The organism is Paenibacillus sp. JQZ6Y-1 (genome assembly GCF_040719145.1).
Lineage (GTDB): Bacteria > Bacillota > Bacilli > Paenibacillales > Paenibacillaceae > Saccharibacillus > Saccharibacillus kandeliae.
In genome coordinates, this window is record NZ_JBFDUZ010000001.1 from 2,825,903 (window position 1) to 3,249,547 (window position 423,645).

Below are 423,645 nucleotides of genomic sequence, written 5' to 3' on the forward strand. Positions count from 1 at the left end.
CACCAAAACCAAAATCATCAATATACTTGCGCAGTCTCTCAGCACCCAGCATTTCGTATCCCAATTTAACAAAAGCTACGTTACTGGAGCGCTTCAGACCGGTTAAATACGTAATTGGTCCCCAGCCGACACGGTTAATATCGTGCAGTGTAGTATTGCCGACACGAATGGTACCAGACTGGTATGTTGCTTCTGGATTGAACAAGCCTTCTTGCACAGCACCGGATAACGTCACAATTTTAAACGTCGACCCCGGCTCATAGATCGCTTTGATACCCAGATTCAGAAAATCATTATACTGACTCGCAGGAACTTCATTATACTTATTCGGATCAAATGTCGGCATATTGGCCATTGCTAAAATGCCCATAGTATTTGGATCGGCTGCAATCACAGTAATACTTTTCGGTTGCAGCTGCTCATACGCTTCCTTCATTGCCTGTTCGGTATAATATTGGATCGTTTCATCGATTGTCAGCTTCAAGTTATCGCCGTTTTTGGCAGGTGTATACGCATCCTGTGAATCTGGAAGCTTGTCTCCCTGACGATCATGCTGGTACTGGATTTTTCCATCCGTCCCTTTGAGCTGCTGATCATAGTAAGCTTCAATACCGGCAACAGCCTTGCCTTCTTTATCCGTATAACCAAGTACGTGAGAAGCCAATTCATTTTTCGGATAATACCGTTTGGAACTCTCCACCAAATACAAACCAGCATCATATTTTTGATCAATCTGCTGTTTTAACTTGGCAATAAGAGCATTCACTTGATCGGCTTTGTCTTGTGGAATCAGACGACCGCCGCTATTCAGCTCACGCCATGTACGCAGTTCGCCTTTATCATTTTTGGACGTTGCCTGCTTTTCGATTTCGGATTCATCGGTGCCTAGAATCTCATGCAATCCACTGACAACTTCATTTTTGATGCCGTATTTCTCAATGATTTGGGGATTCAGCGCCACATTGTATGCCGGTGCATCAATCGCCATCTCATTGCCGTTACGGTCGGTAATCGTACCACGCTGGGCTTTAATTACACTGTTTTGCGTCCAGTTATCCACAGCACGCTCATGCCAGCTAGAGCCCTGTACAATCTGCAACCAGAAAATACGCATGACTAGGACGACAAAAAGGAGGGCTATGCACCCTCCCATTAATAAAGTGCGAAGTCTTATTCGTTTATTCACTGCGGTTATCCCTCGCTTTACTTGCTGTCTTGGTTATCGGACGACGAGGTTGTTGTTCCCTTTTCACGCGAAACCTGAATCGGATCGGTTACAGGTTGTATGTACCCCAGAGCAGTTGCACGCTCTACCACTTCATTTTCCAGCAGGTGTTTACGCAGATCATTTTGAACGGTTTCCTTTTGCAGTGTTGCGGTTGCACTTGCCATGTTTTGAACATTTTTGTTCACTTCATAAATATAGGCGTAGCGCCACAGGATGATTCCCGCAATGATGACACAGGCGAAAATGGTACCCAGATACAGCATTTTCTCCTGCATTGGCAGGGCTGAACGACGGACAACCACTTTTGTCGTTTCCCGATACTTGCGGACAACCTTTTCGGTAGCCTTTTGCTTGACCGCCAGATTCCCTCTTGTATAAGCCATTAGCCCGTCTCCTTATTGTTGATTTTGGTTTTGTTTGTCCACCTTTTCCGCTACTCGCAATTTGGCTGATCTTGCGCGCTTGTTGGTTGTGATTTCATTATCGGATGGAAGTACCGGTTTGCGGTTGACCAGTTTCAGTTCACCGCCGTTACTCACATACACAGGAAATCCGGGTGGTGCCACATTCTTTTCGAGTTTTTCAGCAAAAATTTGTTTGCACAGACGGTCCTCCAAAGAGTGGAACGTAATCACGGATACGCGTCCGCCTGGCTTTAAGCAGCGAATCGACTGTTGCAGCGCTTCTTCAAAAGCACCCAGTTCGTCATTCACAGCAATACGAAGCGCCTGAAAGCTGCGCTTGGCTGGATGACCACCAGTTCTGCGTGCGGCTGCTGGAATGCCTTCCTTGACCAGCTCCGCCAGTTCCCCCGTCGTTTCAATCGGCTGTACGGCACGGCGTTTACCGATAACAGCAGCAATGCGTCTTGAAAATTTTTCTTCGCCATAACGATATAGTATGCGGGCAATTTCGTCTTCAGGCCACGTGTTCACAATGGTGCGTGCAGTCAGTTCGCTGGACTGGTCCATTCGCATGTCCAGCACGGCATCGTGATTGTAACTGAATCCCCTCTCGGCATCGTCAAATTGAGGTGAAGAAACACCAAGGTCAAACAAAATACCGTCCACTTGCGGAATTCCGTCCTCTGTTGTCGGTACACCCGCTTCTAAAAGCTTCTCCTCCAAATGACGGAAATTGCTTTTGATGAGTGTGACTACATCGGCAAATGGTGCCAGTACCTGTTCAGCATTGCGCAATGCCGTGTCATCCTGATCAAAGGCAATGAGTCGTCCGCCTGCTTCTAACCCGGCTGCGATAACGCTGCTGTGTCCTGCTCCCCCGAGCGTACAGTCGACATAAATACCATCAGGCTTGACCTCAAGTGCATTGGTCGCTTCTTCTTTTAATACAGTGATGTGATGAAACAAGTTGTTAAACCTCCCAGACGATTACAGATCAAGATCAAAATCAACCAGCTTTTCGGCAATTTCATTAAATGATTGTTCTGATTCGTTATAATATTGTTCCCAAACGGAACGGCTCCAAATCTCCACACGATTCGATACACCGATAATGGTGCATTCCTTGTCTAGCTGTGCGTATTGGCGCAGATTACCAGGCACATTCACTCTGCCCTGCTTATCCCATTCGCCCTCAGCTGCACCGGAAAAGAAAAACCGTGTAAATGCGCGTGCATCCGCCTTCATCAAAGACAGCGATTTGAGCTTTTGTTCAAGAAGAGACCACTCCTCTAGTGGATAGATGAAAAGGCAATGGTCCAGACCGCGGGTCATTACAAACGATTGGCCGAGAAGTTCGCGAAATTTGGCAGGAATAATAATCCGTCCCTTATCGTCAATGTTATGCTGAAATTCTCCCATGAACATTGGCGGCTCACTCCTTTTACCCATCATTCCCCACTTTGCACCACTTTCCACCACCTATCTAGCATAATAGATTCGTCGACTAAAATCAAAATCCTTCTCAACATGTCAATTTTTTTGAAAAAAATTATACTTTTTTTAATTTTTTATGTAATGAAGCATGTTGCTTTGCAAAAAAGCATGTAAAAAGCCCGACTCTCCTATATCGGAGAAATCGGGCTTTTTGCTTATAGCCATGTTCTGCATATTCATTCCATAGTAACTTGATTGTTGAATATTTGCATTGTATGGCCTTATATAAGGAAGAAATATATCTTAAGACCAGCTGTCCAGATACTTTTTCTGCTCATCTGTCAGGCTGTCGATACCGATACCGACGCTTTCCAGACGATAACGTGCTACTTTCTCGTCCAGCTCGTAAGGTACGTTGATGACGCCTGCACCAAGCTGCTCATAGTTCTCATTCACATAACGAAGACCAACCGCCTGCAGAGCAAATGTCATATCCATAATTTCCGCTGGATGACCGTCCGCTGCGCCAAGGTTAACCAAACGACCTTCAGCCAGCAAATAAATGCGGCGTCCGTCTTTCAGCTTGTATTCTTCAATATTTTTGCGAGCTGTTGTGATCGATACGGCGCGTGCCGCCAGATCTGGTTTGTTCGCTTCAACATCAAAGTGACCCGCATTACATACGATAGCGCCGTCTTTCATCACATCATAGTGCTCGCCAACGATAACGCTCTTATTCCCAGTTACCGTAATAAAGAAGTTGCCATGTTTGGCTGCTTCAATCATCGGCATCACATGAAAACCGTCCATATGTGCTTCTACCGCTTTGATCGCATCCACTTCGGTTACGATTACGTTAGCACCCAGACCTTTCGCACGCATTGCTACCCCTTTACCACACCAGCCGTAGCCTACAACGACAACAGTGGAACCAGCAATCATCAGATTGGTTGTACGAATAATACCATCGAATACTGATTGACCTGTACCATAACGGTTGTCAAACAGATGCTTGCAATATGCGTCGTTGACCGCTACCATCGGCAAGGTCAGCGTGCCTTCTTTTTGCAGAGCTTTCAGACGAATAATGCCGGTTGTCGTTTCTTCCGCACCACCGCGGATACCTTCCAGCAAGTCAGGACGTTCGCCGTGCATCAGCGTAATCAGATCACCACCATCGTCAATGATCAGATCAGGGCGTGTTTCCAGTGCATGCAGAACGAGCGATTTGTACTCAGCAGGCTGCGGATTGTATTTGGCAAATACAGTGATGCCATCTTCCACCAGAGCAGCACATACATCATCCTGTGTGGACAGTGGGTTACTACCAGTAATTGTGACTTCCGCACCGCCAGCTTGTACCACTTTTGCCAGATACGCCGTTTTGGCTTCCAGATGCAGACAGATTGTAACCTTCAATCCTTTAAAAGGCAGATCTCGTTCGAATTCTTCTTTGATCCGGTTCAATACCGGCATATGGGAAGCCACCCATTCAATTTTGCGGTGCCCTTCCGGCGCAAGCGCCATGTCCGCTACGATGCTTTTTTCTAAGGACGGCAATGTCATATTTAATTTCCTCCACTATTCGATGAGCCTGTCATCTTTTTTAAATTCATCAATACTTCCATATTAAGCGTTGAATGAAAACAAAAGCAACCAACAATTGTTGTTGGCTGCTTTTGCTTCGCTATCTCATTACATATAAATAAGACGGTGACCGCCGTTCAAATCCGGTTCAACTGCCAGCAGTTGGTCCAACCAGCGCTCGCCATAACGTCCAATATAATAGTAGCTATTGATCGTCCGCTCCTGCGGCTTGTTAAACGGATAAAGGGAATGAGCGATTCGATCCAACCGACGCAATCCCACCTCATGCTGCTTTTCGACCGCATGAACACTTTTACGATACAGGTAGTCGATCTGTGCTTCTATTTTATGCTGATTATTGTCAGCAATATGCAGAAGCGCCGGATCGACGTCAGATAATGACTGCACAAACGGATGATACAGCTCAGTAAACTGCTTACGCAGCTGCTCGAAACGCGCATCCAGATTGTAATCCTCCTGCTCGCTAAGCCAGCCTTGACGAATCTCTTCAAACCGTTGACGTACATCGTCAAAGGTAAGATCAAATTGCTGCATAAGCTGCTGAATCTTTTCCTCCACCATCGTAAACGACATGCGCGGTACAATTGGTGGCATTTGCAAGCCCAGTACGTCAAACGCCTGACGCGTTAACGCCCAGTAAGCGATCTCGCCTGTTCCTAGAATCGTACCCAACACTGGAAATAGCGATTCCTGCATCAGCGGACGCGTCAACACATTGTTGCTAAAGCGTTCTGGATGCTGCTCTACCATATCCAGCAATTCCTCGCGGGTAAAGGTGACTAACCCTTTGCGGTCCGTAAATAAACCATTTCGCTTGAACAACAACAAACGCTCGTTATTGTACACTTCATCGGTATGGATATAAAACAGATTGGCGCTATCCTCAGCAACGGTTGCCTGCTCCTCGTAACCAGCAGCCCGAACCTGCTCTGCCGATGCCACATATGCCTTCGTCAAATCGTCATTGTGCTGAATGATGTTGCGGAATACCGGTTTTTCTAGCTCACGCAGATCGGGATGATCCGAATCCAGCAAAATCAAGCCAAAGCGACCGAACAAACGACCCAGCTGACGGGCAAACGCATCGCTCAGATTGTCGGACTGCCGCATACATCGAGACAGCTCTGCCATCCATTCTGCTTTATGCTCGCTATCCGGCAACAGACTTTCAAACTGGTGCAGCACTGGCTGAATATGAGCTTCGGTAATCTCCGTACGACTCACTGGTGAATGACCACCGCGTTCATGCTCCATGCGAATTTTGACTGCTTCTCCGTGCAGATCGGGCAAATACGTATGATTAACTTCATCCCAATCATGATCTTCCCCAGCAATCCAGAACACCGGTATCACTGGGCGTCCTAGCTTCGCCGAAGCTTCACGTGCGGACAGGATGAGTGTAACGACTTTATAAATAACCAGCAGTGGACCGGTAAACAGACCGCTCTGCTGACCACCTACCACCGTTAGCGTATCTTCCTGACGCAGCGTATGCAGTGCTTGACGCACAGCTTCATGATCGTTATAGGCAAGATTGTAAGTTGTCAGACAATCCACTAACGCTCCACGCTCAATCCGGGAGTGCTTATTTTGATCCAGCCAGGCGGCACGCTGCGCCCATGTCTGCGGATCAGTCACATTCATATTATACAAGCTGCTTACCGATGCAAAATCATTAATATACCGCTCTGCAAGCGGCTGATTCGCAGGTAGCCTCTCCGGAACTACATTCATGGGGTAAGGTCCTCCTCATCGTTGTTACTTAATGTAACTTTCTAAACCTTATTTGATTGTACGAAAGTATCCAGTTTTAGTCAAAGCATTCAACCATCTTTTTTGTATTTTGAAAAAAACAAAAAAACCGCCAATATTATGGCGGTTTTTGCATATCATTGATTAGTTGATCGGTTGAGCAACCCAGTGTCCCTGCGATACTTCAATTAGTTCAGAGTTGTCGAGGTCGAATGGATCTTTCGGAGCGCCCGGATTAGCGGACTCTACCGGTGCTTGTTGCTCATCCGGCAGCAGGATTCTGCGTTTGTTCACTTCTACCTCTGGATCTGGGATCGGAATCGCAGACAACAGGGTTTTGGTGTACGGATGCAGTGGGTTAGCATACAGTTCTTCACTTTCTGCCAGTTCCACGATTTTACCCATGTACATAACAGCAACGCGGTCACTGATATGTTTTACCATAGACAGATCATGCGCGATAAACAGGTATGTCAGACCGAGACGCTGTTGCAGATCTTCCAGCAATTTCACAACCTGTGCCTGGATCGAAACGTCCAGTGCCGACAACGGCTCGTCACAGATGATGAATTTTGGATTGACTGCCAGTGCACGGGCGATACCGATACGCTGTCTTTGACCACCGGAGAACTCATGCGGGTAACGCATTGCATGGCTAGCGTTCAGACCAACCATGTCCAGCAGTTCTTCTACGCGTTTTTTACGTTCAGCACGGCTGCCTGCCAGACCATGAATGTCCAGCGATTCACCAATGATGTCCATAACGTTAAAGCGTGGGTTCAGAGATGCGTATGGATCTTGGAAGATCATTTGCATATCTTTACGCATTGCTTTCATCTTACGTGGGGACAGGCTGAAAATATCTGTACCGTTAAATTTAACGCTTCCTCCCGTTGGCTCATACAGACGCAGCATCGTACGACCTGTTGTGGATTTACCACAACCGGATTCGCCTACAACGCCCAGTGTTTCACCTTCGTAGATTTTGAAGCTGATGTCGTTAACAGCTTTGAGGATATTGCCTTTACCCAGATTAAAATGCTGACGCAGATTGCTTACTTCTACGAGTGGACGAGTTGGATCAAGACCAGCAATGGCAGAAGCCAGCTTCGGTTTTTTCGGCTCGTCCAGACGCGGCAACGCGCCAAGCAGACGTTTGGTGTACGGATGTTGTGCGTTTTTGAAGATTTCGGAGGTTGTGCCTGTTTCGACAACATCCCCTTCTTTCATAACAACGACGCGGTCACACATGCCAGCAACAACGCCCAGATCATGCGTGATCAGAATGATGGAAGTACCCAGCTTTTGCTGCATATCTTTCATCAGATCGAGAATTTGCGCTTGAATCGTTACGTCAAGTGCTGTAGTCGGCTCATCGGCAATCAGCAATGCCGGACGGCAAGCGAGTGCAATCGCGATCATGGCACGTTGACGCATACCACCAGAAAATTGGTGCGGATAATGATTGAAACGAACTTCGGCATTTTTGATGCCGACCAGTTTCAGCATTTCGATCGCTGATTTTTTCGCTTCTGTCGCAGACAGCTTTTGGTGCTTGCGCAACACTTCTGTGATTTGTTTACCGATTTTGATGGTTGGATTCAGCGAGGTCATCGGATCTTGGAAAATCATACCGATGTCTTTACCGCGAATTGTCTCCATTTGCTTATCGGATTTTTTCAGCAGGCTTTCGCCCAAGAAAGTAATGTCTCCACTTTTAATAATAGAAGGCGGAGAAGGAATCAGACGCATAATTGTTTGAGCTGTTACACTCTTACCGCTACCGGACTCCCCGACAATACCCAGCGTTTCCCCTCTGCCAATCTCGAAATTGACATCTTTAACGGCTTTAAATTCACCGGCACGAGTATTGAAGGATACGCTCAAATTTTGTACTGATAAGATTTTCTCCACTAAGCCCACCTCCTATGAATTATTTTTTCAGTTTCGGATCCAGTGCGTCACGCAGACCATCACCCAGCAGGTTAAATGCCAGCATAGTCAAACAGATCAGACCAGCAGGGAACCACATACGCCAAGGATACAGATTCCAACCTTGCAGCGCATCATTGATCATAGAACCGAGCGACGATACAGGTGCTTGTACACCTAGACCGAGGAAGCTCAGGAAAGCCTCGGAGAAGATCGCACTTGGAACGGAAAGCGTTACTGTTACGATAATAGGTCCCAGTGCATTTGGCAACAGGTGTTTGAACAATTGGCGTCCTGCACCTGCACCCATGGAACGTGCTGCGAGAATGAAATCTCGGTTTTTCAATTGGATAATCTCACCACGGACAATCCAAGACATCGTTACCCAACCAGTTACGGCGAGTGCGAAGATGATTGTCGGCAGACCTGGCTCCAGAACAACGAGCAACAGGATTACGATCAGCAGGTAAGGAATCGAGTACAAAATTTCGGAAATTTTGTTCATGATCTCGTCGGTACGACCGCCTGCATAACCCATAATTGCACCGTAGATGACACCGATCAGCAAGTCAATCAATGCTGCGGAGAAACCGACGATCAGGGAAATACGTGCGCCCATCCAAGTACGAACCCACATGTCACGGCCGAGATTATCGGTACCGAACCAGTGCTCACCTGAAGGCGGTTTGTTGGTATTCATCAAATCATTGCTGTAATAGTTAAACGCCACCATATGTGGACCGATAATTGCCATAAGAATAATAACCAGCAGTGTTCCCAAACTGATCATGGCTACAGGATTGCGAGTCAAACGATACATTGCATCCTGGAACAGGGAGACACTCTTCTGCTGTGCAGTCGGATCAATCGTTACATCACCCGGTGTAGGGTTTGGAGTTTGGTTTCCATTTGCTGCCAACGTTTATGCCCCCTTTTTGCCTGACAGTTTGATACGAGGATCAATCAGAACATATAAGATATCTGTAATAAAACGAGCCAACATCAGAATAACGCCGTAGAAGATCGTTACACCCATGATCATGGTATAGTCACGGTTGGTAATACTTTCTACGAATACTTTACCGATACCGCCGATACCGAAGATTTGCTCGATAACGACCGAACCTGTAATAACGTTCGCTGTCATAGGTCCAACATAAGTAACAACTGGCAAAATACCGTTACGTACAACGTGACGTGTCATGATGGTAAAGCCGTTCAGACCTTTGGCTTTGGCTGTTTTGATGTAATCGGAATTCAGTACCTCGAGCATGCTAGAGCGAGTCAGACGAGCGATAAATGCAATCGGTTGAACAGCAAGTGCTGCGACCGGCAATACAAAATCGCTTGGCTTACTAAAGCCCATAACATCGAACCAACCCAGTTTAAGGGCAAATAGATACTGAATAAGCGTTGCAAGCACAAAGCTCGGAACCGCTATACCGAGAATCGCGAGTATCATGGCTACATGGTCAATCAATTTACGATGATACAATGCTGCTACCATACCGAGTATAATACCGACCACAATCGAAATAATGATCGCAAAAATACCGATTTGCAGGGAAGGCTTAAATGTTTGTGCAATGCGTCCGGTTACGTCCTGATTTTGATATTTCATGGAAATACCAAGATCACCTTGAACAATGTTACCTAGATAACGAACGTATTGTACCGGAATAGGCTGGTCCAGTCCGTATTGCGCCATCAAGCGCGCTTTAATTTGAGGCTGTACAGCCTTCTCGGACATGAACGGATCGCCCGGAATGATTTTCATCAGAAAAAATGTCAGTGATACCAGGATAAATAGAGACACTAGCATAAAGAAAAATTTGCTGGCGATATATCTAACCATTTCTCCGGAGCCCTCCTTTGTTAGTTGTTAGATTTTACGTTCAACCATAATATTCCTTCCACAGTTCGCAAAAAACTGCGTTCATATTCATATCATTTAAAAGAAACAAGTTTAAAAACTTGCAATATTCAACGTTATAAAAAGCAATATATGGTAAAACGCAAAACACACATAAAAGCGGGATATATATGGTTGGAAAGTCCCCACATATATCCCGCAGCAATCATCTAACTGCCAAATAAGTTATTGAATTATTCGAAATACGCTTTAGAGAAGTCAACTGCACCACTGAAATCAACTACAATACCTTTAAGATTTGGTTTTACAAGAGAAATACTAGTGTAGTAGTAGATTGGCATAATTGCCATATCGTCTTGAATCAGCATTTTCTCTGCTTGCGCCATATCTGTCATGCGTTTTGCGTTGTCTTGCGTCGATTTTGCATCAGCAATCAGTTTGTCATACGCGGAGTTAGCGTAACCAGCGTCATTGTTACCGCCTTTTGTTACCCACATATCCATGAATGTCATTGGATCATTGTAGTCAGCTGTCCAACCAGCACGAGCGATTTGGTAGTTACCGCTTTGACGGTTGTTCAGGAATACGCTCCACTCTTGGTTTTCGGTTTTAACATCGACACCCAAGTTTGTTTTCCACATATCTGCAATTGCCAGAGCCACTTTTTGGTGAGCTTCACTGGAGTTGTAGATCAGTGTGATTGCAGGCAGTGTAGTGATACCTTCTTCTTTCATACCTTCTGCCAGCAATGTTTTAGCTTGTGCTACATCTTCAGTAAAGTAGCTGTCTTTAACCTCTGTGCGGTATTCTTCGTTTTGACCTTTGATACCCGGAGGTACAAAGCCATAAGCTGGAATTTGACCGCCCAGTGTTACGTTATCCACAATCGCTTGACGGTTGATCGACATAGCGAATGCTTTACGGATTTTAGCGTTATCGAAAGGTTTTTCTTTATTGTTGAATTCATAGTAGTACGTACTTGCAATACCTTTTGCATTGAATTGGTCTGGGTATTGTTGTTTTGCAGCAGGGATTTGATCGGTTGGGATCTCACCAGTAGGTGCACCAGCATAATCCAACTGACCGCTCTGGTAACTTGCATATTCAGTTGCGCCAGAGTTCACCAGGGAAGAAGTGATTGTGTTCAGCTTGATGTTGCTTGCATCCCAATACTTATCGTTTTTCGTCCAAACCAATTGCTGACCTGTAGTCCAGGTAGTCATTGTGAATGGTCCGTTGGTAACCATAGTATCTGCTTTGGAAGCCCATTGAGGATTGGCTTCAACATTCTTTTTGTTTACAGGATAGTACGTGTAGAAGGAAGTCAGACCCAACCAGTATGGAGCCGGATCTTGCAGCGTTACTTCAAGCGTTTTGTCGTCAACCGCTTTTACGCCAACCTGGGAGAAATCTTTGATTTTACCAGTGTTGAAAGCTTCGCCGTTTTTCAGGTAGTAAAGCTGGTAAGCATATTCAGATGCTGGAGTTGTGTCTGGGCTCAATACGCGTTGCCAAGCATAAACGAAATCTTCTGCTGTTACAGGCTCGCCGTTGTTCCAGGTTGCATTATCACGAAGGTGGAAAGTATATTTCAAACCGTCTTCGGAAACGTCCCATTTCTCAGCTACGCCTGGAGCTGGATTACCATCCGCGCCCATGCGTGTCAGACCTTCGTACATCAGCTTCAGGGCAGTATTTGTTTGGCTATCTTTTGCCTGAGCTGGATCAAAAGTTGGAGGTTCAGCACTCATATTGATCTTGAGATCTTGTGATGCTGTCGTTCCTTCTCCTGATTCTCCACTTGTACCTGTGCTGCTGTTAGAACCGCTGCTGCATGCTGCAAGCAATGATCCGAACGCCAGTACGAGTACCATAAGTACTAACCAACTTTTCCTTTTCATCTAGCAGTTTCCCCCTAAAAAAATGTGGTATATGCTTTTAGATTATACAACCAGTGGTCAAAAAAATCTATATCTCAACGTTAAAAAAATCGTTTTTTTTCGTTTTTTTCAACATTTTTGTCACATTGCAGCGTAAATTAGGCTCCACACCACGGTCGAATACCTGACATCAAGCAATTTTTTACCAATTTTCGACACGTTTAGCGTGATATGTATTGTAAAATCGCGATCAATAGCAGGACGATGTAACCTAAGCTCAGAAAGAAAAACGAAAGTCTCCATACCGCTCGAAATAATCGCTGGAAATCAACTTTGCCCTTCATTCGGTTCTGAGCGCTTCCAATCAAGCCGATTGCAAGGAGCAAAATAAGCAAAAAGATGTAAAACCCAAGCCCGCTATTAAACGTTGTGTTAAATAAAGCTGCCACCGAAATATACAGAAATGGTGTCGTCACATCCATAGCGGAGGCGATTGCCTGCTTTTTATCCTTTTTGCGCAGAATCATAATGAAATAAGTAGCGATAAAAGGAATAAAGGGAACAAGGCTTAAAAATATGGCGCCATTCAGCAGCCAACCAAACAATCCTCCCATTTACGGAGCCTCCTCTACTGTCAATGGTTCAATGAACTGGCATATCCATTCATGCGTTTCTGCACGATAACCGGTGCGACGCGCCAGCTCAGTGATCGTGCCGTTGATCCAAGCGATTTCGGTACGCCGATTGTGCTGCACATCTGCAAGCATGGATGAGGTATTCGCTGATGTCGCACGACATATACTAAGCACGTCATCCCACCATTGTGGACACCACGGAATATGATTTCTTTCATATACCTCAACCGCTTCCATGAACAACCGTCGCATCAAATTCATCCGCTTGTCGCTTGCCAGCAATTCTCCGTTCGGCACGCGCCATAATGCGGTTAAAGGATTGATCACGGCGTTGATGATCAACTTCCGGTATACTTCCTTCCCGATATCTTTCGACAAAGAAGATTGGAATCCTGCCTTTTGAAACAAATTTATTAAAAAAGACAGGTGATCATGTTCATGCTGCGTGCATATTGTCATATTAGATGTTGCATCCTTCGAACTATATAAGCTGTTCATTTGACCTATGACTGTTTGTCCATGACCCGCATGGGTCACTTGATTGTCGGATGATTTCTTTGCGCCTTCTGTCGTAATCGCGGCATAAACCTGCCATGAGGTAGGCCAAGGATTATCTGCGCGCACCCCATTTTGCATACAAATAATGGTAGTGCCATCCTTCACTCGATCATGGAGCTGCTGGATGAACGAATCGGTAAGATGGGTCTGTTTGATGGTAACGATTACAATATCAGCTGGTGGCAAGGATGCAGGGTGCTGCTCCTCTGTACAATAGATAGCAGTACCGGAAGCTGTATGAGGAACTATCTTTTGCGGTTCTGCTTCATCATGATCGCAGAATAGTATGCCTTCGCTGACAATCCGATTTACTTGCTCGCGTCTGCGACACCATAAGTTTAACTGGTCATCCGCAAGATATGGCGACATTTTGCTATAAAAAAGTAAACCTAATGCTCCTCCGCCCCAAATATCAATGATCATATGGTTTCCCTCCTGCTGGTCAATACGATACAATAAACATAAGCATGTTAGCTTACTACTCACTAGCTAATCAAATGGAATCAAAGCTCTCTATCTGCTCTATCACCAACTGTGTGTGTTCAACATACACAATCGATACATAGGTTATCCACTAAAAAGGAATACTAATTATTTATTATACAAGGAGGAGACGATTCATGAAACCATTTCATACAAATCCACGGGTCGTCTGTCTTGTTTTATGCGGCACCTTATTGTTCCCTTGCCTTATTCTACCTTCTGCTCACTCTGCTGCTTCGTCATCACTGGTTACGTCCTCTTCACAATCTGCTCCCAATATGAATCAGTTGGATGAGCATACCCGTGCCTTGCTAGAGGATAGCTTGTCAGTACATGAATTGGATCAGGAAATTGCCCGAGTGCAGCAGGAACAGCAAGCTGCACAGCATCATTATCGACAGTTGGAAAAGGATCTGGTCGTTCGCCAGCATGAACTGGATCAAGCGAGACAACAATCGGATCGTGTGCTGATTGCTTATTATACGGGAGAAAGAGAACAGCTATGGGCAGCTTTGTTTAGTAGTGGTAGCTTATCAGGTATGATTACTTTTTATGAATATTATCGCATGATTATTGATCATGACCATGATATTATGCAGTCCTATCAGCAGCAATACAATGAATTACAATCCAAACGCAATGAGCTTGCTGGAACCTCAGCAGAGCTGCAACAAATCGGTAGCCGACTGCAAGAACAGAAAACGCGGGTTGTACAATTGCAACGTCGCATTCATAGCGGACTGGCAGGTTCCTCGAATGCACAGGTTACACGCGAGCTGATGAATGAATTCAATGCGTATTGGGAAAATATTGGTTTATATGAAGTAAAAAATTATTTTCGTATTCTGGCGCGCTCAATGGATCAATTTCCTTCCTTTTTAAAATCTCAGCCGGATGCGGTTCAGATGCGAGGGCGTAATTATACAATTACGATCAGTGAACAACAATTAAATGATTTTTTGCATAGTCAAGCAGGTATGCCAGAAAGCTTTCAATTCCTTTTTACAGATCAGGGCATTGTAGTGAATGGCTCGGAAGGAAATCTGAAGCTGGAGATTACCGGACATTACGAAGTGGAAGAACAGCCACAAAATTCCCTTCGATTCCATGTAGACCGTTTGGTATTCAATGGTCTGACATTACCAGACACCACTAGCCAATCGTTAGAAAACCAGTTTGATCTTGGCTTTTATCCGGGGCAGATTATTTCGTATCTCAAAGCGAAACAGGTGATCATGACCGGGCAGAATATGCAGATTGAGCTGCAATTATCTCTCTAACAATGAAATCAGTACCTTGTCATAACCAAAAAACGCCGAGCTGCGAATAGCAGTCGGCGTTTTTTTGATTATGGTGCCTTGATTCATATCACATGATACGTGTTACAGTAGATAATCCTTCACCAATTCGTACATGAAAGCCATTCGCAGTCTAGAGCAGATCGGCAGCAAGTTGAGCGAGTTTGGAGCGCTCGCCTTTCTCCAGCGTAATGTGACCGCTAATGCCTTCTTGTTTGAAATGCTCGACTACATGCGTTAATCCATTACTGATGGAATCCAAATACGGATGGTCAATCTGATCTGGGTCACCGACGAGTACAATTTTACTACCTTCACCAACACGGGATACGATGGTTTTCACTTCGTGGCGAGACAGATTTTGTGCTTCATCAATAATGATAAACTGCCCCGGAATCGAGCGACCACGAATATAGGTGAGTGCTTCCACTTGAATACTACCAAGCCCCATCAGAATTTTATCAATATCGCCAGCTTTTTTCGTATCAAATAGAAATTCCAGATTATCGTAAATCGGCTGCATCCACGGACGTAGCTTTTCATCCTTTTCTCCCGGAAGATATCCAATGTCTTTCCCCATCGGTACTACCGGACGAGCGATCAGCAATTTTTTGTATTTTTGCTCGTCTTCGACTTTGGACAGAGACGCGGCAAGCGCTAGCAGCGTTTTACCAGTTCCTGCTTTCCCATTGATTGTTACGAGCGGAATATCATCATTAAGCAGCAGTTCCAGCGCCATCCGCTGTTGCGCATTACGGGCAGCGATGCCCCATACCGGCTCATTACTCAGGAATAGCGGCTCCAATCGGCTACTATCGGCACTCACTTTGAGCAATGCCGATTTGGCGCTGCCCATTTCGTCTTTTAAAATAACAAATTCATTCGGATGCAATACATAACTGAGATGTAACGAAGATACCGGCAAAAACCGATGGCTATAAAATTCATCAATCACCGATGGATGTACCTTGAACGTTGTATAGCCTGTATACATCTCATTCGGCTCGGCAGCACGGTCGGATAAATAATCTTCGGTCTGTACGCCAAGTACATCTGCTTTGACCCGAACAAGCACATCCTTACTAACCAGTACAACGTGACGACCACTATGGGCTTCGTCCTCTTCCATTTTATAGTTTAGTGCGACCGCCAAAATGCGGTTATCGTTTGTAATCTCGCCAAACATTTCCTGCACGCGAGCAAAGCTGCGATGGTTCAATTCCACACGGAGCGTACCGCCGCTTTCCAGCTGTACTCCATCATGCAAATGACCTATTTCACGCAGTGCATCCAATGAACGGGAGACACCACGGGCATTACGACCAATCTCGTCGGCATTGCGTTTTTTGGAATCAATCTCTTCCAAAACAACGGCGGGGATAATCACATCATTTTCCTCAAAAGCGAAAATGGCATTCGGATCGTGAAGAAGCACATTGGTATCCAATACAAAAATCTTTTTCATGGAGAGTCCCCCCTGGGTACGAATTGTTTGTGATCGCTGATGCCTCCAGTTGATGCTTCCCGCTTCCTGAACCGCCAAGCCTCACCCTCCTCTGAATGAAAACCAAAAAAGCCTGACTGTGTTCAAAGCCAGACCTTTCCCATCCCATATACAGGCGTACACCATTGCTTGTCTTGAACATCTCCATGACAGCAGACGAGGGCAATATTCATCATTCCACAACAGGTAACAACGTTGCAGCTTGCAGTGATGTATATCGATTGCGGCATACGAATGTCCCCCAGTCACTTGCTTGAATGTCTGTAAAGGTAGATGCAAGCATAGTATAGCACAAATATTGCACATGTAAAACGTGAGGATTGTTGTCTTGGTTTCTTGCGATTTCTATATTATCCTGCTTGTTATACAAAGACTCTAACTCCAATAACAGCCCAAATAAAAAACGACCCACCTTCTCCTGAATAGGAAAAGGTGGGTCGCTTGATGTAAATGGACGATCGTACTAATCGCAGAGCACATGCCATCATCTATACGCGTATACATGTACAAAATTAGCATCTACCGGATGCGTTTCTTTCATGTATCCGCATGAGATCATTGTGCAGATGTTGAGCTGTTCGTACTTTCTGTTGTTGATGTGCTATCAAACTGATCGTTATGCGTTGCTGTACCGTTCAGTTCGTCCTGCAATGCTTGTTTGGCATTGGCAAGCTCGGTTTCGTTGATATACACATACGGACTACGCCAGTCACCAGTAACTGGCATGTACTTGATATTCGCTTTCGGAATATTCCAGTACGTAGTCAGCAGGTTGGTAAATTGGCTGCCTTCGATATCGGTTTCCATATTATCGTCGACCGATTGGATAATCGAGCTAAGCTTTGTTACACCACTGAACGACTGAATTTTGTCGACAACCGAATTCAGTACTTCGTTCTGACGTTTATTACGGTCAAAGTCGCTGGATTCCTGCGTACGCGGGCTACAGCCGCTACCGGAATGACGGTAACGTACATAACCGAGCGCTTTTTCGCCGTCCAGATGCTGTGGACCTTTTTTGATATTGATATTGGTGCCATCGGCGTTATCGATATAACACATATCCATGGTGGCATTCACATCCACGCCTCCAACTGCATTGACGACATCACTGAAGCCTTGGAAGTTGAGGATCGTTGTATAATCTACATCGACGCCGAGGTATTTGCCCAACATGGTTTGCATTTCTTGCATCGCATTGTTGGTACCTTCTTTTTTATCCTTTGCATAAAACTTCGGATAATAGGAATTGAGCTTGTTCGGAATATAGCCCTCCAGCTGGAAGTATGTATCCCGTGGCAAGGAAACAATCGTTGCCGATTTGGTATCTGGATTTAGCGTAGCGACCATCACGACGTCTGTGAGACGTGTTCCGGTTTCTTTACGATAATCCGTTCCAAGCAGCATCATCGTAATCGGTTTTTCTTTCGCCGATTTCGCTGGCACTCTCGTATCAACCACACCGCTATTCGGCGTTGTGCCTATCCCGCCGCCCTTGCCATCAAACATATTTTCAACCTGCCAATACAGGTAACCTGCGTAACCCATTACACCGACAATTGCCAGCAGAATGATAATTAGCAGAATTTGCATAAAGCGCTTGAAGCCGCTTGCTTTTTTCTTTTGCTTTTTCTTGGACTTGGGAGCGCCTGTCTTCTGCGTCTTACTCCCCGCGCGCGGCGGCAGTCCACCTGTCGTCGTACTCATTGCTCTCAACACCTGTTCCATCGTATTTAGCGTTTGATCTTCAAAACGCGAGGTTAGATACCAATGACTTTTACAAATCACCATACCCTACCTACTTAGATAAGGGAAGGTGACTGAACCATAATCACCGATCAGATCAGTGTTATCGTTCAGCCACCTAATATAATGAACAATTCAGGCTACAATTGCAACTTAACGGCCAGCTTCCGCTGTTTTACGGTGTTTTTCCGCACGCTCGCGTTCGCTCTTATTCAAGATTTTCTTACGCAGGCGAATCGCTTTTGGCGTAATTTCACAATATTCATCGTCATTCAGATATTCCAGTGCTTGCTCCAGAGAGAACAGACGTGGAGTTTTCATTTTGACGGTATCATCTTTTGTTGCGGAACGTACGTTAGTCAGTTGTTTTTCTTTACAGATGTTAACGACGATATCGTTATCACGTGTGTGCTCACCAACGATCATGCCTTCGTAGATCTCAGCGCCCGGTTCAACGAACAGTGTACCGCGATCTTCAACAGACAGGATACCGTACAGTGTGGAAGAACCATTTTCACTGGATACGAGTACGCCTTGGTGACGTCCGCCAACTTGACCAGCTACGAGTGGACCATAGCTATCAAACGCGTGGTTCATAATACCGTAACCACGAGTCAGTGTCAGGAAGTACGTACGATAACCAATCAGACCACGTGCTGGAATCAGGAACTCCAGACGAACTTGACCGGAACCGTTGTTCACCATGTTTACCATTTCAGCTTTGCGTGTTCCGAGACTTTCCATAACGGAACCCATGCTTTCTTCTGGTACATCAATCATCAGACGCTCGATTGGCTCCATGCGTACGCCATCGATTTCGCGAACGATAACTTCAGGTTTGGATACTTGCAGCTCGTAGCCTTCACGACGCATGTTCTCAATCAGAATACCGAGGTGAAGCTCACCGCGACCCGATACGACATACGCATCTGGGCTATCTGTTTCGTCAACGCGCAGACTCACGTCTGTTTCCAGTTCTTTGAACAGGCGATCACGCAGACGACGGGAAGTTACCCATTTGCCTTCGCGGCCCGCGAACGGACTGTTGTTTACGAGGAATGTCATTTGCAGTGTAGGCTCATCGATTTTCAGAACCGGCAATGCTTCTGGGTTTTGTGAATCAGCGATTGTTTCACCGATGTTGATGTCTTTGATACCAGCGATTGCGATGATGTCACCGCCGCCTGCTTCTTCAACTTCAACACGTTTCAGACCTTGGAAGCCAAACAGTTTCTCGATACGAGCTGTTTTCTTCTGGCCTTCACGATTGATAACTGTTACGGATTGACCTTGACGGATAATACCACGGTTTACACGACCAACCGCAATACGTCCCAGGTATTCGTTATAGTCCATCAGTGTAACGAGGAATTGCAGTGGTTGTTCTACGTCTTCTGTTGGTGCCGGAATGTGGCTAACAACTGTTTCGTAGATCGCTTGCATGTTGTCATCCTGTTTTGCAGGATCATCTTCCATACTGGATGTACCGTTCAGTGCGGATGCGTACACAACTGGGAAGTCCAGTTGCTCGTCATTAGCGCCCAACTCGATAAACAGTTCCAGTACTTCATCAATAACTTCTGCCGGACGTGCTGCCGGACGGTCGATTTTGTTCACGACAACGATTGGAGTCAGGTTGTGCTCCAATGCTTTGCGCAGAACGAATTTCGTTTGTGGCATACAACCTTCGTAAGCGTCAACGACGAGCAGTACGCCGTCAACCATTTTCATGATACGTTCCACTTCACCACCGAAATCGGCGTGTCCTGGTGTATCCACGATGTTGATCAGATAGTCTTTATAGGTAATTGCTGTATTTTTAGCCAAAATCGTAATACCGCGTTCGCGTTCCAGATCGTTAGAATCCATTGCGCGCTCCTGCAAAGTCTCATGATCGCGGAAAATGCCGGATTGTTGCAACAGTTTATCCACCAGTGTTGTTTTACCGTGGTCAACGTGGGCAATAATGGCGATATTGCGGATATTTTCTCTCAAATGCATAAAATTCTCCAAATCCTCTCCATAAAAGGAGCGCCGGTCATTGAAGCCGACGCTCTACTGTTTATTATGAAAACCTAATGAAAACCGTCATTCCTAAATTGATTCATTATTCATTATACGTTATAAATCGCATAAAGCAAGAAAAATCGGTTCATAAACGAGGTCTTTTATATCCATTTTTCGTAAAAAAGAGCCATACCCCGCCACTAATCAATACAATTGCGATAATGTACAGCAAAACGCTGCCCAGAATACTGATCAGTAGCAATAGAGCGGATAGCAAGCCAAGCAGAATCGCTCCAATGCCAATGCGTCGGTCTACCCGGAAGGGCGACAACGCATAATACTCATACATACCGAGCGCAACTCCGGTAATGAGCAGCGGCCATAGATAATCCATCAGCCACCAACCCCATGTATTGCAAAGGAAAAATAAAATACCATATACGGTCAACATCCCCGCAGGTACTAACCAATACGACGGCAGGCTGCGGCTTAAATAAAATAATTGCAGCATAATCCCCGGCAGCAAAATAAGCAGCGGCCAAAACGCATGTCCAATAAAGCTAAACACACCCAATTTACCGAGTAAAATGATCAACCCGGCTACAATCATACCTGCTATAATCATCCCCTGATTTCGATTCATCGTAATCCCCCCCTATGTCCCGGCATCCTTGCATACGGTATTGCTTCGATACTGAAAGTTACTTCCCGCCTATGCGTTTAGCCACATCGATCGTTTTAGACCTGAAACGTAGCATCTCTACATGAAGTATGGCAAATGTTCATGTCGTATTGATGAACAGATGCGTACCCTAACAAGCCTATTTTATTATGACATATCCCCTCTACCTACGCGTCAATAATATGGTGCAATCATTATGATAGGATCTATTGCCAGATCACAGTATGATCATACAAAACGTTTAAGCAATCCAGCGTTCTGGTTATTATTAGATGATGTGCAACGTAATGAATACTTCATACGTATGCTTTAACATACCTTTTATTTGAAGCCATACGCCTGTTTGTTACAGTCCATATTATGTGTTGCAGAGCATACTACTGTCGAGAAAATGTGCCTGCTTATTATATCGGTCAATCTGTAGCAAAATTGGAGTCTGACGCACAAATGAACTTATTTATACTCAAGGAGTGAATGATATGGATATTACTCAGGCGACATTTTGGCTTTCCCTACTCAATATTATCTTTATCGACCTGATCCTTGCCGGTGACAATGCCATCGTTATCGGACTAGCTGCACGCAAATTGCCGCAGCAAACACAGAAAAAAGCAATTCTCTACGGTATGTTCGGTGCAGTGATTATCCGTATCGCGGCAACCGTCGTTGTCGTTTGGCTGCTGCAAATTCCGTGGTTACTTGTTGTCGGCGGTATACTACTGATCGCAATCGCCTATAAGCTGTTGACCGATAATGACGATCATAATGATGTCAAAGCCGGTACATCGCTTTGGAGCGCAGTCTGGACGATCATCGTTGCCGATGCGGCGATGGGTCTAGATAATGTCATCGCTGTTGCTGGTGCTGCCAATCAGCATATCGGTCTAGTAATCATCGGTCTGTGTATTAGCGTACCGATTGTTGTATGGGGTAGTACAATCTTTATCAAGCTAACGACCCGTTTCCCATGGATCATTTATGTAGGTAGTGCCGTGCTGGCGTATACCGCTTCGCATATGATCACAGAGGAAAGTCGTTTGGATTCTATCTTCGGTGCTCACACGCTATGGAGCTGGATCTTTATCGCAGCTGTGATCATTGGCGTTCTGCTCGCTGGGTATTTACGTAATCGGCAGGTTGCTGGACGGACAAGTGAAACGAGCGAGTAAGATGATTGGTTTTGGAGTAGATGTCGATACACATTTAAATCTGGCTTGAGCTTGCATGTTTATTTTCAAAAACTCGATTTAGCTTGTGTTGCCGCTACGCTGGATGGATAGAGCAAGCTAAATGAATACAGCTTTCATATCAAAACGGCACCCGATCCGCTCGGATGAGATACATGAGCGGATCGGGTGCCGTTTTTTGTGTATTCTATTTAAGCGAAAACAACTGCCATTACAATCGCCGTATCAAATTTGTTGCAGTTGTAAGCTTGTATTGCCTTTGATCGCACTTGTGATTGATATTAAAACCAATCCTGTTCCTCAGTCGTAGCAACTGCGGATAATACGGGCGACATGCCTGGTGTAATTTCAATCAACTCGGTCTGTTCTACAGCGCGCGCAATCATAACGTCCATATCCAAATGCTCCTCAATCTTTTCAACAATCCAGCGGTTCGGATTGGTTGCTGGTGAACGTGGGACAAAGAGGGTACAGCAATCTTCATACGGCAAAATGGATAACTCGTACGTACCAATCTGCTGTGCAACCTCGATAATCTCGTCTTTATCCTGCATAACTAGCGGACGTAGCAATGGCAACTCAGTTGCGCGTTCAATCACATTCATGCTATTCAGCGTCTGACTTGCTACCTGACCGAGACTTTCGCCAGTCACAATGGCTAGCGCTTTGCGTTCTTCTGCTAGACGCGTCGTAATACGCAGCATAGCGCGCCGCATCAGTGTAATCATCAGATTATCCTGACCAGTTGTGGTAAACGCAGTTTGAATCTCAGTAAATGGCACGACATGCAGCTTGATCTTGCCAGCAAAGCCGGACAACACTCGGGTAAGGTCGACGACCTTTTCCTTTGCTCGCTCACTTGTGAATGGGTAGCTGTGGAAATGCACACATTCGATTTCCAGACCGCGCTTCATCGCGTACCAGCCTGCTACCGGACTGTCGATCCCACCGGACAGCATTAGCATCGCTTTCCCATTGCTTCCGCGTGGAAATCCACCAACCGCAGGGATAATTTGACTATAAATGTACGCCGCATCTTCGCGTACTTCAATCCGCAGCTCGATTTGTGGCTGACGCACATCCACTTTCAGCAGCGGATGTTCACGCAATACCGGTGAGCTGATCAGCCGATTCAATTCGTGGGACGAATGAGGAAATGCCTTCCATACCCGTCGCGCGGTTACTTTGAAGGTCGTCTCCTGCTCCAGATGATGTTCAGCAATCAGATCAAGCGCCGCTTGAATGATTGGCTCTAATTCTGGCTGTGTTTGCTTGACGGGAATGATGTCCATGATACCGAATATATTTTTCAATTTAGGAATCAATTGCTCTGCGGATACATCGCCAGTTTGCACATACATTCTGCCGTATTCACGCTGCAATCGTGCCTGTGGATACGGTCGAAGCACTTCGCGTACATGCTCAGCAATCGTTTTTTCAAAACGTCCCCTGTTTTTGCCTTTTAATGTGATCTCGCCTAGCCGAAGCATCAGGCGATCAATCTGTTCCATCATGACATTGATCTCCTCTCAAGCGGTCGCAGTGCCGTAACAATCTGCTTCAGCGCTGCTGCCAATTGACGTATATCTTCTAACGTATGTTCATCGCCAAGACTAATGCGAATGCCACCAGTTGCCTGTTCTGCACTCATGCCCATAGCCATCAGTACCCGACTCGGCTGCGCCCGACGTGAGGAGCAAGCTGATTGTGTGGATACAAGGTATCCTTGCTGCTCCAGACTGTGCAGTACCACTTCGGCTTTCATGCCGGGATAGGTAAAATGTACAATATGAGGCGCGCATTGTTTAACCTCAGTCAGTACTAGACCGGGAATGTTGCCGATGAGTGCACGCAGTTCATGCGACAATGTGGACAAATGTTGCTGCTGCTGTGGTTGACGCTCCGATGCTAAACGTAGCGCTTTAGTCATCCCAGCGATACCAGCTACATGCTCAGTACCAGAACGGTATCCATGCTCCTGCCCACCACCTGCTAGCAGTGGAAACAGTTCGATCCCCTGACGTACATATAGCAGTCCCGTCCCCCGTGGACCACGTAATTTATGAGCAGACAGGCTATAGAGATCAATGATGCCAGTGTGTAAGGGTAGTGCAGCAATTTTACCAAATGCTTGCACTCCATCTACATGAATCACAGTACGTGGATGATGCTGCCTAATCCAACGTGCCGCCGCCTCTACAGGTTGAATCGCTCCCGTTTCGTTATTCACGTGCATCATGCTAAATATAATGGTATCGGCACGAAAAGCCTGCTGAATACGCTCCAACGCAATGGTGCCATCCGGCTCAGGATTCACATAGCTCACGTCAAAGCCCATCTGCTCTAGCTGACGACAGGACTCATAGACAGAAGCATGCTCGATGCTTGTCGTTACGATATGACCCTGCATTCGTCCACGACGCATCGCCGCCCCTTTGATCGCCAAATTATTGCTTTCGGTCGCGCCGGAAGTGAATACCAGCTCTTGCGGCTGCACGCCTAACACACCCGCACTGACTTCACGCGCACGACGAAGGAGTCGATCTGCTTCTTCCCCATATCGATGTAACGAAGAAGGATTTCCATAATGCTGTTGCATCATGTCCGACATCGCGCGTACTACCTCAGGATACGGAGGTGTCGTTGCCGCATAATCAAAATAGTTCATCTGACATTCCTCCTGCAAACTCGGAATTAACAAGCAAAAAGATCAAAGAGGGAGGTCAGGCTCCACTCTTTGATCTCTGGTTTATATGCAATGAAGTTCATCGTTTCGCCAGAACAGGACGTAACCTGCTGTGGCTTATTATATCATAATGTGCCTGTGTTGACTGCCATATGATACTTTATACGGTAAATGATTATCGTTCTAAGAAATCGTTTGTGTGAAAACAGACTGTAGATTATAGAGCGTATTTTTGCTGTGCGGTTTCTACTTTGCTGATGTAACGTTGGGTTTCTTTTGGCAGCTGATCAAATTTAGCCATCAGCTCTTGATCGTTAGTAATACCCAGACGCTGCAAGCGGCCTGGACCAGCATTGTACGCAGCCAATGCTGTTTTAACATTATTGTCATAACGCTTCAGTTGATAAGAAATGTATTTGGTTCCGCCATCGATATTTTGTGCAGGGTCAAACGAATTGCTTACACCCAGACCTGCTGCGGTTCCGTCCATCAGCTGCATCAGTCCTTTGGCACCAGCAGAAGATCCGGCGTTCGGGTTAAAGGACGATTCCACATCAATAATCCCTTTAATCAGAGATTCTGGAATGCCATACTTGCTGCTCGCTGTACGGATAATGTCATTGTAGGCGGTATCTTTGCTTGCACCACCGCCACCCATTCCTTGCAAACTGGACAGCGCATTGCTCACAGCACTGCTTGCATCTGCTCCGCCAATACCAGTAGAGGACAATAAGCTTCCCAGATCACTACTGGAATCAACTGCACCAAGACGGGCTGTCAAAGTAGAGCTGTCCGGGTCTACATCCGGCAATTGATCAAAGTTTTGCCACGGGTCTACCGAGCCTGCGGTCGCTGTGCTGCTTGCACCGTACGTGTTACCTGCTACGGTCGCAGCTGTACCGTCAGACATCAATTTTGCCATCGTGGTCATGCTGGAACCGGAGCCTTTGGCATCACTGGATGTACCGAGATTCTGATCCAGCATCATTTGAAACAGCTGATCAGTATCGTCGGTATTCACATCCACCCCATCTGTACTGCCTCCACCGGAAGCATTCAAATATCGCATTTCCAGCAACTGTTTTGCCGTGTTTGCATCGATTTGCATGTGCGCTGTATCTCCTGTCTGTTTATCAAGAATGGGTTTGTACAACTGTTAACTTCGTCAATCTGTCATTTCGTATTTAAAAGAACAAGGTCATTGTTTATGTGTACGATTGAAGAGATAGTGTATGGAGCATATCATTTGCAGTCATCTTGTGATCTGCTTTTATTTTACTGCCATTTCCGCGCTTCGGCTATAAGAAGAACGGGGGATTATAAGAAGGGAAATCACACACAAAATCTGCATATATCCGCTGATTTTCTATAGTCTGTGCTGAATTTGGCAAGTATAGAGAATCGAATAGGAAGTCCTTCCTGGTGATATGCCTATTCTCCCGAAGTGCTTGCTGGTGTCTAGTATGCTTTCGTCCACATATGGTATGGCGTTCCTTCTATAAAGCCTAGTTTCAATGCCAATTTACGTGAAGCGTCATTATCAGCCAAACAATCCCAGCGAGGGTATAGACCACGTCGGATACATTCTTGGATAAAAGCATGCGCAACAATCTGTGCCAATCCTTTTCCTCGATGATCCTTGTGCGTTTCAATATCGATCTCTGCACAGATGTCATTAGCAATAATCGAAATACAAGCGCATACTGGCTCTTCTTCATACCAGATGGCATAACCAAAACCATGCTGAAGATAGTTTTCCACACTGCCCCAGTACGTCTTAATATAGTTTTCGTCATATGCACTACTTTTTTGAATAACAGCAGCATTTATTTTTTCTAAGCTATATCCTACAGGCAATGAAGGCATGGAACGTTGCGTATCTGTTTGTTGATAATAAAAAGGGATTCGTCTAAGAGCGGTAAGCGGAATAGGAGTAACAGCTTCAATACATTCGTCCCAATCCGCGTCTGACGAGAATAACAAAAACTTTTTACCGTTATGCATGTCATATTGCCAGCTTTGCTCGAATTTGCGACGCAGAAATTCTCTATCAGGCTTACCGCTAATATGATGCCATCCTAGAGAAGCTGATACTAATTGTATAGACAGTTGATGTGAGAACAGCTTTAGTTCAGACTGATTTGTGGAAGACTGTACATAATACGGATTAAAATCAAAGGGAATCTGCTTACAATCTTCACTAGAGACAGCTTCTACTGATCCTTCCCATAACTGATACTGTACAGAATAGACAAATGTCGGACAATGCTGTTCCAATCGATAGGAGTAGTCAATGATTTTATTTCTAGATGCATCATTTGTATTATGTATAGGGTGCGTCTCTTCTTTCATATATGATTCTTCCTTTCGAAAGCTATTTGTATGGAAATAGCTGATCATACTTAATTTTTTGTTTGTTCTTTAGGTGAATGCCTCAAAACAACCCATCTTTAAAATCCATATTTTTAACATCTATATGTTATTAAAAATAACTAATTATGATAAATAAAATTACACACCAGTCCCGATCTCTACCATACATACTATCCTTCTCTACGTTAGAAGTTATATTTTCTACTGCTGTGTATAGAAATATAGACTAGCTAGTATGGCTCACTTTCTTTGGCTTTCACCACTACACACCTTTATGTTTCGTTTATTATATTCTTTCTGCTGTATGTATCCATTTCACTTGTTACAAAGGATCTCACTAAAAAGGATGCCCGCGAAGGCATCCTTTGTGTCCATTTTCATTGTTAGGCAGCGCAGCCCATTACGCGTGGCGTTGGTTCATACGGCGCTGAGTCAGGTAGTCACTTTCATAGTAAGCTAGGTCATCACGCAGTTCTTCAAACGTTCTGGTGATTTCGAGAATAATATCTTTTACTGGTTTGACCGGAGTTTGGCGGAAACGGATCGCTTCCTGCCCAGTATACGCGTAACGTCCATCTTCGGAATAGCACTCATTTTTGGGATAAAAAAAGCTGTTTATACATTGATGATAGGTGTTATACAGTGCTTTTTCAGCTGTATCGACATCAAAATTGGCACGACGCAGCACAACTCCAAGTTTTTCGTAGGCAACTTCGGAAAATACAAGCAGGTGGCGCAGATCCGCCAGAAATCCTTTGTAAAATGGAAGGGTATCTTCACCTTGCTCGGATGCCAGCGTCTTCAAGGCATATTCATTTAGAAAATCCTCAAGTTTCTCAATGGCCGGTTTCAACTTTTCCCTGGTGCTTTCACTCAATTTGTGGACATTTGCAGCTGACATATCTGTAGCTCCCCCTTAATTGGTTCCTTCAAACCGGGTTGTATCATACGGAATAGAACCCTGATTTACAATCCATCCTATCATATCCTGCATGCAAAATCATATATTCATTGTTTAACCAGACCTTACATGGATGAAAACCAGTCTCATCAACTTATCAGTCGATGAATGGTTTAATATCATATAGATTACTTTGATTTCTATGAACAATCAAGATGTATGACAGGTTTGATTAAAAACTTTAATCACTCTGTCTCCTTCTGCCAACAAATCAATATCAGTCGATAGGTTTTCGCAAAAAAGCGGCGCCCTTTCCGTGTAATCGGAAAATGCACCACTCATTCAATGATAATTATAAAGTTAGCCGGTTCCTCATGGATTCATCAATCATTTATCCTACTAGTAAGCAACAAGCAAACATACTTGAACGCAAACTTATATTCTTTTGAGGCACCGGCTGTATCTGTATAGACTCTATACAAATAGCGTGGCGTTAGTGGGGAAAGCTTCTCATAAGCCGGGTTCTGTACCAGTTGTGGTTCAATCGGGAACTACCCTCCCACTTTTGGTGACAATCATCTATCTAGGCCAAGCATTGCTGATTGGCTCCAGCGACCAACCTCGATACACCTCGGGCGAAGGCTGCTTTTCCGTGAAGAAAAGCTGTATCTCTTTAGGTCTTGCTCCAGATGGGGTTTACCAGGAACGAAGTCACCAGCGTTCCTCGGGGTCTCTTACACCTCGGTTCCATCCTTGCCTGTGATGAAATATAATTCCATCCATCGGCGGTCCATTTCTGTGGCACTATCCTTCAGTTTGCACTGACTGGACGTTATCCAGCACCCTGCCCTGCGGAGCCCGGACTTTCCTCCCGTGGTCTCTCAACCACCGGCGATTGTCTGTTAAACTTTCCGTAAACGCAACACTCTAGATTATATAATTTTCTGACGACAGTGACAAGAGGCAATTTCATTTTTTTCATTCCTCTGCGCCATCGTCTGGATCATACAATCAAATAAAACGGAATACTTCCGTATCGATCGTCGATGCATATACAGGTGTTGTATACTTATCTGCCTGTAACTTCTCAGTCAGCACTTTAGCTACACCCGGTTTCATGATCTTCTCCGTGTTATGCCCCGGATCAATGATAGCGATGCCTGCCAGTAACGCATCATGGGCAGTATGGTAATCAATATCGCCAGTAACGATGACGTCCGCTCCCTTGAACAGTGCTGCATTCACATATCGGCTGCCTGAACCGCCTAGTACAGCGGCTTTTTTGACACTGCGCTGCAAATCGCCTACGACCCGCACGGTTTGAACATCCAATCCGGCTTTGACAGTATCTACAAATTGAGCCAGACTGACCGGCTCATCTAGCTTACCGACGCGTCCCAACCCGAATGCTTTACCCGGTAATGCAAGTGGATACAGATCGTATGCCACTTCTTCATAAGGGTGTGACTTGATCAGCGCCTGTACAGCCTTGTTGCGCAGACTGGATGGAATAATCGTCTCGAAACGAACTTCTGCTGCGTGTTCTATGCTACCCTGCTGTCCCACATACGGGTTTGTGCCTTCCTCTGGCTGGAACGTGCCTGTTCCTTCCGTCTGGAAGCTACAGTGGCTGTAATTGCCAATATGCCCTGCTCCGGCCGCCCAGACAGCATTGCGCACGCTATCCAGATGCGACGAAGGTACAAAGCTAACAAGCTTCAGATAATCGTCGGATGAAGTTTGCTCAATTGGCACAGTGTTGCGCAATCCAAGCGCGTCTGCCATCCAGTCGTTCACGCCACCTTCGGCAATATCCAGATTGGTATGGCTAATATACACAGCGATGTCGTGCTTAATCAGCTTCTCATACAATCGTCCCATCGGTGTGCTCGTTTGCAAACTTTTCAGCGGACGGAAAATGATCGCATGATGCGCTACGATCAGATTGGCATTGAGCGCAATCGCTTCGTCAATCACATCCTCCGTTACATCAAGCGCAACCAGAACACCAGTGATGTCCTTTTGCAAGGTACCGAGCTGTAAGCCGATACGATCGTCGGGTACAGCGATAGATTTGGGGGCAAATTGCTCCATATATTGAATTACTGTTTGTCCTTTTGCAAGCATGTTACGACCTCCTTCACCAGCTTGATCTGCTGCTGCAATGCTGCTACTTTCAACCGTGCTTCGTCTGTTTCGGACAATCCAACTGATGCAGCTACCTTTTCCAGCTTGCCGATTTCCTGCTGCCATTTATCAATAAAGACCGGCTCTGGATGATTCAGCAAATACGGTCCGAATTGCAGCAAATGATCAACAGATAAGGAAATATCCTCTCCCTGAGACACGGTGAGCGTACGATCACGGTATAGCTCACGATTACGCTCTGCTGCATCCTCTAGTCGATCCGCAGTCAGAATTTCATATGTACGTCCGTCCTCTTCCAAAATCTGCTCGGACGACAAGAACCAATCGTGCTCCAGCAACCAACGACGTACAAACTCTTCCCCTACATTTGGCTGCAAAACTAGACGCGAAACACCCGCCAGCTTGGATATACCTTCCGACAAAATGGTAACAATCAGCGCACCACCCATACCGGCAATCGTAATGACATCGACTTCCCCCGGTTCCAATACAGCCAGCCCGTTACCTAAACGCGGCTGAATCACTTGACCCAGCCCTGCTTCATTCACTTGACGCTGAGCGGCATCCAGTGGTCCCTGATTCACTTCACCTGCAATTGCTTGTGTTACCCAACCCTGACGCACGGCAAAAACCGGCAAAAGGGCATGGTCGGACCCGATGTCCGCCAGACGGCTTCCCGCCGGAATTTGCTCTGCTATTTTGGTCAATCTTGTTGATAATTTCACGCTGTCACCCACACAATCCATTTTTTTCGTAAAACAAATAATACTATACATGCCAGTGCAATTTTTGTAATGCACAGCACAGAAAAAATCTCCGGCATATGTCCGCGCAGTACCACTTCATCAATCTCCGGCATAAACCAGATGGCAACGCCAGATGTGAAATAAACTGCTGCCAGCTTACGCCCCCGATGATGCACCAGCCAACAAAACCAGACGAACAGCATGCTCAGAGGCAACCACAGCGCCTGTAGCATGATCCACGATGCATCCGGCTTCACTTGTGCAAAGAAGCTGCCATACAGCATTACAAATGCCCCGAATCCGATATATAACAAAACCGGGCTGGAAATCACATACCCTATTATACACCAGATCACTCCACAACCGATAACAAGCAGCGGCGTCCAAAATGCCATATCCAAATGATGCTCACGTATAATGAGCAACCCTAGACCGAGCATTAACACACTACCGAGCGCCAGCAATACCGATGCCACTGGTCCATTGCTTTTGCGCATCCGAATACCAACAATATAGCAGGCGGCTGTAAAGACCGGCACGCATAGCACCTGCATTAAGAATGGGAATGTCGAGAAGTACAGTACCATTAAACAAATAAAACAAAGCATCAGAAAAATAAACATCCATGTGCGCAGATTGCCTTGCTTGAGCGAACTCATGGATAACAGCTTTTTATCGCTACGCTCCTGATCTACATCATACAGATTGGACAGAAAATCGCAATAATGCTCTGGCAGCAGTCGATTTTCCCGCCAGTATTCAATTTCGTCCAAAATAACGCCCCGTCGTTCCTGATTCACACTGGTCCCCCGCTTCCATGTATCATTCCGGCAGACAGCGCCAAGGTTCGCCATATCTTACACCGGATTGTAACCCATATACTTATATATCGCTGAAAGGAGCAGAAAAGTAAAGGCTTTCCAGTAAGTTGCTTTCTTGTTGAATGGTTGCATGGAAGACAATCTTGTTTCTGCAAAGCATCATCTTATCATCTATGGAATGGTAGATAAACGATGAACAACGCAATACCTACACAATATGATAAACAAAAAAGCCTACTGGCATGCAGCAGGCTTTTCCTGTAACACTGCCCAACGAAAATCGTCAGAAATTCCGCTTTTCGTTGGGCAGATCATTTCAATTACTACAAATCCTATTCCAAGAAATCTTTCAAACGTTTGCTGCGGCTTGGATGGCGCAGTTTACGCAGGGCTTTGGCTTCAATCTGACGAATACGCTCGCGCGTTACGCCGAACACTTTGCCGACTTCTTCCAGCGTACGTGTACGACCGTCATCCAGTCCAAAACGCAGACGCAGTACGTTTTCTTCACGCTCAGTCAGCGTATCCAGCACATCCTCCAGTTGCTCTTTGAGCAGCTCGTAAGCAGCAGCATCGGCTGGAGCCAGTGCGTCCTGATCCTCGATAAAGTCGCCCAGATGGGAATCGTCTTCTTCACCGATTGGTGTTTCCAGCGATACCGGCTCTTGTGCAATCTTCATGATTTCGCGTACTTTCTCCACGCTCAGTTCCATCTCAGCAGCGATTTCCTCAGGGGAAGGTTCGCGACCCAGCTCTTGCAGCAATTGACGGGATACACGGATCAGTTTGTTAATCGTTTCTACCATATGCACGGGAATACGGATCGTTCTTGCTTGGTCAGCAATCGCGCGTGTGATCGCCTGACGAATCCACCATGTTGCATACGTACTGAATTTGTATCCTTTGGTGTGGTCAAACTTCTCAACCGCTTTGATCAGACCCATGTTACCTTCCTGAATCAAATCCAGGAACAGCATACCGCGTCCCACATAGCGCTTGGCGATACTAACAACGAGACGCAAGTTCGCTTCCGCCAGACGGCGTTTCGCTTCCTCGTCCCCTTGCTCAATACGTTTTGCCAGTTCTACCTCACTGTCAGCAGACAGCAGGGGAACACGACCGATTTCTTTCAGGTACATACGTACCGGGTCATTGATTTTGATACCCGGTGGCAGTGCCAGATCATCGTCAAAGCTAAAATCGTTATCGCCGTTTTCACGATCATTTTCGGAATCGGAAGATACTTCTTCGTCACCTTCATTGATCACTTCGACGCCATTATCGCCTAGCTGCTCGTAAAACTCGTCGATTTGCTCGGCGTCTTGGTCAAAGACAGCCAGTCTTTCTGTAATATCTTTGTAGTTCAAAGAGCCACGCTTTTTACCTACCTCCATAAGCTGCTCTTTTACCTGTTCAAGCGTTAATTCGGTTTCCAATTCAGTATGCTGATCGTTCGCCATCTTTCGACTCCCTCCTCCCTGAAAACAACCGTGCGAAGCGGTTACTGTCTTTCCAGGGCGATAATCTCACTTGCAATTTGAGCGGCTTGCAGGAAATCACCGGATTTCTCTGCACGCAACATCTCTTCTCTTTTCTGCTGGATCTGCTTTTGCTTTGGAAACTTTTTGATCTCGCGAATATAGTCATCCATTCCGCGCAGACTTTCATCCAGCGGCGCATCCATCATGGAAATGGATGTTGCCGTCTTCTCCAGTCGGTCATCTTGCAGCGATGCAATAAACCGGCTAATATCGGGCGGCTTGCCCTGCGCATAATACGAATAAATATACGCAGCCAGCGCGGCATGTTCCGGAATGTTGAAGGCATCTCCCAGCTGCTCGCTGACAGTGTGTGCCGCCTCGCCATCCTGTAGCATAATCGACAACAGTCGGCGTTCGGCTACATGATAAGCAGGCAATAAGGTCGGTGCAGTTGCCTGTCTGCGTGATCCGCCGCCGCGTGACGGCTGCTTACCCTGTTGGGCACCATTGCCGTTATTGTTGCGACTGGTGTTCTGCTGTCCCTGTGCCTGCCTGCGATTCAGTGTCTGACGCGCCAGATTGCAGTCCTGCTTGAGGCTTTCGAGCGATACGCCGACTTCTCCAGAAAGCTCCTTCAGGTACACTTCCCGCTCAGTTGGCGAACCCAGATGAGCGATTACTTGAATCGCTTCCTGAGCATAAGATGCCCTGCCGTCCTCTTCAAGCAGGTTATAGTTTTTCTTCACATTCAGTAGTCTGAATTTGGTGGTGGAGACGGCTCCGTGAATGATCTGGTCGACAAAGCGCTCGCGGCTGTACTGGCGAATATATTCATCCGGGTCCAGTCCGTTTTGCAGCATTGCCACCTTCACATGCAATCCTGCGCCTTCCAGAATCGGGATACTTTTGAGCGCCGCATTCTGACCGGCATTATCGCCGTCATAGCAGACGACAACCTCATCGGTAAGCGTTCGGATGAGAGCAGCGTGATTTTCGGTCAACGCCGTGCCCATTGTCGCTACAGTATGTTGTACCCCCGCATCCCATGCAGCAATCACATCGCCAAAGCCTTCCATCAATACGACCTGCCCCTGCTTACGGATTGCTCCTTTGGCAAGGTTGAGATTGTACAGCGTACGACTTTTGTTGAACAGCCGACTTTCCGGCGAATTCAAGTATTTGGGCTGTCCGTCTCCGAGGATGCGACCCGCAAAAGCGATCACTCTACCGCTGCGGTTCATAATTGGGAACATCACTCTGCCACGGAATCGATCCACATACCCTGAACCATTTTGCCGTGGAGACAGCAGACCGCCCTTCTCCATTTCCTTCAAATCAAATGAACGCTTTTCAAAAAATTGCACCAGCGTATCCCAGCGATCCGGCGCATAGCCAATCTGAAATTGATCGATTAGCTTATCGTCGATTCCGCGGGCGCGCAGGTACTCCAAGGCAGCCTTGCCGTGCTCTGTATTTTTCAACAGATAGTGAAACAACTTGGCAGCCCATTCATGAGCCTGAAGCAGACGTTCCAGTTCCTTATTTTGCGGCGTCACCGCGGCTCCCTTGTTATCCTGAAAAGGAACGTGCGATTCTTCCGCCATCAATCTGACCGCTTCCGGAAAGGACAGGCCGTCAATTTCCATTCTGAACTTGATGGCATTGCCTCCTGCGCCGCATCCGTAACAGTAAAAAATCTGGCGTTCCGGTGTGACCGTAAACGAAGGAGTCTTTTCCGAATGAAACGGGCATAGGCCCTTCATGTACTTTCCTTGCTTGGTCAGATGAACATACTTGCCTACCGTATCAACAATGTCATTGTGCTGAAGTACTGCTTCAATGACTTCATCGGGAATACCACCGCTATGTTCGGTGTTCATCGTTACCACCTTCATCTCTTTTCACACGATAAATAATATTCGCTAGTCAGAACGAAATTCCTGCAAATTTGTCAAAAGTTTTACCAGCTGATGCTGAAAATTTTTGCGATCTTCATCGGTCAGCGGTCGTGGGCCTTTGCCATATTTGCCCTGACGGCGTGCTTTCGCCTGTTCGTGACGTCTGGCGAGCAAGAAATCAATATTGTCGGCATGAAATTCCATCCCGCGAAAGGACAGAATACGACAGCGCTTAGCTAAACCGATCGTTGCCAATCCATAATCCTGTGTAATGACAATATCACCGGGACGTACATGGTTGACGATATATAGATCGGCGCTCTGGTCACTGCGATCCACCTGCACGACCTGAACGCCCTCCTCCGCCTGAATACGATGGTCAAATGACGAGACAATCAGCACGGGAATATGAAACTGGCGCGCCGTTTCAGCGATCTCTGACTTGACGGGACAAGCATCGCCGTCGACAACAATCGTCGGTCCGGGTTGCGTGGATTCCGATTGCAAATGTGCTCTCCTTTCCATGCTGCACATGATCCGAGCTGGAAATGAAGCTTCCAGCTAACATGCGGCGTCACGGAGCATACGTTCGTTCAGGAAGCGGAAAATACGGAACGACCATGCCTAATTGTCGTTCCGTATACGGGTATGAACAGATATGAAAATACTGTTGTATCTTATTTAACCAGCTTGGAGAAATCAGCAAAGCGTTTTACATCACGGTCAATGGCCGCCAGCAATGCTAGACGGTTGGCGCGAACAGCTTCGTCATCTACCATAACCATAATATGGTCAAAGAAGGCAGTGATCGCTGGACGTAGCGTAGATAGTAATGCCAGCGCTTCGCCAGTACGATTTTGATCCAGCAGGTTGTTATATGGAAGAGTGACAGCTTGCCATGCCGCATATAGCTCCGATTCGCCAGCTTCGCTAAACAGCGCTGGGTTCACAGTATCTACTGTGGATTTGGCTGCCAGATTTGATACGCGTTCAAACGATTCGATGATGAGCTTGAAGTCAGGAACATCCTGAACAGCCTTCATCAGATCGTTACCGCGTGCTACAACGGAACCAATATGGCTAAAGCCTGCCGAAATTACGGCATCAACCACGTCATAGCGAAGCGTTTCGGACAGCAGCTTTTTGACGCGTAGCCCGAAGAACTCATATAAATCTATACGTATTATATCGGAAGAACGTTTCAAATTCCTTAAATTTTCATGAATTTTCAGTGTAATATCAAACACTTGTTCCAAAGTGAGCGATAATTCACGTTCCAGCAAAATCTGCACAATACCAGCAGCTTGACGACGCAGAGCATAAGGGTCCTGCGAACCGGTTGGAATAATACCGATCGAGAAGCATGCAACGATAGTATCGATCTTCTCAGCAATGCTGATAATGGAGCCTGTGATAGATGCCGGAGCGCCTTCGCCAGCAAAGCGTGGTTGGTAATGTTCAAAGATGGCACGTGCCACTTCTTCACTTTCGCCTGCTTTGCGTGCATAATCTTCACCCATTACCCCTTGCAGCTCTGGGAATTCGTAGACCATTTGGGTAACGAGGTCGAATTTGCTAATGTCAGCAGCACGGCTAATATGAACCGCTTGCTCTGGCGATACGTTCAGCGCTGCGCCGAGTTGATCCGCAATTTGACGCACACGGCGTACTTTCTCGCCCAATGTACCGATTTCCTCATGGAATACGATAGTATCCAGCTTGGCAACCGCATCTTCGATCTTCAGCTTCTGATCCTCTTCATAGAAGAACTTCGCATCGGACAGACGAGCACGCAGTACTTTTTCGTTACCACGAGCGATTACATCCAGTGCGCGATCATCACCATTGCGAACGGTAACGAAGAACGGCAGCAGTTGACCTTCCTGATTCAGCACTGGAAAGTAGCGCTGATGCTCACGCATTGATGTAATCAGTACATCCTGCGGAATATTCAGGAACGACTCTTCAAATGTTCCGTACAGCACCGTTGGTGTCTCTACCAAGAACAGCACTTCTTCCAGCAAATCTTCTTTGACATCAATATGCCAGTTTTGCTGAGAAGCCAGATGCGCGATCTGAGCGCTGATCATCGCCTGACGCTCTTCCACATCTGCGATGACGTGCTGCTGGCGCAGAGCTTCCATGTACAGATTCGGCTCGGCGATTTCGGTATCATGACCGAGGAAACGATGTCCGCGTGTTGTACGACCCGTGCGAACACCAGTGATTTCGAAATCAATCACATCATGTCCCCACAGCGCTACCATCCAGCGAATCGGACGAACGAAGCGGAAATCATACGCGCCCCAGCGCATGTTTTTCGGGAATGTCAGAGAAGTGATAATACTTTGCAGCGCTTCGGCTACGATCTGATCGGTGCTGATACCGATACTGCTTTTGCGTGCATAAATATATTCCACACCGCCCACTTCACGGAAGGTAAAGTCTGCTGGATCAACGCCCTGACTGCGGGCAAAGCCCAGTGCAGCCTTGCTCCAGCTGCCAGTTTCGTCTTGAGCGATTTTGCGGGAAGGACCTTTTACGTCTTCGCTAACATCTTCCTGCTTCTCCGCTACATCCTTCACCCATACAGCCAAACGACGCGGTGTAGCAAATACTTTGGCTTCGCCATGTGCCAGACGAGAATCGTCCAGCCATTTGACGGTTTTATCTAGCAATTGGTTCATCGCTGCACGCAAAAAGCGAGCAGGTACTTCTTCTAGACCAATTTCAAGTAATAGATCTTTAGCCATGATTATACCTCTCCCTTCTTGAGCATTGGGAAGCCTAGCTTCTCGCGGCTTTCCAGATATGTCGAGGCAATTTGACGTGCCAAGTTGCGGACACGGGTGATATAGCCGGTACGTTCCGTAACACTGATTGCGCCGCGCGCATCCAGCAGGTTAAAGGTATGCGAGCATTTCAGTACATAGTCATATGCTGGGAATACGAGATTCAATTCCATCGCACGCTTCGCTTCCTGCTCATACGTGCTGAACAGATTGAGCAGCATCGCTACATCGGATACTTCAAACGTATAGGTGGAATGCTCCACTTCTGGTTGGTGGAATACATCGCCGTAGCTGATACCTTCTACCCATTCCAGATCAAATACATTTTCTTTTTCTTGAATATACGAAGCCAGACGCTCCATACCATACGTAATCTCAACCGAAACTGGGCTGGTTTCAATACCGCCAACTTGTTGGAAATACGTGAACTGAGTAATTTCCATACCATCCAGCCATACTTCCCAACCAAGACCGGCACAACCAAGCGTCGGGTTCTCCCAGTTATCTTCTACAAAACGGATATCATGATCCAGTGGCTCGATACCGAGCGCACGCAGACTTTCCAGATATACTTCCTGAATATTGTCTGGGGACGGCTTGATGATGACTTGAAACTGGTGATGCTGGTACAGACGGTTCGGGTTCTCGCCATAACGACCGTCAGATGGACGGCGGGAAGGCTCTACATAAGCGACACGCCAAGGCTCAGGACCAATAGAACGCAGGAAGGTCATCGGGTTCATTGTACCCGCACCTTTTTCCGTATCATACGGTTGAACGATAATGCAGTTGTGTGCTGCCCAGAAGTTTTGCAGCGTCAAAATCATTTGCTGGAAATTCATCGACATTACTCCTTTTCCATGATCTTCGTATTGGAAATGCAGGTGCTGATACGGCATCATCATCTGCAACGAACGCAAAAAACTCCCGTTCCTACGTCTGGTTACAGACATAGGGACGAGAGGTTCAGTTCCCGCGGTTCCACCCTACTTGAAGACATGCAGTACATGTCATCCACTTTTCCGTATTCAGCTCATATGCTCACGGATGCCATTCAACTGTCGCTCGCCGTCAGGCTTGCACGATCCCTGACTCGCTTGGGACGATGATCGATAGTTTACTTTTCCGGTCAACGCATCATGTGTGCTCAAACATGCAGCACAATCTAGATCACATCATACCGGAATTGACAGCGTTCGTCAATAACATGCGTATCCGCTTGATGTAGTATCGTTGCATGGTATGAATATGCTCTCGTTTGAATCTTATATCTCGTAGCGCTCCAATTGTTCCAAAAAACGGCGCGACTTCAGCTTCAATCCGAGCTGAACCTCCATAAAGGAGTTCATAATCTTTTTCAATTCCGCTCTCGTTTCTTCCTTCACATCAATATTGCCAAGACGGCGAATATCAAGACGTGAAAACAGTCTTAACAAGCGCAAGGTACCGGGAGAAATGGATACCGCTGCGGGGTCTTGACGGCGTTCACGCTTGGACAAGATGCCGCCGAGTCCAGCGCTGACCCAGAATTCGCCTTCCGTTTCGCCAGAGAACATGCAGGCATCAACCTGCGGAGCATAGCCTGCCGCCTGTAGCACCTTCATCTCGAACAAGGCGGTCAGTACTACCGGATCGCGACCTTCGCCGAGAAAGGACAAATATGACTTTAGCTGATCAAACCAAAAGTGCCCGGTTTCGTTATCCAGCAGCGCCTTATCTACCAGCTCGCATCCGTAAGCACCATAAGCTGCCAATGTAATATCCTCGCGCAACTTATGATTGGACTGGATCACTTCGCCCTGATTGAGTGTCCCCATACCAGTGCCGCTACGCAAGAACGAGAATTCCCCATGTGTAAATGGCTGTACAAGCGCAGCATGGCGACTTTTGGCTTTGCGCGCACCACGCACAAAAACAGCGACTTTGCCATGCGCTTCGGTACACAGGGTAATGATTTTGTTGCCTTCACCGTAATCCATGCTGCGGATGACGATCCCTTCAACTCTGTATAACACGCTTCATCCTCCGATCTCCATCACATGGGTCGTTAAGCAAACATACCCTGTCCGGTACAAAAGAAACAGAGCATTTATGCAAATGCCCTGTTGTCTTGATTAGGCGTCTTTGTGGAAGCCGAGATCTTTGAGAACTCGATCTTGGTTACGCCAGTCTTTTTTCACTTTGACCCACAGTTCCAAAAATGTTTTGGAACCGAGCAGGTTTTGAATATCCATCCGTGCACGTTTGCCGACTTCCTTGAGCAGTGCGCCTTGTTTGCCGATAATGATCCCTTTTTGGGAATCGCGCTCGACGAAAATAACAGCCGAGATGTTGACGACACCATTTTCCTGCGTGTACATATCTTCAATCGTTACCGCGATGGAATGGGGAATCTCTTCGCGAGTCATTTGCAATATTTTCTCACGGATCAATTCCGCACAGACAAATTGCTCTGGGTGATCGGTCACTTGATCATCTGGGTAGTACTGCGGACCGGAAGGCAGGTATTTGCCGAGCTGCTCCAGCAGTGTGTTCACATTGTTACCATTTTTAGCGGAGATCGGTACAATTTCTGCGAATTCGTGCAGAGAACGGTATTTATCGATAATTGGCAGCAATTCTTCCGGTGCTACCTGATCGATTTTGTTGATAACAAGGAAAACGGGAGTTTTTACTTTTTTAAGATGCTCGATAATAAAGCGATCACCGCCGCCCAGTCCCTCGGCTGCATCGACAAGGAACAGCGCCGCTTCCACTTCATTCAGCGTGTTGAGAGCGGTCTGGTTCATGTAATCGCCGAGCTTGGATTGGCGTTTGTGTACGCCCGGTGTATCAAGGAAGACGATTTGCATCTCTTCGGTTGTGTATACACCATGAATTTTATTACGAGTCGTTTGTGGTTTATCGGACATAATAGCAATCTTTTGCCCGATCACTTGGTTCATCAGCGTTGATTTGCCTACATTGGGACGGCCGACAATCGCTACAAAACCGGATTTAAAAGATGGTTTGGACATAGAGTTCTCCGTTCATCGGCGAGCAAAGCCGCCGTTAGTTGGGTATAGCTTGAAGTCTTTATTCATTCAGGTTCCACGGACCGAATGCGTGAGGCAGCAATTCGGAAATAGTGGTCATGCGTGTATCGCCCTTCATGTTGGATAGCAGCACCGGCATATCCGGCTGACACAGCTCGACCATCACCTGACGACAAACACCGCATGGTGCAATCGGTTCATCGGTATCGCCTACAACAGCCAGCATCTGAAATGTACCCGGTGTTTGTCCCTGCGCAATGGCGCTGAACAATGCCGTACGTTCGGCACAGTTGCTTGGCGTGTAGCCAGCATTTTCAATATTACAACCATGATGCACATTGCCGGCAGCATCCAGTAATGCGGCGCCTACCGAGAAATGCGAATACGGTACATAAGCTTTGGCACGGGCAATAATTGCCTCTTGTAGCAGTTGAGATATTTCCATAGGTTAAAGGTTCCTCCTGTGCAGCTACGTTGGTTCTGTAAGGATTGAGTTCAACGAAAGATAGCAGCATACAGCGTTTACTTCTATTTTACATCATTTATGCGGTTTCGCCCATAGCAAACCTACCTGAAACGACAAAATAAACCCCTCACCGCTCAAACTCGGCAAGGGGTTATCCTATTACACAGGTTATCGCACAAAAAACAGTCTTGATTATCGAGACATTCCAGAAGATCCCGATGTCGCACTAGACGACAAGCTTTGAAACCAGATCCAGAAGGGGTCCCAGAACACAATCAGACCGATCACCGCTGCTGCCAGCGACGAGATCAGTACCGCACCTGCGGCAGCATCCTTTGCTTTTTTGGCAAGCGGATGAAGATCGGGAGAGAACAAATTTACGGTAGCTTCGACAGCGGTATTCATCAATTCGGTACCTAGCACTAGCGCGATCGCCAGAATCAACAGAATCCAATCAACCTCACTGACATCAAAAAACCATCCGGCAGCAACAATAACAAGAGTTGCCAGCACATGAATGCGGAAATTGCGCTCCGTACGGAATGTAGCAACAACCCCTTCATAAGCTGTATAAAATACGTCTCTCCACGATCGTTTCATCAGCGCGTCAATCCAATCTGCCGCAGCACCTGCTCCTGCTTGCCCATCATTTCTGCTTCGCTCTCCTCATCCTGATGATCATAGCCAAGCAGATGCAAAAATCCATGCACAAACAGGAAACCAAGCTCACGATCCACAGAATGACCATAATCTTCACTTTGCGCAATCGCCTTCGGTACGGAAATGATAATATCGCCCAGCATCACGCCCGGCAATTCCTCCGCTTCAGGTCCTTCCTGATCGCCATAATGAATCTCCGGCTCATCGTCTAGCGACTCATTCATTGCAAAAGACAGTACATCGGTCGGACGGTCAATATTGCGGTATTCACGATTCAGCTCATGAATCGCTTCATTATCCACAAAGGTCAGCGCTACTTCGCCTTCTGTTACGCCTTCCTGTTGTCCTGCCGCCTGCAAAATTTGTTCCAATACGCCAATCAGCTCAGCGGTAATCTCATATTCAGTTTGCTCATTTTCCCACGCGAGCTGTAAACTCATGCTTTGTTCTCCTTTGACTCCGGCTTTTTAATATCTTCCGGATATTCGATCCGTGAATGGAAAATCCCCATCACCGCTTCTTTCAGTGTTTGAGCGACTACATCCAGCTCCTTCATCGTCAGATCACAGTCGTTAAACTGATGATCGTCCAAGCGACCTTTGATGATCTTTTCAATCATCGTCTCTACCTGTTCAACGGTAGGCTGCTTGAGTGAACGCACCGCCGCCTCGACGCTGTCAGCGATACCGACTACAGCAGCTTCCTTCGTCTGAGCTTTCGGACCCGGATAGCGGAAATCTTCTTCCGTAAAGTCAGGCTCTACCCCTTGCTCCTCCGCCTGCTTCAGCGCCTTGTGGTAAAAGAAATGCAGGAATGTGCTGCCATGATGCTGCTCCGCAATATCACGAATCGGCTTGGGCAGTTTGTATTCCTTTTGCATCTCTACACCATCACGCGCATGAGCAATAATAATCGACTTGCTCAGCTTCGGATCAATGCTGTCATGCGGATTTTCCATATGGTTTTGATTTTCAATAAAATAGCTTGGACGTTTCGTCTTCCCGATATCATGATAATACGAACCGACCCTGCACAGCAATCCATTCGCACCGATTGCTTCCGCAGCAGCTTCAGACAGATTGCCGACCATGACGCTATGGTGATACGTACCCGGCGTCTCAATCAGCAGCTTACGCAGCAATGGATGATTCGGATTGGACAATTCGATCAGTTTGAGTGCCGACAAGATGCCAAATGTCGTTTCAAAAAACGGCATCAGACCGAGCACCAGCACCGTACTCAGCAGACCACCTACAAAGGCAAAGCCCAGCGCGTACAGCACCGTCATGCGCGTCCATTCGCTATCATTGAGCAGCACCAGCGTCAGCACCGAAAAGGCGCCGAACAAGCAGGTCATAATACCTGCCTTCAAAATAGTAGAGCGCTGACTTGCCCGATGAATGGAATGAATCGCTGCTAGCGATACAACAAGCGTAAACAGTCCAAACTGATAATCGAACATGTCGCCTTGACGCATATTAAGAATCACACTAACAATAACGCTCAGCACCACCGAGCAAATATAAGCAAGATGCAAATCCAGCAGCAGCGTAATCAGCATCGCGCCCAGCGCTGCTGGTACGAGATAGCCGAAATACGGCGAGTTGCCCGTTTGCAAAATACGCACGAGATGGAACGTAACGATACAGATCGCAAAAATCAAGATCAGCATCAATAGCTGCGAATTATTGTAGTAATTCCCCCGCTGCGCGGACTGACGGAAAAATACATAAATGCCCAGCGTCAGCAAAAAGGCAAACATAAACAGACCGAGCTGTGGCCAGTAATTGACCTCATTTTTAAGTAAATTGTTCTCATCTAGCAAAGTGTACATTTCCTGGGTAATAATCTGACCCGCAGGTACGATCACTTCCCCTTGCTGCACATACACGACCGGCGTATTCTCGCGTGCTTCCACCTTCGCCGCCTTAGTCGCTTCTTCATCGTAAAACTTATTCGCTGTCAGTACGCCACGAATCAGCTCTTGTGCCACCTCACGAGCGGTGCGACTTTCCAATGAGCTTGTATTGACCATTTCAGCGACCCGCGCGCGTGCAGATTGAGCATCTGTAATCTGATCGCTCATGAGCCGTGTGACAATCGTTGTCGCCACTTGACTCATCTGCTGCACATCATCCGTAGATAGACGTGGGATTTTCAAAAAGGTCTCTTCGGGAATGCTATACGTTTGATTGGAAATAGTACTCTGCATCTCATCCAGCAGCTGTGATGAATAATTGCCAGAATCCCGATGATTGCGCACAAAGTTGGCAACCGAATTGCGAATGCGGTCAGGAATTTCTTGGCTGTAAATCTGCGCCTTGTCCGCACTCGAAATCTGATCGTCCTGATTTAGCGATTCGATCCGCTCCAGCATCTGAGCAATTACATTCTCTCGGTGCATGGATATGATCGTATAGACCGACTCCACTCGCTCAGCTGCGGTTTCCTGCGCCTGCAATGTCGCTTTGTTGTTCGGAATCTGCATCGGCGCGACGATATCCTTTTCGGTCACCGCGCCGACACGCAGATCAAAGCGCTGCGGCAGCAGATTGGGCGCCAGACTGACATAAAACAGTACGAGCAGCAGCGCAAACAAAATATAGCGCGATAGTCGATCGGTTTTCCAGCCGGCGAGTCTGGAATAGAATGTTTTGCTTTGGGACGGTTCCTTGGAAGTCATACATACAGTCCTCTCACTTCTGAATATTCAAAATGTGCGGATGCTGCTTATCCACTGACCATCTGCTATTCCAGATTCTCCGATGCTTTATCATAAGCAACGATAATTTTTTGTACCAGTGAATGCCGCACTACGTCCTGCTCGGCAAATGTAACAAAGCCAATCTCTCCGATGCCATCCAGCACCAGACGTGCTTCCACCAGACCGGATTTTTTGCCGCGTGGCAGGTCGATCTGGGTAACATCGCCGGTGATGACCATCTTAGAGCCAAAGCCGAGCCGAGTGAGGAACATTTTCATCTGTTCCGGTGTCGTGTTCTGTGCTTCATCAAGAATAATGAAAGAATCGTCCAGTGTCCGTCCGCGCATATAAGCAAGCGGGGCAATCTCAATCAGACCGCGTTCCAGCGCCTTCGCCGTCTGCTCCTGACCCATAACATCGTACAGCGCGTCATAGAGCGGACGCAGATAAGGATCTACCTTTTCCTGCAAATCACCCGGCAAAAAGCCTAGACTTTCGCCCGCTTCCACCGCTGGTCGGGTCAGCACGATGCGCTTCACCTTACCTTCCTTCAAGGCAGCGACAGCAAGCACGACCGCGAGATACGTTTTACCTGTACCTGCCGGACCGATACCGAACACGATGTCACGCTTCTGAATCGTGCTCACATAGTGCTTTTGCCCAATCGTTTTGACTCGGATCGGTTTGCCGCGGAAGGTCTGGGTGATTTCTCCTTTATATAAGTCGAGCAATTGATCCGCTCGCATGTCTTTGGCAAGCTCAATGGCATATAAAATATCCCGCTCGGTCAACACATAGCCTTTGCGAACCAGTTCAAGCAGTACTTCAAACAATTGCTGTACCTGATCCACGACCGGAACGGAGCCCTGAATAACAATCTCGGCTTCACGGCTGCCGATTTTAGCTTCTGTCTCGCGTTCGATAATCTTCAGAAACTGGTCCTGAGGACCGAACAAGGACAGTCCTTCTTCTGCATTTTGCAGGGGAATTCTGATGCTTTGCGTTTGCTCTGACAAATAGCCTCAATCTCCTCAATAATAAATTATAGTGTCCATACCTTCTCATAAACTTTACCATTCTATCGGGAGTCATGCAAAATTTTTTGGAGGGGTACGATGCTATTATTCACCCTCCTTGGTCCTTTTGAAGCAGCCCTGCTGACTCTACCGCAGTGTTGATGGAAAAACAAGCCGATCCCTCATGGAATCGGCCTGTTGCTATATGATAGTGCGACCTGTCTTCTATTCGATCCTATCAGCTTCTGCAATCAGACTGGATACTACCTAACGATCATCCATACATGGCGACTTTTAAGATGGCTTGCGCTGATTGCTCGTGCGTCCCCAGCCCTGTGCCTGACGTGAACGCGGCGGACTCAGGATCTCCGCCCATAGCACGCCCTGTGTTGCTTGATCGGCGTCCAGCTTCAATCCGTCTGCCGATGTATGGCGTGCAGCAGGACGGCGTGAGGATGAGTCCGATGTGCGCTGTGTACTGCGCGGCTGATCGACCAGATCTCGTGTCCGCTCACCAAGCACATTGTTTAATTGATCCAGACGCTGCTGCATCTCTTTGCGATAGTCATCCGCACTGCGACCAATATCGCGGCGATCGTCGTATTCTGAACGTGAGCCTTCACGATTGTTGCCGGAAGTACCTGCGGACAATTCGCCTTCGCTATTGCGCGAGTAAGCTGGACGTTCTGTAGATGTACCTTCATCCAGACTACCGTGTGGCTGCTCCATATCATAGCGACGCTGAGCCTCCTGATACCGCCGCTGCGCTTCTTCCTCGCTCTCCTGCTCAGGAGCATTCCACGGAAGCGGCTGCGATGGTCGATGATTGTCACCCTGACGATTCATCGGTCCACCGCCAAAAGTCGGCATACCCGGATTACCGCGACGATTTTTATTTTTACCAGAGCGGCTGCTAATCGCTGTGAAAATAGCGAAAGCGATAATGACCACGATATACAGATTACTTAACAGAAATTCGATCATGCGCTACACATCCTTATTTCAGCGGCTGTTGATCACTGCCACCCTGATTCGGATCATTCGCTTTGCCCAACGAGCCTCTCATTTGGGTATCGGCTTCGATATTTTTCAGATTCATATAATCCATGACACCCATCTGTCCATTACGCAGCGCTTCGGCCATCGCCAGCGGTACATCGGATTCGGACTCGACCACGCGCGCTCTCATTTCCACCACGCGTGCCTTCATCTCCTGCTCCTGTGCAACTGCCATTGCGCGACGTTCCTCGGCTTTTGCCTGCGCAATGCGCTTGTCAGCTTCCGCCTGTTCGGTTTGCAGCATCGCACCGATGTTTTTACCTACATCCACGTCCGCAATATCAATGGACAGGATTTCAAAGGCTGTACCGGAGTCTAGACCTTTTTGCAAAACAGTACGGGAGATCAGGTCTGGGTTTTCCAGTACTTGCTTGTGCGAGTCACTGGAACCGACCGTTGTAACGATACCTTCACCGACACGGGCAATAATCGTTTCTTCCCCCGCACCACCGACGAGACGATCAATATTCGCACGCACGGTCACACGTGCTTTAACACGAACTTCAATACCGTCTTTGGCAACGGCAGCGACTACTGGTGTTTCGATCACTTTCGGGTTAACGCTCATTTGCACAGCTTGCAGAACGTCACGACCCGCAAGGTCAATCGCAGCAGCACGTTCAAATTCCAGCGGAATATTCGCGCGTTGTGCGGCGATCAGAGCATTGACGACGCGGTCAACGTTACCACCTGCTAGATAGTGACTTTCCAATTGATTCAAATTCAGACCCAAACCGGCTTTGTGCGCCTTGATCTGCGGATTCACGATACGAGACGGAACAACACGACGCAGACGCATGGCTACCAAAGTAATAATGCCCACACGCACACCGGACGCTACCGCGGAAATCCATAGCGCCAGTGGGAAGAAACTGAAAAAGACACTCAATACGATAATAGCAACGACAATGATAAAAATAGCACTTACGATAGGTGAAGCCATAGTATTCATCACGCTCCAATAGATTAGATTGGGTCAAACGACCGGCGTTGGGGCTGTCATTGACCGTGATAGTTATGTAAGAATAGCAACCGGCATCCAAGGCAGCAATATCGTATGCCTCAATTGTGCAGATTGGCTATCCCCGGTACGTTAACAGCTGAAAAGAATGCGCCGGATGGTGCGACGGGTGTTTTGCAATACACCTTTACTGCAAGTGATGATAATAATGTATCATCCTTGTGCAGATTCATCAGGGTCTGCATGAGCGGCTTGCTTTAACTCGGAATATTCGTCTACAATGATGCGGCTGCCGTCAATACGGACAATTTTCACGTGACGATCGCGTTCGATATAACCGCCCTGAGTCACTACATCGATATGACGACCCTCAATCAGCACCGTACCAGACGGACGCAGCGGTGTTAAACTTGTACCTTCCAGACCGATCAGCTGCTCACGTTGCAGATTCGCCATATAACTCTCATCCGAAGTCAATTGCTCACTCAGAATAAAACGGTTCCAAACACCGCGCTTACGGAAAATGTAAGCGACGATACCGACAACAATCGCTGCCGCTACAAAAGCGATCCCCAGTGACAACAGTGCATTGGATGTATCTCTTGCAGCTTGTATAACCGCGTAGATCAAGCTTCCCGCCCCCAAGATTCCAAGTATGCCAAAGCTCGGTATAAAAAACTCCAGAACTAGTAACAGCAAACCTGCGGCGAACAATATCCATGTCAGCGAACCGGAATAACCGGCAAGCTGTCCGCCGTAGAAAAACAATCCAAAGGCAATCACGCCAACTGCCCCCGGTGCAATCACGCCCGGCACGAGAATTTCAATCGCGATGCCTGCAATTCCCACGAACAATAGCAAGGTTTGAACAACCGGATGGGTCAAAAATGCAGCAATACTAGAGCCGACTCCATATTGCGCTGCCTGTGCGGTATCTGCTGCGGCGTGAACCGGCAGCGCAGCAACCAGCAAACCTGTAATCAGCGTGAGCATGGCGATTCCTAACCATAATGATGGACGACGGTAACCTTTACCGCCATCGGTTTGCATAATCATAAGATCTTGCCCCCTTCTTTTCAGCTGTAGATTCTGAACAAGGCTGGACATACCGTTTACGGCCATTCCCGTCAAAACGACCGGACAAACGGCAGAAACTGCTTATACTTATTATACGCATAACAGGCTGTGACGTTTCACAAAAATGTAATAATCTTCATATTAGGTGTCAAATAGGCATAAAAGGTATAGAAAAAAGCACCTTCTTTAACAAGTAAAGAAGGTGCTTTTGAATTTGTTTATTGCAGAAGCTGCTGAACCGCTTGGTTCACAACTTTTCCGTCTGCGCGACCTTTGACCTTAGGCATCAAGGCGCTCATTACTTTCCCCATATCGGCTTTTGAAGAAGCACCGGTCTCCAGGATGGTCTGCTGTACAATGACTTTAATTTCTTCTTCAGAAAGCTGGGTAGGAAGGTATTCTGAAACAATCTCAATTTCCGCTCTAAGGTTGGTTGTCAGGTCGTCACGACCTGCTTTCTCAAATTCTTGGAGGGCATCTTTGCGCTGTTTGATCTCACGGCTAAGAATATCAAGCACTTCATCGTCGTTCAAATCACGCTTCAAATCAATTTCTTGATTTTTAATCGTTGAACGGACCATGCGGATCGTGGACAATTTGAACTTGTCCTTGTCCCTCATCGCCTGCTTCATATCCTCGTTCAATCGTTCGCTAAGACTCATGACGGATAAATCCTCCTAAAACTTTCTTTTGCGCGCAGCCTCAGATTTTTTCTTACGCTTTACGCTCGGCTTTTCATAATGTTTGCGTTTTTTCACCTCAGCCAGAACGCCATCTTTAGCGATGGAGCGTTTGAAGCGACGAAGTGCTGCATCAATTGTTTCGTTTTTGCGAACTTTCGTTTCAGACACCAGTTTTCCCTCCCTCCGACCAGACCGTCCGGAAAAATAACACGGCTTATCAACTTTCATTATAGGTGAGAACTAATTGCAGTGTCAACATCAACACAGCTTTTTCCAGCATTTTTTTATGAGAAATAGAATCAAGCTGTCATTTCGGATTAAAAATGGATAATATTAGTTGGAATAATAACTACTTATCCACAGTTGAAAGATATTCAACTGTATGATGCGAGTACGTAGGATACTTAAATTAGTACTGTTAATATAGAAAAGACTTCATCCCAAGGGAGTGAATTCTTTTTCTGTACATACAAATGATGCGAACAGACATTATACGAATAAGATGCACCAATAATATGAAGCGTACTGCTGGTCAAGCATTACGCATGCGAATCGGAATTGCCTGTAAGTGCGCCGAGCTTGCCGCCGCCGAGTAGGTGATAATGCACATGCTGAACCGCTTGTCCGCTATCTGGACCGCAATTGTTGATCAGGCGGTAGCCGGATTGATCGACGTTCAGTTCTTTTGCCAGTTGAATCGCAACGCCGTGAATCTCAGCAATCAGTGGCAATTGCTCAGTTGTCACTTCGTTCATCGAATCAATATGCGTTTTCGGAATGATCAGTACATGCACAGGCGCTGCCGGGGCGATATCGTGAAAAGCGAGAATGCGGTCGTCTTCATACACTTTGTTGCCGGGAATCGTACCAGCGGCGATTTTGCAAAACAGACAATCTTCTTTAAACATGGGAACTTCCCCTTTCATGGTTGAATATAGTAGATGATGTGAATGGATCAGATATTGCTGCATGGTTGAACGTATATTACATCGTTTCCATTACGACACGCGAGCCTTTGCCTGCCTGCTCTGCGGGTACGACCACCAGCTTGCGCGGCAGTCGCATACGCAGTTCTGGCACGTGGCTGATGATGCCGACAGACAGACGATCGGTGTGCAATTTTTCCAGCGACGTAACGACTGTATCCAGAAGTTCGGGATCAAGTGTGCCGAATCCTTCATCAAGGAAAAAGAACTGTAGCGGATATTGTCCGCGCAATTGAATTTGTGCTGACAATGCCAACGCGAGCGATAGCGAGGTCAGGAAGGTTTCACCGCCGGACAACGTTGAGACTGGACGGCGAATTCCACCATTGCCATTATCGCAAATGACAAAGCCCCCGCCAGAATCAACTTCTAGGGAATAGCGCTGACGAGTCAGGAAACGTAGTCGCTCCGAAGCTGCCAGACTAACCTGCATGAGTTGTTCCTCAGCGATATATTCGACAAATGCATTACCGCGCATGCTTCCTTGTAATTTGGATAAATGATTGGATTCCACTGCCAACTTGGTCCGTTGACGTTCCAGCTCCAGCCAGCGCACATGACGCTGTTCCAAATCTTCAAAGTCACGCGTGGCGCGTGCACGATATTCCAGTGCTGCTTCGTCCGCCTGACGCGCGTCCTGCCATTCCTGTTGCAGCTGCTGCCACTGTTCTTCGGATACGGTTTGACCGTCCAGCTTGGATTCCAGCTCACGCAAATGAACACTTAGCTCACGTTGCTGTTCACGATGACTGTCGATTCGCTGACGTGCGGCTTGCATCTGCTGCTCATCCATACGTGCTGCTGCCACTTGCTGCTCATTATCAAAGCGAGACTCTTGTAACGCCTGCTGCCAGCGCTGGGCAGCCTGCTCTGACTGAGCGGATAGCGATTGCGCCGACTGCACAGCAAGCGCATGATTTTGCCCTGCTTGCTGTTGAAGCAGCTGAGCATTGCGCAGCTGCTCTGCCCATTGCGTTGCTTCATGGCGATACCGATTCAGTTCATTATTCGCTTCAGTGATGAGCTGTTCAGCAGATTGTTCTCCAATCCACTGCTGCAACAGGTTTTGTTTATCCTGCAAGTGCCGCTGATCACTTTCGTAACGAGTACGTTCCTGAATCTGTTGGCGTTCGAGTGCGTTGATCTGCTGCTCCCCTTCGCGAATCGCTTTGTTCCGTTCCTCGATGTAGGGCGCACTCTTTTCCAACCGTCCGCGAATATGGTCTGCCTGCTCATCCTTACGTGCTAGATCAGCAAACCGTTCTCTTGCCTGCTGTTCAGTCAGCTCTGGATGATGTTCTTGCCAATCATTCAACAATTGCTGAAGCTGCTGCTGAGCGGCTTCTAGTCGGGTGCTGGATTGTTCCAGCAGACGCTGGGCACTTTGGCGTTCCGCCTGTACTGCTGTACGACGCTGGGACCACTCCCGCTGCTGCTGACGCCAGTTGCGCAATTGTTGGCGCAACTGCTGAAGCTGCTGCTCCAGTTCGCTATGTTGCGGTGCAAACTGATTCAGCCAATCGGTAGCAGCTGTCTGGATACGATCAAAATCAAGTTGATCTTTCATTTGGAACAACGTATGAGACTCCACAGATTCAGCGTTAGATGAATTTTCTTTTACACGTTGATCTAGTTCGGCTAATGCTGGTTGTTCTTGCGTAGATGTTACAACTGGATAAGATTGGTCTGACGCAGCTGCACCATCGCTATGCAGCCATTCCCAATCGGTCCGTATATTGCTCAATTCAAACGTACGACTGCGGATGTTCTCGCTATACTGGCGGACAGATTGCTGCAGCTGTTCAATGACTTGCAGTGGATCATGCTGCTCGTCCGCTTGCGCTTGCTCTGTATCCTGTTGCAAAATCGCAGGGTGTGGATGATGAACCGATCCGCATACTGCGCATGGCTCTCCATCCTGCAATTGCGCTGCCAGCACCGCAGCTAAACGATGAGTCTCGGCTTCTCTAGAAGCGGCATGATAGGACTGCTCCCACTGTTGTAGCTGCTCCTGAAATTGCAGCAATCGTTGCTCCTGACGCTGCTGTTCCGTTTGCAGAGATGTCGCTTGCTGGAATAGCTGCTGCTCTGCACTACCAAAATGAATATGTTCCTGTTCCAGCTGTTCCCATGTTGCATCATATCGTGAGGTTGCAGACAGTTGGGTTTGCTGTTCTTGTTCTAATTCACTGACACGGGTACGCGCAGTATCCAGTGTATTCAAGCGCTGCTGAGCTTCCTGCAATTCGCGTCGATCCTGACTGCGCACTTCGGAGGCTCGGAGCTGTGTATTCAGTTCGTCACGCAATACTTGTGCTTTATCAAGTAGGGCTTGCTCACGCTGAGATTGCTGCTGTGCATCGTTCAGCTGTGCAGCAATCTGCTCCAATTGCTGATGCAGTTGCAGCTGTGCCTGCTCCAAGTCGTGGCATTCCTGCTGCAACGTAAGGGCTTGCTGAAGCTGATCCAGACGCGAACGAAGCCGTGGCTCCTGCTGATTCAGCTGCTGACGTGCCTGCTGCTCCTGCTCGGTCGCATGATAGGCAGCTTGCTCCGCCTGTTTCCATTGCTGATGCAATTCGTCGACCCGCTGCTGCTCCTGCTGGGATTGCTGGTGGATTTGTTTCCAGCCGTCAAGCAGTGGCAACAGCGTCTGAGCAGACAATGCTGCTTCCAGCTGTTGCTCAAGCGAACCAATTTCGTCCTCATGCCCAGACAGTTGCTCCAAGCGCTGTTGCAGCAATGACTTCTCATTGATCAGCTCACGAACTTTGCCCAGCTTTTCCAGTCGAGTCGTTACTTCCTGCAAGCGTTGACGCAATTGCTCCGCTTCCTGTGCTGCCTGCTGTAAACGTTCCTTAGCAGCTTTGACAGCTTCGGCAGACGCGTCGCCGAGACCGGTTTGCTCCGCAGCGAGCCGATCCAGACGATTGTCGGTATCTTTGACGCGCTGGCTGAGCTTTTGCATCAGTCGGTCGCCGTACTTTTCCAGATGGAACAATCGCTGTAGCATCTGACGACGATCGCTGCCTTTTAAGGATAAAAACTCAGCAAATTTACCCTGCGGTAATACTACGGCACGAGTGAAATCGTCCATTTTTAGACCGATATACTCCTCGACGCAGCGCGTAACATCGCCCAGTTTGTCAGCAATGACGCGATCTCCGTCTGCTAGACATTCGATAAAACGGCTCATGCTATTGCTTACGGTATGCTCACCAGTCCGCTTGAAGCGCCGTTCTACCCGATATTGATGGGTACCAACATCCGACAGCAGCTCAAAGGAAAAGGATACAAAGACCGCATCCTCAGAATGATTCAAAATGCCCTGCGTTCCGTTCTGTGCACGTTCCACCTTGCCGTATAGTGCCAGTGTGATCGCATCCAGTACGGTCGATTTACCACTTCCAGTCGGTCCAAAGATACCAAATAACCCTGTTTCGCAGAGGGCGGTAAAGTCGATCTCCTGCTGTTCGCGGTAACTTTGCAGACCCGACAGCTTTAATACGATAGGCTTCATGACTGCACTCCCTTACCTGTCTCCGTTGACGCTGGTTCTAGTTGTTCCTCGCCATCAATCAGCTCCAAGAAAATCTCTACCATTCGGTCATCCGGCACAGCGCCGCCTGTCTGACGCTCGTAAAATTTGCGGAACAATTCGTGTACCGGCAATTGTGCGCGTTCACTGAATTGTTCTTCGGCTTCCGTTTGCGGATAGATCGGGCGAATATTCACGATACCACTGTACGCCTTGCGCAAATTCTGAATATCGCCCATCGATAATGCTTCTTGCAACGATATTTCGAGATCGATAAAAGCGTTAGGATCGCGTCCTTCGTCTAGCCATTGATACACCTCAGCAAGACCGCCTTTGGCTTTCCAGCGTACTAGTGGACGTCCACTGGTGAGGAATAATTCTTGCATTTGTGGTACACCGCCGGGTACGATATCCAGCATGGTAACCGATTTGGCTTGCCCAGCTTCGGAAAAGCTATACGCCAGCGGAGAGCCGCTGTAGCGAATCATGCCTTCGCCTTTGACTGCCTGCGCTCGGTGCAAATGACCGAGTGCTGTATATTGAGCTCCGGTATACAGTGCCGATGGATCAACAGTGTAGGCGCCGCCGACCTGAATCGGACGCTCGGAATCTGTTTCGACGCCACCAAGTACGTATACATGGCTCATCGCCAGATTAACGGTATCCGCACGAAAGCCGGATGCCAATTGCTTCATCAGGCGACCAACACGTTCACTGTAGGCACGCCGGATATTATTCTCATCATGATCATCAATTAGCAGCTCATTCAGCCGTGATTCTGACGGATAGGACAGCGGTGCAATGACCGCTGTTTCGCCAGTACGCGGGATATGAATTTCCAATCCGGCAGGTGATGGCACACCAAGCAAATGAATGCCTCTACCCCGCACCAGCGGAGCGGCGGATGAAATACGTTCCGGTTGATCATGGTTACCCGCAATGATAACCATCGGTCGTCCATTCTGTGTCAGACGTGCGGTTGCTTCGTAAAATAGCTGTTCTGCCATCGCTGGCGGATTGACGGAATCGTACACATCGCCCGCCATCAAGATCAGATCGGCTTGCTGCTCATCTGCCAGTGTCACCAGCTCATCAACAAAAGCGATCTGCTCCTCCATCCGGCTTCTGCCTTCCAGCGTTTTGCCAAAATGCCAGTCTGCGGTATGTAAAATACGCACAGAACTCCTCCTTTATCATGCAGGGTATGCCATGAAGCGGCATACCCTTTATTGGTTTATATCCAAACCGTTGTGTATAGCGAAAAAATCTACACGTATGCTGACATAGTCTATACCTTCAATCGAACTTCTTGCTGACCGTCAAAGAAATAGAGCCACAGCTCATCCACTTGCCAGCCAAGCGATTGTTCCACCGCTTGCGCGTACAGTTCTAATTGTACACGGTAACGTTCTTCTAGCGCAGCCGTACCGCCCTGATGCTCCAACACACGATCTGTTTTGTAATCGACTAGAATCGTGCGCTCGCCTTCACGGAACAGACAGTCAATAATTCCTTGTGTCAGCATAATATCGCCTGCCTCATTCACGGGTAAGCCATAGCTGAATGCCAGCTCGCGTTTGATCCAGTCTGCCTGAAGCATACGCTGACCGAGCGCTGTACCGAAAAATCCAGTAATGTCGCTCGTTTTGACGCTATCGATTTCCTTTTGCCGCAAAATCTGATCCTCTACCAGACGTTGCTTCACCTGTTCTACATCGTCTGCAGTAACACCGCTAGGATGATCCAGTGGAACACGCTGCATCACTGTATGATAAGCAGTACCTCGTTCCGCACCAGTCAGACCCTTTTGCTCCATGAATTTGGGACGGTGTAGCTTCAAATTACTATCCCGATTCCGATGCAGCGTTTGATTGGATAGCGTTGGGTTGGGTTCTACTGTTCCGGCAGCGGATGATGGGAGATGATTGGATACAGAATTCATGCCATCCACACTGGATGCTCCCCTATATTCATTGTTATTGGTGTTGATCAGACCGACAGTTGGGCTTGGTAATGAATCTTGTTGGTGCTCCGCATATTCTTGATTGCTAGTATCATGTATCGAATGCTCTGGCTCAGATTGACCAGCGGCACGGCGTATATACTTATGCAATAACGGATTCAGATTCCAAATGCCTTCCCATAGATCGGCATCCGGTGCATCTTCGGATACGAGCTGATGCTTCAGCTCACTGACCGTTGTTTTGGCTGCGATATGCACTGCTTGCTCATATCCATATTGCCAAGACAAACGCTCATGGATCGATATTTCCAATTCTCGCTGCTGCTGTTCCAACTGCATATCTGGTATAAATGGTGCAGCGTTGCGATCCGAATGATCAGCGGAAGAGTCAGACAAAGAGTTTATTTGTCGATGCTGCTCGTTATGCCAAGCCGTTTCCAGCAGGTGCTGCCATTCTGGAGCATGCTGATCCTGAAGCGACTTCCATTTGGCATCGCCCTCTCGAATGGCACGCTCCTCCTGCTCCTCGCCAGCCACTTCACTCAGCAGTTGACGCGTATCTATAATACTCAATTGCCAGTCTGATTGATCGTCAGCCAGCACAGCCGCATAAGGTGCTGCGGCTGCTTCACTTCGTTCGCGGAACAAGGTGGCTGAGCGATGACGCATAAAGGCAGGACCGAGCCAATCCAGATAACTGCGCGCACGGGACAGTAAATAATCCGGCAGTTCCAGCGCTGGATACTCCTGAATCTGACTCCAAGATGCAATCTTTTTGTCTAGATCCTTCACCGTTGCAATCATAATCAGCTTGTCGCGTGGACGAGTTAATGCTACATACAGTACGCGCAATTCCTCCGCTAGCAATTCGTTCATCCCTCGGCGGCGGATTGCCAAATTCGGCAAGGTCGGATAACTAACTCGTGTATCCTCATCTACAAACTTTGGACCAAAGCCCAGTTCCTTATGCATTAGGAATGGTGCGTTTAGATCTTGCATATTGAACATTTTGGACATGCCTGCGAGGAAGACGACTGGGAATTCCAGACCTTTACTTTTGTGAATGGTCATGACTCGGATGGCATTCTCCTCCGCACCGCCGGATACAGCACCCAGATCGCCGCCTGTGTCTTTTAAACGACGAATAAACCGTAAAAAGCGGAACAATCCGCGTGATGAGGTCGAACGTTCAAACTGACGTGCTCGCTCGTACAACATGCGTAAATGATGCTGACGCTGCACACCGCCGGGCAATCCACCCAGCCAATCCACATATCCAGTTTCCCGATAAATGCGCCAGATTAGATCGCCCAGTTCTCCCTCACGCGCTTCTGCACGCCAGCTTTGCAATTGATCATAAAAGCGTTGCAACCGCTGACGCAGCTCTTGTGATATACGCCGTTCGTTTGATTCACTAGTAGTTGCAACGTTAGTAGAAAGGTCGTATACATATGGATCGCCATTGCTGGTGGACGGCTCCACTTCCATATCAGCTGGTGCTGATCCGAATAAAGAAGCGTCATCCTCGTTCACCGCATGACTTGGGATCTCATTTTCCACAGCAGGCATGTCGTCAACATCCGCTACAACAGCAGGTTGATCATGATGATGTAGCGCATCGGTATGCAGCATAGGACGAGATTGTCCATTTGTATCGGTTGCATACTCATCTGGTACATTCGGATGCGTATCCACCAATGACAATAGTGCCTCATAAAATGTCACTTGCTTCTGTGCTAAGCGTACGTTTGCTAGTTCATCTTCATTTAGACCAACTAATGGTGAGCGCAGAACAGAAGCGAGTGGAATATCTTGCTGCGGATTATCAATAATTTCCAGCAACGATAAAATAATATCCACCTCAACCGCTTCAAAATATCCTTGATCCACATCACTATAAGCAGGAATACCAGCAAGCTGCAATTCCTCGATCATTAGCGGCGCCCAAATCATCGTTGAGCGCAGTAAAATAACCATATCCCGGTATTCCGCTGGACGCAGATCATCCAGCCCTTTATCGTAAATCATTAGCGGCTTGCCATCCGGCGACGTCATCTCCCGTACACGCCGAATTATCGCCTGTGCTTCCAAGCGTGCGGCTTCCAACTCTGAATCATCAACCGCAGCACCTTCCTCTTCACCATTCTCTGTGGAAGCGTACGAATCACTGCCGCCGCGCTCCAGCAACCAGAACTCCGGTGCATAGTCATTAGCAGATTCTGGTGCGCCTGCGGGATACGATGCGCCTGCAACCAACTCGGCACGCTCATCATATTCAATCTCCGCTACCTTTACATTCATCAGCTGGCGGAAGATCATATTGACTGCATCCACCACCTGTACCCGACTGCGGAAGTTGCGCGATAGATCAATGCGGCGCCCTTCACCGTTCCAATCATCGCGATACTGATGATACTTTTCCAAAAACAGTCCCGGCTCTGCCAGACGGAACCGATAAATACTCTGCTTCACATCCCCAACCATAAACCGATTGCCGGGTACATCGCGCGAAATTAAGCGTACCAACTGCTCCTGCACGGAGTTCGTATCCTGATACTCATCCAGCATCACCTCGTCAAAGCGCTGGCGATATTCCAGTGCAGCCGCCGATGGCAATACATGCTCTGGTGTGGAATCAGGATGACGCAGAATATGCAGCGCATAATGCTCCAGATCGGAAAAGTCGACCCAGCCGCGCCGCTGCTTCTCCTGTTGGTATTTGTCACTGAATCGGATAATCACTTCTGCCAGTTCTTCCATTAGCGGAGCCGCTTCACGTAGCTCCTGTGCAAACTCATCCGGTGTGCGTCCGAAAAATAGCCCGCTCAGCTCAGATAGCGATTTTTTGACCGTTTCGCGCATCTGTTTCACATTGTCCTGAATACGCACGTCCAAACCATCCTTGCGTACGGGCTTCAGCTTGCCAAATGCAGCCTGTTGAAATGACACATACAACTCTGTCCACGGTTGAATTGCGGCAATATCCTGTAGCCGATGAATCAGTTCCAGATCGGCACTCAGCGTCTCGACATATGCCACCGGACCACCCGGCAGCTGCGCCGTTTCAATCGCTTGCAGCAGAACTGCTTCCATCCCATCCAGTGCCACCTGCACATCGCTCACAATCTGCCGCACCCATGCCGATTCTTCCAGCTGCGCTGCATGTTCCACATGAAAGGCCGCTGCCATCTCCCGTAACCAATGCTCTGGCCACGGATGACTGCGCGCAAAATGATACAACCGTTCGACCAGCTTCATGGCTGCATCGTCACTGCGTTCACCACCAAACCAGTTGATTAGCCGATGAAATTGACGATTGTCGCGCTCCTCTTCCTCGGTATATTTCTCCTCAAATAATTCCTCCAGCAGTTCCTCACGCATCATCGCACATTCGTTTTCGCTGGCGATACGGAAACCCGGATCTAGCGGAATCATCGCATAATACCGCTGAATGACTTCCATGCAAAAGGAGTGCAATGTTGTAATCGATGCCTGCCCAATCAGCGCCAACTGCCGACGTAATCGTTCATCATCTGGTCGGTTCAGCACTTCCCGATCCAGCGCCGCACGAATACGCTGCCGCATCTCGGTCGCCGCTGCCTTGGTAAACGTTGCAACCAGCATCCGATTCACATCCAGCGGATATTCTGGATCGATCACCTGACGAATAATGCGCTCGACTAGCACTGCCGTTTTACCAGAACCCGCTGCCGCTGCTACCAGCAAATTGTTGCCGCGCAGAGAGATGGCTTTCCACTGATCCTCCGTCCACGTACTGTTATCTGGTCTGGGCATCTGCACCTGCTGCAAAGCGAGTGCGCGCTCAGTACCAGAATCAACATCAGCGAACAGATCATCTGGCTGTTCATGTGTATATGATCCATTGTTTGGATTGAAATTCAAATCATCATTGCTCATGGTCGCGCGCTCCTTTCTGCCCGTCCTGTCGGTTTTGCAGCAATTCCCATGTTTCGTTTTTGTTTGGCTTTTTCAGTAAATTGTAGTTATTACCTTTGATGCTTTCGTCAAATTGACAGACCGACTTGTAGGCGCAAAACGTACACGCCTTCTCTTGTTCAATTCGATAGGGCGTAATATCTGTCGTACCGTTCGTAATATTGCTGCCGATCTCTTTGGCAGTATGACGCACATTGCGCAGCAGCTCCTGCCACTGCTCCGGTGACGCAACCGCCGAACTGCTGTAAAAGCCGCCGTCTGCCTTGATCGCTACTGGCAAAATGGACGAATACCCTTTTTCGAGCGTCGTATCCATTTTGCTGATCACATCACGGTCTGCCATCAGCAGACCTTTCATTTTGAACTTTTTGAGCAATTCCTGCTGTGACTGCTCCATACTGAGTCGATTGCCTGCTTGCAGCAACGGATTATGCACATGAAAATACAATGCGCCCGCTGGGTCAGCCTTTTTGCCCATCACCTCTTCAGCGTGCGTCAACAGCACGTCTAGATAGGTGAGCATTTGCAGTGCCAATCCATAATACACTTCATGCAGCTTCAAATCGGTAGAACTCGATTTATAGTCAATGATACGAATGAGCAGATTATTCTCACCTTCTGCCACATCCACACGGTCGATTCGTCCAACAATCTCCATCGTGTATCCATTATCCAGCGTAAAGCGTAGCGGTGGCCAATTCCCATTCGGACCGAAAGCCAGTTCCAGATAGCGTGGCTCGAATTGCCCCCGCCGCGACTGCTCGCCGATAATGACCGACGCGCGACTCACAATATCGCGCAGCTTTCGCGTAATATAGCCGTACCGCTTCGAGCTGAGCAAAATCTCACCCTGTAAGCGCGGACTATGCTTGTCGACTGCTGCTTCTGCCGCTTGTACACATTCCTCTGGCGTCAGATCGCCCCAGTTGCGACCAGCGCTTTGCAAATCCTGCGCCAGCGTCGTTAAGGACGCATGGAACAGCTGCCCAATATCCGGCGCTTTCAGTCGGTATTCCTGCCGTTCACGCAGCTTCAATCCACGGGAAGCAAAATGGGCAAACGGACATGATACAAATTGCTCCATACCAGATACACTCGTCCGCAGCGTACTGCCATACAGATGACGACTAGTGTCTTCCTGAAGCGGAAGTCCTTTATTTTCATAATCCAGCGATTTTAGTAGCAACTGCAATTGTGGTTGCCAGCTCGGCTGTCGATCATACCACGATAGCGCATGCCACCATAGCATTGGAATGTCGCTGCCTTGCTTCCAATCGCGTAATTGACCAATCAGATGCGGCAACGTCGTCTGCGGTGTGCTCACCAATTCCAAATGCTCCTCCGGCGTCTGACGAATACCTGCTGTTAGGCAAATATTCTGCTCACGCATCCCCGGAAATAAACCTTTGACGGTTGTAATCACTTCGGACGGCATCAAACCTCTGCCCTCCTCGTCACTCATTGCATAGCTGATCCACAGCCGCTCGCTCGCTACGGTCAACGCATGATAGACAATAAAGCGCTCATCCAGCTGACGACGCGTAATGCCCGGCGCCAACTCCAATCCACCTTCCGTCAGATTCAGGCGCTCCGCTTCATTCAAAATCCCCTGATCAGCAAAAACAGATGGAACAATGCCATCATTCACGCCTAGCACAAAGCCGTATTGAATATCTAATGGACGCGTCCGATCTAGCGATCCGATCAGCACCTGATCCAGTGCAGGCGGAACAACGCCAAGTCGCAGACCCGACAAGCCCGTTTCCAGCAAGCCTGCGAAGGCTTCCAGCTCCAGTTTATCCTCCTGCATAATATCCACGACTTGATCCAGCAACTCCATCACATTGCCGTAAATCTGAATATGCTCGCGAGCGCGCAATGGATCGCCCTGTTGGGCTGCCCGATGACTGAGCTGCTCTAGCTTGTCGGCAATATTGAGATCGTCCAGCAATTCGTAGAGCGCGATACAAAGTGAGGTGGCATGCTTTGCTTTTTTGACCTTTTTCTCAAAACGAGATAGCGGCTCAGCAACACGCTTACGTACAATTTCCATTTGCTGCGATAACATGTGTTGACGCTCGCTTTGCTGCTCTTTTTCCGGCTCATCGGCTTCCAGCGATAAACTGGGCATCCCCTGCCACGGACGACCGTCAGTCCAGCGATGACCATGAATACCTGATGCCAGCACCATATTTTCCAATCGATCTAGATCGGTCTGACTGATTTGTTCATCCAAAGTAACTAGCAAACCTGTCTTGATACAGCGGAATACATCCTCATACCGCCAGTTGTACAGCACAATATCTAGAGCGGAACGCATCAATTCCGATAACGGATGATGCAGTATGCCGCGTCGTTTATCGAGAAAATATGGAATACCATAGTCATCCAATAGCGGCGCAATCAGATGCTCATAGTCTTCCAAATTACGGACGAATACTGCCATATCGCGCCAGCGTGCGCCTTCTTCGCGTGCTAGTCGCACCATTTCGCGCAATGCACCTTCAATCTCAGTACGACGATCTGGCGCACAATGAACAGACAGCTCACCTTTACCATGATTGGCAGTTTGGCTGCGACTCCATGCTCGCCGGGTTCGGTAGCCTGCTTCAAGCTGAGCCAGCTGTGGGCTATTGCGAAAACGAATTGGTACAGCCGTAATATCGGCAGACAGATTCTCTATCGCCTGCTCATCGGCATGACCAAGGGCTTCCGCCAACTGATACAGACGACGAAACGCCATTCCCTGCTGATAAAACAGTTCCATCTCGCTTGGCTGCTCGTGAATATAGGGAGTATCCAGCGTCAGCGATACAGTGACCGATACCGCCTTTTCCAGCAATGCGGCAATTACAGCATATTCTTGCATCGTAAAGCTGTGGAAGCCGTCGATCCATACTTGCACGCCTTCTAGCGCTTGCGAACGTGGCAATGCCTCTGCCAAATCGTTTAGCGTATCATCACGATCCACATATAAGCCGGATAATCCTGATTCATATTGCTGATATATATGCTGCAAATCATGCAGCTTGTCGGTTAGCAGCGGCGAGATCCCTGTTGCTGCTTGGCTGACGTATTCCTCTAGCTTGTCTGCGGTGAGTGAATAATGCTTGAACTCGCTATACAGCTCGCTCAGTTGACTGATAAAGCCAAATTGATCACCTGCACCACCAAACAGTCGCAGCTGCGGCTGATGCTGCTGAATCAGCTTGTAGAGCAGCATCTTTTTGCCTTCATCGCCCAGCGGCGTTTTGGCAGAGCCACCGACTTCTCGCAGCACAAGCTGTGCCAAACGGCGGAATCCGTAGACGCTAGCACGCATATTGCCCTTGAGTCGCGGGCTGCGAATAAGAGCATGCTCGGTTTGAAAAGAAGCTTGCTCCGGTACAATGATCAGCAGCGGTGGTCCAGTTGGATCGGCGCTAATCTGATCAATGACTCTGTTGATGATCGTTGTTGTTTTGCCGCTTCCAGAGCGACCTAGCATAAATGTAAGGGGCATAGGAACATCACCTTTAAATTGGGATGGGGTGGGAGTTAGTTTACCTGGGTTTGCAGCTTTTGAGGTACAACGCTTCGGAAAGGAATAAGGGAACGGACTTCGGTGGAGCATGGAGAATCTACTGAATTAGAAGTAAATGTAGATTCTCTATGCTCCAAAAGGGTAAGATATTTTGCTTCGCAAAAATCACTTTCCATTGAACCTCGTGTTTGAAGATCGTAAACACGATAAGTCGTCCTTTTCCCTTATTCCTTTTCCTACGCTCCGTGCTCTTGCTGCATATGGTAATACTTACCCTCAATTGGAGGGTAGCAGGTAAGACAACTTCCGTGTTTTGATTCTTTCGTAATCGTATCATTTTTGTCTTGGTGTCTTGAAAAGGATAGGGCGGTTGGGCTTTTTGAAGCAGGATGGTGCTGTATGTTAGTGTTTATTTTTAAAATTGAGAGACATTGTGATGCTGGGTTGGGTGCTGATTGGATTGAATCTTTTTAGAACGTATGTTCCCTATGCTTCAATGTACTCTACATTGAGGAAAAATTCAATATGAGTGCAAGATGAAGTTGGGTATGTAGCTGTTGTGAGTGCAGAATGGATCGATTTTACCATGTGTTGATTTCGTTAACATGGAAAAGCCCTCCGCCTGTAGCGTACGAAGCGGTACGATAGGCGGAGGGAATTCCTCACCGTGGGTTTATTATACTATAACGGCTTTGTAAACGATAACGGAGTGAGCGATCATCGATGCTGTATCTTGCGATGCAAGGTGCAATCGCGAGATGGATAGATAGCATCATGATACATTCGTACAGCATCCGTTAAAACATAATCGTGTTTAAAAATCTGCGCTGCGCACTTCAAAGATAGCGAATTTCAGGTAGTGCCCTTCGGTAACGCCCAGAATTTGCGGGTGGTCTTTACCTGCGGCTTTCCAATCGATCAGGCGCAGTACTTTGCCAGCGTCGCGGGCAGCGTCTTGGATCGTTTCGAGGAATAGTTCCGGTTTCATATGGTACGAGCAGCTGGCAGTTACAAGATAGCCGCCTTCATTTACAAGCTTCATACCATGCAGGTTAATGTCTTTGTAGCCACGTACAGCGCCTTGAACAGCGCTTTTCGTTTTGGCGAATGCTGGTGGATCAAGGATGACCACATCCCAGCTGCGTCCACCGCCTGCTGTCATGGGCACAGAGGTATCTTGTTTGCTGTCGCCCGCAGCGCGGTCGCGGCGCTCGTCCAGACCTTTGGCATTGCTGCGCAGATAGTCAAACGCATCAGCTACGACAAACTCGACCCGCTCCTCAAATCCATTCAAGCGTACATTTTCCTGTGCGCTTTCAATCGCATGGGCAGAAATATCAAGACAGGTTACTTTTTTGGCGCCGTATTTGCACGCATTCAGAGTAAAGCTGCCTGTATGGGAAAAGCATTCCAGTACAGTTGCACCGTCCCAGTATGGGAAATCCACGACTTTGCCTTTGCGGTTAACAGGCGCGGTGATGCTTTGTCCCTCCTGCTCTACCTGCTGCATCGTAATACCGCTGCGTTCGCCCCAGCCCAGCATGAGCGGTGCAATAGATGCGCGGTTTTCACGCTGATCGAAGAAATAGCCTGTTTTCTGTCCCTCTTCAATATCCACTTTGATCAGCAGACCATTTTCCGATACGGTCACATGACGCGGGCATTCGCCGTACAGCAGCCCTTTGACCTCTTCCAATCCTTCCAGCTTACGCACGGACACATCACTGCGTTCATAAATGCCCTTCGGTTGCATGACCTCTACCAGCGCATCCACGATCTGCTGACGACGTTGATCCATTCCGAGGGTAAGCAGCTGTACCACCAGCACATCGCCAAACCGATCTACGATCAGACCCGGCAGAAAATCGGCTTCGCCATATACAAGACGATACGCATTTTCTTCTGGCAAAAAGCGTTTTCGATGATCAAGGCACCAAGCAAATCGTTTCGCAAAAAATGCCTGATCCATCTCTTCCAGCGGCTGTCTGGAAATAGCACGTACTGTAATTTTGGATGCCTTATTGTAATAACCAGATGCCAAAAACTTACGCTGGTGATTCAGCACATGCACCACTTGTCCGCCCTGCGGCTCGCCTTCCACACTAGCAATTTCACTTTCAAAAATCCACGGATGCCTCTGCTCCAACCGTTTTTTACGCTTTTGATGCAAAATAATATTTGCCAATTCTGTTCACTCCTTCAATGGATTCCTAACAGCAAAACAAAGGATTTCATCCTGCTGCTCCGGCTCTGAACCGAACATGCAAAACGAAATCCTCTGTTTATGCATACCTTACACGCTATTTGTACATATCTTACAATACGTTAAATCATTTCGACTGTGATACACGCTTCATTCCGCTTACTGCGCGATCTTGCTTGGCTCCTGCTCCAGCACGCGAACGAGTTGACCTTGACTTGTGTTAACGCCCGGCTCCATCAGCTTCACACGGCACAGCTTGCCGACCAGCTCTTCCGAACCTTCGAAGGCGATTTGCAAATAATTATCGCTATATCCGGCAATCATGCCGTCACCGAACAATCCTTTGTCGTTGTTTTCTGGAATAATATCCAGCACATGACCAACGAATTTCTCAGCGTATGACAGCTGCATTTGCTCGGATAGATCGATCAGTTCATGCACGCGCGCATTTTTCACTTCCTCGTCCACCTGATCCTCCATTCGTGCAGCCGGTGTACCGGTACGTCTGGAATACGGGAAGACGTGCATTTCGGAAAAGCCAATCGACTTCATCAGCTCATAGCCATTACGATACATTTCCTCGGTTTCGCCGGGGAAGCCGACAATGACATCGGTGGTAATCGCTACATCCGGCATCGCCTGACGAATACGACGAATCTTCTCTGCATATTCGGCAACGGTATATTTGCGGCGCATCCGTTTCAATACATTGTCGTCGCCTGCTTGCAGTGGGATATGGAAGTGGCGGCACATTTTGGAGGAACGATTCAGTACATCCAGCACACGGTCGTCAATTTGACTCGCTTCAATCGAACTGATGCGGATGCGCTCCAAACCTTCAACTTTATCCAGATCCCAAAGCAGATCCGCCAGATCGTAATCCTCTAAATCGTCGCCGTAGCCACCGGTATGTATACCAGTCAGCACGATTTCCTTGTAGCCTGCTGCTACAAGCTGGTGCGCCTGTGCGATGACGCTGCTAGCAGCGCGGCTGCGCGACAAACCGCGTGACCACGGAATAATGCAGAAGGTACAGAAGTTGTTGCAGCCTTCCTGAATTTTCAAAAATGCACGGGTATGATTGGCAAAATCCGGTACATCCAGCTCCTCAAATTCGCGCGTTTTCATAATGTTACGCACCGCATTGATTGGCTTACGCTCCTCCTGTAAGCTGCGAATATGATCCATCAGCTTATCGCGATCCTGTGTACCGACCACGAGATCGACACCCTCAATATCGAGAATCTCCGCTGGAGAGGTTTGCGCATAGCAGCCCGTTACTGCGATGACTGCATCTGGATTACGACGAACGGCACGTCGGATAATTTGGCGACTTTTTTTGTCACCGGTATTGGTTACTGTACAGGTATTGATGACGTACACATCAGCCGTTTTTTCTTCAAAATCGACCTGCTCGTAGCCTTCATTTTTGAACAATTGCCACATGGCTTCGGTATCATAAAAGTTGACTTTACAGCCTAGAGTGTAAAACGCTACAGATGGCATCGTTACATTCCTCCCATTTCTCCGATTTCATACATGATACAGGCAAGCGCGGTCATCGCTGCCGTCTCGGTACGCAAAATACGGCGTCCCAATCCGGTTGATGTCGCTCCCCGCCCTTCGGCTTCCTCCACTTCCTGCTCGGTAAAACCGCCTTCCGGTCCAACGACGATCAGCACGCGTGCAGTCTGTTCCTGCGCTGTGCGCTCCTGCAAACGATGCGCAAATGGCTGCACTACATCGCGAAGCTGATGACCATTTTCCTTTTCATAACAAAAACAAATCAGATCGTATACTTCCAGCGAGCCGAGCAGCTGCTTCCAAGTCAGCGCGTGTCCAATCTGCGGCACACGGCTGCGGTGACTTTGCTCCGCCGCTTCCTTGGCAATCTTGCTCCAGCGCTGCAATCGCTTCTCTTCCTTACGGGCATCATATTGGACAACGGTGCGTTTGGACAAAAAAGGAACAAAGGACGCTGCGCCTAGCTCGGTGCATTTTTGAATGACCGTTTCCATTTTATCGCCCTTGGGCAGGCTTTGTGCGATGGTCACCTGCACCTTGGCTTCAGACAACTGCTCCAATCGCTCAACAATACGCGCCGTGACAATGCCTTCATCCATACTCATAATTTCGGCTAGCACGTCCAGTTGATTACCGTCGCAGGCAATCAGCTCATCGCCTTCCTGCGAGCGCATCACCCGAATAATATGCCGAGCATCCTCGCCGGTAATAATAACCTGCTGCTCACTGAACTGCTCTGCCGGTACAAAATATCGCTGCATCGCTCATCCACTTTCTGTATGACATTTTCATGACTACTATTATATAATTCTGTGCCACTTGCATTCAAATAGCCCGGACTGTGTAGACACAAGCCGGACATGACTATACAGCAGAACAGCATATTGAAGGGAATCCCTGAATTTCTATCATACAACGTTTGGTCAATCAGGGCTAGGGTTTGGGGGCAAATTGTCATTCCGAGTCTTCTATCGCTATCAAACAGCAAAAGTCCTTCTACCATGATCGAATGACTCGATACGGTAGAAGGACTTTTATCTATCTTCAAAATGAAATTAGTGACGGATCATATAATCAAATGCGCCCAGTGCAGCGGTTGCGCCGGAGCCCATTGAGATGATGATCTGCTTATACGCGCTATCTGTGCAATCGCCAGCTGCGAATACGCCGGGAACGCTTGTTGCGCCATGCTTGTCGACAACGATCTCACCCATGCGAGTCAGTTCGAGCGTGTCTTTCAGCCAGTCGGTGTTTGGCACCAGACCGATCTGTACGAACACACCTTGCAGTTCAACATGATGCTCTTCCAGCGTATCGCGGTCGATATAGCTAATACCGTTAACGGTATCCGTACCAGTGATTTCTTTGGTTTGCGCGTTTTTGACAACTGTTACGTTCGGCAGGCTGTATAGACGATCCTGTAGAACGGAATCAGCTTTCAATTCCGGTGCAAATTCCAGAACGGTAACATGCTTGACGATACCAGCGAGGTCAATCGCAGCTTCAATACCAGAGTTGCCGCCGCCGATTACTGCAACATGCTTGCCCTCGAACAGAGGACCATCACAGTGTGGGCAATAGGCTACGCCTTTGTTTTTGAATTCTGCTTCGCCCGGTACGCCGATGTTGCGCCAGCGTGCACCAGTGGATAGGATAACGGTTTTACTTTTCAGTACAGCGCCGTTTTCCAGTTCCACTTCAACCAGATCTTTTTTCTCCAGACGTTTGGCACGCAGGGATGGCATAATATCTACGCCGTATTCCTTCACATGCTCTTCCAGACTCGCTGCCAGTTTTGGACCTTCGGTATATTTCACGCTAATGAAGTTCTCAATACCGACTGTATCCATCACCTGACCGCCAAAGCGCTCAGCTACGAGACCCGTACGAATACCTTTGCGCGCTGCGTATACAGCTGCACTGGAACCGGAAGGACCGCCGCCGACCACAAGCACATCGTAGGCTTCTTTTTCAGACAATTCATCCGCATCTGGACCTGCGCCCAGTTTGGATAAAATATCTTGCAGCGACATCCGACCGCTGCCGAATGCTTCACCGTTCAGCAGTACCGTTGGTACCGCCATGATGTTTTTGCTGTCTACTTCGTGTTTGAATGCGCCGCCCTCGATCATCGTGTGTGTGATGTTCGGGTTGAGCACGCTCAGAATGTTCAGCGCTTGTACTACATCTGGACAGTTGTGGCATGTCAGGCTGACATACGTCTCAAATGTGTAGCTGCCCTTCACTGCTTTCGCTTGAGCGATCAGGCTGTCATCCACTTTCGGCGCACGGCCGCTCACTTGGAGCAGTGCCATCACAAGGGACGTAAATTCGTGTCCGAGCGGAACACCGGCAAATACAACACCGGTATCTTCGCCGACACGGTTTACACTAAAGCTGGGGGTGCGTTCCAGCACTGCTTTTTCCACTTGGATGCGCGAAGAAATGGCAGCAAGTTCGTCCAGAAGTTCCAGCGTTTCCTGGGAAGCTTTATCATCGCCAGCACTAACTTTCAGCACGATGTCGCTTTCCAGAAGTTGAAGGTATTGAGAGAGTTGAGTTTTCATTTCTGCATCTAATACCATGTGCTCATGCTCCTTATCCGTACATGCTCTATCTCTATCGATATTGCAATAATATGCGTATTGATGATCCTAAGGATCGTTGTATACATTGATGAAAAAGACTTAGAGTGGACGAAACTTAGATTTTACCAACCAGATCCAGGCTTGGTTTCAGCGTTTCGCCGCCTTCTTTCCATTTTGCAGGGCATACTTCACCTGGGTTGTTGCGTACATATTGAGCTGCTTTGATTTTATCAACGAGTGTGCTTGCGTCACGACCGATACCATCAGCGTTGATTTCTACTGTTTGTACAACACCTTCAGGGTCGATAATGAATGTACCGCGTTGTGCCAGACCTTCTTCTTCGTCCAGAACGTCGAACATGCGGGAAATACGTTGCGAAGGATCGCCGATCATGATGTATTCCAGTTTGCTGATTACATCGGAGTGATCGTGCCATGCTTTGTGAGTGAAATGAGTATCTGTCGATACGGAGTATACTTCTACACCCAGATTTTTCAGTGTAGCGTATTGATCTTGCAGGTCACCCAGCTCAGTTGGGCAAACGAATGTGAAGTCTGCTGGATAGAAGCAAACAACGCTCCATTTTCCTTGGAAGTTTTGTTCGGACACGTCGATGAATTCACCGTTGTGAAATGCTTTTGCGTTGAAAGAGTCTACTTTTTTACCGATAAGAGACATAATGTAATTCCTCCTATATCCAATGATTTTTTGGTTGATGCCATCTGTATTTAGAATAAATACAATCTGAGAATCATTATCATACTTGTTGCAGGGTAATGTCAAGTGATGTGCTACACTTCACTCAATCTTCATTTTAGCATAAGCTGGAGGATGATTTCCTGTCTGTGATTTTCACGATTTTGCCCATTTTCAAATAGATATGGACTTGTAAAAGTTCGATATTTGTTCATATTTGCCCTTTTGCATATAGAGCGTTTACAATACAACATTTTCCGTTTTCATTTTCACCGAAATAGAATCTTCATGAACTTCATGAAAAAGAAAAATGCCGGTATACAGCACAATGCGCTGCTACCGACATTTTGGGAATCGTCAAGATATTAGGATATTTTAACCACCAAAGATCAGTCCAGCCAGCTTATAGAAGCTTTCAGACAATGATCCTGCCAATCCATATAACGGCTGAATTGTTACCGCACGAAGAGGCGGCAAGAACAGCAGCAGTAGGAAAATCAATAGCGCCCATTGCTCTACTCGTTGCAGCTTTGCACTAATTCGTGGTGGCAGCCAATCGAACAGAATCCGATACCCGTCCAATGGCGGCAATGGAATCAGATTGAAAATAAACAGGAAACAGTTCATTAGCACCATGTACTGTACAAATGTAACGATGGCAATATCAATCCGGTTATTCGCAAACGAACCGATAATGCCAAAATAGTTCAGTCCATAATAAATGATGACCGTTACGAGCGCCAACAGCAAATTACTCACTGGACCCGCAGCCGACACAATCACGCCCATCAAGCGCGGACGATCAAAATTGGCACGGTTCACTGGTACGGGACGCGCCCAACCAAAGCCAGCAATCAGCAGCAAAATCAAACCGAGCAAATCCACATGCGCCGCGGGATTCAGCGTCACCCGCCCCAGCATCTTCGCCGTCGGATCACCAAATTTACTGGCAAAGTACGCATGAGAGAATTCATGCACTGTAAAGCCGATGACCAGTGCCAACACATAAAACGGTAAAATATTCAGAGGTACAAACAGAATATCGTTCAGAAAATCCATACTTACCTCTTTCTCGCCACAAACGCGATCCAATCTTCATCGCGGTGAGCGCCTTCGATCTCAAATCCAGCTTGCTCCAGCGCTTGGTGTACCACATCTTCTTTATTTTTGTAAATACCGGATGCGATATACGCACCACCTACCGGCAATGCTTCGTACACATCGTCGATAAACAGCAAAATAATCTCCGCCAAAATATTCGCCACAACCACCTGTACCGGCAGCGTGACATTCAGCGCGTTCTCTGCTGTGTTGGAGTCCGCTTTGAGTACAGACAGCAGATCACTCTCATGGACGATAATACGGTCGTCCAGACCGTTCAGATGCGTGTTCTCACGCGCACTGGATACCGCTACAGGGTCCAGATCAAGCGCCAGTACACTTTTCGCGCCCAGCTTGATTGCGCCGATTGCTAGAATACCGGAGCCAGTACCAACGTCGATTACTTCTTCGCCGCCCTTAATCACCGTTTCTAGCGTGCGCAGGCAAAGCGATGTAGTCGGATGGGTACCTGTTCCAAACGCCATCCCCGGGTCCAGCTCAATAATCTGCTCCTGCTCACTCTCTGGCGTATAGTCTTCCCACGTCGGCTTGATCGTCAAACGCTCCGACACACGAATCGGTTTGAAATACTGCTTCCACGCATTCGCCCAGTCATCCTCGTCCACTGTACGCACAGAAATGGATGCTTCTCCAGCATCAATACCAAATTCCTTCAGCTGAGCTGTACGGTTGCCAATCTCGGCAGAAATCGCCTCCATATCGACCTCCTCGGAAAAGTACCCTTGTACGACTGCCAGTCCCTCTGGAATATCGTTCAATGGCATTTCGTACCATTGTCCATACGAGGTGTCGCGCTCCTTGTTCAGTGTACCCGATTCTTCAATCGTAACTCCGCCTGCGCCCGCTTCATGCAAAAAGTTGGAGATCATCTCCACTGCCTGCTCGGTTGTATGTATCGTCAATTCATGCCATAACATGATTTCATTCCCCCTGATCGTCATCGGACCTGTCACTGCCCGGTTTGCATTACGCTTCATTGTACTACACATTCCCGATCCAATTCAAAATACAAACGGAGATCGTCTCCGTACCTGCCTGAACCTTTACAGTAGAAAAGCCCGGTTCCGCGAAAGAACCGGGCTGCTCATACACTTTACTCGTACTTATCAATCCCCGCGGAATGCTCGTTTCACACGGTCAAAGAAAGACTGCTCATTTTCATGCGTTTTCTCGCCGCTCAGGGAACCGAACTGGCGCAGCAGGTCTTTCTGATCATCCGTCAGGTTACTTGGCGTTACCAAGACCACCTTAATGTGCTGATCGCCTTGACCTGTACCGCGTAGACGTGGAACACCTTTGCCTTTCAGACGGAAGTATGTGCCCGTCTGTGTACCTGCTGGTACTTTGATTTTCACTTTTTCCGTCAGTGTTGGCACTTCGATCTCGTCGCCAAGCGCTGCTTGGGTAAAGGTGAGCGGGATTTCGCAATAAATATCTTCATCTTCACGCTGGAAGAAATCATGCTCTTTCACGCGGAATACGATATACAGATCGCCCGGAGGACCACCTTTGATACCGCCTTCGCCTTCACCGTTTACGCGCATTTGTGAACCATCATCCACACCAGCTGGGATGCGAATATGGATTTTGCGTTGTTTTTTCACGCGACCTGCGCCGTTACAATTGCCACATTTCTCTTCGATAATGGTACCTGTGCCTCCGCAATTGGAGCAGCTGCGACGGTTAACCATACGTCCGAATGGCGTGTTTTGAACCACTTCTTCTTGTCCAGAACCATGACAGACGGAGCAAGTTTTTGGTTCTGTACCCGGTTTGGCACCACTGCCGTTACACACGTCGCAATTCTCAGTACGGTTGATCGTAATATCCGTTTCTTTACCGAAAATCGCTTCTTTGAACTCCAATGTCATTGTGTATTGCAAATCGTTACCACGCTGCGGTGCATTCGGGTTACGCTGTCTGCCATTACCGCCAAAGAACATATCGAAAATATCGCCAAATCCGCCACCAGCCGAGAATCCGCCACCACCGAAGCCGCCTTGGTTTGGATCGATATGACCATATTGATCGTACTGGGAACGCTTAGAAGAGTCGCTCAGTACGTCATAAGCCTCTTTTACTTCTTTAAACTTGGTTTCCGCATCCGCTTCTTTGTTGACGTCTGGGTGATACTGACGCGCCAGCTTACGGTATGCCTTTTTAATATCATCATCAGAGGCGTCCTTGCCTATGCCAAGTACCTCGTAATAATCGCGTTTGTCTGCCATCGGTCCACCTCCACTTCATGATTCGACTGCATTGTCTGCCGGTCGTTGTATGCCACTATGTGTTTATACCATGTGGACATAAAAAATGAAAGTCAAAGCACGGGATGCCCCGGCTTTGACCTTCCCATTCCAAACGTGTTTGGATGATTAATCTTTTTTGTCTTCGTCGACTACTTCGTATTCTGCATCCACGACATTGTCGTTTTTCGGAGCGCCCTGTGCTGCATCGCCAGCTGGTTGATCCTGCTGTGCTTGCTCGTACAGTTTCACTGCCAGTGCTTGTGCTACTGTGTTCAGCTCTTCGGTAGCTGCTTTGATCGCTTCTACGTCTTCGCCTTCCAGTACGGATTTCAGCTTGTCTTTGGCAGCATTAGCTTTTTCGACTTCGCCTGCATCTGCTTTTTCACCAAGATCTTTGATTGTTTTTTCCACTTGGTAAATGAGTTGGTCGCCGCTGTTTTTCACTTCAACCAGCTCTTTGCGTTTGCGGTCTTCTTCCGCGTGCAGCTCAGCGTCTTTCATCATTTTCTCAACTTCTTCATCGCTCAGACCGCTGGAAGAAGTGATGGTGATTTTTTGACTTTTGTTTGTACCTTTGTCTGTTGCCGATACGTTAACGATACCGTTCGCATCGATGTCAAATGTAACTTCGATTTGCGGTACGCCGCGTGGTGCTGCCGGAATGTCACCCAGCATGAAACGACCCAGTGTTTTGTTACCTGCTGCCATTTCGCGCTCACCTTGCAGTACGTGGATCTCAACGCTAGGCTGGTTGTCCGCGTATGTGGAGAACACTTGCGATTTGCTTGTTGGGATCGTTGTATTGCGATCGATCATTTTGGTGAATACGCCACCTGCTGTCTCGATACCGAGGGACAGTGGAGTTACGTCCAGCAGGACTACGTCTTTTACATCACCAGTCAGTACGCCCGCTTGAACTGCTGCGCCGAGGGCAACGACTTCATCCGGGTTTACGCCTTTGTGTGGTTCTTTGCCAGTCAGTTTTTTGATCGCTTCCTGTACAGCAGGAATACGAGTGGAACCACCAACGAGAACGATTTTGTCGATTTCGTTAGCGCTCAGACCGGAGTCTTTGATCGCTTGACGAGTTGGACCGAGTGTACGCTCTACGAGAGATGCGGACAGCTCTTCGAATTTCGCACGAGTCAGGTTTACTTCCAAGTGCTGAGGAACGCCGTCTGCAACCGTGATGAACGGCAGAGAGATCGTTGTAGTCAGTACACCGGACAGTTCTTTTTTCGCTTTTTCAGCTGCGTCTTTGAGACGTTGTACAGCTGCTTTATCTTTGCTCAGGTCGATACCTTGATCTTTTTTGAATTCACTTACCAGATAGTCAATGATCACTTGGTCAAAGTCGTCACCACCGAGGTGGTTGTCACCGCTGGTTGCTTTTACTTCGAAGAAGCCATCGCCCAGTTCCAAAATGGAAACGTCGAATGTACCGCCGCCCAAGTCATACACGAGGATTGTTTGGTCTTCGGATTTTTCCAGACCGTATGCCAGTGCTGCTGCTGTTGGCTCGTTGACGATACGCAGAACTTCCAGACCAGCAATTTTACCAGCATCTTTAGTTGCTTGACGCTGACTATCGTTGAAGTAAGCTGGAACAGTGATAACCGCTTGGGTTACGGGTTGACCCAGATATGCTTCTGCATCGGATTTCAGCTTTTGCAAAATCATTGCAGAGATTTCTTGGGAGCTATAGTTTTTGTCGTCGATGGATTCTTTGTGATCTGTACCCATGTGACGTTTGATGGAGCTGATTGTGCGATCCGGGTTCGTGATGGATTGACGTTTTGCTGTTTCACCAACGATACGCTCGCCGTCTTTTTTGAAGCCGACTACAGAAGGGGTTGTACGTGCGCCTTCTGGGTTAGGAATAACGACTGCCTCGCCGCCTTCCATTACTGCTACACATGAATTGGTTGTACCAAGGTCGATACCGATTACTTTACTCATGACTTAAATTTCCTCCCTGTTTTGGAATTGGACTTGTTTTGAGTACTCTTTTGTTTGGTTTGCGGGGGCCCCTTCGGGAAGGAATAAGAGAACGGAACTCCGGTGGAGCCGCGGGAATCTTTCAGATTAAAATAAAATGAAGATTCCCGCACCTCCAAAGTCGTTCCTTTTCCCTTATTCCCTTCCCTACGCTCCGTGCTACACGAGCAAGCGAGTTCAATAACAAGGTTATTTTTAGAAGTTGCTAAGTAGTGGGCTTAGCTGTGAATGTTGGCTGTGCCAAAATTTTATTAGTTGTACAAACTTTTAAAAATGTTAAAGACATGAAAATATTTCTCGTTTAGCTTACTTGGAATAGATAGTAGGCTTTTACATCGTTGCTGATCAACCGCTGACTTTAACCATTGCTGGGCGGATGACTTTATCTTTGAGGATGTATCCTTTTTGCAGTTCTTCCACGACGATTCCTTCTTCGTGTTCGTCGGATTCAACCTGCATCACAGCTTGATGGAATTCAGGGTTAAATGGTTGACCTACAGTTTCCATTGGAGTCAGACCTGTACCTTTCAGTACATCCGACAGTTGGCGGAAGATCATATCTACACCTTTGGTGAAGGATTCCAATTCCGGGCTATCCGGTTTGGTTGCCATCGCGCGTTCAAAATTATCGATAACCGGAATCAATTCGGTAATCAAGCCTGCGGACGCGTATTTTGCCAGATCTTCCTTTTCTTTCTGGGTACGGCGGCGGAAGTTGTCAAAATCAGCTTGTGCGCGCAGCAAACGCTGGGTTTGGTCGTCGGCTTGTGCCTGAACGCGTTCCAGCTCGGCGCGGGTTACAACTTCTTCCACTGGTGCTTCAGAAGTGGTGTCCTGCCCCGTTGCTTCGGTTGCTTCCACATTTTCCATTGCTTCGGCTTCATTTACCGGCTGTTGTTCCGAATTGTTGTTTTCTTGAAAGGATTGCTCTTTATTCAAGATTGTTCACCTCCTTAAAATAAGTACCGGGTCGTTGAGATTCACTATACATGGATTATGCTCCATGTGGCGAACCCTTCCTTTGTACCCGCTAGCGTAACCATTAACGCAACTTCTAGTTCATCCCATCAGCGAATAGTAGATTGGCAGAGAGAACAATTAACGATACCATTGCTTCAACACACGGGTCATATCATGGGAAAGCATATTCAGAATTCCCATCACTCGTGCATATTCCATCCGCGTTGGTCCCAATATACCAATGGTGCCGAGAGATTCGCCATCTAGTTCATAGGTGGCGGTAATCAGACTGCAATTTTCAAATGCTTCATGCGCATTCTCCGCGCCAATACGTACCTGAATGCCATTGGGATTGGATGCTTCTGTCATCAGACGGGTCAGCGTCGGTGTTTCTCCCAGTAGATCGAGGATATTTTTCACCTTGTCCATATCCTTGAATTCCGGTTGGATTAGCATATTGGTTGCACCACTCAGGAAAATCTTCTGTTCCTGCTCGTGACCAAAAGCAGAGTTTAGCGTTGCCATCATTTCTTCATAATGCTCCAGATGACGCTGCATCTCTTCGCTGATTTCCGTGAAAATACGGGTTTTTAATTTATATAAAGGCACGCCTACCAATCTGCTGTTGAGCAGATTCACCATTTGTTCCAGCTCGGATGCGGACACATTCTCAGGAATCCGTATTTTGCGATTCTCGACCTGCCCTGTACTGGTAACCATAATGGCAATAGCTGTCTCATGATCCAGCGTCAGCAGTTGAAAATGGCGTAGTGAGGTATGGAATACCTCAGGCCCCAGTAAAATAGAAGTATAATTGGTTACATTGGACAGCACCATCGCAGCATGCTGCATGAGTTGTTCCGCTGCAGACAGCTTTTCCGCAAAGAAACGCTTCAGTTCCTTGACTTCGGCGGTGTTGACCGCTTCAACCGGAGATAGATGATCCACATAATAACGATATCCCTTTTGAGAAGGAATACGCCCGGCTGAGGTGTGCGGCTGTTCTAGGAATCCTAGTTCCTCCAGATCGGCCATTTCGTTACGAATGGTCGCAGGACTATAATTCACATCGCCTCTTTTGGATATGCTACGGGACCCGACAGGTTCCGCCGAACGAATGTAATCATCTACTATTGCATTCAGAATCATTTTTTGACGCTCGGTTAACATGAGGCTCCCTCCTTTTTGTACGATATCCATTGCGCGAATATCAGGACCATATGCGCCAATATTGTTTTGGATTCAGGTCTATTCCAGCTACAAATCGGATTCCCTGAACAAAAACAATATAAGGGATATATCGGTTCCTTGTAGAGAAAGATATCCACCTCGTTAGCACTCACTAATGCTGAGTGCTAACGACTACTACAAAAATACCAAACTGCCTCATTTATTGTCAAGTCAGTTTGGTATTTTTATCATGTTTAACTTTGGATTTTTGAATCCTGTACAACATAAAGACAAAATGATCTGCGCTATAGCTTCGGTATGCGTATCACTAATACTGCCAGTAATGCGGGCAGCAGTAAAACGGCGTTACCTATAAAAGCCGGACTTCCATTGCTAAAGGATAAGATTTGCATAGCCCAATATGGCGCAAATGCCGTACCTGCAAACAGGATAAATGTATATAAAGATACAGCAATGCCTCTTCGCTGCAATCCCAGCTGTCCTACGATAGCGACCAGAGCAGGAACACTGATCGCTATACCAGCCACAAACACAACACTAAACAGGATTATGCCTGCCAGCGCAGTCCATAAGGCCATCATCACAAGACTGACTATACTGACGGTCAACCCGAGCAGCAGCGTACACCGAGCATTTGTCTTTTGTACCATTTTCCCGGCAAAAGGAGACAACAGCATACCTGCGATCCCAGCAATTTTTATTTCCAGTATGGATTGAACATCTAATGCATACAATGACTGCTGCAAATAATGATTCAAAATAGTATACATCACAATAAACGAAGATAACAAAACAAAAGCAACAACGTAACTGAGAAGCAAATCTTTTTGTATTAGGATTGTTTTTATTTGTTTTACATAGGCATATACATTCAACTCTGGCTGCTGGGCAGAATCATTCGGCAAAAAAATCAGGATCAAACCAGCAGTTACAATATACAAACCGCCGAACAAAAGAAATAATCCATGCCAGTTATATTGGGTACTGATTATTCCTGCAATTACCTGACCAACAACACCCGCCATCAAAAAACCAGTGCTAACAAAGCCGATCGCTGTAACCCGTCGATGCTGTGGAAATATGGATACAATATAAGCAAGCACCACTGGTGAAAATGTTGATGCCGCCAAACCTTGCAATCCGCGCAGAAGAAGCAGCAATGGAAAAGAATGCACCCACCCTGCTGCACATGTAAAAACAGCCAAAAACGTCAACCCCAACAAGACTACCTTTTTGCGTCCATACTTATCCGCTATCGCTCCGTATACAAGACAGCCACAAGCAAAACAAAATGAAAACAAGCTGCTGGTCAAAGCCGCTCTGGATACAGAGACATCAAATTCTGACGAAAACAAGGAGTTCAGCGGAAGCGTCACATACAGACTACACATGACAATCAGACCACTCCAGCTTAGCAGCCAAGTGATCCATACATACCGACTTTCCTTTTGCAAAGTACTACTCTCAATCATTTGCATATATATCCACCCTTCTATTGGTTAGATAATCTAATCAATTATATAAAAAAATATACGTTTGCTTCTTTTCGAAAATCGGCTCTTATCTTCCCGAGCCAAGCCGATTTTCGATACCTACATTAAGCTTCAGCATTATTTTTTGTAATACCTGCTGTTCCTGCTCATCCAGATCCTGAACCAGTGAAGCGCAGGCTTCCCAGAATACCGGTAATACCGTGTCTACCAATTGCTTGCCAGATGACGTCAAATAAATATAGCTTTTTCGTCCGTCTTCTTCGCTTTGCTGCCGGTAGATCCAGCCTTTCTTTTCTACACTGTTCAATAAAATAGTCGCCGAAGCTCTGCGTATACCAAGTCTCTGAGCAAGGGCAGAAGCGGTCACTTTATGTTGATTTTCATGTAAGCGAATCAATAAAAGCAGATCGAGTTTGCTTTCGCTTATATCATAGGGTGCCAGCACATCATCGATAACATCCAGAATATGATCGCTGTTCCATAACATAAGAAGACCAAGCTGCGCAGCAGAAGAAGAAGTCTCGGGAGCAGCTGTCTGATCGCACAGCTGATTGTACGGTTCGCTTCCGAGTTGCGGCAACGACTGATCCAGCGACGCTTGGTAGCTGATATGTTTGCGAACGATAGTATATTCCTCCTTTATATAAATGATTAGATTATCTAACTATATGATAAGTCTTCTTCATCCGATTTGCAAGCTATATCACTTTGGAATCTGTAAGCTATGTTTGCTGAATATATGTACTCTGAACAATTAAAAAAAATCACAAAAAGCCGGATATCCCAATTCATGATGGACATTCGGCTTTTATAGTATTTCCGTACAGCAAGCGATCTTACCTCTATCTAGTTGTGATTCGCACTCTCCAGCCAATCGTTCTCTCAAATATCCAGAACTTTGAGTACCGCAATCTCATCGCAGTTGTCCTGCTTTGGACAATGACGGCAATCCGCCCATACCTTTTCTGGGAAAATGCTAGTCTGTACAACGTCAAAGCCATTCTTTTTGAAGAAGGATACTTCATACGTAAGTGCCATAACTTTGCGCAGCCCTTTGGCAGCCGCCTGCTCGATCAATGTATCTACCAGACGTGAACCAATCCCGTGACCTTTGTGACCTTCCGAAATACCTAGCGAGCGAATCTCTACTAGATCCGGTCCCAATTGACAAAGTGAACCACAGCCTACCAACTCGCCATCAATCTCAGCAACAACAAATTGTTCCAGTTGACGATGCAGCACATCGCGCGAACGCGGAAGCATGATGCCTCGCTCGGCATATCCCGATATTAATTGATAAAGAGCTTCTACATCTGCTGGTACGGCTGCTCTGCAAGTGACAACAGCATGCATGATACGTTCCTCCCCGTTGCGGCGTTGCGGATCTGTCACATGGTATGATCAATGGTCCGTCTACCTACGTTTTATTTTCGTAATTTTAAATTTCCACGACAATGTTAACTATTTGTGAAACGAATACGTATAAATATACATCATAGCAAATGAAAATTCAATAGGTTATTCGTAAAAAATGTAGAGTTTTTTTGATACAAGTAAAATAGGATTAAAACCTTGCTGTGTCTATATAAATTCGATACATGATAGTATATAAAAAGATACTTTTCACGTAATATTCTATCTAACTTTCTTATAAAAGGCATCGATTATGACTGTATTTTATTCATCTTTACAAAGGAATACGTATACATTACACAAATATATGAAAATGATTCAGTTTTGCGTGTATTTATGAACATCACTATTTTTTGTCAGTTTGGCGAGAGTGATCGAAAATATGATTTAGGATGCGATAGCGATGTAATTTGATATTCAATAGGTAGATTACTGACTTGAAGTAACGCTGCATCAAATGATTGAGTCTACATAGAAAAAAAGCGCCAACCTAATTCGGTCAGCGCCTTACATGTATAGTTTTTTTGCGTCTGCGTCTGCGTCTGCGTCTGCGTCTGCGTCTGCGTCTGCGTCTGCGTCTGCGTCTGCGTCTGCGTCTGCGTCTGCGTCTGCAAATGATAGTACAGGCTGCTCAGTTATTCGTCAAATCTTAACTTCGGCACACACAATCGCTTATGCTTGCTCCTGCATCAAACTGCCGACAAATTCGCCGAACACATCATTGCCAAACAGCAAGCCTTTTTCACTTAAACGATATCCATCCTCTGTTGGCTGTAGCAGATCGTTTTTCAGCAGCTTGTCCAGTTGTACTCGGAATACATCATCCAGCTGTTCCCCATTAAATTGACGGGCAAAGCGTTCCTTAGACACTCCTTCTAGCATACGAAGACCGACCATCATATAATCCTCCATTGCCTCATCGCGATCAATCTCAGACGCGTCCAGTCTTGGTAGGCGAGTCGCTGCCGCTTCGTTATACGGATTCACGCCTTTAATGTTAATATGACGTTTGCCATGCACATATCCGTGCGCACCGGCACCCAATCCGTAGTAGTCCTCATTACGCCAGTAGGTCATATTATGACGACTGCCATACCCCGGCTTAGCGAAATTACTAATCTCGTACTGCTCATAACCTGCCTGTTTCATCTTATCCATCAGCAACAGGTACATATTCAGTTCAGATTCTTCATCCGGCAAGGGCAGTTGATTTTTCTGGAACAGGGTGTGGAATAGCGTATTCTCTTCTACCTTCAAGCTGTAAATTGAATAATGTGGCAGATCCAGTTCTAGCGCACGCTCCACACTGTATGCCAGCATTTCTAGCGTCTGATTCGGCAATCCAAACATCAGGTCAATCGATAGGTTATTCAGTCCAACTTTGCGCGCATTTTCCAAGCTGCGATACACATCGTCGGTATTGTGAATGCGCCCGATGCCGGTCAGCAATTCATTTTGAAATGCCTGTACGCCAAAACTGACACGATTCACGCCGCCTGCCTTCATAATCGCCAGCTTATCCGCATCCGTCGTACCCGGATTGGCTTCCATCGTAAATTCGATATCCTCTGCCCAATTCGGGAAATGACGGCGCAGACTTTGTAGGAAATATTCCATCTCTTCGTTTTTCAGTACAGTTGGCGTACCTCCGCCAACAAAGATCGTATCGATCACACCCGGAGGTGTTTGTTGCACCGTATATTCCATCTCACGATCCAATGCCCGCAAATAATCCATGACCGGCTGGTCTTTTAGAACGTAAGAATTAAAGTCACAGTAAAAGCACTTGTTGGTGCAGAACGGAATGTGCACATATATTGCACGGGGCGCGTCTGTATGGGTGACTGTATTCATGACCGGTTTCCTCCCCGTCAGTCTATTGTAAACCCGGCACATGTACCGGGGACTGTTCATTGTTAGATTGATTGGTTCCCATCTCAATAATGGACAAAAGGGAAAGCCCGTTGTCGGGCCTTCCCTGCTTGATCCATCGTGTATACTCAATTGAATCTACTCGTCGATACGCAGTACCGCCATAAAGGCTTCCTGTGGTACTTCTACGTTACCGACTTGCTTCATGCGCTTTTTACCTTCTTTTTGTTTTTCCAGCAGCTTACGCTTACGGGAAATATCGCCGCCGTAACATTTGGCAAGGACGTTTTTACGCATTGCTTTTACGGTTTCACGAGCAACGACTTTGGTTCCGACCGAAGCTTGAATCGGAATTTCAAACATTTGGCGTGGAATCAGCTCACGCAGCTTTTCACAGATAACACGTCCGCGATGATACGCACGATCTCGGTGAACGATAAAGGACAGTGCATCGACCTGTTCGCCGTTCAGCAGAATATCCATTTTCACCAGATTCGATTTGCGGTAGCCGGACAGCTCGTAGTCAAACGAAGCATAACCCTTGGTGCTTGATTTCAGCTGGTCGAAGAAATCATACACAATCTCGGACAGTGGCACTTGATACGTAATCGTAACACGTGTCGTATCCAGATATTCCATATTGATGAACTCACCGCGTTTGGTCTGGCACAATTCCATAACCGTTCCGACAAAATCATTCGGTACGATAATAGATGCCTTCACATACGGTTCCTCCACGTATTCAATACGACCAACTTCTGGGTAGTTCGACGGATTATCAATCGTCAGCACATCGCCGTTGGTCAGTGTAACGTGGTAGATAACGCTCGGTGCTGTTGTGATCAGCGGAATATTAAATTCGCGCTCGATCCGCTCCTGAATAACGTCCATATGCAGCAATCCGAGGAAGCCGCAACGGAAACCGAAGCCGAGTGCACTCGACGATTCCGGCTCAAAGCTCAGCGACGCATCGTTCAGCTGTAGCTTTTCCAGCGCTTCGCGCAGATCCACATAGTCGGACGATTCGATCGGATACAGACCGCAATACACCATCGGGTTGATTTTGCGATAACCCGGCAGTGGCTCAGCTGTTGGCGTCTTGGCATCGGTAATAGTATCACCGACACGCGTATCGCCCACTGTTTTGATACCAGCAACGATAAAGCCAACATCACCGACGTTCAGCTCATCCACAATTGTCATGCGTGGCATAAAGGCACCAACTTCGATAACTTCGAATTCCTTGCCCGTTGCCATCATTTTGATTTTGGAGCCGGATTTGATCTTGCCGTCTACGATACGGGAGTAAATGATAACCCCTTTGTACGGATCATAGTGCGAGTCAAAGATCAGCGCTTTCAGTGGATTTGATGGATCGCCAGTCGGTGCAGGCACCTTCTGTACAACCTGTTCCAGAATGTCCTTGATCCCGATGCCTGCTTTGGCAGAAGCGAGTACCGCTTCACTAGCATCCAGACCAATCACATCTTCCACTTCCTGTTTGACACGCTCTGGATCTGCACTTGGCAGGTCAATCTTGTTGATGACCGGCAGAATTTCCAGATTGTTGTCCAGTGCCAGATACACGTTTGCCAGCGTTTGCGCTTCAATGCCTTGCGCCGCATCGACAACCAGCAGTGCGCCTTCGCAGGCAGCCAAACTGCGGGAAACCTCGTACGTAAAGTCGACGTGTCCCGGTGTATCGATCAGATTGAGCAGGTATTCCTCGCCGTCATCGGCCTTGTATGTCAAACGAACCGCCTGCAGTTTGATTGTAATTCCGCGCTCGCGCTCCAGTTCCATCTGGTCCAGTACCTGCTCTTGCATTTCGCGAGATGTCAGTGCGCCAGTGTACTCCAGAATACGGTCCGCCAGTGTGGACTTTCCGTGGTCAATATGCGCAATAATGGAGAAATTACGTATTTTTGCCTGTCTTGCTGAAATATCAGTCATGCCTTACCCCCAACATAAGCCTGAAATATAATGCTGATGGTCCGGTCCTGTGTGAAAGGTTAACCATTCCCATTAATCAATTTATTATAGCAGTTGGGCGATTCCCCAGCAATCCCATTAGAGAAACGAATTCAAAACAATGGGATTCCCAGTTTCTACACATCGTTTCTTCATCTCTGTTATTTGCTGCTCCGCTTGCATACTTTACTTTCCCGCTTCGCGAATCATCCATACATGCGGAATACCATCTTCCAAAAATTCCGCCGAGAATATGCGATAACCCAGCTTTTCATAAAAAGGAGCCGCCTGACTTTGCCCATGCAATTGAAAATGATGCAGCCCTTGCTCTATCGCCTGCTGCTCCAAGCCTTGAATCAATACCCGACCCAGACCATACTGGCGATATTGCGGCAGCAAGCAAATTCGCTCCAGCTTGGCGGTGCCGTCTACTGTACGCCAACGTCCTGTACCCGCTGGCTGCTGCTGATAGAAGATAAGTACGTGCACACACTCCGCATCCAGCACATCATGCTGATCAAATTCATCTGCTAGCGGTACGCCCTGCTCCTCTACGAATACCGTCTGACGAATCCGCTTAGCTACTTCCAGCTGTTCTATCGTTGTAATGATTTGTAGATGTATATCTGTGGAATGGCTCATGAATGTAATTCCTTTCTAGTAGGTATAATCAGTTATGAAAAGATCAGTTATAAAACGATACTTTACGCAAATAGATGTTTATACAGCCTTTGCGGTCTACTAAATTACGATTTATAATAAATCAATTTTATTGCAAATACAACAAAATGATCATAAATATAGCTCCATCTTGTATAGGTATTGCGTTTATATTCCCACTCAGATTTGAAGCTTTCTATCTTCGATCAGAAACAAGCAGCAATTTATATTGCAAATCTGAATATAACATGATAATATATTTAGAGTTGTGAGTCTTAACGATGATTCGTATATGCTTTACAGGAGGTGAATGTAATGCCTAACATCAAATCCGCGGTTAAACGTGTAAAAACTAGCGAAAAACGTCGTGCTCTGAATGCGGCTCAAAAATCCGCACTGCGCACTAGCGTAAAAGCTGCAGATACTGCACTTGTGAATAACGATGCTGAAAATGCAAAAACTGCTGTTGCTGCTGCTTCCAAAAGTCTGGATAAAGCTGTAACTAAAGGTCACATCCACAAAAATGCAGCTGCTCGTAAAAAATCCCGTCTGGCTAAGAAACTGAACGCTCTTTCCAGTCAGGCCTAATGCTGCTTTTCATATAAACCCCTGAACGGTTATCCGCTCAGGGGTTTATTGTGTTTATAAGCTTGTCGGACACTTATCACTTGTATTGCAATTGCTCTCCATCCTGCGGAATTATGAGTTGTTCCGACAATCCCTGTTCTTTTGCAAACTCAGCCAATTCCCTGCGCGTCAGCAAACAATGATTGATCGCTTCCATATGTACAGCGATCACCTTGCTGTATGGCGCTGTTGTACATACCTTCTGCACATCATGCTGATCCATAATGATAGGTTCACTGTCCACAAATTGAGCAGCCCCTGCATTTACGATAGTCACATCCGGTTTGTAGTCATGTAGCGCCTGTTCTACTTCACTGCACCAGATCGTATCACCAGCAATATACAAAATCGGTTCATGCTCCGCCTGCAATACAAAGCCGGATACATTGCCCATTTTCTCTCCAATCTCGCCCGTTCCATGATGACCACTGGTGCGATACAATTGAACGCCTTTGTACTGCCAGTGCTCCTGTATTTCCGTTACACTTGTAAATCCTTGTCCCTCGATGCGCTGACGATCACCGGGCTGGCACCATACTGGGATCGATTTGTCCAAAGCTTCCACTGCCGCCGCGTCCCAGTGATCGTTATGCAGATGGGTGAGCACGATAATATCCGGCTTCTGCCACTGTTGCAGCGCTCCTGGTAGCGGCACCAATGGATTGCGCCGCTCATTGTCAGAATTCATAATCGGCGGATACGCCCCTTGCTCGCCTAGCATGGGGTCTACCAACAAATGAAGCCCGTTATATTCTAGCCATAAACTAGCATTGCGAATCAATTGAATCTTCATGTTTTGTACGCTCCTTCAGATATATTGTTTGGTATTATTCAAGCACCATGTAATCATTATTTAAGTAATATTCAAGCAGCATTCAAGTACGATTCAGGCATCATGCTCATATACTACTCACTCTTGTTGCTTGACCTGTACTCATTATAAAATAAGGGCAATCTAACCCGACAGCGTGGAATGAACGCATATAGGTCTGTTTGCTTTCAATTTGAAAGTAAACAAGTATTATCACCCTTGGATCAAAGGAGCTTACATGTATGAACCTCTCCAAATATATGCTGGAAGCAGATGAAGTCGATCTGCGCATTTTGCATCATCTGATTGAAAACTCTGCCCGTTCCCATAAAGAAATCGGCGAACTGGTGCATTTATCTGGTCAGGCAGTCGGTCAGCGTATTCGCAAGCTGCATGATCTAGGAATAATCGAAGGCTATACCGTCAAATGGAATCCGGCAGCACTGGGACAAGGCATTCAAGGATTTGTTATTTTATATATGAATTCTGCGTCGTCACACTCGGCTTTTCTAGAGCATGTTCATCAGCAGGAGGCTGTATACGAAGTTCATCGAATTAGTGGTGAAGGCTGTTACTGGATGCGTGTACATGCTGCTTCGCTGAGCGATCTGAATCGCTTGCTGGATTCATTGCTGACGTATGGTAATTATAAATTGAGTTTGTCAGTAGAGCAGTTTAAATAAAAGAAGCTCGAACTCCCCTAAATAGCAAGAGGACAGCATATTTTCGGAAAGTATATTCAGAACGCATAGGCAGTATGAATGTTGTCGCATAGAAAAGTAGATATTCACTAGCAACGCATACACGCACAAATAGCCCACAAATCTATGGAATGCCGAACACTCCAAGATTTGTGGGCTATTGATATACTATTTATATCGATTATAGCAGATACAGATACACTCTCATGATACGATCATTTATCCGCTATATAGCACCAATTTATGCGCCGAGACGCAGCAGGAACATTTCCAGACCAAGTACTTTATCAATAGCTCCCGTCTTCATCTGGTAGTCCAGACGTGCCAGATGGGCAATAATCGAGCGCAGCTTGCCTGCGTCGAATTTGCGTGCTTGTTCGCCAGCAATTTTGACAGCATACGGGTGTAGTCCAAGCTGGGAAGCAATTTGCTGCTGCGAGTAGTTTTGCCCAGCCAGCTCTTTGACCTGTAGCATAATGCGAAATTGACGCGCAATCAGCGCAGCGATCTTGATCGGCTCCTCACGCTGCTTCAACAAATCGTAAAAGATCGTCAGCGCCTGCTCTAAACGAACGGCTGCAATCTGCTCCACCAGAATGAATACATTCTGCTCCGTACTGCGGGCAACCAGCTTCTGCACATCCTCTTCAGTAATCGTACCGCCACGCCCAGCATGCAGGCAAAGCTTGTCCATTTCCGCAGATAAAATGCCCAGCCCTGTACCCGCAGACTGAACAAGCGCCTCAGCGGCAGCTTTGCTGCACTCACACTCCTGCTTTTTGGCGTGGCGAATCAACCACGCAAGCAGTTCCTCTGCACCCATCGGTTGAAATGGTAATATGCAGGCTTTGTTTTTTAGCGCTTTGACAACCTTTTTCCGCTCATCTAGCTTTTCGCCATTTACCCAGAATAGCAAAATCGAATAATCGACTGGTTCTTCCATATAACGCAGCAGTGCTTCTGCTCGATGCTCTAGCTTACTGTTATCCTTGCCTGCTGTCAGTACCGACGAATCGCGTATAATCAGCAGCTTACGCGGTACCATAAATGGAATTTCTTCCGCTTCTTCGAGTACGGTTTCCAGCGCCGTTTCGGACAGATCGTACCGAGCGATGGCAAAGTCACGATGCTCCGGCTCAATCAACTGATTGACGGTAAAGTCGATAAACTCACGAATTCTATATTTTTCCGCTCCGTAACATACATAAATGGATGCGGGATTGTTATTTTGAATATCCTTACTTGCCGTTTTCAAATCCATCTTACGTTCCTCCTGACTTCGATATATGTATTGTAACGGAAAAATGTATCTCCGCAAAGGTTCCACATCGGTATAAACAACAAGGACCTTCCGGTATGATACCGGAAGGTCCTTGTTTCGACGCGATCCATCCATAAAGCGGATCGTTTATCGCGGCGAATCAGTTGCCAACTGTAATTTTGTACGTTTTGCTAATGCCGTTCTCGTTCACCTGATACGTAAATACTTTTCCATCATCTGACCATTTGCCACTGATCCACGTTCCTTTAAGCGGAATCGAGGATACAACGCTGCGACCGTTGACATTATCGGCGGCAATGCTATCCAGACGAAGTGTATTTTGCGTAGTCAGTACAACGGTGTAATCTGCGGATGGCGATTTCCATTCCTGCTCGGTTTTTGGCGCGTTTACGCCAGCCGAGTTTGTAGAGCTGGAATCGTTGTTCGAAGTACCTGTTGTACCTGTCGGTGGGTTCGTCGACGTGGAATCTGTAGTTCCTGCCGATTTTGAACCAGCATCCGGCGCGACCAGACTCGGTTGTGTTTCTGGAGTAGACAGAATGCCTGCACTTTCATCCGTACCGGAAGCTTCCGGGTCGTTTGATGTAGAGTCTGTTCCACCAGATGTTGTCGAATCTGTTTTACCTGAACCGCTGTTCCCCTGATCCGTAGAAGCTGGAGGCGTAGTCGTATCCTGCTTCTCGGTCGATGGATCACTAGTATTCGATTTTGAAGTCGAACTGTCATCCTTGGTAATAGTCGAAGGAACTCCACCGCGCTTGTCTGTAGACGATTCCTGCGATTGACTGCGATTACCGGTTGACTCGCTTGACGGAGGAGTCGTGTTCGTGTTGTTATCCTGCTTTTTCGGAGTATCCGAATCGGAAGGATTCTTTGTTGAAGTTTGTCCGTCAGAAGGCTCATTGGATGAACTTTCTGTACCCGTTGCATTGGACGGTTCCTTTTGGTCTTCCGATGATTGCTGTTGCTTTTCTTCATTGGTGGTCGAGTCAACCGAAGCATCTTTCTCTTCCGGGTTGCTGACACTGCCATTTTCTTCAGCCGTCTTATCCTGACTGTAGCTGTATGGCGATGCAGGCGATCCCGCATCGGTAAGTGTCTTCGGTTCATAACTCGCAATGGAAATACCAAGTACTACACCGGCGGCAACAATCCCCCCGATTGTACGCACCGGCAAACGATCACGCCAGTTCCCACGCTGACGACGACGCTGTGCCAGTTCATCATTTTCGTCCTGTTGCGGTTCCATAATTCCGATCTCAGCTGCACTCTCGGTGCGTCGTTCCGCATCCAATTGATCAAGCTGTGGCAAAATGGCATCCACCAGACTGTACTTTGGTTTTACATCAGGCAATTTTTCCAGACGCAGCGACAAAGCGGTCATGATCCGAAATGTCTCTGCTGCATCCGGGTTCTCGTCAATATAACGGAACAAAGCTTTGCTATCTTCCGCGCCCAGGTCACCGTCCAAATAGCGGCTCATCCATTCTTCCGCTACTTCACGTTTCATCCAATCAATCCTCCTTTCTCATAGTCTGCTAGCAGACTTTGTAGTTGCTGGCGCGCGCGAAATAAATACGATTTTACCGTGTTCAGAGGTAAATCCAGGCAGTCCGCAATTTCGTTGTAGGATAAATCCTGAATATAGCGTAGTACGATCACCGTTCGATGATGCTCAGGCAGCTGATTGATCGCTTCCTGTACATCTTTGGATGTATAGGTACGCATCACCTGCTGCTCCACATCGTCATGACCCTCAAACACCATCTCATGTTCCTCAATCGAAACCGTCGGCTTGCTTCGACGGAATTTATCAATGCAGATATTCGTAACAATCCGTTGCACCCAAGTTTTAAATTGTGCTTTTTCTTCGTAGGAACCAATTTTGGTATAGATGCGAATTAACGCCTCTTGAGCCGCATCCAGAGCATCTTGTTCATTGTTCAAAATATAGTAAGCTGTTTTGTACACATGATGTTCTATCTCTCTTAATAGGGTGATTAGAGCATCTCGGTCTCCCTCTTGGGCGGCCTTGATGAGTCCCTGCTCCACCACGGAGGATCCCCCTCTCCTTACAACTCCTAGACGCAGATAGCGCCCTGATTGTTGCAGTATTTAATAAAATAATTTCAATTTATTGATTCAAAGCGATAAGTGCCGCAAAACGCTATGATAAACACTTACCCTATGTAGGAATCATACGAATCCGGGCGGCATTTGGACTACTTGTTGGGAATAGTTTCCGGGTCATATGTCGAAACGTACTACAGATGTATCTAGGATACCAAAATCCGCTCTATTCGTCATCTTCTGTAAGGTTATGAGCAAACTACCTCAGCTAGACATACGATATTCATGCGTTCTCAAGTAAACGATGCAGAGAGCATTATGGTGACGGAAGCAGTGTACGGGTTTCCATTTTACCATTCGTATGGATCAGAATCTGAATCTCGCCCTGCTGATCCGTCCGAAAAATAGTAGAACCAGCGTGATGCAGACGATCCAGCACCTCGCTTTTCGGATGACCGTAGATATTGTTTACGCCTGCCGAAATCACCGATACTTGCGGTTTCCAATAGGACAGCCATTCGGAAGAAGTCGATGTTTTGCTGCCATGATGACCAACCTTTAATACATCAATCGGCGTGGAAAGAACCCCTGCTGCCATCGAATGAGCGTCGGTGTTCCGACTGGAGCGGGTTGCGAGCGATTGCAGATCATTCAAAACAGAACGCTCCTCTGTGAAATTGGCATCACCAGTGAATAGAAAATGACGTCCATAGATGTCCAGCATAAAGACAACAGAATATAGATTTTGATCTTCCTTACGTGGAAGTAAACGGGCTACAGGATGAGTTGTAGCTTTGATAGTAATAGAATCATGTGTATTTTGCGTGTTCTTTTGCACATTTGTATTCGAAATTGTAGATAATTGTGAACGACTAGCTTCGTCGTTAATGAGCGTAGGCGAACTGGTGGATCGGGCAGGCGCAAGAAACGTCAGTGTTGTATGCAGATCCGGCTGTAGTTGCAGACCCGCTGATGCAGCGTACATAGGAATGTGACGGTTCAGCAACGCCTGAATCAGTTTGTTTTGCTTATCGTCATCAGGTAAGGTGCCATTAAAAATAAACTGCTGCACTGGTATCTGCTCCGCTACCGCCAATAAGCCACCTGCATGATCCTGATCCCAGTGGGTGGACATAATGGCATCCAGCTCATGAACACCACGCTTTTTGAGCAGCGGTACGATAAGCTTGGCGCCTACTTCATAAGGTTGCTTCCGTTCCCTCCACTCGTCGCCCGGCTTGCGAAAACGAACCGTACCACCACCATCTACCAAAATATGCTTGTTATCCGGTGTTGTAATCAAAATGCTGTCTCCCTGACCAATATCGAGAAATTGTACAATTGCTTCCTTGTTTTGTTGATAGGGAGAGGCGTTGTACCAGCTAGTTAGCATGATAATAAGTATACAGCCGAACAAAGGTAGGATTAGAAGTCTATTGCGCAACCACGGAATCTGCCAATGAAGTCCACGTTTACAAAATAATGCAGCAACCGAGACTTTGATCAATCGACGTGACAAGGGAGATGGTTGTACTGATGGTTGTACTGATGGTTGTACTGATGGTTGTACTGATGGTTGTACTGATGGTTGTACTGTGGATACTTGTGAGTGCTGATGAGTTATGTACCCACTCATCGCTTGTTCTTGAAGCCAATGGTGAATATCTCGGAAACAACGCAAAGCGATGTACAGCAATACATAATAAATCAAGATGCCAATGACACTTGGCGATGACCAGATGCTTAACATGCCCGGCATATCATCGAGCCAATCAATCCATATAAAGCACCAACGATTGAGCCATGATACTGCATGTCCTAGCCAGTACCCTGCCGGAAACCAAGCATAGCTGATCGCCAGTGCAAATGTACCGATAGGCAACACCAGAATGCTGGACACTGGTACTAGCACAAGATTAGCAACAAATGATAATAACGAAAATTGGTTGAAATAATAAATTGTCAGTGGAAATGAAATCAACTGTGCAACGATCGTGACCGACAATGCCGAAGCCAGCTTAAAAGGCAACCGACTCAACAAAGGCATAAACAACGGCACATACATAATCAAACCTGCTGTCACAATAAATGAAAGCTGAAAGCTAATATTGAGCAAATAATACGGCTCATACAGCAGCATACCCCAACCAACTGCGCACAAAATATGTAATCCATCTTTTAACTGTCCGCGTCCTGCCAAATACAATCCAATCATACCCATCAAACCGGCACGAATCGCAGATGGCGATGCTCCGGTGAGCAATACGTAGATTGGAAGCAGCAGCATCACGATATAACAAGCTGTTTCTTTACTTACTCTCAATGCACGTAATATCCACAACAATAAACCGGCATAGATTGCTACATGCAGTCCAGAAATAGCAAGAATATGTGTCAATCCCAGTCTTGAAAAGGAAGCAAAGGTTTCTGGATCGATATGATCCGTCAATCCGATTAGCAAGCCTTCCATATAGCCGCTATCGAGCGGTTGAAATATGCGCTGCACTTGTAGCGCAAGTCGTTCCCGTGTATCATCGTTCCAAAGCAACACTCGACTCTGTATAGACGACCAAACGGACAATGTTATATCAGATGTGCGTAGTGAAGAAGCTCCTTTCACATCAATGATCCAATGGATATGACTGAGCCTCAGATACTGTCGATAGTCAAAAGCTCCAAAATTCCGCGCTCCACCTGCTTCTTTCCATGTTCCTTTGAGTTGAATGAGATCTCCACGTCGCCATTGTGCTGCTGTGATTAATTCCTTTTCTGCTGCAAGCTTGAGCTGTACCCATACGGTTTCGTGCTTCTTTAATTCCATGGATGTGAATGAGCTTGTTAACGAAGCATGGGATGACCTTGGTGATGTATGTAATCGATACAATACTAGCGGAAACGTTACACGATCTCCGTCGATTTCTATAGGACCTGCAATTTCTCCCTCTACTTTAATCGGCTGATCAATCATGCGATCCGGTGTAGATTGCAACCATGTCGGTAGCTGACTCACATTGCGTTGATCATTCCCATGCCAATATACGGCGGCTATGATAAATAGAACTACCATAATAATCAATCCACGATAATCCAATCGAAGTGGCAACCACATATACAGACTTAATATGAGCAACCCGCCAAGCAATAATATACCGCATATCACTGTCCAAAAGCCAATTTCATCCAATAATGCGGCACAGGTGTTACCAGCAGTCCACGTTGTAAAACCGACCACCAATGGTCGTTTGCTTTTATGTACCATATCATTCATTTGCTGCGTATCCCTTTCCTCTATGTTGTTGCTTGTTGTACTTGTTATTGAACATAGAAAAAGAACCATGGCTCCTGCGCTGCATCATATACAGCATGCTGGATTCATGGTTCTTCCATTGTGATTCCGTTTTGATTGCTTCGTGTACGGTTTAAACGACTGCGCTTAGTGCTGGTGCTGGTGCTGGTGCTGGTGCTGGTGCTGGTGCTGGTGCTGGTGCTGGTGCTGGTGCTGGTGCTGGTGCTGGTGCTGGTGCTGACTAATGATGCGATGATTTTAATCAATGACCACTGTTTCTTTTGGTGGTTCGTATGATTGCAAGGAACGGAAAATAATGCCTTTTTGCTGCATCATGTCGTGTACTTTGCGTGTGTCTTTGGGATAGCTTCGGTGGTAGACAATTTCGACTACGCCGCTGTTTGCAAGCATATTAGCGCAGGTCCAGCATGGCTCGTCGGTTACGTATACGGTCGAGCCTTCGCGGTCGGCACGGTCGGTAAACAGTAGCAGATTTTGCTCGGCGTGAATGGTACGGATGCAGCGTTGTTTTTTGACCATCGTTTCTACACCGTCTACTTTGACTACTTCCACTTCTTCCGAGATCATACAGCCATCCTCAGAGCAATCGGGTACGCCCATCGGTGCGCCGTTGTAGGCAGTACCGAGCAGCTTTTTCCCCTGTACGAGAACGGCACCGACATGCCGACGCGGACAGCGTGAGCGTGTGGACACCATATGAGCGATATCCATAAAATATGTATCCCAATCTTTACGCATGTTGTATTTCCCCCTTAACCAATTTACAGACTGACATATGGTAACAGCTTGGCAAGCATTTTGCTGCCGATGCCTTTGACATTGTCAAGTTCATTAACATGTTGAAACGAACCGTGAGTATTGCGGTAATCGATAATAGCCTGAGCTTTTTTGTCACCGATGCCGGGTAGTTCTGTTAGCTCTGCCAATCCGGCACGATTGATGCTGATTTTACCTTCCCCTTCGCTGACCGAGGACGCTGGCTTCGTAGCTGATTGTGCAGAGTCGCTGGCTGATTGCGTCTGAGCACTTTCGCTTTGCGAAGAGACTGTATTGTTTGACGATGGAATACTTTCCTCTACAGGCACTGTATTTGAACCTGTATGATTTGCCGATGACTGTGAAGAGTTAGCAAGCGTTCGGCTTGCATCTTTTTCGATGTCGGAATCCGGTTCTCCTGCTTGTGTTGTAGTAGAAGCAGGTTCGATGCTGGCTGCGGCACGTTCATTTAACTGTACCCATTCTGTTCCTTGCTCCGGTTGCTGAGCTGCACCAAACCAGATGAGCCCTACACCCAGTACAGCCAATATTGTAGCTATGATCGTTATTTTTGTTTTCATCATTTGCACCCCTGTTGCTGGATATTCGGCGATTCCGTATATCCAGATTATTCTCCGTTCTTGATGTGAGTAAGAACGGGAGTATAAAACAGCGCCCCGGCAATATGCCGGAGCGCTCAGTGGTGCTTCCACTTGATCTAACCTATATACATCTAAGCAACATTAGTTGGCTACAATATTAACCAGCTTGCCCGGTACCGCAATAACTTTGCGTACGGTTTTGCCTTCGATTGCTTTTTGCACAGCTTCCAGAGACAGGGCGAATGCTTCCATGTCTTTGGCGTTCATATCTTTGGCAACATTGACACGCTGTACGATTTTACCAGTGATTTGGATAACGATTTCCACTTCGGATTCGTTGGTCCACGCCTCATCATGCACCGGCCATGGCTGGTAAGTGATGCTTTCGGTATTGCCCAAGCGGCTCCACAGCTCCTCCGCAATATGTGGTGCCAACGGGGACAGCAATTGGACAAAGTCGATCATTGCCTGACGTGGCAATTCGTCGGTTTTGTATGCTTCGTTGATAAAGATCATCAGCTGGCTGATCGCGGTGTTGAAGCGCAATGCTTCCATGTCTTCGCTGACTTTTTTGATCGTTTTGTGCCATGTGCGCTTGAAGGCATCATCGCCGCCGTTGTCCACGAATTTCGGATTCAGGCTACCGTCTTCGCTAATGAACAGTCGCCATACGCGAGCCAAGAAGCGATACATACCTTCCACACCGTTTTCATTCCACGGCTTGGTTGCTTCCAGTGGGCCCATAAACATTTCGTATAGACGCAGCGTATCTGCACCGTGTTCGTTGACGATATCATCTGGGTTAATGACATTTCCGCGCGATTTACTCATTTTCTCGTTATTGGTACCGAGGATCATGCCTTGGTTAACGAGTTTTTGGAACGGCTCTTTGGTATGAACTACGCCGATATCGTACAGTACTTTGTGCCAGAAACGAGCATACAGCAAGTGAAGTACAGCATGCTCAGCACCGCCGATGTACAGATCGACTGGCATCCAATAGTCCAGCTTCTCTTTGGAGCACAGCTCCTGATCGTTTTTCGGATCAATATAACGCAGATAGTACCAGCAGCTGCCTGCCCATTGTGGCATGGTATTCGTTTCGCGGCGAGCTTTCATGCCGGTTTCTGGATCAATAGTGTTAACCCAATCGGTAGCATTTGCCAGCGGCGATTCACCTGTACCAGATGGTTTGATTTCATCCAGATCTGGCAGCAGCAGTGGCAGACTTTCCTCTGGAACTGGCTTGATCGTACCATCTTCCAGATGAATAATTGGGATTGGCTCACCCCAGTAGCGTTGACGGCTGAACAGCCAGTCGCGCAGGCGGTAGGTTGTTTTGCCTTCGCCTTTGCCGTTCTCTTCCAGCCATTGAATCATTGTCGGAATCGCTTCTTCGGTTGTCATTCCGTCCAGACTGCCGGAGTTAACGTGCTTGCCTTCGCCTGTGTAGGCTTCTTTGGTGACATCTCCGCCTTCGACTACCTCGATGATCGGCAGATCGAATTTCTGAGCAAACTCCCAGTCGCGTGTATCGTGTCCCGGTACTGCCATGATGGCACCTGTTCCGTAAGCCGCGAGTACATAGTCAGCAATCCAGATCGGCAATTTGGCACCATTGACCGGATTGATCGCATAAGCGCCTGTGAAGACACCTGTTTTGTCTTTGTTCAGATCGGTACGTTCCAGATCGCTCTTGTGGGACGCTTTTTCCTGATATGCTTTAACTGCATCCTGCTGATCCGCTGTTGTAATAGTATCTACAAGTGCATGCTCAGGTGCCAGTACGCAGTAGGTTGCGCCATACAATGTGTCTGGACGAGTGGTGAAGACGCGAATTTGCTCCTCGCTACCTTCGATATCAAAGCTAACTTCTGCACCGGTCGATTTGCCGATCCAGTTGCGCTGCATATCCTTGATGCTTTCCGCCCAATCCAGCTCATCCAGATCGTCCAACAGGCGATCTGCATATTCGGTAATTTTCAGCATCCATTGACGCATTGGACGACGGATAACTGGGTGTCCACCGCGCTCGCTTTTGCCATCAATGACTTCTTCGTTCGCCAGTACGGTGCCGAGTGCTGGACACCAGTTCACTGGAATCTCAGCGATATAAGCCAGACCTTTTTTGTACAATTGCAGGAAAATCCACTGTGTCCATTTGTAGTAATCTGGATCGGTGGTGCTGATCTCGCGATCCCAATCGTAGGAGAAGCCAAGCGATTTGATCTGACGACGGAAGTTGTTGATATTTTGCAATGTAAATTCACGCGGATGACCGCCATTGTCGATCGCATATTGCTCCGCTGGCAGACCGAAAGCATCCCAGCCCATTGGATGCAGCACGTTGAAGCCTTTCATCCGTTTGTAACGAGAAACGATATCGGTTGCAGTGTAGCCTTCCGGGTGACCGACGTGCAGACCTGCACCGGATGGATAAGGGAACATGTCCATCGCGTAGAACTTCGGCTTGTCCTGTTCCTCTGTTGTTTTGAATGTTTTATGTTCGTCCCAGTAGCCTTGCCACTTAGGTTCGATCTCCTGCGGGCGGTAGCCCTGTGGAGTCGTATTATTGTCTGTCATACCTGTTCCTCCTTCATATTATGCACTTGCTTATAACGCCTGTCGCGCCGGATGTATATTGCCAAAAAGCCGCAAAAAAACCTCTCCATCCCTAGCGCAAATAATCGCTAGGGACGAGAGGTTGATCTCGCGGTACCACCCTAGTTAGTGAACAGGTATGCTTCACCATTCACTCACTTCGTTGCCTGATAACGGTAGGAAGCCGATGCGGTTTACAACGGGAATATCGTTGTCATCTCTGACAAAGCTACTATTCCACAGATGGTTGTCGCATATCTCCAAGGCGAGTTCATATCGGCATCATATCGACTTGCACCACCCGTCGACTCTCTATCATTATGCTTGCCGCTATTACTATTCCTTTTCACTGAGCATTATATATGTCCGGTTATGAACTGTCCGGTTGTAACAATGTTTTTATTGTAAAAAAGTTAGCCGGTAAAGTCAATGAAAGAAAATAGGATACTCCGCTATCGACCTTGGATCAGGTATGAACCGGTTGAACCGGCTGTACCTCTGCCACTTCAGCAGGCTCCCCATCAATGTTTAAATGAAGGGTAGAGCGGCTAATCTGGGTAACGGCAGGCAAGCGGCGCAAATGAGGATGCAGCATCCACACAATCGCAATAAACAAAATGCCAATCCCTGTAGCGCCAAGCAAGAGCGAAGGCTGAATACGAGTAGCAAAATATCCACCCAGCAGCGAGCCGACTGGCATCGCAATCACGCTAATACTGGTCATGACTGAATTCACTCTGCCCAGCAGATGATTCGGAATGACCGATTGGAACACGCCCGCAAACATCACATTTACAGCGCCAATGAAGATCCATGACAATCCGAACAATACGATCGACAAGGCGGGAATATGAATCATCGCTGATAACGTCCAGCAGCAGGCGCCAAGGGTAAAGCCGACAATAACCAATCGTCCCATTCGATATTTGCCGCATAATGAACCAGTTAAAGCTCCGGCAAGTGAACCTGCTGACATCGCTGCCAGCAGCAAGCCATAGCTCTCTGCTCCACCTATGTAATCTGCAAATGCAGGCAATACTGCCATCGAACAGCCGATGGCAAAGTTAGCAACAATCAATCCAATCAGGAAAAAGCGCAACAATGAATGAAACACAATCGAAAAACCTGTCCGCAAATCCGAAATATACGTTTTGATCGAGTAAGTAGTCTTGGCTGCCGCCGACTTCGGCTTGTGAGCAAAAGACTGCTGAATCTTCAGCATCGCAAAGCAAATCGCAGCTGCCACAAAGGTAATCGAATCCATCCAGTACAAGGCAATTGCTCCGACCAGATTGACCATAACGCCCGCCAGTGCATTAAATACAAGATCAATCCCTTGGTAAGCAAATGCCATCAGTGAATTGCCTTTGACCAGCTGCTCCTTTTTCAAAACGAGCGGCAACATCTTCGTCTGCACCGGATAAGCAAACTCTTCAATAATCGCCAGAATCGGCATCACGATCAGAATCAATGGCACACTTAGCATGCCCATCAGATAAGAAACTGGAATAATCAAGATCAGCACAGCTTGCAATATCTGTGTAATGATCAGTGTTTTTTTGATATTCCATCTATCGATCAAAGGTCCAGTCAGAAATTGCAGCGTTTTGGGCAACAGAATCAAAAAGCCTGCGAGACCAGTATAAAACGTACTTCCGCTCAATTGATACACCAGCCACATGGATGCAACATAATAGATGCTGTCCCCGATATTCGTAATCATACGTCCAGCAAACAGCGATAAAAAATTCAAATTCCCGAATAATGATTTCATTACACGCATCTCCTCATTACAGGCTATATGGCTCAGCCTGATCCAATCTGCTCAATAGGTTGCGGAATGGTACACGACAGGATCGGACAGTGTGGAATGCAGAACAGGCTGCATATTGGCTCCTGTCAGGACAATACCGATATGATTCCAGTGCGAAGGCAATGTAGCAAATAATAATGCCGCAATGACCACCGCCGACGTAGGTTCGATGTTCCATCCTAGATGACCTTGTGCCAGTTCACACGCATATTGAATTTCAGATTCCGATACGGTGACGATATCATCCAGATGCTGCTGCATCATCTGAAAGGGCAGCTGTTCAAGCTGTCGATGCCGAAGTCCATCCGCCATCGTCTGCGGTGCATCCACCTGTACAATTTTGCCTGCGCGAAGTGATAGCTGCGCATCATTACCAGCCAGCGGCTCGACGCCGATGATGCGAGTACGAGGACTTACCTCATGCGTTGCTACTGCAACACCTGATGCTAGACCTCCACCGCCTACGGGGACGATGATCGCATCTAGCTCCACAGCTGCTGCCTGCATCTCCGACAGCATATCCAGTGCAATCGTGCCAGCTCCCGCCATGATGAGCGGGTGCGCGGCAGAAGGAATAATACATAACTGTTGCTGCTCTGCCAGCTGCTGCACTAGCAGTTCCCTGCTATGAGTCATCCGGTTAAATGTCATCACCTTTGCTTGCTGCTGTAAAATGCGTTCCCGCTTGTACATGGACGAATCGTCTGCCATACAGATCGTAGCAGGAATGCCCATCTGCTCCGCAATCGCTGAAACGGCAATGCCATGATTGCCCGATGAACCTGCGACTACCCCGTGATAACGCTCTTGATCCAGATGGGAGAGAAAATGAAACGCTCCGCGATATTTGAATGAACCGGTATGCTGTTTATATTCAGGCTTGATCCAGATGTTGCGCCCCGTCCGCTCATTGAGAAAGTGACTGGTTTCGATCGGGGTGGCTGCCAAATGACCTTGCAATGTCTGTTGCGCCGCTACAATATGCTGTGCTGTCAACATCATGCTGGTTCGCCTTCTCTCCATAGTTTCTCTAACGTTACAGCCAACTCGCTAATCGTCGGATATTCGAATAACAGTTTGATGCTAAGCGGCTGCTCAAGCACCGCTTCCAGCTCGGCAATCACCTGAATTGCCAGCAGCGAATGTCCGCCGATAGCGAAAAAGGAGTCATGAATACTGATGCGCGGCAAGCCGAGAATCTCCTGCCAAATGTCTGCAATCACTTCCTCCATCTCGCTCTGCGGGGCTTCGTATTCCATATGATCCACATGCTGCTCGGAAATGTCTGGCAGCAATGCAGTATTGATTTTCCCGTTGCTCGTTAGATAAAACGCTTCGGTCTGAATCAGTGCCGCTGGAATCATATAATCTGGCAGTAAAGATTTGAGGTAGTGATGCAGTTCTTTGATCACAATCGGCTGCCCAGCTGTAAAATACGCTGCCAGAAACGGTTGATCCGCAGCGGAATAACGCAGCTGCACCGTTGCTTCGCGAATACCCGCAAATCGCCGCACCGTCTCTTCAATCTCACCAAGCTCGATACGGTATCCGCGTAGCTTAACCTGATGATCTAGCCGTCCTAGATAAGCAATTGTGCCATCTGGTAGCCATTTGACCCGATCTCCTGTTTTGTACAAGCGTTCGTTGGGCAGAAATGGATTATGAACAAACCGCTCTGTCGTCAGATCGTCGCGCCGCCAGTAGCCAGAAGCAAGACCAGCACCGCCGATATGAAGCTCACCGGCAACATTCATTGGCATCTGACGCCCCTGTTGATCCAGCACATACACACTGGAATTGGCGATAGGTCGTCCAATCGGAATGGAGTACTGTTCATCTGGTACCAATTCATGCAATTCATGAGTAAGCGCAAAAGTGGTGCTTTCGGTTGGACCATAACCATTTAATAAATGCAGCGGCTTGCCGTGTCGGATAACCTCATTCATCCATTTCGGATGGCACGCTTCTCCGCCGACCAGCAGAGTGTCTAACTTTTCAAAAGCCGTTGGGTCCTGCTGCACGATTTTGTTAAACAGAGTCACGGTTACGAACATAAAGGAAATGTCGCGTTCCTTGATCCATTTGCCAAATAAAGACGGTGAAAGCACGATTTCCTGCGGCATAATATGTACACAAGCCCCATTCAGCAACGCACCCCATAGCTCAAACGTAATCGCATCAAACGACGCGTTAGCCAGCTGAGCGATATGATGACCGGGTTGAATATTCACATAGTTTGTATTGCGTACGAGACGGACAATCCCGCGATGATGAATGCTGACGCCTTTTGGATTGCCTGTAGAACCGGATGTGTAAATGATATAGGCTAGATCGTCTGCAGAGCCTTCATCCATCAGCAACATGGATTGTTCCACCGACAATGCCGAATCAACGGTCAACTCCTGCTTCGCATCTCTATCAGTCGAAACCTGCAGCAAGCGATCGGCATATTGCTCCAAAATAGGAGAACGATGCTGTCCACTTACGATGATCTGCGGCTGTATATCATCCAAAATATAAGCAAGTCGGGAGTCTGGCAATGCAGGATCAAGCGGTACATACACTGCACCGACTTTTAACACAGCAAGTACTGTCACAACAAAGGAGGCGGAGCGCTCCACACAAACCACGACCCGCTGCTGACGCTGTACACCGGCTTGTCGCAATTGCGCAGCAACTTGATCGGATCGGTGATCCAGCTCGGCATAGGTGAGAATCGTATCATGTTCACGTACTGCCGGAAGATCGGCATGTAGCTGCGCTTGCTGACGGAACAAATGCGGCACAGAATCGGTAGGAACATCAGAGGAATGGCGATTGATGCTGGCGTACAGGTCGGTTTCCTCTGCGGTGAGTATATCAATAGCACCGAGATGGATATCCGGTTGGTCCAGCACTACGTTCAGCAGCTGTTCCAGATGATTGGACATACGCGCAATCGTATGTTCATGGAACAGGTCTGTGTTGTACTGCCACTCCATGACAAACTGATCATCCTGTTCATTCATTAGCAGCGACAGATCGTATTTGGCTGTATGATTATCCACGTCCAGCCACTGCGTTTCTAGTCCATGCAGATGTACCTGATCATCGGATGTATAGTTTTGCATCGAGAATAAGGTTCGGAAAATGGGCGAGCTGCTCATGCTGCGCTCTGGTGCTAGTTGTTCGACCAGCTTTTCAAATGGAATATCCTGATGCTCATATGCGTCCAGACACACCTGCTTCACATGCTGCGTATAGTCCGAAAATGGCTGGTCTGGATTCGCTAAACTGCGAATGACCAGTGTATTCACGAACATGCCAACCATATGCTCCACTTCTTTGCGATGTCTGCCAGCAACGGGAATACCGACCAGCATATCCTGCTCTGCACTGTAAATGGATAGCAGCACCTTGTAGGCAGACAAGAAGAACATATGCAGGGTGATGCCCTCTTGAAGGCAATATGTTTTGATGCGACAGCTCTGCTCCACTGGTAATCGAGATAGATGCTGTCGTCCATTAAATGTTTGTAGGACAGGCGGTACATAATCAGTTGGCAGCTCTAACACAGGCAATGTACCAGACAGTTGCTTTGACCAGTAGGATAATTGATAGTCCCACTGTCCCGATTGCATTTGCTGATGCTGCCAATACGCATAGTCAGCATAGCGAATCGTGTCCACAGCTTCAGTCGGTAACGGTTGTTCCCATACGAGCGCGTTGTAATAGGCGGTCAGATCGTTGATCCATAGCTGCTGAGACCATCCATCGAAGATAAGGTGATGCACACAGGTGAGCCATACCCATTCCGCATTGGGCAATTCCAGCAATACGGTATGAAATAGTGGTCCGGTTGACATGGTAAATTCATGTTTTAACCAGCGATCCGCCATACGCTCTACAAAATCCTCCGGTGTAGCATCCATCGTCGGATGATAAGCGATCGTTTCCATCTTCCAATCGACCGGATCATGGGTGCTGAGGATTGCCCGCTCCCCCTGTTCGGTAATATACGCATTCAAAATCTTATGCTTGCGCAGCGTATACATCATGGCGAGTGATAACGCTTCTTGGTTGAGCTGTCCATGCAATCGCATAAACAGCGGAATATTGTACACACTCTTATCTTCCAAATATTTGTCCATAAACCATAATCGTTGCTGGCTAAAGGACAACGGGATGAGTTGATCGGCAGGCGCTTGCGGAATAGAGTTACTGTTCACTTCCTTGCGGCTCAACAGTTGTTGAAGCAGCTGATGCTTGCTTGCAGATAACGTTCCGGTAGGTCCGGCAATGGAGCTCATACGATGTTCCTCCTTTTAATGGGTCAGCATGCGTGCGGCATCTTCGTCTGACATCTCATATAACTGCTGCATGATCAGCTGCTCGATATGCGCTGCCATTTGGGCAAGCACAGGATAATCAAACAGCACGCTCAGTGGAATATTCATCTGCAATTGCTGCTGTAAGCGGGAGATCACCTGCGCAGCGACAAGGGAATGCCCACCGATTTCAAAAAAGTGATCGTTGCGCCCAATTCGCTCAGCTTGCAATACATGCTGCCAAATATCAGCAACCAGCATTTCAAAATCATTTTGGGGAGCGGCAAATGCTTCTTCGCGTTGCTCTACATTCGGCTCTGGCAGGGATTTGGTATCGATTTTGCCGTTATCATTCAGTGGGAATTGCTCCAGCTCCATCATCGCATAAGGCACCATATATGCAGGCAATTCATCTTTTAATAGACGAATCAATTCCTCCTGTACTGAGGCGCCTGACAGATGAGGTTGCGGAATCAGATATGCGACCAACTGCTGATTGCCACGGATGGATTTGACGGTCACTCTGGCATCACGTACAAGTCCAGTTTGACGAATAATTGCTTCAATCTCGCCAGTTTCGATGCGATAGCCTCTAATTTTGACCTGATAATCCCGTCGTCCCAAAAATTCAATCGGTCCAGTAAGTGAACGCCGTACCAGATCGCCGGTGCGGTACAATACGCTGGAATCAATGTGCGGCAAGCTGACAAATGCTTCTGCCGTGCGTTCCGGCTGATTGTAATATCCTTGGGATACGGATGGTCCACCCAGATACAATTCACCCGCGACGCCATTCGGTACAGGCTGTTGATGGGCATCCAGAATATAAGCGCGAATATGTGGAAACGGCTGACCGATTGGCACTACTTCTGTATCTAGCTGTGTTGACGGTGCAAGCTCAAAATACAGATTATCTACGGTCACTTCCGTCACTCCATACGAATTGATAAAGGTAACCTGCTCATGGAACAAACGGCGTAGATCAGCAAAATCCTTTGCGTACCACGTATCCGCCCCAGAGACGATCAGCTTCAATTCCGGCAAATATCGTTGATGCTCCTGCATGTAAGCAGCAAGCTTCTTCAGCACTGCTGGAACAAATTCGCCAAATTCTACTCGCTCGGTGTACAGCAGCTCATATAGATCAGGCATATGAATCAGCGTCGAACGATCGCAGACAATCAACGTGCCGCCAAAGCATAAACAACGCACCATATCCTGAATAAATACATCAAAGGCGATGCTCGCCAGCTGCGCATAACGCTGCAATTGATCAGAGTGATACGCAGTTTGCCACGATGGGCAGGCGTGGGCGAGATTACGATGATGGATCAAAATGCCCTTCGGCTTACCCGTTGTACCAGAGGTGTAAATGATATACGCCCCATCTTGCGGCTGCCGATCAGGATAGACAAAGGAAGATGGCATGGAGACGATGGTAGACCAGATTTGTTCTACTTCCAGTAGCTCGGTTCCGTATACGCCCTGCAATGGTTGCTGCTGCTGCACAAACACGGCACGCAGTTGAATATCGTTCACAATATACTGAATACGCTGTGTCGGATGCTGCGGATCAAGCGGAACGAAGATATGACCCGCCTTCATAATGCCGAGCACGATGGGAACGACATTCCAATCCTTCTGCATATACACACCAATCGCCGATTGCGCTGGATACCCGCGTTTAGTCAAATAACTAGCAATCTGATTCGCATACTTCGCCATTTCGCTGTACGTTATGCGTTGCTGCTTGAAGATAATCGCAGTCTCTAACGGCTGCTGCTTCGCCATCTCGTCGATATAATCATAGAAAAATAGATGCTGTAGCGGCGGATCTGCATGTAGGCTGTTTATGTTGTCATCAAACAATGGCAATGCTGAATCGTGCAATGGCAATGCTGAATTCATTAACTTCGATGCCGGTTGCTGCTGAATCGGCAGCTGGCATACCTTTTGTTCAGGCTGTGCTACAATCTCGTGCAGCAATGCTTCCCAATGTCCAGCAAACTCAGTCATCATCTGCTCACCGAACAGATCCAGTCGATATTGCAATTCAAATGCCACCTGATGCGGCTGTTCAGCGATATGCAGAGACAGATCGAATTTGGACACTTTGTTTTCCAGTTCGATACTTGTCAGCTGGATATCGTCTGACAGCATCGGAGACGATCCGCTAGCATAATCAGACGAAAACATCACCTGAAATACCGGATGATAGCCGCGCTGACGTTCCGGCTGAACAGCTTCTACTACGCGCTCAAACGATACGTCCTGATGCGCATACGCATTCAGACACTTTTCCTTGACCTGCTGGACATAATCAAGGAACGTCGGATTTCCTTCCAATGTGGTGCGAATAACGACTGTATTCACGAAAAAGCCGATCAAGTTCTCCCACTCTGCGCGTCCTCTACCCGCAACCGGCATACCAATCAGCATTTCTTCCTGACTGCTATACCGAGACAGCAAGATTTGGAAGGCTGCTAGTAGCGTCATCGGCAATGTTACCTCCTGCTCACTACTCCAGCTTCGCAACGCTTGAGTCAAGCCTTCAGGCAATACATGCTGCAAGCTGCACCCAGCAGACGAAGGATTCTTGGGGCGACGATACTGAGTCGCTAATTCCAGAACAGGCAAGGTGCCGCCCAGTTCTTCCACCCAGTATGACAATTGCTGCTGCTGACGTTGCTGCTGTGCTTCTTCCCGCTGCCAGCAGGCATAATCGCTATATTGTAAGTGCTGCACGGGAATCTCCCATTGTCGATAAGCAGCCTCCAGCTCCTGTTGCAACACATTCACCGACCAGCCATCGAATAGGATATGATGAATGACCCAGCTCAGTACATAATGATCCCGTGAGACTTCAATCAGACGCAAGCGTAGTGGCGGCGCATCTGTTAGTGACAATGGCTGCCATGCTTCTCGCTCTAAAATCTCCTGAATATGCTGCTCCACTTCCTCCTGCGGAACATGCAAGGAAGAGCGCTCCAACATAGTTAACTGCTCGGTCACCTGTTGATAAACGCTTCCCTGCTGCTCAACGAAGATCGTTCGCAGACTATCATGGCGATTCAAAATCATATGAATCGCTTGCTCCAACCGATCTCCGTCCACCGCTCCGTACAGATGAAAGGCAAACGGAATATGATACGCCTTGCTGTCTGGCTCCAACTGCTGCACTAGCCATAATCGCTGCTGGGCAGGCGATAACGGATATTTCCCATCTGGCGAGCGATACGACACAATTGGCTCACTGGCTGCCAATACCGGCTGCTTCTGAATCTGCTCTGCCAGTTCTCTCAGCACCGGATAATCAAACAACATCCGCAAGCTAAGCTGACGCTGCAACGCTTCCTCTAACCGACTCACCACTTGCGCTGCCAACAACGAATGCCCGCCAATCGCGAAGAAGTGATCATACGCTCCAATCTGCTCTCGACCAAGAATCTGCTGCCAAATGTCGGCGATGATCTGCTCACCCAGACGATCCGGTGCTTCATATGCCTGCTGACGCAAATCCTGCTCCTCAATGGCTGGCAGCTGCTTGCGGTCAATTTTCCCATTCACCGTCAAGGCAAAGGAAGACAGTTCTCGCCAAGCAGACGGCAGCATATACGCTGGCAATCGCTGACTGAGCTGCTCCCGCAATACAGCAACCTCCTGTACTCGATCGGTTGTGTAATAGACAGCAAGTATGTCTTCATCCTGTCCCGGCGCTTGGGTCAGCAATGCCACAGCATCATGAATGCCTGTACACATCCGCAATGCTTCCTCCACCTCACCTAGCTCGATTCGATGCCCACGCAGCTTGATCTGATCATCCGTACGACCGATAAACTCGATCTGACCATCGATACGCCACTGCACCAGATCGCCCGTGCGATACAGCAACCCATCCGTTAGGTGCGGCAAATGAACAAATTTCTCCGCCGTCAGTTCTGGTCGATTCCAGTATCCTGCTGCCAGTCCATCGCCGCCAACAACCAATTCGCCAGTCATACCGATGGGAACGGGCTGATCGTATGTATTCAGCACATACACATATGTATTGGAAACGGGAGTGCCAATCGGAACCGTCGGATGGGGTTGCCACTGATCTCTCTGAATCTGAAAATTCATCGTGATCGCGGTGTTTTCACTCGGTCCGTATGAATTAAGCATCTGTACAGGTGCGCCTGCTGCGATGACTCGCTCCACCCATTTGCCATTCAAAGCCTCTCCGCCGATCAACAAATATTGCAAACAACGAAACGCATCCGGTTGCACTCGTGCTGTCGTATGAAACAGCGCTGCCGATATCGCCATAATGCTGATTCGCTGATCTTCCAGCCAGTCCTTCAGCTGGGGAGGCGAGATCAACACATGCTGGGGCAAAATAACTAATGCTGCTCCATTCAGCAAGGCACCCCAGATTTCAAATGCGGAAATATCAAACGATACATTCATCGTTTGCGCGATACGATCCTGCGACTGTATATCAATATAATTCGTCTGCTGCACAAGACGAGCGACACCGCGATGCTTGATCGCCACGCCCTTCGGCTGTCCAGTCGAACCAGATGTATAAATGATGTACGCCAGTTGATCCACCGTACCCGGCACCGACATCATATGTTCCGCCCCACCGTCATGAACCGGTTGTTCATAAGGGATTGTTACGACATGTGAGGTCATTGTAGCCGCATCCAGCAAAGTCTCCACAATCATCACACTCACACCGCTATCCTGCACAATGTACTGCAGGCGTTCCTCCGGCAATTGGGGATCAAGCGGTACATACACACCGCCCAGCTTCAATACTGCTAGTGCCGATACGATAAACCCGCTAGACCGTGCAAGTCGAATACCCACTCGCTGACCAGTGGCGACACCGCTTTGTTGCAATCGCTGTGCCAATTGGCTTGCCACCTGATTCAATTGCCAATATGTCATCTGCTCGTTATCTTGTTCAATCGCGATATGATCAGGCGTACGCTCTGCCTGCCGCTCAAACAAAGCAATGATCGTATCCTGTGGATACACAGAGGTTGTCTGGTTCATTTCGCGAATCAGTCGCTTTTCCTCAACAGTGAGTATATCCATCTCCTGCATAGAACGCTCAGGATGCTGCGTAAGGAACTGTACGATATGTTGAAAATGCGCCGTCATCCGCTCCAGCTCATCTCGTTGCCATAAAGCATCATCATATTGCCATTCGCCCATCAGCCCGGTATCAGTCTCGCTCATTAGCAATGCAAGATCACACTTGGCATCGTCATTGCGTAGCTCCAACATATTCATCTGAAGGTCGGCGGTCGTCCAATGGGAGGACAATTGATTTTGCAGGGAAAACAGCGTCTGGAACAACGGTGATGAAGCCCCGTCACGCTGCGGATTGATAAGCTCAACCAATTTATCGAAAGGAATATCCTGATTGGCATATGCCTGCAAGCACTTGCGCTTCACCTGATGCACATACTGTTGAAAGCTTTGCCGCAAATCTGTTTGCGAACGAATCAGCACGGTATTTACAAAAAAGCCAATCGTATGCTCCACTTCACGCAGCGTTCTACCCGCAACTGGCGTGGCGACGAGCAGATCCTGTTGCCCAGAATAGAGAGATAGGAAGATATGATAGGCGGACAGCAAGCCCATATTCAGGGTCAAGCCCTCCTGACGGCACCACTGCTGTAGCCGTTGATAGACTTCCTCCTCTATAGAAAACGGGAACACATTCCCGCTACCACGACGCTGCTCCGTCGGCTTCAAATGCAGGACCGGATAGTTCTGAAGTTCATCCAGCCAATACTGTTGCTGCAACGCTAGATTGCCCTGCTCCATCTGCTCCTGCTGCCAAAAGCAATAATCGGCGTATTGAATATCCGTTTCCGATAACGGCGACATCTCTTGGTGCTCATAATGATGTAGCAGATCATCCATAAAAACAGCGAATGAGGCGCGATCAAACATAATATGATGAATGTTGGCATAAAACAAATACTGCTGATCCGCCAGCCGAAACAGATACAAGCGATATGGAAACTGAGTTGCCAATGAGAACGGCTGACGCTGATCTTGCTCAATAGATTGCAGCGCTTGCTGTCGATGCTGCTCCACATCCCCATCGTCATATGAGATATAGTGCAGCTTCACTTCCGCCTGTGCATGAATCCATTGTTTATATCCAGTATCATCATGGGCAAAGCGAGTCCGAAACGGTTCATGCTTGTTGATAAGTGCCTGAAGCGCGGCTTGGAATCGCTCTACGGATAAGGGACCCGTAATATCGAGTGCAAACGGAATATGATACGCGCTCGTATCGGGACGAAGCTGCTGCAAAAACCAGAGACGCTGCTGCCCATAAGACATCGGCGCTTCAAAAATGGAAGAATCCGAATCAGTCACATTATTCACCCCTTGGTTGGATTGGAACGATCAGTATGATTACCGCGTGCATGGCGGCGGATCGTTAATTGTAATGCTGGCTGACTGGCAATCTGTTCAAACTGTCGATCTAGCTCTAGTACCGTCGGATAATCGAACAGCGCTGCTAGCGGAATATCAACCTCAAACTGCTGACGTATCCGCGAAATCACCTGAGCCGCTAGCAACGAATGCCCACCGATCATGAAAAAGTTGTCGTTGAGCGTAATTCCATCGTATTGCAGCACTTCTTCCCAGATACCAATTAACTGCTGCTGACGTGGATGATGAGCTGAATCGTCTATCGGCAACATAGTGGATACAGATACAGCTGGAAATAGATGCTGCTTGAGCTGCTTGCGGTCCACTTTCCCATTTGGCGTCAGCGGAATAGATTGTAGCCTAAACATGGAAGACGGAATCAGATGCGATGGAAACTTGGATTTGAGTTCATCCACGATCTGATCTAGGGTATACTCGCTGAATGAATGCTGTAGCAGCACATATCCTTCCAACTCAGCCTGTTGATCCTGATCCTGCCGAACGACAACGATTGCCGTATCCACCGCAGGATGAGCGGAAAGCATGGATTCTACCTCATTCAATTCGATACGATACCCTCTCACCTTCACCTGACGATCCTGTCTTCCTTTCAAAGCAAGATTGCCATTCTCACGAATATATCCACGGTCGCCTGTACGGTAAAAGGTCAATGACTCCTCCGCCCACGGCAGATGTACAAAATGCTCTGCCGTCTGCTGCTCGTCTCCGATATAGCCACGACTCATTCCGCGCCCGCCAATGTACACCTCGCCAATCAGACCATCTGGCACAGGCAATTGATTTTCATCCAAAATGTAGATCGCAGTATGCTCAATTGGCTGTCCCACATCATACACTGGCTCCGGCTGTGTACCGATTCGGCGATACGTTGTTGTCAAGGTCGTTTCAGTTGGTCCGTACAGATTGATCAGCTGGCTGAACGGGAATAGCTGCTGCACCGATGCCGCCAGTGTATCGGACAACATCTCTCCGCTGCACAATACAAGGCGTACCGATGACGGACGGTTCGCTGTATGATGGGCAGTCAAGGTTAGCGATTTTAACAAGGATGGCACGGTACTAAGTAGGCAGGTAATTTCTTTTTGCCGAATCATTTGTAAAATGAGATCCTGATCGCGCGCATGCTGGGGAGGAAGCAGGACAACCGTTGCCCCCAGCGCTAGCGGTGCAATCAAATCGCGGAAAAAGGCATCAACCGATAAGGAAGCCAGCTGTAGCACTCGGTCACTGGATTGAACATGCAGTTCCTTTTTCATAAATGCAATATAATTGCAGATGCCTGTATGCTCGTTGCAAATGGCTTTGGGATTGCCAGTACTGCCCGACGTGTACACAATGTACGCAGCATCGCCAGAGGATGCCGCTGTTATTGCCCCCGTTGCTCCATTGGCGTATACCGCATAGTCCGCTGCAATCACCGGAATAGAAACGATAGATTGAGCATGCGGGACTTGCAACGTAGACGTTAGAATACAGCGCGGTGCTGCATGCTCTGCCATATACTGCTGACGCTGCTCTGGATAAGTAGGATCAATCGGTACGATGCACGCCCCCATCTTCCATACCGCTAGCATGGCAACAACGGCATCAAAGGATTTGTGAAAATACAGACCGATACGATCATGCCGCTGAATACCATGAACCTCCGATAGATAGAAGGCAAGCTGTTCGCTACGTGTATGCAGCTCACCATACGTCATCGTCTGCTTGGTATCATCCAGCGCCACATCGGCAGGATGTTGTAGCATTTGCTGCTCTAACATCTGATAGATGGTGCGCGATTCTGGCGCTGCGGAGCGGAGTCGTTGATATTGCTGCTCACTCCAGCTTTGTCTGTCCGCTTCTGGAATCAAGGATATGCGAGAGATATGCTCATTACCGTTCACCGTAATCTGATACAACAAATGGGTCATATGCTCTGCCATCTGCTCTACCTGATGATCCGTCAGCACATCGGTCCGATAGCGGAACTGCATCTCCATCCCCTCTACATGCTCATGAATCGATAACGTCAAATCGAACTTGGCTTGCTCCGATTGCCCACTGCTAGCCGACACTTCCATGGCTTGAATAAAATCGGTATCTCGGCGGCTCAGATCATGGTGATGAATAAACATCACTTGAAATACCGGATGATAACTGCGCTGCCGTTCCGGCTGAATCGCTTCCACTATGCGTTCAAACGATACATCCTGATGAGCATAAGCACCGAGACACTTTTCCTTCACCTGCTGTACATAATGAGCAAATGCAGGGTCATCTGCCAATGTCGTACGAATCACCACCGTATTCACAAAAAAGCCGATCAATGCTTCCCATTCTGCCCGCGCTCTGCCTGCCACTGGCATACCGATCAGCAGTTCCTTTTGTCCGCTGTGACGATGCAGCAACACCTGAAATGCCGCCAGCAATGTCATTGGCAAGGTGGCTTCCTGCTCCTGACTCCAGCTTCTCAAACGCTCCGTTAATTCCGGCGATAAGATGCAATGCAAGCTGCGTCCTTCGGAAGAAGGTACTTTCGGACGGCGATATTCCGTTGCCAGCTCTAGCACTGGCAATTCTCCACCCAGTTCCTCCAGCCAATATGATAACTGCTGTTGTTGACGCTGCTGCTGGGCAGGCTCATGCTGCCAGCACGCATAATCGCTATATTGCAGCATCGGTTTGGTGGACATATCCAGTTGTCGATACGCCGCTTCCAGCTCCTGCTGCAATATACCAACCGACCAGCCATCAAATAAAATATGGTGGATCACCCAGCTCAACACATGATGCTCTGGCTCCATTTCAATCAAGCGTAGACGCAGTGGCGGCGCGTCAGTTAGTGATAACGGTTGCCACGCTTCCTGCTCTAATATGTCTTGTAAAAGAAACTCTTGTCTATCCGTTGTTACCTCTTGCATCGCATCATATATTGTCGAGCGTTCCAGTGAGACCAGCTGCGTCGTGACCTGCTGATACGGCTCTCCACGTTCTTCTCCGAAGATCGTCCGTAGACTATCATGCCGATTCAAAATCGTATGAATCGCCTGCTCCAACCGATCCCCGTCCACTGCTCCGTACAGATGAAAGGCAAACGGAATATGATACGCCTTGCTGTCCGGCTCCAACTGTTGCACCAGCCATAATCGCTGCTGGGCAGGCGATAACGGATATTTCCCATCCGGTGAACGATATGCCACAATTGGGTCACTGGCTGCCAATACTGGCTGCTTCTGAATCTGCTCTGCCAGCTCTCTTAGCACTGGATAATCAAACAACATCCGCAAGCTAAGCTGACGCTGCAACGCTTCCTCTAACCGACTCACTACCTGTGCTGCCAACAACGAATGCCCGCCAATCGCGAAGAAATGATCATACGCTCCAATCTGCTCTCGACCAAGAATCTGCTGCCAAATGTCGGCGATGATCTGCTCACCCGGACGATCCGGTGCTTCATATGCCTGCTGACGCAAATCCTGCTCCTCAATGGCTGGCAGCTGCTTGCGGTCAATTTTCCCATTCACTGTCAAGGCAAAAGCAGGAAGTTCCTTCCACGCAGACGGCAGCATATATGCTGGCAATCGCTGACTGAGCTGTTCCCGCAATACAGCAATGTTCTGTATCATGTCGGTTGTGTAATACACCGCGAGTATGTTTTCCTCTTGTCCGGGTGCTTGTGTTAGCAGCGCTACCGCATCATGAACGCCTGTGCACATCCGCAGCGCTTCCTCCACCTCGCCCAGCTCAATCCGATGTCCACGCAGCTTGACCTGATCATCCGTACGACCGATAAATTCCATTTGACCATCCGTACGCCACTGCACCAGATCCCCGGTACGATATAACGGCTCGTCTGCCAGATGTGGCAAATGAACAAATTTCTCCGTCGTCAGCTCTGGTCGGTTCCAATATCCCGTTGCCAATCCATCGCCACCGAGATACAGCTCCCCTACAACACCTACTGGCAACAATCGCTGCTGATCATCCAGCACATAAGCTGTCGTATGATTGATCGGTTGACCAATCGGCATTTTCTGTTGCTCATCCCATAATCCATCAGGAATCTCATAGCTCAATGAAAAGGTGGTACATTCCGTAGGTCCGTAAATATTAGAAAGATGTTGTGGCTTGCCTGCTTGGATCACTTCATTTACCCAACGTACATTACAAGCTTCCCCGCCAAACAATACTGTTTTCAACTGAGCAAAAGCTCCCGGCTGCTGCCGTGCCATCTGGTTAAACCATGCTACGGTAATAAACAATGTAGTAATCTGGTTTGTAGACAACCAAGCCGCAAAATGTTCTGCCGAAAGCATTTGCTCGCGTGGTGCGATAACAAGGCGTGCTCCATGCAGCAACGCACCCCACAATTCAAATGTCACCGCATCGAATGAAGCATTGGATGCTTGCGCCATCACATCGGTATGATCAAGCTGTGCATAGCTGGCATGCTGGACAAGACTAACGATGCCTTTATCCTGAATGCAAACTCCTTTCGGACGCCCAGTTGATCCCGATGTATAGATCATGTATGCGATGCTATCTGAACGATATGAATGGGAATCCAGCGACACATACGGCTGCTCTGTATGTAGATGCTGCATCTCTACCACTTCGCATGGATAGGCTGCCTCTGATCCAGCGAACCAATCGCCGACAGAGGAATCAGCGATTAGCAGGCTCATCTCAGAGTCTTCGATTATATAAGCGATACGCTCTGATGGGTTGGCAGGATCGACAGGCACGTACGTCGCTCCTACCTTTAAAATGCCCAGCCAACAGGCAAACAAATACACAGACCGTTCCATCAAGGTACCAACTCGTGCTCCCGGCTGAATGCCACGCTGCTGCAAGCTGGCAGCAATTCGATCCGAGTATTCATCCAACTGTCGGTACGTGAATGCCTGATGCTCATCCTCTATAGCACGCTGTTCGGAATGCTGCTGGACTTGCATATCGAATAACTCCAATACCGTTTGAAATGGGGTCACTTGCTCATCTGCAATAACCTTCATGTGAGATACGTCTCCTTCGCTCCGGCGATAAGCTGCATCAATTCAGCATGTACCTGATCGACAAGCTTGTGAATCGTTGACTCTGTATGCAATTGATTGGAATACTGCCAGCCAAGCATTAATTGTTCCTGATGAATCATACCGACAATCTCGAATGTATGCACACGCTCCTGCTGCGCACTGTTCATGTCTCCTGCTGCAAGTTCGCATAGCTGCGCAATAGGCGTTTCATCCGAAGCTGCCGAATCATCTGGCAATACATGCTGATGTCCAAAGTAATTAAACAATACATCTGCGTTACATCCGATCAACGGCTGCTGACCATCATACGTACATAACATGCCATACGTCAGACCATGATGCGGAACCTGCTGCCTTACCTGATCGATATAAGTGATCCAGTCTGTCAATTGACGCTGGGACTCACCTTGGAGCAACAATGGATATACGCTGGTAAACCAACCCATCGTACGCGACGTATCCATATACTCCCCTACATCATGCCGACCGTGACCGTCGATATCCAGTGCGAGCTGATCTCTGCCAGTCCATTGCTGGATCACACGGACAATCGCGGACAATAGTACATGTTCCATCGTACTATGCAGTGTATGATGACTGAGCTGTATCAATTCAGTCGTTTGCTCCTTCGTCAATGTTAGCGAAATGACTTCAGTATCGCCCCTTCTGTTCCTGCCACTTGTATGATCTACAGGCAGTGATGGCAAATGATGCATGATCTGCTCAATAGATTGCCAGTACGGAATATCCGCTTGAACGACTGCTGAGCTTGTTTGTGCAGCCATATACTGTATCCACTGTTGAAATGAAACTGATGATGTTCGCTCCGATACTGATATCGGCATTGGCGCCAGCTGTCGATGCATCGATTGCTGCAGCAGCATATTCAGATCTTCTGCCATGATGCCGCCTGATACCCAATCGGTCAGCAAATGATGTACAACCAGCAGAAGATACGATTTAGGCTGCGCTGGGTCGCGCATCCATACCGCTACAATCAACCGATCTCGAATATGGAGCGAGCGCTGATGCACTGCGCCTGTTTCTTGTATAAATGCTTCCATCGTTCCCGTACCTACATAATCAATCACATGCAGCGGAATGCTACCATCGATTTGATATGATTGCCGATACCCTTGCGAACCGTTATGAAATTCCAGACGCAGTGCATCATGTCGTTCATACAGCTCACGCAAGGCATACTCGATCTGGTCCACATCCAGCTGCTGATTCAGCTGTAGCATTAAGGAAAAGTTCCAATGATGCGCATCGGTGAACTGTTGCTTGAAAAACCAATGCTGCATCGGTGATAGAGCAAAGTCCTGCCCATCGATTTCCGTAGCCGCTTCGTGAATAACAAGTGGCTGCATGCTGTGCGCCAGCATCTCCAAAATCGGAGACTGATAAACGGAACGCGGTGTTACACTCCATCGATTCTTTTTTAATTCATTCATTAATTTAAGTATCAGAATAGAGTCGCCACCAATTTCAAAAAAGTGATCTGTGATGCGCACTGCTCGGTGTAGCACCTTGCTACATGCGCTCACAAGCTGCTGCTCAGCGATGGAAAGCTCGCGCTCTTCTAGAGCTGACGATTCCGTAGGCTGCTGCGTAATAACCGGAGCAGGCAATTGCTTTTTATCGACCTTGCCATTAGAAGTTAATGGCATATGATCAAGTTCTACCAGATGCACAGGAATCATGTACGAAGGCAAAGTTCCACTCAAATGTGCCAGCATGGCGGCGCGATTCACTACATGCTGCGGTTTGACAACGATATAGGCTGCTAATTCATCCGGCTGATCAGTGCGCGGAATACAGGTGACGAAGGCTTCTTGAATGCCGGGGATGAGACGCAGATGATGCTCAATTTCGCCCAGCTCGACGCGATAGCCTCTGATTTTGACCTGATTGTCGATACGGTCGAGGAATTCTAGCACACCATCGTGATCGTACTTCACCATATCTCCGGTACGATACAATCGTTGCTGTTCTTCGCCAGCAGTATACATCACGAATTTGGCAGCTGTTTGTACAGGATCATTCCTATATTCGCGAGCGAGTCCAGCGCCACCAATATACAGTTCGCCACTTCTTCCCGGCGGAACCGGATTGCCTTGCTCATCCAGTACATACGCTTTCATATTAGGCAATGGATACCCAATCGGCACCTTAGGACCAGCAACATACGGGAATACCGTAGCACATACCGTAGTCTCGGACGGACCATAGGCATTCCAGAACAACTTGCTCGCCGCCCATCGGCTTGCCAGCTCTACGGGACAGCGTTCACCTGCTACAATCACCTTTTGCAAGGAAGTCAATGATTCGGGCTGAAGATTATTCAAAAAGGACGAAGGAAATGTGCCAATCGTAATGCCATACTGATTGAGCAGTGTAACCATATCCAGCTGCATATCCTTCCAATCCGATGGCAGCATGCACAGCGTCAGACCATGACCGAGCGCCATCACAATCTCCCACACCGAAGCATCAAAGCTCATCGAAGCAAATTGCAATACTCGCTCATGCGGCTGCAAATGAAATACCGTTTGCTGGGCATCAATCAGATGACTCAAGCTACCATGCTCAATCACTACACCTTTCGGTGCGCCTGTCGAACCAGAAGTGAAAATGATATAGGCGGTATCCTGTGGCAATACTCGTACAGGCTTGGAGCGAACAAGCTGATCCGGTTCATGTAATAGAGCTGCAAGCGACCATACTGGGATAAAATCCGCAAATGCAGCGTCCTCTCGATCCGATACAATACAGGTCAGCTCCGCCTTTTCCGCCATATACTGCAAGCGATCCATCGGATAACTTGGATCAAGCGGTACATAGGCTGCGCCTGCTTTCATAATGCCAAGAATAGCAATGATAATCTTTTCCGATCTGCCAAAATGAATGCCCACCAAGGAGCCTTGCTGTATGTGTCGGCTTTGCAAGCTAGCTGCTAGCCGTTCCGCCAATTCGTTGAGCGCAGCATATGTATAGGTGCGGTCGCCGATAACGAGCGCCGTATGTTGAGGAATGGTCTGCGCATAATGCTCAAATCGATCCATTATGGATAAAAAGGTAGATGGTGAAGCCGGAAAATGCGGATGATCATTCAATATCTCATCCTGCTCTGCCAGCGTGATCAGATGCAGAGTAGATACCGGAACATGCGAGTTCGACAGCAGCTGTTCCAGCAATTGTTCATAATGGTTCATCCATTGCGAGATACGTTCAGCGCTATATAGCGCACTGTTATATTCGCATACCAAGTGGAAGGATTGATCGCTTTGCAGACAGGCGAACAAGCTGCAATCGTATTTGGACGTATGATTATCAATCGGCATACGCTTCATGTGCAGCCCATCGACGACTGGCATCTCTTCCTCCTGCTGATAAGCAAAGGTCATTTGAAATAATGGGCTAGTATTCAGTTCCCGTTCCGGCTGCAATGCCTGAATGACCTGTTCAAACGAAACCGCCTGATGATCCATACAAGCAAGTACACTTGTCTTCACCTGCGCAAGATGATTGGCAAAGGACTGCTGCTCATGAATCGTCGTCCGAACTGCCATCATGTCCACGAAAAATCCAATCAATGGATAGGTTTCCTTATGTATTCTCCCTGAGGTTGGTGTACCGGTCGTAATATCGCTCTCGCCGGTATATTTATGTACAAACAGATGAAAAGCAGTCATAAAAAATAAATAGGGTGTTACGTCTTCCCGCTGACAATAATCAATAATACGCTGACTGAGTGTAGCGGATAGTGGATATTCCCTTACATTGCCCTGATGCAGATCATGCTCAAGCAGATCAGGAAGATCAGGATCAAGTCGAACCATCCGTGAGTTGTGCAAATACTTCTGCCAGTACACCACATGCTTCTGGTGATAATCGGCTGACAATTGCTGCTCCCACTCTGCAAAATCATGATAGTGAATCGTCGGTTCCGGCAATACATGTTTCGGCTGTGCATAATACGCAAACAGCTCATTCCAGAAGATCCCCATCGACCAGCCATCAATGATGCTGTGATGGAAATTCAAAAATAAGATATGTTCATCCGGCTGTAATTCAAACAAGCAGATCCGAACCAATTCGCCGCCATCCAGTTGGAAAGGAGTCATTGAATATTCTAATATCTTCTCCTGTATATACGATTCACGAACGTCTTGATTGAGATCATATAGCATCAATCGTTGCAGCATCGAAGACGGCGCCTGATGAATATACTGCCTGACTTCATTGCGTTGTTGATCTTCTCTGTATACGGTTCGTAAAATGGGATGACGCGCTATCACTTGCATCAAAGCCTGCTCCAACCTATGAATATCCAATACGCCTGTAATGGATAAAGCCTGCGGAATATTATACATCGCCGAATGAGGCGATAACTTTTCCATAAACCACATGCGCTGCTGGGCAGCTGATAAAATATAACCATCTTGCTCATTGTTGATGTGTCGAGGGATTACCGATTGCTTCTGCTTGCGATGGGCATTCAATCGTTGCTTCAAACCGGTCGGTCGATCGCTCGACGCTGATTTTTCCATGGTTTTATCACACCTCACTGTTCAACTATGTTATCTAGTAAATAATGTAGCAGAAAAGGATTTTTATAACAATAAGTGGAATTATTAATTATTTATTACTTTTTTATTAATATATTTAATTTGTTTAAAAATTATACATTTCGTATTGATTATTAAGATTCCATATACAACAAATAAATGCACAAAAGACCTTCTCAATGATCGAAAAGGTCTTTTATGCTTCTTGTTACAGATATGATTGATGGCTGTTAGCTTACTGGCTCACTTTCAAATCGCCGGAGCTGGTGTTCACGGTAATGCGTTGTTGCGGCTCGCCTTCGCCTTTGACACCAAGCGCGCTATGCTCCGATTTATCCTTATACAGCATGCCGTCCACACCAATATCGGCGGTACCGGAGTTGCTCGTGAATTGTAGCTGCAAGGAATCTGTGCTGCCGTTCAGTACAGCATCGACATCCCCACTAGATGTTGTCAATTCAACATTAGGCAATGGTTGTGCCTGTGTATACTTGATAGCGCCAGAGGAGGTTTGTAGCGCTGCACTTTGACCGGACAATTGCTGGGATTGGATGACTCCGCTGGTCGTTTCCCATTGTCCAGTATTGATTTCATTTTGCTGGGCATCAATATCACCGCTAGTCGTTTTGATGGTGCCAGTGCCGGATATTTTCAAGCCGCTCACATGCTGCTCACCAGAGCTTGTTTGGGATTGCAGCATATTGGCTGCCAGATTATGCAAGGTGATGTCGCCCGACGTGGTCGTTACTTGAATCTGATCCCATTCTTTTTGCGGAACGGTGATCATCAGCTTTAAGTCGCTAATCTCATCTAGCTTGATGCCGAGTGTATTATTGTCGGTCGCTAGCTGAACATTCATCACGTTCTGATCTGCTGTCACATTGAATGTATATTTACCCTTTAAGCGCGGGCTAATATCACCGTCTAGTGTAACGACAATATCACTCTGCTCCCCTGGTGTAATCTCCACATCAGGAGCCGTTGTATCAATCTTCATGCTTGTAATGGATGCGGCAGGTATAGTCTTCTGCTCATGCAGTGCTTCTGAGCTGTTCATCCGTTGATACACGATATAGGCAATAACGATAACTGCGATAATAAGAATAATAATGATGGGGATATACAATGAGCGTTTCAACGTTATTCCTCTCCCTTGCTGCTTACACAATTTTTGTTCAAAATCTGCGTGACCGATTTGGAAAAGTGTATCCATTCCGTAAGTAAACGTTCCATTCGCTCACGTCCTACTGCCGTAATCGAATAATACTTGCGCTGCGGTCCCTCCGTAGAGGATACAAAGTAAATCGATACATAATCATCTTTTTGCATCTTTTTAAGTAGCGGGTACAGGGTCCCGCGAGCAATATCTATATTTTCGGAAATATGCCGGACGAGTTCATATCCATACCGATCCTTGTGCAATAACAGCACGAGGACACAAAGCTCCAATACGCCTTTTTTTAATTGTGCATTAACCATAATATCTCCTTTACTTCCCCTATTCCTTTCGACACAACATTTTGTTTGTCTGCTGTTATGCGATGTCTGCTGTTTCTACATTACGGAGCGACAGATAGGCAGATAATACGCCTACCAGTGCCAACGAAACCGGCACAGCGGTAATCGAGAACATCGAAAAGTCGTTGCTGGTAGCGCTGGTCATACCAACGATTAACACAGCCGATACAAGCGTGGCAGGAACCGATTTGCGGCGCATACCGATATAGAGTGGGATTAAGGCAATCCCAGCAGAAGCAATCGAGCTGATCAAGATACTAATCATATTACGGGCAAAGATCGCCATGCTCATCGGCTCAGCCAGAAAATGCAGCCATTGATTCATCAGATAGAAAATGCCGCCAATCAGCAAATTGGATAACAGTATCGTCGAAAAGGTGAAAATTACGATAACAAGCAGCTTAGACAGCATGATTTTTTGTCGTTTGATCGGATACATAAACAGTACCGAGATCGATTTCGTTTTGTATTCTTCCAAAAATAAACGGGTAATCAGCACAGCCGCGAATACGGTAAAGGTAGAACGAACCGCGCTGCCAATAATACTGAATGCCATATCATAGCTATCAAACGGCACATTGCCATCCTTCGTTTCCATAAAATAGATCAGAGCCAACAGGGCAAAAAAGCAAATATTGGCGATGATGACACCCTTCATATAGCGCCACAAATGATACTTGCGAATCTCCAATGTAAGCAGTTTAAGCATGTTTGACCCCTCCATCGACCAGATTGACGAAATAATCTTCCAACGAATGACTTTTCTTTTTGATCTCTTCGATATTCACACCGTTCAGAATGAATTGCTTGGAAATCTCCGCCTGACTGAGTGACAGATTGTAAATACGAATACGTGAATCATCCAGCACCTTGAAATTGTCCATGCACAGTACTTCTTGCAGCACGTAGACGGCTTTTTTCACATCGTCGCTCAAAATCTCAATGTATTCGGTATTACGCTCATGAATTTCCTTGACCGTGATCTCTTCGATCAGCTTGCCGTTGTTAATCACACCAATCGTATCCGCAATCTGCTCCACCTCGCTCAGTATATGACTGGAGATGATCATCGTAATCCGATACTCCTTGCACAGCATTTGGAACAGACTACGCAGCTCCTTGATACCGACCGGGTCCAGACCGTTAATCGGCTCATCCAGAATGAGTAGCTCCGGTTTGGTCATAATCGCGCGAGCAATGCCGAGACGCTGCCGCATCCCCAGCGAGAAGCTTTTGACCGGCTTGTCGTTCACATCTTGTAGATTGACTAGCATGAGCGCTTCCTCAATCGCAGTATGATCGTAGTAACCGGCGTATTCACAATGCAGTCGCAGATTTTCGCGAGCGCTTAACTTTTCATAAAAGACAGGAAACTCGATAATGCTACCAATGCGCTTGAGCATCTCATACGAATGCTCTGTGACCTTTTCGCCGAAAATCTCAATCTCGCCACTGGATGGTTTGATCAGATTGGTCATCATTTTCATGACCGTAGTTTTACCGGCGCCGTTCGGTCCGAGGAAGCCATAGATTTCGCCTTTGCGTACACTCATATTCAGATTGGATACGACTTCATGACCATCATAGGTTTTGCTCAATTGATGCGTTTTGATAATATATTGCATATTATTGTCCCTCCTACTGTAATCCATCTTGTATACCTTTACTTTACAGTAGCGAAATTGCTTTTTTATTAATCAGTCCTTACTTATTCCTTAATTTGTATGTTAGATCGTATATTTTGTTCACTTTCTATACGAAGGAATGAATAAACCTGCCGATGTCTTAGGCGCTGTATCGCTTGAGCATGACGGTGAATACTGTCTTCTCAAACGGTTTACTGACAAAGGAGATATCGCCGCCCATCTTTTCCACCAGCCGCTTAGTGATCGTTAAACCAAGACCACTGCCCTGATACAGTCGATTACGGGAGTCCTCCAGCGTGTACATGCGCTCGAATACACGGTCTTTATGCTTTTCGCTGATGCCTTTACCTTTATCCCATACATCAATACAAATATGCTGTGGCTGCTGACGTACTGCCAATCCGAGAAACTGCCCATCACTTCCATAGCGCACCGCATTGGACAGCAAATTATTCAAGATGCGATTCAATTCTTCTTCATTGCCATATGCCCAACAATGCTGTTCTTCCGCAATATCAATAACCACCTCAATATCCTGGGCGGTTAAAATGTCATAAAAGCTCAAAATATTCGTTTTGCAAATCTCACTCACATCAATTTTGGAGATTTCAATATCATGATCGCCGGATTCTAATTTGACCAGATCAAAGAACTTTTTCATTAAACTAAGCACTTCAATCGTTTTGTCATGCACTTTGGTCAGCAAAACATCCACCTCGTTTCGATTCAGGGACGGATCATTTAAAATGACCTCGATATACCCCAATACGACCGTCAGTGGTGTACGCAAATCATGTGAAATATTGGATAGCATTTTGCGGATGGATACTTCCATCTGATAATAGGAAGCAACAGTTTTCTGATTCTTTTCCAGCAAACGGTTGATTTCGTTCAGCAATGTTTTGAGATGAATATCCTCCGTATGCAGCAGCAGCTTCTCGTCGGTATGCTCATTGTTGATTGCCTTCAGCTTGTTGCAGGCGTACAACAGATTTGCCTGATGTTGCTTGTACCGATGATGCTGAAACCAGACCAGTAGCAGCAGAATCGCAATAATCGTGCATAGCAGGATATCCATATTAGAATTCCCCCAGCTTGTAGCCGATTCCCCATAATGTCTTAATATAGCGCGGCTCCGATGGATCATCCTCAATCTTCTCGCGCAATCTTCTCATATGTACATTGATCACATTATTATCGCCAAAATAGTCTTCACCCCACACTAGCGTATACAGCTGTGCCTTGGTAAATACCTTTTTCGGATGTGTCATAAACAATTTTAAAATCTGAAATTCCTTGGCAGTCAGCTTGATCTCATCTTCGCTTTTATAAACTGCAAAATTATCAGTATCCAGATCAAGATCACCTACATGAATCTTTTCAGTATGTACTTCCATCTCCACCGCTGGCATAGGCGTGGAATATTGCTGCGCGCGCCGAATATTGGCTTTGACCCTTGCAGTCAATTCAATCATAGAAAATGGCTTGGATATGTAATCGTCGGCTCCAAATCCGAGTCCCAATGCTTTATCGAGATCGCCGTCTTTGGCAGACATGATGAGGATGGGAATCATACTTTTGGCACGAACCAGCTTTAAAATTTCGATCCCGTCCAGCTTAGGTAGCATCAAATCAAGCAGCATCATATCAAAAGAATCGGTTGAAAACATGCGCAATGCCTCTTCCCCGTCATAGGCACAGCTAATATGAAAACCATCTTTTTCAAATTGAGTCTGAATCAATTCGCTGATGGACAAGTCATCTTCAATCAACAAAATGCGATTATTCAATGGACGTCCCCCCTTACTAATATGTACATGTACTATTCTACATTAAATTGTATTGTTTTTACAATTTTATACTTTATTGATAATTTTGTAGATTCCAAGTTTTGTTGTTATTGCATGCCATTCATGACGCTAATCTTATATCCATAAACACGGATTATTTTATCGCATTTACGATTTTAACACGTATAAAAGTTATATAAATAGCATACTTACTTTGGTTCCTAATAACAACTGACAAATTCAGCACAGAATCTGTCTCCTTTTTTGCAATACTTATCGTAGGATTTGGTCGCTTTTGCCGTAGTCTACACTTGATCACACTGCTATGAACAAGTAGATCCATCCACACACCCTTCTTTTGTTGAGAATTTATCCACATTCGGTTGTGTAATAGTATCGAACAGGCTATTATATGTAACAATGCAGACTTGATTCATTTAGCCGAGATCGCTGATTCCATATAATTGTATTTCCCGATCTATCAATAGATGTTTGTTCAAAAGAAAGGAGTGACATCATGTCTGCTTATACCAAGCAACCCGATGGCATATTTAAAACGGTCTGCTCTCTGGACTGCCCCGACCAATGCGGTCTACTCGTACACAAAGAGAACGGCAACATTGTCAAAATCGCCGGTGATCCTGAGCATCCGGTAACCAAGGGCAATATTTGCAATAAAGTCCGTCATATGGCGGAACGCATTTATGATGAGAAGCGCCTCACTCATCCGTTAAAACGAATCGGACCGAAGGGCAGTCGTCAATTTGCTCGTATCAGTTGGGACGAGGCACTAGAGACGATTGCTTCGCGCTGGAAGGCGCTGATTGCCGAGCATGGACCGGAAAGTATTCTGCCATACAGCTTTTATGGCAATATGGGCAATATTAATGCTGAGGGTATGGATCGTCGCTTTTTCCACCGTATGGGTGCAAGTCAGCTGGAGCGTACGATTTGTACAGCTGCTGGGGGTGCTGGCTTCAAATATACGGTAGGCGGCAGCATCGGTGCTGATCCCGAAGATACCGTGCATACGAAGCTGTTTATTTTATGGGGCATCAATGCAGTTAGCACCAATATGCACCAGATCACGCTGGCGCAGCAGGCACGCAAGCAGGGTGCTAAGATTGTCGTCATCGACGTACACAAAAATCAAACCGGACGACTTGCCGATTGGTTTATACCGATTCTGCCGGGTACAGATACGGCACTCGCACTTGGTCTAATGCATATTCTGTTTGCCGAACAACGGGTAGATGAGGTATTTTTACAGCAGCATACGATTGGGCATGAGCAACTACGTGAGCATGTAAAGCAGTATGATCCAGCTACAGTGGCTAGCATCACTGGTGTACCTGTGGATGATCTGTACAAGCTGGCGCATCTCTATCACGAGACGACACCTGCCTTAATCCGCATCGGCAATGGATTGCAGCATCATGATAACGGTGGTATGAATACGCGTGCGATTACCTGCCTGTCCGTCTTAACAGGACAATGGCTGGTGCAGGGCGGCGGGGCGATTCGCTCCAACTCCGCGTATCTGGCGCATAATGCACAGGCATTGCAGCGCCCGGATCTGCTGCAAAAGCGCAATACACGCTCCTTCAATATGAACCAACTGGGACGTGCGCTGAATGATACAGAGCCGCCCGTGCATTCCTTATACGTATACAGCTGTAACCCAGCGGTCGTGGCGCCGCGTGCGGGTCAGGTGCGACAAGGGCTGGAGCGTGAGGATTTGTTCACCGTTGTGCATGATCTGTTTTTGACAGAGACAGCTTCGTATGCGGATATTATTTTACCGGCGACCTCAGCGTTCGAGAATCTGGATTTCTATAGCTCGTACTGGCATCATTATATGCAGATTGGCGAGCCGATTATCGAAGCGTACGGCGAAAGTAAATCCAATACCGAAGTGTTCCGTTTGCTAGCACAAGCGATGGGATATGAGGAGCAAGCGCTACAGGATAGCGACGAGCAATTGATTCGGCAGGCACTGGATCATTCGGCAAATGAAGGGCTTGATCCTATTAATTACGATGCGCTGGTGGAGCACAAATTCATCAAGGCAAACCGACCGACGATTTATCCAGAACGACTAACTACGCCGAGCGGCAAAGTGGAGCTGTATTCAGAAACTTTGCTGCATATGGGACTGCCACCGCTGCCGACCTATATTCCGCTGCGGGAGCAGGATCAGGATGGGTATATCTTTATCCCAGGACCGACGCATAATTTCCTCAATTCCACCTTCTCCAATAATGCCAAGCATGCAGGCATGGAAAAGATGCCAAAATTGTTTATCCATACTGAGGATGCGGAACGCGAAGGCATTACGGACGGCGACTGGGTGATCATTTCCAATGACAATGGCTCCTGCGAGTTAATGGCGACCGTAGGCGAAACCGTACTTCCGGGCGTTGTAGTCAGCCAAGGCTTATGGGCAGACAGTAACGACCATCAACCGAAGCATCTGGTGAATGCTCTCACGTCAGACCGATTATCCGATATGGGCGGCGGAGCGACCTTCTTTTCCAGTCGCATTCGTCTAAAACGTAAGCCTTCAGAGACAGTAACCGAACCATTGAAGCATACCGTATCCCTCTAGATACCCAATAAAACGACCTGCTTTCTGTCCATTACGGCGCAGAAAGCAGGTCGTTTGTTGATTTAGATGCTAGCTATATTCTTATATTCGCGTATGCAGATACTACATACCTATCATAATCATCCAGTATACATCTGCTGCCCGATTGCCTTCCCTGTAAGGTCAAAATTCCGTCTCCTCCTTTACAGGTGGTACAACGTTACAGCTGCATTCGCTTCACTCTGGATACTATCTAGTATTAGACGTGCGCAGGTATATCCACCTGTGAAGTATTGGATTCCGCTACACAGATACGATTGCGTCCGGTTTCTTTGGCTTGATACAATGCTTGATCTGCTTCGTAAAATAAACGTTCTGCCGACAGCTGCGGATAAGCGCTCACCCCGATCGAAACGGTCAAGGCAATCTCCTGCCCTTCCTCTAGTACGAATAGATGCTCCTCAATGCGCTTCCGTACCCGTTCAGCAATATCCAACGCTTCCTCAATCGTACATGGTGTCAGGATCGCAGCAAACTCCTCGCCACCCTTACGTGCACAGAAGTCCGTTTTCCGAATGGTTTCACTAAGCAACTGAGCAATCTGCACGAGTACCACATCGCCATTGAGATGACCATATTGGTCATTGACCCTTTTAAAATGATCAATATCGAGCACCAGCAACGCAAAGGACGAACCATTCTCTTCCGCTTCCTCTGCCGTCGAACGGAATAAACGGTCAAACGAACGCGGATTGTACAGCTTGGTCAAAAAATCGTGATTGGCTGCCTCCCGCATTTTAACCAGCGTCTCGTCGGCGCTCTGCATATATTTGATAACATAATACGCAAATAATCCAGCTAGCATATAAAATACACCGTAGAACGCATGCAGTACATACGCATGACTAAACGCATTCACAATCGTTACCGCAATCAAATAAATACATACTGTACCAATAAGTGTACGCATCCAGATTTTGAGCGAAACCTTGCGAGCACGCTTCATACAGATGGCCGTCAGTACATACGTAAACATAATATTACAAAGTCCAATCCATGAACTGAATTGTATCGTTTCTCCAGCAAATAAACGGTAAATCCCAATCATCACTGCCGAGATCAAACCACTCCAGCCACCACCGTAATAAAAGGAAATCATAATCGCAAGCTGTCGGAAGTCGACGATAATCGTATTCGATCCGCTATGAAACCGAATGGAGAAAAACATCATCATCGTAATGCCGACACCACCTGCAAGCAAACCAAACAGAATAGGCAATAGCCAATTGCTTTTGCGTCCCATTCTCTGCCCAAAAAATTTCAAAAATAGATTACTAAAAAACAAAAAGGTGGTTAGAAACGTCAGATTATTAAATAGCGTTTGAATTATGGTTTGCATGCTATGCCCTCACTGTAGTTTGTAATGAATAGGGATGTGGTGCCTGTATTATACCTCATGCTTGTCCTTTACCATGTTCATGTTTCGACAAATATTTATACAGAGTGTATTGTTGTATGTACCTTGTTTGCAGATTTCCAGTTCTATACATAATTACGACTTCAAACCAAGCCAATCCAATAGGAAGAAGCCCCGTATACAGAGCTTCTACATATTTCTTTCCATTTCACACACTCAAGTGAAGCCAAAACTCTAGCCTGTTAGAGTAGAATACTATATATTTCGGCAGATCCTAGTATTTTCAATAGAGTAGTATCACGATAATCTACTGTACTCTGGCGAGAAGACTATACACGACCGCAATCTGTCTAACAATTTTATTTCACAGCTACAAAAAACAATCGTGCCGCTTCATCCCCTGGCTCATTCCATGTAAAATCAGCAAAGCATTTCACATCGCGAAAGCCAGTTTTGTACAGCTCAGTTGTCAGCCATTCCTGCTCGTAGGAACGCTGCACATGCACTTCCTCAAAACGCTCATACATATTTTTCTGTTCGCCAGATTGGGCGAAGATGGTCAGATGATGTTCGATCTCTGTTCGCTGGGTATCATATTCACATGTCCACAAATAAGAAATATGACGATCATCCAGCATAAACGGCTGCTCCGCATCATATCGACGCAAGGTATTGGGATGATGCACATCAAATACAAATGTACCTCCCGGCTTCAGACCGTTATATGTCGATTGGAAGGTTCGTACGATATCCTCCGGCTCTGTCACATAGTTGATGCAATCGCAAAACGAAATTACACTATCCACTGGTTCTGGTAGCATCCATTCGGTCATATTTTGACATACCCATTGCACCTGACCATCCTGAAATAGACGATGTCCCTGCGGCGTCGATTCCATCTTATCTCGTGCTACGGATAACATATCTGATGACAAATCAATACCAGTCATGCGAAACCCAGCATTCACAAGTGGAATGGTAATACTGCCGGTGCCGCAGCCCAGCTCTGCTACTTGACGCGGCATTCCGTATTTGTCCCATACTTCGCGCACGAAGCGCAGCCATTCTGGATACGGCATATCATCCATCAATTCATCATATACATAGGCAAACTTGCGGTATGACACGATTCAACGTCCTTCCTATTCCCGTCCTGCGGTACTGCCCTTCTACCTGCACATGCTCTTCCATCATTTGCATTCATACAAAAACAGAAAGGCAAGAGCCGCATGCTACGGTTCGAGCCTTTCTATCGTTGTACTAGTTTGCGCCGGTTCATGACATCCGTATTGCCGGTTTAGTTATTGTGCCGGATCGCCGGTTTCGCCATCCGGTTTGTTATCATTTGTTGAAGGTGCTGCATGCTCGGCAATACGTGTCCAGTTCTGATCCTGCACGACGACGCCTTCCTTCATCAGCTTACCTAGTGCGCGTTTGAAGGCTGCTTTGCTAATCCCGAAGCGCTGCTTAATCACATCCGGTGGCGTACGGTCTGAGTACGGCATCGCTTTGTCGGCACGATCATTCATAAACGCCATCAGACGCTCAGCATCCTGATCACGACCGATTTCCTTACGTTGCAGCATCGACAAATTGAGTCGTCCGTCCTCGCGTACTTGCGTGACACGTACCTGTACTTTTTCACCAAGACGCAGCATACGGCTACGCTCATTTTGGTGAATCAGACCGAGTGCGCCAAAGCCAAGCACACCGCCATCGATCAGTACGAAGGTACCCATTTGCAGTGGCTTGTACACCAGCGCATCGACCCACTCATTCATCCAAGTTGTCGGCGCATGAAATACCAGCTCGCTAAATTCCTCTTCGCCTGCCAGACGAGCAAGCAGACGACCTTGACGGTCATGCTGCATCACCACGTATACTTCATCGCCTACTTGCGGACGCAGCTCCGGTTTTTCTGGCAATTCGCTCATCGGCAGCAGCAGCTGACGACCAAGACCCATTTCCAGAAAAGCACCGAGACGTGGATGCAGATCAGCAATTTTTAGTTTACCAATCTCGCCTAGTGTCAGCAGCGGCTTTTTCATCGTAGCGGCAAGACGATCTTCGGTATCATGGAAAATAAATACTTCCACGGTATCGCCGATTTTGATCTTACCTACGATTTCGCTATAGTGCATCAGCACTTCTTCTTCGCCATCGGTCAGAAAGAAACCGTACGGTGAGACTTCGCGCCCAATATTCAGCGCGATTCGATTGCCTGCCTCAAAACTCATACTTTTTCCACCACTTTGGCGTCTGACCACAGACGTTCGATATTGTAATATTCGCGCTCATCGCGATGGAAAATGTGAACAACTACATCGCCCAAGTCAATCAGTACCCAACGTGCCGCGTTTACGCCTTCCATGCCGCGAATGGTAACATCCGCATCATGCGCGCGTTTACGAACTTCCGCAGCGATGGATTGCACTTGTGTATCCGAGTTACCGTGACAGATCACAAAATAGTCCGCCACCAGTGAAATTCCTCTCAGGTCCAATGCGACCAGATCATGAGCTTTTATACTTTCGGCTGCACCTACAGTGAGTTGCAGCAATTCTTCTGGATTTAATGCCATTTAAAGATCTCCCTCCAATTCAAGTTGTTTGACCAGATCGTTTCTGGACAACATTGTTAACGGATAAATGACCTGACGACGCGCCAGCAGCAGATGGATTGTTGAATCAAAACCAGCTACCAGCGCCGCTTCCAGACTGACCTCCGACAGATGTCGGATATGATCCACGCCGGGGAAGTCGCGTCCGGGTTCAATATAATCCGCGAGACAGATCACCTTATCCAGCAGCGTCATACCGACTCTGCCAGATGTATGATATCGAATCGCGTTCAATATCTCTTCATCCGTAATACCGTATTCCTGTTCTGCTACATATGCGCCAATCTCGGCATGCCAAAGTGGCTTGTCATACAGCAGCAATTCATCGTTCAAAGCCTTGTCGCGCAGCACTTGCTCCTGCTGCTCGGTCGGCCAATATTTGGCGACATCGTGCAGAATGGCAGCGATTTCCGCCTTTTCCGGGTCTGCTCCATACCGCTTGGCAAGCAGTATAGCCGAATGCATCACGCCTTCCGTATGACGCCAGCGTTTCTCCGGCATCCGGGCAGACACCGATTGAATGAGTTCATCGCGTGTCAGCTTCATACACTCCGCTCCCCTTAATATAATCATAGACATGATCGTGGACCATATAACGAACCGTTTTGCCTTCAACCAGTCGTTCGCGAATATCCGTAGAGGAAATATCCACCTGTGGCATATTCACCAAGATCACACGCGGCTGCAAATACGCCGGCATATTATCCTTGTTGATCACCGAGCCCGGCCGTCCAACCCCGATAAAGGTCAGTCGTTGTGCCAGTTCCTCAATGCCATGCCATTCAGTCAAATAATTAACCATATCCGCGCCAATGATGAAGTAAAATTCATGCTCTGTATACCGCTGTTGCAGCTCGCGAATCGTCTCAATCGTATAGGAGACACCGCCGCGCTCCAGTTCGATATCCAGCGTATGGAAGGATGGATTGCTGCCAATGGCACGCTGCACCATCTCCAAACGCTGTTCGCCGGTTGCTCCGGCAGCGTGTTTGTGCGGGGGAATATGCGATGGCATGAACCAAACCTCGTCCAATCCACAGCCATCCAGCGCCGCTTCCGCCGCCAGCATATGCCCGATATGCACCGGATCAAAGGTGCCCCCCATAATACCGACTTTCATGAACCCACCACCGAATCGTTTGTAATCAAATAGATCATGACACCGTTACGCAATATGCTATACCAGTTGTGTATCGTTTAGTAGAACAACGATGCACCTGTTGCTTACGCGCGCGGCAGTTCGATTTGTTTGTGTTCCTTCGATTCTTTGTACAAAATAATTGTACGTCCGATGACCTGTACCAGCTCAGCTTCTGCGCCTTGAGCCAGCTCTTCTGCCAGCTGCTTCGGCTCTTCCAGACAGTTGTTCAGTACGGATACCTTCATCAATTCGCGCGTCTCGATTGCATCAACAACGTGACGGATGATACCTTCGTTCATGCCGCCTTTACCGATTTGGAAAATCGGGTCCAGATGATGCGCTTGACTACGCAGATAACGTTTTTGTTTTCCAGTTAACATAAAAATCCCCTTTGGTTTATAACGGATTGTGTTCATGATTCAGCGCTTCCAATACTGCGCTGTGCATGAGAGATACCGGCGCTTGCACACCAGTCCAATATTCAAAGGCATACGCCCCTTGATAAATAAACATGCCTAGTCCACCAACAGTTGTACAACCACGCGCCTTGGCTTCCCGCAGCAGTCGTGTTTCCAGCGGATTGTAGATCAGATCGCTGACGATCATGCCTTCTGGTACAAGCGCTGCATCGACTGGTGTCGCATCCAAATCTGGGTGCATACCAATCGATGTTGTGTTAATGAGTATATCGGCGGAAGAGAGGATGGATTCCAGTTCTTCCTGTGCAGCCGAGGACAAATGCGTGCTCCCCGCTTTGTCTGCCAGAATGGAAACCAGCTCATCCGCACGCTCGCGAGTCCGATTGATGATAACGACGTCGGATACATGCTCCTTGAGCAGAGCATAGACGATGCCACGTGCAGCGCCGCCTGCACCGAGTACGACGACTTTTTTGCCGTTCAATTCGCCTACTTCTTCCTTGAGCGAGCGTACATAACCGATGCCATCTGTGTTATAGCCGATGGTAATACCGTCACGAATGACGACCGTATTCACTGCACCGCAGCTAATCGCAGACTCATCCAGTTCATCCAGCAGCTTCATAATTTCTACTTTGTGCGGAATCGTCACATTGAAGCCGCTAAAACCAAGCGCACGCGCACCTGTTACCGCTTCTGCCAGATTCTCCGGCTTCACGTGCAGCGGGACGTACATGCCCGGCAGCCCAGCGGCTTCCAATGCAATATTATGCATAGCTGGTGATTTGGAATGGGCGATTGGATCGCCGATCACACCCAGCAATAGTGGAGCGTGAATATGCACATGTTCTGTAGGTCCAGTCATCTTGTTCTCCTCCTGAATCAGATATTCATTCAGATCAGCGATGGACGCATGATTACCTTGACGCCTTTTGGCAGATGAACCGCCACCAGTGCGCCCTGTTCGCCGTTTACTTTGACCCAGCCAAGACCGGAAATGAACACATCCGTCGGCTTGCCTTTTGGAATGCGCAGCTCATGGCGCGTCCAAGCAGGTAGCTCTGCCAGATGCTCACGGGTCGGTGGAGCCAGCATTTCACCGCCATGCTGTGCAAACAGCTCATCCGCGCGCTCCAACTTGGTGCGGTGGATATGCAAGCGGTTATTGATATAGAACGTAAAGGATTGACGTCCGCCCTCGATATAGTCAAAACGTGCCATCGCTCCGAAAAATAGCGATTGACCTTCGTTCAGCTGATATACTGCTGGCTTGAGCGGTTTGTCTGGCATAATCGCCGCTAGATCCTTTTTGTTCACCAATTCGGTATAACGGGTTTCGTAAACGATACCCGGTGTATCGATAATGGCATGTCCATCGTCCAGCGGAATATTTACCGTATCCAGTGTCGTACCCGGATAACGCGATACGGTCAATTCTTCTTCCAGATCGCTGTAATCCGAGATCAGGCGGTTGATCAATGTCGATTTGCCGACATTGGTTGCGCCGACCACATACACATCACGATTGCCACGCAAAGATCCGACCACTTCCAGCAAACGGTCAAATCCGGTGTTTTGCTTTGCACTGCACAGAATGATGTCCTCAACTTTCAGTCCAAGCTCCTTGGCTTCCTTTTGCACCCAATTGCGGATCTTGTTCCAGTTGGTTACCTTCGGCAGCAGGTCGGTTTTGTTTACAGCCAGAATGACTGGGTTATTACCGACGAAGCGTTGCAAGCCCGAGATCACGCTACCGTGAAAATCGAACAGGTCGACAATATGGATCACCAGCGCGTCCTTGTCACCCACTTGGCTGAGCAAGCGCAAGAATTCGCTCTGATCGACCGTTACCGTCGACGATTCATTATAATTGCGTATACGGAAACAGCGTTGACATAGCAGCGGTGTACGCTCCAATGCCTGTGCCGGGATATACCCCGGTTGTTCCGGTGATTCCATTTGCAACTGGATTCCGCATCCACTGCATTTGCTTCCAGCGGTCAAGCCGCTTTGTTCTGTCATTTATTGCGTTCCTCCTCGGCCCATCGGCCTTTTTTACGAAGTCTTTGCCGTGCCAGCCGTTCCACCTGACGATTGAACCGCGTACGCCAGCCTTCCTCATCCAACGCGATCGGCAGCACCAGAACGGTGAATAAGCCCAGCCGGTTGCCGCCATACACATCCGTCAGCAATTGATCACCCACCACAATTGTTTGATCATCGCGGCAGTTCATCAATTTCATCGCTTTGCGGAATGGTGCATTAGACGGTTTGCGGGCAGCGTGCACAAACTTGATATCCAGCGGAGTCGCAAACAGGGAAACCCTGTTCATATTATTGTTGGAAACGATAATCAGTTCGAAGCCATATTTCTTGACTTTGGCGAACCACTCGATCAATTCTGGTGTTGCTTCCGGTGCACGTGCACCGACCAAGGTATTGTCCAGATCGGTAATGATTCCCCGATACCCTTGCGCATACAACGTTTCCAGATCAATATCGAATACCGTATTTACATGTAATTTTGGAATCAGCATTTCAAACAAGCTTTATTCACCTCGATTTCATACGACAAACTATACCATAAATTTAACCACTCTGACAAAAAGAAACGCCGCAAAAGCGGCGCTATTTCAAAGCTTATGCAAGTTTTATTCCCTGCTGCGCCAAGCGGTGCAGCACATCGTACAGACACAATCTTCATTATACTACTTTGCAGTCGAGTTGCGCCATATTTTTCGTAAATCGTGTATATATTGCTTCATTTGTTCATATTCCTGCTCACCAACAACTTCTGGACTATACTTCGCCCGCTCAAACAGCTGTAACAGTGAATCTAGCAGCGGCGCTACCTCCGGCTTCATTTCACTCCAGCGGGAAACCGATTCGCGTAGCGTTTCATGCGATTCGCGATCCATTCCGTGGCGCTTCATCCACGACAGCCAGCGCTTCGCCTCCGCCAATATTTGTTGCTGGGCGGTTTGCGGCTCGCCGTAGCGCATTTTGATATACGCTGCTTTGAGTTGACGACGATAACGGAAAGCTAAGAATCCAAACCATGCAGCAACCAACAAGCTTGCTGTCCAGATAACTGCTGGTGGTACGGTTGCCTCGTTCGCTTGTACAGGTGTGTCCGCCGTTTCCTCTTCTGGTGTTTGCTCTGGCTCCTGCGCCTGCGGTGTTTGTTCTTCCTGAGCTGGTGTTTGCACCGTTTCAGTCAGTAGCGGCATATCGAAGCCCGGTGTTGCTTCTACCGGAATCCATCCATATCCAGCAAAATAAATTTCCGCCCAAGAGTGAGCATCTGCGTTAGTGACAGTATACTCAGTCGCGCCATTCGGGAAATAGTCACTGGTCACATAACCAGATGCTTGACCCGGTGCATAGCCTTTGACCCAACGTGCCGGAATATCCAGCGAGCGTGCCATCATGACCATCGCTGTGGAGTAATAATCGCAATACCCTTCTTTCACTTCAAATAAGAAGCTGTCCACAAAATCACTGCTTTTTTTGCGGGAAAGATCAGGATTGTTCGTGTACGTGTAGTTGTTTTTCAAATACGATTGCAGCAGTTCAATCTTACGATAAGGCGTATCCGCCGATGCGGTTACATCTTTTGCCAGATCTTTAACTCGCTGCGGGAAATCAGTCGGCATTTGCAAATACGGTTCCAGTGAGCGTCCATCATATAGCTCACCGTACGTTTTGTTCTCCAACTCCTTCACCGGTACGACAGGTACGCGGGACACTAAGGAATACGATTCTGGGAAATTCCGATTTTGACGCGTCCGGCTCCAATGAATCTCACCAGAATTGCTGCGCCAGTCGAGCTGGTCGGTATCATTCCCACCGTTGACGCTATCAATCCGCGCAATCGTATAGGCACCAAACAGCACCGGATACGTCGTATTCTGGTCGCTCAGCATTTTGACCTGCTGCTTGACAGTACGAGTCTCCGCATCAGTTGGCTGATCGTCCATCGACAGATTTTCGCCAGCCTGCACCGCATCCAGATCACGCCAGCTATTACTGGAACGATCGATCCAGCCTGTACCGGAATAGGCAAGTCGCGTCTCTCCGCGCCAATAACTACGACTAGTCGTGCTAATGTTCATGACCGGTGTATAGTCAAAGTTAAAGCCGCCGCCCAGATTGGAATCCTCACGGCTGTAACCGGAGGAAGCACCTTGTCCATCCATCGGATTACTGCCATTAACGGTAATCACCGATTCGCCGCGCCAGTTTTTCCATGCGGTATACGGGTCTTTTAGCGTCGGCTGCACCTCTGGCATATTCACACCTGCCAGCAGAATGATCGAAAAGATCACGGCGATATTGAACATAATTTTTAGCGGATACCGACGCAAATGACGCCAGCCCTTAGGAAACCGCTCCTGAAAATACCGAAAATGATTGCTGACCAGCCAGCCCATACCGGCAAAGACTACCCAAGCGACCTCTTGCCAGAGCGGGGTGGCGGTAAACGAATCCAGTATCGCTAGCGCCACAATGTTCGTCCCGACGAACATAATAATCGCGCGCCGTGACGTACCGATACGCGCCGATACTTCTAGCAGCACCCAAGCCGCTACAATAAACCAGATATATGAGCGCAGAGCACCGACAAACTCTTCTAGATTGTCAGCTAGTCCACTACTGCCCGTCCATGTGAAAATACCATAGCTATGCACCGCATAATAGACAACCGCAATCACAGCAACCAGCTTCACCAGCAGTCGATACCAAGCACTAACAGGTAAAATAATATCGGTAATGGCAACAGCCAGCATCGTACCAAGTACTAGCATCGTCGTCTCGGTGTACCAGATGTTGTCTGCATATTGAATCCACTGATAGGCGATAATCAATACCCACAGCAGACATAATGAGTAGTACCAGGAGCTGCTAATTCCGCTCCACCATTTCTTCATCAGGCTCTCCCCCCTAACACCACCGGCAATTGCTCCAGATCATGAATCGGGTAACAGGCTGCCCCGCGTGCGCTGGCATCCATATTCCACTCCCTCGCAAAATGATTGTCGCTTTGTTTCTGGCTTTCCACCAGCAATTGTACTGGTGTCATCTGGCGCATACGAGCAAACTGGAACACTTCCCACGCCTTTTCGCCGGTTAGCGGACTAATGAGCACAAACAGCGAACCATTAGGAAAGCTGCGCGCCCCTTTTTCCAGCCCTTCCAGCAGCGGCTGTTGTCCATCTGCCTTAATATCAACCAGATGAATCTGCATGCGATGCCAATCCGCAGAATGATCGGATGGCATAAACACTTCATTTTGCGCACCGATGGTAAACAGACCCATGCCCATCCGTTCACGCATACCATATTCCAGCATGGAGGATGTCACCGATACCGCCAGTTCAAAATGCTCGCCGGACTCATAATGATCCGCCGTCGCATCCAGCACCAGCACGGTACGTGGCAACGATTCATGTTCAAACTCTTTGGATTTCCAGATTCCCGTGCGCGCCGTCGCATTCCAGTGAATCCGAGAAATCCGATCACCATACACATAATCACGCACCCCGTTAATCTGGTTCGTTTCGGGACGTGATAACAGCTGTGACGTCTGTTGCCCGCCTAGCCGTGAATGACGAGAACCCATTTCCCAAAAAGGCACAAATACAGTGCGCGGCAACACAAGAAACTCGCCCGGCGCATTGAATTTGCCCCGATTTTCCAGCAAACCGAATATATCTTCACTGATGCACTCCGTACCATAAAAGCGGTAACGTCCACGTTCCAGTGGCGGTGTCTGAAATAACAGCTCACCGCGCCCTCTCATGCTGGGCATCAGACTTTCTTCAAAAGACCACGATTCTCCGTTATGACGCTTCAATGTCTCGCGGATGATCACATAAGGCAACGGCAAAAAGCCCGGAATGCTGACATCCAGACGCACCTGCACCTGATCGCCAGCATGGATAATACCACCCTCTTCACCATCAATAGACAAATGACGGCTGCCCCGCGCGCGTCCGACGCCGCGAAAGCCACCGCCAATCAAGTAAAGCGACAGCAGTGTAACCATCGAAAATAGCATAATCGAGGTTTTGCCACCCTGAAACAGGACATAAAACAGACAACCGATCCAGACGATAACAACGAGCCATAGCTTGGATGGCTGACGTTGCCATTGCAGATTCAGCCGCAAATACGAGAATAAGGCTCTCATATTATTACTGCCCCACCGATACCGGAGCTGTAATCTGCTCCAAAATCTGCTGCATGATCCGCTCCGCACTCATGCGCTCCATACGAGCTTCTGGACGCGGCAGAATGCGGTGTGCAATCACATAAGGCGCCAGCTTTTTCACATCGTCCGGCAATACATAATCGCGTTCATGAATAAGCGCATGCGCTTTGACCGCCATCATAAACGACAGCGTTGCCCGTGGACTGGCACCAAGCAATACAGAGCGATGCTCACGCGTCGCACGAATAATACTGACCAGATAATCGCTCACCGAGTCGTCCATATGCACAGCGCGAATCTCCTGCTGAATAGCGGCGATGCTCTCCATATCCGTCACCGGCTGCAAATGATCCACCGGATGTCCACTGACATTGCCCTGCTGCTTGAGCAGATTTTTCTCGGTTTGCTCGTCAGGATATCCAATCGTAATCTTCATCATAAACCGATCCAGCTGCGCTTCCGGCAACATATACGTTCCTTCAAAATCAATCGGATTCTGAGTCGCGCACAGCATGAATGGATGCGGCAGTGGATGCGTCTCGCCATCCACTGTAACATTGCGCTCCTCCATCACTTCCAGCAGAGCGGATTGCGTCTTGGTGGTCGCACGGTTAATCTCGTCCGCTAGTAGAATATTGGTCATTACAGGACCCGGACGGAAATAAAACTGCTCATCTTTCGGGTGGAAAATGGACACACCCGTAATATCACTCGGCAGCAAATCGGGATTGCACTGAATGCGGCGGTACTGTCCGCTCATCGATTTGGAGAGCGCCTTGATCATCTGCGTCTTACCTGTGCCAGGCACGTCCTCAATCAGAACATGACCACCAGCTAACAGGGCAGTCAGCAGCAATTCAATTTCAAATGATTTTCCTAATATGCAAGCTTCCAGATTGGATTTGACGTCCGATATGACTTGCATGGATTCCTTACGTACCGGCATATATCAAAAACCTCCTACCTCGGGTTCATAATTCCAGGTTGTATCATCAAACCTTGCGGATGATGTGTGCTGATTTTAACACATAGGTGTGCGGATGCATAAATGTACACTTCATGATGATGCCGCAGCAGTCTGCTAACGGCGTGTTGGTTCCCTGCACTCCTGTGTAATCTCCATTATATTGTACATGAAGGATGAGGCAGAGTCACTTTTACATGCAATTCAAATAGTTACAGCTTGCCTTGTACATTAGGCCAACAGTTGGACTTTTAAAGGGAGTGGGTTCATACTATGATGAGTTATTCCATCTGAAGGAGTGAGCATCGTAATGGATGAACAGACGCTTCGCCTGTTTAAACAATTAACTGAGTTTCCGGCGGTGTCCGGCTTTGAACGCGAATTGCGATTGTGGGTAAAGGAGCAAATGTCCGCCTACACCGACGAATTCGTACAGGACCGTCTTGGAAGCTTATTTGGCGTGCTTCGGGGCAAAGAAACCGGACCAAAAATCATGGTAGCCGGTCATTTTGATGAAGTGGGCTTTATGGTAACCGGAGTTACCGACCAGGGGCTAGTGCGCTTCCAACCGCTCGGCGGCTGGTTCAGTCAGGTCGTTCTAGCACAGCGACTTGATATTATTACTGATCATGGTGTCATTCAAGGGGTGGTTGGCTCTACCCCGACGCATCTGCTCAGTCCAGAGCAGCGTAACAAACCGGTCGATATCAAGTCGATGTATATTGATATCGGTGCGGATGACCGTGCCGAGGCGGAAGCTATGGGTATTCGTCCCGGCTTGCAAATCGTTCCGGTATGCGAGTTCACACCACTGGCAAATCCGAAGAAAATTATGGCCAAAGCTTGGGACAACCGGTATGGCGTCGGACTAGCCATCGAGCTGCTTCAAGAACTGCAAGGTAATGACTTCAGCGGAACCGTATATGCAGGAGCTACCGTACAAGAGGAGTTGGGGCTGCGTGGCGCACGTACAGCAACCCAATTGATCCAACCGGATATCTTTTTCGGACTGGATTGCAGCGCCGCTAACGATATGACCGGTGACCGGAATGCGTTTGGTCATCTTGGCAAAGGGGCATTGCTACGTATCTACGATCCGACCATGTTTACCCATCGTGGTATGGTGGAATACATTCAGGATACTGCGAGCACTCACCAGATTCCGGTACAGTATTACATTTCGCAGGGTGGTACAGATGCAGGTCAAGTTCATCTGAGCGGAATCGGTATTCCATCCAGCATCATCGGCATCTGTGGGCGTTACATCCATACATCTTCTTCCATTATTCATACCGACGATTACGATGCTGCCAAACAGCTACTTATTGAACTGGTCAAAGGAATGAATACGTCCACCTATCAGACGATTCTCGACCGTGCCTGATCCAAAAGGGACCATCGACGCATGAATCCCTCATTAGAAGCAAACACACCTCTCGAATGAGGGGACAGGCTTCCTTATATCGAATGCACAATCGCTTGCTCCAGCAGCTATATCTATTATTCTCTTTATACTTATGAAGCTGAATAATCATATAGCTGCTTTTTTGTGAAACTATACTCCCTTTCAAAAAGGAGTATTCACCGTAACAGACCATGATTGCCTGGTGTGTTACTAATGTATAACCCGGCGATTCAGAGCTTTAATCCTGTCATGACGCGGCATGAGCAATATTTTTTTAAAAATTTGTAACCTTTTGCTCAGAAGTATGCCAGCATCTACAAGAAGTTCTGTATTTTAACATAACTGTGATCAAATAGCACGGTTTGCTTCTCTACGAAACCAACATCACACGACAGATACCAGCCTGCTGAAATGCAGATTCACTCTATATACGCGCCACAGCTGGAAAAAGTTTTGTGAACATTGTTAAAAATGGATGTACAATATCCACTTACCATGCTAATTCGGCAGGTAGACGATTCTAGTGAATAGGAACTACCGACTATAGGTCTTACTATTTTTACAGATATGTATGAATTTTACTCTGGATAAAATAAGAATTTCTGGCGGTTATCACCTAAACGGAAGTGTACTATACTGAACATATCGAAAGGAAACCTTCTCATCTTCCCACTCATTCCTGAATTGTATCCACACTATCCTTCACAGCAAGCTACATGGATCGCGACAATCTCAGTTGATTACATCATGGATCGTCGCACACATTTCAATATATGTAACCGGCATTTTCTCCGTTTTACTGCCGCTCGGCAATGAACAACCGGTTCTTTTACAAAGGTCATATCTCCCCCATTCTGCTGCCCGGAACCATCCCCGGCGTACGGGCAGTCATCTGTTTCTAGATTCATCATGTAAACATGTGTTTACCTTTCTACTTGATTGTACACGCTCTATTCTTCTTTTTATTCCTTCCTAATATTTCTCACTTCTATCGCTTTACGAATATACAATAGGAACTATTTTCGCATGATCTTCTGCTTTTCCACGATGGTTTACCTCCGATGTAGGTAAAGAGATCTACCAGTTATTTAGCACGAAACTCCCTGTTCGTTCGCTTATGAATCGGTAAGTCTTTTTGCTCAATTGGGCTAGCTGTATAACTTCAACTCTTTATACATCTCACTAAAATGTTAAGAAAGTGTGTAACACACGGACTTCATTGGATAAATTGTTGCGAAAATCGTCGTATTTTGTTTTTAATTAACCAATTTTATCTATAAATATTAATAATTAGAGCCGTTTATCCGACAAAATAACTATCGCATTTAGACCTACCTTATATCAATCAATGGAGAATGAATATAAACAATAGAGATAGCATCAGGGAAACCACATTCAGAAAGGAAGTTTTATAATGTTTCGTACAAAATCTATCGCGACCCTGTTACTGATGGGAACGCTGGTCGCAGGATCCATCTGGTCCCCTCAAGCAGCAAAAGCTGATCGCCTTGCCAATGGCTCTGTCATTACGACATTGAGCAGTGGCACTACAACCAATACTGGCCTTAATCTATATGTAGATGGTTCCATTGCTACTGGTGGCGATGGCAGCAAAGATTCACCTTTCAAAACACTGACTCAAGCCCGCGATTCCATTCGCGCCAAAAAAGGAGTACTGCCTACTGGCGGCATTACCGTATGGGTGAAAGGCGGCACTTACAAATTCCCTTATACCTTCGATCTGAATGCTTCCGATTCTGGTTCGGCTGGTAAAACGATTGTATATCGCACCTATCCAGGTGAAAAAGCGATTCTATCAAATGGCGTATCCGTTGATTCTTCCCTCTGGCAGCCATTGAACAGCGCAGCAGCCAAACGTGTCAATCCGAAAATCAACGCTTCTAATCTGGTCGAGCTGGATGTGAAATCGCTCGGTCTGTCTAACATCAACGGGTATCCAGGCGGTACTTCCTTCTCTGATAAATGGGGCATTATCGACCTGATCGTCAACAACGAACGCCAACCCGTTTCCCAATGGCCAAACGCTGATGAAGAAGTTGGCAATACACGTGGTGGCTGGACTACAGCGAACGGCTCCGCAGATGCTAGTTCCTTTTATTATGGCGAGAATGGAATTCCTGCCGATGGTGAGATTGACGATGCACTGAATGCAGATGGCACCAATCGTGCACAACGCTGGCAGAACAGTATTGCTGCTGGACATGATCTGTATTTGCAAGGCTTCTGGAGAACAGCATGGGCTCCGGTGATGAGCAAAGTCAAAAGCGTAAACACCTCCGACGGTAGCATCACCTTGCTGGATATGCCAGCTGGTGGTATGGGCGACAAATTCAGTAAACAAATCGTCGGCTCCAATCCAGTCTATCGTGTAGGTAGCGGGAAAGAAGAATGGCGCGCACTGAACCTGCTTGACGAAATTGACCAGCCGGGCGAATGGGCACTCGACTTCCAAGATGGCAAGGTGTACTACTATCCAAAAGACGGCACAGACATGAGTACCAAAAACGTCGAAATTGCCGACAAACCAAGCGCAGTTGTTAAAATGACAAACACTTCTTACGTTTCCTTCTTAGGCTTCAATGTAGAAGATAGTCTGACCAATGGTATTGATATGCAGAACAGCCATCACATCACCATCGCTGGGAACACGATCCTAAACGTAGGCAATGGCGGCATCATCGATACTGGCGGCTACTCCAATATGATCAAAAGCAATGACATTTACGATACTGGCGGCTTCGGCATCAGCGTCGGTAATGAAGGCGACCGGATGAAACTGACCGCCGCTAACACTCGCATCAGCAACAACCATATTCACAATATTGGCGAACACGCCCATTTGGCAGGCATCGTTATCCGTGATTCCGTCGGCATCTGGGTCGATCACAACCTGATTCATGATGTACCGCGCGATGCGATTCGCTATGAGCGCAACAACAATCTGACATTTGAATTTAACGAAGTGCACAATACAGCACTGGAAGAAACCGATACTGGTGCATTCTATACCGCTCAAGACTGGTCTTCGTATGGTAATGATTTGCGTTACAACTTCATTCACCACAACCGCCGTGCTAACGGCTTCTACGCAGACGGTAGTGATGCAGGTGACAACTATTACAACAACATCATTCAAGGCTCCGACCGCGCACTGCAATTGAACGGTCACCACAATATTGCCAAAAACAATGTCGTGATTGCTTCCAATACCGTACGTATCGAGAACCGTAGCGATACTAAGGATATTTCGGATATCGTATCGAGAAGCTATGGTGTAACTAGTACATTTGCCGAAACACTCACATCCAAAAATCCAACTTCCGGCGTGTGGCTGGACTATGCAGCCAAGCTGAAAGCAAAATACGGATATACCGACAATCTGTGGACAGACGTTCTCAATCCAACATGGCGCCCTGAGTATTCCAATGGCTCGGCAATCACCAACAACGCACTGGTTCAAGTTGGTAGCATCATCAAACCTAAATATGGTAACTACAATGTCAGCGACAACAATGTACTGGATAACGTTGCAGATGCTAGCTTCTACAACTATAACCAAATGGATCTGCGCTCCAAAAATGCACAGGTACTGGCGAAGTTCCCGAACCTGAATAGCATCTTCCCACAAATCGGTCTGCAACAAGACACGTATCGCATTCGTGTCGTCACTCGTGCAGAAACTGGCGGTCTGACCAACCACTAATCCCTGCTTCAAATCAAATATAGCCCGGCATTCCCACAGCGTCGGGCGCTACACCGGACTGGATCATCCCCAGTCCGGTTTTTTGTATCTACATTTTTATAAAATAATATCGAAACCTTCTATTGTAAGCGTTATCCTTTCTCTCCTCTATCCACCTTTCATGCCCTAACAACTTCCAAAAAATTGACACTTGTGTTCCAGCCTCCCTATACTGACTGTAAAAGGTCTTCAAGGGAGGTCAGGCATCAGAGGTGAAAAATCTTCGCTACACCGCACTTTCAGCCGGTCTGATATTGCTTCTGCTTTTTCCTTTATGGCGACAGGGATTCGGTGATAGCCGTCAGGGCGCACTGGAAAGTGGTCCCGACCACAATACACCCGTCAATCTATACGTGAATGGCTCTGCTAACGCCTCTGGGCAAAATGGCAGCAAGGAGCATCCGTATACTACCATCGAGGCAGCGCGCAACGATATTCGCCAGATGAAGCGTCCACTGCCACAGGGCGGTGTAACCGTCTGGGTCAAAGGTGGGCAATACAATCTCAGTTCGACGCTGGAATGGACTGCCAACGATTCCGGCACCGCTAGCGCACCGATCATTTACCGCTCTATGGCAGGCGAGAAAGTCAGCCTTACCAATGGCAAAACCGTCAATCCATCGGATTGGCAGCCACTGGATGCAGCAGCACGCAGTCGGGTCAATCCGGCAGTGAACCCCAGTCAGCTAGTACAGCTGGATGTGCGCAAGCTCGGCTTCCGCAACAGCACCGGATTTACTGGGGGCGATTATTTTACCGAGAAATGGGGAATATTACAGCTTATCGTAAACGATGCCATGCAGCCAATCTCGCAGTGGCCGAACCGTAATGATGCAACTGCTGGTCTGCGCAATGGCTGGGCAGTGGCATCGGGTATTTTGAATGAACGCTCATTCTTTTATGATCCATCGCAAAATACCGACACCAGTAGTGAAGGTCGTATGGTACGCTGGCAAAAGGCAATTGCCAGTGGGCATGATGTGTATTTGCAAGGCTTCTGGCGCACCGTATGGAGCCCAGTCACCATCCGACTGAAGCAGATTGAGGAAGGCTCACGCACTCTGCATCTATCGCAAACCCCAGCGGGCGGAATCGGCTCCAAATTCAGCGCCGCTGCCGACGAATCGTCAGGCAGCAATCCGTACCGGGTAGGTGATGGCAGTGAGGAATGGCGTCTGCTCAATCTGCTGGAGGAAGTCGATCAACCGGGCGAATGGGCGTTGGATTTTAAAGACGGCAAAATCTACTATTATCCTTCCAAGCCGCTCAATCAGTCCACCACCGTGATCGCTGACGATACCGATCCGATCATCAATATCAAAGGTGCATCGCATCTCAAATTTATCGGCTTTGAGCTGAAAAATGGCATGGGCAACGGTATCACCATGCAAAATACGAATCATATTACACTCGCTGGGCTAACGATTCGCAATATGAGCAATGGCGGCATTACCGATATTGGCGGCAGCAGCAATTTGATTCAAAGCAACGATGTATACGATACTGGCAGCTTTGGCATCAGTGTTAGCAAAGCGGGCAACCGTGACAAGCTGCAATCGTCCAATACACGCATTACAAACAATCACATCTACAATACCGGCATTCTCGTCCATCTGGAGCCGCTCATCATCCGCGAATCGGTCGGCATGCGTATCGACCACAATCTGCTGCATGATGTACCGAAGGATGCGATCCGGTATACGTACAGCAACAAGCTGCTATTTGAATATAACGAGATTCATAATACTGGTTTGGTAGAAGGCGATACAGGCGCAGTGTATACCGCTCAGGATTGGTCGTCATACAGCAATGTGCTGCGCTACAATATGATTCATCATAATCGTCGCTCCAACGGCTTTTACGCGGATGGCGGCAGCAGCGGCAATACGTATCAGAACAATATTATTCAAGATACGAAGCGCGCATTTATTATTGAAAATGGACATCATAATGTAGCGACAGGCAATCTGCTGATCAATGCCAATACGATGGAAATCAACGACCGCTCTGCCTCGCTGGATTACAGCCTAAACAGCACATACGCCAAGCTGCTGCGCAGCTTCAAGCCAACAACTGGCGCATGGAAGGAATATGGCGAAGCGTTAGGAAAACAATACGGGCTTAAAGGCAATCTGTGGAATTATGTACTCAGCAGCAAATGGAATCCGCAATATCCAAATGGCAGCAAGCTGAACAACAATGTGATCATCGGCAATACGAGCATCAAGCTGCCGAAAAAAGGCGATGTATCCGCTACGGGCAACGCCACGATCCAGAGTATTCAGAACGCTGGATTTTATAATTACAGCAATCTCGATCTGCGAACCAACAACAGCACCATTTTGAAAAAGTTCCCTTCGTTGAACAAGGTGATTAGCGAAATTGGGTTGTATAAGGATCAATATCGGGTCGAGCCGCTCACTCGTAACCAGTATGATGGACTTAGCAACCATGCAACCGATTAACTGTATTTCAATATGATATGTATAGTCTTCAAGACACAAATTGGCTATCATGCTGTCCGGCTAACTGTACCTTTTGCCGCAGCTTGGTAGCCCTTTTGTCGTCTGGACTTGACATACTTTTACAAGCTATGCTGAAATAGTTACAAAAAAGAAACCAATTAGTTAATTTCATGAGATAATTTTTACATTTATTTATATATTTAATTATTTTTTGCTAATTAACAAAAATTACTTTAAGATAGGTTTGTAATTTCAAAATTTTGGTAATTATTGATAAGGCAATGTCAATCATTCCAATAAGGAGGTGATATTACGTTACTGGATTCGGCAAGGCCACCTTGCATCATGACGGGATTATAGAACCCGACGACCTGCATGCACAGAGAATGGAGGGAAATCATACAAATGAGTAAGCTAAAAACGTTCCTATCGTTAACCGCGATGGTAGCACTAAGCAGTACGCTGGCATTCCCGGCCCCCTATGCGTCAGCCGATCAGGTGAACAATCGCGAAGTCGTTACACTCGACAGCGGGCCAACCGTCAAAACAGGTCTCAACCTGTACGTGGACTCCTCTGGAAGTAATTCCGGCGATGGTAGCAAAGACACTCCTTTTGCAACCTTGACCCAAGCTCGTGATAGCATTCGTGCCTTACATGGCGATCTCCCTACAGGCGGCATTACCGTCTGGGTCAAAGAAGGCGAATACGAAATGTCCAACTTTGAACTGACGGATCAGGATTCTGGTACCGCCGACAAACCGATCATTTATCGCACCTATCCGGGTGAGCAGGTAACACTGACGAACGGCGTACACATCTCCCCTTCCGACTGGGAACCACTAAGCAAAGATGCAGTGGCACGTGTCCATCCGAATGTGTACGCGGATGATCTATACCAGCTGGATGTGCAAAAGCTAGGCTTAAAGCATATCCATCACTTTTCCGGCGGTACTTCTTTTACCGAGCAATGGGGCATTGTTGATCTGATCGCCGATGGTGTGCGTCAGCCGATCTCGCAATGGCCGAATCCCGGCGAATCGGTCAATAAGCACCGTAAAGGCTGGACGACTGCCAATGGCTCGGCTGATGCGAAGTCCTTCTATTACGGCGAAGGCGGCATCCCTGAAAATGGTGATACGACCGATACGCTGGATTTGGACGGCACCAACCGCGCTGAACGCTGGCAAAAATCACTAGACGATGGACATGCGCTGTATTTGAAGGGCTTCTGGCGTACCGTCTGGAGCCCAATCACCAGCTCCGTACAGGAAATAGATACCAAGCATCATGTAATCACACTTAAGGACCTGCCAGATGGCGGCATGGGCTCCAAATGGAGCAAGACGGTCGAAGATTACCGTTCCAGCCTCAGTGCACCGACCGTCAACCAAGAAACCGCAGCAACAGAAACGACGGCAGCCTCCGAGGATGATGCGCTACACGATAACGATACATCCAGCAAATCCTATCTGGTGTACAAGGACGGCGGCGCGGCACAATCCATGACGCTGAAGGAAGAACAAAGCGACGATTCATTGCTGGAAACAAAACCGTCCAGCGCTGAACAGGATGCGCAAGATGCCGAACCAGTGAAACTGACGGACAAAGGCGCGGACGTATCGTCCGTCACGTATGACGATCAGTCGTCTTCTCCGGTTCGTGATCTGAGTGAGTCGTCAGTTACTTCTGATGCGTATGCGCCTTCGTCTGTACAGGATGATGTATATGAAGGATCATCCGTTAGCGACGATACGTATGCTACTCCCTATACTGCCAAAATCCGTGCGCCTTACCGTATCGGTTCAGGCACCGAAGAATGGCAAGCGCTGAATTATTTGGATGAGATTGATGTTCCGGGCGAGTGGGCACTCGATTTTAAAGATAAAAAGCTGTATTACTATCCAAAAGGAAATCTGGATGATCTGAACATCATTATCGCCGACAATGAAAACCCGGTCGTAGCGTTCAATGGTGCCTCCCATGTGCAGCTGATCGGCTTTACCTTTGAAGGCAGTATGGGCAACGGGATTGAGCTGAACGATGCCGATCATATTACAATCGCTGGCAATACGCTGCGTAATCTGGGCAATGGCGGTATTCTCGATGTCGGCGGCAGCAATAACCTGTTCCAGAGCAATGACATTTACGAGACCGGCGGCTTTGGTATTAGTATTAACAAGTCGGGCGACCGTAAAACGTTAACTCCTGCCAACAGTAGAGTGACCAATAACCATATTCATCATGTAGGCGAGCTGACGCATCTGGAGCCGCTGCTGGTGCGTGAATCGGTCGGCATTACCTTTGATCATAACCTGCTGCATGATGTGCCAAAGGATGCGGTACGGTATGTGTACAGCAACAATCTGACGTTTGAATATAATGAGGTACACAATACGTCGCTGATCGAAGGCGATACCGGTGCATTCTATACTGCTCAGGACTGGGCATCGTATGGCAATGTGCTGCGCTACAACTTCATTCACCACAATAAACGTTCCAACGGCTTCTATTCCGATGGCGCGGACAGTGGTGACAATTACAAGTACAATATCGTACAAGGCTCCACCAAAGGCATTTTGCTCAACGGGCATGACAATATCGCTTCTAACAATCTGGTTGTCGATTCCAATATGATTCAGGTCGATCAGCGCGGCGATAGCAAGAGTCATGGTGTCAACAGTATCTTTGCGGATCAACTGCGCGAGATGAACCCGGACAGCAATCCGTGGGCTAACTATGGTAAAGTACTGCAAGATACGTACGGCTATGACCATACGCTGTGGGATAGCATCCTTGATCCCGACTGGCATCCCGAATATCCAAACGGTACGCGCATGACCAACAATATGCTGGTCAATACACCGGACGTTGTGATTCCGAAGGTGGGCGATGTAAAGGTGGAAGGCAATGACTCCATCAGCAGCGTGGCGGATGCACAGTTTTATGATTACAGCAAAATGGATCTGCGTACAGACAATACCAAGGTTCTGGCGAAGTTTCCTGATCTGAATGAAGTATTTCCGAAGATTGGGCTGCTGAAAGATGATTATCGGACGCGGGTCATTACGCGTGCGGAAAGTGGCGGCTTATCAAACCACTAACATTTCTGAATGATGCGACTAGGTTGCTTCAAGTACCTTAGGGAGAGATAAGGCAAACACGCATACTGTTCAAAACCTAATCGTCGTGCAGAACAAGAGCGAGTAGTGATTCCAATTGGGAGTTGCTGCTCGCTTTTTTTGATTTTCATTATGAGTGGAATGACTGGATTTGACTTCTAGGGTAGGTTCGTTTATCGTTTTAGTTCGATGTTTTTTAAAGTTACTTTCTTTTATTCATTATTTTGCTGAATACTATTGCAAATCTATGATGAGATGATATAATTATCTTAAAGTTAAGATTTTAAATGTAAGGCGATTTTGAAATGGGTTTCTGGTTTATGTATGGAATAGGTTGATGACCTACTATGTGAAATTGTGATTCGGAGATTGGCTTTTGTTGGAATAGATAATAAGCAATGATTTTGAGGAGGATGATTAGGATGGAATTATTGGGTATTCATCATGTGTCGATTATGACGGGCAAAGCGGAAAAGAATTTTGATTTTTATACAAAAGTACTTGGTATGCGTCTGGTGAAAAAGGGCGTCAATCAGGATGATACAACATCGTATCACTTATTCTATGGAGATGCAGTAGCTTCGCCAGGAACAGAATTGACGTTTTTTGATTTGCCGGGCATTGGACCGAGTTATCCGGGGGTATCGAGTATTTCCGCTTCGTCGCTACGCGTTGCCAGCACAGAAGCGCTAGAGTATTGGTCTAAGCGGTTTGACGATTTGAATGTGAGTCATGAGCCGATTCGTCAGCGTGCAGGACGGGATACACTGGCATTTCAGGATTTTGAAGGCACGCGTATTGTGCTGGTAGCTGACAACAACGAAGAAGGCGTTGCACCGGGTCAAGCATGGAACGGCTCCGATGTGCCTGTAGAATACGGCATTCTCGGTCTTGGACCGGTAACATTGACGGTTGCCAAACCGGAAAACACCGTAATGATTTTGAAAGAAGTACTAGGCTTCCGTTATCTCGATTCCTACCCCTCCCTTGCAGGCGAAGAGCATCTGGATGTACTCGTGTATGCAACAGGAGAAGGCGGCGCTGGTGCGGAAGTGCATATCGAAACGCGCCCTGATCTGCCAGTAGCCCGTCTCGGTCGTGGCGGCGTGCATCACGTTGCTTTCCGTGTACCGGATGAGGAACAATACAACAAATGGGCGGACAAGCTCGCTCAACTAGGCATTCCCAACTCTGGTAAAGTCGACCGCCATTACTTCCGCGCCCTGTACTTCCGTGAGCCGAACGGTATTTTGTTCGAGCTATCAACGGATACACCGGGATTTGACGTGGATGAATCGCTCGACTCACTAGGCGAAACCTTGTCCCTCCCTCCATTTCTGGAATCACGTCGTACAGACATTGAAGCCAAATTACGTCCGTTGACGCTGGAAGATTAATGTAACTACTGTAATTTACTAACGGTTACTCTATTGTATAACCTTCTGTACTGCCTCTTCGCTCAAGATTATAATGAGCAAAGGGGCAGTTTTTTTATGTATTCTCTAAGATACTTCTAACATTATCGTGCCTAATAAAGGAGATATACTGCTTGACTGTCACGTTACGTTACAGACGATAATGAGACGCAGATCAAGTATAAAGGAGAGAATGACTATGAACATTGCACCCCTTCGTTCCGATCGAATTTACCAACATATCATACAAGCTCCTCTAGAACATAAAACAGAGCTATATCGACAGCAGATGCTGCGTCCCTTTATGCCCAAATGGCAAATACAGCACATCCCTTTTCAAAACAGCGATCCCAACGGCTTCGATGTGATCCAAATGAGCAATATGGCGAATATATCGCCGGTAAACATTACGACCGCTATTCATGACCAATTGGCTGCCATTTCTACTGATGACTTCTGGCAAGCCTGTCAGCAGACAGTGCAGTCCAGCCTGAATGTGTTTATCCAGCAGGGCATTCCGCTTCCAGTATCTGATTATCTGTATACGATATGGCTAGGCGACAAGAATAGCCCCCTTATGCAAATCAATAACCATCTGTGCGGCGATGGCGGCATTCCGGGTTATATCATCGTTAATCTAGTACCAAATGATTACACACTACCCCGCATCCCAGCAGTGCTAGCGCATGAGTGCAATCACAATGTTCGTTACCAGTTTATCCAATGGGATCAATATGTGACGCTAGGCGAGATGATCGTCAGTGAAGGGCTGGCAGAAAATTTTGCCGAATCGTTATACGGTACGGATATGCTCGGTCCTTGGGTCACGCGCACATCAGCAAAGGTGCTGAATACTATCGTTAAACCGCTGATTCAGCCATATCTTCAGCTAACCGGATTTCAGCAATTTAGCCCGTATCTATATGGGGATGAGATTACAAGGATGCAGCAAGGAACACCAGTCGGTATGCCATATGCAGGCGGTTATGCTTGCGGCTATCATCTGGTACACTATTATTTGCGCCGTACCGGCATATCCATTGCGGAAGCAACCACATTACCCGCAAGCGAGATTCTTGCGGAAGTAGGAGAGTTCTGGCATGAAACAACAATGGTTCACGGTTCATGACATCGTACAGATTACTAGCATTAGCCGACGCACGCTGCACTTTTACGACAGCATCGATCTGCTTAAACCGAGCAAACTGGCGGATAATGGCTACCGACGGTATGACCGCGACGCATTGACACGATTGCAAACTATTTTGATGCTCAAAGATATGCAGTTTTCGCTTAAGGATATTGCCTCGATCCTACAACTTCCTGCGGCAGAGCAGCAACACATGCTCATACAGCAGCGACAGCTATTGGAGCAGCATAAGCAGCAGCTAGAGCGTACCATCCAGCAGCTGGATCAGCGTCTTGCAGGCACGCCGTGGAGCGAATTACAGCGATCTCCTGATACATCTGTCAAATCATTACAGGATCAATATGCAGCCGAAGCTGCGCTCACGTATGGCAACACAACGGCATATAAGCAGTTTCAAGAGCAGCAAAGCGCCCTCTCCCCTGCACAGCAGCAGGAGCAGAATGAATACGTTGCCCAGCAGATGGATGCTCTATATAAGCAATTGGCAGATCACATGCATGCGCTACCGCAATCGCCCGTGATCCAGAATCTGATTGAGCAGTGGGCAGCACTGTTGGCGACACAAATGCCGTGCGAGCCAGAGCTGCTGCGCTGTATTGCCGACACGTATATAGAGGATGCACGGTTTGTTGATTATTTTGAAAGCTACGGAACAGATTTTGCGAGGTTCCTTCATGCTGCCATTACCGATTGGATGCAGCATGTACAGACAGACTGAGCACATTCCTTAGAATATCGATAGCAGCACCTTCATACATACGGACGCGTCCCTTTATAAATTGGATTCTTTTGCTGCAAATGGGCAGGTAGCGGAATATCCGGGTCTGTGGAATTGGTGTTCATATACGTGTTCGGATATGCGTCCCGATATTGACTAGGTGTAATGCCTTCAGTTGCTTTGAACAGCTTCATAAAGTACTTCTCGTCTTGAAAATGTAGCGTATAGGCAATTTCCTTAATCGAAGCATCTGAATGCAGTAGTAGCTCCTTGGAGCGGCTGATTTTCATATCATTGATATATTTGAGCGTGCTGATTCCTAGCCGTTTGCGAAACAAGCGTGTTACATGATCTGGTGTATAGCCAAATTGTTCCGCCACCTCATGCACCGTGAGATCGCCGCCAATATGCAGCTTGATCCATTCCAGCACCTGCCGGAAGCGGCGATCTCCACTATGTTCTTCTTGGCTGTCTGTCACTTGCTCGATATATTGACGGGTCAATTCGATGAGCAGCCCAGTGACCGTATAATCGGCAGCCAGATGACTATAGTGGCGCGAATGAGCGATGTCTAGCAGCTGCTGACATTGCATAAAGACCTTCTCCGGCTGATGAAGATTTAGAAATGTAGGCAGCAGAATGCTATGCGACAACGGAGACAGATTCCCGCCATCTTCCAATAAGTGCGCTTCCTGCCATTGTGCGCGCATCTGCTGCTCCTCCACACATCTCCCCGCATCTTCTGTAAAAAAGTGGAGCCAGTAAAACGAACTGTCGCTGCTCGAAGGCGCATATCCGCCATGCAGCTGTCCCGGTCGGTAAAAGAGCATATCTCCAGCACCTACTGTATACCGCTGCCCTTCCACCTCAATATACAAACAGCCACTGATGCCAATTATCACCTCATAATCCTGCTCCAAGCGTAGCCGCTCATGATACCAGTTATCCTCACAAACAAATTTACCCGATTTAAAATACGAAACCGGCTGTTTCATGCTGCTTTGCCAGATTTCCATACACATGCTGTTTTTCACCACCAAAACCACGATTTTATCGGTTTTATCAACCGGTCAAACCTCTTATGATTTTTCTTGTAAGCGTTTTATCATTTTCGATGGATATAGCCTGTTCTCCTGCCGTTCTATCCAATTAGCAGTTCATTCTGTATCTGTATACTGCTTGGCATCCATCGTATTCAGGAGGTTTATTCATGATTACTCAGCAACAGAACAAACTTATCTATCAATATGGTGGTGAGTATTTGGTGATCGAGCCGTGGCTAGAACATAGTGTGCGTGTACGCTCCACTCTGTACCCACAGCTGTATGACGATCATAGTGCACTACTAGAATTGCGTCAGCCGCAGTCTGCGGATATTCGCATCAAGGACAATGGGTTTGGGTATTTGCATCATGGCAATGTAACAGTTATTGTCGATCCGCATGGCAAGCTGACCTTTTTGAATCAGCATGGTGATCTGTTGCTGGAGGAATATAGTCGGTATCGGTATGGCACGATTGCTGAGGACGATGATATTACTGGTTATCGTAGTGATCGACATTTTAATAGTGCCTTGAATATACCTGCACGCCAGTTTACGCCTTTGCTCGGTGGCGATTATGGATTGACGGTGCGTTTTGAAGGGGCGGCGGATGAAAAACTATATGGCATGGGACAGTATCAGCAGCATATCTTGGATGTGAAGCACTGCACGCTAGAGCTTGCGCATCGCAATTCGCAGGCAAGTATTCCTTTTACATTGTCCAGTCTCGGCTACGGCTTTCTCTGGAACAATCCAGCGATAGGCGAAGTGACCTTTGGCAAAAATCGTACAGAATGGCATGCACGCTCCACCAAGCAGATGGATTACTGGATTACCGCTGGCGATACGCCGTCCGAAATCGTGGAGCGGTACAGCGACGCTACTGGCAAGGTGCCAATGATGCCAGATTACGGAATCGGCTTCTGGCAATGCAAATTGCGCTATCGTACGCAGGAGGAACTGCTAGAAGTAGCCCGTGAGTATAAACGCCGCCAATTACCAATTGATGTGATTGTGGTCGACTTCTTCCACTGGACCAAGCAGGGAGAATTCCGCTTTGATCCCGAATATTGGCCAGATCCAGCGGCGATGGTGCGTGAGCTGCAAGAGATGAATATTGAGCTGATGGTATCGGTTTGGCCCACGATTGATAAGACGAGTGAGTATTTTGCAGAAATGTATGAACAGGGATTGCTTGTACGTGCGGAGCGCGGCGTGAATGTTACGATGGAGTTTTATGGAAGCAGCATCTTTTTCGATGCCACGCATCCGAAGGCAAGGCAGTATGTATGGAACAAGGTGAAGCAAAACTATTACGATCTCGGTATTCGTATCTTTTGGCTGGATGAAGCAGAGCCGGAGTATACAGTATATGATTTTGATAATTATCGTTATTATGAAGGCAGCAATTTACAGGTCGGCAACAAGTATCCGGCGATGTATTCCAAAACCTTTTATGATGGCATGACCGCCGAGCATCAAGAGCAGGTAGTCAATCTGGTTCGCGCCGCTTGGGCAGGCAGTCAGCGGTACGGCGCGCTCGTCTGGTCCGGTGATGTTGATTCCAGCTTTCGTGCGATGCGCAATCAGCTGGCAATCGGGCTAAATATGGGCATCGCGGGCATTCCCTGGTGGACGACTGATATTGGCGGATTCCACGGTGGCAATCCGTCTGATCCCTCCTTCCGTGAATGTCTGATTCGTTGGTTTCAATTTGGCGTCTTCTGCCCTGTATTCCGACTGCATGGCGATCGTGAGCCGGGCTTGGAGCAGCTTGGTACTTCCGGCGGCGGGCTGTGCTTTAGCGGCAGCGATAACGAGGTGTGGAGCTTTGGTGAGGAAGCCTATCCAATATTGACCGGATATATGTATTTACGCGAGGCACTGCGACCGTATATTACGAATTTGATGCGACAAGCGCATGAAAAAGGCACTCCGCTCATGCGCCCACTATTTTACGATTTCCCACAAGATCGAGTCTGCTGGGAAACCGAGGATGTGTATATGTTCGGAGCAAGTCTACTGATTGCACCTATTTTGGAAGAAGGGCAGCGCAGTCGCTCTGTCTATCTGCCATCTGGCACACATTGGGTGAATGCGTGGACAGGCAGCCAGCATGAGGGCGGGCAGGTGGTGCAAGCCGATGCGCCACTGTCTATTACACCTGTGTTTATTCGGCAGGCACAAGCGGAAGGATTACAGCCTCTATTTGCTGATATTGTTGCTAGAATGGAATCTGAAGAATCACCAGCTTGATAGATCTAGCGTCTTCTTGCCATACCATACAACAAAAAGAGACTGTATATCGCTACAGTCTCTTTTTGTTGTATATATAATTAGCTAGTAACTTGCAGCAGATTATACGCCGTTGCTTTCGCGACGACGACGTAGTTCTTCGGTGATTTTGCGTCCTGTTGGTGTCTGTGCCAGACCGCCACGCGCTGTTTCCCGATGCTCGCTTGGCATCGAGCGACCTACCTGTAGCATCACATCAACCACTTCATCTGACGGAATTGCACTGCGTACGCCTGCTAGACCCATATCGGCAGCAGCAAGTGCATTCACAGCGCCCAGACCATTGCGCACGATACACGGAATCTCCACCAATCCAGCAACAGGATCACAGATCAGACCGAGTGTATTTTTCAATGCCAGACCGACCGCGTGCATTGCCTGCTCTGGATTACCGCCACGCAGCTCCACGACCGCTCCAGCTGCCATACCGATTGCCGAACCGACCTCTGCCTGACAGCCGCCCTCCGCACCGGAAATGGATGAGTTGTTAGCGATCACGTAACCGATCGCACCAGCGGCGAATAGCCCCAGCACCATCTGTTCATCACTCCAACCGAAGCGCTCTTGGGTGCTAACGAAGACGCCCGGAATGATACCGCATGAACCGGCTGTCGGCGTAGCAATAATACGTCCCATCGACGCGTTGACCTCAGATACCGCCAGTGCATAGGACATCGCACGCGTAGAGTACGCACCGGATGCCGTTTCTCCACCATTCAAGTATTCGTACACTTTGCGTGCATCACCGCCGGTCAAGCCGCTGCGAGATACCGTATCCTCGTGAATGCCGCGGTGAACAGCTTCTTTCATCACCTCATAATAAGCAGCCATCTGCGCAATAACTTCATCGCGCTCTACGCCAGTTTCCTTCACCTGCTCTACAATCATCAGCTCGGCAATACTGCACGAACGTTCCTCGCAAAGCCGGACAATATCTTTTAATGTGCGAAATTGCATATGATTTCCTCCTTTCTTCCTTTAGTCCAAATCAATAACACCCGCACGGGTAACATGCGGTAATGTAACGATATGAGTTAATACCCCATCTGTGGGTACACCATCCAGTTCAATCAGTGTCATCGCTTCGCCGCTGCGCGATTTGCGATCCACGTCCATAAAGCCGATATTCAGCTCCGCCTCGCTCAATGTGCGCGTAATATCCGCCAACACACCTTTGCTATCCATATGCTCGACGACCAGTGTCGGATATTGTCCCGAACCTTTGAGATCGAAGCCGTTTAACTCATGAATCTCGATATTTCCGCCGCCGATCGATGCGCCCGCCAATTCGGCAGTTTGTTCGCCAGCACGCAGTCGCAGACGTACAAAGTTCGGATGTGGATAATTACCTGATCCTTTATCAAAATGAATGGTCATGCCCAGCCGATCCGCTTCCTCCGCTGCATCCGGCAGACGGGGATCATCGGTGCTGTAATCCAGCAGACCGCCCACCAGCGCCAGATCGGTGCCGTGTCCCCAGTACGTTTCCGCAAAGGAACCGTACAGAATAATGTCCGCGTGCTCTGGCTGTTGTCCAAGCAACTGACGTGCTGCTCTGCCCAATCGTGCAGCACCTGCCGTATGAGAACTGGATGGACCGACCATGGAAGGTCCAATAATGTTGAACACATTTTTAAAACGCATATGACTCCTCTTTTCCGCTGCTGCATAATTGAGCAGGTATTGCTGATCTGTCCATGTACATGATATGCCGATCACATATAATCTTCCACCCAACAAGCACATCAAAAAGGACAGAGCAGGACCTGCGGCGGCCTGTATGCTCTGTCCCGTGTACCTGAGAGTTTGGACGGATGATGATGTCGTATCCGTTGTACCCCTTGGGTGGCTGAATGCTCTCTCCAGAGTTGCGTCCGGCAGCGGTTCTTGATACCTGAGAGATTGGCAGACCGTTGGCTGGCGGCTGCTTGCTCCTTCGGTGGCGGATTGCGTACCTCCGCTAACTCTCCCGCTGTCTTCATTCGCATGTATAGGTTGAAATGAACACCGCCGAATGCCCGGCATGTTCCTGATCATTCCTAGCTTAATCCAGCCGCTGAACGCTGTCAATTGCCATAGGGAAAATAAGTTGCATATCTGACATATGCGGTCAACCTTCTTGTTATATGAGTACCATGCGCATCAATCTGTCAGCTCCTCAGATACTTCCAGCAGCGGCAAACGAATGACGAATACCGAGCCTTTGCCCCGCGATGAAGTGAAGCTGAGCACACCTTTGTGATCATTCACAATACGCTGAGCGATGAACAGTCCTAGACCTGTACCACGAATCCGCCGCGATTCGGTGGAACCGGAACGGAAGAACTTTTGGAAAATACGTGGCTGATCCTGCTCAGAGATACCAATACCATAATCCTCTACCTCCACCAGCACCTGACGATCCTGCCGACGTACCCGAATATCGACCGGACGATCCTCTGGCGAATACTTCAGTGCGTTGCCTATCAAATTACTAATTACCTGAATCATACGATTGTGATCGCCCCATACATACAGCTCCTGCTGCTCCAGCTCTACATGCAGTCGATCACGAGACTGAATATCCCACTGCCAGCAAATCATTTGTACCAATTCATCCAGCTGAATATAGCTCATCAGATACTCGGCATGCCCTGCCTCAATCCGCTGACTATCCAGAAATTCATCCAGCAGTCTAGACAAGCGCCCACCTTCAAACTGAATCGTATTCATAAATTCGCGCCGTCGCTCTGCCGGAATATCGTCGTACATCGACAACATTTCAATATAGCCCATGATCGCGGATAACGGTGTACGCAGTTCATGCGATACGACAGCAATCAGCTCATTTTGCAGCTGCTTGACTCTCTTCTCCTCTGTACAATCACGGAAAATCAACAAAAACCCTTGATCCGCCCCACTTGCCGCATCCGTAATCGGGGTTACATGTAGAGATAACAAACGCTCGTCCTGCATCTGGATCACACAGCCCTGCTCCCATTCCTCGTGATGATCCAAACATTCATACAGCCGATCACTCAGAATGAACGTATCGGATATTAATTGTGACTGGATATGCGCCAACACTTCACTAACAGGCTTGCCACTGTAATCCTCTAATCCAAATAACATCTGCATTGTCGGATTAATGAGCGATACCATCCGCCGCTCATCGCACATAATGATACCTTCCTGCACCGTTTGCAGCAGATTTCCGGTAATACTTTTTTGCATGCGGGCAGCACCTTGTTCTTCTAGCAATCGCTCAGTCAATTGCTGTAGCTGACGTTCATGCTCACTATTGCGTGCCAGTGCCTGCTCTTGTTCCGTCAGATCATGCAGGAAAAAAGTATGCACCGCCGCTCCTTCATTTAGCACCTCACTACGCGTTAATTCTGCGGTAAATGTACTGCCGTCCAGCCGAAAAGCTAGGACGGTGCTGCTATCCCGGTTATCGTCGTTCGAGCGTCCATTAATACGAATCAGATCAGACAGCGGCAATCCAGACACTTCAGTTAGCTCACAGCGGAACATGCGCTCTGCCGCCGGATTCATCTCTGTAATGCGCAATCGGCTATCCGTAGAGATGATGCCATCGACCGCCATTTTCAGAATCGTGCTCTTCTGTGCTTCGCTTTCCGCTAGATCGAAGGTACGCTCCACAACACGGATTTCCAGCAGCTCTTTGTCTTTTTGAATCTGTACAAATTGATATTCCAGCGTGCCTACCATCTGCTGGAAATTGTGAATCAGCTTGCGCATCTCCACAATGCTGCTTTTTGGCCATTCCAGTGTACGATTTTCACGCAGCTTTTGCGGAATATGGCTGGTAGCATCCACCAATCGCTGTAGCGGTATAGCGATTTTGCGTCCGATCAGCTGAGCAAGCACCCCTGCCAGCACAATGATGCCAAGCAGGCGCAGCATCATTTTCAAATAGAAATCGTAGATTGGATACAGATGATAGGAAAATGGCAACACCAGAATCAATCGCTGATTCGTCGCGAGTGTCGTGTTTAATACAAAATAAGAGCGTTGCCAGCGATCCGGCTGATACACTGTATCTACCGGATACTGGACATAGACCGATAATGGATCATGCTGTTGCAGCAACGATTGTTCATAGCCCGTACCTTCAGTGAACTTGCTGATCTGCGTCGATTCGATGGTCGTCGCTCGGACACTGTTGTGATCGTCCACAATAATCGAATCAATGGCAAAATCCTGCTTGTACGCATCCATGAGATGTTGCTGCTCGGAGCCTTCCAATTGCTCCAGTCTGGTAATATACATGCGCGATGAACGCTCTACATAATTGGAGCCAAAGCGTAGCATATCTTGAAACTGCTGACTGCCATTCACGAACAAAATCAGAATCGAGCTAGTCATAACCAGCATCAGCAAATATTTAAATACAATACAACGAATCGTCATATAGTAGTAAGGCCGTTTGCCAATGCGCACCCGATTCAGCAAAAAGACCACAATCGCCGAAGCCAACAGCGCATTGCAGATCCCGTTTAATAGTTGGTTAATCAGCAGCAGCCAAACAAGTCGCATGTCCATGCTGTTCTGCCAGAACAAGGCATTCACACCATAGATGATTGGTAGAGCTACCGTGATCCAAAACAGCATGTCTAGCTTGAGCAGACTGGAACGTGGAAAAAATCGAAATCCCAAGGTCAGCCACAGCATTTCCAGTCCATGCAGTACGATTGTCGTTGAGAATGAACCGGTCCATAGCAGAGGAATATGGATCAGCAGCAATGTAGGCACCGCAAAGGCAAGACCGTACAGTCGAAGCACGACCAGCAGCGCCACACTGCCGAATACAAATTGCAACGCAAAGGAAAGGTCCAGCACCCAGTAATTGAGCGCAGCACCCAGCAGTGTAAGGATGATCGTACCGATCCATGGTGATGTAAATGATTGAAGTAGTCTGTAATTCATAATTAACGGCCCTTTCCATTGCGGACAGCAATCGCACCTGAAAGACCGTCTGGCTTCGGGATAGACCCGGGATACGCGCGGCGCATCCGCTCATCTGTACTTCCAACACGTGTATGCTGACTGTCATTTGATTTACTAAAAATATTCCATATCCCCCATATCGTCTATCAATGGTACAATATATCCGTATTTACCAATCGGCAGGCTTACAGTATCTTAATCATTAAGACAATAAGATAACCAAGTAAGACAATTATAACCGCAAACATCCAATCAGAGAATCATAGGACTCGTGACCATTCCGTTACTATTCATTGTCAAACTCTTTTACATATGCACTCAGGGATATTATTTTGCCGTGGCAGCTATCCGCATCATATGTGCTTGATCACCGTCATGACGATTGTTCTGTCCGACATTGCCTGCCTCTGGTTCATTGATGTAAACCTGTTCCCTTTTATCTTCCAAGATTCGTATCACGGGCCGAATTGGATTACTTTTCAATCATTTTACCGGCACTCCTTATCGCCCGACCGGATACAGCCCTAATTTTCGTACAGGAGAGTGACAGCAATGCCTACCAAAGTTTTGCTTATTGAAGATGAAAAAAGCCTTGCCGATATGATCGCCTTTTTCCTTCAGGAAGAAGGCTATGATACCCAATTAATTCACGATGCCAGCGATGCGCTGGAGCTCATCAATGAATATGGTCCCGATATCGTCGTAACCGATCTGATGCTGCCTGATTTGAGCGGCAGTGAGCTGGTGCGCCGCATTCGCCAGCAGTCGACCGTTCCCGTGCTGATGATCTCTGCCAATACGATGCTAAATGAGCGACTGAAGGCATTGGAGAGCGGCGCAGATGATTTCCTATGCAAACCGTTTAGTTTAAAAGAATTGGATGCCCGCATCAAAGCACTGCTGCGTCGTAGTGAGCTGCATCGGATGAATGGGTATAGCCTGTCTACCAGCCATACGCAAAATCGTGTCTCGGTTAACGATTATCGGCATAGTTTGTTTGTGGAGGATCAGGAGGTTGAGGTGACCCAGATCGAATTTGCCATTATGAAGGAATTGCATAATTCGCCGGGCAAAGTGTTCACCCGCAACGAGCTGATGGATCGTATCAAAGGCGGCGATCGCGCCTATCTGGATCGTACGATTGATGTGCATATCTCTAATCTACGCAAAAAAATCGAACGTGATCCAAAAAATCCAGAGCATATTCTGACTGTCTGGGGTACTGGCTACAAATATGTGCAGGTCGCGGAGTAAATCTTCATATGTTAATCCTGAAACACAATGTTGATACATGTGAGAAAGTACGCAGCTGCTTTTGATAAGGAATATACCGGGCGATCGCTTATGATCGCCCGTCTGTTTTGACCATTTTGATCATCGCTGACAAGCAGTATAGGAGAATGTACCAATGACTCAGGTTATCGCCAAGCGAGAACACTGGATTCCGCTTGAATTATTGTATGTAATCGGCATTATTGCCATCTCGTTTTCATCTATTTTTATTCGCTGGTCGGATGCCAATGTATCAGCAATCGCCATGTACCGATTATATTTAACCGATCTACTATTGTTGCCGCTCGCGCTGCGACATTACCGCGCATTATTCAATATCCCGCTACGTGCATGGCTGATGCTGGCATTGTCCGGTATCATGCTGGCGCTACATTTTCTACTGTGGATGGGTTCGCTGCGGCTGACGACGGTTGCTAGCTCCACAGTTATTTTGACATTGGAGCCAATTATGGTTGTCATCGGATCGTATGTTTTGTTCAAGACACGTACGAATCGCTTTATGATTATCGGGATGGCGCTGGCGGTGATCGGTTCGATTGCGATTGGCTGGGGCGATTTTAAAGTGTCCGGTACGGCATTTCAGGGCGATATGCTGTCCTTTTTCGGCACGATTGCTGTAGCCGTTCATATGCTGATTAGCAAGCAGGTACGAGCGCATATGGATGCGCTGGTGTATAATTTCTGGGTGTTTTTCATGGCAGCGACGGTGCTGGCAGGATACAATCTCGTAAACGATGTTCCGTTTACCGGCTATGATGCACGCGATTGGGGTGTGTTCTGGCTGCTTGCGCTGGTGCCGACGCTGTTTGGACATTATCTGTTCAATTGGTTGCTCAAATATATGAATGCTGGTGCTGTCTCCATGGCAGTGCTTGGCGAACCGGTCTTCTCCTCGCTGCTGGCATTCTGGCTGCTGGGCGAAGCGCTAAGTGGTATGCAGCTTGGTGCAGGTACCCTGATTCTGATTGGCGTATGGATCTTTATCCAGTTTGGCAATGAAAAAGAAGAGACATTGGTGCCGCCAGATATTATGGCGCCAGAGCATGAAGCCGGTGAGGAAGCGACTGCGACTGCATCCCATTCATCCACTGGCTCCCTTCACACCGAAGCAGGCAAAAAGTAAACGATAAACTAGGTAAACGTATACTAAAAAGCTTCCTGTCCGCTTATAAAGGCGACGCAGGAAGCTTTTTGTTCATTTACAGACCATAGATCATGCCTATGCGCTGAGCATTTCATGAGATGATTTTAAGATCAGCGCCGTCCTTTTCCAGCTTTACCGGAACGCAGCAGAGCCTGCAACGGCTCCTCCGCTTCTTCCGCTTGCTCCCACGGCGACACCACCAGTTCGGCTTCACTTTCGATCAGATCCATCGCTTCCTCATATCGTCCCGCCTTAAAGCTGCGAATCACGAATAGCAGATCCTCCCGTCCAAGCAGCTTCACCTCATTCACACCTGCTAGCGTCTGACATGATCCGGTAAATCGCTCCGCAGAAGTAAGCACAATCGAACGCTCTGCCTGATAATAGCGCATTGACCCGTATACCTCCTGCACCGCATCCAGCCCAATCGCTTGACTCGCCTGATAACGCTTTGCCTGCAATACATTACGTACACCGAGCCGATCCGTAAATACTAAATCCGCACCGTAATCACTGCTATCCTTCGTTTTAAAGGCATCATCATATCCTAGCTCACTGAACAATCGGTGCAAATAACGTTCAAACTCCCAGCCTTCCATCTCATCAATATCTGCAATCGTAATCCGGCGTGGGTCCAGCCGCAACCGCCGCATCCGCGCCACATAACGCCGAATGGCACGTACCATCCACCAAGCGACTAGCAGCAAGAGTACAACCGCTACGATGATGACCCATAACCGCTGTTCATTCCATACGTGCATAAACGTCTCCAACATCTATGTATCCCTTCCTTCTGACTGCGTGCATAGTTGGAGTAACTATACCAGATCGGCGGCGGTTCGCACAGCGTTTCCTGTACTTTCTTTTCGGAAAAGCAGTTCTCTTTCCCTCTACAAATAAGCGCCCAATCAGTGCCGAGCAGCATCGGCAAATGATCGAACGCTTGTACAATGTACCGCTTCTTCAGATAGATTGTATTCATGTACAGCCAGCAGGATATACTGCAGCCATACTTAGGCAGACAACGTCTCTACTCCTACCTTAATCCTGACGAAATACTGCCCAGCACACCATGCTCCTGCCAGTATTCCACTGCAAAATCCTCGGCATACTCCGGCAACTCTCCCGCCAGCAACCGATCATTGTGGCGCCGCAACGCCTGCATCGCGCGTTGGAATAATGGCACTGCATAATGCAGCACCGACTCAGCTGTATAATTAAGCGATAAGCGGCGTCCTTGATCCTCATCTGCCTTGTATCCAATCTGCACACTTTGCGAGCCGTCTGCCTGATTGCAGATACTATAGAAATAATTTTCGTGACGCGTTGTACCGTAGGCGTCTACATACTGACGTCCAATCCGCAGCAAAGGTGTTTGCGGCTCCCCATTGAACAGCGCGCCCGGCTGCCGAAACGCAATAAACAGCGGACCCAGCCACAATCCATGCCGCTGCTCATCGTAAAAGTCATCGTACGGCTCCGCCAGCGGCAGCGAAAGCAATTCCTTGATCTGCTCTGGCTGGATCAATTTCCGCGCAAATTCATAATTCGATACCGATTGCAGCAAGGTCGCCCAGCCCTGCTCCGCAAGCCGATGAAATGCACTTGGCGCCCCCTGATTCAGCGTATGCCATTCGGTATCAGCACCATCGAGATAGCGGAACTTGCGCGATACCTGCCACAAATATGCCGAATTGCCGGACAATACCCCCGGTAAAATATCCCGTTGCTGCTCTACTGGCTCACTGCGCAGCAAGACTGCCTGCTGCCCCCGATTCTGAATGTAGATGCTCTGAAAGCAGCCCTCCATCCCTTCATCGCCGTAAGCAACCGCGCGCACAAATACATCTTCTGTCCAAAATTCATAACATGGCGCCGTATCCTCAGGATGACGCATACAGAGCAGTGAAGCATCCGTCACCCGCCGCATATTGACCGGATTTACATCCGTATTTTCGAATAGCAAGGGAATCTCGGGTAGCACTGGCTTGTGGACACGGTCTATATAGATGACCGGCTTGTCAGCAAGCAGTCTCGCCATCATGCGTGTACGATGCAACTCTGGCTGATCACCATCAAGCCCTTGCACACAGCTCTTCTCAAAAGCAGACAACCGATCCACACCATCCCACGGTGTAGCTGGTTCTAGATCATACCAGCAGGCACGGTACTGCATCGTGCCGTGTGCATGTATGCTGTAATCATTCGTACAAAGCAGTAGCCCAGCAGATACTTGACCACCAACCGTCAATATGCCCTGATCCTCATCCCCCCAGAGCAATTGCTCCACTGTGAGATCACCAGTCACATATACCTCCTGCCCGCCAATCAGCATATGCGAAGTATGCAGATGACCAAGTACAATCAAGTTCACTGCCTGCGTCGTATGCTCATTGGCAATCAGCTGCCGAACGGTAAGATCGCCATCTACCAGCAGTAGTGGCATCTCCTGCTCTGCTAAAGTTTGTCGTTCGTCCCCATGCTCATCTGGCGCCCAATCCGTCGATTGTGGATGATCTAGATTCAGCGTATCCAGCTCCAAATGCCCATGATGGTACAAAATCGTCTGCTCATCAAAAGCTCCATCTTTTCTATGATTCCACCAGACAACCTGACTGTCAGCCGGCAGCTTATGCACAATATCCGAAAATTTCAGCTTTTCATAGGGTCCGGTCTTCATTGAAAAGTCCTCCTCTGTATACATATCCTGTATGGAGTTCTGGCTGTGTGCCGGCACAATAACGATGAACCAAGCACGGTTCGGCATATCCTATATCAATCGTTATATTGTACTCTTACCCTGAATGATACCTTTTGTTTTCATTGTAAAATAGCATTTTTATAATCTCAATAACGAACTGACAGACGAAGTCGATCATTGTATTTATAAAAGCTAAGTAACTAATTCCCAATTTCTATTCATTTTCCAGATTTGCGTCCGATATAGGTGAAGTTGATGTGATGCAATGGGAGAAACGTACATAACCGCTCGTACAGACATCTCTTCCAGTCAGCAACAGTTGCAACCATATTCGAATCCGTACAGAGAGAGGGACAACCCAACTATGATGAACCGCAATACCGAAATCATCTTGCAACGCAACAAACTGATCAGCTATATGCTGTGGGCAATTACCGTGATCAGTGCCGCTATCACTTTCCTGATTCCTGCCCTATGGATCTCCACGCTGGTATCCATCCTTGTAACCGGCATCATCACCGGCATGAATCTTGCCAAAAAAGGCATCCACATCATTCCTTGGATCGTGACCGTTGCTATTATTACTAGCGGAATCTATGTCAATATCGAATCGATTAGCACGATGCAGGGCTTGCTCATCGTATCCCCACTACTGCTATATCCGAATAGTAGATATTACAATATCGCTTTTACAACATTGCTCGTTTATTTTATTCTGCATATCGTGATTGCACCAGCAGCCAATACGACATTGCTGCTAACCGATATCATCAACATCAGTATGTTCCTCGTCACCGGTATCATCTTCATTACCGTATCACGCGTCAATCGCAATTTGTTCCAAGCAGGAGAAGATCGCTTGGTTGAGATCGCCGAATCGCAAACTCGCATGGAGCAAGTGATGCAGCAGGTACGCCAATCCGTACATGGTCTGGCACGCTTCACCGAGCAATTGAAGCAAAAGGTCAACGAAACCGGCACCATTACGTCCGAAGTAACAGCAGGCTTCAATCAGGTAGCACGCAGCGTCGAGCTGCAAGCAAACAACGTGTACGAAATTTCCGAATCGCTGTCCGTATCCGACCGTCATATTCAGGATGTAGCTGCGTATTCCTATCAGATGAAGGAATTGTCCGATACGATGACTTCTAGCACCGAAGATGGCAGTCAGCGCATGGAGCAGCTGAACAGCCAGATGGGTCACCTGCATACTATGGTAAACGAAGCGTCCACCGATATGCAGAAGTTCAACGAAGAAAGTCATTCCATGAGCGCCATGCTGACTAGCATTTCCGACATTGCGCGCCAGACCAATCTGTTAGCATTGAACGCTGCGATTGAATCTGCACGTGCGGGTGAACACGGTAAAGGCTTTGCCGTTGTTGCCGACGAGGTGCGCAAGCTTGCCGAAAGCTCTGGTCAATCCGCTACCGATATCGCTGCTATCCTCACCCGTTTACAAGCACGGACGCGCAATCTCAACGAGCGCTTTGACGGTATTCAAGCATCGTTGCAGGAAGGTCGTACCTCTGTCCAATCCGCTGCCGATGTATTCCGTGACGTGAATACCAGCTCCCAGCAGGTATTGAATCAGGCAGCTGACATTGAGACTAGCTCCGCAACGATGAAGGATTCCTCTGCACGCGTTGTACATGAAGTTACCGAAATCTCCAGCATGACTCAACAATCCAGCGCCGCTGCCGAAGAGATTCTGGCAAGTATGGAGCAACAGCAGCAGCTGACGCAGCATATGGTAGATAGCTTTGCTGAGCTGGAATTGCTGTTCAAAGGATTGAATGATCTCGTATTGGACGATGAATCGCTGGCAGCCGACGATCCTACAGCCACTACTACAAATGTAAAAGCAAATGGTACACCTGCATCTACTGGCGTTGGATCGAATCATACGGGCGCTTCCTTGCAAAAGAAAGATCGTTCTACCAATCAGCAAGCAAGCTAATCTGCTGACCTGAACCAATCCATCCTCGCATATTGTCTTTTATCCAAACAAAAGGAGCGTATATCCCATTACAGATATACGCTCCTTTTCTCATATCCTATTCCTACCCAATATAACGAATCTAAGCGTTCCATCCTCATCATGTATCGGGCTTGTGTATACTACAACTGCGCCAAGAACTCATCTACATATCCATAAAAACGCTCTGGCTCACTCAAATGCACATTATGATCGCTATTCGTCATTTCATACGTAAGCGCGTGCGGAACCAAATTCGTCATCTTCTCCCATTCGTCATCTGGCAACGACTCACTATCCTTGGCACGAATCAGCAAGGTCGGGCAACGGAGTTGCTTCAGAATATGATACCAGCTCACATTATGAAGAATATTCGCCGCCATCGCCTGCCGACTGAACAAGAAGGTTACTCCTTCGTCCGTTTCTACCAGACTTTTCATAAAATACTGACAACTGATCTCCGTATCCTGTGTCGCTCGCAAATACTGTTCTGCCTCTGTCCGACTTGTAAAAGGCAGCGGCCAATCTGCCGTCACCGGATCGACGTCCGGTAATTGCTCGAGCGGAATCTCCACCCGCACATCCGGTCCAAATGCCGCTTTGTCCAGAATCGCCATCGCCCGCACCTGCTCTGGATACGTCACTGTCAAATAAGCAGCCACCTGACCACCCAAAGAATGCCCAATCACAATCGCCGAAGGAATATCCAGCGCCAGCAATAGCTGGTGTGCATCCTCCGCCAACTCTTCTGCCGTATACCGTCCGAGCGGCTTGTCACTCAGCCCATGCCCCCGATGATCCTGCGCAATGATGCGGTAATCGTCGCCGTACCGCTGCATAACATCCGTCCACGTCTCCGCTCTACCATATCGTCCGTGGAGACATAGAATGACTGGCTTTCCTTCCGTATGTGTGTCCAGATAAAATAGCTTAATCTGCTGTAACTGTATCGTATGTCTCTGTATCGTCACCATATGCATTCTCCTCCAATAATATAAATCTCCACACCAAAACGCAGACCTATACACTTCAACCCTGCTGTCTGCTTAACTAGTATACCATGCTTATGCAAACGCAATAAAATGGAACAATACGCATCAATCCATCCTTACATACCATTCTCCATGATCTACCTTTATCACACAGTTCATCTGTCACAACCCTTTCTGCTATAATATGGGCTAGATAGAACCAACGAATAGATTGACTAGGAACCACCATCTGAAAGGAGTTCATCCCATGTCCAATACCGTATCCATCAAATGGCTGCTCGCCCGCCTGTACGAACCTGACCTCGTTGTCGCCGACTGCCGTTTCTGGTTAAACGACCCACAGGCAGGTCACCAAAAATATAAAGAAGAACATATCCCACGCGCCATTTATCTTGATCTGGAAGAAGATCTTTCTTCGCCCATCAGCACCCACGGCGGACGCCATCCATTACCAGAGCCAGAACAAATCGCCAAAACTTTCGGACGTGCCGGACTGAGCCAAGACGACCGCATCGTGATTTACGATGATAACAATGGTATGAACGCTGCTCGTTTGTGGTGGATGCTGACCTATCTTGGTCACAGTCAGGTGTACATATTAGAACAGGATTTCAGCGCTTGGAAAAAGGCTGGCTTCCCTGTCACCGACGAACAACCCATCGTTGTACCCAAAACATTTGAAGCCCGTCCGCGGCAGGAATTGCTGGTAGATGTGGATACGGTGCGTAAGGTATCGGAGCGTTTGTCGAGTAAAGGTCATACTGGTAATGGTACGGATGCTTCCGATACTGGAGATGCAGAAGCCTTGGCTGGAGTATCCGCAGTGTCTGCATCCTCTACCGTATTGATCGACTCCCGCGCTCATAACCGCTATCTGGGACTGGAAGAAACGATGGATAAAGTAGCTGGGCATATTCCGGGCGCTGTTAACTTTTTCTGGCAGGATGTGCTGACGGAAACAGGGAGTTTGAAGTCAGTAGAGCAGTTGGAAGAACATTTTGCTAGATTGGATAAAGCTGCGGAGATTATTGTATATTGCGGGTCTGGGGTGTCTGCTTGTCCGAATATACTGGCGCTCACGCAGGTTGGGTTTGAGAATGTGAAGTTGTACCCGGGGAGTTGGAGTGATTGGATTAGTTACGAGGAGAATCCGATTGCGACGGGTGAAGAAAAATAAAGTGATCAGCAATAGAGAAGCCCATATTTGATGCGGGTTTCTTCTTCTTTGTCTTCACATCACCTATTCCCACTACCATCTAATTTACTTGATCTAGTATCCCTATTTTCTTCATCCCTTTGATCTTAAAAAATGATAAATCAAACAATAATCTCATAAATCAACAAAAAAGGAGTGCTCCAAGCCACAACGAACGCTTAGAGCCACTCCTTTCCCATCCCGTTTCCCCTCATTCCCAAACATGCTTCATCTCCCGATACCCAACATCCCATGCCTGTTCATTTCCTTCCAACGTAATCGTGATCTCGTTGGCTGTGCCTTCTTCAAAATGCCACTCAAATACCTCCGGTCCATGCCCTTGATATTTTTGAGAGTTGCTTAAGACTTGTCGCCCATTTACGGATAAGCTAATGCTTCCTTGAAAGTCGCTTTGATCGGGAATGCCGTATTGCAAATAAAAATAAGCAACTTTTCCATCTAATTTGTAGCTATATGTCTCTGATTTCTTATTATTCGCATCGTATCGATTAAATTGAGGCGTTACTTCTTGACCGTCTACTTGGAAAGGCAGCAATTCTGCCGTTTTCGATGTAACTCCACTGCTGGTTTTCCAATCGTTCAAAGCCACAAATGGTCCCAGAGATGTAGCGAGGGCTTTATCAATGCCAGCGCCAACTCCCCATGTCATGATCAATAGCACGACAATCGAAATACCCATGGACACTACACTTTGCCAAACGTTCTTAGCACGACTTCCTATGCGGTAAGCTGCGAAACCAATGACTGCGCCAGAGGCATTTTTTAGCACATCGTCTACATCAAAGCTTCCGCGTAGAGTCAAAGCTTGTATCGTTTCCAGCAAGAGAATCGATACCAGAAACCCTAGAATGAATCGCACAAATGTCGTCCGATATAACAATGGAATGAATATCCCAAAAGGAATGAATGCCGCTATATTCCCCAGACTGACCACATCCATTACCGTCGGATGCAACAATTCCCAAGGATTCGGCAATTTCAAAAAATTATCAGGTAAAAAAATAAACGTATACTGATCGGATGCAGAATCGCCCCGCCCGAAAGCAAAAAACATAAAATACAAAATCAAAAGTGTATAGATGATAGCTACGGTGAAAAGAAGCTTGCGTTGTTTTGACATAATGATCTCCTTTAGAAAAAGCGTTTGAACAGTCTATGTATAAGACGGTCTGTTTGTCCTTTTTGTATCCATATACTGGAATCCTATTAGAAAGTACGCTATCCCAAAAGAAAAAGTGAATCGCCGTATAACAAAAAGGACTGATCGTATATCACGACCAATCCCTTCACTATTCATTTTCACATCATCCATTTTCTTGTCATTCATTTTGTTGTTATTCAGTTTGTCTCGTCATCTGTGTATCGTGTTACATGAGTATACATACCATGCCATATCTTACTCAGCTACTCCACTGTTTATAGCCCAACACAGCATAGTTTGGATTATTACTTGAAATGAAAATACGGAACTTCTTGTAATCATTGCGAGGTAATTTCATCGCTTGTTTTTGTACTTTAGAGCTTGGTTGGAACGTAGCTACATATACCGATTCCCACCCTCGATCTGTTTCGGTTTCTAGACTAAACACGACGATTTGTTTATTTTGCCCTGGAAATGGGAATGCCGTGAATTGAACATCTGTAATCCCTTCCGCACCAAAGCTGATCGTCGAACGAGGCGTAGATTCAGCATTAAAGCTAGCAAGAGCATAATACGGTAGATTCGGAACAGGATCGCCCGGCTGTGGTGGTTCAGGAATGGTGATTGGCGCACCCTGTATACTGCTTGCATTGGGCTGTATAACGCTTGCAGCACTCTCCGCAAAAGCAGTCAATGGAGTGGAAGCAGATAGACCCAATGATACCCCTACAGTCAGAGCTACCATCGGAACGATTTTCACTAGCGGTTTGAATGAATTCATTATGCTTCCTCGCCTTCATTTGTTAAGATATTGGGCGCTCGTCATGCTGAAATGTTAGGCTTACACCTCTTTCCCTATGTTTTCGACATTCATGTTTTCCTTTGTACCTAAATCAGTGAATTACGAACACCTTTAATGTAACATTTTTAGCAATAGATGGATATAAAATAAACAGCACCCCTACTCACATACGGAATAGGAGTGCTGTTTATTTCATTCTATCCAACTACTTTATCATTCTACCTCACATCTTATCTGTCAGCTTTGCAGCTTAATCTCTATCATGATCCCAATACGGGATGCCCTCGCTCATGATCAACTTGCGTAATCCATCTTTGTAAAAAGGCATCAACTCTTCGGCTACCTCAATATCCAACCAAGCAATCTCCGAAATCTCATCTGCTCTGACTACTTCCTCATGACCGCCAACAATTTCACCTTTAAAGGTAATAAATAACGCCTGCTCTTGCCTATCCAACAACACACGTTCATTTATTGCTACAATTCCATTTACTTTAATATCCAGCCCTGTCTCTTCCTTGGCTTCTCGAATGGCTGCCTGATCCAAAGGCTCGTTCTGCTCTACTGCTCCGCCCGGCAGTGACCAGCGATCACCAGCTGGGTCGATATTGCAAACAGCTAATACTTTGGACTGAGTGGCATCGGTAATTAAAGAATAAGCTACATTGACTCTGATCATAGTGTAAGGCTCCTTTTATTTATACTTTCTTTTACTAAAATTAATCAATTATTCGTATTCTTCTTGCGCATCATATACTATCATTTCACCTCATAACTCAAGTAACTCCCTATATTTAGCTGCTCGCCTTCGTTTTTGCTCGATCTTTTCGAGGTTTGTCAATTGACTCATTCGATCATACGAAGTGAAGCCTGTGTTCTGGAGAATCTGTACCTTTACCTCCATACAGCAATCAGCTACACTCAACTACTGATTATCCATCTTCCCTGGCTCTTCCTCTGCATTAATCACTATCCTCTTCCCATTATTTAAAAATAACGAATAGTCCAGTTCCTCCATTACTATGCCGCGAATTTGACCTAAGATCGGATGAGCAATCTCCAGAATTTCAGCTTCTACTTCTCGATCTTTTATTGATACAGGCCCATTAGCAAAAGACTGTACATCTCTTTGCAAATAAAACAGATCCGTATCACCGACAACGATTGATTGATCTAACCCATACCAGAACGGATTCCATTTCATAATCATAAGCAAAATTCTTTCTTCGATTTATTCATTTCGATAAGTATCTGTATATTTTCCAACCGATCATTCCCACAAATACTCGCTCTTTCGATATACCAAATTCTATTCTTGCTTCTATTCTTTGATCGTAATCGCAAGTATCTTCATCTACTCGAAAAACCAGTGAAACTGCATAGGAGCGCCTTACTAAATTACATCGAAAGAAGCATCTTTACCCAACGTAATCTATAGCGGTAAAAATATTATTGAGAACCTGAAATCGTATTATACCTGTAGATTAGCCAACTTCAAAATACAACCCGCTGTATACCGAGGAGCCTATGTATTTGAGGATATAAGACTGGTTGTTCCTGTATTCTAGCTTGTTTTATCGGGAATAACTTCATCATCACTCTCTCCTTCAAAACAGCTCTATTTATTCGATTCCAGACTTGGCTGTAAGCGTTTCGTTTAAAAATGGTGGATGTTGCTCATTCTGCTGTCTTCATTCTTCCCCAAATTTCTTTTATAATGTAAGCCGATATTTCATCATCTAATGGCATTCCTCTGAATAAAAACGTATAAAAGCTTCGCGTTTCTTCATCTTTTTCATCCGATCTTTCAACATGATCTTCAACCCACATTGTTCTAAATTCATATATCAGTTTAGGAACTTTACTCTCATCTGAAAGCTCGTAATGATTACGTATGTACATGCCTAATGAAAAGTGCAAACCAATGGTGTTATCCAGTGCTCTTAGCTGGTTCTTCTTGGTGTCATCCAGATCGTGTTTTATTATGTAATCGATTAATCCGTTCAAAGAATCAATAGCTATCTTCTTCCTGTCCATCGCTTAACCACCTTATTGCATTTGATCTACTGACGAATCGTTATAGATTTAAGTTGCTAATCGGTATCCATTGGTGTTTGCTTTAAGATCAATATTTCTTCCTCATACATCCGAATCCAATCCGCAGTATAGTCGGCTAATTGAATAGGCATGAACATCCCTCCCTTTTCATCTACCACTTTACTCTATTTACCAAAGAAGTAAAATACACAAATCTACTCCATCACTTCGTATACTCGTGTATTACTGCTTCGACTTGGTCGCATCGGGTAATTGTAATCAACTCTAGTTAATGATCATAATTAACAACTATAGCTAACAATGACCAATCACGGATGGTAATGCCTCACCTTATTTCCACTGATCTCATTTATATAAGCACAATGATGTGCTGAGAGGAGCAAAAGCATGAACGTTCACAAAGCGCTTATTTCGGGTGCAAGTATTGCCGGACTCAGCACGGCTTTCTGGTTGAGTAAAGCAGGCTGGGAAGTCACCATTATTGAGCGCGCCAGCGCATTTCGAGATGGGGGACAAAATGTCGATGTACGCGGCATTGCACGCGAAGTTTTGCAAAAGATGGGACTGGAAGATCAGGTACGCCAGCAAACTACGACCGAGGAAGGCACGGCATTTGTGAATGAAAAAGGGCAGGTGGTCGGTGCCTTTCCAGTAGAGGATTCGGATGGAATGACAGCGGAGCTAGAGATTCTACGCGGTGATCTAGCACGTATTGTACTGGAATCTCTTCCACCAAGTATCGATATTCGGTACGGCGAATGGATTGATGATGTGATTCATCATGACGAGCAGGTGGAGATTCAACTGCATTCCGGGCAAACGGAATATTACGATCTGCTCATTATCGCGGAAGGCGTTCGTTCCAAAACGCGGGATGCCCTGTTCGGCGACCGTGTATCCCGACGCGAGCTTGGGCTTAATATCGCCTACGGAACAATTGAACGCACCGCTGAGGATGACCGTTGGTGGCGCTGGTATACGGCTACAGCTGGTCGCCAGATTTCACTACGTCCAGATAATCAGGGAACGATTCGTGCGATGCTAGCATTCAAGGACCGCGCGAATAGCCTTGCCGCGATGCCGTCTGATGAAGCTCGTGCTCAATTACGGGACATTTTTGCCGGAGCTGGCTGGCAGGATGAACGAGTGGTCAATGGATTTGCGACCTCGAAGGATGTTTATTTTGATTATTTGACCCAGATTATGATGTCCACATGGTCGGAAGGCAGAGTGTGTGTTACAGGCGATGCGGCATGGTGCGTGACTCCGATCGGCGGTGGCGGCTCCTCGCTGGCATTGATTGGTGGATACGTTCTGGCAGCGTTCCTATCGCAATCGGAATCCAATGATGTAGCTAGTATCCGAACTTGTCTCGACAAGTATGAGCAATGGATGCGTCCCATCATTGATAAAGCGCAGCATTTGCCACCAGGCGCGCCGGACTTCTTTTACCCGCAGACCAAACTGGGCGTTGGAACGATGCAGACGTTTATACGGATTGCCAGCTTTGGTCCGTTTCGTAAGCTTGCTTCACGCATCGGGCATGTGGCGCGTACGAAGCAGCAACTTCCAGATATACGGATTGTTCAAACTATACTGTAGATGAGTGAATAAAAAGAATCTCCCTCATGATAGGAAAAGAAGTGGCATTCACCTTCTATTGTATCATCAGGGAGATTCTTTGCGCTGCTCGGCAGTCAGAGTGCTATCATGCGTATAGATAAAAACTCCGTCATTCTGTACGAAGGAATTCTTATCCCAAGATTCGTACATTCCATTACCTTCTGTTGACTTCCCAAAGGTAGCATTGGGTCCTCGTTCATATCCTCAATATCTTCGACATCTCCCGTTAAATGAAATACTATCACATCCTAGCTCATCGTTCTTCATCCTGCCTATTATAAAATGAATGGTATCAGAGGGGACTCGCATACATGCAGTGATCACGCCTTAGCATAGCTTCTTGTCTTCACTTCATCGTCAGCACTACCTATTATCGCGTATATCCGGGTGCTCCCAGCAGGATCGGTTGTGGATTGAGCAGCACCCACTCTACTGCCAACTCGCATAATCTGGCAGGTTCATCTGTGCCATTTCCATTGTGAAGTTGGTCTGCCAATGCTTGCGCTTCTGCAAGTTCGGCATCGCTCAATGGCGTACCTATACTGAAATGATGCAGCAATCCTTGCAGCATACTACGGAATTGCTGATCCCAATTTATCCCACCATGATCCAGAATCTCGTAAGAAATTTTGCCTGTAATCCGAATGACTTCCCCTTGCACCGTTTGTGCGGAACCACTGGATGGAATAAGGAGCTTCCATAGTTCGGCGTGCTGCTGCTGCCAGCCCTTCGTGGATACGGTGATGGGCGATACACCATCGTGCATATGACGCTTTGCGACTGGTTCAACCTCGAATAATTCATATAAACGCGTCAGTGCCTGATCGGTCTGCTCTATATACTCCTCATTGAACCCTGCCCGATGAAATTCGAACTCGCTTCCAATCCGCTTCACATGATCTCTCATGGCTGGAGTAATCACGATTCCCAAATCAAGCATGAACGCTGCAATCTCTGCCATTTCCACAATGTTTATATTTCTGCATTCAGCCAATGCTTTTTCCAGCGGCGTCTGATTCCGCTTATTTCTGGCATGGATATTCGCGCCGCTACCAATTAATATGCGAACCGCATCTGGCTTGAACGAACCATGAGCAGCAAACAGCGGAGTCTCATTTTGGTAATCCACTGCTTCTAGGTCTGCGCCCAGTTCTAGCAGCAATGCCGTATGCCCGCACCAGCTTCTCGCATGGTGATGCAGCGGTGTTTTCCCATAGTTGTCGGCTGCCTGTATATCTGCACCCTGCTCCACCAGCCAACGGATGAGCTCCGCTGGTACATTGTAAAAGCTCAAAGCTGGCTCTTTGCTGTAGCCGCCCCGCGCATCCCATTCACATTGATTGAATACTTCTTTCAATGCGGACAGGTCGCCTGCTTCAATGAGTTGGTCGAAGTTTTTGGGCAGTGTTTTTCTTTTTTTGGGCATTATGTATCTCTCCTTGCGTGAACATTTTCATTTTTCACTGCTGACTGTTTGATTACGGTTTTTGGCTCCACGGGGTTAATGTTCCAACCAAATGATAACTGGATTCGCCAATCATGCCTGCAATGACTCCATTAGCAATTTCATGATGAGTCAGCCAGCGTGAACCGTCCTGCTCTATCACAAACCCAAGCTGAATTTGATGATATTCACAATGTTCTAGCTTGCCGACTGTCTGCACATACGCCTTCACATCGGCTCCACTACCCAACACATGAAACAGCTTCCACTTCTCGCTACGTACTTCCTGTATTTCGCTATCCAATAGCTGGATAACGGGTATGCCGTCTCCGTGAATCCAAGCGACTACCAGATCGTAACTGCCGTTTACAGATATGGATTGCTTGATTGCGTTTCTACATTCGATGTCGTTGCTATAATCGACCGGAATGGGGATGATATGAGGATTTACATTGGCTAATCGATGCAGCTTAGCACTATCTCTACCAATAATTGATACAGTATAACCCTGCTCGGCAAGCCATAATGAAGTTTGGGATAGCATTCCTGATCCACCAATGACAAGTGCGTGTTTCATGGTGCATTCTCCTTTCACTCTGTAGCTATATGGATGATCTATATCTAGCTTGGTATATATGATGAATATGCTACTGTTATGTAAAATCATTCGCAGCGGAGCAACTTACTATACATTTTAACATTGTACGCTTGCTATATCATTCGCACACATCTATAAAATGTATTTAATATTCACCATTATATTCTACATAACTACTTTCTCGTACACGCTTTATGTGGTAGGGCATATACATATTTCTTGTGTGTGGAAACAAATCTTCAATATAGTGTAGTAATGCTTCTACTATCTCGTCTGAATGAAAAATCTTATCATCTAAATAGCCGCTTAGCAAAGCTGAATCGCCTTTAAACTTAATACATAGGTAACCATAACCCGGATCTACAATAACCAAATTCATAATCTCGCTTTCACTTTGCTCTTTGGATACATCATAAAATCGGAGTAATACATCCTGCTCTTTATAAAATACATCTACATCACAAGAAAACTGTTCAAATTGAAATTTCATACGATTCTTCCGCCTGCCTTATCATATAATTAATCATTAGCTACCCTGATAACTCAACTCATGTTAATGGCTTACTTACCTGTTAATAGTTCATATGCTAGCTTTAATGATTGAGCTTCTTTTGTTCCATAATGATATTTTGAAGTTTATCTAGATTTTGTTGTAGTTCTTCTGCTACTTTCATCACTTGATCGCGTTGGAAAATAAATATACTACACGGGATCAGTTGAGGAGCTTCAAACGGGATTTGCTCCGTCAGCCAAGTTATACTTTGCTCATCATGAATAATCTCAACGTAATACCCACCGCAGCCAAAAATACCGCATGAGCATGTAAATAGTGGATATACACCTGGACGAAGTAGCGTGTTAAAGAATTCTTCGACTACCAACACTTCATCATGAGCTAATTTATTCCCATTGATATATACCACTAGCTTCCAGTCGACAACCGAAACCATTTTCCCTTTTACTTTGCTTATATTCTTGTAGACTCTTTTAATATCTACTTCCATCTCAATAGACAATGTATCATATTTACAATCATCTTTTTGCTTTTCATCAACAGTCATATTACACCTCGTGCTTTTGGACTCTACTCTTAAATAGATTGATTACTACTATATATATTTATCGTATTCAACTCTAATATCTTTCTTCCAGCTTTTCTTGTTCGCTTTTTTTATCAATATATGTACCAGATGAAACAAATTCTATTTTTCCTGCTTGCAAAACAAACTTGGATGTATAGTTGATGCTTATTCATTCTAAATAGGTACCATAATCTAATTCTTCCTCGAGTAATTCACTGTATTCGTATAACCAGCTCTCAAACTGAGCAATCCCTATGTCTTTTCGCAACACCACTATACATTGAGATACTAACGCTTCACTTACTGTTTCCATAGACGTATTCCTTTCATCATAGAATATGAACTTTGCTGGTATTACTTCTACAATTATAATGAATCTTTCTCATCTTGAAGCACTTTTACTTCTGTTGAAAAGCTCCAATGAATGATCTTAGCGACTGTAGCTGGTGTGATCACATCGTCTTCCCACAACGGAGTCAACACTCTTTTATAATATCCGTTATCCATCGCTAGTCCCTCGAACTGTTTGCCTTGAACGACGATAAAAGGAAGGCAATCGGTTTGATGAGATTGCCCAATATGATAAGAAACAACAAACTTTCTATCTTGAGAAATAATATGAAGTTTGATTTGCCCCGCATCTTCCCAATCAGGGGCAACGTACCAGTAAAAATCCCGATCCAAGCATACGATTTTTCTTCTTCCTTTGCTGCTGATCGCCATACTGTTACTCACTCCTTTGATATAGATTACGGTACTAATCTACTCTCGTTCTACATATGTACCGCGAATCGCTTGTTCATATTCCTCCCATTCAAACGTAAAAGGACCCAATGGAAGTAATTCACCCTCTTCACCCAATCTAAAATCCTGCCATGTTACTGTATCTCCTTCACGCTCCACAAATACCGAAATGAAGCCACATTCCTCATCACCGCACCACGGACAAACCAGCAGGGGATAACGATAATACAGATAAGGATGCCGATCATTCAGCAAAAAGTAATCTACCATTTGCTGCTGATGCTCTTGGATTCCCCAGCCAAAGCACGGAATCATATCGTGCTTTTTCAGCATCTCGTAAATAGAGATACCATCGATGAGGATATCGCTAAAATGCGGATTTACTTGTCCTTCTGGCTTCACTTCCGAATCGGCATAACGCTTCGATCGTTTCGTTTGAATACGATAGATGTTGCTCATTGTTCACGCACCTTCTTCCAAATTTCTGTCGAGTAACATTAGATTTTTTAATATCGTATGTATCCCACCAAAACTTTCCATAAGCCCAACAAGATGGATGAGGTAATGGAGGATATGCGCTGAGTAGAGTATACACTCCATTACCTTCTGTTGTTCATTTTATGCTCATGTTTTCTAAAAAATAATTTAATATTTTTTGTAAATATATTCTTAACTATACCTCTATATGATCTGCCATAACTGTATAGCCAGATTGGTGAGCGTAGCCAAATGGGGGGAATCGGCTTTTCAATAATTATTAGAATCCCCTTCTATGTGTCTATATATTTCAATCTAGCTTATACGTATACACATGAACCGAATTATCGGAGGGGAATTTGTAACGGAACGATAGCGTACCATTATTGTTTTTAACAAACGTAATGATGGTGCTCTCTGAAGTATATTCAGAACGGTCGGCGGCAGCTTGGATTAGGAATTGTTTTTCTTTTGCTGGCAGATTCAATACTTCGTGTAAGTAGACAGCTTTGCCAGTTTCCCGATTGTATACAATCAGATGCTGGGTTTCGTACTCGCGGACGATCAGGAATGGGGCTTCGGCATGCTCGACCAAATAGCTGTAGTCTGGATTCAGCTTCTGAGCCAGATTGTAAGATGATGTTTGTTTACCTGTCGGTGTTACGAAATCGGTTTGTTTGCCGTTTGTGAATACATATTCGCCATTGCTGGTATCGATACTAGTATCTATAAAATCACCGACGATAGGCAGAAATCCTTCTTTGATAATCTTATGATTGGCTGCAATGAGACGGTCTGTAGTACGAATCCGATTGTCAACACCTACTGCTTCGGTGGCTTTGATATAAGCAGATGAATCGGACAGTTTCTTCACTTCAACATCCGTCGAATAGTACAGATCGATTTTTACTTTGCCGATCATTTTGCCTTTTTGCTGTCCGATGGCTTGGTATATATTTTTGGTATCACGGTTGATCCAGTAGGTGAGATTCTGATCCATGCCCATCACATACGAGGAAGGCAGATAAATGCTCCGGTTGGCTGCATCCCATGATACGGTCTGCTTTAACCCGCTGGCAATGAATTTTAAAGGAAGATAGGTCACTCCATTGATAATCTGAGCGGGTACGTCAAGACTGGTTTTCTTGCCGTCTACCATCGCTGTTTTGCTGCCGATGGTCAGTTGAATTGTGTGCTCGGCTCCGTATAGGGAGACCGTTTTGCTCGTAGCATTCCAGAATGTACGGAGACTGGCGTTTTGACCGATTTCACGAACAGGCAGCAGCACTCTTCCGTTGTTAATATAGACAGGCTTGGTCAGGGTGACGCTGTAACGGTCTCCACCGAGTTCAATACTTACTTCGTTTATACGAACTATACTGTTCGCCTTGGCTAAAGAAGACATGGGGCTATAGATTAGACATAGACTGGTGAGAATCAATACAGCTGTGATCCATTTACGCATATTGGACAACCTCCTAATTTATGTATGTAATGTTGATGACGTTTGCATGTGTAAAAATGTTTCAATACACCAAAAAAACTCTTACGATTAGGCAAGAGTGTTTTGGTGTATTGCAGACCTTATTTTGTACGATAACAAAGATCGTTTACAGTTATAGCGAGATTACTTACGGTTACTGGGCAGAAAACAGGTTGTTGTTTTTAGCCTGTTATGCGATGCGAAAAATCATATAACGATGCAATGTCGCATCGAATATTATCTCTGTTCAACCACAGCGGAGCCATTGCGAATATACTCGACATAATCAACAGCGCTCTGCTCCACCTGTTCGTCTGTCGCCTGAAAGGAAGCGCCGAAAAAGGCAAAATGCGGAAGCTCGACAGCGCCGACATGATGAAGACTTGCTTTAAAAGGAGCTAGAACCTGCTCTACGGTAAACTGAACCGAGCCACCCGGCAAATAGTTGATTTCGTGATTGCCGATGGACAACGCGACACTGAAGTGTTTGCCTTTCAAACGATCTCCTGTCGATCCGTATGCCCAGCCGTAAGCGAATACTTCATCCATCCATTTTTTCAGCAAGGGCGGATAGCTATACCAGTACAGCGGAAATTGTAAAATAATATGATCGTATTGCTCCAACAATTGCTGTTCGCGGGCGATGTCGATCTGCCAATCAGGATATTCTTTGTATAATTCATGCAAAGTAACTTCCTGCGGATGCTTCACCAACTCCTGCTGCCAGCGACGATTGACCCGCGATACCTCCAAATTCGGATGTGCCAGTATAACCAGTGTGTTTCTCATATTCTTCTCCCTCTCCGTCTCTCTGTCATAGTCATGGGTTGCATACATCTTCCTGCATTTCGGAATACACTCATTATGCTACTGCCTGTACAGGATGAAAATACACACAATGAAGTAAGATACTTACCTGAAGGTAGGTACTGGACGACGATCATTGTCTATGACAAAATAAAGGTTTAAGGTAAGATGCCTGTCTACAAGGAACAGAAATGGATCTGTCATTGATGTCATCGAGTACATCTTTTCCATATATCCCAACGACCATGTATGGGCAAACTGAAAGAAAAAGGACTGAGATCATGAAACAATATAATCTGGGCATTGAAGCTACCTTGGAGATCATCGGGGGCAAATGGAAAGCGCTAATCGTCTGTCTGCTGATGACTGGTGTTAAACGAACCGGACAGCTAGAGCGCAGCATTACAGGCATTTCACAAAAGGTACTGATTCAGCAGCTGCGCGAGCTGGAACGCGACGGTCTGGTCGAGCGCAAAGTATATGAGCAAATGCCGCCCCGCGTCGAATACAGTCTGACTCCATATGGCGTTACTGCCATCCAAATTGTGGAGGTTATGTGCGCATGGGGAACGAAAAATATCCATATGCGCCAGCAAGCTGGTGAAGAGATTGAATTGCTGGAAGACGAGCTAGCCGCGTCTCATGCTCCCACCTCCAAGTAAATCCATCGGCAGTTTGTCGAACCATCCTATTCTCCCATGATTGACGTTCTCCCTGTCCGGGTAAATGCAGTACGAACAGGAATGAGAATGATCAACGAACAGGAGGATGACGACATGCTAGGGAAAAAGACCATTTTCATCACAGGTGCAGGAACCGGACTCGGAAAAGGCGCTGCCATTGGACTTGCACAAAAAGGGCACAAGGTTATTGCTACCGTTGAAACGATCTCTCAGGTTCCACCATTGCAGGACTATGCTAAGGAACAGGGTTTGAATATCGAGGTGTTCAAGCTGGACGTGAACAATCCGCTGGATCGTGCTCAGGTGGATAAATACGATATTGATGTATTTGTTGCCAATGCTGCGATTGGACAAGGTGGTCCACTTGCGGAATTGCCAGTCGAGAATCTGCGCCAGATTTTTGAAACCAATGTATTCAGTTCGTTGGAGCTGGTTCAGCTGGTTGCCAAACAAATGGTGGCGAAGAAAAAAGGGAAGATCATCTTTATCAGCTCAATCGCTGGTCTGAGTGTAACCCCGTATCTCGGTCCCTATTGCGCATCTAAGCATGCGGTGGAAGCCATTGCACAGGCACTCAAGGATGAGCTGGCTGAATTTAATATACAAGTTGCTACGATCAATCCGGGTCCTTTCAAGACTGGATTCAACGATATGATGTTTGCCGAAAAAGAAAAATGGTATGACGAAAAGACCAATTTCACCAAACGTGCCGATCTGCTGAAGGGCGAAAAAATGCTCGCCCAGCAATTTGATCCGCAGGATATGATCGAGAAAATGGTCGAAATCATCGACGCTAAGCACCACCCATTCCGCAATGTGTACCCCGAAGCTTCCGAGCAACAGGTGAAGGAATATCAAGCCAAGCTGTGGGAAGAACAGGTGTAACGAACAGAGACGGATGGTAAGAAGTAGATAGGGTTGGTAACGAATAGATAGAACGGATTGCAAACAAACAGTGCCTTTTCGCATATGTCCTTGGAAGTAAAGGAGATGGCGAAAAGGCACTGTTTATTTGTATAGATGATTTTATGGAATCAGATAGGTGCATGATTAGATGCCCAACTCATCCCAGTTGTATATCCCATAGCCTGAGATCGGTTTCTTGTACTTGTAGTAAATCATGCTCGGCTCTCTTTTTTATTTAAAGGCCAGCATATAAATCCACATAAGTTTATGGAATTTTTCTAACTTCTTCGGAATGTCCTGCATATTGTAAATAGCGGAATCGGAGCTATAGTAGGTTCCATTTCCTCTATCGTACAGCTGGTATGTACCATCCATTGGTAGTTCATTTCTAAATTTGTACAATGCTACAACATACTCTGCTTCATGGTCGAAGGCGTCATACTGAAGATATGTTCTATCCAGAGTGTCAATATAGGTAATCGCTTGGGCTGCTTGTTGTACTTGTTGAACGACTGATGGACCAGACTCTTGCGGATACATATAAATCGTGATGATGGTTGTAATGATTACAGTCAAACTTACTTTGGTAATGACGAACCATGTTTTGCGATACCGAATCAACATTGCTATCCCGACAATAATAATATTCACCAAGAACGTAAATGGAACTGTTATAATTCTGCCGAAACCTGTAGCCGGAAAAAATTCAATCAGTACCATCGTTGTGAGAATCGTTGGCATCAATAAAAATAAAAATCGCAAAAATTGCCGAAACTCTTTTAACTCGTCCATCTCATTCTCCCCCTCATTTTTAGGTTGACATGAACCATGGTTTAAGTCCTATCATGAAATTATCGATATCGAAAATATACTGCAACCACTTGGAGGCCTTCAGATGAATTATATATCCATTGGTGAAGCAGCGGCGCATTTTGGTTTGCCGGAATCGACGCTGCGCTTCTATGAGAAAAAAGGATTGTTGCCGCTGGTGGAGCGCGATGCAGCGGGACGCCGTTTGTATTCAGAGCATCAGATGTTGCTGCTCAAGCTCATCATATATCTGAAAAATACACATATGCCCATCCGTACTATTCGGCAGTATATAGACTGGGTGATTGAGGGTAATCATACAATACCGCAGCGTTTGGACATGATGCAGCAGCATAAGCAAGCGGTACTGGACGAAATCTCATTTATGCACGAAGCACTAGATGCGATGGATTCCAAAATCACACGTTACCAAAAGCAACTGCAATCCCACACAGAATCCCCAACCACTCTATAAACCAAACCTAGAAAAGAGGTATTCTCTATGAAACTGAACGGTAATACGATTGTCATCACAGGCGGAAGTGCAGGTATTGGACTGGCTTTTGCAGAACGATTTTTGCGTGCAGGTAATACCGTGATCATTTGTGGACGGCGTGAGCAAGCGCTTGCCGAAGCGAAGGAGCGGTTTCCTGAGCTGATCACCCGTGTTAGTGATCTGGATGTAGAAGCAGAGCGCATCGCCCTCTTTGACTGGGTGACAACCACGTATCCTGATGTGAATGTATTAGTCAACAATGCTGGAATTCAGCAGCGTTTCCATGTCCTTCATTCAGATGCCAAAACCAATTGGAGCGAATTTAATCGCGAGATTACGACCAACATCGAAGCCCCATTCCATCTGGCAATGCTGTTTGCACCTTATTTTGCTAAACAATCCGCAGCAGCTATTCTGAATGTGACGTCTGGGCTAGCATTTACGCCATTTGTCATTGCTCCGATCTATTCGGCGACCAAAGCAGCGCTGCATTCCTTTACGATGAGTCTACGTCATCAATTGAGCGATACATCAGTGGAAGTGATCGAGATTGCTCCGCCTGCTGTCAACACCAATCTGGGTGGCTCAGGTCTGCATATCCATGGCGAACCGCTGAATGAATTTGCAGATGGTATCTTTGCAGGATTGGAAGCTGGGCATTTGGAAATTGGCTATGGCACGTCAGTGAGTCGGATGCGCATGTCACGGGATGACATTGATAAATACACGGATGAGATGTATCAGGCGACCAAGCATATGTTTGAACAATAATACGATCACTGTTGCGAATCTGTTTCGTTTGTATCTGTTTTATTGTACGATGCACATGATTTTATGTATGAATGGACTCTATTGCAGCACCTTAACAACTCGCCCATAAACTGGCGAGTTGTTTTTATTTGGAGCGATTGTGATCAACAAAATAATATTGAACATCTACCTCACGGACATAGCATCTAAGCTAGCATAGCTACCCATAATCATACTGTTCTCCATTTCTATTGCAAACAAGGACTGAAACGACGGGACGCTATGTAGAAAGCTGCTTCAGAAATGCACGTAATTGCTGCGAATTGCGAATCGTAATAATCCGCTTCTGACCTTCGACGTTGCGCAATTTATCTAACGTTTGTGGACGGCTTCGTTTGCGATAATTCCATATCCATTTGATAAATGCCCAGTCGATCTTTTCATTGCAGCCTTCGTTCATATCAGGGCGGCTTTTGCCATGATATTGCATACGTCGCTTGATCACGCGGTACAAACAGAGCCAGCGCGGCATGTCCAGATGAATGATCGTATCGGCATATTGAAGACGAATATCTATCGTGCTTCCGTAATTGCCGTCGATAATCCAGCGGTCTGCCTGTGCAAATTCTTCGACCACTCTCTTCCACTGTTGTTTGTCCGTCGGCTGCCAGTTTGCTTGCCAGAAATGCGCGTCCATGTGAATGACCGGAATCTGTAACAGCTCATGAAGCTTTCTCGCCAACGTCGATTTGCCAGCCCCGGAGCAGCCGATAATCATAATTTTCTGCATGATTGTCCCTCCCTTTTCAGTTTTTGCTTTTGATATGGTTATCTTCATTCCTTTTGTCGTATGGTTGTATGCTAAACAAGTGCATCTTCATGCTAAGTCGAAGTCAAAATAACGTCCGATTCAACTCACAGTAGAATCGGACGCTATTCGTATGTTTTAAGAAATTGCTGGCAGGATTATCGTGCTAGGAATGGCTTGCCGGATTATATTTTTGAGTTTGGTAATCAACCCAACCATCTACATGCTTTTTATAGAACATCTTTTTGCCGGATGCAGTTTGAAGATACGGCAGGAATTGATACAGATCGTAGATGCCTCCGCCCATTTGCTGCTTGGTCGCTTTATCCTTTTGTAAAATAGCCTCTACATCAGCTACATCGACTCCAAGATACGCAGCAACCTCCTGCTCATTCATGACATCCATTTGTACACTCGACGGTATGGCTTCCGAATGATCGCTCTCCGTTGTCGCTCTAGCATTCGCAGACGTACTCAATATGTAAAAGCCACTTACGATCGACAGACCGATGATAACCGAGCATGTCAGTGCGATCACTACGATAGATGTTTTATTCATTTATGAAGCCTCCTGCTAACGAATGAATCTCGATGATGTATGTCACTCCACATTTTGACGATACTTCGCACACGCGAGTTCCCATTCTTCCAAAGACAACATCTCCGTCATATGCTTCATCTCTTCCGGTACATCCACAAAACACATGAACTCCAAGCTATTGCCATCTGGATCTTCAAAATAAACCGAAGCATTCCCCTGATTAGGTCTTACAAATGGATCAATCGTCGTACGTTCGCGGAAAGGCACGGGTTCAATATCCAATGCTCTTAACCACTGTACACTTTCCTTGAGATGATCATAACTGACTCGAAACGCAAAATGTCGTAGCGATGGATGATAAGGTGTCGCATATTCCTTCCCTGCCCACAATCCAAGCCAGCTTTTTTCTTTTTCGATCCAGAAAAATACGATATCTTCACTTTTCCATGCTAGCTCCAAACCCAGTTTGGAATAAAATTCAATCGATTGCGCCAGATTGCTAACCGGCACATGAGCTTCATATAATCCTAAAATCATTGTCTCTTCACTCCCATTCAAATCGTTGTATAATCATATCTGCTACTATTTCTGGGGATAATTCTGTATTATTGATCCGTATATAATTTGCCGTTTGAATTTCACCCGGCAGTGAATTCAAGCGATATTGCTGATGTGTATTCAATAACTCGTTTTCCGACCAAGCAAGATCACGTTTACTCGGCTTGTGATGCAATCGATTTTCCGTTTGATTACGCAGCAGTCGTTCATCCACATTCGCTTCCAATTCGACCAGATAGATACTTGCACCCGACGACTTAAATACATTTAACGTTTCTTCTATGTAGTCCCAGTCACTTTGCAAATCAAACGCCCAGACATACGTGAAAATCAATCCTTTTAATTCACTTCTTGCTGCCTCTTCAAATATTCCTTGGCGGATCAGACCGACTAGACGCTTGCCAGCAGGTGTCCCATAATCGAAAAACTGCGATACTAAATCAATCGACATGTGGTTGTGAAACAATTTGAAATCTGTTTTTGCTGCCAAATGCTGACCTACTGTCATTTTGCCCACCGCCTGCGGACCAAACAATATAACAAAATTCATATTCTCCCTCCCTTCAGCTTTTTTTAATTTATTTCCTCTTTGCACTTGTATCATTTTACCAATTCTAAGCGATATCGTCATCCTTGCTATCTAAATCGTCATAATCCCCTTCTTCTGTCAAGGATTTGACAAAATTTCAAACCATAACGTGATACTGTATGGTATGGATGTGTTTATGTTATACTTATAGGCACTACTCTATGGAAGGAGGCAACAGACTTGGGAAGGCGTTAGCAATTTATACTGATTTCTCCGTTCCTGTATATTGTCTCCTTCATACGGAATTTCTGCGTAATAGGCGATCATGTAACCGAACGAATCCACTGTCGGATGGGCGCACGTTTATAATGCCCCAAAGTTAAAATTGAGTTTTACATCGGAAGATTGAGTCCTGTATAGGAAGATTGATGTTTGCATCACAGGATTTATATGGAAATGACAGCGTTTATCACTTGAAATACACATCTGCTTAAAGCTACATGTCCTTCAAGGCATGCAGCATCGAACATCTCTTAGTTTACTATTTCTATTGTGGAGGTGAATCCCTCGCACGAGGGAAATCATTGGACCTAACAACGATAATCAATTTGTTTATTCTGGTTGTACTGCTCGCATTAACCGCGTTCTTTGTCGCTTCCGAGTTTGCCGTCGTTAAGGTACGGGCATCCCGACTTGACCAGCTGATTCAAGAAGGCAATACAAAAGCAATCATCGCCAAAAAAGTTGCCCATGATCTGGACTATTATTTGTCTGCCTGTCAGCTCGGTATTACGGTGACAGCACTCGGACTTGGTGCAATCGGTAAACCGGCGGTAGAGCTGCTGCTGTATCCGGTATTCGACTTTTTCAACATTTCGGCTGCCGCAGCCTCGGTTGCTTCGTATGCGATTGCCTTTTTCCTTGTCACGTTCCTGCACGTTGTTGTCGGTGAAATGGCTCCGAAGACGCTGGCGATTCAGTTTGCAGAGAAGATGACATTGCTACTGGCAAGCCCGCTCTATTGGTTCGGACGGATTATGTATCCGTTGATCTGGGCGCTGAACGGAACGTCCCGCGTATTGCTCCGTGCCTTTGGCGTAAAGCCTGCCGGACATGAACAGGTATATTCAGAAGACGAATTGAAGATTATTATGACGCAAAGCTATGAAGGCGGCGAGATTAACGAAACCAAGCTGTCCTATATGGAAAATGTCTTTTCATTCGACGAACGAGTAGCACGCGATATTATGATTCCGCGTACGCAGATGGTCACACTGGATCGCGATCTGGATTACAGTGAGATTGTGAGTATCTTGGACGAGCATTACTACACTCGTTATCCAGTCACCTCAGATGAAAATAAGGACCAGATTATTGGAATGATCAATGCGAAGAAGATGCTGCCGCATATTATTAACGGCACCACCGCTAAGCTGGACGAGTTTATTCGTCCGTTGCCTTTCATTTCGGAGTCAATGCCGATTCAGCAGGCAATGCTGCGAATGCAGCAGAAACGTGTGCATATGGCACTTGTTGTCGATGAATACGGTGGTACTGCCGGTTTGCTGACGATGGAGGATGTACTGGAAGAGCTAGTCGGTGAGATTCGTGACGAGTTCGATGCCGACGAGGTGAACGATATTCGCCAAACGGGTGAAGGGCAGTACCTGATCAATGGGCGCGTGCTATTGGATGATCTGGAACGCCGCTTTGGCATCGCCTTTGATGATCGGTATGACACGGATACGATTGGTGGCTGGATTTTGCATCATAAAGGAACAGATATTGGTGAAGGTGAACGTTTGGAACAGGCGGAACGCATCTGGACGGTTACCGAAAAGGACGATATGCAGATCACATGGGTATCGTTGAATTACAGCCCAGCACAGGAAGCATAACAAGCATTTATCACATGATTCATATGGAGGTGAATCCCTCGCAAGAGGGAAATCATTGGACGGAACTATTGGCTTAAATCTGTTTTTGGTCGCGGTATTTATCGGTCTTACTGCCTTTTTTGTCGGAGCGGAATTTGCGATTTTGAAAGTACGTATGTCACGTCTGGATCAATTGATCGCAGATGGCAATAAAAAAGCGGTCATGGCAAAAAAAGTTGCCACCGACCTCGACTATTATCTGTCCGCCTGTCAGCTTGGTATCACGATTACGGCTCTCGTACTCGGTGCGCTTGGTGAACCGACAGTAGAACGAATGCTACATCCGGTATTTGAACGGTTTGCTGTACCGGAAGCGGTCTCGACGGTATTATCGTATGGTATCGCGTTAGCGGTAATTACGTTCCTACACGTCGTCATCGGCGAACTTGCACCGAAGACGCTGGCGATTCAATTTGCCGAGAAAATGACATTACTGCTCGCCCCTTCTCTGTATCGTTTTGGTCGTCTGATGGCGCCAGTTATTCGCTTGTTGAACGGCTCGGCTACACTGCTGCTGCGTGTGTTCGGCGTGAAGCCTGCCGGTCACGATACCGTTCACTCGGAGGAAGAGTTAAAATGGTTGGTTGAGCAAAGCTTTGAGAGCGGCGAGATCAACCAGACCGAGCAGACCTATTTGCAAAATATCTTTGCATTTGACGATCGCACACTAAGCGAGATTATGATTCCTGCGGAACGCATGATCACTATTGCGGAACAGCTGCCGCAAGCCGATCTGGTCGCTCGGTTGAGTCAGTACGAATATACGCGTTACCCAGTCACTTCCGCAGCAGATGATAGCAAGCTAATCGGCTTTATTCACAGTAAGGAAGTATTGACTGCGATTGCTGCTGGACGCTCCGGTGCATTGTCGGGCTTCCTGCACAAGCTACCTACCTTTGTCGAGACTGCTTCGCTGCGCGAAGTACTACTCAGCATGCAGCAACATCGTGTGCATATGGCTGCTATTAGTGGCGTGGATGGACGGATAGTTGGCTTGGTCACGATGGAGGATATTTTGGAAGAGATCGTCGGCGATATTCGCGACGAAGCGGATGACATCAAAGCGCCGCTGGCTTCCATCTAATGCAATAACAGGTACCAGTACACCGGATTCGCTATGATAGCGGATTCGGTGTTTTTTTCGTATACATAGTTATGACTAGATAAAGTATCATTTCGGCAAACAAATTGTTACTTTTCCTATCTTCTTCTGTACAACGGTTATGTCTACAATAGTAAGGATATGGAAATACATTTCATGAATAAAGGTGGAATCACTATGGCTTCCCGTCACAAAGTATCGTATATAGGCTATTCTCTGTTAACGGCTGCTCTGCTGAGTGCCAGCTGGATTGCCCCGCTGTCTGCTTATGCCCAATCAGCTAGTACCCCCTCTGCATCCGTCACTACTACCGCTGCTTCATCCAGTAGCTCAGCAAATGCAGCCAGCCCATCTACGTCTTCCAAAGCAGCTTCTACGCCCACAGCATCCGCTGCATCTCCTGCTTCGTTACAGCCGCAAAAAGCATGGACGTCCGACAATCTGCTCACCACATCCGTACTGGTCAAAGACGCATCACAATCAGTCATTGGAGATACGTATGTCGTTCCCGCTAAAAAGCTGGTCTATGTACATATTTCGCAGTTGATTCCGTATAAAGGCTCTGCCTCAACACAATACGGCTGGAGTGTAGACAGTCTGAAGGCGCTGGATCAGAATACCGGTAAAGTAAAATGGACGTATACGTTTCACCAATCCGCAGGTCCATACACGCTGTACAGTCTCTACAAATTCACCGCCTCTGGCACAGCTTATGTGTTTCAATCCTTTTCCGACAATACGTACCGTCTCTACTCGATCAACAGCTCTGGTGAACTGAATTGGATTCGCTCGTTGCCGCGTCAAAGTAATGGCGATATTATCGACTTTCAGGTGATGCAGGATGGCTCTATCGTAGCGGCGGTTCAGCACGATTACAACAGCAAAGGTGTTTATACAACCGATCTGCTTCGATTTCAGGCAGACGGCAAGCTACTAAATCGTAGCTCGGTAAAAGGGCAACTGCTAGGTATTCAGCAGAACCGCGTTCTGTTCATTGTTAGCCCACTCGTCAAGGATCAATCGGGAATCTGGGGCAATCCATATAGCCCACAAATTGCTGCATATGATCTGAGTTTGAAAAAGGTATTTGCTTACCAATTACCGAAGAGCGCTTACGTATTCGGTGAATTAAATGCTGGTCAAATGGTCATGGCAGATGGATCGGTGGTGATCCGCGCCGAAGCAAATAGCACGCAGGACAAGCTGTATGGATTCTCACCTAGCGGTACATTGCTATGGGGTCGATTGATTCTGGTCGATGCGTTTGTGCAGCCTGTTGGTTCTGGTTATGCTACCTACAGCCCATCTAAGATGACACTTGATCTGTACTCACCCAAAGGTAAAATCGCGACTCACACCTTCAATGAACTGGCAGATGAGACAACCGATCTGACGACCAATGTGAATGGGAATCTGATGCTGAATCTGGCGCAAAACACGTATGTATTGAATCCGAACACATTGAATGTAGCTCTGTCGTATGCTACCAGTCCCGATTGGCTCGATCCTTTTGTACAAAGCTATGCGGATCGTGCGGTGTATACAACACTTGGCGATGGCAAAATACATCGTTGGAATTTGAAATAAACACCATTTGCTGAAGCATAGGGTAAAGATAGCGCAAAAAAAAGACTGCTCCTTATGGGAGCAGTCTTTTTATCTTATATAAGCTCTCATTTCTGAATGCTCGCGCTATTAATTACTAACGATAGAATAGAAAACCTACTATTTCTTTTTACTTAGTTGAATGGTCGCCTGACTATTGCCTGTAAAACTAAACGTATCATTAACTTCTATAGCATAATTTGATGCTTTTTGACCTTTTGGCATATCGAATACAATGTAACCGTCCGCTTGAATGCCTGGATTGATTTTATCAAGCAACAATTTATTTTTAGAATCCATATACATAATTGCTGTAGAATCTGGATCGTAACTTGTACCGTCTTTCGATACCAGTTTAAACATTGCCATTGTAATCATACGTGCTTCATTATCATCATTGCGTACAGATACCGGAATGATCCAATATTCTCCATTTGCCTCCTGCTTCAAATATTGATTTCCCACACTGCTTTTGATCTCTGGTGTATGTACCAGTACTGCAAAATTTCCAACACCAACGGTATCACCAATATAAAATTGCTTATCCTTTTGTTCTGTTTGCTGTTTTTCTGTCGATGATGCACTACTTGTACCACTTTTACTGCTGCTAGTATTATCAGAAGAAGATTTGTCGCTATCCATGCTCCCTGCCGCTAACGCTCCAAAAATTACAAATGCTAGTAAAGTCGCCACTGTTTTTTTCATCTCTATTTATATTCCCCTTTAAATTAGATATAACACATAAAAACATACCTGCCATACCATAAGCTAGTACATCATTTAGATCAAACGTACCTTGAATCCAACCCGGAATCTGTAATAACTCGCTGATCATTCCAATGGATGGAATACCAATTACAATTAAGTACTTTGCCAGTTTACCGCTGTCTTTCCAAATGATATACAGCGTATAAGAAAACGAATAACACCATAACCCATCTGGCAATGAATATTTAACAAACGATGTCAACGGCAATGTCATTTGCGCACGTAAACCTACAATAAAGGAATGCAACCCTACTGCATCAATCCATTGAAAAACGAGCAATGTAGGCTTACGATACAAAATGTAAATCACACTGCCTATCAAAATGGGTAATAAAATGTGCAGACAAAAACGCCGAATCGTGATTTGCTCACCTCCTTTCTATTCCATCCTTAATGATGGCGCCACAAATTATTCTATATAGCTGTCTATCGTTATCCATATGTATAACGGTTAAAATCACCTAATTTATTATAGATACCCTTCAATTTGGAAATAGAGATGAATCTATTACGAATCTATGCCATTATTCGTATGTTTTTCTCCACTCTTTTAACTTGCTTATTTCTGATTGAAGATTGACTTCATAATCAACACCTCACATAGCATGTCCCAAATTTAAATGTGTAAATTATAAATTATTTTTATGAGCATGTATGAAATAAACAATTGGCGCATTCAAACTCTGCTCTCTATAATGATGTAAAGCTGACTTGAAGCTTACATGATTCCAACTGAAAAGGAGTAGGAGAAGCATGAGCAAATTAGTACAAGATCACACATCAACGACGGAAATATACATACAATCGATTTATGATACCGTTATCAATCGCAATCCCAATGAACCGGAATTCCATCAGGCAGTTCACGAATTTCTAGAAAGCATGGCGCCTGTAATCGAGCAGCATCCTGAATATCGCAAGCAGGCAGTGCTAGAACGGCTGATTGAACCGGAGCGTCTTATCTCCTTCCGTGTTCCTTGGGTAGACGATCACGGACAGGTACAGGTGAATCGCGGTTTCCGCGTACAGTTTAACAGTACACTAGGTCCCTATAAGGGCGGGCTTCGTTTCCATGAGACAGTGAACAGCAGTATTATCAAATTCCTCGGCTTTGAGCAGATATTCAAAAACGCATTGACTGGACAGCCAATCGGCGGCGGGAAAGGCGGTTCTGATTTTGATCCTAAGGGCAAATCCGATATGGAGATTATGCGCTTTTGCCAAAGCTTCATGACGGAACTATACAAATATATCGGCTCTGATGTGGATGTACCTGCTGGCGATATCGGTGTCGGTGGTCGCGAGATCGGGTATCTGTTTGGTCAATACAAACGCATTCGCGGCGGCAATGAGCCGGGCATTTTAACTGGAAAAGGCATCGGTTACGGCGGCAGTCTGGCACGTACGGAAGCGACTGGATACGGCTGTATCTACTTTTTACAGGAAATGCTCGCTTCGCGTGGGCTGCATCTGCAAGGGCGTCGTACTGTCGTATCGGGCAGCGGTAATGTATCGATATTTGCTATGGAAAAAGCACAAGAGCTAGGTGCAATCGTAGTCGCGTGCAGTGACTCCGGCGGCTATATCGTTGATCCTAGCGGAATTAAGCTGGATACGGTCAAGCGCATCAAACTGATCGAAGGCGGGCGCATCAGCGATTATGTAAAGCATCATCCAGAAGCTTCCTACCATCCCGGCAGCACGAATATTTGGAGTGTTCCTTGCGAGATCGCCCTTCCTTGTGCCACGCAAAATGAACTGGATGCTGCCGCCGCTCGCCTGCTGATCGGCAACGGTCTGATTGCGGTTGCTGAAGGAGCTAATATGCCTAGCACACTGGATGCGGTCCATCTGCTGCTGGATAACGATATTCTATTTGGACCAGCCAAAGCTGCCAATGCAGGCGGTGTCGCTGTATCTGCACTGGAAATGGCACAAAACAGCATGCGTCTGTCATGGAGCTTTGACGAGGTGGATCACAAGCTCCAAGATATTATGAAGCATATTTATCGTGATAGCGTCCAAGCTGCGAAAAACTACGGTTTTGAAGGCAATCTAGTTGCTGGAGCCAATATTGCTGGTTTCCGCCGAATCGCAGAAGCGATGCTGCAACAAGGGATTATTTAATTTATAAGAAGGCAATAAGCAAGACCCGACGGTGAGTAAGCTGTCGGGTCGTTTGTTTTGTAATCGTTTATCGAGCAATTCGCAGTCATTGGGCTACATGCCCTGCCGACGTTCACTCACTCTTGTCCACGAACATATCGATGTGAAGATAAGCTGGATTCACGGACGATCAGACGCGGTTCAAACTCCACACGCTCATAAGGCAGCGCATCAGTGGACTGGATACGCTTAAGCAGCAACTCAGCAGCTAACCGCCCTACTTCCGCACCCATAATTGATACCGAGCTAATCTGTGGCGTCGTAATCGTCGTCCATACATTGTTATCAATCCCGACAATCGCCACATCCTCCGGTACCTTGACACCCAGCTCTTTGAATCGATTCACGATGCCAATCGCTACCATATCATTCACTGCATAAATCGCATCCGGCATATGCTTCAAATTATAAAAATAGTCTGCCGCCTGACGACCAGTATCAAAGTTAAAATCCTCACCAAAATACACTAGCGATGTATCCACATGCGACAACGACTGTTCATACGCCCGATACCGTTCCTCAATCTTATCTTTTGGCGCACCAGCATAAGCAATTCGCGTACGACCAATTTGCAGCAGATGATCCATGACGAGTCGTCCCTCGGGGCGTGCCATACCGACAATATCGGCTTTTAGATCAGTGCTAAGCTTTTTACTATAATTGATAACCGAGATCGGCAGACTGGATTGGTTGATCAGCTGTTCCAGTGTTTTTGGATACGCAAGCGGCATCATCACCAGTCCGTCCACATGCAGCTTTTTCACTTCGCGCAGTGTTTCCAGCTCCAATCGTGCATTTCCCAGCATATTAATCTGTACTACCCGATAACCATGCTGCTTGGCGGCTTGCTCCACCGACCAAGCAATATCAGGAATGATCGCATTCCGAATATCCGGTACAGCTAGCGCAATTTGGCGCGTTTGGCGGATTTTCAGACTTTGTGCAGATGTATTTGGGACAAAGCCCATTTCTTCAACGATATGCAAAATACGTTGCCTCGTTTTGGCACTAATGCCTTCACTGTTATTAAGCGCACGCGAGACAGTCGCAATGCCAACACCTGCCTCTTTTGCAACATCTTCAATTGTCACCTTTTTTCTTTCAGCCATATGACTACCCCTTCACAAACGGAAATGTTTCCAATTAAAAATCAAATATTCATGTTTTGCTTACATTATATCATATTCCATTCCTAACCAACTGTATCAACCGTATATGGACCGAAATGGATGGCAATATGCGTATCCTTCTTCTGCTGTGAAAACCTCATTTGTAATGACAGGAAAGGAAACGAAAAAGCTCTATATCAGTCATATATTCAAATTTTATATATTTAATATTGAAATTCTCTGTGTGCAACCATGACACATCCATATGAAGATGCTGTTATATCGTTTTTGCGTTTCTACTATCATTATCGCCATTTATGGATAGGATTGGTTTGACATTATGACGTAAGTGTGACATTATTTATTTCGGAAACGTTTCCTATAAAACTTTAAAACTGCATTCGTTGATAGCATCTTCAGCGGTGATTTGGCGCTGTCATAACGAATTTCCAAGCCTGTAGCGAACGAACATATAATCCTACGAACACGCCTGACCAAACGCTTGAACCTGCTATTTCAACAGTGTACACATTCCAATTACAGCCTTACAGGGAGATGACTTCAATGCAAGCTTTAAGATGGCATGGTGTAAAAGATTTACGTGTAGAACAGATCGAAGAACCAGCATCGCAAAAAGGAAAAGTAAAAATCAAAATCCAATGGTGCGGTATTTGCGGTAGTGACCTGCATGAGTATGCAGCAGGTCCAATCTTTATCCCGCAAGGTGCCAAGCATCCACTCACTCAGGAAGAAGCACCTGTCGTAATGGGTCATGAATTTTCCGGTGAAGTAGTAGAAGTTGGCGAAGGCGTTACTCGTTTTCAAACTGGCGACCGCGTTGTAGTTGAGCCTATTTTTGCATGTGGTGAATGTACTGCTTGTCGTCAAGGCAAATACAATCTGTGTGAAAAAATGGGCTTCCTCGGTCTTGCTGGCGGTGGTGGCGGCTTCTCCGAGTACGTCGTTGCCGATGAGCATATGGTTCACAAAATTCCAGACAGCGTATCGTTTGAACAAGGCGCGCTGGTAGAACCTTCTGCCGTTGCACTGTATGCGGTTCGCCAAAGCCAGTTCAAAGTCGGTGACCGTGCTGTTGTATTCGGTGCTGGTCCTATCGGTCTGCTCGTTATTGAAGCACTGAAAGCTTCCGGTGCTGCGGAAATCTATGCTGTCGAATTGTCAGAAGAACGTCGCAACACAGCCGAATCGCTCGGTGCGATTGGTCTGAATCCAGCGGATGGTGATGTCGTAAAAGAAATCCATCGTCTGACTGAAGGCGGCGCAGATGTTGCGTATGAAGTAACTGGTGTGCCAGTTGTACTGACACAAGCGATTGAATCCACCAAACTGAGCGGTCAGGTTATGATCGTCAGCATTTTTGAAAAAGAAGCTCCGATTCATCCGAACCGGATTGTTATGCAGGAGCGCAATATTGCTGGTATTATCGGTTACCGCGATGTATTCCCAGCGGTAATCAGCCTGATGAGCCAAGGCTACTTCGCACCTGACAAACTGGTTACCAAACGCATTGCGCTTGGCGATATTATGGAGCAAGGCTTTGAAGCACTGCTCAAAGAGAAAAATCAGGTTAAAATCCTCGTTTCGCCGAATCTGTAATTGGGTCGACGAGACAAGGTAGAAGGCTGCATAATCCAGTCGATCATTCGTCTGATTGTGCATATAGATCCACAAAAAAAGAAGTCCGCTTAGTGTGGGCTTCTTTTTTTGCGTTGCTTCTTGGGTTGGATAACGATTGCAAAATCAATAGCCTGTTCCCACTCCTACGCGACCTACAAAGGATCGTGGTGCAACAGGCTATATGTATCCCTCTTCTTGCTCTTATTCCGATTCTGCCAGCGGCTCACTGGACAATACGCTTGTTTCTTGCTTTTTCAGCAGTTGAATAAATGCACCGAAGCTATCGGCGATTTTGCGTACATTGCCCTCCATCAGCTGTTGTGCTTCTTCTGCATGATCTGCTTCAGCTTCCGCATCCTCGCGCACCATCGCTTCTTCATGCTCAAGCAGCAGCACCGCAGGTTCAGCCTGATTGTAACGATAATCCAGCAAATAATTATTCCCACTGCTCACACTCCATGCAATCGGAATAATTCGTTGCGGATCAGGGTTTACATCGTTGACCATCGCTCGGTTATTGGCAATAAATTGACCGTCTAATGCTGAGAAATGAATTTCCCAATCGGTTTGCTCCCCTTCTTCGGTATATTGATATGCCTCTTCACCCGATTGGCGTACAAACTCCAAATAATCCAGTGGAAAACAAATACTATAATACTGCTCAATGACATCAATATGATGCTCTATTTCACTGCTTTCATGCGTACTATCTGTCTGTGGCTTTTGCTGTGCCTGTTCATCCTGATACTGTTCCAGCACTAGCTCCCATGCTTCGCGGACGGATACTGGCGATTTGTAGCTGCTATCGCCTCCGCCCTCTTTGGTCCAGAGCGGCGGGTAGTATGAAAAGACCCGATCTGCACCTAATGAAGTCGATTCGTTTTGCCATCCTTCCCAGCGGAAGGTCTCGTAAAATTGCTGCAAATCGCCGACCGCCAGCCAGTTGATAAAGCCTGAATACGCCAGCTCGGTCGATTCCCACTCCAATGTATCAGGAGCAAAATAGTAAATATGCCCAGTCTGCCCAAACCGTCCATTATCCAGTGCAAAAAAGCCGCCTGCCGCATCATATGCTACCGTTAGCATACCCGGAATCTCTGTCAGCACTGGCTGCTCATGCAGCCCATTCCACGAACGCAAGCTGCCATATATGCCCGGCGCACCCGACCCCAGCAGTTTGATCCAGCCATGATCAATAAGCACACCGCCTGTTTCGTAAGCGATAGCGCCCAGATAGGAACGAGTGCTGATTTGTAATCGCTCCAGTGTTTGCCGACTTTCTTCTCGATCGACAGGTAAAAGAATATATGTATGGCGACCGCCTGTGAACAGCTGCATCAGTTCATCCCAAGCATGATTTTCATGGTCAATCAGTTGATCCGCAGATAATGAAGGCATAGGTCTAACCCCTTTGTCGTTAATTTTGGTGAGGAGCTGGGGTGGAGCATACAAGAAACATTCCACTTACATCGATTTGCTTTGATAAGAATAGATAGGAATAGAATGACATGGGATCGGACACAATCGATGGGGGTACGTATGCCTACAGTATAGCAGATGGATATAAGCCAGAGCCAATGGGAGTGAAAGCCCCTGATGTCTTTTTGTAAATATGCTTTTCATCCCCCTTTTTTATATCATAGCCTTTGCTTTTTCAGTGGATCGTCTGTTTGAACTGATTATCGGGAATGCTACAATATATACAGAATACTTCAGCATATACATACAGAAAGGAACATATTCATGGAACAGCATTGGACATTGGAGCAGGCGACTGCTGCTTTTGTACGTCAGCATCAGGATTATAACGCGCTATATGGCTTATTTGCCGGAAATGGTTGGATAGAAGCAGGAGAGCCGCTGGAGGTTGTAGTGGATGAGCGTATCCCGCTATCGCCGGAGCTGCAGTACCTGTATTCGCATTACGAAATCGTTGATCCATCCGCAGAAGAATCACTCAAATTGAAAAACGCAGCGGTACTGATCGGCGATGGCATCCTGCTCTCATTTGCCGCGCCGGAACATCTGCATCGCTTGCAGTCCGGGTATCGCTGGATTGGCGATGTACATGCACCGCAGGAATCGGAACATTGGTCCCCACATCATGTAGTGATTGCCACCTTTAACGATGATCCGATAATTGCAGATACATCAACAGAAGGTACGCCCGTGTATGTATCATTTGAAGGCGGCGATGCGAAACTAGCGGCAACGTCGCTGGCAGACTTGTTCGCAGCATTAACGCTGCTAATAGAAGCCGCATCCATGCTGGGCGGCGAGATTCACGATGAAGAAACCGACGAAGTGAAACCCATTTACCTCAAGCTAATAGAGCCGAAATTAAATGAACTACTCGGTGAAGAAGCAGCGAATCACTTGCTGTTGTACTTGTCGATGCGTTGGTAAGGACATTGCGTTGAATACACAATAGCAGTGAGCTTATACCAATCCCATTTATGGATGAAACGAGGGCTTATTCATGATCTATGTCGCTTTGCTGCGTGGTATTAATGTAGGTGGGAATAATAAGATCAATATGAAGCAGTTAAAGGTTGCTTTTGAAGATGCTGGCATGACGCAAGTGACGACGTATATCCAGTCTGGCAATATTATTTTTGCTAGTGAAGAGTTGCCTCATACTGAGCTAGCGATTCGATTGGAGCGAGCGATCCAACAGGATTTTGCATTGGATATTCCAGTTATGGTGCGTAGTCTGCCAGAGATCGCTGCTGTCATACACGCGTTGCCGGAAGAATGGACCAACGATGACAATATGAAGAGTGATGTGTTATTTCTATGGGATGAGATCAATGACAGCTCTGTATTAGAGCAATTGCCGCTCAAGCCTGATATGGGTACGATGCATTATATTTCTGGTGCTGTTCTCGTATCAGTCCCTCGTGAACATGTCGCGCACAGCGGAATGAACAAGTTGGTTGGCTCGAAGCTGTACCGCTATATGACTGTGCGGAATGTGAATACGACTCGGCAGATTTTTCGTTTGATGCAGGCGGCTGACGAACAGTCGTTATAAATGAAGCGCAGACCCATTCCATGATGAATACCGTATGATGTCATGGTGGTGTGTGCAGTTATACATCTAAATGGATACGAATGAAGGTGAATGTTCATGACCAATCATCAGCCAAAGGAAGTACTGGAAAATGAATCGCAGAGATCTACGAACAGCGTCTTCCATATCAATCGTCAGCACATGCCTGCTTTGCTGCAAGCGTTGGGGACTGCGGAAGAAAATGACATGGCGGAAAAGCTAGTAGGCACAACCTATGCTATCGCGCTACTTCTTGCGCTAGATGCCGTAAGGCAGACTGCTCTGCCGTGGATCGATGCGGCAAAACATTGGTCTCCGCCTGTGACGATCGATTTGGCGCAATGCTCCATCGACTGTACTCAATACAAATCAAACCCAGCTTCATCGCTCCATGCTTCCTCTGTGCTTCAGTTCTGGTTTTATTCAGAAGATTTGGTGGATTGGATGGAGGGATATAGCGAACAGTTTTTTGATTTTGCGGTTATTTTGGATGCCGATTCGCTAGATATTCAGAAAACATTAGGACCGAGCCGCTGATTCCTCCATTTATGGATGTATACCAAAAGGGATGCCGTCTTGATAGATGGCATCCCTTTTCCTACTAACATCTACAGTTTTTATCTCATCATGCCCGCTACATAACTGAAAAGTTAGGATGAACAAAATGAGCAAAACAGGGCTTATTCTGACTCCTCGCCTTGACTGCAAAGCTCCAACAGCGAATTCGCTGCATGTAGCGCATCATCGTAATCCAAATTGCCCGAACCCGCCAGCATAATCGGATATTCGTCCTCTATCGGATCGTTACACATATCGAACAGATAATGATTGCCCCTGCCATCCATCCATCCCGAATGATAATGCAACCGGCATATAATGCGGCACTTCATACACCAGATTCATCTCCCGCAACTGATCCATTCCGTACAATCTCTAAACTGATTAGCAAGTGATTAGAACACGACAGAATTCACTGCTGTTCTAGCACTTTGCAGCAGTGCCTCATACAATTCAGCGGAATAGCGTTCATATTCCGCTCCTTTTCCATGCTCATATGCCATACCGGGCGTGCTATCATTCCACGAACCCATGCCGCCAAATACCCAGCTCTTATAGACAGCATTGAGCAAGCGCCATGCTTCCTCACTGTATACTGGTGGTAATTCAAAGGCATATTTGGCAGTCTTCGTCTTGTCGCCATCCAACAATTGCAATGCTGGATCAAAAAAATTCGTTTTCCAGAAGGCTTCCCCGATCTCTTCAGCTAACGTTGCCACCTGTTCCAGCGCCTTACGCAGTTGTGATGTCATCTCCGCAAGCGGGACAAAGGCGTGACCTGCTTGCTGACTACCACTATACGGATATGGACGATAGGTCACTTGCCATCTGGAACGGGTCGGATGCCGATCGATTTTCCACTCTGGTATCCAGATCGTATGACCCGCTGTTGCTAGCGCAGCAATTCCATGCCTTGCACCGCCACCCATAAATCCGCTGTTTTGCCATGATGCAGTGGAAGCATCCTCTTCCGTTATATGGACAAGCATGAAGCGCTGGTATTGCTCAGCACGTAGCTGCTCCAGCCATTCACTCCAAATCAGCAGCTGATCCCCACTTTGAAAACGCACAATCATTGTATCTGTTTGCTCCAACTCCTTGCTGACAGCATCGTTGGCATGGATCAGATAGCCATTGCCCAGCGCGGTAATGAGCAGCATTTGATGTAATTCTCCATTCATTACGTTAACCCCCAATCTGCAAAATAATGCTTCACTGCCTGTTCGTTATATCCATCCTGCCCCTGCCATTCAGCCATCGACATAAAATCAGTATCATGCCCTCGTCCAATCCGCGGCAGATCGGTCGTCTGCAATATACCACTATAACCGAGTATTTCCATAAGTACATCGCGTTCGTGCTTGCTGGAAGGCAAGAGGTCCTTCCAACGCTTTTCTAGTTTGCGCGCACGTTCTACTGGCTCACACTGGTTTACAGCTTCCAACATTTGACGGAATATCTGCACATCCTGCTCTGTTGCCTCCACATGCTGCTCTCGGCTAAACAGTTCAAGATCCATCCAGCAATATAACAGCCAATTTAGTCGAATGCCGCCCCATTTGATCCGTTCAAAATTCAGTACATTCAGATCGCCATCCACAACTTCTCGGTCAGACATCAATCTGTGATGATTACAATCACCGCAGCTGCTAGTCTGTGCATGTACACTTTTTCGTTGCTCATACGTATGCAGCGGCAAATCTGCTGTTAATGCCCAACTGGACAATACACTGCGTAAATGGGTTTTTCGTGTCGACAAACTATGTAAAAAAGCTTCACTGACCTGTTGTAGCGTCATCCGCTTATGTAATTCGTCCAATCGTTGGATCAGTTCATCATGTGTAATCGTAATCGGGTCGAACATGATGCCCTGACTGCGCGCATATTCAAAGTCCGGTCCAGTAAATGTCCGTACTCCCGGCTTCCAACCGCCAGAGTTCCAAAAGGTTTTCATCAGAATCTGTTTCGCTTTTTTATCCATTCTATGCCTGCCTTTCTGATCTGTTTAATCATCGCTATGCTATCCTTGCTATTACCGTATTTGCATGTCTGGCACCATAGTTACTCTCTATACAGTTTACAACATTCCTTCACTCAATGAAAAAAGCCCTCCCGTTCAGCTATATCTCTCGTACGCCAATGCGTATACAAGGACATCAACTGCACAGAAAGGCTGTATCCATACTCACTCTTGATCATTGTGAATCCTTGAACGTTACTTGATTGTCAGTTCCCGTACTCTTACTTCACTGTAATGATTACACGTTGGTAATGCTTCAACGTGTGCGTACCATCATCCTGCACTTCAGCGATCATATGAATCGTATCGCCAGATTTGGCATCCTTCGGCACTTGGAATTTGACAGTGGCAGTGTTGCTATGTTTTAAACCAATCGTATTGCGCTTCTCGCCTTCCGCAACCGGACGATGGATACCGAGCAGCAGATCGCCAGCCAGTTGTTTCTCCTCTGGTGCAGGCGCTACGCTGGAATCGTTGTACGTATCAGCTTCAAAATAACGCCACCATTTGTATGTTAGCTTGTCGCCATCCGGGTCTTGACCTACAGCATGCAGCGTCATATATTGTCCCGGTTTGGCAGTCAGATTCAGCCCCTCTTTCACGGTCAACGTTGGATTGTGATTGGCATCCTTGTAGCTGGTCGCGATTGCCCAATCCGCACGGGCAGCAAAATCGTTCTGAATATCGTCGAACCAACGCAGCAGCGAATATTCGGCTTCATAACGGTTCGTATACACATCGTAATCCAATACAGTATTACGATATAGCGTATCGTTCACTTTACCGAAGCGTCCGCCCCAACCGCCATAGCTGGGGTCCTCGTTGCTACGAAGACCGTTGTTAATCAGATAAAAGAAGGACGGCGAATCACCCTCAGAAATGAAATCGTATAGATCGTATTGCGGATTGTTTTTCAAATAGTCTGCGCTGCCGCGTTGTTCTTCCGCCAGCTCGCCATCGATCATTTTCCCATCACCCATCAGTGCATACAGTGCCAATAACGGACCGTGATCATGCTGGATATTTTGGTAATTCCACATACCGTGCAGCTTACTGTTTAACGCTTCCGTATGATATTTCCATGCGTAGGCAAAATGCCAAAAGTTCGACTGATCATTGATGATGCGGATATTAGGCCAGCTTTTGGCGATATAGTCATTGTAGCTGTCATCCTGATCAAGAATGATATACAGCACGAGCTTGTCGTTGATTTTCTTCTGAATCGCTGCCCATTGATCGGTACCTTTGTACTGTTCTTCGATTGATTTAAGCGCACGAGCAGTCGTGTTGGTTCCGCCCCAAGTTTGTACATACAGGTCACGTTTGTCGTTGTCGAGGAACAGCTTTGCCAGAAATTCCGAGCCTTCAGTCACTTTGTCCATCTCGCCTTTGTAGGAGATGTTACCAATCTTAGTCACACTGCGAATATAATCTGGCGTTGGATAACCGTCTGCTTGTTTGATCAAATTCGGATAGGCTTGAGCATAGGCATCTGTCATTTGGCTCAGCCATTCGGTTCCTGTCCAGCGATAAGGCGCAATGCCCTTGTCTGGATCGCCTGCGTAGTGGTACACCGAGCTGGTTAGCACAATGCCTGCCAGATCCATTTCGTTGGAATACAGCAGAAAACGCAGCATGGAGTTCATATCATCCACTTCACCATCATTGGTAATGACGGTTCTCGCTTTGCTTGTCTGCTGCTGATTCTGGGCGGCGGAAGCTTTTTTTGTATGGCTGACGGTGTTGTTGTCGGCTGCCATCGCTTGTCCACCCATGCCACTGATCAGCAGTACACACAGATTAACCGATAGCAGTGTCTTAATCCACTTGCTTTTCCCCATTTGAATCTACCCCTTTTCCCTGTGATCTACCGAATGAATCGTGAACTTGTCTGCTGCATACTACATCGTCCGTCTCCATCCCCTGAGACGAAAAAAACCTGGCTACAGCCATATCCCGAGCACGGAATATCGCTATAACCAGGTTTTGCCTGCATGACCAGTCACAATCCTGAGGAATACGGTATCATACTTATTTTACAATGTAAACGCTTAATATATGTTGGAGAAGGGAAAATATTCTAGTTATGTTGCTAATTCTAAGCGAAATGATACTCTAATGTAGCTATGCACATCATCTTCCCATACTCGTTATATCGCTTCAGCTTTGGAAGTTCTCCTTTCAACATAAGCATTAAGCAAAAATTGACCTGCACTTAACGTACCGTTAACACTACAGGGCTATGCTGAAATGGATATTATAGTCATCAATCCACACCAATTCATCGTAATCAAAGGATGGTTAGTCATATGGGAATTCACGCTTATTTTCGTTCACTGGATGATCTGGAACGGATTATCCGCTGTCCGGGCAAATTCAAATTTGAGCAGCATAGTGTATCCGCTCACTCTTGGAAAGTTGTTCAATACGCCAAAACGCTTGCCGACATCGAAGAAACGCACGGTGTCGTGATCGATTGGAAAAAGCTCTACGAAATCACGAGCAGCCACGACTATGGCGAAATCTTTATCGGTGATATTAAAACCCCAGTCAAGCATTCCTCACTAGAGCTTCGCTCCTTGCTGCAAAAGGTAGAAGAAGGAATGATCGAGCATTTTATTGACGAAAATATTCCAGAAGAATTCAAAAGCATCTTCCGCCGTCAGCTCCATGAAGGCAAGGATCATTCTACCGAAGGGCTTATTCTTGAAGTTGCCGATAAAATGGATCAAGTATACGAAGCCTTTTCTGAATTGCAGCGTGGCAATACCGAGAAAGAATTTATTACTATGTATCGCAGCGCCCTAGTGAAGATCAAAAACATTAAGCTACATTGTGTCGATTATTTTCTGGATCATATTTTGCCGGATATGGTACATGAAGGGACCTTCTCCACCATTGATATTAAACGCATCACCGAGGAAGCGCTGGCCCAGTAATGGGAACCAGCCTTTTATTATGTAATCCCTTCATTTACAGACTTCTTCTGTCGATAGTAAGTATACATGATATATTTAGAGAGCAAGCAGCATACGGATGAACAGTATACTATTCATGATTCCACGATCGTCTATCCGTATCCCTGCCTCCTCTCATTTCCACAATCGCAGCTTATCCGGTATACACACCAAAGCATATCGGTATATACACAGAAATAAGTCTGCTACCCGGGAGGTCGCCATGATACACAATCGCAGAAAGTCCCCATTCCGTTATGTATTGAAACAACCTGTTTCCTTTGAAATGCAAATTATGCATATCAATGGTCAAATTGTCGATACCAAGCCAGTTCAAGCGCTATTGCTGGATCTTAGCCGTTCTGGTTGCCGCATCTCCCTACCGCTGGAAATTCCGGCTCAAAATAATACTGTACACGTCCGTATCCGCATGCTGCTGCACGAAGAACCGCTACTGCTGGAAGGACGATTGCAATGGAATCGCACGGAAGGTGGACGTTATCATTATGGCATTCACTTGGATACCACTTCCTATAATCGCGACCATTTACTGCGCGAATTACGACTACTCGCCAGCAAAAACCTGATCATCATTACCTAATCCTAGATTCCGCACAGACACTTTGTGGCTTGTGCGGAATTTTTATATGCTCATTTGTAATTTTCCAGTAACCATACCATAATGGGTACGATACATCATAACGTACGAAGGAGAGAACCATATGACTGACAAAAAGAATAAAGTAGCCATCATTACTGGGGGCGGCAGCGGCTTGGGATTGTCTACCGCATTGAAACTAGCTGAAGCGGGTGTGAATATAACCATCGTAGACATTTCTGAAGCTGCTGGCGTAGCGGCTGTAGAGCAATTGGAAGCCAAAGGAGTCAAAGCTTTGTTCGTACAAGCTGATGTTAGCCAAGCCCAAGACGTCAAACACTATGTAGATCAAACGGTCAGCACCTTCGGTACGATTGATATGTTTTTCAACAATGCTGGTATTTCCGGTCCCGGTACCCGTTTTGCCGACAATACGATTGAACAAATTGAGCAGGTCGTGGGCATCAACCTGCTGGGTGGATTGTATGGCTTGAAATATGTATTGGAAGTGATGCTGCAAAATGGCGGCGGCTCTATCGTCAATACATCATCTACCGCTGGTCTAGTCGGTCAAGCAACAGTCGGTTCATACTCTGCTACCAAACACGGCATCATTGGTATTACTAAAACGATTGCCGTAGAATACGCGGCAGAAGGCATTAACGTAAATGCCATCGCGCCGGGTACAACGGAGACACCGATGGTCAAACAATATCGCCAAGACAACCCAGAAACCTTCCAAGCAGTCGAAGCCGCCATTCCACAGCGCCGCCTTGGTCAGCCGGAGGAAATCGCTGCGTTGGTCGCGTTCCTATTGAGTGATGAAGCGAAGTATATTAATGGTGTGGTTGTGCCGATTGATGGTGGGTTTACTGCGCAGTAACGGTAGTGAAATATGAACTACAAGTATCGGAAGAATCTGTGCATTCATCGGGTAGAGTACCATTCAACATAGCATAGATCGATGTTCAAAAAAGCAGCCTTGGGATTTCATCTCCCAGTGGCTGCTTTTGGATTCTCCATACAATAGATATGGAAATATTTATATGGTATAGATGCTACCTATCTCGTCCGCATGTGCTGCTTCAATTGCTCATTTTCCTGAAATGCAAGCATAAACCGGGATGGATCATGACGAATCGTATAGGAAAACACCCCTTTGCTCGTATGCAAATAAAATAATCCTTCTCCTGCTCCAAGTCGGCGATAGGACATATCAAATACATCTTTCAATGAAAATTCACGGCGATGAGTAATCAACCGATCCTCGTACAGTACCATCTCGCGCTCATCAGTCAAATAATGTTGTCCCGTACTGTTCAGTTCACGCTCAATTTTGTAATAAGGCTGTACAGCAATCTGCTTCATCACAATCCCCGCCTCTCGCAAAAATGAAAAAGTACTCCGTACCGGCTCTTCACCGGGCATCATCCTGCCGTTCTACCCTCTTTATCGGCATACAAACAGGAATGTTAAGGTCTTATTACCCAAAATCGAAGCTACTTGTTCAGCAATGGAGAGAGAAATTTGCAAGATCGCGATTTTACTTATGCCACCTCAAATAAGAAACGCTTCAGCATAACATATACAATACAGGATGTAAGATATAGACCATATACACAGACTCAGGTCGTTTCACGGGCGATCAGCTCATATTCCAATCGTTTCGGTTCGATCAACTGACGACCAAGCACTTCCCATAACCGATAAAAGGCATGCACCGCCTGATCCGCAATCGGGTTGCGAATCGTCGTAATACCTAGTGTGCGCGCCAGCTCACTATCATCAAAGCCAACAATCGCCAGCTGCCCCGGCACATCAATTCCTTGTCTGCGTGCTTCCGCCTGCATGCCCATCGCCACATAATCATTCGCACATAGCACCGCCTGCGGCATCTCCGGTGCTGCGGAAAGACGACGCACCATTTCCTCGCCATTGGACACATTAAATACAGAATAATGATACCAATCACGTAGCACTGGCAACCCTTGGCTTGCCATAAAATGCTCATATGCTTCACGTCGACTGCGTGTATTCAGACTGTCGACCCGTCCAAACATATTGGCAATGCGCGTATACCCGCGTGATACTAGATGCTCCAATGCCAACCGATACCCTTCCCCCTGATCCATAGCAATCGACGGAATCTCATCATTCCCCATTCGCTGCCATGACACGATAGGACCGTATTCGCAGTATTTTTTCAGCATTTTCGGATCGTTCACACAGGTAATAATCACCAATCCATCTACTCGCTTGCTACGTAGGTCTTCAAACGCGCGCAACTCACTTTCTTTATCATCGCGGGTCGTATAAATAATCGTCTGAAAACCATAATCCATCGCAATATCAATAAATCGCTCCAGAAAAGACAAAATAATCTCGCTCGTGCTCGCCATTACCATCCCAATCTGATTCGTTTGCCCGGTGGACAGCGAAACCGCGTTGCGGTTCGGTACATAATTGAGCTGCTGCATAATATCAGTGATTTTGGCTCTCGCTTCATCGCTCACATGTGGTGAATGATTAATCACTCGTGAGATCGTTGCACGCGAATAACCAGATAACTTAATAATTTCATCAAACTTGGACATGTCTGTTCTCCTCTTGCACATGAATAACATCGCATGGCTTATATATCTGTAAACCGCATGATAACGGCGCTGTACCCTCTGCGGATCAGCCTCTTTCCGCTTCCAATAACTGACATCAAAATCACGCTTGACATGTAACCCGTTCCAACGATTACGCTTGATGTGCAGTGCTGCTAACAGTGTAGCACAAAAAACAGACAGAAATGGAGTGCTGAACATGAGTAACTCTCAAAATAACGTGCCGAATTTCCCAGACGGCTTCCTATGGGGCGGCGCTATTGCAGCCAACCAAGCGGAAGGCGCATTTGACCAATACGGTAAAGGCTGGTCTACTCAGGACGTAGCTCCCAAAGGCGTCATGGGTCCAATCACCGAAGTTCCAACGGAAGATAATATGAAACTGGTCGGTATCGACTTTTACCATCGTTATAAAGAAGACGTGAAGCTGTTCGCAGAAATGGGCTTCAAAGTATTCCGTACTTCCATCGCATGGTCGCGTATTTTCCCGAAAGGCGATGAAACAGAGCCGAACGAGGAAGGTCTGCAATTTTATGATGATCTATTCGACGAGTGTCTGAAATATGGCATTCAGCCGCTGGTCACCCTGTCTCACTACGAAACGCCACTGCATCTCTCCAAAGAATACGATGGCTGGGTCAACCGTAAACTTGTTGGCTTCTACGAGCGTTATGCGGAAACGGTATTCCGTCGGTACAAAGATAAAGTGAAATACTGGCTCACCTTTAACGAGATCAATTCCATTTTGGAAGCTCCGTTTATGAGCGGCGGTATCTATACACCCAAAGATGAACTGAGCAAGCAAGATCTGTATCAGGCGATTCACCATGAACTGGTTGCCAGCGCATCCGCAGTGAAGCTATGTCATGAGATCATTCCAGATGCTCAAATTGGCTGTATGATTCTCAGCATGCCAACGTATCCGCTGACTCCAAATCCAGATGATGTAATCGCAGCAATGGAAGCTGAACACAAAAACTATTTCTTTGGCGATGTTCATGTACGCGGACGCTATCCGGGCTATATGAAACGCTACTTCCGCGAAAAAGGTATCGAGATCAAAATGGAAGCTGGCGACGAAGAAACCTTGCTGCATACGGTTGATTTTGTGTCGTTTAGCTACTATGTCAGCATCTGCGAAACCGCTGACCCGGAACAAAAAACAAGCGGACATGGCAACCTGTTCAGCGGCGTACCCAATCCATATCTGAAAGCAAGCGAATGGGGTTGGCAGATCGATCCACAAGGTCTGCGTTATGTACTGAATATGTTCTATGATCGCTACCAGAAGCCACTGTTTATCGTGGAAAATGGTCTCGGCGCTGTCGATGAGCTGATCACCAATGCAGATGGCGAAAAAACGGTTGAAGATGATTATCGCATCCAATACCTGAACGATCATCTGCTGCAAGTGGCGGAAGCTGTTGAAGATGGCGTAGAGGTAATGGGCTTCACCTCATGGGGCTGTATCGACGTAGTGAGTGCATCTTCCGCTCAACTGAAAAAACGCTACGGCTACATCTATGTCGACCGCAACGACGACGGCTCCGGTACACTGGAACGTTATCGCAAAAAATCGTTCCACTGGTACAAAGACGTGATTGCAACCAACGGTAAAAGTCTAAAGCGATAAGAAACACGAATCGCAGCTGTCCATCATATAGACAACTTTATGATATAGACAGCTCTATGATCCATTGAATATGGAACCGACAGAATACCGCACATGATGCACATCATGAATAGCTGTAAAGTAGCGGAGCAGCAGGTTGAAATGATATATATCTGCCTCCCGGCATAGCGGAACACCCTAACTCTGTACATGCCAACTTCTCATTCATGCGCATCCATAACGGTTATTATCGTTCGGTTTGATATGATATAAACAAAGAAGACGATCCAGCGCATATGCGGATCGTCTTCTTTTCATTATTTATCATGTGAACCTTTGAAATTGCACCCTGTTTTTTGAACATTCATCATACGATTGGCAAATCAGGCTTGACCGTTTGCAGGATGGATTTGCCATGTGCCTTCATAACATTCAGTTTGTGAAAATATGTTGTCCCAGCGTAATAACTGCTGGACGCTTCATACTCCATTCCGATGTAGCAATACGCGGATTGTAGTAGTATAGCGATCCGTTCGTTGGATCAACGCCCTTCAATGCCTGTTTTGCCGCATTGTAGGCTGTTTTGTTCGGTGTCAGGTAGTACTGACCATCGGATACGGCTGTAAATTGACCTGGCTGCATCACAACTCCCCAAATGGTGCTTGGGAATTCGCCCGATTGCACGCGGTTCAATACTACTGCGCCTACCGCGACCTGACCTTCAAATGATTCCCCACGCGCTTCACCGTAAATAACATGTGCCAGAATATCCAGTGAATCCTGATCCATCTTATAGCTGCCGCTACGATTGGACGTAGATGTAACGGGGGCGCTCGCTGTTACGATGCCGCTGCTTTTCACACCCAGCTTGGCAAACGTCGCTGGTCCAGCGATGCCGTCCGCGCTCAAGCCGTGAGCACGCTGGAATTGTTTTACCGCGTTGGATGTGATACTTCCGTAATATCCTGTTGTATTTGCGTAGAAATATCCCTCTTTGGCGAGCTGACGTTGCAGATCGACTACATTCTGACCGCGCATTCCTTGTTTTAGCAGGGAAGCATCAGCGGATTTTGCCATCATGGTTACACCCATCACACAGGCGCAGGATACTACAAAAGCGGGTAATTTTCTCATTGTTCAGTATAACCTCCATATTTCAGTAATAAAGTACAGGCATCCATTCATGTTGTAAATAAAAGGCATATGGAATTCCGAGTTAGCAGAACTGGCTTGTACGCATACAATCGCTGTACAAACATTGTGTAAATAATTACAATCCTATTGAAAGTAATACCGGAATCTAGCCGGTTTACATGATCTACCTGTTAGCAATGTATTCCATACGGTTCTATCCGTTTCATCCGTGCAAACGAATAACGTCGAACCTATTCCAATGAAAAGCTGATGCACATTTGGCATGTCATCATACTCTATACCTATATCGACAAACCTATCCTCTTTTAACACCATTTGCTTGCTGTGTAACATGCTTCGCACACTGTATGCGTGCTGTTATGTGTTGCTGTATGCTTGATCCGCTTCCTACAGCCGTCTATTTCGATTACGTATGACAAATTTGTAACCATGTAAGTATGCAAATGATGTGTGTACACGTAGCAGTATAGCATAGCGTTTTTTATCTATGCGCCCTGCCATAGACCTAACATTTACTTATAGATCAAGCATTTTTTAACAAATTCCACAGATCGAATAATGAAACTGGGGCTGTGGTTTTAAATTTCAAGGATGTTTGGTAAGTAGCTGGTAAAATGAGAAATTTCATTTTTGTCATTATTCTCAAGCAGTATAGCAGATTTTAAATAAAATGCAAAATCGGTTCCTTAATCAGCGTGAAATTCAAACGTTTCCCCTTGCATTCCAATTCCAGTTCATATTGCGCTCAAACCTGCGGTACAGCTCATCTGTGCTGATCGGCATATTGTTTTGCAACCACCATTGCAGCACGCTCAGCGCACTCCCAATATATGCTTCAATGGCAATCTCTCTGTCCATGACGTCCATGTCTTTCCATTCTTGATTCTGCTCGTCCGCATAGTGCATGATGCCCATTTTCATCTCGCTTCGCAATATGTTACGAAGAGAATCGCGATCTTCTAGTAATAATTGCGAAAACAGTTCTTTGTGTTGTATAGCAACCTCACATACTTCGTGGAAATTACGAGCTGGGTCGATTGGTCCTGATTGATTCAACTCCTCATCAGCAATCTGTCGCAGTGCCTGAGTAAGAAGATCAAATTTATCCTGAAAATGAACATAGAACGTCGTACGATGAACCATTGCCAGATCACAAATTTGCTTGACTGTAATCGTTTCAAATGATTCCTTTTTGATCAAGTCCATCAATGCTTGATATAACAATTTACGTGTTCTTTTGACTCGTAGGTCTTCTTTTTCGGATTTATTCACGACACATTCTCCTTTATGTATAGTTACTCGTCAAATTTGAAGTTTTATCGGTTGAAGCCATTTATTATACACAATATCATTTAGCCTATAAACATAACTTAACTATACAGATGTATAAAAAGGAGAGAGTAATGATGACTATGATGAGCAAAGATACACAACTTACCCATAACGAAAAACAACTACTGCAACATGCAACGGATCTGATCCCATTTCTACAGAGCTATGCGCGTCAGATTGATCAGGAGCGTCATATTCCAGATGAAGTGATCGAAAAGCTGTCAGCAGCTGGGCTATTCCGATTAGGAACACGTCAAAAATATGGCGGTCATGAAGTGAGTATTCGGGCAATGGTGGAAATCATCTCTGAAGTTGCTAAAGGTAATGGCTCGGTTGGCTGGGTCGTACAGATTATTAACGGCAATAATTACAATGCTACCTTGTCATTGTCCGAATCGACTCTGGATTCGATCTTCGGTCAACACGAAGAAGTTCGTTTCTGCTCTGTATTGCAACCACGCAAAGCTAGCATCCAACAAACACATGATGGTTATTTGATCAAGGAAGGGTTCTGGGGATTTGCTTCCGGCTCTAAACACGCGACTCATGCGCTGTTAAATATAAATGATCTAAACAATCGTTCTGATCAGCAGCAGCCTGAGATGATTTTGGCAGTTATACCCATGGACCAGATTGATATTGTAGATGACTGGTATACGATCAGCTTAAAAGGCTCTGCCAGCAATAGTCTCAAGCTGCAGGATGTATTCGTGCCAAATGAATATATTGCTAATACTAAGTTAAGTGGCATAGAGATGTCGCAGCAACCGAGCGACGGTATAAATCGATACAAACCTTATACTCAAGTCATTACCACCATTACAACAGGCATAAGTGCCATTCTCGGTCTAGCCAGAGCGGCTGTCGATTGTTTTGTTCAAAAGGCTCCCACACGTGGAATTACTATGACAGTTCATCCTTCGCAGGCAGCGGTCGGTCATATTCAGTATCATGTTGGATTGGCAGCGATGAAGGTGGAATCGGCGCATTTGCATATTAGTCGCACCATTGATCACCTAGAGGATCATGTGCAGACCCATCGCCCCTTTACCGTACAAGAATTTGCCCAAATGCAAACTGATATCGCATATGCCTCAAAATTGTGCTGGGAAGCAGTCGATCTGCTCGTAGCAGAAAGTGGCGGCAGCTTTGTCGCTGAATCGAACCGACTCGCCGAGATTTTTCGCGATATTCGTGGTGGAGCCAATCATGCACTGACTACAGCATCTACAGGGTTGGAGCTGTATGGCAGAGTATTGATGGGGCAAGCTCCACAACAGACTATGACATTGGGTGTAGCGGCACAGCTCCAAGACTTGGTGTCTGCCGGAACCTACCATAAGTAACATAAGCATTCCATATGGATATGTTATATGGAATAGATCAAAAACAAAGCCGAGAATCGTAAGATTCTCGGCTTCTTGCCTTATCATTGATAATATCTCGTCATTTGCTATTCTACCTAGTTCATTGATCGTCCTGATCGATCCATTGATCATCCATCTCATTCTTGTATTCTTATATTGTTTACCGCAAATGTCGAGCAAAAAATTCTACCGTTTTACTGTGCATTGTAATATGGTTTTCCAATCGCTCCGTCTGGTGCCCCTCATCCTCGAAAATGATCAGCTCCACTTCTTGATTCCGAGTCTTCATATCATGCACTAGCTGTTCCGCCTCACTAACCGGCACACGTGTATCGTTACGACCATGAAATACAAGGAGTGGCGCTGTGATACGTCCAGAATGATGCAATGGTGCAATCTCATCGAAAAAGTCACTGTGTTCTTCCAATGAGCCATATTCGTATTCGCGTAATTTTCGGCGCCATTCGCCCGTATTTTGCAGCAATGTTTTCAGATTGGAAATACCAACTATATCTACACCTGCTGCCCATAGTTCAGGGTAATGTGTCACCGCAGCCAGCACCATAAAGCCGCCATAGCTTCGTCCCATAATACCGATGCGCTCTGGATGAACATTATGCCGAGCAATCAGATCTTTGACGAGCCATGCCAGATCCTGTACCGAATCCATCCGTTTGCGCGCATCGTCCAGCTCCACATAGGTTCTGCCATATCCGAGACTTCCCCGTACATTCGGTGCAGCTACGACAAATCCCTGACTAACCAAATACTGCATTACTGGATGATATTCTGAACGCGTTTGCCCTTCTGGTCCACCGTGTACATAGATTACTGCGGATCGTCCGCTTTCCTGCTGACGTTCATTTGCAGATTGACCTTTGTCACCTTTGCCCAATGAAGCAGATGGAGCTGGTAGTAATGCATCGCTCTGCTCTCCATCTCCACTCCGCCCTGCATTCCATTCATGATCAGACGAAGGCGTGTACAAAAAGTATGGCACCTCTAATCCATCAAACGATTCATACTGATGCAGCGACGGCTGTACCAATTGGGAGCTAATCTGCTCCGACTCGCCCATTCGGGTCAATCGCACCAATTCACGAGTTAAACGATGATACTTCCAAATATCCCCCGGCTGCACTGCCGATTTGAACGTAAACAGCAGTTCCTGTTCATTCAGCCATACTGGCGATTCAACGACACCTTTTGGCAGTACCTCGATCATTTCCTGCTCGCCCGTATCGGTGAAATATAATCCCAATTGCGAAATCCCGCCTTCGTTAATATGAAAAGCAAGCACTTCGCCTGTAGGCGTTGCTGCCAAGTGTTCAATATCCCAACGCGGCACATGCAATAGTTCTCGCAACCGAGAGGGGTCGGCAGTCGAAAAGCTGGCTACGTATAACGTTTCCTCATTCAGATCCGTTAACACATAGCCTCTGTTGCCCTGTCCAGTAATAACGACAGATTCATAATGAGCAGACGGATGATCTGGTCCAATTCGCTTCTGTTCTCCCGTATGTATATTCAGCATGTAAATGGCATTATTCAGATTCGTTTCCTGAATACGAATCAGTAATGTCTCCTCATCCACCCATTGCAGAGGTACGCAATTGGCAGTATATTCAAAAACAATCCGACGTTCCCCTGTATGTACATCCACAATCCAAACGTCAAAAGCACCTGCTGCACGACGATTGCTGGAATAGGACAACCATTTCCCGTCCTTCGACCAGCCACCAATATGATGAAAATGCTCTGCCGATTGCACCAGTGGTCGCATATGACGTACACCCTGCCCTTGATCATCCAGATCGGCAATCCAAATTTGCTGCTTCTCGTTCCCTTGATGATCGACACCAACGACAACCTGAGTGCCCTGTGGATGATAAAAGACACTCAATATCCGATCTTCCGCTTCCATGAATAAAAAGGGAATCTGCTGCTCATCCAATGCCCACATTTGCGGGATGCCTCCTACTCTAGATAGAAACGTCCAAGCATTGCGACCGGGAATTACACCGGGTTTATAGGCTGATGGTACAGTCAAGTATTCCATCAATATGGGAACTTCACTCATATCGCTCATCTCACTCATGGTTACAACCTCCTGAAATGTTGAATTCACCCTTAATCTTACGGGAATCCAACGTATCATTCAATCTAAGGTATAGATATGTGTCGCCATTTGATTGCTGCTAATGTTTGCGATTCCCTGTTATCTTCTGATCTGTATGTACTGTTAGGTCAGACTGTTTAATTGAGATTCGGCGGTTTGAATATGACGGCTGATCTGTTTTTCCCAATCTTGAATCTTCTGACGCGATTGCTGCACAATAGTCATTTGCCGATACACGACTGCCAGTTGCGCTGCACCAGTAATCGCATCGCCTCTTTTCAATGCCGAACGATAGCCTTTGCGAGCCGATGTACGCAGCTTATGAGCAGCGGAGATGATCTTATTTTCAGCTGTAATTTGCTTTTTGAGTACCTGTATCGGCTCCAGCAGATCGCGCACCTTTTGTTTGCGTGCTGCTGTTTGCTTACGGGCAGAGGATAATTCGGACTTTTTGGTGTTAATTTCGGCGCGTGCAGACTGTACCTGTGCCTTGATGCGATTGCGCTGGGTGGTGAGTAATTCAGCAGTCTTGGTATTTTTGACCTTACGCGCAGCAGTGATCTGCTGCCCCAATTCCTTGTATTGCTTGAGCAGTGGTGCATGCTTGGATTCTAGCTGCTGTACAGCTGTTTGTAATGACTGAATACGGCTAGAGTCGATGGTCTGGATACGTTGTTTGACACGTTTTAGCGACGCATTATTTTGCTTACGCAGAGCGATAATCTGATCGCTTTGCAACTCTAGTACGTTTTCCAATGCTGATACACTATCATACAGCGTATCCATCCCGCTCAACGCGCTTGACCATTGATCTGCTGATGCCGTTTGCGGAATAGCCGTGTATGCACAGAGTAGCATAACGATGAACACGATCATGCCTGCTTGTACGCCTTTGCTTTTGCTGATATATCGTATCTTACATTCACTAGTCCTTGCATACTTACGCTTATGTAGATCTGTGTGATTGTCCTGCTCCATTCCTGCTGGTTGCTCATATTGCTTGTGTGTGCTTGTTTGGTTCATCATCATTAACTCCTTTTATGAATATTGGCATTACAGGTAAACCGGACAGAGCGCAATAGGATGGAGTTTTACATACAAAAAAGCACCTCCAGAACAGAAACTACGCTGTCCTGCGAGGTGCTTCGCCCGCACAAGTATTGAATTGCTTTTACTATACACGCTCTGCTTCTTCTCTGTCAAGCAAAACAAGAGCGTATGTTCGTCATTATACATCCATTGGATATGTATGTAACTATGCTATATTCTTTTCACCAATTGCACATGAATCGCTTCTCCCAAACATGTTACACTGAAAAGGATCATTCTGCATCCTATCTTAGGATACACACTTACTTTTGTCGCAATGAAGGAGAATATACATCAATGAAGCTTGTGTCTTGGAATGTAAACGGGCTGCGTGCCGCTGTCAAAAAAGGATTTAACGATTATTTCGCCGCTGTCGATGCAGATATTTTCTGTATTCAGGAAACGAAGCTACAGGCAGGTCAGATTGAATTGGATCATGGTGATCAATATCGTCAATATTGGAATTATGCAGTGAAAAAGGGCTATTCCGGCACAGCCGTCTTCACCCGCATTGCTCCCCTGTCTGTGCGTTATGGGATGGAGGAGGATTATGAGGAAGAAGGTCGTATGCTAACGCTGGAATTTGATCATTTTTATCTGATCAATGTGTATACGCCCAATGCACGCCGCGATCTGCTGCGTCTGCCGTATCGGCTGGAATGGGAGGATCGGTTCCGCGAATATGTGACTCAGCTGAATCAGATCAAGCCGGTCATCATTTGCGGAGATTTGAATGTAGCCCATGAGGAGATTGACCTCAAAAACGCACGATCCAATATTGGCAATTCTGGATTTACGTATGAGGAACGAGGCAAAATGACTACACTGCTGCAATCTGGCTTTGTCGACACCTTCCGTCACTTTTACCCGGATCGTACTGATATGTATAGCTGGTGGTCGTATATGGCGAAGGTGCGCGAACGCAATATCGGTTGGCGGATCGACTATTTTCTGGCATCCCAGCGCTTGATCCCAGCACTGCGCGATGCTCAGATTGATCATCTTATTCTCGGTAGTGATCACTGTCCGGTACTGCTGGAACTAGATGAGCAGCAATTAGCAGATTGTGCAGCAACAGCAACCTCTTAAACATACTTCACCATGTATAGAAACTATAGCCGTTCATTCCATCATCAGTACCGTTTCAGTGATACTGATTCAATAATACTCATCAGATTTTCTAAAGAATTCTAATAGTAATCAGCTAAACTACCCATAGATTGCAAATAAAACGTCCTATTTCATGTACAGCGATGCTGAGGTTGGTAGCACGATCCTTTTCAATCCATCCTCAGCTGGCTGTACCTATACATAATCAGGAGGAATCATGCATAACAAAATCATGCTCTCCATTGCACTGGGATTGATTGGTATTGCGGTATTGGGCATCATCGGTGTTGTGATTAGTGTAGTCATCCTGCTGAGGCTAGAGCAGCCGCTGATGTATATCATTTGTTTGTTTGCTGTGCTGGTATGGATTGAAATCTATATCGTCTTATCTGTCTTCCCCTCTATTGCTACTCATCGGATGTTCAAACGTCTGCTATTCATTGGGATTGCACTCTGCTTATTCACCGCTGGCGTTTACAAATTGTATACCATGTATGATGATAGCCTGATTGCCGTGAATACACAGGATGTCGATCTGAACGCCTATGATCCATTTGCTGAGCACAATCAGCTGGCTACACTCTCCCAACCGTCTACCTATCAGCTAAAGACAGGTGAATTGCCACGATTGGATGGAGCAACCGCGCTGTATCCAGTATATGCCGCCTTTGCACAGGCAGTATATCCGCGCCAAACATATGATGCGCTAGATAGTGAAGTGATGAGTGGCGGCACGGGTTCCGCTTATCAGCGTCTGATCGATGGCAATGTCGACATGATCTTTGCCGCTGCTCCTTCCGTCGGTCAACTACAATCGGCGGAAAGCAACAGTATCAAGCTATATTTGACCCCAATTGGACAAGAGGCATTTGTTTTCTTCGTGAATACCGACAATCCAGTGGATCATCTAACCTCTGAGCAGGTGAAGCAAATATATAGCGGGCAGATTACCAATTGGAAACAGGTTGGTGGCAACGACGAGAAGATTGCTGCCTTTCAGCGCCCAGAGGATAGCGGCAGTCAAGCAATGCTTCGACGCTTTATGGGTGATCGACAGATCATGGAGCCGAAGCGGAAAATGATGGCGACAGGTATGGGCGGTATGATGGAACGAGTAGAAGACTACCACAATTATGATGATGCAATCGGCTATTCGTTTCATTATTTTGCTACAGTCATGAATCCAGAGCAGCATATCAAGCTACTGGCAATTGACGGCGTATACCCGGATCAACAACACATTGCCAATGGTACTTATCCGTTGATCGCTCCCTTTTATGCAGTAACCGCTGGATACCAATATACGGGACAATGGGAGAGTGAGCAGGCAGAAGCCAAGGCATCAGAAGCAGCATCTGACAAAACCGCCTCCACCACTTCACCTCAAGATGATTCAGCTGCTACTGCTCCAACATCCAAAGATACAAAATCGCCAGCACATTCGGTCCCTACCTCCTCTGATCACGCTCTACAATTACCACCCTTCCAGAAGCTTCGCTCCTCCAATCCGCATTTGGAGCCGTTGCTACGCTGGATCTTATCACCGCAAGGGCAGGAGTTGATTCAGCAAACAGGCTATTTTCCATTGGATTCATCCAGCTATTCTACTCGCTGAATTTATCATGTGATAATCATTATCACTTATACGTATAATCGTGTATACTGTTCGTAATGGTCCATGTTTGGAGCGTATATCGTCATACCTATGGGCTAAACTTCTACCATCTGGAGGAATACCATCATGAAACGTCGTACCCAAACCACCGTGGCGGGAACGCTGATCCTGTCCCTTGCGCTACTAACAAGTGCGTGCTCTTCTGCTACTACAACTACCGACAGCACCAATGAGTCATCGTCGACTCCAGCTGCCACCCAAACGGAAACCGCATCGGAACGTACGCTCAAGGACAGCATGGGTCATGAAGTAAACATCCCTGCCAATCCACAGCGTATCATCGCTTCCTACTTGGAAGATCCACTTGTAGCATTGGGCGTAACACCAGCAGCGCAATGGTCCATCAAAGGTGGCAGTGTGCAGGATTATTTGCAGGACAAGCTGGCAAATGTGCCAACTATCTCTTCCGATCTTCCATTTGAAGCAGTCGCTAGCTTTACGCCTGATCTGCTACTGATGGATAGCGCGGAAATGGTGGAAGGTGATAAATACAATCAATATTCTGCGATTGCACCAACTTATGTAGTCGGTAATGCGGAAAATAACGATTGGCGGGAAGAATTGAAAACGGTCGGTGAAGTACTCAATAAAAGCACCGAAGCTGAAAAAGCGCTATCCGATTACGATGCCAAAGTAGCCGATGCCAAGGCTCAAATTCAGCAAAAGGTCGGTACCAAATCCGCAGCCGCCATCTGGATTAGCGGCAAAAGCGTATTTGTCGTCAATCCGAAGCTATCGAGTGGCGATGTAATGTACAATGATCTGGGCTTCAAAGTACCTGATGTTGTTACACAAGCAGCCGAAGGAAAAACCGCCAACTGGAGTTCGCTTTCACTAGAAAGCTTGTCTGCACTTGATGCAGATTATCTGTTTGTCATTATTCAGGATGGCGCCAAGCCCGATGATGGTATTAGCTCCTCCGTTTGGAACAGCATTCCTGCTGTCAAAGCAGGTCATGCCTATACATTAAGCATGAAATCCAGCTGGCTGTACACTGGCGCTGTTGCTAACTCCATGATCATCGACGATATTTTAAAAAACATCGTATCGAAATAAAACCATTGCAGTTCAAGCAAATGTGAGTAATACAGGAATCCGTACGACCGTTGGGCAGTATCGATTCCAATCGCTACCCAAAGCCACCTTTTCAAACAACCGAACCGGCATAGGAACTTGATTCAAGCTTATGCCTTGCACAGGAGCCTCAAGCGACTCTAGCATTCGGTGTGACGAAGGGTGGCTTTTTTGATAAATGGCTAATCATTTCATATCGCATTGGTCGATAATAATGTAGTATAGAGATACTTGACTGATTTAAAGCACTACTACTGTAGTCGTATTGAGGAGGATTTTAGTTTGAAAGCAACCCCTGAAGCATCATTGCAAAAAAAATTGCTGCCGCGTCATATTACGTTTATGGCAATGGGTGGCGTCATCGGAACGGGTATTTTCAAAGGTAGTTCCGAAACAATCGGCTTGGCAGGTCCGGGCGTAATTCTCACGTATATTTTTGCCGGCTTGCTACTGCTCGTTGTAATGGGCGCGATTGCTGAAATGGCAACCGTGTATCCGAATCGCAATATGAAGGACTTTATCTCGCTTGCCTTTGGTCAACGACTTGCCTTTATTGTTGGCTGGTTGTACTGCTTTATGTGGCTGGCGGTTTGCGTAATTGAAGTGATCGCTGCGGGTAGCTTCCTGCAATTCTGGTTTGCTGATACACCGCTCTGGTTGCTGAGTCTAGTGAGTGCTATCTTTGTACTGCTGGTCAATACGATGAGCGTAGGCAGATTGGGCGAGCTGGAATTCTGGCTGGCAGGTATCAAGATTGCCATGATCATTATCTTTATCATTCTGGGTGCTTGCCTGCTGTTCGGTATTATTCCTAGCAGCAATACACCGTATCTGAGCAATTTGACTGCTCACGGCGGATTTTTGCCGAATGGTTGGATGGCTGTCGTATCTGCGCTTCTGGTCGTTATGTTCTCCTATGGCGGCTCTGAGCTAATCGGTCTAACACTGACCGAGACACCAGATGCAGATAAAGTACTGCCGAAGATCGTCAAAAGCTTTATTTTGCGTATTATCCTGTTCTACACCTTGCCGATTCTGATCATCTGCGGTCTGATTCCGTGGAATCAGTTGAGCGGTCAAGACAGCCCATTTGTACAGGTACTAACAGCAACCGGTTTGCAGGGTGCTGCTCATATTATTAACTTTATTCTGGTGACTGCGGTATTGTCGGCAGCGAATTCTGGTATTTATGGTGCGACTCGGATGCTACACTCTATGGCAACCAACAATGAAGCACCAGCTCTGCTAGCCAAAACAAGCCGTCGCGGCGTTCCGGTTAACAGTCTGATTTTATGTGCGGTGATTTTGCTAATTGGCGCATGGCTTGCTTATGTCGCTCAAGATCAAGTATTTGGTATTCTGATTGCCGTACCGGGCTTTGTTGTACTGCTCGTATGGATTAGTATTTGCCTGTCTCAGCTGAAGCTGCGCAAACAGTATCCAGTGGAGCCGAAATTCCGTATTTGGGGCTACCCGTACATCTCCGGTTTAACAGCGATCTGTCTGTTCGTTATTGCTATCCTATTCCTGTTTGATGCCAATAATCGCATTAGTATCGGTGCATGTATCATCTTCTTGATCGTACTGCTGATCAGTGCCTTCTTCAAATTCCGCGGAAAATCGCAAGCATAACGATAGTATCTCTATAATCAAATATAACTGCCTGTTTTGCCGTCTGGCATGACAGGCAGTTTTTGTTTTGTACAAAATGAAAATGATAACGGTATGAACGTTCGGTTACTGATCCGTCTACGCATGCAGTAGATGCAGGCTGGCATTTGTGATAAATTGCTGTACAATGATAGGAATGATCCTCCATTGCCGACGTTGAAATTGACATGTACATTCGGCAAGAACAGGACACATTTCACTATGGCTGTGGCAGGTGTAATGATAATGGTGGACGCTTATTTTCGACCAATCCTCTATGCTTTTATTGCTTTTCCGCTGGCAGCAGCTTTATTTACGCTGCCTTTTTTAGTATATCAATATCGTCGGTATGGCTATATTCATGTGGTACGGGCGATCACGCTGTATACATGCCTGCTGTATTTGATGAATGCGTATTTTTTGGTGATTTTGCCGTTTCCATCGACTCGACATAACGCTGCACTAGCGGGTGGAGATATGCAGCTTGTGCCCTTTCAGTTTGTGAGTGATTTTTTAAAGGAAACTTCCGTTTCGCTAGAGCACCCGGCAACCTATCTTCATATATTTCGCGAGCGCGCCTTCTGGCAGGTCATATTTAATATTTTGCTAACCGTGCCATTTGGGATGCTGCTGCGCTATTATTTTCACCGTGGCTGGTTGGGTGCGATGTGCTGGTCGTTTCTGCTATCGCTATCGTTTGAAGTCACACAGTTGACGGGCATTTACGGTATTTATGATCATGCGTATCGAATTTTCGACGTGGACGATCTGATCTGCAATACATTTGGCGGGATGATTGGCTTCTTGATAGCAGCATGGATTTCAGAGCATTTGCCTAATGTTCGACAGCTAGATGCGCGTGTGGACCGTTCTAAGCGGCGAGTGACCTATACGCGGCGCGGGCTTGCCTTTCTGATTGACAATCTGCTCTGCTCCATCCTGCTGTCGATCCTATCGGCACTAGATATTCCTCTATCATTCTGGGTAGCAACGGGAGCCTACTTTATGCTGCTGACGTATGCTACGAATGGTATAACACCGGGCAAATGGATCGTGCGCATCCAACTCGTCAGCGATATAGAGCATAAACCGGATAACCCACAACGTATTCCGCTGTATTCGCTAATGATACGTTATGGGCTACTGTACTGGGGATTCTTCGGATTGCAGCGATTACTCAATTTGCCATTTTCACAAGGCTATCCATCGCGGCTGGAAGCGATTGTGTATCTGTTGATTTTGTTTGTGTTAAACGTCGGCTTTTTCCTGCATCTGGTGACACGCTTGTTCCATAAAGGCTCCTTGATGTTTTATGAACAATGGAGTCATACATCACACCGAATTATGTGGCCGACTGTCGGACGGATCGAAGCGTCCCATTCGGATACTAGAGAAGTATGGGACGCTAGCAATGTACCTGCTATAGACGTATCATCCTCTGATGATGAACAATACGCGCAAAGCAACGATACAACACAAGGTGACAATACAACGCAATCTACCGATGATGATTCATCCAAAGTAGACAAATCCAGCAAATAGCTTGTACACGCATATGCTAAACCTTGTCATCTCTTGATCTTGATACGTTCACACATTTACTTGAATCCAACCGGAAGGCGGTTTTTGCTTGTTATATGTTGTTAAATTTCTGTACAGTTTTATTCTGCCACCGGGCTTGTTCGTTATTCTACTGCTGCTTATGACGATCTGGCTGTGGAAAATTCATACTACTGCAGCCTGTGTATTGCTTGGTCTGAATGTGCTGCTATATCTGTCGATGATTCCACTCATTGCCGATACGTTGATTGGCAGTCTGGAGCATACGTATCCACAGCCAAAGCAGGCTACCGTACAATCTAGCAGCGATGTAATCGTTGTACTGGGCGGTGGCGCGACCAGTGGAACACCAGATATGAATGGCACTGGTAACTTATCCGGTGCAGCAGGCAATCGACTGATTACAGCGATGCGTCTGTATCGCGAAACCGGATTGCCGATTATTTTCTCCGGTGGTCAGGTATTCTCGGATAGCGGCAATGAGGCGGATATTGCGCGTCGCCAGCTTATAGCGATGGGCGTGCCAGAACAGGATGTAATCGCTGAGAATGCGTCGCTCAATACCGAGCAAAATGCTGCCAATACGTCGAAACTGCTCAAACAGCATCATTGGAGTAAGCCAGTGCTTATCACTTCTGCCATGCACATGGAGCGTTCGGTGATTGAATTTGAACGTGCAGGCTGGAATGTACTTCCGTATCCAACCGATTATTGGACCAGCACGCCGCGCGCGCTATATGTCAGTAAGTTTGCCCCTTCCGGCAGCTCCATGAATGCGTTCAGTTCTGCTTGTAAAGAGTATCTTGGTATGATGGTGGCTAAATTCAGACTGTGATGTACGATTGAGCTGTCAGACAAAATAGTAAGTGCAAAGTAATACAATATGTAGCATGCTTACATCTCAGTTCAAGCTTCACCATGTCACCCTATAGCTTGCATAAATACGATATGGACCGCATCAATAGCAAAAAGAGAATGCGAATGACAAATTCCACTTCCTGCACTCACCATTCAGCGAGTGCAAGGAAAAAGGAATCGTCGATTCGCATTCTCTTTTTTATTTCAAATATGCTTATTTAAATTCAGCGATCATGTCCAGTGGCAGACGCATCGAAGGGTAGCCTTCATTTGCTGCTTTACCCATGGATACCAGCATAACTGGTACATAACGTTCTTTGTCCATGCCGTACATTTCAGCTACTTGCTCTTTGTCATAACCACCGATTGGGTTAGTGTCATAACCATGTGCACGAGCAACCATCATCAGCTGCATTGCAACCAGACCGCTGTCGATCAGAGCGATTTCTTTGCGAGCTTCACGGGACAGCTGCTCATAATAACCAAGTGCGAATGGCAGCTGACGTTCTTTTACTTCAGCTGGCATATAGCCCAGTTCAACTGCTTTGTTGAAAATATACTCTGCATTCTCTTCATGTTGCAGGTCAGCGAAGATAGCTACAACTGCTGCTGCAGTCTCAACCTGATGCGCATTGAATTTTGCCAGTGGCAGCAATTGTGCTTTGGCTTCTTCACTTTGAACAACAACGAAGCGCCAAGGTTGCAGGTTGATCGAGGACGGTGCACGTGTAGTCTCAGTCAGGATGTCGTTCATTTCCTCGCGGCTGATTTTCACTTCTGGGTCGTAACTTTTAATAGAACGACGTTCCAGAGCGATTTTGGCAAAATCATTACTTGGTGTTACTGCGTTTGTTGTATTGTTTGTAGTTGTCATTGGGTTTCTCTCCTTTTAATCTCTGTATCGTTTCATTTCCTAAGGCTTACATATGTTCGATATTGGCATTGATGCGTTGTAGCATACTCGATAGTTGCTGTTGTTCCTGCTCATTAAAACCACTCAGCATCTGCTCTACGTATTGCTCACGCTCCTGACGAAAAGATATAATCTTCTCTCGTCCCATATCGGTTAACTGCACAAGCGTAATACGATTGTCTTGCGGATTGCTGCGTCGAACGACGATCTGCTCTACTTCCAGCTGCTTGAGATGGCGGGTAATCGCGGCATGATCGATACCGACTAGCTTTTGCAGCGAGCTTTGACTAATCTCGTCCGATTGGTAGAGATGACAAAGCAATTGCAATCGCGATGCACTGATACCAGCACACTTTTCAAACGTACACGATAGCTGGCGTTGAAGTCCCTGTATCTGATACAATATATCCTCTGATGATGACTGCGACACAAGTCTTCTCCCCTTTCTGTCTGTACGCTGATAATACTAGATGATGAAATGGTCATTATATGAATCTGTGACCCATCAATCATTGACATATCAAATAATAACACAAATTAGATAGGTTTGCAATTAGTATTATAAAAAATAAATTGCTAAAAATGTAATTGTTCCTCTATCCCGTTTACAATACCAATAGACCAAAATCTTATATTGACTATTTATATACATGCAGGATCAACTTCATAGACAAGATTGGGGTAATCCATTATAGTATAAATCCACTATTCAAGCCGGAATATCAGGAAGGAATCGATTGAAACTATGAAATTTGCAATTGGTATGCGTAATATTAAAACTGCTCTAGCCGTATTGACCTGCTTGCTGATCTCGCAGGTATTCAGTCTGGAGTATCCATTTTATGCGGTCATTGCTACGATTATTGCGATGGAGAACTCGGTTACGAACTCCTATACCGTCGGCAAAAATCGAGTGATGGGTACGATTGTCGGTGCTGTGATCGGAATAGCATTCGCTCTCGTCGATCCGCATAGTGCCGCGTTTTCCGCTGTCGGTATTGTCGTTGTCATTTACATTTGCAATCTGCTCAAATGGAATAAATCCGTCTCCATTGCCAGCATTGTATTTCTGGCGATTATGCTCAATCTCCGACCGGGCGAAAATCCTTGGTTTTACGGGATGAATCGGGTACTGGATACACTGATCGGTATTGGCGTAGCGGTAGTGATCAACTATCTGGTCTTTCCGCCCAATCATGAGCGTAATATGGAGCAGCGACGCAAAATTCTACGTCAACGTCTTACAGTGCTATCACACGAATTGCTTGCCGAAGGCGGTGGTGTACATATCAGCTCGCTGAAAAAGGATATGTCTGAATTAGAGAAGGTGTATGAAATCTACACCTCTGAATTCCATCTGAATAAGAAGAAACGCACGATTATGGATCATCTGGAAGAGGAAATCGATATTTATCACAATACGTATTCGCATATGCGGATGCTACGATTACTGACAGATGAACCACCGCAAGCCGTGGAAGAAAAGCCACAGGTGGATTTCAAATTCAGCTCTCCTCCCGCTCGTCCGCTGACCATGCACGGTGAGGATTTACTTATGATCTATCGGTATCATGTACGCTGCATTTTGCAGGATTTGAATCAGCTTGGATTGATGCTACCCGCTCGCATCGCACCACCGCTAAATTTGCGTAAAGAGCTGTCTGCGGAGCGCAAGCAATCGTAGCTAGAGCTTATTGAAGATGGAGAATGTTCCTATTAAAAGAGAAGGCTACCTACAAAATAAGAAATGACGGGCGAATTATTACCGATGTTTCGGAGTACTGTCAGTTTCCATTCCCTATCAAAGCATAACAAAAAAGCACAATCGTCCGCAGCATATGCCGCTGCGAACACGATTGTGCTTTTTATATTCGTGCTCACTTACACTTCTCGTCACTGTCACGAAAAAGTATACGGTACGAAATCACTTACGAATATCGGCTGCCTTCACCCGCAAAATTTGACCAGCAGATGCTGCCAGTGGCTCGGTATCTGTACCCAATCCAAAGTAGAAGTCACCGTTTAACTCTTCCAGCGACTTGGCATACGTCCCTTTTTCAAATTGCAGTAGCTGCGACCAGTTTTTTAGATTGCGTGTTTTGTACACACGGTTCACATAGCTGCCATCGCTTTGTTTTGTATAGGTCAGCACATACAGCACATTATTACGCACAATCATGTCGGTTGGCAATGCTTTGCGATCCGGTAGTGTAATGCGGCGAGCGTTGTTAATGTCTTTGGCAGCGATCAGCGCTTCCGGCATCGTTTGCGCATCATTGTACAATTCACCAGCGATATAGACCAATTGATTATTTAGAACCACCGTTTTGCTAATACGATTGTATGGCGTTTTGCCGGGTTCCTGCACAAATTTCATCCCGGGCAGGATGTTTTTGCCGTTGATTTTTTGCTGAGTGACCTTCAGGTTCTTATCGATGGACAGTACATGGGTTTCGTCGCCCCAGATCTCGTTATCCGGCATAATAATAGCAGCAGCGTACAGTTTACCTTTGAATTGGAAGAACTTGTACGCACGGCTACCATAGCCATCGATTTCCGCTAGCTTGTCCCATGTTTTGCCGTTATCGTTAGACACCATCACCATCGGCGTTTGCTCAGTGCCTATAGCGGCGAACATTTTACCCTGATAATACGCCAGATCATACACATGTAGTGCGTCTGGAATATTCTGATACTCGGTCCACGATTCGCCGTTCAGCTCGTAAAAATTACCGTACTTCCAGCCCGGCACGATGGAATCATTGCCCGGTATGTAGAGCTTGCCTTTCATAATTTTAAAAGTATCGATCTGCTCGTCGTCAGTGACTTCACGAGTTGTTTGCTTGCCTGTTTTGGCATTGGTGGAAATGACTTTTTGGGTAACGAACTTGTCAGAAGACGGATCGTAATAAATGACCGGAATCGGACCTGCATTGGGCGAAGGACCGGAATTGCTGCTGTTACCGCTACCCAGATAGATTTTGCCATCAAATACTTGCATATCCCATACATTACGCGCATATGGTTCGCTTTTGAATGGCTGCCCCAGATTTTCCAGCTTAGAAGTGACATCCGATTTAACAGTTGCCGCTACAGCGGTCGGTGCGCCAGTATATCCAGATAGTGAAGCGCTACCAGCAAGCAGCGCAGCAGATAGGCTAATAGTCAATACAGGTTTCATCCAGTTCTTTTGCATATTCATAAACTCATTCCTTCCATTGGTCAATGTAATGATAGACGTGAATCAGTTAATTAAATATCCCTCCGTTCCTTTATTGTTCACAGCTGCCAAAGGATCATTTGCACCGCTATCTTGCCTTGGAGCCGCCGCCAGTACAGGCGTGGTTTCTACATGCACTATATCATATCTGCCAGTAAGAAGCTAAAATATTGCCGTCATTCCGGCATTGTGGGCAAGCAACAGTTGTGTCTGATTTCTGTTTGCTGCATTTACTTTCTTGTAGATAATCATCACACTATATGCAAAAAAAGCCTGCCCTTGAAGTAGGACAGGCTTTTCCCAACGTATGTTACCATCGGAATAATAGCGATTTACAATCATGCTCGATCCATACCTCTTTTGGAAGGTATTCGCTAGTTTGATCTTACAATGGCTGTTCTTACTTACAGCAAGTCATTTCCCTGCTAATCCAGCTATAGACACATTCAGATCAGAATCTACACCTTTTCCGCTACTCGCGGTGCAGCAATTCTTCCCCGGCAATACCCGGTTCTGTCATTTGATACGGATCAAGGATAATATTCAGCTCATCCTCAGTCAGTACGTTGTACAGCAGGCACAGCTCGCGTACCGACTTGCCCGTTTGAATCGCTTCGCGGGCGATCCGCGATACGACTTCATAACCAAGATGCGGATTCAGTGCGGTAATGATACCAACGCTGCGCTCCACATATTCGCGGCAACGGTCGACATTTGCCTGAATCCCATCCACGCAATGCAGACGGAATACGGTAAAGCCCTGCTTCATAATCTCCAGCGATTGTAGCAGATTGTACACCAGCACTGGCTCCATAACGTTGAGTTCCATTTGACCTGCTTCGGAAGCCAGACAGATCGTATGATCGTTACCAATGACCTGAAAAGCAATTTGGTTGACGACTTCGCACATCACCGGATTGACCTTACCCGGCATAATCGACGAACCCGGCTGACGAGCAGGCAGGCTTAGCTCGTTTAAACCTGCATACGGTCCTGATGCCATCAGACGAATATCGTTTGCCACTTTGGACATATTCATCATACAAATTTTCAGGGCTGCGGATACTTCGGTATACGCGTCCGTATTCTGTGTAGCATCGACCAGATGATCCGATGCTGCCAGCGAGAAGCCGCTAATATCAGCAAGAATCTCAGCGACGCGTGTAATATACCGACGGTCGGCGTTCAGACCAGTACCGACAGCGGTTGCGCCCATATTGATATGCAGCAGATTTTCGCGCGTATTTTCCACACGCACGATGTCACGACCGAGTACACGAGCATACGACTGGAATTCCTGACCGAGACGAATCGGTACGGCATCCTGCAAATGGGTACGTCCCATTTTGATAACGGTATCGAATTCGTCTGCTTTTGCCTGAAATGACTTCTGCAGCTCACGCATCGCGACTAGCAGCTGCTCGATCATCGACAGGGTAGCGATATGAATCGCAGTTGGGAACGCATCGTTGGTCGACTGCGCCATATTCACATGGTTATTCGGGCTAATATGAACATAATCGCCCTTGTCCTTACCCATAATTTCCAATGCACGGTTGGCAATGACTTCGTTGGTATTCATATTAATCGATGTTCCGGCTCCGCCTTGAATGGGGTCCACGATAAATTGCTCAATCCAGCGGCCTTCCAGAATCTCGTCAGCAGCCTGTACAATCGCTTCACCTTTCGGTCCGTACAGACGGGATAGTTCCATATTGGCAAGGGCTGCGCCTTTTTTGACCATCGCCATCGCCCGAATCAGCTCCGGGTGCAGCTTTTGACCAGTAATCGGGAAGTTTTCTACTGCCCGCAGCGTCTGGATGCCATAATACGCTTCATCAGGAACTTCTTTGGTGCCTAGAAAATCTTTTTCTACTCTCACAACGCATTCCTCCGGCTGTATGGGAGCGACAAATGTGCAGACGGTACTCGGAAGCACTACTACAAGGCATTCGCCACATCCCGATTTCGTTTCACAACAACAGTCCTATTATACGACCAGCCTCTCTCCCGTGCCAGTACAAAGCAAAATTATTCCGATAGCTTGTGCAACTGACGATAGGTACGACAGCTTATGAAGATAAAGGTTGCCTCAGCCACATGCCTAGCGATGCTGGCGCAGCGTATTCAAATCCAAACTGTGCATATAGCCGATCTGCTGGTACATCAGCGAACAGCGAAGCCATCGCACGCGGCGGCATATGTTGCTTCAAATACGCTGTAATTTCGCCCATGATCACTTTGCCATATCCTCTACCCTGATAATCTGGGTGCACAGCAATATCGCTCACTAGAAAGAACAGTCCGCCATCGCCTACAACACGTCCCATACCAATCGCTTCTCCCTGTTCTTCCAGCACAACGGCAAACAGACTGAGCGGCAATCCCTTCTCCGCTCCTTCTCGGCTCATCTCGCTCAAGCCCGAAATTTGACGCAAATGCAAATACTCCTCAATCGACGGAATGCGATGCTGAATGTTCACGATAACGATCCCCTTTTCTGAGTTGAATAATATATCAATCTATCATTGGTGTATTCGTTTATTTGTTCATTTATTTATTTGTTTAATACATCTATAGCACAATTCACTAGATTTTTTTCCTTTTTCGTTACCGCCTTTTCCAATTGGTGCGTTAGCAATTCCAGTGTATGTTGTATTTGATCCGGTTCGTGGAACATAGTTTGTACATTCTCTATCATTGCCAGCGCGCTCATGACCACCTGACGCTGCACCGTACTGCCACCTAGCCATTGCCAGATGTCCTCTACTGCTGGCTCAGAGCAAGCAAACAGTCGATCCCAACCATCGTACGGATAGCTGACACGCTTATCCTGCCACATCCAGTTCAGCACTTCACGACTATGAAATGGCTTGAGCCAGCTATTCGCCATATATCCGCTTAAACGACCCGATTGCTCCATCTGCTCCAATTCAGCATAGATGCGCTGCAAGCCTTCTTGCTCAGGCAAGCAGTGCGCTGTCATATACGCCAGTACCGCTGAATTGATACGCTGATCCAACGGGGCTGCCCATAGCTCACGTACCCAATCTGCTGCCACCGCGCCGCAAATGCTTGCTGTATGCTCCATAAGACCGTTGCGCAGATGAGTATCCGTTTCCTGCTGAATCCGCTTAATCCATGCTGCCAGCACCTCCTGCGGGGGAAATGCAGCAAATGCTTGCTGTAACGCTAGATCGTGGCTATCATTCATCTCTGCATATCGAATCAATGATTCCAATTGCTGACTCGCCTGCTCTAGCGTCAAATGGACATAATCGTGCATCCATTGTCGCCAGCGCTGCGCATGAGCACAATGAATATTCAGACCGCTATGATCAACAAAATGCTCATATTGCCATGATTCTGCCCCTATGCCATATAGTGCTGTAATCCGCTGCAAGAAGGCTGTCAGCGAACTCGCCAGCAGCTGAAACTCTCCTGTTTCATGATTCCAGCTTAATACAGCGGGACGCTCGGCATCATTCAGATCCAGTACGAGACTATCACCATTTCCGGCATGATAAAAGATCAAATACCGTCGCTGCTCCGGTGAATGCTCATCCTCAGACCACATCTCTACAAAATCCAGCACCTCTAGCGACCAGCCCACATCGCCCGCCAAGCCGAAAGGAACCATCTGTTCAGACGGAAGATACCAGATTACCGAGACTTCGCTCGCTCCGGTGATCAGCAATTCTCTCAATTCCGTCGGTAGAGTCAGCTCCAGCTGCTGTTCTATCTGCTCTACTTGCTGCACATCGGCGACCGATTTAAAATGAAACGCCGTATCTGCTCCCCGTTGCTTCAATTGCTCCACTACTGTTTCCGATTGCTGCCGCCATGCGGCAAATGCTTGTTGCAGTGTCATTGTTATTCCTCCGTCATGTTCGCCAGCATGAATAGGATCTTGCTTAGGGCATGCTGTATGCTGCCAACGTTCTCATGTATCATTCATTGTCTGTTATTATACTATGCCTTGTCCCACTGCCCAACGTCAAAAAAGCCGCAGTACAATGACTGCGGCTTGAAGTGCCGACTATCGGCAAGAATGAATGGATAAAAGGATACAATAATGAAGCAATCGATGAAGCAATCATCGTTAGATGTGAATCATCTTTATACTTGCAGTGCGTAGAACGATTCTAGCTGACGAACCACTTCGTCTTGATCGTAGTCGATCACCGTTTGATGCTGCGGCATATCGAACAGCGCTTGAATCGGCTCTGGGAATTCCTGTTTGATCTGACAGAGCACAATCGCTTCGTCAAATTTGGCAGGATGTGCGGTTGCCAGTGTAACACATACTTCGTCTTCGCCATTGTGCTGCTCATACGCAGCGATACCACAAGCAGTATGCGGATCAAGCAAATAGTTGTATTCCGCATGATATTTGCCGATTTCCTCCAAGCACTCCTCGTTGGAAGCGCCATGTGCAGCAAAGTCGCGCTGTACCTGCTCCAGATCGGCACCAGACAGTACGATTTTACCGTCTGTTTGCAGCTGCTGCATATACGCAGATACTTTGGCTGCATCCTCATTCAGGAAATAATACAGATAGCGTTCAAAGTTACTCGCCACCTGAATATCCATCGATGGACTGTGTGTGCTGCGGAAGTCGCCCGGCTTGTATTCGCCCGTTTTCACAAAACGCTCTAAAATATTGTTTTCATTCGTCGCAATGATCAGGCGGTTGATGGGCAATCCCATTTGCTTCGCCAAATAACCGGAGAAAATATTACCAAAGTTACCGGATGGTACACAGATGTTGATGTTGCGACCATTCGCACCCTCTTGCGCACGGAAGTAGGCGTAGAAGTAATACACCGTTTGCGCCAGAATGCGCACAAAGTTAATGGAGTTGATTGCCCGCAGATGATGCTGCTTTTTGAATGGCAGATCGCCGAACAGATCTTTGATTACTTTTTGACAATCATCGAAGTTGCCTTTGACTGACAGATTCAGCACATTGCTGTCATTCACTGTCGTCATTTGCAGTTCCTGTACTTTGCTGACACGGTTGTGTGGATGCAAAATACAGATTTTGATGCCTTCCTTGCCACGTACACCCTGAATCGCCGCGGCTCCTGTATCACCAGAGGTTGCACCCAGAATATGAATCACTTCACCATATTTTTGCGACATATACGAATACAGCTCACCCATGAATTGCAGCGCTACATCTTTGAAAGCAAAGGTAGGACCGTGGAACAGCTCCATAATATACAGAGAATCATTAATGCGGCTAACGGGTGCTACTTCCGGGTGACGGAAATTAGCATAACTGCGCTCAGCCAGCTCACGCAGATCCGCAGCAGGAATTTCATCATTTACATACAGGGCGAATACTTGCAGAAACAGATCGACATAGCTCAGCTTGCTCCACTGTTCCAGCGTTTCGGCAGATACAGTAGGTACCTGTTCCGGTATCATCAGACCGCCATCATCGGCAAGTCCCATTAGTACAGTATCGATAAATCCTTTTGGCTCAACCTGTCCTCTAGTACTGATATACTTCATATTTCTCCCCCAGTTAGCTGTAGTATTCATCACTTTGATGCACTTTGATTCATTATGAAAAATTATTAATTTCTATCATACCCTGTCATGGAGTTGCTTCCAAGCATTAATTTGCTAAAGTTTTATCAATTCCGCATATATTATCACTATTTGTCGGTTAACTTACTAAATTGAAATGCCGATAATAACCTAGGATAATATTTTGAATCAGAGAGGAAATCGCCAATGTACAAAAACAATCATTGGAAAAAAGCAAGTTGTCTTATGCTGTTGGCTGTTATGCTGTTGTTAAACGCATGCTCCGCAGCTCAAATTAGCCCTACCGCGCAGGCTGCTAATAGCAGACTGAAAGTAGGCATCGTGCTGTCCGACATCGGACTGGGCGACCAATCATTTAGCGATGGCGCATTTAACGGATTGATCCGCGCACGCGATGAAGGCAAAATTAAATTTGATTATCGTGAAATCTCAGATACAAAAACATACGACGAAGCATTCAAGCAATTGCTTGATGAACACAACGACGTGATTATTGGACTCGGCTACGCGGTCAAGGAAAGTTTGGAAACCATTGCTAAGAGCAACCCAAACCAGCAGTTCCTTTTGATCGATGAAAAGTCTGACCTCGCTAACGTCGCTTCGATTACATTTAAAGAAGAAGAAGGCAGCTTCCTCGCTGGTGCCTTGGCAGCGATGGCAAGTAAAACGGGCGAACTGGGCTTTATCGGAGGCATCGAAACGCCGCTGCTGCATAAATTCCAGAGCGGATTTGAGCAAGGCGCGCGTGCAATTAATCCGAATGCACAATTCACCATCAATTACACTGGTGACTTTGGCAAACCTGAATTGGGTGCCTCTGCTGCCAAAGATATGATCGACAATCATAATACCGATGTGATCTATACGGTAGCCGGACTGACCGGTGTCGGTGGATTGCAGCAAGCGCAAAAGCAAGGTGTCTACTCGATCGGCGTGGATAGCGATCAATTTTTCTTGGCGGAAAAATCGGTCATCACATCCATGATCAAAAATATTGATGTTGCGCTGTACAATACGACGCAAACGTATATCGACAACAATCGCAAATTCCCGGAAAAGGATATGGTATTCGGCTTGCAGGACGGCGGCGTCGGACTGGCACCGGTTCATGTCATTGAATTGACCGATGAGCAGCAGAAGAAGCTGGATGAACTGAAGCAGCAGCTAATCTCCGGCGATATTACCATTCAATTGGATGCGTCTTGATTCCGCTGACTTCCATTTTCCCAATTACAGGAGGAACCTATGAAATTACAAGGCAAACTGGTACTGAACGCGATCATATCGCTGCTCGCCTCGCTTGTACTGGTCGGATATATCATTTTTCAACTGCTGAATATCAACTCGCAAAATAGCGATCTTGTGCCGACTATGTTGAATGTACAGCAGTTGGATAGTGATCTTGTCCAGACCGGGCAGGCGCTTAACAACTATTCCTTCTCCATCTCGGAAAGCAACAAAGCGATTGTGGAGAAACAGATACAAAGCACGCAAGCAACACTGGATTCGCTGACTTCCTCCGAAATCTCTACCGAAGAACAGCAGTTGCTCCAGCGTACCCAAACCAAGTTCACACAATTGACCGATGATGCTACCAAAGCGATGCAATCACAAGATAGCGCTGAAGCAAAACGCGAAAGCATCCGTGTCGAAGGAATTCAAAACGATGTATACGAATTGAAGCTGCTCAGCAAAGAGAGTTATGAAAGCTACACTGCTGATCTGACATCCAGCATCTCGACGACAGTACAAGTAGCCCTGTTCGGTGCGATTGTGTTGCTGATTGCTGTAGGTATGTTCAATATGTATACTGCTAGACAGCTTGCCCGCCGTACCCAAGTGTTGACCTCAGCTGCCCAGCGTATTGCGGGTGGTGATCTGACCGTCAAGCTGCCTACGGCAAAAGGCAAAGATGAGCTTGCTGATCTGAATCGTTCCTTCCATCAGATGGTCTCCAATTTGCGCAATATCGTCGGCTCCATCGGCGAAGCAGGTAATCGCGTAGATGAGCGCGCACGCGACATTGACAGCAGCAACGATCGTATGCAGGACGTCGTTCGTCAGGTTGCGCAATCGGTGGAAGAACTCGCCATCGGTAGCCAAAAAATCGCTGAAGACCTCGGTTTAACCGTGGAAGTCGTTGATCAAATGCAGCATACGTTCCAAACGAATCTGCAAACGACTGCGGAGTCTGCATCGTATAGTAATGAGGTTCTGCATTCTATCCAACAAGGCAATGAACAGATGCAGGAGCAGTTGAAACTTGTATCGACCAACCGCGCCGCTATGACAGAATTGCAGCAAACCGTAAGCTCCTTGGAGCAAAATGCCGATCAAATCGCCAATATGACCAGACTCGTATCTGATATCGCATCCCAGACCAATCTGCTGTCGCTGAATGCCTCCATCGAAGCAGCACGTGCAGGTGAAGCGGGTAAAGGCTTTGCCGTCGTGGCTGGCGAAGTGAAGAAGCTGGCGGATCAATCCGTTCAAGCAGCACGCCAGATTTTCAGTGCAGTCGAGTCGATCACATCGGCAGTTGGACATGTGCATGCGTCCGTAACACGCAGTGTAGAATTGTTTGAGCAACAGGAGCAGGCAACCGCCTCCACCAGTGCTTCCTTTGCCCAAACTAGCGGTCAGATCGAAAAAATCACCGCCCATATTCACCGTCTGTCCGACGATATGCAAGTCTCGCAACGATTGAGCAATCAGGTACAGCAGGCGATTGAAAATATTAGCGCCATCACCGAGCAATCGGCAGCAGGTAGCCAAGAAATTACCGCCTCTACTGTTGAACAGCGTCACGCTTTCGAGCAATCGAGCGAGCAGGTCAAACAGCTGCGCCGAATTCGCGAAGAAATGCAGCATGAGCTGGATCGCTTCCAATTGGATGAGTCCACGCAGCCTACAGCTTCGGATACCAATGAATCGGTTCCAACAATCGGACAAGCAACGGCACAACCAGCTGTCTCTCATACTACCAATGATGATGAACCAACAGCCAAACCGGCATAAGCAGAAGCCGTTCTTCATTTTCAAACTCTCCAAATGTTTACACTGAACTAAACAAAAGCCGTAGCGTTGTCACTGCCATACAGGCAGACAGACAACGCTACGGCTTTTCTATTGGGGTAGGTTATAAAAGGTTTGTAGATCAGACTAGATCGTATAAAGACATCACATGTATGATGGGATACCGCAGGCATCTACATCCATTCTGGAACCTGCTTGTATCTATTTGATAATGATTGAGAAATCCGTATACAGATCAAACATCGATATACAGATGAGAAATCCATATGCAAATGCAACAAACGGTTCGGTACTAAGCGCTATTCTATTAGTGCTTGATCGCGCGCGTTCCACCTACAGCCGCTTCATTTACAGCACGCGGCGGATTAGGAACCGCAGAGGATGCTTGCGAAATATCGCCCTGTGTCGCTACATCATCCATTGTATGACGATACGCGAGGAAATACGCTAGACCGACGAATACCGAACCACCGACCACATTACCCAAAAATACTGGTACAAAGTTCTCAAGATATTGCAGCCACGTAATATCCGCACCACCAAAAATCGCAGCTGGAATAACGAACATATTGGCTACAACGTGCTGGAATCCAATCGCAACAAATGCCATGATTGGGAACCAAATACCTGCGAATTTGCCAAACGAATCTTTACTGCCATAAGCAAGCCAAACAGCTAGACAAACAAGCCAGTTACAGCCAATTGCTGAGACAAATGCTTCACCGAAGCCTTCGCTTACTTTGGCGTGGGCAATCGCTACCGTTTTGGCAAGAAAGTCGCCTTCGGTCAAACCAACCACATGCCCAAAAAAGTAGGCAATCGAAATCGCGCCAACAAAGTTGGAAATCAGCACCAGCACCCAATTTTTCACCAGTTGGCTGAATCTGATTTTTTTGGAAAATAAAGCAGCTGCCATGGTCATCATATTACCAGTTAACAATTCAGCACCAGCAAGCAATGTTAGCATCAAGCCAACGGGGAATACGGCTGCCCCGAAAAAGCCTGCAATCGAACCTAGCTCCTTGGGAGCTGTTCCGATAACACGGATGTCTGCCAAAAACCCAAGTGAGATAAAAGCGCCTCCAAGAAATCCCAGAATTAGTACTGTCCATACCGGCATTTTCGACTTTTTCAAGCCAACTTCGGCGGACATTTTCATAATTTCCTGTGGTGTGTAGTAAGACATTGTAAATCCTCCATCCATGTCGTCTTCGTTGTAGTCAAGCGTATCTGTGCAGACATAGACTCGATGTTGTGATCACAGCTCTGGCGCCAGATTGCAATGCAGACAGCGAATCATTACAGCACAAAAAAAACCTCATGACAAGCCCTCATTATGCTGACATTCTGATATGCGTCAAACGTGCAGAGAGAAAAGGTTCTGTTGTCGATTAATCTTCTTACAGTTTACCTATAAGATTACCAATCTACGTAGTTGAAATTCCATGCTTAGAATACAGACAATCCCTGAATCTATTCCAAGCCGGCCTCAGCCGCTTTCTAAGGTTAATTCAGGCGCTATTCTTTGTCAATATTGTGACAAAAAAATAGGAGGCATTCCGCCTCCTATTTCCTATCCACCAATATGGGACATTTCCACTTTGCTACCTTTTTCCTTGTTCATCGGCTGATTGCTGCCACGATCTAGCGAATACTGGTCATGACGACCATTCCAGATCGCACTAACCGCTTCAGAGATTTGTTCGTCCGTCAGATCGGAGCGCAGCAACTGTCTGAGATCATGACCTTTCGTCGCAAATAAGCAGGTATACAGCTTGCCTTCCGCCGACAAACGCGCACGCGTGCAGGAAGAGCAAAACGCTTCGGTAACGGAAGAGATAAAGCCAACCTCGCCCTTGCCATCCTGAAACCGATAGCGGGTAGCTACTTCACCATTATAATTCGGTGCCAGCGGTTCCAGCGGCCAATGCTGCCCGATGCGATCCAGCAGCTCTTGCTTGCTGACTACATGCTGACGGTTCCATCCATTCGTATTGCCGACATCCATATATTCAACCATACGTAAAATATGACCGCGTTCACGGAAATAATCTACCATTGGTACAACTGCTTCTTCGTTAAATCCCTTTTGTACGACCATATTAATCTTGACCTGCAAACCGGCATCGGCAGCAGCATCAATGCCATCCAATACTGGTTTCACCCGGCTTCGTCCACCGTTCATACGCAAAAACATATCGTCTTCCAGACTATCCAGACTAACCGTAATCCGGTGTAAACCTGCCGCCTTCAGCTCTTTTGCCTTGCGTGCCAGCAGACTGCCGTTAGTCGTCAATGACAGATCGTCAGCATCCAGTGCCGACAGTCGTTCAATGATACGAGGCAAATCTTTGCGCAGCAGCGGTTCTCCGCCAGTGATGCGCAGCTTGCGTGTACCAAGCGAGACGAAGATCGCTGCGATCCGTCCAATCTCCTGCTCACTCAATACGCTATCGTTTGGCAGAAATTCATAATCTTTGCCAAAAATCTCTTCCGGCATGCAATACCGGCAGCGGAAATTGCAACGATCGGTAACGGAGATCCGTAAGTCACGCAGTATACGGTTATGTTGATCATAGGTAGTCATCGTCTCTCCCCCAATCTTCGCTTGATAGCGATCCTTTATCTTTTGTCATTCTATATAAAAATGAATATGAATAGATCATGCACAATGGTTTCCCTTTAGAATAGCACAGAGCTTTGATCCTTGTCCGCATATTCCTGCAATCGCTGGGGATGCGTATATACATTGCAGCTGCCTTTACGAATAAAACCGACCGTCGTAATACCAAGATGATCGGCAAGATCCAATGCTAGTTCGGTCGGTGCTGACTTGGATAAAATAATTTCGCAGCCGATTTTGGATACTTTGGTCAGAATTTCCGAAGAGATGCGTCCGCTGAAGGCAATAATTTTGCCGCGCGGGTCCATTTCATTTTTGAGACACCAGCCATAAATTTTATCCAGTGCATTGTGACGCCCAATATCGCTACGTGCCAAAATGATACCGCTTGGATCACACAGCGCTGCTGTATGCGCACCACCGGTCTGCTGAAATAGTTCGGCGCTTTGCTGCACTTGCTCCATCAACGCAAAGCATTGCTCAAATGACAGCCGTACGCGCACCTCATCCATACGCTTCGCTGTTCGTACATCGTTCACAAAGACAAAGCCTTGACGGCTTGTCCCACAGCATGACGTAATATAACGCTTCGTAAACAGCTGACGATGCTGGGGATTCCAGCGATCGGTACGTACATGCACATACCCTTCTTGCTCCTGTACCCATAGTTCCTGAATATCGCTATACCGTCGGATCACACCTTCCGAAGTCAGAAAGCCGACGGTCATATCTTCAATATGCTCCGGTGTACAAACTAGCGTCACAAACTCTTCCCCATTCACCTTGACGGTAATGGGCTGCTCTGAGACTACGCTGTCCTGTCGTTCGTGTACATTTCCATTCTCATAGCGGATAATGCTGCGCTGATGTTTTAATTCCGGCTTCATCATGATCATCCCTGTTCAATATTTTTTTCAAAGATAAAAACGGAAATAGCGAAGTCATCCTCCACTTTAATATCGGTAAACAGATGCTCTAGCTTTGAACCGCACAGTTCCTCTAATCCATCGGGAATGCGCTGATCGTACAATCGCTGCACCATTTGAGTACGTGCGCGATGCACCATTTCCTTCCCTTCTTCGGTTCCAGCAATAAACTTTTCGGTAGGTGTAAAATTGCCCCACATCTTCGTAATCGCCATATTATCAACAAAGGTTGTGTGAATACGTTCTGGTCCTTTGCCAAATGTATCTTTGCGCACTTTGCGTACGATATCGTTAAAAGCAGATTCTCTTTTCATACCTGTTCCCCCTTGATTCTCTGTTACTGATCATACACCTCATCTTTTGAATTTCAAGCCCCGAAATCAATGAATCCTACGGTCTGCAACACTCTTTGCTTATTATCGGTTGCCAATGTTAGGTTTGAACAACTTGTGTCTTGAATTTCAAAAAAAGAAGAGTATAATGAATTTTGGTCACATTTTCGTCAAACCAATCGGATTGATTGATCAGTATGTCATTGCTGATTCATTACTCCACTTTAAACTTGCTGCTTGTTTTTTGTACAGGCATCGATTTTAAGGTGGAGTTTTTTTATGCCTTTTCCTTGTACTTGACTCTCTTTTTTACCCTTTCTAAGGATACGCGCGACAATCCGATGATAGATGGACAATGTGTACCATCGTTCTATGAAATGGTCTTATTTCCACTCACAATAAGGAAAATAATATAAATATTTTCCTTATATTAGCCGTTGTTTATGATATTTAGGGTATATCAATGGTAAAAGCGTGCTCCCATTGTAGTGCATCGAATACGCTTACATTACCCTTAATCGGCTGATGCGCTATTTATTTGCTATTCATCATCAAGATGTAATCCGACAACAAAGGAGTTTCTGCATGAACAATTCGACATCCGTCAAGCTCACCATTAACGGCCAGTCCTATGAAGCACAGCCCGGTATGACCGTGCTGCAAGCGATCAATCTTGCCGAAATTCAACATCCTCAAGTATGTTACGTGCCTGAAGTTGATCCGATCCAGACCTGCGATACGTGCATTGTTGAGATCGACGGCAAGCTGGTGCGTGCCTGCTCTACACCAGTAACATCCGGTATGGAAGTTCAAACCGATTCACTGTCTGCCAAGACTGCCCAAACTGAAGGTATGGATCGTTTGCTGGAAAATCATATGCTGTATTGTACAGTTTGCGATAATAACAACGGCAACTGCACGTTGCACAATACCGTAGAAGCGATGGGCATCGAGCATCAGAAATATCCGTACAAGCCCAAAGCACCAACCACCGAAGTCGACATGTCCCACCCCTTTTATCGTTATGACCCGAACCAATGTATCGCCTGCGGTCAGTGCGTAGAAGTCTGTCAAAATCTACAGGTAAACGAAACGCTGTCGATCGACTGGGAAGCCGACCGTCCGCGCGTCATCTGGGATGAGGGTGTATCTATTAACGAATCCTCCTGTGTCAGCTGTGGTCAGTGCGTAACGATCTGTCCGTGTAACGCATTGATGGAGAAAACGATGCTCGGTCAGGCTGGCTTTATGTCTGGTATCGGCGAAGAAATGCTTGATCCGATGATCGACCTGATCAAAGAAGTGGAGCCGGGCTATAGCGGTATTTTCGCCATTTCTGAAGTGGAAGCCGCGATGCGCGACACTCGTACACGCAAAACAAAAACCGTCTGCACCTTCTGCGGTGTCGGTTGCTCGTTTGAAGTATGGACCAAAGGTCGCGAGATTCTGAAAGTGCAGCCTACCCACGATGCACCCGTCAATGCCATTTCCACGTGCGTCAAAGGTAAATTCGGCTGGGACTTCGTGAATAGCGAACAACGCCTGACGACACCATTGATTCGTCAAGGCAGCGAATTTGTCGAAGCAACATGGGATGAAGCACTCAGCTATGTGGCAGAGCGTATGACCGCCATTCGTCAGGAACACGGTAGCGACAAAATCGGCTTTATCTCCTCATCCAAAATTACGAATGAAGAAAACTATGTCATTCAAAAGCTGGCACGTCAGGTATTTGAAACGAACAACGTGGACAACTGCTCCCGTTATTGCCAATCCCCTGCTTCTGACGGTCTAATGTCTACCGTTGGTATCGGTGGCGACGCTGGTTCGATTAAAGACATCGCTGCTGCTGGATTGGTTATTTTGATTGGCTGTGCACCTGCTGATGGTCACCCCGTATTGGCAACTCGTATCAAACGTGCTCACAAACTGCATGGTCAAAAGCTGATCGTAGCCGATCTGCGTAAGCATGAGATGGCAGAGCGTTCGGATTTGTTTATCCGTCCAAAACAAGGTACGGATTTCGTCTGGATTACAGCGATTACGAACTATATGATTCAACAAGGCTGGCATCAGCCGGAATTTATCCAGCAGCATGTGAATCAATATGAAGATTATCTGCAATTGATCGAAAAATATACACTTGCGTATGCCGAAGAGGTTACTGGCATCTCGCAGGCAGAATTGATCTCTATCGCCGAAGCGATTCGCGATGCTGACGGCACTGCCATTTGCTGGGGAATGGGCGTAACGCAAAATATCGCTGGTTCGCATACGTCCGCAGCCATCTCCAACCTGCTGCTTGCTACAGGCAACTACATGCGTCCGGGCGCTGGCGCTTACCCGCTGCGTGGACACAACAACGTACAAGGTGCATGCGATATGGGTTCACTGCCACCTTGGCTGCCGGGTTATCAGCACGTATCGAACGATCTGGCGCGTGCCAAGTTTGAAAAAGCATACGGCGTAGCCATTTCTCCAACACCGGGTAAAGACAATATCGCTATGGTAGACGGTATTGCTCGCGGCGAAATGAAAGCTATGTATCTCGTCGGTGAAGATATGGCGTGGATCGATTCCAACGTCAATCATGTACACGAAATGCTGTCACAACTCGAATTCTTCGTTGTACAAGACGTATTCCTGTCCAAAACAGCTCAATTCGCTGATGTGATTCTGCCAGCTGCACCATCGCTGGAAAAAGACGGCACCTTCTCCAATACCGAGCGTCGCGTACAGCGCCTGTATCAAGTACTAGAGCCGCTGGGCGATTCCAAACCAGACTGGTGGATCACTACAGAGCTGGCGAAAAAATTCGGCTTTGACTGGGGATATACTCACCCATCCCAGATCTTTGACGAAATGGCGAGCCTGACACCATTCTTCTCCCAGTGCGATTATGATGTGCTGGAAGGCTGGGGTAGCTTCCAATGGGGCGCGGCAGATGGTGCACATACACCATTGCTGTATACCGATGGATTCTATTTCCCAGACAAAAAAGCACGCTTCTCGCTCGTTGACTACGTGCCACCGGTAGAATATCCTGCCGAATTCGACCTGACACTGAACAATGGTCGTTTATTGGAGCATTTCCATGAAGGCAATATGACGAACAAATCCAAAGGCATCAATCGCAAGCTGCCTGAAGTATTCGTCGAAGTATCACCAGAATTGGCAGAAGCACGCGGCATCGAAAGCGGTACGCTCGTACGCTTGGAATCACCATATGGTGCTATCAAGCTGCGCGCCGTTATTACGGATCGAGTACGCGGTCAAGAAATCTATGTGCCGATGCACTCAGTCAGCCATGAAACTGCCGTCAATCTGTTGACTGGTTCTGCGGTCGATGTTCGTACCCATACACCTGCATACAAACAAACCAAAGTACGGATGCAAATTCTGAATGTCAAAGGTGTGAACCCACTGCCGGAAATCAACCCACGCTACAAAAAGCGCCATCCGCAAAATGGTGTCGAAGTACAGCGCAAATGGGATCGCCCAGACTTCGTTCCACTGGTGGATATGTAATTTCAGTTAATCCATGATTTGTGAAGGAGGAATTGCTATGGCTGCGCCGATTACAACGATTCGCAAAAAAGTACTAACCGAGCAGGAACAACAACAGCAGACGATTGACCAGCTGCAAAAACAGCTGGCAGAATCGAATGCTGCGCTGGAACGCTCACTCTCCATTCTGCGTGAATTGGAGAGTAGCGGCATCCTTGGTGCCGCCGAGTCCATGCTCAAAGCCAAAGCCGAGATCGCCGAGATTATCCTCGGACAGGTCTCTCGCAAGGAAATGACCAACCTGATCAATAACGGGATGGCGGCGGCAGGTGCATTAACTGCCGTTGATCCGGCACAAACATCCCAGCTGATGGGCAGTGTACAGCAGGGTCTACAAGAAGCCGCTCGTCCACAAACGGAAAAAATCGGTCTGATGACGATGCTTCGCGCACTAAAAGATCCTGACATTCAGCGTGCGCTTGGATTCGGATTGCGCTTCATGAAGGGACTCGGTAAAGGTCTGAAAAAAGACCCTCCTTCCCAGCACTAAATGAACATGTAATATACATTATGATTCAACAACGGAGTACGCTTTTTGCAGCGTACTCCGTTGTTTTATTGTTCATCGTGCGTACAAGTATATGTTTACGTCTTACGTCTTACCTCTTACCTCTTACCTCTTACCTCTTAATTTAGTATAGATTTCCCTCTGATATTGTTCTATTTGCTATATAGAATATAGACCATTCTGCAAGTTCTATCTCTGCTTGATTCTACGTATACAAATTTATTTTTATACGCTATATCTCATTTATGAATATTTCCCTTCAATAATACCTATCTTCGATACCTATTATGGCAGATTTGAAGCCTTGCTATCAGCAATTGACAAGGCTTACAGCCCTATGTAAATATAAAGTATCCGACTTGCTGCTTTTTACATACACCTAACAACACACTCTCATGATCGCATACTACATATCCCCATTCTGTCGTGCGTTATTCCAATCTGTACTTGTTCTACGTAGTTGCAGTCAAGTCTGAACTCAACTCGTTTAAGGAGGAAGAATAATGATTAAAAAAGGCACTATGCTTCTTGTTACTGCTACATTAACACTGGGTATCGGAACAGGTGCGCTTGCGGCAACAGGCTTGGAGCCCATCCGCGCTTATTTAAACAGCACGCTTTCGTTTAAAGTCAACGGTAATGCTGCTCAGCTTACCGATGCGAATGGCAAAAAGGTTCTCCCTATCACATACAACGGTACAACGTACCTACCTGTTCGTGCCGTCGGTCAACTGATGGACATTCCAGTCAATTATGATGGCGCTAATGCTTCCATTAACATCGGCAGTGGCAGCACATCTGGTGGTAGCACTGGCGGTGGTTCAACGACTACCCCTTCATCCAGTAAACAAACATTGAGTGAACTTGGTTCATCGGCAATGGAAAGCTCGGAACTTCGCACCAAAGACCCTGCCCAAACGGTATACAAAGGCAAAGACTACAAAGAGGTATACATCAACAATAAACCAGAATCGTATCGCGATTTCCAAGTCATGACTGACAACAAATACAGTACGCTCCATCTGGAAATGGCTCTACTCAGTGGCAATCAAAAAATCAATGTGTACGATGAGAATCGAACCGTACTCAAAACGTTCTCCCTTTCTGCGGATGCAGGGATGACAGGTGTGGATATCGATGTCAAAGGTGTAAAAGCTGTCTTTGTAGAAAGTACAGACTATGATCCAGGTTCGGTATTGTTCGTTCCATTGACAACCTCTTATCTGGTCCGCTGATCTGCTCCTTCATCGTTATTCAATCCCATACATGCACAAAAAAGCTGACGTTCAGGGGAGGACGTCAGCTTTTTTATATGAACGGCTATGCTACATTTGGCAGATGCAGCGTAACCTGGGGTTTTTGGCCGATCTTGAATAGGAATATGGGATGGGACAAAAGATAAAATCTTATTTCGTTCTTATTTTTGCGGAATAGTCAATTGAGTTCCAGCAGGCAGCAGGTTGTTGGCAGCAACCAGTTCGTCTACAGTGATACCGTATTGAGCAGCGATGTCGGAAAGGCTGGCACCTTGTGGAACGACAACAGTGATTGAGTTGTTATTGGTTGTAGTAGTTGATTCAGTTGTTGCTGGAGAATTAGCAGGTTGTTGTTCTGTTGTAGTGCTGTCTTCTTCTGTACCGAACAGACGGTTGAACTCAGCAGTTTGTGCATCCAAGAATGCTTTGTTATCAGCGATGCGTTCTTCTTTGTCTTTGCGTTTGTCGTGGTTTGTTTGATCGTTTGTTGCAGCGTATGCGTGGCTACCTCCAACTGGAACAGCTACGGCTACAGCACCCAGACTTGCGGCTAAAGCAGTGGACATCAGGATTTTACTAAATTTTGTACTCATGGTAATGGCTCCTCTTCACTATTTATATTTTGTAATTAGCTTTCGATAGGTTATTTATAACCTCTTCGTAACTTCATGAATCAAATATACCACTAATTAAAGAAGATTGCAATACTATTTAATTATTTTTTCATTAGATTTTGTAAAACCAATCTCTGATATATAGTTAACCAACCTACATATATGTTAAACTTCTTTTTTTATATTTTCAAAAGAAGTAAGTTATTGATCACTTACTGTTGGAGATGCTGAATCGTAATCGCTATTCCTTCTTCATAGGAAGTACGTGGAATGTCTCCGATATGCTGCTCATATTTACGACCACTAAGCAGCAATGGCTTTTCAGTCAAATACAGCATCTCTACAATTTCCTTCATCACCGGTACAAATGTACCTAGCAGCTGTAACGACCATTTTCCAAGTGGAATAACAGGCTTACTGCCCTTGTGTGCAGCCTCTCTTGCTAAAGCGATCAACGCCTTACCATGAATCGGCCCTGCGGATGGAATATGCCAGTTCTGTCCATATGCTTGTTCGCGACATGCCAGCTCTACGATCATATGAGCAGCATCCGGCAAATACACATATTCGCGCGCGATCGTAGTGTTACCGATGAACATGCCAATTTTGCCGTCTGCAATGGATTGCAATGTAGAAAATATATACGATGCTTGATTAGCAGATGGACCATAATAGTCAGGCAATCGTACAATCATCGCTTGCAGCGATTGCCAGCGAGCATCAAAGATCAATTGCTCTAACGCCAGCTTGGTGCGACCTTTGACAGTAGGCGGATGTTTGGGATAATCCTCGGTAATCGGTTCGTCGCTAGAACGAATGCTGTAGGGATAAATGCCATCTACGACAACAAGCTTGATACCCAATGTCTCTGCTGCTTGCAATACCGATTGTCCCAAGGGCAACTGGCGATCATTCATTTCGTGATAAGGAACAGATGCGCACTGAAATATAACCTCCACTCCCTCTGCCGCCTTCTGCACCTCCTCTGTCTGAAAAGCATCCCCTGCATAACAGTACAGCAATGCCGGATCACCTAACTCAGCTGCCATCTGCTGAAGCTTGGTAGAGGAACGTCCAAAGGCAATCACAGCAATCTCGCGGCGCAGTAATTCTTCGACAATGACTCTGCCTGTTCCACCCGTTGCACCAACTACAAGTGCAGATGAAATCGGCTGGTACGTGTAACGCTGTGTAGAATCAGCATGGTCATTCGTACGCAGATGCTCCTGTACGTCATACCTATGAGATACTCTAGGTATTCTAGATAGTCCAGATTGTGTAGATGGTTTGGACGGCTTGGCTGGTTTATTGTACATATTCATCTTAATTGCTCCTTTATAAATAAGTATTTGTTACTCAACCGGATATCATGTCGAAGAAAAAAACCATATAAAAGAGAAAAGCCAAGTAGAATAAACAAATCAACATAGAGTAGAAAATGAAAAGTTGTTTTGTTAGTAATTGATCAATTACAAATATACAAAAAAATATATTCCTTCCCCTTCGTGTCCTGACAGGATCAATCATCAAACGGTTTGCATGGTCCTATCAGGCACACGAGAAGGTTATTGATGCTCACGCAGCTCACTGTGCATCAATTCTGGAAGATCTAGCGACATGGAAATATTGCACAACATGCCTCTTGCCAGAAACAATAACGTACGATCATATGGATGAGCAATACCTGCATCGGTAAATGCCTGTACGACTACTTGATGTACTTCACGAAAATTACGCTGCATCACTTCAAGCACAGCAGGCTCTTGAATGGTTTGTGCTTGCATTTGCAGTACAATCTCGTTACGATGCTCCTGCATGATGCGAGCATATTCTTCTATTAGTTTCTGCTCTAGCTGCTCTGGTGCAGTAGCTTGAATAATATGCTGGAATGCTTCCTTGATACGCATCCATGATGTTTCCAATGCACCGATCAATAACGCTTCCTTGGTTGAGAAAAAGCGGAATACATAGGGCTGCGAAATCTCTGCTCGTTCGGCTACATGTGCGGTTGTAGCACGGTAATACCCAGTTTCGGCAAAGACTTTAATCGCAGCGGCAATAATCTCATTGCGTCGATTGACTGAGGTTGCACTTAACTTTTTCATGCGAAACCTCCTACTATATTTTAGTGATTGATCAATTACTAAATTTAATATAGAACATTTCCCCGCGTATGGCAAGAGGTATCTTCCTTCCCAGATGCCAGCTAACGCAAAAAATGCTACAATAAGCAGGTATGTATACGATTGATTCATGATAGGGAACGATACGAAAGTGAGGACTATAGATTATGATTATTAAGCCAAGAACACGCGGTTTTATTTGTACAACGGCTCATCCCGATGGATGTGCACGTCAGGTGCAGGAACAAATTGAATATGTAAAATCTCAACCCGCTGTAAAAGGTCCACGCAATGTACTCGTTATTGGTGCATCGACCGGTTACGGTTTATCGGCACGCATTGTAGCTGCTTTTGGTGCAGGGGCTAACACGATTGGTGTTTACCGCGACGGCGCTTCTGTCAAAGGACGCACGGCATCCGCAGGCTGGTACAATTCCGCTGCATTTGAACAGGCAGCACAAGAAGCAGGGCTGAAATCGTTCAGCGTAATCGGTGATGCGTTTACGAATGAACTGAAAGCCGATACGATCGAAGCCATCCGCGCCGAATTCGGCAAAGTCGATATGGTGATCTACAGTGTAGCTGCACCTCGTCGTACCGATCCGAATACAGGCGAGACATTTACTTCGGTTCTGAAGCCCATCGGTGAAACGTACACGAACAAAACTGTTAACTTCCACACCGGTGATGTGAGTGAGATCAGCATCGAACCAGCTTCGCAGGAAGAAATCGATGCGACCGTTCGCGTAATGGGTGGCGACGATTGGAAATCATGGATCGATCAATTGAGCGCAGCCGATGTACTGACAGATGATGTGGTTACTGTAGCATTCTCGTATATCGGTTCCAATATTACACAAGCTATCTACCGTCAGGGCTCCATCGGTCAAGCGAAGGATCATTTGGAAGCAACTGCACGCAGCATGAACGAGAAGCTTGGTTCCAAAGGCGGTCAAGCGTATGTAGCTGTATGTAAAGCACTGGTCACTCAATCCAGCTCGGCTATTCCAGTTGTACCATTGTACATGTCCGCCCTTTATAAAGTAATGAAGGAAAAAGGTGTACATGAAGGCTGTATTGAGCAAATGTACCGTATGTTTGCAGAGCGTCTGTATACCGAAGGCGAAACGCCAGTGGATGAAAAAGACCGCCTGCGTTTGGACGATTGGGAAATGCGCGACGATGTGCAAGAGGAAGTCGCGAAAATCTGGGATGCGCTGCGTACCGAAAATGTATACGAGTTGACCGATCTGGAAGGCTTCCGCAAAGAATTTTTCCAACTGTTTGGCTTTGAGACAGATGGCGTCGATTATGAAGCCGACACAGAGCCAGATGTAAAGATTGCCCATACTCGTTAAGCTGACACAGACATATTTATGAAGGATTTACGATGTACTCAGGATGGTTTCACAACGGATTCATCGTATGATCAACGAAAAGACAGGCACCGTAGTAGCGGCTGCCTGTCTTTTCGTTTATACATATTTTAGAGGAAACTTATTCAGCTACTTTGAAGCGGTGAACGAGCGTTTGCAGCTCGGTTGCCAGTGTAGTCAACGAAGCTGCCGAATGCAGAATCTCTTCGCTGGATGCGAGTTGTTGCTCGGTTGCGGCAGCGATTTCCTCTGTACTGCCCGAAATGTCGCGTGTACCAGCATTCACTTCTTGCAGCATGAGCGATGAATCGGTAAAGTCGCGGTTCATCTGGACAGCATTATCAGCGATCTGACGCGTTTGACCGGAAATCTGTTCAGCTGCTGTGACAATCTGACGGAATTGTTGAACAGTAGTACCTGTCAGTTCGGTACCAGTATGCACTTCTTCTTTGACCAATTGGATATAAGATTGTGCAGATTGTGTTTCTGTCTGGATGCGTACTACTAGCTCCTTGATTTGGCTGGCAGCATCCGCAGATTGCTCTGCTAGCTTGCGCACTTCATCTGCAACAACGGCAAAACCGGAGCCGTGTTCACCCGCACGTGCTGCTTCAATGGCAGCATTTAAAGCAAGCAGGTTCGTTTGAGTTGCAATCTGATTGATGAGTGTAGTCATCGTATCAATCTGAGCAGCATGGCTTGCCAATGTATCGACACTTTGATCCGTTTGCAGGACCGAATGATTAATTGAGTTCATTTGCTGCCCAACCTTGCTGATCGATTGCTCTCCCGATTCTGCCTGATCGCGCATCGTGCGTGAGAAGTCCGCCATGGAAGTAGTATTGACAGTGATGGCACTAAGCTTATCCAGTGAGGTTTGCAGAGCAGCGGTATTCCGTTCTAACTGACGGGTCTGGTGTCCCGCTTTGTCAGCGATTACCTGCATCGACTCCGCCACCTGACCAGAGGTGGCTTTGGATTGACCGGCACTAGCGGAAAATTGCTCCGCAGAAGCGGCTACCATCTCTGACGATGCACCGATCTGGCTAACAATATCACGCAGAGAAGCGACAAAACGATTAAAGCTCTCTGCTAACGTACCAAATTCATCTTTTTGACGAATATCAATACGGCGTGTTAGATCAGCTTCGCCTTCCGCGATCGCATTCATCTGCGAATTCAGCAAATGCAGCGGCTTCAAAATAGAGCGCAGCAGCAGAATGCCTAAAATAATACCTACCAGTGAAGCGATGATGATAACCGCCAGCAAAATAAAGTTACGCTGATGCGCCTGCTGATCGGAAGCTTGTTTGAGTTGCTGCACTTCCGTTTGCAGCAGGCTGACTACGTTATCAACTGCTGGACCGAGCACCTGCTTGCGCAGTGAGCGTTCTTCGCCGAAGTGTACACTTTCGGCTGCTGTCAGATCAGTAGGACGAAGTGACAGCAATTTAGCATTCAGATCCAGAATTTTGGTGAATGTAGAATCAATCGTTTGAATATCTGATGTATACGGAGCCGAGGCAGATGATTGCTGAACAAGCGTCTGCGTGGATTGAATCTGCTTGATCTTCTTTTGCATGCCTTCTACATAATCGTTATCGCCAGTGAGCAGATAACCGCGCTCATCATTAGACAAACCAGCAAGTACAAATTCAAGCTGCTTCATATTTTGTTGCAATTCCATTTTGCTCTGTAACAGATTGCTTTGTTGAATGGATTGAGTGATGGTAACAACCGATAAAGCTCCCGTACCAATAATTGCGCCGACAAGGATGATAAGAATAGCGATGAGTTTTGTTCTGACCTTCATGCAATGATGCCTCCGATGAAAAACTTATGAATGAGTAGCATTCCTATTTATCGGACATTTTATAATATAGTTTAGCGACTTTTTTAAATTTTACACAGCGTTAAAGAAACTCCAATACGCTACCTAAATGATGGGAAAAGAGGCGTATAAAGGGTGTGTTTTAGTGTAAAAATAGCTGCCTTTTGCCTTATGATTTTACACAAAATTTACAATTGATCAGATGATATAGAACGTCTAGTAATGCCAATGGAAGAAAGGTATCAATGTAAACATCATACGTGTACAGTCGAGCAAAATAGGTTCAAAAAGTTGTAACTTTAGCGTCCCCCATCCTGCGGCATTATACGTTATATTTGAATAGTTAAAATTAAAGCCATTTTCATTATATTTTGCAGGTACGCCTGCCAAAAGGAGCCATGAAGAATGGGGAATATCCTGAAAACGCTGCGTCTGGTCGGTCATGTGGAAGCGGTCTCTTATCTGCTGCTTGTGCTGATCGCGATGCCGCTCAAGTATTTTGCCAATATGCCGTTGGCGGTTACATATGTGGGCATGATCCACGGGGTTCTGTTTGTTGCTTATGTGGCTGCAATTCTGCTGACACTGATTCTGCGCAAACTAACCATCAAGCAAGCGATTCTGGGCCTTATTGCTTCCGTGCTACCATTCGGACCGTTCGTATTCGATCAGTATCTGGATCGCCAGCAAGCTGCGGACGTACCACAAACGGAGATTCAAAAAGGATAATTCATCGATCAAAAGCCCCTGTCCGATTTCATTCGCGGCAGGGGCTTTTGATGATGCGCTTGTAATACTATTCTCTGATACTCTTTTCTGCTAGTATTTCTGGGCAATCCTGTATTCAAGCATTGTCAATTCGGTGGATACGCTATACACTTCAATGGATGTAAATGGTTACAGTGATTCGGAAGGAGATCAATCACACGATGAAACGAAATTCTGCATTACCAATGGAGGAGCTGCCCGCCTCCTCTGCATTTCAGCAATTGCTACAACCGTTGCGGCAGTCCAAAGCATTTTTGTATTTGTGGCTGGGGCAATTGATCGCAGTGCTGGGCAGCTCAGTGACGATGATCATTTTGCCGATTGTCATTTATAATCTGACCGGCTCGGCGACGTTAATGGGATTGGCAATGACGATCTACATGCTGCCCAATGTGATCATCTTGCCTATATCGGGCTGGATTGTAGACCGCACCGACCGCATTCGACTTGTGATGTTCACCAATACGGTACGCTTTCTCTTAATGCTGACGGTGGCGATTCTGATCTTTACCGGTCATCTGTCGATGACTTTGTTGTATGTGGCACTGGCATTGTACGGATTGATGGATGGTATCTTCAATCCTGCCTATTCTGCGTTGCGAGCTGAAGTCTTCACACCGGATATTCGCAATGCTGCGAATGCGCTTAGTCAGATGAGTATTCAGGCAGTCAGACTGCTAGGACCGGCGCTTGGCGGATTAATCATCACGTTCGCCTCAGCGGCAAGCGGATTTGCGCTGGATTCACTGACGTATCTGCTATCGCTTCTTTGTTTTATTGCACTGAGCAAACACTTCGTATCAGCGCATCGGAAAAAGATGGCGACCGCTGCGAGCACATCATCGTCAGCTCAGGCAACGGCAAGTGCAGAAAACGGACCATCCCTGTGGGCGGACTTCATGGAAGGATTCCGCATTCTGATGGGACAACAGTGGTTATGGATTACCATTGTGATCTTCTCACTGCTGAATATTTGTTATCAGGGTATTATTGTGGTGCTGATTCCATGGCTGTTCAAAGTAAATTATGGCTTCACACCAGTCATTTATGGGCTGGCGATGGCGGGTGTCGGTGCAGGTGCAGTACTGGGCGCTATCGTATTCGGTTCACGTAGCCGCTGGCAAAGGCGTGGTTGGATTGGTTATGGCGGTGCTCTGCTGAGCGGCATTGCGCTGTTGCTGCTGACGGTTGTGTCCTCACCGCCGCTGTTGATCGGCGTCATGGTATTGGAAGGATTCGGTATGATGATGTTCGCACTTGTCTGGGAGACGAGCTTACAGGAGCTGGTACCGACGGAGAGCTTCGGTCGTGTGGTCAGTCTGGATATGCTTGGTTCGTTTGCCTTGTTGCCGGTCGGTTATTTGCTTGTAGGATGGCTGGCTGACCATATGGGCGGTATCTGGACAATTACATTGTTCGGTAGCACAGGGATTGCTTTGCTCATGATTGGCTTATGTATACCGGGGATTCGACGTTTTAACTAATGCGTTGGGATGAGCTTCGATGTGTGAACAGGAGGAATCTAAGCGGTAGGCAACAAAAAAGAAGCATCATCTCGCAGAATCCGCTTCTTGTGCTTGATCTTTTGTAGTTTTTCCTGTTTGCCGGGTTTGATTCGAGTGTGTTGAGAGATTTCCGCATAATTATTGTTCATTTTGCGTTCCAAGTTTGGCGCTAGCTGACCGCTACGCTGTGCTTTACGTATTGCTTTTTGTGTTGTGGTACGTGCCATGGGCAGTATACCCTCCATTTCAGTTTAGAATAGAGCAAAGACAGGCTGTACATAGGATGTCAGTATCCCGCTTCGCTTTGAATATTTTACCATAGATTATGTAATGACTCCAGCTATCCACCTATATTTTATGTGCTAATAACGAACAGTATGTGATTATTTTTCACGTATTGTTCGTTATTTTTTTGTATCATGATTCAATTTTTGCATTATGGATTGTGCATTGTATTAAAAGATGACAAATTCACTGTTATACGCCGAATTGAAATGTTATAAAAAGCTACATGAGATTCAAATTATTCAAATGACGCTGTATGATGAGAAGATTATTTACATCAAAAAGAATAAGCTCCTTTGTTTGGGATTGCGATTTGGCGTTATCTTGCTTCTGCGGCAGTATACGTTACAGCATAAACGGCATGGTGGGTAGCACGGATGAAGTGAGTATTAGCAGTTCATTTTGGAGGAGGTTTATTATGTCATTTTTCAAATCCCTATTTTTCCAAATTATCGTAGCGGTGGCGATCGGTATCGGAGTTGGTCTGATCTGGCCCAACTTTGGGGAAATGCTGCAACCGCTGGGAACCGGATTTATCAAACTGATCAAAATGCTAATTGCGCCACTGATCTTCGTCGTTGTTGTCGCTGGTATCGCTAAAGCAGGCGATCTAAAGGCGGTCGGTCGGATCGGTCTAAAAGCAATCCTCTGGTTTGAACTGGCAACGACTGTTGCTCTGGTGCTTGGTCTGGTTGCTGCTAAATGGCTGCGTCCGGGTGAAGGCATGAATATTGATCCAGCTAGCCTTGATCCAAATGCGGTTGCTGCCAAAACTGGTGGTGCTGAGCTGCCGCATACAGTAGATTTTCTTCTGAATATTATTCCGACCAGTGCCGTCGATGCCTTTGCCCAGAATGCCTTGCTGCAAGTCTTGCTGCTAGCATGTCTGTTCGGTACCGCACTCGCGGCGAGCGAAAGTACACTCAAGCAAAACGTACTGACACTGGTGGATCAGATTATGGAACTGATCTTCCGCGTTATCGGTTATATTATGAAGCTTGCTCCAATCGGTGCATTTGGAGCGATTGCTTATACAGTTGGCGCATACGGCGCGTCCACACTGGCATCCTACGGTATGCTGATTATCGCTTGTTACGCATCGGCGCTGTTGTTCCTTGTTGTGCTTGGCTTGGCTGCATGGTGGATCACAGGCATGAACCTGCTGCAATTCGTACGCTATACTCGTTCTGAAGTAATGCTTGCCATCGGTACTGCGTCATCCGAGGTAGTAATGCCGCGTATGATGGACAAACTGACACGCGCTGGCTGTAACCGCGCGGTTGTCGGGCTGGTGGTGCCAACGGGGTATTCATTCAATTTGGACGGTGCATCCATCTATCTGTCGCTTGCAACTGTATTTCTGGCGCAGTCGGTCGGTATCGAGCTGACGCTGGTGCAGGAGCTGACGATTCTGGCTGTACTCATGCTCAGCTCCAAAGGTATGGCTGGCGTACCCGGCTCTGCTTTTCTAGCATTATCCGCTACGGCTGCGGCATTGAACGCCTTTCCGGTTGCGGTTGTCGCACTGCTGCTGGGTGCAGACCGATTTATGGATACGATGCGTGTGTTTACCAATCTGATGGGGAACTGTGTAGCTGCGTTTGTGGTTGCCAAGTGGGAAGGCATGCTGGATACCAAACGCATGAAGGCAGTGCTGTCCGGTCAAATCAGTGAAGACGAGTTGGATGCAGAAGAAGCCTTGACTACACAGGATCGTGAAAAAGATACGCTGACACCAGCTACCGGTGCAACTGCCGTATACCACGGTCCACATATGAACAAGCCGAAAACGGCATACGATCAATCTTGATCACTTTCTCCTTCATTGTGGAATAGTCTTCAAGCTTGAGGTCGCTGTAGAGATAGCAATACAGGTACTCTCTTTCTCTTTCGTAACAGCTAGACAACAAACGATGATATGAAACAAAAAGCTGCTATTCCTCAGCATCATATGCGGGAATAGCAGCTTTTCTTCGTTCCATATTTATAAAGGATGATCAGGTGTAAGAGCATCATATTGCTTACCGTTTATAAAAACCATAGCAACACACCTTGCACCTTACACCTTACACCTTACACCTTACACCTTACACCTTACACCTTACAGTTCGATTGTACGTCCTTCTTCTTGCGAACGGAAAGCAGCCAAAATAACATTCAGCGATTTGCGTCCTTCTTCGCCGGAGATGGTTGGTGCTACATTGTTGGTGATAGAACCAATGAACTCGTCCACGATACCGCTAGTCACTTGTTTCTCGTTGGTAGCAATTTCACCCACCTGATAGCGCTCTACCGTTCCGTTTCTCAGCTCAACGATAACCTGATCCACTGGATCGGTTCCGATTTTCATCACACCATTTTCACACCACAGCACTGTACCATTATCTTCACCACGGTACGAGGTCCAGCTAGCAACGAGCGAGCCAATCGCGCCACTGCCCATACGCAGCAAGCAGATCGCATTGTCGTCGACATCGGTGTCTTTTTTATCCAATGTTCCAATAAATGCGCTTACGCTAACAACTTCATCGTCCAGCAACCAGCGGATCATATCGGATTTATGTACACCCAGATCGCCCATCGCGCCCATGGCAGCTTCGCCTTTGCGGAAGAACCAGCTGTTTTTGCCATCAATACTCCAGCCTTCTGGTCCACCGTGACCGAATGCTGTACGGAAGGTAAGCACGCGTCCCAGATGTCCCTGCTTCAGCACTTCTTTGGCTTTCAGATGTGGAGGCATCAGACGTTGGTTGTGTGCAACCATCAGAAATACATTGTTTTTCTCGGCAGCAGCGATCATTTGCTGTGCTTCCTCATCAGACACTGCCATCGGCTTCTCTACCAGTACATGCGCACCAGCATTAGCAGCTGCAATCGCTACTTCCGCATGCAGTCCGTTTGGTGTGCATACGCTTACAGCGTCGAACCCACCAGCCGCGAGCAGCTCTTTGTAATCACTGTATGCTTTGGCATTATACAAATCAGCATAACCCTGTGCACGCTCTACAACCGGATCAGCAAAAGCGACCAGTTCCACATCCGGGTTTACTGCATATTCTGGAATATGGCGGCGTTCCGAAATACTGCCGCAACCTACTACTGCTACTCTGACTTTCCCCATAAATCCCATTCCTCCCAATGATTGAAGTTGGTCTAATTGATGTGTTCAACAGTTATATTAACGAAAAAGCGGGCAATTATCCAGCTTTTGTACGGTATTTACCAACAAAAATTGTCACGCTTACATGGTGACTAACCCGCTTTGTTTAACCAAACAACAATATGTGGGCATACCAGCAGACTTCGGTTCCATATATCGGCTGAACACGTCTAAAATTTCGGCAAAATATTTAATAATTTTGTTCAGCATTTCAAGTCTATAAGGGTAAAACAGAAATGAATTTGGATAAAAAGCAATAGAAACCTTTTGTATATCTACGGCTCGCCCTGCTAATCCATCTCATTTTCCTTAGTTATAAAAAATCGCTTCATCTCATCCAACACCTGCTCAGGTTGATCTTCCTGTACAAAATGTCCGGCACTCGATTGATCATTACAGCGGAACAACAGCGAATATAAGGCTTTCATACCAAGTCGCTATTAAAGGATGAGTATGTATTGGTTTGTTCTCCTACCCTCTCTCTTCCCATAGCAATTGAAGATCTAACGCAATATCCATTTGTGATGCCTCTATCTGGATGCAAGGAATGGATTACGCCTTATTTGAGACACCAAGGGATCACTGTACAGCAGGTAATGGAGGTCGACACCATTCACAGCACACTAGCGATGACCAAGGCGCTTGAAGGCATTACCGTCATTCCTGCCAACAGTCTGTCCGAGGATTGGCAACAGTATTTTCATCTACAAAGATTACCGGATGCCATACAGCGCTCCCTGCTGATACAATGGGCGCCGCATCATTATGCCGATCCATTGTTAACACAGCTGGTGGAGCAATTGCATCTATTCGGTACCACCTATTATCAATCCATATAAAAAGAGCACCCTTATCATCAAGGGTGCTCTTGTCTATCCGAATGAGTCAACTATGTGTTGCTGTCCATTCAAACGAATCCTTCGATGAGAAGCATACTTTTAAATATCTTCCCCATTGATGCGATTCATGAATTGCTGACCACGCGCCGTTTGCGGATTATTAATCACCTGTTGCGGTGGACCTTGCTCAATAATAACGCCGTTATCCATGAGAATCACATGGTCCGCCACATCGGCAGCGAATTTCATTTCGTGGGTTACGATGACCATCGTGCGACCTTCCAGCGCCAGCTGCTTGATTACTCGCAGCACTTCACCGACCAGCTCTGGATCAAGTGCAGAGGTCGGTTCGTCGAACAACAGTACATCGGGCTCCATCGCCATCGCACGAGCGATTCCGACGCGCTGCTGCTGACCGCCGGATAGTTGATGCGGATAATAATTACCACGGTCGCCCAATCCAACCTTGTTCAGCAGTTCATTGGCAGTCTGACGCGCCTTGTTGCGATCCTTCTTCTGTACGACTACAGGGCCTTCCATAATATTCTCGACCACCGTTTTATGTGGAAACAGATTGTACGACTGGAATACCATACCCGTGCGCTTGCGCAGCTCGGTTACATTACGTGTAGTCAGTTTACGACCCTGTTGAAAGTCCAGTTGTTGATCGCTCAGCTTTAATGTTCCCTGATCTGGAATCTCTAACAGATTCATGCAGCGCAGTAGCGTTGTTTTACCCGAACCAGACGGTCCGATAATAGCGAGTACTTTTCCTTTTTCCAGATCAACATCGATTCCCTTGAGTACTTCCAGCGAACCGAAGGCTTTATGCAAATTACGTATTTCCAGCATCATGGATCATTTCCTCCTTTGCAAGCCGTTTATTGCGCAGAGAAACGGCTGAGTCGTTTTTCCAGTAGGCTCTGCACGACGAATAGTACCGATGTGAACATCAGGTAAATGACTGCCGCTTCGCAATACAGAATCAGTGCCTCATACGTACGTGCCACAATTTGTTGCGATTGTCGGAACATCTCGATATACGTAATGCTGGATGCCAGCGATGTATCCTTAACCAGACTGATAAACGAGTTAGACAGTGGTGGCACGGATACACGAGCTGCCTGCGGCAATATGACCCGTTTCAGCGCCTGTCCTCGTGTCATACCGATGGAATACGCTGCTTCCCATTGTCCCTTCGGAATCGACTGAATCGCCGCGCGTACAATCTCGGAGCCATACGCACCAACACTGAGCGTAAAGCCGATTAAAGCCGCCACAAATGGCGGTAATACAATGCCTACCGTTGGCAAGCCATAGAAGATAATAAACAATTGCACCAGCAATGGCGTACCACGGATAATCCATACGTAAAACTGAGCAATAAAATTCAAAATCCGCACATTGGACGTTCTCGCCAGTGCGGTCAGTACTGCCACAATCAGGCCCAGCACAAAGGATGCCAGCGCCAGCGGCAGTGTATACATCAGCCCTGCCTTGAGCAGCGGCCAAAAAGAATCAATAACAATTTGTATCTGCCGATCGGTCATCTTCCGTCCTCCCTGAATCATGATGTTTGCAATGGATCATTTGTATGTGTTGCTTCTCAACTATGCCCGGAAAGCACGATATCTTGATGATCGCTTATGATCATCAAGATATCGGAACCGGCATTGCTGTTCAGTTATAAACCGGAATCATTATTTGGAAACATCTTCACCGAAATATTTCTCGGAGATTTTCAGATACGTACCATCAGCAACCATATCTTTCAGTGCTTTATCTACAGCGTCAACCAGATCTTGGCTGCTTTTGTTGAAGATCGCACCGCTCTGGGAAGCATCAGCTTCTTCTGCTACGACTTTGATCGGAGCGTCAGGCTGTTGCTTTTTCAGATCGAGGAAAGACAGGTTATCGTTGATCGTTGCATCCGCACGACCGGAAGCCAGCAGCTCAACCGCTTGTGGGAAACCGTCTACGGATACCAGTTCAGCACCGTTTTGCTCAGCGATTTTACCAAAATTGCTGGTGAGGGACTGAGCGGATTTTTTACCTTTCAAATCGGTGAATGCTTTGATGTCGGTGTTGTCTTCTTTCACGATCAGAACCGCTTTGGAAGAAATGTACGGATCGGAGAACAGGTATTTCTGTTGACGCTCTTCCGTGATTCCTACTTCATTGAACACTGTGTCAAAACGGTTTGCGTCCAGACCAGCGATCATGCCATCCCATTGAGTCTCGATAAATTCTGGTTCTACGCCCAGACGTTTGCTCACTTCTGTTGCAATATCCACGTCAAAGCCAGTCAGTTTACCCGCTTCGTCATGGTATGTGAATGGCGCATACGTGCCTTCTGTACCGATACGCAGTTTACCGCTTGCTTTTACCGATTCCAGTGTAGGAGCGCTGGAAGACGATGTAGTGCTTTCATTGCTTGTTGCCGACTGGTCAGAACCGCTGCCGGTTGTTGCTGTATTTGAGCTGTTACCGCACGCTGCAATGACCAGCATGGTCAGAATCAGCATCAGTGTTAACGAACCCCATTTTTTCATTGTGTAGGACTCCCCTTTGTTGTAGGTTGTTTGGATCGGTAGCCGATAACCGTCATACTCGTTTAATACACCATTCTGGGCAATCGAAATCAAGACGAATCATAATCATCCGCCCGTTGTACACTTTCCCATGGGTATTGGATCGTTTCGATCAGTTATGGTTTGCCGTCAAGCCCATTGATGGACTGCCTCGTCTTTTTTTGTAAAATGGCTTCCATCCGGTACATCCGTTTTGTTCACCTAATCTCAAAAAATAACGAACTGCAAATTGAATAGTACACTGTCTGTCATGCTACGTCAACTGTTTTTCCGATACATTTAGTGGGTATTAGCATTTTCTTATGAAACATTCATTTTCTATCCATAAATTCCGTCTATTTTCGCCATTTGCGGGTATATAAAACACGAGTGTATGTGTAGCAGTATAACGACCGTGTCTCTCGTATTCGAACCGCATCAAGTACGATAGAAAAGGAGTGGATATTATGCTGACCATCGTAACGCTAGAGCATATTTTCCGAGTACTGATCGCCGGGCTGTGTGGCGTGCTGATCGGCTATGAACGACGTAGTCGGCACAAAGAAGCTGGCATTCGTACGCATTTTATCGTTGCAGTCGGTGCCTCGCTCATGATGGTAATTTCCAAATATGGATTTACCGATATGGAATATTGGAGCAATGTCTCGCTTGATCCATCGCGCGTTGCCGCTCAGATTGTTAGTGGAGTTGGCTTTCTGGGAGCAGGTACGATTTTTATGAACAAGCAAAAGGTCAAAGGATTAACGACCGCAGCCGGAATCTGGGCTACTGCTGGCGTCGGCATGGCGATTGGCGCTGGCATGTACTGGCTTGGCATTGGAGTGACTCTGCTGATCTTATTAGTGCAATTTGCCATGCACGGACGCGGTGCTCCTGTGCTAGCGGCGCGCTCCCACAAGCTGCATGTGCGACTAGTCAATCATACCGATCCAGTGGAAAATTTGCTTGATGTGCTAGAGGAAAATGAGGTGCATGTGATCAAGCTGCAATCGCAGACGACCGAGCCTACGCAAAACAATTCTGACATTCACGATGCCCATATCCAGTCGGAAATCGAGCTGTGGATGGAGATCAAATTTCCCGCTTCATTGAAAACATCGGATATTTTGCTTATTTTGCAATCTCAGCCGGATGTGCGAATGATTCAATTGGAGTAGTGTATTTTTAGAATCGTGTATGTAAAGAAACAAACCAATACGGACATATATAACGAAGAATTACTATGAAAACCAAAGCATTCATATTGGTGAATAGATAACGTTATAAAAAGCCCCTACTCTTGTATATCAGAGTAAGGGCTTGATTTCATTTTCTATATTATTCTCAGGAGCTGTTTATCCAGATAACGAACTACTCGGTACTCGGTAGCAAATTATATCGCTCATTTTACTTTTCGTTCGTCTTGCCTTGATCCAAGTCCTGAAGCATACGAATCTGGTTCAAGTGATTGAGGATATACAAATATTGCTCAGACTTTTTGCCACCATTGTAGATCAGCTCGTCGATATTGCGGTTTTGTTTACTGGATAGATCGGCAATATTGGAAATGTTGCGAGCAATGTCGTTGATGCTTTTCAGTTGCGACGATTTCACGATGCCCAACTGGCGATTCACTTCAGCTTCGGCTTGCATTACACTTTCAAAGCTTTCCGTCGAGCGCTGCATCGTGTCAGCTGCATTTTTAACGATATCTTTGCCTTTGTCGGATTGCTGATGGATCGATTCCATAATCTTGCTCATATCGCCCAACAGATCAAGAATATCGGTAGCGCTTTTTTTGGTAGTGTCGGACAATGTCTTGATCTCGCCTGCGACGACGGCAAAGCCTTTGCCTGCTTCGCCTGCGCGTGCCGCTTCAATCGAGGCGTTTAAGGACAGCAGATTGGTCTGCGTCGCAATATTCGTGATCGCACTAGCAAACTGATTGATCTCCGCGTATTTCTTTTCAATCGCTGTAAATACGGATACGAAATTCTCAAAGACTGCGGACACTTCGCCCATATTGTTTGCCGACGCACTTACTAGCTGCTGCGTATGCGTAATTGTCTGCTGCGATATATCAATGCTATTTCCTACCTCATTGATAATGCTTTCGGTTTCGCGATCCAGCTCGTACAGTACATTTTCAATGCTTTTGATCTCAGTCGTTGTTTCGTTCAGTGAAGCCGCAGCTTGCTGGAAGCCATACGTAATATTGCCTTCCTCGTTTAGCAGCAGCTTGATATTTTTCTCTACCTCATCAGTCAGCATATACACATAAGGCAGTGTATCCGGTTTTACCTTTTCTAAGGCTTGCGGTGGCGTGATCGATTGAGATGTAGCTTCTATTGGTTTTACTTTAAATATGCTCTTGAGCATGTGGTTCCTCCTATTCAAATGCCAACAGCACCATCGTCTGATTGAAATGTTTATTGTGAATCTGTTCGCCATAGCTGATAAAGCCTGCTTGATTTTGGCAAACACTCAGCAGCTTATCGTCCAGACGTTTCCACGTATTCTCGCTTTTGAATTTCAAACTACGCAAAATGCAGTGCAGTGAGAAAATAAAGCTTGGCTTAAATTGCAGCTGATCCAGCGTATCCTGAAAACACTCCTCAATATCTGACGGCTGTAGCACATCCATAAATGTATTCGGCGCTACCTGTGCATAAAAGGTAATCGAGCGATCTGGATTGACCTTCATCGGCGACGTAATATACGTATCCTGCTTAATCACCTTGCCAAGCGGATAATTCATAAACGCTTGCTCTAGCTGATGTTCTGGAATGCCGAGCGCGTCAGCATATGCCTCTGTTGCCGGACGATTGTTGAAGCTGTATACAATCCGTTTGAGCGGATCAGCATCGGTAACGAGCAGACGCTTTTTACTGGAGAAATACAGGTTCTCTTTGACCATCTGCGTACGCTTCGGATAGTCAAAATACATCGCGACCCCGTGTACTCGCTTGCCGCCCATATAGATCGCTGTTTCTTGAAACTTTACATAATCGCCGGAGCTACCACCAATAACGGTAAAATCGTCCTTAATAAAGAACAGTGTGGTCATCACGCTCTCTTCCTGTGCGGACAATCCATCATACAAAATAAACATAAAGGCGTTGCGATTGTTACGCACCTTATTGTAGCCTGCCTGCAATTCGTTAATGCTCAGAATAGCAGGAGACTGAATTTCAATTGCTTGTGCCAATTGCGGTGGATACGCGAAGCCGCTAATAACCCCTTCGCGGAATCCCTCCGATGTATATTCACCTGCTGTGGAGCAAAGTACAGTATTCGCAGTAGCAACGGTGCTCAGTTCTTGAATCTTTTCTACACCAGCGAACAATACAATACCGCTCTCAGGATGAGCCTGTATATATTCCTTCGCCTGAATCGTACTTGTAAAATACAATGACTGCATGGGTTTCTCCCCTTGTTATACTCATAATATGGTCATGCCTATTCATCTGCTAACCCTTTATCCTATATTCATTTAATCTCTCTCAATAAAGTAATTAAGTGAACGGAATATAAAAGATATGTGATTTAATCATCGGCTTTTCTCCTAGTAAATGTTAGATGTAGAACATATTTATTCGACTTTTTTCGCCAATATATTACATTTATACTTTTAATCCCATGTACATCGTCCGCACTACCCACCATCCAGACCCTAAGGAACGCCATAGATCTTCCACGCATCTCTGCCTATCCTCACTCTCTCCCTATTCTTATATCCACTGCAATATTGTCTGATATGCCGTATTTTGCAAGCCTGATACAATAAGACTCATGAGAGCATTGCATCAATCGGCAGTCTACATAGTGAATGTGTTCGATTTCGTGGATGAGGTATGGCAGCTGCATGAAGATCCATTTGCATATACTCCCTGTGGCGAGCTTACTCCTGCCATACGTATGCTATAAATCGAAACCTAGACCCTTTTGCCGCATCTTTTTGTAATCGCTTTCAAATAAAAGCTAGAGGGTGGATGTACAGTGAAATTGTTAACCGCAAACCGTAACATGACGAAAACGCTTCGCCGTTTCAGCACCTTGCTTGCCCTAACGCTGCTGCTACAAACATTGGGCAGTCTGCTCATTCCCGCACAGGAGGTATCCGCAGCACCCGTGACCATTACCAACGGCATTCAATTTAAATATACGAATGGCGATATTGTGCATGCGCATGGCGGCGGTATGATCAAAGTCAGCGGCTACTACTACTGGTTCGGTGAGAATCGCAACACCAACGGCACATTCAAAGCCGTATCCGTCTACCGCTCCGCCGATCTAAAAAATTGGGAATTCCGCAACAATGTACTGACCAGCAGCTCGGCATCTGAACTGAATGTATCCAATATCGAGCGTCCCAAAGTCATCTATAACAGTTCCACCAAAAAGTACGTACTGTGGATGCACAAGGAAAATGGTTCCGATTACGGGGAAGCCCGTGTGGCAGTAGCTACATCGGATACCGTTGACGGCAATTACGCCTACCAAGGCAGCTTCCGTCCTCTTGGCTATGATTCCCGTGATATGACTGTTTACAATGATAATGGCACTGCTTACCTGATCTCCGCGACCAAAGTGAACGCCGATCTGAATATCTACAAGCTGACTCCCGACTTCCTAGGCGTCGATTCGCTCGTGACTACCCTGTGGCCAGGACAATATCGTGAAGCCCCTGCCATGTTTAAAAAAGATGGCGTCTACTTCCTGATCACCTCCGGCGCAACTGGCTGGAACCCGAATCAGGCAAAATACGCAACCGCCAGCAGCATTACTGGCACATGGAGCGGCTTGAGTAACTTTGCCGATAATACCACCTACGGCTCCCAATCCGCCTATGTTGTACCAGTAGAAGGATCACAAACCACCTCGTATCTGTATATGGGCGACCGCTGGGCAGGCGCATGGAGCGGCCCTGTTCAGGATTCCAAATACGTCTGGCTGCCGCTTAGCTTCCCAAGTGCCACTAGTCTGGCAATGAACTGGTACGGCAGCATTACTGTCGATACTGCGACTGGAACCATTACTGGCAACAACATCACCGATAGCTGGGATGCCAACGCCTCCTACCAGATCATCAGCCGTAAAAGCAATAAACTACTCGGCGTCATCGGCGACGCAACCGCCAACGGCACCGACCTCGAACAACGCGCCAGCGGCGGAGCAGCTAGCCAACAATGGCAAATCACCGATGCAGGCGGCGGCTACTACAAACTCATCAACCGCACCACTGGCAAACTGATCGGTGTGGAGAGCGGCAACACCGCCGACGGCACAGTGATTGAGCAATGGACGGACGGCGGTTGGTCAAGCCAACAATGGCAACTGGTTAGCGTCGGCGGAGGATATTACAAACTCAAAAATCGCGCAACTGGCAAACTGATCGACATTTCCGACCAATCCACCGCAGATGGAGCAAAAGCGATCCAGTGGACGGATAATGGTGGGACGAATCAGCATTTTCAAATTGTGAAGGTGAATTGAGCAGAATACGTGAAGATCTCAGGTTTCATGAAATGAGCAGATAGCATGTAATCCGAATAAAGAAACCCAAAGCCCTATTGCTAGAGAAACTAGCAGGGCTTTGGGTTTTTATCTAGTGCAGTACTGCTTGGTGAATAGATAAAGTAATTAACATGAGATTCGTGAAAGGATATTCTAGTTGTATTTCGTGTCTAGCTATGATCATTTTTCTGATTGCGTTCCATAAGTAGTGACCACTCTTTTAGGATATTCATTAGTTCGGGATATTCGTTGAACTCGCTTTTTTTATTAAATTGATTCGCAACAGCAAGGCACTTTGAAAGATACTTTATTCCTTCGCCATAATTTGCATAACGAAAATGATAGATCGCTAATTGACGATACAATTTTTCTAAACGATCCAAACTGTAAATCATTTCGTAATAACTATCTTCAATATTAGAAGCTTCGATATAGTCTAATTTTTCTACTACCCAATCATAATAATCATTCAAAAATAAATCATGTTTATTAGCAGACAAAATAATTGTAATTAAGCCAGGTAGGATTTCGTCTGGATGTTGTTCAAGAAACTCGATGTATTCCGATAATTTTTCAAAATCCCCCATCAAAATAAGCAAATTCAATTCATTAGCAATCGCAAAATTACGAAACTTTTGAAGTTCCATTTTGCCTAACTCATCAAGATCTTCAAACCAGCTCAAATCTTTGTAAGACTCTATTTTTTTATATGCTTCCTCGTATTTCCCTTGTGCTTCTAATGTAGAAGCTACCATAAGATAACTCTGTGCATAATAAACCAATAGATGCCTTTTTGTAGAGAAAGTCATTTTCCCATTTTTATCTTTTTGCAAATGAAGCTTTCGTTTATATACGTTTTTCGATACTATATTCATTTCCTTACTCAATTCTAAAACTTTATCCCAATGGTGATGACGAAAATAGATATTGATTAGTTTTAAGAGCGCATCCAACCTATAATTAGCATCCAACTCACCATAATAAGTTCCAAATTCAATAGCAGCATGCAGATCCTTCTCAAAATCATTATTACTCGACTCAATATAAAATATTCGATATCGACTTAATATAGTATGTTCACTGTAATTATACTTTTCAAACTTAATTACATATTTATAACATAACAATAGTTCTTCTCGATACCCTTCTTCAAACCAATTTTCCGTAAAGACAAATAATTTTGATAAATTAATATTACTTTCCATCAGTAGATCCAATATATGCTTTAATTGCTTTTGAAACTGCGGCTGTAGGCAACGATAAACAAGCGGCTTTAATTTTTTCCAATGAGGATTAAAATCGCGAAAATATTCTTCGATATATAGGTCATAGTAGTAACCCGGACTAAGCTTTAACCCTTCAGTTATTTTATCTAATTGTTCAATCGAAGGTAGCTTTAAGGAATTGGTATTAAATATGGAACTTAGTGTTCCTCTATTTATATTAGTCAACTGACTCAGTTGATTAAAATTGATAGCTGACCTCTTCATCTCATCTTCTATTATGGTATGTAACTGGTTTGCTCTCATCAACTGTATACCTCGTATTAAAATTTTTGCTTGTTACACGATATAGAAAAATAAAGCGCCTATTATATATAGGCGCTTTATTTAAAACCAATTTTTTACGTTCCTTGTCCATGCCCTAATGTACTAGCAGTATAAAATACAGGATTACTTGAAATGAAAGGAGGAGCACTGCTAAGTATCGTTATTGTGATTAACATTAGGGATAAAATGGGTAGGAATGATTTCTTCATTTGCTAACATTCCTTTCACTATAAGATCATATCTCTCATGTTGTTTAGAGTCCAACAAAGATCGAAGAAAATGAAGAAGCGCTAATCCATTGATTACATGTTTATGCTTCCTGATCGTCTGTGATATTTCTAAGCTAATAATAATATTATTTATTGCTTTCGTATAGTCGTTTTTTTCCAAAAAATATATTCCTAAATGAAAACAAAGATCTGTATAATGATCCAGATCAAAATTTTTATCATAATAGCTCTCTGAGAACAATTTATTAGATTCAAAATTGAGAAGTTCCTTTTCAAAAAATGTCAGAATATGATCTATTTCAAAATTATGCTTATTAGCTGAAGTGACGATTGTTAGTAAGCCAGGTAGTAGTTCCATTTTATTTTTTGATAAGAAATCAACATAGTTGTCCAATTGAGAAATATCACCAGTCAATATTGCTAAATTTAATTCGTTAGCTATTGAGAATTCTTTGAATTTTTTAACTTCTTTTATACCAATTTCATTTAAATCTTGAAACCATGACAAATCCTTATAACCTTCTATATAAGTCAATGCTTCTTGATAACGTTGTTGTTCTTCCAATGCATTACCTTTAAGTAAAAACCCATGTCCATAATAAACAACCAAGTGTCGCTCCATTTTTATACCACGTTCGCCATCTTTATTCTCATCCATATGAATCCGATTCTCGTATGCCGCCGTTGCTAATTCCCGCAATTCATCCGCGAAGAATTCTACTTTTTCCCACATATGCTGATTGTAGTAAATATTCGCCAACTTCAACAAACCATCCAATCGAAACCCAATTGGCAATTCATTCCGATACGGTTCAAAGGCGATAGCAGCGCGTAGATTGTTTTCAAAATTCTCGCTCTGGCTCAGGCGGAAAATGCGATAATGGCTCACTGCAAGGCGTTCTGCATGACGATAGCGCTCATGAATGATCACACACTGATACAGTGGTAGAAGCTGTTCGCGATAGCCTTCTTCATACCACTCTTCAGCCGCGTCAAAAATAGCGCCTGTCTGGTTGGAGTCCTCCAGCACGCGATCAAGCACCTGCTGGATCATATGATCTTTGCCTAGTTGCAGGCAGCGATACAGAAAGTTTTTGAGCCTTCTCCAATGCGGGACTTCCCGGTCAAAGCATTCCTTCAAATACAGTTCATACAGCCAGCCCTGCTCATAGCCGAGCGCTTCTGCTATTTTGTCCATTTGCGGGATGGAGGGCATTTTGGATGGATTGCCGTTCAGGATCAGGCTCAGGGTGCCACGGTTCATACCGGAAATCTGGCTGAACTGGCTCAGATTATATCCTTTGCTCTGAATTTCCTGTTCCACAATGGAACGAATGCTAAGGCTTTTGGGCATGACGTAATCTCTCCTAACTTAGCCGGATACACTTGGACCGGTTGTCTTGACATGCTGCAATGAAGAACACGCTAACTACTCACTGCATATGTATACGTTCTATGATGATCTAAATCTATACTAATAAGAAAACCATCCTATAGATGGCTAAAAAGTTCCATACTTAATTAATATAACACTATTTTTGAGAATCATTCAAAGAAAAGTAATGTCATCTTATGATAACGATTCTGTAACTTCATAAATCCGCTTACAATTACACCTCTATCCGCTTTATGATTTCCCATAAACCGGTACATTTTCTTACGATTTCTTCTATTTTAAATCATGTTGTCTTTAATGATGATTCCTAATGTAAGGCAACATGCTGTACTAAAGCTGCTGCATAGCATTATACGTTACACGATATTGGTTGTATTCGTTCAGTGTTTGATCCAGTTGCTGCGACTTTACGAGTACTCGAAGATCTGAAAAACCAAATTGCTCCACCAAATTATGCAATTCTTGACGTTCTTGTTCAATGCGCTGCAAACAGCCGATCATATCCACCTTCACACCTTCCTTATTTGTAAATTTTTTCTTCTCATTATCATATCGCTGGTTTATATTTATCGCAGATTGCCATTTGACGAATCAGTCAAAAAATTTCTGCGTTTCTCTTATCATTCATATATTTTTAAAATATTGGCAATATTAGTTATATCGGTGTTATCTGTGGAAGATGTAGTAGATAATCGAATTTTCATTTCGCCAAATTGAATTTAATCCAAGGGAACCATACATATTCATGCAACAGTATGACATGTTACAGAATAAACAAGGTAGATGGACTTCATGCTTGTCAGTTTTTGCAGATTGGTGCATCGCCTTTGCATTCTATTCCCCCAGCAAACATTCACCTTAGAAGCAGTAGAACATACTAAAAAGCCGCTATCATCCCAAAGGAACAATAGCGGCTTGCAGTGAAGTGGTTCATGAATCCTCTCTTCTCTATCCTTTTACCATGCAGTTATCTGTAAGATGAACAGACAGTCTATGATGGGACTGGTATGCTAGGCATCAGAAAAAGCGAGATAGGAGATGTTACTCCGTTACCGTACCATACACGAGTGTTGGAGCGTCAGCGTGATCGGCGATGCGGATGCTGTCATACAGCTTCGCTTTTACATCGTCTACATTTTCGCGATTGGCGTGAATCGTTACGAGTGATTCGCCTGCTTTCACCGTATCGCCTACTTTTTTGTTCAGCATCAGACCTACTGCCAGATCGATCTCGGATTCCTTCGTTGCGCGACCTGCGCCCAGCAGCATCGCTGCTGTACCGATCTCGTCGGCTACCAGTTCAGCGACAACGCCGTCTTGTTTAGCTGGCAGCTCGATATGGAATTGTGCCTGTGGCAGACGTTCTGGGTGGTCTACAACCGAAGCGTCGCCGCCTTGGCTAGACAGGAACAGTTTGAATTTCTCCAGTGCTTTCCCGTTCTGGATCACTTCTTGCAGCTTCACTTTGGCATCTTCTAGTGAATCGGCTTTCCCTGCCAGATACACCATTTGGCTGCCCAGTGCGTAGCACAGTTCTTCCAGATCTTTAGGTCCTTGACCTTTCAAAGTGTCAATCGCTTCTTGAATTTCCAGCGAGTTACCGATTGCCAGACCAAGAGGCTGACTCATATCGGAGATGACTGCCATCGTTTTGCGACCGACATTGTTACCGATGCTAACCATCGCGTGTGCCAGTTCTTTGGCTGCTTCTGGTGTTTTCATAAATGCACCTGCACCGGTTTTTACGTCCAGTACGATTGCGTCTGCACCAGCAGCGATCTTTTTACTCATGATGGAGCTAGCGATCAGCGGAATGGAATTCACGGTTGCTGTAACGTCACGCAGTGCATACAGCTTTTTGTCTGCTGGAGTCAGGTTGCCGCTTTGACCGATAACAGCGATTTTGTTTTCGTTAACCAGCTTGATGAACTCGTCTTTGGTGATTTCCACGTGGAAGCCTTCAACGGATTCCAGTTTATCTACTGTACCGCCTGTGTGACCGAGACCGCGACCGGACATTTTAGCAACCGGAATATCCAGTGCTGCTACGAGTGGAGCCAGTACGAGAGTTGTAGTGTCGCCTACACCGCCTGTGGAGTGCTTGTCGACTTTTACACCTTCGATAGCGGACAGGTCAATGGTTTCACCGGAGTTTACCATTGCCATCGTCAGATCGGCACGCTCGCGGTCTGACATATCTTTGAAGAACGTCGCCATAGCAAAGGCGCTTACTTGATAATCTGGAATATCGCCTTCGGTGTATCCTTGGATAATGAAGTTGATTTCTTCGGTGCTCAGTTCTTTGCCATCACGCTTTTTCTCAATCAGGTCTACCATTCTCATAACGGATCATCTCCTCATTTAAAATTAACATAAACCTAACATCAAAATCATCGAAAGGAAGGCATTCGACAGACGAAGAGGTATTTCGTTTACAGGATGCTAGCCTAAATGGACTGCGGAGTATACGAATACGGGTATCGTCGCCTGTCGTGATGCTATTCCATGGGATATAACTGTTTGCTTACTTAAATAAGCGGATTACAGCGAGATCGCTGCGTCCAGTGCTACTTCCATCATCTCGTTGAAGGTCGTTTGACGCTCTTCGGATGTGGTTTCTTCGCCTGTCAGCAGGTGATCACTCACCGTCAGGATCGTCAGTGCATTGACGCCAAATTTGGCAGCAATGGTGTACAGCGCGCTCGTTTCCATCTCTACGCCCAGTACGCCGTATTCCATCAGGCGACCTGTGATCGTTTTATCATCACGATAGAACGAATCGGAACTGAAAATGTTGCCGACGTGCAGGTTTAGACCTTTTTCTACGCCGCGATCGTAAGCAGCCTTCAGCAGCGGGAAGCTGGCAACAGGTGCAAAGGTGTAGTTACCAAAAATGTGGTTATTCATGCTGGAATCGGTGCTTGCTGCTTGTGCCAGAATCACATCGCGCACACGCACATGCTCCTGCATCCCACCGCAAGTACCAACGCGGATCAGGTTTTTGACGCCATATTCGCTGATCAGCTCGTTCACATAAATGCTGATCGATGGCAGACCCATTCCTGTTCCTTGTACGGAAATGCGTTGCCCTTTGTACGTACCGGTAAAGCCGAGCATACCGCGTACTTCGTTGTAACAGGTTACATCCTCCAGATACGTATCGGCGATGTATTTTGCACGCAGCGGATCGCCGGGCAGCAGGATCGTTTCGGCGATATCGCCGGGTTTAGCTCCAATATGAACGCTCATTGTATATACCTCCAAAAGTAATGGATGCCCTGAACGAACAGGGCATCTTCATATTCATTATGATTCACTAGCAACGATAGGATCATTCATTATCTTCTATACTAACGATAATAATCCCACGGTACATCCATTATTTCAGGTCAGACAGGAAGCTGGTACCATACTCCGGTTTGGTCACATCAAAGTTCTCTGCTACGGTTGCAGCGATGTCGGCAAACGTTGTGCGCAGTGGCAATTCTTTGCCTCCGTCTTTGAAGCGTTTGGAGTAGGCAATCAGTGGTACGTATTCACGGGTGTGATCAGTTCCGGTATAGGTTGGATCATTCCCATGATCCGCTGTAATGAGCAGCAGATCATCTTCGTCCATCTTGTCGAATACTTCCGGCAGACGTGCATCATATTCTTCCAGTGCATCCGCATATCCTTTTGGATCGCGGCGATGTCCAAACAGCGCATCAAAGTCGACCAGATTCAGGAAGCTCAATCCATGGAACGGCTTGCCTGCTACTTGTACCAATTGATCCATACCATCCATATTGGACTTCGTACGAATCGACTCGGTTACGCCTTCGCCATCGTAAATGTCGGAGATTTTACCGATAGCAATAACGTCCAGACCAGCATCTTGCAGCGCGTTCATCGTTGTTGGACCGAACGGCTTCAAGGCGTAGTCATGACGGTTGGATGTACGGGTGAATTTGCCCGGTTCGCCAACGAATGGACGTGCAATGATGCGTCCCAGCATATACGGGTCATCCAGTGTGATCTCGCGACAGAACTCACAGATTTCGTACAATTCTTTGAGCGGTACGATCTCTTCGTGAGCAGCGATTTGCAGCACGGAATCCGCGGATGTGTAAATGATCAGCGCACCGGTATTCACATGCTCCTCGCCCAGCTCGTCGATAATTTCCGTACCGCTTGCTGGTTTGTTACCAATCACCTTGCGTCCGGTTTTCTCCTCGATGCGCTGGATCAGCTCATCTGGGAATCCGTCTGGAAAGACGCGGAACGGGGTATCGATATACAGACCCATGATCTCCCAGTGTCCAGTCATGGTATCCTTACCACGAGAAGCCTCCTGCATTTTGGTGTAATAGCCCAGTGGCTTGTCAGCTACCGGTACACCTTGAATCTCGCGGATATTGGACAGTCCGAGTTTTGCCATGTTGGGCATATTCAGACCGCCATTTTCGCGGGCAATATGCCCAAATGTATCAACGTTCACATCGCCAAACTCGGCGGCATCCGGTGCTTCACCGATACCGACAGAGTCCATGACGATCAGATGTACGCGTTTGAATGGTGTCATGATAATTGTGCTCCTTTCCGTTATGAACAGCGTGATTTCTGCAAATCGTGCAAAAACCTATTTTACAACAGATCAGGGGTGCTTGAAAATAACAGCTTTCTCTATTGCCGTTTGACTGATCGATTCGCTTGTATTACAGGAACAGACCAGCAATGGTTGCGGACAATACGCTGACCAAGGTTGCACCATACAGCAGCTTCAGACCAAACTTTGCAACTTCGTTTCCTTTTTTCTCATGCAGACCTTTTACGGCACCGGAAATGATACCGATCGACGAGAAGTTGGCAAACGATACGAGGAAGACGGATACGATACCGACGGCGCGTGCGCTCATTTCGGTGTGTTTGCCCAGATCCAGCATAGCGACGAACTCGTTGGATACGAGCTTGGTTGCCATCAGGCTACCTGCGGTAACAGCATCTGCCCACGGCACGCCCATAATGAACGCCAACGGTGCAAATACATAACCAAGCAGCTCTTGGAAGCTGATGCCGAAGATCAGATCGAACAAGCCATTAATCATAGCAATCAATGCGACAAAACCGATCAACATCGCTGCCACGACAATCGCAACTTTGAATCCATCCATAATATACTCGCCCAGCATTTCGAAGAAGGTTTGCTTCTCTTCTTCCTGCACTTCCAGTATATCGTCTTCTTTGGTAACACGGTACGGATTAATGATCGAAGCGATGATAAAACCGCCGAACAGGTTGAGCACCAATGCTGTGACCACATAACGCGGTTGCAGCATCGTCATGTACGAACCAACAATAGACATGGAAACGGTCGACATCGCCGATGCACACAGCGTGTACAGACGGTGCTTCGGCAGCAAACCGATTTGTTTTTTAACGGAAATGAATACTTCGGATTGACCCAGAATCGCGGATGCAACCGCATTGTACGATTCCAGCTTACCCATACCATTGATCTTGCTCAGTACAAGACCGATGTAACGGATAATAAAAGGAAGCACTTTGATATACTGCAAAATTCCGATCAGCGCAGAAATGAATACGATCGGCATCAATACGCTGATAAAGAATGGAGTGGAACCTTCCTTATAAGCAAAACCGCCGAATACAAAGTCTGTACCCTGTGCAGCATAACCGAGCAAGTGATTAAACACAGCTGAGAATCCACCAATCAATGTTGCGCCAGCTGTCGTATACAGCAGTACAAACGTCAAAACAATCTGCAAAACGATCATGGTGATCAGTGGACGGTAACGGATATTTTTGCGGTCATTACTAGCGATATAAGCCAGACCGAAAACAATCAGAATACCGATAATAGCGATAATATACTTCATGCGTAATTAGCTCCTGTTCTATGTTGCTGCTTGTAACGATCATCGGTCGCTATATCGCTACCTTGTTTCCATCAAAGCAGCAGTAAAAATAATCATGAAAACTTTCTCTCTCATTCATAAAGCGCTTACAATATGTGTTAAAAAGGAATGAATTGCACATATAGCTTTTTTAAAACGGTGCGATGCACCGTCTCAGCCTTTATCCATATCCTTTGCCTGGAAATACCCTGGCAAAATCTCCCCGATACTCCACTCGCTCACATCGCCATGCAGATTGGTCAAGTAAATGCGTGTATGCTCATCGCTAAATTCGGCGATGACCTGACGACATGCACCACAAGGGGAAACCGGTCCATCGGTATCGGCTACAATCGCAATCGCTTGAATCTTGCGCACGCCTTCCGAAGCTGCTTTGAAAATGGCGGTACGTTCTGCGCAGTTCGTCAGTCCGTAGGATGCGTTCTCAATGTTGGCTCCACCGTACACTTTGCCATCGTCGGTTAGCAGTGCAGCACCTACCTGAAAATGAGAGTAAGGTACATACGCATGGTTGCGCGCTTCAATTGCCGCTTGAATCAGTTGTTCTTTCATACATTCCACGGCCTTTCCGAGTAGATTCATTCCTGAGTTGCTGTTGCTTGTAGAGCAATGTTCCGGTCTGCATGACACAGACCGGATATAATCGGTTGCATTAATAGGAAGAAGTGGACTGGCCGCCTTCCATGATTTTCACGCCGGAGCTTGCGCCAATGCGGGTTGCGCCTGCGGCTACCATGGCATTCAGATCTTCTTCGCTGCGTACGCCGCCGGAAGCTTTCACGCCGATGTCAGGACCTACGGTTTTGCGCATCAGAGCTACATCTTCTGGAGTTGCACCGCCAGTAGAGAATCCAGTTGACGTTTTCACGAAATCAGTGCCAGCTTTGACAGACAGTTCGGAAGCACGTACTTTCTCCTCATCTGTCAGCAAACAAGTTTCGATGATCACTTTTACCAGTGCTTTGCCTTTGGCTGCGTCGACAACAGCACGGATATCACGTTCAACCAGCTCGTTGTTGCCGTCTTTCAGTGCGCCGATATTGATGACCATATCGACTTCAGTTGCACCGTTCGCGATCGCGTTCGAAGCTTCGAATGCTTTTACTTCTGGTGTGTTCGCTCCCAGAGGGAAACCGATTACTGTACATACATCCACGCCTGTACCTTTCAGTTGTTCCGCGCAAAAGGATACCCATGTTGGATTCACACATACAGATGCAAACTCGTATTTCTTCGCTTCTTCTACCAGCTTCGCAACTTCCGCTTGCGTCGCGTCTGCCTTGAGCAGCGTGTGATCGATCAGCTTTGCCACATTCATCTATTATCGCTCCTTTAATATTCATTCATGCCACACTTTGCTTCATTACCCTGGATCATGCAGGTTGCCTGTTGAGTCGGTTCACCATGACATGAGAATCAGGAATAGTTGTGCCTGTAGGATCATCATAGCACCGCTTTGAACAAATGTAAAATTGTTTTTGAAATTTTGTTCAAGGTAGTGCATACAGGTAAAATGGGGCAAACGATTGTTATGATAGCACAGATATTGAGGAATAGCACGTGAAGATTTTGTGGTGGGGGTAGTGGGAAGAAGTGAGGAATGAGTGAACGATGGAAAGACATAAATGGAAGTGCATGAAAATACATTTCTACTCTTATGTTGTGGCATTATGCTACGTAAATCTTGAATAAATGATACATATAGAAATAGGCATAGCAAAAACCCACATGAGGTTTTACATTCGCATATGGGTTGAGGATATGGCTTCGTTGGAAGAGTTCCGTTTTAGGAATGCTGTCTTCAACTTGTGGTTTACGTTTATAATTAAATAGTGGCTAAGGCTATATCGCGACTTCAACACCAGCATGCTGTAGACATTCGATACATTGCCAAAATTCCTTGCCGAAAGTGTCTGATATAGACATATTTTTATCTGGAGCATGCAAGATTTGCAATCTAAAAGGCGGAGCCACTCCAAACCCACCGTATAAACAATCCTGCAAGCTATCCTGCCCCACTCCATAATAACTAGCAGGTCCATTTAAGCATTCGCCTAGCATTAAAAAGAAAGAGACTTTCTCTTGCACATGCTGCATATCCAATGTAAAAGAGCGCATTCCTTCACCTGCAACAGATGATTGATCTGTATGTATATGGCGATATAACGAGTGATATCGTACGATTTTCAACCAGATCTCTCGCTGATGCTGAGAGAATGACAGCCAGAGATAGGGAGCCAAATCGTTTTGATCCCTAAGCAGTTCCCACATATCTACTTCTTCCCTACTTATAGCCTCGTTCATAGCGGTATCTAGTATCCATTCTTGATCGCCAAGATCACGCCATTTTGTTAGTTTCTCTAGTGGAACAAAGTATTCTCCAATCGGAAGCCCGGTATTGCTTAAAATCCCTAATCGTAGGTTTCCAATGATGAAAGAACTGTTGTAATTACAAGGCATCCACTGAATATCGCTAAATGTGAACTGGTACTCATCTTCTCCTTCTAAATCTACAATAGACCACCCACCAACATATGCCAATATCTTGTCGTCATCGTCGTTTATAATGCCGAATCTTACCATTCTGTCTGGGTTCAAGTATTTCCCTCCATTGAACGCTGCTTTTATATTTTTTCAATCGTTATAGGTAATGAGTCCTTTTCAAAAGCATTCATATCATTTAATGATTGCTATAATATCTTTGACAGTTTGTAGTGACATACTCTTCTCATTAACCATGTAAAGTTTTAAACTCACGAATTAAAATCCTCTGAATACTACATACTCTCAAAATTATTGGTTTGAGCTATATGTTATCGTCTCGTATCCCTTTACGCATAAACCAACCAAACGATTATAATTGAAAAGGTAAAGTATATTATTTGCCTCGACCTCTAGATCAATCACACCATTATTGTTCAGCCATATAACAAATTGCTCTTCTGACACTTCTACTACCACGTTCTCATATTCGTATTCAAAGTCTTTAAAATAAGGACGACCTTTTTGTGTTTTGATGTTACTACTTGCCCACACGATCTGTTCAGAAATTTGTCGAGGATAAATCAGCTCAATCTCGCCTAGTGTACCTGTTGCAGTCAGCCATACACAAACACTTGTATTCACCCTATAAGGAATACATTCATCTGACATATATTCTGTCACAATATTGAAAGTTCTGACTTCAGGTACATATGAACAAATGGCTTGATGGATGGAACTGCTACTGTCGAGCAAAATACATTTTAGATTCATAAAGTCATCTCACCATTCGCTTATGTAGTAATCATAATCCAAAAAGATTCTATAACGGGTTATCGATTTTCCATTCTACTTCTAAATTTGAATAATCGTCTAGCCATCTACTTAATACACTTTCTAATTCAGATATTCCTCTAATATTTGTTAAATGAATAGATTCAAATAAATCACCATCACTCACGTACCACTCGTTGGCGATAGATTCCTTTTCCACCTCATATTTTCTGATCCAGAATATCATTTCATCTTCGATTAAACTTGCTATATTTAATAAAGGATAAGTCGCTTACTCAAAATCATACCTTCTGGTACAAAACTCCATTCCTCTGCAATCTTCAATACCAATTCCTCATCCGGCAGCAATTCTCCATTATGCATATACGAAGGGAAAATCGATTTTTCAATAGCCGTTTGTTCTCCTTCATCCATCATAGTATCCCATTCATAGCTATACGCACGTTTCATCTTGCCATCTTCAAACTTTGCCCAAGCATAATAATGAACCGTTCGATGATTAGCAAAGTATTGTATTTCCCCTAATCGACTACTTAACTCCTCCAAAATATCGAGCAATACTATAGTATGTTCCGTCTCGTTTAAATCTGGTAATTCCTCCGCTGAAAGAATCGTCCAGCCATTTGTTGGTTGGAATAGCAATACTTCAGCTTGTATATCATGCGATTTCAATACATATTCTAGATTCTCACTATTCACTGCATCATTATGAATAGCGATCCAAGCCGATTTGTAAGTAAGATCATACGTATCCGATTCATGCTCCTTCAACAACTTCGATGAAATCGATACGTCTGGTACTGTTATAGTTGCCTCATTAGCAGATTTTTTATGATCCAGATGCCGCTGGATCAGATAAGCTACCAGCATACAGAGAAAGACAAGCCACATAGTACTTCTCCTTTTTATAATGACTGTATTGGTAAATCATTCACATTAATGATGTATATACTACATATTTCTTAGGTATATGGTATTTCTACAAATGAATATCGCATTAAATAAACTTCTCCCATACTTCAAATGAAGACAATAGACTTTTATTGAAATTTCCATCCGCATATGAACTACATACATTAGTGAGAATTGTTGGCGGATGAAGTGGTCCATTTTTGAATCCTTTTATTGTAGGTTTATTTACATAAATATAAGATTTAGGTTTTGTTATAACCCCCCACTTTAAAGATGAGTATTTGTTTAAAAACACTTGACCAAAATATAGAGATACATCCACTGCTAATGCAATTGTAGAAATATCCAGTTTCCAGTCTCTAATATCTTCAGCTATCCATGAAGGTAATCCATCCTGTAATTGTTTTTTTTCATCAGGAGTATAAGGTACAGTATTGATACGTACTTTCAGCCAATCCCAGAGTGGTACTAGAGATTGAGGAGTCATATCAAATTGCTCCATTCTTTGAATCCCCGACTCTTCTATTGCATGTTTCAAAATTTCTAATCTTGATGGAATTTCGCTTACAAACCATTCTAGGCACTGCTGCGCTTGTTTTTTGTTCATTTCTTTAAAGCCTACAACTTCGAATGGTGGAGTCATGATTGGATATTGAAAAGTCATTTTCCCTCCTGTTATCTATGTTCTAGTTTGATACATCTGACTGTTCTTTACTATAGACAAGTAAATAATATGCTAAAAGTATTCAGAGTGAACATTCCAATTTCGTAATCCAATATTCTGCATGATTAAAAGCAAATAATAAGTCTTCAATCATTAATCTTAGTATATCCACCTTATGTATCTGTTTCTTTACAGTTATTGTGAAATCAAACATATTGTCTTTAATCTTATATTCTGTGACATGAAAAGGTCTAATATACTGATTTTTATAAGGAAATGTCCAATGGTCGATCATATCAAATAATTGGTCATAATAGAATTGTTCAAGTTTTTTATCAAATGTAGCATATAAATTAAATATTAATCCTTGAACTAGCTCAAAATTGGGCTTTTGATAAATTTCTGCTATACTCTGATTTTCCATATTTGCCTCTACCTTTCCTTTTAATATGCTGGTAATGGTCTTTTGCTGGCTGGCGTCAGTTTAACTAATCCTTTTAGAAGTGCAATTGCTGCTCTTACGATTTTTAAACTTCATTTATCTCGCCTTCAGATCATACAATCCCATCTCTGCATCATGCGTTTCGCTAGCGTATCTAAACTCATTATCCACTATTTCTTTCTACTACTTCAGACTTCCCCAATCATTATATTGGTAGCCATTAACGACACTTTCATCTGTACAACATACCCATGACTAATATACAGATAATAATAGTCAGCCTGGCTCGTCAAATTCACCTTCATTAGTACCCGATCTCAAGTATATAATTGGATACCATTCCATTGCTTGGTCTGCAATCAACTGATTGGCACCATTGTAAATATACTGCATTATTTTGCTACGAGTTATTATCTTCTATCGTAAGCCATCTGGCAGGTAGTTAAACAGTATTTTATCTTTGTTTATCTTGGCGAAGATGAGCATATTTTGCAGAATGAAAAGAAATTATCGAATATATTCAATAGAATTCATTCTTATTAATTACTCATTGTTGCTTTATTAAATTTAAATAAACTTCATACCAATCAGGATAGTTTGATTCAATAATTGAAAGGACTTCATTTAATCTGACCCAATTAATTTCAAAAGTTTATCGTATTCAATATGATTACTATGTAACCATATATGTGCTATAGATTCTCTACAACTTGCTGAGAGCATATGATCAACCTTCTCATCATTTGATAACTCTACTAAAAAATCGACCATTTCAGAATCACAAAAATGTTCTCCTAATTCAATAATAGCATCATCTTTTTCTACATCGGTTGTATTAGCATCTAATATTAAATCAATTAAAATGTATTTATTAATAATAATCACTCTCCTAATAGAATATGTGTACCTACATTTCTTCCACATGTCTCACCAGTAAAAGGATTAATGTTTGTTATAAAACATTCTTTAAAGAGCTTTTACTCATACGATTCGGATATCTTTTAAACATCATTGAGTCTCCAATATAATCCACTTAAATTACAGACTCTCTTTATCGACTCCATTTAAATATTTTCTTTAAATTCCTATAATGAAAAAATATTTCCTTTATCATCATCAATATACACAGTTTTTATACTTTTGATCATAGAAAATTCATAGCTCCAAAATTCATCTAAAAATCTACTTTCTCCAAACCTCTATATCATTGCATAGAATAAGAATTTCCATATCTCCGCCAAAAGTTTGTAATTTGTAGATAACACAATTTAATTGATTTTGGTTATTGTCATAAATTTTTTCTAATTTAATATCACAAAAAAAAAAAAGGGGAGTACATATTCATCCATTTCATCCAAATCAACTTCCATCCTAAATTCTTTGACCCTTTTACACACTAATTCAAGTATATGTTCACTTTCAATTTTTATGGAATCTAAAAACTTGAGTTTAATTTCATTTCCATTACTAGCGAATTCTATTGCATCTAAATTAATATTTGAAAATAATTGATTCCCCACTGTTATCACCTATTATTTTATTTTGTAAGGTAGAACATAAGATGCTTTATTACTTGGTTCAACATATTCTCAAGTATGATTCCTTGATTTTCCACTTCTTAAATTGGTGTTAGACGCTCCCGCACAGATCATGACTGTGATTTTATAAAATCATGGGTTCATTTTAGAATTATTGATTCTATATATTGCATTTAGTATATCAATTCTAGAATTTTTCTTGCGATAATTTTGCAATCATCGATATTTCTATCAAATTCTTTACCGGAAGATTCTTTAAATATTTCAAATATATAATCCGCTAAATTATCGACTGTAGTATTAGGCTGTGCTCCGTCTAAAATTTTTGCGTTTCATATAAATACTCGTCTTGTAGTAAAGGATAGATGTTTATTGGATTCCACTCATTAATTATATAGATAACAGTGCTTCTCATTTATAGTTATTCACCTCCCAAATAAAGATTTGATAATTCTTTATCAGCATCATCGAATTTATTTTTAGAATTACTGTAACAACTGTTCCATCATTAGCAACAACTAGTTCCTCCTAGCCCAAAAGCTTCTACGCTAGCTATTAACGTATCATTCCATCCATTAATAAAGAAATATTAATCTTTCTGATTCGTCAGGTCTTTCTTCACCAGTACCCGATCACCGCGTACATAACTATACACAGTTCCGTTGCTAGATTTCAATTACAGATACACTATGCAAAACACGCTCATTTCCGCCATGATTGATAAAACCAAAACCCTGTTCGACTATTTGCCAGACGGATTACGTTTCAAGAAAACAAGCGGTAGCAAGTGACACAGTACAGCTACAATGGGTACTCGTCAAGTGATTAGAGACAAAGCTGTCTCATCCGATAAATCGCGGGTATCACTTTAACTTTACGTTAGACGGTTGCCGCGCAGATCATACTTATATTGCGTCTCGCTACCATCGGCGCGCTTTACTGCCATCCGACAACGTCGGGAACGTGATTCGCTCTACCTGTCCGAGTGACGTATAGGCATATTGCATATTAGCTGTATTCGCCGTATTCCAACTTTGTACACCGTTCGTCTGTACCTGCGTCAAGCGAGACTTGTCATAGAAATAGTTCGTCAAGAAGCTAGTGCCGTTCAAAGTACGTTTCTGATTCGCAATCCGATCCAGCGGATCGAGCGATATAACCTGTTGCGATTGAGGTTAGGCTTATAATCCGATCCAGTTTGTCGTTCATGCTGGTTTGGCTCGCAACTTTAGTATCGTTTATGTAAAGCTCATGGCGGTCCGTCAGCAGATTGCTATTGATTGTATGAACTTTTGTATGCTTATAAAAAAACGTCAATTAAGCATTAAAGCTTGATTGACGTTTTTTATAAGATTTTGCACTAAATATTCTAGTAAAATATAAAGATACATCTAAAAATAACTCAACAATAAAATCATCAAATCCCTAAATTATTAATAGTTAATTGATTTCTTTTATAATTTTTAAAGATTTAAAAGTATTTAAAGAGTTTGTTTGTAAAGCATAAATTTGAGGGCTTTCTAAATTTGATAATTGAAAAACTTGTCCTGATTGAAAATTAATATATCCCTTAAATTTTGATACTATTTTTTCTAAGTCTACATTCTTAAATAATTCATTTGAAAAAGTAATCAAGATATGTGAAGGCATAGTTGAACTTGTACGACAGATATAACAATCGTAATCAAATACAGCTGTTGTAAATCCTTCAGGCAAAGAATATAAAGCAAAAGAATCAATTTCGCTACTATTATCTAATGCTTTAATTATTTTTTTTTGTACTCTCTGAATATCTAAAACTTTTTTACTTTTAAATGATTCTCCGCTAATACCAACATAATTAGCTTTTACTTCAATCATTTGCATCAACTCTCTAGAAGAATAATAAAATTCTCTCCATTTTGATGAGTCTTTGTTATTAATATCTCCATATAAAACAATTGATGTAGTTAAAAAATTATGCATAAGCGTTCTCCTCACTGAATTTTCGCAGGCAAAATGTAAATATCTCCAGCCCGTTCACCCATAATTTTTTGATTGTCTACCATACGCTTAATTAAATCTGGAATATTGTCTGTTTTGCTTGGCACTTCATATTGATCTATTTTGCCATCTTTTCTTACAGCCATTACATCTGGACGCCTATTGGGACTTGCGCCAGGTATCTCATTACCAATTCCTTTGTTCAAATAAACTTTTACTATATTATCACTTTTAGCTAATTCCTCTGCTTTTTCTGTCATTGCCTCCCAATGACCAGAGGTTTTATTTGTATGCGGTTTACTAGGATAAATAATTTTAGACTTCCAAGCATCATTCTTTTCGTTCATTGCTTGTCTTTGAGCCAATTTTTCTTCTTCAAGTTTACTTGCATTAGTGGCACTATCTGATTCTATAACGACATCCGATTCTTCTATTTTATCTTTATCTGTTTTATTGCTTTTATTAGAAGAAGTAGTGGACTTACCACTGCTACTATTTTTACCACTAGCTTTTCCATTACCCCCACTTTTACTGCCGCCCTTTGATGCACTCACGCCACCACTGAAGTTTCCCTCGGTGTCTCTTTCTTGCGTAGGATCTGAGCTATGACCACTGGGATCAACATAAATTAATGGATTATTGTGCACATAGGTATACACATTTAAACTAAGCGGATTATCAATCTGTCCTTCATACGTATCTTCATTTAAAAAGCGCCCTTGAGCAGGATCGTAATATCGAGCTTTGAGATAATATAATCCTGTTTCCGCATCATATGTTTCACCGGCGTATTTAAATTCGTTAGCTACGGTTTCTTTCTGAACCTTCGTATTGCCCCACTCGTCATACTGATAGCTATTTACAATAGTACCATCTGTCGCCATAAGTTGAACAACATCGCCATGCCCATTGTATAAATAATAATAATCTTTTTTATTGGTTAAATCTTTCTTTACTAATACCCGGTCGCCTCGAATGTAAGTTGATGGACTACCCGCAGATACTTGATCGGAGACGACTTGATTCCAATGGTCATACATGTAACGTGTCGTTTTACTTCCTTGTGTTTTTTGGTATCGTAATCCATCTGGCAAATACTGCATCTTGGTTGTTCCATTGTCGCTACTCGCACTAATCAAACGATCATCTAGATCGTAGCGATAATTGACCGCTGTCTCATCCGGCAAATCGCGGGTGTCACTTTGCGTCAGACGGTTGCCACGCAGATCATATCCATATTGCGTCTCGCTGCCATCGGCACGTTTCACATTACTCAATCGGTTCAGCTTGTCATAGCTGTACGTGGAGGTTTGTGCCGCACCATTTTGCACTTGCTCCGTCACAGATGTGATATTGCCGTTGTTATCGTACTGGTAGCTATAGACGGACAAGATGGTGTCGCCCTTCGTGTTGGTTAAACTATTCAGGCGATTCAGCGGATCATAGCTCATACTTTCTTGTAACTTGCTACCATCTGACAACGTTGGGAATGTGATTCGCTGTACCTGCCCGAGTGGTGTATAGGCATATTGCACATTGGCAGTGTTCGCGGTATTCCGACTTTGTGCACCGTTGGTTTGTACCTGCGTCAAGCGAGACTTGTCATAGCCGTAGTTCGTAAAGAAGCTGGTACCGTTCAAGGTATGTTTCTGATTCGCAATCCGATCCAGCGGATCGTAGCCTACATCCAAGCGAGCGGTATATCCTGCTGCAATTGAGGTCAAGCTCGTGATGCGATCCAGTTTATCAATCGTGCTCGTCTGGGTCGCGACTTTGGCATCGTTGATGTACAGCTCATGGCGATCCGTCAGCAGATTGCCGTCGGCGCCGTAGATGCTTTTTGTTTCCAATGTACCACTCATCAATGAGTTGCTGCTGTAGGCTTTCAGATATGCACTTGTTTGTTGCCCACGTTCGTCGTACGTGTATTTCGCTGTTGTCCCGTTACGGTCGATGAGTTGCTCGGTCAATCCACGTTGGTTGTAGTTTATTCGTGTTATGCTGCCAGCGGCATCCGCTTTGTCGGTGAGCAGTCCCTGTTCGTTGTAGTTTTTTTGTGTACAACGTTTTGCTTTTTCTATTTATTGGTAGTCTAAACTTATAAATCGATAGTAGTATATTCAATCTAATAATTACTAAAAAGAGAACCCTTAATCATGTATCTACACTTGATTAAGGGTTCTTCCTGTAATTTACATTCAATAATTATAAAAATTTGAAATGAATCAAACTAATTCTTAAACAAATTCCTTTTATTTACTGTGTAAAAATATTTAGTTCACTAATGCATTTTAACGCTCGTATCTCACTCTTTTTCATAAAGCATTAATTTCTTCTTCAATGTTCTCTAACTCAGAAAGCAATAATCTTAAATGTTTTTTACTGGCATCACTATCCAAATTTTTAAAATCAGTTTTCCCTAAAAAAGCCATATATACACTTGCAATTTTTTCGGAAATTTGAGGATCTTCATCTTCGTAATTTGTCTCATAAAATTTATTTATTTCTGTTCTTACGCTCTCGTTAAAACCTTTTTTCTCAATACAAAGTTTCAATAAATCAACAATGTATAATGAATCTTCCTCGAAAATAAAAATGTTGTTATCCATATTACCTTCTTATAATTTTTTATAAAAAACATGCAACTATAAATAATAAAATAGATAATTCCTCCAATATTGATGCCATCTATATCTCTTAAAAATATATTCTACTTTTCCTCTTAACTACAATTCAAAAATTGATATAGGATTTATAATCCTATCGTTCATTGTAAAAAGATGAGCCTTTTGAAATAACATTATTACTCCAAAGGCTCATCTTTTCTAATCAATTCACCTTTTCAATTCGTAATAAAATCCATTACTAGAAAGAATTAATCTATCAGGCATTGATGGATCAAATAGTAATATCCCTAAACTCCATTGATCTTCATAATCCTTATCTTTGTAAATATCTATACGATATATATTTGTACCCTGGAAACCGAGTTGATTGGTAGAAGGCGAGACAGATGCTTCTTCTTCAATTTCACTAATATTTGTAACATCATAATAAGGATTTTCTAAAACAGGTGTAGTATTTTGATCATTCGCTAATAACAGTTCTTTTGTAACAGAAGGTTCAGTCTCAATTCCTTTTTCGTTTATTTCAAAAAATGAGCCTCTCCATTTCTCAACGCTAGCTTTGTCTACCATTGTAATACGAGCATTAGCGACAATATCTTTAACTATCCATTTTCCAATAATTTGTTGTTGAACTGATATATTTTGCATACTTCCTAACTCCTTTATACTTTCAATATGTTGTTTGTCATTAGATGTTGAATTACAGCCTGTAACACAAAGTATAATTGCAAGATATATCATAAAATCTATAGTTTTCTTCAGGATTTGTTGCCACCTTTCTATATTATTTTCAAGTTAAATATTTATCTAGTTTTCTCAAGTACATCTACAATCTGATCTATCTCCATATAATTTCTAAATTCCTTTTGAATATATCTAGCTTTATCAGTAGAGTAATTTTTGTGATTTTCAAATAAAGTAATACTTATTGCTTGATTGTTTAATTGCTCTACTTCATAAGCATTCGAATAAGAAAGTAACTTCTCACGGGATAAAAATTGAAAGTACTTTTCTCCATAAATCATTTTCCAAGTGGAACCAAACCACAAATTGTCAAACTCGTTTGGATAACCAGGAAGGGAGCTAACATCAATCAAACTACTAACCTTGTTAAAAGGACGCAATGTAAGACCATCTAAAGATTTACCATATAATTTATATTGACCTGGATCGACATTTTTTTGCCAAAAAAGATCATCCTCTGGATAAAAACAAGCTACTACTCCGATGTTGTTTATTTCAAAAAAAGAATTAGTATACTTAATCCAATGTTGTAAATCAGCTCCTTGTAAATCATAAATATTAAATAATAAAAAAGAATAGTTTTCGTGCATACCTAATAGTAAAGAATTATTGTAATCATCTTTAAAAGTTAAAAATATAGGATAAGAAATTTTTTCGATATCCATAAAAACTTCATTCAAGTTTACTATTTCCCAATTAGTGGGATTTTTATACTTTTTAATATCATCCGCTTGAAAAGACACGACCTCAAAAAACGGAGCTTTATCTAACCATTTCATGATATTTGATCCTGTAATATTCGAAGTTTCAATATTGATTTTAAGACTAAATTCTTCTTTCAAGTCAAAACTCCTCTACTTTAACTGTTATTTTGCCTGCTTTTTGTAAAAGTCCTTTTAAATCAATCGAGTCAGCATAACCTTGAGGAACCCTAATGTCTAGAGTTCTTTTACTCATTGGAACTTCTACGCCATCTATACGAATTTCAGTACGAGCTAATTCTTTTAAATCATCTGATAAATCACTGAAAAATATCCATTTTTTCTCTAATGTATTCATATAATGAACACTTTATTTCTGTGGACGAAAATAGTGTTCTCATTATATCCACAATAAACCATACATTCTGAATCAATTTCATTGACCTAGAACATATGGTTTACTTATAGTATCAGGTTATCAAATCATTTACTGATTGTTTAAAATGTGTACAGTTTCGGAGAGCGACTTATAAAATATCATTAAGCTATTATTAGAATTTTGACAAAGATATATTTCGCGAAATAAATCTTTTTTAAAAGATCTATTTCCTCCTATATGGCTAATATAAAACAAACCTGGCTCACTATACTCCCATTGACCTTCTAAATTTGCAATTATCATTTCACCTAAAAAATAAGTAACCATTAATATAACATCCAATTCTGCATCGAGAGTTAATAAATTTTCAGCTTTCTGTAGATCGTCTGGCGAAAAGGACTTTAAGTTGTACTCATACATTAGATTTTGGTATTTAGAATATTCTTCTAATAGTTTTTTCAGTTTAGAGGGATATATATTCTTCGGACGATTGTTTGCCCACCAATCTAAAACATGCGTTTTAATTAGTTCAACTATACCTATCAAAATTTGTTTTAATTCTTGTTCATTTTGATAGGTATACCAATGTTCTCCATCGATTTTCATAAGTTTAAAACTCGTAATCGATTCTTCCCCATTACCAAATTCTACTCTAATCGAATTTTCAATCCAGTCACTTTTATCAATAGTTATAGTTTCAGTATAAGTGCCACAATCTCTACTAAATTCCCATCGATTATGATGATATCGATATTTGAAGTTCATTTTCTCAAGTTCTTTAAGCATTGTTTGCTTTATAACTTTTGAGATTCTCATTTAATCTTCAATCCTTTCATTTTAAAATATTGCAAATCTAGGAAATGGTATAGGAAAAAAGTTATTCGAGTTACTTTTGTTTCCTCCAAGTGGGGGTAAGCCGTTCGGTAGCGGTACTCCATCAGGATGATAATCTTGATCAAAAAAGTCAGAAATACTATCCCAAATTTGATTTAATTTGGGTTCTGGTACAACTTTAAATCCTTTTTGAGGATTGGGATTATCTATTGACTCATAGTAAATCATTCCAGGCTCATCTTCAAAAGTTCTATAGCGTATTAATTTGTTAGAATTATAAGGATCATTAATAGTTAAATTATTAGGATTAAAAGTGGTTCCTTTAACAGCAGATGCATTACCACCACGTACACCATTTACATTTATGCCTGTAACATATCTATTTAATTGTCTTTGAGCAGAAGCTTGTTTTTTTGAATTATTGTGATAACTCATTGGTTTTATTTCATAAACTTCATACTGATTTGCTCCAGTTTTTAGTAATAAGTCTACTCTTCCATTTTTACCATTAGTTTGATTTACATGAACTTCTGTAAAAGCAACATCCTTTGGAGTAAATAAATTAATAATTTTGAATATCGTACCTAGAGCATGATGTGCATAATTTCCATACTGCATACTTCCATATTGCGCATTGCCCGTTGGATCAATATAACTAAATGGATTATTGCTCACATACGTATACATATTTAAGCTAAGTGGACTATCAATCTGTCCTTCTACAGTATCCTCATTCAAAAACCGTCCCTGAGCTGGATCATAATATCTCGCTTTTAAATAATACAATCCGGTCTCTGTATCATACGTCTCACCTGCATACTTAAACTCATTGCCCACCGTTTCTTTCTGCTGGGTTAGACTTCCCCACTCATCATACTGGTAGCTGTTGACGACACTTCCATCCGTGCCGATCATCTGTACGACATCTCCGTGACCGTTATACAGATAATAGTAGTCCTTCTGGTTCGTCAGATCTTTCTTAACCAGCACCCGATCGCCACGTACATAACTGGATACGGTTCCGTTGCTAGCTTTGTCTCCAATCACCTGATCGGCACCATTGTAACTGTACTGTGTCACTTTGCTGCCCGTTGTTTTCTTCCAGCGCAATCCATCGGGCAAATAGTCGAATAGGGTCTTGGCTTTATCGGTCGTCGCCGAAATGAGCGTATTTTGTAAATTATAGCGATAATTGACCGCTGTCTCATCCGGTAAATCGCGAGTGTCACTTTGCGTCAGACGATTGCCGCTCAGATCATATCCATATTGCGTCTCGCTGCCATCGGCACGTTTCACATCACTCAATCGGTTCAGTTTGTCATAGCTATACGTGGAAGTTTGTGCTGCACTATTCTGCACTTGCTCCGTCACAGATGTGATATTACCGTTGTTGTCGTACTGGTAGCTATAGACGGACAAGATGGTGTCGCCTTTCGTATTAGTTAAACTACTCAGGCGATTCAGCGGATCATAGCTCATACTTTCTTGTAACTTGCTGCCATCCGACAACGTCGGGAACGTGATTTGCTGTACCTGTCCGAGTGGTGTGTAGGCATATCGCACATTCGCCGTATTCGCCGTATTCCGACTTTGTGCACCGTTGGTTTGTACCTGCGTTAGGCGAGACTTGTCATAGCCGTAGTTTGTAAAGAAGCTGGTGCCGTTCAAGGTATGTTTCTGATTGGCGATGCGATCCAATGGATCATATCCGACATCCAAACGAGCGGTATAGCCTGTTGCAGTTGAGGTCAGGCTTGTAATCCGATCCAGTTTGTCAATCGTGCTCGTCTGAGTTGAAACTTTGGCATCGTTGATGTACAGCTCATGGCGATCCGTCAGCAGATTGCCGTCGGCGCCGTAGATGCTTTTTGTTTCCAATGTACCACTCATTAATGAGTTGCTACTGTAGGCTTTGAGATACGCACTTGTTTGTTGCCCACGTTCATCGTACGTGTATTTCGCTGTTGTCCCGTTACGATCAATGAGTTGTTCGGTTAAGCCCCGTTGGTTGTAGTTCATTCGTGTTGTGCTGCCAGCGGCATCCGCTTTATCGGTAAGCAGTCCTTGTTCGTTATAGTTCTTGGTGTACAACGTTTCGCTTTTCCCGCTGTTGTTGCTAAGGATAACGCTGGATAATCCGCCCAGTCCATCGTACGTATAGCGGCTGGACTGATCCATCGCATCTTGTACGAGCGTTAGGCGATTTAGTGCGTCGTACGTGTAGGATGTGGTCACTCCGTTGCTATTCCGATTGCCATTCGGGTCGGTATAGCTCAGGACGTTGCCAGTCAGGTCATAAGTATAGGTTTCTTGAAGTGGTTCGTTGCGCGATGCGCCATCACGATATGCAGTTGTTTTCTCTACATGTCCATAAGCGTCCAACGACTGTTCCACATAGTTTAGCTGAACAGCTGGATTATTTACATTATTCCGATAATTACCAACCTCAGATGATGCGACAGCAAATCGTACCATTTTACGCTGAGTGAGTTGGTTTTGTGTCACATATAGATTGCCTTGCGCATCACTGTATTCCTTTTGTTGCCCCCAAGCATCATACGTTGCCGTTTGTGTATTACCGAGGGCATCCACTGCATAGATGGTACGTCCCATAGGATCTGGATGGTATTGAGAACGCGTCCAACCATTACTCTCATTATACGTTTCTTCCACACGTAAAAATCCCAAACCGTCATAATAGGAAGCTTGCCTGTTTAATACAGTGACTACTCCCGTTGTCTTATTTGTATATTGACGTAAGCTATCCACTCTTAATGTTAAAATCCCTGCGTTTGTACTATCTGCTTCTGTACTGTACGCCCGATTGGTATACGTGTATTGATCTTCAATCGAGTATACGGTTCCGTCTACATTCGTCATAGAGGGCTGTACTACTTTGATTGGACGCCCTAACACATCATATGACGTTATTGTTTTGTTACCATCGCTATCGGCTTGTTCTGTAAGCAAGCCTGTACCGCTATCATAGGTCATCGTTTGACGAACGGTTTTTGTGGTTTTGTTATAATTCGTGAATGTGCTAGTTTTCTCTGTAGGATACGCATATCCGTATTCTGCACCAAAGACCGTAACACTGCGTGCGTTGACTCCATCGCGCACCTGTTTTTGTTCTGTAATCCGCTGGATCTGATTGGCATTTGCAGGAGATGACTCATACGTATACGTTGTTGTTTCTCCGGCAGCATTCGTTGTGCTTTGTAGACGTCCTAGATTCGTATACGTATACTGTTCACTTAATTGTTTATTGTTATTTTGATACCACGTTTTGCTGATTAGTTGCTTGTACGTATCCTCGTACGTGTAGTTTACTGTATGCTTGGTTTTCGTATCTGGCTGATTGAACTCTTCTGACGGCATGTTGTCAGTCTGCGACTGTACACCACCCCAATCATTGTAGGAGGTAGCTGCATAATAGATTTGCGCGCCATTTGCGTCTGTTTCTGTTGTTTTGACTCGAGTCGGTTTCAAATTAAACAAGGAGTGAAACTCTTCATTCTCTGTTGTTTTCTTCAAACCATCTGCACTAACTTCTGTAGACAACAATTGATTCATTCGATTAAATACATACGTAGTCGATTGATGATCACTCGTCGTCGATGTGTGCGAATAACGATAGGCTTGCCTAAGCTCATCGGTTCCAAAGTAAGCAGCATAATCTCCTGTATAGCTATAATCTATATGATTATAACCCACCGCTGCAGAGCCGCTGGCGGTTTGCAATTGATCTTCTCTTGATGTGACCCGATATTCTGTTGAATCGCCTTTTTTGCCAAAATCATGTGCACCCAACGCGTATGCATATTGCGTGGAAGAACGCGGATAATACACGTTTTTTAATAAAGCGAATGGCTGACTGGCATATCCTTTCGTTGCATAATAACGGAACTGGCTGGTCTGCATATCATAATCAAACGTTTTGACATCTTCGTTACTATTTGTGATTTTAGATAAAAGTGGAGCATACCCATCACTGGTACCTTGGTTTTGGTTTGTTAATGCCATTCTACTTTTCGTATAAACAACTCGTTGAACCTCACGACCCGATGGATCATAAACGATCAAGGTTACATTTTCACCTTGGAAGTTTTCCTGATTTAACGTGTTGTCATACTGAAACACAATTTTCCGTCCGATCGTATCGGTAATAGAAGAAAGATACTCTGCTTTATCACTTGCATATGTTGTAGCTGGTTCATAATTAAAAGTGATTTGATTGCCATAGCGATCCACAATACCGATAATTTTACCTTTGTCAGAAAAATATTCTTTTCTTTGATCAGCATATTCCATAAAGTAGTACGAACCAACTTGACCATTAGAGAATGATCCTCCACTTTTAAAGTGACGTTCTTTTCCTTGTGCATTACTAATTTTGGTTTCGTAAATCAGTTTTGTACTTTCACTAGGGCTTCCCATCAAACTCGCTTCAAAATCAATTCCTGTTGTACCACCAAATCCATCATAATAGGTCGGCTTAGAAGTCCCTACATCGCTGACATAAGGAAATTGAAATTGCCAACCCACGCCCAAATTGTAATTATAATTAGCTAGATTGCCTTTGTATAACGTAGCTCCGCCTTTTGGAGTATGACCTTTATAATAAGCCGAAGCTTCACTCGAATCATATGTAACCCCGATATTCAGATCTAATCCATCTCTTCCCGGCAAATGGATCTGCTGATCTTGCCAAATTAGATTGCCAATGCCTGGTGTGACTTCTTCCTTCGTGCCTGATGTATCTGCATATTGAGCATTCACTTTGCTTGCTAGAGCTTGTTCTCGCAATAAATTATCAAAAGCCGTTTCAATTTTTGTGTCAGTATCTACTTCTGATGTCGAAGCAATCGATACTGTCTGAGTACTTGATCTATCGTTATCGCTAATAGACTCCGTATACACCTCGTCTGTAACTGTAGGTAATGATGCTGTACCGGAATCATACCCTTCCTCTAACTGCTCCCACGTTGATTCTCCTGTCTCATATTGTTTCCACATTTCGAGTGGATCGTCACCAGTTTTACGTGTCAGATACTCTAACCAGTAAACGTCTACAACTTCAGCGCCATCGGAGATTAGAAAATTGACTTGTTCTTGAGTAAGCCCTTGATGCTGAATCGATTCTTCTTGAATCGAGAAGGTAGAGAAGCCTCGGAACTGATATTGATCCAATGAAGAGAGCTTGGACAATACGTCTTTCATTTCAGGATCGTCAGCTTCATACACATTACTATATACATCTTTGGAAACAACGGTCCAACTATTAGGTTCTACATCTAATGGAGCGACTTGTTTGCTAGGAGGTTGAATAGATGTAATGCTTGTACTTTTAGCAAAACTAGTAGAAGGGAACTGCGGAACGATTGTACTTATGCTCAAAATGAGTATTAGCACATAAATAATAAATGCTTTTATATTTTTATTTGTTTTATGATCTTTCAATGCGATATCCCCTTTGTTTACAGTTCATTCGTATTTAATTTTTCTGATAATCTATATTTATTTTGTATTAGCTGCGGTGATGATACTGCTGTAATCTCCTTTTTCAATCTGCTTGCGAAACAGATTGCCGTTTTTATCGTAGGAATACGTTGTCTTCTGTGTGGCTGTATACATCGTGATCAATCGACCATTCACGTTATACTCGTATACTCGCTTTGTAGCTGCGGAAGCAGAAAGTGAGGGTAATACCAGCATAGTAGCGCAAACCAGAATGATAATTTTCTGACTTATAGAGACAGGTGAATGCTTTTCTATTTTCATAGTGCAAAAACTCCTTTAGATTCAAAAATAGTTATACGTTTGAATCGAACAATTTGTAATATCCAAGTAGCTACATCTGTATAGCTAAAATATAAAATATATGCACCTCCTTATCGAATGATTGGGAGTAATTTGAAGATATATAGAGAAAATGATGGCATATCTATATTCAGACAGCTTCAATGTCTCCATATCCTCAGTAATCCGATTATAGCGGTAGTTTTCAAAAATGGCAGAACTTATTTTGAATAACCAGCTGTTTTCAATTTTCTCAATTTCCACTTGGTAATCCAGTTTCTACTATACCGATGGAATACAATCTGAGAGTCGATACAACTATTATGGTTCTTTGCTAGATTTGAACAACTGCGCTTGTCTTTATACATTCAATTAAGAATTGTCATCAGCACAATAAAATCCCTCGCAAAAAAGCCTTCAATCTCTATGGATTGAAGGCTACTCTCATTCGATAATTTGCATTTTATAGGCATTTTCATATTAACTCAAAACTCACATCCACTACTATCTACTTATCCTATCCGCTTAACATACAATTCAATATTCACCCATAAAGCGAGCGAATACACAGCTAGCAACATAAATAAAGTAAACTCCCCTACTCCGCCAATAACGCCTGCGCCGTAAACTGATCCGTCACCAAGATATTCGCATATCTCCCCACCAGTGCCGCGCGAATAGCATCGATCTTCCGCTGTCCGCCTGCTACCAGAATCGACTTCTCCTTTTTGCGCAAATCGGGCAAATCAATACCTACGGTGCGATCATTAATTGCTGGGCTACATATGTCACCGCTGGCATCGAAGAAACGGGAGCAAATATCCCCTGCACCAGTACGTTGCAGCAACTTCTGCTCCTCTGCGTTAAAATATCCCAACTGAAACAGCAACGCATCCTGCTTTACCGTCCCCACGGTAAACATCGCAATATTCGCCTGTCGTCCCAGCTCAATAATCCGCTGGATATGCCGATCCTCTTCGACCATACGCTTTACTTCAATACTGTCGAAAATAACAGGCAACGGCAAATAGCGTGCGCTCGTGTGAAAAGCTTCTGCAAACAGATTTACCGTTTCAGCCGCATATGTATTAATATGCGAATGGCTAACGCCGCCTTTAAGCTGCACGACCTCCACCCCGCGTACTTGCTTTTGCTCCAATTGACGCGCTACGGAATACATGGTACGTCCCCATGTCACACCAATAATGTCGCTATCCTGTACGGTTTCATGCAAATAATCCGCGGCACGCTTACTAATATGCTTTTGAATTTCTTTATATTCATTGACTGGTGCATAACATACATGCACGGTGTCGAGAGCAAATTGCTGACGCAATTGTTCGCCGAGTGCATCCAGATCCTCTAACGGGTCCACAATCTCGATGCGGACATAGCCCTTCTCCTTTGCCTGCTGAAGGAGGCGTGATACGGTCGGTCGGGAAACGCCGAGTTTGGTGGCGATCTCCTGCTGGCTGTAATCCGACAGGTAATACAGCCGGGCGGCTTCGACGCTGAGGCGCTGCTTGTCATTATCCATGCTGTTCATCCCACATCTCCATTAGTATGGGGAGCATCTGCCATACCGACAATCTCCCTTGCTATGATGATTATACATTTTTCCGATTCAAAATACGATGACATGCCATTTTCGATTTTGTGCTATTCCATGAATATATGAAATTTTTGGTAATAAAATGTTAAAAACGTTTGTTTTGCCTAAAATAGGGTATTGGTTGTGTATGCTTCGAATGATGTACATAGATCAATTATGTGCGGAGCTATATTCCAAAACTACTGGAGGTATGATTATGTTTACACGTCTTGACCAGATTATGATCCAAATTCCCGATGTGGACCGTCCTGATCCAGATGCAGCAGCAGCGGTACAGGAACTGCTGGGTGGTAAATTTGGCGAAATGTCGACTCTGAACAACTATCTTTTCCAGTCGTTTAACTTCCGCAACAAGTCCAAGCTGAAACCGTTCTATGATCTCGTAACGAGCATCACGGCGGAGGAGCTTGGACACGTGGAACTCGTCGCGCATGGCATCAACAAGATCCAAGCCGGTTCCACCACATACAAAGAACCGGACGATACACCGCTCGGTTCGGTCAAAAATGTACGACTCAGTTATCCATATCTCGCCGGTGCGCAGGGCGCAATGCCACGCGATTCGATGGGACGTCCGTGGACGGGTGACAATGTGTTTAACAGCGGCAATCTAGTAGAAGATTTACTGCATAACTTCTTCCTAGAATGTGGTGCGAGAACGCATAAGATGAAGGTATATGAAATGACGGATCATCCGGCAGCTCGTGAAGTAGTCGGCTTCCTGCTTGTTCGCGGCGGCGTGCATGTGGTCGCTTATGCGAAAGCATTGGAAATCGCCACAGGTGTGGATGTGACCAAGCTTGTACCTGTGCCTTCGCTTAGCAATAAGTCGTTTAACGAAGCACGTAAATACGAGGAAAAAGGTGTGCATACGAAGTTGTATACACACAGTACAGAAGATTTTAAAGCGATTGGCGAGATCTGGAAAGGTACGCATCCAGAGGATGGACTGCCGCTTGAAGTCATTCATGGTTTCCCTGAAGGCGTACCTGTACCCGAATATCCGGAAGTTGAGGAAGAATTTGCTCCGGGCATTTCGCAGGAAGATTTTGCAGCAATTGCTAAACGTCTGAAAGAGAACGGCAATATCCGTTAAGTTGCCCTAATCCTTTGTTCTATCTAGCTATCTTGCATGAGGGTTCGTGTTCATCGTAACGAACACGAGCCTTTTTTTTAGTCCAATTATTAGAGGTTTCGACTAAAAAAACAAAGCCATCTATTTATTAAATTTTTAGCATAATGTTTAAATTGGTTATAGCTGGTTAATTAATAAACGACGACGGATTGTTGAATATTTTTCCTACTCTGCCGGAACGTATAACATGGCCATCGGGTATGAGTAGCAAATATATTCAACTCTCTTAACTAAGATATTGACTTTAAATTCAGGAGGCGAATGATATGTTAGGATGGTTATGGGCATTAATCGTTGGGGGTATTATTGGTTGGATCGCAGGTATGATCGTAGGACGCGATATTCCGGGCGGTATCATCGGTAACATCATCGCTGGTTTCATCGGTGGATGGCTGGGTAACATGCTGCTGGGTCAATGGGGTCCAGAAGTTGGCGGTTTCTACTTGATTCAAGCGATTATCGGTGCGGTAATCCTCGTATTCGTAGTAAGTCTGGTTATGCGTTCGATGCGTAGAACCCGTAGCTAATTACGAGACACTGCATATTATATTAAGACCAATCGAACCTATGAACAGCTTATACCCTTCTTCTCAGCACACTGATTCATAGTGTTCCTTATACAAAGACCTGCTTCCTTGCGAAGTGGGTCTTTTGTTTTGATGGAGGTTTTTACCCAAATCGAAATATATTTTGAAACGAATTTGGTCGTCTGTGGATGAGACGGGTAATAGTAGTACATAGGTATGCAAGACTGACTACGTATAGCCATCAACATTATATAAATACACAGAGACAAAGGATGGGTTGTATGAGATTAAACTGGATCTGGGATTGGGCAGTAGAATGGTACTACAATATACGCTGGATTGATCTGCTCGTATCACTTGTTATTTTGGCGCTGTTTCTGGGCTTCCGCAAGTTGTTTACACGATATTTGTTTGCGTTTGTGATCGGACGGTTTAAGAACCATCCAGCGCTTATTCGCTGGGCACAGGCGTTTGAGAAGCCGCTACAATACTTTTTTATCTTAATCGGCACGTATTTGTCGCTACGCTACTTTATGCATGAGCAATGGAGCTTTGTAGTGGATGTGAATCGGTTTTATCGCAGTATGAGCGTCGCACTGCTCGGCTGGGGATTGTACAATGTGTCTGCCTCCTCCTCCCTACTGCTAGAAGGCGCGGGCAAGCGCTTTGGATTGGACGCGTCCAGTATGATTATTCCGTTTTTGTCCAAAGTGATTCGGTTTATCGTCATTCTACTTGTCATTACGATTATTGGCGCAGAGTGGGGATTCAGCATTAACGGTGTTGTAGCTGGGATGGGTCTTGGCAGTCTGGCGATTGCGCTGGCTGCTCAGGAATCGCTTAGCAATATTATTGCCGGGATTATTATCATTCTGGAAAAGCCATTCTCCAAGGGCGATTGGATCTCTACACCGGATATCGAAGGCATTGTAGAGGATATTACATTCCGTAGCTCCAAAATCCGTACCTTTACTGATGCGCTGGTCATTGTACCTAATTCTAAGCTTGCTGCATCTGCGATTACGAATGGCAGTCAGATGGGCAAGCGCAAAATCTTCTTTAATATTAAAGTATCGCTGTATACGCCGGGCGACCGGATTGAGAAGGTAGTTGCTCGTTTGACCGAATATTTGGAGCATGACGAGTCGATTGCACCGGGCAGTGTCATGGTCAAGTTTAATGAGTTTTATGAAAGCAGTCTGGGAATTATGGTACAGTGCTTTACCAAATCTCCGGCATGGGGCGACAATCTGATGTACCGTCAGCAGCTCAATCTGTATGTGATGCAGGTGCTGGAAGAGGAAGGTGTGAAGCTAGCATTTCCGACGCAGCGCGTACTGGTACAAGACCCGGAGATGGAAGCGCAGAAAGCGTAAGGAGATCATAGAGCATAGGGCGAATCGAGGGCGTTCTATTTTGCAAAGATTCATTTATGAGATTCGTCCTTATCGAAACGAATACACACTTCAGTAATTCTGACTACTCAGATTAGTAATTCTGATTCCTTTGAATAGAGATGTATCATAGAGCGATAAACAATAAAAAGAGCCGATCCGCTGTATACATACGCGTAGATCGGCTCTTTTTGATATGAATAGCTTTCGTACCATCTTCCTATAGGACGATAGGAGACTTCCTATATGGATTCATTTCTTTTATCTTTTTGAATGAGATAGTGTGCTTTCACCTATAGCGCTTTGAGATTCATTAAAAGAACGCTTTCAACAGAAGTGATACGAGATCAGTCTTTCGCTTGCTTCTTCAAGGGTAGCCATTCTAGCACGCGTTGGATTTTGTTATCCCAGTATCCCCACTCATGCTCCCCCGGCTCCTCTTCGTACGTCAGCTCTAGCCCCAGCTTGTTCACATGATCACGGAAACGTACATTGCCTTCGTACAGGAAATCCTCGGTTCCGCAGCACTGATATAACGCTGGTACATGCGTTGCCTTCTCATCTGCTAATTGTTCCGCCAGATAAAAGAGATCGTTAACCGTACCTGTGGACTGTTTTAATGAACCAAAGATACGCTGAATCTCACCCAGCGATGCGGGATCATTCTCACGTACATTAAACATAAATTCAAGCTCGGTCACGCCTGATAGACTAGCTGCGGCTGCATAACGCTCTGGCTTGCTCATACCAAGCTTCAGCGCACCATACCCCCCCATAGATAGCCCTGCAACAAATCGGTCTTCTCGGCGTGTAGACAGCGGGAAGAACGACTCTGCCAGCTGTGGCAGCTCTTCGGAGATAAAGGTATAGTATTGTCCACCCTCCTCCATATCGGTGTAAAAGCTGCGGTGCGCATTCGGCATCACAACTGCCAGTCCATATGCCGCCGCATACCGCTCAATGGATGTACGACGCAACCAGATCGAATGATCATCGGATAGACCATGCAGCAAATACAGTGTCGGATGCTTGCCATCTCCTGCCTTGCCCTCCATACCAATCTGGGTACGAGTTTGCTGAGGAAGAATGACGGTCATTGAAGTGGACAAACCAAGTACATCGGAATAAAAGTCGCATTGAATCAGTGCCATGATGTAGCCTCCTTAGGATCAGTTCCTTTTTATCATAATAAAAAAGGACCCCTGTCTGCAAAGACAGTTGCCCATTATGTAAGCTTTTCCTCGGAACATAGATCATATATATCGTTCCGTATCGGGTATAACGTTATTTATGCACGTAGAACATATTGTTCGCTGCTATATACATGAAGTGATAGATGCTTATCTACAAGGATATAGTCATCATGAATCCGCTTTGGATTCTTCATCATTAGTAATCACATCATCATTTTAATATTAGCGTCTACGAGGACCTGTGATACCTGTGCTGCCTGCCATTTGTGCGTTCAGCAGTTCTTGGAAACTTTGTCCGTTACCACTCGCATCCGATTTGGTTGCTGTCACAGTTGCCTGTGGTCTGAATTGTTGGTGGTTGTATGGTGTCATGTGATATACGCTCAAGTTGATGTTCATATTCATTCACGCTTCCTCTCGTCATGTAAAGTGGTGTTGCCTGATGTATGTTTGGCTTCCTAGGAATTCCTATGTGTAGTTCCTACAAATGTAATTAAGTTAATATAGTTATACCCCCAAATCTTCCTATTGAAAATACCTAAAATACATATTCTGGTGTTTTTTCTATAAATGAATCGATAGACCTGTTTTGTCGAATTTGCTTTGACTTTTTCGCATAGTTTTTGTCGACAAAAACTAGGTTTATGTACCCTAACTTTGTCGACAAATACGAAAAAAGGGCATATGCCGTAAGACTGATTCATATTTACATGGTTTTAAATTAAAAGTATCATTAGTGCAACCTTCTTTGTCGCATGCGCGTCAGTAGGAATAAGAAGGCTCACACTTATGAATAGGAAAGGGGATCAATATGAAGCAAAAATGGACAGCCATCGCTGCTGCTTCCGTACTTACGTTCGCATTAAGTACGCAGGCAATAGCAGCAACCAGCAGTTTCACCGACTTGAATAATGTAGAGGGTAAAGACAAGATTGAGTCTTTACAGGAGCGTGGCTATATTAGCGGCGTAACAGCAACTCAGTTCAAGCCGAACCAGACCATCACCTCTTCACAAGGTGTGCAAATGCTTGTGAATAGCTTCAATCTCAGCCTTGACGATTACAAATTCATCAAAGCACCCAAAGCAAGCGATTCCTATACAAAGGTGAAAGATGGGGTATGGTACTCTGATGCCTTTATCGTTGCATCCGTTAACGGATTGGAAGTACCACGCGCTATCGATCCATCTGGCAAGCTCACACGTGAGCAGTTTACCAACTTTACCGTTGCTGCTATGCAAAAGGCTGGCAATCTACCACAGATCAACGTGAAGCCTGTAACGATCAAAGATGAGAGTAAGATCACCGCTGACTATCAGGGAGCGATTCAGCGTTCACTGGCATGGGATGTGACGGAGCTGGATGACAGCGGTAATTTTGATCCTAAGCAGCCGATTACGCGTGCAGAAGCAGCGGTCATGATCTACAATGCGCTGCAATATTTGCAGGAGCATCCCGAATTGAGTAATCAAGCAACAGATAATACGGGTATGACTCCTTCGGACGATGCGGTTGAAGGCGAAAGCTGAGTCCTGATTCTCATGAATTATGTTGGAATGTAAATAAAAAGAAAAAGACCTTGCGACGACACTAGGAATCCAAACGATTCGATGTGTCAGCAAGGTCTTTTTTGTTCCATTCAGTTTGCACTCTACCCTCTATTGATTGGCGCGCGCTTCCCATTCTTCACGCAGCATTCCCATCCGAATAGAATCGTAATATACACCATTATAGAGGCGGCATTTACGTAAACGCGCTTCCATGGTCATTCCTAGCTTATAGCCAACCTGTACCATGCGATCATTTCCTGACCATGTAGTATACCCTACACGTACGAGCGGCAGAATCGTAAATAAATGACCGATCCACAATCGCAATGCCTTCGTGCCATAACCGCCATTCCAGTAGGCAGGATCGAAAATAACAATCCCCATCTCCAGCCACCATGACGGCTGATGCTCCCAATAATAGCTCACCATACCGATGACATTGCCATCAACCTCAATCACCCAACGAGCATCATTGTCGATCCAGCTCTCCTGCTGCTTTTCGATAAATTGCTCATATGTGAGCGGCACATGCTCATAATAAGGCGCATCCCACTTTTTCCATTCTGGCGCAGCTTCTTCATAAGCAAGCCGCCATAGCGTTTTGGAATCAGTTTGCACTGCCGGGCGAATCGTAATAGGACCATCCTGATACGATGTTACTTCTTTCATTCTATCATCTCCATCTGAATAGATTGCTTAACGGAGATACTGTTCAAACCAGCCAGTAATCTGTTCCAACCGCTGGATGCGCAGCTGCGGATGCCCTGAACGCGACAATTCATGATTCGCTTCGGGGAAGCGCACTAGACGTGTCGTTACGCCCAGACGCTTCAATGCCGTGAACCATTGTTCCGCCTGCTCGATAGGACAGCGCAGATCCTTTTCCCCATGCAAAATAAGAATAGGCGTCTTTACATTGCCTGCATAAGCAAGCGGGGAGTGTTTCCATAGCTGCTCCAGCTTGTCCCACGGATTCCCGCCAATCTGATCCTCCGTAAAATAAAATCCAATATCACTTACTCCATAAAAAGAAATCCAGTTGCTGATCGAGCGCTGCGTAACTGCCGCCTTGAAGCGGTCGGTCTGACCAACAATCCAGTTGGTCATGAATCCGCCATAGCTACCGCCCGTAACACCAAGCCGCTGCGGATCAATCCAATCGATATGCTCTAGCACGTAATCGGTAACGGTCATCAGATCACGATAGTCGCTGCCACCATAGTCGCCACGACAAGCATTCACAAACTTCTGCCCATAGCCGTGACTGCCGCGCGGATTGGTAAAGAGAACGGCATAGCCCTGCGAGCAAAGCAGCTGGAATTCCAGTACAAAAGTGAATCCATACATCATATGCGGTCCACCATGAATCTCCAATACCGTAGGCACTTTATGATCTGCATCATAATCTACACCAACTGGTGGCATCAACCACGCTTGTAGCGGATGCCCGTCCACGGATGTCACCTGAAGCTCCTGTGGCGTACTCAGCAACAAGCTATCCAGCAATTCGTCATTCGCATGCGTTAATGGCATCTCCGTACCCGTTGCTGGATCAGCGACAAACAATTCGCCCGGCTGAAGCGGAGATGACGAGACGATAGCAAATGTACCGTTATGAAGCGGTGCAAAATAATGAATATTGCGTGCTCCATCCAATAAGACCGTATGACCAGAGCCGTCCGCTTCGAGTTGCAGTAAACGAACTGCACCCTCTGCTGAACCATGCACATAAATGTGCTTGCTATCTTTGCTATATACTGGTCGTGCATTGGCACCGATGCCCGTGTCCCCAACCAGCACATTGGCGATCATTAGCTCGGAATCGTCACATAAGCAGCTAATGCTGCCATCATGCAGCGACAATCCATACAACCGCAGCAATGTCGCATTATGATACGACTCATCACTGGCGATAAAAGCAATCTGGGAGCCGTCTGGCGACCATTGCAACGAAGCCACGCCGTACTCATCATTCGTCCACCGCTGCAAGTCACTGCCATCCACTGCGATAGTATACACATCATTAGTTAGTGCAAAATCAGGATCTATCTCCTGCTCAGAAGGCATATGTGCCGCAAAAGCAATCTGCTGTCCATCCGGCGACCACACGGCAGCATGTACATCGTAAGCACCGGACGTGATCCATTGCCCTTTGCCCGTATCCAGAGAATGCACATATAGATGCTGTCGACGTCCATTCCACAATCCACCACTGTCCGATTTGTATGTAATTCGGTCGATCACTAGCGCTTCCAGCTTGTCACCGTCATTCTCTTGCTTGGACGATGATTCTGCTTGTTGCGCTGGCTCATGCTGATTGTTCTTCATTGGATCGTCGTTCTCATTGCTGGCTTGTTTTGCCGCAGATGTAAGTTCTGCATGCAACGTTGTATCTGCTTCCTGTTCCGCAGTCAGCAACAGCTGCTTGCTATCAGGCGACCATTGGAACGTACTTACGCCCTCTGGCAGTGCAGTAGCTACAGTCGCTTCTCCACCATCTGCCGGGATGATCCATACCTGTGACTGTTTGTCCTTCGGTCGTAGAAAAGCGATACGGCTGCCATCGGGCGACCATGCTGGCGCGCGATCACCAGAGCCTGACGTAAACGGACGATCGCCACTGCCATCGGTGTTGATGATTCGCAAGTGCATATCATATCCGGTACGTTTCTCATTCACTTGGCGGCTGACATATACAATACGCTGCCCTGTCGGATCGGCAACCGGCTCCTGAATCCATTGAAAACGGTATAAGTCCTCTGCCTGTACTTTTTGTTGTTTACTCATCATCATCCGCCTCCTAATGTGGTGAGGATTTGGTTCGTCCTTTCCATTTTCACCCATACTGCACATAGTAGCCCACCTGACGTCATTACGCAATGTGCAGCGTGATCATGCTGATAAACTCTATCTATCGTAAACACAAACAGCCCCGACTGTTAGACCGGAGCTGCTGTGCATTCATGGTAGCCAAATAGGCAGACATTTTGTTGGTACATATGCCAGAATTGGATTGCTGGTATCCCCATCTTTTCTAGATAGTATGTATATTCGTGATGAGTAGAATCGGTAAGCATCGCCCAATATAGGAATGGCATGTCTTAGTACAATCACTTAACGCAACAGATGACAGACGGCGTCTGTTCAGTCATTTGTTAAATAAATACTTTGCGAATCTTAACCTGACGTTCTTTTGCCAGATCGATAAAGTCTTCGCCTGTTTGTATAAGTGGACGGAACATATCAGTCTGATTGGCGAGAATGATTATACCTTGTTGACCATTATCCAGTTCAACACGCTTGCCAACTAGATTAGGCGACATATGATAGATCAGCGCCTGCACTGGCTTTTCATGCAGCTTGGAGAAGCCCAATTCGTAAATATTTTGCAAAATGCTGACTAGCCCCTGCTTGCTGCCATCCTCGTTCACAGCTGCCATATTGATAAATTCGTCGGCAACCGAGACGATGCGAGTGTACGCGTGAATACCATTTTTGTAGAGTCGCTGAGGATAACCGGTTCCATCGCCACGCTCGTGATGCTGTAGTGCAACGAGTGCGGTTGGCTTGTCCCCTAGCGATTCCATGATCAGATCGTAGCCGTACTGAGTGTGCATCCGATATTCTTTCATTTCCGATGCGTTCATGCTGTCCTTGCCGCCGCGGATAATAGATGGCAAACGGCTTTTGCCAATATCGTGTAAATATCCCGCGCGGCTGATACGATAGCATTCTGCTTCGGTATGACCGAGCCAGCCAGCGATGTAATAGCTGAGCAAGCCGACTTTCAGCGAGTGACTGTAAATATGATCGTCCTCCGCTTCCAGCATAAGCAGCAGCGATACCACATCCTTTTTGCCATCCAGATCGAGCAGTAGCGGTTCCAGCAATTGTCCGGTCAGATCACCACTGAATTTACCGCGTGTTAGAGATTCAAGGAAAATGGACTGATACGTTTGCAGCGACAGCTCTACATTTTTCTTTAGCTGAGCAGGCAATCCGATCAGATCTGGTACAACCAATGCGCTTGGATCGTTCAGCGATGGAGCGGTTGCTCCTGTTTCCACATCAATGTAATCCAGCTGATGGCGTGTCAGCAGTGTAATATCTTCTGCGGTCAGTAATGTGCCTTGCTTGAGCAGCGGTACACCAGAATGGTTAAACGCGTCTGCGCCCAGCCGATCCCCCTGCTTTACATCATCAATATGTATTAACAAAATAATCCCTCCAGCAAATGAGTATGTTCGACAGCAAACCATGCAGAATCAACGGTAAATATGTAACATTACAGCAACTTTTGACATATTTTAAGTATTACTCTTATCGGCAAATAACGGAAGCGTTTTTATAGAACTTACTGCTCAATCCTGTATATGGCGCATTCACGTTTGTGCAGGATGGAGTATAGTAACTGTCTCTTTTGTACTAGAATAACAGTATAGATCCGTTGTTGTATGCTGCTGAGTCGGTATTGTGCAAGCATAGCAAAGCGCAGAACGAGCGTACGAGATACGCTGTCTGCGCTTGGGCATCAGATAAAGTTAGATTCATATACTATGCGTATATATAGACGAAATGTGCCGAGCAAAGCTGGCTATTGTATGATGACATCTATACGTAAAAACGTTTATTCGCCAACTAATTGAACACGTTTGGCTGATTCAGGGTCCTGTACTAGCTCAATGACGCGGTCAAATACTAGCGTATTGCGTTCGCGGCGATTATAATCGGTCCACGGAATCTCCAATGTGGTCGGAATCGCAGTATGAGCAAAGGTCGCCCACGCGCGCTGCATTTGAGCTGCCATATTCAAGGTTTGCTCATCCAGCTGTACACCCATATGCTGAAGCAGCAGCTGATTGTTAAATACAAACGGAATCTCGCTCGCATGTGTGGCAGTATTGAAGAATTGATGCCCTGGCTGATTCCAGTCAAATCGGTACATCCATACATCGCCATGCTCCAATTGCGCTTCGGCATATTGAATCGCGCTACGCCAGAAGAACATGTCGGTCATGATCTGTGCCTGACCTTCCGCAGTCATCGGATATTGTTCAATCAATGGACCAGCATTCAGCCCAGTCATCGTTTCCAATAAACCTGTAATTTGCGGCTTACTCATCACTTGGGAAGAAATATTCATAAACAATGAACCTTCATCCATATTCGTACCGATAATCAGTGGAATGTCTTTGGCGGACCCGTTACGAATCGCTTGTAGCGGCTCCAGTGGCAAGGTCGATTCATGCAGAACTGGCTGGAATGGCATCGACAATGCCCCTGCGCTGCGCCGCAGCTGTTCTGCTGCTTGCAGTAGCTGCTCAGTCGAAGCTTCGTATAGCACAGATAGATCGCCTGAACTGCCGCCTAATCCAGCGATCAGCTGCTCGGTAACGGTACGGGACATTTCCGGTGTCGTAAACTGTGAGGCTCCGCTTTGCAAAATAGCAGCGCGGAACAGCCCTTTGGCTGCTGGCATTGCTAGCAAGGACGCAATGCTCATTGCTCCAGCAGATTCACCAAAAATGGTTACTCGCTCTGGATCGCCACCAAATGCGGCGATATTATCGCGCACCCATTTCAATGCGGCAATCTGATCCTGCAAGCCTAAATTAGCAGATTCCGGTTGTCCATGACCGGACAGATCAAGAAATCCGAATACACCAAGTCGATAGTTGATCGTTACGACGATGACTTCACTATTTAGCGCAAACGACGTTCCATCATAAAATGGCAGACTGCCTGCTCCATTCATAAAAGCACCACCGTGAATCCAAACCATAACGGGTAGTGGCGTTTCTGGAGTCGGACCATCCGCTGCCCAAATATTCAAATATAAACAATCTTCCGATTTCGCCGGACGCATGCCGTTCGGATACGAATTTTCTAGTTCGCTGTCTTGCTGGGGGCTAACAGGACCAAACCGTGTTGCATCGCGTTCTCCGCTCCATGCTTGTGGTGGCTGGGGCGGTTGAAAGCGCAATTTGTCTACCGGTGGTTCAGCATACGGGATGCCGCGCCAGATGACGGTTCCATTTTCGCGGACGCCTTGGACGTCTCCATATTGTGTACGAATGAGTGTATTTTCCATGACTGTTCTCCATCCTTCCGGTTCATCGTGCTTGAGCCTATATTATCATTTAAACATATGACGATGCCGCGCCACAATGTTCGCTCCATGAAGACCCTGCTCTTTTTAAACGATCACAGTTGATGTGATATACTGGCAGTGCAAGCAGCAAGTGATCTATTGCGCGAAAAAGAGATCATCGATTATTTCCAAGTGAATCATTGGTATCGATGCTCCTTTTCGCATTCCTGTATCTCATGGTTCTATGTATATATACCCAATATACGGGTGAGATTCGTAATACCGCTATGCTGCCAATCATCGTGACGGAGGAGATAGGATGTATTTGAGACAGGCACAGCCCAGTGATGTAGACGCAGTGATTCCGCTGCTGCATTCGGCGATCGGTGATATTGGGAATATGCTGGCAGGAACAAATGACACAGCACAAATGCTGAAGACGCTAGGGCAATGGTTTACTCAATCTGGCAATCGACTCAGCTATGAACAAGTGTATGTACTAGAGCGGGATGGCGAAATCGCAGGTTTCTTTCTAGCATATCATGGCAATGACATCGCTGTGCTGGATGCACCGATCATTGCGCAATTACGCGCTCAAGGATTGTCCGGTGATGAGGTCGTTCCCGAAGCGCGACCGGATGAATATTACTTGGATTCCATTGCCGTCAGTCCTCATTATCAGGGACAGGGTATCGGAACATTGCTTATTAACGAATTTGAACAGATTGCTCGGCAGCTTCATCATACTAAGCTGCTGCTCATTGTCGATCTAGATAATGTGCGAGCAAAGGCATTGTACGAACGATTGGGCTATACAGAAGACGGGCAAATTCTCGTTCATGGTCATCCGTATTATCGCATGGTCAAAATGATACAATGATCAAACAACCGGGTGCCGCGTGGCGTCCGGTTGTTTTGTTTAGCCTCGTACTCGCAGGTTTAACGGATATTAGACTTCATTTCCAAATTCAACCTGTGATAAGGGGGGACATTCATGGCATTTCGACACTGGCGGGAATCCGTCATGTATCAACTGTACCCACAAAGCTTTAAGGATAGCAATGGCGATGGCTGGGGAGATTTGCAAGGGATATTGGACAAGGTGGATTATCTAACAGAGCTAGGTATCGACTTGATCTGGCTCGGTCCAATCTATGATTCACCGATGGTAGATAACGGATATGACATTCGGGATTACCAGCGCATTCATCCTCGCTATGGAACAATGGATGATTTTCAACAATTGCTAAAGCGATTACATGAGCAGGAGATTCGGTTGATTATGGATCTGGTGATTAATCATACATCCGATGAGCACCCTTGGTTCCAACAATCGCGCAGCAGCAAGGATAATCCTTACCGGGAGTATTACATATGGCGACCGCCCGGCGATGATGGTGGCGAACCGAATAATTGGCGCTCCTTTCTAGACGAATCGGCATGGACGTATGATGAGCAGACAGGTGAATATTATTTGCATCTGTTTGATCGTAAGCAGCCGGACTTGAACTGGGAGCATCCACAATTGCGAGAGGAATTGTACGAGATGATTCGATGGTGGTTGGATCAGGGCATTGATGGCTTCCGGCTAGACGCGATCAATATGATCTCCAAGCATCCTGATCTGCCAGATGCGCCGGAAGATGCTCCTCATCCACTCGGTCAGCAATTTTATAAAAATGGTCCGCGCATTCATGAGTTTCTACATGAGCTACATGAGCAGACCTTTGCCCGTTATGATCATATTGTGACCCTAGGCGAGGCACCTTCTGTCACGATGGAGGAAGTGCTGAATTATACAGCACCAGCGCGCGGAGAAATGGACATGGTGCTGGCAATGGATATGATGCGTATTGGTAAAGACGCTAAGGACCCATGGCAAAATCGTGACTGGTCGATTACCGAATTGAAGGAATCAGTGCTGAAATGGCATGATGGTGTACATGGACGCGGTGGCTATGCGGTGTATTTGAGCACCCATGATCATCCGCGCATATTGCCGGATGTGATCGGTGCAGGTGAGCATTACGATCAAGCTGCCAAGCTAGTGGGAACCTTTTTACACACGATTCCGGGAATACCGCTCATCTATCAGGGTGAGGAATTGGGGTTGCCGAATACGTTGTATCCTCATATCGATGATTATCGCGATGCAGGTACGATTGGTTATTACGAGCGCGCGGTGGCAGACGGTGAATCAGAACAGCAGGTGCTAGACAAGATTCATAAACGCAGCCGAGATGGCTCGCGTGCACCGATGCCTTGGAATTGCACCCTACCGCAAGCAGGTTTCAGCGAAGCCGAGCCGTGGATTCCAGTTACGCCAGAAGAACAGCTCAAAGGACGATGCGCAGATGATCAGCTTGTGCATCCCGATTCAGTGCTGCATTATTACCGCCAGCTGATTCGACTACGCCGGATGAATCCGATTGTAATCTACGGCTCGTTGACCATGCTGCTACCGGAGCATGAGCAGATTATGGCATATGTACGGGAATGGGAAGAAGAACGCTGGCTGGTGGTCTTGAATTTTGCCGATGAGGATGTATCCGTAGATTGGAGCCAGACACCGATTGCAGGTACAGAGCGAATGATCAAGCTGCACGGCAATTATCCTAAGTTCTCCAGACCAGTGGATCGCGAGGATGAGCATGATCTGTCAGAGCTGGAAGTGTTGCGTCCGTATGAAGCATTGATCTATCGAATGCCATCAACAACGCTGTAATCGGTACTAATAGATAGGTTGTACGTTGACCTGCGATACATGGGTATGATTATGATACCAATGGGATATCGTACAAAATGGTACTATTAAATAAAGGCTTGCTCACCGATCAATCCATCGGATGAAGCAAGCCTTTGTTTGCGAATGGAGCGAGCGCTCGCCCGAATGGGACACAAGCACGAAGGAACCATTTATAGAATCTTTGCCATTGTATAATCCGTGATGACGTAGCCCGATTTCTGATATACATGCACGGCGCGATCATTATGCCCAAATACATGCAAACCGATACGCTGTACCTGCTGCTCACGCATCTCGTGTTCCAATGCCTGCATCGTTTGCTGACCATAGCCTTGATTCTGGAATGCTTCATAAAGAAGAATATCGTAAATAAACGCCAGCTTCCCTGCGGGTGCATCATCTACATGTATCCACAGATGACCGATGGGTTCCTGCTCTTCATCTTGACGATAGATATGATAAATATGTGCGCCCTTCGTATTCAATCCTTCCGGCAGATAGCGTTGAAACGACTCCTCTGCCAACTCTGGTGCATCTTCTTTACTCCAATCACCGGATTGAATTTTCTCAGCGGCGTATTCGCGCATCGACAATTCGCGAAATGCGATAAATTGCTCTGGATTCATCGGTAGTAACTGAATCATAAAATGACAACTCCTCTGGATGTATGTACAATCACCTTATTGTAAACTTTCTACTAACAATCGTCTAATATCCCCATTACCTATCTTTCATACAACATGCAAAAACCGGCATAATCCGCAAAGGAACGCCGGTTTTGCATCTTGCAGAGCAAGCATGAACATAGTACACCATGCCTGCTTGAATACGATGCACTTACAGATCGTGGTCGTGCGACTCTGGCTCTGGTGAGATACGCTTTTCTAGCATACGCTGCTGGAATTCACTAATATCCTCGTAATCCTCAGCGAATTTACGGGAAATACGGATGTAGATCGGCAGCAATTCGCGGTAAATCGCAGCATGATCCTTATACGGACGATGCTCGTATGTGGTACCGATCATGCTGGATACAGCATCTAGCGAATCAATGCGTTTCAGTGCGTACAGACCGAGTACAGCTGCACCTAGACAAGAGCTTTCGATACTTTCTGGCACGATAACTGGCTGATCAAAAATGTCCGCCATCATTTGCCGCCATAGCTCAGAACGAGCAAAACCACCAGTGGCGTGAATTTTCTGCGGTACACCGATTTGCTCCTCAATCGCTAGCATGACCGTATACAAATTGAACAGCACGCCTTCCAGCGCGGCACGGATCATATGCTCTTTTTTGTGGTGCAGTGCCAGCCCGAAGAACGAACCGCGCGCATCCGGGTTCCACAGCGGCGCACGTTCACCAGACAGATACGGATGGAACAGCAAGCCGTCAGCACCGGGGTCTACCTTTTCAGCAATACGAGTTAGCACTTCATATGCACTTAGACCAAGACGTTTGGCTGTCTCCACCTCGGAAGCAGCAAATTCGTCCTTGATCCAGCGGAAAATAATACCGCCGTTGTTAACTGGACCACCAATGACCCATTTATCCTCAGTCAGCGCATAACAGAAAAAGCGTCCCTTCGGATCGGTTACTGGCTTCTCGGTTACTGTACGGATCGCGCCGCTTGTACCGATCGTTACCGCTACTACGCCCGGATCAATCGCACCTACACCCAGATTGGACAATACGCCGTCACTGGCACCGAGTACAAACGGTACTGATGTGCTCAAGCCCATTTCATTCGCATACGTTTCATGCAGCCCATTCATAATCTGTGTTGTCGGCACAAGCTTGGACAGATGATCGCGGGTAATCCCTGCAACGGATAGCGCTTCGTCGTCCCAATCCAGCTTTTCCAGATTGAGCAATCCAGTTGCCGAAGCCATCGAATGGTCAGCGACATATTCACCAAACAGCTTCAAAAATACATATTCCTTCATCGAAATATATTTATATGCGGCATCTGCCACGTCTTTTTTCTCATGGGTAATCCACATAATCTTGGTCAGCGGAGACATAGGGTGAATCGGCGTACCGGTTCGCATATAGATCTCGTGACCCTTTTTATCGTCCTTCAGCTGACGCCAGTACTTGGCACTGCGGTTGTCCGCCCATGTAATACACTGGGTCAACGGCTTGCCTTCCTTATCAACAACAAGCAAGCTGTGCATCGCCGCACTAAACGATACGCATAGGATGTCATCCGTGGACTTGCCGCTCTTGTCCATCACCTGACGTACAGAATCAATCACCGCACGAAACAGCTGATCTGGGTCCTGCTCTGCTACTGCCGGTACTGGGGTATGCAGCGGATATTCTACACTACCTTGGGAAACGATTTTCCCGCTTTCTTCAAACAATACTGCCTTTGTGCTGGTTGTGCCCATATCAACGCCGATCATGAATTTTCCGGTACTCATCGTGTCAACCTACCTTCGCTCATAATATCAGTCCTATCTATCATCCCACAATTACACTTAAAAGCAAAATGATCGCAAACGCAAACAACGACAAAATCGTCTCCATCACAGTCCACGATTTAAGCGTCTGCGGTACGGACATATTGAAAAACTCTTTCACCATCCAGAAGCCTGCATCATTCACATGTGACAGAATCAACGAGCCTGCACCTGTTGCCAGTACGACCAGTTCTACATTTGCACCCGGCGTCAGTGCTAGTACAGGCGCTACAATCCCTGCTGCTGTGGTCATCGCCACTGTTGCCGAGCCAGTCGCAACTCGAATCAATGCCGAGACGAGAAAGGCAAACACGATCACATTCACATGTGCCGATGTCGCTACATTGGCAATTGCATCGCCTACACCACTATCGATGAGAACCTGCTTGAACGCTCCACCGCCACCGATAATCAGAATAATCGAAGCCGTTGGTGCCAGACATTCACTGGCGAATTTGGATATTTGTTCTTTGTTAAAGCCCTGTGCAAACCCCAACGAGAAAAAGGCAAACACGGTCGCGATAAACATCGCTACCACCTCATTGCCGACAAAACGGAAAAACATCGCAATACCGCTCGTACTGTTCGGTGCAGCAATCTCCACAATCGAGCCAGATAGCATCAGAATGACCGGCATTAGAATCGTCAAAAGCGTTAGCCCAAATCCCGGTAGCTTGCGATCTGGTTGATCCAGAGGACTAGACGAGAACTGCTTGGATAAGCCTTCTGGTGGCTGGACAACAATTCGGTTGCCGATATATGTACCAAACAACGGTCCGGCAACGATTGCGGTTGGAATGCCGACAATTAGCGCATACACAATCGTCGTGCCAATATTGGCGCTAAACGCATTAATTGCAATCATCGGTGCTGGATGCGGCGGCAGCAAACCATGTACGGTTGATAGCCCTGCCAGCATCGGAATCCCGACTTTTAACAGTGAAATGTTCGTCTTGCGGATTACGGTAAACAAAATGGGAATCAGCAAAATAATGCCCACCTCAAAAAAGACAGGCATACCGACGATCAGCCCGACCAGCAGCATCGCCCATGGGACACGCTTTTCGCCAAAACGGTCGATCAGTGTGGTCGCAATCTGCTCCGCACCACCAGATTCTGCCATCATTTTACCAAGCATCGTACCTAGCCCGATCACGATGGCAATCGAACCGAGTGTACCACCCAATCCACTTTGCACCGAATCCACCACATCAAGCGGCTTCATGCCGATGACCAATCCCAAAAATAAAGATGCAAACAGCAGCACAACAAATGGATTCCATTTATATTTTGCAATCATCACGATCAAGATCGCAATTGCTACCAGCGCCCAGATCAGTAGGGTCACCTGATGACTTAGTCCAAAAATCGAATACATTGCAGATATTCCTCCTGTTCCGGTTTAAAAGTATGAATATGGGAGTATGCACAATGAAATCACATGCCTGTTTCAACATAGAGCATGTCATAAACGTCATAACAACCTTTTGCTTATTACCCGAATTATAAGCAAATGTAAACGAAGGTACTGCATGTATTGACGGATTTGTGCATGGTATCGTTTACATTTTCACTTACTACTACCACATCATAAACATGGCGCACACTGTCGATGGATACATCCACCATAAAAAAAGCCCACACGTTACAGGATGAAGCTGTAACATGTGGGCTTTGGTTTTATATTGTATTCTCTATCCTACATTGATGTTTACCTATGCCTAGCGACCTTTGAGCGGGCGCTCCGTTTGCTGCGTCATACTGAGCGTATGATGTGCCAGACCGTCACTTAATCCGCGCCAGCTTGCCAGCAACACCGAGCACTGCATATGGTCAAACACCGTTCGCAAAATCATAGTCCCAGCAACGATAATATCTGCACGGTCGGCAGCCAGATCAAACGTCTGAATGCGCTCCTCCACACTCAGTCCAGCCAGCGCATCCGCATAATAGCGAATCGTATCCGCTTCAATCGTATACGGATCGCCCGCAGGCTTGAGCTGTTGCTGACGTTCACGCTCCATTCGTGCCAGTGCTCGAATGCCGCCGCCTAATCCGATCAGCGGCAGATGACGATGCTGGGCAGTCCATGGATATGGCTCTAGCAGCCCTGCAATCTTATGCTGCAATTGCTCCTGAGATTGCGCAGACCAGCGGTCACGACCGCCATTTTGGATGGTCATATTGACCGCTCCGCAAGGCAGCGATGTACTGTGCAGTAATGTCTCGCCTTTAAAATAAGAAATCTCCGTGCTACCACCGCCAATATCGACGATAAAGCCTTCTTGTACATGCGATGGCAACGAACGGGTCACGCCGAGGAACCCGTAATACGCTTCCTCTTCACCAGTTAAAATCTGCACGTTGATACCAGTTTCACGTTCCCAAATCGAACGAATTTGTTCCGTATTGGGTGATTGGCGTACAGCAGCTGTAGCTACTGCACGAATCTGATCTGTCCGATTCGCAGCGCAAATGTCCTTGAACCGATTCAACACAGGAATGACCGTCCAGATGTCATCCTCACTCATATTCCCGTGTTCATCTCGACTTACACCGAGACGTACCGTTTCCTTGGCTTTATGCACCATCCGGCAGACTCGATCATGACCTGCTTCATAAATGATGAGACGGATGGAGTTGGAGCCGATATCTATGATTCCGAGCCGGTTACGATGATCGCTCATTGTATCCTCGCCATGCACGCATCCTTGATTTCAAACATCGCCATTAACGAGTTCCTCCTTACATCGCGTTTATCGTACCAAACGCTTGATTGTTATGATTTTATCAGGAACAGACGGCGATTTCCACATGTAATCCATTTTTCACAATCGTTTATGGAAAAGTTTGGTTTTTCGTATGAGCATGCCGACAATAATGGCAAACAGCGGTGCTTCCATCATCCGCACCGCTGTCTAACGTTCTGCTATTAACCAGTCGACTCCACTTCAAATTGCGGATCGCCGCTTTTGATAACTACTTTCATGGAATCCTGTTTTGTATCAACAAAAATGTACCGATCGGTATCAATATCCTTGGCTTGCCAATCCTTCAGCCGGATAATAAAGCCGATATTCGTCTCATCCGGTGCAACTGGAATGCGAGCAATTGCCCGACCATTCTCCACCCGATCAAAATCGACCTGACGGTGACCCAGCACGGAACCCCATACCCACAAGTTCCAACCGCGATAATCCTGATTCGGACGCTCGTATTCTACCTCAATACTACGCGGCACAAACGGTGCTACTTCGATAAACCACTGTGCTGTTGCGCGACCGCAGGTAACGGTAATTTTGGCTTTGCCCGGGTGAATACCGCGCACAACGCCATCCTTGTTTACCCGCACAATGCTTTTATCGCTAGAATTCCACGTTATTCTGGGACGAGCAATTGGACGACCATATTGATCCAGCACATCTGCTTTAAGACGGGTACGTTTACCTGCATACACCTGATGCTCCCCTTGCAAATGAACCATATGCGGCACCAGCGTCTCCACATGCAGCAGCAAACAGCTCTCTACATCGCCGCAGGATACACAGATCGTACTATTGCCTTCGCGCAGTGCGCTCATCCGTCCATCCGCTCGAACCTGAACCACCTGATCGTTGGACGATTGGAAACGTACACGCTCTGCCGTATAGACACGTCCGCGCTGATCGCGCGTAATGACGCGCAGTTGCAGCTTTTCGCCCGGCTCCATAATGCTTGGTGTGTAATCAAATTCCAAACTTGCCGGAATCGGCTTATATTGATCCTGCTCATCGAATAGCACCATCATCGACAGAGGCGCAACCATCACTTCACTGCCCAGTATCGAAGCAAGCGGCTTCATTCCTGCCGCGCGTTCATTGACAACGACTTGCCATTGACGACTGAACTGCGGCAATGCTACCTTTTGCTCTGTTGTCGCCGCATTGTAAATGACGATGATATGTCGCCATTTATCGCCATTGGCATATTCGCCCAATTGGAACATTACGATTTGGTTGTCACGGCGCAGGGCTTTGAGATGCTGCTCCACATCTTTGCGCTCATTCATACGGAACGCAGGATGATGCAGACGCAATTGGATCAGTCCACGATAATATTCGAAGACATCGTGAAATCGATGCTTATTTTCCCAGCGGATCATATTGATCTCATCTGGGCTACGATAGCTGTTATGATCACCGAATTTGGAACGCAGCAGCTCATCACCCGCATGGATAAACGGAATGCCCTGACTGGTCAGCACAATCCCGTTAGCAAGCAGCGAGCGACGTACCCAGTCATGCTCCAGCACATGCTGCAAATTGACAGTATCATAAGGCTTCGCGTGCGCTACCGCTTCATGTACAGACGTACCGTCAGCGACTTCTCCATCGGTCATATGCAGAAACGACAATTGTTGCTCTGCTCCACTCACACGTACGATTTTGTCCCACAGATTAAGATTGTCATGCGCGGTAACATAGTTAATGCTCTCGCCCGGACGATCAGTAAAATCGCCGATGGAGCCATACACTCCCTGTACAATCTCACCTTCCTTGCCAAATTCACCAGTAACAAAGCCTTTGGAATCGTCATCACTGCCGCCCTTGATGGCACTGCGGAAATTATCATTGAACAACGCAAAGCCTTTGCTACGCTGTGCGCCTTTTAGTGTTTGCTGCGGCAACGGCGACCAACCGCCTGTCCACGGCTCACCATAAATTAGAATATATGGATCCACATCGCGACGCAGTTCATGGGTGAACTGGATTACCGTTTCCGTATCGATCAGACCCATCAGGTCGAAACGGAAGCCATCCAGATGATACTCATTCGCCCAATAACGCAGCGAATCTTTAATATATTTGCGCACCATAGGGCGCTCGGTGGCAATTTCATTGCCTACACCAGAGCCGTTGGTCAGTTGCCCACGCTCATCCGTCCGGTAAAAATAACCCGGAACAAGACGCTCAAACGGTCCATCATTGACTGAAAAGGTATGATTGTATACGACATCCATAACGACGCGCATACCTTCACCGTGCAGCGCCTGTACCATCTTTTTGAACTCACGGATACGGGATGACGGATCGGACGGATCGGTCGCATAGGAGCCTTCCGGTACATTGTAATGCTGCGGATCATAACCCCAGTTGTATTTTACCTGATCGCTATTGGGATCATCGACCGTTAATTCATTTACCGTTTGAAAATCGGCAAGCGGCAGCAGATGCACATGCGTCACGCCTAGATCGCGCAAATGGTCGATCCCGACACTATTCCCGTATTCATCGGTCAGACCCGTTTCCGTAAATGATAGAAACTTGCCTTTGTACTGCATCGGTGCCTTGGGATCACTGGAAAAGTCACGCAGATGCAGCTCATAAATAACCGCATCCGTCACGCTCGCCATCGGCGGACGAATATCGTTATCCCAGCCCTCTGGATCAGTGGAACGCAGATCAATAATAGCAGTGCGGCGACCGTTAGCGGATACAGCGCGCGCATACGGATCTACACTGTACTCCACCGTGCCATCGTGAAATTCAGCGCGGTACATATAATATTGTCCCACCAGATCGCGGTGAATGTGGGCTTCCCACACGCCGCCCTCTTCTGACTGCATGGAGATAATATGACCACCCTCGTGATCATGCACAAGACCTTCCTCATCATATTCGCCAGGCTGATCATACAGCACTACATCGACGCGTACCGCATCAGGCGTCCATACCTTGAAGATACTAACTGCCGGTGTGTACTGTAATCCCAGATCATCTATATCGTAAAAATAGTCTGTCGCAATATCCAGACTGCGTGTCAGAGAATGATTCATTTTATCGAGCATAATCTTCACCACCATTTCCATAAACGATCATTGCAGTATGCCTATGTTCCTTATCCCTGAGTTGCTTGGGATTTGCCTTTCAAAGGGTAGGGACGGAGCAGCAACGACAGTTTTACTTTTCCTTTATATTACAAATCATGTGGTATGTGAACATATATCTTATGTTAACCACTACGTACTTCAATTATCGGAATATTTGTCGGATCTTTGTAGGTTCTGTCACTTGCGCATTCGCGCAAATCTAGAAGAAGGGCGGTGTATTCATGAAGTGGATGAAACGGATGAAGGTATCGCCCGATTGTGCAATCGTTGGCACAAATGACTGTATCTGCTGCAACAGTAATGGTAATCCCTTTATTTATTTTACTATTATTACCTCAAAGTTCGCCATTTGAATAAACCTGACCGACTAAATAAAAAAGCAGCCGCGAATCGCTCAGACGGCTGCTTCACACATACAGTTGTTCAATCTTATTGAGCGGTCAAAACAAGGGGACCGTCTGCCGTAATGGCGATCGTATGCTCATACTGTGCCGACCATTTGCCATCAGCGGTGCGGGCGGTCCATCCATCTTCATCAATCGTCATGCGATACGTGCCTTCATTGATCATCGGCTCAATCGTGAAGACCATGCCTTCTTTTAATCGCTGCCCTTTGCCCGGCAAACCAATATGAGCAAAGCTTGGGTCCTCATGCAGCTTGCGTCCGATGCCATGACCAAGCAAATCGCGCACAACACCATAACCATGACTCTCTGCATGCTGCTGAATCACAGATGTCACATCGCCGAGACGATTGCCGACGACCGCCTGTGCAATACCAAGTTCCAGACATTCCTTCGTCACCTTCATCAGCTGCTCCGCTGCTGGAGATACCTGACCCACAGCATAGCACCAAGCAGAATCGCCTAGCCAGCCGTCGTATTCAGCCACGATGTCGATTTTGACTACATCGCCCTCCTCCAGCCGCCGCCGATCTGGGAACCCGTGCGCGATCACATCATTGACTGAAGCGCAGGTTTCGTATTGAAATCCGTTATATCCGTTCGTAAACTGCTTGCCGCCTAGCTTGGTAATATGCTTTTTGACAAATTCGTTGATCTCCAGCGTAGTAATGCCGGGAGAGATCATTTTGGCGATATGCCGATGACAATCTGCGACAATTTGGCTGGCGGTTTTCATCGCTTCAATTTCTGCTGGTGTTTTCAAAATAATCATCAGTAAAAACTTCCTTTCTTGACGTATGTAAGACAGCATCTGAACGTGTTAGCCGCTGTACCAAAGCAAGCGGATTCAGATAATGATTGTATAAAAGATTGGAACAAGTTCAAGCCGCTCTGTGCTTGCTGTATATATTATAGTAAACCTTGTAGGGACATTCGGCAACTTTAACATGCTTTAAAAGGGCTACTATCAAACGAAATAACGGGCAGCCCATAGCGAATGGTTACGATTCTTTATATGTAAAAAATGACCCATAAGAAGAGAGTGTTACTACGTAGTGAGTAGCTTTGATGAAACGACATTCTTATTCCTGCGTATCATCTTCATGCTCATATGCAAATCGATACAAAAGGAGAGAATACGTATGCGTTTGTTCACCAACATTGGAAAATGGTTGTTATTTACCCCGCTCATCCTCATTGCCGGAATGCTACAGCTGGAAGATCTGGTGCTGTTGTTCAAAGATCAAAGACGCGATCAGCAGCAGCGGAATGAAACGATGTACAATCGCATCGAGGGTATTCGCAGTTGATTCGCTCAATCGTGCATCTTTCGTATGATGTTGCACGCGTTTGTGTTTTCTGATTCGCCTGAACGAACATGATGAACTACATAAAAAGCCTGCCCCTTCAGCGATACCGATGCGCCAATTGGCGTTGACTGCATCGCTGTAAGGGACAGGCTTTTTGTTCATTTATCTGTTGGATGAACGTTTCGATTCATCCGCATGCTAAACATATCGCTCGCTTGTACTCATAGTTGCCATCCTACATTCACTTGGCACGCTCTGTACTTCATTGCAAGCTACTGTCTATTCGCTAAGACGTTTGCCCAGAATCGCCAGATGGCGGTCTTCTCCATCCAAAACAGCAACCCGTGGCAAATGCCCCCAATCCTCAAATCCGAATTTACGCAGCAGCTTCAGACTTGGATCGTTATGGGCAAATACGAAGCCGAGCAATGTATGAATATGCAGGGCGGGCGCCTGCTCAATGGCATAACTGACCAGCTTACTGCCAATACCCTTGCCTTTAAAATCCTCATGCACATAAACACTCAGCTCTACTGTACCGTTGTAAGCGGGGCGACCGTAAAACGTCTGCAAGCTTGCCCACCCAGCGATCTGTCCATCCTGCCATAATACCCATAGCGGTCGACGTTCCGGCTCATGCTCATCAAACCACGCCTGACGGCTCTCGACCGTAATTTCTTCGGTATCGGCAGTAGCCAGACGCCCCGGAATAGATGAATTATAAATATGCACAATGTCTGCCAGATCTTCCTGACGTGCAATCTTGATCTCATATGCTACCGTTTCGCTCATCTCATTGCCTCCAAATACAAGAAAATTCGTTCTTTTTCATGATTGTAGCCGAGCAAGCGACTAACTGTAAACACGAATATGAAGGGGATGTCTGCTATGACATTAACGTATAAACGTGTTTCGTACACGTACCGAGCGTGAGAAATACAGATTCCACAGCAAGGTAATCACAGCAGTCCAGATCATCGCACTCACCATACTAACCGTTGGCGGTATAATGAAGAAGGTCACGACAACCAGCGCCAGATTAATCACCAGATACATACGTGCCATGCGTGGGAACGAGCGTTTACGAGTGTACAGCAGAATCAACAGGATGATCAGCAAAATTAATTTGATACCTGCTGCAACCAGTTCAAAGCTAGACAAGGATTGCAAATCCATATTGTACATCGCCAACGTACGATTCAGTTCAGACTGCATCTCTGCTGGGATTATATCTGGATTGGCTACAATAAACATGATAAATATGTAGGCGGGAATGGTAATAAAGGCACCGAACAGAGCCCAGTACATATACACCTGAAATACGGCAAGCCAACCTCCAAGCCCGACAAGCGGTGGACGATTGTAATCCGGTGGTTGCTGCCCCGGACGCGGTCCATTCGGTTGACCATTCATCGGCGGCTGCCCGTGACCATTAGGATTGGGTGGAAAATTGTTGTTCATTGGTTCTATTCCTTTCTAGTTCTAATCTGTGTCCAGACAGACCGTACGCGACGGCTGCTGGCGGTAGCTGCCCTGCTTGATCATCATGTGACATCATCGGCTGCGAATCCGATCATACACGGTTCGATCATACATCTAAGCATGCAAAACCCGCTTTCTCCAGTCTACCATAGCCAGCGTCAGAATAGTATTTTTATCCTGCATCATCGCTTGAACTCCACTTGCATCCAAGTAGGCAATTTCTTCTCCAATGGATCTCTTTGCTCCTGATCATGTTTCCACGATCATTCCTTCTTTTGCGGTCATTCCTTCTTTTCAGAATGGCTATATCCTGTCTGCCGCTCACTCCATGCCCATAAACGCAATGCTTGTTGTCGATCCAGTGCTCTGCCTTGTAGCGGCATCACTTTTTTACGATAAAAATATTGACCTGTGTGCTCTGCTACCGATGGATCGGTTGCCAGAAATACAGCCGTCTCCGCTCCCTGCTCCGGCGTTTGAAAAAAGGGCGTATGCGCCAATGCCGCTAGCAATCGTTTCCCAAACCCTGTATCTCGATCTACTCCAATGCTCGTTGCAACGGCGCCGGGATGCAGGCTGTTAACTGTAACGGACGTGTCCTTCAGACGCTCTGCCAGAATAGAGGTGAAATATAGATTCGCCAGCTTGGACTGCGCATAGGCACTGACCACATTGTACCCATCCTGCAAATACGGATCATCCCAGTGAATACGACCGATTTTGTAGGCATTGGAGCTAACGACTACGATCCGCGCTGCCTCTGCTTGTTGGAGTGCATCCAGCAGCAGCGAAGTCAGCAAAAAGTGCCCCAAATGATTGACTCCGATGCACATTTCGAACCCATCTGCCGTTTCCTTACGAGTTGGATTGACGACACCTGCGTTGTTTAGCAGCACATCCAGATGGTCATACTGCTTATAAAATTCAGCTGCAAAGGCACGGATCTTGTCCAGCGACCCTAGATCGCACGTCATCAGCGTTAGTCGATCGGAACCGCTCTCGCGCTTGGCTTGCTCCAGCGCTTGCTGTCCGCGCTGCGGATTGCGGCATCCCATAATAATATGGTGCCCTTGTTTGGCAAGAGCGATGCTTGAAGCGAGTCCCATACCGGAATTGGCACCTGTAATCAGGATGATTTTGCTATCAGTGGCGGTTGAAGTATGAATAGAATTAGTCATAGAATGGCTCCTCTCGATGTGTAGATACAGGATAGATGTTTGAAAAAGCAAGCTAGGATTACGATTCTCAGCGTATTGCAGCATAGGCTTACGATTGTCGGTGTCTTTATCTTGCAAGAATTGATTTCCAAGAAATTATTTTATAGAAATAAGCTCTATATTTTAAGTAAACGCAAAGGAGTTCGGTAACGCATATGGAATACGTACAGTATGGAATCATGAGGAAAAGATTCTATATACGACATTCAAGCACGTAAAAAAGCCGTCATCACATTCCAGATGGAATGGAGATAACGGCAAAGAATGCTTGTATGATCTACTGCAAGCCTATCGGAGTCATCCATAAGCATATTTCAAGCAGTAGCGATGCTAGATGTGGAGCATCAAAGCGCTAGAATACGAATGTTGAAACGATTACGCTGCTGATCAATCCTGTGCGTGTGCGCTATAAGCAGCCGCATCCAGCAGTTTAGACAGAGCAGCATCCAGATCGCCATCCACCTTCAGCTCTAGCATCCAACCACGACCGTAAGGGTCTGTGTTTACCAGCTCCGGCTCGGTTTCCAGATCGGGATTCAGACGGCTAACAACACCAGCCACTGGACAGAACAGATCGGATACTGTTTTGACAGATTCGATTGTGCCTACGACTTCATTCTCGCTTACATTGCGACCATCTTCCGGCAATTCAACAAACACAATATCCCCCAGTTGATGCTGGGCAAAGTCAGTAATACCAATTCGTACTGTATCATCACCAATACGCTCTACCCACTCGTGTTCCTCACTGTACAACAATTGATCCTTAATTTCGCTCATGATTATGCTCCTCCGGTTCCATGTCGTGATTGCATTTTGCTCAATGCCACAAGAGTATAGTAAGGAAGTTGGCACTGTCAAGAGGCTTGACATCGTTTACTCAATCAAGTATTAATATAATAAACATACAATTTTAGCTTTCCTAGTGTTGAATGTTCGGAAATACATAACATCATATGTGAGCGGATGAACGTACAGGGAGAGACTGCCACACCGATGGCGGCGCCGAAGGAGTAAGCCGGAGACGGTGAATCTCTCAGGTATCAGGGACCTGTACCGGACGCAACTCTGGAGAGCATCCGGTGCAGATCAGTGATGAATGCACAGCGGATCACCCAAGGGGAAACTTGTTTTGAACCATTCTAGATCACCGACAGATGTTGTATAGTCGGCGAGAATGATCAGCGAGGTAACTCTCAGGTATCAAGGACAGGGAGAAAAGGGAATGAATAACGGGCGACGTGTCGGTTTCTTTCCCTTCTCTTCCTGTCTTTTTTGTGCTTGTATACCTCTTTCAATCAAGTCAACATGATGAATACGTTGGCATCCCATTTGAAAATGAAACGCATGCCCATCATTTCCAGCTTCATCGTTACCACTACCAATTCGAGGTGAATACACATGACTGAATTGAAACGAACTCCGCTTTTCCCGTTATACCAACAATCCGGTTCCCCGCGCTGCATCGACTTTGGCGGCTGGGAACTGCCAGTACAATTTTACGGCATCCAAAAGGAACATGAGGCTGTACGCGAGCGCGCCGGATTGTTCGATGTATCCCATATGGGTGAGGTGATCATTAGCGGCAATGGGGCATTACGCTATTTGCAGCATATGTTGACCAACGATGTGTCCCGTTTACAGGACGGACAAGCACAGTATACGCTGATGTGCTATGACAACGGCGGAGTGGTTGATGATCTGCTTGTCTACCGCATCGGTGAGGAGCATTATATGCTCGTGCTGAACGCGTCCAATATCGATAAGGATATCGCTTGGCTGCGTCAGCATTTGCCCGAAGGCGTACAATTGAAGGACATTTCGGAGCAAACAGCATTGATTGCCCTGCAAGGACCACAAGCCGCTTCCATTCTCTCCAAAGCAACGGCAAGCGACACGTACGCTGCATTACCCGGCTTTTCCTTTGTAGCAGAAGCGAAGCTGTTTGATGTGGAAGTGATCGTCTCCCGCACAGGCTATACCGGTGAAGATGGATATGAGATCTATGCACCGGCTGCACACGCAGATGTGATTTGGAGCAAGCTGCTGGAAATGGGCGAATCGGATGGATTGATTCCATGCGGGCTAGGCGCGCGGGATACGCTGCGCTTTGAAGCGAAGCTTCCGCTGTATGGACAGGAGCTGTCTGCGGATATTACACCGCTGGAAGCTGGGCTCGGTTTCTTCGTGAAGCTGGACAAAGGCGATTTTATCGGACGTGATGTACTGGCTGGGCAAAAGGAAAACGGCGCACCGCGCAAAATGGTTGGTATTGAGCTAATTGACCGCGGCATTCCCCGCTCTCATTATCCGGTCTACCGCGATGGACGTCAGATTGGCGAAGTAACTACAGGTACACAGTCGCCCACATTGAAGCGCAATCTGGGACTGGCACTGATCGAAGCAGACAGCGCTGCACTGGGTACACCAGTTGAAGTTGAGATTCGTGGCAAGATGTTGAAGGCAGAAGTCGTGAAGGCTCCTTTTTATAAGCGTCAACCCGTGAATGTATAAATGTGAACTACGATTTGAACCCTTTTCCTCTGTTCTATTGCACGTCATGGCAATTCCATACTAACCGGCAGCGATACTGCCGAAAGGAGTACAGCACATGAAATCCCATCGCTATATCCCGATGACGCCACAAAATGAGCAGGACATGCTAGCCGTTGTCGGCGCTTCTTCCATTGAGGAACTATTCAAGGACATTCCCGCTTCTGTTCGTTATGAAGGTACATTGCCTATGTCTGGCATGCTGGACGAATATGCACTCACCCGCCATCTGTCCACACTGGCAGGACGCAATGCCGATACAGATCGGTATACAAGCTTTCTCGGTGCAGGCATTTACGATCATCATATCCCGTCTGTGATCAATCACGTGATTTCTCGTTCGGAATTTTATACAGCATATACTCCGTATCAACCAGAGATTAGCCAAGGCGAATTGCAGGCGATCTTTGAATTTCAATCGTACATTTGTGAATTAACTGGTATGGCAGTTGCCAACGCTAGTATGTATGATGGTGCTACCGCACTGGCAGAAGCCGCTTCGCTGGCAGCCTCCGCAACTCGCCGCAGCAAAATCGTCGCTTTCTCCACCATTCATCCAGAATCGCGCGCAGTTGTGAACAGTTATGCACGCGGGCTCAATCTGGAAGTGGTCGAAGTCGCTTACGGCGATGGCGTCACTGATATTAGCGCACTGGCTGAGGTGCTGGACGATCAGACCGCGGCTGTACTCGTACAATCACCTAACTTCTTCGGTGGAATCGAAAGTATCCAAGCAGCGGCGGATCTAGCGCATCAGCATGGCGCCCTGCTTGTGGTCAGCACCAACCCGATCTCGCTCGGTCTACTGGAAGCTCCGGGCAAACTCGGTGCTGACATCGTTGTCGGCGATGCACAACCACTCGGTATCTCCATGTCGCTCGGTGGTCCGACTTGTGGATTCTTCGCTGTGTCACAAGCACAGATGCGCCGCATGCCAGGTCGTATCGTCGGTCAAACCACAGACCGCAACGGCAAGCGCGGCTTCGTACTGACGCTGCAAACGCGTGAGCAGCATATTCGTCGTGACAAAGCGACATCCAACATCTGCTCCAACCAAGCGCTGTTGGCATTGTCCGCTTCTGTATACATGTCTGTGATGGGCAAACAAGGCATGCAAGATGTTGCTAACCTGAATGTGCAAAAGGCTCACTATGCTGCACAACAACTAGCGCAGGTTGCGGGATGTTCACTGGCATTCCAATCTCCATTTTTCAATGAATTCGTACTGAAGCTGCCGCAGGGTACTAGCGCATCGCAGGTGAATGCCAAGCTGCTGGATAAAGGCTATATTGGCGGGTACGATCTCGGTCTAAGTTATCCCGAATTGTCCGGTCACATGCTGTTCGCCGTTACGGAAAAGCGCACCAAAGCCGAAATGGATCAACTGGCTATCGAATTGGAGGCATCGCTATGACAAACGAAACGTTAACTACCAGTACCCCAACTGTCGGAGAATCCACACCTGCGGTCGCATCGACCGAAATACAGGGCGATATTGTCAAAGAAAAAGCACTCATTTTCGAACTGAGCCAGCCGGGACGTGTCGGATATTCACTGCCAGAATGCGACGTGCCGCAGGTGGATGTGAGTAGCCTGATTCCACAGGAGATGCTGCGTAGTGAAGCCGCTGCACTGCCAGAAGTATACGAAGTAGATGTCATCCGCCACTATACCGAGCTGTCGCGCTTGAACTTCGGCGTCGATAACGGCTTTTACCCACTTGGTTCTTGTACGATGAAATATAATCCCAAAGTAAACGAAGATGTAGCACGTTACGCTGGATTCGCCAAAATTCATCCGTATCAACCGGAGCAAAGTATTCAGGGTGCATTGGAGCTGCTGCATACGCTGCAAAACGATCTGGCTGCACTGACTGGCATGGATGCCGTTACCCTGCAACCAGCTGCCGGTGCACATGGTGAATGGACAGGTCTGATGATGATCCGTGCGTATCATGAAAAGCGCGGTGAGCATCGCACCAAAGTAATCGTGCCGGATTCCTCGCACGGTACGAACCCTGCCAGCGCAACCGTTGCCGGTTTCCAAACCGTAACCATCCCATCCAACGAACGCGGACTGGTCGATCTGGACGCATTGCGCGCTGCCGTCGGTCCCGACACGGCTGCTCTCATGCTGACCAACCCGAATACACTCGGTCTGTTCGAAGAACAAATTACCGAGATTGCACAAGTGGTACACGAAGCAGGCGGACTGCTGTATTACGATGGCGCCAACTCCAACGCGATCATGGGCATTGCTCGTCCGGGTGATATGGGCTTCGACGTTGTCCATCTCAATCTGCACAAAACGATGAGCACCCCGCATGGCGGCGGTGGTCCCGGCTCCGGTCCAGTCGGTGTCAAAAACAAACTGCTGCCATTCCTGCCTGAACCAGTCGTAGAAAAACAACAAGATGGAACCTATACCTTGCGTTCCGGTTCGCCAGATTCCATCGGTCGAGTGAAAGCCTATTATGGCAACTTCGGTATCCTTGTTCGCGCCTACACCTACATCCGCAGCTACGGACCGGAAGGTCTACGCCGCGTATCGGAATGTGCGGTACTGAACGCCAACTATATGATGCACCGCCTGAAAGATCACTACATTATGCCGTATGACAATGTATGTAAGCACGAATTTGTGATGTCGGGCAAAGGTCTGAAGCAATACGGTGTACGCACACTTGATGTTGCCAAACGATTGCTTGATTTCGGATACCATCCACCAACCGTCTACTTCCCACTGAACGTGGAAGAATGTATTATGATCGAACCCACGGAAACAGAAAGCAAAGAAACACTGGATGCCTTCATCGATACGATGATCCGTATTGCTGGTGAAGCGAAAGAAACACCAGAGCTGGTGCTAAACGCGCCATATACTACACCGGTCAGTCGCCTAGATGAGGCAACCGCTGCTCGCAAACCAGTACTGAACTGCGCATGTAGCTAAGCGCCCAATCCGATCATCTATATTGCACAATAAAGGAGCATACCATCACGGTATGCTCCTTTTCTTTATACGAAATAGGAAAATGAAATCCAATCTCGAATACATATAGCAGCTACATATCCACTTAGGAAAAGAGGTACATGATGAACAAATTCGGATTATTTGGTACATTCACCGTACAAGAGGGACAGCGCGATCAGATGGTAACTATTCTATTAGATGCTGCAACATCCATGGAGTCATTGCCAGAATGTGAAATCTATACAGTTAGCATCGCCGACAATGAACCGAACGCTGTATATGTATACGAAGTGTGGAGAAATCAGGAAGCCCATCAAGCATCTCTAACATTGGAAGCCACCCAAACCTTAATCCAACGTGCCAAACCAATCATTACCGGAATGAAGCGCATCTCCACCCTCCAACCCATCGGCGGCAAAGGCTTACGTAACACCAATAATCGAAATTAATCTGTATGTCCCATCCCAATGACTGCTTGCACCAAGCGGAGGAAAAGGAATTGTCCAAAAGGCCGACCTTTAAGCCTGTAGATTCCACTACTCGATCCCATTGCAGAATCTACAGGCTTAACCGGAGGCCGCTGGACAATCCTTTTCCGCAGCGATTTCCCAAAACACCACCAGCAATAGAGTAGTACAGCAATACAGTACTACAGCAATCCCAGCAACGAAAAAAAAGCTGATACTCCGAATCATCGGGGTATCAGCTTCATGGGATTGTTGGAAAACATGATAAAGTCTTTGTAAACGAATATCACTCACAGTATGCTGCACAAGGCTGCATCACATGCAAAATGAAAATCTTACGCCTGAATCGCGTTAACCAGCTCAACTACTTCTTCAGCTGTTTGCATATCGAGTGCTTTGGTAGCCAGCTCTTGCATGTCAGCTTTGGACAGTTTAGCGATTTGACTACGTGCAGGCAGAATCGAGCTTGCGCTCATGCTGAACTCATCAAGTCCCAGACCGAGCAGCAGTGGAATTGCTGTTGCATCCCCTGCCATCTCGCCACACATACCAGCCCATTTGCCTTCTTTGTGTGCTGCATCGATAACCATTTTCACCAGTCGCAGAATGGACGGGTTGTATGGTTGATACAGATACGAAACGCGTTCGTTCATGCGGTCAGCCGCCATAGTGTACTGAATCAGATCGTTTGTACCGATACTGAAGAAGTCCACTTCTTTGGCAAACTGATCAGCCAGTACAGCTGTCGAAGGAATTTCAACCATGATGCCGAGTTGGATATTGTCGGAAACGGCAACACCTTCAGCAACCAGTTTGTCTTTCTCTTCAACCAGAACCGCTTTGGCTTGACGGAATTCGCCCAGTGTCGCGATCATTGGGAACATAATACGCAGTTCACCGAATACGCTTGCTCTCAGCAGCGCACGCAGTTGTGTACGGAAAATGTCCTGACGATCCAGACAAAGACGAATTGCACGGAAACCGAGAAACGGATTCATTTCTTTTGGCAGAACCAGATAAGGCAGCTCTTTATCGCCACCGATGTCCAATGTGCGGACAACGACAGGTTTGCCTTCCATGCGTTCCAGTACGGTTTTGTACGCGTTGAATTGCACATCTTCCGAAGGCAGTTCGTCGCGACCCATGTACAGGAACTCAGTACGATACAGACCTACCGCTTCGCCGCCGTTGTCGATAACGCCAGCTACGTCGTTTGGTGTACCGATGTTGGCAGCCAGTTCCACGTGAACGCCGTCTTTGGACACAGTTGCTTCGTCGCGCAGTTTGCGCCATTCTGCTACCTGTGCTTCATACGCTTCACGTTTTGCACGATAATCTGCCAGTACAGTCTCATCCGGGTTCACGATAACGTTACCTTCGAGACCATCGACGATAACAACATCGCCGTTTTGTACGACTTCCATAACTTCCTTCGTGCCTACAACCGCTGGAATCTCTAGAGAGCGCGCCATGATTGCAGAGTGGGAAGTACGTCCGCCAATATTTGTAGTAAAACCTTTTACATAGTTACGATCCAATTGTGCTGTATCCGAAGGCGTCAAATCTTCAGCAATGATAACGACTTCTTCGCGGATTTCCGCAGGACTTTGGAAATTCACGCCCATCAGGTGGTTGATCACGCGTTTCGTTACGTCACGCATGTCTGCTGCACGTTCCTGAAGGTACGCACTTTTCATGTTTTCGAACATCGTTACGAATTGCGATGCAACTTCGTTCAGTGCGAATTCTGCGTTTACCATATCGCTAGTGATCTTGTCTTTGACCGGATCAATCAGCTCAGGGTCATTCAGAATCAGCAGGTGAGATTGGAAAATCTCAGCTTTCTTTTCGCCCATTTCTTGCAGGGTACGTTCTTTGATCGCCTCAAGTTCGCCCTGAGATTTGGTCAGAGCGTCTTGCAGTTTAGCCAGTTCGGCATCGGTGTCACTTACGGAGCGTTTTGTGATTTCGTATTCAGGATGCTCCAGACGGAATGCTTTGGCAATGGCGATGCCCGAAGACGCCGCAATTCCCAAAATATTAGCCATTGATTTCGCCTAGCCCTTCGTTCACCATAACGTCAGTCAAAGCTTTCAGAGCTGCTTCTTCTTCAGCGCCAGTAGTGGACAGAACGATAACGTCGCCTTGTTCCAGACCCAGGGACAGAACGCCCAGGATGGATTTCAGGGTTACTTTTTTACCTTTAGCTTCAGCAAAAGATTCAGTAGAAGCAAATTTGTTAGCAGCAGTTACCAGAGCTGTTGCTGGGCGTGCGTGGATACCATCTTCATCAACGATTTTAAAGGATTTTTCCATTATAGAGTCACTCGCTTTCTTGTAATTTGGGGTTTTGTTAAATAGATGTAAATCATCAAGCCATCCACTCTATTGTACAGCATAATAACGCCGGATGCACCTTCTGCCAAAAAAAATTTCGACTTTTTTCAGCAATAGCCAACAATTTACGGTAATTTTTAGGCAAATTCATGAACAGATCAACGAAATGCTGTATATTACCAAAAAATGCTTTCATTCCGTAATGATAGCAAACTATAGGCAAAGCTCCAGAGAGCTGCCTATAGTTTGTTAGGAATGCTGTTCAGCCGAAAGTGACCGGGTGTTCAGCTACATCGATGTGGATATTCAATTCATGATGCTGCCTGTTTCAGTGAAACGATGCTGCATGACATGCGGTTTTACTTGATGGAGATAATGTCGCCTTCTCCGCCTTTAACCGTACCGGATTTTTTCAGCGTTACTGTTGCGCCTTCCGGCAGGTTCGAGAAGATCACCGGTGTGATGATCGATGGTGCATTGGCTTTTACATACTCCAGATCCACTTCCAGGATTGGTTGGCCAGCCATTACATCGTCGCCTTCGGCAACGAGTACGTTGAAGCCTTGTCCTTTCAGTTTAACGGTGTTTACGCCAACGTGTACCAGAATTTCTTTGCCCGTTTCGGACATAATGCCGATTGCGTGCTTACTTGGGAACACGTTGAACACTTTACCGTTGACCGGAGAAGCAATTTTGCCGTTAGAAGGCAGGATTGCAAAACCGTCACCAGTCATTTTTTGCGAGAAGACTGGGTCTGGTACTTCGGTAATGCTCAGCAATTCGCCATCTGCAGGAGCGACGATCATTTCTTCAGCCATAATGTTCACCTGTTCTTCAGCAGTGCCTTTAACAGGTTCGTTGTCTACGCTTGGAGGCGTAGGTCGTGGTGTACGGCCAGCAATGATGTCTTGCATTTGCGATTTGATGGTATCAGAACGTGTACCGAAGATCGCCTGGATATTATTACCCACTTCCAGGACACCGGACGCGCCCAGTGCTTTCAATTGACCTTTGTCTACGCTTTTTGGTTCTTTTACTTGAATACGCAGACGTGTAATACATGCATCCAGACTGGAAATATTCTCTTGTCCGCCGAATGCGTCCAGAATTTTACCTGGCAGCTCGTCTTGTGTAGCTGCGCGACCGCCACCATTATTGTCTGTTGCAGCAACTGCATCTTCACGACCTGGTGTTTTCAGTTTGAAGGTACGAATCGCGAAACGGAAACCAAAGTAGTAAATGACTGCCAGAATCAGACCGACAATGATAACATCCCACCATGCTGTACGGTTTGGCAGAACACCGAACAGGATAAAGTCGATCAGACCACCAGAGAAGGTCATACCGATTTTAACACCCAGCAATTGCATAGTCATGAAAGACAGACCTGCGAAGATTGCGTGGATACCGAACAGTACTGGAGCAACGAACAGGAATGAGAATTCCAGTGGCTCTGTAATACCTGTCAGGAACGAAGTCAGTGCAGCGGAAGCCATGATACCAGCAACCACTTTTTTGTTTTCAGGTCTTGCTTCGTGATAGATCGCCAGAGCAGCAGCCGGCAAACCGAACATCATGAACGGGAATTTACCAGTCATGAACGTACCGGCTGTAAATGGAACGCCGTCACGCAGCTGTGCGAAGAAGATTTTTTGGTCCCCGTGAATGATTTGACCAGCTTTGTCGGTATACTGACCAAACTCGAACCAGAACGGAGAATAGAAGATATGATGCAGACCGAACGGAATCAGTGAACGTTCGATGACACCGAAAATAAATGCCGACAGTGTCGGGTTGGAATCGACCATATTATGCGAAATGTCGTTCAGCAAGCTTTGGATTGGCGGCCATACGAAGATCATGACTACACCAAGCAGCAGGGATGTCAGTGCCGTCATAATTGGCACGAAACGTTTACCAGCAAAGAAGCCGAGGTACGAAGGCAATTCGATCTTGAAGAATCGCTTGTACATTGCCGCTGCTAGAATACCGACGATAATACCGCCGAATACACCGGTTTGCAGCGTTGGAATACCCAATACGGAAGCAACGGAATAGTCGCCTTTGCCTACCATTTCGGTAGTGATGCCTTTGGCAGTACCCATTGTTACGTTCATAACCAGATAACCGATGATCGCTGCGAGACCAGCAACCCCTTCACCACCTGCGAGACCGACGGCAACCCCGACGGCGAATAGCAAGGACAGGTTATCGAATACAATTTGACCGGAGTTCATCATAATACTGGAAACCAGTTGAATCCACGGTGCTTTCAGTGCAGGTATATACTGCAAGAAGTCCGGGTTAACCAGCAGGTTACCGATACCGAGCAACAGACCCGCTGCCGGCAAAATCGCTACCGGAAGCATCAACGCTCTACCAACTTTTTGCAAAACGCCAAACAGACGTTTAAACAATACAGCCACTTCCCCTCAAGAATTTAGTAAAATAAGGTTTTTATGCCAATATCAAGCGATTTTTCTCTCCATCTGTATTGACCCAGATTGAGAACTCTTTAAACCCCCGTCAGCGCTTTTGTTGTCACTGTTATAGCGGTAGATTCCGAGCCTTCTTATGTTCACCTGATTGTGGCATTCTTCGTTTGAATTTCGGGCACACATGCAAAAAAGGCATGAGCGAACAATGCACCTGTAAAATAAAACCCCAGCCCATCAGGAGGATATAGTTCTCTCCCTGGATATGATGTCTTACTTTACAGATACTTTGTAAACTCATGCCTGATCGAATCAGTAACACGTTGTATCCGTTATTCAATTGAAGATTACGTTCTGAATTATAGCACTGACTTTCCAAACTTGCAAGCCTTTTCATTAAAAAAGTTACTCATTTTTCTCAACAAACCGTTGCAGGTGCATCGTCAGATAGCTGACTTCGGCGGCATAGACCGGACGGCGTAGTCGTCGTTCCATCATTTTGGTTAATTTCCACGCCAGCGAATACACTTCTGGATATTCCAGCTTCAGCATTTCTTCCAAACGATGCGTCGCTGCGACTTTCTCGCCACGCCGGATGCGTTCAATCGCAAACCGCAAATGGGTCAGCAGACGCGAATAATCAAGACTGTCACCGGTGATGTTCAGATTCAGCGCGTCCTCGACTACCTTTACCATATCGGCGATCAGACGGGAATGCGATTTGATCTCAGTAATATGCTGATCGGTCAATGCGCTGTAAATATGCAGCGCTACAAAGCCGATCTCGTCTTCTTCCAACGTCACGCCCAGCTTGTTGTGAATCATCTCCAGTGCATGCTGCGCCAATCGGTATTCCGTAGGATACATCTCTCTCGTCTCGTACAAAAATGGATTCTGCACAGTCATGCCCTGTTCAGCGCGCTTGATCGCAAACGCAATATGATCCGTTAATGCGATATGGATATGCTCATTCAGCGGAGTTTTGCTTTCTTTATTAATATAATGAATAATTTCGTTAATCACTTCTATAATACGCTCATCAATCTGCACAGCGAGCTGCTTATATTGCTCCTGCTCCTGCTGATTGGTCAAAATAAACATTTTCTCTACGACGTCCAGCGGGATGATGTCATGCGACTTACGGTTGAAGCCGATTCCCTTGCCGATCACCACAACTTCTTCGTACTGAGGATGGTCTGCGATGATTACGTTGTTATTCAGTACTTTAGCCACCTGTAGGCTGCTCACATTTGCACCCCTTTTACTATCGCCTTATCCCGACTAAGTTATCAAAAAAACACTGCTACGTCAATAACAAACGCCCGTCGGCGCGGTGATGCAAAGAGGCGATCAGACCTCTCCACGTGGAGAATCTGATCGCCATTTGCTATTTATATCTTTCTTATCTGGATTTCTCTGACTTGACCGTATCTTGATTGGATTCAGATACCGGTTGTTCGATGATGCGATTGCGCTCGCCTATGCCGATATGGCGGGCAGTCAGCTCGTCGGGCAACAGTTCCAATACGTCTGCCGTATCCTTCTGTGCATGCACAGGCTGCTTGTTGGTGGATTTTGCTGTGTTCGATTGTCCGGTAAAGCCTTTGATCATCTCTTCGAGATCTAGACCGGATACACTGCGCAGCATTTCCGGTGCAGTTGCCATCAGCTCAGTAACATAGTTGCTCACTCGCGTAGCACCGCCACCTTCGCCTTTGCCGGTATCCACGACCGTCAGCTTGTCGATGCCACTGATTGGTTCAGCGATTTTGCCTGCCAGCTCTGGTAGCATTTTGGCAACGATGTCGAGAATGGCTGCTTGACCGTAGGTTTCGAATGCTTCTGCCAGCTTTTGCTTCGCTTCCGCTTCGGCAAGACCGCGCAGTCGGATGACTTCGGCTTCGGCTGTACCTTTGGCACGCTCGGCATCCGCGATAGCAAGACCAGCAAGCCGCTGCTGCTCTGCCGATGCTTTGGCTTCGGTTTCGATAGAGTATTGATGGGCTTCCGCTTGACGCATTTGACGCGCTTTGTCCGCTTGGGCTGCTTGCTCTACAGCAAAGCGATCTGCTTCCGCTTTTTTCTTCACTTCTGCATCGTATTGCTTCTCACGAACCGTAATCTCGCGTTCCTTGAGGTCGATCTCCCGTTCTTTGCGTACTAGTTCAATACGCATTTGTTCTTCCATCATAACCTGCTTTGCTTTGGCTTCCTGAATATGGTACGCCTGATCGGCTTCCGCTTTGGCAGTATCCTGTTCCTTTTTAAATGCAGCGATCTTCAGTTCCTTGTCCTTCGATGCTTCGGCAACGTTCGTATCGCGCAGCAGCTCTGCCTTCTGCCCTTCCTGCTCGGCGCGCGCCTTCTGAATACGAGAGTCGCGCAAGGCTTCAGCTTCGGCAATATCCGCGTCCCGTTTGACAGCGGCGATCCGCGGCTTACCGAGCGCCTCCAGATAACCATGCTTGTCGCGTACGTCTTTGATTGTAAACGAAACGATTTGAAGTCCCATCTTTTTCAGATCACGAGCGGCAACACTTTGCACCTCCTGCGCAAAGCGGTCACGATTCCGGTACACCTCTTCAACCGTCATCGAGCCCATGATCGAACGCAGATGACCTTCCAGAACCTCCTGTGCCTCTCCTTGCAATGCCTGAATCGGCTTACCCATAAATTGCTCTGCCGCAGTTGCTACATCCTCAACTGAGCTACCAATCTTAATAATCGCTACGCCATCTGCCATAACCGGCACACCCTGCTCGGTGTATACTTCCGGTGTGCTCACATCCAGCTTGTGTGACAGTAAGGATAGAAATTCGGACTTCTGAAAAATAGGCCAAATAAACGCACCGCCACCGCGGACAATCTTAATTTTACGTCCGTCGCCATCATCGGAAATATTGCGTTTGCCAAGAAATGAACCGGTAACGACCATTGCTTCATCAGTGCTGACCGTTTTGTAACGCGCCCAAAACGTAATACCCAGCACGACCAATACAACGACAACAACGACCGGAATCAAAATCATTTCACTTACCATTCCCATAGCTTTCTCCCCTTTGATTGAGTATAGGATATCGCCATTTCATTTGAGGCAAGCACATTGATATAGAACGCATACTTGCCTACTGTACTGACTATCTTGTTCAACCCTTGTGTAGTTTCTTTGTATGAAGATCAGTTTTACTGCTAGCTTGGAGTAGGCATGGAATGTCGTTCAAATTCAGCAACAGCCAGCACGCCCTCTGCTTCCTCGATGATTACGACTCGTGTACCTGCGGCAATCGCACAGCGGTCAAAGCTGGATGCGATATGTACCGTGTTGCCACCTGCGACGATAATCATCACCTCTCCATATCCGATCTCTGGCACAGGGATGGTCACTTCTCCAATCCGTCCGACCATCTCACGAATAGAGTAGCCGGTTGATACTTCACTATGTTCCATCGGTTTGACATAAGCGAAAAAGACAAGCAGTGCACCTGCTACCGCAGCTGCCAACGACCCGGTCAGCACTATGCCGGTTGATAATTCGGTATAGCGATCCAGCAAAATCCCTGCGCCGCCAAATACTGTCACCATACCGGCAAGCACCACTGGCTTGAACAGATCCAGTCCGGGCAGTCCCAATCCACCAAATACATCACCTAGCCAGTCACCAAAGATCAGACTAAATAGTGCATATACGGCACCGATGATGAGACACGTCCAATAGAGCGTTTCCATAACGTTGCCTCCTTTCCGCCTTCCGCCGCTATCCGGTGGAGCCGATATGGATATGTACGAAAAGCATCTGTCTGTTGAAAAGATGTCAGAACAACTAATTTCAAGCATACAATTGCGGCGAATAGCCGCTGGAAATGGCGATATACCTATAATTACGTATCTAACCACCAAAGGTTTCAATTTTTTACAATTATGTTAGTGAAGTGGGGCATGATTTGATGGTGTTGGGGATTTTGTATGATTGTACATACTGTTACTTGTTACGATTTATCGCCACTTATTATGTATAGCGTTGCAATAAAGTGCATCGCTGTTGGCTGTGATCCAGTATGTGTATATTCCACTTGTATATCAGCAAAAAAGCCTGCTTCCTTTTGCAAGGAAACAGGCTAGATATGATATATCTTACAACGACATACGGTAGATTTCGCGTACGTCTTCGGCTTTCAGTTTGGCAAAGTTACCAAACGATGGACCGAATTTGAGTGTTTTCTCGACCATTACATCGATTTGGCTGTCATCAATGTCGTAGTCTGCTAGACGGTTTGGTGCGCCAATAGAGTTCCAGAAATCGCGCAGCGCTTGGATTCCCTCTTCGCCCACCTGTTCATCTGATTTGCCAGCTGGGTCTACGTGGAATACGTTGACTGCCAGTTTGGCAAAACGAGCTGGATTCACGTGCAGGTTATGCTTCATCCAGTTCGGGAACAGGATCGCTAAACCGCCACCGTGTGGAATATCGTATACAGCAGAAACTGCGTGCTCGATATTGTGGGTAGCCCAGTCGCCTGTTACGCCCATGCTCAGTACGCCATTCAGCGCCATAGTACCGGAGTACATAATAGTAGAACGCAGCTCAAAGTTTTCCAGATCGTTTACCAGCTGTGGACCTGCTTCGATCACTGCACGCAGTACGGATTCACAGGAACCGTCCTGTACTTGTGTATTTTCTTCGGGATGGAAATACGTTTCCAGTACGTGAGACATCATATCCACGATTCCATATACCGTTTGGTCTTTTGGCAGGGAATACGTAAATTCAGGGTCCAGAATCGAGAATGCTGGGAAGGAATACGCGCTGCCCCAGCCCAGTTTCTCTTGCGTTTCCGCATTGGTAATAACGGAACCAGAGTTCATTTCGGAACCAGTTGCCGCCATGGTCAGGATAACGCCGAGTGGCAGTGCATCGGTAGCAGCTGCTTTGCGTTCAATGATCTCCCATACATCGCCATCGTATTTGGCGCCGACGATGATCGCTTTGGCACAGTCAATTACACTACCGCCGCCTACTGCCAGTACGAGGTCAATTGCGTTGTTTTTACACAGCTCTACGCCTTTGTGTACGGTGCTCAGACGTGGGTTTGGTTCTACGCCTGCCAGTTCGGTTACGTTCGCACCCGCTTCGTTCAGTTGCGCCAGTACTTGGTCATACAGACCAGAGCGTTTGATGCTACCGCCACCGTAGACGAGCAGTACATTTTTACCGTATTTGGAGATTTCTCTTTGCAGGGTTTGCAGTTGGCCTTTACCAAAGATCAATCGTGTTGGATTATAAAATTCAAAAGATTTCATATCAGAAAATCCTCCTTCGATTCATTACGCAATCATTGCGATAAGTTAGTTACGCTTCTGTAGCCATTTACAATTATATACCTTTGTCAGACAAAAACAAAATTGTCTGGCAATTCTCCGCTTTATGGAATGCTTTCTTTCTATATATACACTGACAGCTATTCCTTCCAACGGTCTCTGTATAATTGTAAACTCGCCATTACATTTCAAACAATTCTATTGTAATAAATGAATGAGTCGTATTCAAATCAACGAAAGAAAGACAGTATGTACTATATTCTTCACAGATGAATCAGATACCAATTGATGCAAGCACAAAAAACCAATCTCTGGTTATGTTGGGGGACCAGAGATTGGTTTTTGCTTATCTTTTGTTGATATACAGCTCATTCATCACAGTGATTTTGTATTCGATATGCATTACGCCTGCACATACCCTACGCTTTGGACAAAGCGACGGAATGCTGCACGTCCAGCATCGTTCTTTTTGTACACACCAGCGTGCTCTAGAATCTGAGCAAATTTGCGACCGACTTCGTCCTGAATCGTTAACGTCGCTTGCTCGTGCGACAGCTCGTTACCATATTGCTCTACCATCTGTTCTACCCACGGCAAATGCAGATGCAGATGCAGCGCATGATCTGGTTGACTGCGCATCATTTCCAGCAGTGCCACATCGCCGGACAGAATGGAGCCAATATGATCCAATTCTTCTTTTAAACGACCCGGTAGAATCGCCAGACCCATCACTTCGATCAAGCCAATATTCTCGCGCTTGATATGGTGCATCTCTGGATGCGGATGGAATATACCATCTGGGTACTGCTCACTGGTACGATTATTGCGCAGCACCAGATCCATCTCGTACTGCTCGCCACGGCGGCGGACAATCGGCGTTACGGTATTGTGACGTACCGGCTTGCCATCTTGATCCGGTGTAGACGACACAATGTCGACTTCGGCATCGCTATACACTTTCCATGCTTCATAAATCTCATCCGCTGCATCCAGCAGCAGACTGTCATTATACGCACGCAGACGAATGACGGACATTGGCCAGTTAACCAGTTCCAGCGTAATGTCTTCGCGACGAGTATGACGATATACTTCCTCCACCGCTGCCTTTTCAATCGGGAAGGTATGACGTCCACCTTGGAAATGATCATGCGTCAGGATGGAGCCGCCCACGATTGGCAGATCGGCATTGGAGCCGAGGAAATAATGTGGGAATTCCTCGACAAAATCAAGTAAACGACGGAACGTTTGGCGAGTCAATTGCATCGGTACATGATCATGATGGAATACGATACAGTGCTCGTTATAGTATACATACGGTGAATATTGCAGGAACCATGCTTCTCCACTCAACATGAGTGGAACGACCCGCAGATTCTGACGTGCTGGGTGATTGATTCGTCCAGCATAGCCCACATTTTCGCGGCACAGCTGGCATTTTGGATAGGAAGGTGGCGGCAATAGTTTCGCTTGCGCGATCTCTGCCGACGACTTCTCTGGTTTGGACAGATTGATCGTCATCTCCATATCGCCATAATCGGTTGGCTGTTTCCAATAGACGTTCTTGGCAACACGATCCATACGGATATAGTTGGAATGAATCGACAATTGATAAAATTGATCGGTTGCTGCTTCGATGCCTTCGCGATCCAAAGTATCAAAGAAATCGGATGTCACTTCGGATGGGCGCGCCATCAGCATGCCCATAATCTCCGCATCCATCAGGTCGCGGTACGTATCGGTATTTTCCTTAAGCATGCCAATCGTGAAGGCGTAGTCAATGAGCGTATCAATCAATAGTTGCGGTTCGGCTGCGGCTTCGCCCTGATCAATGCTTGCCAGCAATGGAACATTGGAATCGTAAGGTTCGTCAAAACGGAATTTGCTCAGCAGCAGATTGCGAGCGTAATCCAAATCCGCCAGCTTAATCAGCTGTTTATCAAAGGCGAATTTGACCAATTCGTCAATCGCTAGTAGAGCACTATTTTGTTCTGGAGTACGTTCGGTATTATTCATGATCACCATATCCCTGTGGTTTGGATTCGTGCCATTGCCATGCGCTGGCGATAATGTCTTCCAGACGGTCGCGAGTTGGAGTCCAGCCGAGCACGGAGCGTGCTTTGGCAGAAGATGCTACCAGCACTGCTGGGTCGCCGCTGCGACGCGGCTCGATAACAACCGGAATATCGCGTCCAGTCACTTGTTTGGCAGTCTCGATGACTTGTTTAACCGAGAAACCGTTACCGCTACCGAGATTGAATACGTTGCTCTCTCCCCCGCCTGCCAAATATTCCACTGCTTTCACATGGGCATCCGCCAGATCGCTAACATGAACGTAATCGCGTACGCAGGAACCATCCTCAGTCGGATAATCGTCGCCAAATACGGAGATGTGTGGACGCTGACCTAGTGCTGTTTGCAGCACGAGTGGTACGAGATGAGATTCTGGACGATGATCTTCGCCGATTTTGCCGCTGGCGTGTGCACCGGCTGCGTTAAAGTAGCGTAGAGCGACGTAGCGGATACTGTGTACTTTATCGAACCAAGACATCATGCGTTCCATAACCAGCTTCGTTTCGCCGTACACATTGGCAGGTTCGGTACGGTCACTTTCCTCAATCGGCACTTTGTCCGGCTCGCCATAGGTTGCTGCGGTCGAGGAGAAGACAATATTGCTCACGCCTGCTTTTTGCATTTCTTCCAACAGGCACATAGCGCCATAGACGTTGTTGTCATAATATTTGGATGGATTCTGCATACTTTCACCGACGAGTGAGCTAGCGGCGAAGTGGATAACAGCAGTAATGTTATTTTCGCTAAAAATCGTTGCCAGCAGTTCTTTATCGCGCAGATCGCCTTCATATAGCTTACCGCCCAGTAAAGCTTCGCGATGCCCCGTCAAGAAGTTGTCGATGATAACGACCTCTTCGCCACGCTCCAACAATTCTGCCACTGTATGTGATCCGATATATCCTGCTCCACCTGTTACCAAAATAGCCATTTGTAATTCCTCCTGATTCTTTATTTTGAGGTACATTTTATTTTGAGTGATACGAATATATTGTTAGTTCCATTCTGTGACGCCGTCGCCTGCGGAGCAAACGTAGAAGTCTGCTTTTAGACCGGTACGTTGTTCGTACGATTTGCCGACCTCTTGTAGGAACAGCTCCACTTGATCTTGATGAACCAGCGAAACGGTACATCCACCAAATCCAGCCCCCGTCATGCGTGAACCGATGGTGCCAGCGATTAGACGAGCTTCCTCCACCATCACATCCAGCTCCTCGCAGCTCACTTCGTACAGATCGCGCAGTGATTCATGCGACTCGTTCATCAGCTGTCCGAAGCGTTGTAGATTATCCTGCTGTAGTGCTTCCACCGAGGATAGCACGCGGGCATTCTCCTCAATGACATGACGCGCGCGATTGCGGACAATCTTATCTTGAATCTGTTCTTCCAGCACATGGTACTGCTCTGGTGTCAGCTGTGCGAGATAATTCAGCTGCTCTACATGTGGCTGCAAAGCGGTCAATGCGGCTTCACATTGCGAGCGACGTTCATTGTATTTGGAATCGACCAGCCCACGGCGCTTGTTCGTATTACCGATAACGATGCGATAATCGCCAGTGTTGAACGGCACATGCTTGTATTCCAGCGTATCGCACATGAGCAGAATCGCATGATCCTTCAAGCCGTTGGCGACAGCAAACTGATCCATAATGCCGCAGTTCACGCCGACAAACTCATTCTCTGCACGCTGCGAAAGGACAGCGATTTCGACAGTGTCAATGTGACCTTTTTCCATTGTCAGTAGTGCGTAAGCGGTAACGACTTCAATGGAAGCTGAGGACGAAAGACCCGATCCATTCGGGATGTTACCGAAGAACAGTAGATCATACCCGCTGCGGACTGGCGTTCCTTTTTCCTGCAAAACAGCGAGGATACCCAGCGGGTAGTCCATCCATTGTTTTGTTCTACCAAATCCAATCTCCGGTAAAGCGAATTCGCCTTCCTGATCTGGAAAGTTGATCGAAGCCAGCCGAATGATGTTATCGTTATTGGTACGAATTGCCAGTGCTGTACCGAATTCCAACGCTGCTGGAAGTACATAGCCGCCGTTATAATCAATATGTTCGCCAATCAGGTTGACGCGCCCCGGTGCGTGGAAGACATGAATCTCACCGTTCACTCCGTATTTATCTGTAAATGCCTGTTTCATCTGTTCCTGATTCATCGGTTAATTCCACCTTATTCCATAAAGTCGGTTTGCTGTCAGCCCTGCGCTGTTATGATCTTAGTATAGCCTGAAAGCGTTATAAAGCGTAATGAACAGATGTGTGGTTTATATGGATAAATGTGACTTCGAGATTGTATAATTATACTGTACAAATATGACGCGTGTATGAACAATAGATAAAGCGAGTATTAATTTTATAGCCTGCGCATTCTAGGACACACAGGGGGTAATGGTTAATGTCCGATAAAACGTATCAAGTAGCACCCAATCCCATTTTCCATGATCAGGGCATGCTGTACGTACTGTTCACAGGCGAAAGTCAGACCCCGCCGTCACATCGACTTGGACCGAAGATTTACGATTATTATCTGTATCATTATGTCGCTGCCGGACGTGGGCAATTTATTACGGAAGATCATACGTATACCCTGCGTGCAGGGGATTCGTTTCTGATTCATCCGGGTCAGCTGGTCAGCTATGTATCGGATCGACAGCAGCCGTGGCATTATCATTGGGTTGCTTTTGCTGGTCAACAGGCGGATGAATTGGTCAAGCAGGCAGGCTTCCGTGCCAGCTTACCTGTTGCACGAACCGCTACCTCCAATGATCAGAATGGCAGCAGCATCCGTCAATATTTGCAGCAGATGCTGCAAGCCTTTTACACGCAAAAGGAAAGCTCCGATCTGGCTTCGCTCGGCTATCTGCATCTGATTATGGCGGAAGCGGGCGAGCTGCTGACACGCGAAGCGGCATTGCCCGGCGCAGAATCCATTACACGGCGTACGGTCAAGCAAATGATTCACTATATGTCTAGTCAGTATGCGCATCCGGTCTCGATTGAAGATATGTGCAGCAGCATCGGCTACAACAGGGCGTATCTTTCGCGTATTTTCAAAAAGGAAACGGGAATGACACCTGTGACCTATCTGCTCAAGCTGCGGATCGATAAGGCGCGTCAACTGCTGCGCGAACGACCGGAGCTATCCACCCAGCAGATCGCCGCATCGGTTGGGCTAACAGATGCGCTGTACTTTTCCAAGCAATTCCGACGCTTCTACGAAGTGTCGCCTAGCCAATATCGTGCCTCGATTCATCCGCCGGAAAGGTAGGAATCGGCTCGAGAAGGGTATCATGATTCAGAACAAATCTTCCAGACTGCGCAATGGATTCTGCTTGAATTCTTTCCAGCTTGCCAGTGGCTCTAAGGTCAGATGTTCTTCATCATAGCAGCTGATTTTGCGTGAACTGGCGTGCCAGACGATATGCAAATGACTGTAATTGTCCACGACGGATGACAAACGAAGCAATTTGGTGCGACCCATTTTGAATTCAATCGTGTCCATCAGCTGGAAAAATTGAATATAACGTATACCATAGTCATCGTGATCTGGAAATTCCATTCGCTGCGGCTTCTCTTCCAGCCATTGCTGCAAATCGGCAGGTAGCTTGTATGGAATCAACGCATGGTACTTATTGCTTTTATCATGAAATTCAGGTGGTTCTAGTTGCTTGATTCGCTCTGCCAGTTCATGATGACCTGCGGTTAGCGCAATCGTATACGCACGTTCGCCGTCCTTTTCGGTAATCGTGACATCTGCTCCGTGATCCAGTAAATAATGAGCCATTTTGGCATCGCCTTTACGAACAGCGACTGTTAGTGGTGTTGCTTGATACGGATAGACTTGATCCGCTTCATTGTAATTCATGTCTACACCCTGCTGTAGCAAATACTCTACGATTTTCATATTGTGATCTTGAACGGCGGTGCGCAGTGTTTTCCCCGCATGCTTCACAATGTCCAGACCCAGCTCCTGCAATAGTGGAATATGCTTACCGCCACCGTAGTATGCCTGCTGATAGGCACCCGATTTGAGATGATTGTACAGATCGAGCTTTGCGCCGGACTGATGCAAATAACGAATATCCTGTTCACTAGCATACCGGACGGCTTTGAGTATAGAGGGGTTATTGGGCGCATTTAGTTCCGCTCCACGTTCTACTAACAAACGGATTATGTCGCTTTGTTCAAGAATAATTGCCAGATTGAGTGGTGTTAGTGACGAGTATGTACTGAGTGGAATCGGAGCATTCATATCATGTCCATTGTCCAATAATGTCTGTAACTGCTGTATCTGTCCTTCATAAATAGCAAGTGCCAATTCAGGCAAATGCTCGTAATTGCCTTGATCCTTGATGTGATACATGAATATCCTACTCCTTTGCAGCTTATGTATGATGTTGAGTGATATGAAGTGATGGTAAATCATGTGAGCAATGGATACCGAATGAATGTGTCACCTATGGAATACCTACTCTTTATTCTCTGCTCTGCATGTAAAAATTGCAACTGAACAGGTACTTCGCCCTTAGCTAGATTCAGACTATCGGAACCAAAACACTCATACAATCACAGTCAATATACTCAATCAACAACAATGGCATACTGATACAAACGCAAAAAAGACTCCACCTTAATAGGCGGAGCCTTTTCATATCTATTATACTGATCCTTCTACTTCATGATGCCGAACCTTCACTGCTTACTGCTCGTGATGCTCGCCGCCAGTTTTGAGGATCGTTTCAATGCGTTGCAATTCCTCATCCGAGAAGTCCAGATGATCTAGCGCTTTGATATTTTCTTCGATTTGCGAGACGCGGCTTGCGCCGATTAGGGCGGAGGTTACTTTGCCGCCGCGGAGTACCCATGCCAGTGACATTTGCGCTAGACTTTGTCCACGCGCTGCCGCTACTTGATTGAGTGCGGTCACTTTGCGAATCGTCTGCGGGGTAATCTGATCTTTGCCTAGAAATACCGAAGAACCCGCAGCACGTGAATCGGATGGTACACCGTTCAAATATTTGCTGGTCAGTACGCCTTGTTCCAACGGACAGAAAGCGATACTGCCTGCACCAGCAGCTTCCAGTTCATCCTGCAATCCGTTCTCAATCCAACGATCCAGCAAGGAATAACGTGGCTGATGAATGGTCAACGGCGTACCCAGCTGCTTGAGAATGCTAACTGCTTCGCGCGTTTGTTCCGCAGAATAGCTGGAAATGCCCACATACAGCGCTTTACCAGAACGTACGATATGATCCAGCGCCATCATCGTTTCTTCCAGCGGGGTGTCCGGGTCGAATCGATGAGAGTAGAAAATATCAACATAATCTAGCCCCATCCGCTTCAAACTCTGATCCAGACTGGAAATCAGATTTTTGCGGGAACCCCACTCGCCGTACGGTCCCGGCCACATATAATACCCTGCTTTGGTGGAGATAACGAGTTCATCACGATACGGTGCCAGATCCTGCTTGAGCACCTGACCGAATGTTTCTTCTGCCGATCCTGGCGGCGGACCATAGTTGTTCGCCAAATCGAAATGAGTGATACCCAGATCAAACGAACGGGTCAGCATCTCACGTGAATTGGACAGTGTGTTAATACCGCCAAAGTTATGCCATAAACCGAGCGAAATCGCTGGTAGTTTCAGTCCTGACCGTCCAAGACGGTTATATTTCATGTTGTCATAACGCTGTTCTGAAGCTACATAGACCACAATCATCCCAACCCTTCTGTTGAATAAAGTCGTTGCCTTGCATATCCTCACAAATCATAACGGAAGCGTTATCAATATGCAATCCTATTTCCACCGCTGTTGTATCGGCTCATTGTTTGACGTTGTGGGTTGCTATGAACAGCGCTTCTGCCGGATTTGTTCCAGTACATTTCCCATCGACTCGGTAATGATCAGATCGGCATGACGATCATGCGAGGTCGCCGATGCATTCAGTAATACGGTATGATTTCCCCGGAAATAAGTCACGAAGCCTGCTGCTGGATATACGGTCAGCGAGGTTCCGCCGATGATTAGCAAATCCGCCTGCGCAATCGCTGCTACGGCTTGGCTAATCACATCAGAATCCAGCGATTCACCGTATAACACTACATCTGGACGAATGATGCCATGATCGAGCGGGCAACGCGGTACGCCTTCCTGCGCCAGTACATCGTCTAACGTATAGCCTCTGCCGCATGTCGTACAGGAATTGCGGTATACGGAGCCATGCAGCTCTAGCACATTGCGACTGCCTGCCTTCTGATGCAAGCCGTCAATATTTTGCGTAATGACTGCACTGAGCTTGCCTTCCTGCTCCAATTCTGCCAGTAGATGATGCACCGGATTAGGTGGCGCATCTGGATGCAGCAGCTTTCCTCGATAAAAGTCAAAAAACAACTCTGGCTCCCGATCAAAAAATGGACGGCTCAGCATCTCTTCCGGTGAATATCCGCGCTGCCCATTTTCCTGATACAGTCCAGTCGCTGAACGAAAGTCAGGTATACCGCTCTCTGTTGATGTCCCTGCACCGCCGAAAAAGACGATACGCTCCGATTCCTCGATCCATTGTGCCAGCTGATCGATTTTATCCATATCATTTCCCTCCTGCTCCTATTATCTTGTATACAGTGTACCATTGCTGCAGTCTGAAATGTACGTTCTTGCTTCATATGGCTATAATTGCTCCATGTGGCTATAGATCGAAATGTAATTTCTTTTCACTATATTTACAATACAAAAACAACGTTCCTGTCCATCGTATGGATGATAGGGAACGCTGCTTATGATGTCGATTGGAGATGGATTTTGTTCAGATCGGAATATCCATTATGATGAATTGGAACCTATTTTGAAGATGTTTTGTCCTTTGCTGCTTCAATATCCTGCATCCAGCTGAGCAAGGCACTTGCAGTCTGTTTGAGTTGTTCATCTGCTGTAATTTGAGCAAATCCGTCTCCCTTTTGCTCCCCATAGCTACCAAATTGAGCATGGTTACCAGCTGGAATGTCGTAGTATATCGCGGTTGCTGGCAACATTTCACGAGCAGCCTGATATTTGCTCATATCAAGTACTTTATCGCTGGATGCCGTAATCGATATCACTGGCAAACCACTGTTCCCTAGGCTACCCTTTTCATCTGGATACGAAGCCAAGAAAAACACACCCGAGATGCGATCCACATGGCTGGCTGCATAACGTGAAGCGAATACGCCACCTAGTGAATGACCACCGATAATGAAGGTCTGATTGGGATTGCTATCCACTACAGCCTGCGCCGCATCAGGCTTGAAGAAGGCGAAGTTGAACGGCATTTTCATAATATAAACGGAATGTCCACTATTAGCCAAACGTTGTGCCAATAGACTATATGCTTCTGGCTTCACACGTGCGCCCGGGTAGAAAATAATGCTGTCTCCTGTAGGCTTGGCTGCGGCGAACTCGATCCAGTCATCCGACTGTTTCACGGTCACACCTTTGTCTGTGGCATTGAGGGCTTGCTGTGCTTGTGTTGTCGGTTGATATGGAGTGAATACATACCATGCGGCTGCGCCACATGCGATAACGAGTACAATCAATACAGCCAGCAAAATTTTGCCGATGGTACGAATACGACTGCCACCCCGTCTTCCACTGTTATACCCTCCGAGATAATTGTTACGCTTGCGTCTAAACATCATGCTCTCCTTCCATTGCTGTTTCCTCAGAACGACCGCATATTCATCTTCCTGTAAATAGAAAATCGTCGCTAGACCGCCTGCTATCCATACTCCTGTTCAACGCATACGTTGCGTTCCCATGGACAGTGAAACCTCATTGTAAAAATGGCTGCTGCATTCGCGTACCTTCGCTGATCTACAGCTCTGTGCGATGCAAAACAGCCTGTCTCCCTGGCAGGACAACAGGCTGCTCGTATGTGTAGTATACCACTTTCGATATATACGAAGAAACTTTGCGTTAGAAAATCATCATTTTCGAGCTGGATCGTGTTGTGTCACGATCATGTAGCTCATCCTTTTATCAAGAAACAATAGCTACCGACAGATAGCTCATTTTGCTATGTTACACTGTGCAACATTTTGGCATATTAGCCTTGCTTGGCTTCGCGATATACTTTCATATATTGCTCGGCTTTCTGACGCACGAGACTGAGATCGCCTGATTTGAGCGCATCAGTTGTCAAATCGGAACCAATCCCCACAGCAACAGCGCCGCCTTTGATCCATTCGCCCAGATTGTCCAGCGATACGCCACCAGTTGGCATAAAGTTCGCTTGCGGCATAGGACCCTTCAGCGTTTTGATAATGGATGGCTGATACAGATTGCCTGGGAATAGCTTCACAATATCTACGCCCAGCTCTAGCGCATGCTGTACGCCCTCTAATGTCGTTACGCCCGGCAGGACGGGAATGCGGTACAGGTTACAGATTTTCACGGTTTCGGGATTGAGCGATGGACCAACTACAAATTCTGCTCCTGCCAAGATAGCTGCGCGTGCCGTTTGTGGCTCAAGTACCGTTCCTGCACCAATAATCGCAAAGTTGTCGGCAGTTTGTGATTTCCAGCTATAGATACGGCTTAATTTCTCAATCGCTTGCAATGCGCCTGGTACGGTTAGCGTTACTTCGATCACCTTGATGCCGCCAGCGATGGCTTGCTCTGCCATTTTGAATACTTGATCGGCGGAATCGCCGCGTAGTACAGCGACCACTCCACTATCAATGATTTTTTGTAGGATTTGCAGTTTTTTCATGGTTATACTCCCTTGATCAATTAGAATTTTTTTACAATATTCACGTGAACAAAATTGGAGAAAACAGAATGAGTTGGATTCCTGTAAAGTGGGTGAAGTTACACTTCGCACACTTTTGACGCTTGCTATGCACTTATTAACGCTCGATATGCACTTTGTTATCTAGCTTCGCTTCTACTTGAGCGCGTGTTGGCAGTGCTTCCCAATCGCCAACAGCCTGAATAACCATCGAGCCGTTCAGATTGCCCAGTCGCACCGCTTCTTCATTAGAATAGCCGCGCAGCAATCCAGTAATGAATCCAGCGCAAAATCCATCCCCCGCACCGACGGTGTCCAGCACTTGCTCCGCCTTGAAATACGGCACTTCCAGCGTACGCTCCGGTTCCACTACATAAGTCAGATCAGGTCCACCTTTGACGATACTGACTGCCTTCAACTGACGCAAACGGTCAAAAATCTGCTGCTGATCATCGGTCTCATATAACAGCGCCAATTCATCCAGCCCTGGCAAAAAGTAATCACAGCGCTCTGCCAATCCGAGCAGTACCGGGCGTGCTTCCTCCAGCGTCCACAGCTTCAGACGCAAATTCGGATCAAAGCAGACCGTTACGCCTGCGGCACTGGCAATATCCATCGCACGTCGCACGGTATCTAGCCCTGAACGACTAATCGCTGCCGTAATCCCAGTCACATGCAAAACACGCGCTCCCGCAATATACTGTTCATCCAGATGCTCCGGCTTCATATTGCTCGCTGCCGATAAACGACGATAATAATGCACCGATGCTTTGCCTGATACATTTTCACGCAGCATCAGACCCGTTGGCTCACCATCTGCCAATTGCGAACGCGATACATCTACCCCTTCGCCGCGAATTGCTTTTTGAATCATCACACCGAGCGGATCATTACCAAGTCGTCCGCACCAGCCGACCGTATGACCCAATCGGGCAATACCAATTGCCAGATTGCTCTCTGCTCCGCCAAATGATTTGCGCAGCTGGGCTGCATATTCCAGACCGCGTGAATCCTCGGCTGTTAGCAACCCCATGGATTCTCCAAAGGTTACAACTTCTGGATATCCCGTCTGATTGTTCATGTTTTACCCTCCCGATTCAGGCATTTGCGGTACAAGCATATGTAACAGTTACACTGTATATTTTCGCAACCGCTTTCTTTATTGTCAATCATACGAATGGATCGCACTCCTTCTAATGTAAATGAAACCATTTTTCTTGGTTGTGAATTCAGTCACAACAATTGTATCATCCTGTTTTCATATGAAAATAAGTGCTGAAAAACACCAAAATTATATGTTTAAACAAATGCCAGGTGGATAAATTAGGTAATTTTCGTTTCAGTCGATAATCATCGGGTAATTAATGAGCAACTACAAATAGTTGGTAACACGTTTCATGTTTATTAATCTGACAGGAGTGATATTGTTATGGCAAACAACAAGAGCAATGGCAAAATGACCCGCGAGGAAGCCGGGCGTATGGGCGGTCAAGCCACATCCCGTAAACATAGCAAAGAATTCTACCAGCAGATCGGTAAAAAAGGTGGTCAAGCCACTTCTCGTAACCACGACAAAGAATTCTATCAAGAGATTGGACGCAAAGGCGGCGAAGCGACATCGGAAACGCATGATCGCGACTTTTATAAAGAAATTGGACGTAAGGGCGGAAGCAAGTAATGAATGTCGGTATAAAGCCGACTTACTTGCATGCAGATAACCTAGGTGACATTACAAGCGTATTGAGCAATTAGCAAATGCAGTCGGTCAAACGCACCGATGCAGGTCACTCATCGGAAGGCATATCGCCTGTTTTGCAACGCCAACGTCACACCGAATTGTAATCAGGTGTGACGCTGGCGTTGTTTATATTATGGAAATATTATGAAGATCTACTGCAATTCCTTATAACTTCACATCAGCTTACTAAGCGAATGGAACAGCCCTCTTTTCATGAAACATATACCGGATCATTCGCTCATGATCTCTGGACCATTTTCCACCTTATGTAAATACAGGTAAATACATACTACGATAACCAAATTGCTAGGCAGACCACTTTGTGCTATGTACAAAAAAGGTCTGCTTTTTTGTATTCTTTTTCTCCGTAAATTACATAATATAAGCTGGCAAAAAGCTAACACATATGATAGACTCTATTAAAAACTTTTGTGTAATATCCGCTTAATTGCGCTTGCTTTGCACATATTGGTCCGTATGGGTTCATGTCATTATTGTATGTTTTCATTCTTTCCGTATGTTCATATGCTATATTATGCATTGCTTTTTCAGCTTCTGACTTTGCCATTCAACCGCGCTAAAGTAAAGAAGTTACTATTATATATCTTGGGGGGAAACCGACACCATGGCAGCTAACACAAAACAGAAAATGCGTTCGGACATGATCAAAAAAGGATTCGATCGCGCACCGCACCGCAGTCTGCTCCGTGCAGCAGGCGTAAAGGAAGAAGATTTTGGCAAGCCGTTTATCGCTGTATGTAATTCCTACATCGACATCGTTCCGGGTCATGTGCATCTGCAGGAGTTCGGTAAAATTGTTAAAGAAGCCATCCGCGAAGCAGGCGGCGTACCATTTGAATTCAATACAATTGGCGTGGACGACGGCATCGCTATGGGACATATCGGTATGCGTTATTCCCTGCCAAGTCGCGAGATCATTGCGGATTCTCTGGAAACCGTTGTATCCGCGCACTGGTTCGACGGTATGGTCTGCATCCCGAACTGTGACAAAATCACACCGGGTATGATGATGGGCGCTCTGCGCGTAAACATCCCGACTGTATTTGTCAGCGGTGGTCCGATGAAAGCCGGTAAAGACAGCACAGGTCGTTCGATCTCTCTGACTTCTGTATTTGAAGGCGTTGGTGCTTATCAAGCGGGTAAAATCGATGATAAGAGCTTGCTGGAACTTGAACAATTTGGTTGTCCAACTTGTGGATCATGTTCCGGTATGTTTACGGCTAACTCCATGAACTGTCTGGCTGAAGCACTCGGTCTGGCACTGCCAGGTAACGGCACCATTCTGGCTGTATCGCCAGAGCGTCGTGACTTTGTTAGACAATCCGCCACCCAACTGATGGAACTGATCAAGCTGGATCTGAAACCACGCGATATCGTAACTGAAAAAGCAATCGACAATGCGTTTGCACTGGATATGGCTATGGGCGGTTCTACCAATACCGTTCTGCATACACTGGCACTGGCACACGAAGCAGAGATCAATTATCCGATCGAACGCATCAACGAAGTTGCCAACCGTGTACCGCATCTGGCAAAACTGGCTCCTGCTTCCGACTGGCATATCGAGGATGTGCATCTGGCAGGTGGCGTAAGCGCCGTGTTGAACGAGCTACTGAAAAAGCCAGGCGCTCTGCATGATGACTGTATTACCGTAACCGGTAAAACACTTCGCGAAAACGTAGAGGGTCAAGAAATCCAGAACCATGAAGTTATTCATGCACTGGAAAATCCACACTCCGAACGCGGTGGTCTGGCTGTCCTGTTCGGTAACCTTGCTCCTGAAGGCTCGATCATCAAAGTCGGTGCGGTTGACGCTTCGGTTGGTGGCTACCACAAAGGTCCTGCTATCTGCTTCGACTCTCAAGATGATGCGCTGTACGGCATCGCTAATGGTCACGTCAAAGAAGGTCATGTTGTCGTGATCCGTTATGAAGGTCCAAAAGGCGGACCGGGTATGCCGGAAATGCTGGCTCCAACCTCGCAAATCGTTGGTATGGGTCTTGGCGCCAAAGTCGGTCTGCTGACAGACGGTCGTTTCTCCGGTGCATCTCGCGGGATCAGTATCGGTCACGTATCCCCAGAAGCAGCAGAAGGCGGTCCAATCGCTTTCGTACACGATGGCGACATCATCGAGCTTGATTTGAACGAGCGCAAAATCACGCTGCATGTTAGCGACGAGGAATTGGAAGAGCGTCGTAAAAACGAATGGAAAGAGTTCGAGCCAAAAGTAAAAACTGGCTACCTCGCCCGTTATTCCAAACTCGTAACCAACGCCAGCATGGGCGGTATCATGAAAATCTAATCTTCCTGCGCGGAAGAATGGATATATAGACTCTGAGTGTGTAGGGTAATCACTAGATCATATGAGTACCATGCAATCACAAAATGAATAGTAGGTCAGATTCATACTCATGAAAATGACCTAACTATGCAGAATAAAAGCCCGCCTACCGTATAGATTTCATATGGTAGGCGGGCTTTTTTATACGAAAATGAATCGTCAAAAATGGTAAGGCTCTTGCTCTTGCGTTCTTACCCTTGCACTTTTGCTAGTGTCTATCCATTATGGGCATTTGCCGCAGCAACTACCGCACTATCTGACACCAATACAACTTCTGTTTCAGGGATCGGAGGTACAGGTACAGCATATCGTTTCAGAAACGCATCAGTCGAGCATAGCATGATCTTCGGCACTAACTGGCTGGACTGTTCTTTTAGTCGTAGACTCCCAGATGGATGAATTACCGCTAATAGCAGTTTGAGATACAACCGTGTACTCCACGCAAACCAACCGGATGGCAGATCATGAATGGTAAAGCCGAATTTTTCCGGTCCCCGATGAATCATGCTCACTCCGTACAGTGCTTTAGCATGTTGCAGCTCTGGCTGTTCCTGAATGCACGTAGCAAGTTGTGGAAAATCCTTTTTCGCTGACTGGATGAGCAGAATTGCTAGCTGCATCATCGAACGCGAACGAGACGTTACTTGCAGCAACTGTTGGTTATCCAAATGTAATTCGATAATCAGATCACCTTTATTCAGCATCGTGCCATTATCCAGCTTCAGCGGCTTACCTTGATATGCACGCAGTCGGTAATGAAATATGCTATTCGGATGAGAATGCTGAAGCTGAAACACCCAACGAAACAGCTGTTCCCAGCGCAGCCATAGGCGAATCAGCAGTCGCTTGAATGGAGAAATCAGCGTACCTAGCGGTGCTATACGCTGTCTGGCTGTGTCATTGTTTGGAACTTGTGTCTGATTACGCATCTGTCTGGACATATAGGTGCTGCCCTCCATCAGTTCTCCAATGGTGACCGATTGTAAACCGCGCTGCTGTGCTTCCTGTAACACGACTTCCAATGCTGCTAGCATCTCGGCAGGTGCATTGCGATCAGCACCCCATGTGTTGCCACAATCGTGTAGCAGCATGATCTCACCACCGCGTAGCTTGCGCAGCATACGAGCTGCCAGCCGCTGCCGACCGACGCGCTTACGCCAGTCACCAAATAGCGAAGACCAGAGTACAATATCGTACTGACTTTTTTTGGACAAATCGTATTGGTTCACAATGCCCCATGGCGGACGGTAATAGATCGGACGCGTGCCAGTGATTTGATGAATCACCTTTTGCGTCATATCTATTTGCCGCCGTACTGCTGCTGGTGACATCAGCCAGTTGGCTTTATGAATATAGTTATGAATGCCGATCTGATGCCCTTCGTCATGAATCCGGCGCAATACATCTGGATGCTGCTCGGCATGTCGACCAACTACAAAAAATGTCGCGCGTGCGTTGTATTGTTTTAGTATATCGAGCAATAACGGCGTATACATGGGATCGGGACCATCGTCGAATGTAAGTGCAAATTGGGTATCACTATTGCCCCGACGAAATACTCGATACCCGAACAGCCGACTCACCAGACCGGGAATAAATGCGTAAAACGAACCTATGTAAAGCAGCCACAAAAATAATTGTTCCATAACTAGCTCCTTTCGACACCTGATCCAGCGTAACATGCTAGAGCAGTCTCCATTGCGGTGGTTAGCAGACGATTGGAATTCATAGCGGTTGACAATATACTTGTGTAGTAGAATCATGCTGTGGTCTGATTGGCTTTTGCGTCCATTGCATCTATACTATTTTAGCATACGGCAAAATGGTAGTTGTAACAGCGGACTTTACAATAAAGACAGATATGCTATTCTGCTTATGAATCTGTAGTTGTTGATTGGCTTGCTGTTACATAATGATATACCTGCTTGCTATCTGCTGTTATATTACATGTTATTCATTTCAAGCTGTAGAAGGAGTTTGTATCGTTATGTTGCCTTTGTACAAAAAATACTGGCGAACCGTATTTGATATTGCGGTCGTCGTATTGACGGTTTATCTCGTCCTATTGCTATCTAGCTGGCTGTACCGCATTGCGGCGCCCGTGTTTCTATCTGTGTTGATTTTTGCGATCATCGAGCCGTTTGCTATGTTTCTGAATCGGCGTGGATTACCCAAAATGGCAAGCTCGGCGATTGCTGTACTTGTCTTTGTCTTGATTATTTTGGGCGCGTTATTTGGTGCCGGATTGGTTTTCGTATCCCAGATTGGTCAGGTCACTGACGCTCTACCGGGATATGCGTCCATCGTGCAGCAGCATTTTGCAAGCTTTACTGTCTTTTTACAGGATAAACTAAACGCATTGCCACCCAACGTAACAGAGCAGATCAATGAATATTTTGCTACCTTTACCGCAGGATTGGCAGTCTGGGGCAAATCGCTATTCAATGTTGCGATCGGCTGGCTAGGTACGTTCTCGTCGTTTATCGGCAGCTTTGCGGTTGGCATTATTCTAGTATTCTTCCTGAGTGCCGAGATTAATCTATGGCGACGAATCGCTCATGAGAAAACGCCGAATACAATCAAAAAAGCCGTCTTTTTTCTAAAAAATCACGTATTCTTCGCGATCGGTGCTTATCTCAAAGCCCAGCTGATTATGGTATCGCTAACCTTTGTACTGGTTTACATCGGGTTATTGATCTTGCAGGTGGATCATTCGTTTTCGCTTGCAATCTTGAGTGCGCTGTTTGATATTTTACCGTTGCTAGGGATTCCGGTTATTTTCCTGCCTTGGATCATTTACCTATTTATCGTTGGGCAAACGGGGCTGGGAATTGGACTAACCGTACTGCTAGTTGTCGTGATGCTGACTCGCCAGCTGCTAGAGCCAAAAATAACTGGCAATTCGATCGGTATCACCTCTGCTTATCTGATGCTGTCAGCGATGATTATCTCACTGTCAATCTTCGGGGTTGCTGGTCTGGTGCTATCGCCTATCTTGATTATTTTGCTCAAAGAATTGTTTGTACAGGGGTATTTGCAGCGCTGGATTACACTGCCGAAGGAAGAGTTTGAACCTATGCCCTCTAGCGATGGTGATGTAACCAATGCAACTGTCAGCAATGATGAGCCAGTAGCAGGAGCTTCTGTCGATTCCCCATCGTCTGCGAGTACAACAGCATTCACTGATAAAGACGATGCAACATAATTATACTCAAAGCAATGTCATCTATACTCCACTGATTCTCTTTAAGAAGATGACTGCAACGTGAGGTTATCGCTATCAACTGCCTTCCAGTAACTCACAGTGTAAACTAACAAGCGACAACAAAAAGGACACTTCCCTCAACGGGAAGTGTCCTTTTTTGTATCTCGATCTTATGACTGTGTAATGAACTAGAGTTGCTAGGGCTGGCTGATAGTAGGATTGCTATAGTTGCTTGCCCATTCGTTTATTCATTAAATATAGCCCCTATCTTACCGTATGCAGATATGGAGATCCTCATATTCTGCATACTCCAGATGATTAGGATGGACCGAACTCTGAATGATCTCTGACTCACTTCTGACTCACCTATATTCAGGCTTCTTTGCCCAGATGCGGTTTGTCTTCCTCATTCTGTTGCGAGGATGCTTCGCTGTTACCGCCATTATGCTCCTCCGAAGAAGCACGACCTGACGGATCATGAGCCACCGCATCCGAAGCTTCGGTCGTTTCAGAGGCAGCTGATTCGTTACCGATAGTATCCGCAGTACCCTGCTCAGCTTCATCAATCGTAAAGCGAGCAATCGTGTCTTTCAGACCAACCGACACGGTTTCCAGTTGACTGGACAGAGTAACCAACTGACCGCTGACATTCTGCTGTTCGCTACTCAGAGAAGCAACCTCCTGCGAGGTAGCGGACGACTGTTCAGCAACAGCACTCACATTGCTCATCGCTTCGCTCATGGACTGCTGTACATTGTTCAACTCGGAGATGGACTGTGTTGCAGATCCGAGCTTGGTTACGAACTCCTTCATTTGCTCCTGTACCGTTTCAAAGATACCAGTTGTCTCCTGTACCGCTTCCGTTTGCTGACGGAACAATGGATATGCTTCGTTCAGCACACGTACGGTTTCGTCCATTTCCTTCTGGATATTGGTCGTAATCTCACCGACCATCAGGATTGACTGACGCGATTGCTCTGCCAGATTGCGAACCTCATCGGCAACGACCATAAAGCCTTTACCTGCCGCACCTGCGCGAGCCGCCTCAATCGTTGCATTCAGAGAGAGGATATTGGTCTGCTTGGTGATATTCTGCATCGCATCCAGCACCTGCTGAACGGAGGACGTGCTTTCTTTTAATGAATCGATCCGGTTATTGAGGGAACGAATCATATCCTCAGTTACCTTCGTTTTGCCAAGCAGACTTTCCATATGATGTACGCCAGTTTCGCTGGCATGCTCCACCTGTTGAGCGGACACTTCCATCTGCTTGTTCGCACCGACTACTTTGCTCATGCGGTCATTCATTGTCTCAGTCAGTTCCGTCCCGCGCTCGGCTTCCAACGCAAGACTACTAGCTCCATTGGCAATTTCTTCTGTAGCAACGGCGATCTCGCGCGCAGATACTGCGGTTTGACGCGATGCTTGACTGAGTGTAGAGGCTGTATCCAGCACCTGCTGCGCGGAATCATTGGTCTGTTTGACCAAATTCGTAATCTTTTCCATCATCGTATTAAAGGCTAGTGATAGCTGCCCAATCTCATCCGAGGACTTGTGCTGCATCCGTACATTCAGTACGCCTTCGGAGCCTTGGTGCATCAATTGCTGCAAGTCACGCAGCGGACGACCGATCATGCGAATGATCAGCAATCCGATCAGAATCGCAATAATACCAAAGATTGCTGCCATAATCCAAGTCAATGTTAGAATCGGACTTGCACTGGAAACGAGCGCCTGTACCGGCACCGTTCCGATCAGTTTCCAATCGACGGTACTGAGTACGGAGTAAGCAGCCAGAATCGGCTGTGTGCCTTGATCATTTTGGAAACGACCGCTACCTTCCTTGATCTGATTGATAAAGGACAACTTGGATGGCTCACTCACCGTCTGCTCTATTGTAGAAGCAATAACCGTATTTTGCGGTCCACCCACCAGATCAATATTACTACCATCGCCCAGATTCAGATTGTCGATCTGATCGTTTAGCCATTTGCTATTAATGCTCATGACGAACACGAACGAATCAGTGCTGCTGGAAATACGCATGGCGCGGGCATAGACAAAGTTTTTATTAGTACCTTCCGTTTTGGCAGTTGGCACCCACTGCATCACACTGTTATTGCTCGCTAGTGATTGGTACCAATCAGTTTTGCGAACTTGCTCTGCCGTTGGGATGCCGGTTCCAGCACTAATAATGCTCAGCGAAGGATTCATTGGTACAAGATAGATCGCTTCGATGGAATCCGTAGAATTCAATTGATTTTGCAGATTTTCGCTGATTGAATTGATCGTTTGATACTTGTCATAGGCTGTTTGTCCATCACGCGATAGTGCTTCAAGATCGCTCTGCATGGTCGGATCAAAGAATACTTGAACCGATGTATTCACCAGTTGACCGAGCATAACATCCAGCTTTTCGCCCGTTTGGATAATCGCCTGTTCATTGCTAATGGCTGCATTTTCCTGAATTACGCTTTTGGCACGTACGTACGAGAATGTACCGAGTAGAACGACACAGACCATAATTGCGATAAAAAACATCAAAAATAACTTAACACCGACCGATTTGGACGGGTTGAAATTACGCCAATTGCGAGCTGCCGATAACGACGCGCGACTGGCATGTTTGAAGCGGATACGCGGCTTGGTATTGGGTTTTGTAGGTTGAGCCGCAGCATCGGATAACTGGTTGTCCAGCTGTTGATCCGAAGCCAGCGATGACTCCGTTGGTTGTGACATATCCTGCAATACCACCTGTTGATTTCCGCGACCGCGCCCCTTAAACCACTTATGTAAGGCTTTCTGCGATGGCGCTTGTTCCCCTGATTGCTTCCGTTTCTCCTTCTTGCCCTTCTTGTTTTCCCCCGATGTGTTCAGTAACTGTTTGGATAATTTTGCTGGCTTGCGATTAGACTTGTCTGGCTTTTGCCATAACCCCATACTCTTCACCCACCATTTTCAAATTCATGAACCTGTTCCCGTATTCCGGTCATATTCTCTGTATTGTCCACATCATGTATCCTAGTTGGAGTTCAATAGTTACAGTTCTGCTTCCATTATCGGTGATTATCCAGTAAAAATGAACCCCCTTTTTCCAAATAATTAAGGTCTTTACGCCTATTATGTATGAAAAACCTCACATTAGATATAAATTTCCGTATTTTGTTATCGCTCTCATTTTGGTGACTATGGGTAATCTGTCATGGTTTATAACATGAATAGGCAAAAAAAGGGATAAACAATACCAGATGAACGAATCATTCCAGTAAGTTTATCCCTTACAAAGTATCTACTCTACGAAATAGTGGCTACTTCTTTTGCTCTTTTAGCAGTTTTCACATTCTTTTTACGCATCATATCAAAATAGCGAACCGGCTGATCCACCTTCATTTTGATCTTTTGCAATGGATGACGCGCGGCATCTAGCTCATTGCCTTCCTCATCCCAGATCGTACCGACCTGCTGCTTGAAGAAGGTATTATCCGGTCCAAAAAACTCAATTTCCTGTCCCGGTTTAAAATGATTACGCTGTTGAATCGTTGCTACACCTGTAGCCGCATCATAATCCAGCACCAGACCAGCAAAGTCATACGGTACAGCCTTATCTTCCGGCTCATAGATATGATCCTCTTCATCCGGTGTATCATAAAAGAAACCGGTGTTGAGCGGACGATTGGCGGCTTTATTCAGCTCTTCCAGCCATTCTGGCTTCAGCACATAGTTCTCAGGATCTGCCATGTAGGAATCAATCGCCTGACGATACGCGTTAACAACCGTAGCTACATAGTGAATCGACTTCATACGTCCTTCGATCTTAAAGCTGTCGATCCCGACTTCAATCAGATCAGGAATGGCTTCCAGCATACACAGGTCCTTCGATCCCATCGAGAACGGATTGTCACCCTCATTGTACAATGGAAGTTGATTGTCTCCGAGCGCGAATGGTTCCGGTGTCCGGTTATCCAGCATCTCTTCCTCAGACATCCAGCCGGATTGTGGACGAGCATCCTCGAACAGATCGTATTTCCAGCGGCAGGATTGGCAGCAGCCACCACGGTTCGAATCACGGTCTGTAAAATGGTTGGACAATACACAGCGTCCTGAGAACGATGAACACATCGCCCCGTGGATAAACGATTCAATCTCCACATCGACATGCTTTTTGATCTCAGCAATCTCTTCCAGACTGGTTTCGCGACCAAGCACAACACGCGGCAAACCTTCTTCTTTCCAGAATTTCACTGCCTGCCAGTTCAGCGTCGATTGCTGAGTGCTTAGATGCACTTCCAGCTTTGGCGCGCAGCGTAGTGCCACTTCAATAATCGTCGGATCAGCCACGATAATTGCGGAGATACCGACATCCTCTAGATTGCGCAGGTATTCTTCAATACCGTCTACATCTTCATCATGTGCATAAATGTTCGTTGCAACAAATACTTTGGCACCGTAACGATTGGCAAATTCTACACCTTCCCGCATCTCTTCAAAACTGAAGTTATCTGCGTTGGACCGAAGACCGTATTTTTGTCCGCCGATATATACAGCGTCTGCACCATAGTGAATGGCGAATTTCAGCTTTTCCAAATTACCCGCAGGCGCCAACAGCTCAGGCTTGTCCAGACGGTATCGTTTGCCGAAATGTATTGGTTTTGCTTTACTCATTGGAGATCTTCCCCCTCGATCATATTGCTTGAACATCGTTGACTCTAAATGATTGTATTTGTGTACCAAATACCCTATGTTTTGAACCGCAGCATCATGTAACTGTTACATAGCGATTTTCTTAAAATACCTGTTCCTTATAAAAGAATCCAAACGCAAGCTCACGTTCCGGGTCCTGCAATGCACGAACCTCATCCAGCCATTCTTCGTCATACTCGTACGTTTCTGGATGATCCGCATACGCATCGATAGCGGTACGATATGCACGCACAACCGCCTCATTATACTCTGGCGATTTCAGTATGCCTTCGATCTTCAAGCTCTGTACGCCCGCTTCCATCAGCAGATGCAAATCTTCCAAAATGCAAATGTCCTCAGAGCTCATAATATGCGTTCCATTGCTATCTTCATAAATCGGGAATTTCTCATCCTGACGTTCTGCCTCGATCAGGAACAATCCACGGGTCAAACCGAGATCACCATTAACCTCGCGTCCTTGATGTGCCATATAGCTCTGCACCAGCTGACGTTTGGAATGATAAATATTAGTCATGCCGTGTACCTGCACCTGCGCTTCTACCTTGATCTTATCCATCATACCGGTAATCTCATCCATATTCAGCTCACGCGCCAGTACCGCCCGTGTAGCGCCCTTATTGCCCCAGTAGTTGGCAGTGGATGAACTAGTTGATGTCATCTCAGCATTCCAATGCAGCTTCAGCTCTGGCGCCAGTTCGCGCACTGTCGTCAACACCGCCGGATCGCCAAACTCAATTCCGTCCACATTCAGATCACGCAGCCCCTCGATATAAGCCGATAAACCATGCAGTAACTCGTTGGTCATCAGATTATTAACTGCCACATATACCTTTTTGCCATGCTGGTGACTATAGGCTACCGCTTCGCCAATCTGCTGCAAAGTCATATTTCCGGGTAATCGCATACCATACCGTTCTTCACCGACCAAAAAAGCGTCAGCGCCCGCTTCCGCTAGACGACGCAATTCCTTCAGTGAGGATACTGTCACCAACAGTTCCGGTTTATTACTCATTGTTCAGCACCTCCCAGCCTTCCAGCTGTTATTTACATATTCCTATTCATTCATAGGGCATTGCTCCGCTTACTTCCGATGATAGCACGCTATCTATCATACAGGATAAACGGAGCAGGTTTGAAGCTCATTTGTGTGCATATGAAGACGTTTTGCCTGCACGCCCAAAAGCAGGCACACATCATGCAGCGATCTAGCCTGCTTGATGTGTGCCCGCCTTACTTGTGGCGTGAGGAAACCATATATTGCAGTCTATCGATACAGATACAATAAGATGGGTTTGCTTACGGATTAATTACGGATTGCTGCTTTCGGTACTTTGCTCGGTTCCGGTCGTTGCCGACGTGTCAGTACCTGTCGTTGCTTCTACATTGCCAGCGCCTTCTGTCGTTTCACTCTCGTTCGTCTGTCCTGTTCCAGAGGCGCTGGTAGCATTGCTGGTTTCGATGTTTTTCTGATGCTCGGCGTAGGTCTTAGCAAACAGATGACCGCCCGATCCATCCTTCTTGGTCACATAATACAAATACTCTGATGTTTTCGGCTCTAATGCCGCTTTAATAGATTCAATGCCCGGATTGGCGATTGGACCCGGTGGCAGACCGTCATGCAGGTACGTATTATAGGGGCTATCGATTTTCAGATCAGAATACAGCAGACGCTGCTTTTGCTTGCCTAGCGCATATTGCACGGTAGCATCAATTTGCAGGCGCATCTTCTGCTTGATCCGATTATCGATTACGCCTGCTACCTCGGCACGCTCTTCCGGTACCACCACTTCACGCTCGATCAGTGAAGCTTCCGTCAGCAATTGATGCAAATTCATTCCGCGTGTCTTGAGCTTGCCGTCCAGATTATCGATGGTCGCCAGATTGGTGCGCATGCCTGCCAGCATGTTAGCGATCACATCTTCCTCAGTGCTTTCGATTGGCAAATCATACGTTGCTGGGAACAGATACCCTTCCAACGGATGCAAAATACCATTGCCCGTCGGTACATTCCACTCGCGCGCCTGCTTGAACTGGGATGGATCATCTACCAGCTTCATAAACTTGTCGCGATCCACAAAGCCAGCTTTACTCAGCTTGTCGGCAATCTGAGTAACGGTATAGCCTTCGGGAATCGTAAATTTCATCGTTTTCGGTACGACCACGTCCGCTGTATTCAGACGTGTAATAATCTGGTCATACGTCATGCCTGGTGTAAATTCATAATTGCCCGCTTTGAATTCACTGCCCTCATGATGCCAGCGCAGATACAATCGGAACGCAAGCGCGTTGCGGATAATGCCTTGATTTTGCAGTTCCTCGGACAATGCCGAAGTGGACGTGCCTTGTGCCAGCGTGTATGCCACTGGCTGATCCGACGTTGCGGTCGGCTGCATTGCATTCTTGCCGTAGATCGCAGCACCTGCCGCAGCAAGAATGAGGATAATAATGATGATTGCAAATGTCCTGACCACTTTACGCAATGGATATAACATCTCCTTTGACAGTCAAAAAGAGCGGAAAGGTTCCCGCTCTTCTTAGAAAGTACATGACCGCAGCAGCAATGCCTGCTGTATACAGATCCGTGATTAATCTTCAAACGGTAAGGTCAATTCGTCATATAACTCCGCTACATCTTCCCATTCATCGTCATCATCAATCGTGACCAGCTCCGGCTTGTCGCCCGAACCTTCCACCACTTTTAAAATTTCGACTTCTGTATCCGGCAATGCTGTATCCTTTTGCAATACGGCATACGCACCGGTCTCCGCCTCAAATTCACTGATCAAACGATAAACAACCGTTTCGCCGTCTTCATCGGTTAACTCGATAAGTACACCGTAGGCTTCCAGCAGTCTAGATGATAGCTTGACATTACTCGCAGAAAGATCGCTCATGGGCTTATTCACCATCCAATTCAGCTACTAATGTATTGAAGGTCTCTTCGACGATCTGCCACTCGTCTTCGTCTTCAATAATGTACAGCTTCAAATCGTCGTCGTCTTCCTCATATCGGAACGCATATACTTCGTCGGTATCGTCCTCTGTGGCTTCCATAGGCACGACCATCATATATTTGGCGTCCGAACCATCAACCTCAAATTTCATGATGACTTCAAATTCCTCTTCATTGCCATCATCATCAGGGATATAAATAATTTCCGGTTCGTCCTCAAGCAAATTTTGATCTTTCGCCATATTAACCACCCTCACCTTTTACTTTTAGAATCCAAGTAATTTTGTAAAATCAAGCTTGCGGCCATTTTATCCACGACCTGCTTGCGTTTCTTCCGGCTTACATCAGCCTCAATCAATGTGCGCTCGGCTGACATCGTTGTAAGCCGTTCATCCCAAAGGTGAACAGGCAGCTGCACAGATTCCCGAAGATGTTCTGCAAATTCGATACATAGTTGACCACGGGGACCAACACTTCCGTTCATGTTCTTGGGGAGTCCAACTACAATCTCGTTGATCTCGTGTTCCTTGACCAGTTCGGCAATACGTTCCAGTACTTCGGGGTTGCGCTGCCGGTCAATAACCTCCAGTCCCTGAGCGGTCCAACCGAACGCATCGCTTACCGCAATACCAATCCGGCGGTCTCCGTAATCGAGGCCTAATATTTTCATGTGTGTACGCTCCGTCTCTACCGATGACTGGCCAGGTAGGAACGGACCAGTTCTTCAATTAATTCGTCCCGCTCTTTTTTGCCAATCAGACTACGCGCATTGTTATGCCGGGGAATATAAGCGGGGTCCCCGGAAATGAGGTAACCGACAATCTGGTTGATCGGGTTGTACTCCTTCTCCACCAGTGCATCATACACGGTGAGCAGTATTTCCTGTGAGGAGCTTTCATGCTCGTCACCTTTGACGCTAAACTTCACAGTTTTGTCCATGGAGTCCACTCGCTGACACCTCGCTTTTTCGGAAAGTGATGGAACACACGCTTCCTCAAAATGGAATCCCCTGATGTTCATGTTGATTCTCTCTCATCATAACACATCAAGCGATATACAAGGAATATTTACGTTAAAACTAATCGAAAAGTTACAGAATTTTAAAGTATATGGCAGAAACATGTAAGCGGCTCACAATCTTGCTCTCATTACCGTTTGTACTGCTTCGGTCTGAATGATCAATAAGCCACATGAATCCGCTGGTCGGTCATCTTGTCTGTCGCGCTGTTTTCCGTTATACAGAAGCGACGTGTTGTTTGGCTGCTTCCAGTGCTTCGTTCAGCTTGGATGCATCTTTACCGCCTGCTTGCGCCATATCTGGACGACCGCCACCGCCGCCGCCGCAGATCGCTGCGACTTCTTTGACCAGCTTACCAGCATGCAGTCCGCGTTCGATACCGGATTTTGGTACTACGACAACAAAGTTTACTTTGTCCTCAATCGCCGCTCCAAGTACGAGTACCGCTTCTGGCAATTTACCTTTCAGCTCATCCGCCAGACCACGCAGAGCGTCCATGCTTGGCGCATTAACTGCGGTTGCCAGCAATTGCGTGCTGCCGACTGTCTCCACTTGATCGGTCAATTGACCCGCTTCGATCAGACTCAGCTTGCTTTGCAGGGATTCATTTTCACGACCGAGGTCGCGTACTTGCTGGTTCAGCGCTTCGATGCGTTTTGGTACATCGTGTACGTTGGATTTCAGTTGACCCGCTGCCTGTTTCAGGATGTCCAGCTGGCTATCAAGGAACATGTATGCCAGACGACCAGTTACCGCTTCGATACGGCGTACACCGGAGCCGATGCCGCTTTCGGATACGATTTTGAACAGACCGATACGGGATGTGTTGTCTACATGGCAACCGCCGCACAGCTCGATGCTGTAATCGCCGATTTTAACTACACGTACAATATCACCGTATTTCTCGCCGAACAGTGCCATCGCACCCATTGCTTTCGCTTCGTCGATTGCTGCGTAGTTGATCTCTACATCTAGAGATTTCCAGATTTCCTGATTCACACGACGCTCGATATCGACGATCTCTTCTGGTGTTAGACTGCTGAAATGGGAAAAGTCAAAACGCAGACGCTCTGCTTCCACCAAAGAACCTGCCTGATTGGCATGGTTGCCCAGCACTTCTTTGAGCGCTTTGTGCATCAGGTGAGTTGCGGTATGGTTTTTGATAATATCGTTGCGGTTTGGCTCGTCAACTTGTGCAGTTACAGTATCGCCGACACCCAGCTCGCCGGAGCTGATCGTTACGATATGCACAGATTGACCACGTGGTGCTTTGAACAGCGTTTCTACCGATGCTTCAACCTTGTCGCTGCTGAGCAGACCAAGGTCACTCACTTGACCGCCACTCTCTGCGTAGAATGGAGTCACGTCGAGAATCACTTGTGCTGTTTGACCCGCGCCAGCGCTTTGTACAAACGCATCATCCACGATGATTGCTGCTACAGTTGATTGAACTGTAAGCTGCTCGTAGCCGATAAATTCGCTCTTCGCATCCAGCTCGGACAATACGCCGCCTTGAACCTTCATACTGCCACTATCTTGACGAGCTGCACGTGCGCGGTCACGTTGCTCCTGCATAGCTGTATCAAAACCTTCGCGATCCACAGTCAGACCGTTTTCCAGTGCATAATCCTCAGTCAGGTCAAATGGGAAACCATAGGTATCATACAGTTTAAAAGCATCTGCGCCGCTAATCGACGTTTGCCCTTTCGCTTTGGCTTGCTGAGCCAGCTCACCGAGAATATTCAGACCATCAGACAACGTTTCATGGAAGCGTTCCTCTTCGGTGCGAATGATTTTCTCGATATAATCCTGCTGTTCCACGACAGTTGGATAGTATACGCCCATCACATCGCCTACAGTTTTGACAAGACTGAACAGGAACGGTTTATCCAGACCAATCACTTTCCCGTAACGAACGGCACGACGTAGCAGACGGCGGATGACATAACCGCGTCCTTCGTTGGATGGCAGTACGCCATCGCCTACTGCAAAGGTAACCGTACGGATATGGTCAGCGATAACTTTCAGCGCTACATCGGTTTCGTTGTTTTCTTTGTATGTTACACCGGCAATACGCGCGGTTTCTTGAATCATCGGTTGGAACAGATCAGTGTCAAAGTTGGAATCCACATCCTGCAAGATAGAAGTGAAGCGTTCCAGACCGGCACCAGTATCAATATTTTTGTTTGGAAGCGGCGTGTAGCTGCCGTCTTTGTTATGGTTAAACTGGGAAAATACGAGGTTCCATACTTCCAAGAAGCGCTCGTTTTCGCCGCCTGGGAACATTTCTGGATCGTTCGGATCAAGCGCACCGTAAGCATCGCCGCGATCATAGAAAATCTCGGTACACGGTCCGCATGGACCTTCGCCGATATCCCAGAAGTTGTCTTCGAGCTTGATGATGCGCTCCGCTGGCAGACCGATTTTCTCGTTCCACAGCTTGAATGCTTCTTCATCCTCTGGATATACGGTTACGGACAGGCGCTCTGGATCAAAGCCGATCCACTCTTTGCCAGTCAGAAATTCCCATGCCCAAGTGATTGCTTCTTCTTTGAAGTAGTCACCGATGGAGAAGTTACCCAGCATCTCAAAGAATGTATGGTGACGGCGTGTTTTGCCGACATTCTCAATATCATTTGTACGAATACATTTTTGCGAGTTGGTAATACGCGGATTGTCCGGCTGCACTCGTCCGTCAAAATAAGCTTTCAACGGTGCCATACCAGCGTTAATCCACAGCAGAGATGGATCATTAATCGGTACAAGTGGCGCACTAGGCTCCACTTTATGTCCTTTGCTCTCGAAAAAAGCGAGCCATTTGGAACGGATTTCACTTGCTTTCATAAATAGCGAGCCTCCTCAGATGTAGCGTCTAGCATACAGACGCGGAAAATGCGGTGCGTAGGGATGCACCGGATGTACACAGCGGCGGCAGATGCTGTACGATACAGCCCAACGTGCCTAGTGAACATGCAATGGCCTTGAAATCTAAAAAAACGCCCCTGCTCATAGATCAGGGACGGTATTCTTGTATTTCCTACAGCGGCTTCTCCCTGCACCTCTTCTTTGATTATGCATATGCCCAGCATAAGCCGAACGGTAAAAAAAGAGGTATGCACAGATACCCGATTCCGCCGCAATGGTGCATGCTGCGCGGAATTTCACGATTTTTCAACAACCTATACCAGTATATCCAGCGTTTCCGGCTCTGTCAATGACAGCAGACATGGATACAGACGCGATGAGAGCGTTATCGTTTCTTCTAAAAAGGCACTGCCAAAACGTTCTGTATCGCTTGTGACAGATGATGGTAACCGCCCTGCGTTTGAACCTCTGTGTATAGGGTGGTAGCACTTGCTACATCAGTCATCCAAGCCAAAAAACCGCGACTCGACGACATACGATGTTCGTATGCCATCGGTCGCGGCGATGTTCAGTCATGAGCTGCTACCATGGTATGTATGGAATTGCGACTGTCCAGCATAAATGCCCCGACCGCTTTCCTTGCTGCGTAATACCTACATTTTAGGAGGATAACGAAATGGATGCTGCTGCTAGCGGCTGTTCGACGAACAGATCGTCCAGCGAGCTAAGCGTGCCATCCTCTTCGACTTGGTACACAGACATCTTTCCATTATTTACAGTCAATTCGATAAAACAGCCCCAGCAATAAAATTGATGCGAGCCAATCTTGCCGATATCTTTAGAACTACAGTTTGGACATTTCATTCCGCGCTCACCCTATCCGTCTACAAGTTTGGGCAGCTGGCTTGCTGTAAGGCATGATTCTTTCATACCCGTACCGTATGTATACGCGGCACGGACGCGCCTCGGCTTACGAAGCGCGTCCGCAGCATATGATTCCGGCCGCTGCTGTGCCAGCTACAGTTTACAGGCATTCCTCCAGCCGCTGACCACTGGCGATGGGTGCCATAATGGCGCTTTCACCAAATGCAACCTGCGTGCTGATCGGAAGCCATTTTCTTCCGCCAATCAGATCGGAGATAAAACCGTCGCTAATTTCGATCCCGGTAATGCTTTTACCCAGTTCAGGATTAAAGTAAACATCGGACACATAGCCGAGGATCGCTCCATCACCAGTAAGGACAGGCAATTCTTTCAATTTGCTGTTCCCGATTAAAAATGTATGCTGAATATCGTCAGCCGCCTTTTGGCGGACTGCATGTTGATTGCGAATCATAATGGCATCATTGCCGCAGCTCACAACATCCTCCCATTTCACCGTACGGACCTGGAGTGAGAACAGCCCCTTACCTTCCAGCTCGAAGCCGTATACCGACCAGTCCTCCGTAATGATAAAATCGTGGATCTTGCCCAGCTGTTTGCCGTCTTCCACATCAAATACAGCGAGTCCTATCATGCTTTGCACCTTTAACACTTTCAGGACCTCCTCAGCGCACATTTTGCGCGGGTACGGAAACCGGAACATGCTCATGTCCGGAGATGGCAGCGCCCGACATCTATCCTCCCTTATTCACCATACAGGGGAGTCCTTAACATCATTTACGTATCCGTTGTAAAATGGTTGCAATTTTCTGTGCGGTTTGTTCAATTTCTTGTGTAGTATTACCCAGCCCAAAGCTAAAACGAATCGCCGATTGTTGTACATTTTGTGGTAAATTCATCGCCTGTAGTACATGAGATAATTCCAGCGATCCAGAGGTGCATGCCGAACCGCTTGCCGCGGCAATTTGCTCCATATCGAGATTCATGAGCATCGTTTCGCTGGTCGTGCCGGGAAAGCTCACATTAAGAATATGCGGCAGCGATTGCTCTAGCGGCGTATTGATTACAAATGCTTCTCTGCCTGCCTTCTCTTCCAGCTGCTCCAGAAAATGACGACGCAGTAATGCCAGCTCGTTATGACGCTGCTCCAGCTTGTCGGTCGCTAGCTCCACCGCTTTGCCAAAACCAGCAATTCCAGCAAGATTCTCAGTACCTGCACGACGCTTGCGTTCCTGCAAACCACCATGCAGCAGCGGCTCCAGCTTGGTTCCTTGCCGTACATACAGCGCACCGATGCCTTGCGGGCCGTTAATCTTATGCGCGGAGAAGCTGATCATATCAACGGGAAGCTCATTACAGTTGATCATCACACCGCCCAGAGCCTGCACTGCATCCGTGTGAAACAGAATGCTATGCTCACGCGCCAGCTGTCCGATCTCCTCAATCGGCTGCAGAGTGCCAACTTCATTATTGCCAAACATAATGCTGATTAGAATCGTATCTGGGCGAATCGCAGCGCGCAGCTCATCTAGCGATACGCGACCGTGTGGATCGACTGGCAAATAGGTGATTGTGTACCCACGCTTCTCTAGCACCTCACATGCGTGCAGCACCGCATGATGCTCAATCTGCGATGTGATGATATGACGTCCCTGCTCCTTCAGCGCTTCCGCTACGCCGAACAATGCCAGATTGTCGCTCTCTGTGCCGCCTGCTGTAAATACGAGTTCATTGGGATGGCAGCCGAGTCGATTCGAGATCAGATCGCGCGCTCGACTGACGATCTGCTTGGCAGCACGTCCAAAGGAATGGACGCTGGACGCATTGCCATGTGTACCGGTCATTACATTTAGCATGTGTTGTGCTACTTCTGGATGTACTGGTGTAGAAGCAGCATGGTCAAGATAGATTGGAGTCATTTCAGTTCACCTTGTCTTTCCTTTTATATTGTAAAGTTTCTGCAAAAGAAGCTTCTATATCAAATTAACGAAGATTCACTACATTATATGCCTGCGCCCTTCATCTCGCTAGACACAACAAAAAACGGAAGAGCCCGCAGCGCAGTGGCGACGGTTCTTCCGCTTTTTCCGATTTCATGATCTCAGTGTGCTGCTTATGCTATGCAACAACGCATACCAGACAGCGACGTGGATCAAATATAGAACATGTAATTGTCTTCCGCACCTTCATCCTGATAACTGATCAGGTCTTTGAGGGTGGTGGAATCGATCACGCTGGCGATGGCGTCACGGATTTGCATCCACAGATGACGCTTGGCTGCCACGTCCTCATCGGTAAAATCAACGACCGAAACCGGTCCTTCCAGCACGCGGATCACTTCGCCTGCTGTAATCTGCTCCGGCTCGCGGGACAGAATATAGCCGCCGTATGCGCCACGAATACTTTTCACCAGACCCGCATTACGCAGCGGAGCGATCAGTTGCTCCAAATAATGCTCGGACAGCTGGTTTCGCTCAGCAATACTTTTTAAAGAAGTGGGACCTTCGCCAAAACGCGAAGCCAGCTCCATCATAATCGTCAGACCGTAACGTCCTTTGGTTGAAATTTTCATAATGTGCACCTCGTCTCTATTATGACCAAACGCATGAATATTGTCGCTTTATTGTTATTGCTTTATTTCACAAACCCAATTATAATTAGCAGTTGCACATCAGCTATGCATTTCCAATAATTCAGTGTATTCCGATCATTATTCTATCTTATCGTAACACAGATGAATAGCGTTTGGGAAATGGAATTGCGAGTTGTAGCAAAATTGTAATGATTGGTAAGCGGGATGCCACTCGCTGTACCACCGGCACTTCAATCCGGTTCAATATTAAACGGGGATGTGATATGCAAATGGCAAAAGCAATTTCAGAAACACGAGTGGTCGTCGGAATGTCCGGCGGCGTAGATTCTTCGGTTACCGCGCTACTGCTCAAACAGCAGGGGTACGATGTAATCGGTATTTTTATGAAAAACTGGGATGATACCGACGAGTTCGGCAATTGTACCGCCGAGGACGATGCGGAAGATGTACGCCGTGTCTGCGAACAGATCGGTATACCTTACTATACGGTCAATTTTGAAAAGGAATATTACGACAAAGTCTTCTCGTACTTCCTAGAAGAATACAAAAACGGCCGCACACCGAATCCAGATGTTATGTGCAACCGTGAGATCAAATTCGGTGAGTTCCTGAACAAAGCGCTGGATCTGGGTGCGGATTATGTGGCAACCGGTCACTATGCACGCGTTGTAGATCAGGACGGAACACTGACCCTGTTGCGCGGTGTCGACAATAACAAAGATCAAACGTACTTCCTGAACGCGCTCAATCAGCAGCAGCTGTCCAAAGCGATGTTCCCTATCGGTCATCTGCCGAAGCCCGAAGTACGCCGAATCGCAGCAGAGCATGATCTGTACACAGCGAAGAAAAAAGACAGCACTGGCGTTTGCTTTATCGGGGAGCGCAATTTCCGCGAATTCCTGAGCAACTATCTGCCTGCCAAATCTGGCAATATGGTTGATATTGCAACGGGCGAAGTAAAAGGTCGTCACGACGGTCTGATGTACTATACGCTTGGTCAACGTCAAGGTCTCGGCATCGGCGGCTCTGGTAACGGACAACCGTGGTTCGTCGCAGACAAAGATCTGGAGCAAAACATTCTGTACGTCGTACAGGGGGATGCGCATCCAAGTATGTACTCGACTGGTCTGATCGCATCGGGCATCAATTGGATCAACGGCAATACACCGGCTGCTGGCACTACCGTAACCTGCACCGCCAAATTCCGCTATCGTCAACCGGATCAAGGCGTTACACTCACTTGGCAGGAAGACGGCACTGTACATGTTCAATTCGATGTACAGCAAAAAGCAATCACACCGGGACAAGCAGTTGTCTTTTATGATGGCGATGTGTGTCTGGGCGGCGGCACGATTGAAGTTGCTGAAAAAGTACCTTACGAAGCACTGGTGTAAGATCAGACACAATCTATGGAATATGGAGCTTCAGCATTACGTGTACGTACTACCCTGAGAATACAATAGGTCATACTTGTAAGACGTGAGTAGCATGACTGAGTATGAAAGGATAAGCAAGCAATACGTTAGACCTTCAACCTTCCGCTATATCGTTTGCCTTCTTGGGAACGAGACAGCGGAAGGTTTTTGCTATCATCGCTGAATGATGATAGGTGTGTATGTAATGCGCCATAAACAGTAATCAACCTCTGACATCGTTTACGGGATAGAAAGATACATCCTTCCTCTCAGATATTCAGTCATTAAAGCATGTGATATTTGTTCTATCATGCACGGTTGTTTCTGTATGGGGTGCATGTATCTGTAGATTCATTCATCTGTACATTCACTTATTTGTAGGTCAGGCGCTTTTCTTCTTTTGCCTCTAGGCAAATGGTATACTATAAAGAAAAAAACGGAGGCTGCCGCATGAAAGCCAAGCTGGAAGATGTTGCCCGACTCGCCGGCGTCTCGCCGACAACAGTGTCGCGCATGATGAACAACCGAGGTTATGTCAGTGAAGCAACCAAAACCAAAGTACGTAGCGCAATGGAGGAATTGAATTATTTTCCTAACGATATTGCGCGTTCGCTATTCAACAAGCGTACCCATCTGATCGGACTGATCCTGCCAACGACAGCGAATCCGTTTTTTGGAGAGCTGTCGTTTCATATTGAGAATCTATGTGCTGCGCATGGGCTAAAAGTGCTGCTGTGCAACAGCTTGAATCGAATCGACAAGGAAGAACAATATGCCGAGATGCTGATGCGCAATCAGGTGGATGGCATTATTGTCGGTACGCATAACCGAGGGATTTTGAATTATAAACGTGCCAATTTGGCGGTAGTTGCCATCGACCGTTATTTGTCCGATACGATTCCGGTAGTCAGTTCCGACAATTATGAGGGTGGACGACTGGCAACACAGCGCTTGATCGACGGCGGCTGTCAGCATATTATCCATTTTAACGGACCTGCCGAGTTGGAAACCCCTGCACAGCTGCGCCGCAAGGCTTTTGAGGATGTGATGCAGCAGCATGGATTGCCGCATCATACGTATGAGATTGAATTGCCACTCGATCGGGACGATCAGTTAAAGCACATTCGCCTTGCCTTGGACGAGCATCCTGAAGTGGATGGCATATTCGCCAGCAATGATATGATTGCAGCGTCGGTTATATACGAAGCCGGTGTACGCGGTATCCGTATTCCAGAGGATCTGAAATTGGTCGGTTATGACGGCACAAATGTGATCTCGTCTGCGATTCCGCAGCTGACTACGATCCGTCAGCCGATTGAAGAGATTGCACGCACTGCCATTGAAGTATTATTGCGTGAAATTGACGGTGAATTTGATGAAGCCCAGCGGCAGACGATTTTGCCTGTAGCATTGTATGACGGCTCCACCGCTTAAAGGATGTAATAATCTGCTGTTTATATGATCACATGATTAACATGATGTAAGCTTGATCCATGATGCTACCGTAGCGCCTTCGATGAAGGCGTTTTTTTATGCAAGTATATATTTTTATGTCATCCGGTTGACATATGAAACCGGTTGACATACAATTCATTCAAGAAAGCACTTACATGAATGAAGGAGCGAGCGATATGCCTGTATCAAAAAGCCTGTACTGGAAGCTAAGCCTTTACTTTTTCTTCTTTTTCGTTTGTTGGTCGTCCAGCTATTCTCTGTTCTCCATCTGGCTCGGTCAGGAGATGAAGCTGACGGGGGCGCAAACGGGTCTGATCTTCTCTGTAAACGCTATCTTCGCGCTATGCGCCCAACCACTCTACGGCTTTATTTCCGATAAAATCGGTCTTCGTCGTAATATCTTGCTGTTTATTAGCTTATTGCTGGTGTTCACAGGACCATTTTTCGTTTTTGTCTACGGTCCATTATTACAGGTGAATGTATGGCTGGGCGCGATTGTCGGCGGATTGTTTCTGAGCGTTGGGTTTCTGGCTGGGGTTGGCGCCATCGAAACATATGTGGAAAAGGTCAGCCGCAAGTACGGTTTTGAATACGGTCGCTCGCGGATGTGGGGTTCACTCGGTTGGGCAGCAGCGACGTTCTTTGCAGGACAGCTGTTCAATCTGAATCCCAATATCAACTTCTGGATTTCATCCATTTCGGCGGTTATTCTAGTTGGCATCATCCTATCGGTACGCATCCATGTCACGGAAACAGAATTGGAAAAGGCAGCTTCGGTTACGCTCAAGGATATTGGACATTTGTTCACGATGCGTCCGTTCTGGTACTTTATGCTGTACGTGATCGGTGTTGCCTGTGTGTACGGAGTATATGATCAACAATTTCCAATCTACTATTCATCGTTATTCCCTTCTCATGAGATTGGTAATCAGGTATATGGTTATTTGAACTCGTTTCAGGTATTTCTGGAAGCAGGCATGATGTTCATGGCTCCTTTTATCGTGAACAAGCTGGGGGCGAAGAAATCGCTGATTCTCGCTGGGTTGCTGATGGCGCTGCGCATTATCGGCTCTGGTCTAGTATTTGAGCCGATTGGTATCTCGGCAGTGAAGCTCATTCACGCGCTGGAATTGCCGATTATGCTGATTGCTACTTTCAAATATCTGGCGGCGCATTTTGATACTCGTCTCTCTTCCATTCTGTATCTGGTTGGCTTCCAATTCGCTTCCCAAGTCGGTCAGGCAGTGCTGTCACCGATTGCCGGATCGTTGTATGACGATATTGGCTTCCGCTATACCTATCTGGTGATGGGTGCGCTGGTGCTGCTGTTCACACTGATCTCCATCTTCACCCTATTTAACGATAAAACTAAGACGCCCCAGCTGAACGGGCAGTTAGAGCCACAGCAGCAGTTAACATAAATGCCAGCTCTAAATCATATCTTTGCCTTGGTCATTTCGTGGTTTGATAGTTTCAGATGTGTACAGTTATATAGTCCCTTAGTTCTGCACTATCTTACTTTCAACATTCTAGCGTTGCAGAATTCCCGAATTTCCTAGCATCATCGAATGCGAAGATCATCGTTCTCAACTGCTTAATACATTCAAGGAGGAACATCTATGTCTACACTTCATTCCATTCAAAACGCTGCTCAAGCACTTCAGCTTGCCGGAAAGAGCATCAATCCGCAGTATCGTCCCGGTTATCATATTGCCGCCCCTGCCAATTGGATCAATGATCCAAACGGAATGGTGCAGTTTAACGGCGAATATCATGTGTTTTACCAGCATCATCCGTATGATGAGAACTGGGGACCGATGCACTGGGGGCATGTGAAAAGTAAAGACCTTGTGCATTGGGAGCATTGTCCGATTGCGCTGGCACCGGGCGACGAGTGTGATGTGGACGGCTGCTTTTCCGGCAGTGCGGTGGATAATAACGGGGAACTGACGTTAATTTACACGGGTCATCATTATACGGACCGCGCCAAAGACCTGTTCACGCAAAATCAGAATATTGCGGTCAGCCGAGATGGTATCCATTTTGACAAATACGGCGTCAATCCGGTCATTGCCGAGCCACCGACGGACAGCGCGCATCATTTCCGTGATCCGAAGGTATGGAGACATGAGGATACATGGTATATGGTGCTGGGCAATGCGACGCAGGATGGTCATGGGCGCGTAATTCGGTATCATTCACCGGATTTGCGCAATTGGACGTATGATGGCGTGCTTGCAGCAAGTGACGGTACGCTTGGCTTTATGTGGGAATGCCCGGACTTTTTCGAGCTGGACGGTCGGCATGTGCTGCTATTCTCTCCGCAAGGTATGGAGCGTGAGGAGGATCGCTATCTGAATTTGTTCCAGACGGGCTATCTGATCGGCGATTATGATTATGATACTAACGAGTTCCAACATGGGGAATTCCGTGAGATGGATCATGGGCATGACTTTTATGCCGTGCAGACACTGCTGGATGATAACGGTCGCCGTATTGCCATCGGCTGGATGGATATGTGGGAATCGGATATGCCAACCAAGCAGCATGGCTGGGCAGGCGCGCTTACGTTGCCGCGTGTACTCCATTTGAATGAAGCTGGGCAATTGCTGATGAATCCAGTGCAAGAAATGGAATTACTGCGTCGGGAGTCATTTGCACTAGATCAGACTGTTGCAGTGGATAAGGCTTCTACAACAGATGAAGGCTTTACAGTGGAACAAAGCTGTAAGGTAGAAATGAAGGAATCTCTGTTGGAAATGATCGCTGTCTTTGATCTGAATACCAGTAGTGCCGAACAGGTTGGATTGATTCTGCATAGTGATGCGGGTGATCAAACGGTTATCTCTTATGATATTGCGGGCGGCAAGCTGACACTAGATGCTTCTCAAGCCGGTAAACCGCAAGATGGTGTGCGGACAGCACCTTTGCAGCATAACGGACAACTGACGCTGCGTATCTTCGTGGATCGTTCGTCGATTGAAGTATTTGCTAATGATGGACTGGCAACTTTAACAAGCCGTATTTATCCGCAAGGATCGACATCGAGTCTGGAACTGACTACTGTTGGCGGCAATGCAGTCGTGAAGCAATGGACATGCTGGTCGCTTAACGATGTGTGGAATGAGCAGCAATCTAACGAATAATACGGATAACTACATCATCTAAAATCAAAAGACCTTTCAGTCCCCTCCCATCTTGATCCACGGGAAGGAGACTGAAAGGTCGTTTTGACTTGCAGACAGACGAGTATGCAGATGGAATGATACAGGCGTTCATCACTGAATGTGTAACTCACATATAGCTATCTTTACTAGAGCCGATGCCCTAACCACATCCCCACACCCGCAAGCCCGATGCCGAGAATATACGATAAGCCCAAATACCAGATCAACGTAGGATACTTTTCCTTGAGACGCAATTCCATATTTTCCAGCTTAAAAGTAGAAAAGGTCGTAAAGCTACCCATGAATCCCGTACCGATCAACAGCTGCATATGATGGTCTGCTCCGCTACCGATCAGCAGTCCAAGCAAAAAGGAGCCGCTCAAATTGATCAAAAAGGTTCCCAGCGGAAACTCCATCTGCCAGCGCTTTTTCATCCAACTAGAGAATAGAAAGCGTGCCAGCACACCGAAGATCGCACCTACTGCCACCAAGAGAATATTAATGAGCATGCTGCTGTCCCTCCCTTCGATCCAGCCAGCGCTGACTTAGGTAAAAGCCGAATTGGGTCGCCAGTAAACCGCCGAACAAACTGCATCCGACGTAGACCATCGCCAGCCCATACATCCCCTCTTCTAACAGCTGTATACTTTCCACACTAAAGGTCGAAAAGGTCGTGAACGAACCGACAAAGCCTGTCCCGATGGCGGTCGCCCATGCAGGCGATACGCGCGGCAGCCGAGCGATATATTTCATCACAATCGCCAATAGAAAGCAGCCGATTATATTAATCAACAATGTTGCAAACGGAAATCCATGATTCGGAATCCACATACTGAGTAGATACCGGCACATCGCACCTAGTATCCCACATATAACAAGCAGCACATACAGCATAATTCCACATCCTTTACGGTCATCAACTTGGATTGCTATCTATACACAACAAAACTCCTACCTGAACAAACACAGAACGACTGTGCTTTGAGCAGGTAGGAGTCATTAGCTGAGATCAGCGGTTACAGGCGAACTCCATCGCCGATTACGTCATCTTACGTTGTATTTTATCATACTGGAATCGACGTCATGTGTAAATATGTATACAACCTTCCTTCTTCCATTCAGCATATGGGAAATGGAAAATCCATAGTGGTGAATGTCTGCGTCCATAGGGTATGATGATACTAAATTAGCACGGCAAATCTACATAGGGAGTGATGTACACATGAGCGATGATCACGAGCAACGCCGCAAAAACCTCAAAGTCATTCAATTCGACAAGGACGCCAACGATCTAGTCGAGCTGGAAAAGCCGGGAATCACTTTTGACGATGTAGGCGGGCTAGAAGAGATCAAAAAGAAAATCCGCATGAACTTCATTTTGCCACTCAAGCAGCCAGAGCTATTCGCCGCCTATGGCAAGCAGGCGGGCGGTTCCATTTTGCTGTATGGTCCGCCGGGCTGCGGGAAGACCTTTTTGGCACGGGCAGTCGCGGGCGAGATCAACGCTAGCTTTTTGCATCTGGAACTACAAGCAATTCTGTCTATGTATGTCGGTGGAAGTGAGCATAATTTGCATGATGTGTTTGAAAAGGCTCGTGCGGAAGCGCCATGTGTACTGTTTATCGACGAGTTAGACGCGCTGGGCGGCAGTCGCCACACGATGCGTCAACATCACGACCGAATGCTAGTGAATCAATTGCTGCTGGAACTGGACGGATTGGCAAGCTTTAATGAAAATGTATTTATTATTGGTGCCACCAATACACCGTGGTATCTAGATTCAGCGTTGCGCCGTCCGGGGCGGTTCAACAATCTGCTATTCGTCTCACCGCCAGAGGAAGCAGAACGTGGCACTATTCTTGATTTGAAGCTGCGTGACAAGCCTGCCGGAACGATCAATCTCAAAAAGCTTGCCGCTAGCACCGCCCTCTTTTCCGGTGCAGATCTGGATCAGCTGGTTCGTGATACGACCGAGATCGCGTTGGAGCGGGCGATGGAAACGGGCGAGATTCAGCCGTTGACCGATCTGGATTTTAACCGTGCGCTCAAGACGCGTCAGCCGTCCACCACCGAATGGTTTGCCACAGCACGCAACTATGCTACATTCAGCGATACGAATGGCGAATATACCGCCGTGCTCGATTATATAAAAAAGCACAAAATCCGTTAAGCCCAGCACTGGATGGTTTGCCTCTCGTAATGAGGGCATATTCATCCGGTATGGAGAATACGAACCGAGGTACAGCCGATGAGCAATTATACCAATGAGCCAGATCTGTCTGGTATCCGGTCGGAGCGAATTGAGCGTCTATTGCAATGGGACCGCTATGATGAAGCATTGCGTGAAGCGGGAGAATGGCTACGCGAGCAGCCAGAAGAACCAGAACCGTACAATGCGCTGGCAACCATTTACATGAATATGGAACAATACGACAAAGCTCTGGAATGCACGGCTCAGGCACTGCGTATCGAGCCTGATCATGAGGACGCATGGGTGCTGCGTGCTTTTGTTTATTATGATACGCAGGAATGGGCATTGATGCAGCAGGCAACCGATGAGGCGCTGCGCATCAATCCGTACCGCGTCCATCTGTATTATTTGCTAAGTAATATGTACAACCGTCAAGGCAAATTCCAGCAAGCGCTGGAGCAGATTAAAGAAGGTCTACGTTTGCAGCCGCAGACTGGACTATATTTGGCGCTCTACAGCTATGTGCTGGCGAATCTGAATCAAATGGATGCTTCACAAGAAGCGGCGATCCATGCACTGCAGTACGATGTAGAGCATGCACAGACGTTTATGTATCTGGGCTGGGCAGCAGAACGGCGTGGTGATGCCAAAACCGCCAAACAGATGATGGAGCAGGCGATCCGGCTAGAGCCGAACAATGAGCAGATTCGTACGGAATACATGGAGGCGCTGCAAAAGAATTACTGGTTTTACCGCATCTTCACGTTGCCTCTATTTTTACGCAAATTAAAGCGCTGGCAGTTGATCCTACTATGGATGAGCGCATGGATTGTATTCCGCCCATTACTCATTGTGCTGATCATTCTGTATCTATTTAGTCATGTACTGAGTAAACTCTTTGTTCATTTGCAAGTATATGGCTGGCATCGCGCGCCGAAAAAGAAGAAACAATCCCGTTCTAAAAAGAAAAAATAGCAGCGCCGTTTCTTCTGCATATAATGACCGTTATAGTTGACTGTTCCCAAGGTCACGCACTACTACAGATGGTTCCACCTCATACCACACACATATATACAAATGTTTATATCCAAATAAGCCCGATCGGAATGACATAGGATATGCGTCCTGTGCTTTCGATCGGGCTTATTGATTGCATACACATTATTGGAGAGGACAGTTTAGTCATATATACGCCACAATAGCCCTGTTTGCCCCCACAATACAGTATCGAACAAAAATCTCCTTGAACTGCTGACTCAACACGCCAAGCTATTTATTATTACCCCGTCGCCGCTCCTGATTGAGCTTAATCTTCGACTCATTCCCCTGCTCGGTCGCTTTGTAAAATACGCGTCCTGACAGATGTTTCGGCAGGTACTCCTGCTTCACATAATGATTCGGGAAATTATGTGGATACTGGTAGCCTTCATGCCCCAGCTTCTCCGCTCCCTTGTAATGCGTATCCCGCAAATGTAGCGGAACCTCTGCCGACTTGATCTCATCAATCGCCGCCATCGCACTGGAAATGGCAGTATACACCGCATTGGACTTCGGACTTTCCACTGCAAACAAAATCGCCTGCGCGATATTCAGCTTCGCTTCTGGCCAACCGTTTGTACGATACGCATCCAGCGCGCCCAGTGCTTGCACCATTGCCTGCGGATTCGCAAGCCCGATATCCTCACTGCTGGCAGCGATGAGACGACGGATAAAGGTCATCGGGTCCATGCCTAGCTTCTCCACCGCATAGAAAAACCAGAACAGCGCTGCATCACTGGAACCGCGAATACTTTTATGAAAAGCGGACAATACATCGTACTGAGTCGACTCATCCGCGCGTACGGTTGGACGACGGATCGATTCCTCCGCCACCTCGACCGTCAGATGCACCGTACCGTCTGACTGCGGCGGTGTCGTCAGTGCTGCCAGCTCTAGCGCATTGAGCGCACGGCGAATATCTCCATTTGCCATCGAAGCGATATGCTCTAGAGCTGGTTCATCCACCTGCAACTCCATAAACCCCAATCCTTTGTCGCTATCTTCTAGCGCACGGTGCATGGCGATTAGCGAATGCTCCTTGTTGAGCGGGTGTAGCTGGAACAGCGTCGAACGACTCATCAAGGCGCCATTCACATAGTGGAACGGATTCTCCGTCGTCGCCCCAATAAAGATAATCGTACCCTTCTCTACTGCTGGCAGTAGCGCATCCTGACGGGAGCTGTTAAACCGATGCACCTCATCCAGAAACAGAATCGTTTTGGTTCCGTATAGCGATTTATTGTTATGCGCGCGCTCAATAACTTCACGCACTTCTTTGACTGTGGCATCAACGGCATTCAGACGAACAAACTCGCCCTGAGTATGCTTGGAAATGATATGCGCAAGCGTCGTCTTGCCACATCCCGGCGGACCATACAGGATGATCGACGATACCTGATCCGCCTCAATCGCACGACGCAGCAGCTTACCCGGCCCGACAATATCCTCCTGCCCGATATACTCATCCAGCGATTGCGGACGCATCCGATCGGCAAGCACACCCATGCTGTCAGACGCATCATTGTGTTGTTCATTAAAGGAGAACAAATCCATATCATCACATCCTTACATAAGATGGGTATCGAATACTTCCAACCTATCTATTTTACCACTATGCACACCTATTGAAAAAGAAAAGAAGCTCTGCTGTCGATTGACAAGCAGAACTTCAAAGATACGAAGATGGGAAACAAACCGAACGGATACACTTATACAGAATGCTGTACCCGATTGGCTACAGCCAAGCTGTTATACTTGTGAATGGCTATGTTCTGTTTCCGGTTGACGCACATACTCCGGTAGATCATCACCATGCAGCAGCCACAGTTCGTGCAAGGCACGCGTACAGCCGACATATAGCAGTCTTGCGTCCCACGGATCATTGCGATAATGCTGCGCATCCACATCCGTCAGCATAACTGCGTCAAACTCCAATCCTTTGGACAGATACACTGGTAAAATAGAATGCCCGCCCTGATACGTCGCTTTCCCGCCGTCGATCAGATTCAGCTCCAATCCGGCGCTGGTCAGCTGTTCATGTAGCTCCTTCGCTTCATGCAGCGTACGGGTCAAAATAGCGCTGGTGCGGAATTGTTTGCCCTGTAATTCCTGCCAGTGAGCGATGATGGTATCCACGCGCTGATCGCCTGAGCATGGTAGCATGCGCACCGGATCACCACTGCGGAATACTGGCACAGCGGTAATCCCATTACGTACACCATGCTCTAGAATGATATTGGCAAACTCAATAATCTCCATCGTCGACCGATAGCTTCGCGTCAGTGGAAAATAGTCCGTCTGCTCCTGCGGGAACAACGTACTCATCTCTTCCCACGCATGTACACCGCGATACGCATGAATGCCCTGCGACAGATCGCCCAGAATCGTAAAGGAACCGCCACGTACATACAGATTCAATAGCGCCACATGAAAAGGCGAGAAATCCTGCGCTTCGTCAATGACCACATGGTCAAAGCGCTGGTTGCCGTCCATCTCGTTCAGCAGCGTATGAATATACACCAGTGCTGGCAAATCCTCATCGCGGAAACGATCTTTTTTCAGCTCGACCGAGACGGCTTTGAGCATACCATCCGGTAATTCATTCCAAAGCGGTTCCAGTTGTTCCGCAGTAAGTGTACTTTTGCTTGCTTTGAATAGCTGCTTGTACAGCGCCAACGGCTCGTATTTGGGCCACTTGTTGGCATACGCTTTTTCGCGCTGAGTCGCTTTCTTTTTACGCTCCTTGCGAATGGTTTCGGAAGGTGCTTTTTTCAAACGCATTTCTACCCAGCGATGCACGCGCGCCAGTACGCGCTCTTTGCGTTTAGCTAGCGGATAGGGGCGATACTCGACATTGTACCACTCCAGAATCTCTTCCCGCTTCAGCACCGCGCCATCCCATGGACTGAAATCCATATCTGGCACTGCTACCTGCTCTAGCAGCTCTACATACCGTTCCAACAGCTGCATAAAGGCAAGCGAGCCTTTGTAGCGAGAAGGCGTACCGTCATGCACATCCGGTCGATCCGACCGTTCAAACCACTGCTCGTACGTGTCGGATGTCGGTACTAGCTTCAGATCGCTTTCCAGCAATTGCTGCGCCCAATCGGCAAATGTGCTCTGCTGAATATCGCCTACACCCAGCTCTGGCAGCACTTCGGAGATATAATCCAGAAACATATTATTCGGTGCAAAAATAATCATTTTCTCTGCGGATACCTGCTCTTGATACTGGTACAGCAGAAACGCAAGTCGATGCAGGGCGACGGTTGTTTTTCCACTACCGGCGACGCCCTGAATGATGAGTGCGGTATTCTTCACCGCGCGGATGATACGATCCTGCTCCGCTTGAATAGTAGACACGATATCTCGCAGCTTGTTGTCCTTGTTCTCACCCAGACGGTACACCAGAAACTCGTCCGTCACCACCGGCTCAGTGCTATGACGATCATACGTATCGGCAAGCCGTTCCAGCTCACGCTGACGGATGACTAGATTTCGTTTCAAATACACAAGCCCTTGCACCAAGCCTTCCGGCGCTTCATACTCCGCTATCTCCTCGCCGCCGGTAAACGAGTAAAACAGACTGGCAACCGGTGCTCGCCAATCCACGACGAGCGGCTGCTCGTCAATTTCCGATTTGCCGACCCCTACTTTGCCGATATACAATGGACGACGTTCGCCATCCTCTCCCTCAGCAAAATCAAGTCGACCAAAATAAGGTTCCCGTGCGCTCTTTGCCAGTGTCTGGCGCTGCTGCTCCCGACCTGCTTCCAATACCTGCTCGGTAAAGTCATGCCCGGTGTAAACCGGAATGCCGGTTAACCGTTGAAGCTGTGTATCCACCTCATCCAGCGTGAGCCTCAGTTTCTCCTGCTCTTCTTGATAGGCACTTTGAAAATCCTTGTCCATTTCAGTTGCCTCCTAAGAAATCTATAATGTCCCCGTCCGGCAAATAACAAGCAAAAAGCACACACAGCGCCGCCCCTATGCCAATCGGCAGGAGCAGAACTAGGTGTACTCTTTTCAAGTTCGCGCTTTGACTATGGTTTTCGCCATATTTTATCCGTGCATATTCGTGGTATGCACTCCGGAACAAAGGATGTTCAGTTTATCACAAAGAGATGGGGAATGCTAGCTGTATTCTTTTTTTACATAAATTGGGCGCTGCTACGTTATCCATAGATGACAACGTAGCAGCGCCAATACATACACATAGCAGTATATCTTACCAAGACGCCGTATAAACACCTACAGCATCATTATCGTTTTACAGTTCAATTCCGTGCTTTTCCAGCAGTTCACGAACGGTCACGCTCACCATGATCAGACCAGCAACTGGCGGGACAAACGCGTTACTTGCTGGTGGTTGTTTCGCTTTGCGAATCTCTGGTGCATTTTCAGGAACGATCTTCTGGGTCACATCCTGACGCGGTTTTTTCGGCTCCTCAGTCGAGAAGACAACCTTCACGCCTTTGCGAATGCCATCTTTACGCAGCTTTGTGCGTACGACGCGAGCGATCGGGTCCATATGGGTTTTGGAAATATCGGCGACTTGGAAGCGAGTCGGATCGATTTTGTTAGCAGCACCCATACTGGAAATGATCGGAATATTGCGCTTCAGACACTCTTTGATCAGATGGACTTTGTAAATGATCGTATCCGACGCGTCGATGACATAATCCAGATCGTATTTGAACAGCTCCTCATACGTCTCTTCCGTGTAAAACATATTCAGTGCAATCGCATCACATTCTGGGTTAATCAGCTTGGCGCGCTCAACCATCAGGTCTGCCTTTTTCTGACCGACGGTGGTGGTCAGTGCATGAATCTGGCGGTTGATGTTTGTGATGTCCACGACATCCTTGTCGATCAGAATGATGCGACCAACGCCAGTACGTGCCAGCGCTTCAACGGCAATGGAACCAACGCCGCCGATACCGAGTACAGCAACGGTGCTATTTTTCATCACTTCAATACCTTCTGGTCCAAACGCAAGCTCGGTACGAGAAAATTGATTTAGCATACATAAGCTCCTTTCGCTTTCGATCTATCTGTTGATCAAGCTCTGCCTGTTCATTGGCATGTTATGTTCTATTAACCGCTATACGAAATCTCATTCAAAGGATACCGCGTACACCGAAGAATGTTAACGCCTCATAGCATGGGTTAACCCCCATATCCGGCATGATACCGGACACAGGGGTTGGGTAGAAATAGAATCCAAACCAATATAAAAGTCAGTCATTCCACTCAGACAGCTGGAATTAGTTTTTGTCGATCACTGGCTTTTTCGGAGCCAGACGGATATGCAGGTCTTCCAGTTGAGCTTGGTCGACTGGTGCTGGTGCATCCATAAGCAGGTCGGTTGCGCTTGCCGTTTTCGGGAAAGCAATCGTTTCGCGCAGGTTGGTGCGACCAGCCAGCAGCATCACGAGACGGTCAAGACCGAAGGCAATACCGCCGTGTGGTGGCGTACCATATTCAAACGCATCCATCAGGAAGCCGAATTGCTCGCGTGCTGCTTCTGGTGTGAAGCCGAGCATTTCGAACATTTTCTCTTGCAGATCGCGTTGGTAAATACGTTGGGAACCGCCGCCCACTTCGTAGCCGTTCAGTACGATATCGTATGCTTGTGCGCGGATTTTGCCTGGATCGGTGTTGAACAGTTCCAAATCTTCTTCGTATGGACGGGTGAACGGATGATGCTCCGCTACATAGCGCTTGGATGTCTCGTCGTAACCGAGCAGTGGGAAGTCCACAACCCATGCGAATTTGTATGCTTTGTCGTCGATCAGACCGAGGTCACGACCGATTTTCAGACGCATTGCGCCCAGTACATCAGCAACGACTTTTTTGGTATCTGCGGAGAACAACAGCAGATCGCCTTCTTCGGCATTGGTCGTTTCACGCAGCTGTTGAATCTCGTCTTCGCCGAGGAATTTCACGATTGGACCGCGGAATTCGCCTTCTTTGACTTGAATCCATGCCAGACCTTTCGCACCGTAACGCTTCGCGTATGGTTCTAGACTGTCGATTTCTTTCCGTGTCCATGTACCGCAGCCTTTCGCGTTGAGTACTTTGACTTCGCCGCCTTTTTCAATCACAGTTGCGAACACCTTCGCACCACTGTTAGCAACGATATGGCTAACGTTTACCAGTTCCAGACCGAAGCGCAGATCCGGTTTGTCAGAGCCGTATTTGTCCATTGCTTCTGCATGAGTGATACGTTGGAATGGAACTGGGATGTCCACGTTGATGGTTTCTTTGAACAGACGCACCATCAGTTGCTCCATCATACCCAGCAGCTCATCACGATCTACAAAGGAAGTCTCGATGTCGACCTGCGTAAATTCAGGCTGACGATCCGCACGCAGATCCTCGTCACGGAAACAACGAGCAATTTGGTAATACCGTTCCAGACCACTCACCATCAGCAGCTGTTTGTAAATTTGTGGCGATTGTGGCAGTGCGAAGAATTCGCCTTCGTGCACACGGCTTGGTACGAGATAGTCACGCGCGCCTTCCGGTGTACTCTTTGTCAGGATTGGCGTTTCTACATCGATAAAGCCTTGCTCATCGAGGAAGTCACGGAATACTTTCGTCGCTTTGGAGCGCAGAATGAGCGTCTGCTGCATTTCAGGACGACGCAGGTCCAGATAGCGATATTTCATACGCAGCGATTCGTCTACCTCTACCCCATCTTCGATAAAGAATGGCGGAGTTTTCGCTGCATTGATCACTTCGATTTCGGTAATACGTACTTCGATATCGCCCGTTGGCAGGTTCGCGTTGATTGTTTCTTCGTCACGGCGAACAACTTCACCTTTAACAGACAATACATATTCACTACGGACACGATCAGCGATTTGCAGTGCATCGCCGGAGTACGACGGGTTGAATACGATCTGTACGATTCCGCTGCGATCGCGCAAATCGATAAATAGTACGCCCCCTAAGTCACGACGAGTTTGCACCCATCCATTCAATGTTACTGTCTCGCCGATGTTGTCGGCGGTCAGCTTTCCGCAGTTATGAGTCCTTAACATATTACATTCTCCTTTTATGATGAAATATACATCCCGCTGGATTTGGCTGCTGTGTAATAAGCAATACCAGCGAGTTGGTGGTCATACATAGAAGCGTAAGAACCGAAACATTCGGTGCTTAACAGCTCATGGTTTTTTACTAACGTATTGTTTTTATTTCAGGTGATTCGCCAGCTCTGCCAGCTTAACGGTTTGCTGGTCGCCTGTTGCCATATGCTTGAGTGCGATTTCGCCGTTTGCCAGCTCATCATCACCTAGAATGGCGGTGTAGCGCGCTTCTAGACGGTCAGCGGATTTCATTTGAGCCTTCATTTTGCGACCCAGATAATCGCGTTCTGCCGCAAAGCCGAGTGTACGTAGCTTGAATAGCTGTTTCACTGTTTCTTTCTCAGCAGCTTCGCCGAGTGCAATTAAATAGACGTCCAGCGGCTTGCTTGCTGGTACTTCTACACCCTGACTTTCCAAAATTAACTGCAAACGCTCCATCCCGATTCCAAAGCCGATACCCGGTTGTTCCGGTCCGCCCACTTCAGAAACGAGTTTGTTATAGCGTCCGCCGCCGCCAATCGTATCGATGGCGCCGATGCCTTGCGCTTTGTATTCAAACGCCGTATGCGTGTAATAATCTAGTCCACGCACCAGTCGTTCGTTGACGGTATAGTCAATCTCCATCGCTGTCAGATAATCCCGTACCTGCTGGAAGTACGCACGACTGTCTTCATCGAGACTATCCAAAATGGATGGTGCGCCGACAAATTTGTCCTGATCCACTTTACAGTCGAGTACACGCATTGGATTGCGTTCCATCCGGTGCTGGCAATCTTTGCACAGTGTATCTTTCATCGGACGCAGGAAGCCGAGCAATGCTTCGTTATAAGCGGCACGCGTCTCCGACGTTCCGACCGAGTTGATTTCCACTGTGACATCCTTCAAGCCCAGCTCTTTGAAAAACTCCAATCCGAGTGCGATCACTTCTACATCAATCGCCGGATCGACCGAACCGAATGCCTCCACGCCGAATTGGTGGAATTGACGATAACGTCCAGCCTGCGGACGCTCATACCGGAACATTGGTCCCATGTAATACAGCTTCGTCACATCCGGCAGTCCGTACAGCTTGTTCTCCGCATACGCGCGAACAACGCCAGCCGTGCCTTCTGGACGCAACGTCATGCTGCGGCCGCCCTTGTCTTCAAAGGTGTACATTTCCTTTTGTACCACATCAGTTGTTTCGCCAACGCCACGCTGGAACAACTCGGTTTGCTCAAACAGCGGTGTACGAATCTCACGGTAATTGAACCGTCTGCACATCTCTCTTGCTTTTTCCTCGACATACTGCCATTTCTCCACAGTGCCTGGTAGAAAATCCTGCGTGCCTGTCGGTTTTTGAAACGCCATAATTGCTCCTCCTTCAATCAGCTGAAGACCAGTGACTGTTCCTGATGACTTTTTATTTTAAAAACACAAAAAGCCCCACGTCACTGTTTTTACTTGCAAAACAGGGACGAGGGACTGGATTTACCATTCACCCGTGGTGCCACCCACATTTCGAATGCTGCCGTGGATACGGTACTCCGATCATCTAGATCGGTACACATTCGCTTCATTAAGCGGTTAACGCCCGCTGACTACGCATGAGGTTACTTGGATTCCAAAAGCGGCATATTATTCAGACCATTTCGTCTGATCCTACGGCGTTCTGCAACCTGTGCAGATCCGTCATTGCCTGCTTTTCTATCTTTCACACCATGTTCTCGGGGAGGTCTTTTCGCACCGTCGTCCAGGGATTCCTTGCAGCCCAAGGGAATGCCTCTCTTTTTCCAAAATGGAACTGTCCGTTGTCGGTGGTACTTTTCCCGTCCATGAATCGTTCATACAGTTTTGCCTAACATATAGTATACCATCTGGCAGCTGTTCAAGCACTACTTTCTTGCTTTATTTTACGAGACAGCTCCATGTTATATTTACCGATTGTAATGAAGTGCTGTGTTAAAGTCAATACTTTTCAGACAAAGAAAAAACCTGCAGCAACGGGCTGCAGGCCAACAAGTATGTTAAAAGGGGGTCATGGGTTCATTATAGAGGGTGTTTGTTAAGAGAAGATGTTTCCTATATTACAGTTTTATTACAATAGGTATAACATGATCGGTCAGATGCCTGAAAAGCCTGTAAAATCAAGGGGTTTTACAGGCAAGCAAGCATAGAGATCGAATGCGAAACGAAGTCAAAAACAGGCAAATAAAAAAGCCCGGATCGCATTCCGGGCTTGGGTTCATATCGCCAAATGACATCAGCACGTTCTATACCGATCGTCATTGAAGCGATCAGATGGCTCATGTTGGGATCACTTGCTGTTTGGTGCTTTATATTCACACTACTCCAGTACTTCTACAAATGCGTTATTCGTACGCAGTTTTTGTACTACGCTCTCCACATCTGCTTCCATCACGGTAGCGGACAGTACATATTTCAGATCGTCATAGTCTTTGTCAGTCGCGCCAAGCGCGCTCCACGCATCGGCATCGTCGCGGTCACGGCGATTCGCTGTATCATCATCCGTGACTTCGTTGCGTTTGCCATCCTCGTCGATAATTGCTGTTGGCGGTACAATCGTACCCGGACCAACACCAGCAGATACGCCAGAAGCGTTACCGCCACCAGCTGTACCACCTGCATTCAACGGGATAAGTGGAACAAGCACACGACTGCCTTGACTGATCTGTTTATCAAGACGTCCCACTTCCAAATTTTTAACGTTGAATGTCTGCAATGACGTTTGTGCGCCTTGTGCCTGATCTTCGGTACGGAAATAAGCTTGAATATGCTGAGTCATTATAATAACCTCCTCGCTAATGTGCAGACAGCCTTGCAGACCATCTGTCAAAATAGACGTTACTTGTGGAAATTACAATACTTTTAACAGCTCGCGTACGAAGGCGGGCTCGTCTTTGGGTGTACGGGATGTGATATAGTTGCCATCCACAATCGCTTCACCATCTTGGAAGTTAGCGCCAGCATTAATCATATCCACTTTGAGTGGTGGGTACGATGTAATCGTGCGACCTTTTAGCAGATCAGCACTTGCCAGAATTTGCGGGCCGTGGCAGATCGCACCGATCGTTTTGTTTGCTTGACTGATTTCAGTTACGAAATTCAGTACATTCGGATCGAGACGCAGGTTTTCTGGAGAAGATCCGCCCGGAATAACGAGCGCGTCGTAATCAGATGCCTGTACCTCGCTAATTGCTTTTTCAATTGTATATTCAGCTTTACCATTTTTACCAGTAACCTTCTCGCCTTTTTCCAGACCGATAATGTCTGCCTGATGACCGGCTTTGGTCAGTTCGTCGTACGGTACCTGCATTTCGCTATCTTCAAATTCATTTGCCAACAGAAAAGCGATTTTACTCATGATGTGTATTCTCCCTTCATTGCTAGTGAATGATGTTGTTATCTATGCAGAAATGGACTTTGCGGTTCGCGGAATTGCGCGGTGATGTTGCCGTCTCGGTGGATGGAACCGCAAAGATGTTTTCGGTTTGTTATTACCCGGTTGTAGGACGAATATAACAGGAGAATGGCAGTTTCAAAGGTAGGAATTTGGGTACGTATTTACGCTTTACCCTACATCCTATGCAAATTTCTTAGGATTATATACTGTCATCTTCAGGTACATACCTTCCAAGCAAAATCGGTATAACTATGCGCTTGCAGCAAGGTAGACATCAATATAACAAAAAGACGACAATCCATCCTCACGGAATGGAGCTGTCGCCCTGCTGCCCTACTTATTGGATATTCTTACTTTCCCATTCAATCTCTAGTTAACCTCTGTTTTTAGATGGACGATTCCGCTTTGGCTGGGCTATCAATAATCAGTGTCACCGGTCCCCAATTGGTCAGTGCTACGTCCATATCAGCACCAAATTTGCCTGTTTCCACCGTCAATCCTTGACGGCGTAACGACTCATTGAACGCTTCATACACAGGCACCGCTTGTTCCGGTCGCGCTGCATCAATAAAGCTAGGACGTCTACCTTTCCGGCTATCGCCATAGAGCGTGAACTGCGATACCGACAGCACTTGCCCTCCTATATCGCTGATGCCTAGATTCATTTTGCCATGTTCATCTTCAAAAATACGAATACCGGCTACCTTGCCTGCCAGATACTCCGCATCTTCGATCGTATCTCCGTGGGTAACCCCAACCAGCACCATTAGCCCTTTGCCAACCTGACCGACAATCTCCTCGTTGACGGTTACGGATGCGTGCTTACAGCGTTGAATAACGACTCTCATATGTATGTCTCCTTTTACGTAAACTATAATTTGCAGAAATGACATTCTAGCATGTACATGAATAATATGAATAAAATTATCATACTCTCTACAAAATGAAAAGCAGCCCACTCCGCTATAAAGCGAAATCGACTGCTCTCATTGGAACATCATCACAAAGATGAAACCACTATATCATTCACAGCTTATTGCATAATCCGGTGCACGGTATATACATCCTGCACGCGTTTAATTTTGTCGACGACGGATTGCAGATGATCGGTATTGCGGATCATGATGGTCATATGAATCATCGCCATTTTATTCTTATCTGAGCGTCCAGAGACGGCAGAGATATTGGTTTTGCTCTCAGCTACCGTTTGCAGCACTTCGTTTAGCAATCCACGGCGATCATGACCAGTGATCTCGATGTCCACGTTGTAGTTCGCTTCCACCGCATCTTCCCACTCCACTTCGATCACACGTGCTGCTTCGCTATTGTCGCTCACATCTGGCACGTTCGTACAGTCGCTACGGTGAACCGATACACCGCGACCACGGGTTACATAACCGACAATATCATCGCCCGGAACCGGATTGCAGCAACGTGCAAAGCGGACGAGCAGATTGTCGACGCCCTTGATGCTGACACCATGCGTTGGACGACGCTTTTGCTCCGGTGCAGCGGTTTTGACTTCTTTTACCTGCGAGGACAGTTCGATCACATTGGATTCTTCCTGCTCCCGGCGCAGTTTCTCGGTCAGACGCGTACAGATTTGTGCCGCAGTAATGCCGCTGAATCCGATTGCTGCCAGCATATCCTCAACATCGTGGAAAGCAAACTTTTTACCGACTTCCAGCAGCTTATCATCGGTCAGCCATACAGAAGGCTCAAGGTTCAAACGCTTCATTTCACGCTCTAGCGCTTCGCGACCCTTCTGTACATTCTCCTCGCGTTTTTCCTTTTTGTACCACTGCTTGATTTTGCTCCGTGCATGGGAAGACTGGGCAATCTTCAGCCAGTCTTGACTTGGTCCATATGAATGCTTGGATGTCAAAATCTCAATAATATCGCCTGTTTTCAAACGATGATCCAGCGGTACGATTCGTCCGTTCACCTTCGCACCAATTGTACGGTTACCGACCTCGGTATGAATTCGATACGCAAAATCAAGCGGCACCGAGCCATTCGGCAATTCGATAACTTCCCCTTTTGGCGTAAATACAAAGACCAGATCGGAGAAAAAGTCCATTTTCAGCGATTCGACAAACTCGGACGCATCCTGAGCTTCGTGCTGAAGCTCCAAAATCTCTTTGAAAAAAGGAACTTTATTCTCCATCACGCCGCCATTGGAGCCGCCTTCTTTATACGCCCAGTGTGCAGCGATACCGAATTCAGCCGTACGGTGCATATCCCAGGTACGAATTTGCACTTCGGTCGGCTCACCGTTTGGTCCTACTACCGTTGTATGCAGCGATTGATACATATTCGGCTTCGGCATAGCGATATAATCTTTGAATCGACCCGGCATTGGTTTCCACAAGGTGTGAATGATACCAAGCGTGGCATAACAATCTTTGATATTGTCAACGATAATACGAATCGCAAGCAGATCGTAAATTTCGTTAAATTGCTTGTTTTTGTTCGTCATCTTTTGATAGACGCTGTAAATATGCTTTGGACGTCCAGACAGATCGGCGTCAATGCCCATCTCCTTGAGCTTCTCATGGATACGGTCAATGACGTTATCGATATACTGCTCGCGTTCCGCACGTTTTTTGTGCATCAGATTAGCGATGCGGTAGTATTGCTGCGGATTCAAATAGCGGAGTGCAATATCCTCCATCTCCCATTTGATCGCAGAGATACCGAGACGATGCGCAACCGGACAGAAGATTTCCAGCGTTTCGTAAGCGATCCGGCGCTGACTTTCTTCGGACTGGTATTTGAGCGTACGCATATTGTGCAGACGGTCAGCTAGTTTGATAACGATAACCCGAATATCCTGCGCCATCGCAATAAACATTTTACGGTAGTTTTCGTTTTGCTGTTCTTCCTTGGAGCGGAATTTGATCCGTTCAAGTTTGGTCAGACCATCAACCAGCATCGCACAGGTATCACCAAAGCGGCTACGGATTTCTTCGAGGGATACTGTTGTATCTTCAACAACATCATGCAGCAGCGCGGCGATGATCGAGATGGTGTCCATCTCCATGCCCACAACAATATCTGCAACTGCCAGTGGATGCAAAATATAAGGTTCTCCAGATTTGCGTACTTGACCGTGGTGAGCCTGCTCAGCAAACTCATACGCTTCATTGACGCGCTCCAGATCCTTTGGTTTTATATAGGCGGACGCCTTTTCGAGTAATCGCTCTATGCCCATGGAATCGTTGTCGTATCCTTTCTATTTGCAAAATAACATGCACGCCCTACTGGTACAGCCGGACGCAGCATGTAACACATTGGATTGTATATGAAAATGTTGACGTTTATATGGAATCTTTTCATGATGCCAAACTCAAAATGGAACCTGTTCAGCGGTAAACACGGCGGCAGGTTCTTAAAAAGAGGTTTCCCCTAATTATGCCTCTTGCACCTAGCGGCGTCAACCGTTATACATGAAGGGTTTGTAAAGATTCTATACAGTTCCACTGTCCGCCTTCCTTTGTTAAACCAGCAATTTACAAAAGAAAGAGCGCGAAAATCTATATTGAAAAAAACGGGCAAACTCTTTAAGCTATTAAGGATGCAAATACGCACGTGCATGAAGTACATACCAAATAACTGTCAAGGAGTGAAATCAGTGCAGCGTGAAATTCAAGTAAATGAAAAACTGTCGTTCGGACCGGGACTGCTGCTCAGCTTACAGCATCTTTTTGCCATGTTCGGAAGTACGGTACTTGTACCGAATCTGTTCAAGGTCGATCCCGGCATGATTTTGCTGATGAACGGTATCGGTACGCTGCTGTACATCTGGATCTGTCGCGGCAAAATCCCCGCCTATCTCGGTTCCAGCTTTGCCTTTATTGCACCGGTTACCCTCGTATTGACCAAATACGGCTATGATGATACCGGCTATTCACTGGCGCTCGGCGCTTTTATCGTGACTGGTGTTATCTTTCTGCTCGTCGCTCTGCTGGTCAAATATGCAGGCACAGGCTGGATTGATATTGTATTCCCACCAGCTGCCATGGGTGCTATCGTCGCCCTGATCGGTTTGGAGCTGATCCCTGTCGCTGCACAAATGGCAGGCTTTATCGCTCCATCTGGCGTAGATGCAGCAACGTGGACACCAGATGGTAAAGTCGTTACGCTGTCGCTGGTCACACTCGGCGTAACACTGATCGGCGCCGTTACGTTCCGCGGCTTCCCCAAAATCATTCATATTCTGATCGGGATTGTTGTCGGTTATGCGCTGGCATTCCCACTTGGTCTGGCAGATACGACCCGTATTACCGAAGCCAGCCTAATCCAGCTGCCACATGTCACAACGCCAACATTCAACTGGTCCGTCATCCTGACGATCATTCCAGTTGCACTGGTCGTTATTGTCGAGCATGTCGGTCACCTGCTCGTCACTGGCAATATCGTTGGCAAGAATTTGTCCAAAGATCCCGGTCTGCATCGCTCACTGATGGGGAACGGAATCTCCACCATCATCTCTGGCTTTGTTGGCTCGACTCCGAATACAACATACGGCGAAAATATTGGCGTCATGGCGCTAACTAGAGTATATTCGGTCTACGTGATCGGCGGCGCGGCGATTATCGCGATTGTGCTGTCGTTCTCCGGTACGTTTACCGGTGCAGTGTCTGCGATTCCGACACCGGTTATGGGCGGTGTATCGCTGCTGCTGTTCGGCGTGATCGCTGCATCCGGCCTGCGCATTCTAGTCGAGCAAAAGGTCGACTACTCCAAGGCGCAAAACATGCTGCTCACTACCGTTGTCCTGATTACCGGTCTGAGTGGTGCGACTGTTACATTCGGCACCGTACAGCTCAAAGGTATGGCACTGGCAACGATCGTAGGCATTGTACTCAGCCTGTTCTTCCGCATTCTGCACGTCACTGGCTTGTCCAACGACAAAAACGACGAAGCGCCGCCTGCGAAGATTCCCGATTAATGTCTAACTTATCATATAAAAGAAAAAGGACTGCCCCGTCATGGAGCAGTCCTTTTTTTCGATTGTGCATTTCTCAGGAGGATATCTCGGTTGTTGCAACCATCCCTAGCAAGTCATTTTCTTATAATACGATCTTGCATGTTGCTCTCGTATTGCCCACCTGCGCTGCCGAACCAGTGCCGGTCGGCCAGACGTGTTATAGGAAAATAATTTGCTTGCTCTGTGATGCCAATGCCTATGAATATATTATTTGCTTGCTTTGTTCAGTCGGAATATGCGCGATACCCCTTTATAAATAAACTTAGACTCTTTGGTCAGCAAGGGACCGAGAATCGCCAGAATCAATACGTAGATCGCTGCAAACGGCTGTAAAATACCAGACAATGCTCCCGCAGCACCCAGATTCGCCACAATGATCGAGAATTCACCACGCGACATAATCGTCAGGCCGACATTGGATGACGCTTGCGGAGACAGATTAGCGGTCTTGCCTGCCATCATGCCTGCGGTATAGTTACCGATCATCGTTACAATGACTGCACCAATCGCCAGCCATACGGCATTGCCACCCAGCGACAATGGATCAATCGTTAATCCGAAGCTGAAGAAGAACAAGGCGCCGAAGAAATCGCGGAACGGTAAAATAATCTTTTCGATTCGGTGCATATGCGACGTTTCCGCCAATACCAGACCAACCAGCAACGCACCGATTGCTTCAGCAACGTGGATTGTCTCAGAGAAACCTGCAATAAGGAATAACGCGGCAAAGATTACGCACATAAAGATTTCGTTGGATTGTATATTTAGCGCTTTGTTTAGCAGAGGAACTGCCTTGCGCCCCACAATCAGAATCAACAGCATATATCCAAGTGCAATCGCCGCTGACAACAGAATCCCACCAAGCGATGTTGCACCGCTGAGTAGCAAACCGGATAGGACAGACAAATACACTGCCAAAAATACATCCTCGAACATAATAATACCTAGTATCATCTCAGTTTCTGGATTGGCTGTACGCTTTAGATCGACCAGCACCTTCGCTACAATCGCACTGGACGAGATTGTCGTAATACCTGCGATAACGAGTACTTCCTTGAGATCAAAGCCTGTCAGGAAGCCGTAGAGCAGCCCTAGCGTAAAGTTAATGCCAATATAGATCGTTCCACCAATGGCAATGGAGCGTCCTGCCTTCACCAGCCGTCCAACCGAGAATTCGAGTCCCAGATAGAACAGCAGGAAAATCACGCCGATCTTGCCCATAAACTCAATTAGTTCTGCGCTTTGGATAAACCGAAAATCGACGATGCCAAATACCGGTGCATGCGGTCCAACTGCCATCCCTGCCAAAATATAAAAGGGAACGACCGAGAATCGTAGCTTGCTTGCCAGCAGCCCTGCCAGCGCAACAAGCAGCACGGCAATCCCAATCTCAAATACAATGTAATCCATTAGCCGCTCCCCCTTTCAAGCAGCTCCTTCAACGCCACGATGCCATTACGCTCACCAGCAATCACGAGTGTTGTACCTTGTTGCAGCACATATTCCGGTCCCGGAATAATCCGCTGCTCCTTTTCGCCGATGCCTGCGATGATCACGGCGCCCGTCTGCTCACGAATCGACAGCTCGCCAATCGTTTTGCCGATGCAATGCGTGCCCGTCTTGAGCTTATACCACTCAATACTTAGTTTTGAAATGGATAGTTCTGCCTTTTCGAGTGCACTCGGCTGATAGCTCATGCCACCGATAATGCTCGCCAGCTGCCGCGCCTCATGATCATTCAGCGTCATCACCAGCTCGTGATCGTCTGGACTGGACACCGGATTGCGGTATACCTCACGCTTGCCGTCCTCATGGACAACGATCGCCACCTGATCACGATCGTCCGTTTCCACTACAAATTTCCTTCCAATACCGGGCAAGTCCGTTTCACGAATATTCGCCATACTTCCCCCTCCTTTTTCTCTAAAATTGAACATACTGACACATGAAAATGCTTGCATATAAACAGCATGCCTCTTTACCTAATACGCAGCACCTATGTGATGGTTTCAAGAAAATGCTCATTTTCGACCAATTTTGTGCAAAAAAGACCAAAAAACCCGATTTCGCCTACAACGTAGACAAAATCGGGTTTTTATCACTCCACTTAAAATGGATATAATTACCATTCGAAACCAAGAAAAGCATTGCTGTATCTAGTCTGCTTTATCCTAATACCGAGATGCAGGTAAATAGGTTAAATCAGAAAGGATATTGCGTCAGTGTGAATACCTCGATATCAGGCAGTTTTTCGCGTCCGTTCAGGTCCTGAAGCTCGATCATGAATGCTGCGCCCACTACGTTGCCGCCCACTTCACGGATCAGGTTAACACATGTTGCGATCGTACCACCAGTTGCCAGCAGATCGTCTGCGATCAGTACGTTTTGACCCGGTTGAATAGCATCCACGTGCATCGCTAGTACATCTTTACCGTATTCCAGTGCGTATTCCGCTTGAATCGTTTTGTACGGCAGTTTGCCCGTTTTACGAATCGGAATAAAACCTACACCAAGAGCATAAGCCAGTGGCGCGCCCACGACAAAGCCGCGCGCTTCTGGTCCAGCGATTACATCAATTTTCAGGTCTTTCAGCATCGCTTTCAGTTCGTCGATCGACTGTTTGTAAGCCTCGCCATTTTGCAGCAGTGTAGTAATATCCTTGAAGCTGATTCCGGGCTGCGGAAAATCGGGAATCACACGAATATGCTCTTTAAAATCCAAAAAAATCTCCTCCTAAAATTAGCGTTTATGATACGCCTTGCATACGGGAAATCATCCATGAAGTCAATTGCGGCAGATCACTTTCACATAACATATATTCCATCTCAGCCAGCTCGCCAAGCTCCCGGTACAGCTGTGAGCTGTGTAGTGGACGTTTCGCTGGAGCTGTATTCATCTGTACGGTGCCATTTTGGCGGACAATGAACTCCAACTCCTCGAACACATCCAGCATCATTTGTACCATGCGTACCGAGCTGGACGTTTTTTGACTCAGGTAAGGAACAAGCTTACTCTCGTCCGACATGTGCTGACTGCTTTTGGAAAGCCAGCCGTAGATCAGCTTGAAGATGTCGCGGTCGGGAATTTGCAGCCGTTCCTGCTGGTTCGGCGGGTCATGCAGCAAAATGATATTTTCCAGCGATGTGAATGTGGTAAACATATGATCCAACTGCTGAATATGCGCCGGTAATGATAACAGACATAATGTGCGTATGGCTTCTGCCCCATGCTGTATGGAGACATGATTGCAAGCCGCAATATCAACCTGTCTATCATAACCCCAAAGGGATACATCAGACAATTGGCTTTTTAAAGTTTCGGCACGTTTTTCATCGCAAAGGACACCAAGCTGCCCACTTTCCACTGCCATATAACGCGACCATTTGCTGCGAATCTGCTGCAAATTGCGATCCCATTGCCCAGAACCGCGTCGATCCCACACCTGTAAGCCCGGCACAGCAAGGTCCTGCACCATCAGCTGCGGCTTGCGATTGCCACGCCATTCGTTGATACTCGTCTCTGCGAGTACATCAATCACATCGCCCTCACTCAGCAGCTCTGCTAGCTCTCCTTTGCCAAATGCCACACCTTCGATCATGCTACCGTCTTGCTCTACCACGAGTCGCAAATGATCCGATGTTTTACCAATCGCTTTTGCCTGCGAAACGGTAACGCCACGCAGCACGATTTTGGGTAGCGGGTTGTTCATCCCAAACGGAGCTAACCGATCCAGTTCCTCCACTGCTGCTAGTGTCAGCTGATCAATGCGACCTTCGTAGTCGGCTTCCGTTTGCGGAATCAAGTCTTCCTCTGTCAGCAGAGTAGCAGCACGCTCATTTAGCTTACGACGGAAGGCATCCAGCTGATCTCTATGTAGGCTCATACCGGCAGCCGATGGATGTCCGCCAAAATGATCCAATACATCTTCACAATCCAGCAGCGCACGATAGATATCATAGCCTGCAATCGAACGAGCAGAGCCTTTGCTCATTCCCGTTTCAGGATTAATGCCTAATACGATGGTTGGGCGATAGTAGCGATCCAGCAGCTTAGAGGCAACAATACCAACCACGCCCGGATTCCAACCTTCACCCGCTACCACAATCACATCAGGAACACCGCGTGGATACTGATCTTTTTCCGATTCCAGCATCGCAATCGCTTCCTGCACCATTCGATTGACCAGTTCCTGACGAGACTTGTTGAGTTGATCCAGCTCAAAGGAAATCCGATCCGCCAGACTCATATTTTCTGTAGTCAGCAGCTCGACCGCTCGGCTAGCATGCTCCATCCGCCCACTCGCATTAATACGCGGTGCCATGGCAAAGGCAATACTGGTTGCCGACATTTGCGACGGATCGATAGCTGCGATATTCATCAGCGCCCGCACACCGGGAAACGCACTGTTTTTCATATGCTCTACACCGATACGTACCATCATCCGATTCTCGTCTTCCAGCGGCATCAGATCAGCGACCGTGCCGATTGATACAATTTCCAGCCATGCTTCCGGCACGTTATCCATACCGAGCAGTGCCTGAGCCAGCTTGTACGCGACCCCAACACCAGCCAGTCCCTTGAATGGATACTTACAATACGGCAGCTTCGGATTCACCAGTGCAACCGCCTGTGGCAATTCAGCTGGTGGTTCGTGGTGATCTGTTACAACTACGTCGATACCGAGATCATTCGCGTGTGCAATCTGCTCCACTGCGCTAATCCCGGTATCCACCGTTATAATGAGCGTGATGCCCTGCACATGTGCCTGATCCAGCGCATGGTTATGCAGCCCATAGCCTTCTTTGGAACGATGCGGAATATACATATCAAAATCGGCATGCAAATGACGTAGCAGCTGGATCATCAGCGACGTGCTAGATACACCATCTGCATCATAATCGCCATAAATCCAAATTTTCTCTCTGCGCTCCAGTGCTAATCGAATCCGATCGACCGCTTCCTGCATACCTGCTAATAGAAACGGATCATGGCTCGCCGTACGGCTACCTTCTAGAAAGGCTTCGGCTTCCGAAACAGTCGTGTAGCCGCGACCGCTCAACAAGGCTGCGGTCAACGGAGCAATACCTAATTCACGGCTAAGCTGCTGTGCAGCCTGCTGATCCGGTGTCGTCACATTCCAGTGATATTGTGAATGAATCATGATGTTCCTCCTTCAGTGAAGCATTCCGTCTCCTGAGCGTCCTTCGCTACGAGTCCATTCGTAGTTGGACTTGTACGGATAACCGCCATTGTACGGGACAACCTGTACATGGACATGGCTAACGTGGGTAAATCGAGTCAAAAGTAGATTTTTGGCATAATCGGCAATCTCGGCAGCTGCCTGCACGGTAATCTGTGGATTCACGCCGATCACCAGCTCAATATGCACGCCATCTTGCTGCTCCTGTGCCTGTAGCTGTTCGACAGTGATCACGCCCTGTACGCGCTGTACCGTCTCCATATAGTCGCTAGCATCCTGCTGTTCCATCGTATGCACCAACCGCCCATAGATGGACTGACGCGCCAGCACATACCCCTGACGCCACAAAATCATACCTACGATAATCGCTGAGATCGGCTGTACATAATACAGTCGGTCCTGCTGCAATTCGAGCGCAGCAATTGTACCGAGCAATCCTGCCAGTACGACAATCGAGCAGTACAACGAATAGCGGTGGGTATCTACCATTTCCGTCAATGTGGTACTGTTCATTTTGCTCACATACCGATAGCGATACCGAAATATACCTTCATTCACCGCCATCGCCAAAAATACAAGTACAATCGCAAATGGCTTCGGTTCTGCCATTTCGTCTGCCATCATATCGCGAATCGCCGAAATGGCAATCTCTAGACCACCAAGCAACAGCAGCACAGTCATCACCATATGAGCAAAAGGCGCACCTGTACTGCCACTTCCCGATGATACCTCAACCGGTTGCCGTCTACGCGCTCGCTGATGATCCTGTCCAAATACACGATCAGTCAATTGGCGAGCTGTTGCTGCCGCCGTATATAACGCATCTCCGATCAGCGCCTTATTCATGGCAAGGTATCCGGTTACACCTTTCACGATTGCCAGAAGCAAACCAGTTAACAGCGATGTCCAAAATACCTTTTCCTGCTGCCGGACAAACTTATTCTCCATTGCGTTCCTCCTAAGACGAAAGGAAGCCGCGTCAATAGCTGGACGCGGCTTCAACAATCGAAAGCTTACAGGTTTACGCCGGGTTCGACGCTTTTTTCGCTTTTGGCTTTTGTTTATTTTTCAGTACCAGCCAGAGCGGACTCGCGATAAAGATCGAGGAGTACGCACCAAATGCCAGACCGATCATCATAGCAAGTGAGAACATACGAATCGACTCACTACCCATGATGAACAGGAACAGACACGCGATAAATACAGTCAGTACGGTATTCAGGGAACGGGTCATGGTCTGAGAAATACTTTTGTTAACAATGGTAGCTACATCGCTGCCTTTTTTCTGCTTCGAGAATCTCAAATTCTCACGAATACGGTCAAAGATAACGATCGTATCGTTCAGCGAGTAACCAATAATGGTCAGTACCGCTGTAATAAAGGTCAGATCGACTTCCAAGCGGAAGATTGAGAAGACCGAGATGACGAGAAACGCATCATGCAGCAATGCTACAACAGATGCAACCGCAAACCGCCATTCAAAACGAATCGTTACGTAAATGATAATACCGATACTGGCAAGCAGTACGGCATAGATCGCGTTACGCTCCAACTCTTTGGCAATTGCCGGATCAACGGTATTTACTTCAAAGGAAGCGCCGCTATCCAGTTGCTTGGTGAATGCTTCTTTCAGCTGATTTTCCTGCGTATCCGTCAATACTGTTTCGAAACGGATCGACATTTTGCCGCCGCTACCAATATTGATACTTGGATCATTAGAGAAATTCAGTTTATCGACCACAGGCTGAACTTCTGCCTCTGTCAATTGCTTGGTTAATGTAATATCCACATTGGAACCGGAACGGAAGTCAACGCCATAATTTAAACCGAGCGTTGCCAGTGAAATAATACCGGCAATGGTCACAATAATGGAGAATGTGTAGAAATACTTGCTCAGCTTAACAAAATCATAATTCCATTTAAAGCGCATTGCGTTCACTCTCCTTTACGCCGAAATACTCCGGTTTGTCGATCAGTCTTCCCTTAACAAGTAGGGACAACAGATAACGGGAGAAGAACAAGTTACTTGCAATACTTACGATAATGTTAAAGATCAGAACGAGGGCAAAACCACGTACTGCACCTGTACCCAGACCGAACATAACCGCGGCTGCGATAATCGTAGTCAACTGGGCATCCATAACCGTACCAAAGGAGCTGCGGCTACCGGATTTGAATGCGGACGAGATGCTCTTGCCGTTAATGATCTCATCCTTGATCCGTTCAAATGTAATGATATTGGCATCGACGGCCATCCCGACCCCTAATATGAAGGCGGCAATACCCGGCAATGTCAGTGTAAAGTCACCAGCGATAAAGATCATCAATGTCAGCCAGATGTACACGATAATACAGAAACCGGAGATCAGACCCGGTACACGGTATACAAGAACCATGAACAACAGAATGACGATGGATGCAGCGATACCTGCACGCAGTGTATCTGTCAAAGATTGCTGACCCAGCGAAGCGCCAACACTTTGCGAATACACTTCTGTCAGTTTCAGTGGCAGTGCGCCCAGATTGATCTGGTCTTTTAGCTGCTGTGCTTCCTCGTTAGTATAGTTACCAGAGATACTTGCCGTACCATCTGTCAGCTCTGCACGTACAATCGGTGCAGACAACAGAGTATCATTCAGGAAAATTGCCAGCGGCTGATTGATCAGACGTTTGGTGATTTCCGCGAATTTGTCGGCGTCTTTGACTTGAATCGTAATTTGAGGCTGATTCAAGGAATCATAGGAAACAGCTGCGCCGTTCTCCTTGAAATCGTCCCCTTTAAGTTCCACTTTACAATATACTTTCAATGGATCTTCATTGGCATAAGTATCGGACGTAGCAGATGAAGTGACACCTGGACTCGGCGTAACCTCTACTGCCGGTGTCGATTCCGCACTTTGTGTCGTTACCGTGTTGCTGTCGGAATTGCTCTTACTGTCTGCAGATCCGCTCGATTTGCTTGTTGTGTTACTGCTTTTTTCCGTGGACGACGTTGACTTGTCCGAGGACTTTTGGCTGGAAGTATCGGTCGAGCATCCAGACATACTGCGGAACGTCAACTCTGCCGGTTCCTTCATCGTTTGGCGAACGGTAGCTTCATCCGTTACACCGGCGATGCGAAGGCGAATCCGGTCGGTTCCTTCCGTGGTAATCTCGGGCTCACTTGTACCGAGCGCATTCGCGCGCTGCTCCAGACTTTTTGCAGTCTGAATCAGGGATTCCCTAGTGACTGCTTCCCCTTGCGTGGTTGGCGTAGCCTGATACAAAATCTCAAAACCGCCTTTAAGATCCAATCCCAAACGGATGTCTTTAAACAGCGGGGTCGTTGCGCCGATAATGCCGGCTACGACCAGTATGACGACTACGAAACTGATGACTCTTTTCATCCCGTATGTGGTTCCCCTTTCATTCTCAATATTCCTATTATATCGGTGACACAAATGACAGTCAATTTACCGGTGGTCGACAAAACAAACAAGCTGATGCCAGTAAAACACCGGCCCCAGCTTCCCATTGGTCCAATGAATTTGCTTATCCTGATGTGAACAAAATCTTACAATTCCCGGTCGTCTCACTGCTGACCGCTATCCGTCACGTTTCCCCCTTACCGTACGGTATTACCATTTTTCCGCTTCTTTATACGAGGACATTGTGAGATAATTCATCAGCTGATTGGGCTTCATCGACAAAATATCGTTGACCAGCGCATACAACCGCGGCATTCCCTGCTTTTCATACTTGCTGTTCAGGCAATCCCATAATTCCTCGGAAGTAATCTGCTCATAGCCGAGCATTTTGAACTCTTCGATCTTGCTTTGGCATAGCGAGTCGATCAGTTCCGTCAGCTCTGCATTGCTCATTTCATCCATGTCCACCAGCTACCTTCCTGTAATAAGCTTCAAAATCGCGTTCTGTTCACATTGACCGCTGCCGGATCATCTCCTTGTCCAGCGCACAATACACCCTGTACCTTTCGGCAGGGAAATGGCGAATTCCTGCTATTGTTCATAAACTTTACATATAAAAATCAGGAATGTGCACTCCTTTTAAGGAATCAGCACATATACGACGTACAAGGAAGCTATAAAGAGCGATACCAAGGTCAATGGCAACCCAATACGCAGAAACTCTACATACCGCAGTCGCTGATTCTCGCGTTCAGCCATGGATGCTGCGATCAGACCAGCTGCGGAGCCGAGTAAGGTTCCACTGCCTCCGATGCCCGCACCGAGCGCTAGCGCCCACCAGATCGGATGAAGCACACTCACTGATTCCGCATCCATCTGTACACCCGTTTCCTGTACTAGCGGAATCATGACCGCAATCCACGGCATATGATCCATCGCCATCGACAGCAGCCCAGTAATCCATAGCAAAATCAGCGCAATCCATGTCATACTGCCATTGGTCAACTCAATTAGCGCTGTCGCTCCAGTCGTGATCCAGCCGGATTGTACAAGTCCACTTGCAATAATGAACAATCCGGCAAAAAAGAGCAAGGTTCCCCATTCCAGCTGCTTCATCATGGCACCTGTTCGGATGCCTGCCAGCATTCCCAGCGGCAGGATCACTACCGCACCAGCTGCGGCAATCCAGCCCGGCTTCCATCCAAGCGAAGGCGCCACAATCAATAAGAGTATGGTCAATACAAATACTGCCAGAATCGCTTCCCGACTTCCTCGCCGCGCCTTCTTCTGCTCCTCCTGCGGATGGATGATATTCCAATCCTTCGGTTGCAGCATCAACGGCTGAAAACGCAGACTTTTATAATAAACAAGCCAAATGAACAACATTTGAATAACGAGCAGCAAGGCAATAATCGGACCTAACACTTCAATAAATGTCATAAACGTCAATTGCGGATTGGCAGTACCGATCCACATATTACTAGCATGGCCGACAAGCGTCGCTGTTGCCGCCGTATTGCTAACCAGCACCGCTCCAATCAGAAACGGAGCTACTGGCAAACGGCATTCCTTAGCGGTAGATAACAGGATCGGTACAAGCAGTAGCATCGTTGATACTGGATCTAATAATGCTGAACACAACGCTGTTACGACCATAAGCCAAATGAACATCCATGCTGGGCGCCCACCACTTATCCGTAGCACAAGCACCACGAAGCGGTGAATCCAGCCACTGCGTCCAAGCACCGCCGATAGGATCATCATTCCTGTCCATAGTAGCAGCGTATCCCATTGGATATCCATCCATATCCGATTCCAGCCTGCGATACCGAGCAGGAGAAACAACACCGCTGTCACAATCGCAATCAACGCTCGATTCCATTGATCCGTCATCCACAACACATAGGCTACTAGAAATAATAGTATCGCCACCGTAGGCTGCCAGCTCATCATCGCTTCTGTCATCTGCATGGAATCATCCTTTCCGCTATTTGTGATTTATCAATCATGACGCAGCCTGTCCCTATCGTGTATATCGCTATATATCCATTCATCCACATTTACGATTGATAGTAGCTGCAATCAAAATAAAAGGACCTCGCCGAGGCGCAGGTCCGCTTATCTGTTACATGGTTGTCTTTTGCTTATGCTGAATACCTGTCGAGACTTCATATCGTTGGCATTCAGCAAAGAGGGAAATTAGGCTTTTGCAGCCGGAGCAACTGTTTCTTTTGCAGTAGAATGGCTGATTGCTGAACGATCAAACGTCAGCTTCGTTACATCATTCACACGCAGAACGACGATATCGTCTGTGATTTCAACGATGGTGCCGTGTAGTCCACCGATAGTTACCACTTTATCGCCTTTGGACAGCGTATTCAGCATTTGATTACGTTGCTTTTGCTTTTTTTGTTGCGGACGAATTAGTAGGAAGTAAAATACAACAAACATCAATACGAATGGCAGAATCGCTCCCACCAGATTACCTGTACCGCCAGTAGAAGCAGCTAAGTTAAACATGGTATTTCCCCCTTATTAAAATATAAACCGGAAGCCGGTTGCCCGGCACCCGTTGTGTTTCTGCTGCAATGGCTTACGTTTAGAATACGCGTAGTGCTGTATTAAAAGCCTTTGTCATTATCATGCAATCCATACTGGGTGAAGAACTCGTCGCGGAAATCAAGCAGACGGTCGTCCATGATCGCCTGACGCACATTGCGCATCAGATTCAGCAGGAAGTGCAGATTGTGATACGTGGTCAGACGCAAACCAAAAGTCTCGTCTGCCTTGATCAGATGACGCAGATACGCGCGTGAATAATTCTGGCATGTATAGCAATCACAATTCGGGTCCAATGGACCAAAATCGCGCGCATATTTCGCATTACGGACAACAACGCGACCTTCGCTCGTCATCGTTGTACCATTACGAGCAATCCGAGTGGGCAATACACAGTCGAACATATCGACACCACGAATCGAACCTTCGATCAACGCATCTGGTGAACCAACGCCCATCAGATAACGAGGCTTGTTACTTGGTAAAAATGGCACTGTAAAGTCCAAAGCCTGATACATCAAATGCTTCGGCTCGCCAACGCTCAGTCCACCAATAGCATACCCCGGGAAATCCATAGAAGTCAAATCAAGTGCGCTCTGTTTGCGCAAGTCTTCGTGCATACCACCCTGCACAATCGCGAACAGCCCTTGATCATGGGAACGCGTATGACTTTCCAGACAACGTTCTGCCCAGCGAGTCGTACGTTCTAGCGATTGTTTGACGTATTTGTACTCTGCTGGATACGGCGGGCACTCGTCAAACGCCATCATAATATCGGAACCGAGCGCATTTTGGATTTCCATTGCCACTTCTGGCGACAGGAACAGCTTGTCCCCGTTCAAATGGGAGCGAAAATGTACGCCTTCTTCCGTAATTTTACGCATTTCACTCAGACTGAATACTTGAAAACCGCCGCTGTCAGTCAGAATCGGACGATCCCAGTTCATGAATTTGTGCAGCCCGCCCGCTTCACGGATCAGATCATGACCCGGACGCAGGAACAGATGATACGTATTGCTCAAAATAATATGCGCATCCATCTGCTTCAATTCTTCAGGACTCATCGTCTTAACAGTCGCTTGCGTACCTACTGGCATAAAAGCAGGGGTTTCGATCACGCCATGTGGCGTATGCACACGGCCCAGACGAGCGCCAGACTGTTTACACGTTTTAATATGTTCGTAACGAATAGGTGATGACATAATGTGTATTCTCTTCCTTCTGCATTCAAATTTCGTATCTTCACAGCAACGATTGTACTGCTTGCATCTATAATGATAACTCCATCGTAAAGGATACAGCGGCAGTTCCATCCTGCTTACTTCTTTATTGATCGTTCCAGTGTCCAAAAGTATATCGTATCAAAGTCGAACCACAAAAAAACAAGGTGGCACCGACATTTTATTATACCGGAGCCACCCTATTTCGCACAAGCTATGTTTATCTGAATATATCAATTTCAATGTCCACTTCGACATTGATTTCAGCAGCTTCTGCCTACTACCCTGTTATACTCCTAGCAATCAATAAATAAACATCGCATCGCCAAAGCTAAAGAACCGATATTCTCGCTCAATCGCCTCGTGATACGCCGCCATAATATGATCTCGTCCTGCCAATGCACTGACCAGCATCACCAGCGTCGATTTAGGCAAATGGAAGTTGGTAATCATCGCATCCACCAGACCAAAGGTATGACCCGGATAAATGAAAATCTGCGTCCAGCCGCTTGTCGCTTCCAGCGGTTTACCAGCAAAGTCCCGTGCTACCGTTTCCAGCGTACGTGCCGAAGTGGTACCGACCGCTACAATACGCCCGCCACGTGCTTTTGTTTCATTGATCAGTGTTGCTGTTTCGGCAGGTAGGGAATAATACTCCTCATGCATCACATGATCCTCTACCGTCTCCACGCTCATCGGACGAAACGTGCCCAGTCCCACATGCAGTGTCACAAAGCCTACCGACACGCCTTTAGCACGAATCTGATCCAACAGCTCTGTCGTAAAGTGAAGCCCTGCTGTCGGAGCAGCTGCTGAGCCTTCATTTTTGGCATACACCGTCTGATAACGCTCACGGTCATCCAATGTTTCCTTAATGTAAGGAGGCAATGGCATTTCACCCAGTCGATCGAGAATCTCTTGGAAAATCCCTTCATAGCGGAACGACAGGACACGCATTCCCATATCGCCTTCTTCTTCAATCACTGCTTCCAGCTCATCACTAAAATGAATAACAGCGCCGGGCTTGATCTTTTTACCCGGTTTCACCAGCGCTTCCCAGCGGTCGCCTTCCAATTGGGTTAGCAGTAAAATCTCTGCCTTCGCGCCCGTATCCTTTTTCGTACCAAACAGACGAGCCGGAATCACACGCGTATCGTTCAGAATCAGCGTATCGCCTTCATGCAAATAATTCAAAATATCACCAAAATGCTCATGTCGCGTTTCGCCGCTTTGTTTGTTCAGCGTCAGCAAACGTGATGCTGTTCTGTCTTTGAGTGGAACCTGTGCAATCAGACGTTCCGGTAATTCAAAATCATATACATCTACTTTCATTGTTCATTTATCCCTTCACGATATCTACATTATGATAATAATGCTGCAAAATATCTTTGTAATTCGATCCCTTGTCCGCCATGCCCTTAGCACCCCATTGCGACATGCCCAGTCCATGCCCGTTGCCCTGACCGGTAAACAGGAAGCCTCCCGCCTCGGTCACTCGTGCGTTGCCATCGCCGTTCATAATCACTGTACTAGATGTACCTTTGCCTTGACCGGAAGCACCGAGCAAGATCGTTCCAGCAGCGCTCAGCTCATCCTGTGCACTACCGGAACCGATCACCGTGTATTTATCTGTACTGACCACATCGAACAAAGTACTTGGCAATCCGTTCAATGCTGAGCGGAATACATCTGGATATTTAACCGCAACTACACTGCCATTGACCTTGATCTGTGTTACGCGACCAGATGGACCACGTTCAGTAATTTGAATCGATGTGATCGTAGAAGGCAGACTAGACGTTGTTTTGCCTTTTAAAGTCGCCAGCAGCTGTGCTGACGTGTATGGTCCTCTGATCCATTGATAACTGTTCGATTCCGGTACTACCTCCAATACGGTTGCTGTATCACCCGGATTCAATTGGGCAACCGCCTGTACATTACTCTGTACGACAGGCATTTTGCGCACATTCGTATTTTTGGTCGTTACCGTCATGGTATCCAAACCGGCATCGGTTATATTGCCGGTCAGTTTCACATTATCTTCGCGTACATAACCAGAGCTTCCGTTGTTCAGCAGTACATGGTACCACTTTTTCAACGAAGCCTGAGCTGCTTCATCCGCCTGTGAATCGACACTGACAAATACATCGCCGCCACCGTTCCACACTTCTGAGCTGTCTGCACTGGCGCCGCCTGCATTAGCAGAGAAGATCGTTTCTACCAGCTTACCGTTTTTCATTACCACTTCGCCGTCTGTCGCATCGACAGCCGCAATGATGCGTTTATCTTCGGCACCTACGCCATTATAAGCCTGACTCAGCGTCGTATCAACCACATCGGCAATTTTAAATTTGGAGCCTTGCTCTTGAAAACGAGCATAGCTGCGCGCTGCTACCGCCTGTGCTTTGAGTGCTTCTGCCGGCCACGATGCGGATACCTCGCCGCCTACAACCGAATACAAATACTCTTCCATCGGCAGCACATTGATCCATGCCAGCTGTCCATTATAGTTGCTCAGTTCAAAGTCACCGCGATACGTACGTGCAGAGCGCTCCGTTACCTGAGTGCCGGAATCATTCCCCTTAACAGTCAGTACCGCACTATTGCCGCTCAGTATATAATGATCCACCGGCGAAGGGCTGGTCACACTGGACGTTACATTTTGCCGCATAATCAGTGCGGGTGTAGAACCAGATACCGTCGTCAAAGTAGCAGATGGTAAAGCAGCTGCTGCCGTCACTTTCAATTGTGCCAATCCGGTACTGTTGGCCTCTTCACCAATCCACACCTGATACGAACCGCTACCAGTCAAAACCAGATACGCATCCAATCCCGCGTCCTGCGCTGCACTCAGCACCGTTTGCGCTTCCGCCGAACTGGCATAGGTACCTGCCGATAAATGCGCATTCCCTTTAACCGTCGGTGTCTGTGTACCGAGCAATGATTTGGCTGTTTGTGCTACGCGTGTTGCCGCCGTCGTTGCCGCCGCTTCTGAAGCGTACATGCCTGTATACAACTGGTACACCGTACTGCCACCTTTGGAAGTAGCAAATACAATCGGCTTGTCACTGGTCGGCTGCAACAGCTTGATGCCTGCCGCTGCTGTATCGAAGCTGTTCGTTTCCAGCACCTTGACCCGATACCCATCAATGCCAAAGCTCGCCTGACTGCCAATATCCGTCCATGAATTGAAGCTTCCACCGCTAGTGACACCAACCTGCAAATCTCCAGCTGATTTCACATTTACAACCGGTACAATGGAAGAATATGTACTGCCCCCATTAAAAAATAACCCGACCCGCACATCCTCTTCAAAGGTTGCTGCCTGTGTATGCGGAGCATTGGACAGAAAAATAGCTGCAGCGGTCATTACCGCAACTGCCGCTGTACCGATTGTTTTGCCCATGCTCTTTTTCGCTTTTCCTGATCGCAGCGGTCGATACGAATGTATATTGTGATCCTGTGGTTGTTTGGTCATTGCCATCGTCCTTTCCCCTTACCGTTCATGTAAAGCCTACCGTATCTACAATCTCGCCAACACATGCACTCAACCATGTAAAAAGTCCCAATATCCATTATACGCACATTTTCGCCAAATGACTTGGTCTCTTTTAAAATTGTCATGAATTAACGATACATATACACTCAGGGCGTAACAACACAAATGCCGATATAACAATACAATTTTTTCTATAACCCTACCGTCCCTATTACAACTATACAGTTCCTACTAGAACCATACAGTCCTTACTACAACCATACAGTCCTTACTAGAACCGTACAGCCTTTACTAGAACCATACAATCTCTACTAGAACAGCAGAAATCTCATCAAAAAATAAGTACAGCACACCTCTATAGCACGCTCATACGGATTTAAAGTTACAGTTACAGCAATGCAAAAATCGTCCAATAACCAAATAAAAATATCTACTAACTAAAAAGATCTATCTACTAAAAGATGTATTCACTAAAAAGAGCTATATAGCTAAAATATCCATGAAATCAAAACGCTCCTAACAGCAAATTCATCATACAAAACAACAAAAGCATCACATACAAAAAAGATCTTGAACGATAAAATAAAGCCCTCGAATGATAATATAAAAAAACCTTGAACAATAAAAGAAAAACCTCCAAGAATAACTCCTTATTTCACCAATAAGGAATTGATATTCTTGAAGGTATATTGAACAAAGCTTGCTCTCTAAAGTCAGCCTCAACTATCTGCCTTTCAAATCCTCAGGCATCGGAATACCGAGATGGCTATAAGCCTTAGGTGTAACAACGCGACCACGCGGCGTACGCTGCAAAAATCCCAGCTGCAACAAATACGGCTCATACACATCCTCAATCGTTTGCCCTTCCTCACCAATGGTCGCCGCAATCGTATCCAGCCCAACCGGACCACCACGGAAGCTGTGAATCATCGCTTCCAGCATCTTATGATCGATCTGATCCAATCCACAAGGATCAACTTGCAGCATATTGAGCGATTCCTTGGCAATCTCTGGCGTAATAATACCATCTCCGCGTACCTGTGCATAATCCCGTACCCGTTTCAGCAAACGGTTCGCAATCCGTGGCGTACCGCGCCCACGAAGCGCAATCTCCTCTGCCGCATCACCCAGAATCTCAATGCCCAGAATCTCCGCACCACGACTGACGATAAAAGTCAACTCATCCACTGTATAAAATTCCAAACGGCTAACTACACCAAACCGATCACGAAGCGGTGCAGACAGCAATCCCGCTCTTGTCGTTGCCCCAATTAGCGTAAATGGCGGCAAATCGAGTCGCACCGACCGCGCACTCGGCCCTTTGCCGATCATAATATCAAGCGCCGAATCCTCCATTGCCGGATACAATACTTCCTCTACCGAACGATTCAGTCGATGAATCTCGTCAATAAACAGCACATCGCCATCCTGCAAATTGGTCAGCAGTGCTGCCAGATCACCCGGACGTTCAATCGCTGGACCGGACGTAGTACGCAAATTAACACCCAACTCGTTAGCAATAATATTCGCCAATGTCGTTTTACCGAGCCCCGGCGGACCATATAACAGCACATGATCCAACGCTTCGCCACGCATCTTGGCTGCCTCGATATAAATTTTGAGATTCTCCTTAACCCGGCCCTGTCCGATATATTCAGCAAGGTAACGGGGACGCAGACTGAGTTCCACCGCTTGGTCTTCCATCATCAAGTTAGCCGATATAATGCGGTCATCCGTCATCTTTATCGCTCCCCTCTTCTTGCCTTACGCAAGCTTATTTATAGATTCAATCATAAGTTTCAGATATAGAACTCAAGGATATTTGTACAATGAAATACACTCAAGCAATACAACTAGGTGCATGCAGTGCGTCTATTTATCATAAAACTAAACGTATTCACAGTATGCTTATCCAGTATACAGCATTTTGAGCGCACGTTTCATTACGGAATCCGCAGAATCTTCTGGGAATACTTCATGTTTCAGCGTTTGCCAGATACGATCCAATTCCGTCTCTGTGTATCCTAAAGCTTTCAAGCCTTCTCGTACTTCCGGCCACACTTCTCCCGAAGATACTGAAGACGATTCCATCGGTGCAAACAGTCCAGTAGCCATAATCGAATCACCGATACCATCCAGCTTATCCTTCAAATCCAGAATCATACGCTGCGCCGTCTTCTTCCCAATACCCGGCAATTTGGTCAAAAACGTAATATTTTCCTGATAAATAGCTGCAATAACCCCTTCTGGACTGCCACCACTCAAAATGCCTAAGGCCACACGTGGACCAATCCCCGACACTTCAATCAGCTTGCGAAACAATTTCTGTTCATCTCTAGTCGGAAACCCAAACAGCTGAATCGCGTCCTCACGTACATGATGATGGATATATACCATCACTTCGCCAGTATTTTTAGCAATCGCATAGGGATTCGGACAAAACACACGATATCCTACTCCATTTACATCCATTACAACATATTCATTTTCCAAATGCACTACAGGTCCGCGCAGAAAATCGATCATTTTTTCAATACCTCATTTAGTTTGGAATTCAAAACATAAGAGTGTGCATGACATACCGCAACAGCGAGCGCATCCGCCACATCATCTGGTTTAGGAATCTTTTGCAAATTCAAAAACATTCTCACCATTTCCTGTACCTGACGCTTCTCCGCCTTACCATAACCGACAATCGCCTGCTTCACCTGCATCGGTGTATATTCAGCAATAGGCAGCCCTTTTTGCGCTGCAGCCAGAATGGCTACACCACGCGCCTGACTAACCGACATCGCCGTCGTTACATTACGACTGAAAAATAGCTTTTCAAAAGCAACCATTTGCGGCTCATACTTTTCAATTAGCTGCACCATGCCTTCATACACATGTACTAGACGTTCTTCCTCCGGCGTATGTGCTTCCGTTTGAATACACCCATACTGTACAGGTGTCAGCTTACTACCATTTTTATCAATAAAACCGAAACCGACAATGGCGATCCCGGGGTCAATTCCTAAAATACGCAAACCCATCTCTCCCCTATCATCATCCGAATCCATTACGCATTCGCTTATGCTCTTAACTTCGCTTCCTTGTGCCTTTAGAAATGGCGTCTAGAACATAACAGTGACCGCACATATTCCAATCTGCTTATCTTCTATCATAAGCGAAATAGGCGAACATATGTATCATTTTTTTATTATATCAGAAAGTTTCATTTGCGGGCTATCCCACTTGATTCAATGATTTGAATTTATTCTTTAGCTTATATATAGTGCAGCATTATGTAGTACATCATTTGTCCAAAACAAAAAATCACCTCTAAAACAAAAAAACCACCATTCTTTACGAATGATGGTTTTTGGTATCGGGATGACACGATTTGAACATGCGACCCCCTGGTCCCAAACCAGGTGCTCTACCAAGCTGAGCTACATCCCGATATATGCCGGTGAAGGGACTCGAACCCCCACGGTTTCCCTCACGATTTTGAGTCGCGCGCGTCTGCCAATTCCGCCACACCGGCAAGTGTGAAGATATGAAAATAATGGCGCGCCCTAAGAGATTCGAACTCCTGACCTTTTGATTCGTAGTCAAACGCTCTATCCAGCTGAGCTAAGGGCGCAAATGGAGCGGACGACGGGAATCGAACCCGCGACCCTCGCCTTGGCAA

Annotated in this window: 333 protein-coding genes, 3 tRNA genes, 1 other RNA gene, 1 pseudogene, 3 riboswitches and 1 other annotated feature (1 of these 342 running past the window's edge); of the genes and pseudogenes, 78 read left to right on the forward strand and 260 right to left on the reverse strand. The window is 46.5% G+C overall.

The features are described 5' to 3' along the window. The 12 genes from ABXR35_RS12100 to ABXR35_RS12155 all read right to left on the reverse strand — a co-directional run. Nucleotides 1-1,186, reverse strand: partial view of a penicillin-binding transpeptidase domain-containing protein gene (locus tag ABXR35_RS12100; RefSeq protein ID WP_436669332.1) — the 5' portion only. 1,241 nt of this gene lie to the left of the window's left edge; 1,186 of the gene's 2,427 nt are visible here — the first part of the coding sequence; its start codon is at nt 1,184-1,186; the stop codon falls past the left edge of the window. 17 nt (nt 1,187-1,203) lie between these two features. Beyond that, complete coding sequence (locus ABXR35_RS12105; RefSeq protein WP_367060090.1) at nt 1,204-1,611, reverse strand: hypothetical protein; 408 nt, start codon at nt 1,609-1,611, stop codon at nt 1,204-1,206. A gap of 12 nt (nt 1,612-1,623) precedes the next feature. Next, the gene (gene rsmH / locus ABXR35_RS12110; protein ID WP_367060092.1) at nt 1,624-2,598 is read right to left on the reverse strand and encodes a 16S rRNA (cytosine(1402)-N(4))-methyltransferase RsmH; all 975 of its coding nucleotides are present in this window, start codon (nt 2,596-2,598) and stop codon (nt 1,624-1,626) included. Nucleotides 2,599-2,619: 21 nt separating this feature from the next. Then, nucleotides 2,620-3,057: a division/cell wall cluster transcriptional repressor MraZ gene (gene mraZ, locus ABXR35_RS12115; RefSeq protein WP_367060094.1), complete on the reverse strand. Its 438-nt coding sequence runs from the start codon at nt 3,055-3,057 to the stop codon at nt 2,620-2,622. Nucleotides 3,058-3,369: 312 nt separating this feature from the next. Further along, nucleotides 3,370-4,632 (reverse strand): adenosylhomocysteinase, encoded by a 1,263-nt coding sequence (locus tag ABXR35_RS12120; RefSeq protein ID WP_367060096.1) that lies wholly within the window; start codon nt 4,630-4,632, stop codon nt 3,370-3,372. A 129-nt stretch (nt 4,633-4,761) separates the two neighbouring features. After that, nucleotides 4,762-6,408 carry a bacillithiol biosynthesis cysteine-adding enzyme BshC gene (gene bshC, locus ABXR35_RS12125; protein ID WP_367060099.1) on the reverse strand — a complete coding sequence of 549 codons (1,647 nt, stop codon included), beginning with the start codon at nt 6,406-6,408 and terminating at the stop codon, nt 4,762-4,764. Between the two features lie 162 nt (nt 6,409-6,570). Continuing rightward, nucleotides 6,571-8,340: an ABC transporter ATP-binding protein gene (locus ABXR35_RS12130; protein ID WP_367060102.1), complete on the reverse strand. Its 1,770-nt coding sequence runs from the start codon at nt 8,338-8,340 to the stop codon at nt 6,571-6,573. Nucleotides 8,341-8,359: 19 nt separating this feature from the next. Beyond that, complete coding sequence (locus ABXR35_RS12135) at nt 8,360-9,226, reverse strand: ABC transporter permease (protein ID WP_367061400.1); 867 nt, start codon at nt 9,224-9,226, stop codon at nt 8,360-8,362. A gap of 54 nt (nt 9,227-9,280) precedes the next feature. Continuing rightward, nucleotides 9,281-10,213, reverse strand: coding sequence for an ABC transporter permease (locus tag ABXR35_RS12140; RefSeq protein WP_367060104.1), 933 nt, complete (start codon nt 10,211-10,213; stop codon nt 9,281-9,283). A 251-nt stretch (nt 10,214-10,464) separates the two neighbouring features. After that, on the reverse strand, nt 10,465-12,132 hold the full coding sequence (locus ABXR35_RS12145; protein ID WP_367060107.1) for a peptide ABC transporter substrate-binding protein: 1,668 nt from the start codon (nt 12,130-12,132) through the stop codon (nt 10,465-10,467). A 200-nt stretch (nt 12,133-12,332) separates the two neighbouring features. After that, nucleotides 12,333-12,725 (reverse strand): DUF3397 domain-containing protein, encoded by a 393-nt coding sequence (locus tag ABXR35_RS12150; protein ID WP_367060110.1) that lies wholly within the window; start codon nt 12,723-12,725, stop codon nt 12,333-12,335. Then, nucleotides 12,726-13,727, reverse strand: coding sequence for a ketopantoate reductase family protein (locus ABXR35_RS12155; protein WP_367060113.1), 1,002 nt, complete (start codon nt 13,725-13,727; stop codon nt 12,726-12,728). A 197-nt stretch (nt 13,728-13,924) separates the two neighbouring features. Here ABXR35_RS12155 and ABXR35_RS12160 point away from each other — a divergent pair, with 197 nt between their 5' ends. Beyond that, nucleotides 13,925-15,067: a hypothetical protein gene (locus tag ABXR35_RS12160; protein WP_367060116.1), complete on the forward strand. Its 1,143-nt coding sequence runs from the start codon at nt 13,925-13,927 to the stop codon at nt 15,065-15,067. 151 nt (nt 15,068-15,218) lie between these two features. On the opposite strand, the gene ABXR35_RS12165 is transcribed toward ABXR35_RS12160, so the two are convergent. The 4 genes from ABXR35_RS12165 to ABXR35_RS12180 all read right to left on the reverse strand — a co-directional run bounded on the left by ABXR35_RS12165 (nt 15,219) and on the right by ABXR35_RS12180 (nt 20,985). Then, the gene (locus ABXR35_RS12165; RefSeq protein WP_367060119.1) at nt 15,219-16,550 is read right to left on the reverse strand and encodes a PhoH family protein; all 1,332 of its coding nucleotides are present in this window, start codon (nt 16,548-16,550) and stop codon (nt 15,219-15,221) included. A 594-nt stretch (nt 16,551-17,144) separates the two neighbouring features. Further along, a complete protein-coding gene (locus ABXR35_RS12170) occupies nt 17,145-18,296 on the reverse strand; it encodes an LCP family protein (protein WP_367060122.1) in 1,152 nt (383 codons plus the stop codon). A gap of 192 nt (nt 18,297-18,488) precedes the next feature. Continuing rightward, nucleotides 18,489-20,336, reverse strand: a complete 1,848-nt coding sequence (gene typA / locus ABXR35_RS12175) for a translational GTPase TypA (protein WP_367060125.1) — start codon at nt 20,334-20,336, stop codon at nt 18,489-18,491. Nucleotides 20,337-20,487: 151 nt separating this feature from the next. Beyond that, complete coding sequence (locus ABXR35_RS12180) at nt 20,488-20,985, reverse strand: hypothetical protein (RefSeq protein WP_367060128.1); 498 nt, start codon at nt 20,983-20,985, stop codon at nt 20,488-20,490. 518 nt (nt 20,986-21,503) lie between these two features. On the opposite strand from ABXR35_RS12180, the gene ABXR35_RS12185 reads away from it, so the two are divergent. After that, nucleotides 21,504-22,193: a TerC family protein gene (locus ABXR35_RS12185; RefSeq protein ID WP_367060131.1), complete on the forward strand. Its 690-nt coding sequence runs from the start codon at nt 21,504-21,506 to the stop codon at nt 22,191-22,193. A gap of 299 nt (nt 22,194-22,492) precedes the next feature. On the opposite strand, the gene thiI is transcribed toward ABXR35_RS12185, so the two are convergent. From thiI to ABXR35_RS12410, 45 genes are all read right to left on the reverse strand, one after another. Then, a complete protein-coding gene (gene thiI, locus ABXR35_RS12190; RefSeq protein ID WP_367061403.1) occupies nt 22,493-23,722 on the reverse strand; it encodes a tRNA uracil 4-sulfurtransferase ThiI in 1,230 nt (409 codons plus the stop codon). After that, nucleotides 23,722-24,879, reverse strand: coding sequence for a cysteine desulfurase family protein (locus ABXR35_RS12195; RefSeq protein WP_367060134.1), 1,158 nt, complete (start codon nt 24,877-24,879; stop codon nt 23,722-23,724). Before ABXR35_RS12195 ends, thiI begins: the two co-directional genes overlap by 1 nt. A 235-nt stretch (nt 24,880-25,114) precedes the next feature. Beyond that, a complete protein-coding gene (locus ABXR35_RS12200) occupies nt 25,115-26,005 on the reverse strand; it encodes a lytic transglycosylase domain-containing protein (protein WP_367060137.1) in 891 nt (296 codons plus the stop codon). A gap of 350 nt (nt 26,006-26,355) precedes the next feature. Next, nucleotides 26,356-27,249: a GNAT family N-acetyltransferase gene (locus ABXR35_RS12205; RefSeq protein WP_367060140.1), complete on the reverse strand. Its 894-nt coding sequence runs from the start codon at nt 27,247-27,249 to the stop codon at nt 26,356-26,358. A 421-nt stretch (nt 27,250-27,670) separates the two neighbouring features. Continuing rightward, nucleotides 27,671-28,171 carry a YpuI family protein gene (locus tag ABXR35_RS12210; protein ID WP_367060143.1) on the reverse strand — a complete coding sequence of 167 codons (501 nt, stop codon included), beginning with the start codon at nt 28,169-28,171 and terminating at the stop codon, nt 27,671-27,673. A 498-nt stretch (nt 28,172-28,669) separates the two neighbouring features. After that, nucleotides 28,670-29,082, reverse strand: an RNA gene (rnpB, locus tag ABXR35_RS12215) — RNase P RNA component class A. 100 nt (nt 29,083-29,182) lie between these two features. Further along, nucleotides 29,183-30,298 (reverse strand): Nif3-like dinuclear metal center hexameric protein, encoded by a 1,116-nt coding sequence (locus ABXR35_RS12220; RefSeq protein ID WP_367060146.1) that lies wholly within the window; start codon nt 30,296-30,298, stop codon nt 29,183-29,185. Further along, nucleotides 30,274-31,044, reverse strand: a complete 771-nt coding sequence (locus ABXR35_RS12225) for a tRNA (adenine(22)-N(1))-methyltransferase (protein WP_367060149.1) — start codon at nt 31,042-31,044, stop codon at nt 30,274-30,276. Before ABXR35_RS12225 ends, ABXR35_RS12220 begins: the two co-directional genes overlap by 25 nt. Next, on the reverse strand, nt 31,041-31,865 hold the full coding sequence (locus ABXR35_RS12230; RefSeq protein WP_367060152.1) for a hypothetical protein: 825 nt from the start codon (nt 31,863-31,865) through the stop codon (nt 31,041-31,043). The genes ABXR35_RS12225 and ABXR35_RS12230 overlap by 4 nt, the downstream gene beginning before the upstream one ends. A 353-nt stretch (nt 31,866-32,218) precedes the next feature. After that, nucleotides 32,219-33,346, reverse strand: a complete 1,128-nt coding sequence (gene rpoD / locus ABXR35_RS12235) for an RNA polymerase sigma factor RpoD (RefSeq protein ID WP_367060155.1) — start codon at nt 33,344-33,346, stop codon at nt 32,219-32,221. A 41-nt stretch (nt 33,347-33,387) separates the two neighbouring features. After that, nucleotides 33,388-35,247: a DNA primase gene (dnaG, locus tag ABXR35_RS12240; RefSeq protein WP_367060158.1), complete on the reverse strand. Its 1,860-nt coding sequence runs from the start codon at nt 35,245-35,247 to the stop codon at nt 33,388-33,390. Between the two features lie 42 nt (nt 35,248-35,289). Then, on the reverse strand, nt 35,290-35,772 hold the full coding sequence (locus ABXR35_RS12245) for a YaiI/YqxD family protein (protein WP_367060161.1): 483 nt from the start codon (nt 35,770-35,772) through the stop codon (nt 35,290-35,292). Nucleotides 35,773-35,942: 170 nt separating this feature from the next. Continuing rightward, the gene (gene glyS / locus ABXR35_RS12250; protein WP_367060164.1) at nt 35,943-38,018 is read right to left on the reverse strand and encodes a glycine--tRNA ligase subunit beta; all 2,076 of its coding nucleotides are present in this window, start codon (nt 38,016-38,018) and stop codon (nt 35,943-35,945) included. 2 nt (nt 38,019-38,020) lie between these two features. Continuing rightward, nucleotides 38,021-38,899: a glycine--tRNA ligase subunit alpha gene (gene glyQ, locus ABXR35_RS12255; protein ID WP_367060167.1), complete on the reverse strand. Its 879-nt coding sequence runs from the start codon at nt 38,897-38,899 to the stop codon at nt 38,021-38,023. Between the two features lie 423 nt (nt 38,900-39,322). Then, a complete protein-coding gene (gene recO, locus ABXR35_RS12260; RefSeq protein ID WP_367060170.1) occupies nt 39,323-40,072 on the reverse strand; it encodes a DNA repair protein RecO in 750 nt (249 codons plus the stop codon). Nucleotides 40,073-40,171: 99 nt separating this feature from the next. Next, nucleotides 40,172-41,074 (reverse strand): GTPase Era, encoded by a 903-nt coding sequence (gene era, locus ABXR35_RS12265; protein ID WP_367060173.1) that lies wholly within the window; start codon nt 41,072-41,074, stop codon nt 40,172-40,174. A gap of 58 nt (nt 41,075-41,132) precedes the next feature. After that, complete coding sequence (cdd, locus tag ABXR35_RS12270) at nt 41,133-41,537, reverse strand: cytidine deaminase (protein ID WP_367060176.1); 405 nt, start codon at nt 41,535-41,537, stop codon at nt 41,133-41,135. A 213-nt stretch (nt 41,538-41,750) separates the two neighbouring features. Continuing rightward, complete coding sequence (locus ABXR35_RS12275; RefSeq protein ID WP_367060179.1) at nt 41,751-42,158, reverse strand: diacylglycerol kinase family protein; 408 nt, start codon at nt 42,156-42,158, stop codon at nt 41,751-41,753. Continuing rightward, nucleotides 42,158-42,658, reverse strand: a complete 501-nt coding sequence (ybeY, locus tag ABXR35_RS12280) for an rRNA maturation RNase YbeY (RefSeq protein ID WP_367060182.1) — start codon at nt 42,656-42,658, stop codon at nt 42,158-42,160. Before ybeY ends, ABXR35_RS12275 begins: the two co-directional genes overlap by 1 nt. Continuing rightward, entirely contained in the window at nt 42,655-44,901 is a 2,247-nt protein-coding gene (locus ABXR35_RS12285; RefSeq protein WP_367060185.1) for an HD family phosphohydrolase, read from the reverse strand. Before ABXR35_RS12285 ends, ybeY begins: the two co-directional genes overlap by 4 nt. A 65-nt stretch (nt 44,902-44,966) precedes the next feature. After that, complete coding sequence (locus ABXR35_RS12290) at nt 44,967-45,938, reverse strand: PhoH family protein (RefSeq protein WP_367060188.1); 972 nt, start codon at nt 45,936-45,938, stop codon at nt 44,967-44,969. 294 nt (nt 45,939-46,232) lie between these two features. After that, nucleotides 46,233-46,922 carry a hypothetical protein gene (locus ABXR35_RS12295; protein ID WP_367060191.1) on the reverse strand — a complete coding sequence of 230 codons (690 nt, stop codon included), beginning with the start codon at nt 46,920-46,922 and terminating at the stop codon, nt 46,233-46,235. Nucleotides 46,923-46,935: 13 nt separating this feature from the next. After that, nucleotides 46,936-47,940 (reverse strand): flotillin-like protein FloA, encoded by a 1,005-nt coding sequence (gene floA / locus ABXR35_RS12300; protein ID WP_367060194.1) that lies wholly within the window; start codon nt 47,938-47,940, stop codon nt 46,936-46,938. Between the two features lie 231 nt (nt 47,941-48,171). Beyond that, nucleotides 48,172-49,014, reverse strand: coding sequence for an NfeD family protein (locus tag ABXR35_RS12305; protein ID WP_367060197.1), 843 nt, complete (start codon nt 49,012-49,014; stop codon nt 48,172-48,174). Nucleotides 49,015-49,253: 239 nt separating this feature from the next. Then, nucleotides 49,254-49,697, reverse strand: a complete 444-nt coding sequence (locus ABXR35_RS12310) for a GatB/YqeY domain-containing protein (RefSeq protein WP_367060200.1) — start codon at nt 49,695-49,697, stop codon at nt 49,254-49,256. Nucleotides 49,698-49,712: 15 nt separating this feature from the next. Further along, a complete protein-coding gene (gene rpsU, locus ABXR35_RS12315; protein WP_005547957.1) occupies nt 49,713-49,886 on the reverse strand; it encodes a 30S ribosomal protein S21 in 174 nt (57 codons plus the stop codon). A 371-nt stretch (nt 49,887-50,257) separates the two neighbouring features. Beyond that, entirely contained in the window at nt 50,258-50,626 is a 369-nt protein-coding gene (locus ABXR35_RS12320; RefSeq protein WP_367060227.1) for a histidine triad nucleotide-binding protein, read from the reverse strand. Nucleotides 50,627-50,702: 76 nt separating this feature from the next. After that, nucleotides 50,703-54,224 carry an AAA family ATPase gene (locus ABXR35_RS12325; protein ID WP_367060230.1) on the reverse strand — a complete coding sequence of 1,174 codons (3,522 nt, stop codon included), beginning with the start codon at nt 54,222-54,224 and terminating at the stop codon, nt 50,703-50,705. Continuing rightward, complete coding sequence (locus ABXR35_RS12330; RefSeq protein WP_367060233.1) at nt 54,221-55,420, reverse strand: exonuclease SbcCD subunit D; 1,200 nt, start codon at nt 55,418-55,420, stop codon at nt 54,221-54,223. The genes ABXR35_RS12325 and ABXR35_RS12330 overlap by 4 nt, the downstream gene beginning before the upstream one ends. 110 nt (nt 55,421-55,530) lie before the next feature. Beyond that, complete coding sequence (gene addA / locus ABXR35_RS12335; protein WP_436669333.1) at nt 55,531-60,123, reverse strand: helicase-exonuclease AddAB subunit AddA; 4,593 nt, start codon at nt 60,121-60,123, stop codon at nt 55,531-55,533. Continuing rightward, complete coding sequence (gene addB / locus ABXR35_RS12340; RefSeq protein WP_367060236.1) at nt 60,113-63,664, reverse strand: helicase-exonuclease AddAB subunit AddB; 3,552 nt, start codon at nt 63,662-63,664, stop codon at nt 60,113-60,115. Before addB ends, addA begins: the two co-directional genes overlap by 11 nt. An 835-nt stretch (nt 63,665-64,499) precedes the next feature. Then, nucleotides 64,500-65,870, reverse strand: coding sequence for a class I SAM-dependent rRNA methyltransferase (locus ABXR35_RS12345; RefSeq protein WP_367060239.1), 1,371 nt, complete (start codon nt 65,868-65,870; stop codon nt 64,500-64,502). A gap of 177 nt (nt 65,871-66,047) precedes the next feature. Further along, a complete protein-coding gene (gene mtaB / locus ABXR35_RS12350) occupies nt 66,048-67,394 on the reverse strand; it encodes a tRNA (N(6)-L-threonylcarbamoyladenosine(37)-C(2))-methylthiotransferase MtaB (RefSeq protein WP_367060242.1) in 1,347 nt (448 codons plus the stop codon). A gap of 2 nt (nt 67,395-67,396) precedes the next feature. Next, nucleotides 67,397-68,173: a 16S rRNA (uracil(1498)-N(3))-methyltransferase gene (locus ABXR35_RS12355; protein ID WP_367060245.1), complete on the reverse strand. Its 777-nt coding sequence runs from the start codon at nt 68,171-68,173 to the stop codon at nt 67,397-67,399. 294 nt (nt 68,174-68,467) lie between these two features. Beyond that, nucleotides 68,468-69,997, reverse strand: coding sequence for an alkyl hydroperoxide reductase subunit F (ahpF, locus tag ABXR35_RS12360; protein WP_367060248.1), 1,530 nt, complete (start codon nt 69,995-69,997; stop codon nt 68,468-68,470). Between the two features lie 118 nt (nt 69,998-70,115). Beyond that, nucleotides 70,116-70,679, reverse strand: coding sequence for an alkyl hydroperoxide reductase subunit C (gene ahpC / locus ABXR35_RS12365; RefSeq protein ID WP_367060251.1), 564 nt, complete (start codon nt 70,677-70,679; stop codon nt 70,116-70,118). Nucleotides 70,680-71,072: 393 nt separating this feature from the next. After that, nucleotides 71,073-71,756, reverse strand: a complete 684-nt coding sequence (locus ABXR35_RS12370; protein WP_367060254.1) for a site-2 protease family protein — start codon at nt 71,754-71,756, stop codon at nt 71,073-71,075. Nucleotides 71,757-71,758: 2 nt separating this feature from the next. Then, nucleotides 71,759-72,736, reverse strand: a complete 978-nt coding sequence (gene prmA, locus ABXR35_RS12375) for a 50S ribosomal protein L11 methyltransferase (RefSeq protein WP_367060257.1) — start codon at nt 72,734-72,736, stop codon at nt 71,759-71,761. A gap of 189 nt (nt 72,737-72,925) precedes the next feature. Further along, complete coding sequence (gene dnaJ / locus ABXR35_RS12380; protein WP_367060260.1) at nt 72,926-74,047, reverse strand: molecular chaperone DnaJ; 1,122 nt, start codon at nt 74,045-74,047, stop codon at nt 72,926-72,928. Between the two features lie 147 nt (nt 74,048-74,194). Continuing rightward, complete coding sequence (dnaK, locus tag ABXR35_RS12385) at nt 74,195-76,027, reverse strand: molecular chaperone DnaK (protein ID WP_367060263.1); 1,833 nt, start codon at nt 76,025-76,027, stop codon at nt 74,195-74,197. Between the two features lie 384 nt (nt 76,028-76,411). Then, the gene (grpE, locus tag ABXR35_RS12390; RefSeq protein ID WP_367060266.1) at nt 76,412-77,005 is read right to left on the reverse strand and encodes a nucleotide exchange factor GrpE; all 594 of its coding nucleotides are present in this window, start codon (nt 77,003-77,005) and stop codon (nt 76,412-76,414) included. 159 nt (nt 77,006-77,164) lie between these two features. After that, nucleotides 77,165-78,196, reverse strand: coding sequence for a heat-inducible transcriptional repressor HrcA (gene hrcA / locus ABXR35_RS12395; protein ID WP_367060269.1), 1,032 nt, complete (start codon nt 78,194-78,196; stop codon nt 77,165-77,167). Between the two features lie 305 nt (nt 78,197-78,501). Then, complete coding sequence (locus ABXR35_RS12400; protein ID WP_367060272.1) at nt 78,502-79,695, reverse strand: MFS transporter; 1,194 nt, start codon at nt 79,693-79,695, stop codon at nt 78,502-78,504. An 82-nt stretch (nt 79,696-79,777) separates the two neighbouring features. Next, nucleotides 79,778-80,290, reverse strand: coding sequence for a MarR family winged helix-turn-helix transcriptional regulator (locus tag ABXR35_RS12405; protein ID WP_367060275.1), 513 nt, complete (start codon nt 80,288-80,290; stop codon nt 79,778-79,780). Between the two features lie 302 nt (nt 80,291-80,592). Continuing rightward, entirely contained in the window at nt 80,593-81,063 is a 471-nt protein-coding gene (locus tag ABXR35_RS12410; RefSeq protein ID WP_367060278.1) for an N-acetyltransferase, read from the reverse strand. 584 nt (nt 81,064-81,647) lie between these two features. Here ABXR35_RS12410 and ABXR35_RS12415 point away from each other — a divergent pair. Next, nucleotides 81,648-81,776, forward strand: coding sequence for a hypothetical protein (locus tag ABXR35_RS12415; protein WP_367060281.1), 129 nt, complete (start codon nt 81,648-81,650; stop codon nt 81,774-81,776). A 19-nt stretch (nt 81,777-81,795) separates the two neighbouring features. Here ABXR35_RS12415 and hemW read toward each other — a convergent pair whose 3' ends face one another. From hemW to ABXR35_RS12430, 3 genes are all read right to left on the reverse strand, one after another. Further along, a complete protein-coding gene (hemW, locus tag ABXR35_RS12420; RefSeq protein ID WP_367060284.1) occupies nt 81,796-82,977 on the reverse strand; it encodes a radical SAM family heme chaperone HemW in 1,182 nt (393 codons plus the stop codon). A gap of 156 nt (nt 82,978-83,133) precedes the next feature. Further along, nucleotides 83,134-84,948 carry a translation elongation factor 4 gene (gene lepA, locus ABXR35_RS12425; RefSeq protein ID WP_367060287.1) on the reverse strand — a complete coding sequence of 605 codons (1,815 nt, stop codon included), beginning with the start codon at nt 84,946-84,948 and terminating at the stop codon, nt 83,134-83,136. Nucleotides 84,949-85,152: 204 nt separating this feature from the next. Next, complete coding sequence (locus ABXR35_RS12430) at nt 85,153-85,590, reverse strand: GNAT family N-acetyltransferase (RefSeq protein WP_367061409.1); 438 nt, start codon at nt 85,588-85,590, stop codon at nt 85,153-85,155. Between the two features lie 351 nt (nt 85,591-85,941). Here ABXR35_RS12430 and rpsT point away from each other — a divergent pair, with 351 nt between their 5' ends. Next, nucleotides 85,942-86,214 (forward strand): 30S ribosomal protein S20, encoded by a 273-nt coding sequence (gene rpsT / locus ABXR35_RS12435; RefSeq protein ID WP_367060290.1) that lies wholly within the window; start codon nt 85,942-85,944, stop codon nt 86,212-86,214. A 76-nt stretch (nt 86,215-86,290) separates the two neighbouring features. Here the strand turns inward: rpsT and ABXR35_RS12440 are convergent, their stop codons facing one another. Continuing rightward, nucleotides 86,291-87,046 carry an MBL fold metallo-hydrolase gene (locus tag ABXR35_RS12440; protein ID WP_367060293.1) on the reverse strand — a complete coding sequence of 252 codons (756 nt, stop codon included), beginning with the start codon at nt 87,044-87,046 and terminating at the stop codon, nt 86,291-86,293. 260 nt (nt 87,047-87,306) lie between these two features. Here ABXR35_RS12440 and ABXR35_RS12445 point away from each other — a divergent pair, with 260 nt between their 5' ends. Then, nucleotides 87,307-87,747, forward strand: a complete 441-nt coding sequence (locus tag ABXR35_RS12445; RefSeq protein WP_367060296.1) for an Lrp/AsnC family transcriptional regulator — start codon at nt 87,307-87,309, stop codon at nt 87,745-87,747. Nucleotides 87,748-88,006: 259 nt separating this feature from the next. On the opposite strand, the gene holA is transcribed toward ABXR35_RS12445, so the two are convergent. The 4 genes from holA to ABXR35_RS12465 form a co-directional block, all read right to left on the reverse strand. After that, nucleotides 88,007-89,026 carry a DNA polymerase III subunit delta gene (holA, locus tag ABXR35_RS12450; RefSeq protein ID WP_367060299.1) on the reverse strand — a complete coding sequence of 340 codons (1,020 nt, stop codon included), beginning with the start codon at nt 89,024-89,026 and terminating at the stop codon, nt 88,007-88,009. A 160-nt stretch (nt 89,027-89,186) separates the two neighbouring features. Continuing rightward, a complete protein-coding gene (locus tag ABXR35_RS12455) occupies nt 89,187-90,557 on the reverse strand; it encodes a hypothetical protein (protein WP_367060302.1) in 1,371 nt (456 codons plus the stop codon). Beyond that, on the reverse strand, nt 90,554-91,102 hold the full coding sequence (locus tag ABXR35_RS12460; protein ID WP_367060305.1) for an RNA polymerase sigma factor: 549 nt from the start codon (nt 91,100-91,102) through the stop codon (nt 90,554-90,556). The genes ABXR35_RS12455 and ABXR35_RS12460 overlap by 4 nt, the downstream gene beginning before the upstream one ends. Nucleotides 91,103-91,433: 331 nt before the next feature. Continuing rightward, nucleotides 91,434-94,385, reverse strand: coding sequence for a ComEC/Rec2 family competence protein (locus tag ABXR35_RS12465; protein WP_367060308.1), 2,952 nt, complete (start codon nt 94,383-94,385; stop codon nt 91,434-91,436). A gap of 168 nt (nt 94,386-94,553) precedes the next feature. On the opposite strand from ABXR35_RS12465, the gene ABXR35_RS12470 reads away from it, so the two are divergent. Further along, on the forward strand, nt 94,554-94,700 hold the full coding sequence (locus tag ABXR35_RS12470; RefSeq protein ID WP_367060311.1) for a hypothetical protein: 147 nt from the start codon (nt 94,554-94,556) through the stop codon (nt 94,698-94,700). On the opposite strand, the gene ABXR35_RS12475 is transcribed toward ABXR35_RS12470, so the two are convergent. The 15 genes from ABXR35_RS12475 to ABXR35_RS12545 all read right to left on the reverse strand — a co-directional run bounded on the left by ABXR35_RS12475 (nt 94,662) and on the right by ABXR35_RS12545 (nt 125,511). After that, nucleotides 94,662-95,162 carry a deoxycytidylate deaminase gene (locus tag ABXR35_RS12475; protein ID WP_367060314.1) on the reverse strand — a complete coding sequence of 167 codons (501 nt, stop codon included), beginning with the start codon at nt 95,160-95,162 and terminating at the stop codon, nt 94,662-94,664. The genes ABXR35_RS12470 and ABXR35_RS12475 overlap by 39 nt on opposite strands. Before the next feature lie 23 nt (nt 95,163-95,185). Continuing rightward, nucleotides 95,186-95,761, reverse strand: coding sequence for a ComEA family DNA-binding protein (locus ABXR35_RS12480; RefSeq protein ID WP_367060317.1), 576 nt, complete (start codon nt 95,759-95,761; stop codon nt 95,186-95,188). Nucleotides 95,762-95,923: 162 nt separating this feature from the next. Further along, a complete protein-coding gene (leuS, locus tag ABXR35_RS12485; RefSeq protein WP_367060320.1) occupies nt 95,924-98,365 on the reverse strand; it encodes a leucine--tRNA ligase in 2,442 nt (813 codons plus the stop codon). 106 nt (nt 98,366-98,471) lie between these two features. Then, nucleotides 98,472-98,742 (reverse strand) — a binding site (T-box leader). A gap of 107 nt (nt 98,743-98,849) precedes the next feature. Next, nucleotides 98,850-100,157, reverse strand: coding sequence for an MFS transporter (locus ABXR35_RS12490; RefSeq protein WP_436669334.1), 1,308 nt, complete (start codon nt 100,155-100,157; stop codon nt 98,850-98,852). A gap of 51 nt (nt 100,158-100,208) precedes the next feature. Further along, nucleotides 100,209-101,198, reverse strand: coding sequence for a threonine ammonia-lyase (locus ABXR35_RS12495; protein WP_367060326.1), 990 nt, complete (start codon nt 101,196-101,198; stop codon nt 100,209-100,211). Further along, nucleotides 101,195-104,485 (reverse strand): non-ribosomal peptide synthetase, encoded by a 3,291-nt coding sequence (locus tag ABXR35_RS12500; RefSeq protein WP_367060329.1) that lies wholly within the window; start codon nt 104,483-104,485, stop codon nt 101,195-101,197. The genes ABXR35_RS12495 and ABXR35_RS12500 overlap by 4 nt, the downstream gene beginning before the upstream one ends. A 15-nt stretch (nt 104,486-104,500) precedes the next feature. After that, the gene (locus ABXR35_RS12505; RefSeq protein ID WP_367060332.1) at nt 104,501-110,887 is read right to left on the reverse strand and encodes a non-ribosomal peptide synthetase; all 6,387 of its coding nucleotides are present in this window, start codon (nt 110,885-110,887) and stop codon (nt 104,501-104,503) included. A 5-nt stretch (nt 110,888-110,892) separates the two neighbouring features. Continuing rightward, nucleotides 110,893-115,965, reverse strand: a complete 5,073-nt coding sequence (locus ABXR35_RS12510; RefSeq protein WP_367060335.1) for a non-ribosomal peptide synthetase — start codon at nt 115,963-115,965, stop codon at nt 110,893-110,895. Continuing rightward, the gene (locus tag ABXR35_RS12515; protein WP_367060338.1) at nt 115,962-120,539 is read right to left on the reverse strand and encodes a non-ribosomal peptide synthetase; all 4,578 of its coding nucleotides are present in this window, start codon (nt 120,537-120,539) and stop codon (nt 115,962-115,964) included. Before ABXR35_RS12515 ends, ABXR35_RS12510 begins: the two co-directional genes overlap by 4 nt. Before the next feature lie 253 nt (nt 120,540-120,792). After that, nucleotides 120,793-121,695 (reverse strand): DUF4097 family beta strand repeat-containing protein, encoded by a 903-nt coding sequence (locus ABXR35_RS12520; protein ID WP_367060341.1) that lies wholly within the window; start codon nt 121,693-121,695, stop codon nt 120,793-120,795. 2 nt (nt 121,696-121,697) lie between these two features. Continuing rightward, nucleotides 121,698-122,036: a PadR family transcriptional regulator gene (locus ABXR35_RS12525; protein WP_367060344.1), complete on the reverse strand. Its 339-nt coding sequence runs from the start codon at nt 122,034-122,036 to the stop codon at nt 121,698-121,700. A gap of 55 nt (nt 122,037-122,091) precedes the next feature. Then, entirely contained in the window at nt 122,092-122,784 is a 693-nt protein-coding gene (locus ABXR35_RS12530; protein WP_367060347.1) for an ABC transporter permease, read from the reverse strand. Beyond that, nucleotides 122,777-123,700 (reverse strand): ABC transporter ATP-binding protein, encoded by a 924-nt coding sequence (locus ABXR35_RS12535; protein ID WP_367060350.1) that lies wholly within the window; start codon nt 123,698-123,700, stop codon nt 122,777-122,779. The genes ABXR35_RS12530 and ABXR35_RS12535 overlap by 8 nt, the downstream gene beginning before the upstream one ends. Nucleotides 123,701-123,860: 160 nt before the next feature. Next, the gene (locus tag ABXR35_RS12540; RefSeq protein ID WP_367060353.1) at nt 123,861-124,799 is read right to left on the reverse strand and encodes a sensor histidine kinase; all 939 of its coding nucleotides are present in this window, start codon (nt 124,797-124,799) and stop codon (nt 123,861-123,863) included. A 1-nt stretch (nt 124,800) separates the two neighbouring features. Continuing rightward, entirely contained in the window at nt 124,801-125,511 is a 711-nt protein-coding gene (locus ABXR35_RS12545; RefSeq protein ID WP_367060356.1) for a response regulator transcription factor, read from the reverse strand. 517 nt (nt 125,512-126,028) lie between these two features. Here ABXR35_RS12545 and ABXR35_RS12550 point away from each other — a divergent pair. After that, complete coding sequence (locus ABXR35_RS12550; RefSeq protein WP_367060359.1) at nt 126,029-128,119, forward strand: molybdopterin-dependent oxidoreductase; 2,091 nt, start codon at nt 126,029-126,031, stop codon at nt 128,117-128,119. A 238-nt stretch (nt 128,120-128,357) separates the two neighbouring features. Here ABXR35_RS12550 and ABXR35_RS12555 read toward each other — a convergent pair whose 3' ends face one another. The 13 genes from ABXR35_RS12555 to ABXR35_RS12615 form a co-directional block, all read right to left on the reverse strand. After that, on the reverse strand, nt 128,358-129,497 hold the full coding sequence (locus ABXR35_RS12555; protein WP_367060362.1) for a diguanylate cyclase: 1,140 nt from the start codon (nt 129,495-129,497) through the stop codon (nt 128,358-128,360). Between the two features lie 377 nt (nt 129,498-129,874). Then, nucleotides 129,875-130,645 carry a class I SAM-dependent DNA methyltransferase gene (locus tag ABXR35_RS12560; protein WP_367061412.1) on the reverse strand — a complete coding sequence of 257 codons (771 nt, stop codon included), beginning with the start codon at nt 130,643-130,645 and terminating at the stop codon, nt 129,875-129,877. 171 nt (nt 130,646-130,816) lie between these two features. Continuing rightward, a complete protein-coding gene (locus tag ABXR35_RS12565; protein ID WP_367060365.1) occupies nt 130,817-131,752 on the reverse strand; it encodes a CvfB family protein in 936 nt (311 codons plus the stop codon). Further along, the gene (gene rsfS, locus ABXR35_RS12570) at nt 131,749-132,096 is read right to left on the reverse strand and encodes a ribosome silencing factor (RefSeq protein ID WP_367060368.1); all 348 of its coding nucleotides are present in this window, start codon (nt 132,094-132,096) and stop codon (nt 131,749-131,751) included. The genes ABXR35_RS12565 and rsfS overlap by 4 nt, the downstream gene beginning before the upstream one ends. Then, complete coding sequence (gene yqeK, locus ABXR35_RS12575; protein WP_367060371.1) at nt 132,097-132,681, reverse strand: bis(5'-nucleosyl)-tetraphosphatase (symmetrical) YqeK; 585 nt, start codon at nt 132,679-132,681, stop codon at nt 132,097-132,099. It abuts the gene before it with no gap. Further along, a complete protein-coding gene (gene nadD, locus ABXR35_RS12580; protein WP_367060374.1) occupies nt 132,662-133,255 on the reverse strand; it encodes a nicotinate-nucleotide adenylyltransferase in 594 nt (197 codons plus the stop codon). Before nadD ends, yqeK begins: the two co-directional genes overlap by 20 nt. 104 nt (nt 133,256-133,359) lie before the next feature. Continuing rightward, nucleotides 133,360-133,656, reverse strand: coding sequence for a ribosome assembly RNA-binding protein YhbY (gene yhbY, locus ABXR35_RS12585; protein ID WP_367060377.1), 297 nt, complete (start codon nt 133,654-133,656; stop codon nt 133,360-133,362). Between the two features lie 16 nt (nt 133,657-133,672). Next, entirely contained in the window at nt 133,673-134,560 is an 888-nt protein-coding gene (gene aroE, locus ABXR35_RS12590) for a shikimate dehydrogenase (RefSeq protein WP_367060380.1), read from the reverse strand. 29 nt (nt 134,561-134,589) lie between these two features. Continuing rightward, entirely contained in the window at nt 134,590-135,717 is a 1,128-nt protein-coding gene (gene yqeH, locus ABXR35_RS12595; RefSeq protein WP_367060382.1) for a ribosome biogenesis GTPase YqeH, read from the reverse strand. Then, a complete protein-coding gene (locus tag ABXR35_RS12600) occupies nt 135,714-136,241 on the reverse strand; it encodes a YqeG family HAD IIIA-type phosphatase (protein ID WP_367060385.1) in 528 nt (175 codons plus the stop codon). Before ABXR35_RS12600 ends, yqeH begins: the two co-directional genes overlap by 4 nt. 162 nt (nt 136,242-136,403) lie before the next feature. Next, nucleotides 136,404-138,626 (reverse strand): transglutaminase TgpA family protein, encoded by a 2,223-nt coding sequence (locus ABXR35_RS12605; RefSeq protein WP_367060388.1) that lies wholly within the window; start codon nt 138,624-138,626, stop codon nt 136,404-136,406. After that, complete coding sequence (locus ABXR35_RS12610) at nt 138,626-139,888, reverse strand: DUF58 domain-containing protein (RefSeq protein WP_367060391.1); 1,263 nt, start codon at nt 139,886-139,888, stop codon at nt 138,626-138,628. Before ABXR35_RS12610 ends, ABXR35_RS12605 begins: the two co-directional genes overlap by 1 nt. Nucleotides 139,889-139,892: 4 nt before the next feature. Further along, the gene (locus tag ABXR35_RS12615; RefSeq protein ID WP_367060394.1) at nt 139,893-140,855 is read right to left on the reverse strand and encodes an AAA family ATPase; all 963 of its coding nucleotides are present in this window, start codon (nt 140,853-140,855) and stop codon (nt 139,893-139,895) included. Between the two features lie 328 nt (nt 140,856-141,183). Here ABXR35_RS12615 and ABXR35_RS12620 point away from each other — a divergent pair, with 328 nt between their 5' ends. From ABXR35_RS12620 to ABXR35_RS12650, 7 genes are all read left to right on the forward strand, one after another. Further along, nucleotides 141,184-142,257 (forward strand): M42 family metallopeptidase, encoded by a 1,074-nt coding sequence (locus tag ABXR35_RS12620; protein WP_367060397.1) that lies wholly within the window; start codon nt 141,184-141,186, stop codon nt 142,255-142,257. A gap of 1,435 nt (nt 142,258-143,692) precedes the next feature. Beyond that, on the forward strand, nt 143,693-146,002 hold the full coding sequence (locus ABXR35_RS12625) for a right-handed parallel beta-helix repeat-containing protein (RefSeq protein ID WP_367060400.1): 2,310 nt from the start codon (nt 143,693-143,695) through the stop codon (nt 146,000-146,002). Nucleotides 146,003-146,253: 251 nt separating this feature from the next. Next, nucleotides 146,254-148,506, forward strand: coding sequence for a right-handed parallel beta-helix repeat-containing protein (locus tag ABXR35_RS12630; RefSeq protein ID WP_367060403.1), 2,253 nt, complete (start codon nt 146,254-146,256; stop codon nt 148,504-148,506). 405 nt (nt 148,507-148,911) lie between these two features. Further along, nucleotides 148,912-151,608: a right-handed parallel beta-helix repeat-containing protein gene (locus ABXR35_RS12635; protein WP_367060406.1), complete on the forward strand. Its 2,697-nt coding sequence runs from the start codon at nt 148,912-148,914 to the stop codon at nt 151,606-151,608. A gap of 440 nt (nt 151,609-152,048) precedes the next feature. Beyond that, nucleotides 152,049-153,023 (forward strand): ring-cleaving dioxygenase, encoded by a 975-nt coding sequence (locus tag ABXR35_RS12640; protein WP_367060409.1) that lies wholly within the window; start codon nt 152,049-152,051, stop codon nt 153,021-153,023. A 217-nt stretch (nt 153,024-153,240) separates the two neighbouring features. After that, nucleotides 153,241-154,170: a DUF2268 domain-containing putative Zn-dependent protease gene (locus tag ABXR35_RS12645; protein ID WP_367060411.1), complete on the forward strand. Its 930-nt coding sequence runs from the start codon at nt 153,241-153,243 to the stop codon at nt 154,168-154,170. Beyond that, nucleotides 154,142-154,909, forward strand: coding sequence for a MerR family transcriptional regulator (locus ABXR35_RS12650; RefSeq protein WP_367060414.1), 768 nt, complete (start codon nt 154,142-154,144; stop codon nt 154,907-154,909). Before ABXR35_RS12645 ends, ABXR35_RS12650 begins: the two co-directional genes overlap by 29 nt. Nucleotides 154,910-154,941: 32 nt before the next feature. Here ABXR35_RS12650 and ABXR35_RS12655 read toward each other — a convergent pair whose 3' ends face one another. Continuing rightward, nucleotides 154,942-155,931, reverse strand: a complete 990-nt coding sequence (locus ABXR35_RS12655) for a helix-turn-helix domain-containing protein (RefSeq protein WP_367060417.1) — start codon at nt 155,929-155,931, stop codon at nt 154,942-154,944. Nucleotides 155,932-156,119: 188 nt separating this feature from the next. Between ABXR35_RS12655 and ABXR35_RS12660 the strand changes: the two genes are divergently transcribed. Then, nucleotides 156,120-158,207, forward strand: coding sequence for a TIM-barrel domain-containing protein (locus ABXR35_RS12660; protein ID WP_367060420.1), 2,088 nt, complete (start codon nt 156,120-156,122; stop codon nt 158,205-158,207). A 102-nt stretch (nt 158,208-158,309) separates the two neighbouring features. On the opposite strand, the gene sdaAA is transcribed toward ABXR35_RS12660, so the two are convergent. The 3 genes from sdaAA to ABXR35_RS12675 form a co-directional block, all read right to left on the reverse strand. Continuing rightward, nucleotides 158,310-159,203, reverse strand: a complete 894-nt coding sequence (sdaAA, locus tag ABXR35_RS12665; RefSeq protein WP_367060423.1) for an L-serine ammonia-lyase, iron-sulfur-dependent, subunit alpha — start codon at nt 159,201-159,203, stop codon at nt 158,310-158,312. Between the two features lie 21 nt (nt 159,204-159,224). Continuing rightward, entirely contained in the window at nt 159,225-159,890 is a 666-nt protein-coding gene (gene sdaAB, locus ABXR35_RS12670) for an L-serine ammonia-lyase, iron-sulfur-dependent subunit beta (protein WP_367060426.1), read from the reverse strand. 227 nt (nt 159,891-160,117) lie between these two features. Continuing rightward, nucleotides 160,118-160,228, reverse strand: a riboswitch (glycine riboswitch). A 160-nt stretch (nt 160,229-160,388) separates the two neighbouring features. Further along, complete coding sequence (locus tag ABXR35_RS12675) at nt 160,389-163,175, reverse strand: ATP-binding protein (protein ID WP_367060429.1); 2,787 nt, start codon at nt 163,173-163,175, stop codon at nt 160,389-160,391. A 573-nt stretch (nt 163,176-163,748) separates the two neighbouring features. Here ABXR35_RS12675 and ABXR35_RS12680 point away from each other — a divergent pair. Further along, nucleotides 163,749-164,450, forward strand: coding sequence for a response regulator transcription factor (locus ABXR35_RS12680; protein ID WP_367060432.1), 702 nt, complete (start codon nt 163,749-163,751; stop codon nt 164,448-164,450). Nucleotides 164,451-164,604: 154 nt separating this feature from the next. Next, entirely contained in the window at nt 164,605-165,612 is a 1,008-nt protein-coding gene (locus ABXR35_RS12685) for a DMT family transporter (RefSeq protein ID WP_367060435.1), read from the forward strand. 131 nt (nt 165,613-165,743) lie between these two features. On the opposite strand, the gene ABXR35_RS12690 is transcribed toward ABXR35_RS12685, so the two are convergent. Both ABXR35_RS12690 and ABXR35_RS12695 read right to left on the reverse strand, forming a co-directional pair. After that, nucleotides 165,744-166,409: a restriction endonuclease gene (locus ABXR35_RS12690; protein WP_367060438.1), complete on the reverse strand. Its 666-nt coding sequence runs from the start codon at nt 166,407-166,409 to the stop codon at nt 165,744-165,746. Between the two features lie 260 nt (nt 166,410-166,669). Further along, the gene (locus ABXR35_RS12695) at nt 166,670-168,313 is read right to left on the reverse strand and encodes a hypothetical protein (protein WP_367060441.1); all 1,644 of its coding nucleotides are present in this window, start codon (nt 168,311-168,313) and stop codon (nt 166,670-166,672) included. Between the two features lie 385 nt (nt 168,314-168,698). On the opposite strand from ABXR35_RS12695, the gene ABXR35_RS12700 reads away from it, so the two are divergent. Beyond that, nucleotides 168,699-170,294 (forward strand): methyl-accepting chemotaxis protein, encoded by a 1,596-nt coding sequence (locus ABXR35_RS12700; protein WP_367060443.1) that lies wholly within the window; start codon nt 168,699-168,701, stop codon nt 170,292-170,294. Between the two features lie 161 nt (nt 170,295-170,455). Here the strand turns inward: ABXR35_RS12700 and ABXR35_RS12705 are convergent, their stop codons facing one another. Next, entirely contained in the window at nt 170,456-171,286 is an 831-nt protein-coding gene (locus tag ABXR35_RS12705; RefSeq protein WP_367060446.1) for an alpha/beta fold hydrolase, read from the reverse strand. Nucleotides 171,287-171,551: 265 nt separating this feature from the next. Between ABXR35_RS12705 and ABXR35_RS12710 the strand changes: the two genes are divergently transcribed. After that, nucleotides 171,552-172,481: a sulfurtransferase gene (locus ABXR35_RS12710; RefSeq protein ID WP_367060449.1), complete on the forward strand. Its 930-nt coding sequence runs from the start codon at nt 171,552-171,554 to the stop codon at nt 172,479-172,481. A 229-nt stretch (nt 172,482-172,710) separates the two neighbouring features. Here the strand turns inward: ABXR35_RS12710 and ABXR35_RS12715 are convergent, their stop codons facing one another. The 5 genes from ABXR35_RS12715 to ABXR35_RS12735 all read right to left on the reverse strand — a co-directional run bounded on the left by ABXR35_RS12715 (nt 172,711) and on the right by ABXR35_RS12735 (nt 176,500). Further along, nucleotides 172,711-173,640 (reverse strand): VanZ family protein, encoded by a 930-nt coding sequence (locus tag ABXR35_RS12715; protein WP_367060452.1) that lies wholly within the window; start codon nt 173,638-173,640, stop codon nt 172,711-172,713. A gap of 280 nt (nt 173,641-173,920) precedes the next feature. Next, a complete protein-coding gene (locus ABXR35_RS12720; protein WP_367060455.1) occupies nt 173,921-174,442 on the reverse strand; it encodes a hypothetical protein in 522 nt (173 codons plus the stop codon). Nucleotides 174,443-174,713: 271 nt separating this feature from the next. Then, entirely contained in the window at nt 174,714-175,142 is a 429-nt protein-coding gene (locus tag ABXR35_RS12725) for an NUDIX hydrolase (protein ID WP_367060458.1), read from the reverse strand. 246 nt (nt 175,143-175,388) lie between these two features. Beyond that, complete coding sequence (locus tag ABXR35_RS12730; protein ID WP_367060461.1) at nt 175,389-175,673, reverse strand: hypothetical protein; 285 nt, start codon at nt 175,671-175,673, stop codon at nt 175,389-175,391. A gap of 467 nt (nt 175,674-176,140) precedes the next feature. Then, nucleotides 176,141-176,500 carry a DUF6794 domain-containing protein gene (locus ABXR35_RS12735; protein ID WP_367060464.1) on the reverse strand — a complete coding sequence of 120 codons (360 nt, stop codon included), beginning with the start codon at nt 176,498-176,500 and terminating at the stop codon, nt 176,141-176,143. Between the two features lie 408 nt (nt 176,501-176,908). Between ABXR35_RS12735 and ABXR35_RS12740 the strand changes: the two genes are divergently transcribed. Next, the gene (locus ABXR35_RS12740) at nt 176,909-178,123 is read left to right on the forward strand and encodes an FAD-dependent monooxygenase (protein WP_367060467.1); all 1,215 of its coding nucleotides are present in this window, start codon (nt 176,909-176,911) and stop codon (nt 178,121-178,123) included. Between the two features lie 391 nt (nt 178,124-178,514). Here ABXR35_RS12740 and ABXR35_RS12745 read toward each other — a convergent pair whose 3' ends face one another. From ABXR35_RS12745 to ABXR35_RS12780, 8 genes are all read right to left on the reverse strand, one after another. Continuing rightward, entirely contained in the window at nt 178,515-179,570 is a 1,056-nt protein-coding gene (locus tag ABXR35_RS12745; RefSeq protein ID WP_367060470.1) for an ankyrin repeat domain-containing protein, read from the reverse strand. A 52-nt stretch (nt 179,571-179,622) separates the two neighbouring features. Next, a complete protein-coding gene (locus tag ABXR35_RS12750) occupies nt 179,623-180,165 on the reverse strand; it encodes a Rossmann-fold NAD(P)-binding domain-containing protein (protein WP_367060473.1) in 543 nt (180 codons plus the stop codon). A 166-nt stretch (nt 180,166-180,331) separates the two neighbouring features. Beyond that, nucleotides 180,332-180,676 (reverse strand): hypothetical protein, encoded by a 345-nt coding sequence (locus ABXR35_RS12755; protein ID WP_367060476.1) that lies wholly within the window; start codon nt 180,674-180,676, stop codon nt 180,332-180,334. Between the two features lie 103 nt (nt 180,677-180,779). Then, complete coding sequence (locus ABXR35_RS12760; protein ID WP_367060479.1) at nt 180,780-181,247, reverse strand: hypothetical protein; 468 nt, start codon at nt 181,245-181,247, stop codon at nt 180,780-180,782. 387 nt (nt 181,248-181,634) lie between these two features. Further along, a complete protein-coding gene (locus ABXR35_RS12765; protein WP_367060482.1) occupies nt 181,635-181,991 on the reverse strand; it encodes a hypothetical protein in 357 nt (118 codons plus the stop codon). 39 nt (nt 181,992-182,030) lie between these two features. Continuing rightward, entirely contained in the window at nt 182,031-182,471 is a 441-nt protein-coding gene (locus ABXR35_RS12770) for an oxidoreductase (protein ID WP_367060484.1), read from the reverse strand. A 328-nt stretch (nt 182,472-182,799) separates the two neighbouring features. Beyond that, entirely contained in the window at nt 182,800-183,954 is a 1,155-nt protein-coding gene (locus tag ABXR35_RS12775) for a copper amine oxidase N-terminal domain-containing protein (RefSeq protein WP_367060486.1), read from the reverse strand. Nucleotides 183,955-184,209: 255 nt separating this feature from the next. Continuing rightward, nucleotides 184,210-184,761, reverse strand: a complete 552-nt coding sequence (locus ABXR35_RS12780; protein WP_367060488.1) for an NAD(P)H-dependent oxidoreductase — start codon at nt 184,759-184,761, stop codon at nt 184,210-184,212. 299 nt (nt 184,762-185,060) lie between these two features. On the opposite strand from ABXR35_RS12780, the gene ABXR35_RS12785 reads away from it, so the two are divergent. Continuing rightward, nucleotides 185,061-185,441, forward strand: a complete 381-nt coding sequence (locus tag ABXR35_RS12785; RefSeq protein ID WP_367060490.1) for a winged helix-turn-helix transcriptional regulator — start codon at nt 185,061-185,063, stop codon at nt 185,439-185,441. A gap of 114 nt (nt 185,442-185,555) precedes the next feature. Continuing rightward, nucleotides 185,556-186,347: an SDR family oxidoreductase gene (locus tag ABXR35_RS12790; RefSeq protein ID WP_367060492.1), complete on the forward strand. Its 792-nt coding sequence runs from the start codon at nt 185,556-185,558 to the stop codon at nt 186,345-186,347. 252 nt (nt 186,348-186,599) lie between these two features. Here ABXR35_RS12790 and ABXR35_RS12795 read toward each other — a convergent pair whose 3' ends face one another. After that, the gene (locus ABXR35_RS12795; protein ID WP_367060495.1) at nt 186,600-187,160 is read right to left on the reverse strand and encodes a hypothetical protein; all 561 of its coding nucleotides are present in this window, start codon (nt 187,158-187,160) and stop codon (nt 186,600-186,602) included. Nucleotides 187,161-187,263: 103 nt separating this feature from the next. Here ABXR35_RS12795 and ABXR35_RS12800 point away from each other — a divergent pair, with 103 nt between their 5' ends. Together ABXR35_RS12800 and ABXR35_RS12805 are read left to right on the forward strand one after the other, a co-directional pair. Beyond that, nucleotides 187,264-187,653: a MerR family transcriptional regulator gene (locus ABXR35_RS12800; RefSeq protein ID WP_367060498.1), complete on the forward strand. Its 390-nt coding sequence runs from the start codon at nt 187,264-187,266 to the stop codon at nt 187,651-187,653. A gap of 27 nt (nt 187,654-187,680) precedes the next feature. Further along, nucleotides 187,681-188,445, forward strand: a complete 765-nt coding sequence (locus ABXR35_RS12805; protein ID WP_367060501.1) for an SDR family oxidoreductase — start codon at nt 187,681-187,683, stop codon at nt 188,443-188,445. 259 nt (nt 188,446-188,704) lie between these two features. Here the strand turns inward: ABXR35_RS12805 and ABXR35_RS12810 are convergent, their stop codons facing one another. From ABXR35_RS12810 to ABXR35_RS12825, 4 genes are all read right to left on the reverse strand, one after another. Next, entirely contained in the window at nt 188,705-189,214 is a 510-nt protein-coding gene (locus tag ABXR35_RS12810; protein WP_367060504.1) for a DNA topology modulation protein, read from the reverse strand. A gap of 184 nt (nt 189,215-189,398) precedes the next feature. After that, nucleotides 189,399-189,791, reverse strand: coding sequence for a hypothetical protein (locus ABXR35_RS12815; protein ID WP_367060507.1), 393 nt, complete (start codon nt 189,789-189,791; stop codon nt 189,399-189,401). A gap of 42 nt (nt 189,792-189,833) precedes the next feature. Next, nucleotides 189,834-190,310: a VOC family protein gene (locus tag ABXR35_RS12820; protein WP_367060510.1), complete on the reverse strand. Its 477-nt coding sequence runs from the start codon at nt 190,308-190,310 to the stop codon at nt 189,834-189,836. Between the two features lie 7 nt (nt 190,311-190,317). Then, nucleotides 190,318-190,881, reverse strand: a complete 564-nt coding sequence (locus ABXR35_RS12825; RefSeq protein ID WP_367060513.1) for a DEAD/DEAH box helicase family protein — start codon at nt 190,879-190,881, stop codon at nt 190,318-190,320. A gap of 563 nt (nt 190,882-191,444) precedes the next feature. Here ABXR35_RS12825 and ABXR35_RS12830 point away from each other — a divergent pair. From ABXR35_RS12830 to ABXR35_RS12840, 3 genes are all read left to right on the forward strand, one after another. Next, nucleotides 191,445-192,758, forward strand: a complete 1,314-nt coding sequence (locus ABXR35_RS12830; protein WP_367060515.1) for a hemolysin family protein — start codon at nt 191,445-191,447, stop codon at nt 192,756-192,758. Nucleotides 192,759-192,813: 55 nt separating this feature from the next. After that, entirely contained in the window at nt 192,814-193,881 is a 1,068-nt protein-coding gene (locus ABXR35_RS12835; protein ID WP_367060517.1) for a hemolysin family protein, read from the forward strand. A gap of 195 nt (nt 193,882-194,076) precedes the next feature. After that, on the forward strand, nt 194,077-195,486 hold the full coding sequence (locus ABXR35_RS12840; protein WP_367060520.1) for a hypothetical protein: 1,410 nt from the start codon (nt 194,077-194,079) through the stop codon (nt 195,484-195,486). Between the two features lie 138 nt (nt 195,487-195,624). Here the strand turns inward: ABXR35_RS12840 and ABXR35_RS12845 are convergent, their stop codons facing one another. Next, entirely contained in the window at nt 195,625-196,209 is a 585-nt protein-coding gene (locus ABXR35_RS12845; protein ID WP_367060523.1) for a DUF4352 domain-containing protein, read from the reverse strand. Nucleotides 196,210-197,025: 816 nt separating this feature from the next. Between ABXR35_RS12845 and gdhA the strand changes: the two genes are divergently transcribed. After that, entirely contained in the window at nt 197,026-198,399 is a 1,374-nt protein-coding gene (gene gdhA / locus ABXR35_RS12850) for an NADP-specific glutamate dehydrogenase (protein ID WP_367060526.1), read from the forward strand. 116 nt (nt 198,400-198,515) lie between these two features. On the opposite strand, the gene ABXR35_RS12855 is transcribed toward gdhA, so the two are convergent. Continuing rightward, the gene (locus ABXR35_RS12855) at nt 198,516-199,547 is read right to left on the reverse strand and encodes a LacI family DNA-binding transcriptional regulator (RefSeq protein ID WP_367060529.1); all 1,032 of its coding nucleotides are present in this window, start codon (nt 199,545-199,547) and stop codon (nt 198,516-198,518) included. A gap of 564 nt (nt 199,548-200,111) precedes the next feature. Here ABXR35_RS12855 and ABXR35_RS12860 point away from each other — a divergent pair. Beyond that, a complete protein-coding gene (locus tag ABXR35_RS12860; protein ID WP_367060532.1) occupies nt 200,112-201,164 on the forward strand; it encodes a 2,3-butanediol dehydrogenase in 1,053 nt (350 codons plus the stop codon). A gap of 222 nt (nt 201,165-201,386) precedes the next feature. Here ABXR35_RS12860 and ABXR35_RS12865 read toward each other — a convergent pair whose 3' ends face one another. Then, entirely contained in the window at nt 201,387-202,583 is a 1,197-nt protein-coding gene (locus ABXR35_RS12865; protein WP_367060535.1) for a DUF2625 family protein, read from the reverse strand. Nucleotides 202,584-202,928: 345 nt separating this feature from the next. Here ABXR35_RS12865 and ABXR35_RS12870 point away from each other — a divergent pair, with 345 nt between their 5' ends. The 3 genes from ABXR35_RS12870 to ABXR35_RS12880 all read left to right on the forward strand — a co-directional run bounded on the left by ABXR35_RS12870 (nt 202,929) and on the right by ABXR35_RS12880 (nt 204,774). Continuing rightward, the gene (locus ABXR35_RS12870) at nt 202,929-203,591 is read left to right on the forward strand and encodes a hypothetical protein (protein WP_367060538.1); all 663 of its coding nucleotides are present in this window, start codon (nt 202,929-202,931) and stop codon (nt 203,589-203,591) included. Between the two features lie 73 nt (nt 203,592-203,664). Beyond that, nucleotides 203,665-204,219: a DUF1697 domain-containing protein gene (locus ABXR35_RS12875; protein ID WP_367060541.1), complete on the forward strand. Its 555-nt coding sequence runs from the start codon at nt 203,665-203,667 to the stop codon at nt 204,217-204,219. 96 nt (nt 204,220-204,315) lie between these two features. Then, nucleotides 204,316-204,774: a hypothetical protein gene (locus tag ABXR35_RS12880; protein ID WP_367060544.1), complete on the forward strand. Its 459-nt coding sequence runs from the start codon at nt 204,316-204,318 to the stop codon at nt 204,772-204,774. Nucleotides 204,775-204,917: 143 nt separating this feature from the next. Here the strand turns inward: ABXR35_RS12880 and ABXR35_RS12885 are convergent, their stop codons facing one another. The 4 genes from ABXR35_RS12885 to ABXR35_RS12900 form a co-directional block, all read right to left on the reverse strand. Beyond that, a complete protein-coding gene (locus ABXR35_RS12885) occupies nt 204,918-205,127 on the reverse strand; it encodes a hypothetical protein (protein WP_367060547.1) in 210 nt (69 codons plus the stop codon). Between the two features lie 63 nt (nt 205,128-205,190). Next, a complete protein-coding gene (locus tag ABXR35_RS12890; RefSeq protein WP_367060550.1) occupies nt 205,191-205,976 on the reverse strand; it encodes a hypothetical protein in 786 nt (261 codons plus the stop codon). Next, nucleotides 205,976-206,776 (reverse strand): hypothetical protein, encoded by an 801-nt coding sequence (locus ABXR35_RS12895; protein ID WP_367060553.1) that lies wholly within the window; start codon nt 206,774-206,776, stop codon nt 205,976-205,978. The genes ABXR35_RS12890 and ABXR35_RS12895 overlap by 1 nt, the downstream gene beginning before the upstream one ends. A 260-nt stretch (nt 206,777-207,036) precedes the next feature. Beyond that, nucleotides 207,037-208,656: a DUF1593 domain-containing protein gene (locus ABXR35_RS12900; RefSeq protein ID WP_367060556.1), complete on the reverse strand. Its 1,620-nt coding sequence runs from the start codon at nt 208,654-208,656 to the stop codon at nt 207,037-207,039. Between the two features lie 468 nt (nt 208,657-209,124). On the opposite strand from ABXR35_RS12900, the gene ABXR35_RS12905 reads away from it, so the two are divergent. The 3 genes from ABXR35_RS12905 to ABXR35_RS12915 all read left to right on the forward strand — a co-directional run bounded on the left by ABXR35_RS12905 (nt 209,125) and on the right by ABXR35_RS12915 (nt 211,253). After that, nucleotides 209,125-209,754 carry a YfbR-like 5'-deoxynucleotidase gene (locus tag ABXR35_RS12905; protein ID WP_367060559.1) on the forward strand — a complete coding sequence of 210 codons (630 nt, stop codon included), beginning with the start codon at nt 209,125-209,127 and terminating at the stop codon, nt 209,752-209,754. Nucleotides 209,755-209,995: 241 nt separating this feature from the next. After that, nucleotides 209,996-210,373 carry a PilZ domain-containing protein gene (locus tag ABXR35_RS12910; protein WP_367060562.1) on the forward strand — a complete coding sequence of 126 codons (378 nt, stop codon included), beginning with the start codon at nt 209,996-209,998 and terminating at the stop codon, nt 210,371-210,373. 121 nt (nt 210,374-210,494) lie between these two features. Continuing rightward, on the forward strand, nt 210,495-211,253 hold the full coding sequence (locus tag ABXR35_RS12915; protein ID WP_367060565.1) for an SDR family NAD(P)-dependent oxidoreductase: 759 nt from the start codon (nt 210,495-210,497) through the stop codon (nt 211,251-211,253). A gap of 179 nt (nt 211,254-211,432) precedes the next feature. Here ABXR35_RS12915 and ABXR35_RS12920 read toward each other — a convergent pair whose 3' ends face one another. Continuing rightward, on the reverse strand, nt 211,433-211,738 hold the full coding sequence (locus ABXR35_RS12920; RefSeq protein ID WP_367060568.1) for a hypothetical protein: 306 nt from the start codon (nt 211,736-211,738) through the stop codon (nt 211,433-211,435). A 257-nt stretch (nt 211,739-211,995) separates the two neighbouring features. Further along, entirely contained in the window at nt 211,996-212,964 is a 969-nt protein-coding gene (locus ABXR35_RS12925; protein WP_367060571.1) for a LacI family DNA-binding transcriptional regulator, read from the reverse strand. 217 nt (nt 212,965-213,181) lie between these two features. Here ABXR35_RS12925 and ABXR35_RS12930 point away from each other — a divergent pair, with 217 nt between their 5' ends. Next, complete coding sequence (locus tag ABXR35_RS12930) at nt 213,182-214,615, forward strand: glycoside hydrolase family 1 protein (protein ID WP_367060574.1); 1,434 nt, start codon at nt 213,182-213,184, stop codon at nt 214,613-214,615. Between the two features lie 411 nt (nt 214,616-215,026). Here the strand turns inward: ABXR35_RS12930 and ABXR35_RS12935 are convergent, their stop codons facing one another. After that, complete coding sequence (locus ABXR35_RS12935) at nt 215,027-215,728, reverse strand: cell wall hydrolase (protein WP_367060577.1); 702 nt, start codon at nt 215,726-215,728, stop codon at nt 215,027-215,029. A 723-nt stretch (nt 215,729-216,451) separates the two neighbouring features. After that, nucleotides 216,452-217,021, reverse strand: a complete 570-nt coding sequence (locus ABXR35_RS12940) for a TetR/AcrR family transcriptional regulator (protein WP_367060580.1) — start codon at nt 217,019-217,021, stop codon at nt 216,452-216,454. 131 nt (nt 217,022-217,152) lie between these two features. On the opposite strand from ABXR35_RS12940, the gene ABXR35_RS12945 reads away from it, so the two are divergent. Further along, nucleotides 217,153-218,427 (forward strand): acyl-CoA dehydrogenase family protein, encoded by a 1,275-nt coding sequence (locus tag ABXR35_RS12945; protein WP_367060583.1) that lies wholly within the window; start codon nt 217,153-217,155, stop codon nt 218,425-218,427. A gap of 181 nt (nt 218,428-218,608) precedes the next feature. Here the strand turns inward: ABXR35_RS12945 and ABXR35_RS12950 are convergent, their stop codons facing one another. Together ABXR35_RS12950 and ABXR35_RS12955 are read right to left on the reverse strand one after the other, a co-directional pair. Continuing rightward, complete coding sequence (locus ABXR35_RS12950) at nt 218,609-220,546, reverse strand: S9 family peptidase (RefSeq protein WP_367060586.1); 1,938 nt, start codon at nt 220,544-220,546, stop codon at nt 218,609-218,611. Between the two features lie 144 nt (nt 220,547-220,690). After that, nucleotides 220,691-221,590 (reverse strand): hypothetical protein, encoded by a 900-nt coding sequence (locus tag ABXR35_RS12955; protein WP_367060589.1) that lies wholly within the window; start codon nt 221,588-221,590, stop codon nt 220,691-220,693. A gap of 363 nt (nt 221,591-221,953) precedes the next feature. On the opposite strand from ABXR35_RS12955, the gene ABXR35_RS12960 reads away from it, so the two are divergent. The 6 genes from ABXR35_RS12960 to ABXR35_RS12985 all read left to right on the forward strand — a co-directional run bounded on the left by ABXR35_RS12960 (nt 221,954) and on the right by ABXR35_RS12985 (nt 229,560). After that, complete coding sequence (locus ABXR35_RS12960) at nt 221,954-222,745, forward strand: exodeoxyribonuclease III (protein ID WP_367060591.1); 792 nt, start codon at nt 221,954-221,956, stop codon at nt 222,743-222,745. 238 nt (nt 222,746-222,983) lie between these two features. Next, nucleotides 222,984-224,381: a PstS family phosphate ABC transporter substrate-binding protein gene (locus tag ABXR35_RS12965; protein ID WP_367060594.1), complete on the forward strand. Its 1,398-nt coding sequence runs from the start codon at nt 222,984-222,986 to the stop codon at nt 224,379-224,381. Between the two features lie 126 nt (nt 224,382-224,507). Then, nucleotides 224,508-225,497: an ABC transporter substrate-binding protein gene (locus ABXR35_RS12970; protein WP_367060597.1), complete on the forward strand. Its 990-nt coding sequence runs from the start codon at nt 224,508-224,510 to the stop codon at nt 225,495-225,497. Between the two features lie 300 nt (nt 225,498-225,797). Beyond that, nucleotides 225,798-227,147, forward strand: coding sequence for an amino acid permease (locus tag ABXR35_RS12975; protein ID WP_367060600.1), 1,350 nt, complete (start codon nt 225,798-225,800; stop codon nt 227,145-227,147). A gap of 264 nt (nt 227,148-227,411) precedes the next feature. Beyond that, nucleotides 227,412-228,707 carry a VanZ family protein gene (locus ABXR35_RS12980; protein WP_367060603.1) on the forward strand — a complete coding sequence of 432 codons (1,296 nt, stop codon included), beginning with the start codon at nt 227,412-227,414 and terminating at the stop codon, nt 228,705-228,707. Between the two features lie 88 nt (nt 228,708-228,795). Continuing rightward, entirely contained in the window at nt 228,796-229,560 is a 765-nt protein-coding gene (locus ABXR35_RS12985; RefSeq protein ID WP_367060606.1) for a YdcF family protein, read from the forward strand. A 237-nt stretch (nt 229,561-229,797) separates the two neighbouring features. Here the strand turns inward: ABXR35_RS12985 and ABXR35_RS12990 are convergent, their stop codons facing one another. Then, entirely contained in the window at nt 229,798-230,457 is a 660-nt protein-coding gene (locus tag ABXR35_RS12990; protein WP_367060609.1) for a nitroreductase family protein, read from the reverse strand. 46 nt (nt 230,458-230,503) lie between these two features. Further along, nucleotides 230,504-230,926 (reverse strand): MarR family winged helix-turn-helix transcriptional regulator, encoded by a 423-nt coding sequence (locus ABXR35_RS12995; protein WP_367060612.1) that lies wholly within the window; start codon nt 230,924-230,926, stop codon nt 230,504-230,506. Between the two features lie 315 nt (nt 230,927-231,241). On the opposite strand from ABXR35_RS12995, the gene ABXR35_RS13000 reads away from it, so the two are divergent. Further along, nucleotides 231,242-232,180: an FUSC family protein gene (locus tag ABXR35_RS13000; protein ID WP_367060615.1), complete on the forward strand. Its 939-nt coding sequence runs from the start codon at nt 231,242-231,244 to the stop codon at nt 232,178-232,180. A 240-nt stretch (nt 232,181-232,420) separates the two neighbouring features. Here ABXR35_RS13000 and ABXR35_RS13005 read toward each other — a convergent pair whose 3' ends face one another. From ABXR35_RS13005 to thrC, 5 genes are all read right to left on the reverse strand, one after another. Next, nucleotides 232,421-233,698 carry a beta propeller repeat protein gene (locus ABXR35_RS13005; RefSeq protein ID WP_367060618.1) on the reverse strand — a complete coding sequence of 426 codons (1,278 nt, stop codon included), beginning with the start codon at nt 233,696-233,698 and terminating at the stop codon, nt 232,421-232,423. Nucleotides 233,699-234,188: 490 nt separating this feature from the next. Beyond that, nucleotides 234,189-235,598 (reverse strand): aspartate ammonia-lyase, encoded by a 1,410-nt coding sequence (gene aspA / locus ABXR35_RS13010; RefSeq protein WP_367060621.1) that lies wholly within the window; start codon nt 235,596-235,598, stop codon nt 234,189-234,191. Between the two features lie 190 nt (nt 235,599-235,788). Further along, nucleotides 235,789-236,199 (reverse strand): GNAT family N-acetyltransferase, encoded by a 411-nt coding sequence (locus tag ABXR35_RS13015; RefSeq protein ID WP_436669335.1) that lies wholly within the window; start codon nt 236,197-236,199, stop codon nt 235,789-235,791. 74 nt (nt 236,200-236,273) lie between these two features. Next, a complete protein-coding gene (locus tag ABXR35_RS13020; protein ID WP_367060624.1) occupies nt 236,274-237,587 on the reverse strand; it encodes an SMI1/KNR4 family protein in 1,314 nt (437 codons plus the stop codon). A gap of 248 nt (nt 237,588-237,835) precedes the next feature. Next, complete coding sequence (gene thrC / locus ABXR35_RS13025; RefSeq protein ID WP_367060627.1) at nt 237,836-239,236, reverse strand: threonine synthase; 1,401 nt, start codon at nt 239,234-239,236, stop codon at nt 237,836-237,838. Between the two features lie 225 nt (nt 239,237-239,461). On the opposite strand from thrC, the gene ABXR35_RS13030 reads away from it, so the two are divergent. Together ABXR35_RS13030 and ABXR35_RS13035 are read left to right on the forward strand one after the other, a co-directional pair. Next, a complete protein-coding gene (locus tag ABXR35_RS13030; protein WP_367060630.1) occupies nt 239,462-240,481 on the forward strand; it encodes a BMP family lipoprotein in 1,020 nt (339 codons plus the stop codon). Nucleotides 240,482-240,520: 39 nt separating this feature from the next. Next, entirely contained in the window at nt 240,521-242,293 is a 1,773-nt protein-coding gene (locus tag ABXR35_RS13035) for a methyl-accepting chemotaxis protein (protein WP_367060633.1), read from the forward strand. Nucleotides 242,294-242,618: 325 nt separating this feature from the next. On the opposite strand, the gene ABXR35_RS13040 is transcribed toward ABXR35_RS13035, so the two are convergent. The 4 genes from ABXR35_RS13040 to ABXR35_RS13055 form a co-directional block, all read right to left on the reverse strand. Continuing rightward, nucleotides 242,619-243,497, reverse strand: coding sequence for a formate/nitrite transporter family protein (locus tag ABXR35_RS13040; RefSeq protein ID WP_367060636.1), 879 nt, complete (start codon nt 243,495-243,497; stop codon nt 242,619-242,621). 387 nt (nt 243,498-243,884) lie between these two features. Continuing rightward, entirely contained in the window at nt 243,885-244,898 is a 1,014-nt protein-coding gene (moaA, locus tag ABXR35_RS13045) for a GTP 3',8-cyclase MoaA (protein WP_367060638.1), read from the reverse strand. A gap of 95 nt (nt 244,899-244,993) precedes the next feature. Then, the gene (gene fdhD, locus ABXR35_RS13050; RefSeq protein WP_367061418.1) at nt 244,994-245,821 is read right to left on the reverse strand and encodes a formate dehydrogenase accessory sulfurtransferase FdhD; all 828 of its coding nucleotides are present in this window, start codon (nt 245,819-245,821) and stop codon (nt 244,994-244,996) included. A 5-nt stretch (nt 245,822-245,826) separates the two neighbouring features. Then, nucleotides 245,827-246,174 (reverse strand): Na-translocating system protein MpsC family protein, encoded by a 348-nt coding sequence (locus ABXR35_RS13055; RefSeq protein WP_367060641.1) that lies wholly within the window; start codon nt 246,172-246,174, stop codon nt 245,827-245,829. A gap of 603 nt (nt 246,175-246,777) precedes the next feature. On the opposite strand from ABXR35_RS13055, the gene fdhF reads away from it, so the two are divergent. The 3 genes from fdhF (at nt 246,778) to ABXR35_RS13070 (ending at nt 251,502) form a co-directional block, all read left to right on the forward strand. Beyond that, on the forward strand, nt 246,778-249,720 hold the full coding sequence (gene fdhF / locus ABXR35_RS13060) for a formate dehydrogenase subunit alpha (protein ID WP_367060644.1): 2,943 nt from the start codon (nt 246,778-246,780) through the stop codon (nt 249,718-249,720). A 37-nt stretch (nt 249,721-249,757) separates the two neighbouring features. Next, the gene (locus ABXR35_RS13065; RefSeq protein ID WP_367060646.1) at nt 249,758-250,249 is read left to right on the forward strand and encodes a helical membrane plugin domain-containing protein; all 492 of its coding nucleotides are present in this window, start codon (nt 249,758-249,760) and stop codon (nt 250,247-250,249) included. Between the two features lie 521 nt (nt 250,250-250,770). Next, nucleotides 250,771-251,502 carry a stalk domain-containing protein gene (locus ABXR35_RS13070; RefSeq protein ID WP_367060649.1) on the forward strand — a complete coding sequence of 244 codons (732 nt, stop codon included), beginning with the start codon at nt 250,771-250,773 and terminating at the stop codon, nt 251,500-251,502. A 182-nt stretch (nt 251,503-251,684) separates the two neighbouring features. Here the strand turns inward: ABXR35_RS13070 and ABXR35_RS13075 are convergent, their stop codons facing one another. From ABXR35_RS13075 to ABXR35_RS13085, 3 genes are all read right to left on the reverse strand, one after another. Beyond that, nucleotides 251,685-252,116, reverse strand: coding sequence for a LysM peptidoglycan-binding domain-containing protein (locus tag ABXR35_RS13075; protein ID WP_367060651.1), 432 nt, complete (start codon nt 252,114-252,116; stop codon nt 251,685-251,687). A 233-nt stretch (nt 252,117-252,349) separates the two neighbouring features. Further along, nucleotides 252,350-253,306: an SDR family NAD(P)-dependent oxidoreductase gene (locus ABXR35_RS13080; RefSeq protein WP_367061420.1), complete on the reverse strand. Its 957-nt coding sequence runs from the start codon at nt 253,304-253,306 to the stop codon at nt 252,350-252,352. A 396-nt stretch (nt 253,307-253,702) separates the two neighbouring features. After that, on the reverse strand, nt 253,703-254,242 hold the full coding sequence (locus ABXR35_RS13085; RefSeq protein ID WP_367060654.1) for a TetR/AcrR family transcriptional regulator: 540 nt from the start codon (nt 254,240-254,242) through the stop codon (nt 253,703-253,705). Nucleotides 254,243-254,427: 185 nt separating this feature from the next. On the opposite strand from ABXR35_RS13085, the gene fabV reads away from it, so the two are divergent. Continuing rightward, nucleotides 254,428-255,618: an enoyl-ACP reductase FabV gene (gene fabV, locus ABXR35_RS13090; protein ID WP_367060656.1), complete on the forward strand. Its 1,191-nt coding sequence runs from the start codon at nt 254,428-254,430 to the stop codon at nt 255,616-255,618. Nucleotides 255,619-255,757: 139 nt separating this feature from the next. On the opposite strand, the gene ABXR35_RS13095 is transcribed toward fabV, so the two are convergent. Beyond that, nucleotides 255,758-257,449, reverse strand: a complete 1,692-nt coding sequence (locus ABXR35_RS13095; RefSeq protein WP_367060658.1) for a methyl-accepting chemotaxis protein — start codon at nt 257,447-257,449, stop codon at nt 255,758-255,760. 423 nt (nt 257,450-257,872) lie between these two features. Here ABXR35_RS13095 and ABXR35_RS13100 point away from each other — a divergent pair, with 423 nt between their 5' ends. Together ABXR35_RS13100 and ABXR35_RS13105 are read left to right on the forward strand one after the other, a co-directional pair. After that, entirely contained in the window at nt 257,873-258,196 is a 324-nt protein-coding gene (locus ABXR35_RS13100; RefSeq protein WP_367060661.1) for a DUF3817 domain-containing protein, read from the forward strand. A gap of 224 nt (nt 258,197-258,420) precedes the next feature. After that, entirely contained in the window at nt 258,421-259,719 is a 1,299-nt protein-coding gene (locus ABXR35_RS13105) for an MFS transporter (protein ID WP_367061422.1), read from the forward strand. A 38-nt stretch (nt 259,720-259,757) separates the two neighbouring features. Here ABXR35_RS13105 and brfA read toward each other — a convergent pair whose 3' ends face one another. Next, a complete protein-coding gene (brfA, locus tag ABXR35_RS13110) occupies nt 259,758-259,967 on the reverse strand; it encodes a ribosome rescue factor BrfA (RefSeq protein WP_367060663.1) in 210 nt (69 codons plus the stop codon). A gap of 476 nt (nt 259,968-260,443) precedes the next feature. Here brfA and dctA point away from each other — a divergent pair, with 476 nt between their 5' ends. Continuing rightward, nucleotides 260,444-261,835, forward strand: coding sequence for a C4-dicarboxylate transporter DctA (gene dctA, locus ABXR35_RS13115; RefSeq protein WP_367060666.1), 1,392 nt, complete (start codon nt 260,444-260,446; stop codon nt 261,833-261,835). A gap of 291 nt (nt 261,836-262,126) precedes the next feature. Here dctA and ABXR35_RS13120 read toward each other — a convergent pair whose 3' ends face one another. Next, on the reverse strand, nt 262,127-263,146 hold the full coding sequence (locus tag ABXR35_RS13120) for a Gfo/Idh/MocA family protein (RefSeq protein ID WP_367060669.1): 1,020 nt from the start codon (nt 263,144-263,146) through the stop codon (nt 262,127-262,129). 470 nt (nt 263,147-263,616) lie between these two features. Here ABXR35_RS13120 and ABXR35_RS13125 point away from each other — a divergent pair. Next, nucleotides 263,617-264,024: pseudogene (locus ABXR35_RS13125) on the forward strand (LysR family transcriptional regulator substrate-binding protein); the annotation flags it as partial. 99 nt (nt 264,025-264,123) lie between these two features. On the opposite strand, the gene ABXR35_RS13130 reads toward ABXR35_RS13125, so the two are convergent. From ABXR35_RS13130 to ABXR35_RS13140, 3 genes are all read right to left on the reverse strand, one after another. Further along, a complete protein-coding gene (locus ABXR35_RS13130) occupies nt 264,124-264,876 on the reverse strand; it encodes an amino acid ABC transporter ATP-binding protein (RefSeq protein WP_367061425.1) in 753 nt (250 codons plus the stop codon). Between the two features lie 29 nt (nt 264,877-264,905). Continuing rightward, a complete protein-coding gene (locus tag ABXR35_RS13135; RefSeq protein WP_367060671.1) occupies nt 264,906-265,574 on the reverse strand; it encodes an amino acid ABC transporter permease in 669 nt (222 codons plus the stop codon). A 150-nt stretch (nt 265,575-265,724) separates the two neighbouring features. Then, entirely contained in the window at nt 265,725-266,576 is an 852-nt protein-coding gene (locus tag ABXR35_RS13140; RefSeq protein WP_367060674.1) for an amino acid ABC transporter substrate-binding protein, read from the reverse strand. A 485-nt stretch (nt 266,577-267,061) separates the two neighbouring features. On the opposite strand from ABXR35_RS13140, the gene ABXR35_RS13145 reads away from it, so the two are divergent. Next, the gene (locus ABXR35_RS13145) at nt 267,062-267,772 is read left to right on the forward strand and encodes an MgtC/SapB family protein (RefSeq protein ID WP_436669336.1); all 711 of its coding nucleotides are present in this window, start codon (nt 267,062-267,064) and stop codon (nt 267,770-267,772) included. A gap of 229 nt (nt 267,773-268,001) precedes the next feature. Here the strand turns inward: ABXR35_RS13145 and ABXR35_RS13150 are convergent, their stop codons facing one another. Next, nucleotides 268,002-268,973 carry a methyl-accepting chemotaxis protein gene (locus tag ABXR35_RS13150; protein WP_367060676.1) on the reverse strand — a complete coding sequence of 324 codons (972 nt, stop codon included), beginning with the start codon at nt 268,971-268,973 and terminating at the stop codon, nt 268,002-268,004. 10 nt (nt 268,974-268,983) lie between these two features. Next, nucleotides 268,984-270,015, reverse strand: coding sequence for an FIST signal transduction protein (locus tag ABXR35_RS13155; RefSeq protein WP_367060679.1), 1,032 nt, complete (start codon nt 270,013-270,015; stop codon nt 268,984-268,986). A 605-nt stretch (nt 270,016-270,620) separates the two neighbouring features. On the opposite strand from ABXR35_RS13155, the gene ABXR35_RS13160 reads away from it, so the two are divergent. Further along, nucleotides 270,621-272,090 carry an RICIN domain-containing protein gene (locus tag ABXR35_RS13160; protein WP_367061431.1) on the forward strand — a complete coding sequence of 490 codons (1,470 nt, stop codon included), beginning with the start codon at nt 270,621-270,623 and terminating at the stop codon, nt 272,088-272,090. A 191-nt stretch (nt 272,091-272,281) separates the two neighbouring features. Here ABXR35_RS13160 and ABXR35_RS13165 read toward each other — a convergent pair whose 3' ends face one another. From ABXR35_RS13165 to deoR, 27 genes are all read right to left on the reverse strand, one after another. Continuing rightward, a complete protein-coding gene (locus tag ABXR35_RS13165) occupies nt 272,282-273,640 on the reverse strand; it encodes a hypothetical protein (RefSeq protein WP_367060682.1) in 1,359 nt (452 codons plus the stop codon). 171 nt (nt 273,641-273,811) lie between these two features. Beyond that, entirely contained in the window at nt 273,812-275,245 is a 1,434-nt protein-coding gene (locus ABXR35_RS13170; RefSeq protein ID WP_367060684.1) for a helix-turn-helix domain-containing protein, read from the reverse strand. A gap of 372 nt (nt 275,246-275,617) precedes the next feature. Continuing rightward, complete coding sequence (locus ABXR35_RS13175) at nt 275,618-275,788, reverse strand: Spo0E family sporulation regulatory protein-aspartic acid phosphatase (RefSeq protein ID WP_367061434.1); 171 nt, start codon at nt 275,786-275,788, stop codon at nt 275,618-275,620. A gap of 540 nt (nt 275,789-276,328) precedes the next feature. Continuing rightward, complete coding sequence (locus ABXR35_RS13180) at nt 276,329-277,630, reverse strand: pyrimidine-nucleoside phosphorylase (protein ID WP_367060687.1); 1,302 nt, start codon at nt 277,628-277,630, stop codon at nt 276,329-276,331. Nucleotides 277,631-277,828: 198 nt separating this feature from the next. Further along, a complete protein-coding gene (gene deoD / locus ABXR35_RS13185; protein ID WP_367060690.1) occupies nt 277,829-278,536 on the reverse strand; it encodes a purine-nucleoside phosphorylase in 708 nt (235 codons plus the stop codon). A gap of 130 nt (nt 278,537-278,666) precedes the next feature. Then, nucleotides 278,667-279,851 carry a phosphopentomutase gene (deoB, locus tag ABXR35_RS13190; protein WP_367061437.1) on the reverse strand — a complete coding sequence of 395 codons (1,185 nt, stop codon included), beginning with the start codon at nt 279,849-279,851 and terminating at the stop codon, nt 278,667-278,669. A gap of 130 nt (nt 279,852-279,981) precedes the next feature. Next, nucleotides 279,982-281,163 (reverse strand): NupC/NupG family nucleoside CNT transporter, encoded by a 1,182-nt coding sequence (locus ABXR35_RS13195; protein ID WP_367060693.1) that lies wholly within the window; start codon nt 281,161-281,163, stop codon nt 279,982-279,984. Between the two features lie 192 nt (nt 281,164-281,355). Then, on the reverse strand, nt 281,356-281,784 hold the full coding sequence (locus ABXR35_RS13200; RefSeq protein WP_436669337.1) for a cytidine deaminase: 429 nt from the start codon (nt 281,782-281,784) through the stop codon (nt 281,356-281,358). Nucleotides 281,785-281,854: 70 nt separating this feature from the next. After that, on the reverse strand, nt 281,855-282,520 hold the full coding sequence (gene deoC / locus ABXR35_RS13205; protein ID WP_367060699.1) for a deoxyribose-phosphate aldolase: 666 nt from the start codon (nt 282,518-282,520) through the stop codon (nt 281,855-281,857). 524 nt (nt 282,521-283,044) lie between these two features. Beyond that, nucleotides 283,045-283,800 carry a barstar family protein gene (locus ABXR35_RS13210; protein WP_367060702.1) on the reverse strand — a complete coding sequence of 252 codons (756 nt, stop codon included), beginning with the start codon at nt 283,798-283,800 and terminating at the stop codon, nt 283,045-283,047. A 195-nt stretch (nt 283,801-283,995) separates the two neighbouring features. Beyond that, nucleotides 283,996-284,457: a hypothetical protein gene (locus ABXR35_RS13215; protein WP_367060705.1), complete on the reverse strand. Its 462-nt coding sequence runs from the start codon at nt 284,455-284,457 to the stop codon at nt 283,996-283,998. Between the two features lie 273 nt (nt 284,458-284,730). Next, nucleotides 284,731-285,369 carry a hypothetical protein gene (locus tag ABXR35_RS13220; protein ID WP_367060708.1) on the reverse strand — a complete coding sequence of 213 codons (639 nt, stop codon included), beginning with the start codon at nt 285,367-285,369 and terminating at the stop codon, nt 284,731-284,733. Nucleotides 285,370-285,475: 106 nt separating this feature from the next. Continuing rightward, complete coding sequence (locus ABXR35_RS13225) at nt 285,476-286,054, reverse strand: hypothetical protein (protein WP_367060711.1); 579 nt, start codon at nt 286,052-286,054, stop codon at nt 285,476-285,478. 82 nt (nt 286,055-286,136) lie between these two features. Then, nucleotides 286,137-286,478, reverse strand: coding sequence for a hypothetical protein (locus ABXR35_RS13230; protein ID WP_367060714.1), 342 nt, complete (start codon nt 286,476-286,478; stop codon nt 286,137-286,139). Between the two features lie 642 nt (nt 286,479-287,120). Further along, on the reverse strand, nt 287,121-287,381 hold the full coding sequence (locus ABXR35_RS13235; RefSeq protein ID WP_367060717.1) for a hypothetical protein: 261 nt from the start codon (nt 287,379-287,381) through the stop codon (nt 287,121-287,123). A 416-nt stretch (nt 287,382-287,797) separates the two neighbouring features. Beyond that, nucleotides 287,798-288,016 carry a hypothetical protein gene (locus ABXR35_RS13240; protein WP_367060720.1) on the reverse strand — a complete coding sequence of 73 codons (219 nt, stop codon included), beginning with the start codon at nt 288,014-288,016 and terminating at the stop codon, nt 287,798-287,800. A gap of 938 nt (nt 288,017-288,954) precedes the next feature. Then, a complete protein-coding gene (locus ABXR35_RS13245) occupies nt 288,955-289,128 on the reverse strand; it encodes a hypothetical protein (protein WP_367060723.1) in 174 nt (57 codons plus the stop codon). A gap of 346 nt (nt 289,129-289,474) precedes the next feature. Then, a complete protein-coding gene (locus ABXR35_RS13250) occupies nt 289,475-289,999 on the reverse strand; it encodes a hypothetical protein (RefSeq protein WP_367060726.1) in 525 nt (174 codons plus the stop codon). A gap of 11 nt (nt 290,000-290,010) precedes the next feature. Next, the gene (locus ABXR35_RS13255) at nt 290,011-291,879 is read right to left on the reverse strand and encodes an RHS repeat domain-containing protein (protein ID WP_367060729.1); all 1,869 of its coding nucleotides are present in this window, start codon (nt 291,877-291,879) and stop codon (nt 290,011-290,013) included. 453 nt (nt 291,880-292,332) lie between these two features. Further along, entirely contained in the window at nt 292,333-292,626 is a 294-nt protein-coding gene (locus tag ABXR35_RS13260; protein ID WP_367060732.1) for a hypothetical protein, read from the reverse strand. Between the two features lie 225 nt (nt 292,627-292,851). Beyond that, nucleotides 292,852-293,292: a hypothetical protein gene (locus tag ABXR35_RS13265; protein WP_367060735.1), complete on the reverse strand. Its 441-nt coding sequence runs from the start codon at nt 293,290-293,292 to the stop codon at nt 292,852-292,854. Nucleotides 293,293-293,447: 155 nt separating this feature from the next. Further along, nucleotides 293,448-294,230 (reverse strand): hypothetical protein, encoded by a 783-nt coding sequence (locus ABXR35_RS13270; protein WP_367060738.1) that lies wholly within the window; start codon nt 294,228-294,230, stop codon nt 293,448-293,450. 1 nt (nt 294,231) lies between these two features. Further along, nucleotides 294,232-294,447 (reverse strand): hypothetical protein, encoded by a 216-nt coding sequence (locus tag ABXR35_RS13275; protein WP_367060740.1) that lies wholly within the window; start codon nt 294,445-294,447, stop codon nt 294,232-294,234. Nucleotides 294,448-294,576: 129 nt separating this feature from the next. Beyond that, nucleotides 294,577-295,284, reverse strand: coding sequence for a hypothetical protein (locus tag ABXR35_RS13280; RefSeq protein WP_367060743.1), 708 nt, complete (start codon nt 295,282-295,284; stop codon nt 294,577-294,579). Between the two features lie 21 nt (nt 295,285-295,305). Next, a complete protein-coding gene (locus tag ABXR35_RS13285) occupies nt 295,306-300,762 on the reverse strand; it encodes an RHS repeat domain-containing protein (RefSeq protein WP_367060746.1) in 5,457 nt (1,818 codons plus the stop codon). A gap of 57 nt (nt 300,763-300,819) precedes the next feature. Then, nucleotides 300,820-301,083 carry an RHS repeat domain-containing protein gene (locus ABXR35_RS13290; RefSeq protein WP_367060749.1) on the reverse strand — a complete coding sequence of 88 codons (264 nt, stop codon included), beginning with the start codon at nt 301,081-301,083 and terminating at the stop codon, nt 300,820-300,822. Nucleotides 301,084-301,699: 616 nt separating this feature from the next. Further along, complete coding sequence (gene deoR, locus ABXR35_RS13295) at nt 301,700-302,638, reverse strand: DNA-binding transcriptional repressor DeoR (RefSeq protein ID WP_367061440.1); 939 nt, start codon at nt 302,636-302,638, stop codon at nt 301,700-301,702. A gap of 271 nt (nt 302,639-302,909) precedes the next feature. Between deoR and ABXR35_RS13300 the strand changes: the two genes are divergently transcribed. The 3 genes from ABXR35_RS13300 (at nt 302,910) to ABXR35_RS13310 (ending at nt 305,751) form a co-directional block, all read left to right on the forward strand. Further along, on the forward strand, nt 302,910-303,809 hold the full coding sequence (locus ABXR35_RS13300; protein WP_367060752.1) for a manganese catalase family protein: 900 nt from the start codon (nt 302,910-302,912) through the stop codon (nt 303,807-303,809). Nucleotides 303,810-304,114: 305 nt separating this feature from the next. Next, nucleotides 304,115-304,375, forward strand: a complete 261-nt coding sequence (locus ABXR35_RS13305) for a GlsB/YeaQ/YmgE family stress response membrane protein (RefSeq protein WP_367060755.1) — start codon at nt 304,115-304,117, stop codon at nt 304,373-304,375. Nucleotides 304,376-304,656: 281 nt separating this feature from the next. Continuing rightward, nucleotides 304,657-305,751: a mechanosensitive ion channel family protein gene (locus ABXR35_RS13310; RefSeq protein ID WP_367060758.1), complete on the forward strand. Its 1,095-nt coding sequence runs from the start codon at nt 304,657-304,659 to the stop codon at nt 305,749-305,751. Between the two features lie 365 nt (nt 305,752-306,116). Here the strand turns inward: ABXR35_RS13310 and ABXR35_RS13315 are convergent, their stop codons facing one another. Both ABXR35_RS13315 and ABXR35_RS13320 read right to left on the reverse strand, forming a co-directional pair. Beyond that, on the reverse strand, nt 306,117-306,920 hold the full coding sequence (locus ABXR35_RS13315) for an alpha/beta hydrolase (protein WP_367060761.1): 804 nt from the start codon (nt 306,918-306,920) through the stop codon (nt 306,117-306,119). A gap of 264 nt (nt 306,921-307,184) precedes the next feature. Further along, entirely contained in the window at nt 307,185-307,367 is a 183-nt protein-coding gene (locus ABXR35_RS13320; protein WP_367060764.1) for a hypothetical protein, read from the reverse strand. A gap of 406 nt (nt 307,368-307,773) precedes the next feature. Between ABXR35_RS13320 and ABXR35_RS13325 the strand changes: the two genes are divergently transcribed. After that, a complete protein-coding gene (locus ABXR35_RS13325) occupies nt 307,774-308,490 on the forward strand; it encodes an S-layer homology domain-containing protein (RefSeq protein WP_367060767.1) in 717 nt (238 codons plus the stop codon). 129 nt (nt 308,491-308,619) lie between these two features. Here the strand turns inward: ABXR35_RS13325 and ABXR35_RS13330 are convergent, their stop codons facing one another. The 4 genes from ABXR35_RS13330 to ABXR35_RS13345 form a co-directional block, all read right to left on the reverse strand. After that, nucleotides 308,620-309,180 carry a GNAT family N-acetyltransferase gene (locus tag ABXR35_RS13330; RefSeq protein ID WP_367060770.1) on the reverse strand — a complete coding sequence of 187 codons (561 nt, stop codon included), beginning with the start codon at nt 309,178-309,180 and terminating at the stop codon, nt 308,620-308,622. Nucleotides 309,181-309,207: 27 nt separating this feature from the next. After that, nucleotides 309,208-311,298, reverse strand: coding sequence for a S9 family peptidase (locus tag ABXR35_RS13335; protein WP_367060773.1), 2,091 nt, complete (start codon nt 311,296-311,298; stop codon nt 309,208-309,210). A 368-nt stretch (nt 311,299-311,666) separates the two neighbouring features. After that, on the reverse strand, nt 311,667-312,728 hold the full coding sequence (locus tag ABXR35_RS13340) for an HD-GYP domain-containing protein (RefSeq protein ID WP_367060775.1): 1,062 nt from the start codon (nt 312,726-312,728) through the stop codon (nt 311,667-311,669). A 410-nt stretch (nt 312,729-313,138) separates the two neighbouring features. Beyond that, nucleotides 313,139-314,602 carry a carboxylesterase/lipase family protein gene (locus ABXR35_RS13345; protein ID WP_367060778.1) on the reverse strand — a complete coding sequence of 488 codons (1,464 nt, stop codon included), beginning with the start codon at nt 314,600-314,602 and terminating at the stop codon, nt 313,139-313,141. Between the two features lie 319 nt (nt 314,603-314,921). Between ABXR35_RS13345 and ABXR35_RS13350 the strand changes: the two genes are divergently transcribed. Continuing rightward, the gene (locus ABXR35_RS13350; protein ID WP_367060781.1) at nt 314,922-315,482 is read left to right on the forward strand and encodes a GNAT family N-acetyltransferase; all 561 of its coding nucleotides are present in this window, start codon (nt 314,922-314,924) and stop codon (nt 315,480-315,482) included. A gap of 114 nt (nt 315,483-315,596) precedes the next feature. Beyond that, nucleotides 315,597-317,327, forward strand: coding sequence for a glycoside hydrolase family 13 protein (locus tag ABXR35_RS13355; protein WP_367060784.1), 1,731 nt, complete (start codon nt 315,597-315,599; stop codon nt 317,325-317,327). A gap of 191 nt (nt 317,328-317,518) precedes the next feature. Here the strand turns inward: ABXR35_RS13355 and ABXR35_RS13360 are convergent, their stop codons facing one another. From ABXR35_RS13360 to map, 6 genes are all read right to left on the reverse strand, one after another. Beyond that, nucleotides 317,519-317,992 (reverse strand): GNAT family N-acetyltransferase, encoded by a 474-nt coding sequence (locus ABXR35_RS13360; RefSeq protein ID WP_367060787.1) that lies wholly within the window; start codon nt 317,990-317,992, stop codon nt 317,519-317,521. Between the two features lie 193 nt (nt 317,993-318,185). Further along, complete coding sequence (gntK, locus tag ABXR35_RS13365) at nt 318,186-319,772, reverse strand: gluconokinase (protein ID WP_367060790.1); 1,587 nt, start codon at nt 319,770-319,772, stop codon at nt 318,186-318,188. Between the two features lie 40 nt (nt 319,773-319,812). After that, a complete protein-coding gene (locus ABXR35_RS13370; protein ID WP_367060793.1) occupies nt 319,813-321,189 on the reverse strand; it encodes a GntP family permease in 1,377 nt (458 codons plus the stop codon). Between the two features lie 343 nt (nt 321,190-321,532). After that, nucleotides 321,533-322,498 carry a Ppx/GppA phosphatase family protein gene (locus ABXR35_RS13375; protein ID WP_367060796.1) on the reverse strand — a complete coding sequence of 322 codons (966 nt, stop codon included), beginning with the start codon at nt 322,496-322,498 and terminating at the stop codon, nt 321,533-321,535. A gap of 245 nt (nt 322,499-322,743) precedes the next feature. After that, on the reverse strand, nt 322,744-325,638 hold the full coding sequence (pulA, locus tag ABXR35_RS13380) for a type I pullulanase (protein ID WP_367060799.1): 2,895 nt from the start codon (nt 325,636-325,638) through the stop codon (nt 322,744-322,746). 471 nt (nt 325,639-326,109) lie between these two features. Next, nucleotides 326,110-326,856, reverse strand: a complete 747-nt coding sequence (gene map, locus ABXR35_RS13385) for a type I methionyl aminopeptidase (RefSeq protein ID WP_367060802.1) — start codon at nt 326,854-326,856, stop codon at nt 326,110-326,112. 370 nt (nt 326,857-327,226) lie between these two features. Between map and ABXR35_RS13390 the strand changes: the two genes are divergently transcribed. Further along, nucleotides 327,227-327,394, forward strand: coding sequence for a hypothetical protein (locus ABXR35_RS13390; RefSeq protein ID WP_367060805.1), 168 nt, complete (start codon nt 327,227-327,229; stop codon nt 327,392-327,394). Nucleotides 327,395-327,673: 279 nt separating this feature from the next. Here the strand turns inward: ABXR35_RS13390 and ABXR35_RS13395 are convergent, their stop codons facing one another. The 4 genes from ABXR35_RS13395 to gcvH all read right to left on the reverse strand — a co-directional run bounded on the left by ABXR35_RS13395 (nt 327,674) and on the right by gcvH (nt 330,873). Then, a complete protein-coding gene (locus ABXR35_RS13395) occupies nt 327,674-328,186 on the reverse strand; it encodes a GNAT family N-acetyltransferase (protein WP_367060807.1) in 513 nt (170 codons plus the stop codon). Nucleotides 328,187-328,288: 102 nt separating this feature from the next. Continuing rightward, nucleotides 328,289-328,855, reverse strand: coding sequence for a DUF2569 family protein (locus ABXR35_RS13400; RefSeq protein WP_367060809.1), 567 nt, complete (start codon nt 328,853-328,855; stop codon nt 328,289-328,291). A gap of 302 nt (nt 328,856-329,157) precedes the next feature. Continuing rightward, nucleotides 329,158-330,054, reverse strand: a complete 897-nt coding sequence (locus ABXR35_RS13405; RefSeq protein WP_367060811.1) for an SDR family oxidoreductase — start codon at nt 330,052-330,054, stop codon at nt 329,158-329,160. 426 nt (nt 330,055-330,480) lie between these two features. After that, nucleotides 330,481-330,873: a glycine cleavage system protein GcvH gene (gcvH, locus tag ABXR35_RS13410; RefSeq protein ID WP_367060814.1), complete on the reverse strand. Its 393-nt coding sequence runs from the start codon at nt 330,871-330,873 to the stop codon at nt 330,481-330,483. A 186-nt stretch (nt 330,874-331,059) separates the two neighbouring features. Then, nucleotides 331,060-331,156: riboswitch (glycine riboswitch) on the forward strand. 338 nt (nt 331,157-331,494) lie between these two features. Between gcvH and gcvT the strand changes: the two genes are divergently transcribed. The 4 genes from gcvT (at nt 331,495) to ABXR35_RS13430 (ending at nt 336,068) form a co-directional block, all read left to right on the forward strand. Then, a complete protein-coding gene (gene gcvT, locus ABXR35_RS13415; RefSeq protein ID WP_367060817.1) occupies nt 331,495-332,607 on the forward strand; it encodes a glycine cleavage system aminomethyltransferase GcvT in 1,113 nt (370 codons plus the stop codon). 97 nt (nt 332,608-332,704) lie between these two features. Beyond that, complete coding sequence (gene gcvPA / locus ABXR35_RS13420) at nt 332,705-334,060, forward strand: aminomethyl-transferring glycine dehydrogenase subunit GcvPA (protein WP_367060820.1); 1,356 nt, start codon at nt 332,705-332,707, stop codon at nt 334,058-334,060. Nucleotides 334,061-334,140: 80 nt separating this feature from the next. Further along, nucleotides 334,141-335,598 (forward strand): aminomethyl-transferring glycine dehydrogenase subunit GcvPB, encoded by a 1,458-nt coding sequence (gene gcvPB, locus ABXR35_RS13425; RefSeq protein ID WP_367061443.1) that lies wholly within the window; start codon nt 334,141-334,143, stop codon nt 335,596-335,598. A 140-nt stretch (nt 335,599-335,738) separates the two neighbouring features. Then, nucleotides 335,739-336,068, forward strand: coding sequence for a putative quinol monooxygenase (locus ABXR35_RS13430; protein ID WP_436669338.1), 330 nt, complete (start codon nt 335,739-335,741; stop codon nt 336,066-336,068). A 353-nt stretch (nt 336,069-336,421) separates the two neighbouring features. Here ABXR35_RS13430 and ptsP read toward each other — a convergent pair whose 3' ends face one another. The 10 genes from ptsP to ABXR35_RS13480 all read right to left on the reverse strand — a co-directional run bounded on the left by ptsP (nt 336,422) and on the right by ABXR35_RS13480 (nt 350,405). Next, the gene (gene ptsP, locus ABXR35_RS13435; protein ID WP_367060823.1) at nt 336,422-338,134 is read right to left on the reverse strand and encodes a phosphoenolpyruvate--protein phosphotransferase; all 1,713 of its coding nucleotides are present in this window, start codon (nt 338,132-338,134) and stop codon (nt 336,422-336,424) included. Further along, entirely contained in the window at nt 338,127-338,402 is a 276-nt protein-coding gene (locus ABXR35_RS13440; RefSeq protein WP_367060826.1) for an HPr family phosphocarrier protein, read from the reverse strand. The genes ptsP and ABXR35_RS13440 overlap by 8 nt, the downstream gene beginning before the upstream one ends. Nucleotides 338,403-338,782: 380 nt before the next feature. Beyond that, the gene (gene ptsG, locus ABXR35_RS13445; RefSeq protein ID WP_367060828.1) at nt 338,783-340,840 is read right to left on the reverse strand and encodes a glucose-specific PTS transporter subunit IIBC; all 2,058 of its coding nucleotides are present in this window, start codon (nt 340,838-340,840) and stop codon (nt 338,783-338,785) included. Nucleotides 340,841-341,263: 423 nt separating this feature from the next. Then, nucleotides 341,264-342,106, reverse strand: a complete 843-nt coding sequence (gene glcT, locus ABXR35_RS13450; protein ID WP_367060831.1) for a glucose PTS transporter transcription antiterminator GlcT — start codon at nt 342,104-342,106, stop codon at nt 341,264-341,266. Nucleotides 342,107-342,260: 154 nt separating this feature from the next. Further along, nucleotides 342,261-343,904, reverse strand: a complete 1,644-nt coding sequence (gene floT / locus ABXR35_RS13455) for a flotillin lipid rafts scaffold protein FloT (protein WP_367060834.1) — start codon at nt 343,902-343,904, stop codon at nt 342,261-342,263. A 143-nt stretch (nt 343,905-344,047) separates the two neighbouring features. Further along, complete coding sequence (locus tag ABXR35_RS13460) at nt 344,048-344,584, reverse strand: NfeD family membrane protein (protein ID WP_367060837.1); 537 nt, start codon at nt 344,582-344,584, stop codon at nt 344,048-344,050. Nucleotides 344,585-344,989: 405 nt separating this feature from the next. Further along, on the reverse strand, nt 344,990-346,156 hold the full coding sequence (locus ABXR35_RS13465; protein WP_367060840.1) for an iron-containing alcohol dehydrogenase: 1,167 nt from the start codon (nt 346,154-346,156) through the stop codon (nt 344,990-344,992). 420 nt (nt 346,157-346,576) lie between these two features. After that, nucleotides 346,577-348,187 (reverse strand): UDP-glucose--hexose-1-phosphate uridylyltransferase, encoded by a 1,611-nt coding sequence (locus ABXR35_RS13470; RefSeq protein ID WP_367060843.1) that lies wholly within the window; start codon nt 348,185-348,187, stop codon nt 346,577-346,579. Further along, nucleotides 348,180-349,172 carry a UDP-glucose 4-epimerase GalE gene (galE, locus tag ABXR35_RS13475; RefSeq protein WP_367060846.1) on the reverse strand — a complete coding sequence of 331 codons (993 nt, stop codon included), beginning with the start codon at nt 349,170-349,172 and terminating at the stop codon, nt 348,180-348,182. Before galE ends, ABXR35_RS13470 begins: the two co-directional genes overlap by 8 nt. A gap of 63 nt (nt 349,173-349,235) precedes the next feature. Next, nucleotides 349,236-350,405, reverse strand: coding sequence for a galactokinase (locus ABXR35_RS13480; protein WP_367060849.1), 1,170 nt, complete (start codon nt 350,403-350,405; stop codon nt 349,236-349,238). Nucleotides 350,406-350,644: 239 nt separating this feature from the next. Here ABXR35_RS13480 and ABXR35_RS13485 point away from each other — a divergent pair, with 239 nt between their 5' ends. Then, the gene (locus ABXR35_RS13485) at nt 350,645-351,517 is read left to right on the forward strand and encodes an AraC family transcriptional regulator (RefSeq protein WP_367060852.1); all 873 of its coding nucleotides are present in this window, start codon (nt 350,645-350,647) and stop codon (nt 351,515-351,517) included. A gap of 27 nt (nt 351,518-351,544) precedes the next feature. Here the strand turns inward: ABXR35_RS13485 and ABXR35_RS13490 are convergent, their stop codons facing one another. From ABXR35_RS13490 to ABXR35_RS13515, 6 genes are all read right to left on the reverse strand, one after another. After that, nucleotides 351,545-352,612 carry an ankyrin repeat domain-containing protein gene (locus tag ABXR35_RS13490; protein ID WP_367060855.1) on the reverse strand — a complete coding sequence of 356 codons (1,068 nt, stop codon included), beginning with the start codon at nt 352,610-352,612 and terminating at the stop codon, nt 351,545-351,547. A gap of 336 nt (nt 352,613-352,948) precedes the next feature. Further along, nucleotides 352,949-353,962, reverse strand: a complete 1,014-nt coding sequence (mgrA, locus tag ABXR35_RS13495) for an L-glyceraldehyde 3-phosphate reductase (protein ID WP_367061449.1) — start codon at nt 353,960-353,962, stop codon at nt 352,949-352,951. Nucleotides 353,963-354,094: 132 nt separating this feature from the next. Continuing rightward, nucleotides 354,095-354,835 (reverse strand): NAD-dependent protein deacylase, encoded by a 741-nt coding sequence (locus ABXR35_RS13500; protein WP_367060858.1) that lies wholly within the window; start codon nt 354,833-354,835, stop codon nt 354,095-354,097. Nucleotides 354,836-355,086: 251 nt separating this feature from the next. Continuing rightward, nucleotides 355,087-355,920 (reverse strand): alpha/beta fold hydrolase, encoded by an 834-nt coding sequence (locus tag ABXR35_RS13505; RefSeq protein WP_367060861.1) that lies wholly within the window; start codon nt 355,918-355,920, stop codon nt 355,087-355,089. A 407-nt stretch (nt 355,921-356,327) separates the two neighbouring features. Further along, nucleotides 356,328-356,993: a bifunctional 2-keto-4-hydroxyglutarate aldolase/2-keto-3-deoxy-6-phosphogluconate aldolase gene (locus ABXR35_RS13510; protein ID WP_367060864.1), complete on the reverse strand. Its 666-nt coding sequence runs from the start codon at nt 356,991-356,993 to the stop codon at nt 356,328-356,330. Nucleotides 356,994-357,129: 136 nt separating this feature from the next. Then, entirely contained in the window at nt 357,130-358,092 is a 963-nt protein-coding gene (locus ABXR35_RS13515; RefSeq protein WP_367060867.1) for a sugar kinase, read from the reverse strand. Nucleotides 358,093-358,440: 348 nt separating this feature from the next. Between ABXR35_RS13515 and ABXR35_RS13520 the strand changes: the two genes are divergently transcribed. After that, complete coding sequence (locus tag ABXR35_RS13520; RefSeq protein ID WP_367060870.1) at nt 358,441-358,689, forward strand: KGG domain-containing protein; 249 nt, start codon at nt 358,441-358,443, stop codon at nt 358,687-358,689. A gap of 709 nt (nt 358,690-359,398) precedes the next feature. After that, nucleotides 359,399-361,072, forward strand: a complete 1,674-nt coding sequence (gene ilvD / locus ABXR35_RS13525) for a dihydroxy-acid dehydratase (protein ID WP_367061452.1) — start codon at nt 359,399-359,401, stop codon at nt 361,070-361,072. A gap of 254 nt (nt 361,073-361,326) precedes the next feature. On the opposite strand, the gene ABXR35_RS13530 is transcribed toward ilvD, so the two are convergent. Further along, nucleotides 361,327-362,757, reverse strand: coding sequence for a polysaccharide deacetylase family protein (locus ABXR35_RS13530; protein WP_367060873.1), 1,431 nt, complete (start codon nt 362,755-362,757; stop codon nt 361,327-361,329). Between the two features lie 341 nt (nt 362,758-363,098). Here ABXR35_RS13530 and ABXR35_RS13535 point away from each other — a divergent pair, with 341 nt between their 5' ends. Next, nucleotides 363,099-364,316 (forward strand): AI-2E family transporter, encoded by a 1,218-nt coding sequence (locus tag ABXR35_RS13535; protein WP_367060876.1) that lies wholly within the window; start codon nt 363,099-363,101, stop codon nt 364,314-364,316. 372 nt (nt 364,317-364,688) lie between these two features. Here the strand turns inward: ABXR35_RS13535 and ABXR35_RS13540 are convergent, their stop codons facing one another. The 13 genes from ABXR35_RS13540 to cymR all read right to left on the reverse strand — a co-directional run bounded on the left by ABXR35_RS13540 (nt 364,689) and on the right by cymR (nt 379,307). Continuing rightward, the gene (locus ABXR35_RS13540) at nt 364,689-367,256 is read right to left on the reverse strand and encodes a methyl-accepting chemotaxis protein (RefSeq protein WP_367060879.1); all 2,568 of its coding nucleotides are present in this window, start codon (nt 367,254-367,256) and stop codon (nt 364,689-364,691) included. A gap of 354 nt (nt 367,257-367,610) precedes the next feature. Next, nucleotides 367,611-368,978: a peptidase U32 family protein gene (locus ABXR35_RS13545; protein ID WP_367060882.1), complete on the reverse strand. Its 1,368-nt coding sequence runs from the start codon at nt 368,976-368,978 to the stop codon at nt 367,611-367,613. 121 nt (nt 368,979-369,099) lie between these two features. Next, on the reverse strand, nt 369,100-370,029 hold the full coding sequence (locus ABXR35_RS13550) for a peptidase U32 family protein (protein ID WP_367060885.1): 930 nt from the start codon (nt 370,027-370,029) through the stop codon (nt 369,100-369,102). A gap of 295 nt (nt 370,030-370,324) precedes the next feature. After that, nucleotides 370,325-371,497 carry an endolytic transglycosylase MltG gene (gene mltG, locus ABXR35_RS13555; protein ID WP_367060888.1) on the reverse strand — a complete coding sequence of 391 codons (1,173 nt, stop codon included), beginning with the start codon at nt 371,495-371,497 and terminating at the stop codon, nt 370,325-370,327. Between the two features lie 105 nt (nt 371,498-371,602). Then, complete coding sequence (locus tag ABXR35_RS13560; protein ID WP_367060891.1) at nt 371,603-371,911, reverse strand: DUF1292 domain-containing protein; 309 nt, start codon at nt 371,909-371,911, stop codon at nt 371,603-371,605. Between the two features lie 4 nt (nt 371,912-371,915). After that, nucleotides 371,916-372,212 carry a DUF1292 domain-containing protein gene (locus ABXR35_RS13565; RefSeq protein ID WP_367060894.1) on the reverse strand — a complete coding sequence of 99 codons (297 nt, stop codon included), beginning with the start codon at nt 372,210-372,212 and terminating at the stop codon, nt 371,916-371,918. Between the two features lie 11 nt (nt 372,213-372,223). Next, the gene (gene ruvX, locus ABXR35_RS13570) at nt 372,224-372,640 is read right to left on the reverse strand and encodes a Holliday junction resolvase RuvX (protein WP_367060897.1); all 417 of its coding nucleotides are present in this window, start codon (nt 372,638-372,640) and stop codon (nt 372,224-372,226) included. A gap of 17 nt (nt 372,641-372,657) precedes the next feature. Next, on the reverse strand, nt 372,658-372,918 hold the full coding sequence (locus tag ABXR35_RS13575) for an IreB family regulatory phosphoprotein (RefSeq protein ID WP_017813465.1): 261 nt from the start codon (nt 372,916-372,918) through the stop codon (nt 372,658-372,660). Nucleotides 372,919-373,204: 286 nt separating this feature from the next. Beyond that, nucleotides 373,205-375,832 carry an alanine--tRNA ligase gene (gene alaS / locus ABXR35_RS13580; protein ID WP_367060900.1) on the reverse strand — a complete coding sequence of 876 codons (2,628 nt, stop codon included), beginning with the start codon at nt 375,830-375,832 and terminating at the stop codon, nt 373,205-373,207. A gap of 681 nt (nt 375,833-376,513) precedes the next feature. Beyond that, complete coding sequence (locus ABXR35_RS13585; RefSeq protein WP_367060903.1) at nt 376,514-376,717, reverse strand: YrzR-like zinc ribbon domain; 204 nt, start codon at nt 376,715-376,717, stop codon at nt 376,514-376,516. 160 nt (nt 376,718-376,877) lie between these two features. Further along, nucleotides 376,878-377,369 (reverse strand): PRC-barrel domain-containing protein, encoded by a 492-nt coding sequence (locus ABXR35_RS13590; protein WP_367061455.1) that lies wholly within the window; start codon nt 377,367-377,369, stop codon nt 376,878-376,880. A 139-nt stretch (nt 377,370-377,508) separates the two neighbouring features. Further along, nucleotides 377,509-378,654, reverse strand: a complete 1,146-nt coding sequence (locus tag ABXR35_RS13595; RefSeq protein WP_367060905.1) for a cysteine desulfurase family protein — start codon at nt 378,652-378,654, stop codon at nt 377,509-377,511. A 233-nt stretch (nt 378,655-378,887) separates the two neighbouring features. Then, entirely contained in the window at nt 378,888-379,307 is a 420-nt protein-coding gene (gene cymR / locus ABXR35_RS13600; protein WP_367060908.1) for a cysteine metabolism transcriptional regulator CymR, read from the reverse strand. A gap of 290 nt (nt 379,308-379,597) precedes the next feature. Here cymR and mnmA point away from each other — a divergent pair, with 290 nt between their 5' ends. From mnmA to ABXR35_RS13620, 4 genes are all read left to right on the forward strand, one after another. Next, nucleotides 379,598-380,722, forward strand: a complete 1,125-nt coding sequence (gene mnmA, locus ABXR35_RS13605; RefSeq protein WP_367060911.1) for a tRNA 2-thiouridine(34) synthase MnmA — start codon at nt 379,598-379,600, stop codon at nt 380,720-380,722. 471 nt (nt 380,723-381,193) lie between these two features. Continuing rightward, nucleotides 381,194-382,177, forward strand: coding sequence for a LacI family DNA-binding transcriptional regulator (locus ABXR35_RS13610; RefSeq protein ID WP_367060914.1), 984 nt, complete (start codon nt 381,194-381,196; stop codon nt 382,175-382,177). Between the two features lie 197 nt (nt 382,178-382,374). Beyond that, a complete protein-coding gene (locus ABXR35_RS13615; protein WP_367060917.1) occupies nt 382,375-383,619 on the forward strand; it encodes an MFS transporter in 1,245 nt (414 codons plus the stop codon). Nucleotides 383,620-383,817: 198 nt separating this feature from the next. Continuing rightward, complete coding sequence (locus tag ABXR35_RS13620; protein ID WP_367060920.1) at nt 383,818-385,344, forward strand: glycoside hydrolase family 32 protein; 1,527 nt, start codon at nt 383,818-383,820, stop codon at nt 385,342-385,344. Between the two features lie 167 nt (nt 385,345-385,511). Here ABXR35_RS13620 and crcB (ABXR35_RS13625) read toward each other — a convergent pair whose 3' ends face one another. Further along, on the reverse strand, nt 385,512-385,874 hold the full coding sequence (crcB, locus tag ABXR35_RS13625; protein WP_367060923.1) for a fluoride efflux transporter CrcB: 363 nt from the start codon (nt 385,872-385,874) through the stop codon (nt 385,512-385,514). Then, nucleotides 385,864-386,259, reverse strand: coding sequence for a fluoride efflux transporter CrcB (gene crcB / locus ABXR35_RS13630; RefSeq protein WP_367060926.1), 396 nt, complete (start codon nt 386,257-386,259; stop codon nt 385,864-385,866). The genes crcB (ABXR35_RS13625) and crcB (ABXR35_RS13630) overlap by 11 nt, the downstream gene beginning before the upstream one ends. A gap of 89 nt (nt 386,260-386,348) precedes the next feature. Beyond that, a riboswitch (Fluoride riboswitch) is annotated at nt 386,349-386,411 on the reverse strand. A 176-nt stretch (nt 386,412-386,587) separates the two neighbouring features. Here crcB (ABXR35_RS13630) and ABXR35_RS13635 point away from each other — a divergent pair. Together ABXR35_RS13635 and ABXR35_RS13640 are read left to right on the forward strand one after the other, a co-directional pair. Next, a complete protein-coding gene (locus tag ABXR35_RS13635; RefSeq protein WP_367060929.1) occupies nt 386,588-387,535 on the forward strand; it encodes an ATP-binding protein in 948 nt (315 codons plus the stop codon). Nucleotides 387,536-387,613: 78 nt separating this feature from the next. After that, nucleotides 387,614-388,531 carry a tetratricopeptide repeat protein gene (locus ABXR35_RS13640; RefSeq protein ID WP_367060932.1) on the forward strand — a complete coding sequence of 306 codons (918 nt, stop codon included), beginning with the start codon at nt 387,614-387,616 and terminating at the stop codon, nt 388,529-388,531. A gap of 294 nt (nt 388,532-388,825) precedes the next feature. Here ABXR35_RS13640 and ABXR35_RS13645 read toward each other — a convergent pair whose 3' ends face one another. From ABXR35_RS13645 to ABXR35_RS13685, 9 genes are all read right to left on the reverse strand, one after another. Continuing rightward, nucleotides 388,826-390,148 carry a replication-associated recombination protein A gene (locus tag ABXR35_RS13645; protein WP_367060935.1) on the reverse strand — a complete coding sequence of 441 codons (1,323 nt, stop codon included), beginning with the start codon at nt 390,146-390,148 and terminating at the stop codon, nt 388,826-388,828. Nucleotides 390,149-390,343: 195 nt separating this feature from the next. Beyond that, nucleotides 390,344-392,506 (reverse strand): HelD family protein, encoded by a 2,163-nt coding sequence (locus ABXR35_RS13650; RefSeq protein ID WP_367060938.1) that lies wholly within the window; start codon nt 392,504-392,506, stop codon nt 390,344-390,346. A gap of 358 nt (nt 392,507-392,864) precedes the next feature. After that, on the reverse strand, nt 392,865-393,620 hold the full coding sequence (locus ABXR35_RS13655; RefSeq protein WP_367060941.1) for a tRNA threonylcarbamoyladenosine dehydratase: 756 nt from the start codon (nt 393,618-393,620) through the stop codon (nt 392,865-392,867). Nucleotides 393,621-393,861: 241 nt separating this feature from the next. Further along, nucleotides 393,862-395,643, reverse strand: coding sequence for an aspartate--tRNA ligase (gene aspS / locus ABXR35_RS13660; protein ID WP_367060944.1), 1,782 nt, complete (start codon nt 395,641-395,643; stop codon nt 393,862-393,864). 153 nt (nt 395,644-395,796) lie between these two features. Next, nucleotides 395,797-397,041: a histidine--tRNA ligase gene (hisS, locus tag ABXR35_RS13665; RefSeq protein ID WP_367060947.1), complete on the reverse strand. Its 1,245-nt coding sequence runs from the start codon at nt 397,039-397,041 to the stop codon at nt 395,797-395,799. Between the two features lie 976 nt (nt 397,042-398,017). Beyond that, a complete protein-coding gene (locus ABXR35_RS13670) occupies nt 398,018-398,476 on the reverse strand; it encodes a hypothetical protein (RefSeq protein WP_367060950.1) in 459 nt (152 codons plus the stop codon). Between the two features lie 72 nt (nt 398,477-398,548). Further along, a complete protein-coding gene (locus ABXR35_RS13675) occupies nt 398,549-399,055 on the reverse strand; it encodes a type 1 glutamine amidotransferase domain-containing protein (protein ID WP_367060953.1) in 507 nt (168 codons plus the stop codon). A 425-nt stretch (nt 399,056-399,480) separates the two neighbouring features. Beyond that, on the reverse strand, nt 399,481-399,942 hold the full coding sequence (dtd, locus tag ABXR35_RS13680; RefSeq protein ID WP_367060956.1) for a D-aminoacyl-tRNA deacylase: 462 nt from the start codon (nt 399,940-399,942) through the stop codon (nt 399,481-399,483). Between the two features lie 185 nt (nt 399,943-400,127). Beyond that, nucleotides 400,128-402,308, reverse strand: coding sequence for a RelA/SpoT family protein (locus tag ABXR35_RS13685; protein WP_367060959.1), 2,181 nt, complete (start codon nt 402,306-402,308; stop codon nt 400,128-400,130). Between the two features lie 420 nt (nt 402,309-402,728). On the opposite strand from ABXR35_RS13685, the gene uraA reads away from it, so the two are divergent. Next, nucleotides 402,729-404,048 carry a uracil permease gene (gene uraA, locus ABXR35_RS13690; protein ID WP_367060962.1) on the forward strand — a complete coding sequence of 440 codons (1,320 nt, stop codon included), beginning with the start codon at nt 402,729-402,731 and terminating at the stop codon, nt 404,046-404,048. Between the two features lie 246 nt (nt 404,049-404,294). Here uraA and ABXR35_RS13695 read toward each other — a convergent pair whose 3' ends face one another. The 19 genes from ABXR35_RS13695 to ABXR35_RS13785 all read right to left on the reverse strand — a co-directional run bounded on the left by ABXR35_RS13695 (nt 404,295) and on the right by ABXR35_RS13785 (nt 423,597). Next, complete coding sequence (locus ABXR35_RS13695) at nt 404,295-405,497, reverse strand: cation:proton antiporter (RefSeq protein ID WP_367060965.1); 1,203 nt, start codon at nt 405,495-405,497, stop codon at nt 404,295-404,297. Next, nucleotides 405,497-405,991 (reverse strand): cation:proton antiporter regulatory subunit, encoded by a 495-nt coding sequence (locus ABXR35_RS13700; RefSeq protein ID WP_367060968.1) that lies wholly within the window; start codon nt 405,989-405,991, stop codon nt 405,497-405,499. The genes ABXR35_RS13695 and ABXR35_RS13700 overlap by 1 nt, the downstream gene beginning before the upstream one ends. A 298-nt stretch (nt 405,992-406,289) precedes the next feature. Then, a complete protein-coding gene (locus ABXR35_RS13705) occupies nt 406,290-406,808 on the reverse strand; it encodes an adenine phosphoribosyltransferase (RefSeq protein ID WP_367060971.1) in 519 nt (172 codons plus the stop codon). Between the two features lie 25 nt (nt 406,809-406,833). Further along, entirely contained in the window at nt 406,834-409,248 is a 2,415-nt protein-coding gene (recJ, locus tag ABXR35_RS13710) for a single-stranded-DNA-specific exonuclease RecJ (protein ID WP_367060974.1), read from the reverse strand. Between the two features lie 12 nt (nt 409,249-409,260). Next, the gene (locus ABXR35_RS13715; RefSeq protein ID WP_367060977.1) at nt 409,261-410,235 is read right to left on the reverse strand and encodes a cation diffusion facilitator family transporter; all 975 of its coding nucleotides are present in this window, start codon (nt 410,233-410,235) and stop codon (nt 409,261-409,263) included. Between the two features lie 73 nt (nt 410,236-410,308). Next, nucleotides 410,309-411,217: a protein translocase subunit SecF gene (secF, locus tag ABXR35_RS13720; RefSeq protein ID WP_367060980.1), complete on the reverse strand. Its 909-nt coding sequence runs from the start codon at nt 411,215-411,217 to the stop codon at nt 410,309-410,311. Beyond that, a complete protein-coding gene (gene secD / locus ABXR35_RS13725; protein ID WP_367060983.1) occupies nt 411,207-412,673 on the reverse strand; it encodes a protein translocase subunit SecD in 1,467 nt (488 codons plus the stop codon). Before secD ends, secF begins: the two co-directional genes overlap by 11 nt. 231 nt (nt 412,674-412,904) lie before the next feature. Then, nucleotides 412,905-413,156, reverse strand: coding sequence for a post-transcriptional regulator (locus ABXR35_RS13730; RefSeq protein ID WP_367061458.1), 252 nt, complete (start codon nt 413,154-413,156; stop codon nt 412,905-412,907). Between the two features lie 177 nt (nt 413,157-413,333). Further along, complete coding sequence (locus ABXR35_RS13735; protein WP_367060986.1) at nt 413,334-414,665, reverse strand: ArsB/NhaD family transporter; 1,332 nt, start codon at nt 414,663-414,665, stop codon at nt 413,334-413,336. Between the two features lie 228 nt (nt 414,666-414,893). Further along, nucleotides 414,894-415,214: a preprotein translocase subunit YajC gene (yajC, locus tag ABXR35_RS13740; protein WP_367060989.1), complete on the reverse strand. Its 321-nt coding sequence runs from the start codon at nt 415,212-415,214 to the stop codon at nt 414,894-414,896. A 101-nt stretch (nt 415,215-415,315) separates the two neighbouring features. Then, a complete protein-coding gene (gene tgt / locus ABXR35_RS13745; RefSeq protein WP_367060992.1) occupies nt 415,316-416,455 on the reverse strand; it encodes a tRNA guanosine(34) transglycosylase Tgt in 1,140 nt (379 codons plus the stop codon). A 321-nt stretch (nt 416,456-416,776) separates the two neighbouring features. Next, nucleotides 416,777-417,805: a tRNA preQ1(34) S-adenosylmethionine ribosyltransferase-isomerase QueA gene (gene queA / locus ABXR35_RS13750; protein WP_367060995.1), complete on the reverse strand. Its 1,029-nt coding sequence runs from the start codon at nt 417,803-417,805 to the stop codon at nt 416,777-416,779. A gap of 7 nt (nt 417,806-417,812) precedes the next feature. Next, complete coding sequence (locus tag ABXR35_RS13755) at nt 417,813-419,957, reverse strand: SpoIID/LytB domain-containing protein (protein ID WP_367060998.1); 2,145 nt, start codon at nt 419,955-419,957, stop codon at nt 417,813-417,815. A 738-nt stretch (nt 419,958-420,695) separates the two neighbouring features. Further along, nucleotides 420,696-421,712: a Holliday junction branch migration DNA helicase RuvB gene (ruvB, locus tag ABXR35_RS13760; protein ID WP_367061001.1), complete on the reverse strand. Its 1,017-nt coding sequence runs from the start codon at nt 421,710-421,712 to the stop codon at nt 420,696-420,698. A gap of 168 nt (nt 421,713-421,880) precedes the next feature. Then, on the reverse strand, nt 421,881-422,498 hold the full coding sequence (ruvA, locus tag ABXR35_RS13765) for a Holliday junction branch migration protein RuvA (protein WP_367061004.1): 618 nt from the start codon (nt 422,496-422,498) through the stop codon (nt 421,881-421,883). Next, nucleotides 422,495-422,998 carry a crossover junction endodeoxyribonuclease RuvC gene (gene ruvC, locus ABXR35_RS13770; protein WP_367061007.1) on the reverse strand — a complete coding sequence of 168 codons (504 nt, stop codon included), beginning with the start codon at nt 422,996-422,998 and terminating at the stop codon, nt 422,495-422,497. The genes ruvA and ruvC overlap by 4 nt, the downstream gene beginning before the upstream one ends. Before the next feature lie 341 nt (nt 422,999-423,339). Then, nucleotides 423,340-423,413: transfer RNA gene (locus ABXR35_RS13775), tRNA-Pro, on the reverse strand. Nucleotides 423,414-423,418: 5 nt separating this feature from the next. Further along, nucleotides 423,419-423,498 (reverse strand) — tRNA-Leu (locus ABXR35_RS13780). Between the two features lie 22 nt (nt 423,499-423,520). Then, nucleotides 423,521-423,597: transfer RNA gene (locus tag ABXR35_RS13785), tRNA-Arg, on the reverse strand. Nucleotides 423,598-423,645 lie beyond the last annotated feature (48 nt).

Excerpts from the sequence above, each read along its gene's own strand:
- ABXR35_RS12640 (WP_367060409.1), top strand. The coding sequence starts at position 152,049 with ATGGAATTATTGGGTATTCATCATGTGTCGATTATGACGGGCAAAGCG.
- ABXR35_RS13255 (WP_367060729.1), bottom strand. The coding sequence starts at position 291,879 with ATGAGTGGTACATTGGAAACAAAAAGCATCTACGGCGCCGACGGCAAT.
- ABXR35_RS13075 (WP_367060651.1), bottom strand. The coding sequence starts at position 252,116 with ATGAGTACAAAATTTAGTAAAATCCTGATGTCCACTGCTTTAGCCGCA.
- ABXR35_RS12710 (WP_367060449.1), top strand. The coding sequence starts at position 171,552 with ATGTCCAATACCGTATCCATCAAATGGCTGCTCGCCCGCCTGTACGAA.
- ABXR35_RS13345 (WP_367060778.1), bottom strand. The coding sequence starts at position 314,602 with ATGGAAAATACACTCATTCGTACACAATATGGAGACGTCCAAGGCGTC.
- ABXR35_RS12930 (WP_367060574.1), top strand. The coding sequence starts at position 213,182 with ATGAGTAACTCTCAAAATAACGTGCCGAATTTCCCAGACGGCTTCCTA.
- ABXR35_RS12205 (WP_367060140.1), bottom strand. The coding sequence starts at position 27,249 with ATGAAAGAAGAGACGCACCCTATACATAATACAAATGATGCATCTAGA.
- leuS (WP_367060320.1), bottom strand. The coding sequence starts at position 98,365 with ATGACAGACAATAATACGACTCCACAGGGCTACCGCCCGCAGGAGATC.
- hrcA (WP_367060269.1), bottom strand. The coding sequence starts at position 78,196 with ATGTTAACCGAGCGTCAAAAAATGATTCTGAATGCAATAGTAGATGAT.
- ABXR35_RS13360 (WP_367060787.1), bottom strand. The coding sequence starts at position 317,992 with ATGATTCAGTTACTACCGATGAATCCAGAGCAATTTATCGCATTTCGC.
- ABXR35_RS13180 (WP_367060687.1), bottom strand. The coding sequence starts at position 277,630 with ATGAGAATGGTAGACCTGATTGAGAAAAAGCGTGATGGCAAAGAACTG.
- ABXR35_RS12370 (WP_367060254.1), bottom strand. The coding sequence starts at position 71,756 with ATGGATTTTCTGAACGATATTCTGTTTGTACCTCTGAATATTTTACCG.
- ABXR35_RS13120 (WP_367060669.1), bottom strand. The coding sequence starts at position 263,146 with ATGGGGAAAGTCAGAGTAGCAGTAGTAGGTTGCGGCAGTATTTCGGAA.
- ABXR35_RS12820 (WP_367060510.1), bottom strand. The coding sequence starts at position 190,310 with ATGATTTTAGGATTATATGAAGCTCATGTGCCGGTTAGCAATCTGGCG.
- ahpF (WP_367060248.1), bottom strand. The coding sequence starts at position 69,997 with ATGGTATTAGATGCAGAAATGAAAACTCAACTCTCTCAATACCTTCAA.
- ABXR35_RS12550 (WP_367060359.1), top strand. The coding sequence starts at position 126,029 with ATGTCTGCTTATACCAAGCAACCCGATGGCATATTTAAAACGGTCTGC.
- mraZ (WP_367060094.1), bottom strand. The coding sequence starts at position 3,057 with ATGTTCATGGGAGAATTTCAGCATAACATTGACGATAAGGGACGGATT.
- ABXR35_RS12285 (WP_367060185.1), bottom strand. The coding sequence starts at position 44,901 with ATGACTTCCAAGGAACCGTCCCAAAGCAAAACATTCTATTCCAGACTC.
- ABXR35_RS12525 (WP_367060344.1), bottom strand. The coding sequence starts at position 122,036 with ATGGTTAATGCACAATTAAAAAAAGGCGTATTGGAGCTTTGTGTCCTC.
- ABXR35_RS12855 (WP_367060529.1), bottom strand. The coding sequence starts at position 199,547 with ATGGCTGAAAGAAAAAAGGTGACAATTGAAGATGTTGCAAAAGAGGCA.
- ABXR35_RS12105 (WP_367060090.1), bottom strand. The coding sequence starts at position 1,611 with ATGGCTTATACAAGAGGGAATCTGGCGGTCAAGCAAAAGGCTACCGAA.
- ABXR35_RS13000 (WP_367060615.1), top strand. The coding sequence starts at position 231,242 with ATGAAATTTGCAATTGGTATGCGTAATATTAAAACTGCTCTAGCCGTA.
- fabV (WP_367060656.1), top strand. The coding sequence starts at position 254,428 with ATGATTATTAAGCCAAGAACACGCGGTTTTATTTGTACAACGGCTCAT.
- ptsP (WP_367060823.1), bottom strand. The coding sequence starts at position 338,134 with ATGGCTAATATTTTGGGAATTGCGGCGTCTTCGGGCATCGCCATTGCC.
- ABXR35_RS12740 (WP_367060467.1), top strand. The coding sequence starts at position 176,909 with ATGAACGTTCACAAAGCGCTTATTTCGGGTGCAAGTATTGCCGGACTC.
- gdhA (WP_367060526.1), top strand. The coding sequence starts at position 197,026 with ATGAGCAAATTAGTACAAGATCACACATCAACGACGGAAATATACATA.
- ABXR35_RS12535 (WP_367060350.1), bottom strand. The coding sequence starts at position 123,700 with ATGCAATATATTATCAAAACGCATCAATTGAGCAAAACCTATGATGGT.
- ABXR35_RS13700 (WP_367060968.1), bottom strand. The coding sequence starts at position 405,991 with ATGGCGAATATTCGTGAAACGGACTTGCCCGGTATTGGAAGGAAATTT.
- rsfS (WP_367060368.1), bottom strand. The coding sequence starts at position 132,096 with ATGGCATTAAATCCAGAAGAATTGCTGCAACTCACTGTAGGTGCAGCC.
- queA (WP_367060995.1), bottom strand. The coding sequence starts at position 417,805 with ATGAAAGTAGATGTATATGATTTTGAATTACCGGAACGTCTGATTGCA.
- ABXR35_RS13320 (WP_367060764.1), bottom strand. The coding sequence starts at position 307,367 with ATGAATATGAACATCAACTTGAGCGTATATCACATGACACCATACAAC.
- ABXR35_RS13135 (WP_367060671.1), bottom strand. The coding sequence starts at position 265,574 with ATGACCGATCGGCAGATACAAATTGTTATTGATTCTTTTTGGCCGCTG.
- ABXR35_RS13510 (WP_367060864.1), bottom strand. The coding sequence starts at position 356,993 with ATGAAAAAACTGCAAATCCTACAAAAAATCATTGATAGTGGAGTGGTC.
- ABXR35_RS13550 (WP_367060885.1), bottom strand. The coding sequence starts at position 370,029 with ATGAGTAATAAACCGGAACTGTTGGTGACAGTATCCTCACTGAAGGAA.
- galE (WP_367060846.1), bottom strand. The coding sequence starts at position 349,172 with ATGGCTATTTTGGTAACAGGTGGAGCAGGATATATCGGATCACATACA.
- ABXR35_RS12815 (WP_367060507.1), bottom strand. The coding sequence starts at position 189,791 with ATGAATAAAACATCTATCGTAGTGATCGCACTGACATGCTCGGTTATC.
- ABXR35_RS12825 (WP_367060513.1), bottom strand. The coding sequence starts at position 190,881 with ATGAATTTTGTTATATTGTTTGGTCCGCAGGCGGTGGGCAAAATGACA.
- ABXR35_RS12185 (WP_367060131.1), top strand. The coding sequence starts at position 21,504 with ATGGATATTACTCAGGCGACATTTTGGCTTTCCCTACTCAATATTATC.
- glyQ (WP_367060167.1), bottom strand. The coding sequence starts at position 38,899 with ATGAATTTCCAGCAAATGATTTTGACGCTGCAAAACTTCTGGGCAGCA.
- ABXR35_RS13640 (WP_367060932.1), top strand. The coding sequence starts at position 387,614 with ATGAGCAATTATACCAATGAGCCAGATCTGTCTGGTATCCGGTCGGAG.
- ABXR35_RS13560 (WP_367060891.1), bottom strand. The coding sequence starts at position 371,911 with ATGAGCGATCTTTCTGCGAGTAATGTCAAGCTATCATCTAGACTGCTG.
- ABXR35_RS12610 (WP_367060391.1), bottom strand. The coding sequence starts at position 139,888 with ATGAGAGCCTTATTCTCGTATTTGCGGCTGAATCTGCAATGGCAACGT.
- floT (WP_367060834.1), bottom strand. The coding sequence starts at position 343,904 with ATGGGAATGGTAAGTGAAATGATTTTGATTCCGGTCGTTGTTGTCGTT.
- ABXR35_RS13465 (WP_367060840.1), bottom strand. The coding sequence starts at position 346,156 with ATGAAATCTTTTGAATTTTATAATCCAACACGATTGATCTTTGGTAAA.
- ABXR35_RS12650 (WP_367060414.1), top strand. The coding sequence starts at position 154,142 with ATGAAACAACAATGGTTCACGGTTCATGACATCGTACAGATTACTAGC.
- yhbY (WP_367060377.1), bottom strand. The coding sequence starts at position 133,656 with ATGTTAACTGGAAAACAAAAACGTTATCTGCGTAGTCAAGCGCATCAT.
- ABXR35_RS13215 (WP_367060705.1), bottom strand. The coding sequence starts at position 284,457 with ATGAATCTAAAATGTATTTTGCTCGACAGTAGCAGTTCCATCCATCAA.
- ABXR35_RS13635 (WP_367060929.1), top strand. The coding sequence starts at position 386,588 with ATGAGCGATGATCACGAGCAACGCCGCAAAAACCTCAAAGTCATTCAA.
- map (WP_367060802.1), bottom strand. The coding sequence starts at position 326,856 with ATGATTATTTTGAAAACACCAGCAGAAATTGAAGCGATGAAAACCGCC.
- ABXR35_RS13160 (WP_367061431.1), top strand. The coding sequence starts at position 270,621 with ATGACGAAAACGCTTCGCCGTTTCAGCACCTTGCTTGCCCTAACGCTG.
- ABXR35_RS13225 (WP_367060711.1), bottom strand. The coding sequence starts at position 286,054 with ATGACTTTTCAATATCCAATCATGACTCCACCATTCGAAGTTGTAGGC.
- ABXR35_RS12200 (WP_367060137.1), bottom strand. The coding sequence starts at position 26,005 with ATGCAAATCGATGCAAACACGGCAAAACAGTTGCTGGAAATGCGATAT.
- ABXR35_RS12860 (WP_367060532.1), top strand. The coding sequence starts at position 200,112 with ATGCAAGCTTTAAGATGGCATGGTGTAAAAGATTTACGTGTAGAACAG.
- ABXR35_RS13130 (WP_367061425.1), bottom strand. The coding sequence starts at position 264,876 with ATGCTGGAAATACGTAATTTGCATAAAGCCTTCGGTTCGCTGGAAGTA.
- ABXR35_RS12510 (WP_367060335.1), bottom strand. The coding sequence starts at position 115,965 with ATGAAGGTTATTGCAGATGAGCAAGTGACCCCATTTCAAACGGTATTG.
- ABXR35_RS13350 (WP_367060781.1), top strand. The coding sequence starts at position 314,922 with ATGTATTTGAGACAGGCACAGCCCAGTGATGTAGACGCAGTGATTCCG.
- yqeK (WP_367060371.1), bottom strand. The coding sequence starts at position 132,681 with ATGAAGCTGACACGCGATGAACTCATTCAATCGGTGTCTGCCCGGATG.
- lepA (WP_367060287.1), bottom strand. The coding sequence starts at position 84,948 with ATGACTGATATTTCAGCAAGACAGGCAAAAATACGTAATTTCTCCATT.
- thiI (WP_367061403.1), bottom strand. The coding sequence starts at position 23,722 with ATGGAACAGATTGATCGCCTGATGCTTCGGCTAGGCGAGATCACATTA.
- ABXR35_RS12785 (WP_367060490.1), top strand. The coding sequence starts at position 185,061 with ATGAAACAATATAATCTGGGCATTGAAGCTACCTTGGAGATCATCGGG.
- glyS (WP_367060164.1), bottom strand. The coding sequence starts at position 38,018 with ATGGCTAAAGATCTATTACTTGAAATTGGTCTAGAAGAAGTACCTGCT.
- ABXR35_RS12660 (WP_367060420.1), top strand. The coding sequence starts at position 156,120 with ATGATTACTCAGCAACAGAACAAACTTATCTATCAATATGGTGGTGAG.
- sdaAA (WP_367060423.1), bottom strand. The coding sequence starts at position 159,203 with ATGCAATTTCGCACATTAAAAGATATTGTCCGGCTTTGCGAGGAACGT.
- ABXR35_RS13585 (WP_367060903.1), bottom strand. The coding sequence starts at position 376,717 with ATGAAATGTCCAAACTGTAGTTCTAAAGATATCGGCAAGATTGGCTCG.
- ABXR35_RS13395 (WP_367060807.1), bottom strand. The coding sequence starts at position 328,186 with ATGAGCGAAACGGTAGCATATGAGATCAAGATTGCACGTCAGGAAGAT.
- deoR (WP_367061440.1), bottom strand. The coding sequence starts at position 302,638 with ATGGATAATGACAAGCAGCGCCTCAGCGTCGAAGCCGCCCGGCTGTAT.
- ABXR35_RS13005 (WP_367060618.1), bottom strand. The coding sequence starts at position 233,698 with ATGAATATGCAAAAGAACTGGATGAAACCTGTATTGACTATTAGCCTA.
- ABXR35_RS12210 (WP_367060143.1), bottom strand. The coding sequence starts at position 28,171 with ATGTCAGCTGCAAATGTCCACAAATTGAGTGAAAGCACCAGGGAAAAG.
- ABXR35_RS12675 (WP_367060429.1), bottom strand. The coding sequence starts at position 163,175 with ATGAATTACAGACTACTTCAATCATTTACATCACCATGGATCGGTACG.
- bshC (WP_367060099.1), bottom strand. The coding sequence starts at position 6,408 with ATGAATGTAGTTCCGGAGAGGCTACCTGCGAATCAGCCGCTTGCAGAG.
- ABXR35_RS12565 (WP_367060365.1), bottom strand. The coding sequence starts at position 131,752 with ATGAGTTTTGAGGCAGGCAATCGAATCGCGCTGAATATTGGGCGCGAA.
- ABXR35_RS12915 (WP_367060565.1), top strand. The coding sequence starts at position 210,495 with ATGACTGACAAAAAGAATAAAGTAGCCATCATTACTGGGGGCGGCAGC.
- ABXR35_RS12195 (WP_367060134.1), bottom strand. The coding sequence starts at position 24,879 with ATGAACTATTTTGATTATGCGGCAACGACACCTCCGTATCCTGAGGTA.
- ABXR35_RS12965 (WP_367060594.1), top strand. The coding sequence starts at position 222,984 with ATGCATAACAAAATCATGCTCTCCATTGCACTGGGATTGATTGGTATT.
- ABXR35_RS13670 (WP_367060950.1), bottom strand. The coding sequence starts at position 398,476 with ATGACTCAGCATATTCAAGCTTATTTCCGTACCGAAGATCAGGCACAA.
- ABXR35_RS12845 (WP_367060523.1), bottom strand. The coding sequence starts at position 196,209 with ATGAAAAAAACAGTGGCGACTTTACTAGCATTTGTAATTTTTGGAGCG.
- typA (WP_367060125.1), bottom strand. The coding sequence starts at position 20,336 with ATGCATTTGAGAGAAAATATCCGCAATATCGCCATTATTGCCCACGTT.
- ABXR35_RS12810 (WP_367060504.1), bottom strand. The coding sequence starts at position 189,214 with ATGCAGAAAATTATGATTATCGGCTGCTCCGGGGCTGGCAAATCGACG.
- dnaG (WP_367060158.1), bottom strand. The coding sequence starts at position 35,247 with ATGAACACCGAACATAGCGGTGGTATTCCCGATGAAGTCATTGAAGCA.
- ABXR35_RS12140 (WP_367060104.1), bottom strand. The coding sequence starts at position 10,213 with ATGGTTAGATATATCGCCAGCAAATTTTTCTTTATGCTAGTGTCTCTA.
- ABXR35_RS13330 (WP_367060770.1), bottom strand. The coding sequence starts at position 309,180 with ATGAAAGAAGTAACATCGTATCAGGATGGTCCTATTACGATTCGCCCG.
- ABXR35_RS13105 (WP_367061422.1), top strand. The coding sequence starts at position 258,421 with ATGGAGGAGCTGCCCGCCTCCTCTGCATTTCAGCAATTGCTACAACCG.
- fdhF (WP_367060644.1), top strand. The coding sequence starts at position 246,778 with ATGAACAATTCGACATCCGTCAAGCTCACCATTAACGGCCAGTCCTAT.
- ABXR35_RS12955 (WP_367060589.1), bottom strand. The coding sequence starts at position 221,590 with ATGAACCAAACAAGCACACACAAGCAATATGAGCAACCAGCAGGAATG.
- ABXR35_RS13195 (WP_367060693.1), bottom strand. The coding sequence starts at position 281,163 with ATGAAGTATATTATCGCTATTATCGGTATTCTGATTGTTTTCGGTCTG.
- ABXR35_RS13145 (WP_436669336.1), top strand. The coding sequence starts at position 267,062 with ATGCTGACCATCGTAACGCTAGAGCATATTTTCCGAGTACTGATCGCC.
- ABXR35_RS12720 (WP_367060455.1), bottom strand. The coding sequence starts at position 174,442 with ATGAATTCATTCAAACCGCTAGTGAAAATCGTTCCGATGGTAGCTCTG.
- holA (WP_367060299.1), bottom strand. The coding sequence starts at position 89,026 with ATGGATTTGAAAACGGCAAGTAAGGATATTCAAAATAACAATCCCGCA.
- ABXR35_RS13020 (WP_367060624.1), bottom strand. The coding sequence starts at position 237,587 with ATGACACTGCAACAAGCATTTGCCGCATGGCGGCAGCAATCGGAAACA.
- ABXR35_RS12480 (WP_367060317.1), bottom strand. The coding sequence starts at position 95,761 with ATGAAAACAAAAATAACGATCATAGCTACAATATTGGCTGTACTGGGT.
- moaA (WP_367060638.1), bottom strand. The coding sequence starts at position 244,898 with ATGACTACCTATGATCAACATAACCGTATACTGCGTGACTTACGGATC.
- ABXR35_RS12715 (WP_367060452.1), bottom strand. The coding sequence starts at position 173,640 with ATGTCAAAACAACGCAAGCTTCTTTTCACCGTAGCTATCATCTATACA.
- ABXR35_RS13265 (WP_367060735.1), bottom strand. The coding sequence starts at position 293,292 with ATGCAAAATATATCAGTTCAACAACAAATTATTGGAAAATGGATAGTT.
- hisS (WP_367060947.1), bottom strand. The coding sequence starts at position 397,041 with ATGGCGTTTCAAAAACCGACAGGCACGCAGGATTTTCTACCAGGCACT.
- ABXR35_RS13730 (WP_367061458.1), bottom strand. The coding sequence starts at position 413,156 with ATGGATGAAATGAGCAATGCAGAGCTGACGGAACTGATCGACTCGCTA.
- ABXR35_RS13645 (WP_367060935.1), bottom strand. The coding sequence starts at position 390,148 with ATGGATTTGTTCTCCTTTAATGAACAACACAATGATGCGTCTGACAGC.
- ABXR35_RS12495 (WP_367060326.1), bottom strand. The coding sequence starts at position 101,198 with ATGATGTTGACAGCACAGCATATTGTAGCGGCGCAACAGACATTGCAA.
- ABXR35_RS12500 (WP_367060329.1), bottom strand. The coding sequence starts at position 104,485 with ATGAGCTCCATTGCCGGACCTACCGGAACGTTATCTGCAAGCAAGCAT.
- ABXR35_RS12730 (WP_367060461.1), bottom strand. The coding sequence starts at position 175,673 with ATGATTATGAAATGGAATCCGTTCTGGTATGGGTTAGATCAATCAATC.
- ABXR35_RS12990 (WP_367060609.1), bottom strand. The coding sequence starts at position 230,457 with ATGACAACTACAAACAATACAACAAACGCAGTAACACCAAGTAATGAT.
- ABXR35_RS12870 (WP_367060538.1), top strand. The coding sequence starts at position 202,929 with ATGGAACAGCATTGGACATTGGAGCAGGCGACTGCTGCTTTTGTACGT.
- dnaK (WP_367060263.1), bottom strand. The coding sequence starts at position 76,027 with ATGAGTAAAGTAATCGGTATCGACCTTGGTACAACCAATTCATGTGTA.
- ABXR35_RS13615 (WP_367060917.1), top strand. The coding sequence starts at position 382,375 with ATGCCTGTATCAAAAAGCCTGTACTGGAAGCTAAGCCTTTACTTTTTC.
- ABXR35_RS13335 (WP_367060773.1), bottom strand. The coding sequence starts at position 311,298 with ATGAGTAAACAACAAAAAGTACAGGCAGAGGACTTATACCGTTTTCAA.
- ABXR35_RS12935 (WP_367060577.1), bottom strand. The coding sequence starts at position 215,728 with ATGAGAAAATTACCCGCTTTTGTAGTATCCTGCGCCTGTGTGATGGGT.
- ABXR35_RS12445 (WP_367060296.1), top strand. The coding sequence starts at position 87,307 with ATGAACCTCTCCAAATATATGCTGGAAGCAGATGAAGTCGATCTGCGC.
- ABXR35_RS12755 (WP_367060476.1), bottom strand. The coding sequence starts at position 180,676 with ATGAAATTTCAATTTGAACAGTTTTCTTGTGATGTAGATGTATTTTAT.
- mtaB (WP_367060242.1), bottom strand. The coding sequence starts at position 67,394 with ATGCCATCTGTAGCGTTTTACACTCTAGGCTGTAAAGTCAACTTTTAT.
- ruvX (WP_367060897.1), bottom strand. The coding sequence starts at position 372,640 with ATGAAAATATTAGGCCTCGATTACGGAGACCGCCGGATTGGTATTGCG.
- ABXR35_RS12960 (WP_367060591.1), top strand. The coding sequence starts at position 221,954 with ATGAAGCTTGTGTCTTGGAATGTAAACGGGCTGCGTGCCGCTGTCAAA.
- ABXR35_RS12145 (WP_367060107.1), bottom strand. The coding sequence starts at position 12,132 with ATGAAAAGGAAAAGTTGGTTAGTACTTATGGTACTCGTACTGGCGTTC.
- ABXR35_RS13400 (WP_367060809.1), bottom strand. The coding sequence starts at position 328,855 with ATGAACAACAATTTTCCACCCAATCCTAATGGTCACGGGCAGCCGCCG.
- era (WP_367060173.1), bottom strand. The coding sequence starts at position 41,074 with ATGTCCAAACCATCTTTTAAATCCGGTTTTGTAGCGATTGTCGGCCGT.
- ABXR35_RS12555 (WP_367060362.1), bottom strand. The coding sequence starts at position 129,497 with ATGCAAACCATAATTCAAACGCTATTTAATAATCTGACGTTTCTAACC.
- pulA (WP_367060799.1), bottom strand. The coding sequence starts at position 325,638 with ATGCTCGATAAAATGAATCATTCTCTGACACGCAGTCTGGATATTGCG.
- ABXR35_RS13405 (WP_367060811.1), bottom strand. The coding sequence starts at position 330,054 with ATGACTAATTCTATTCATACTTCAACCGCCACTGATAGCAAAATCATC.
- ABXR35_RS13500 (WP_367060858.1), bottom strand. The coding sequence starts at position 354,835 with ATGGATAAAATCGATCAGCTGGCACAATGGATCGAGGAATCGGAGCGT.
- ABXR35_RS13305 (WP_367060755.1), top strand. The coding sequence starts at position 304,115 with ATGTTAGGATGGTTATGGGCATTAATCGTTGGGGGTATTATTGGTTGG.
- ABXR35_RS12160 (WP_367060116.1), top strand. The coding sequence starts at position 13,925 with ATGAAACCATTTCATACAAATCCACGGGTCGTCTGTCTTGTTTTATGC.
- ABXR35_RS12840 (WP_367060520.1), top strand. The coding sequence starts at position 194,077 with ATGGCTTCCCGTCACAAAGTATCGTATATAGGCTATTCTCTGTTAACG.
- tgt (WP_367060992.1), bottom strand. The coding sequence starts at position 416,455 with ATGTCATCACCTATTCGTTACGAACATATTAAAACGTGTAAACAGTCT.
- gcvT (WP_367060817.1), top strand. The coding sequence starts at position 331,495 with ATGACTGAATTGAAACGAACTCCGCTTTTCCCGTTATACCAACAATCC.
- ABXR35_RS12530 (WP_367060347.1), bottom strand. The coding sequence starts at position 122,784 with ATGCTTAAACTGCTTACATTGGAGATTCGCAAGTATCATTTGTGGCGC.
- ABXR35_RS13040 (WP_367060636.1), bottom strand. The coding sequence starts at position 243,497 with ATGTCTTACTACACACCACAGGAAATTATGAAAATGTCCGCCGAAGTT.
- addA (WP_436669333.1), bottom strand. The coding sequence starts at position 60,123 with ATGAGCAATGATGATTTGAATTTCAATCCAAACAATGGATCATATACA.
- ABXR35_RS12735 (WP_367060464.1), bottom strand. The coding sequence starts at position 176,500 with ATGGACAGGAAGAAGATAGCTATTGATTCTTTGAACGGATTAATCGAT.
- fdhD (WP_367061418.1), bottom strand. The coding sequence starts at position 245,821 with ATGAAGCCGGAATTAAAACATCAGCGCAGCATTATCCGCTATGAGAAT.
- ABXR35_RS12465 (WP_367060308.1), bottom strand. The coding sequence starts at position 94,385 with ATGAATGATATGGTACATAAAAGCAAACGACCATTGGTGGTCGGTTTT.
- ABXR35_RS12615 (WP_367060394.1), bottom strand. The coding sequence starts at position 140,855 with ATGCCGGTACGTAAGGAATCCATGCAAGTCATATCGGACGTCAAATCC.
- ABXR35_RS12790 (WP_367060492.1), top strand. The coding sequence starts at position 185,556 with ATGCTAGGGAAAAAGACCATTTTCATCACAGGTGCAGGAACCGGACTC.
- mnmA (WP_367060911.1), top strand. The coding sequence starts at position 379,598 with ATGGCAAAAGCAATTTCAGAAACACGAGTGGTCGTCGGAATGTCCGGC.
- ABXR35_RS13620 (WP_367060920.1), top strand. The coding sequence starts at position 383,818 with ATGTCTACACTTCATTCCATTCAAAACGCTGCTCAAGCACTTCAGCTT.
- ABXR35_RS13155 (WP_367060679.1), bottom strand. The coding sequence starts at position 270,015 with ATGCAGTCATTGTATTTTACAAGTACGATTCAGGCGAAGGAATATATA.
- ABXR35_RS13275 (WP_367060740.1), bottom strand. The coding sequence starts at position 294,447 with ATGAATACATTAGAGAAAAAATGGATATTTTTCAGTGATTTATCAGAT.
- ABXR35_RS12220 (WP_367060146.1), bottom strand. The coding sequence starts at position 30,298 with ATGCTTGCAAAAGGACAAACAGTAATTCAATATATGGAGCAATTTGCC.
- ABXR35_RS12865 (WP_367060535.1), bottom strand. The coding sequence starts at position 202,583 with ATGCCTTCATTATCTGCGGATCAACTGATTGACCATGAAAATCATGCT.
- ABXR35_RS12440 (WP_367060293.1), bottom strand. The coding sequence starts at position 87,046 with ATGAAGATTCAATTGATTCGCAATGCTAGTTTATGGCTAGAATATAAC.
- ABXR35_RS12165 (WP_367060119.1), bottom strand. The coding sequence starts at position 16,550 with ATGAAAAAGATTTTTGTATTGGATACCAATGTGCTTCTTCACGATCCG.
- ABXR35_RS13715 (WP_367060977.1), bottom strand. The coding sequence starts at position 410,235 with ATGGAGAATAAGTTTGTCCGGCAGCAGGAAAAGGTATTTTGGACATCG.
- ABXR35_RS13170 (WP_367060684.1), bottom strand. The coding sequence starts at position 275,245 with ATGCCCAAAAGCCTTAGCATTCGTTCCATTGTGGAACAGGAAATTCAG.
- ABXR35_RS12690 (WP_367060438.1), bottom strand. The coding sequence starts at position 166,409 with ATGTTGGAGACGTTTATGCACGTATGGAATGAACAGCGGTTATGGGTC.
- ABXR35_RS13675 (WP_367060953.1), bottom strand. The coding sequence starts at position 399,055 with ATGAGTAAAATCGCTTTTCTGTTGGCAAATGAATTTGAAGATAGCGAA.
- ABXR35_RS13300 (WP_367060752.1), top strand. The coding sequence starts at position 302,910 with ATGTTTACACGTCTTGACCAGATTATGATCCAAATTCCCGATGTGGAC.
- gcvPA (WP_367060820.1), top strand. The coding sequence starts at position 332,705 with ATGAAATCCCATCGCTATATCCCGATGACGCCACAAAATGAGCAGGAC.
- yajC (WP_367060989.1), bottom strand. The coding sequence starts at position 415,214 with ATGTTTAACTTAGCTGCTTCTACTGGCGGTACAGGTAATCTGGTGGGA.
- ABXR35_RS13325 (WP_367060767.1), top strand. The coding sequence starts at position 307,774 with ATGAAGCAAAAATGGACAGCCATCGCTGCTGCTTCCGTACTTACGTTC.
- ABXR35_RS12455 (WP_367060302.1), bottom strand. The coding sequence starts at position 90,557 with ATGAAACGTGAAGTAGCGGAAGAATGGATGAGCCGCTATTTGGACGGT.
- ABXR35_RS13315 (WP_367060761.1), bottom strand. The coding sequence starts at position 306,920 with ATGGCACTGATTCAATGCGACTTTTATTCCGATGTACTTGGTTTGTCC.
- ABXR35_RS12970 (WP_367060597.1), top strand. The coding sequence starts at position 224,508 with ATGAAACGTCGTACCCAAACCACCGTGGCGGGAACGCTGATCCTGTCC.
- ABXR35_RS13440 (WP_367060826.1), bottom strand. The coding sequence starts at position 338,402 with ATGGAAAAATCCTTTAAAATCGTTGATGAAGATGGTATCCACGCACGC.
- ABXR35_RS13220 (WP_367060708.1), bottom strand. The coding sequence starts at position 285,369 with ATGTGGCTTGTCTTTCTCTGTATGCTGGTAGCTTATCTGATCCAGCGG.
- ilvD (WP_367061452.1), top strand. The coding sequence starts at position 359,399 with ATGCGTTCGGACATGATCAAAAAAGGATTCGATCGCGCACCGCACCGC.
- ABXR35_RS12945 (WP_367060583.1), top strand. The coding sequence starts at position 217,153 with ATGATGACTATGATGAGCAAAGATACACAACTTACCCATAACGAAAAA.
- prmA (WP_367060257.1), bottom strand. The coding sequence starts at position 72,736 with ATGTTATGGCATGAATTGACGATACATACAACCGAGCAGGCAGTGGAG.
- ABXR35_RS12680 (WP_367060432.1), top strand. The coding sequence starts at position 163,749 with ATGCCTACCAAAGTTTTGCTTATTGAAGATGAAAAAAGCCTTGCCGAT.
- ABXR35_RS13595 (WP_367060905.1), bottom strand. The coding sequence starts at position 378,654 with ATGACTCCAATCTATCTTGACCATGCTGCTTCTACACCAGTACATCCA.
- ABXR35_RS13535 (WP_367060876.1), top strand. The coding sequence starts at position 363,099 with ATGTTGCCTTTGTACAAAAAATACTGGCGAACCGTATTTGATATTGCG.
- ABXR35_RS12620 (WP_367060397.1), top strand. The coding sequence starts at position 141,184 with ATGGATGAACAGACGCTTCGCCTGTTTAAACAATTAACTGAGTTTCCG.
- ABXR35_RS13055 (WP_367060641.1), bottom strand. The coding sequence starts at position 246,174 with ATGAAAAGAGAATCTGCTTTTAACGATATCGTACGCAAAGTGCGCAAA.
- ABXR35_RS13460 (WP_367060837.1), bottom strand. The coding sequence starts at position 344,584 with ATGGAAACGCTCTATTGGACGTGTCTCATCATCGGTGCCGTATATGCA.
- ABXR35_RS12745 (WP_367060470.1), bottom strand. The coding sequence starts at position 179,570 with ATGCCCAAAAAAAGAAAAACACTGCCCAAAAACTTCGACCAACTCATT.
- ABXR35_RS12410 (WP_367060278.1), bottom strand. The coding sequence starts at position 81,063 with ATGCATGCTGTTGTCACTTGCAGAGCAGCCGTACCAGCAGATGTAGAA.
- ABXR35_RS12695 (WP_367060441.1), bottom strand. The coding sequence starts at position 168,313 with ATGAAGACCGGACCCTATGAAAAGCTGAAATTTTCGGATATTGTGCAT.
- ABXR35_RS13515 (WP_367060867.1), bottom strand. The coding sequence starts at position 358,092 with ATGAACAATCAGACGGGATATCCAGAAGTTGTAACCTTTGGAGAATCC.
- ABXR35_RS12770 (WP_367060484.1), bottom strand. The coding sequence starts at position 182,471 with ATGAGCAACATCTATCGTATTCAAACGAAACGATCGAAGCGTTATGCC.
- ABXR35_RS12950 (WP_367060586.1), bottom strand. The coding sequence starts at position 220,546 with ATGAGTGAGATGAGCGATATGAGTGAAGTTCCCATATTGATGGAATAC.
- ABXR35_RS12980 (WP_367060603.1), top strand. The coding sequence starts at position 227,412 with ATGGTGGACGCTTATTTTCGACCAATCCTCTATGCTTTTATTGCTTTT.
- ABXR35_RS12905 (WP_367060559.1), top strand. The coding sequence starts at position 209,125 with ATGGGAATTCACGCTTATTTTCGTTCACTGGATGATCTGGAACGGATT.
- floA (WP_367060194.1), bottom strand. The coding sequence starts at position 47,940 with ATGGCTTCACCTATCGTAAGTGCTATTTTTATCATTGTCGTTGCTATT.
- ruvA (WP_367061004.1), bottom strand. The coding sequence starts at position 422,498 with ATGATCGATTTTCTGCGCGGACCTGTAGTGCATTTGGAAAATGAATAT.
- ABXR35_RS12155 (WP_367060113.1), bottom strand. The coding sequence starts at position 13,727 with ATGATCATTGATATTTGGGGCGGAGGAGCATTAGGTTTACTTTTTTAT.
- ABXR35_RS13355 (WP_367060784.1), top strand. The coding sequence starts at position 315,597 with ATGGCATTTCGACACTGGCGGGAATCCGTCATGTATCAACTGTACCCA.
- crcB (WP_367060926.1), bottom strand. The coding sequence starts at position 386,259 with ATGCTGTATGTGCTGCTTGTTATATGTGGGATACTAGGTGCGATGTGC.
- yqeH (WP_367060382.1), bottom strand. The coding sequence starts at position 135,717 with ATGACAGAACAAAGCGGCTTGACCGCTGGAAGCAAATGCAGTGGATGC.
- ABXR35_RS12295 (WP_367060191.1), bottom strand. The coding sequence starts at position 46,922 with ATGATCGAATTTCTGTTAAGTAATCTGTATATCGTGGTCATTATCGCT.
- aroE (WP_367060380.1), bottom strand. The coding sequence starts at position 134,560 with ATGACTGGACCTACAGAACATGTGCATATTCACGCTCCACTATTGCTG.
- cdd (WP_367060176.1), bottom strand. The coding sequence starts at position 41,537 with ATGGAAATATCTCAACTGCTACAAGAGGCAATTATTGCCCGTGCCAAA.
- ABXR35_RS13735 (WP_367060986.1), bottom strand. The coding sequence starts at position 414,665 with ATGCAGATGACAGAAGCGATGATGAGCTGGCAGCCTACGGTGGCGATA.
- ABXR35_RS12805 (WP_367060501.1), top strand. The coding sequence starts at position 187,681 with ATGAAACTGAACGGTAATACGATTGTCATCACAGGCGGAAGTGCAGGT.
- ABXR35_RS12645 (WP_367060411.1), top strand. The coding sequence starts at position 153,241 with ATGAACATTGCACCCCTTCGTTCCGATCGAATTTACCAACATATCATA.
- ABXR35_RS12625 (WP_367060400.1), top strand. The coding sequence starts at position 143,693 with ATGTTTCGTACAAAATCTATCGCGACCCTGTTACTGATGGGAACGCTG.
- ABXR35_RS12775 (WP_367060486.1), bottom strand. The coding sequence starts at position 183,954 with ATGCGTAAATGGATCACAGCTGTATTGATTCTCACCAGTCTATGTCTA.
- secD (WP_367060983.1), bottom strand. The coding sequence starts at position 412,673 with ATGAAAAGAGTCATCAGTTTCGTAGTCGTCATACTGGTCGTAGCCGGC.
- ABXR35_RS13370 (WP_367060793.1), bottom strand. The coding sequence starts at position 321,189 with ATGTATTCGATTTTTGGACTAAGTCATCAGGTGACCCTACTGATCTGG.
- cymR (WP_367060908.1), bottom strand. The coding sequence starts at position 379,307 with ATGAAAATTTCAACCAAAGGACGTTACGGTCTGACGATTATGATGGAG.
- ABXR35_RS13485 (WP_367060852.1), top strand. The coding sequence starts at position 350,645 with ATGTCCGATAAAACGTATCAAGTAGCACCCAATCCCATTTTCCATGAT.
- alaS (WP_367060900.1), bottom strand. The coding sequence starts at position 375,832 with ATGAAAGCAAGTGAAATCCGTTCCAAATGGCTCGCTTTTTTCGAGAGC.
- ABXR35_RS12490 (WP_436669334.1), bottom strand. The coding sequence starts at position 100,157 with ATGAAATCATTATTCGGGAATTTGAATTTTTTATCGCTGTTTGCTGGA.
- ABXR35_RS13540 (WP_367060879.1), bottom strand. The coding sequence starts at position 367,256 with ATGGGGTTATGGCAAAAGCCAGACAAGTCTAATCGCAAGCCAGCAAAA.
- ABXR35_RS12310 (WP_367060200.1), bottom strand. The coding sequence starts at position 49,697 with ATGAGTCTTAGCGAACGATTGAACGAGGATATGAAGCAGGCGATGAGG.
- ABXR35_RS13390 (WP_367060805.1), top strand. The coding sequence starts at position 327,227 with ATGCGTTTGTTCACCAACATTGGAAAATGGTTGTTATTTACCCCGCTC.
- ABXR35_RS12880 (WP_367060544.1), top strand. The coding sequence starts at position 204,316 with ATGACCAATCATCAGCCAAAGGAAGTACTGGAAAATGAATCGCAGAGA.
- ABXR35_RS13260 (WP_367060732.1), bottom strand. The coding sequence starts at position 292,626 with ATGGATAACAACATTTTTATTTTCGAGGAAGATTCATTATACATTGTT.
- ABXR35_RS12925 (WP_367060571.1), bottom strand. The coding sequence starts at position 212,964 with ATGTCCAAGTTTGATGAAATTATTAAGTTATCTGGTTATTCGCGTGCA.
- brfA (WP_367060663.1), bottom strand. The coding sequence starts at position 259,967 with ATGGCACGTACCACAACACAAAAAGCAATACGTAAAGCACAGCGTAGC.
- secF (WP_367060980.1), bottom strand. The coding sequence starts at position 411,217 with ATGCGCTTTAAATGGAATTATGATTTTGTTAAGCTGAGCAAGTATTTC.
- ABXR35_RS12515 (WP_367060338.1), bottom strand. The coding sequence starts at position 120,539 with ATGGAAAAATCAGCGTCGAGCGATCGACCGACCGGTTTGAAGCAACGA.
- nadD (WP_367060374.1), bottom strand. The coding sequence starts at position 133,255 with ATGAAAGTCGGTATTATGGGGGGCACCTTTGATCCGGTGCATATCGGG.
- ABXR35_RS12795 (WP_367060495.1), bottom strand. The coding sequence starts at position 187,160 with ATGGACGAGTTAAAAGAGTTTCGGCAATTTTTGCGATTTTTATTTTTA.
- ABXR35_RS13280 (WP_367060743.1), bottom strand. The coding sequence starts at position 295,284 with ATGAGAATCTCAAAAGTTATAAAGCAAACAATGCTTAAAGAACTTGAG.
- ABXR35_RS13035 (WP_367060633.1), top strand. The coding sequence starts at position 240,521 with ATGAAATTACAAGGCAAACTGGTACTGAACGCGATCATATCGCTGCTC.
- ABXR35_RS13230 (WP_367060714.1), bottom strand. The coding sequence starts at position 286,478 with ATGGAAAATCAGAGTATAGCAGAAATTTATCAAAAGCCCAATTTTGAG.
- ABXR35_RS12890 (WP_367060550.1), bottom strand. The coding sequence starts at position 205,976 with ATGAATGGAGAATTACATCAAATGCTGCTCATTACCGCGCTGGGCAAT.
- ABXR35_RS13755 (WP_367060998.1), bottom strand. The coding sequence starts at position 419,957 with ATGGCAATGACCAAACAACCACAGGATCACAATATACATTCGTATCGA.
- ABXR35_RS13375 (WP_367060796.1), bottom strand. The coding sequence starts at position 322,498 with ATGAGCGATCATCGTAACCGGCTCGGAATCATAGATATCGGCTCCAAC.
- ABXR35_RS13695 (WP_367060965.1), bottom strand. The coding sequence starts at position 405,497 with ATGGATTACATTGTATTTGAGATTGGGATTGCCGTGCTGCTTGTTGCG.
- ABXR35_RS12305 (WP_367060197.1), bottom strand. The coding sequence starts at position 49,014 with ATGATTATGCAAACCGATGGCGGTAAAGGTTACCGTCGTCCATCATTA.
- ABXR35_RS12800 (WP_367060498.1), top strand. The coding sequence starts at position 187,264 with ATGAATTATATATCCATTGGTGAAGCAGCGGCGCATTTTGGTTTGCCG.
- rpoD (WP_367060155.1), bottom strand. The coding sequence starts at position 33,346 with ATGGCGAACGATCAGCATACTGAATTGGAAACCGAATTAACGCTTGAA.
- ABXR35_RS13250 (WP_367060726.1), bottom strand. The coding sequence starts at position 289,999 with ATGCATAATTTTTTAACTACATCAATTGTTTTATATGGAGATATTAAT.
- ABXR35_RS12760 (WP_367060479.1), bottom strand. The coding sequence starts at position 181,247 with ATGACTGTTGATGAAAAGCAAAAAGATGATTGTAAATATGATACATTG.
- ABXR35_RS13030 (WP_367060630.1), top strand. The coding sequence starts at position 239,462 with ATGTACAAAAACAATCATTGGAAAAAAGCAAGTTGTCTTATGCTGTTG.
- ABXR35_RS12320 (WP_367060227.1), bottom strand. The coding sequence starts at position 50,626 with ATGTTTAAAGAAGATTGTCTGTTTTGCAAAATCGCCGCTGGTACGATT.
- ABXR35_RS13655 (WP_367060941.1), bottom strand. The coding sequence starts at position 393,620 with ATGCTAAATCAATTTTCTCGTACCGAGCTTGCGTTTGGACCAGAAGGT.
- ABXR35_RS12150 (WP_367060110.1), bottom strand. The coding sequence starts at position 12,725 with ATGGGAGGATTGTTTGGTTGGCTGCTGAATGGCGCCATATTTTTAAGC.
- ybeY (WP_367060182.1), bottom strand. The coding sequence starts at position 42,658 with ATGAGTTTACAGCTCGCGTGGGAAAATGAGCAAACTGAATATGAGATT.
- ABXR35_RS12920 (WP_367060568.1), bottom strand. The coding sequence starts at position 211,738 with ATGAAGCAGATTGCTGTACAGCCTTATTACAAAATTGAGCGTGAACTG.
- ABXR35_RS12635 (WP_367060406.1), top strand. The coding sequence starts at position 148,912 with ATGAGTAAGCTAAAAACGTTCCTATCGTTAACCGCGATGGTAGCACTA.
- ABXR35_RS13565 (WP_367060894.1), bottom strand. The coding sequence starts at position 372,212 with ATGGCGAAAGATCAAAATTTGCTTGAGGACGAACCGGAAATTATTTAT.
- gcvH (WP_367060814.1), bottom strand. The coding sequence starts at position 330,873 with ATGAGCGAAATTAAGGATCAATTGTTGTACAGTGAGGAACACGAGTGG.
- ABXR35_RS13685 (WP_367060959.1), bottom strand. The coding sequence starts at position 402,308 with ATGGGCATAGAGCGATTACTCGAAAAGGCGTCCGCCTATATAAAACCA.
- ABXR35_RS13065 (WP_367060646.1), top strand. The coding sequence starts at position 249,758 with ATGGCTGCGCCGATTACAACGATTCGCAAAAAAGTACTAACCGAGCAG.
- ABXR35_RS12895 (WP_367060553.1), bottom strand. The coding sequence starts at position 206,776 with ATGGATAAAAAAGCGAAACAGATTCTGATGAAAACCTTTTGGAACTCT.
- ABXR35_RS13290 (WP_367060749.1), bottom strand. The coding sequence starts at position 301,083 with ATGAAAATAGAAAAGCATTCACCTGTCTCTATAAGTCAGAAAATTATC.
- ABXR35_RS13430 (WP_436669338.1), top strand. The coding sequence starts at position 335,739 with ATGATGAACAAATTCGGATTATTTGGTACATTCACCGTACAAGAGGGA.
- ABXR35_RS12180 (WP_367060128.1), bottom strand. The coding sequence starts at position 20,985 with ATGAATCGAAATCAGGGGATGATTATAGCAGGTATGATTGTAGCCGGG.
- ABXR35_RS12170 (WP_367060122.1), bottom strand. The coding sequence starts at position 18,296 with ATGAGTACGACGACAGGTGGACTGCCGCCGCGCGCGGGGAGTAAGACG.
- ABXR35_RS13480 (WP_367060849.1), bottom strand. The coding sequence starts at position 350,405 with ATGAATCAGGAACAGATGAAACAGGCATTTACAGATAAATACGGAGTG.
- ABXR35_RS13470 (WP_367060843.1), bottom strand. The coding sequence starts at position 348,187 with ATGAATAATACCGAACGTACTCCAGAACAAAATAGTGCTCTACTAGCG.
- ABXR35_RS12355 (WP_367060245.1), bottom strand. The coding sequence starts at position 68,173 with ATGCAGCGATATTTTGTACCGGCAGAGCAGTTCAGTGAGCAGCAGGTT.
- ABXR35_RS12885 (WP_367060547.1), bottom strand. The coding sequence starts at position 205,127 with ATGAAGTGCCGCATTATATGCCGGTTGCATTATCATTCGGGATGGATG.
- ABXR35_RS13095 (WP_367060658.1), bottom strand. The coding sequence starts at position 257,449 with ATGAAGGTCAGAACAAAACTCATCGCTATTCTTATCATCCTTGTCGGC.
- ABXR35_RS13100 (WP_367060661.1), top strand. The coding sequence starts at position 257,873 with ATGGGGAATATCCTGAAAACGCTGCGTCTGGTCGGTCATGTGGAAGCG.
- dtd (WP_367060956.1), bottom strand. The coding sequence starts at position 399,942 with ATGAGAGTCGTTATTCAACGCTGTAAGCACGCATCCGTAACCGTCAAC.
- ABXR35_RS12685 (WP_367060435.1), top strand. The coding sequence starts at position 164,605 with ATGACTCAGGTTATCGCCAAGCGAGAACACTGGATTCCGCTTGAATTA.
- ABXR35_RS13310 (WP_367060758.1), top strand. The coding sequence starts at position 304,657 with ATGAGATTAAACTGGATCTGGGATTGGGCAGTAGAATGGTACTACAAT.
- dctA (WP_367060666.1), top strand. The coding sequence starts at position 260,444 with ATGTCATTTTTCAAATCCCTATTTTTCCAAATTATCGTAGCGGTGGCG.
- ABXR35_RS13610 (WP_367060914.1), top strand. The coding sequence starts at position 381,194 with ATGAAAGCCAAGCTGGAAGATGTTGCCCGACTCGCCGGCGTCTCGCCG.
- ABXR35_RS12765 (WP_367060482.1), bottom strand. The coding sequence starts at position 181,991 with ATGGCGATCAGCAGCAAAGGAAGAAGAAAAATCGTATGCTTGGATCGG.
- ABXR35_RS12275 (WP_367060179.1), bottom strand. The coding sequence starts at position 42,158 with ATGAAACGATCGTGGAGAGACGTATTTTATACAGCTTATGAAGGGGTT.
- ABXR35_RS13650 (WP_367060938.1), bottom strand. The coding sequence starts at position 392,506 with ATGGACAAGGATTTTCAAAGTGCCTATCAAGAAGAGCAGGAGAAACTG.
- ABXR35_RS13530 (WP_367060873.1), bottom strand. The coding sequence starts at position 362,757 with ATGGAACAATTATTTTTGTGGCTGCTTTACATAGGTTCGTTTTACGCA.
- aspS (WP_367060944.1), bottom strand. The coding sequence starts at position 395,643 with ATGTTAAGGACTCATAACTGCGGAAAGCTGACCGCCGACAACATCGGC.
- ABXR35_RS12900 (WP_367060556.1), bottom strand. The coding sequence starts at position 208,656 with ATGGGGAAAAGCAAGTGGATTAAGACACTGCTATCGGTTAATCTGTGT.
- addB (WP_367060236.1), bottom strand. The coding sequence starts at position 63,664 with ATGCCCCTTACATTTATGCTAGGTCGCTCTGGAAGCGGCAAAACAACA.
- ABXR35_RS13490 (WP_367060855.1), bottom strand. The coding sequence starts at position 352,612 with ATGTATCACATCAAGGATCAAGGCAATTACGAGCATTTGCCTGAATTG.
- hemW (WP_367060284.1), bottom strand. The coding sequence starts at position 82,977 with ATGAATACAGTCACCCATACAGACGCGCCCCGTGCAATATATGTGCAC.
- ABXR35_RS13590 (WP_367061455.1), bottom strand. The coding sequence starts at position 377,369 with ATGATAGGACTCGCTGTATTTGATGTGGAAGACGGCAAACAGCTGGGC.
- ruvB (WP_367061001.1), bottom strand. The coding sequence starts at position 421,712 with ATGACGGATGACCGCATTATATCGGCTAACTTGATGATGGAAGACCAA.
- dnaJ (WP_367060260.1), bottom strand. The coding sequence starts at position 74,047 with ATGGCAGACAAACGCGATTATTACGAGGTACTTGGCATAGGCAAGGAC.
- ABXR35_RS12325 (WP_367060230.1), bottom strand. The coding sequence starts at position 54,224 with ATGAAGCCTATCGTATTAAAGCTGTCGGGTCTGCAAAGTTACCGCGAA.
- ABXR35_RS13085 (WP_367060654.1), bottom strand. The coding sequence starts at position 254,242 with ATGAAAAAGTTAAGTGCAACCTCAGTCAATCGACGCAATGAGATTATT.
- ABXR35_RS13150 (WP_367060676.1), bottom strand. The coding sequence starts at position 268,973 with ATGCTCAAGAGCATATTTAAAGTAAAACCAATAGAAGCTACATCTCAA.
- ABXR35_RS12705 (WP_367060446.1), bottom strand. The coding sequence starts at position 171,286 with ATGGTGACGATACAGAGACATACGATACAGTTACAGCAGATTAAGCTA.
- ABXR35_RS12750 (WP_367060473.1), bottom strand. The coding sequence starts at position 180,165 with ATGAAACACGCACTTGTCATTGGTGGATCAGGAATGCTATCCCAAACT.
- recJ (WP_367060974.1), bottom strand. The coding sequence starts at position 409,248 with ATGATTCATTCACAATATCACTGGAATGTGACGACACCGGATCAGCAG.
- thrC (WP_367060627.1), bottom strand. The coding sequence starts at position 239,236 with ATGAAGTATATCAGTACTAGAGGACAGGTTGAGCCAAAAGGATTTATC.
- ABXR35_RS12605 (WP_367060388.1), bottom strand. The coding sequence starts at position 138,626 with ATGAAGAAATGGTGGAGCGGAATTAGCAGCTCCTGGTACTACTCATTA.
- ABXR35_RS12655 (WP_367060417.1), bottom strand. The coding sequence starts at position 155,931 with ATGTGTATGGAAATCTGGCAAAGCAGCATGAAACAGCCGGTTTCGTAT.
- ABXR35_RS13070 (WP_367060649.1), top strand. The coding sequence starts at position 250,771 with ATGATTAAAAAAGGCACTATGCTTCTTGTTACTGCTACATTAACACTG.
- ABXR35_RS12875 (WP_367060541.1), top strand. The coding sequence starts at position 203,665 with ATGATCTATGTCGCTTTGCTGCGTGGTATTAATGTAGGTGGGAATAAT.
- crcB (WP_367060923.1), bottom strand. The coding sequence starts at position 385,874 with ATGCTCATTAATATTCTCTTGGTGGCAGTAGGTGCGATCTTCGGTGTG.
- ABXR35_RS13520 (WP_367060870.1), top strand. The coding sequence starts at position 358,441 with ATGGCAAACAACAAGAGCAATGGCAAAATGACCCGCGAGGAAGCCGGG.
- ABXR35_RS12540 (WP_367060353.1), bottom strand. The coding sequence starts at position 124,799 with ATGGATATCCTGCTATGCACGATTATTGCGATTCTGCTGCTACTGGTC.
- ABXR35_RS12700 (WP_367060443.1), top strand. The coding sequence starts at position 168,699 with ATGATGAACCGCAATACCGAAATCATCTTGCAACGCAACAAACTGATC.
- ahpC (WP_367060251.1), bottom strand. The coding sequence starts at position 70,679 with ATGTCTCTTATCGGTAAAAAAGTAGACTCTTTCAACGCAAAAGCATTT.
- ABXR35_RS12780 (WP_367060488.1), bottom strand. The coding sequence starts at position 184,761 with ATGAGAAACACACTGGTTATACTGGCACATCCGAATTTGGAGGTATCG.
- ABXR35_RS12910 (WP_367060562.1), top strand. The coding sequence starts at position 209,996 with ATGATACACAATCGCAGAAAGTCCCCATTCCGTTATGTATTGAAACAA.
- ABXR35_RS13505 (WP_367060861.1), bottom strand. The coding sequence starts at position 355,920 with ATGATGTTTAGACGCAAGCGTAACAATTATCTCGGAGGGTATAACAGT.
- deoD (WP_367060690.1), bottom strand. The coding sequence starts at position 278,536 with ATGAGCGTTCATATTGGAGCTAAACCCGGCGATATCGCCGAAACGATC.
- ABXR35_RS12120 (WP_367060096.1), bottom strand. The coding sequence starts at position 4,632 with ATGACATTGCCGTCCTTAGAAAAAAGCATCGTAGCGGACATGGCGCTT.
- ABXR35_RS13200 (WP_436669337.1), bottom strand. The coding sequence starts at position 281,784 with ATGAATCTACTCGGAAAGGCCGTGGAATGTATGAAAGAACAACTGATT.
- ABXR35_RS12400 (WP_367060272.1), bottom strand. The coding sequence starts at position 79,695 with ATGCAAATGATTGAGAGTAGTACTTTGCAAAAGGAAAGTCGGTATGTA.
- rpsT (WP_367060290.1), top strand. The coding sequence starts at position 85,942 with ATGCCTAACATCAAATCCGCGGTTAAACGTGTAAAAACTAGCGAAAAA.
- deoC (WP_367060699.1), bottom strand. The coding sequence starts at position 282,520 with ATGAATGTGGCAAAGCTGATCGATCACACGCTGCTCAAGGCAGACGCG.
- gntK (WP_367060790.1), bottom strand. The coding sequence starts at position 319,772 with ATGAGTACCGGAAAATTCATGATCGGCGTTGATATGGGCACAACCAGC.
- ABXR35_RS12475 (WP_367060314.1), bottom strand. The coding sequence starts at position 95,162 with ATGCGTAAAGATTGGGATACATATTTTATGGATATCGCTCATATGGTG.
- ABXR35_RS13140 (WP_367060674.1), bottom strand. The coding sequence starts at position 266,576 with ATGAAAAAATGGGGTTCGTTAACACTGATGCTGATTCTGACCATGCTG.
- ABXR35_RS13165 (WP_367060682.1), bottom strand. The coding sequence starts at position 273,640 with ATGAGAGCAAACCAGTTACATACCATAATAGAAGATGAGATGAAGAGG.
- ABXR35_RS13545 (WP_367060882.1), bottom strand. The coding sequence starts at position 368,978 with ATGAGTAAAGCAAAACCAATACATTTCGGCAAACGATACCGTCTGGAC.
- ABXR35_RS12725 (WP_367060458.1), bottom strand. The coding sequence starts at position 175,142 with ATGATCAGAGTCAATGTAGCTTATTCTTTAATTACCGATGCCACTCAG.
- sdaAB (WP_367060426.1), bottom strand. The coding sequence starts at position 159,890 with ATGCGTTTTAAAAATGTGTTCAACATTATTGGACCTTCCATGGTCGGT.
- ABXR35_RS13175 (WP_367061434.1), bottom strand. The coding sequence starts at position 275,788 with ATGATCGGCTGTTTGCAGCGCATTGAACAAGAACGTCAAGAATTGCAT.